Below are 453816 nucleotides of genomic sequence, written 5' to 3'. Positions count from 1 at the left end.
TGCATCGACTGCCTTCGTCACCGCGTCGGTGATCGTGTTCGCCGTGGTCGCCTTCTGCTCGTCCGTCATCTGCCATAGCGCGCGGAAGTCGTACGAGAAGCCCTTCGGAGGGGATTTCCCGAGGATCGAGCGGAACATCACCTCGAACAGCACATTCAGCGGGCGGCGCAGCCGGCGCTCCTGCTGCTGCTTGATGTTGTCGTAGTACGTGCGCAGGTCCGATTCGCCGGTGGCGTTCAGGCCGGCCGGTGACTGGCCGAGCAGACGCACGAGCGGGATCTGCAGCGCGCCCGCGAGCTGCTGTGCGAACTGCAGCAGGACGGCATCCAGACCGGTGAACCCGTACTGGTCGATCTGCATCTCGTCGTCCGCATCGATCAGCGACAGCCCTTCGTTGGACTGGAACCGACGGATGAAGTCGACGTTCTTCAGCAGCGCCTCGAGCGCCGGGCCGCCAGCCGCAATGACCTTGCGCAGATCCTTCACCTTCATCGTGCGAAGGTGCGCCTTGAATACGAGCTGCGCTGCGCCCATCGTCGTGCTGTCGAACGCGACGAGTCGGTCGATCAGCCGCTCGATGACGGACTGCCCCCAGAGGTTCTCGGCGATGCGCTGCCAGTACGGCAGCGTGACGCCATCGAAGCGGAGCACGCGGCTGTAGTGGATGCGCTGGCGCGGGAGCGCCATCGAGTCGGCGACGACGTCGTAGTAGCGCGGCATACCGAGCTCAGGACCGGGCTCCTGCACCAGATCCGTAAGCGTCGGCTGCACGAGCCAGCGATCGAGCACGCAGAGGCCCTTGAACTGTCCCTCGGCGATCGAGTCGAGCCGCAGAGGCTTCGACGCGTCCTGGCCGTCGATCATCATGACGGCGAGCGCGCCGCCGTAGAGGCGCGCCCACTTCACCGTGTCGCAGAAGCTGTCCCAGATCGCGAGATTCTCGAACCCCTGGTTCAGCGTGTCCTTGTCCTCGGGATCGATGTCCGAACCGATCTCGACGCCCATGCGCGTCATGTCTTCCGCGACGACGTCGACGGCCTGGCCGACGATCCACGACGACCGGTACATCGCCTCCATCTGCACGCGGTTGCGGGAGATGAAGTCGAACCCGTACTGGTAGGCTGATGCCTGGTTCGGCGTGCCGAGCCCGACGCGTGCCTCGAAGTTCTGGAAGCTGTCCGGCGTGAGCCAGCGCTTCGCGTTGGCGGAATCCGCAGCCATCGCGCGGTATTGCCGCTGCTCGGCCTTGCGTTGCTTTCGATTCATCCCGCCGACCCCAACTTTGTCCAGATGTCCAATACCTGCCCGGCCGGCTGATACGCGATCATGACCGCGTCAGCCAAGTTCGGCGATTTCGTGCCGTCCGGCGCCTTGTCGATAACGATCTTCCCGACGCCGTTCACTGTGTAGGTCGGTTGAGCGAGCTCCATCGTCAGCGCGGACAGCTCGTCCAGCGCGGGGTCGATCGAGATGATGTCGTCGGGGTTGTATGGCTTGCCCTCGACGACAGCTCGATACGTCGCCTGGAAGCGCAGCCGGAGTGCCCACCACGCCTGCGCCTTCAGGTTCGCGAAGTAGTCCTTGTTCTTCCGCTCCTGCACCATCTCGCCTTCCGGGTCATGCACCGGCCCGGAGCCGCGGAACGGCTCGTCGTTGATCGGCCGCTTGCCGATCTCGATTCGCCGCTCATTGATCACGCGCGCGTCGCCGCGCACGCCGGCGCCGAGCCCGTCGGCGTCGTAATCGAACGACTCGTAGCCCAACTCGTCGCAGATGCCGAAGGTCTTCTCGACCGTCTCGTAGATGTCGCCGCCCTTGCCAGACCAGGACCGCAGGAAGTTCAGCAGGAAGCCGTAGCGGCCCGCAAATGCGTTCTTGTCCTTGCCCTCGTCGGCCACGTCGAGGCCGCCGCGGCGCAGGCCGCTCGGGTCGATGCCGAGCTTCACGTGCGCGCCGATCGCGGCCTGCACCCATGCAGACGGGATCACGACGCCCTCGACGGACGCCGCGTAGTTGATGTCGATCTCCTGCGCGACGACGACGGCCGGCAGCTCGGCAACCTGCTTCGCGTACCAGGCGTCGTCCTTGCGCGGGTCGTCTCGCCAGTGGAACGTGAAGACCTTGATCTTGCCGCTGTGACGCCGCTGCGCGAACGAGTTGCCCATGCCGTTCGGCGTCGAGATGTCCTGACGGCAGTTCGTCGTCGCTGACAGCGACGCATCGACCAGCTGCGGCCGCTCCAGGAACGCCGACTCGTCGACGACATAGAAGCTGGCGCGATCCCCGCGGCCGATACCGTCGCCCGACTCGCCCGTGATCACCGAGCCCGTATCCGGGAACAGGATGCGCATGTGCGGCGCGTGCGTGCCGATGTCCCACGATCCGCGGAACTCAGCGGGCAGCAGGCGCAGGAACTCGCGCGCCTTCCAGAACAGGCTCTTCGGCGCGCCGATCTTGTCGACGTACTCTTCCTTGCGCGAGCCGAAGCCGGCTGCGACGCCCTCGTGGAACAGGCAGATCGTGCCGGCAAGGCCGACCGTGAGCCATGACATGCCCATGTCCCGGGTCTTCTCGGTGATGCCGGGCTCCTGCGCCTTCCAGCGCTCCATGAACCACTGGCACCACTCTTCCTGCTTCGGGAACAGCAGGAATGGGATCGTCGCCGGCAGCCCGCGCTCGACGTTACGCGGATCGAACGTCATACCCCAGTCGATGATGAACTGGGCCGGGTTGTCGCGGTAGAACGTCCGCAGCGCCGGCAGCATGCCCGGATTCGCGCGGATGCGCTTCAGCCGTTCCGCTCGCCATTCGAACACCTGCACGTAGTCCGGTGCGCGGAAGTCGAACGGGAACGGGATGGGCATGCTACGGGTTCATGAGCTTGGCGTAGATCTTCGCCGCCTCCTGTGGGTCGTTCGTCACAGTCGAGATCGCGGTGATCGGACCGCCCTCCTTGCCCGTGTGCTCCAGACGGTGACGGTTTGTGAACGCGTCACCGGCTTCCTTCGCAGCTTGTTCGAGCAGTTGGGCCATCAGCGGAATGTTTCCGCGCTGCTCGGCGATGCCGACAGCGTGGTCGAGTTTGCGGAGGCGCACGGCGCGGTGCGCGACGCCGATGCGCGACGTGTCCTTCAGGAATTCCTCGCGCGTGCGCTCGAAGATCTCCCGATACTTCTTGCTCAGCGATGAGCCGGCCTGTTTCGTCGGGTCGTATCGCTCGCACTGCTGCGGCGATACCTCGACGCCGAATTCCTCGCGCACGGCCTTGGCAACGCGCGAGATCGTGTCGAAGCAGGCCAAGGACTGCACGATGTACAGCTTGATCGGCTCCTGAAGTTTTGCCATGGTGGAATGCGTTCAGTAGGCTATGCGGCGCGCAGGATGCAGGTGCCGCACGCTCGCGCGATGTCGACGTGGCCGACCTCCGGCGCGCGGCGGGCAGCGTCGACCAGCTTTGCCGTGTCGCCGGCCGCCGCGCCGGCGCCGTATCGCCGGACGACGCCCACGAATTCCTCGACGTCGTGACCGCGGATGCCGAGCTTCGGCATGCCGTCCTTCGTGAAGGCAGGCGCGCCGAACCCGTCGTCGCGCTGGCCAATGTGATATAGCTCGTGCTCAACGAGCGCGCACCACTCCATGTCGCTGCATTCGCGCGCGTAGTGCGCGTCGAGCGTGATTAGGAACGCCGGCACGCGGCCGAACCACTCACAAAGCTGTTGCTCCTGCCTGGCGCGTTGCCAGCCGCCGGCACGGATCATCACCTCTTCGCATTGGCCGACGACGCGGCGCATCTGGCGCACATTCTCGACGGCTGCCCAGAGGTAGGCGACGTCGGCGTCGACCAGGTGCGCGTGATCCGGGTTGTGCAGCGGCGCGCCTTCGCGCAGGAACGTGTGGTGCACCCAGTCGTTCACGCCGTCGGCCGGCATGAGGTGGAGAAACCAGTTCGAGTCGTCGAAGAGCGCGTCAGGCGGCATGGGTCGATTGCTGCCGGGCGTGGCCTTCTGCGCCCGGGTCATGCCACGCTATCCAGCCGTGGCGGCAGGTCGAACAGCGCCTCGGCCGAGCGGCGCGCTGGGCTGGGCTCGTTCCTGAGCGCCTGCCGCTGCCGTTCGCGCTGCTCGGCTTCTTGCTTCGCCTCAAGCACCAGCATTGGATCGCGGTACATGCGGGTTTCGAGGATGCGGAAAGACATGGCGTCGCCCCAATGCAAAAAGCCCCGTGGCTTTCGCCTACGGGGCTTCGTATCCTCGCGCGTCTGCCTCCCAACCGGGAAGCAAAAGCTCACGCGCAAGGCGGAATCGGTAATCTGCCGAGGATCATAGAACAGATTCCGAGGGTTTACAACCGCTCGATGCAATTTTTCCGATGACCGATGCAGCAGTGAACTTCACGATGCTCTGCGAGATCGCGCGGTGCGCGTCGGCGAGCACCAACTCGAAGCGCCGGCCGCGCAGTACGACGTTGTGTACCTTCCGCATCCGCGTCTGCACCTGGTCCGGGCCCATGCGCCAGACGTAGGTGTACTTCAGCACCCATTTCGCGACGTGGTTCGGCATGGCAGACCATGCAGCCTCGATGACCCATCCGTCCTTCTGCTCCGGCGGGATCGTCATCTCGGCGAGCGCCTTGTCGCGCAGCGCCACATGCAGCCGCGCCCACTGCGCGCACACCTCCGGCTTGAACCGCGGCGAGCGAACCGTCGCCCCCCAGTTGTCGAGCCGTTCCTCGATGCTCCGGAAGCCGCTCATCGAGCACCCCGCGTCGTCATGGCCAGTGCCTGGTGGCTGCCGAGCCAGCCGGCATACCCCGTGAGGTGGCTCGTGAAGTCCGGGCGGATCCGCGTGTCGACGTGTCCTTCGCCGCCGCACGTGCCGGCCAACGAGAACATGCGGCCGCGCTTCTCGCCGCGCCGCACGTCCACGCGCGTCGCTGCGCGGTCGCTCGCGAGCAGATGTCGCACGGTCGACAGCGGCACGTCCGCGTTGCGCGCGAGATCGTGCGCCGTGTAGCGCTGCCCGGGCTTCATCACCGACAGCACCGTGTCGAGGGTGATTTTCGTGGTTTTCGTCTTCAAAGGGCCCTCCCTATGCTCGCTGCAGGTTCAGATCGATGACTTCGACGCGCACGCCGGGCACGACCGCATAGCGCTTCGCGACCCAGAGATCGACGACCTGGCCGTCGTCGACGTATGCGATCCCATTCATCCCGTCTTTCAACGCCTTGACAACGTTGTCCGCGTCCGGCTTCTTGGTGGCACCGATCTCGCCGGCGGCCGCAGCGCGTTGACGCTTCTGCGACCAACTCGTCGGGATGGGCATGCCGATGTGCACCACGAGACGGATTGGGCCGGCGTACGGCTCGGTGCTGCGCATCGCTGCGCTGGCGGCCATCTTCACGAGGTTCTCGTAGCGCTCGGTCTTCTCGGGCGTGTGCGTGCGCACGTGGCCACCGTGGAGTGAGAAGCGCGGCCGGCCTTTCGCGACCGGCGTGCCGGGAACCGTGAATTCGACGCTGCGCATGGCGATCGGCGCCGCGATCAGCTGCTGTTGCTCGTGGCTCATCGACCGGCCTCCAGGATCGAGCCAGCCGCGACCGGGCCGGCGCTGTTGCGAAACGCGCGGTTGTGCTCGTCCCACCACGGGCCATCGCCGGATGCTTCGAACACACGCAGCTTGAATTCGGGACACGTCTCATGCTCGCCCTGCTCGAGGCCGAGCGTGCGGCCATGCGCAACGATCCCGGCCCAGCTCGTATGCCACGGACCGGCGGCCGCACCAGACGAAGCGGCACCGGCGCGGCCGGTGCGCTGCGCGATCGCCTCGGGCAGCAGCGAGTTCAGCAGGCCGATATTCAGCGGCTGCGTCGAGCCCTCGCGCTTCCGACGCAGCAGCCCGACCTGGATCGCGGTACGCAGGTCGATCGGAGTCGCGCCGAGCGACGGCCAGCTGCGCACGCGCTCGTCATCGGCGGCAAAGCCCACGCCACTCGAGCGCAGGATCTCGACGAAGGCGGCGGCGGCGTTCTGCGCATCGTCCGCTACTGCCTGTGCTGTGCCGCCGCCGCTTGCTTTTAGGTTTACTTCTCCCTCTCCCTGTCCCTTGGATGCTGTTTCCCCGGGGACAGTTTGGGGGACACTCCCTGTTTGTCCCGGGGGACGCTTACCGCATGTCCCCGGGGACACTTTCTGTTTGTCCCTAGGGACAGGATCGCGATATTCGGGGGACAAGAACTCTTCGAACGTGGGGAATTCGACCTGGATTTCGTGACGCTGGTTGTGCTTCTTGATGCGTGCGCACTCGGTCTTGTAGCGCTGCTCGTGCTTTGCGGCCCACGCATCGCGCGCCTTCTCGGCGACTACGGGGTGGTACAGGCGGCCATCAGCGCACTTCACCCAGCCGCGCAGCGCGCCTTCACGCACTTTCTTCCATTCGGCAACGACGCGACCGTACCCGGCCAGCTGCGCGAGCACGCGATCGTCGTCCGGAAGAGACGCAGCGGGCACCTGGTGCCACGCAGCGCACCAGAGCAGCACTGCGGAGCGGAACTCATCTGCGGTCGACAACGCCGCGATGTCGCTGTCACGCAGGCGCACGACGTCGAGCGGCATGAACGCGAAATCGCGCAGATCGCAGTCGACAGCGGTGAGAGGATTCGGGAGGTCGTTCACGGCTGTTGCTCCTCACCATCGGTCCCAGATTGGGCCGCTTTGGGCCGCTTCTCAAACTCGATGACGAGCGGGTGCATGGCGCCGTACGCGCCGCGTAGCACCTGAATTCCCAGGAAATCGGTAACGGGGATGCCCTCCGCCGCCGCACGCATTGCCAGATCAGCTGCTTCGGCCACTGGCAGCAGGACCGCCTGCTCTACGCGGCGACCTGTCATGCATTCACCTGCGGGCCAGTCTGTCCCACATCGGCACTGACGCCCGCGAGCTGAACGGGCAAAGTGCCCACAACGCCGAACAGCGCCACTTCCGCGATGCGGTTGAGCGCGGCGGAGTCGGAATCGATGCCGTGCAGCTGCTTGTAGAACTGGAGCGCGTCGTACACGCGATCACGCAGCCGCGTTTTTACTTCGTTTCGAAATTCGGCGCGTCTTGACATGACGATAGCCCCGATTTTTATTGAAAAAGATGCGAACCACCGCTATGCGAGAATCGAAGACTCTGACCTCTTCAACAACCACAACACGGGGTTCGCATGACCATCTCGAACAACCATCGACTGAACGACAATCCCAATGTGACCGCTCAGCTCGACGCGTTCCTAAAAAACTCGCCCTACTTCCACGACGTCATGAAGAGCCAGCGCGAAGCTATCGCCGAGCTGCTTGCCGACTTTCTTCGGCTGCTCGTGCAATCTTCAGCGCTAGACGCCGCTCAGCTTGTAGCTCAGCTCGAAGAACTGGACCGATCCACGCGTCATCCAAGCGACGACTCCACTCGTCGCGTCCTGATTGCAGCGATTCGAGATCGAATGAAATCTGCATGACGCGGCCGAGCCGGGCGCGGAATCGATGCGTCGGTGGCGGCTTGAGAGAAAGCCGCTCGAAGTCGCGCGCGCGAAACCGCTGGCTGCCGCGCTTCGTCACAAAACGGCGGATGATCACTTCCCCTCCTTCTGTTGAGGGTCCGTCGGCGACGAGTACACATCGTCGAGATGCCACGCAAATCCACGCGTGCCAGCAAAGGCAATGAGCCTGCGAGCTGTCCCGACGAGCGGATCACAGCTGCCGTTCTCGTAGTGAGAAAGGGCGGACTGCGTGACCCCAATGCTGCCGGCCAGTTCGGCCTGAGACATGCCCAGAGTCTTGCGGAGAGATCGCATGTTGTTCATGCGCTCAATATTAGAAGTTCTCTTATATCAAGTCAAGAGAACTTCTAATGACCTCGGCAAGCAAATATTAGTGGCGCTATTTACCATTTGCACATGGCTACAGTAGAAAAACGCCCTCTCACCGAGGATGAACTTGAGGATCGTGATCGACTGGTTGCGGCGTGGAAACGCTACAAATCCAGCCATCCCGGCGCGTCACAAGCTTGGCTATCGGAGGCCACAGGTCTGGGAACCCAAGGCCTGATCAGCCAATATTTCCGCGGGATCATCCCACTCAACGTGAAGGCGCTTCTGGCGATTTGTGCTCAGATCGGCGCTGATCCCGTCGTCATCAGCCCGCGGCTCGCGCGCGATCTGCCCGCTGCCGAACGAGGCGCGCTGGTGAATTCTGTCAGTCCGGCTGCGCAAGCCTTGATCGATGCGATTCTCAAGGCGGACAGATCTGGTGAGCCGGCCCAGACATTCGCGTTGATGCTTCGCATGCTTCCGAATTCCGATGAGCCGCCCGCTCTGCTGAACCTGTAACGGCCTCTAGGCCGTTAATTTCGCCCCTGCTGTCCAATGGTTCAAGTGCCGAATCATCAGCAATCAGCGTGCGCGTTATGACGAGGCGCTTACGGTCCGCGCCGACTCCGAGCGCTGGTTCTCCCAGAAGGCTAACAAGCCACATGCCCCCTGGCTGATAGCTGCGCACGAACACCAACTCCCCCACTAGAAGCGCATTCCACGCGCGCTTGATCCTAGCCAGATCCCCCGGTTTGCATCGCGGCCCACTCGCGTTCCCGTTTCTGTCCATCGCTCGCCCCGTCGTTTCACCCAACGCACCACTGTATATATGTACAGTAGTGTAGCGAAACAATCGAGCCCTTTTCAACTAGCCATATGCCCCGATATCGGATCGACAGATCATCGGCTCTCCTTGTGCTAGAACAGCGTCACGCTCGATGTTACAAATTTCCGCCAGAGAATATTAGAATTTCTCTTGACCATGAAAAAGAGAACTTCTAATATTCACTCCAACGCAGCACACAACGCGCTGCGCCACCGCCCAGGCGGATCGCTCTCTAACAATCGAAGGTATGCCGGGACCGCACACGCGGAGCAACCGGCCGGCGCGATCAGCGTCGTGAGTCAGGACGGACGCAGCGGAAGACCGCTGTGCGCCGAGCGAACCTGATGCAAGACAGCCAGCAACACGTGACCGATGGCGTGGTAATCGGCACGAAACCTCGCGCGGCCCGGAGCCGGCACGGCCGGGAGTAGCCGGGCGCGCGAGTGAAAGCAGTTCTGACCGGTGGCGGTTCGTTCTTCGAGGCGCCACCGGTGAGAGCTGCAGCAGCAAGCACCGTTTGCCGTTTCACACCCCAATTTACTTAGTAGTTCTTCCTTTCCGGAGTTTCTATGAACGCGCCCACCCCCACCGCTGTTTCCGTTCCGCAGCTCGCCGAGGGCGAGATCTACGTCGGCATCGTCACCAACACGGCCGGCGAACAGCATCACGTCGTGCTCCTGCCGGGCGACAACGACGACGCCAGCTGGCAGGTGCAGATGGAGTGGGCGAAATCGATCGGCGGCGACCTGCCGACGCGCGTCGAAATGCTCTTTCTGCTGGAAAACCATCGCGACGAGTTCGAGCCGGACGCCTACTGGTCGAACCAACCCGACACGGACCCGGGCTACTCCGGCTGGGCGTGGTGCCAGGGCTTCTACGGTGGCACCCAGCTCAGCCACCCCCAGCACAGCGAGTTGCGCGCCCGCGCCGTCCGCAGATTGCCCATTTAACCCTTCATCGATTTCAACTGCGTGGAGGGTGCGATGCATCCGAATAATCACCAGGTCGGAAACGTCCGCACGCTCCCGTCGCGTATGGACGCCATCGCCGACCGCCGACAATCAGCGGCCGATGACGCGGCGCTGACGCGCGATGAGCGCAACGAAGAAATCGCCGACGGCGTCACGTTCGACAGGCTCGAAATCTCGACGACCGACTGCGCAGTGATCGACGCTGCGTTGGCACGCGGCCGCATCGAGGACGTGTACACGGTCTGGGGAACACTAGTCGCCGCGCGCGCCGCCGAGATCGCGCGTCGTATCGCCGCCGCAGACCTCGCCGCCGCCGCACCGCGCTTCGCGCAGACGACCTGCTCGGCATGCGGCGCGGAACTCGGCCCCGGCAACACTGGTGTCAGCCACTGCGCAGACCACGGCGCGTCCGCCCTGCGCCTCTTGCGAGGAATCTGACATGGCCCGCTTCGTTATCGGCGCGCTCGCGCTGCTCGCTTTCTGGTTCGTCGTCGAAATCGCCATCGCGATCAAGGACAAGGGCCGCGACGACCACCACCGCGGCTGAGCCGCACACCACACCGAGAGACCACATGGGACAGACCAACCATCCGCAAGGGCCGTGGGAAACGTGCGAGCCCGGCGACTACCTCGACTACGACGGCAACTGCATCGTCGTGCTCGGCGAAGACGAACGCATCTGCATCGTACTCGGCACGGGCGAACAATCCGAGGCGCGCGCGCAGCTGATCGCAGCGGCGCCTGACATCGTCACGGCGCTGCGACTCGTCGCCTCAAAAACGGTACTCACGTCCGGAATCCGCGCCGTCGTCGACGCTGCGCTCGGTAAGGCCGGTTACTCGGCACCTGTGCCGGTCGCTGATCCCGTGCGCCACGTGCGCGTCTGCGGCGAGGGTCTGTAAATGCGTGCGCTCACCATTCCCCGTGCGGCGACCGACAACGCGCTTCTGCGCGTTGCCGCGCGCGCGCCGCGCATACGCCGCGCCATCGAGGCCGGCGCGTGGATGGTCGCCTACGGCTTCGCGATCGCGTGCCTCTGGTACGGCTCGCTGGTCGCCGGCCCCTACCTGAGGAGCCTCGGATGACCCCTATCGACTTTCTCTGCTCGGCGCTCGATCGCCTGTACGAGCGCCATCCCGTCCGCGCGATCGCGCTGATGATCGTCGTCGCTTTCGTGTGCATGCTCGCGATTGCGGCGCTCAACCAGGACGGCACGTCCGTCGTATCCATCCCTGTGAGAACCGCATGAATCCGTCCGTCTATACCGTCCGCGCGTCCAGCTGGGGCGCACTCTTCGACTGCGCGTATCGCTGGGAAGGCATCCACCTCCTGAACATGCGCAACGTCGTCGGCCTGCGCGCCGCGCTCGGTACCGCTATCCACGCGGGCACCGCCGTATTCGACCAGGCGCGCCTCGATGGCTCGGGCTTGACCGTCGACGACGCTGCCGGCGCGTTCGTCGACAAGCTGCGTGATCCGGAGAACGAGTTCGATCCGGCCCGCGACGACCTGAGCATGTCGGACGCCGAGCGCATCGGCCTGTCGCTCACGACGAAGTACTGCCTCGAGGTCGCACCGCGCTACAACTTCGTCGCGGTCGAGATGGAAACAAAGCCGCTCGAAATCGATTGCGGCGGCGGCGTCATCGTGCGCCTGACAGGCACGATGGACCGCGCACGCGTGCGCCGCTCGGCGGCCGGCGTCGGCATCGCCGACCTGAAGAGCGGATCGTCCGCAGTCCAGAAAGGCGCGGCGGTCACGAAGGGGCACGGCCCGCAGATCGGCACATACGAGCTGCTGTACGAGCACACGACCGGCGAGGAAATCGGCGATACGGCCGAGATCATCGGCCTGAAAACGAAGGGCACGCCCGAGGTCGCGACCGCGCCGATCGCGAACTCGAAGCGCGTGATGGTCGGCACCGAGGAAACGCCGGGGCTGATCCAGTTCGCCGCGGACATGTTCCGGTCCGGCCGCTTCTACCCCAACCCGAAATCGCTGCTGTGCGACAAGAAGTACTGCCCGCGCCACGGCACCTGCCAGTTCCACGATTAACCCGCGAGATCTCCATGTCCACGCCTACCACCCTGGAATCCGTTCGCTCGCCGCTGCCGCGCGAGGCCAACCTCCCCGCCGTCGCGCCCGGCTTCGGCTCGCTGCAGTCGTTCGAGCTGATGCAGCGAGCGGCTAACCTGCTCGCGTCGTCGACGCTCGTGCCGGCCGCGTACCGCAAGGTGATCGAGAAGCTCGACAAGTACGGCAACGTGAAGGAGTCGCGCGAGAACCCAAACGCACTCGCGAACGCTGTCGTCGCGCTGAACATGGCGCAGCGTATGGGCGCCGACCCGCTGATGGTGATGCAGAACCTGTACATCGTCGAAGGCCGGCCCTCCTGGTCGTCGCAATGGATCATCGCTGCAGTGAACGGTTGCGGCCGCTTTTCGCCGCTGCGCTTCGACATCAAGGTGCTCGGCGCGAAGAACGTCGACTACGTCGAGACGTTCTGGGATAACAACCAGCGCCAGAAGCGCACGATCAGCGTTCCGATCACGGACAAGGTCTGCGTCGCATGGGCGATCGAGAAGGAAACCGGCGAACGCATCGAGTCGCCTGCCGTGTCGATCGAGATGGCCGTCAAGGAAGGCTGGTATACGAAGAACGGCAGCAAGTGGCAGACGATGGACGAGGTCATGTTGCGCTACCGCACGGCGTCGTTCTTCGGGAAGCTGTACGCGCCCGAGCTGCTGATGGGCCTTACGACCGTCGAAGAAGCGGCCGACATCGTCGACGTGCACGACGACGGCAGCTACTCCGTGAACCGCGCGACGCTTGACGAGCTGCGCGGCGGACGCGCGCAACCTGCCGATGAGGTGCTGCGCGGCACGGCGCCTGCGCAGACCGGGCCCGCGTCAGACCCGCAGACGGACGGCGCACCGGCTGCGGCGCAGGCCGATCCGGTCGACGACCAGGACGAGCCACGCGGCGAGGCAGGCCAGAGCCAAGGCGGGTTTGAGTTCGACGTCGACGGCCTGGTGCGCGGCATTCGCGAGGACATCGAGTCCGCGGCGACTGCCGAGGATCTCGACCTCGCGCGCAGCGCGATCGCCGGCGTGCCGGACGAGGCCGCGAAGGCAGACCTGAACGCCGCGGCGTCCGCGCGTATGCGCGCCATCACCGCGGCCGCCGAACAGGCGCAGCAACAGCCGCGAGCCGGCGCGCCGCGGCGCGCACGCGGGCCGATCAGCGCCGACTAACCGGAACCTCCCATGAAGATCACCGACATCTATGTCTCGAAAGTGCTCGGGATCCACGCCGCGGACCTGCGGCTGTCGAAACCCGTCGCACTCTTCGCCGGCCCGAACGGCGCCGGCAAGAGCAGCCTGCAGGAAGCCGTGCGTATGGCGCTCACCGGAGACACCGTGCGCGTCGCGCTGAAGAAGGAATACGGTTCTCTCGTGACCGAGGGTTCCGAGGCTGGTCAGATCGTCGTCGCGTGCGGCGAGCATGCGAACAGCGTCATGCTGCCAGGCGGGAAAATGAAGCGCGAGCTCGCGGAGGATCCGCGCCTTCCTCTCGTGCTCGATGCGCAGCGCTTCGCGCAGCTCGACGCCGCTGCGCGCCGCGCGTTCCTGTACGAGCTGATGGGCGTGAAGATCGGTGCCCAGGAAATTCGCGCGCGGCTGGTCGACAAGCTGACGTCTCCGGCCCGCGTGATCAGGCTCGCCGTCGACGCCCAGCTCGAGGCGATCACGCCGATGCTGCGCGCCGGTTTCGAGGCCGCGCAGAAGGAAGCGGCGGATCGCGCACGCGGCGCGAAGCAGGCATGGCGCGCGACGACCGGTGAAACGTACGGCAGCCAGAAGGCCGCGGATTGGCGACCGGCACCGGTCAACTTCGACGCGGCGGCGCTGCGCAAGCTCGAAGGCGAGCGCGCGTCGCTCGACGGCGACGTCGGCGAGCTGCAGCGCCAGATCGGCGCGGCCGAGGCCGGCGAAGCCGCCGCGCGCGCCCGCGCCTCGAAAATCGCCGCGCTGCGCGACAAGGCATCCGGCTGCGCGAAAGCCGCCGAGCTGGCGCAGCTGGCCGAAGACCAGCTCGCGGAGTTTCAGCCGCAGGTCGATGCGATGCGCGTGCGCGCCGGCGCCGCACCGGCCGGCACGGAATGCAGCTGCCCAGAATGCGGCGCGCTGCTGCGTTTCCTGCATGGCGCGCTCACGGCCGCCGCCGCAGCCGGCGCGCGCGATGATGAAGCGATCGCGAAACTGCCCGAGTACGAGCGCAGCCTCACGGTGCTGCAGAACGCCGCCCGCAATCGCCGCGCGGAACTCGAAGCGGCTGACGCGGCGGCGAAGCAACTGAAGGACCTGGAGAACGAAGCGACTGCCGGCGCCGGCGACTCGTCGGGCGATGCGATCGACGCGGCGCGCCGCGAGCTCGGCGCGCTGATGCAACGCCGTAAGCAGCTCGACACGGACATCGCGGCCGCGCGCGACGCCGAGCGCCGCGCCGTCGCCGCAATCGAGATTACGGGTAAGGCTTTCGCGCTGTATCAGGACGTGGCCGTCTGGGAAGCAATCGCCGACGCGCTCGCGCCGAACGGAATTCCGGCCGACCTGCTGCGCGAAGCGCTGACACCGATGAACGAGCGCCTGACCGCGCTCGCCGAGCTGTCTGAATGGGCCGACGTCACGATCACGCCGGAAATGGAGATCCTCGCGAACGGTCGTGCGTACGCCTTACTGTCGGAATCGGAACGCTGGCGCGCCGACGCGCACATAGCCGCGGCGATCAGCCACTTCTCGGGCCTGAAACTGCTCGTCCTTGATCGCGCAGATGTGCTGGTCGGGCCGGAGCGTGAACGGCTGCTGTACTGGCTCGACGACCTCGCATACACCTACCAGGTCGACACAGCGCTCGTGTTCATGAGCCTGAAGACGCCGCCCGGCGGCCTGCCCGAAGCCATCGAGGCTTTCTGGGTCGAGGATGGTCAGGTCGCGCCGGCCGCGCAGCATGCAATACGGGAGGCAGCATGAGAGAGGACATCGAGAAGTATCTCACCGCGACGTCGGAAGCCACGGCGAAGGCCGTGGCGACCGGAACCGGACTTCCGCAGCTCGACGTGACGAAGGAGCTGAACCGGATGCTCGGCGAGGCGATCGTCGAGCGCGAGAAGCGTGCCGGCGGCGGCAACGAGTACGTGTACTGGCTCGCGCGCGCAGTGAAGGCGCCCCCGCCGCCTGGCGACACGCCGCCGGCCGCAGCCGCGCCGGCGCTGGTATCGGTCGGCCTGGTCGAGAAGTCGCTGGACCCGAACGCAGGCGTCATCGACGTTGCGCGGGTCATCGCAGACCTGCGCGCCGATGTCGAACGCCTCGCGGCCGAGCGCGACGCCGCGCAGCAGAAAGCCGACACCTGGCGCGCGAATGCCGCGGCGCTCGAGGCCCGCATCGACGAGCTGACGCTCGGCCCGGTCGGCATACGCGCGCCGCTGTTCGTCACGGTCGGCCGCAACTGCAAGCCGCAACGCCACGAATCGCTGGAGAAAGCCCAGCGCCGCGGAAGCGCACTCGTGCGCAGCGAGAAGGAATCCGAGGTGCTCGTGCTCGAACCGGTCGGCCGGATCGTGCGCGGCACGCAGTGGATGCCCCGCTGATTCAACAGAGCCTATCCCGCGCGGCTCACCTCGGTCCGCGCGGCATTCGAAGGGCGCCGCATTCATCGGCGCCCTTCTCTTTTCCGGAGAAACCATGCAGATCCAGCTTCCCACGCTCGCCGAGGGCGAGATTTACCTCGGCGGCTTCGTCGACAAGAATGGCGACGTCACGCACACGATCCTGCTGCCCGGCGACAACGATCGCGCAACGTGGCAGGAACAGATGGACTGGGCCAAGAGCATCGGCGGTGATTTGCCGACGCGCACCGAGCTCGTGATCGCTTACGAACAGCACCGCGACCTGTTCGAGAAGGCTGCGTACTGGTCCAACACGCCGGACGACGACCCCGACTATCCCGGCTGGGCGTGGTCCCAGGACTTCGACGATGGCTACCAGAGCCTCAACCGCCAGACCAGCGAGTTGCGCGCCCGCGCCGTCCGCAGATTGTCGATTTAACCCTTCAGCCATTCACAATCGGAGCATGCAATGACGATCACGCTCGAACAGATCGAAGCAGATCACGCGCGCATCGGCGCGATGATCGACGAGTTCAAGAAGCAACCGCGCGCGACCGAGTACCACGTCGACGCCGTCACGATCCCGCTCGCGGCCGGCGAGCGCATCGCCGGCCAGATTCTTCTCGAAGACGGCTCGTTGAGCCACTACCTGATTCTCCTGCCGGGGGAGGCCGAAGATCTGGATTGGGAGGCGGCGAAGGCATGGGCCGCCGAACGTGGCGGCGAACTGCCGACGCCGCGGGAGCAATCGCTCCTGTTCGCCAACCTGAAGGGCGAGTTCGAGCAGGCCTATTACTGGTCCGGCGAACGTCACGAATCGAATTCCGGCTGGGCGTGGTGCCCGTACTTCGGCAATGGCGGCCAGAACGGCACCCGCCAGGGCAACGAGTTGCGCGCCCGCGCCGTCCGCAGATTTATCCCTTCAGTTTTTTGATCATTTAACCCACCGTGGCCCTGCACAACCAACTCCCGATATATCGAGCGGCCTACGGGCTACTCGATGACGTTACCAGCCTGGTCAAGAACATGCCCCGCGACTTCAAGCGCAGCATCGGCGAGAAGATCAGCGCGGAATGCATCGAGATCATGGTGTTGGTGTTCCGCGCGAACGTCGCAGCCGACAAGGCGCCCCACCTCGTCGAATTGCTCGAGCGCCTGCAGGTGATCGAGCTGCTGCTTCGTCTCAGCATGGACAAACGCCTGATCGCTCGTGATGGCTACGCAGCTGCCGTCGAGAAGACGACGAGCATCGGGAAGCAGGCCACCGGCTGGAAGAACGCCGCAAACCGTCGCCCGCTCCGCTAAGGTCAAGGCCTTCGCGGCTGAGCGATATATCAATCTGGTCGTGCCGCTGGCTCACAAAGCCACCGCCATGCGCAATGAGGAAACCGGCCGCCGGCGTGCGGAAAGGTCCAGCGCAGTTTCCCGACTGAGAAATCGGTCGGGCGACGTAGATCGCACGATACCTCCGGCTGGGCGTGGTACCAGAACTTCAACAATGGCAACCAGAACAACAACCACCAGAACAACGAGTTGCGCGCCCGCGCCGTCCGCAGATCGAGGGCCATTTTCGTTCGCCGAGCTCGTCGAAGCGTATCTCGACTGCCGGCGAACGAAGCGAAACAGCAATGCAGCGCTTGCGTTCGAAATACGGCTCGAACGCAACCTGCGACGTCTGTACGACGAGCTGGCCGACGGCAGCTACACGCCCGGCCGCTCGAAATGCTTCGTCATCACGAGACCGAAGCCGCGCGAAGTCTGGGCGGCTGCGTTTCGCGATCGTATCGTGCACCACCTGCTTTACAACCGGATCGGCCCGCGCTTCGAGCGGTCCTTCATCGCCGATTCATGCGCCTGCATCAAGGGCCGCGGCACGCTATACGCCGCGCAGCGCCTCGAAGCGAAGGTGCGATCGATCACGCAGAACTGGTCGCGTCGCGCGTTCTACCTGAAGTGCGATCTCGCGAACTTCTTTGTCAGCATCGACAAGCGCATCCTGCTCGGCCTGCTCTTCGAGAAGATCTCCGAGCCGTTTTGGCGTGCGCTGACCGAGCGCGTGCTGATGCACGATCCACGGGCCGACTTCGAATACCACGGGGACCCGGCAATGATGGAGCTCGTCCCGCCGCACAAGCGCCTGATGGAACAAGCCGACCACCTTGGCCTCCCGATCGGCAACCTGTCGAGCCAGTTCTTCGCGAACGTGTACCTCGACGTTCTCGATCAGCGCGCGAAGCATGTGCTCGGCGCGCGGCACTACATCCGCTACGTCGACGATTTCGTGTTCCTGCACGAGTCGCCGGCGCGCTTGAACGCGATCCTCGCCGACGTCACCGCGTTCCTGCCCACGCAGCTCGGCGCGCGGATCAACCCGCGCAAAACCATCCTCCAGCCGATTGACCGCGGCATCGACTTCGTCGGCCAGGTCATCAAGCCATGGCGTCGCGAGACGCGGAAACGCACGCGCAACGAAGCCCTGCGGCGCGTCGCCGAGACACCAGCCGGCGACCTGATGCCGGTCGCGAATTCGTATTTCGGCCTGCTGCGGCAGGCAACCGCCAGCCACCACGATCGCGCAAGCCTCGCGAACCTCCTGCGTTCGCTGGGGAAAGCCATCGATCGAGATCTTACGAAAACCTTCTGAGGATCACACCATGACCATCCAAACCGAAAGCAGCCACGCAGCTGATATGCGCGTCGTCTGGAGCCGCAACAACGAGGATTTTACGTGTAACGAGCTCGATGAGCTGCTCGACACATACGAGGACCTCGCCATCGGCGACGTCGTGTACGTCGGAGATGTTGAACCCATCTCGATCAAGTATCTGTGCGATGCGGGCGACGTGATTGACACGATGGGCAATCGTGCCTACGACGAGGTCGGCGAATACGCGGACGGCTACCCGGACGTCATGCCAGAAGCAAGGGCCGAACTCGATGCGCTGCTGGCCGGCTGGATCGAGAAGCACGCGAAGCCGACGTTCTACAGCGTCGTCAATGTGCGCCAGTACGTCATCACCGCTGCCGACATGGAGGGCCGGGAACAATGACCACCACCGATACCCCGCGCGCCGCTATGCCGGCCGACCTCCAGGGGCTGCGCCGCGCGATTCTCACGCCGCGCGAGATCGTGCGCGACGAGGAAGGCATGCTGTCGCACCCCGCCGTCCCGTACCTCGACGAGGATGTGAACTACGAGACGTTCTTCGCTGCGTTCGGTATCGAAGCCGCGTTCATCCATATGGAGAACGACGTCGATTGCGACACGTACGACCAGTACTTCTCATCCAACAGTGCGAACTGCAGCTTCTGGACGCCGAGCGCGCCGGCCGGCGACGGCTGGCTCCTACTCGAAATCTACGACACCGAGGACGGTCCAGTCGCGTTGTATGTGCGCGAAAAGAAGCACGAATCGATGCGCGAGCGTCTGAAGCGTGAAGAACAGGAGACGCGCGACGTCGTGCGGTCGGAGTCTCTCATCAAGACGCTGTCGGACATCATCCACGACCAAACCGTTGCCATGCAGTCCGCCGTTATCGAGTGGCAGCACGGCAACGGCGCTGAAGCGGGCCTGAGCTGGATCGTCAATACCTTGGCCGGTCCGGGCCACCTCCCCGATTTCGACGCGCCGCACGGCAAGCATGCTCAGTTCTGGTTCAACGCAAACCAGGTGAACCCCATGCCGTCCTGCTTCTGCGGCAATCCGTCGTCCTCGCTTTGGATGGGCCAAGGCTTCTGCTGCGACGAACACTACCGCGAAGCCAAAGCCAAGTACGACACCGCCCGCGCAGGAGACGCATCGTGAGCGAGAACACCAAAATCGAATGGTGCGACCACACCTTCAACCCGTGGGAAGGCTGCCAGAAGGTCGGCCCGGGCTGCGACCACTGCTACGCGGAGACGCGTAACGCGCGCTTCGCCGGCGGCACGGCCGTGAACTGGGGGCCCGGCGCGCCGCGCCGCCGCACGTCGCAGGCGAATTGGCGCAAGCCGCTCGCATGGGAAGAGGCACATGCCGAGTTTTTCGCCGCGCACGGCCGGCGCCAGCGCGTATTCTGCGCGTCGCTCGCAGACGTGTTCGACAACGCCGTTCCGGACGCCTGGCGCGCGGACCTGATCGACCTGATCTGGAATACCCCGCACCTCGACTGGCTGCTGCTCACGAAGCGGATCGGCAATGCCGGGCCGATGATCATGCGGGCACTGGAACTCGCCGGCCGCGGCGTCAACACGCCGTGGCCGTGGTCGAACGTCTGGCTCGGCGCGACGATCGTCAATCAGGTCGAGGCAGATCGCGATGTCGAAAAGCTGCTGATGACGCCGGCGTGCCGCCGGTTTCTATCGATGGAGCCGCTGCTCGGGCCGGTCGATCTTCGAGCTTGGTTCGATCCAACGGGTGTCTGCTGCATGCGGGAAATGCAGTCCTGCGAAGACTGCCCTGCCGATGCGCCGTGGATCCACGGGCCGACCACCGAATATGCCGACGACGGTTCGGGGTACAGCTCGCCCAGACTCGACTGGGTGATCGTCGGCGGCGAAAGCGGCCCCGGCGCGCGGCCGATTCATCCCGGCTGGGCCCGAGATCTTCGCGACCAGTGCGCGGCCTACGGCGTGCCGTTTCTGTTCAAGCAATGGGGCGAATGGCTGCCTGTCGAGCCGAATGGCACGGCTATCCGCGGATGCGGGACGACACCAGCTCGTGAGCCAGTTTTCCGCTTCGCGGCGAACCACCACTTTACCAAGGTCGGAAAGCGCGCCGCCGGCCGCCACCTCGACGGCCGTACGCACGACGAATTCCCGGAGGTGTAGCCATGCCAATCGTGACCAATGACGAGCTCGTCGAGCTGACGGGCGGCCTGAAACAGGGTGCGGCGCAGGCCCGGTGGATCAAGAAAGCACTCGGCATCGACGCGCCGCGAAAGGCTGACGGGCATCCCATGCTGACGTGGGAGCAGGTCAACCGCCCGCGCGCCGAAGCCGCGCCGCGCGCGCAGCCGAAATGGAGAGTCGCAGCATGAAGAAGCACCGGGAACGTGATGGCCTCCTGCCGCGCATGGAGGCGCGGAAACGGAAGGAAGGCTTCACGTACCGCTATCACCCGGTCGGGAAGAAGCCGATCAACCTCGGCCAGGACCGGCTCGTCGCAATACGCAAGGTGCTCGACCTGCTCGGCGCCGGCGACGACGTTGGCACGATCGCGCGGCTATGGGAGCAGTTCCAGGAGACGCCCGGATGGCAGCGCTACTCGCAGTACACGCGCAACGACTACAAGCAATGCAGCGGGCCGCTGCTGGAAACGTTCGGCGACATGCGCGCCGCCGACATCGACGCGACACACGTCTCGCGCTATCTGCGCATCGAGCGCGCAGCCGCGCCGGTGCGCGCCAACCGCGAGGTTGCGCTGCTTTCGAACCTGATCGGTCTGGCGATCGACCGCGGCGAGGCCAAGCATAACCCCTGTCGCGAGGTTCGTCGGAACGAGGAGCAGCCGCGCACCGAAGCACCCGAACCGGAAGACTTCCAGTCGTTCGCCGCCTGGGTCGCGTCGCTCGGCGGACAGAAGGCGGTCATCGGCATGGCCGCCGAATACGCGGCGCTGGCGGGCAACCGGAAGGTCGAGTTTCTCGATCTCGCGTGGCCGCAGATCGACGAAGCCGCCGGCGAGATCCGCGTCAAGCGCGCGAAGCAGCGCGGCAAGAAACGCGGCGAGGTGATCGAGCATATCGAGATCACGCCCGCTCTGACCGAACTGATCGCGCGCCTGCGCGCTGCTCGCAAGGACGACTGCCTATACGTGTTCTCGAATCGATACGCGACGCACTACACGCCGGCCGGCTTCAAGACCGAATGGTCGAAGCTGATGAGCAAGGCCCTGGAGCTGAAGAAGATCGGGAGGCGCTTTACGTTCCACGACCTGCGCGCGTATTACGTGACGCGGCATAAGGCGGAACGCGGCGCATTGCCGGACTTGCATGCGAATCCGGCGACGACGGCGCGCGTCTACGATCGAACGAAAATCGTAAAGCGAAGAGGCATGTAATTCCCAATTTGGGAATTCCAAAACAAAAACGGCACTGGATAAAATCTCAGTGCCGTTTCTAACTGCTTGATACTACTCAGAATTCTTTGGGGTGGCTGATGGGACTCGAACCCACGACGACAGGAATCACAATCCTGGACTCTACCAACTGAGCTACAGCCACCACTGTTACTGCTTTTTGTTCTTCGCTGCTTTTGTGTTTCAGCAGCGAAGAACAAGATTATACGAACACTTTTGAATCTTGCAAAGCTTTTTTTTCAAAAACTTCTTCGGCCTCGTTCAGATGCGCGCGCGCCTCGTCGAACACGGCCAGATCAGCGCGCGCGAGCTTCTTGTTGTCGGACAGCACACGACGCCAGCCGCGTGCGCCGGGCATGCCGCGATACAGTCCGAGCGCGTGCCGCACGATCGCGCCGAGGTAGGTCCCGCGCTTCAGTTCGGCCGCGCAGTATTCGATCAGCTTCGCCTCGGCCTCTTCGCGCGTCGGCACCGCCAAGGTCGACCCGTAGAAGCGCGTATCCACCTCCGCGAGCACGTACGGGTTGTGATACGCCTCGCGGCCAAGCATCACGCCATCGACATGCTCGAGATGCTGCGCAACCTCGTCGAGGGTCGTGATACCGCCGTTGATGACGATCTCGAGCGACGGAAAATCGCGCTTCAGCTGATACGCATAGTCGTACTTGAGCGGCGGGATCTCGCGATTCTCCTTCGGCGACAGCCCCTTCAGGATCGCATTGCGCGCATGCACGACGAACGTTTCGCAGCCAGCCTCGGCCACCGTACCGACGAAGTCGCGCACGAACGCGTAGTCCTCGACCGCGTCGACCCCGATCCGGTGCTTGACCGTGACCGGCACCGACACCGCATCGCGCATCGCCTTCACGCAGTCGGCAACGAGTTGCGGCTCATTCATCAGGCACGCGCCGAACGCGCCGCGCTGCACGCGCTCGGACGGGCATCCGCAATTCAGGTTGATTTCGTCGTAGCCCCACTGCTCGCCGAGCTTCGCCGCGCGCGCGAGATCGTCCCGCTCGCTGCCGCCCAGCTGCAGCGCGACCGGCGATTCGTTCGGCGTGAACGCGAGATGCCGCTGGGCATCGCCGAACAGCAGCGCGCCCGTCGTGATCATCTCCGTATACAGCCACGTGTCGCGCGTCAGCGTACGGTGGAACGACCGGCAATGGCGGTCAGTCCAGTCCAGCATGGGCGCGACGGATACGCGGCGGGGAGGAAGTGAAGACGGTACGGACATGGATTTCGGGCAACAGGCCAGCGGCGCGGAAACAACCCGGTATTTTACCGCAACACGGGCCATGCCTGCCCGGCACGCGTGCTACCCCTCACCCAGCTCCGCATCGACCGCCCGCCGGGCCTCGTCGAGCACGCGCTCGATCACGCGCCGTTCGGTCAGCAGCATCCCGTCGACCTTGACGAGCCGCCAGTCGATCCGCACCGCGTCGCCCTGCAGCACGCGGTAATGCGCATGCTCGCCGTCCCAGACCTGCTCGGTCTTCACCTCGATCTCGAAGCCGCGATACGGCTCGCTGAAATCGCCGAGGTCGCTGCCTCTCGGTTCCATCGCACGCTCCGTGGCGACGCAGCGCCAGGCCGCCCGGGCGGCCGGCGCCGTGCGCTCAATCGTATTCGTCGGATAAAAAGGACTTGCCATCGGCCGTCAGGTCGACCCGGTCGGCCGCCGCCTGGTAGATCAGCCCCTCGTTCAGCAACGCGTAGACGACGTCGTCGAACACGGCGGGAACCGGCCGGCTTTCACCGAACTGGTCGATCCATTTCAGCGCCTCGATGGCTTCGGGGGAAAGGATGGGGGTCATGCGTTGGCCTCCGGCATCGGTGTCGCTCCATCCTAGCACTTCGTCCGGACGTCGAATACCAAGGCAAACGCGCTGCGCCAATGCCGGGCGGCGCCAACGGGCAGGTTGCCCGCGGCGCCGCGCCGTTGCAGCACACGCGGGCTCAGAGGCGCGCGATCGAGACTTCGGTCGATTTCACGAGCGCGACGACTTCCGCGCCCACCTTCAGTTCGAGTTCGTCAACCGAACGGGTCGTGATCACCGACGTGACGATGCCGAACGGCGTCTCGACGTCGACCTCGGAGACCACCGATCCGCGAATGATCTCCTTGACCTTGCCCTTGAACTGGTTACGTACGTTGATTGCAGTGATGCTCATCAGGTTGATCGCTCCGAAGAAAAAGATCTCAGAACGGGCGGCCGCTGCCGCCCGGATTTAAACGGCCCAGCGGATCTGCCCGACCGGTCGAACGTTGTCTGCCTCATGCGGTGCGTCGTGGTCGGCCGCACCGGGCCCGCCGGCGAGCACGCGTTTCAGCACGCGATCCTCGAGCGCCGCAAACGCGGCCGACGCGCGGGCGCGCGGCCGGTCGAGCGGCACCGGCTGATCCAGCGCCACCCGCCCCTGCTCGATGAGCAGGATGCGGTCGCCAAGCGCGACGGCCTCCTGCACGTCGTGCGTAACGAGGAGCGCGGTGAATCGATGCTCGCGCCACAACCGCTCGATCAGCGCGTGCATCTCGATGCGGGTCAGTGCGTCGAGCGCGCCGAGCGGCTCGTCGAGCAACAGCAGTTGGGGCCGGTGCACGAGCGCACGGGCCAGCGCGACACGCTGCCGCTGGCCGCCCGACAGTTGCGCGGGCCAGTCGTTCGCGCGTTCCAGCAGGCCGACTTCATCGAGCACCGCGCGTGCCTGGTCGCGCGCGCCGCGCCCGAGGCCCAGCATCACGTTCTGCAGCACGGTCTTCCACGGCAGCAGGCGCGCGTCCTGGTACATGATCCGCGTATCGAGTTCGCCGCCGCCCTCGCCGCGCGTTTCGAGCGTGCCGCTGCTCGGCTGCTCGAGTCCCGCGACGAGACGCAGCAGCGTCGATTTCCCGCAACCGCTGCGGCCGACGATCGCGACGAAACTGCCGCGCGCGATGCCGAGCTCGACGTTGTCGAGCACCGTGCGTGCCCCGAAGCGCTTGCTGACACCCGACAGCGTCACGGCATCGTCGGTTGCCGGGCTTCCTGGCCGTCGCCGCGCGAGCGGAACGACGGATGCACTGGCGTCACGTTCGAGAACCGCTGCGTCCCGCGCGTCACCGTCCGCGACACGCGCCTGCGCCAGCTCGGCCTCGAGGTCTGCGCCGGCAAGCGGGCCGTAGACGGCCGCCGAAGTCGTCGCATTCATGCCTTTGCTCCTGATTGATAAGCGGGGTGCCAGCGCAGCGTCACGCGCTCGAGCCATTTCGCCAGCACGTCGGCCAGCTTGCCGAGCACCGCGTACAGCAGGATGCCGACCACCACCACGTCGGTTTGCAGGAATTCACGCGCGTTCATCGTCATGTAGCCGATGCCCGACTGCGCGGAGATCGTTTCCGCGACGATCAGCATCACCCACATCAGCCCGAGCGCAAAGCGCACGCCGACGAGAATCGACGGCAACGCACCGGGCAAAATCACGTCGCGGTACAGCGCAAAGCCGCGCACGCCGTAGCTCTTCGCCATCTCGATCAGGTTCGCGTCGACCGAGCGGATCCCGTGATACGTGTTGATATAGACCGGGAAGAACACCCCGAGCGCAACGAGGAACAGCTTCGCCTTCTCGTCGATGCCGAACCACAGGATCACGAGCGGAATCATCGCGAGCGCCGGGATGTTGCGGATCATCTGGATCGTCGAATCGAGCGCGACCTCGGCCGCCTTCGACAAGCCGGTCGCGAGCCCCAGCGCGAGGCCGACGCCGCCGCCGATCGCGAAACCGAACAGCGCGCGCCACGTGCTGACCTTCACGTTCGCCCACATTTCACCCGACGTCACGAGCGACCAGGCCGCTCGCACGACCGCCACGGGTTCGGGCAGCACGCGGGTCGACAGCCAGCCGATGCGCGCGCCGACTTCCCAGGCCGCCAGCAGCGCGAGCGGCACGAGCCACGGCGCGACGCCGCGCCATGCGCGGGCGGCCAGGGCCGCGCCCGTCGTCGACGTTTTCGTTGTCATCGCAGGCCTCCTGTCGCTCAGCTCTGGGCCGCTTTCGGCAGATAGCTGTTGCCGACGATTTCGCCGAACGGGCCCGACAGCGGGCCGGTCGCCTTCGCCGCGCCGTTGCCCTTGATCAGCGGGAATACGAGTTCCGCGAAACGGTACGACTCCTCCAGGTGCGGATAGCCGGACAGGATGAAGGTCTCGATGCCGAGATCCGCGTATTCGCGCATGCGCTCGGCGACCTGCTCCGGGTTGCCGACGAGTGCGGTGCCCGCGCCGCCGCGCACGAGGCCGACACCGGCCCACAGGTTCGGGTACACCTCGAGCGCCTCGCGGCCGCCGCGCTTGCCGCCGTGCAGCGCGGCCATCCGGCGCTGACCTTCCGAATCCATGTTCGCGAACGCCTTCTGCGCGCGTGCGATGGTTTCGTCGTCGAGGCGGCTGATCAGGCGCTCGGCGTCGCGCCATGCTTCGTCCTCGGTCTCGCGCACGATCACGTGCAGACGAATGCCGAACTTGATCTTGCGGCCGCGCGCCTCGGCGCGGGCGCGAATATCGGCGATCTTCTTCGCGACGGCCTCGGGCGGTTCGCCCCAGGTCAGGTAGGTGTCGATGTGATCGGCCGCGATCTCGTGCGCAGCCGGCGACGAGCCGCCGAACCACAGCGGCGGATGCGGACGCTGCACGGGCGGATACAGTGCCTTGCCGCCCTTCGACTGCAGATGCTTGCCGATGTAGTCGAACCCGCCGTTGTCGTGCGACGCGGACAGCAGCCCGCGCCAGATGTTCAGGAAGTCGTCGGTGATTTCATAGCGCGTGTCGTGATCCGCGAACAGGCCGTCGCCTTCGAGCTCGGCGGCATCGCCGCCCGTCACGACGTTGATCAGCAGGCGGCCGCCCGACAGGCGGTCGAAGGTCGCGGCCATCCGCGCCGACAGCCCCGGCGATGCGATGCCGGGACGGATCGCGACCAGGAATTTCAGGCGCTGCGTCGCCGGGATGAGGCTCGACGCAACGACCCACGCATCCTCGCAGGAACGGCCGGTCGGCAGCAGCACGCCCTCGTAGCCGAGCGTATCGGCCGCCACCGCGACCTGCTTGAAGTAATCGTAATCCGCGGCGCGCGCACCTTCGGCCGTACCGAGGTAGCGGCTGTCGCCGTGCGTGGGGATAAACCAGAACACATTCATCTGCTGCTCCTGCTTGACTGTCCTTGCCGGAATTTGAAAAAGACACCGCCCTGCTCGCGTCGCGGATGCGCGGCGCATGCATGGTGTGCGTTCGAATCGGGATGGCTCGCCGGTCAGGCCGTGCAGCGGGCGAGGACGCGATTGCACGGCTGTTTCTGGGAAATCAGTCTAGGGATCGGTGCAGGGCTTTGGAACGATTTTTTTGAGCTTAGGTTTTCCGCTTTCGTGATTAGCACGACGCTGGAGCGAATATCGCGGCGGGCGGGCCCTATAATGGCGCACCTATCCGAATAACTCCGCGCGGACGGCCCCGGCCGTGCGCGCCTGCGGTGCACTCATCGATGCAGAAAGTCATCCTGCCATTCCTGTCCGGCTTCCTGGCCGCCCTGTTCTTCCGCGAAGCCACGCTCGCCCTCCTTCATACGGCCGACCTGATCGCCGCAACCGGCTTCTCCACGCAGCCGTTCGCGCCGCTCGGCATTCCTGAATTTGTCGCGAATGCGCTGATCAGCGCGTGCTGCGCGATCCCGATGGCGTGGCTGCTGCGCGTCTCGCCGGAGCGCGAGGCCTCGTGGATCGGCGCGCTGGTGTTCGGCGGCATCGTGCTGACGGCCGCCCGCGTGTTCGCGATCGATCCGCTGCGCGGCATCTGGCCGTCGGGCAACATGATGCCCGTGCTCGCGGCCGGCTTCGCGGCGAACGCGGTATGGGGCTTCGGCGCCCTCGTGTTCATGCGCGCGTTCATGTCGGACGACGCAGGCGACGAATAACGCGGCGGCAAGCGCTGCACCCTTCGCCGCCCGCCGGTCGACACCCATGCAAAAGGCCGCCTGCTCGTGCAGGCGGCCTTGTCGTTTCCGGCGCGCGCTTCGGCCAGTCCGACCGACGTCAGTCCTGCAGTTTCCGCAGCGGATGCGTGTCAGGCGTCCACGGGCTGTCGAACATCGCGAGCACGTCCGCGCGGTCGATATCGGCGGACGACTTGAAACGCCAGGCCGGCTGATGGTCCTTGTCGACGATCAGCGCGCGCACGCCTTCGATCACGTCGCCGCGCGCGAACGTCGAGCGCGTGAGATCGAGATCGCGCCGCAGGCAATCGGCCATCGTTGCCCCGCGTGCACGTTCGACGACTTCCAGCGATACGGCCATCGACAGCGGCGACAACTGTTCGCGCATCGCGTGGGTCGCCTTCTCGACCCAGCCGTCGACGGCCGCGCAATCCGGCTCGGTGTCGAGCGACGCGAGGATCGCGCCGATGTCCGGCTGCGCGAAATGCCGGTCGATTCCGGCGCGCGCGTCGGCCAGCGCCGACGTGTCGGGCGTCGGCACGACCTTGTGTGCGGCCGCCGCATCGGCCACGCACGCGACCGCCTGCTCGCCGCTGTCGATGCGCGCGCTGCGCAGCGTATCGAGCAGCGCCGGCAGTGCGGCATCGGGCAGATAGACGTCGGCGAGCCGCGCGTACAGCGCGCCGGCCGCGTCGAGCGTCGCGCCGGTCACGGCGAGATAGCGGCCGAGCGCGCCGGGCGTGCGTGCGAGGAACCAGCTCATCCCGACGTCCGGGAACAGGCCGATACGGGTTTCAGGCATCGCCATCTTCGTCGAGTCGGTCACGACCCGCAGGCCGCCCGTATGCCGCGCCGCCTGCGAAATCCCCATGCCGCCGCCCATCACGACACCGTGCATCAGCGCGATATAGGGCTTCGGGTAGGTGAAGATCGTGTGGTTGAGCGTGTATTCCTCGATGAAGAACGTGTCGACCGCATCGCGGTCGCCGCGCTGCCACGCATCGTGGAAGAAGCGCACGTCGCCGCCCGCGCAGAACGCGCGCGGATGCGGGCTGTGCACGACGACCGCGACGACTTCCGGATCGTCGCGCCACGCGTCGAGCGCCTGCTGCATCAGCCGGATCATGCCGACCGACAGCGCGTTCAGCGCCTTCGGCCGGTTCAGTTCGAGAAAGCCGATGCGGTTCGCGACAGTCGCGCGCACGTCGGGCTGAGTGGATTCGGCGGAAACGGCAGCGGAAGTGGAATCGGTCATGAGAGTCATCCGGCAAATGGCAGTCGCACGCTCAGTGCGCCTGCATCTTCGAGAACAGGTTCAGCACCACGACGCCGGCGATGATCAGGCCGAGGCCGATCACGGCCGGCAAGTCCGGCACCTGGCGATAGAGCAGCATCGCAACGAGCGTGATCAGCACGATGCCCGCGCCCGACCAGACCGCATAGATGATGCCGACGGGCATCGTGCGCAACGTGATCGACAGGCAGTAGAACGCGATGCCATAACCGGCCACGACCAGCAACGACGGCCAGAGGCGCGTAAAGCCGTCCGCCGCGCGCAGCGCCGACGTGCCGATCACTTCCGCGACGATCGCGATCGCGAGCCATGCGTAACCGGGAAGCTGCATCGCTCAGCTCCTTGCGAGGGCCAGCACGGCGTAGTCGTGGCCGAGCTCGGCACACAGCGCCTCGACGACGAATTCGTGGTCCGCGCGCTGCGGCAGCCCCGACGCGGTGATCGAGCCGATCACACCGGCACCGGCGACGGTCAGCGGGAACGAGCCGCCGTGCGGCGAATATTCGGCGATCGGCAGCCCATGCTTGTCGGCGAGCGTCGCACCGGCCTGCTGCATGCGCAGGCCGATCGCGTACGAGCTGCGGCGGAAATGGGCGACGACGTTGCGCTTGCGGCGTACCCAGTCGGCATTGTCGGGCGTGGCGCCAGCCAGCGCCGCGTAGAACAGCGGCTGGCCGAACGTAACGATGTCGATCGCGATCGCATGGCCGCGCGACGTCGCGAGCGCGTGCATCCGGCTGCCGAGCGCCCATGCGCGGGCCGGGTCGAAATGGGGAAATACGAGCGCCTGTTCCTGCGCGCCGATCGATTGCAGATCGTGAGCGATGTCCATGAATCCGTCGGTACAGTAATGAGAGTCGCAACAGCGCCGAAGCGATCGCGCACGGCCCCGCTGTCGAAGAAGCGAAACAAACCGCTCGATTCTAGCGCACGCACCCGCCGTACCGGCCCCACAAGCAGCGACAAGAAATTGTCAGAAACCGCTTGCACGCATTCGGGTTACTCCTTATAATTCATTTCTTCGACGGACGCGGGGTGGAGCAGTCTGGCAGCTCGTCGGGCTCATAACCCGAAGGTCGTAGGTTCAAATCCTACCCCCGCAACCAACCGACCAGAATTACGCAAAAAGCCCGGCTCCGCGCCGGGCTTTTTGTTTTCCCGCCGCACGCCCCGTCCCGCTTCGCGCGACACGCGGCCTGCACGCGCAGGCGTTCAAGAATGCCGCGCCCCGGTGATACACTCGCATCACCTCGTCCCTTCCACTCGACATGAAATTCTGCTCCGTCTGCGGTCACGAAGTCATCGCGCGCATTCCTCCGGGCGACAACCGCGAGCGCTTCATCTGCGATCACTGCGGCACGATCCACTACCAGAATCCGCGCAACGTCGTCGGCACGGTTCCGGTCTGGGGCGATCAGATCCTGCTGTGCCGCCGCGCGATCGAACCGCGCTACGGGTTCTGGACGCTGCCCGCGGGCTTCATGGAAATGGGCGAGACGACGGCCGAAGCCGCCGCGCGCGAAACGCTCGAGGAAGCCGGCGCGCGCGTCGAGGTGCAGAACCTGTTCACGCTGCTCAACGTGCCGCACGTGCACCAGGTTCACCTGTTCTACCTCGCGCGGCTCACCGATCCGGCGTTCGAGGCCGGCGAGGAAAGCCTCGAAGTGAAGCTGTTCGACGAAGCCGACATCCCGTGGGACGAAATCGCGTTCCCGACCGTCAGCCAGACCCTGCGATTCTTCTTCGCCGATCGCGCCGCGGGCGACTACGGCGTGCACACCGGCGATATCTTCCGCTCGCTGCGCAACGGCTGAGCCCCCGCCCCATGGTCCCCTGGCTCGGCCCGGACGATCCGTTTCCGCCCATCGAACGCGCGCTCGGTCCCGCGACCGGCGCGCCCGGGCTGCTCGCCGCGAGCGCCGACCTGCTGCCCTCGCGCCTCATCGACGCGTACCTGCGCGGCATCTTCCCGTGGTATTCGGACGGCCAGCCCGTGCTGTGGTGGAGCCCCGACCCGCGCATGATCCTCGTGCCTGCCGAATTCAAGGTGTCGCCTTCGCTGCGCAAGACGCTGAAGCGCGTGCTGCGCGAGCCCGAATGGGAAGTGCGCGTCGACCACGACTTTCCGGGCGTGATGCGCGCGTGCGCGCAGGCGCCGCGCCGCGGGCAGCGCGGCACGTGGATCACGGCCGAGATCATCGATGCGTACACGTCACTCTACCGCTCCGGCAACGCGCACAGCATCGAGACGTGGCACGACGGGCGGCGCGTCGGCGGCCTGTACGGCGTATCGTTCGGGCGGATGTTTTTCGGCGAATCGATGTACGCGGACGCGACCGATGCGTCGAAAATCGCGCTGGCCGCGCTCGTCGCGCACCTTCGCGAGCAGGGGCTGGAAATGATAGACTGCCAGCAGAATACGTCGCATCTAGCGTCGCTCGGCGGCCGCGAGATCGCACGCAAGGCCTTTGTCGCTCACGTGCGCAGCGCGGTAGCCGAACCGCCGATTCCGTGGCAGTTCGACAAGCGCGTGCTCGCCGCGCTGACGGGCCACGCCGAAACGGCGGCCCCCTCCGGGATCGAGCGCTAGCGCGGCACTCCCTCCCTGCAACGAGAGCTGCCCATGACTCACCCGACTGAGCTGCCGCTTTCACCGCTTTCGGCGCTGCAATTCTATGCAACGGCGCCCTATCCGTGCAGCTATCTGGACGGCCGCGTCGCGCGCTCGCAAGTCGCGACGCCGAGCCACCTGATCAACTCCGACATCTACACCGAGCTCGTGAAGGCCGGCTTCCGGCGCTCGGGCGTCTTCACGTATCGTCCGTACTGCGACGGCTGCCGTGCCTGCGTGCCGGTGCGCGTCCCCGTCGCCGCGTTCGCGCCGTCGCGTACGCAGCGCCGGATGTGGAAGCGGCATCGCACGCTGGTCGCGACGGTTTCGCCGCTGCACTACGACGAAGAGCACTACGCGCTCTACATGCGCTACCAGTCCGCGCGCCACGCGGGCGGCGGCATGGATCGCGACAGCCGCGACCAGTACGAGCAATTCCTGCTGCAGAGCCGGATCAACTCGCGCCTCGTCGAATTCCGCGACCTCGACGCCCCGGGCGGCGAGCCCGGGAAGCTGCGCATGGTCAGCATGATCGACATCCTCGGCGACGGGCTGTCGTCCGTCTACACGTTCTTCGAGCCCGACGACCGGCACACGAGCTACGGCACCTACAACATCCTGTGGCAGATCGAGCAGGCGAAGAGCCTCGGCCTGCCCTACGTGTACCTCGGTTACTGGATCCGCGAGAGTCCGAAGATGGCCTACAAGGCGAACTTCCACCCGCTCGAAGGGCTGATCGACGGCCGCTGGAAGATACTCGATCCGGAACGGATCGACCTGCCGCCCGTCGATGCGGCGCTGGCCCGTGCGCCGTTGCCGGGCGGGCATTCCGGCTCGGGCTGACGCGCGCCGCGGGGGTGACGAAGCGAAGCGCGCCCCTGCCGCCCAACTCCCGGTAAAATAGCGGGTTGTCATTCATTCCGGCTGTCCGCCCAATTCCCGTGTTCAGTTCCCTCTATCCGCTGGCCCGCGCATCCCTGTTCAAGATGGATGCGGAAGACGCTCACCACCTCACGCTGCGCGCGCTCGGCGCGGCCGGCCGCACGGGCCTTGCCTGTGCGCTGTCGGCGCGCGTGCCCGACGCGCCGCGCACCGTGATGGGGCTCACGTTCCGCAACCCGGTCGGCCTCGCGGCCGGCCTCGACAAGGATGGCGCGGCCATCGACGGCCTCGCGGCGCTCGGCTTCGGCTTCATCGAGGTCGGGACGGTCACGCCGCGCCCGCAGCCCGGCAACCCGCGCCCGCGGATGTTCCGCCTGCCGCAGGCCGAAGCACTGATCAACCGGATGGGCTTCAACAACCACGGCGTCGACCAGTTCGTGAAGAACGTCCAGGCTGCCCGCTATCGCGGCATCCTCGGCCTGAACATCGGCAAGAACGCCGATACGCCGATCGAGCGCGCCGCCGAGGACTACCTGTACTGCCTCGAGCGCGTGTACCCGTTCGCGAGCTACGTGACGATCAACATCTCGTCGCCGAACACCAAGAACCTGCGCCAGCTGCAGGGTGCGGGCGAGCTCGACGCACTGCTCGCGGCGCTGAAGGACAAGCAGCAGCGCCTCGCCGACCTGCACGGCAAGCTCGTGCCGCTCGCGCTGAAGATCGCGCCCGATCTCGACGACGAACAGGTCAAGGAAATCGGCGACACGCTGCTGCGCCACAAGATCGAGGCGGTCATCGCCACCAACACGACGCTGTCGCGCGCGGCTGTCCAGGGCCTGCCGCATGCGGACGAAGCCGGCGGCCTGTCCGGCCGCCCCGTGTTCGACGCGTCGAACGAAGTGATCCGCAAGCTGCACGCCGAAGTCGGCAGCGAAGTGCCGATCATCGGCGTCGGCGGCATTTTCTCGGGCGAGGATGCCCGGGCGAAGCTCGCAGCCGGCGCGGCGCTGGTGCAGCTCTACACGGGGTTCATCTACCGCGGTCCCGCGCTCGTCGCGGAATGCGTGAAGGCCGTCGCCCGCGAACGCACCGCGTAATATAGCCATAAACAAACGATATTTAGAGGTCGATTGCATTTTTGCTATCATTGGCCTCGATATCAGAATCAATGACCCGGACAGGGCAAGGAAACACACGATGAAAATTGCGCTGCTGAAGAAGCTGCTGGTTGCCGGCCTGATCGGCACGTCGTTCGCCGCTGCCACCGCGCATGCGGCCGACCTTCTCGACCAGGTGAAACAACGCGGCACGCTGCGGGTCGGCCTCGAAGGCACGTTCCCGCCGTTCAACTCGAAGAACCCGCAAGGCGAACTCGTCGGCTTCGACGTCGACATCGCGAAGGCCGTGGCCGCGAAGCTCGGCGTGAAGGCCGAATTCGTGACGACCGAATGGAGCGGCATCATCGCGGGCCTGCAGGCCGGCAAGTTCGACGTGATCGCCAACCAGGTCGGCATCACCGACAAGCGCAAGGAAACGCTCGACTTCTCGCCGGCGTACACGTACTCGTCCGCGCAGCTGATCCAGCGCAAGGACGACACGCGTGACTTCAAGTCGCTGGAAGACCTGAAGGGCAAGAAGCTCGGCGTCGCGCTCGGCACGAACTACATGGACATGGCGAAGTCGGTGCCGGGCATCGACGTGAAGACGTACCCGGGCGCGCCCGAGTACCTGCGCGATCTCGCGGCCGGCCGTCTCGACGCGGCGCTCAACGACCGCCTGATGCTCGCGTACCTGACGAAGAACTCGCAACTGCCGCTGCGCCCGGGCGCGAACGTCGGTTCGGCGAACCCGTCGGGCATCCCGTTCAAGAAGGGCAACCCGAAGTTCCAGAAGGCGATCGACGACGCGATGGCGCAACTCGAGGCCGACGGCACCTTCACGAAGATCTCGGACAAGTGGTTCGGCATCGACGTGACGAAGCCGATCAAGTAAGCACGCCTGCATTTCCCGCCTGACGGCGGGCCGGAAAGGGCGGCATCCGTAACGATGCCGCCCTTTGTTTTATTCGTCCGGTTTATGATTGCGCTTTCGCGCACGCATTCGATTCGTATTCCATGTCGACAACGTCCCTGCTCGTCCAATCGCTGCCGGTGCTCGCCCAAGGCGCCGTTCTGACCGTCAAGTTCGCCGTGCTGTCGATGGTGTTCGGCCTGCTTGGCGCCGTCGTGCTCGCGATGATGGGCATCCGGCAAAGCGAAGCGCTCGACGGCTTCGAACGCATCTGGGTCAACGCGCTCGCGTGGCTCGCCCGCGCGTATGTGAGCCTGATGCGCGGCACGCCGCTGCTCGTGCAGATCTTCGTCATCTATTACGGGCTGCCGAGCCTCGGCATCTCGCTCGACCCGACGCCCGCCGGCGTCATCGCGCTGTCCGCGAACGTCGCGGCCTACATGTCGGAAAGCATGCGCGGCGCGATCAACGGGATCGCACGCGGTCAATGGCTGGCCGCGTACAGCCTCGGGCTGTCGTGGGGGCAGACGCTGCGCTACGTGATCGGCCCGCAGGCGCTGCGCATCGCGGTGCCGAGCCTGTCGAACAGCCTGATCAGCCTGATCAAGGACACGTCGCTCGTGTCCGTGATCACCGTGACCGAACTGCTGCGCAGCGCGCAGGAAGTGATCGCGGCAACCTATCAGCCGCTGCCGCTCTATCTCGCCGCCGCGGCGGTGTACTGGATCCTGTGTCAGATCCTCGAATGGGTGCAGCGCTGGTACGAAAAGCGCCTGTCGCTGCCGTCGCGGCACTGAGCGCACACCGTGCGCCGGGCCGCTCGCGCGTGCCCGGCTCCCGCCTTCCCGCTTACTCGCCCGAATAACGCACGCCGAGCGCCGCTCGCGCGGCATCGGTCATCGCGATCATCTGCCGCGAATGGTCGTGCGTCATGATCGGGCTTTCGGTCTGGCCCGCGCGCAGCAGGTCGCAGAAATGCGCGGTCTCGTAGTTCAGCCCGCCGCCGTCGACCGGCGCATCGAGTTCGACGGTGCGCCCGTCCGCATAACGAATCGTCGCACGCGCGGGGTTCCACCATTTCTCGTGAATCGTCACGTGGCCGCCGGCCGCGGCGATCAGCGCGTCGCCGCGCCCCATCACGTCGAGCCCGCAAAAGAGCTGCGCGATCCCGCCGTTCGCGTGCACGCTGTTCAGGCTTGCGAACAGGTCGACACCCGTTGCGCCGACGCGGCCGAGCGTCTGCACGTCGCGCGCCGCACCGAGCCAGTCGACCGCGAGAAACGCCTCGTAGATCCCGATATCGAGCAGTGCGCCGCCCGCGCGATCGAGTCGATAGACGGTATGGTCGTCCGGCACCGATGACGACGCGCACCCTGCCCGCACGAGCCGGATCTCGCCGATCGGATCGTCATGCAGATGCGCACGTAACTGACGGTACAGCGGGAAGAACGGCGGCTTCATCGCCTCCATGAAAAGCCGCCCGGCGTCGCGTGCCGCACGCAGCACGGTGTCGAGCTGCGCCGCGTTCAGCGTCGCGGGCTTTTCGCACAGCACGGCCTTGCCGGCAGCAAGCGCCGCCAGCGTGTACTGCGCGTGACTGTCATGGAGCGTCGCGATGTAGACCGCGTCGATATCGCTCGCGAGGAGTGCTTCGAGGCTTGCAGCAGGCGTACCGCCGTACGCTTCGCAAAAGTCTGCCGCGGCATCGGCGCGGCGGGCCCAGGCACCGGCGAGCGTGGCACCCGGCACGTGCGCGAGGCTTTGCGCGAAACGGCGCGCGATGCTGCCTGCGCCAATGATGCCGAAGCGCACCGTGCGATGGTCGTTGTCGTTCATCCTGATCTTCCGTGTCGGTCGTATGACGATGGCCGGCATGCTGCCGGCCGGCCGTCATGATAAACGGCCCGCGGCACACGGATGAGCGATTCGCGCAGCGTCAGGCGCGCATGGGCACGTCGACGGAGAAATCGCGCGAGATCTCGTCGGCGCTGAAATCGATCAGCGCGAGCGAAGCGGCTTCGGCTTCGCGCGGGTCGCGCCGCTCGATCGCATCGACCACACGTGCATGCGCCTTCACGACGACGTCGTGTGCACCTTCCTTCTGCACGACACGCGGATTCACGAGACGCACCGCACCGCGCACGATCGCCGCCATCTGCTGGAAGAACTGGTTGCCGCTCGCCTGCACGATCCGCGTGTGCAGCAACTCGTCCGCCGTGTCGTAGCCGGAGTCGCCCGGCTGCAGCACCTTGAACGCATCGAACGCTTCGCGGATGCTCGCGATGTCGGCAGCCGTCGCACGCACCGCCGCCTGCGCGGTCGCGCGCGGTTCGATCAGCATCCGGAATTCGATGACGTCGCGCATGAACTGCGGATCGGGTTTCGCCCGGAATCGCCAGCTCACCACGTCTTCGTCGATCATCCGCCAGTCGCGCATCGGCCGCACGCGCGTGCCGACTTTCGGACGCACGTCCAGCATGTCGCGCGCAAGCAACATCGATAGCGCTTCCCGCATCACGGTGCGACTCACATCGAACTCTTTCGACAGCACGTCCTGCGGCGGCAAGATGCCGCCGTACTTGTCCTCGACGATACCCGAGACAAGCCCATCCATCACTTTCGCGACCAGTGACCGGTCTTTGCCCTGCTCCATGACACCTCCCCGTGCGTCGATTTGCGAACACCTGCTCCGCAGTTCCGCCGGCCCTGGTTACGACTGTTCTTATGATCTATAAGTTGATGAGTTCGAGGATATTTCGCTATCTGGTAAACACCTGACAGGGTTATCCCTCTTTTTGACCGGGTGATTTATACGGCTAAAAATAAGGCCCGGGAAGCGCATTGCGCCTACCGGGCCCCGATTTCCACAAGATTTAAACATTCAGTCCATTACGACGCGACACATCATTACGGACTGCTTTCCATATCTTTCAATTAGCCGAATAAACGATCGTTTCAACGCCGTTTTCCGTGCCGAGCAAGCACAGATTCGCACCGCGCTCGGCGAACAGGCCGACCGTCACGACGCCCGGCCATGCATTCACCTGCGCTTCGAAACCACGCGGATCGGCGATCTGCAGCCCCTTCACGTCGATGATCTCGTTGCCGTTGTCGGTGATATACGGCGCACCGTCCTTCGTCACGCGCAGCACCGGCACGCCGCCGAGCGCGGTCACGCGCCGGCCGATCGCCGTGCGCGCCATCGGCACGACTTCGATCGGCAGCGGGAACGCACCCAGCACCGGCACGCGCTTGCTGGCGTCCGCGATGCAGACGAACGTATCGGCCACCGATGCGACGATCTTCTCGCGCGTCAGCGCGCCGCCACCGCCCTTGATCATCGCGCCGCTCGCGTCGATCTCGTCGGCGCCGTCGACGTACACCTGCAGCGAGTCGACCTCGTTCAGGTCGAACACCTTGATGCCGTGCGACTTCAGGCGCTCGGTGGTGGCGACGGAGCTCGACACGGCGCCGCGATAGCGCGCCTTGACGACGGCGAGCGCGTCGATGAAGCAGTTGGCGGTCGAGCCGGTGCCGACGCCGATCACGGCACCTTCCGGCACGTTCTGGATCACGTAATCAGCGGCGGCCTGGCCGACGAGGCGTTTGAGTTCGTCTTGAGTCATGGAATGGTGATGCTGCGGGATTGCGGAAAACCGCCAGTTTACCGGACTCGGATGACGGCCCGGGTTTTTCGGCGTGCCGGGCACGGCGGATTCAGGGTGCGCCCGCTGCGGGCGCGTTGTCCGCCGGTTGCGTGCCGGGAAAGTACTTGTCGAGCAACGCCTGCGCGATCGCGTCGGTTTCGGCGTCCGGGTTGCCTGCATAGTCGGACGGCCTGAAATGCATCTGGAACGCCGCGAACACGCGTCGCGTGCGTGCGTCGAGCACGCCATCGGTGGCCACGTCGTAACCGTAGCGCGCGAGCTTGAGCTGCAGTTCGCGCACGTCGACCGGCGCATGCGGATCGCGACCGCCGAGCCGCGCGGCCACGACCGCATCGTCCGGCCACGCGCCGACGCCGGCCCGGGCCAGCGCATGCCAGGGAAACAGCGGCCCCGGATCGATCTTGCGTTGCGGCGCGATGTCGCTGTGCCCAACCACGCGCGTCGGCGGAATCCCGTAGCGCGCGACGATGTCCTTCGACAGCCGGGTCAGCGCCGCGACCTGTTCGGGCGGATAAGGCTGCCAGGTGCGATTTTGCGGATCGAGCGGCCCGCGGTTCACGTTCTCGATGCCGATCGACACCGCGTTCAGCTCGGTCGTGCCCTGCCACTCGCTGACGCCCGCGTGCCATGCGCGCTCCGATTCCGGAACGAGCTGGAAGACGACCGGCCTCCCGCGCTCGATGCGCGGCTGCGGCGGGATGACGTAATGCACGCTGACCGAATCGCCCGTCAGCGTGCGCAGCGATTTCGCCTCGTCGCTTTCGGTGTAATGCATCACGAGAAAGCGGATCCGCGCATCGGCGCCGCGCGCGTGCAGGCTCGTGTCGGCGTAGTAAGTACCGCGTTCGACGAGCGACGGCGACGTGCAGGCAGCCAACAGGCACAGCACCGCGCAGGATGCGCCGGCGCGAAACAGGGTCATCGGTCGCGAGCTCCGGAGAGCCGCGTGCCGCAGCGGATCGCGGCACGCGTCGTTCGGTTCATTCGAGGCCCGCGCAGGGCGCGCGGGACGGGCTGCGTCAGCCCTTCACGCGCCGCTGGCGCACGGCTTCGTACAGGCACACGCCGCTTGCGACCGATACGTTCAGGCTTTCCACGCTGCCGGCCATCGGAATGCTCATCACTTCGTCGCAGGTGTCGCGCGTCAGCCGGCGCATGCCTTCGCCTTCCGCGCCCATCACGAGCGCGACGGGGCCGTCGAGCTTGGTTTCGTAGAGCGTCGCCGATGCCTCGTCCGACGTGCCGATGATCCACACGCCGGCCTCCTTCAGTTCGCGCAGCGCGCGGGCGAGGTTCGTCACCGTGATGTACGGCACCGTATCCGCCGCGCCGCTCGCCACCTTGGCCGCGGTTGCGTTCAGGCCGACCGCGCGGTCGCGCGGCGCGATCACCGCATGCGCGCCGGCCGAATCGGCGACACGCAGGCACGCGCCGAGGTTGTGCGGATCGGTGACACCGTCGAGCACCAGCAGCAGCGCCGGGCCCTGGATGCCGTCGAGCAGCTCGGACAGGTTCTGCGCGAGCGGGATGTCCTCGACACGCGCGACGACACCCTGGTGACGCTCGGTATGCGCGAGGCCCCACAGGCGCGTTTCGTCGGCTGCAATCAACCGCACGCCCGCTTCCTTCGCGGTGTGCAGGAAGTCCTGCATGCGGCGGTCGCGGCGCGTCTGGTCGTACAGCACCTCCGCAACCGTCGATGCATCGTGCCGCAAACGTGCGGTCACCGCATGAAAACCGTAAAGAACCTTCAGACGTGACATGACTGGAACAACCTTCGATCAAACGTGCGGCCGCGCGACGCGCGCAGCCGCGATCCATGGAAAAGGAAAGCGCCGCGTTGCCGGCTGATGACCGGTCACGCGGCGTCTCTCGATACTGCAGGGCGGGCGCTGGCGCCGCCCCGCACGCTCAATACTTCTTGCGGGCGCGTGTCTTCTTCGCGGTCGGCTTCGCCGCCGCACCACCACCGCTGCTACCCTTCTTGCGCGCGGCGCGCGCTTCATTCACCGCAACGCTCGGCGCACTCGCGGCCTTCTTGCGGCGCGGCACGGGATCCTCCACCTGCGGCAGCGTGCGTACACGCGGGCCATTGCCGCGGTCGACACCGCCGCCAGCGGACGCCGGCGCGGGCGACGGACGCGGCGCCTTCACCGGCGTATCGCGCACGAGGCGGAAGTCGATCTTGCGTGCATCGAGATCGACGCGGCTCACCTGCACGCGCACGCGATCCGACAGGCGATAGCGGATGCCCGTGCGCTCACCGCGCAGTTCGTTCTTGATCTCGTCGTACTGGAAGTAGTCCGAGCCGAGTTCCGTGACGTGCACGAGCCCTTCGATGAACAGCGTATCGAGCTGCACGAAGATGCCGAACGACGTGACGCCGTTCACCATCCCGCCGTACTCCTCGCCGAGCTTGTCGCGCATGAAGTAGCACTTGAGCCAGGCCTCGACGTCGCGCGATGCTTCATCCGCGCGGCGCTCGTTCGCCGAGCAGTGCAGGCCGAGTTCTTCCCAGATCGCCGTGTTCGAACGCGAGCGGCCGCGCGATTCGTCGTCGGCCTGCTGCATCGCGCGAGCGCGCGGCGACAGCGCGGTGTTCAGCTCGAAACCTTCCGGCGCCTTCGGCACGTATTTCTTGCCCGACAGGATCGCGTAGATCGCGCGGTGCGTGAGCAAGTCCGGATAACGACGGATCGGGCTCGTGAAGTGCGCGTACGCCTCGTAGGCCAGGCCGAAGTGACCGATGTTGTCCGGACTGTAGACGGCCTGCTGCATCGAGCGCAGCAGCATCGGCTGCAGCATCTGCGCATCGGGCCGGTCGCGGATCTGCGCCATCAGCGCCGCGTAGTCGCTCGCATGCGGCTTGTCGCCGCCGCCGAGCGACAGACCCATGCCGCGCAGGAACGCACGCAGGTTCTCGAGCTTCTCCGGCGTCGGCCCCGCGTGCACGCGGTACAGGCCCGGATGCTTGTTGCGCTTCAGGAAATCGGCCGCGCAGACGTTCGCGGCCAGCATGCATTCCTCGATCAGCTTGTGCGCATCGTTACGCTGGCGCGGCACGATCTGCTCGATCTTGCCCTGCGAGTTGCAGACGATGTAGGTCTCGGTCGTGTCGAAGTCGATCGCGCCACGCTTCTGCCGCGCGGCGAACAGCGACTTGTAGACGCCGTACAGGTCCTGCAGGTGCGGCAGAAGATCCGCGCGGCGCGCAGCCTCCGGCCCCTTCGTGTTCGACAGCACGGCGGCGACTTCGGTGTACGTCAGGCGCGCCGCCGAATGGATGACGGCTGGATAGAACTGGTACGCCTTGATCTCGCCGCGCGCGGTGATCACCATGTCGCACGCGAGCACGCAGCGGTCGACCTGCGGATTCAGCGAGCAGAGGCCATTCGACAGCTTCTCCGGCAGCATCGGAATCACGCGGCGCGGGAAGTAGACCGACGTGCTGCGCTCGAGCGCATCGGCATCGAGCCCGCTGCCCGGCTGTACGTAGTGCGACACGTCGGCGATCGCGACGATCAGCCGGTAGCCGTCGCCGCGGCCGACCTTGACCGGCTCGCAGTAGACGGCGTCGTCGAAGTCGCGGGCGTCCTCGCCGTCGATCGTCACGAGCGGCACGTCGCGCAGGTCGACGCGGAAACGCAGGTCGGTCGGCCGCACCTTGTCGGGCAGCGCGGCGGCTTCGTCGAGCGCCGGCTGGCTGAACTCGTGCGGCACGCCGTACTTGCGCACCGCGATTTCGATTTCCATGCCCGGATCGTCGATGTCGCCGAGCACCTCGACGACACGGCCGAGCGGCTGCGAATGGCGGCTCGGGAAATCGGTCAGCTCGACGACGACGACCTGCCCGACCTTCGCCTTCTTCACGTTCTGCGTGATCAGGATGTCGTGGCCGATACGCTTGTCTTCCGGTGCGACGATCAGCGCGCCGTTCTCGTTGAGCAGGCGGCCGATCACGCGCTTGTTCGCGCGCTCGGTGACTTCGACGACATGCCCTTCCGGACGGCCGCGGCGATCGTAGCCGACGATCCGCGCGAGCACGCGATCGTTGTGCATCACCTTCTGCATTTCGCCGTTCGGCAAGAACAGGTCGTCCTGGCCGTCGTCGCGGATCACGAACCCGTAGCCGTCGCGATGCCCTTGCACGCGCCCGGCGACGAAGTTCGACGGATGGGTCAACTGGTAGTGGCCGCGCTTGTCGAGGCGGATCTGGCCGTCGCGTTCCATCGCGGCGACACGCCGGAAGAACCCCTCGCGCTCCTGACGCTTGATCGACAGTGCTTCCGCGATGTCGTTGGCGGCCAGCGGCGCGTCGCTCGTACGCAGCACGCCGAGAATTTCTTCACGGCTCGGAATGGGGTACGGATATTTGCTCAAGGGTTTGTCGATGGTTGTTCTCGTTGCGTTGATTGATGGTGCACGGCATCAACATAGAGGTGTCCGTCAGACAGTTCTATATTGACGGCGGCGGGTCATTCTATCACCCGCCTGTGTCGCCAAATGACCGGAATGCCGCCGGCAGGCATGGCGGAGCCCGGTTTGCGATGCGTCGCAAAAAAGTGTTGACACGAATAATTGGGGCGCTATAATTTCGCTTCTTTGCAGCAAGCAGCTACTGCAAAACGTGCCCAGGTGGCGGAATTGGTAGACGCACTAGGTTCAGGTCCTAGCGGTGGCAACATCGTGGAGGTTCGAGTCCTCTCCTGGGCACCATCTGTTTTATGAAAAGGTCGGCTTCTAGCCGGCCTTTTTTCATTTCAAGCCCAGGAAGCACTGCGCCGGGGTCGCGCATGTGCTGCCGAGTTCTCTCCTCGGCAGCCTCGGTTTTAAAAAAGCAAAAAGGCCGGCATCGTGCCGGCCACCTCCCCTTCGTTTCCGAGCCTTGCGCGCGCCCATCGCGGCCCGCCCGGCATCGTCGCGAATCAGCACCAAAGTGGTGCGCGCGCGGTGGATCGAAATCCGCCTCGCGCCACGTCACCATCAGAGCATGCGCTTCAGCACGTCGTTCTTCGACACGAAATGATGCTTGAGTGCCGCCCCCGCGTGTACCACCACCACGAATGCCAGCGTATAGCAGCCGAACTTGTGAAGTTCGAACCAGTGCTCGGTCACCGGCCCCGCGCTATACGGCGTCTTCACGTAAAGCAGGCCAAACAGCCAGTAACCGTCCGGCACCATCACGAACCCGCTGAACAGCACGAAGGCGACCAGCGCGTAAATCAGCGAGTGCACCAGGTGCGCGATCGATTGCTGCTGACGCGGAATCGACGCGACGTCAGGCGGCGTGCGGCGGAAGAACGACCACACGTAGCGCAGCGGAAACAGCACGATCAGACAGCTCGCGAGCGACATGTTCAGGGTCGACACGAAACGCCAGAGATCCGGCTGCGTGATGAAGTGCAGCGAAATTCCAGCCACCATCGTGTACAGGATCACGGCCGCGAAAATCCAGTGCAGCGCGCGGGAAAAGCGGTCGTATCGACCGCTGGATAATGTTTCGTTCTGCAAATCTGTTTGGGAAGCCACCTGCATGATTCATCCTTTATCGGTTGCGAAGACATGGTTGCCATGGATATGTGGATGAAATTATCGAGGCGGAAACCCGTGTTGATAACCATTCTCAAGGATTTCAAAATACCCGGCGCAGCGTCAGCGCATCTCGATCAGGAACGTCATCACACCGTCGCCCGACCCCGCCGTCACGCGCTCGCCGTACTGGTAGTACTGCGCGGTATACGGCAACGTGGTTGCCCCGACCGTCGCGTCGCCGAGGCTGTGCCAGGTGTTCAACGTGACCGGCGCATCGTTTTTCAGCACGCGAATGCCGACACCCAGCGCGGCGTCATCGCCGAGCAGCTTCAGCACGTCGGTCGTGCCCGGCACCGTCTCGCCGAGCAGCTGGATCGACAGCGGTGTCGGCCGTGCCTCGCCGAACGGGCTGCAGGTCAGGTCGATCGCGAATTCGCGTGACGCCTGGGTCGAGCCCGGACCGTCGAAGGCCGACGCGGGCACGGCGCCGAGCGGCACGACGAGATGCTTCGAAGCCGTATTGACGGTGCACGCGACGCCCCGCACGTAACTGCTCGTAATGTGCTTGCGCACCACGTAATGGCCCGGATCGCCGCTCACGGGCGACGCCTCGACGATAAACGCCTGGCCCAGCAGGAAGCCGGGCGTCACCGGCCCGATCTTGACGAGCTCCATGTCGATCACGAACTCGCGCGCCGAGCCGTCCCCCGGATGCGTCCCGAGCACGCCTTCCGTCTTGCTGCCGAGATCCTCGCCGTCGCGCACCATCCGCAGCGCAAGGCCGGGGAGATTGGTTGCCCACAGGTTCATGCCCGGCGCGGGGCCGAACTCGCTCGAGTAATTCAAGGTCCGCGCCAGCGGCTCGCCCTGGCCGTTCGGCGCACAGGTGAGAGTCAGCGTGAACCGGATCGACCGGACGACGCCGCCGACCTCGACGCCGTCGGCCGCGATCGAACCGAACTCGATCGGATTGAAATCTTCGGGGAGGCTCAGGCACGCGGCAAACGCGGGCGCCGTGCAGAGCGTCAGCGCGACGAACGCCGCCCAGCGGCGCAGGCATGCGGCAAATCGGGAAATCATGGGTTTCATGAACGGGGGGAAGTGGGTGAAGAAGCGTCGGCCCGCAGCGCCGGATGCGTGCGCGAGCAGACGACCTCGAGTTCGGGGAAATTGCTGTGCGGCGTCGACTCGCCCATGTTGTACGACAGCGCGCAGCGCTCGTCCGGGCGCGCGCCCCATCGCACGAACAGGTCGCCGGCCCGGCCGACGCCGGTGACGAAGCCCTGCCCGTTCGGGCCGACCATGCCGACCTCCTTGCCGGCCGTCGTCAGCACGGCGGCACCGAACGGCACCGGCTGGCCCGCGTCGTCGGTCATGTCGAGCATCAGGCGCCCCGCCTCGACCTCGAACGGCGCCAGCACGACCGCGCCGTGCGTCGGCACGACGTGCACGATCGCGTTGCGGATCTCGAGCTGACGATCGAGTTCCGCCGTGCGCAACGCGATGCGGTTCTGCCGGTACGGCGTGACGCTCGGCACGACCGCATAGCCCGCGCGGTCGGTACGCACGCCGGCATGCGCGATCACGCCGACGTCGGCCGCACCCTCGCTACGCACCAGAGCGACGGTTTCGCCGAGCGGCTGCGACAGCGTGACGCCGCCGCCGTGCACGACCATCCCGCCCGCCGCGCTGACCGAGGTCTGCGAGCCGCTGCGCGTCTGGTTGTGGGTGGCCCCGAACTGGCCGGCCGTCGCACGGTAGTTCAGGTTCACCGCACCGCCCAGGCCGTGAGCCGTGCGATCGGCGTCGACGCCATAGCTCAGGCGATCGTCGTCGAACAACGTGCCGAACACGCCCGCGCGCTGCTCGGTGCCCGCGGTACCGGCGATCAGCGTCGCACTGCCGTACGCGTGCGGTGTCGTCGTGCGCCCGCCGCCGAACGGAATCGACAGGTTCAGCGACACCTGCCGGCTGCGCTCGCCGCGCGCGCGCTGCTCGGCGCTCAGGCTCACGTTGTAGGACACGCGCGACACGCTGCCCGAATAGCCGAGCTGGAGCAGCCGGTCCTCGCCCGCACCGTCGCGGTAGGCGCGCCGGCTCGCGCTGACGTACAGCGAGCCCGCGCGCCCCAGGCTCTGCGACACGCTCAGCTCACTGCGGCTGCGCTTGCCCGCGCGGCCGGCCCACGTGTCGACCGACGTCGCGTAGCGCACCACGACGTCGGACAGGCTGCGATAGCCGCCCGAGTACTGGTGATGCGCGGCGCGCAGTTCCGTGCCGGTCGACGCGAACGCCTTCGCGTACATCGCGCGCACTGCGCTGCCCGCGCCCGCCTGCCCCGCCTGGTCCCGATAACGGGCGTGCGTCACGTCCACCGACAGTGCACCGATCCGCGCCAGGTTGCGCGCGGCGCCGGCCGCCAGCGCCGCGTATCCGTTCGCGAACGTCGCGCCGCCGTAGATCGTCGTCTCGCCAGGCAAGCCGTAAGCGGCGCTCGCCGACGTGAACCACTGCGATTGGGCGGAATCGGCACGCAAGCGCCCCGCGGCCGCGCGATACGACCAGGCATTCTGGCGCAGCAGGGTCGGAATGCTCGCCGACGGCTGGATGAAGCTGCGCTTCTGGCCATCCGCCTCGACGATCGTCACCTCGAGGTCCGCATGCGCCGCAATCGCGTACAGATCGTCGATCTCGAACGGCCCCGGCGGCACGTAGCTGCTGTAGATCAGATAGCCGTTCTGGCGAATCTCGACCTTCGCATGGCTTTGCGCGATGCCGCGTACGACCGGCGCGTAGCCGCGCTGGCTGTCCGGTTGCATCGTGTCGTCGGACGCGAGCTGCACGCCGCGGAACGCCACGCTGTCGAACACGTTGTCGGACGTGAAGTTCTCGCCGAACGTGACGCGGCTGCGCCAGCCGGGAATGTCGCGCTCGAGATAGGTATTCATGAATTGCGTCTGCAGCCCCGACGCGTTGTGGTTCACCATCGCGCTGCTGCGCAGGCGCCACGCGCCGAGGTTCAGGCCCGCGCGCACGCTGCCGTACGCTTCCGTCGCGTGGCCCGACGGCCCGTCGTAACGCCGCTGCGCGGCGTTGAAGCGATAGTCGAAGCGCAGTGCATTGATGCCTTCGTCCCAGCGCGACGGATCGACCGAGCCGCGCGGCACGCGCTTCATCTTCGCCTGCGGGACCGTCAGCGCCAGCGTCTGACGATCCGGATCCACCGTGACCGTTGCGTCCGGCATCGCATCACGCGGATCGACGCACGCAAGCGTAGCGCCGGGCGCATCTGCGACATCTGCGGCATCTGCGGCATCTGCGGCATCTGCGGCATCCACCTCGGCGACGCGCGGATAGGCCGCGAGGTTCACGCCGAACCCGTCGAGCTGGGCGGCGCTCAGGCAGGGCCGCACCGCATTGCCTTGCTCGTCGCGTGGATCGCGCTCGAAGCGGATGTCGTGCATGCCCGACGCTTCGCCATTGACCGACACCTCGACCGGGTGCACGCCGGGCAGCAATACGTTCGCTTCGGCGAACACGTCGAGATCCACGTCCGCCTGCGGGTTGCCGAACGCGAGGAACGCGGGATTGAATGCCGTGTTCGCGTGCGCGTGCGCCCCCGCGGTCGGCAATCCGAACGCGAAGGTCGAAGCGAGCGCGAGCACGCATCGGCGCAGCGGGTCAAGGCATCGTGTCATGAATGGGGGAACGGCGCGCGCCGGATGAGCGCACGCCGCATGAAGTCAAAAAAATGGAAAGTCGGAAAAGCGGATCGCGGAGTGGCCGCTGGCCGGCCCCGCGACCGCGTTGCGTCAAACGGCGCCGGTCGGCACCTTCATCGTGACGGACGGCGTCACCGCGCCGTAGTCGTTGATCGTGCTGAACCGCAGCGTGACGGGCTGCGTCGGCACCGCGTGGATGTAGCGCAGCTTGTAGGTCGCCGCCTGCAGCGGCGGCACCATCTCGAGATCGACGTCCTCGATCGTGCCGGCATCGATGCCGATCTTCGAGAAGGTGACGTGATAAGGCGTCGGATTGTTCACCGTCAGCAGCACACCGTCGCCCGACGGCGCGATGCGCCAGGTCAGCGCCGCCGGCGCATCGGCCGACGAGCCGGTCAGGCCCTGCGGCCGATAGAACGCCTTGATCCGCGTCTGGATCGCGATCTGCAGCACGTTGTCCTGCTTCGGCGTGGCCGGAATCTCCTTCACGTTCAGCCACATCAGCGACTCGCGATCGGACGGCAGCCCGTGCTTGACGGGCATCACGCGCAGCAGGTTTTCCTTGCCGGGATCGAGCCGCGACAGCGGCGGCGTGACGAAGAACGGTGCCTTCGCGCCGCCCTTCGTCGATCCGCCGTCAATCCAGGCCTGCACGACGTAAGGCTGGCTGTCCGCATTCTTCACGGGCACGACGGCTTCGCGCCGGTCCTCCTGCAGGATCATGCGCGTCGCGCCCACCACCACGCCCGCCAGCGCGCCGTGGGTCATGCACAGCCCGAGCACGCAGGCCAGCGTACGTTGTCCGAATTGAATCGTCATCGGTCGATCCCGTCTGCTTAGCGGTAGTGCAGCGTGAACGACGCCGTGCCGTTCGCCTCGCCCGCCTCGGTCTGGTTGGACGTCGAGACGTAGTTCGCGGCGAAGTTCAGCACGTTGCTGCCCGGCGTCAGCTTGAGCGTGTCGGTCTCGGTGTTGATGCCGATCTGCTTGCCGCCTTCGTCCATCAACTGGATGCCGACGCCTTTCGCATCGTCCTGCGCGCCGGTGCCGATCGCGAGCAGCGTCGGATCGTCGTCGTTCGACGTGCCCTCGAACTGCGCGCGCACGCCGCTCAGCTGGTCGTTGCACTCGCTCAGCGCGATCTGGAACGGCACGCGGCGACTTTCCTGGCCGGCGGTGGCGAGCTGGTCGATACCGATCGCGCCGAGCGGCACCTGAATATTGCTGTTGTCGATCTTGCAGGTCGTCGCGACGATCTTGCCGTGGAAGTTGATCGTGCCATCCGCGGCGAGTGCGGACGTCGAACCGAATGCGGCCAGGAGCGCGGCCAACAGGAGGGATTTCTGGGTCTTTTTCATCGAGTATCTGGGTAGAGAATTGAGGATTTCCGCTGCCGGTCCCTGACAGCGGAACAACGAACCCGTCGAGTTCGCAGGCATTATTCCGATCCGGCCATCGCCACCCAACAAACTTAAGAAAATTCTCAACGCGTGCCGCCTGGACGGATGAATCGCAATGCAATGCGATGCCGGCGACGACGCTGCCCAGCCATTACGGGCGCACCTGTCGACGTAGAGGACAGCACCCGGAAAATACGAAAGGAATCCTCACCATCTGGCGAAAGATGCACCGTGCAGCGATATGGCCATCGACACGGATGGTGCGCGCAAACGCGCCCGAGGCCGGCACGACCGAGCGTACCGCTCGCGGCGGCGATGACGAACGACGGGGGGAACGGGATGTGACCGGAGCGCGGCGAGACGGGCTGCCGTGCCTCGCGAAAGCCTCAGGATAGCCTCGCGCAGGCGCGTCGATTCAATGCCGAACGGCGGCTGAAGCGGCGTGCCGCGACAGCCTTGCCGGAACGGGAATACGGATGGGGACTGGAAGGATCGGCGATACCGATCCTGTGGTCAGCCGGCGCGCGTCGCCGCGGCCGGCCGCTTGCTCAGGTCAACTCGAGCCGATACCCGTAGTTGTAGATCGTCGTGATCGCGAGCCCGTTCTTCGGCCGCAACCCGAGGCTCGTACGCAACTTGCTGACATAGGTGGCCAGCGTCGCATCGTACTTCCGGTCCACCACGCCCCAGATACGCTTGATCATCATGTCCTTCGACACGATCCGCCCGACGCTCTCGAACAGCATCAGCGCGAGATCGAACTCGCGCTGCGACAGCTCGACCGGCACGCCGTCGACGGTCGCGGCATGCGAGCTCGTGTCGAGCACGAACTTGCCGACCTCGACGACCTTCGCGCGCTGCGTCTCCGGATAGTACTTGCGCGCCTGCGCATTGACGCGCGCGACGAGTTCGCGCTCCCGCAACGGCTTGATCAGATAGTCGTCTGCACCGGTGTTCAGACCGAACACGATGTCGTTCTCGCCGTCGTGCTGCGTCATCATGATGATCGGCAGCGTGTCGGCAAACGATTCGCGCGCCCAGCGCATCACCTCGATCCCCGACTTGCCGGGCACGTCCCAGTCGAGCAGCAGCACGTCGACGCGCTGCGTGCGCACCAGCTCGATGAAGCTGTCGCCGTCGTGACGCACCTCCGTGTCGTAGCCGGCCTTGTTGAGCCAGCCGGCCACGACGCCCGCCTGCGTCACCATGTCTTCGAGTATTGCGACAATCATGTTCGATCCAGTCTCAAGATGCCACCCCGTCCTCGGGCCCGTTCGCCACTCCGTCGGCCGGAGCGGGCGGCAAGTAAACAAAAGCCCATTCGCCATAGGCGTCGCTGTCGCCGAACGTATCGTACCGCGCGGGGAAGCCCTGGCGCTTCAGCGGCTGCCCCGGCGCCTCGCTGAACACGCCCATGATGCCGCCGTCCGGCGCCTTCACGAGCCCCCACTGCGTCGACCCGGTCAGCGGATCGGCGTACAGACGCCGCAAGTGACGCTGCGTCGGCAGCGCGCGGCGGTCCTCGAGCAATACGTCGAGCGACTCCGGATAGCGGCTGCCACCCGCCGCATTGTAGTAGCTTGCGATCGCCGCGCGATACTGGTCGCCGACAAACAGCAACTGCGCCTCGCGATCGCGCTGCTGCACCGTCTGCCAGATGCGCGCGGCCTGCGTCATGCCGAGCCCCAGCGCCGCGACGAGCATCAGCACGCCGAGATACGCGATGCCGCGCTGCCCGCGCGGGCCGCGGCATCGGCCGCCACGCCGCCGGTTACCATGTCCCATATGCGCTCCCGTCGAGCGCACGCCCTTTCGCGCCGCTCTTCACGTCCGCGACGCCGCCCCGGTCGCCGGCCTGCGGTTGCCAGGAGCCGCGCTTGCCCGTGACCGGGTCGAGCGGGATCTCGCGCAGATAGCGCTTGTCGACCAGCACCTCGAGCGTGTCGGGATCGCGGCCGTGATCCGCCCGATAGTCGTCGATCGACTGGCGCAGCGTGTTCAGGTTGTGGCGCAGCACCGTTTCCTTCGCGCGATCGCTCTGCTTCAGGTAGCCGGGGGCGACGAACGCGGTGAGCGACGCGATGATCGCCATCACGACGAGCAGTTCGATCAGCGTGAAGCCCGCGGTGCGGCGTGCACGCTTACCACTGGTTGTACGGGACGCCATTGAGGCTCTCCTTGCGGTTGGTCGAGCGAATGTCGAACACGTCCTCGCCGGACGAGAACGCATCGGGGTCGCTCGCATAGCTGCGCGTTTCCCAGGTGTCCTCCGGCGCCTTGCCCTCGCATTCGCACATCGGATCGGCGGGGAGCTTGCGCAGGAAGTACAGTCTCGCGCCGTCCGGCGATTTCTTGTCCTCGACGCCGTCGACGAGCGCGTGCAGGTCGGGCGGATAGCCGCTCGCGTCGACACTGCGCTCGATGCGCCCGTCATCGGCCGCCGCCTTGTACGCGTCGAGCGCCGAGCGGATCACCACCAGCGCACGGCGCAGTTCGGCCTCGTCCGAGCGGCGCTTGACCAGGTCGGTCAGCGGCAGCGAGACGGTCGCGAGCAACGCGAGCAGCGTCAACGCCACCAGCAGTTCGATCAGCGTGAAACCGCGCGCGCGCGCACGTCGACGGATGCTCATGCGAAGCCCCGTGCACGCGACAGCAGGACCGGCGCGTCGGCATACCGCACCGGCGCCGGTTCGCGCTCGCCCGTCAAACGCACGACGAGCGCGTGGAGCGAGCCGATCAGCGAGCGTACCGCGGCGGTGATGCGATGCTCACCACGTGCCTGCGACTCGGCGAGCGCCGCGCGCGGCGCGGCGGCATCGGCCACGGTCACCGGCGCAACGGCGCGCACGACGGCGGGCGATTGCACCGCCTGCGGAGACGCGTCGACGTCACCCTGCGCGGCGACGACTTCCGCACGCGGGCCGGCAGCCGGTGCCGCCGCAGCGACGGCGCGTGTGATCTCGCCGCGCGGCGCGGCCGCACGGCTCGGTGCGACCGATGCGACCTGGGCCGCTACGGTCTTGATCGCCGCAGCCGGTTGCCGCCCGGCATCCGCACGCGTACGCATCATCCCGGTACCGCGCGCGCCCTGCTCGGCCTGAGCGGGTGCCTGCGGCTCGGCGTCGGCGTTGGCCGGTTCGGCGCTCGCATCGTTGGCTGCGGGCGTCGACGGCTCGATCGGCGCGTTCAGGTCCGGGCCGTCCGACGACGTCATCCGCGCCGGCACGGCGCGTGCCGACTCGAGCGTCAGCGCCTCGGTGGTCACGCGCGACTCGGTACCCGACAGGAAGGTCGTCACCGCCGACGTCGGCAGGTCGAGATTGCGTTCGATATGCGGCGTGATCAGCAGCACGATCTCCGAACGCTCGCTGCTGCGGCCGTTCGAGCCGAACAGCCGGCCGAGCACCGGCAGGCCCGACATGCCCGGCAGCCCCGCGATGCTTTCACTTTCATTGCGCTTCACCAGGCCGGCCAGGATCTGCGTTTCGCCGTTTTTCGCGGTCATCAGCGTCTCCGCGTTGCGCGTCCCGAGCGAATAGGCGACGAGCCCGGTCTTCGTGGTTTCCTTCGACAGGATGCTGCTGACCTCCATGTTCACCTTGACGCTCACCTCCTCGTTCAGGCTGATGCGCGGCTCGACCTTCAGCATCAGGCCCACGTCCTGGTAGCTGACCGATTCGGTGACGACGCCGTTCGCATTGGTGGTCGTGACGATCGGCACACGCTCGCCGATCTTGATGTTCGCCTTCTCCATGTTGCGCACACGGATCTTCGGATTCGCGATCGTCTTGGTCTTGCCCTGCTTCTGCAACATGTCGATCGCGAGCGCGAGCCCGCCCGATTCGCTCGACACGCCGACGCGATCGCGATTCAGGCGCAGCAGGTCGCCGAGCGTCAGTGCACCGCCCTCCACGCTGCCCAGCGCGTTGAACTGGACCTTGCCGGGATATTGCACGCCCAGATCGAGGCTGTCGTTCATGTTGACCTCCAGCACCTGCACGTCGAGCGTGACTTCCGATTGCGGGATATCGAGGCCCATCACGACGCGCTCCGCGACCTGGATCGTCTCCGGCGTGTCGCGCATGACGACCGCGTTCACGCGCTCGTCCACGTAGACGTCCTTCGGCTTGATCATCTGGCGCAGCGCGGCCATCACCGACTTCGCGTCCGCGTGCGACAGGAAGAACGTGCGAATCGCGAACTCCGTGTAGTTGCGCGCCTTGTCCGGCTGCGACGGGTAGACGAGCAGCGTGTGCTTGTCGAGCACCTTCTTCTCGAGCTGGTTGGTGCGCAGCAGCAGGTTGATCGCGTCCTCGGCGGTCGTGCGCTCCGCGAACAGCGTCGCGGGCTGGCTGGTATCCACGTCGCGGTCGAACACGAAGTTCACGCCGGACACGCGCGAAATCACGTCGAAGATGTTCATCAGCGGCTGCTGCTTGAAGTTGAGCGACACCGGCTTGCGCAGCGCGTCGGCCAGTTGCGGGCGCACCGTGCGACCGGCCTGCGATTGATTCAGCAGCGTATCGCGCAGGCGCTTCGCGTCCGCATGGTTCGGCTGCTCGGCGAGAATTCGCCGCACGATCTCGAGCGCTTCCTGCGGCTTCTCGCCGCCGATGCGCTGCGCGCGCGCGAGGTCGACCGACATCTGCTGGCGGCGCTTGACCTGCTCGAGCGACTGGCTGGCCTTGAAGTTGCCCGGCTCCTCGCGCAGCACGTTGTTCAGGTGGTCGATCGCGGCGGCATGGTTGCCCTGCGCGACCTGGCGGTCGGCTGCCTTCAGCTCGGCGCGCACATACTCCTGCCGGCTGCCCTCGACGGCGGTGGTAAGGGCGATGTCGTCGGGCGCGGCCTGCTTCTGCTGCTGCAGCGTGCTGAGGCGCTCGGCGGGTGTCGTGGCGGCGGCAGGCGCGGCGTTGAATGGGGTACTCGCGCATCCTGTCAGCGCGAGCGCCGAGATCAGGAGCAAAAGACTGAGTTTACGTTTCATGATGATGTTCGGAACAGGTTCAAATCGGGGTTCATGGAGTCGGGACGGGCGGCGACAGCTCGATATCGCTGCCGCCACGGGTCACGATCACCGCGCCCTGTTTGCCCAGTTTCTTCAGCCGGTAGCCTTCGGCGATCTCGCCGCCCGGCAGCACCGAGTCACGCACGCCGCAACGCGATTCGCACAGCAGGAAAGTCTTGCCCGCGCCGTCCAGCACGACGATGCGATGACCGTTCTCGCGCCACTCGCCGGCAATGTCGAACGGCGCCGACGCAACCGGTGGCGCGTCGATCGGCGTGTCGAGCGGCGGCATGTCGGATTCGGGCGCCGCGTCGGGCGGCGGCTCGGCGTCGGTCGCCGTCTCCGCGCCAAGCGATGCCCAGCTCTGCGCGGGAAAAAGGTCGACGACCGGCGCCAGCTCGTGCGTCTCATTCGCCGCGCTGCCGCCGGCGACGCACGCGGCAGCCAGCGCGAGCGCGGCCGCGATCGGGATCAGGGGCGCGCGCATCATGCATCCGGCCCCAGCAGGCTGACCCGCAGGTCGGCGATCACGTTGGGACTGTCGATCCGCTCACGCTCGACCGACAGTCCCTCGATGCGTACCATCGGCTGCTGCGTAATCTCGCGGATCGCTTCGCGCAACCCGACATAGCTGCCGGACAGCGCGACGTTGATCGTGAGCCGGCGCAGCTTGCCCTGCACCTCGACTTCGCGGCGATAGGTCGCGTGCTTGCGCTCCATACCGTGCTGGGTCAGGATCTGGACGATCGAGTACGCCTGCTCGGTGCTGCGCAGTTGCTGCACCTGCTGCAGCGTCATGCCGCCGTTACCGGCCTTCTGGCCCGGTTTCGGCAGCGCGGCCAGCGCCTTCGTCCGCGCGTCGCGATCGGCCTCGAGCTGCTCGGCGCCCGGCTGCAGGTAGCACGCGTGCACGCCGATCAGCGCCACGACGAGCCCCCCTGCCACCAGCCCCGGCACGCCCAGCTTGCGGGACGCCGCATAGGCGCCCCAGCGCAGCCGCTCGGCGAGCGCGGTCATGTCGATTGATTTCAGGTTCGTCATGGGTGTTCGATGTTCAGGCTGAAATAGAAAATGTTCTTGCCGTCCTCGGCTTTCGTCCGGTGCTGCAGCAGGCGGACCTTGCGGTCGGGGTGACGGTCCTTCAGGCGGTCGACGAACATGTAGATGTGCGACAGATGCGCGGCACCGCCTTCGAGGCGCGCTTCCTGTCCGGCCTTGTCGACCGTCAGCAGCTTCAGCGCGATCTGCGGCGTCCACGCCTGCTCGATCCAGTCGACCACCGCCGGTCCCGCGCCGGTTGCACTCGTGCGCTGCTGGTCGAGCACGCGCGCGATGCGGCGCTCCTCCGCCGTCATGTTCTTCTGCCGGCGCTGCTCGCGCTCGATCGCGCGCTGGCGCTGGTCGATGCGGCTTTCGATACTGTCGACCTCGTCGCGCAACCGCTCGACGTTGGACCACTCGCTCGCGACGAACGCGCCGGTCAGCAGCGCGCAGCACAGCGCGACGGCCGCCCACGGCGTGACACGCGTGCGAGGCGCCGCGAAATCCAGTTCGTTCAGGCGCTTCATGCCGGCTCCTCCTGCGTGAGCACGGCCTGGTCCATGTCGTCGTCGAGCAACGTGACACCGTCGGCGGCCGCGCTCGGCAGCGTGCCGTCGAGCGCGCTCGCGAAGGCCGCGCCGGCGAGCGGCTGTCCGGCCATCAACGCCGCGGCCGCGAACCAGTCGTCGAGACGGCTGCCCCCCGCGCGCGGCAGCGTGACCACGTCGGCCCACTCGCCCGCACGCCGGAACACGCACGTGACGACGCGCGGCTGCAGCAACGCATAGCGGTAGTCGTCGCCGCCCAGGTGCTTCGCATGCGTGGCGAGCGCCACCGACAGCGCGTCGCGCACGCTGACGAGCCGCCAGCCGGCTGCGCGGCACGTCTCGTCGAGCGACACGAGCAACGTGTCGCAAGCCGCCACCGCGAGTTGCGCGCGGCCGCGCCGCCCGCCTTCGAGGCGAATCCGCAGCGCGCCGCGCTGCGCACGGGCGGCGAACAGCGCGCGCGCATAACCGTCCCACGCGGCGTCCGACACCAGCCCGTCCTGCCAGGGCAGCACGACGCCATGCGTCCACGGATGCCCCGCGACGACGTGCACGCGGTTCAGCATCGGCAGGCGCGCCTTCGGCAGGTCGCCGAGCACCCGCGCCAGCGCTTCGGCGGGCGCGCCGTCGTGCGCGACGACGATCCGCGGCTCGCCGGCGCGCCGTGCGCGCCAGTCGTCGCTCGTCCATACGCGCAGCCGGTCGGCGTCGAGCACCGCGAACACGTTATTCCACGGCGATCGCACGCTGCACCTCCTGAAACGTCGTCAGTCGCGCGCGAATCGCGGCGAGGCCCGCATCGCGCATCGACTGGTAGTCCGCGTTGTTCGCGAGCGCCTGCGCGCGCTTCTCGATCGAACGCTCGAGCAACGCAGCCTTCATCGCCGCGTCGAGCGTCAGCACTTCGGCGAGGCCGATCCGGCCGTGATAACCGGTGCCCCGGCAGGTTTCGCAACCCTCGCCGGGCGTGACCACGTGCTTCAGGTCGTCGAGCGACGCCCCCGCCAGATCGGCACCATCGGCCGCCGCGCCGCCGCAGCTTTCGCAAATGCGCCGCACCAGCCGCTGCGACACGACGCCGTTCAGCGCCTCGAGAAACGTCGACGGCTCGACGCCCATGTAGATGAAGCGGTCGATCACGCTGAAGCCGTCGTTCGCGTGCACCGTCGACAGCACGCGGTGACCGGTGAGCGCCGATTGCACCGCGATCGACGCGGTCTCCTCGTCGCGGATCTCGCCGACCATCACCGTGTCCGGATCGTGCCGCAGGATCGCGCGCAGCCCGCGAGCGAAGGTGAGCCCCTTGCGCTCGTTGACGGGAATCTGCAGCACGCCCTTCAGTTCGTATTCGACCGGGTCCTCGATCGTGATGATCTTGTCGTCGCCGGTGTTGACTTCCGACAGCACCGCATACAGCGTCGTCGACTTGCCGCTGCCGGTCGGCCCCGTCACGAGCATCAGCCCGTACGGCCGGTGCGCGAGCGCGCGCACGCGCCGGGCCGTCTGCGCGTCGAAGCCGAGCACGTCGAGGCTCACGCTGTCGCCGCGCTGCGACTTGTCGAGCACGCGCATCACCGCGTTCTCGCCATAGGTGCCGGGAATGATGGACACGCGGAAATCGATCTCGCGGCCCTGCATCACGACCTTGAAACGGCCGTCCTGCGGCACGCGCTTTTCCGCGATGTCGAGCGCGGCCAGCACCTTGAGACGCGACAGCGTCTGCGCGGCCGTCTCGAGCCCCGGGATGTGACGGATCGACTGCAACACACCGTCGATCCGGTAGCGAATCGCCAGGCCGTCGGGTACCGCTTCGAGGTGGATGTCGCTCGCGCGGCTCTGCAGCGCGTCGTAGAGGGTTGTATTGACGAGCCGGATGATCGGGCTTTCGTCCTTCGCGATGCTCGCGAGCGAGATCGACTCGATCGCCTGCGCGAGCGAATCGCCCTGCGCATCGATGGTCACGTCGTCCATCAGACGCTCGTTCGACTCGACGTCGCCGAGCAGCCGCTCGACCTCGCCCGGCACGCTCATCGCCATCTGCACCGGCTGCGCACCGAAGCGCGCGAGCAGTTCGTCGCGCACCTGGCGCGCGAACGGATCGGCCAGGACGACGCAGGCCGCGCCGTCGCGCTCGATCGGCAGCACGCGCCAGGTCAGCGCATCGTGCAGCGGCAGCAGGTCGAAGCGCGTCGGCGCCGCCTGCAGCGTCTGCGCGTCGACCGCGTCGACGCCGAGGCAGGCCGCCACTTCGGCCAGCACCGATGCGTCGCCGCTCAGCAGGCCGTCGACGTATTGCGCGAAGCCAACGCCGGATGCCTCCGATTCCGACTGCCAGCGTTGAGCGATGTGTTCCGTTTTCATTCAGTTTTCTCCTGTTGGTCAGCGAGTTCGCGAGAGCCGGGTCGGCCCGGATCGCTATCCGACGCTGCCGGCCAATTCGAAGATCGGCATGTAGAGCAGCAGGACCACCGCGCCCACCGTCGCGCCCACCGCCAGCATCAGCACCGGTTCGAAGACCTTGCTGAGCATCTCGATCGCGCGGTCGAGCGCGCCGTCATGAAACTGCGCGATGTGTTCGCACATCCCGCCCAGGTCGCCGCTCTGTTCGCCGACGCGCAACAGCCGTTCGGCAACCGACGTCGTCAGCGCATGCGCGGCGAGCACGGCGGCGACCGGACGCCCTGCGCGCATTTCGGTGAGGGCCGCCGCCAGCCGCCCGCGGAAATGCTCGGGCAACACCTTGCCGGACAGCTCCAGCGCGACGATCACCGGCGTGCCGCCCGCGATCAGCAGGCCGACGGTCCGGTAGAACCGCGTGAGCGCGAACAGCGCGCAGATGTCGCGCACTTTCGGCGCGCGCCACATCAGCCGCTGCGCGGCGCGCTTGACGGCCGCCGAGCGCACCGCCAGCCCCATGCCCACGAACGACGCCACGACCGCCAGCCCGACCGCCATGCCGTTCTCGCGCAGCAGGGTTGCCCACCAGAGCATCGCCTGCGCGGTCGCCGGCAGCGTGGCCAGCGACTCGAACACCACCGCGAAGCGCGGAATCACGAAGAACGCCATGAACAGCAGGATCGCGATACCCACGCCGATCACGACGACCGGATAGATCAGCGCGCCGGTGACGCGCTTGCGAACCTGTTCGATTCGCACTTCGTACTGTTGGTAGCGCTTCAGCACGACCGGCAACTGGCCGCTGCCCTCCGACGATTCGATCGTCGCGACGAGCAGCGGCGGAAAGATCGCCGGTTGCTGCGCCAGCGCCTTCGACAACGGCTGCCCTTCGACCATCACCGCGAGAATCCGGTCGATCACGTGTTTCGCGTCCTTGCCCGAATCCGCCTTGTCGCGCAGCGCTTCGAGCGCCTCGATCAGCACGAGGCCCGCATCGAGCAGCGTCGACAACTCCTGCAGGAACAGCGTCAGCGCAAACTTCGGCGCCGCGCGGCGGCGCCCGAAGCCCGCCTCGCGCCGGATCTCGACCACGACCCAGCCCTGTGCCGAGAGCCGCGCGCGCACCTCCGTCTCGCTCGCCCCTTCGGCCGTCTGCTGCGAGACCTTGCCGTCGGCAAGCACCCGTACCCGAAACGTGTTCATCGCGACGTCCTCCGCCATTCGTCGAGTTTCGCGAGGCTCGCTTCACGATCGCTCGTCAGCACCCGGTATTCCTTCCAGACCTTGGTCGCGTAGGCCTTGCGGGCCGGCTCGCGTTTCGGCGAAGACCCGGCGTTGTACGCACCGACCGCGTTCCAGGTATAGCCGTGCCGATCGATGAAATCGGCGAGAATCGATGCGCCGGTGGCAATCGACGTGCACGGCTCGTCGATCAGCCGCTTGTGCGTCACGCCGACCTTGACCAGACGCGGCAGATGCGTGCTGTTGATCTGCATGAGCCCGATGTCGTAGGTGCCGTTCCGGTTCCAGTTCATCGCGCGCGGATTCATCGACGATTCCACTTTCGCGATCGCGACGAGCAGCAGCGGATCGATGCCATGCTGCTCGCCTGCCCAGGTCCAGCAATCCCTGGCAGCGACGCTGGAGGTGCCGGCGGCGAACAGCGCCACCGCGGCCACCCAGCGACGCAGGCCCTTACATGCCGTAGACGAGGTCTGCATCGAGACCACTCCCGCCAACCCGACCGTCGCGCCCGAGCGATACGATCTCCGCTTCGCCGTCGCGGCCCGGCACGTTCCACTGGTACACGCGGCCCCAGCCGTCCTTCGGCACGGCCTTCGCGAGATACGGGCCGTTCCAGCCGTCGGTGCCCTGCGGCGCCGCGACCAGTGCGTCGAGCCCTTCGTCAGCCGTCGGATAGCGGCCCATGTCGAGCCGGAATTGCGAGACCGCGTCGCCCAGCGTCTTCATCTGCGCTTCCGTCGACTTGACCTTCGCCTTGTCGACCTGCGAGAAGAGCTTCGGTCCGACATAGCCGGCCAGCAGCGCAATGATCAGCAGCACGACCAGCAGCTCCAGCAGGGTGAAGCCCTTCTGGCCCCGTCGTTTTGTCCATTTCAGATAGTTCGGTTTCACGTCGTATGCCCTCGGTAGAGATCCCGGCGCGGCATCGCGGCCGGAGGCCGTCGTATCGCAGACGGCAGGTGAATCGCGCTTTCGCTGATGCGTATTCGATTGAAGGAAAGCGCCGATCGATGACGTCATTTTCCCGGGGGGCGCCCTGCGCCACCACCTTCCTCAACGAAATATCAATAAGGTTTTCAAGGTGCGGGGCGGTACGCGCCGACACCAAAAGAAAAGCCGCACGCATTGCTGCGTGCGGCTCGTCTCAACGCCCTTTCAGGTCGTTACTTGGCGCAGGCGCCCAGGTCCTTCCACACCTTGCCGGTGTGGTCCGCACCCGTCGAGGCCGGGCTGCCCGGAACCTCGTTCTGCGTCCACCAGCGCGCCTCGTACGTGCGGCCGCTGTGCTGCACCTTCGCGCCGCCCGTGTAAGCCGAGCCCTGCTTCCATTCGGCCTGGCATTGCGCGCCTTCACCGCCGCCCGCATCGCCGGTCAGCTTGAACGTGGTGGTTTCCTGCTTCAGCGTGCCGCCTTCGATCTGCGACGTCGCCACGGCCGTGTGCTGACCGGCCTTCGCGTTCGCGATGTCGACGCTCACGTCGCCCTGCATGCGCATCGTCGACGACTTCGAGCCGACCAGCGAGTTCGACGCGTCGTAGACCTTCACGGTGACGTTGGTGTCCTTCGTGTGATTGAACTTCAGGAAGAACTTCGCGGTCGCCTTGCCGTTCTGGATCTTGAACTCGCCGTTGTTCGAGATGCTGAAGCCTTCGTCGATCCCACCTTCCGGCTGGTGATCGATCGTCGTCTCGGTGCGCACGATGCCGCTGCCCTTCTTCGAGAACACGTCGTTCTTGCCGAGCGACGGCTCGATGCGGCCCTCGCGCTCGACGCCGGCCATCAGGTTCGCCGACTGCACGCGGTTGATCTCCTTCGCGAGCAGCATCGGCCACATGTTGCGCTCGCCCTGCTGCGCGGAGCCGATCGTCACCGTGGTCTTCATCGACGGCACTTCGCCGCTCGACTTGAACACGCGGTTCGTGACCTTGTCGCCGGCCTTCAGGTCCATGATCGGCGCGATGCTGCCGACGTTCGACCACGAGGGCTTGCCCGGATCGGTCGCGCCGCCGTCGTCGGTGATGTTCAGGTCGGCAACGTTGTAGAACATGCCGGCCGTATCGCCGACGTGCCACGTCGTCAGCATCACGTGATGGCCCTTCTTGTCCGCCGGAATCGTACAGTTGTGCGGGCCGATCTCGTCGGCTTTCTTCATCCCGCCGTCGACCGTGCAGAACGGGTTCAGGTCGAACTGGTCGCGCGTGAGCTTCGCGTTCGGATTCCAGCCCTGCTTCGTCAGGTAGTACTTGAATTCCTTCGTCACGTGCGCCGCGGTGAACGTCCACTTGAACTTCTGCGGGCCCGGCTTGATGCTGGTCTGCTTCCAGCGATCGACCGACTGCTCGTTGAGTTCGCTGAACTGCGTCACGCCGCCGCTCGCGATCTCGCCATCCGGCGCGCCGGCTGCCGGGAAGCCTTGCTTGCCTTCGACGCTTTGCGGTTCATAGGTGACCGAGCCGCAGTTGAAGTTTTCGATCTTCCCCGACTTCGCGCTGCACAGCAGGCCGCGCGACGGCGGCTCGGACAGGTAGCCATGCGCGAATGCGGCCTGGGCGAAGAACATCGACGCGCAGGCAACGAGCGGCGACAGGGTAAAGAGGGTCTTTTTCGCAGTTCGGGTTCTCATCTGATTTCGTTTGGTTGAAAGTTGGTCAGGGTTGGCTTCGTTCGACGGATCGCGTTCGAACGTCCGGAATGGCGTGACGCATGTTCTGCTGACGAAACGCTGAGTGAAGTATCGGCAAGCGTCTTTCAATCGAGAATCTTCCTCAACGATCTCTAAACGATTCCCTGCCGGGTCATCCGCAGTCCTGACATAGGCATGTCCCGCGTTGACCGGCCCGCGTTTAGATTGCATTGAGATTCGTTGCCGCCCCGCCATCCACGAAGAAAAATGCGCTGGCATTCGCGACACTTTTTTCAACACCAGGATGGATGGCTATCAAATTGAATTCGAAGAAACCGACTCTTGATCTCGTGGTTCGACGCCGCTCGCTGCGCCGCACGCACATCGCCTATGCGGCACTCGCCGCGGCCAGCGCACTCAGCTTTGCCAACGCCGCATTCGCCGCACCCGGCAAACCCAGCCTCAAACAGTACGAAATCACCTCGCAGCCGCACGGCTTCGTCGAAATCGACATGCAGAAGGCAGGCGTCGCGCCGTACAAGGACATCGTCAAGCTGAACAAGAAGGTCGACGTACCGCTGCCGTTCGACATCTGGAGTAACGGCACCGCGGTGAAGGCGGTCGCGCTGGTCGACGGCGTCGTCGACCCCGCGTCCGAGGTGAAGATGACGCCCGGCGGCACGCAGAGCGGCCAGGTGGTCGCGAACGTGAAGACGCCCGGCGTGAAGAAGATGCAGGTGCGCGTGATCGACGCGAACGGCGCGGTGACCGACAGCGCACCGCTCGACGTGGTCGTGTTCGACACGATTCCCGAGCTCGCCGACGATCTGCCGAACAACGCGAGCAAGAACCACAAGCCGTACGCGAACACGTCCGGCTCGGTAGTCGGCACGTACTTCGCGACCTGGTCGATCTACGACCGCAAGTTCAACGTCGACAACGTGCCGGTCGAGAACCTCACGCACATGCTGTACGGCTTCATCCCGATCTGCGGCGGTGCGGACGTCAACGCCTCGCTCGCGAAGGACCTGCCGGGCTCGTTCAACACGCTTCAGCAGAGCTGCAAGGGCCTGCCCGACTTCAGCGTCGCGATCCACGACACCTACGGTGAAATGGCCAAGGCATTGCCGGGCCAGACCGCGAACTCGAAGCTCAAGGGCGTGCTCGGCCAGATGATGGCCGCGAAGAAACGCAACCCGAACATGAAGATCCTGCCGTCGATCGGCGGCTGGACGCTGTCCGATCCGTTCTTCAAGTTGCATGACCCGGCGAAGCGCAAGGTGTTCGTCGACTCGACCGAGCAGCTGCTGCGCACGTGGAAGTTCTTCGACGGCGTCGACATCGACTGGGAATTCCCCGGCGGCAAGGGCGTGAACCCGTCGCTCGGCGATCCGGTGAAGGACGGCCCGCTGTACGTGACGCTGATGAAGGAACTGCGGCAGATGCTCGACAAGCTGTCGCAGGAAACCGGCAAGACGTACGAACTGACGTCGGCGATCGGCGCGGGCAAGGACAAGATCGACGTGGTGAACTACAAGGAAGCCACGAAGTACATGGACTACATCTTCGACATGACGTACGACTTCTACGGTGCGTTCAGTCTGAAGGATCTCGGCCACCAGACCGCGCTGTACGCACCGGGCTGGAAGCCGGACACGGCATACACGACGCACAATTCGATCAAGGCGCTGCTCGCGCAGGGCGTCGATCCGAAGAAGCTCGTGGTCGGCGCGGCGGCCTATGCCCGCGGCTGGACCGGCGTGCACGGCTATGCCGACGGCAATCCGTTCACCGGCACGGCGACAGGTGCGCACAAGGGTCAGTGGGAACCGGGCATCCTCGACTACAAGAAGCTCAAGGCGGAGATGATCGGGCCGAACAACGCCGGCATCAACGGCTACGAGTATCACTACGACCAGACGGCCGAAGCACCGTACGTGTTCAACAAGAGCACCGGCGAACTCCTCACCTTCGACGACGAGCGCTCCATCCTCGCGAAGGGCGACTACGTGCGTGCGCACCAGTTGGGTGGCCTGTTCTCGTGGGAAATCGACGCGGACAACGGCGACATCCTGAATGCGATGCACAAGGGTCTCGGCCACGGCAACGAAGGCGGCGGTGGCGCGGAAAACCATCCGCCGGTCGCGAACGCCGGTGCCGACATGACGATCACCGGGCCGGCGACGGCGACGCTCGACGCGTCGAAGTCGCGCGATCCGGACGGCGACAAGCTGACCTACCAGTGGGAACAGGTCGCCGGCACGCCGCTGCAGCTCGCCAACGCGACGAGCGCGAAGGCAAGCGTCGACATTCCGTCGGTCAAGCAGGACACGAAGTACACGTTCCGCGTGACGGTCACCGATCCGGCCGGCCTGAAGGACAGCGCGCAAGTCGTCGTGACCGCCAAGGCCGACACGGCAGTGGAACCGCCGCCGGCGGAAAACCGCCCGCCGGTCGCGCAACTCGGCGGCCCGGCGACGGCTCAGGCCGGCCAGGCTGTCGTGCTGTCGGCCGAGAAATCGACCGACCCGGACGGCGACAAGCTGAGCTTCAAGTGGAACGTCCCGACCGGCATCCAGGCGACGCCGGCCGGCGCGAAGCTGAACTTCAATGCGCCCACGCTCGCGAAGGACCAGTCTTTCACGTTCTCGGTCACGGTCAGCGACGGCAAGCTGTCGAGCACCGCGAAGCACACCGTCCTCGTGAAGGCCAAGGATGCGGGCGGCGGTAACGGCGGCGAAGGCGGCGGCAACGGTGGCAACGGTGGCGGCGAAGGCGGCAAGCACCCGGCGTACAAGGCCGGTACGCAGTACAACGCCGGCGACATCGTGTCGAACCTCGGCAAGCTTTACCAGTGCAAGCCGTTCCCGAACAGCGGCTGGTGCTCGGGCGCGCCGACGGCGTATGAGCCGGGCAAGGGCTTCGCGTGGAACGACGCGTGGACGCTCTACGGCAACGACGGCGGCAGCGGCGGCGGTAACGGCGGCGAAGGCGGTGGTGGCGAAAGCGGCGGTGGTAACGGTGGTAACGGTGGCAACGGCGGCGGCGAAGGTGGCGGCAGCGGTGGCAACCACCCGCAGTACAAGGAAGGCACGAAGTACAACGCGGGCGACATCGTTTCCAATAACGGCAAGCTGTTCCGTTGCAAGCCGTTCCCGTACACCAACTGGTGCTCGATGGCAGCCTGGGCGTACGAGCCGGGCAAGGGCACCGCGTGGGACCAGGCGTGGGATGAACACAAGGAGTAATGCCCGGTCCGGCCGGCGGCGCCAGCGCGGCGCCCCGGTCAATCCGAACCCGCGTCTTCCGACGCACAACGGCTGATGCCGATATCGCCCTCGCCTCGCGCGAGGGCGTTTTCGTTTGGGTTTCGGTTGGCGGATGGGCATCCGCAACGCTGCGGACGGTTGTGAAGGTGCGGCCGATGCGCAAGGAATGCGCGGATCGCAAACGCCACCGCCAGGATCGACGTCGCCCCGATGTCATCGCGTCATGTCGATGGCGTCCTCGACCTTTCCGCTGCTTCGCGTCCGAGGTCGCGCCGCGCCTGCGGGATCGAAGTCCGGCTTGACGGCAGGTCCGCGTCGGAAGACGACACGCGGCCCCCGCGCCTTCGTCTCTCGTGCCGACGTGGCAGGCCATCGCCGCACCGGCCGCTATCCCGCGGTTCACGGCGACGAGCCTCCATCCGCAAGTCTCGTCAGGTCGGCACCGCTCGGGACGGCGCGATCGTGACGCAGTCCGAAGCGCCGACAGGCGCGCCCGTCTCGTCATCCGCCGTGTCGCGACACGCGCCAGGCCCGAACGAAAAAAAGCCGGGCCCTGTGCGATACAGGGCCCGGCTTTCCATCCATCCGGTTCAATCTCTACCCGACCTCGACGAAGCTGGCGGCCGCACTACCGTTGCGGCCCGGCACGGCTCACGCGTCTTCGAGCGCTTCCGCAGCGGTTCTCGGCAAGCGCACGATGAAGCGGCTGCCCTGCCCCGGCGTCGACGTCACGTCGATCGAGCCGCCATGACGCACGACCACGGCCTTCACGAACGGCAAGCCGAGCCCAACGCCGCGGCTGGCGTCGCGGTGCGAGCCGTCGACCTGAAAGAACGGCTCGAACAGGCGCGGCAGCGCGCCGGCGGGGATGCCGATCCCCTGATCCTGCACCGTCATCGTCACCTGCCGATCGTCGGCAGCGATCCACACGTCGACCACCGTCTCCTCGTCCGAGTACTTGATCGCGTTGTCGAGCAGATTGGTCAGCGCACGCAGCAGCATGTCGCGATTGCCGGACACGAACACGTCGTCGCCCTCGTAATGCGGACCTTCGACGCGGATTCGCTTCGCATTCGCGCTGTGCCACAGATGATCGACCGCTTCCGTCGCCAGATCGTTGGCGGACACGGCCACGTAGGCGCGGGTGTCGAGATGCTCGGCGCGCGACAGCTGCGTGAAATCCTGTGCGACGCGCAGGCTGTAGTCCACCAGCTTGTGCAGGTCCGTCAGGAAATCCTCGTCGGTCGCGCCGTCGGCGCGGTTGCGCTCCTCGAGCAGCGACAGCACGGTCGACAGCGGATTGCGCAGGTCGTGCGCCATGTGTCGCAGCGTCAGCCGGTCGCTTTCGACCGCGGCCTTGATGTTGTGGATATCGACGAAGCAGATCATGCTCGCCGTGGAACGATGCTGCTCGCCGTCGCCGAACGGCGTCACCATCATCATCTGCGTGCGCCCGTTCAGCGTCAGCTCCGCCGAGTGAATCTTGCCGCTCGCCTTCGCGATCCGCACTTCGTCGTGCGCGATCGACAGCACGTGCCGGACGGCCGCGTCGCGGTCACCCTCGGTGTCGAACGTCTCCAGCATCGCGCGGCCGCCCGCATTGCACAGCAGCAGCCGGCCGTGCTGTTCGACGAAGATCGGATACGGCAACGTCTCGATCATGTCGACATAGGCCGTCTGCCAGGCGCGAATCTGCTGCATCGCGATCTCGACTTCGTCCGCGCTCGGCAGCTCGGTATCGGCGCCCGCCGCGTGCGGCAAGCCGGCGAACGCATGCTTGCCGGCCAGCCGGTGCAGCAGCCCATATTCCTTCAGCATGAACGTCCGCAGGCTGCCGGCACGCCGCCAGCCGCAGAACGCGAAAATCAGCGCGCACACGGCAAACTTCGGCCCGAGCGGCATCCAGTACGACCAATGCACCAGCAGCACCAGCGAGACGGAGACGAACGTGGCCATCCACGCGATCGCGAATGCGTACATGCGCCAGCCCGGCACCAGCATGCAGATCAGCAGCATCCCCGTCGCGACCGCGACGCTGACGCCAACCTGGATCGCCGCCGGCTCGCGCCGCAGAATGCGGCCATCGAGCAGCGCCTGCGTCACCAGTGCATCGACCTCGACGCGCCGCAGCCGCCCCCCTTCCGACGTCGACAGGTCGTACACCCCGGAAAGGTCCGACATCGCGTCGCCGATGAAGACGATGCGACCGCGCCACGCCGACTCGGGAATGCGCCCTTTCAGCACGTCGACGTATGAATAGCGATCGAGGTCGAAGCGCGCAGGCAGGAACAGCGCGAGCGAACCGGTCTCGACATGCCCCAGATTCGACACGTGGTCCTGCACCTGGTGACGCACGTCGCCGGCCGGCAGCGACGCGCCCGCCACGCGAATCGCCTCCAGCGCCACGTGCGGCAGTTCCGCCTCCGCGTTGTCCGCGTGAATATAAGGCACGATGCCCTGCACCAGATGGTCGCTGCCCAGCACCACGCTGCGCTGGCCGATGGCCGCGGCCGCGGCACGCAAGCGCGCCTCGGGCAACAGCACGGTGTCGGCACGCGTGGCCTCCTGCGATACGTGGGCAGGCAGCACGACGTGCCCTTGCCGCGCGATCGCGCCCGCCAGCGGCCGATCGCCGGACGCCGCGCTGAACATCGTCATGTCGAGCACGACACTCGCGGCGGCACCCAGCCGATCGAGCACCTGCGCATGGGACGTCCGCGCATAGCTTTCGCCGCTGCCGAGTTCGGCAATGGTCTTCTTGTCGATCGAGATGACGACGACCTCGTCACGATCCCCGTGATCGACGCCGGTCACCACCAGGTTCCAGTACAAACGGTCGAGCGGCGACAGCAACGCCTCGGCGGTCGGCGTGCAGCTGAGCACCGCCAGCAACACCGCGCCGGCCGTGAGCGGCCATACGGCAGGTCGAACGGATGTTGCAATTTTCAAGACTCGATTGAGCCAGTCAGGCATGGTTTGGTCCACGTTATTGTTTTATTCGCCCGAGTTCGTTGCAGTCGCGCACTTCCTGCATGGTTGCGGCCACGGCCACATTTTTCGTCGCGCTCGCGATCCCGCCACGCGACTAGCGCTCAGGCGGCCCCGGGTCCCTCAACAGGCAACCGCACGGCATGCTGCCGCGGGTTCCAATGTCGCCATGTTGCCGGAACCATCTCGATTTTTATTAGGCACCGGGTCCAATTAGACCTCGTCCCATATGGTTTCTATTTCGTTTCGGACTCGTCCTAATTTTTGCCATTCAGACGGTCGTCAGGACGCGTCGATACCGTGCCGGTGCGACCCGTTCGGGATCCTCGATCCCAGTTGAGTTCGTGCAGACGATGCGGTTGTTTGCCCTGGTTGTTCACCCGTGAAGCGATCCTGCCAAACTTTGATGAACGGCGAGAAATTTCGCAACACGTTTTTCCCGACCGAATGGTTTGCCGACGCACGTCGAGACGAAGCAGGCGTCGGGCTGAATTTTCGCAGCGAGACTGGCCAGCCCCGGCCAGTGTGTGGCAGGCCGTTCGACGTAAACACTTTTCATCGCTTTCGATGAAATTGTGTTGACAGCCTCTTCGGACACGCTATAATTGCGTTCTTTCGCGATGCAGCAACAAGCGAAACGTGCCCAGGTGGCGGAATTGGTAGACGCACTAGGTTCAGGTCCTAGCGGTGGCAACATCGTGGAGGTTCGAGTCCTCTCCTGGGCACCATCTGTTTTATAAAAAGGTCGGCTTCTAGCCGGCCTTTTTTCATTTCCGGCGCCGAAAATTCGCGTCAATCGCAAGATGGCGTCGCCGCACATGCAAGCGGCTCGCATGCCCCTCCTTCGCCCGACCGAACAGCGTGCTCAATTATTTTCGTTCGCGACCTGAAATTGTGTTGACAGCCTCTTCGGACACGCTATAATTGCGTTCTTTCGCGATGCAGCAACAAGCGAAACGTGCCCAGGTGGCGGAATTGGTAGACGCACTAGGTTCAGGTCCTAGCGGTGGCAACATCGTGGAGGTTCGAGTCCTCTCCTGGGCACCATCTGTTTTATAAAAAGGTCGGCTTCTAGCCGGCCTTTTTTCATTTCCGGCGCCGGAAACACACCTCCCCCATCACCGAGGGCAAACCAATCGCTTTGGTTTGCGCGCCCCGGCATGCGGCAAATCCGGCAACAACCCGGCGCCGCACGCTCGTACTCCCCCTCAAGCACCTGCGCCCGATTTTCTCGATCTCCGCGATCCATCCCCGATTCCAAACACCTCGCACCAACGTCCCGCTTCCACCGAAACCGGGATTTCCCTAGGCTGACACGCCGACGTGCGCGCGGTTAAATAAATCAACGTGATTTATTTAATGCGCTGCCAGACGGCGCACCATGGAAGGAGACGCCATGAGAAGCCCGCACTTCGGCCAGGGAAGCAACTCGGCCAACGTGCGCCGTTACAACGAGCGCCTGCTGCTGAAGACGCTGCGCCGCGCAGGCAGCGCGTCGAAGGCCGACCTCGCCCGCCTCGCGAGCATGACGGGTACGGCAGTCGGCAGCATCATCGCGTCGCTCGCCGATGCGAAGCTGATCGAATTCGCGGGCCGCACCGAAGGCCAGCGCGGCCAGCCGGCCTCGCTGATCCGCCTCGACCCGCGCGGCGCGTTCGGCATCGGCGTCCATCTCGACCGCATGCGCATCGAAACGGCGCTCGTCAACTTCGCCGGCGACGTGCTCGGCCGCCGCTCGCACGACACGCTGCTGCCACCGCCCGCCGATGTGCTCGAGATCGTCCGCCACGACATCGACGCGATGCAGGCGCTGCTCCCCGACCACGAGCGCGCCCGCCTGACCGGTATCGGCGTCGCCCAGCCCTACAACCTCGGCGCGTGGATGCGCGAACTCGGCCTCGCACCGGACACGTTCCGCGCGTGGGAAGACGTCGATTTCGCGGCCGACCTCGGTCGCATGTTGTCGCTTCCGGTGTTCGGCGAAAACGACGGCAACGCAGCCGCCATCGCCGAGCTGTTCTACGGATACGGCCGGCAGTGCGACGACTTCGTCTACCTGTTCATCGGGCCGGCCATCGGCGGCGGCATCGCGATCGACGGCGACTGCCTGCGCGGCGTGACCGGCAATGCAGGCGACATCGCCGTGATTCCCGTGCCGCCGAGCCGGCTGGCTTCCGCGCCGCCCCCACGCGGCCCGTGGGACATCCTGCTCGCGCGTGCATCGCTGCATGCGCTGGTGCGCCATCTGCGCCATCACGGTGAAACGGTCGACAACCGGGCCGATCTCGAAGCGTGCATCGCCCGCGGCCTGCCCGCCGTCGACGAATGGATCGACGATTGCGTCGACGCGCTGGCGCCGGCATTGCGCGCGGTGCTGTGCGTGGTCGACGCGCCGGTGGTCGTGCTCGACGCCGATACCGACGCGGGCCTGCTCGACGCGGTCACGACGCGCCTGCGCGCCGCGCTCGTGGCCACCGCGCCCGAAGCCCGCGGCACGCCGGTGCTCGTACGCGGCACGTTCGGCGCCGACGCCGGTGCGATCGGCGCGGCCACGCTGCCGATGTTCTTCAACTTCTCCCCGCGGGCCGGCATCCTCAAGGGCGCCCGCACCGACTCGCAGGAGGTCAACCATGTCGCGATCTGAGTCGCCCCGCCCGTTGCTCGAGATGCGCGGGATCAGCAAGACGTTCCCGGCCGTGCGCGCGCTCGACAACGTCAGCCTGACCGTCTATCCCGGCGAGATCCATTCGCTGATGGGCGAAAACGGCGCGGGCAAATCGACGCTGATGAAGATCCTGTCGGGCGCCTACCGCGCCGACGCCGGCGGCGAGATCCTGATCGACGGCGCCCGCATCGACATCGACGGCCCGCTTGCCGCGCGCGATGCAGGCGTCGCGGTGATCTACCAGGAACTGTGCCTGTCGCCGAACCTGAGCGTCGCGGAAAACATCTACATCGGCCGCGAACTGCGGCGCGGCAACCGGCGCTGGGGCACGATCGACCGCGCGGCGATGGCGCGCGGCTGCGAGGACGTGCTCGCGCGCCTGGGCGCATCGTTCGGGCCCGACACGCTCGTCGACACGCTGTCGATCGCGGAGCAGCAACTCGTCGAGATCGCACGCGCCGTGCACACCCGGGCGCGCATCCTCGTGATGGACGAGCCGACCACGCCGCTGTCGTCGCGCGAAACCGAGCACCTGTTCCGCCTGATCCGCCAGTTGCGCGAGGAAGGTCTCGCGATCATCTACATCAGCCACCGGATGGCGGAGATCTACGAGCTGTCCGACCGCGTGTCGGTGTTGCGCGACGGCGCGTACGTCGGCACGCTGGAGCGCGCATCGCTGTCGGCCGAGCGCCTCGTCGCGATGATGGTCGGCCGCGACATCTCCGGCTTCTACAAGAAGGAACACGCGCCGTACGACCCCGGCCACCTGCTGCTGTCGGTCCGCGACATCGCCGACGGCGCACGCGTGCGCGGCTGCAGTCTCGACCTGCACGCCGGCGAAGTGCTCGGCATCGCGGGGCTGGTCGGCGCAGGCCGCACCGAACTCGCGCGGCTGATCTTCGGCGCCGAACCGCGCGTGCGCGGCGACGTGAAGGTGGGCGAACGCACGTTCGGCGCGCACTCGCCGCGCGACGCGATCGATGCGGGCCTCGTCTACCTGACCGAAGACCGCAAGCGCCAGGGCCTGTTCCTCGACATGAGCGTGCGCGACAACATCAACATCTCGGTCTGCAACCGCGATGCGCGGCTCGGTGCACTCGATCTCGCGCGCGGCGCCGAACGCGCGCGGGACGCCATTGCGTCGCTGTCGATCCGCGTGCCGAACGCGAACGTCAACGTCGGCGCGCTGTCGGGCGGCAACCAGCAGAAAGTGTTGCTGTCGCGCCTGCTCGAAACGAAGCCGCGCGTGCTGATCCTCGACGAACCGACACGCGGCGTCGACATCGGCGCGAAATCCGAGATCTACCGGATCATCAACGAACTGGCCCGGGCCGGCGTGGGCGTGATCGTGATCTCGAGCGAACTGCCGGAGATCATCGGTGTCGCCGACCGCGTGCTCGTGATGCGCGAAGGCGAGATCGCCGGCGAACTCGGCGGCTACACGCAGACGCCCATCACGCAGGAAGCCATCATCGCGCTCGCCACCGGCTCGCAGGCCGAACTCGCCGACGCGCACTGAGCCTCGCCCTTTTCATTTCCTTCTTACATCCAGGTTACCGAAATGATCAACCCGACCAAGCAGCGGAACCTCGCTTCCGCGACGGCCCAGCCGGTGGCCACCCGCACGCCGCTGTTGCGCGGCGCCGATCAACGCGCCCGCATGCAGTCGCTGATCCGCACCGCCGGCATGCTGCCGGTGCTGCTGGTCCTGTGCATCGGCTTCGGCTTCCTGACCGACGGTTTCTTCACGCTGCAGAACCTGTCGATCGTCACGCAGCAGGCGTCGATCAACATCGTGCTGGCCGCCGGCATGACCTTCGTGATCCTGACGGGCGGCATCGACCTGTCGGTCGGCTCGGTGCTCGCCGCCGCGGCCGTCGCGGCGCTACTCGCGTCGACCATCCCGGGCTGGGGCTGGCTCGGCGTGCCGTTCGCGCTCCTCGTCGGCCTCGTGTTCGGCGCGATCAATGGCGGCCTGATCTCGTTCCTGCGCCTGCCGCCGTTCATCGTCACGCTCGGCGCGATGACGGCCGTGCGCGGCGTCGCGCGCCTGATCGGCAACGACACGACCGTGTTCAATCCGCAGTTGCCGTTCGCGTTCATCGGCAACGGCACGATCCTCGGCGTACCGTGGCTCGTCGTGATCGCGTGCGCGGTGATCGCGATCTCGTGGTTCATCCTGCGCCGCACGGTGCTCGGGATGCGCATCTATTCGGTCGGCGGCAATCCGGAAGCCGCGCGCCTGTCGGGCATCAACGTGCGGGCGATCCAGCTGTTCGTGTACGCGGCGTCGGGGCTGCTCGCCGGCCTCGGCGCGGTGATGTCGGCCGCACGGCTCTATGCGGCCAACGGCCTGCAGCTCGGCCAGTCGTACGAACTCGACGCGATCGCCGCGGTGATCCTCGGCGGCACGAGCTTCGTCGGCGGCGTCGGCTCGATCGTCGGCACGCTGATCGGCGCGCTGATCATCGCGGTGCTGACCAACGGGCTCGTGCTGCTCGGCGTGTCCGACATCTGGCAGTACATCATCAAGGGGCTCGTGATCATCGGCGCCGTCGCGCTCGACCGCTACCGCCAGCGCGATTCGGCGCGTACCTGAGCCCCTGCCCGTCCATTCAACCTGGCGGCGCAGGCCGATCCCTGCGCCCGCCCGCCAAGCCACTTCACGGAGACACCACGACATGTTCAAGCACAAAGCCGCCCTGACCGCCGTCGCCTGCGCGCTCGCCTTCGGCGCTTCCGCCGCGCACGCGGCCGACAAGCCGCTCAAATCGATCGGCGTCACGGTCGGGTCGCTCGGCAACCCGTACTTCGTCACGATCGTCAAGGGCGCCGAGGCGCGCGCCAGGCAGATCAACCCGAATGCGAAGGTCACGGCCGTATCGGCCGACTACGACCTGAACAAGCAGTTCACGCAGATCGACAACTTCATCTCCGCGCACGTCGACATGATCCTGCTCAACGCAACCGATCCGAAGGCGATCGAGCCGGCGGTGAAGAAGGCGCAGGCGGCCGGCATCACCGTCGTCGCGGTCGACGTCGCGGCAGCCGGCGCGAACGCGACCGTGCAGACCAACAACGTGAAGGCCGGCGAGCTGGCCTGCGACTACATCGCGAAGAAACTCAACGGCAAGGGCAACGTGATCATCGAGAACGGCCCGCAGGTGTCGGCCGTGATCGATCGCGTCAACGGCTGCAAGACCGTGCTCGCGAAAAGCGCCGGCATCAAGGTGCTGTCGAGCGACCAGGACGGCAAGGGCTCGCGTGAAGGCGGGATGAATGCGATGCAGGGCTACCTGACGCGCTTTCCGAAGCTCGACGCGGTGTTCACGATCAACGACCCGCAGGCGATCGGCAGCGATCTCGCCGCGAAGCAGCTGAACCGCCCGAACATCGTGATCACGTCGGTCGACGGCGCGCCCGATATCGAGGTCGCGCTCAAGTCGAATACGCTCGTGCAGGCGTCGTCGAGCCAGGACCCTTGGGCGATGGCGCAGCAGGCCGTCAACGTCGGCTACGGGATCATGAACGGCCAGAAGCCGGCCAACCCGATGATCCTGATCGAGCCGACGCTCATCACGCGCGACAACGTGAAGAGCTACAAGGGCTGGAGCACCCCGCGCTGATCGCGCCCCCGTCCGCCCGCGCTACCGGGCAGTGCCGGGCTGCGTCACTGCATGCGACGGCCCGCACTGCCCGCCTTTTCAGATCAATCGCTGCATCGCCGCGCACAGCGGCGCGGCACAAGGTTTCGACATGACGACGACGTTTCCTCGCCTGATCGTATTCGGCGAAGCATTGACCGATTTCATCCGCGACGACGCGCAGCACTGGCATAGCGTCGCCGGCGGCTCATGCTGGAACGTCGCGCGCGTCGGTGCGCGACTCGGCGTGCCGACGGCCTTCGCCGGCACGGTCAGCCGCGACACCTTCGGTGACGAGCTGATGCGCAAGAGCGCCGACGCGGGGCTCGACCTGCGCTTCATCCGGCAGGTCGATCGCGCGCCGCTGCTCGCGATGGTCGTATCGAAGCAGCCGCCCCACTACTTCTTCATCGGCGAGAACAGCGCCGATCTCGCATTCGATCCGGCGAACCTGCCCGCCGGCGCACTCGACGCGGCCGAGATCGTGCACGTCGGCTCGCTCGGCGTCGTGCGCGAGCCGCTGGCGTCGCGCCTGATCGACGTGGCGCAAGCGGCGCGCGCGGCCGGCAAGCGGATCTCGTTCGACCCGAACTTCCGTGCACCGATGGCCGCGCCGTCGTATCGCGACACGCTGCGCCGGCTGGCCGGGCTCGCCGACTGGATCAAGGTATCCGACGAGGATCTGCGTGGGCTGTTTCCCGAACTCGACGAAGCCGCCGCGCTCGCGCAATTGCGCGCGTGGGCACCGGACGCCGCGATGCTCGTCACGCGCGGCGCATCCGGCATGCAGCTCCTGCATCGCGACATCGTGCTGTTCCAGCCCGCGTTCCCGACCGAAGTGGCCGACACCGTCGGCTGCGGCGATGCCAGCATCGGCGGCTGGCTCGCGAGCCAGCTCGCGCGTCCCGATGCATCCGCCGCCGAGCATCTGCGCTACGCAGCCGCTTGCGCGGCCGTCGCCTGTGCGCATGCAGGCGCCTATGCGCCGACGGCGGCCGAAGTGACCGACATGATCGATCGCTCCGCCGACGCCGCGGTTTCGCCATAGCACTCACCGGCGCGGCGCCCCCGCGCCCCCGCGCCACGCCGTCACGCGGCGGTCGTGCCGTCGCTGCCGTCCGGCGGCATCCGGGCCTGCAGCAGTTGCAGGCTCTCGTCGACGCTCAGTTCGGACATTTCGTCGTCGTGCAGCGTATCGTCGGCCGCGCGGCGCAACGCATGCAGCGCGTGCACCTTGAGCCGCACGATCGCGAGCCGCAACCCGCGCGCCGTGCATTCGGCCGCGAACGTGCGCAACGATTCGATCGTCGTGCTGTCGACATCCGGCGTTTCCTCGAGGCTCAGCATCACGGTATGCGCGTCCGGCGCGGCCTTCATCAGCGCACGCACGCGGTTCAGCATCCGGTCCGCATTCGCGAAGAACAGTTGCGCCTCGGGCCGCACGATCAGCACACCCGGCACCGGCTTCGCGTCGGCATGGCTCGCCACGTCGACGAAATCGTGACTGTCGCGCAGCCTGCCGAGCACGCTGACGTTCGGCTCGGACAGCTTGCGCAGCGTCAGCAGCAGGCTCACGCCGATGGCCGCGAGCAACCCGTGCAGCACGCCGAGCACGAGCACCGCGAGCAGCGCGGCGATCACGACGAGGCGATCGCGATGCCAGGCCCAGTACGGCCGGAATACCGACGGATGCAGCGAGTGGCTGACCGCGAAGATCACGATCGCCGCGAGCACGGGCTCCGGCGTGCGCGCGAGCTGCGGCAGCAGCAGCCAGACGATCAGCGCGACCACGCCCGCCGCCCACAGGCCGGCAAAGCGCGACTGCGCGCCGGCCGCTTCGTTCGCCGAGGTCGCCGAATAGCCGGCGCCGACCGGCATCCCGCGCAGCAGGCCCGACACGAGGTTCGCGCAGCCGAGCGCGACGAGGTCGCGGTTCGGCGACACGCTGTCGCCATGCTTCAGCGCGAAGTTGCGGATCGACCCGTACGATTCCGCGTACAGGATCAGCATCAGCGCGAACGCAAGTTCGACGGTCTGCATCCACGCGTTGCGGTCGAGGGTCGGCAGGCCGAACTCGATATGCTTGAAATCGATATGGCCGACGATCGCGATCCCGTATCGCTGCCAGTCGATCGCGTAGCCGGCCGCGATCGACAGCACGATCACGACGAGCGTCGCGGGCACGCGCGAGCTGCGCCCAAGCGTGAACAGCAACGCCAGGGCAATGGCGCCGAGCACGACGCTCGCGAGATTCGCGTGCGGCGCGCCGGTGATCAGGTCGAGCGCGACATGCGGCGCATCGCTGTGCTGCACCGAAATCGCGAGGATCTTCGGCAACTGCTTGATGACGATCGTCAGTGCGAGGCCGAACGTGAAGCCGCGCAGCACCGGCCGTGCGACGAAGTCCGACATGCCGCCGAGCCGCGCGGCACCGGCCAGGATGAACAGCACGCCCGTCATCGCGACGAGCGCCGCCGCGAGCGCGAGCTGCGCGGCGAGCGCCATCCCCGACTCCGCGAGCACGGTCGCCGCAAGCACGGCGGCCGACGACGACGTCGACGACACGATCGCGAAGCGGCTGCTGCCGGTGAGCGCATAGACGACGAGCCCCGACAGCAACGCGATGAGACCGGCCTGCGGCGGCAGGTTCGCCAGCCCCGCGTACGCGACCGCCTCGGGGATCAGCAGGCCTGCGATCGACAGGCCGGCCAGCGCATCGAGGCCGATGCGTCGCGTGGGCGGCGGCGAAGCCGTGTCGAGCGCGGCGAAATGGTCGGCATGCTGCGGGCCGGCATCGGGGCGGATCGGGGCGGTCGTCATGAGGCGATCAGGGCTTGACGGCGATGACGCCCGACCAGCCGGGCAGATAGCGTGCATCCTGGTCGTGCGCGCGATGCAGTGCGATGTCGAGCGCCTTCGCGAAATTCTTGCGGATCTGGTCGAGCGACACGTGCTGGCGCAGGTAGTCGGCCCACAGGAATTCGCTGAATGGCGTCGCATCCTTCGCATAGCCGCCTGCCGTGCGCAGCTCGCCGGCAAGGCTGCGGTACGGATCGTCCACGAGCCCGGTCAGCGCCTTCGGCAGATTCGCGTAGTCGCGACGCGTGCCGTCCGCGCCGAACGGATGCACCCACTGGTTGTGTTCCATCATCCGCCAGAAGATCGTGTCGTCGAGCCACGACAGGTCCTTCAGCAGCATCGCGTTCACGCGAGCCTCGCCTTCCTCGATCAGCGCGAGGCCGAGGTGGTGGTGATCGGTGATGTAGTGCAGCCCGCCCGGGCCGAGCACGGCCGGAAACCAGTGCGATTCGATCGCGGCCTTGCGTGCCCGCTTGTTGAGCGCCTTCCAGTGCTTGCGCTTCGCCTTGACTTCGCGATAGCCGACCGTCATCTGCGTGGGACGCAGTTCTTCAAGCTTGACGGGAATCAGGTGAACATCGTTGCCGAGAGCCATGGTCGTACCCCATGTTGCGAAATTCCGGCAACGATACTCCTGAACACGCGAGCCGTTAATACGTCATGACCTCGATACGCCTGCGGTTGACGATCTCTGACAACCGCCCGACGCCCTCGCCCACGCACGACGCCGCGCTACGCGCGCAGATCGTTGCGTTCGAGACGATGCCGAATGTAAGGAATGCCATCGTGCACGACGCTCACACGGCGCATCCCGAGCTTGCGCGCGACATTCAGCGAACCGCTGTTCGCCTCGGCGATATCGGCGATCACGCGCGGCAGCCGCACGGTGTCGAACGCGTGACGCACGACGGCCGCCGCGGCTTCGCTCGCGATGCCGCGCCCCCATGTCGCACGCACCAGCCGCCAGCCGATCTCGACGTCGCGCGCGCCGTCCGCATAGTCGGGAATCAGCAGGATCCAGCCGACGAACGCATCGGGGGCGGCCTTCTCGAAGATCGACCAGTAGCCCAGGCCCGGCGGATAGTCGCACGTGATCCGGTGCGTGACGAAACGCCGATGCTCGACGGGATCGTGCCACGGGCCCGCGATGTGCCGCGTGACCTCGGGATCGCGATCCATCGCGAGGCATGCGTCGAGATCGGCCAGCACACGCGGACGCAGCCACAGCCGCGCAGTCTCGAGCACGGGCAGCGTGGCGGCGGAACGTTCGGTCATCTGGACTCCTGATTCGGTGACGATGCGCACCGGGCGCATTACAAAACAGCTACAAACAGCCTTCCGGAATGATACAGAGGCCTGTCGCCGGTCTGGTGCGACGGCATTGCCATTTCCGAAACAGTTCATTTCCTAGGGATTATTCCCGATTCGACGTTATCGCGCCCCACATCGTCCGGCGCCGCCGCCTACACTCGATCCATGCCCCCGCACCGCGCGCAGGCCGGGCCGGCATCCGCATCCACAACGTGAGCGCGCAAGCCAACGAGGAGACCTCGGACATGAGCTGGACCCGCGAACAACGCAACGTCACGATCGCCGCCTACCTCGGCTGGACACTCGATGCGTTCGATTTCTTCCTGATGGTGTTCGTGCTGAAGGACATCGCCGCCGAATTCGGGTCGACGATTCCCGCCGTCGCGTTCGCGCTCACCCTGACGCTCGCGATGCGCCCGCTCGGCGCACTGATCTTCGGCCGGCTCGCCGATCGCTTCGGCCGCCGCCCGACGCTGATGGTCAACATCGCGTGCTACTCGCTGCTCGAGCTCGCATCGGGTTTCGCGCCGAGCCTGACCGCGCTGCTCGTGCTGCGCGCGTTGTTCGGCGTCGCGATGGGCGGCGAATGGGGGGTCGGCTCGGCACTGACGATGGAAACCGTGCCGACCCATGCGCGTGGCTTCGTGTCGGGGCTGCTGCAGGCCGGCTATCCGAGCGGCTACCTGCTCGCGTCCGTCGTGTTCGGCCTGTTCTACCAGTACATCGGCTGGCGCGGCATGTTCATGGTCGGCGTGCTGCCCGCGCTGCTCGTGCTGTACGTGCGTGCACACGTACCCGAATCGCCGGCATGGAAGCAGATGGAAAAGCGCCCGCGCCCAAGCCTGGGCTCCACACTGAAGCAGAACTGGAAGCTCACGATCTACGCAATCGTGCTGATGACCGCGTTCAATTTCTTCTCGCACGGCACGCAGGATCTCTATCCGACGTTCCTGCGCGAACAGCATCACTTCGATCCGCATACCGTGTCGTGGATCACGATCGTGCTGAACATCGGCGCCATCGTCGGCGGCCTGTCGTTCGGCGCGATCTCGGAGCGGATCGGGCGGCGTCGCGCCATCTTCATCGCCGCGTTGATCGCCCTGCCCGTGCTGCCGCTGTGGGCGTTCTCGAGCGGCCCGGTTGCCCTCGCCGCGGGGGCGTTCCTGATGCAGATCTCGGTGCAGGGTGCGTGGGGCGTGATCCCGGTTCACCTGAACGAGATCTCGCCCGACGAGATCCGCGCGACCTTCCCCGGCGTCGTCTACCAGCTCGGCAACCTGCTCGCGTCGGGCAACGCGACGATGCAGGCGTCGCTCGCCGTTTCGCACAACAACAATTACAGCTTCGCGCTCGCGCTCGTGGCCGGCACCGTCGCCGTCGTGATCGCCGTGCTGATCCTGTTCAGCCGCGAGCGGCGCGGCATCGACATGACGCAATCGGTCAATACGCGTAGCACGGTCGGCTGAACCCGCACATTGCCGCATCGCATCATCGCGCGTGCCCCGTCCCGCCGAGGGCACGCGCAATACTTTCCGCATTCGCACATCGAACTAGAGGAATTGGTCCAGATTCCCCGCTTGCCCGCTCGGTGCGCGATTTTTTATCTTAATAAAAACGGCTGTTTGAATCAGACAAACAAATCACCAGTTCGCGGCCGGGCGACCGGCATGGGAGGCGGGACATGGCAGTAAGTCAGGAGGGGCGGCCATCCGCGGGACGGCCGTCCGGGGCACGGTCATCCGGCACGCGGCAGACCGGCGGGACGAAGGCGCGCATCCTCGATGCGGCCGAGGACCTGTTCATCGAGCATGGCTTCGAGGCGATGTCGATGCGCCAGATCACCTCGCGCGCGGCGGTCAACCTCGCCGCGGTCAACTACCACTTCGGCAGCAAGGAAGCGCTGATCCACGCGATGCTGTCGCGTCGGCTCGACCAGCTCAACCAGGAGCGCCTGGGCATCCTCGACCGCTTCGATGCGCAACTCGGCACGCACATCACCTGCGAGCACGTGCTCGGCGCGATGTTCATTCCCGCGCTGAAGGCCTCGCGCAATCCCGAACGCGGCGGGCCCGGCTTCCTGCGCCTGATCGGCCGTGCGTACACCGATCCGTCGCCGTTCGTGCGCAACTTCCTGACCGCGCACTACGCGAGCGTCGCGGGCCGCTTCTTCGACGCGTTCCAGCGCGCGTTGCCGCACCTGCCGCGCACGGAGCTCGGCTGGCGGCTGCACTTCGCGATCGGCGCGCTGTCCGGCGCGCTCGCGGGCGCCGAAACGGAAAGCCTGATCGACGAGTTCTCGCAAGGCCGCACGATGAACGACGTGCAGATGATCGCGCGACTGTCGTCGCTGATCGTCGCCGCGCTGAAAGCGCCGATGCCCGACAGCGCGCAACTGTCGATCTTCGCGGCCGTGCTCGACGATGCGGGGGCCAGCGAAGCGTTCGGGCTGCCGCAGTCGGCTGCGCCCGCCGTCGATACGGCGACGCTGCATTCCACGAACTGAGCGCGCGAGGCCACGCGCCGCTTCCTGTTCACGATTTGATTGAAACGCGCGGTCGCGCGGGGCGTCGAGGCGCCCCGTCGATCGACCGTGCGGCACGGGGCACGGGCCGGCGCCGAAGCGCCCGCCTTCGCCGAGAGCAAAGACCGGAGACTCGTCATGTCATCTTCCGCAGCAACCGCAGCGGCCCAGGTTCCGCCGAACACCGACGGCATCTGGTACGCGTCATACCCGCCCGGCGTCCCGCACGAGATCGACGTCACGCAGTACGCATCGCTCGTGCAGTTCTTCGACGAATGCACGAGCCGCTTCGCCGAGCGCGTCGCCTACGTGAGCGCAGGCGCATCGATGACCTATCGCACGCTCGCGCAGAAGGTCGACGCGTTCGCGTCTTACCTGCAAGGCATCGGCATCAAGCCCGGCGACCGCGTCGCGATCATGCTGCCGAACACGTTCCAGTACCCGGTCGCACTGTTCGGCACGCTGAAGGCCGGCGCGATCGTCGTCAACGTCAATCCGCTCTATACCGTGCGCGAACTCGCGCACCAGCTGAAGGACAGCGGCGCGCAGACGATCGTCGTATTCGAGAACTTCGCGCGCACGCTGCAAGACGCGCTGCCGGAAACGCAGGTGAAGAACATCGTCGTCACCGCGCTCGGCGACCTGCTCGCCGACGGCTTGAACGCGAAAGGACGCCTGATCAATTTCGTGCTGAAGCACGTGAAGAAGCTCGTGCCGACCTACCACCTGCCGCAGGCCATCCGGTTGCGCTCGGCGCTTGCGCTCGGAGCCCGCGGCAAGCCGCAGCCGGTGCCGATCACGCGCGACGACCTCGCGTTCCTGCAATACACGGGCGGCACGACCGGCGTCGCGAAAGGCGCGATGCTCACGCACGGCAACCTGATCGCGAACCTGCTGCAGGCGAAGGCCTGGATCGCCGACCAGGTCTCGGGCGACGTCGAAACCGTGCTCACGCCGCTGCCGCTGTATCACATCTATTCGTTGACGGTGAACGCCTTCATCTTCATGGGGCTCGGCGGGCGCAACATCCTGATCGCGAACCCGCGCGACATGACGATGGTGATGAAGATCATCCGCAACGAGACGTTCACCGGGATCACCGGCATCAACACGCTGTACAACGCGTTCCTCGACAACGAGGAATTCCGCAAGCGCGATTTCTCGAAGCTGAAGCTCGCGATGGCCGGCGGGATGGCGATGCAGCGCGCGGTCGCGGAGCGCTTCCAGCAGGTGACGGGCCGGCCGGTCGTCGAGGGCTACGGCCTGACCGAGTGCTCGCCGATCGTCACGATGAACCCCGTCGACCTGAACGACATGGCCGCGTTCAGCGGTTCGATCGGCCTGCCCGCGCCGTCCACCGTCGTGCGCTTTCGTCGCGAGGACGGCACCTGGGCGCCCGTCGGCGAACCCGGCGAGCTGTGCGTGCATGGTCCGCAGGTGATGCGCGGCTACTGGCTGCGCCCCGACGAGACGGCCAAGGTAATCGACGCCGACGGCTGGCTCGGCACCGGCGACATCGGCGTGATGGACGAACGCGGCTTCATCCGCCTGATCGACCGCAAGAAGGACATGATCCTCGTGTCGGGCTTCAACGTGTATCCGAACGAGATCGAGGAAGTGCTGGTGATGCATCCGGGCATCAGCGAAGCCGCGGCGATCGGCATTCCCGACGAGGTGCAGGGTGAACGGATCAAGGTGTTCGTCGTGCGCCGCGACCCGTCGCTGACGGTCGACGACGTGCTCGCGCACTGCCGCAAGAACCTGACCGGCTACAAGATGCCGAAATTCGTCGAGTTCCGCGACGCGCTGCCGCAGACGAACGTCGGCAAGATCCTGCGCCGTGCATTGCGCGACGAGGAACTCGCCAAAATCAAGGCCACGAAGCAAGGCTGAACGATCCATCGCCCCGGGAGACGCCGTCGATGAACGAAGGAAAGAAGCGCCACGCGCGGCATGCCGCCGCCGTGGCAGTCGCGTGCATGCTGTCGCTCGCCCAGACTGGCCTGCATGCGCAGGAAGCGGCCAGCGCCGCGGGCGCGACGCAGGAGGTCGCCCTGCCGGCCGATCTCGCGAAAATCACCCGCGAGCCGGTCGCGCAGCAGGCACGCTGGCTGCGCACGGCCGCGCAGCGCGGCACGCTCGCGCAACTCGATGACGCGACGCTCACCACGCTCTTCAAGGCGCTCGATCCGCTCGCCGTGCCGCTCTATATCCGTAACGGTCCCAACGGCTATCCGTCCTACCAGTTCACGATGGTGCGCCAGGAACGCATCAGCGGAAAATGGTCCGATACGCCCGACCGCATGCTCGTGAAGACCACCCGCGAGCCGCTGCGCGTCTATGCGAAATGGCTGCCGGGCGGCGCGCACGCCGGACAGGAGACCATCTACGACACGACGCAGCGCAAGAACGAGATGTACGGCCACCTCGGCGGCCTGCTCGGCAAGATTCCGCTGTGGACGGCCATCGACGGCGCACTCGCGCGCGCCCAGTCGAATCACCAGGTGAAGGATCTCGGCACCGAATTCATCACGAACCTGTACCTGACCGAAGGGAAGAAATATCTGGAAGCCGGCGTGCAGCGGCCGACCAATGTGGAAGCCAGAACGATCAACGGCGTGCGCGTCGTTACGCTCACCTACGAAACACCGACCGGCCGGCCGCAGTTCTATGCGAAGAAGGAAGTTTTGGGGCTCGACCTGCACGCGCCCTATTTCCGGACCGTCGAGTCGTATGACAACGACGGCAAGATCTTCGAGCGGATCGTCATCGAGAAAATTGCCCCGGCGCCGCTCGACGACACCGCATTCGACCCGAAAAACCCCGACTACGCGTTCTGATGCGCGCCGGCGGGGCTGGCCTCGGGCTCAATCGTCATCGTCGTCGCCGTGGTGCCGGCGCCAATGCTTGTAATAGTGCTTGCGCCACTTGCGATAGCGGTCGTCGTCGTCATCGCCGTAGTAGCCGTATCCGTAGCCTGGATAGGCGACCACGGCAGGTTGCGGCGCCACATAGACCGGGGCCGGCTCGACATAGACCGGTGCGACCGGTACGCCGATGCCGACGGACAGGTCGACATGCCCCGCCATCGCACTGCCCGAAGCCAGCAACGCCACGCTCCCGACCCACCCTGCCCATCGTCTCTTGTTCATGTTCTGAATCCCTGATATGCCGGCCCGCCCGGCTCGCGCGACTAAAGTAAACGTCGCGCGCGAACCCAGGTGATACGGCCTTGCGAGAGTCGTAACGCAACGTAACGAAATGGCATTAGCCGTTTGGCCGAATCGCGAAAATGCGCTGGAACGTCTATAGTGGGTTACGGTTCGACACAATCACGACTTCGCGCTCCCCGATTGAACAGGGTAGAATCCCGCCAAACACCTTGTGGACGAACACGCCACACACACGCACAACATATTCTCTGACGCAGGCTCCTGCCGCACCTCAATGGCCAATCCCGCAGAATCCCATCCGCAAAACGACTTCATCAATTCGGCGCGCAAGGAACGTAAGCGCGTTGAAATCTATCTCGTCAACGGCATTCGTCTGACGGGGTGTATCGAGTCGTTCGACCAGTACCTGGTGATGCTGCGCACCCCCGTGGGTCTGCAAGGCATCTACAAGCGCGCGATTTCCACGATCCAGCTCGACACGGGCGGCTCGCGCCCGGGCGGCAGCGGCCCCCGCGGGCCGCGCACCGGCGGTCGCCCCGGCGGCCGTGAAGGCGGCGGTCACAGCCCGTACGGCTCGCACGGCGGCCCGCGTGAATCGCGCGGCGACGGCGGCTACGGCTCCCGCGAACCCCGTGAAGGCTATGGCTCGCGCGAACCGCGCGAGGGTTACGGCTCGCGTGAGCCGCGCGAAGGCTACGGTGCCCCGCGCGAACCCCGTGAACCGCGCGAAAGCTACGGCGCACCGCGCGACACCGGCGACGCATCCGGCAACGCCTCGTCGTCGGATTCCCGCGGCGGCAGCGGGCCGGTCATCGTGACGCGCCGCCGGCGAATCGTGCCGGACGGCCAGTAAAGCAAAAGGGCAAGCCAACCGGCTTGCCCTTTTTACTGGTGCGGCAGGCGCGGCATGTCGCCGCACCGCCGCCGGGTTCAGCGTGCCGTCGTCGGCAGGCCTGCATCGGCCTCACGCTGCAACGAACGCACCTGCTGCTGCAACGCACGCAGTTGCGACTGAAGCTCGGCCTGCTGCGCCTGCAAGGCGGCCGTCTCGTTGCGTACGCTCTTCTGGCGATCCGCGACCGCCGCCTGCTGCTGGCGGGCGATCGAAATATCCGCCTGCAGACGCCGTGCGCGATCCTGCGTGACCTCGATCTGCTTGTCCATTTGCGCCTTCTGCGATTCCAGCTTCGCCGCCCGCAGTTCGTTCACGGCCAGCCGCTCCGCCTGGCGCGAGAAATCGCGATAGATCGCTTCCGCACGCGTTTCGTCGTAAGTCTTGATGACGCGCCAGAACGCCTTCTGCTGGAACAGCGCGACGAAGTACGCACCGTCCTTCACGTTGAACAGCAGGCTCGCGCCGTAGCTGCCGTTGTAGCTCGTGCGCATTTCCGTCAGCGAGTGCCCCTGAATCTGGCGCTGCAAGTCGTCGACCGTGCTCGGCCCCGTCGACTCGCCAGCCTGCGGCTGCAGCGACGGCTGCGAATCGATCACCGGAATCGCCGCCACCGGCGCCGATGCCTGCTGTACGACGGGCGACCCGCTGTCCGCCAGACTTTGCGCATATGCGCCCTGCATGCCTCCCGCCAGGGCGAACAATACGCACGCCCTTCCCAACCCCGTCATATGGCTCATGAAGTTCTATTCCCGCCCGAGTCGTTGTAATTCAGCGCGATTTTATCTCATTAATTACTCACTTTCGCGGGTCTCGGGCTCCTCGTCGAAGATCTGGTATTTACGCATTTTTTCCCACAGGACCTTGCGGCTGATGCCGAGTTGCTGCGCCGTATCCTGACGCCGCCAGCCGTTTGCGTCGAGCGCCGCAATGACGCGGTTGCGCTCGTTCATGTCCCACTTGCTGCGATCGACGAACACCTCGGCCGCACTCTCCGCCGGGACCGGCTGGGCCGAACTGCGCGCGTGCGCGATCAGCCGCTGCAGCCGCGCGGCATCCCACCCGCCCGTCTGCCGCACCGTCACGCCGACACGCTCGGCGAGGTTGCGCAGTTCACGCACGTTGCCGGGGAAATAGCTGTCCGCGACGGAATCCGTCAGCCAGTACGGCAGATCGGACAACTGAGCGAGCCGCTCCTCGCCGACGACCTGCGCGACGAACGACTTGAACAGCGCGATCTTGTCGACGGCGCCGCGCTCCTCCAGCGACGGAATGCTCAGCTCGATCACCGCGAGCCGGTAGTAGAGATCGGCACGGAACAGGCCATCCTTCACGAGCTGCGGCAGCTTCTTGTTGCTCGCCGCGACCAGGCGGAAATCGACCTTGACCGGCGACGTCGCGCCGACGCGCAGCACCGCGCCATCCTCGAGCACGCGCAGCAGCTTGACCTGCTGGTACAGCGGCAGATCCCCGACTTCGTCGAGGAACAGCGTGCCGCCGCCCGCCTGCTCGAAATAGCCTTTATGCGCAACAACCGCGCCCGTGAACGATCCCTTCGCATGACCGAAGAACAGCGATTCGAACAGGCCGTCGGGAATCGCGCCGCAGTTCACGGGCACGAATTCGCCATGCCGGTAGCGCGAATGTTTTTCGTGCAGCAGTTGCGCGATGCGCTCCTTGCCGACGCCGGTTTCGCCGTGCAGCAACACGTTGGTGTCGCAATCGGCGAACGTATCGACTTCGTGCAGCAGGGCCTGCATCGATTCCGAGTGCGCGACGAGTTCGGTCGGATGCGACGTTTCGGCCGTATGGGCCCGTAGCTGCGTGACGAGCTTGCCGATCATGCCGCGCAGTTCGGCACACGTGAAGTCGAGCGGCAGGATGTGCGAATACTCGGGCGGATACTGCGACGCGTCGTGATCGCGCGCCGCGCCGACCCAGACGACCGGCATGCCGATGTTGGCCTGCCAGTCGCGCAGGAACGCGGCGCCGATTTCGATCATCGTCACGCTGATGATCGCCAGCGACGGCCGCAAGGCGGCGCGCTCGGGCGAGATCTCCGCGTTGTCGGCGCGGATCACTTCGACGTCGAAGCTCGCCATGCACCGGGCGACGCGGTCGACAATGTCCGCCTTGCCTTCCCAGACGTACAGGTCGAGCTCTTCGATTGCGGGCGTGGTTCTCATGATTCGGGTGCGGCTTCAGTGATTGACGAGTTGCTTTGCATTGCAGATCAGTGAACTGTTGCAGGCAACAGCGACGCTGCCCGCGTTGATGCCCGAACGTTCAGGCATTTATTGAACCAGCATGGGGTTGCCGCATTTGATCGAGTCCGGTGTGTTCGTGACATAGGCGTTCCCCAAGCTCAGACCGAGCAGGCCCGTGACGGAGGTCAGGAGAGAATCGACCGGTTGCAGGAGCAGCGGAACGAGCGTATTGGCCAGTGCGTTCAGCAGCGGTCCGAGCAAGGTGTTCAACAACTGACTCAGTACCCCGCTCAGATCGACCCCCACAGCCGCCAGCGCTCCGAGCAGGCCGCTGTTCCCCAGCGACAACGACACCTTCAGGCCGTTATTCGCGACTCCCGTGACCGCAGGTGACAGAAACTGATCCGTGCCCGTTCCCAGCGTGTACGGCGATGCCGGGGATGGCGAAGCGGATGATCCTGGTCCGGGATACGTGAATACCAGCGGCGTCGGACTTTGATTGGCAACAGGAACAACCGTCATCTGCCCGGGCAACAGGCTGATGTTGACCGTAATGGCATTCAAATTGACGATACCCAACGTCAGGACATTGATCAACGAGGCCAGCGTGGACGTCAAGCCACCCAGGTTCAACAGGCCAAGCAGGCTCGACAGGTTGACGGACACCAGCTGAATCGGGGCCGCACTGCCGTCCGGCGAATACCCGGACGATGCGTTGAGGTTGATCGGCGTATTCGCCGCGCCGCCGATATAAACGGCGAGCAATCCGGTCTGAACATTCACGGTCGCGCTTTTCGTGCCGTTCGCGGAGCAGGTGACCGACGCCAGGCCGGCTGTCGCCGGTGCCACGTAGGCGGTGATCGGCAGTTGCACCGCGGCAAGCGGCGTGGGACTGCCGGACGGACAAGTGCCTCCCGGATACACCAGCCCGCCTGTAGGACAAGTCGACAGCAGCGATATCGACGTGTTGAGGAATACGTTCCCCTGCGCAGTCGACGTATTGGTCGTGCAATTGGATGTCCCGCAGGTCGATGGCCCGGGCGGACCGCTCGCGGTGGCCGGCGGATTCGCCCCGAGCTTGACCGAACCCGACACGGTTACGTTCAGTAGCGGCGAGAGCAAGGTAGGCGTCTGAACTGTGACGCTGGGAATATTGACCGAACTCGTGCCGTTCGCGATCTGCAAAGCTGTCGACAGCAATCCAAGTGCATTGACGCTGGCATTGGCGGCAGAGGTTCCGGTAGCGGTTGCGACAGCAACCAGTTGGCCGAGCGCGATCTGCGGACCGCCGCAGACGCTGCCGGAACAAAGCGCGGCGACAATCGCGTTCAGGACGTTCAGGTTCGCCCCGACCAGATTCTGCTGCGTCGCCGCTTGTACTGTCGCGTTCGCCAATTGGCCAAGCGTCACGGTACCGTTCAATACGCCCGTGGTCGTGCCGACCGGCAGATTGGCGAGAATACCGGCCAGTTTCAGGTTGACTTGCGCCAGACCCTGGTAGTCAAGGACCTTCAGACTCAGCGCATTCGGCGACCCGGTCAGCACTTGCAGCAACTTGTTGGCCAACCCGCCGTTCAACGCTGCCAGCGACGTGGTCAGCGTAAAGCTGTCGGTCGGCACGCTCTTGGCGATAGCCGACGCACTGATCGTTACGCCGTTGATAAAGATCCCGCTCACCGGCTCCGAAACGGTCACGCACACGGCGTTGACCGATTGCCCGGCACCGACCGCGCCGCCTGACAAGCCGGCGCACTGGTTATTGGCCGGCAGCGCTGCTCCCGAGGTGCGTGTGAACTGGGCGCTCGCGCCGCTGGTTGCCGGCGGGCTCCAGATCCCGCACGTCACGACTGCCGTGGCCTTTCCCGACAGCAGGCTTGCCGGCACGTTCGTGACTTGATTGACCGCAGTCGTTGCGGCCGCACAAGTGGCATCGCTGGCGACCTGCGTCACGGCAGACAGCGCGGCCGTATCGGCGGCCGCCTGCATATGGCGTCGTTCGGCATAGAAGCGGCCTATATCGGTCGCGCCCAACACGATGACCGCGATCGCCAGGAATATCGTCGCCATGATCGCCGCACCACCACGCTGGCGACGCCCCCCCGGGCAGCCGACGCGACGCCGCCGAGCCACGTGTGATTGATCTGTGCGCATCAACGTCTCGCTTACTGCGCGCTTTGACCGCCACCCGACATGCCGCTGGCAGAGCCGAGCTGCGAATTCATCGTGTCGGGAATCTTGTTCTTGAACGAGTCGAGATAGCGTTGATAGACAAGCGACGCAACGTCGCCGAGCACCGGTTGCGCCGGCGCCGCAGCGCGATTGTCGCGCTGCATGGCGAGCCATTCCTTCGCGGAGCGCTCGACGTCGGACGCGCGCGGCGCACCTGCATCCTGTGCATGGGCGACAGCCGATCCGACCACGATCCACACGATCGCTCCGAGTGCTGCGATCCGGCCCACGCGCACGTTTCGATGATGTTTATTGTTCATGTCGTTCCCCCGATGTCTATTCATTGTGCAAAACGCTGCAACAGTGGCACGGTCTGGTCATAGCCGAAATTATTCGCCATCGGTGTAATCGGCGCTGCGGCAGCGCGACGCGACACCACCGATGGTGTCGCGACCGCACGCTGCTGCGCCCGTGCCGCCGCGACGATCTTCGCCGCGTCGCCGACGATGTCCTTGCGGATATCCGCCGACAGATGTTGCTGATTCATCAACCTCTGAGCATCCTGTGTACGCCCCGCCGCGATCAGGTAAAGCGCAAGATTGCTGACGATCTTGGGATTGCGCTGATCCAGTTCGGCCGCCTTCATCAACGGCACCCGCGCACCGACGACGTCGCCGCTGCGCAACTTCGCGTATGCGAGATCGGACAGCAGCGACGCATCGGTCGGCGCAAGATCCGACGCCTGCGCGAGCACCTGCGCCGCACGATCGAAATCGCCTGCCGCGCCCGCGATCAACCCGAGCCCGCGATAGCCTCGCGCGGCAAGCGGCGTTTTCAGCAGTTGCGTATAGACGGCTGCGCTTGCGGCCGGCTGTTCGGTCATCCGCAGTGCATCCGCGCGCAACAGGATCGACTCCGGAATCGCGCCATAGGTCTTGTCGTACGCATCGATATGCGCGAGCGATGCAAAGTAGAGCCCCTGCCCCTGCATCCGCTGGATCAGACCGAGGTACATCCCGGGCGTATCCGGCACGGACTGCTTCTGATCGGCCGCCTGCATCAGCGCCGCACGCTCGGTCTGCGAGCTGACGCCGTACCCGTTTTCCTTGGTTGCGCACGCCCCGAGCAGCAGCACTACTGCCGCAGCCGCACCTATTTGCGATGCCATCCCGCTGATCCGCTTCATCGTCTTTCCTTCCACCGTCAATGGCGCGACGACAGTGCGTGTGTCACCGCCAGCAAACCCGGCCCGGCTGTCACGATCAGCAAGGCGGGCAGCAACGTCAACACCATCACGCCCGTCATCTTCACGGTCAGTCGGCCAATCCGTTCACGCAACATCGCGCGGCGCGTCTCACGCAACCGGTCGCCGAACTGCTTGAGCGGCTCCTGCACCGCACCGCCATGTTTGTCGACCTGCACCATCAATCGCACGATCGCGCGCAGATCCTCGTTGTCGAATCCGCTGGACAGACGCTGCAACGACTGCTCGCGCGTCCGGCCTGCCGCGAACTGACGCTGTGCGATCCCCATTTCCGACGACAGTACCGGCATCATTCCGCGAAAATCGTTCGTCACGACCTGCAGGCTCTGATCGAGCGACAATCCGACGCCTTGCAGCAAACGCAGCATGTCGACGAGCAACGGCAGTTCGTCGATCACGCTTTGACGCCGCGCCGCCGCGCGGCGCTGCACGTATAGCTTCGGCAACATGAAGCCGAGCCCGAAGGCGGCAAACATGCCGACCATCCACATGCTGCCCTTCATATGGCCGCTCGCGAAAATCGCGAACAGCAGCGGCAGCCCGATCCCACACGCGACCCGCGCGCTCAGGAACAGCCCGCGCGTGCGCGTGTCGACGTAACCGCATTGCTCGAGCAGGCGGCGATCCTCTTCCGCGACAGCGTATTTGCCGAGTCCGGTATCGAGCCAGCGCACACCGGCCGCCGACAGACGATCGAGAATACGTTCGACGCGCTGTCCCCGCCGGACGTCAGGCTTGGCTGGCGCCTCGCCGCCGTCCGGCGCGGTCCGCGCTTTCGCTGCTTCGAGCGTGGCCATGCGCCGGTCGAGCGCATCGACAAGCGCGCGCTCGGCGCGCGTCGCGGCACTTGCGCGTAACAATGCGATCACGCCGAACAGCAGCACGCCGAGTGCGCCGCTCGCCAAGGCAATCGCTCCGATCTGAGTCGCTGTCATAGCATCACCTGAGCCGAGCCATTCGATACAGCCAGACACTGCCGGCCAATTGCAACAGGAACGCGAACATCAGGAGCGTCCGCCCGCCCGGGTCGTTCCACATCCCGTGCAGATACTTCGGATTGGTTACGACGATAAAGCTGCCGATCCCGATCGGCAACATCACGAGCACGAACGCCGACAACCGCGTTTCTGCCGACATTGCTGTCAACTCGCGCTCCGCCTGTTCGAGGTCGCGCATGAACACGGCCATGCGCTCGAGCATCACGTCCGCGCGGCCGCCGTACTTGACCGACAGTCGCAACACGGAACCGACGAGTTCGAACTCCTCGGTCCGGTAGATTTTCGCGATGTGCACCATTGCGCGATCGATTTCGACACCGCCTCGCAGCATCCTCGACACGTGGTCGAGACAGCCGCGAAGCGGCTCCTCGGTCGTCAGCAGCGCGGACTGGAATGCCGCCGGCACGCTATTGCCAAGCGTCACAAGACGCACGATGCCGTCGAGGAACGACGGAATCTGCCGGACAATCTTCAGCCTGCGCCGCTGGATTCGCGACGCGAGCCAGACGCCGAAAATCGAGCATCCGCACGCAAGCGCGGCAAAGCACGCGAGCGCGCCACCGCGGTTGCCCGCGAACACCGCGATCGCAACCAGCGCGGCGAGCGCGACAAGCGCTTTGCCGCGCGCATCCTCGATCCCCGCGCGACTCGCCAGGTTCGTCAGATACTCGGATGCGATCGCATATTGATGCTTCCAGAACGTATCGGACAATGCGCTCCGTGCGGTGCCAGGTTGCGGCGGCACTGCACGCGCGGCGCCTGCCGTCGACGACCGCGCCGCCTGTGCGGCCACCCCGGCACGTGCGCCCGGTTCGAGCCGGCTGTCGATAAAGCGCTTCGCATCGGTCCGTACGCGCAGGTTCTCCGCGTGACGCCACAGCATCACCGCCGCCGCGACGCACAGCATCGCGAAAGCCAGCACCCATGCCATCGCGCTATACATTGAAGCCCCCGCCGCCGCGGCCGAACCCGCCCCCCCCGAAGCCACCGCCAAACCCGCCGCTCGTCAGCGTCTGACGGAAGCGTGCGAGCTTCGGCGAATGCGGATGAATGCCCAGCGTTTCCCAGTTGTCGACTTCCTCGCCCTCCGGCGTCACGCGCGCTTCATAGCGGTAAAGCTCCTGCGTCGCGATGATGTTGTCGGACAATCCGGTCACTTCGGTGATCGACAAGATCCGCCGCCGTCCGTTCGACAGACGCCCGATCTGCACGATGAAGTCGATCGCGTTCGCGATTTGCCGGCGCAGGCTCGATTCGGTGCCCTGGAAGCCAGCAAAGCCGGCAAGCATCTCGAGACGGTACAGACACTCACGCGGCGAGCTCGCATGCACGGTGCCCATCGAGCCGTCGTGACCGGTATTCATCGCCTGCAGCATTTCCAGCACTTCGCCGCCGCGCACTTCGCCGACGATGATCCGGTCAGGGCGCATCCGCAGTGTATTGCGCAACAGGTCGCGAATCGACACGACACCGGTGCCGTCGAACCCGCCCGGACGGCTTTCGAGCCGCACGACGTGCGGGTGGTTCAGCGACAGCTCCGCAGTATCCTCGATCGTCACGACACGCTCGATCTCCGGAATGTGGAACGCGAGCGCGTTGAGCAGCGACGTCTTGCCGGAACTCGTGCCGCCCGACACGAGAATGTTGCAGCGTGCCTCGACCGCTGCCTGGAGCAGCGTGTTGATCTCTTCGTTGAACGTGCCGTTGCCGAGCAGATCGGACGGCTTCAGTGGATCCTTGCGAAATTTCCGGATCGATACGACCGGGCCGTCGATCGACAGCGGCTCGATCACGACGTTCACGCGGCCACCGTCGGGCAGCCGCGCGTCGACCATCGGGTTAGACTCGTCGAGACGACGACCGATCGGCGCGAGAATCCGGCGCACGATCCGCAGCAGGTGCGCGTTGTCGGTAAAGCGCACCGGCAGCCTCGCGAGGATCCCGTGACGCGACACGTACACGTCGTTGTAACCGTTGATCAGGATGTCCTCGACGGCCGGGTCCGCGAGCAGGTCCTCGATCGGCCCGAAGCCCGCAAGCTCCTTGGTCAGCGCTTCGGCGATCGCACGCACCTCGTTCTCGTTGAGCGGAATGCGGCGCAGGCGCACGAAGCTGTCGATCTCGAGATCGACGAACTGGTTGATCGCCTGTCGGGACCATCGGCCGAACTCGGCGCCCAGTTCTTCGATGCGCGTCAGCAGATGTTCATGCGCGGCATTCTTGATATCGTGGAATTGCTGCGTCTGAGAGAACGGCGCTGCGCCGTCGGCGAATTGAATGTCGTGTGCCATCACTTACGACCGCTTGGACGAGGGTTGAATGAAGCGCTTCAGCGCAGACAGGCCGGATGCCGGTCGCGTGGCGGTCGATCTGACCGACACGCCCGGCAGCCGCGCGGCAAGCGACTCGAGCGCGCGAACGTACGGGTCGCGCTCCGTCATGTCGACGATGAGCCGGCCCTGGTTTGCCGCATGGCCGATCGCGACGCGTCGCGACGGCAACGTACCCACCAGCGCCAGGCCGAGACGCTCGGCAATCTGCGCAGGTGTCAGGTCGAGTGCGGGATCGTACTGGTTGACGACGAGCCGGACGCGATCGGTGTCGACACCCGCGTCGCGCAGCCCGGTGAGCAGATCGGCTGCGGACACGATCGACGCGACGCCCTGATCGCAGACGAGCCACGCCTCATCGGCCGACGTCGTCATCTGGGCAACGAACTCGCGATTCGAAAAACCACCGAGATCGACGATCTGCTGATCGAAGAAGGCTCGAAACCGGTTCAGCAATCCGGCACACGATGCATACGAGACATCGCGCAGCCCGCCGAGATCGGCAGGAAGCGTCGTCAATGCAACACCGCTCTCATGCCGGGTCAGTGCGGTATTCACGAAGGTTCGGTCGATGCGGCGCAGGTTGTGAACCGCATCGATGAAATGGAATTCGCAGCGGGTATTCAGGAACAGCGCGCCGTCGCCTGCCGGCAGTCCCAGGTCGACGAGCGCAGTCTGGCGACCGGCCGGTGTGCCGCCATTCGACTCGCCGCTCCCCCCCGGACTCACCGCGCGCTTCTGCAGCCATACGGCGAGATTCGCAGCGAGCGTGCTCACACCCATGCCGGCGCGCGCGCCAAGCAATGCGACGACCTTGCCATGGCGGCTCGCCGGCTCGCCGACGTTGGCAAGCAGTCCGCGAGTCGTGCGCAATGCCTCCTCTGGCGGAGCCGACACGTCGATGAAATCGCGCACGCCTGCACGCAATGCAGCCAGCGTGCTCTCCGGCTGTGCGAGCGAGCCGAGCGCAACAATCGGCAGGCCCGGATGGGATGCGCGTACCGCTGCGGCCGCCACGCTCGCCGCTGTGCTGCCACCGGAAAAATCAATGAATACGAGAGCAGGGTTGAGACCCGTAATGCGCTGCGCGAGCACGCCAGGCTCAAGTGACGCAGGCTCGACCGCACCGGCCGATACAAGCGTATCGGCCAACCAGCGGACGTGCGCCTCCTGTTGCGATGCGCAAACGAAATAGTCTGTCACGGCGGGTTCACACAATGATTGGTTTCGCGCGTTCATGTTGAACACCCCCGATTACGCAAGGCGTGGCAATACGTCGCGACTCGCGATGCATCGCACTCATTTCGAAAAACCCGGAGCTGCATCCGGCGATGCTGCTCCGCCCAAATACGATTTCCAGACCGGCCCGTCCCGCTGCTCAGACAGCTCACCAGGCGTCGCGGGCAATACCGCTCCCTTAGCGATCGGTGCGACGAGATGCGGCGTCACGATGAACAGCAATTCCTTGTCGTTCTGCTGATAGTTCAGATTCTTGAAGAACGTACCGATGATCGGCAAATCACCGAGCAGCGGCACCTTGTTGACGTTCGACATGGTCTGGCGATCGATCAGGCCGCCAATCACGAAGCTCTCGCCGTCGCCGAGCTCGACCGTCGTGTCGGCACGACGCGTTGTGATCCCCGGCACCGCAACACCGCTGATCGTTACGCTGTTCACGTAATCGAGTTGGCTCGATTCAGGCGCAACCTTCAACGCAATCCGCTGCGGGCTCAGCACTGTGGGCGTCAGCGACAGTCCGACACCGTACTGCTTCCACTGGATCGCGGTCGAGCCAAGCCCTTGCGGTGACGGTACCGGAATCTCGCCACCGGCGAGGAAGCTCGCGCTCTGGCCGGACAACGCAACGAGCGTCGGCTCCGCAAGCACGCGGGCGAGATTGTTCGCCTCGAGCAGCGACAGGTCGGCGAAGATCCCGCGGCCCGCAGCGTTCACGACCAGGTTGAACGCGGACGAGACAGGCGAGCCGAGCGTCGGAATGTACCCCGCCCCGCCGGGGGATCCACCGTTGTACGATTGCACGCCGCCGGGCGAAAACGATCCGAACGAAAAGCCGTTGCTCTGCTTGAAGAAATTGAACCCGACTTGCTTGAGGACCGAGCGGCTGAATTCAACGACCCGCACGTCGACCTGCACGACGCTCTTGCCCGCGATCGTCGAGCGATCGATCACGGCGCCCTTCCCGCTCATGTTCTTGCCGACTGCGGCCGCGCGCGCATGCGCATCGAGCGACGCCGACGACCCCTGCAGCACGGCAGTGCCACCGTATGCATTCACACGCGGCGTGGAGCCGTCGAGCACCGCTTGTGCCGCCGCGTCGACAACCTCGACGTTCCAGATCGTCGGTTCGTCGTGACCGCGCTCCCACAGCATCACATTCGTCGCGCCGGGTGCCTTCGCCGTCAGCAGCACGGTACCTGAGCGGCTGCCCTTCATGATCAGTACGTCGGCGATTGTCGGATCGCCAACCGCGACACGCTGCAGCGCACGGCCCGCCGAAAGCTGCCGCTGCGCGCCGACCGCCAGCTCGATCGTGCCGTTCGCGCTCGCAAACGACGCCAAAGTCATGGTGCAGATAGCAATCGCGAATCCAATCAGTGTGTTTTTCATTGTTTGGTAGACCGTCACGCGGCCCTTTACTTGTCGTCGCTGATATCGATGACCGTCGATGTCGTTCAATAGGCAACCGTTTCCGACCGGCCGCCGCGGATCACCTCGATGCCGCTTCCGCCTCCGCCGCCCCCTCCCGTCCGCACCGCCGGCGGCAGACGCGATGGCAACGGCGGCACGTTCACATTGGCCACCGCGGTTCTCTGTGTGCCGGATAGTTGCTGCAGCGAGACGCCAGCGGCGGCGAGCGCCGACGGCGACAGCTTGTTGTCCGTCCGCACCGCGACCGTTTGTATCGCAAGCTCGTCGTCGCGCGGGTTGCGCAACGCGAACGTCAGGCGCCCACTCGCCTCGCCGAGCGTCAGCGCATCGACTTGCGCGGTCGGCACCGCAAGCACCGCGATGCGGACACCGGACGGTTGACCGTTGTTGCCGTTGGCAGTGTTGCCGCTATCTCGATCGGGTGTCGCGTCTCCGAACGACAACACCCGCACCTTCGACAACAGCAACCGCGCCTGCGTCTGCGAAACTTCGCCGTCAAGCATCGTGCCCCCGCCTTCGCGCTTCAAATTCAGAAATACGTCGACGAAATTTCCGGGCCGCAACCGGTTACCGACCGCATTGGTTTCGTCGACCCGCACTGCGACCGCACGCTCGCCCGGTTGTACGTCCTCGGCAAGCCCCGACACCAGCGCTCCCGCGACAACCGGCGACGAAGCCGGAATATCCGCTGCCGGCACCCGGCCAACGAGCACGGACGGATCGGCAAACGCACCCGTCGGTACCGGTGCCGTCTGCTTGATCTTCAGTGCGTCGGCCGTGATCGGCTGGCCGGCGGGCAACACCCGTGTCGCGATCACGACAGGAAACGGGCTGGCCGCCACGGTTTGCTGAACTGGCGTCGCATTCTGCGTGCTGCGCCCGAGCATCCACGCGTAGATTCCGAGCAATACGGCGATTGCAATCAGCAGTCCCGCGATGATCTTCGTTAAATTGTTGGCCATGTTGTTGTGTGGATGCCGGGATGAAAGTCCGATGGGTTTCTGCGTGATTCGCGCGTCAGCTGGCCCTTCGCGTCACGATACGTACTTCAAAGGATCGACTGCGGAATCTGCACGACCGCCGTACTCGTCAACGGTCGATTCAGTATGCTTCCCAGAAACGGCATGGTCGTTATCCAATCCTTGGGGGTGTAATTCACCGTAACCGACAGGCAGTACAACGACGGCGGAACCGACGTGTCGTAACTGCACGGCGGTGCCACGACTTGCGGCGTACCGACATTCAGCCAGGCCACGACACTCTGCGCAGTCGTTGTGGCGTTCGTTATGCGCGCCGCAAGAGTGGGGGCGTAAACCAACCCGGCCCGTGCGCCTTCGCTGGCGGCAAATGTCAGGCTCTGCTGAATCGTGAAGATCATCCCGAAACTGACGACGCCGTAGAAAATCACGAACAACAACGGGAACACGATCGCAAACTCGACCGCCGTCGCGCCACGCTGCCGACGGCGTCCACGCGGACGCATCTGTCGTTTCATCGCACGCCCCCCCTTGCGACAAGAAAGACAACCCATGCGGCAGCTGGTGCCATGAGACATGCCGCGTAAGGCGTTGCCCGGTATTTGCCAAGCACCATTGCCGGCTGGCCCCGTTGCCACAACGCGCCGATCGACGTGCGCGACAGCAACATCAGGGCCAGAGCATGAATACCGGCGACAAGACTGGCGGCAATCCAGATCCACAGCAGCGCATGTGCGCCGCACCACACGCCGATCGCGGCAAAGATCTTGACGTCCGCCGCGCCCATGACGCGCAGCAAAAAAAGCGGAATAAAGGCGACCAACCCGGCCAGCAGGCCGATCATCGCCTGCGCCGGGAGAATGCCGAATGGACCGGCGTTGAAATACGCTCCGCCCAGGCCAAAGGTCAACCCCGCCAGAACGAGCGAATTCGAAACGCGCCGATAACGGATGTCGCTGGTTGCGACGAACGCAGCCCAGACCAGGAACACCCCGCTGAAAATGAAATGTGCCATCGCACCGCAACCTGCGACAAATGTCGCGGAGGACGGACTGCCAACGGCAATCCGCCCGCCACAACATCAAGACGACGACTCAATGTTTCGAGGTCGTACCAATTAACGCCAGGTGGGTTACTTAAAGATACTGGCAGCCGTACAGTTCGTGCCGCTCGGGGTGGTCAGACATGTCCCGAGGTTCGTGAACATATTGCCAAGATTAGTGCCGATCGTTGAAGCACCAGCCAGGATCGCGACAGCGATAAGACCCGCAATCAGCCCGTACTCGATCGCGGTAACCCCGTTGCTTTCCTTAAGGAAGCGCTTGATGATTGCTTTCATTTTATTCCTCGTGCCTGTATTTACGTTCTTTGGCCTTTTATACGTATACGTCCCCGCATATCTGGCCCTTGCCCCGCGCTGTTCGCCACATCTGCTGTAACGACAACCGGGTGCGCTTTCTTTATAGATTGCCCCGAGGGGCATGGCTCAACATTTGATGCAAGTTAACATTCGCGATAGTGACCCTCCTCGAACGTTGTGTACCGAACCGTACATTTCCTTACATCTGCTCCGGATTCTATCTCCGATCCTATTTAACTTCCAACCTCTTTTAACGGCTTGGATAGAAAAAAATGACCAGGAGCACAACGTATTTGTACGGCGTTTCGGTACGACTTACACATAGGATTTACGATAGGTTAGATGTGCACACCTAATCCACCAGTAAAACAATTGCCTCGTCCACCAAGCCTGCGCGGCCTCCACGTTACGCCGCACGCGTAACGCCAATGTTGTGACGTTACGTTACGAAACGCGCGAAACCGTTCTCATTCGCCTGTCCTTAAACAGATTCAACAATCTTTCAATTTCCATAACCTCCTTTTCCGACAAGGAATTGCCCCGTTTAAAACCTGTTGTCGAACCGTCGAGCATCAAAATGGCACGACAGTTGCAGAGTAGTCCGCGCACCACTCAACACAACGAAGTTCACAACACATTTTTAATGCGAGGACGAAATGGACATTAAGGTTATCCCTCATGGCGTGTTCCGGACGACTCTGATCGCGGCCACCGTTTCAGCCATGCTTTCCCTCTCCGCGTGCGGCGGTTCCGGCTCCATCAGCCAGGGTCTCGGCGGCGGCTCGAGCTCGGGCGGCGGCGATACGATCTCCACCTCCGGCACGAGCGGCACTTCGGGCACGAGCGGTACCTCGGGCACGAGCGGCACCTCGGGCACCAGCGGTACGTCCGGTACGAGCGGTACCTCCGGCACCAGCGGCACCTCGGGCACGAGCGGCACCTCCGGAACCAGCGGTACGTCGGGCACGAGCGGCACCTCGGGGGTGTCGTCGAACGCAGTGGGAACTGTCCTCGCAAGCAGCAGCAACATCATCACGAGCGCCGGTGGGACCGTCTCGGGCCTCGGCTCCGTCATCGCCAACCAGTCGCTGCCAGGTGTCAACCCGGCCACCACGCAAGCCGCGGGCGGCATCGTGCAGAGCGTTGGCGGCGCCGTGACCGCACTCGGCAACGGCCTTGGCAACGGTCTCGGCCAGCTTGGCGCGACGAAGGATCCGCTCGGCACCACGCTCGCCAGCACGGGCGGCGTGGTCAACCAGCTCGGCGGCGCGGTCACGCAGACGGGCAACCTGGTCTCGAGCCTCGGCAGCGGTCCGCTGACGCCGCTCGCACCGGTCACGGGCGCCGTCGGCGGCCTCGTGTCGACGCTCGGCGGCGCCGTATCGAACGGCGGCACCACCCTCACCAACGCACTGTCGACCGGCCCGATCCAGCAAGTCACGCAGACGGTCAGCTCGGCCATCACGCCGATCACGACGATGGTCGGCCAGACGACCCAGACGATCGGCACCGCCACCGGCCTCGGCGCGCCCGTCAACACGCTGCTCGGCACGGTCGGCAACGGCCTGAACCAGGCCGGCGCCCTGCTCGCGTCGGCCGGCGGCAACCCTGTCACGACCGGCCTTGGCAACACGGTCTCGTCGACGGGCAACACCGTGAAGGCCGTCGGCGGCCTGCTCACGGGCGGCAGCGGCGGCGTGACCAACCCGCTCGCCCCGCTCACGGGGCTCCTCACGACGGTCACGGGTACGCTCGGCGGCGCAACGGGTGGCGCCAGCAGCCCGCTCGCCCCGGTTACCGGCCTCGTCTCGACGGTCACGGGTGCACTTGGCGGCGCAGCAGGCGGCGGCAGCGGCCCGCTCGCCCCGGTTACCGGCCTCGTCTCGACGGTCACGGGTGCGCTCGGCGGCGCAGCAGGCGGCGGCAGCGGCCCGCTCGCCCCGGTTACCGGCCTCGTCTCGACGGTCACGGGTGCGCTCGGCGGCGCAGCAGGCGGCACGAGCGGCGGCCCGCTCGCCCCGGTCACCGGCCTTGTCTCCACGGTCACGGGCGCACTCGGCGGCGCAGCAGGCGGCAGCGGCGGCCCGCTCGCCCCGGTCACCGGCCTCGTCTCGACGGTCACGGGCGCACTCGGCGGCGCCACGGGCGGCACGAGCGGTGGCCCGCTCGCCCCGGTCACGGGTCTCCTCGGCGCGGTCACGGGCGCACTCGGCGGCGCGACGGGCGGTGCAGGCGGCAGCAGCCCGCTCGCTCCGGTGACGAACGTCGTGTCCACGGTGACCAGCACGGTCGGCGCACCGGCATTGACCGGCGGTACGGGCGCCGTCACGAACTCGGGTTCGTCGTCGAATCCGCTCGCGCCCGTCACGTCGCTGATCGGCGGCCTGCTCGGCGGCACGCACGGCAAGTAAACCAACATCCATCAATCGACAAGACAGCGAGGAGTCCATCATGTCCCAGCAACGTTCTCTCACGACAGTCGCCCTGCGCCAGTGGCGCGCGCCCCTCACGGCCTTCGCCGCCGCCTGCCTGCTGGCCGCCTGCGGCGGCGGTGGCGTCAGCTCGCCGCCGACCAGCAGCAACGACAATAACAATCCGAGCACGAGCGGTACGCCAGGCACGAGCGGCACCAGCGGTACGTCCACCGGCACCAAGGGCGTGGTCAGCACGGTCGGCCAGACGGCCACCGACCTCGGCAGCACGGTCGGCAACATCAGCGTGCCGGGCCTCGGCGACGGCGTGACGAAGGGTGTCGGCAGCACGCTCTCCAGCACCGGCACGATCGTCGGCGCAGCCGCCGATGCGGTGAGCAACGGGCTGGGACAGATCGGCACGACCAAGGATCCGGTCGGCACGACCGTCGCGGGCCTCGGCAACGTGGTCGGCGCGACGAGCAACACGGTGTCCGGCCTGAGCTCGACGGTCAAGGCGCTCGGCACCGGCCAGCTCGCACCGCTCGCGCCCGTCACGACGCCGGTCGGCACCGTGCTCGACACGGTGGCCAACGGCTTGACGGCTGCCGGCACGACGATCGGCTCGACGCTGTCGTCGGGCGCCGTGCAGCAGGTCACACAACCGCTCAGCTCGGCAATCACGCCGCTCGTGATCACCGCCGGCCAGGTCACGCAACAGGTCGGCACGACGACCGGCCTCGGCCAACCCGTCTCGGGCCTGCTCGGCCAGGTCGGCGGCGCGATCAGCTCGGCCGGCAAGCAGGTGGGCGGCACGTCGAGCCAGCCGCTCGTCGGCGACGTCGGTCAGCTCGTCACGGCGGTCGGCAACACCGTGACCAACGCGGGTGGCCTCGTCAACCCGAACGGCCCGAACGGCGCGGCACCGATCCCCGGCCTGATCACGAGCCTCGTTGGCGGCTCGACGGCGACCGTACAAAACGGCACGTCGTCAGGCTCCGGCTCGACGAATCCGCTCGGCGGCCTGCTGTCGGGTCTCGGCTCGACGCCGCTCGGCTCGCTCACGGGCGCACTCGGCGGCGCGACCGGCGGTTCGGGCAGCAGCCCGCTCGCCCCCGTCACCGGCCTCGTCTCCACCGTCACCGGCGCACTGAGCGGTGCGGCGGGCGGCAGCGGCGGCCCGCTCGCCCCCGTCACGAATCTCGTGTCGACGGTCACGGGCACGCTCGGTGGCGCAACGGGTGGCGCAGGCAGTGCAAACCCTCTCGCGCCTGTCACCGGTTTGCTGAATACTGTCACCGGAGCAGTGGGCGGCGCAGCAGGATCCGGGGGATCGAGCCCGCTCGCACCGGTCACGTCGCTGGTTGGCGGCGTCACGGGTACGGCAACGGCGGGCGGCGGCTCGACGGGGCTGCTGGCACCGGTAACGGGGTTGCTGGGTACGCTGGGTAGCGTTGGCAAGTAAGGAGGACGGTCGCACCTTCGCAGCCGGAGCGGATGGCGCGGCCGTACAAACACAACCGGCATTGCGGCACGCGGCGCGCGGCACCCTGGTGTCGCGCGCCGGCATTACAAAGAAGACGAAGAGCAAGGCCAACGAGGAAGAACAATGAAATCCAGACTCGACAGATGGATGATGCTGCTCGCCATCGCGGCAGCAGGCACGGCACATGCACAAACGCGCGTCGGCGGTAACCCGCTCGACTCCCTGCCCCAGATCAACGCGCCGAAAACCGGCCCGAACGTGACCGTGCAGGTCGCACCGCAAGCGCCGCAATTGCAGGAGTTGCTGTCGCGCCACCTGACGCCGACCACATTTCAGGTCGAAGGCGTGAAGTCCGTTCCGTTCGACGAGATCTCGCGTCGCTTCACCCCGCTCGTCGGCAAGGACATCACGATCGGCGAACTGATCGAAACCGCCAACGGCGTGACGAAGCTGTACCAGGATCGCGGCTTCGCGCTGTCGTTCGCGTTCGTCCCGGCGCAGACGTTCGAGAACGGCGTCGTGCGCATCACGGTTGTCGAAGGCTACGTGTCGGACGTCAAGGTCACCGGCAAGCCCGGTGCGATGGAATCGAAGATTCGTGCAATCGCCGCGCATATCACTGCCGATCGCCCGCTGCGCCGCGCGACGTTCGAACGCTACGTGAACACCTTCGGCCTGTTGCCCGGCCTCACGGTCAAGGCGAACGTACCGCCGCCGCAAACCACCGACGGTGCCACGACGCTCGAACTCGCGGTCGACCGCAAGCCGTTCAACGTCAGCACCGGTATCGACTTCAACCACCCGGGCGTCCAGGGACTCATCACCGCGACCGAAAACGGCCTTACGTCGTTCGGCGAGCAACTGAGCATTTCCGCGCTGGCGCCGCCGGGGCGCGACAAGCAAACTTATTTCGCATTCAGCGGCGCGGTACCCGTGGGCAGCAGCGGCCTGATCACGCGCCTCGACGCGAGTACCTATCGCGGCAAGCCGACTGACAATCCGGGGCTGCCGTCGAGCGTCCAGCGAACCGTAAAGAACGAGAAGCTAGGCCTTTCGGCATCCTATCCAATACTTCTCAACAACCAGCGCAGCCTGCTCGGCACGGTGTCGGGCTATGCAGCGCATAACGACGACAACTATCAGAACAAAATCAACGGCAATACCCTCGACAACAGGTCGCAGGTACGCGTGCTGCAATTGCAGCTCGACTACACGAGCGTACAACCGAAGCAGGTGCGAAAACTGAGCGTCAACGTCGCAAAGGCGTTCGACATCCTCGGCGCATCGAAATCGCAGACCGGCCTGGTTAACGGCTCGACGATCACGTACGCCGACCCGACCTCACTGACCTTCGTCCGTACCGGCGCGACCTTCACGCAAACCAACGAGTGGCCGTTCCGGATCGGCACGTCGGTTTCGCTGACCGGGCAATACAGCCCCGACTCGCTGCCGACGTCCGAGCAGATCTCGTTCGGCTCGACGCGTTACGCGCTCGGCTATCAGCCGGGCGAAGCGTCGGGTGACTCGGGATGGGGGATGTCGCTGGAGGTCAACCGCGGCTTCACGCCGGGCTGGACGTATATGAAATCCATTACGCCGTACATCGCCTATGACATGGCGCGTGTGTACCTGCACGCAGGCACACCGTCGCCGAACCGCATGTCGTCGGTCGGTATCGGCGTACGTTTCACCGACAGCCGCTTCTACAGCCTCGACCTGAACGTCGCGAAGCCGGTGGGTGACGCCCCCGTCGAAAGCGCGTCACGCAGCCCGCGCATCAACGCCGCATTCTCATATCAGCTCAACTGATCGGTCACCCAACAGCCCGCGCCACGCGGGCTGTTTCGATTAGAGTCCCCTCTATCAAACGTGGCACGCGGTTTCACGTATTCTGGCGAAGCTCGCAACATGCCCGCCCCATGCAGACGGTCGTGCGAGCAAATCGAACACGACATGCAAAACAAGGAGGACGACAATGATTCAACTGACCCGCCCGTTTCGTGCCATCGCCGTCGCCGGCGTATTGCTCGCTTGCGCCGCTCCCACGTTCGCACAGGCAGACAGCCCCATCGGCATGTGGCAGACGATCGACGACAACACGCATCAGCCGAAGGCACTCGTGCAGATCGCCGAGGACGGTGACGGTGCGCTGACCGGCAAGGTCGTGAAGGGCCTCGGCGCGAACGATACGCCCGATCGCCGCTGCACCGCCTGCACGGACGAACGCAAGGATCAGCTCATCAAGGGCATGACGATCATCAAGGCCATGAAGAAGGAAGGCGACCACTGGGACGGCGGCAACATTCTCGACCCAGAGAACGGCAAGGTCTACAAGTGCAAGATGACGCTTGAAGACGGCGGCCAGAAACTCGTCGTGCGCGGTTACATCGGCGTGTCGTTGCTCGGTCGTTCGCAGACCTGGGTTCGCCAGCAGTAATGCGGTTCGCGCTTAAATGCGCAGCTCAATGAAAAAATCGGCCTGCGACGAAGTCGTCAGGCCGATTTTGTTTTGGTGCATGCGCGGCGGGAGCTGATGAACATCACGCTGCATGCTTCAGCGCGTCCGACGCATAGCTGCCAGGTGCGCGATACGCGGGCGCCGCATTGCTGCGTGCTTCCGCAGCCTTCGATTGCGTGTGCTTGCGCATCCGCGTGGACAACTCGTTGCACAGATTCACGCCTGCGTCGCCATAGAGTTCACGCATGACACTCATCAACGTGCCCGTCTCGTGCCAGACCTTGAAGCGACGATGGCAAGTTTGGTACGAAGGGTAACGACGCGGCATGGCCGACCACGTTGCGCCGCTGTAGATCACCCAGAGCACGCCGTTCAGGACGGCACGCGTATTGGCCAACGGGCGGCCGCGCAACTCGGTGCGCGGCTGCATTTCGGGCAGAAGCGACGCAACGCAGCGCCACTCTTGATCGGTCAGATCGCGATACGGTGTCATGGATATCTCCAGCCTTAGTAACCATGACACAACGATATCGGCTCACCTCAACAATGAATATAAGACAAATCCGAAATTACCCTGAGATTGCCTTAATTTGACCGGAATTGACGTTTGAATCCCGTCAATTGCCGGAAATCGCACTCAGGTCAGCGACGTATCGACGATGCGGCGCGGCGTTTCGATGTATTCCTTCGACTGCATCTCGACGATTCGCGAGACCGTACGCGCAAACTCGTTGGCCATCGGGCCTTCGATGTACAACTGCTCCGCCGGCACCGCCGCGGACATCAGCAGCTTGACCTTGTGGTCGTACAGCACGTCGATGAGCCACGTGAAGCGCCGTGCCTCGGACGCCATCCGCGGCGACATCTGCGGCACTTCGGACAGCACGATCGCGTGGAAGCGGCTCGCCAGCTCGAGATAGTCGTTCTGCGAGCGGGGGCCACCGCACAGCGTCGCGAAGTCGAACCATACGACGCCGTCCGCCTTGCGCAGCGCCTTCAGTTCGCGCTTCTCGATATGCAGGAGCGGGCTTTCGTCGGGAACGGCAGCGAGCTTCTGGAACGCATGCCGCAATTCGCGATCGGCATCCGCGCCGAGCGGCGTGTGATACATCTTCACCTGCGCTAGCGTGCGCTGGCGATAATCGACGCCCGCGTCGACGTTGAGCACGTCGAGCCTGGACTTGATCAGCGCGATCGCCGGCAGCATGCGGTCGCGATGCAGGCCGTCCGGATACAGGTCGTCGGGATCGTAGTTGGACGTCATCACGAACTGCACGCCGTTGTTGAACAGGCGGTCGAGCAGACGGTACAGGATCATCGCATCGGCAATGTCCGACACGTGGAACTCGTCGAAGCAGATCAACCGGTAGCGCTTCGCGATGCGCCGTGCGAGTTCGTCGAGCGGATCGGCCTGCCCTTTCAGCTCCTCGAGCTCGCGGTGCACTTCGCGCATGAATTCGTGGAAATGCAGGCGCGTCTTGCGCTGCACGGGCACGACCGCGTAGAAGCTGTCCATCAGGAAGCTCTTGCCGCGACCGACGCCGCCCCACATGTAGACGCCGCGCGGGAGGTCGGGATGGTTGATGAGCTTCTTGAATGCGTTCGAGCGGCGCGCCTTGTACTCGACCCACTCGTCGAAACATTGCTGCAGGCGATCGACGGCCGCGCGCTGTGCGGGATCGGACTGATAGCCGCGCGTGGTCAGTTCGCGCGTGTAGTATTCGGTGACGTTCATCGGGCAAACCGGAAAAAACGAAGGCGGGCGGGAATCCCCGCCCGCCTTCGTCATGAGACGGCTGCGCCGGCCGATGGCCGGCCGGCGCTATACCGCGCTCAGCTGTTCAGCGAGCGCTTGTCGACGGCGAGCGCCGCTTCGCGCATCACTTCCGACATCGACGGGTGCGGATGGCAGATGCGGGCGATGTCTTCCGACGCCGCCTTGAATTCCATCGCCACCACGGCCTCCGCGATCAGGTCCGACGCGTTCGCCGCGATCACGTGCACGCCGAGCAGTTCGTCGGTCTTCGCGTCCGCGATCATCTTCACGAAGCCGTCCGGCGCGTTCATGCCGAGCGCGCGGCCGTTGATCGAGAACGGGAACTTGCCCGACTTGATCTCGCGGCCTTCCGCCTTCAGCTGCTGCTCCGTCTTGCCGACCCATGCGATTTCCGGGTACGTGTAGATCACCCACGGAATGCAGTTGTAGTCGATGTGCGGCTTCTGGCCGTCGATCACTTCCGCGACCAGCACGCCTTCGTCTTCCGCCTTGTGCGCGAGCATCGGGCCACGCACCACGTCGCCGATCGCGTACACGTTCGGCACCGCCGTGCGGCAGTGGTCGTCCACGTCGATGAAGCCGCGCTCGTTCGCCTTCAGGCCGATTGCCTCGAGGCCGAGGTTGTCGGTGTTCGGCACGCGGCCGACCGACACGATCAGGCGGTCGGCGTCGAGCGTCTGCGCGTTGCCGTCCTTGTCCGTGTAAGCGATCGACACGCCGTTCGCGGTCGTCTTCACTTCGCCGATCTTCACGCCGAGGTTGATGTCGAGGCCCTGCTTCTTGAACAGCTTGGCCGCTTCCTTCGCGAGCGCTTCGTCAGCTGCGCCGAGGAAGGCCGGCAGCGCTTCGAGCACCGTCACTTCGGCACCGAGGCGGCGCCACACCGAGCCGAGCTCGAGGCCGATCACGCCTGCGCCGATCACGGCGAGCTTCTTCGGCACCGAGTCGAACGTCAGCGCACCTTCGTTGTCCGACACGATCTTGTTGTCGACCGGAATGCCCGGCAGGTGACGCGCCTTCGAGCCCGTCGCGATGATCACGTTCTTTGCGGTGACGACTTCGGTTTCACCTTCGCCGCTCACTTCGATCTGCACGCCGGCGTCGGTCTTGCCGGTGAACTTGCCATGGCCCTTCAGCCAGGTGATCTTGTTCTTCTTGAACAGGAACTCGATCCCGCTCGTCATCTTCTCGACGATCGCGTCCTTGCGGCCGAGCATCTTCGCGACGTCGATCTTCACGCCGTCAACCGTGATGCCGTGGTCGGCCAGGTGGTGCGACGTGTTCTCGAACTCTTCCGACGATGCGAGCAGCGCCTTCGACGGGATGCAGCCGACGTTCAGGCACGTACCGCCGAGCTTCAGCGCGCCGGCCGGGTTCTTCCACTTCTCGATACAGGCAACCGTCTTGCCGAGCTGCGCGGCGCGGATCGCGGCGATGTAGCCGCCGGGGCCGGCGCCGATCACGACGACGTCAAATTCCTTGGACATGACAATCCTTTCTTCTTGTGCAGCCGCACGGGCCGCGCGTGTCGCGCGCCCGTGCGGTGCGGGTCAATGCGGTGAAACTCGGCTTACAGGTCGAGCAGCAGGCGTGCCGGATCTTCCAGCGCATCCTTCATCGCGACGAGCGACAGCACGGCTTCGCGGCCGTCGATGATGCGGTGGTCGTACGACAGCGCGAGGTAGTTGATCGGACGGATCACGATCTGGCCGTTTTCGACGACCGGACGCTCCTTCGTCGCGTGCACGCCGAGGATTGCCGACTGCGGCGGGTTGATGATCGGGGTCGACAGCATCGAGCCGAACACGCCGCCGTTCGAGATCGAGAACGTACCGCCCGTCATTTCCTCGATCGACAGCTTGCCGTCCTTCGCCTTCTGGCCGAACTCGGCGATCTTCTTCTCGATCTCGGCGAGGCTCAGTTGATCCGCGTTGCGCAGGATCGGCACGACGAGGCCGCGCGGCGAGCCGACAGCGATACCGATGTCGAAGTAGCCGTGGTAGACGATGTCATTACCGTCGATCGACGCGTTCACGAGCGGGAACTTCTTCAGCGCGTGGACGGCCGCCTTCACGAAGAACGACATGAAGCCGAGCTTCACGCCATGTTCCTTCTCGAACTTGTCCTTGTACTTGTTGCGCAGCTCCATGACCGGAGCCATGTTCACTTCGTTGAACGTCGTCAAGATCGCGTTGGTCTGCTGAGACTCGAGCAGACGCTCGGCGATACGCGCACGCAGGCGCGACATCGGCACGCGCTGTTCCGGACGGTCGTTCAGCCAGGTCGCGGCCGATGCCGGCACCTTCACTTCCGGCAGCGACGGCTTCGCAGCGGCGGTCTTCGCCGGTGCGGCAGCCGGCGCGGCCTTCGGTGCGCTGCCTGCGGCCAGCGCGTCGCCCTTCGTGACGCGGCCGTCGCGGCCCGAACCTGCGACGTCGCCCGCCGACAGACCCTTCTCGGCCAGCAGCTTCGATGCGGCCGGCGATGCGGTGGTCGACGATGCGGCTGCGGCTGCAGCGACCGGCTGTGCTGCCGGTTCGGCTGCAACAGGCGCTGCTGCCGGCTTGACTTCGGCGGCGCCTGCCGCGGCTTCGGCTGCACCTGCCTTCGCTTCGGTGTCGATCGTTGCGATCAGCTGATCGGCAACAACGGTGTCACCGTCGTTCTGCAGCACTTGCGCGAGCACGCCCGCGGCCGGTGCCGGCACTTCGAGCACGACCTTGTCGGTCTCGAGTTCGATCAGGATTTCGTCTTGAGCAACTGCTTCGCCCGGCTTCTTCTTCCACTGCAGCATGGTGGCTTCCGAAACCGACTCCGAAAGCTGGGGGACTTTGACTTCTACGATAGCCATGTGATTTTCCTGGATGCTTAATCTGGGTAATGACGAGGTTCGTGCGATTCCTTCGGCCGGTGCGGCGCGCAACGCGCCCGGCGGGCCAAAAGAGACGGGAAAGCGCATGGCGCCTTCCCGTTTCGCTTCCGTCGGTTATTTCGCGATCGATGCGCTCTTCAGGCGGCCGAAAGCACCTTCGATCAGGGCCTTCTGCTGCTCGTAGTGCTTCGCGTAGTAGCCAACCGCCGGCGAGGCCGAAGCCGGACGGCCGCTGTATGCCAGCTTCTGCCCTTCCTTCATGCCTTCCTTCAGATGGTGCTCGACGTAGAACCAGGGGCCCTGGTTCTGCGGCTCGTCCTGCACCCAGACCACTTCAGTCGCGTTCTCGTACTTCTTCATTTCGGCTTCGAACTGCTTGTGCGCGAACGGATACAGCTGCTCGATACGGATGATCGCGACGTCGTTCGCCTTCGCTTCGCGGCGATGCGCGACGAGGTCGTAATACACGCGGCCCGAGCATGCCAGCACGCGCTTGACCTTCTTCGCGTCGATGCCGCCGTCGGTTTCGCCCAGCACCGGCTGGAACGAACCCTTCGCGAGTTCCGACAGGTCCGACACCGCTTCCTTGTGACGCAGCAGCGACTTCGGCGTCGCGACGATCAGCGGCTTGCGGAACAGGCGGATCATCTGGCGACGCAGCAGGTGGAAAATCTGCGCCGGCGTCGTCGGCTGAACGACCTGCATGTTGTGATCCGCGCACAGTTGCAGGAAACGCTCGATACGCGTCGACGAGTGCTCCGGACCCTGGCCTTCGTAGCCGTGCGGCAGCAGCATCGTCAGACCCGACACGCGGCCCCACTTCACTTCGCCCGACGAGATGAACTGGTCGATCACGACCTGTGCGCCGTTGACGAAGTCGCCGAACTGCGCTTCCCACAGCACGAGCGTGTTCGGCTCGGCGGTCGAGTAACCGTATTCGAAGCCCAGCACCGCTTCTTCCGACAGCACCGAGTCGATCACCGTGAACTTCGCCTGGCCTTCGGCGATGTTCTGCAGCGGCACGTACGTGCCGTCGTTCCAGCGCTCGCGGTTCTGGTCGTGCAGCACCGCGTGACGGTGCGTGAACGTGCCGCGACCCGAGTCCTGGCCGGTCAGGCGCACCGAGTAACCCGATGCGACGAGCGACGCGAACGCGAGGTGTTCGCCCATGCCCCAGTCGAGCGGCTGGTCGCCACGCGCCATGTTGCGACGGTCGTTGATCACGCGCTCGACGAGCGGGTGGACCTTGAAGTTTTCCGGGACCGTCGTGATGCGTTCGCCGAGGCGCTTCAGTTCCGCGAGCGGCACGGCCGTGTCGGCTGCATCCGTCCACTTGCGGTTCAGGAACGGAACCCAGTCGACCGCGTACTTGCTCTTGTAGTTCGACAGGACCGGGTCGACCGTGTGGTGACCGTCGTCCATCGCCTTGCGGTACGCCTTCACGAAGTTGTCGGCGTCTTCCGCGGTGATCACGCCTTGCTGCACGAGCTTCTCGGCGTACAGCGCACGGGTGCCCGGGTGCTGCGCGATCTTCTTGTACATCAGCGGCTGCGTGACCGCCGGCGTGTCCTGCTCGTTGTGGCCCAGCTTGCGGAAGCAGACGATGTCGATCACGACATCCTTGTGGAACTGCATCCGGTAGTCGATCGCGATCTGGATCGCGAGCACGACCGCTTCCGGATCGTCGCCGTTCACGTGCAGCACCGGCGCTTCGATCATCTTGACGACGTCGGTACAGTACAGCGTCGAGCGCGCATCGCGCGGGTCGGACGTCGTGAAGCCGATCTGGTTGTTGATGACGATGTGCAGCGTGCCGTGCGTGCCGTAGCCGCGCGTCTGCGCGAGGTTCAGCGTTTCCATCACGACGCCCTGGCCAGCGAAGGCCGCGTCACCGTGGATCTGCACCGGCAGCACTTGCAGGCCGTCTTCGTCGCCGCGACGGTCCATCCGCGCCTTAGCGGATCCTTCGACCACCGGGTTCACGATTTCGAGGTGCGACGGGTTGAACGCGAGCGACAGGTGGACCGGGCCGCCTTCCGTCGACACGTCCGACGAGAAGCCCTTGTGGTACTTCACGTCACCGGCCGGCAGGTCGTCGACGTGCTTGCCTTCGAATTCGGCGAACAGGTCGGCCGGCATCTTGCCCAGCGTGTTGACCAGCACGTTCAGACGGCCACGGTGGGCCATGCCGATGATGATTTCCTGCACGCCGCGCTTGCCCGCGTGCTGGACGACTTCGTCCATCGCCGCGATGAAGCTTTCGCCGCCTTCGAGCGAGAAGCGCTTCTGGCCGACGTACTTGGTATGCAGGTAACGCTCGAGGCCTTCAGCGGCCGTCAGGCGATTCAGGATGTGCTTCTTCTCGTCTGCCGAGAAGTTCGGCGTCGCGCGGGTCGACTCCAGGCGCTCCTGCCACCAGCGCTTCTGTTCCGGGTCGCTGATGTACATGTACTCGGCGCCGATCGTGCCGCAGTACGTGTCGCGCAGACCCTTGACGATGTCACGCAGCGAAGCCTGGTCGAAACCGAAGTACAGGTTGCTTGCGCTGTACGTCTGGTCGAGGTCGCCTTCGGAGAAATCGTAGAACGCGGGTTCGAGCTCGGGAATGGCGGGACGTTCGCGACGCTTCAGGGGATCCAGATTGGCCCATTGCGAGCCAAGGAAGCGATACGCGCTGATGAGGGACTGGACGTGCACCTGCTTGCGTGCCGCAGCCAGGTTGGTCGTGCTTTCGCGCGGGATGAAGGCATTGGCCTTCGCGCGCTCGGCGAACGATTCGACGATCGGAAAATGGGCGACGTCATTGGCATTCGAACCGTCCGTTGCAGGCACATTCTGCAGCGCGTCGAAATACTCTCGCCAGTTCTCCGGCACCGATGCCGGATTGTTGAGGTATGCATCGTACAGTTCTTCAACGTACGAAGCATTGCCGCCGAACAGATAGGAGTTCAGCTGAAACTGCTTCATTACATCTGACATTTTACGCTCACCTTTCTTCGAGCTTCTCGAGAAATAGCGGGTTACTCAACCTTCCGCGACACGGCCTGACCGTTTAGCGGATTGCGAATCAAGTCTTGCTTGGAAGGACCTAAAACTTGCGTGCGCGCAGCATATCACAGAACCGATACCGGAGTTCACGGCGAAATGTGCCCGAAAGCACCGCGCGACGGGGTTTTGCCGGATTGCCACGACCCGCGGGAACAGTGTTTTGCAGACAGCCCGATTGCGCATCGCGCAGATGCAAAAAAGGCTGCCCGCAGGCAGCCTTTTCCGTGATGCAGCAAACGGCCGGAACGCTTAGTCGACCGCGCCTTCGCGGCTCGCGCGGCGACGCTCGTGCTCCTTCAGGAAGCGCTTGCGCAGGCGGATCGATTGCGGCGTCACTTCGACGAGTTCGTCGTCGTCGATGAATTCGACCGCGTATTCCAGCGACATCTGGACCGGCGGCACCAGGCGCACGGCTTCGTCGGTACCCGACGCGCGCACGTTGGTCAGCTGCTTGCCCTTGATCGGGTTCACGACGAGGTCGTTGTCGCGGCTGTGGATACCGATGATCATGCCCTCATAGAGCGCGTCACCCGGCTTCACGAACATGCGGCCGCGATCCTGCAGCTTCCACAGTGCATAGGCCACGGCAGCGCCGTCGTCCTGCGAGATCAGCACGCCGTTGCGGCGCTCGAATACCGAGCCGTCCTTGACCGGTGCGTACGAGTCGAAGATGTGGCTCATCAGGCCCGTGCCGCGCGTGAGCGTCAGGAATTCGCTCTGGAAGCCGATCAGGCCACGTGCCGAGATCTTGTACTCCAGACGCGTGCGGCCGCGGCCGTCCGACGCCATGTCGAGCATCTCGCCCTTGCGGCGGCCGAGCTCTTCCATCACGCCACCCTGATGTTCGTCCTCGACGTCGACGGTCAGCAGTTCGTACGGCTCGTGACGCACACCGTCGATTTCCTGCATCACGACGCGCGGACGCGACACGGCCAGCTCGTAGCCTTCACGACGCATGTTCTCGACGAGAATCGTCAGGTGCAGCTCGCCACGGCCCGACACTTCGAACACCGTTTCGTCGCCGGTGTCCTTCACGCGCAGCGCGACGTTGTGGTTCAGTTCCTTCATCAGGCGGTCGCGGATCTGGCGGCTCGTGACGAACTTGCCTTCGCGGCCGGCGAGCGGCGACGAGTTGACGAGGAAGTTCATCGTCAGCGTCGGCTCGTCGACGGTGATCATCGGCAGCGCTTCCGGCGTATCCACCGCGCAGATCGTTGCGCCGATGCCGACGTCTTCAATACCGTTGATCAGCACGATGTCGCCCGCTTCGGCCGATTCGACCTGCACGCGCTCGAGACCCGTGAACGACAGCACCTGGTTGATCTTGCGGTTCAGCACGTCGCCTTCCGGGCCGAAGCGCATCGCGACCGGCTGGCCCGGCTTGATGCGACCGCGCGTGATGCGGCCGACGCCGATCCGGCCGACGTACGTCGAATAGTCGAGCGACGTGATCTGCAGCTGCAGCGGCGCGTCCGGATCCGCCGGGCGAACCGGCACGTGCTCGAGGACTGCCTCGAACAGCGGGCGCATGTCGCCTTCGCGCGCGGCCGGGTCGAGCGACGCATAGCCGTTCAGGCCCGATGCGTAGACGATCGGGAAGTCGAGCTGCTCTTCGGTTGCACCCAGCTTGTCGAACAGGTCGAAGGTCTGGTTGATGACCCAGTCGATCCGCGCACCCGGACGGTCGATCTTGTTGACGATGACGATCGGCTTCAGGCCGAGCGCGAGTGCCTTCTTCGTGACGAAGCGGGTCTGCGGCATCGGGCCCTCGACCGCGTCGACGAGCAGCAGCACCGAGTCGACCATCGACAGCACGCGCTCCACCTCGCCACCGAAGTCCGCGTGCCCCGGCGTGTCGACGATGTTGATGTGCGTGCCTTCGTACTCGACCGCGCAGTTCTTCGCGAGAATCGTGATCCCGCGCTCTTTTTCGATGTCGTTCGAGTCCATCACCCGTTCGGCAATCTGCTGGTTCTCGCGGAAGGTGCCGGACTGGCGAAGCAGTTGGTCGACGAGCGTGGTCTTGCCGTGGTCGACGTGGGCGATGATGGCGATATTGCGAAGGGCGCGGGTCATAGAAACCTGGAAATCGTTTGAACGCGCAAAAGCGCCCGCTCGTTTTTCACGGGCGCGCGCATTGCAGCTTGGAAAGCCACAAATTATAGCACGTGCGGATGTCGCGAGCTGACAGGCACGTTGCGACGCGACACCAGACGGCCGGCACGCCCTCCCCTCGAACCCGCCGGTCGGCCGAAGCCCGCATCATCGGCAAGCCCAAAAACCTTATTGGAGTAGTGGATTTATGGGACACAAAGCGCGCCCTTTGCCGTTCGATTAACATTTGCCGCGGCAAGCAACTGTGCCTATACTGCTGCCTAGTCAACTATTGCAGCTTCAGGGTTTTATGCCGGATTCTTCTACCCAACCACCCGTCTCGCAGCTGTCTTCATATCAGATGAACGACAGCGTCGGTTATCTGATGTCGCGCGTGAAGTCGGTGATGACCAACCTCGTCACGCAACGCACGCAGGAAGAGCTCGGCATCACGGGCACGCAGGCGAGCATGCTGTTCATGATCGCGGTCGGCAAATGCTCGACGGCCGCCGAACTCGCGCGCGAGTACGGGATCGACGCGAGCGCGGTCACGCGCCTGCTCGACCGGGTCGAGAAACGCGGCCTGCTCTCCCGCGTGCGCAGCATCGAGGATCGGCGTGTCGTGCGCCTCGAGCTGACCGACGAAGGCCGTGCGCTCGCCGAACGGCTGCCGCCGATTTTCCGCAGCGTGCTCGACCAGGTGCTGGACGGGTTTACGCCGGAAGAAGTCGGGTTCCTGAAGAGCATGCTGCGCCGCATTCTCAGCAACTACTGCGAGACCGCCGGCGGCAGCATCACGTAATAGTTGCCATAACAATTACTTTTGACAGATTAATGTAAGGAAATCCTTGCAGTGTCCATCATTCATTCCGAGTCAGGGATCAGCGCGATGAAATCCTCCCCGTTGTCCGTGCGCGCCGGGTCGTGCCGCGCCGCCGTCGCCGCCGCGGTCGCCGCACTGGCGCTGGCGGGCTGCGCGAACTACATCGGCATCAAGAGCGACAAGCAGATCGCCCCCGCGTCGCAATTCGAATCCGCCCAGAGCCTGCCGGCCCAGGGCGGCCAGTGGCCGGCGCTCGACTGGGCCAGCCAGTTCGGCGATCCGCAGCTGCCGAAGCTGATCGACGAAGCCCTGCAGGGCAATCCGTCGATCGCGCAGGCGCAGGCGCGCATCGCAAAGGCGTCGTCATACATCGAATCGTCGCGCTCGAACCTGATGCCGAAGGCGGAAGCCAGCTATTCGTGGACGCGCGAGCTGTATTCGTCGAACGCGCTGTTCCCGCCCCCGTACGGCGGCCAGTGGTACAGCGAGAACAACGCGCTCGCGAGCGCATCGTGGGAGCTCGACCTGTGGGGCAAGAATCGCGAACGCCTGCACACCGCGGTATCGCAGGAAAAGGCGGCCGAAGCCGACATGCAGCAGGCACGCATCACGCTCGCGTCGTCGGTCGCACGCACGTACAACTCGCTCGCGCAACTCTATGCGCTGCGTGATATCGCGCAGCGCGAGATCACCAACCGCGAGACGGTCGGCAAGATCACCGACGGCCGCGTGTCGGCCGGTCTCGACACCAACGTCGAACGCCAGACGGCGCGCGGCAATATCGCAACGACCCAGGCTTCGCTGTCCGATCTCGACGGCCAGATCACGACGGTGCGCTACCAGCTCGCCGCGCTGCTCGGCAAGGGCCCGGATCGGGGGCTGCAGATCGCCGCGCCCGTGGTGAACCCGAGCGGCGAAGTCGCGCTGCCCGGCAACCTGCCGGCCGATCTCGTGTCGCGCCGCCCCGACATCGTCGCCGCGCGCTGGCAGGTCGAAGCCGCGATGCACGACGTGAAGGAAGCGAAGGCCGAGTTCTATCCCGACGTGAACCTCGCGGCCGGCTTCGGCTTCGATGCATTCGGCTGGGGCAAATTCCTGAACTTCGCGAGCCGTCAGGCGCAGTTCGGCCCGGCGATCCACCTGCCGATTTTCGACGCCGGCGCGCTGCGCGCGCAGCTCAAGGGCCGCTACGCGGACTTCGACCTGTCGGTGGCGAACTACAACCAGACGCTGATCAGTGCGCTGAACGACGTCGCGACGCAGGTCGCATCGATCCGCGCGGTCGATCGACAGATGGGCGATGCGCAACGCGCACTCGACGCATCGACGCGCGCCTATGACCTCGCGGTCATCCGCTACAAGGCCGGCCTGTCGCCGCAGCTGCAGGTGCTGACCGCGGACAGCAACCGCCTCGCATCGGAGCAGACGGTGACCAACCTGAAGATGCGCCGCCGCGACATGCAGCTCGCGCTGATCAAGGCGCTGGGCGGCGGGTTCGACGCGACCGGCACGCCGCTCGCCGCACCCGATGCCGACAAGCCGACAAAACAGGCCGCCAACTGATCCGGCGCCACCACTACGCAGACACTCGAAATAACGGACGGAGAAAATCGCCATGAGCGACCAACAAAACGCCGCCAGCGCGCAGCCGCAGAACAATGGCAAGCGCAAGCGAATGATGACGCTGCTCGTCGCGGTCATCGTGATCGCGGCCATCGCGTACGGCCTGTATTACTTCCTCGTCGCCCGCTTCCATGAAGGGACCGACGACGCGTACGTGAACGGCAACGTCGTGCAGATCACGCCGCAAGTCACCGGTACCGTGATCGCGGTGAAGGCCGACGATACGCAGACCGTCAAGGCCGGCGATCCGCTCGTCGTGCTCGACCCGGCCGACTCGCAAGTCGCGCTGCAGCAGGCCGAAGCCAATCTCGCGCAAACGGTGCGCCAGGTGCGCGGCCTGTTCGTCAACGACGACCAGTACCGCGCGCAAGTCGCGCTGCGCCAGTCCGACCTGTCGAAGGCGCAGGACGACCTGCGTCGCCGCCTCGCCGTCGCGCAGACGGGCGCCGTGTCGCAGGAAGAAATCTCGCATGCTCGCGACGCGGTGAAGGCCGCGCAGGCGTCGGTCGACGCCGCGCAGCAGCAGCTCGCATCGAATCGCGCATTGACCGCGAACACCACGATCGCATCGCACCCGAACGTGATGGCCGCCGCCGCGAAGGTGCGCGACGCGTACCTCGCGAACGCGCGTAACGTGCTGCCCGCGCCGGTCACTGGTTACGTCGCGAAGCGCTCGGTGCAGGTCGGCCAGCGCGTGTCGCCCGGCAACCCGCTGATGTCGGTGGTGCCGCTCAATGCCGTGTGGGTCGACGCGAACTTCAAGGAAGTCCAGCTCAAGCACATGCGCATCGGCCAGCCGGTCGAACTGACGGCCGACATCTACGGCTCGTCGGCGGTCTACCACGGCAAGGTGGTCGGCTTCTCTGCCGGTACGGGCTCGGCGTTCTCGCTGCTGCCGGCGCAGAACGCGACGGGTAACTGGATCAAGGTCGTGCAGCGCCTGCCGGTGCGGATCGAACTCGATCCGAAGGATCTCGACAAGCACCCGCTGCGCATCGGCCTGTCGATGCAGGTCGACGTGGACATCAAGGACGAACGCGGCGACCAGCTCGTGAACGCGCCGAACACCGTCTACGAGACCAACGTGTTCGCGAAGTACGGCGACGAAGCCGATGCCGAAATCGCCCGCGTCATCGCCGAGAACGCAGGCGGCAACGCATCGGCGCCGGCCGCGTCGAAGTCGAATGCCGTCGCGAAGATGATGTAACCGTTCCGACTCCGGAAAATCAACCGACATGGCACAGGCTCCTGTCTCTCACCCGCCCTTGCAGGGCGGGCAACTCGTGATCGGGACGATCGCGGTATCGCTCGCGGTGTTCATGAACGTGCTCGACACGTCCATCGCGAACGTCGCGATCCCGACCATCTCGGGCGACCTCGGCGTGTCGTCCGACCAGGGCACGTGGGTCATCACGTCGTTCGCGGTCGCGAACGCGATCTCGGTGCCGCTGACCGGCTGGCTGACCGACCGCTTCGGGCAGGTGCGCCTGTTCCTCGCGTCGATCATCCTGTTCGTGATTTCGTCGTGGATGTGCGGTCTCTCGCCCAACCTGCCGTTCCTGCTGGGGTCGCGCGTGCTGCAAGGCGCGGTGGCAGGCCCGATGATTCCGCTGTCGCAAGCGCTCCTGCTGTCGAGCTATCCACGCGCCAAGGCACCGATGGCGCTCGCGCTATGGGCGATGACGACGCTGATCGCGCCCGTCGCCGGCCCGATCCTCGGCGGCTGGATCTCGGACAACTACTCGTGGCCGTGGATCTTCTACGTCAACATCCCGGTCGGCATCGCCGCCGCCGCCGCGACGTGGATGATCTATCGCAACCGGGAGTCGGCCGTGCGCCGCGCGCCGATCGATGGCGTAGGCCTCGCGCTGCTGGTCGTCTGGGTCGGCTCGCTGCAGATCATGCTCGACAAGGGCAAGGATCTCGACTGGTTCGCGTCGACGACCATCATCGTGCTCGCGCTGACCGCCGTCATTGCGTTCGCGTTCTTCGTCATCTGGGAATTGACTGCCGAGCATCCGGTCGTCGACCTGTCGCTGTTCCGCATGCGGAACTTCACCGGCGGCACGGTTGCGCTGTCGATCGGGTACGGTCTGTACTTCGGCAACCTCGTACTGTTGCCGCTGTGGCTGCAGACGCAGATCGGCTACACCGCGACCGACGCCGGTCTCGTGATGGCGCCGGTCGGGCTGTTTGCGATCCTGCTGTCTCCGCTCACCGGGAAGTATCTGCCGCGCACCGATCCGCGCTTCATCTCGACGGCGTCGTTCCTGACGTTTGCGCTGTGCTTCTGGATGCGCTCGCGCTACACGACGGGCGTCGACGAATGGTCGCTGACGCTGCCGACGCTCGTGCAGGGCATCGCGATGGCCGGCTTCTTCATCCCGCTGGTGTCGATCACGCTGTCCGGCCTGCCCGGCCACCGCATTCCCGCGGCATCGGGCCTGTCGAACTTCGTGCGGATCATGTGCGGCGGCATCGGCACGTCGATCTTCCAGACGGCCTGGGACCATCGCAACAACTTCCATCACGCGCAACTGGTCGAGCAGACGAACGTCTACAACCCGACGTTCAACCAGGCCGTCACGCAGATGGGCAACCTCGGGCTGACGCAGGACCAGGCGCACGGGCTGATCAACAACATGGCCACGCAGCAGGCCGCGCAGCTCGGCGTGAACGACCTGTTCTACATCTCCGCGGCGATCTTCGTGCTGCTGATCGGGCTGATCTGGATCACGAAGCCCGAGCGCTCGGGTGGTGGCGATGCAGGTGCCGCGGCATCGGCCGCACACTGAACACGCAGCCTGGACGCCAACAAAAAGCCCCGCTTCAATGAACTGACCCCGTAAAGTTGGACGGGTTATGACGGCTAGGGCTGAGAGGGCTGAGTTCTGTATTGCACGGGACTCAGCCCTTTTAGTTTCAGTTTGATGCGGTCGTGATTGTAGTAGTGGATGTAGCTTGCCAAGCCGGTTTGCAGTTCGTCCAGGTTGCGGAACCGATTCAGATGGAAGAACTCGGATTTCAGCGTGCCGAAGAAGCTCTCCATGGCGGCGTTGTCCAGGCAATTCCCTTTACGCGACATGCTTTGCGTGAGCGCTCGTTGCTGCAGTAGGCGGCGATACGCAGGCATCTGGTACTGCCAGCCCTGATCCGAATGCAAGAGAGGCCGCTCGTGTGACTTCAAGCGCGCCAATGCCTTGCGAAGCATTGCGCTGACCATCTCGAACGCCGGGCGCCTCGCGGTTTCATAAGCAATGATCTCGCCGTTGTACAGATCGAGCACTGGTGACAGGTACAGCTTCTGGCCGCCCACGTTGAATTCCGTGACATCCGTTACCCACTTCTCGTTCGGACGCTTTGCGTAGAACCGACGCTGTAAAACATGAGGTGCAACACGTCCGACGCTACCTTTGTAGGAGCGGTATTTCTTCGGGCGCACACAAGACTTCAGCCGCAACTCACCCATCAGACGCGCCACAGTCTTGTGGTTAATCACCTGTCCCAGATTACGTAGAGCGAGCGTGATGCGTCGATAGCCGTAGCGGCCCTTGTGCCGTTCGAACAGCGAGCAGATTCTTGCCCTTGTATCGGCATACTTGTCGGCTGCTCCGAGCAATTTCTGATGATAGTAGAACGTGCTGCGCGCCAAGCCGGCAACCTTCAACAAGCCCGCAAGCGGATATTGCTGCCTTAGCTCGAGCACGATTTGCGCTTTTTGCGTTGCGCTGATCGCTGCTGCGCTTGAGCCAAGGCTTCGAGCTTTTTTAAGTACGCGTTCTCCATGCGCAGGAAGTTCAACTCGTCGAGTAGTTCCTGTCGGGAGCGCGTATCGTCCTCGGGTAGCGGCGGTGGCGTGAGCGGTGGCTTGGGCATCTTCCTGGGGCGCCCCCGCTGGCGCGGCGACAGTGCGTCTATACCGCCTTCATCATACTGGCGTTTCCACTGGCCGATGGCCGTACGGTTCCTAATGTTGAAGCGTGCAGCCGTCTCACGCGCTGACAACCCTTCGCTACGCATTTGCTGCAGTACAAGCAACTTGAACTCTGCGCTGTAGCGCTCGCACTTCTTCTTCAAGCCCGCCGGACCATGTATGCGATGGGCCGCCACCCACTTGCGGATCGTCGCCTCATCGACGCCGTGGCGCTTGGACATCTCACGGAACCCAGCGTGGCCGGACTCGTACTCCTCTGCAATGCATACCTTGAACTGCTCCGTGTACTTGCTCATGAAAAACACCCCAAAGGTTGGATCGATGTCCAACTTTTGGGGTGCAGTTCATCGCGCCGGTCGGGCTTTTTTATTCCAACGGGAGCGCGTTCGCGCGGCGGCGTCAGGCCGCCGTGACGACGAGCCGTTCCGGCGCAAGTACGCCGTTCGCCTTGCGCGCCACGCCGAGCAACCGAGTGGCGTCATAGACGCGCACACGCTCACCTTCGGCCGCATCGATCGGATCGAGCGCCGACAGCGGCAGACGCTGGCCGTGCAGGAACCGTTTCGCGCTGGTTTCATCGAGACGAACCAGCGGAAACGTCGACAGCAACGCGTCGACCGGCTGGAGCCACGCATCGCGCGACGCTTCGTCGGCATCGGACAGCGCATCGAGCGTCACCGCATGCTCGAGCGTCAGCGCGCCGACGCCCGTGCGACGCAGCATCGTCAGATGCGCGCCGCAACCGAGCGCCTCGCCGATATCCTCCGCCAGCGTACGCACGTAAGTGCCCTTGCTGCAGGTCACGCGAAACGTCACATCAGGCAGGTCGCACGCGAGCAGGTCGAGTGCGAGGATCGTCACGTTGCGGCCCTCGCGCTCGACGGTTTGCCCCGCCCGCGCATATTCGTACAGCGGCTTGCCATCGCGCTTGAGCGCCGAATACATCGGCGGCACCTGCACGATCTCGCCGGTGAAGCGCACGAGCGCGGCTTCCACCGCCGTGCGGTCGCATTCGACCGGCCGCGCTTCGATCACCTCGCCTTCCGCGTCGCCGGTAGCCGTACGCTGGCCGAGACGCATCGTCGCTTCGTACGTCTTGTCCGCTTCGAGCAGATCCTGCGAGAACTTCGTCGCCTCGCCGAAGCACAGCGGCAGCAGGCCCGAAGCCAGCGGATCGAGCGTACCGGTGTGACCGGCTTTCTTCGCGAGCAGCAGACGCTTCGCGCGAATCAGCGCATCGTTGCTCGACAGGCCGACCGGCTTGTCGAGCAGGAGGACGCCGTCCAGCACGCGCCGGGGCACGCGCGGACGTTGGGGTGCTGCAGTCGTCATAGGCCGGTCGAGCTCAGTCGTCCTTGGCGGCCGAATCGGCCTCGTCGTCGTCCTTCGCGCGCGTCGAGTTCGCTTCCTTGATCAGGCGCGACATTTCCACGGCCTTCTCGATCGTCTGGTCGTAGTGGAAATGCAGCGTCGGCACCGTATGGATGTGCAGACGCTTGAACAACAGGTTGTGCAAGTGACCCGACGCGTGGTTCAGCGCTTCCTGCGTCTTGTCCGGATCGCCGGTCAACGCGGTGAAGTAGACCTTCGCGTGTGCGTAATCCGGCGTGAGTTCCACACTCTGGATGGTCACGATGCCGATGCGCGGGTCTTTAACCTCGCGCATGATGAGTTCGGACAGATCGCGCTGAATCTGGTCAGCGATCTGCACGTTGCGATTGGGGGAAGTACGTTTCCTGGACATGATCGATCCGTGATCCGTTTATCAGGATAAAGCGGCGGCCAGTGTTGGCACGCCACCATGAAAATGGGCGGGACAGGCCCAAGCCTGCCCCGCCCATGAGCCGATGCGCGAGGGTTACAGCGTACGCGCGACTTCGGTCACTTCGAAGACTTCGAACTGGTCGCCTTCGACGATGTCGTTGAAGTTCTTCACCGACATACCGCACTCGAAGCCTTGCTTCACTTCCTTCACGTCGTCCTTGAAGCGCTTCAGCGATTCAAGTTCGCCCGTGAAGATCACGACGTTGTTGCGCAGCACGCGCACCGACGACGAGCGCTTGACGACACCGTCCGTCACCATACAGCCGGCGACTGCACCGATCTTCGGTACCTTGAAGACCTGGCGCACCTCGACCATGCCGGTGATGACTTCGCGCTTCTCCGGCGCCAGCATGCCCGACATCGCCGCCTTCACCTCATCCACTGCGTCATAGATGATGTTGTAGTAACGGATGTCGATGCCGTTCGACTCGGCCAGCTTGCGCGCCTGTGCATCTGCACGCGTGTTGAAGCCGATGATGACCGCCTTCGATGCCGTTGCGAGGTTGACGTCGTTTTCGCTGATGCCACCCACCGCACTGTGCACGATCTGCACGCGCACTTCGTCGGTCGACAGCTTGAGCAGCGACTGCACGAGTGCTTCCTGCGAGCCTTGCACGTCCGCCTTGATGATGAGCGGCAGGTTCTGCACTTCGCCTTCGCCCATCTGCTCGAGCATGCTTTCCAGCTTCGCGGCCTGCTGCTTCGCAAGCTTGACGTCGCGGAACTTGCCCTGACGGAACAGCGCGATCTCGCGCGCCTTGCGCTCGTCCGGCAGCACGATCACTTCTTCGCCCGCACCCGGCACTTCCGACAGACCCTGGATTTCGACCGGAATCGACGGGCCGGCTTCCTTCGTCGGCTTGCCGTTTTCGTCGAGCATCGCGCGCACGCGGCCATAGGCCGTACCCGCCAGCACGACGTCGCCTCGGTTCAGCGTACCGGACTGCACCAGGATCGTCGCGACCGGGCCCTTGCCCTTGTCGAGCTTCGCTTCGATCACGATGCCCTTGGCCGGCGCCTCGACCGGCGCCTTCAGTTCCAGCACTTCGGCTTGCAGCAGCACGTTCTCGAGCAGATCGTCGATACCCGCGCCCGTCTTCGCCGAAACCGGCACGAACGGCGAATCGCCACCGTACTCTTCCGGCACGACGCCTTCCGCGACCAGCTCCTGCTTGACGCGATCGAGATTCGCGTCCGGCTTGTCGATCTTGTTGATCGCGACGACGATCGGCACACCGCCTGCCTTCGCGTGGGCGATGGCTTCCTTCGTCTGCGGCATCACACCGTCGTCGGCTGCTACCACCAGCACCACGATGTCGGTCGCCTTCGCGCCGCGTGCACGCATTGCCGTGAACGCTTCGTGACCCGGCGTATCGAGGAACGTGATGACGCCGCGCGGCGTTTCGACGTGGTATGCGCCGATGTGCTGCGTAATGCCGCCCGCTTCGCCCGCTGCAACCTTCGCGCGGCGGATGTGGTCGAGCAGCGAGGTCTTGCCGTGGTCGACGTGACCCATGACCGTGACGACCGGCGGACGCGGCAGTTGCTCCGCATCGGTACCGGTTTCGCCTTCGACGAGCAGCGCTTCCGGATCGTCCAGCTTCGCGGCAACCGCGCGGTGGCCCAGTTCTTCGACGATGATCATCGCCGTTTCCTGGTCCAGCACCTGGTTGATCGTGACCATCTGGCCCATCTTCATCATCACCTTGATGACTTCGGAGGCCTTGACCGACATCTTGTGCGCGAGGTCGGCAACCGACACGGTTTCCGGCACGTGCACTTCACGAACGATCGGTTCGGTCGGCGCCTGGAACGTCGAGCTGTCCTGGTGACGGCCGCGACCCTTCGGGCCGCCGCGCCAGCCGCGGTCGACACCGCCGCTCGAATCGCCGCGCGTCTTGATGCCGCGGCGCTTCGACGCGTCGTCCTGCCAGCCGCCCTTGCCTGCGCCCGGCTTCTTGTTGCGGTCGCCCGCGCCTGCCGGCGCAGTCGTAGCCGGCGCTGCCGCACCGGCCGGCTTCTTCACGGCCGGACGCGCCTGCGCACCTTCCGGCTTTGCCGGCTTGTGCAGCGTGCCCTTCGCTTCGGCCGGCTTCGGCGGCTCGACCGGCTTCGGCGGCTCGACTGCCTTGACCACGGCCTTGCGCGGCGTGTTCATCATTTCGCGGATCGCACGCGCCTCGGCTTCTGCCGCTGCACGACGCTTGCTGATCTCTTCCTGCTCGGCGCGCGCCTTGTCCGCCGCCTCGCGGGCAGCGTCTTCAGCCTTCTTCGCCGCTTCGCGCTGAGCCGCACGTTCGGCGGCTGCGCGTGCTTCGTCCTGCGCGGACTGCGTGCTCGCCGTTTCCTGCTGCTCGGCTGCTGCAGCCTGCTGTGCGGCTGCCTGCTGCTGTGCGGCCGCAGCTTCGGCTGCAGCACGCTTCGTCGCTGCCTCTTCCTCGGCGCGACGACGCTCGGCTTCAGCCGCTTCCTCGCGGGCGCGGCGCTCTGCTTCCTCGCGCTCGAGGCGTTCCTGACGCTCGCGAAGCTCCTGCGCCTGCTTCTCGAGCAGCTCGGCCTCACGGCGCGCTTCTTCTTCGCGACGCTTCAGTTCCGCATCGTCGTCCGCTTCGGCGACCTGCGCCTGACCCTGTTCCGCACCCTCGCTCACGTCGTCGCGCTTGACGAACGTACGCTTCTTGCGGACCTCGACCTGAATGGTGCGAGCCTTGCCCGTCGCGTCAGATTGCTTGATCTCCGACGTATGCTTGCGGGTCAGCGTGATCTTGCGCTTGTCGCCGTCGGTTGCGCCGTGCGACTTGCGCAAATGATCGAGCAGACGCGCCTTGTCCGTTTCGGACAGCGCATCGTCTTCACTCGCTTTCTGGACGCCCGCTGCCTGCAGCTGTTCGAGCAGCACACCAGCAGGCATTTTCAGTTCCGCGGCAAATTGGGCTACGTTGTTACTCGCCATTCATTCCTCTTAGTGCAAGGACCGATTCCTTGCGGTTAGCATCGGGTCAGGCCATACGGCCGCCATCAAATCAGTGCGCCATGGTCATTTCTCACTGGAACCAATGTTCACGTGCTTTCATGATCAACGCCTTAGCGGCATCCTCTTCCATCCCGGTCATGTCGACCAGTTCATCTACAGCCAGCTCGGCGAGATCGTCGCGCGTCTGCACGCCGTGTTCGGCCAGCTTCGCGAGCAGCTCCGGCGTGATGCCGTCGAGGCTCTTGAGATCCAGCGCTGCGTTCTCGACCTTTTCTTCGTTCGCGATGGCCATCGTCAACAGCGCGTCGCGTGCGCGGTTGCGCAGTTCGTGCACGGTGTCCTCGTCGAACGCCTCGATTTCGAGCATTTCGTTGAGCGGCACGTACGCGATCTCTTCCAGGCTCGTGAAGCCTTCGTCGATCAGGATGTCGGCAACTTCTTCGTCGACGTCGAGACGCGCCATGAACAGTGCACGCAGCCGGTCGCGCTCTTCACCCTGCTTCAGGGCGGATTCGTCCGGCGTCATGATGTTGATCTGCCAGCCGGTCAGTTCGCCTGCAAGACGAACGTTCTGACCGCTGCGGCCGATCGCGACAGCCAGCTCGTTCTCGTCGACGACGACGTCCATCGAGTGCTTTTCTTCATCGACGACAATCGACTGAACAGCTGCCGGCGCGAGCGCGCCGATCACGAACTGGGCGGGATCCTCCGACCATAGCACGATGTCGATGTTTTCGCCACCGAGCTCGTTGCGCACGGCCTGCACGCGGGAACCGCGGATGCCGACGCAGGTGCCGATCGGATCGATCCGCTTGTCGTACGCGATGACGCCGATCTTCGCGCGCACGCCCGGGTCACGGGCAGCCGCCTTGATTTCGAGCAGGCCCTGCTCGATTTCCGGCACTTCCATCTCGAACAGCTTCATCAGGAACTCGGGCGCCGTACGCGACAGCTCGATCTGCGGGCCGCGCGCGGTGCGGTCGACCTTCGCGATGTAGGCGCGCACGCGGTCGCCCACGCGCAGGTTTTCCTTCGGGATCAGCTGATCGCGGCGCAGCAGCGCCTCGACACGGCCCGATTCGACGATGAAGTTGCCCTTGTCGAGGCGCTTCACCGTACCCGTCATGATCTTTTCACCCCGCTCGAGGTAGTCGTTCAGGATCTGCTCGCGCTCGGCGTCGCGCACCTTCTGCAGGATCACCTGCTTGGCGGCCTGCGCGCCGATGCGACCGAACTCGATCGACGGAACGGGTTCCTCGACATACTCGCCGACTTCGACGTCGGGCTTCTGCTCACGTGCTTCGAACAGCAGGATCTCGCGATCCGGCTCCTGCAAGCCTGCCTCGTCGGGCACGACGAGCCAGCGACGGAAGGTTTCGTGCTCGCCGCTTTCGCGATCGATATGGACGCGGATTTCGGCGCCTTCGTCGAACAGCTTCTTGGAAGCGGACGCGAGCGCAGCCTCGAGGGCGCCCAGCACCACATCCTTGTCGACGTTTTTCTCGCGCGCCAGCGCATCCACCAGCATCAACACTTCGCGACTCATTATTTGCGGCTCCTAAAGTCAACTTGCGGAATCAGGCGGGCTTTGTCGATATCGGCCAGCGTGAAATCCAGCATGGCCGCCTCGCCCTTCTTCCTCTCAAATTCCAAACCGATCGTTTCGCCATTCGGCGCGTGCAGAATGCCCCGGTACGTCTTGCGCCCGTCCAGCGGCTTTTTCAAGGTCACGGAAACTTCGCTGCCAGCGAAGCGCTCGAAGTCGGCCAGCTTCTTCAACGGGCGGTCGAGCCCCGGGGACGAGACTTCGAGCCGTTCGTAATCGATGTTTTCGACCGTCAAGACGTGCTGGAGCTGACGCGTGACCTTTTCGCAATCTTCGAGCGAGATGCCGGCAGGCTGATCGATATAGATGCAAAGCATGCCGCGCCCGGTGCGCTCGAGATCCACCAGCTCGTAGCCGAGCCCGGTGACCGTGGTTTCTATCAGTTCCGTCAGTTGCACTGTGTCCTCTCAGGTGTTCGCGCCCGCCGCTCGCGATTACACCCGCGGGCGCGCGCCTTAGCCGGCGCAGGAAGCGCTACCCGAGATGCCTAACCGTTTCAGCAAAAAAAAATGGGCGGAACGCCCATCTTCTTACTGGTGGTCGCACCTGAGCCGCACATTGAATCCGTACGCCCAGCGACTCGGCGATTATAGCGATTTTTGGCGCAAACGCCAAGCCAGCCGGTAAAAGCAGCGTGTCGTCTGCCTTTACGGGCCCAAAAATGCGAAATCGGGCTGCACGATCAACCGGCGCCATGAAGGCAGGCCGGAGATCGGTCATGCCGGCGGCCATCCCGCACCGCGTGACATATATACAGTCGAAAGCAATAAACGCAATGCCTCGCGCCGACAAAACCGGCCGGATGCCGATCCGGCCGGCACACCGGCGGCCTTGCGCCGCGTGCCTGATTGCTCAGCGGCTGCGCGTGCGGCTGCGCTGCGGACGCTGACCGCCGCGCGGGCCGCCGCCGTTGCCGGCACCCTCGGCACGATTGCCGTTCGGGTTGCGGTTACCACCCTTGCTGCCGCCGCGCTTGGGGCCCGCGCCGTCGCGCTTGGGGCCTGCGCCATACGACGCGCGGTTGCCGTCGACATCACCACGGCCACCGCCAGCGCGATTGCCATCGCGTCCGCCTCCGCCCGCACGGTTGCCGTCCCGGCCGCCGCCGGCGCGATTGCCGTAGCCCGACGGTGCGACCGGCAGGCTGCCGTAGCCGCTCAGACCCGGCAGGCCCGGCCCGCCGCGACGACCGCCGCCGCGACGCGGCTGATCCAGCTGCCCGTGTGTCGTCAGCACCGGCTCTCGGCCGATGAAGCCCATCGACGTCTGCATCGGATCGGGCTGGCGACGTTCTGCCTGGCCGGCACCGCCGCGCTTGCCCTTCTCCTCGGTCGGCGCCTTCAGGCCGACGGTCGCCATCAGCTTGCGCACCTGCGTGTCGTCGAGCTCTTCCCAGCGACCGCGCTTCAGGCCGCGCGGCAGCGGAATCGGGCCGTGACGCGTACGGATCAGGCGGCTCACCATCAGACCGACCGCCTCGAACATCCGGCGCACTTCGCGGTTGCGGCCTTCGGCCAGCGCAACGTGATACCAGTGGTTCGTGCCTTCGCCGCCGCCGTCGCGGATGCGCAGGAAGTTCGCCGGGCCATCATCGAGCTCGACACCGTGCAGCAGCTTCTGCCGCATGCCTTCGGCCAGCTCGCCGACGACGCGCACCGCGTACTCGCGCTCGACGCTGTAGCGCGGATGCATGAAGCGGTTTGCGAGGTCACCCGAAGTCGTCAGCATCAGCAGACCTTCGGTATTGAAGTCGAGGCGGCCCACCGCGAGCCATTTCGCCGTCTTCATCGGCGGCAGGCGGTCGAACACCGAAGGCCGGCCTTCCGGATCCGCGTGGCTGACGATCTCGCCCGTCGGCTTGTGGTACAGCAGCACGCGCGGCGGCTTGTTCGGCAGCTTGCGCTTGACCGGCTTGCCGTTGATCCGCACCTGGTCGGTCGGCATGATGCGCTGGCCGATGTGCGCGGGCTCGCCGTTCACCGACACGCGGCCGGCGACGATCAGTTCTTCCATTTCGCGGCGCGAGCCCATGCCCGCTTCCGCCAGCACCTTGTGAAGCTTCGGCGCGTCGTCGTCCGGCGACAGCACGCGCTTGTTCGCCGGCTGGCTACGGCCGCGACGCAGCATCGGTGCACGCACGCCGCTACCGCCCGCGGAGTTGTCCGCGTCGAATGCCGGCGACGTCACGTAGGCGAACAGTTCGTCCTGGGACGCATCGCCCTCCACCTTTGCCGCACCGCCCTCAGCCTTCGGCGCGCTGCCGCGACGACCCTGGCCGCCTTGGCCGCCCTGAGCCTTGGCCGCGCCTTCGCGCTTGGCCGCCGGCTTGCGAGCACCCTTGGCCGCACCTTCCTTGCGCGGCGCACGCGTCGGCTGCTGCGCTTCGGTGGCCTCGGCCGGCTGCGCGTCAGCGCCTTCCCCGCCCTGCGGCTCGCCTTCGGCGCCCTTCGACTTGGCCGCCGCGCGACGCCGCGCGATCAGGCTGCGCGGGCCTCGCCGCAGACCGCGGCGGGGACGCTCGTCGCCGCCCTCGGCCGAAGCGCCCTGCTCCGGTGCATCGTCGGCACGCGCTGCCTGTACGGCAGGCGCGGACGATTCAATATCGTGGATATCTGTCAAAACAACCTCAAAATGTCAGGTCTCGCGCCCGGCGCGGGCGCGGCAAGAAGTTGGCCGCGATCAGGCGCGACGCTGTTCAGGTTCTGCTTCGTCGTCCGGTAACGCATCGGCACCGATGGGTGCACTGGCGCTTCGTACGGCATCGGCGAGACTGTCGGACGTGTCGTCCAGCATCTCGTCGTCCGCAGGACGGGAACGGGGGGCGTCGGCCTGGCCGGCCTCGCCGGGCATGTCGCCGGCCGCTTCCGCTCCGTCTCCGGCAACCGCTTCGGCAGCCGGCTTGCGATCTTCCTCGCTCCAATCCGCGCGCAGCGGCTCGGGCTGCACACCGGCTGGCACTGCTTCGGCGCCAGCCTGTTCCATTCGTTCAGCTTGCCCGCGACCAGCATCGAGCGTATCGCGGCTCGCGATTTCATGCGTCGACGCGACGTCCGCCGCAGGATCATCCGGCAAGCCTGCCGATTGATCGCTGGATGCCTCATCCGTTTGCGGCGCGTCGCCCGTTGCGTCACCGGCAACCGGCATGCCCTCGTCGAAATCCATCGCCTGCTGCGCCAGCAGCGCGGCCTCGATGTTCGCGGCCGGCTCTTCGAGTGCAGGCAGATCATCGAGCGCCTTCAGGCCGAGGTCGTCGAGGAATTGCTTGGTCGTCGCATACAGCGCCGGGCGTCCCGGCACGTCGCGATGACCGATCACCTCGATCCAGCCGCGATCCTCGAGTTGCTTGACCACCTGCGTATTGACCGTCACGCCGCGAATCTCTTCGATGTCGCCGCGCGTGACAGGTTGCCGATACGCGATGATCGCGAGCGTTTCGAGCACCGCACGCGAATATTTCGGCGGCTTCTCGGGATGCAGGCGATCCAGATAGTGGCGCATCGCCGGCTTGCTCTGGAAGCGCCATCCGGTTGCCAGCGCCACCAGTTCGACGCCGCGGCCGGACCAATCCTGTTTCAGATCTTCGAGCAACGTGCGGACCGTGTCAGCCGACACGCCGTCGGCAAAGAGCTTGCGCAAATCGCCGAGTTTCAGCGGTTCCTGCGCGCAGATCAAAGCAGTCTCGAGGACGATCTTCGCCTCTTGGGTATTCATGCAGCTAGGCCAGACCCTGTGGTCAAACGAACCGGATCAACAAACAGACGAAAGGAACGGAAGACGCGCTCGCCCGATTCTGATCGGTCATATTGATGGGAGCACGAACCGGGGGCGGCGAACCAACTTCAGGCCAGGCCCAAACCGGACGGAACAGCACGGTTCAACGACGGAACCGCGTGACTGAGCGCCATATTACGCAAAATTGTCCGGTGCGTAAAGATGAGCCGAACGGGGTGCCGCCAGCACGCCGTGCCCGCTCCGGCCCCGCTTCAGCGGTCGGCCACGCCCCGTGCAAGGAACCGCCGCAACCGCTCGACACCCGCGTCGAGCCGCGCCGGATCGCATGCGTAGCACCAGCGCACGAACCCTTCCCCCTCCGGGCCGAATGCACGCCCGGGCGCGAGCCCGAGCCCCGCCTCGCGCACCAGCGTCTTGCAGAACGCGAGGCTGTCTGACGCGCCCGGCAGGCGCAGGAACAGGTACATCGCGCCCGGCGGAGGCGGCACCTCGACACCCGGCAGGGTGCGCAGCGCGGCGACCAGGTGATCGCGCGCATCGCGCAGCGCCGCGACGAACGACCGCACGAACGGCTCGCCATCGTGCAGCGCGACCTCACCCGCGGCCTGCACGAAGCCCGGCGCACACGACGTGTTGTATTCGACGAGCTTCGACAGGTCAGCCATCACCGCTGCCGGCGCGATGAGCCACCCCAGGCGCCAGCCCGTCATCGCCCACGCTTTCGAAAACGAATTCACGACCACGACCCGCTCGTCGCGTGACGCGATGTCGAGGAACGATGGCGCACCGTCCGCGCCGCCCGCGTCGAACGCGAGCCGCTCGTACACCTCGTCGGCGACCAGCCAGATGCCGTGGCGGCGGCAATGGGCGAGCACCGCTTGCTGGTCGTCGCGCGACATCGTCCAGCCGGTCGGATTGTTCGGCGAGTTGATCAGCAGCATCCGCGTATCGGGCGTCAGCGCCGCAAGCAGCCGCCCGACATCGAGCTGCCAGCCCGCATCGCCATAGCGGAGCGGTACGCATTCGACCTGCGCCCCAAGGATCTTCGGAATCTCGACGAGATTCGGCCACAGCGGCGTGACCGCGACGACACGCTCGCCCGGACCGACCAGCATCTGCGCGGCCAGCATCAGCGCGCTCACGCCCGAACTCGTCACGGCGACGGTGTCGGCCGCCGTCGCACCGTGGCGGGCGCTGACGTAGGAGGCGATCGCATCGCGCAGCGGCGCAGTGCCGAGGTTGTGCGTGTAGAAGGTTGCGCCATCGCGCAGCGCCGCCGCGGCGGCGTCCCGGATGAAGTCCGGCGTCACGCGATCGGATTCGCCGAACCAGAACGGCAGCATGTCCGGCACGCCAAAGCCGGCGTTTGCCACTTCCCGGATCAGCGACGGACGCAACGCGTGCACGGCGTCGCGGGCCGCCGGCGAACCGGCCACCGGAAGAGAATCTGCGGAATGCACCATCGAGAACCACCTTCGAGGAACACGGTCCGCGTAGTGTACCGGCCTGCAAGCAGGGCCGGCGCACGCCGATCCGCGTCAGTCGAGGTCCTCTGCCCTCGCCGGCATCTGCCGCACGAGTTCCCAGATCGCCTGCGCAGCGGGCGACAACGACCGGTCGCGGCGGCGCACGAGTTCGACCGTGCGCTCGGTGCGTGGCGTGAGCGGCCGCGCGACGAGCGTCGAGCCGGCTGGTAGCGGCAGCGACAGCCACGGCTGCACGCTCACGCCGACGCCGGCCTCGACGAGTCCGAACACGGTCGCCGAATGCCCGAGTTCCTGCATGACCGTCGCGTTGACATGATGAGCGGCCAGCGCGGCGTCGATCAGCGGCCGGCTTCCCGATGCGTGATCGAGGAGTACGAGGCGCTCGCCATCCAGCGCCGTCCAGGGCACCTCGGCGCGCGCCGCGAGCGGATGGTCAGCGCGTGCGACCAGGCAGAACGAATCGGTCATCAACGATTCGCAGACGAGATCGGCCACCGTGAGCGGACCGATCACGACGCCGAAATCGACCTCGCTCGACTTCACCTTGCGCAACACGTCGCTCTGCACGTCGTCGCGCAAACCCAGCGTCACGAACGGAAACTGGCGCTCGCACGACGCAACCACGCGCGGCATCAGCCGGCACGCGATCGTCGGACTGGCTGCGACGATCACGCGCCCGCGGCGCTGCTCGCCGATTTCGCGAATCTCGCGCAGCGTGTCGTCGAGATCGTCGAGCAGACGGGACACGCTCGCGATCAGGTTCGCACCGACATCGGTCAGCTGCACGTCGCGCGTCGTACGATCGATCAGCTTCAGCCCGAGCTCGGCCTCGAGTTCGCGCACGCAGCGACTGACCGCGGACTGCGTGAGCCCGATCTCGTCACCCGCGCGACTGAAGCTCTTGAGCCGCGCGACCTCGATGAAGACGCGAAGCTGGCGCAGCGTGACGTTCATTTCCTGACCTCATCAATCGTCGATATCGATGCGCGATTTTAATGCGCGAATCCGGCTTCGAGGTGCGAATCAGGCACCTGCCCCACATGTTTCGCTGCGGTGCAATACATCCGCGAACGCACGTGGTGCGGGCGAGCTGCACAAGATTGGTGATTGTCCCGATTTGCTGGCGGGTTATTTTGGCGTCTTATACGCCCCTAGCTGACTTAGCCGTTAGCTCGCTGCCAAGCGGCTCTCGAGGGAATTACCTCCGACATGGCACGCTTCGTGCATTACCTGGCGCACAGGGCACAGGTTTGATCGGACGGAAGAGCAGAAACGCCGCTGCCGGCCAACCGGACGCCCCCACCCGGCACTCGACGATCGAGTGCCTGAAGAGTGCGCGGCGCAGGGCAGCGCACCGGAGTTAGCTTCGCTGAGGTGAGGACATGATGCTGTTCGACGATTTGAGAGATAACGAGTGGGCGCTGGTCGAGGGTCTGTTTTGCTCTGAACCCGCACGGAGTGAGCGGCGCGGCCGCCCCCGCGTGGAAGCCCGCTCGGTGGTGAACGCCGTGCTGTGGGTGCTGTCGACGGGTGAAGGCTGGTCGAAGCTGCCGGGCCGCTATCCGTCGCCGCCGACTTGCCGCCGTCGCTTCGACGAATGGCAGGCGGACGGCACGCTCGCCGAAATCGTGAAGCGACTCGGCACGAGCGGCCGGCAGATCTCCCTGCGCGGGCGCATCGGCGCAAGCGCCGCGAAGCCGCCCGCACCGCCGAGCCGCGACCGGCTGCGCGGCGCCTTCTGGACCAATCCGGAATCCTGGCGCGCGCCCGTCAAGATGGCGTAACGAATGCTCGATCGGGCGGCTTCGGCCGCCCGGTTTCTTTCAGCGACGCGACCCGTTCGCGACGCCCGCATTGCCGTCGATTACCGTTGTCGTGCCGCGATACATCTATTTACCAATATTTACAGCAAGCCTGCACTCCCACGCTTACCTTAGCGAAATATCAACAGGCCGCGTCGACGGCTTGAAGGGAGCCCCGCCATGAAACCAATGTCACTGCTCGTTGCATGCGGCATTGTCATTTCCGTGGCGTTGTCGGCTCCAGCCCACGCCGACGATCGCGTGAAGCCGCCCCACCGCCAGCAGGATCACCGGAACACCCTCCGCCAGCCGCCGTCTGCCAATCCGCCCGGCCGGCAAACCGTGCCGCGTGGCGACCTGCGTGGCGACATCGCCAGCAACGCGCGAGCGCGCATCGGCTCGCAGCCGACCGACGTACCGCGTCATCCGTAGTCCTGCCAATTTCGGAATTTCGCCAAAGAAAACGCCCGCGATCGGGAACTGCGCCGCATGCGACGAGTCAGAACCTTGCCATGAGCACAGCGTGGCAACAGCAAAAGTATCCGGTACGCCCGTATCCTCGCGATACGGGCTTTTTTTCGGCGGGATGATCGACCGCTACAGGCGGCTTTCGAGAATCGCCACGGCGCTCGCTTCGCTCAATGCGTAGTCGGCCATGCGGCGATCGGTCCAGGAAAGTAATTTCTCGTCGCGCTCGAGGCGCGAGAATTCGGCTCGACCGCTTTCGGTCAGTACGGCAATGTCGACCGGTGCATGGAAGCCCGGTGCGGGGGCAACGGTTTTCTGCCTGACCGTGTCCATCAGCCCGAGCGAACGGAGATACTCGAACACGCCCGGGCGGCGTGCCCACGGTACCTGGCGGTACTGCACTCGTCTCAATGCGTCGAGCACCGCTTCGTTGGAATACGTGGCCATCTCGATTCTTTCTTAAAGTGCAGCGACAATGCGAAGCGGCGCGCCGGGCGGTGTCTCCGCCCGCCGATACCGCCACCGATTCTGGACGCCGACGTTCGGCGTCGCGTCAGGGCCGGATCGTCAGCCGTCCATAAAAAGACACCATACCCCAATCAAATTGATTCTGTTCGATTCATTTGTACTTCTCTTCATCGGTTTCATGCTCTGCCGCAAGCGGCGACGAATCATCTCGATCGCCGCCGTTGCGCTGTTCTGGCTGCTCGCGACAGGCTGGCTCGCCGCGCCGCTGATCGCCTGGACCGAGGCGGGCGTCGCACCCGTCGAGGACCCGGACATGCATGGACGGACCACACTGATTCTCATCGGCGCAGGGACGAAGCACACCGACTCCGGGCTGCGGCCGCCACCGGACGGAACCGCCCGCATCCACAAGGTCGCAGCGCTCTACCGCACCTGCCGGCAGCAAGCCGAGCGCTGCACCGTGGTGATGTCGGGCGGCGACCCGCAGCATCACGGCGAAACCGAGGCTGCCGTATACGGGCGCCAACTCGTCGCCGAAGGCGTCGCGCCCGCGGACCTCGTTCTGGAACCGGATAGCCGCACAACCTACGAAAACGCGAAATTCACTGCGTCTATACTACGCTCACAGTATGACGACGCACGCATTCTCGTCACTTCCTCATACCAGATGCGCCGCGCGTTGCTCGATTTCCACCGTTTCGGGATCGATCCGCAGCCCGTTTATGCGAATCGCCGGCCTGCGCAAACGGGCTGGCTGCCGCGCTGGCGCAATGTAGTCAACGCCGAGCAGGCGCTGCACGAACTGGTCGGCATCGCGCAGTTCCATGTCTATCGATGGCTCGGGTGGTTCTGACGACCCCGGGGAAACCGGAGCGAAAATGACTGCGGCGACGACGATGGCAGCCGCGTGACGAAGCGTGCGAAGTGTTGCGCGACTTCAACGGGGCGTTGCGTCGCGCCACGATCCGGTGCACATTGATCCGTCACTTTTGTTACACTCGACACGCACTCGATTGCAGTCGCCAGACAAAACGGCAACACTCGGGTTCATCACCACTTAGCGGAGGTAAAGCAATGAAGAAGACGTCCCTGGCTATCCTGGTAGCGATGTCGGCGCTGACTGGCGCAGCGTATGCGCAAGAGAGCACGGAAATCAAGACGATTACCGATCCGGCCAAGATCTCCGAGATCGAGCAGCGCGCACAGGCGCTGCAGCAGCAGCAAGCGGCGGAAGCCGCACAGCCGGCGGTGCAGGAAGAGCATCACCACGGCAAGAAGGCTGCTCACCACAAGGCTGCTGCGAAGAAGGCCGGCAAGAAGGCTGCCAAGGCCGCAGACGCCGCCAGCCAGTAAGTTCGGCGGCACCGCACAAGCGAAAAGCCGAATCCGGGCAACCGGGTTCGGCTTTTTTGGTTGCGGTGCCCGTGCGCTGTGCTAAAGTCGCGCACCGAAATTTTCCACCCGTGCGCACCCCGGTGCGGAGGACAGCATGAGCAACATTCAACTCGACATCGAGTGGACCGAAGCCGCCACTCGCCAGATCAAGCAACTGATGCCCCGCGGCTCGGCTGACGCGTTCCTCGCGCTGCCGCCGATCGAGTGCCTGCCGATGGAGGGCGACGTGCTTTTCCTCGGCCCGCAAGGCAAGCAGCAACCGTTCATCGTCGCCGAGCGCCAATACCATCACGACGGCGACGCCGACTGGACGATCATCCTGATCCTCGACGTACCCAACACGTCGCACTGACGCACCCCGCGGCCGGACACGTCTGGTCGCTCCGCCCGGCTCATACGAGCTTCGACAGCACGCGGATTTCGGAACGCTCGATCCAGTCCGCGGCCGCTTCCCGATAAGCGAGAATGTGCGCGGAACGCGCATGTGCAGCCAGCGCCTCCTCGCTTTCCCAGCGCTCGACGAATACGAATCGCGCCGGCTCCTTCAGATCCCGATGCAGGTCGTACTGCAACGCCCCTGCTTCGTTGCGGGTCGGCTCGACGATCCCTTCGAGCTGGGCACGCAACTTCTCCTCGGCGCCCGGCTTCGCCACGATCAGCGCCACGACTGCAATTTCCGCCATTCCCGTTCCCCCTTCATCTGGAAAAGCCCGAGAATACGCGAATCGCGCATTGGCTGCGCCAGCACGGCGTCACACGACGGCCCCAAAAAAATAGCCCGCGCTTCAGAGAAGCGCGGGCGAAACCGTCGCCCTACGAGGATAGGCGACGGGGCCATCGGGATCCGCACGCTGGCGCGGATCGTCATCCGTTGCGCCGACGCTTGTTGCGTCGACATTCGAAGACGTCGATACCGTTGTTCGGGCGCTCGCGGCGCACTCCCGGCATCTGACGCTATCCTCCCTGTTTCAACAATTCCAACATATAAAGCAGGTTGCGTGCCAACTGCCACAAACCGACCACCTCATTGATTTATAAGGATAAATTCTTGGCCTTCGATGATGCGACATGGGTTTTGCCGCCGTAACGCGCGGATGTTACGTAACGTCACGAGGAGGGACCGAACCTCCGGCACACATGCGCGCCAGCGAGCGGCAATGAAAATCTATGGTCAGCCCGATTTTTGCAAGCGAGGCAGTGTTGACCTAAAGTGGACTTGCTCGAATCTATCCGGGGTCGCGGATGGGAAAGATCCCGCCCCATGATGGGAGCCGCGCCGGGCAAACCTCAAAAAGCCCACAGCATTGAGGTGCTGTTTTTTGTGTCAGGTTACTTGCCCGGCCGTTGAGTCGTTTATGCCTTCACGTATCTCGCGTCGCAAAACCAGAGGTGACTACTGAAACTGAAGCCGTAAGCGATAGGAAGCGTCAGACTGAGGGAACAGCCTCGATGCTCCGGTAGTGTGTCCCTTTGGCGAGGATGGCCCAGGCGATCCTCGCCAGTTTGTTGGCCAGGGCACAGGCCACCACGTTCGAGTGTCGTCGCGCCAACAGGCTGCGAATCCAGACGCCCAATGCATCCGTGCGGTGCTCGATGCGCTGCATGACGGCCCGCGCACATTGCACCAGCAGCCGTCGCAGTTCCTTGTCGCCACGCTTGCTGATGCCCAGTAGCGTTGGTTTGCCGCCGGTGCTGTACTGCCGCGGCACCAGACCGACCGAAGCTGCAAACTGCCTTGCTGAGCCATATTGCTGAGCATCGCCCAACTCTGACATCAACACGCTGGCGGTCATCGGGCCAATGCCAGGAATCTCGAGCAGTCGTTCGCTGCGTTCATCCTCGTGTAGCTGGGTAAGCAACTCACGTTCGAGCTGGTGGATCTGCTCGTCCAGATACTTGAAGTGCGCCTGCAAACGTTCGAGCACGACCACCAGCCTCGGCGGCAACGATTCTGCCTCGAGCACGGCAGGCAGTCGCCGGATCACTGCCATGCCGCGCGGCAAGCTGATACCGAACTCCAACAGAAACGCATGAATCTGATTGATCGTGCCGGTGCGGTCACGCACCAGCCGCTCGCGCACACGGTGCAAGGCTGAAACGATCTGCTGGGCTTCGTTGTGCGGGCTCACGAAACGCATGCTCGAACGAGCGGCTGCTTCGCAGATCGCCTGGGCGTCCGCGAAATCGTTCTTGTTGCCTTGCCGGAACGGTTTGACGAATTGCGGAGAAATCAGCTTGGCCTCATGGCCCAGCGCTTGAAGTCGACGTGCGATCCAGTGAGCACCGGCGCAGGCCTCCATGACCACAATGCAACGCGGAAAATTGCCCAGCAGCGTGAACATCTGGCTACGCGTGAGCTTTTTACGGAACACCATCCTGCCTGACGCATCCTGTCCATGCAGGTGGAAGCAGTGCTTGCCGAGATCGATTCCGATCAGCGATACCGTGTCCATGATGGCCCTCCAGAAGGACAAAATCCTCACTCAGCGTAGTCCACTGAGTGAGGATCGGGCTGACCATCCTATTAAGCCCGCCATGTGGCGGGCTTTTTCATTGATGCGGAGAAAGTCGAGATCAGCGAAGCTGATTCACGAGCAGCCCCATGATCTGGCGAGCCGGCGACGACGTATCGATCGCACCCGAATCGTCGACGATCGCGATGCGCGTCTGGTCGGCCGTGAGTGCCTTTACATTGACACGGTACTGCTTCGCCTGCTTTTCCTTCTTGCCGTGGAACAACTGGCTCCAGAAGCCCTGCTCCGCCGAGGTCAGATCCTTCGGATCGACATAGCGCACGAAATACAGGCCCTTCGTGCGATCACGATCGTCGACGGTGAAGTTCGCACGATCGAGCGCGAGACCGACGCGCAGCCACGACCGGTCGTACGGCTCGCCGAGCGTGACTTCCGACGGGACGGCAGCATCAGCCGCATCGTTGCCTTGCGCCGACGTGCGGGACACGTTTTGCGCGGCAATCGCTGCAGCAGCCTTCGACGATGCGTCGTCGACCTTCTTGTCCTTGGCCGCCGGTACCGTGTTGTCCTTGATGTTCGCGATTGGCGGCTCGCCGTTCTTCGCGCGCTGCTCGTTCTGTGCGAGCACCGCCATCAATCGCTTCAGGTATTCGGTCTCGAGCGCGGGATCATTCGGCTTCGGCTCCCACTTGCTCGAATCGTTGTTCGAGCCCGTGATCGCTTCGCGCATCCCCTTCTGGCTGATGAACACGTAGGTGCCGCCATTCGGCGCCGAATCGAGACGCGTACGGTACTTGTTGCGCTCGGCGGTCACGTACGAGTTGCCCATCGCCTTCGAGATCACGCTACGGATCAGGCCGTCATTGATCTGCGGATGGGTTTCGTTCCAGTCGGTTTCCATCACGCCCTTGTCGCGCTGGTCGACGACGAGCAGGAAGCCCTGCTCCTGCCAGAAGCGGCGAACCTGCGGCCAGACGGCGGCGGGCTGCTTGCCGTCGATCACGAGCCAGCTCTCGGTGCCGTCGCGCTGGATATGCATGCCGGCGACGGCCGGAGCAACAGTGTCCAGCGCAGGCGCTGCCTGTTGGACCTGCTGAAGCGCGGACAGGGAAGTCGCGCCGCCCTGGGGCGGCAGCGAACGCTGATCGGCCGTCTCGTCGAGCATGTTGGGCGGCACTGCGAGCGACGCTTCCTTCGATTTCGAATCGCTCTTGTAGTCCACTTTCGTGGGCGACGACGTACCGCAACCGGCGACGAGCGCGCCGGTGGCGAGCACTGCAGCGAACCGCATGGTAAGACGAAGATCAGTCATGTTCGGGGAATCCTCTTCCGCTAAATCACGGCGCTTTCCGTGGATCAACCTTGCATTTTACCGGGGCCGCGCCGCGATGTGCAAAAAAGCGACCGGCAAGAAAAAACCCGCGTCAGCCTGAGCTGACGCGGGTTCTTTGTCTGGTCGGGGCGAGAGGATTTGAACCTCCGACCACCTGCACCCCATGCAGGTACGCTACCAGGCTGCGCTACGCCCCGAAAGAAAAAAATTATAACAGACAGTTTTCCGATTTAGAACGGGTCGCATGCATTTTGTGAATATTCTTGTGAAATTTTTTGGCGTGAAGGCGCCGATGCGAGCAACGACGCGCGTGGCATGGGCGAATTGCCCACCAACCACACGACTCCGCCTCGCCTTCACCGCTTGCGCGCAACACAGATGACCGTCAGCCCGGCGACGCGGTTGAAACGGAATATCGGTAACTCGATCCGACAGATCGACTTGAGCAGGCCGTTGACGAACGGATGGTGACGACGCAATTGCGACGCCGGCTCGTTCGGCTGCCGACGCACCCGCTCGCCGAGCCGCAACGCTGCCGCAAGCGGAAACGTGAGACCGAAATAATAGGCGCCGTGCTCGACGTCGAGCCCCGAGCGACGCACCACGTCCTCGAGATTGCCCAGCGTATATCGGCGCTTGTGTTCGAGAAAATCGTCATGACCGCTCCAGAGGAACTGGAACGCGGGAACCGTGATCAGAAAGCGGCTACCCGAAGGCGCACCCTTTACATACTGCGTGAGCAGACCGACATCGTCGTCGACATGCTCGAGCACGTCCATCAGCAACACGAGATCGGCGTCGAATCGATCAATGGATCGCCGAAAGTGGATGGGCTTGCCGGACGCTTCGCCGTCGGTATCGTCCGCGTAGCTCGTATCGACACACCACGCCTCCGTCGCCTGCGTACGCTCCAGCAAGTGCTTCGAGAAAAAGCCTGAGCCTGCACCGACATCGAGTATCCGGTTTGCACCTGGCACCCCCAGGAACCGACGGATCGCACTCGCCTTCGACGCGTAGTACCAGTGATCGCCCACGCCCGCACCCAATACGTCGACTTCCTTGAGATCCATGACGTTTCCCCGTGATGGCTACTGTGCTTTGGTCGATACAGCCACTGCTGCCGATCTTACCTCGCTGCTGCCGCCGATCCTACCTGTCGACAACGCGTAGCCGACACCGGCAACCCGCATTACGACCTAATCGAAAAGGACGATGGCCGGTTCGCCGCAAATCGCTACCGTGCGGTTACCCGGCGCGAAATTGATGCGCACCGGCGAACCGTCCGACTGCATGCCGATCGATCCGGCCGCCCCGGCTTTGCCGCGTCGCGTGATACAGGGGCGACTTCGATCACCACCGCAGTCGCGACCTCTTGTAACCGTCTTCGACACAGGGCATTGAATGCATCAGAAAAACGAAATTTCCCGTCGACAGTTTCTCCGGCTGGGCGCCGGCACGATAGGCGTGGCGCTGGGAAGCGCATCGCTTCTGTCGGCATGCGGAGGCGACTCGATTTCGGTCGCGCCGGTCACGACACCTCGGCTGAGTTCCGCATCGAATTTTCGCGACACGGCCGGGCCGGACGGAACCGGCTACGTGACAACGAGCGGCGCCAAGATGAAAAAAGGTGTGATCTATCGTTCATCCGCGCTCGCGTTGTCGGCCGCGGACATCGCCACCGTCGGCACGCTTGGCATCAGGCAGGTCTGCGACCTGCGCACACCCGCCGAGATCAAGACGCAACCGGATGTGCCGCTGGCCGGCGCCGTCTGGCAAAACCTCAACGTGCTCGGGGCTGCCAGCATCGATCCGATCCCGACTACCGGCGCCACCGCGACGGCATTCATGTTGAGCATGTACCGCGCGTTCGTCACGTCGGACACCGCGCATGCCAGCTATCACGCGCTCTTCACCGGCTTCGCTGGCTCCGGCGAAAACCTGGTGTTCCACTGCACGGCCGGCAAGGATCGCACGGGCTGGGCAACCGCGATCCTGCATACGATCCTGGGCGCGTCCGAGCAGACGATACTCGCCGACTATCTGCTGACGAACGTCTATAGCGCATCGGAAATCGCCGCTTCGGTCGCCCAGGCGCAGAAAGCCGGCGGCCAAAATGCGGCAGACATGATGACTGCGCTGCAAGGCGCGCACACCGACTATCTGCAGGCGGCATTCGACCAGGTCGCCGCGTCGTACGGCTCGATGACGTCGTATATCTCGAACGGGCTGCAACTCGACCTCGCGACGCTGAACGCAATCCGGCAGCATATGCTGGTCTGATCGACTCGCGGCCGTTGCGACGGGGGCCGGATCGCATCCTCGCTTCGACCGCCGCGGCCGCTGCGCGTCGCATCCGGCGAAACCCGCATCGGCCAAGGCTGCGGCGGATTTTCCCGATCGCAGAAACATTCGCCAACGACGGGCCGAGCAAACCAAACGACCGTTTGACCCGGCCACCCAACCACCCCGAATCCATTGTCCCGCAGCCCGCCGGACAGGCGCACCCCGGCGCCCGTTGTTTGGTAACGCCGCTCTAGCACGCTATGCCACACTGCACGGCATCGACGCTCGCGCCGTGCAGTGGCGCGCGCCGCCGTCGATCACGACAAGACATGGAGACAGACGATGCGGAATGCGGTCCGGCGCGGCCATCGCTCGCCTTTGGCAATTTTCGACTGGATTTCCGGCCCGCCACGCGCGGCCCGCCCCCTGTCGCCCGCGACGTCCCGCGTGTTCGGCTGCGGCGTGCTGGCGCTCGCGCTGCTGTGCGCCGGTTGCGCGGAATCATCCGCGCAGCGTGATGGCAACGCGTCGGTCGCGTCGACGAAGATCGAACGCACCAAGGCCGAACGCCTCGCCCGCGAGCAGCAGGTCGCACGCACCGTGCCGTCGCTCGCATCGATCAGCCTCACGCAACCGCGTCCGTTCACGCTGCGGGACTCGGGCCAGAACGGCGCGATGACGTTCCTGCGCGACGTCGATTTCCGCATCGTCAACAATCTCGGCTTCTTCATCCATCAATTGTCGGCCACCTTGGTACCGACGCAAGCCGGCAAGCCGATCGTGTTCGACGATCCGACCAGTTTCCAGATCGACGTACATGAAGGCACGGTCACGCTCGACGACGCGAAGCTCACCGCCCTCTTCAACACGTACATTTTCGGCTACCGCAACGCGCCGCTGCGCAAGCTCGCCGTGTCGGCCGGCGACGGCGTGATCCACCTGCAAGGCGAGATGCAGCGCGACGGCTGGGTGCCGTTCTCGCTGACCGGCACCCTCGCGATCCGTGACGGCAGCCAGCTCGTGTTCCATCCGACGGGCGTGCGCGTATCGGGCATCAACGCGCAGCCGGTGATGCGCGCGGCCAACGTGAAGATGGCCGACCTGCTGAAAGTCCAGACGCCGATCGCGCAACTCGCCGGCGACGATCTCGTGATGTCGGTCGACAAGCTGATGCCGCCGCCGCGCCTGAAGCTCACGATCACCGCGCTGCGCGTGACGCCGGCCGGGCTCGACCTGAAGCTCGACGACGGCACGCATGCCGGCTTCGCGATGCCCGCGAACGCGCCGCAGCAAGCGATGTACATTCGCGGCGGCGACGTGAAGTTCATGCGCTCGATGCCGATGAACGCGGACATCCTGATCGGTCCGGTCGATGCCACGAAACGTGACCAGACTTTCGTGTTCGACCTTTATCACTATCGCGACCAGGTGTCGGCCGGCTACTTCAATTTCGACGAAAGCGGCGCGATGGCGATCCGGATGCCGTCGTATGCGGGCCCGGCCAGCGGCGCGTTGCTCGGCAACGCGACCGCGCGCCTGAACGACAGCTTCCTCGCCGCGCAACAGAGTGCGTTGCGCGACATACGCCAGCACTGGGAAGCCTACGCACTCGCGGCGAACCCCGCCCACCCCGGCATGCAGAAGGTCGCGATGCGGCGCACGTCGACCACGCCGTTCAACGAACGGCATGTGTCGAACCGCAACCCGACGATCCATCTGCGCAACGTCGACTTCAACCTGTCCGGGGATATCGGCTTTCACGTCGAGGACCTCGACGTCGAGCTCGTCTCGAAGCGGCCCGGCGAACCCGTCGACCTCGACGATCCGAACCAGTACGACATCCGCATTCTCGGCGGCACCGTCGTCGAGTCGTGGAAGGCAATGTCGGCGCTCTTCAACAACTATCTGCTCGACTACTCACCCCGCTCCCTCAATGACCTCCAACTGAGCGCGGACGGCACGAACCTGCGCGTCCAGGGCGGCATCAAGCTGTGGAACCACGTGCCGGGCGTCTGGCTGCCGACCGACATGAAAGGCACGCTGTCCGTGCTCGACGACCGGCATCTCGCATTCAAACCGTCCCAGGTGTCGGTGCTCGGCATCCCGCAGGCGAAGCTGCTGCGTTCGCTCGGCATCGAGCTCGCGTCGCTGACGCCGTTGCAGCGGCGCGGCGCGGAACTGCGTGGCGACACGCTCGTGCTCGACCAGTACACGGTGTTCCCGCCCCCCGTGCTGAACGGCAAGCTCGGACAGGCAACGGTCGAGCGCGACGGGCTGCGTCTCACGTTCAGGCGCATGGCGGGCGCGCCCGCGCCGCAACGGCCGCAGATCGATGCACCGAGCTACATGTGGATGGAAGGCGGCGACATGAAAATGTTCAACGTGCTCGAACTGAACGTGCGCGCGCTGATCCGGAATTCGGCCGAGGCCGGCCCGATGCGTTTCGACCTGTACGGCTACCGCAGCCAGGTCGCGCAGGGCTCGGTGCGGATGCTGCCGGACGGCACGCTGGTCGTCGACATGGGGCAGAAGAACCCGCTCGCGTCACGCTGAAACACACGCGGCACGCATGAAAAAAGCCCGGCGGCACGTTGTGAACTGACCCCGTAAAGTTGGACGGGTTATGACGGCTAGGGCTGAGAGGGCTGAGTTCTGTATTGCACGGGACTCAGCCCTTTTAGTTTCAGTTTGATGCGGTCGTGATTGTAGTAGTGGATGTAGCTTGCCAAGCCGGTTTGCAGTTCGTCCAGGTTGCGGAACCGATTCAGATGGAAGAACTCGGATTTCAGCGTGCCGAAGAAGCTCTCCATGGCGGCGTTGTCCAGGCAATTCCCTTTACGCGACATGCTTTGCGTGAGCGCTCGTTGCTGCAGTAGGCGGCGATACGCAGGCATCTGGTACTGCCAGCCCTGATCCGAATGCAAGAGAGGCCGCTCGTGTGACTTCAAGCGCGCCAATGCCTTGCGAAGCATTGCGCTGACCATCTCGAACGCCGGGCGCCTCGCGGTTTCATAAGCAATGATCTCGCCGTTGTACAGATCGAGCACTGGTGACAGGTACAGCTTCTGGCCGCCCACGTTGAATTCCGTGACATCCGTTACCCACTTCTCGTTCGGACGCTTTGCGTAGAACCGACGCTGTAAAACATGAGGTGCAACACGTCCGACGCTACCTTTGTAGGAGCGGTATTTCTTCGGGCGCACACAAGACTTCAGCCGCAACTCACCCATCAGACGCGCCACAGTCTTGTGGTTAATCACCTGTCCCAGATTACGTAGAGCGAGCGTGATGCGTCGATAGCCGTAGCGGCCCTTGTGCCGTTCGAACAGCGAGCAGATTCTTGCCCTTGTATCGGCATACTTGTCGGCTGCTCCGAGCAATTTCTGATGATAGTAGAACGTGCTGCGCGCCAAGCCGGCAACCTTCAACAAGCCCGCAAGCGGATATTGCTGCCTTAGCTCGAGCACGATTTGCGCTTTTTGCGTTGCGCTGATCGCTGCTGCGCTTGAGCCAAGGCTTCGAGCTTTTTTAAGTACGCGTTCTCCATGCGCAGGAAGTTCAACTCGTCGAGTAGTTCCTGTCGGGAGCGCGTATCGTCCTCGGGTAGCGGCGGTGGCGTGAGCGGTGGCTTGGGCATCTTCCTGGGGCGCCCCCGCTGGCGCGGCGACAGTGCGTCTATACCGCCTTCATCATACTGGCGTTTCCACTGGCCGATGGCCGTACGGTTCCTAATGTTGAAGCGTGCAGCCGTCTCACGCGCTGACAACCCTTCGCTACGCATTTGCTGCAGTACAAGCAACTTGAACTCTGCGCTGTAGCGCTCGCACTTCTTCTTCAAGCCCGCCGGACCATGTATGCGATGGGCCGCCACCCACTTGCGGATCGTCGCCTCATCGACGCCGTGGCGCTTGGACATCTCACGGAACCCAGCGTGGCCGGACTCGTACTCCTCTGCAATGCATACCTTGAACTGCTCCGTGTACTTGCTCATGAAAAACACCCCAAAGGTTGGATCGATGTCCAACTTTTGGGGTGCAGTTCAGTTGCCAACCGGGCTTTTCATTTCATTCTTCGCGCTTCGCACTCAGTCGTGCTTCAGTCCGTCGATCACGTCGAGCAGCGCCTGCCGCAATGCAATGACGTCGACGGTCGTGCCTGGCTTGCCTGGTGTGCGTGCATCGGCGGCCTGCGCCTCCGGCTCGACGGGTGCTGCCGCGGCCCGCTCGCCGGCCGGCGAATCGAGCCGGTTGCGCGCGCCGTTGATCGTGAATCCCTGCTCGTACAGCAACTCGCGAATCCGCCGGATCAGCAGCACTTCGTGGTGCTGGTAATACCGACGATTGCCGCGCCGCTTCACCGGCCGCAGTTGAGTGAATTCCTGTTCCCAATAACGCAGCACATGCGGCTTGACCCCGCACAGTTCGCTGACTTCACCGATCGTGAAGTAGCGCTTCGCGGGAATCGGAGGCAAGACGACTTTCTCAACCGTAGTGGTCATCGTCGGTTAACCGTCGGTAAGGGTGCGCGGCGGCCGCGCGGAGACGTCAGCGCGCGGGGCTTACTCCGCGCCGTTTTCGACCAGCGCCTTCAGCTTCTGGCTCGCGTGGAAGGTTACCACCCGGCGGGCCGCGATCGGAATCGCCTCGCCCGTCTTCGGATTGCGACCCGGGCGCTGCGGCTTGTCGCGCAACTGGAAATTGCCGAACCCCGACAGCTTGACGCTCTCGCCGTTTTCGAGCGCGTCACGGATCACCTCGAAAAACGCCTCGACCATGTCCTTCGCTTCACGCTTGTTCAGCCCGACGCTGTCGAACAGCAGCTCCGCCAGTTCCGCCTTCGTCAGCGTGGGCGTCTCGGTGGACGCCGGCGCCGAAGCGTCGCGGTTCATGGCGCTGCGTTGCGCCGTCAGGAGGGCTTCGAATTCACTCGAGGTCATGTCGTTCATATCTGCCATACAGCGCGTTAAATCAAAACTTACGATCGGAACAGGCCGCCCGCGAGCGGGCGGACCTCCTCCTTAGCCGCGCAGGCGCGCACCGGCACGAGCCATCCGCTCGACCAGCGTCTGGATCGCCTGATCGACGACCTCGTCCTGTAGCGTGCCAGCCGCGTCCTGCAGCGTCACGCGGAAGGCAAGGCTCTTCTCGTGCGCGGCAAGACCACCGGAAGTATTTGATTTTGCACGAAATTCGTCGAAGAGTACAACCTTCTGAACGAATCGGCAGGCCTCTTCGGCAAGCGCCTTCTTCATTTCGTCGAAAAGTGCCTGAACCTCGACCGCCTGATCGACGACAACGGCGATATCGCGACGAACCGGCGGGAATTTCGATACGTCGGTCGGCGCGGGCAACGCACGTGCAATCAGCGCGTCCGCGTCGACCTCGAACATCACCGGCGCGTGCGGCAGCTCGTACTTCTGCATCAGGCGCGGGTGCAGCTCGCCGATCCAGCCGACCGCACGGCCATCGACTTCGATGCGCGCGCTGCGGCCCGGATGGAGGGCCGGATGCTCTGCCTTCACGAAGCGTGCGGTTGCGGGCGCGAGCAGTACTTCGAGATCGCCCTTCACGTCGAAGAAATCGACCGCGCGGGTCGCCGTGCCCCATTGCTCGTCGAGCGCCGGACCGTAGGCAAGCGCACCGACGCGCTTCGGCTGCACGTAGCCCTCGACCGTCAGCTCGCCGGCCTTCGCCGCCGTATCGGTGAGGAACACGCGGCCAGCCTCGAACACGCGCACGCGATCCGCGCGGCGGTTCAGGTTGTGGCGCAGCACGGAAATCAGGCTGCCGAACAGCGTCGTGCGCATCACCGACAGCTGGCTCGCGATCGGGTTCAGCAGACGGATGGGTTGGTCGTTGCCCGCGAAATCCTGCTCCCACTCCGCATCGACGAAGCTGAAGTTGACGGTTTCCGCGTAGTCGCGCGCGGCCAGCGCGTGGCGGATGTCGTGGATCGAGCGACGCGTCTCGTTGGTCGCGCGCATTTCGCTCGTCGCGACCGGCGGACGCGCCGGGATCTTTTCGAAGCCGTAGATGCGCGCAACTTCCTCGATCAGGTCTTCCTCGATCTCGATGTCGAAGCGATGCGACGGCGGCGTGACGAGGAACGCGTCGTCTTCACGCTCGAACGGCAGCCCGAGGCGCGTGAAGATGCTGGCGATCTCGTCGGCGCCGATCTGCACGCCGATGATGCGGTTCGCGCGCGATACGCGCATCTTCACCGGCGCGCGCTGCGGCAGGTTCACGGACTGATCGTCGACCGGGCCGGCCTTGCCGCCGCAGATCTCGAGAATCAGTTGCGTGATGCGCTCGACGTGCTCGACGGTCGTCGCGTAGTCGACGCCGCGCTCGAAGCGATGCGCCGCATCGGTCGAGAAGTTGTACTTGCGCGCGCGGCCGCGGATGCTGTCCGGCCACCAGAATGCGGCTTCCAGGTAGATGTTGGTCGTATCGAGCGTGACGGCCGTGCTGTCACCGCCCATGATGCCGGCCAGGCTTTCGACCTGACGGTCGTCCGAAATCACGCCGACCGTTTCGTCGAGTTCGACCGTGTTGCCGTTGAGCAGCTTCAGCGATTCGCCGCGCTTGCCCCAGCGCACCTCGATGCCGCCGTGGATCTTGTCGAGATCGAACACGTGCGACGGACGGCCGAGCTCGAACATCACGTAGTTCGAGATGTCGACGAGCGCCGACACGCTGCGCTGGCCGGAACGCTCGAGGCGCTCGACCATCCACTGCGGGGTCTTCGCATGCGCGTTCACGCCGCGGATCACGCGACCCGAGAAGCGGCCGCACAGATCGGGCGCGGCAATGCGCACCGGCAGCGTCTCGTCGAGCTCGGCGCGCACCGGGCGGATGTCGACCGGCGTCAGCGGTGCGCCGGTGATCGCAGCCGTCTCGCGTGCGATGCCGAACACGGACAGGCAGTCGGCCTTGTTCGGCGTCAGCTTGATTTCGAAGATCGTGTCGTCGAGATTGAGCGTCTCGCGGATGTCCTGGCCGACCGGCGTGTCTTCCGGCAACACCAGCAGGCCGCTGTGATCCTCGGACAGCTTCAGCTCGCGCGCCGAGCACAGCATCCCCTGGCTCTCCACGCCGCGCAGCTTCGACAGCTTGATCGCGAACGGCTTGCCGCCCTCTTCTGCCGGCGGCAGTTCCGCACCGACCAGCGCGACCGGTACCTTGATGCCAGGAGCGACGTTCGGTGCGCCGCAGACGATATTCAGCGTCGCGCCGGTGCCGGCGTCGACCTGGCAGACATTGAGCTTGTCCGCATCCGGATGCTTGACGACTTCGAGCACGCGGCCGACGACGATCTTCGACGTCGGCGGCGCAGCCTTGCTCAGCGATTCGACTTCGAGCCCCGCCATCGTCAGCGCGTGCGACAGTTCGTCGGTCGTCAGCTGCGGGTCGACAAAGGTTCTCAACCAGGATTCAGGGAATTGCATGGATGTCTACGTTCGAAACAGGTTAGATCGACGCCCGGGCCCCTCGGAAACGTCCGTCGGGGCGTGCACGGGCACAGGTCGGCGCGGCGCGCGGCGTTACGCGAACTGGCGCAGGAAACGCAGGTCGTTCTCGAAGAACAGCCGGAGATCCTGGACGCCGTAGCGCAGCATCGTCAGGCGCTCGAGGCCGCTGCCGAACGCAAAGCCGATGTAGCGCTCGGGATCGAGGCCCATGTTGCGAATCACGGTCGGATGCACCTGCCCCGAACCGGAGATCTCGAGCCACTTGCCGGCGTTCTTGCCTTGCTCGAACATCATGTCGATCTCGGCCGACGGTTCCGTGAACGGGAAATACGACGGACGGAAGCGCACGAGAATGTCGTCGCGCTCGAAGAATTTTTTCAGGAAGTCGGTATAGACGCCCTTGAGGTCGGCGAAGCTGATGTTTTCGTCGATCCACAGCCCCTCGACCTGATTGAACATCGGCGAGTGGGTCGCATCGCTGTCGACGCGATACGTGCGGCCCGGCGCGATCACCTTGATCGGCGGACGGTTCATGCGCGCGTAACGCACCTGCATCGGGCTCGTGTGCGTGCGCAGCAGCAGCTGGCGGCCGTCGGCATCCTTGCCTTCGACGTAGAAGGTGTCCTGCATCGAACGCGCCGGATGGTTCTCCGGGCTGTTCAGCGACGTGAAGTTGTACCAGTCGGTCTCGATTTCGGGGCCGTCGGCCACATCGAAACCGATCGAGCCGAAAATCTGTTCGACACGCTCCCACGTGCGCATCACGGGGTGCAGGCTGCCTGCACCGGCGCCGCGGCCAGGCAACGTCACGTCGATCGCCTCGGCAGTGAGGCGCTGATTCAGCAGCGCGTCGGCCAGTGCCTGGCGACGGGCGGTCAGCGCGGCTTCAACCTGCTGCTTCGCGACGTTGATGCGTGCGCCTTCGGTCTTGCGTGCTTCGGGATCGAGCTTGCCGAGGCCCTTCAGCAACTCGGTCAGCGCACCCGACTTGCCGAGAAATCGTGCTTTCTCGTTTTCGAGCGTGGTGATGTCGGCAGCCTGTTCGAAGGACTGCTGCGCGTCGGCGACAATCTGGTCCAGATCCATAGATCCCATCATTTCCAACGTCATTCGGTCTTGGCGAGCGAAATCGCCCACCAAACAAAAAAGGGGCTCGGAAGAGCCCCGTTTTCGCTGCAGCGGCCGAGACTACCGGAACCTCGCTGCAACTAACCACGCAGTGCTAATTTCGCAATTAGGCTGCAACGGCGGCTTTCACCTGCTTGACGATCGCAGCAAAAGCAGCCTTGTCGAACACCGCCATGTCGGCCAGAACCTTACGGTCGAGTTCGATCGACGCCTTCTTCAGGCCGTTGATGAACACGCTGTAGGTCATGTCGTGCTGGCGAACTGCCGCGTTGATACGCGTGATCCACAGTGCGCGGAACACACGCTTCTTGTTGCGGCGATCGCGGTACGCGTACTGACCAGCGCGCATCACCGCCTGCTTGGCGATGCGGTAGACGTTATTGCGGCGGCCGCGATAACCCTTGGCCAGGTTGATGATCTTCTTGTGGCGGGCCCGTGCGGTTACCCCACGTTTGACTCGAGGCATGTTTCTCTCCTTAGAGTATCAGTTAGGGGTTACGCGAACGGCAGCATCGCGCGGACGGAGTTCAGATCGGAATCATGAACTGCCGTTGCGCCGCGCAGGTGACGCTTGTTCTTCGTGGTTTTCTTGGTCAGGATGTGACGCTTGAAGGCTTGACCGCGCTTGACGGTACCGCCCGGACGCACCACGAAGCGCTTTGCAGCACTCTTCTTGGTCTTCATCTTAGGCATGACGAACAACTCCAGTTTATTAGATGGCGATGGGTGTGCGGTTGGCTTGCGCCCTGGACCCGCCCTTCGAAACCCAGTCCACTTGTGTACGGCGAACCGCTTGCGCAGCCGCCGTCATTGTTGGCGCGCCGCCCTGACCGGGCAACGCGCCGAACCTCTGCGAACCTGCGCGCGACGCGCGCGGGCTCGTTACTTCTTTTTCTTCGGCGAGAGCACCATGATCATCTGGCGCCCTTCCATCTTCGGCATCTGCTCGACCTGGCCGACTTCCTCGAGATCCGTGCGCAGACGCTCAAGCATCCGCATACCGATTTCCTGGTGAGCCATTTCGCGGCCGCGGAAACGCAACGTGATCTTCGTCTTGTCGCCTTCTTCGAGGAAGCGCACGAGATTGCGGAGCTTGACGTTGTAGTCACCGTCATCGGTACCCGGGCGGAACTTGACTTCCTTGACCTGGATGACCTTCTGCTTCAGCTTCGCTTCGTGCTGCTTCTTCGACTCCTGGTACTTGAACTTGCCGTAATCCATCAGACGGCAAACCGGGGGAACCGCTTGCGGCGCGATTTCCACCAGGTCAACATCCAGTTCTTCCGATTTACGGAAAGCATCAGCGAGTTTTACGATACCGAGCGGTTCGTTCTCGATCCCGACCAGGCGCACTTCCGGCGCAGTGATTTCACCGTTGATGCGGTGCGACGACTTATCAGTAGCGATGTTACGTTTCCTCTAAAAATTAAAAAAACGAGCCGCGCTGCCAGGGCGGTTACTTGAACGAGCGCAGGTCTTCCTGCAGACGCTCAACGAAGGCTTCGACCGGCATCACGCCAAGATCGACGCCGCCACGGGCACGCACGGCTACCGTTTGCGCATCACGCTCCTTATCCCCCACGACGAGGAGATAAGGCACCTTTTCCAGCGTGTGCTCGCGTATTTTATAGCTAATCTTCTCATTGCGCAAATCGGCCGTCACTCTAACCCCTTGTTTTTGCAACGTTTGGGCCAGAGATTGCGCATATTCGGCCTGACTTTCGGCGATATTGAGCACAACTGCCTGGAACGGCGCGAGCCAGGCCGGCATCGCACCAGCGTGGTGCTCGATCAAAATGCCGAGGAAACGCTCCATCGAACCGACGATCGCACGGTGCAGCATCACCGGACGGCGACGGCTGCTGTCATCCGCGACATATTCGGCGCCGAGGCGCTCCGGCAGCACCATGTCGAGCTGCAGCGTGCCGCACTGCCACGAACGGCCGAGCGCATCCTTGATGTGGTACTCGATCTTCGGACCGTAGAACGCGCCTTCACCCGGCAGCTCTTCCCACGTGAGGCCGCACGCCGTCAGCGCGTCGCGCAGGCCCTGCTCGGCGCGATCCCAGGTCTCGTCCGTACCGGCGCGCTGCTCCGGGCGCAGCGACAGCTTGATGTCGATGTGGTCGAAACCGAAGTCCTTGTACACGCTCATCGCCAGCGTGTTGAACGCGATCGATTCCGAGATGAACTGGTCTTCCGTACAGAAGATGTGTGCATCGTCCTGCACGAAGCCGCGCACGCGCATCAGGCCGTGCAGCGCGCCCGACGCCTCGTTGCGGTGGCACGAACCGAATTCCGCGTAACGCAGCGGCAGGTCGCGGTACGAGCGCAGGCCGTGCTTGAACACCTGGACGTGGCCCGGGCAGTTCATCGGCTTGATCGCGTAGTCGCGCTTCTCCGACTCCGTCGTGAACATGTTCTCGCGGTAGTTCTGCCAGTGACCCGACGCTTCCCACAGCGAGCGGTCCATGATCATCGGCGTCTTGATCTCGAGGTAGCCGGCTTCGTTCACGCGGCGGCGCATGTACTGCTCGACCTGCTGCCACAGCGCCCAGCCCTTCGGATGCCAGAACACCATGCCCGGCGACTCTTCCTGCATGTGGAACAGGTCAAGCTGCTTGCCGAGCTTGCGGTGGTCGCGCTTTTCCGCTTCCTCGAGCATGTGCAGGTACTGGTCCTGGTCTTCCTTCTTCGTCCAGGCCGTGCCGTAGATGCGCTGCAGCTGCTCGTTCTTCGAATCGCCGCGCCAGTACGCGCCCGCGACCTTCATCAGCTTGAAGACCTTCAGCTTGCCGGTGGACGGCACGTGCGGGCCACGGCACAGATCGGTAAAGCCGCCGTGCGAATACAGCTTGATTTCGTCGCTTTGCGGAATCGACTCGATGATCTCGGCCTTGTACTTCTCGCCGATGCTGCGGAAGTAGCCCGCCGCTTCGTCACGCGACACGACACGACGCGTCACGGGCTCGTCCTTCTTCACGAGCTCCTGCATGCGCTTTTCGATCTTCTCCAGATCTTCGGGCGTAAACGGGCGGTTGTACGAGAAGTCGTAATAGAAACCGTTGTCGATCACCGGGCCGATCGTCACCTGCGCGTCCGGGTACAGTTCCTTCACCGCGTACGCGAGCAAGTGCGCCGTCGAGTGACGGATGATGTCGAGACCGTCGGCGTCCTTGTCGGTCACGATCGCGAGCGATGCGTCGCGGTCGATCACGGCCGACGTATCGACGAGCTCGCCATCGAGCTTGCCACCAAGCGCAGCTTTCGCAAGGCCGGGACCGATCGAGGCTGCAACCTCGGCAACTGTCACCGGATGCTCGTATTGTCGAACTGAGCCGTCAGGCAAGCGTATCGAAACCATAGCAATCTCCGTGATGCCGACAGTGGGCGGCAGACCAGGTACGCGATATAAAAATCACGCGGGAAAATGTCGCGACAAAAAAAATGCGGCCCCGCTTTCGAGGGGCCGCATTCGATACTTCACTCAAACTGAAAGGGCGAAAGGGTTCCTCGACTAGCGTCGCTCCGAAAAGGTTTCGGTCAACGTTCGCGGTGTCATAACCGTATTCGCCTTGTTCGCGTTGAGTTATTTGCTGCATCGAACACCCGGAGACCGGGCATTCTCAATTCGTTGGTAGGCTCGATTGGACTCGAACCAACGACCCCCACCATGTCAAGGTGGTGCTCTAACCAGCTGAGCTACGAGCCTAGTGAAGCTAAGATTATATGGAGCCGCTACCCGCTTGGCAAGTATTTTTATGCGGTCGCAGCAAAATAACGGTGTTCGAACCCCACATCAGGCCTTCCGCCCCGCCCGCACGACGCCCTGCACCTCGCCGAGCAGCGTGCACGCGCGCTGCACCTGCGCCGAGTTCGACACCTCGACCGTGAACTGCATGAATGCCGCATTGCGGCGGCTCTGCGTCTTCACGCCCACCACGTTCATCTTCTCGCGCGCGAACACTTCGGAGATGTCGCGCAGCAACCCTTGCCGGTCGCTCGCCTCGATCATCAGGTCGACCGGATAGACGGACGCACCGCGCCCGCCGAGCACGTCGGCCGACCAGGTCGTCTGCAGCACGCGCTCCGGCGCGCGCTCGACCATCCGGCGGAACGTCGGGCAATCGGTGCGGTGGATCGACATCCCCTTGCCGCGCGTGACGAAACCGCTGATCGGATCGGGCGGCGCCGGACGGCAGCAGCGCGCGAGCTGGGTCAGCAGCGCGTCGACGCCCACGACCAGCACACCGGTCGACGCGCCATGCGCCACGCTCGCGCCGCTGCTGCGCTTCTCGAAATCGGCAGGCGCCTCGGGCGCCGGTTCGGGCGGCGGCGCATCGGACAGCGCGTGCTCGACATTGCGCAGGCTGAACTCTTCCTTGCCGACGACCGAGAACAACTCCTCGGGCGACTTGAAGCCGAGCTTCGCGGCGAGATTGTCCAGGCTGACCGACGTCTTGCCCTCGCGTTGCAGCGTCTTTTCGACGAGCGCGCGGCCATGCGCGACGTTTTCTTCCTGCTCGATCGAGTTGAACCACGCCCGCACCTTCTGACGCGCGCGCGGGCTCTTCATATAGCCGAGCTGCAGGTTCAGCCAGTCGCGCGACGGGCCGCCCTCCTTCACCGCGACGATCTCGACCGTCTGGCCGTTTGCGAGCGGCGTATTGAGCGGCACCATCGCGCCGTCGACACGTGCGCCACGGCAGCGATGGCCAAGCTCGCTGTGCAGGTGGTATGCGAAATCGACCGGCGTCGCGCCCTGCGGCAACGCGATCACGCGCGCCTGCGGCGTCAGCACGTAGATGTGATCGTCGTCGAGCGACGTCTCGCGCAATTGCGCCCACGCCTTGTCGCCCGACTGTTCCGCGCCGTCCTCGACGTCATCCTTCCACGCAAGCAGCTGGCGCAGCCATGCAATCTTCTCGTCGTACTTGTCGCTTGCCGAGAACTGGCCACCGTAGCCGCGCGCGCCGGCTTCCTTGTAGCGCCAGTGCGCGGCGACGCCGTACTCGGCGAAGCGGTGCATCTCCTGCGTGCGGATCTGCACTTCGAACGCGCGGCCATCGTCGCCGATCACGACCGTGTGCAGCGACTTGTAGCCGTTCGGCTTCGGCCGCGAGATGTAGTCGTCGAATTCCTTCGGCACCGGCTGCCACAGGTGATGCACGATGCCGAGCACCGCGTAGCAATCCTTGATGTCCGGCACGATCACGCGAAACGCGCGCACGTCGTACAGCTCGGAGAAGTCGAGTTCCTTGCCGCGCATCTTGCGCCAGATGCTGTAGATATGCTTCGGCCGGCCGCTCACGTCGGCCTGGATGTGCGCATCCGCCAGCTCTTGCTGCAACCGGTCGATCGCCTGCTTGACGTACGCTTCGCGCTCGATGCGCTTCTCGTCGAGCAGCTTCGCGATCCGCTTGTAGGTGACGGGATCCTCGAAACGGAACGCGAGATCCTCGAGCTCCCACTTCAATTGCCAGATGCCGAGACGGTTCGCGAGCGGCGCATAGATCTCGAGCGTCTCGCGCGCGACGTCGGGCGGCGGGTCGATCTTCGCGGCCGCGTAGTAGCGCAGCGACTGCAAGCGCGACGCGAGCCGGATCAGCACCACGCGGATGTCTTGCGCGAACGCCAGCAGCATCTTGCGCAGCGCCTCGATCTGCGTGCGCCGCTCTTCGGCCGCATCGCGCCCCGCGTCGGCCCCCGCGTTCTGCGCGGCACGCAGGCTGACGGTACCGAGCCGCAACAGCTTGCGCACGTCGGACACGAGCCGCGCCACTTCGTCGCCGAACCGCTCGGTGAGCTCGCGCTCGGGGTCGCTCAGGTGCGGCGTCAGCACGAACAGCGCGGCCGCCTGCATCGCGGACGGATCGACATTCAGCGTGCGCATGATCGACGCCGTGCCGGCCGAGTGATCGGCGAGCAGTTCGCCCGACGACAGGCGCACGTCGCCGGCCCGCTCGCGCACGAACGCGAGCACGTCGTCGAACGACGGCGCCGCGACGGGGGAGGCGGAAACGGACTCGGTCATTGCTCGGCCTGGCGGAATGCGATCATCGTCGGGTTGCGTTCAGCTCCGCTGCGCAGCGACGACCACGATCTCGACGAGCAGTGCCGGATCCGCGAGCTTCGCCTCGACGGTGGCGCGCGGCGGCGTGTTGCCGTGCGCGACCCATGCGTCCCACTCCGCATTCATGCCTTCGAAGTTCGCCAGATCCGAGATGTAGATCTGAACCGACAGCAGATGCGCCTTGTCGCTGTTCGCTTCGGCGAGCAGGCGATCGATGTGGCCGAGCACTTCGCGCGTCTGGCCCCTGATGTCCTGGGTGGTGTCTTCGGCGATCTGGCCGGCCAGATACACGGTACCGTTGTGAATCGCGGTTTCGGAGAGACGGGCCCCGACGTGGTGACGAATGACTGCCATGGAATGTTCCGGTCGTGAGTGGATGGAGATTCGGGCGGCGGCACGGCCCGCGTGCCGCCGAACCGCATATTATGACGCGTTTATGCATCGCCTTCGACGAAAAACCGCCGCGCGAGCGCAATCTGGCTTGCGTCGATGAACGCCGGCGCGTGGCCCGCCCCTGGGATCTCGGCGTGCGTCACATGCCGGCCGCGACGCTCCATCTCGGCCACCGTCTCGCGCGACAGCAGGTCGGACGTCTCGCCACGCACGACGAGCAGCGACGCGTTCGTCGTCTCGATCGCGTGCCACAGCGCAGCCTCGCCGAGCGCCGCCAATTCGGGCGTCGTCGCCTTGAACGGTTCGGCGATGCGCGGATCGTAGCGAACCGTCCAGCCCCCTTCGGGCAGCTCGCGCAGCAGCGGCCCGTTGATCTCGCTCCACTCGTCGGCGGTCAGCGCCCCGAACGGCAGCGACAGCGACGTCAGATAGTCGATGCCCTCCTGCCGGGTCGCAAAGCGCGGCTGCACGCCGAGATATTCACCGATGCGCGTGAGCGACTCGGGTTCGATGCGCGGGCCGACGTCATTGACGATCATCCGGCGCAGCGGCGAACCCGGTAGCCCCGCGAACGCCATGCCGATCAACCCGCCCATCGACGTGCCGAACCAGTCGACCGATTCGACGTCGAGCCGCGCGATCAGCGTCACCATGTCGGACACGTATTGCGGGATCGCATAGAGCCGCGGATCGGCCAGCCAGTCCGACTGGCCGCGCCCGACGACATCGGGGCAGACGACGCGATACGTGTCGGACAGCGCCGCGGCGAGCCGGTCGAAATCGCGCCCGGAACGGGTCAACCCGTGCACGCAGACCAGCACGCGCGGGTTGGCGGGATCGCCCCACTCGGTATAGGCGACGTGGTGAAGGCCGGCAGCGCTCGCACACTGCACGCGCCGCTGGCGAGGAACCTGGGAATTCGCTGGGGTCGTTGGCATCGTTGGCATCCTGTCGAACGGGGGCGACGCGCAGGGCAACGCTTGCGACGCCCGATGCAAACGATTGTAAACCGCTTCAGCCGCACGGGTCCGCTCGTCGGGCATCCGACGATCGGCCTGACCGAGGACACCATGACAAACGCCCCGCATGCCGTCGTCCGGCATGCGGGGCGTCGAAGCTGCGCGTACGCGCAGAACCTTATGCGACCGCGCTGATGTCGAGCGGCGCGCCCGTCTTCGCCTGGATCTCGTCGGCGCTCACGCCGTCGGCGAGTTCAAGCACCTTCAGGCCGGACGGCGTCACTTCGATCACGCCGAGATCGGTGATGATCAGGTCGACCACGCCGACGCCCGTCAGCGGCAGGTTGCATTCCTCGAGGATCTTGTGCTGGTCGCCCTTCGCGACATGCTCCATCAGCACGACGACGCGCTTCACGCCGGCGACGAGATCCATCGCGCCGCCCATCCCCTTGATCATCTTGCCGGGGATCATCCAGTTCGCGAGGTCGCCCTGCTTGCTGACCTGCATTGCGCCGAGGATCGCCAGGTTGATGTGGCCGCCGCGGATCATCGCGAACGAATCGGCCGACGAGAAGATCGACGAGCCCGGCAGCGTCGTGACGGTCTGCTTGCCGGCGTTGATGAGATCGGCGTCGACTTCGTCTTCGGTCGGCGACGGGCCGATGCCGAGCAGGCCGTTCTCCGATTGCAGCCACACCTCGACACCTTCCGGCACGTGGTTCGCAACGAGCGTCGGCAAGCCGATGCCGAGGTTCACGTAGAAGCCGTCCTGCAATTCCTTCGCCGCGCGCGCGGCCATCTGGTCACGATTCCAGGCCATGTCAGTCTCCTTTCGCGCGTACGACGCGTTGTTCGATGCGTTTTTCGGGCGTCGCGTTCAGCACGATGCGTTGCACGAAAATCCCCGGCGTGTGGATGTGGTCGGGATCGAGTTCGCCGTTCTCGACGATCTCCTCGACCTCGGCGACGGTGATCTTGCCGGCCATCGCGCACATCGGGTTGAAGTTGCGCGCGGTGCGGCGAAAGATCAGGTTGCCGGACTTGTCGGCCTTCCAGGCCTTCACGAGCGCGACATCGGCCGTCAGCGACGGCTCGAGCACGTAGTGGCGATCGCCGAACTGGCGCGTTTCCTTGCCTTCCGCGATCACGGTGCCGTAGCCCGTGTTCGTGAAGAACGCCGGGATGCCCGCACCGCCCGCGCGCAGCTTCTCGGCGAGCGTGCCTTGCGGCGTGAATTCGAGCTCGAGTTCGCCGGCCAGGTACTGGCGCTCGAACTCCTTGTTCTCGCCGACGTACGACGAGATCATCTTCTTGATCTGGCGCGTTTCCAGCAGCAGGCCGAGGCCGAAACCGTCGACGCCCGCGTTGTTGCTGATGCAGGTGATGCCCTTGACGGCCGTATCGCGCAACGCCGCGATCAGCGCCTCGGGAATCCCGCACAGGCCGAAGCCGCCCACCGCGAAGGTCTGTCCGTCGCGGACGATCCCTTCCAGCGCGGCAGCCGCGCTTGGATAGACTTTGTTCATCAGTTGTCCCTTCCTCTATGGAAACCAGCGAAACCGGTTCACGCGCCCACGTGGCCCGCAAGCCCGCCGCATCATTCTATGCATGCACGGCGAGGCCTGCGTCGAGGCGCGCTGTTTTTTATACCGCGGCAGACCGCCACGAGATGCCTGAAAGGGTACGATGCGGCGCGGATGCGGCACAATACGCAAAAATACATAAGCGTTTGCCTCCGCTTGCCTGCGCCATGCCCGCTCTCGATTACCAGACTGCCTTCCACCTCGCGCCGCTCGGCCTCGTGCTGTCGCGCGACCGCGTGATCGAGGACTGCAACGACGCGCTCGCGTCGATCTTCCGCTGCGCGCGGGCCGACCTGATCGGGAAATCGTACGAGGTGCTCTACCCGTCGACGGACGAATTCCAGCGCATCGGCGAACGTATCGCGCGCGTGATGGCCGCGAACGGCATCTACTCGGATGACAGAATCATGAAGCGGGCGGACGGCGAGCTGTTCTGGTGCCACGTCACCGGCCGTGCGATCGACCGCACCGCCCCGCTTGCGGCGGGCGTGTGGACCTTCGAGGATTTGAGCGCGACGCGCCGGGTCGCCGTCGAACTGACCCCGCGCGAGCGCGAGATCGCCGCGCAGCTCGCGACCGGCAAGACCAGCAAGCAGATCGGGCGCGTGCTCGACATCAGCTCGCGCACGGTCGACATCTACCGTGCACGGCTGATGCGCAAGTACGGGACCAACAATACACCGGAGCTGCTGCAGCGCCTGCTCGGGCAGTGAGTGTCGGCGCCCGGATGACAATCGGCCGCACCGGGCGGCCGATTCGGGAAACAACGGGTATGGCGTGACGCCCCGGCGACCTTGTGCCGGCCCGGACTCGCCGACCCGACGCTCAGCCGACCTTCGCCGCGAGCGCGCGCTCGATCGTGTCGCGCAGCAACTGGGGCAGCGGCACCGACTTGCCGAGCGCGTAGTCGACCCACACGCAGCGCGCATTGCCGCGCGCATAGACATGCTGCGGATCGTCGGCGCGCGTCAGCTCGAAACCGGTATCGAAGCTGCTGCGGCCGGGTTTCGCAGCCGACATCTTCGCAATCACGTCGCCCGGATAGTGCAGCTGCTTGAGAAATTCCATCGACGCCGTGACGATGACAGGCCCCTGCCCCTCGCCGTTGCCGCCGGCGATGCCGAGCTCCTCGAACCACGAGATCCGCGCCTGCTCCATGTAGCGGAAATAGACCGTGTTGTTCACATGGCCGAACGCGTCCATGTCGCCCCAGCGGATCGGCATCGACATCTCAAAAACGGGGGAATAATCACTCATTGCAGTCTTCTTTGTTGCGGTATGTCGTCCGCTCAGGCGAGGCCGAAGCCGTCGTCGGCGGAGATAATCGAGCCATTGATGAACTGCGACTCGTCGGCCGCGAGCAGCAACAACAGCCCGTCGAGATCCTGCGGCTTGCCGACGCGCCGGCGCGGCAGCATCGACTGCAGCTTCTGGCCCTGCTCGGTTTCCCACAGATAATGATTGATTTCGGTATCGATATAGCCCGGACAGATCGCGTTGACGTTGATCCCGTGGCGCCCCCACTCGAGCGCCATCGCGCGCGTCATCTGCACGACTGCGGCCTTGCTCATCGCGAACAGCCCGATCTGCGGAAACACGCGCAGCCCGGCCACCGACGCGATGTTGATGATCCGGCACGGCGGCTTGCCGTTGCCGCTTCCGTTCGCGCGCATGATCATCCGCTTCGCGACTTCCTGCGCGACGAAAAACGCACCGCGCGTGTTGGTGTCGAATACGAACTCGAAATCCGCCGGCGTCACGTCGACGAGCTTCTGCATCGTCGAGACGCCCGAATTGTTCACGAGGATGTCGATCGTACCGGCTTCCGTCTCCGCGTGCGCGACCGCCGCCTTGATGCTCTGGACGTCGGTGACGTCGAGCGACACGACGTGCGCGGCGCCGCCCGCCGCCTCGATCTCGGCACGCAGCTCCTTCAGGCGCTCGACCCGACGGCTCGCGAGCACGACCTTCGCACCGGCCTGCGACAGCACCTGCGCAAAGCGCTGCCCGAGGCCGCTCGACGCGCCCGTGACCAGCGCAACCTTGCCTTCCAGATTGATCGACCGACCCATTTGCACTTCCCCTTTCGATATCGTTTCGCCGCCACGAGCAACATGGTTCGAGCGGCATTACCCTAGCACGAAAATAGAACGATCGTGCTAATCTAGCCGCATGCTGTTGCGGCAAGCGTTTCGTTTCGCAGACAATACGCTCCCGAATAAAAGCATTCTAACGGTTAGAGGAACGCCAATGACCCCCGCAAGCCTCATCGAGCAATACGGCCCGCGCGAATCGATGGAATACGACGTCGTGATCGTCGGCGGCGGCCCCGCCGGGCTGTCGGCGGCGATCCGGCTCAAGCAGCTGGCCGCCGAGAAAGGCACCGAGATCGGCGTGTGCGTGCTCGAGAAGGGTTCCGAGATCGGCGCGCACATCCTGTCGGGCGCGGTGATGGACCCGCGCGCGATCAACGAACTGTTCCCCGACTGGAAGGAACGCGGCGCGCCGCTCGACGTCGAGGTGACGGAAGACCGCTTCCTGTTCCTGTCCGAGAAGAGCGCGGTCACCACGCCGAACTGGGCGCTGCCCGCCAACTTCCAGAACCACGGCAACTACGTCATTTCGCTGGGCAACGTCACGCGCTGGCTTGGGGCACAGGCCGAAGCGCTGGGCGTCGAGATCTTCCCCGGCTTCCCGGCCGCCGAGATCCTGTACAACGACGACGGCTCCGTGAAGGGCGTCGCGACCGGCAATATGGGCGTGGGCAAGGACGGCGAGCCGACCGAGAACTTCCAGCTCGGCATGGAGCTGCACGCGAAGTACACGCTGTTCGCCGAAGGCTGCCGCGGCCATCTGGGCCGCCAGCTGATCTCGAAGTTCAAGCTCGACGCGAATGCGGATCCGCAGGCCTACGGGATCGGCATCAAGGAACTGTGGGAGATCGATCCGGCCAAGCACAAGCCGGGCCTCGTGATCCACACGGCCGGCTGGCCGCTGAAGTCGGATACGTACGGCGGCTCGTTCCTGTATCACATGGACAACAACCAGGTCGTGGTCGGCTTCGTGGTGGGCCTCGGCTACACGAACCCGTACCTGTCGCCGTTCGAGGAATTCCAGCGCTACAAGACGCACCCGTCGATCCGCGCGTTCCTGGAAGGCGGCAAGCGCGTGTCGTACGGCGCGCGCGCGATCACGGCCGGCGGGCTGCTGTCGCTGCCGAAGACGGTGTTCCCGGGCGGCGCGCTGATCGGCGACGACGCGGGCTTCCTGAACGCGTCGCGGATCAAGGGCAGCCACGCGGCGATCAAGACCGGCATGCTGGCGGCCGACGCCGCGTTCGACGCGGTGCAGGCCGGCCGCCAGTCGGACGAGCTCAACGCATACCCGGACGCCTTCAAGCAATCGTGGCTTTACACGGAGCTGTACCGCGCGCGCAACTTCAAGCAGTGGATGGCGAAGGGCCTGTACCTCGGCACGCTGATGGTCGGGCTCGAGCAGAAGGTGATGGGCGGCAACGTGCCGTGGACGCTGCATCACAAGCATGCGGACCACGAGATGCTGAAGCCGGCGTCGCAATGCCAGCCGATCGAGTATCCGAAGCCGGACGGCAAGCTGACGTTCGATCGCCTCTCGTCGGTGTTCATCTCGAACACGAACCACGAAGAGAACCAGCCCGCGCACCTGACGCTGAAGGATGCGAACGTGCCGGTGAACGTGAACCTGCGCACGTACGCGGGGCCGGAGGGGCGCTTCTGCCCGGCGGCCGTGTATGAGTTCGTGAAGAACGACGACGGCAGCGATCGCCTGGTGATCAACGCGCAGAACTGCGTGCACTGCAAGACCTGCGACATCAAGGACCCGACGCAGAACATCGTGTGGGTCACGCCGGAAGGCGGTGGCGGGCCGAACTACCCAAACATGTAATTGCCGGAATGCGCCGCCACGCGCGGCGCGCTTTTTGGGTTGCCGCAAACGAAACGGGGCGCTGCTTGATGCAGCGCCCCGTTTTGCATGCTCCGCGCAACTGGCGGCGAGACGCGCTGCGCCCCGCCCGCTCGCGTCAGGTCGCGCTGCCCGCGATCTTCGGCGTCGGCGTCTCTACATCGCCGCACTGCGCGCGATGGCGCAATGCATGGTCGATCAGCACCAGCGCGAGCATCGACTCCGCGATCGGCGTCGCACGAATGCCGACGCAAGGATCGTGGCGGCCGAACGTTTCCACCGTCGCTTCCTCACCGGCCTTCGTGATCGAACGGCGCGGCGTGCGGATGCTCGACGTCGGCTTGATCGCGATCGACACGGTGATGTCCTGCCCCGTCGAAATCCCGCCGAGCACGCCGCCCGCATGGTTGCCGACGAAACCGCCCGGCGTCAGCTCGTCGCCGTGCACCGAGCCGCGCTGCGCGACGCTGTCGAAGCCCGCGCCGATCTCGACGCCCTTCACCGCGTTGATGCTCATCATCGCCTTTGCGATGTCCGCATCGAGACGGTCGAACACCGGCTCACCCCAGCCGACCGGCACACCCGATGCGACGACGTCGATGCGCGCGCCGATCGAATCACCATCCTTGCGCAGCGCATCCATGTACGCCTCGAGCTCCGGCACGACGGCCGCATTCGGCGAGAAGAACGGATTCTCGTGCACGTGCGACCAGTCGACGAACGGCACGTCGATCTCCCCGAGGCCGCTCATGTAGCCGCGCACCTCGACGCCGAAGCGCTCGCGCAGCCACTTCTTCGCGACCGCACCCGCGCCGACGATCGGCGCGGTCAGGCGCGCGGACGAACGGCCGCCGCCGCGATAGTCGCGGATGCCGTATTTCTGCCAGTAGGTATAGTCGGCGTGGCCGGGGCGGAACGTCTCGACGATGTTGCCGTAGTCCTTGCTGCGCTGGTCGGTGTTGCGGATCAGCAGCGCGATCGGCGTACCGGTCGTCACGCCTTCGAACACGCCCGACAGGATCTCGACCTCGTCGGCCTCCTGCCGCTGCGTCACGTGGCGCGACGTGCCGGGCTTGCGGCGATCGAGTTCGACCTGGATGTCGGCTTCGGTCAGCCCCATTCCCGGCGGGCAGCCGTCGATCACGCAGCCGATCGCGGGACCGTGCGATTCGCCGAAGGTCGTGACAGTGAAAAGCGTGCCGAGGGTATTGCCGGACATGATGGAACCGCCCAAAGAGAAATGGACAAACCGATGCGCTGCCCAGGCCGCAGGCAGGTCGATCGTTTGCCGGTCGAGAAAAGAGGTAAGCCGCTATTATGCCAGCCGTCCCGGGCACGCGGGCCGTGTGAACCGTTCGGACCATACCGGCCTGGCACGGGAACGGCCCGGGCGACGATTGCGGACCCGCGCCGTTCCGGTCGAACAAGCCCGTTCACGGCGGCCATGACGGCCCGGGGCGGCGCCGCCGGGCCCGCCCCGCCTACTTCCGCGCGCCGCGCAGTTCGGTGACTGCCGCCTGAAGCGCTTCGGGTGTCGCGACCGACGCCGGGATCGGCTCGCCGACCGCCAGCGTCAGCCGGCTCATCACGCCGCGCTTGATGGGCCGCGGCATCCGCGCATCGGAATGCCGCGAAAAATAGCTGCCCCACAGCCCGCGCAGCGCCATCGGGATCACCGGCGCCGGCGTGCGACCCAGAATCTCCGTGATGCCGTGGTGGAACGTGTTGATGTCGCCCGTCTTCGTCAGCTTGCCTTCCGGGAAGATGCACACGAGTTCGCCTTCCTTCAGCGCGGCCTCGCATGCGTCGTACGCACGCGCGAGCATCGCGGGATCCTCGTGGCGCGGCGCGATCGGGATCGCCTTCGCATGCCGGAACACCCAGCTCGCGAAGCGCGTCTTGAAGATCCGGTGGTCCATCACGAAACGGATCGGGCGCGGGCTCGCGGCGGCCAGCACGAGCGCATCGACATAACTGACGTGGTTGCACACGAGCACGGCCGCCCCTTCCGCCGGAATCCGCTCCGCGTGCACGAGGCGAATCCGGTAGAACGTATGCACGAGCACCCATGCGACGAAGCGCAGCAGGAACTCGGGCACGAGCAGATAGATATACGCGGCGACGATCACGTTCAGCAGCGCGGTGACGAGGAACAGCCCCGGGATGTCGACGCCGGCCTTGGTCAGCCCCATCGCCATCACGGCCGACAGGATCATGAACAGCGCGTTCAGGATGTTGTTCGCGGCGATGATCCGCGCACGGTGCGTCGGGGCGCTGCGGCTCTGGATCAGCGCGTACAGCGGCACGCTGTAGAAGCCGCCGAACATCGCGAGCAGGAACAGGTCCGCCAGGATGCGCCAGTGGCGCGCGCCGGCCAGGAACTCGCCGACCGACAGCAGATGGCCGGGCGACGGCAGCGCATGGCTCGCGAAATACAGCTCGATCGCGAACACGCTGATGCCGATCGAGCCGAGCGGCACGAGACCGATCTCGACGCGCCGCTGCGACAGGCGCTCGCACAGCAGCGAGCCGAGGCCGATACCGACCGAGAACGTCGCGAGCAGGATCGTGACGACGTCGGGGCTGGCGGACAGCACGTCCTTCGCGAAATTGAAGAACGACGTGAGGAACGTCGCGCCGACGAACCACAGCCACGAGATGCCGAGCAGGCTCAGGAACACGGTGCGATTCTGCCGGGCGAGCCCGAGGTTGCGCCAGGTCTCGCTGACCGGATTCCAGTTGATCACGAGATCGGGCTGCGGCGCCGTCGTGGACGGCACGCGCTGCGCGACGAACCGCCCCGCGAGCGCGATGACGACGACGCTCACCGCGAGCACGCGCTCGCCGTTGCCTTCGATGCCCGCGGCCGCGCCGCCGATGATCGTGCCGATCAGGATCGCGATGAACGTGCCCATCTCGACGAGGCCGTTGCCGCCGACCAGCTCGTGCTCGCCGAGATGCTGCGGCAGGTACGAATACTTGACGGGCCCGAACAGCGTCGAGTGCATCCCCATCATGAACGTGCACAGATACAGCAGCGGCGCGCTGTGCGTGACGAAACCGGCCGCGCCGACCAGCATCAGCACGATCTCGAAGGTCTTCACGAAACGCGTGAGGGTCGCCTTGTCGTACTTGTCGGCGATCTGGCCGGACGTCGCCGAGAACAGCACGAACGGCAAGATGAAGATCGCGGAAATCAGGAAGGCCGCCGTCTTCGCATCGACGCCGGAGAACCGCGCGGTGTGATAGGTGACGAGCGACGTGAAGCCGATCTTGAAGACGTTGTCGTTCAGCGCGCCGAGGAACTGGGTCGTGAAGAACGGCGCGAAACGGCGCTCGCGCAGCAGGTCGAACTGCGACGCGTGCGCGCGCCGTTCGTCACGCCGCCTGGAAGTGGCTTGCGTTTGATCGCTCATGCGGAATACGCGCGCGCCGTCTGGGCAGCGCTGCGCGGGCCTCGTGTGGTCATTGAAAAAAAGGCGGCGCAGGACCCACCTGCGCCGCCGCGTGCCGGGTAGCGGCGCCCGCGCATGACGGCGACGGGCGCGGCATGGTTCACGACTTGTGCGCTTCGGCTTCCGATTCCGGCCAGTCGCGGATGTATGCCTTCAGCATCCGGTTCTCGAAGCTCTGCGCCTCGACGACCGTCTTCGCGACGTCGTAGAACGAAATGACGCCCATCAGCACCTTCTTGTCGAGCACCGGCATGTAGCGCGCATGGCGCTCGAGCATCATCCGGCGCACTTCGTTGACGTCCGTTTCCGGCGTGCACGTGAGCGGCTCGTCCATCACCTTGCGCACCTGCACGTCGCCGATCGCGCCGCCGTTCACGTGCAGACGCAGGATGATCTCGCGGAACGTCAGCATCCCGACGAGATCGCCGTACTCCATCACGACGAGCGAACCGATGTCGTGTTCGGCCATCGTATCGACCGCTTCGCGCAGCGGCTTATCGGGCGTCACCGTAAACAGCGTGTTGCCCTTCACTTTCAGAATATCGCTGACGCGCATCGTAGTCCCCTCATGCTTGAATGCAAAACCTCGTTCGATCGTATCGGAAAGCCTGTCAAAAGGAAAGCGCGGGCCCGCTGCGGCGGGCCGCCCCCGCTTGCGGAAGCGGACTGCCGGCAGCACAATGGCCCCATGAACAGCGGCCGGAGGAGACGTCCATGGCGCATACGCATTCGGAGCAATTCGCCAGCTTCGCCGATTTCTACCCGTATTACCTGAATGAACACCAGAACCGGACGTCGCGGCGGCTGCACTTCATCGGCTCGCTCGGCGTGATCGGCTGCGTCGCGATGGCGATCGCGACCGGCGACTGGCTGTGGCTGCCGGCAGCGATCGTCTGCGGCTACGGGTTCGCGTGGGTCGGACACTTCTTCTTCGAGAAGAACCGCCCGGCCACGTTCCGGCACCCGATCTACAGCCTGATGGGCGACTGGGTGATGTTCAAGGATATCTGTACGGGCAAGATTCCGTTATGACGCGGCCGGGCGCCCCGCTCACGCGGGGCGCGGCGGCCGCGCGTGCGGATCGGGCACGGCGCCCGGCGCCTGCCCCGGCATCGCCGTCGGCTGCGCACCCGCGAGCCGGTGCGCGGCGATCAGCGTCGCGAGCGACACGTCGAAGCGGTCGCTCGACAGCACCGCGAGCAACGCAGCACCATCCACGTGGCTGCGGCGCCGCTGCAGCTGGTAGGTGAGTTCCGTGCGGTCGATCACCAGCACGTCAAACAGCTGCGCAAGCGTCAGCTGCTCCGGGTTCGCGAGCAGGATGTAGCGCGGCGTGGTCTCGCCGCCGCCGTCGAGCCGCGCAATCCATTCCCGCTCCTCCATCGTCGTCAGCAGGCGCTGCGCGGTTTCCATGTCGCAGCGCAACATGGTCGCGAGCCGCAGCGCCGTGTAGCCGCGCTTGCCGGCCGTGCGCGCCTCGGCCAGCCGCGCGAGCATTTCCAGCGCGTCGAGCAGGTCGCTGCCCGGGTAGTGGATGCGGTGGAACTGGCCGACGCGGATCGCCGGCAGCGCGGACGCCACCATCGCGCCGAGCAACGCGATGAACCAGCTCAGGTACACCCACAACAGGAACACGGGCAGCGCCGCGAACGCGCCATAGACGGCCGTATAGGTCGGAATACGCCGCACGTAGTAGCCGAAGCCGCGCTTCGCGAGCTCGAACGCGACGGCCGCGAACAGCCCGCCGATCACCGCGTCGCGCCATGCAACCGTGCAGTTCGGCAGGTACACGTACAGCAGCGTGAACGCGAGCACCGTCAACGGCAGCGAGACGAGCGCGAGCAGCCACTCGACGATCGACGTGGACGGCGCGGCGCCCGTAAACGCCAGCGACTGCGTGAACAGGTACGACGAGATCGACAGGCTCACGCCGAACAGCAACGGGCCGAGCGTGATCAGCGCCCAGTACGCGAGCACGCGCTGCGCGAACGGCCGCGGCTTGCGCACCCGCCAGATCAGGTTGAACGCCGATTCGATCGTCATCATCGTCATCACCGACGTGACGACGAGCACGATCAGGCCGGCCGTCGTCAGCCCCTTCGCCTTCGACGCGAACTGGTTCAGGTACTTGAAGATCTGGACGTTGAACTGCGCGGGCATCAGGTGATCCGCGAGGAACCCCTGCAGCGAGATCTGGAACGACGCGAACATCGGGAACGCGGTGAACAGCGCGAACGCGACCGTCACGAGCGGCACGAGCGCCAGCATCGTCGTGAACGTGAGGCTGCCCGCCACTTGCGGGATGCGATCCTCGGCGCTGCGCCGGGCCGCGAACTGCGCGAGGCGCTTGATGGTGTCGAGATCGACGCTCAACTTCGGCAAACGACTTCTCCTTCTTGATGCCGCGCGCCCGACGGCGCGCCGCCGTCGCGCTGCGCGACGGCTTCAGCCCCTATAATAGCCGCTCGATTCCAGCAGGGGCCGACTGCACCGGGCACGCGCGCGGCCGCACGCGGCTCCGTCGCCCATGAAAGACATCCTCGTCCTCTATTACAGCCGCCACGGCGCCACGCGCGATCTCGCGCTCGCGATCGCGAACGGCATCGACAGCGTGCCGGGCATGCAGGCCCGCATCCGCACCGTGCCGCCCGTGTCGGCCGTCTGCGAAGCCACTGCCCCCGACATCCCCGCCGACGGCCCGCCGTACGCGGAACTGCGGGATCTCGAGGAGTGCGCGGGCCTCGCGCTCGGCTCGCCGACCCGCTTCGGCAACATGGCCGCCTCGCTCAAGTATTTCCTCGACGGCACCACACCGCAATGGCTGTCGGGCGCACTGACCGGCAAGCCGGCCTGCGTGTTCACGTCGACGGGCAGCCTGCACGGCGGCCAGGAATCGACGTTGCTGTCGATGATGCTGCCGCTGCTCCATCACGGGATGATGATCGTCGGGATCCCGTACACGGAATCCGCGCTCACCACGACGCGCACCGGCGGTACGCCGTACGGCGCGTCGCACGTCGCGCAGCACGATCGCTCGGCAGCCGCCGGGCTGTCGGCAGACGAAAAGGCGCTCGCGGCCGCGCTCGGCGTGCGGCTCGCGCGCGCGGCGGCCGCCCTGTCCAGCGCCCAGGCCGCCGAGACCGCATGAACGCCCCCGCCCGCCCCGCCGTCGCGGCCCGGCCGCGCCACGCGCTGGTCGCCACCGCGTGCCTCGTCGCACTGATCGCGCTGTCGCTCGCGTGGGAGCTGTGGCTCGCGCCGCTGCGCCCGGGCGGCTCCGCGCTGATGCTCAAGGCGATCCCGCTCGCGCTCGCGCTGCCCGGCGTCTGGCGGCGTAACATCTATACGATGCAGTGGGCGAGCATGCTGATACTCGTCTATTTCGCCGAAGGCGTCGTGCGCGGCATGTCCGATCGCGGGCTGTCCGCGACGCTCGGCTGGTGCGAGACCGCGCTCGCCGTCGTCTTCTTCGTGGCGGCGCTGGCGTACGTCGCGCCGTTCAAGCGCGCGGCGAAAAAGTCGCGCGCCGCGTCCTGACCCTTACGCGACAAGGTGATGATGTCCTCCGAAGCTTTCGTTTCCGCGTGCCGTGACGCGATCGGCGCCGATCATGTGCTGACCGACCCGCACGACACCGAACCGTTCCTGACCGACTGGCGCCGCCGCTACAAGGGTGCCGCGTGCGCGGTGCTGAAGCCCGCGAACACCGCCGAAGTCGCCGCGCTCGTCAAGCTGGCCAACGCACACGGCATCGCGCTCGTGCCGCAAGGCGGCAACACGGGCCTGGCCGGCGGCGCCACGCCCGACGCGAGCGGCAGCCAGGCCGTGCTGAGCGTCGCGCGCCTGAACCGCGTGCGCGCGCTCGATCCGCACAACAACACGATCACCGTCGAAGCCGGCGTGATCCTCGCCGACGTGCAGGCGCGCGCCCGCGAAGGCGACCGGCTGTTCGCGCTGAGCCTCGCGGCGGAAGGCAGCTGCACGATCGGCGGCAACCTGTCGACCAACGCGGGCGGCACCGCGGTGCTGCGCTACGGCAACGCGCGCGAGCTGTGTCTCGGGCTCGAGGTCGTGACGCCGCAAGGTGAAATCTGGGACGGCCTGCGCGGGCTGCGCAAGGACAATACGGGCTACGACCTGCGCGACCTGTTCATCGGCGCGGAAGGCACGCTCGGGATCATCACGGCGGCCGTGATGAAGCTGCATCCGCTGCCGGCCGCGCAGGTCACCGCCCTCGCCGCGCTCGAATCGCCGCACGCGGCGCTCGATTTCCTCGCCCTCGCGCAGCGCGCGGCCGGGCCGCTGCTGACCGGCTTCGAGCTGATGTCGGACTTCTGCATGCAGCTCGTCGGCAAGCACTACCCGCAGCTGCGCTACCCGTTCGCGCAGACGCATGCGCAGACGGTGCTGCTCGAACTGTCCGACAACGAAAGCGAAGCGCATGCGCGCGCGCTGTTCGAGAAACTGATGGAAGAAGCGTTCGAGGCCGGGCTCGTGGTCGACGCGGTGGTCGCGGAGAATCTCGCGCAGTCGCGCGCGTTCTGGGATCTGCGTGAACACATCCCGCTCGCGCAGGCCGACGAGGGGCTCAACATCAAGCACGACATCGCGGTGCCGATTTCGTCGATCGCGCGCTTCATCGACGAGACCGACGCGGCGATCCAGCAAGCCGCGCCGGGCGCGCGGATGGTCACGTTCGGTCACCTCGGCGACGGCAATCTCCACTACAACGTGCAGATGCCCGAAGGCGGCGACCCGAAAGCGTTCCTAGCCACGTTCCAGGCGCCGATCAACCGGATCGTCTACGACAACGTGCATCGCCACCACGGCACGATCAGCGCGGAGCACGGCATCGGCCAGTTGAAGATCGACGACGCGCAGCGTTACAAGTCGCCGGTCGAAACGACGCTGATGCGCACGCTGAAGACCGCGCTCGATCCGCGCGGCCTGATGAATCCCGGCAAGGTCCTGCGCTGAAGCCGTCCACTCCGGAGCCACACCCGTGAAAGTCCGCGTCCTGTCCGACCTGCATCTCGAAAGCAACCTGCCCGACGCGATCCCGCATGCCGACGCGGATCTCGTCGTGCTCGCCGGCGACATCCACAATCACGCGGAAGGCCTGCGCTGGGCCGCCGAAACGTTCGATCCCGCGGTGCCGGTGATCTACGTGCCGGGCAACCACGAGTACTACGACGGGGAATTCGGCGCGCTGGAGTCGGCAATGCGCGATGCGGCGCAGGCGCTCGACAACGTGCATTACCTGAACAACGACGTCTACGTCGATCCCGGGCAGCGCTACCGCGTGCTCGGCACGACGCTCTGGGCCGATTTTTCGCTGTTCGGCGCCGACGAAGCCAGCCTTGCCGGTTCGATCGAGGCCGGGCAGCGCGTAATGCTCGATTTCAAGGGATTGATCCAGGTGACCTGGCCGCACGATGCGGCGCTGCATGGGGCGCCGGGCACGCCGGAGCGGGATTTCTCGCCGGCGGACGCGATCGCGCTGCATCGACGCAGCCGCGCGTGGCTCGAAGCGCAGCTCGCCACACCGTTCGCGGGCCAGACGATCGTCGTGACCCACCATGCGCCGCACCGGCGCTCGCTGGCGGAGCGCTATGCGGAAGATCTTGCGTCGGCGGGATTCGTAACGGACATGGCGGAGCTCGTGCAGCCGCCGGTCAATCTGTGGCTCCACGGCCACACGCATACGTCATTCGACTATGTGGCGGACGGCGGCACGCGCGTGGTGTGCAATCCGCGCGGCTACATCCACCGGCGCACCGGCGAACTGGAAAATACCGCGTTCGCATGGGACAAGGTCGTCGAGCTCGGCTGAACGCCGGCCCGCGCGGCCGCGTTGCGCGGCCTTTTTCAACCCGGAGCGTGACGGCCGGATCAGCGGCCGGGGCGGCGTTGCTCGCGCACCCGCACCGGCACCGGCTTCATCTGCGCCTTCGCCTTCATCGCGCGCAGCAGGTCGCGGGTCGCCGCGGCGGCCGCGGCCGCGCCCAGCAGGACTCCAAGGCCGATCATCAGGTGCGTATCCATTGCTACTCCGGGGTTGCGTATCTCGTTAATTCCCACAGTATCAAACTGTCTGACACGCGTTCGTAAAAAAATGTTGCGTGAAGGACAAATCTCGTCAGATCGCGGTCAACCGCGCTGTCATGTCGCACGCGTGTACTGCTCGAGCGCGGCTTCGTCGGCGGCGAGCGTGGCCGGCAGTTCGTCGCGCAGGAAATCGACCCAGGTGCGAATTTTCGCGTCGAGGTACTGGCGCGACGGATACAGCGCGTAGATGTTCATCACGTGCGACCGGTACTCGGGCATCACGCGCACGATGTGCCCGCTGCGCAGCCAGCCGATCGCCGAATAGAGCGGCAGACCGCCGATCCCCATCCCTTCCCGCACGGCCACCGCGAGCGCCTCGGCGACGTTCACGCGAAACGGTGGCGCCGTGACCGGCACGACCTCGTCGCCGTTCGGCCCCGATAGCGCCCATTCGTCGAAGTGAAAGCCCGGCGCGATCATCCCGAGGCACACATGCTGCGCGAGGTCGGCCGGCCGCTGCGGCACGCCGTGCGACTCGACATACCCGGGCGATGCGCACACGACGCTGTAGCTCACACCGAGCCGCTGCGACACGAGCCCCGAATCCGGCAGGTCGCGGCCGACGACGATCGCGACGTCATACCCCTCGTCGAGCAAATCGGGCATCCGCTGCGCGAGGGTCAGCTCGACGTGCACGTCCGGGTAGCGCTCGCGATAGCGCGCGATGGCCGGCACCAGGTAGTGCTGGCCGAGGCTCGTGAAGCAATGCACCTTCAGCTTGCCCGACGGGCGCGCATGCGCGTCGCCCGCCTCGGCTTCGGCCTGGTCGACATACGCGAGGATCTCTTCGCAGCGCTGCAGGTAGCGCTCGCCGGCTTCGGTCAGCGCGATCCGGCGCGTCGTGCGGTTCAGGAGACGCGTGCGCAGGTGCGCCTCTAGGTCCGAGACCGCGCGCGACGCGTAGGCGGTAGTCGAATTCATCTGCTGGGCGGCCGCGGTAAAACTTCCCGCGTCGACCACGCGGACGAACACCCGCATGTTTTGTAACGTATCCATCCCATTACCCGTTTGAATCCGGACGGATTGTTGCACAGAGGCGAACAAGTATTGTCTCAGGATTCGTAAAAATGACTTGCACCCTTGTCCATTTATTCAGGAATCACTGAAAAATATAATCGCATCCGACTCATCTATATCCGAAAGGGAGAAAATCGTGCAGTCTCCGGCGACAAAAGGGACGCTCGCACTGGCGGTTCTTGCAGTCTCATTAATAATGGCCGGATGCGCGAGCATGGGCGACAACAAGCCGCAGTCGGCCCGCATCGAGGCGAACGCGCTCGATGCCGGCGCTGCGATCCGCGCGGCCGACCGTGACGCGGGCTGGCCCGCGGCCGACTGGTGGCGCGCCTACCGCGATCCGCAACTCGACGCCTGGATCGCCAACGCCCAGGCCGGCAACCCGACGCTCGCGGCCGCCGAGGCACGGGTACGCGAAGCGCAGGCGATGGCGCGCGTGGCCCGCTCGGCCGAGCTGCCGCAGATCAACGGCAACCTGTCGCTGATGCGCCAGCACTGGCCGGACAACGTGTACTACGGCCCCGGCCCGCTCGCGAACACCGATACCTGGAACAACACCGGCACGCTCGGCCTGTCGTACCACCTCGACCTGTGGGGCAAGGACAAGAACGCGACCGAGCGCGCGCTCGACACCGCGCATGCAACCGCCGCCGACGCGCGGGCGGCCAAGCTCGAGCTCGAAGTCAACGTCGTGCGCGCGTACGTCGGCATGTCGATGAACTACGCGTTGCTCGACCTCGCGCACGAAACGTTCGAACGCCAGCGTTCGCTCGCCGATCTGGCGCGCAAGCGGCTGCAGGCCGGCCTCGGCACTCAGCTCGAAGTGAGCCAGGCGGAATCGACGCTGCCCGATTATGAGCGCCAGATCGACAGCTATGAGGAAGCGATCCAGCTCGCACGGCATCAGCTCGCCGCGCTGGCCGGCAAGGGCCCCGGCGCGGGCGATGCGATCAAGCGGCCGCAGCTGTCGCTCGACGCACCGGCCGGCCTGCCGTCGGCGATGCCGGCCGACCTGCTCGGCCGCCGCCCCGACGTCGTCGCGGCGCGCTGGACGGTCGACGCGCAGGCGCGCGGCATCGATGTCGCGAAGGCGTCGTTCTACCCGAACATCGACCTGCTCGCGACGGTCGGCGGCTTCGGCGTGACCGCGCCGTTCACCGACTTCCTGCGCGCGATGAACGGCGGCTGGACGGCCGGCCCCGCGCTGTCGCTGCCGATCTTCGAAGGCGGCAGGCTGCGGGCGCAGCTCGGCGCCGCGAATGCCGGCTACGACCAGGCGGTCGAGCGCTACAACCAGACGATCGTCGGCGCGCTCAAGGACATCGCCGACCAGGTCGTGCGGATCCGTTCGCTCGATACGCAGAAGAAGGACGCCGCACGCTCGGTGGCCGCCAACGACCGCAGCTACCAGCTGTCGCGCGAAGGCTTCCGCCGCGGGCTGACCGACTACGTGAACGTGCTGGTCGCGCAGCAGCAGTTGCTGCGCGCGCAGGAAACGGCCGCCCGCATCGATGCGGAACGCCTCGCCGCGCATGCGCAGTTGATGGCCGCGCTCGGCGGTGGGGTCGAGACGGGTACGGACGTTCGGGGCGGCCATCCACAGGGCGGCCATCCGTCGCACGACGGATCCGCCACAGGCGCAGCCGCGCCTGCCGCCGCGTCGGGCGCGAAGCCCGTGGCAGCCGTCGCCCGGCCCGCGCAGGTGGCCGCCGCCGGTGCGTCCGGCGTGCCGGCCGCACGGTAACGCGGAGCGACGCCATGTCAGCCTCCTCCCCCGCTTCCACACCCGCCGGCGGCCCGTTCGCGGCCTGGACCGCCGCGTTCGGCGACTGGGCCCGCACCGACGGCGCCGCGTGGCTCTACCTGTTCAAGGCGCTGCTCGCGACCTTCATCGCGCTCGGCGTGTCGATGCGGCTCGACCTGCCGGCACCGAAGACGGCGATGACGACCGTCTTCATCGTGATGCAGCCGCAAAGCGGCGCCGTGCTCGCGAAGAGCTTCTACCGGGTCGCCGGCACGATCTTCGGGCTCATCGCGACGCTCACGTTCGTCGGGCTGTTCCCGCAGCAGCCGCAGCTGTTCCTGCTGGCGATCGCCATCTGGATCGCGCTGTGCACCGCCGGCGCGGCACGCAACCGCAACTTCCGCAGCTACGGCTTCCTGCTCGCCGGCTATACGACCGCGCTGATCGGCCTGCCCGCGTCGCAGCACCCGGACGGCGCATTCATGAGCGCGATGACGCGCGTCTCGGAAGTCATCATCGGGATCGTGTCGGCCGGCGTGGTCAGCGCGCTCGTGTTTCCGCAATACACCGGCGAGCAGATGCGCACGACGGTGCGCAAGCGCTTCGGCAGCTTCGTCGACTACGTCGCGTCGGCGCTGTCGGGCCAGCTCGACCGCGCGCACATCGAGACGATCCACACGCGCTTCGTCGCCGACGTGGTCGGCTTCGAGGCCGCGCGCAGCATGGCCGTGTTCGAGAATCCGGACACGCGCATGCGCAGCGGCCGGCTCGCGCGGCTGAACAGCGAGTTCATGAGCGCATCGAGCCGCTTTCACGCGCTGCATCAGTTGATGAACCGGCTGCACGCGGCCGGTGCGCAGGCCGCGATCGATGCGATCGAGCCGTATTTCCGCGAAATCGCGCCGCTGCTCACGCGCCATGGCGAACCCGTGCGCACGTCGATCGACGCCGCGCATTCGGCCGAGCAACTGCTCGCGTGGCGCGACGCGCTGCCGCGCCGCATCCGCGCGACGCGCGCGGCGCTCGAAACGCAGCCCGGCTTCCCGCTGCTCGACTTCGACACGGCCGCCGAGCTGCTGTACCGCTTCATCACCGACCTGCACGAGTACGCGGCCACCTACGCGTCGCTGTCGACCGCGACGCACGAACGCGAACGCTGGATCGAGCGCTACGAGCCGCGCACCAATGCGACGGCGATGGTGATCGCGGCGATCCGCACGGCGACCGTGATCCTGGTGCTCGGGTGGTTCTGGATCGAGACTGCGTGGCCGAGCGGCGTGACGATGACGCTGACGGCGGCGGCGACCTGCGCGCTCGCGTCGTCGACGCCGCGCCCGACCGCGATGTCCGCGCAGATGGGCATGGGCACGGCGCTCGCCGTCTGCACCGGCTTCGTGCTGATGTTCGGCATCTATCCGCACATCGACGGCTTTCCGCTGCTGTGCGTGGCGCTCGCGCCGCTGCTCGCGATCGGCATCTACATGACGCTGAAGCCGAAGCTTGCCGGGTACGGGATGGGCTACCTGATTTTCTTCTGCTTCCTCGCCGGCCCGGACAACATCACGCACTACGACCCGACGGGCTTCATGAACGACGCGCTCGCGCTGCTGCTGTCGATGCTGGTATCGGCGATCGCGTTCGCCGTGCTGTTCCCGCCGACCGCGCCGTGGCTCAAGAAGCGCCTGCTCGCCGACCTGCGTCACCAGGCCGTCGCGGCCTGCCATGCGCGGCTCGCCGGTTTGCGCACGCGCTTCGAGAGCGGCGCGCGCGACCTGATGTACCAGGCGCACACGCTGTCGGCCGACCAGCCCGACGTGCAACGTGACGCGCTGCGCTGGATGTTCGCGGTGCTCGAAACCGGCAACGCGGCCATCGACCTGCGCCACGAGCTGGCCACGCTGCCGTCCGATCCGCGCTATGCGCCGACGACGCCGTGGCGACGCGCGATCGAGACGATGCGCACCGCGCTGTCGTCGCTGTTCACCCGGCCGGACGCCGAACGCTTCGACGCCACGCTCACCGCGGTCAACGATGCGATCGATGCGACCCGGCAAACGCTCGACGCGTTCACGCCGACGCGTGAGGAACGCCACCGGCTGCAGCGGATCCTGAGCCACCTGCATTTCGTGCGCACGGCGCTGCTCGATCCCGAATCGCCGCTCGCCGCGCTCAACCGCAACCGCCCCGTGCGTCCCCAACCAGGAGCCTCGTCATGATGCCGCGTGAAATCGCCATTCTCGATGCCTACATGCCCACGGTGGTGCTGATGTTCGTCCTCGGCGCGCTCGCGACCTGGGCCGTCGACCGCCTGCTCGCCTACACGGGCCTCTACCGACTCGTCTGGCACCCGTCGCTGTTCCGGGCCTGCCTTCTCGTCTGCATTTGCGGCGGACTGAGTCTTGCCGTTTACCGTTGATTCCGAACCATCATGATTCTCAGAAAACTCTTCGGCTTCGTCGCGACCGCCGTCATCCTTCTCGTCGCGATCCTGATCGGGCGCTCGCTGTGGGTGCACTACATGGACGATCCGTGGACGCGCGACGGGCGCGTGCGCGCCGAGATCGTCAACGTCGCGCCGGACGTGTCGGGCGCGATCGTCGAGCTGCCCGTGCATGACAACCAGCTCGTCAAGAAAGGCGACCTGATCATGCAGATCGACCCGTCGCACTACCAGATCGCGGTCGAGCAGGCGCAGGCGGCCGTTGCCGCCCGCCGCGCGGAACTGCAGATGCGCCGCGACGACGCGGCGCGCCGCGCGGATCTCGATGCGCTCGTCGTGTCGAAGGAAAACCGCGAGAACGCCGCGCACAGCGCGTCGAGCGCCGATGCGCAGTACCAGCAGGCGATCGCCGCACTCGATGCCGCGAAACTCAACCTCGAGCGCACGCGCGTCGTCGCGCCGGTCGACGGCTACATCACGAACCTGCAGACCTTCAAGGGCAACTATGCGGTGGCCGGCCAGGCGAAGCTCGCGATCGTCGACAGCCATTCGTTCTGGGTCTACGGCTACTTCGAGGAAACCAAGCTGCCGCGCGTGAAGATCGGCGCGCCGGCCGAGATGCGGCTGATGAGCGGCGGCGTGATGAAGGGCCACGTCGAAAGCATCTCGCGCGGCATCTACGATCGCGACAACCCGCAGAGCCGCGATCTCGTCGCGGACGTGAACCCGACCTTCAACTGGGTGCGGCTCGCGCAGCGCGTGCCGGTGCGCATCAAGATCGACGACGTGCCGGCCGACGTGGTGCTGTCGGCGGGCACGACCTGCACGGTCATCATCGATCCGGACAAGCAGAAGAAGTCGTAAGCGCCGGATGGCCGGCGGCGCTTACGCGGCGATGCGGAAACGCCCGACCAGCGACTTCAGCGCCTGCGCCTGCTCGTCGAGCGCATTCGCGGCCGCGGCCGCCTGTTCGACGAGCGCCGCGTTCTGCTGCGTGCCGGCATCCATCTGCGTGACCGCACGGCCGATCTCCTCGATGCCGGCGCTCTGCTCGTCGGATGCCGCCGAAATCTCGCCGATGATGTCGGTCACGCGCTTCACCGCGCGCACGACGTCGCCCATCGTGCGGCCCGCATCGTGCGCGAGCGTCGCGCCGTTCGCGACGCGTTCGACCGATGCACCGATCAGCTCGCGGATCTCCTTCGCCGCGGTCGCCGAGCGCTGCGCGAGCAACCGCACCTCGCCCGCGACCACCGAAAAACCACGCCCCTGTTCGCCCGCGCGGGCGGCCTCGACCGCCGCATTCAACGCGAGAATGTTGGTCTGGAACGCGATCCCCTCGATCGTGCCGATGATGTCGCGGATGTTCTTCGCGCTGTCGTCGATCTCGCTCATCGTCGCCACCACACGCCCGACGACTTCCCCGCCCGTCTCCGCGACCGCCGACGCATTGGCCGCGAGCGCGCTCGCCTGCCGCGCGTTCTCGGCGTTCTGGCGTACGGTCGACGTGAGCTGCTCCATGCTGGCCGCGGTGCGTTCGAGCGCGACGGCCTGCTGCTCGGTACGCTTCGACAGGTCGAGGTTGCCGGTGGAGATCTCGCCCGACGCCGCCGCGATCGCCTCGGCGCTGACGGCGATCTCGCCGACGGTCGCCGCGAGCCCGGTCTGCATCTCGGCCAGCGCACGCACCATGCTGTCGCGGTCGTGCCGGCCCAGCGTGATCGGGCGCGTCAGGTCGCCGCGCGCGATGTCCGCGGCGATTGCCTTCGCGTGCGCGGGCTCGCCGCCGAGCTGCGACGCGAGACGGCGCACGACGCGCTCGGCGATCACGATCGCGAGCACGATCAGCGCAACCGTCATCGCCGCGATCATCGCGAACGACGACGAGAAAATGGTGGCGGACGCATCGAGCGTCGCCTTCGACTTCGCGCCGCGCGTCTTTACGAGTTCGGCGACGAGTTTCTCGAGCTTGCCGGTTTCGACCAGCAGCGACACGTCCTGCGTGCCGACCTGCCAGTTCATCTGCGACAGGTCGAGCGGCTGCGCACGCACGAGTTCGACGAAATCGCGCAGATGCGCGCTCCAGGTGCCGACCGCCGTCGAGAACGCGTGCAGCCGCGCCGAATCGTCGGCGTCGGCCGGATCCGCGTAGCGCTGCAGCGTGCCGAGCGCCTGGCCGATCGACGCGAGCCCCGCACCCACGTCGGCGCCCAGTTCGTCGCGCTCCTTCGCGGTGGTCGCGGTCAGCAGCATCTTCTGGGCACGGCTCGCGCGCAGCACTTCGGCCCGAACCTCCGCGGCCGCGCGGCTCGCGACGTGGCCCTGCTCGTAGACCGACGCGATCGACGCATTCAGCCGGCTGATCTGCCAGAGCGAAAACATGCCGATCGCCAGCGTGCCGGCGAGCAGGATCGCGAAGGCGGCGCGCAACGTCGCCTTGACGGTCCACGGCCGGCGCTCGCGACGCGCCACGCGCAGGCGCCGTGCGGCGCGGCCGGCGGCAACGTCGGGGGCGGCGGCGGCCGCACCCGGCTGTGGATGCAAAGATGCTGCTTTCATCGAACTATCCCCGTATTGATCACGCGGCCGGAAAGGTCGGTCCCGGCATTCCCGCGATGGCTGGCCTTGCCGCGCGTCCTGCGCCCGCACCGGCGGATAGCCGGTGCCGGGCGCGGCGCGCCTGTTGTCATTGGGTCGTTCTACGGCCGCCACCGCCGTTTCTTGAGTCCGGGAAACCACGCACCGGCCCCGGGCGCGCCCTCCCATGACGGGCAGGCGCGCCGCCAGCGTTATACCCGGTCAAAAAAACGCGCACCTGACGATCCATCAGATGAATGTCCGATTCACGATAAAAGTTGTCCGGACATTCTCGATACGCCACATTACACTTCTTTGACGCAGCAACGAATCAAGACGCGCCAATCCCCAGCAGAGCGCGCCCGCCACCTCAACTCGTTCAGCTCTCACATGGAAACCAGCCTCGACACCGGCTCCGCCGGCGCAGCCGCCGCCCAGCCATCCACGCCCCCCGTCGCCCGCACCGTGTACCCGGTGCTCGGCGCGATCAGCTTCTCGCACATGCTCAACGACATGATCCAGTCGTTGATCCTCGCGATCTATCCGATGCTCAAGAGCCAGTTCGCGCTGTCGTTCGCGCAGATCGGCCTGATCACGCTCACCTACCAGATCACCGCGTCGCTGCTGCAGCCGCTCATCGGCCTCTATACCGACAAGCGTCCGAAACCGTATTCACTGCCGGTCGGCATGGGCTTCACGCTCGCGGGGCTGCTGCTGATGTCGGTCGCGCCGAATTTCCCGATGCTGCTGGTGGCCGCCGCGCTCGTCGGCTGCGGCTCGTCGGTATTCCATCCCGAGTCGTCGCGCGTCGCGCGGATGGCGTCGGGCGGCCAGCACGGGCTCGCGCAGTCGGTGTTCCAGGTCGGCGGAAACGCGGGCTCCGCGCTCGGGCCGTTGCTCGCCGCGCTGGTGATCATTCCGCACGGCCAGCACAGCATCGCGTGGTTCTCGGCGGCCGCGCTCGTCGCGATGATCGTGCTCACGCAGATCGGCCACTGGTACAAGAAGCATCCGTCGATGAAGAAGAAGGCCGCGGCGGCCGGCCACCCGACGCTGTCGCGCGGCCGCGTGCTGGGCGCGATCGGCGTGCTGGTGCTGCTCGTGTTCTCGAAATACTTCTACCTCGCGAGCATCAACAGCTATTTCACGTTCTACCTGATCGACAAGTTCCACCTGTCGGTGCAGGCCGCGCAGATCCACCTGTTCGTGTTCCTCGCGGCCGTGGCGGCCGGCACGCTGATCGGCGGGCCGGTGGGCGACCGGATCGGCCGCAAGTACGTGATCTGGGTGTCGATCCTCGGCGTCGCGCCGTTCACGATGCTGCTGCCGTACGCAAACCTGTTCTGGACCAGCGTGCTGACCGTGATCATCGGCGTCGTGCTCGCGTCGGCGTTCGCCGCGATCCTCGTCTATGCGACGGAGCTGATGCCCGGCAAGGTCGGGATGGTCGCAGGCCTGTTCTTCGGCTTCGCGTTCGGTCTCGGTGGGGTCGGCGCGGCCGTGCTCGGCCAGCTCGCGGACGCGACGAGCATCCCGTTCGTCTACAAGGTGTGCTCGTTCCTGCCGCTGATCGGCGTGCTCACCGTGTTCCTGCCGAACCTCGAAAGCAGCCGGCGCAAGCAGGCGTGACGCACCGGCCGCGGCGTGCGCGCCGCGGCCGGTCGAACGGCTCGAAGGAAGGAATGAAGAAAACAGCGGCGGCTTCAGGCCGCCGTCGTCGCATGCAGCGTCAGGAAACGCTTGAGGATGCCCGACGAATAGCTGCTCGCGATCGCCGACAGGAAGTGCGAGAACGACTGCGTCGCATGATCATCGGCCGTATCGGAGATCGTGCGCACGAGCGCGAACGGCACGTCGTGCTCCGCGCACACCTGCGCGATCGCGGCGCCTTCCATCTCGACCGCGAGCGCATCCGGCAGCGCGTCGCGCAGCGCGACGACCTCGCGCTCGCTCGACACGAAACGATCGCCGCTGATGATGAGCCCCGCATGCAGCGTCGCACCGGCCAGGCCGAAGCGCGCGGCGAACTGCGCGCCCTCTTCCTCGACGAACTGCGTGCACGCCGCCCGCAGGCTGGCGCTCAGCGCCGCGTCGGTCGCGAAACGCGTGATGCCGAGCAGCGGCACCTCGTAGCGCGGAAAGAGCGGCGACGCATCGAGATCGTGCTGCAGCAGCGTGTCGGCCACGACGACATCGCCCACGCGCACCGTGCGCGACACGCCGCCCGCCACGCCGGTGAACACGACGCCCGCCACGCCGAACACGTGGATCAGCGCGCTGACCGTCGCGGCGGCCGCGACCTTGCCGACCCGTGCGAGCGTCACGACGCAGGCCGCGCCGTGCACGGTGCCGACGTGATAATCGCGACGGCCGAGCGTGACCGTCTTCATCGCGCCGTCGGCGCGCATCGCGGCGATCAGGTCGCCGAGTTCCTCGGGCAGCGCGGCCAGAATGCCGAGCGGGCGGGCCGCAGGCGTCACATCCAGGTCGATGCCCATCATTCCACCGCCTGCAGTTTCGCGACCGCGAGCGCGAGCCACTTCTCGCCGTGCCGCTTGAATTTCACCTGCGCCTTCGCATCGGTGCCGTTGCCCTCGAGCGCGGTGACCGTGCCTTCGCCGAACTTGGTGTGGAACACCTGCTGACCGACCCGGAAGCCGGCATCGGCGGCGCGCTGCTTGTCCGCGAACGCGGGCAGCGGCGCGGATACGGCCGGGTCGACGATCTGCTCGCGACTGCCGCCGCCCGGCCGCGCGAACCAGTCGCGCCCGTATCCGGCGTTGTCCGACCGGCCGCCCCAGCGCGAACCGGCCTCGACCTTCGGCGTCAGCCACTTCAACACGTGCTCGGGCAGTTCGTCGAAGAAGCGCGAGCGCACGTTGTAGCGCGTCTGGCCGTGCAGCATCCGGCTCTGCGCGAACGACAGGTAGAGCCGCTCCTTCGCACGCGTGATCGCGACGTACATCAGCCGGCGCTCTTCCTCGAGGCCGTCGGATTCGAGCACGCTGTTCTCGTGCGGGAACAGCCCTTCCTCGAGGCCCGTGATGAACACGGCCGAGAATTCGAGCCCCTTCGCCGCGTGCACCGTCATCAGCTGCACGGCGTCCTGCCCGGCCTGCGCCTGGTTGTCGCCGGCCTCCAGCGACGCATGCGACAGGAAGCCGGCGAGCGGCGTCATCGTGTCGGGATTCTGTGCCGGGTCGGCGGGAGATACCGGGTCGAGCACGTCGAGCGCCGGATCGTCCGTCGCGGTGCCGAGCTCGGGCGCCGCGATCGCGCCCGCGCGCAGCGGGATCGAACGGGCCGGCGTGTCGAGCCCGTAGCCTTCCTCGGCGATGAACGCGGTGGCCGCGTTCACGAGTTCCTGCAAGTTCTCGAGACGATCCTGGCCTTCGCGCTCGCCCTGGTAGAAATCGGCGAGGCCGCTGGCGCGCACGATGTGCTCGACGGTGTCGGGCAGGTTCATGTGCTGCGTGTCGGCGCGCATCTTCGCGACCAGGTTCGCGAACCCGCCGAGGCTCGTGCCGGCCTTGCCCGTCACGTACGGAATCGCGGCGGCCATCGAGCAGCCGTACAGGCGCGCGGCGTCGGCCAGCTGCTCGATCGAGCGCGCGCCGATGCCGCGGGTCGGGAAGTTCACGACGCGCACGAACGCGGTGTCGTCGTTCGGGTTGTCGATCAGGCGCAGGTACGCGAGCGCATGCTTCACTTCCTGGCGCTCGAAGAAGCGCAGGCCGCCGTACACGCGGTACGGGATGCCCGACGACATCAGCGTGTGCTCGATCGAGCGCGACTGCGCGTTGCTGCGGTACAGGACGGCCACTTCGCTGCGCGCCATCCCGGTGTTGATCAGCGAGCGGATCTCCTCGACGATCCAGCCGGCTTCCTGCGAATCGGTGCTCGCTTCGTACACGCGCACGGGCTCGCCGTGGCCCGCATCGGTGCGCAGGTTCTTGCCGAGGCGGTGCGCGTTGTTCGAGATCAGCTGGTTCGCCGCGTCGAGGATGTTGCCGTGCGACCGGTAGTTCTGCTCGAGCTTGATCAGGTTGCGCACGCGGAATTCGTCTTCGAAGTCGCGCATGTTGCCGACGTTCGCGCCGCGGAACGCGTAGATCGACTGGTCGTCGTCGCCGACCGCGAAGATCGCGTTTTCGCCGCCCGCGAGCATCTTGAGCCACGCGTACTGCAGCTTGTTGGTGTCCTGGAACTCGTCGACGAGGATGTGCCGGAAGCGCGCCTGGTAGTGCGCGCGCAGCGGCGCGTTGTACGCGAGCAGTTCGTAGCAGCGCAGCAGCAGCTCGGGGAAATCGACCACGCCCTCACGCTGGCACTGCTGGTCGTACGCCTGATACAGCTCGACGAACTTGCGGTTGAAGTTGTCGGACGCATCGACCTTGTCGGGACGCAGCCCCTGCTCCTTCGCGTTGTTGATGAAGTACTGCACGTTCTTCGGCGGGTACTTTTCATCATCGACGTTCGCCGCCTTCATCAGCCGCTTGATCGCGGACAGCTGGTCGGCCGTATCGAGGATCTGGAAGGTCTGCGGCAGGCCGGCGTCACGCCAGTGCGTGCGCAGCATCCGGTTGCACAGGCCGTGGAACGTGCCGATCCACATCCCGCGCGTGTCGATCGGCATCATCGCCGACAGGCGCGCCATCATTTCGCGCGCGGCCTTGTTCGTGAAGGTCACGGCGAGCACGGTGGGCGGCGACGCGTAGCCCTGCTGGATCAGCCACGCGATGCGGGTGATCAGCACGCGGGTCTTGCCGCTGCCCGCCCCTGCGAGGATCAGCGCCGGTTCGTTCGGCAACGTGACGGCGGCGAGTTGTTCGGGGTTCAGATTGGCGAGCAGGTCGGGCATGGAGCGGCAGCGAACGGGCGAGAAAAATGCGGACCCGACATTATAAGTCGGCCGCGCGATGCCGTTCCCGATCCGTTCGGCGGCACGTCACGGACGTGCTGCGGCGGCGTCCCGAGAGGCCTGCGCCGGCAAGGCGATGGCTGGTCGATGTGCATCCATTTATAATTGTCAGATTCGGCATCCAATTCACGCATTTTTCGGCAGATTTCCAACATGAGCGACAACACGCTTGCGAAGAGCTTCGAGCCCCACACCATCGAGTCCCAATGGGGGCCGGAGTGGGAAAAACGCGGCTACGCGGCCCCGGCCTTCGATCCGGCCCGCCCCGATTTCTCGATCCAGTTGCCGCCGCCGAACGTGACGGGCACGCTGCACATGGGCCACGCGTTCAACCAGACGATCATGGACGGCCTCACCCGCTACCACCGGATGCTCGGCGAGAACACGCTGTGGGTGCCCGGCACCGACCACGCGGGGATCGCAACCCAGATCGTCGTCGAGCGCCAGCTCGACGCGCAGGGTGTGTCGCGCCACGACCTCGGCCGCGAGAAGTTCGTCGAGCGCGTGTGGGAATGGAAGGAAAAATCGGGTTCGACGATCACCGGCCAGGTGCGCCGCCTCGGCGCATCGCCCGACTGGTCGCGCGAATACTTCACGATGGACGACAAGATGTCGGCCGCCGTGCGCGACGTGTTCGTCACGCTCTTTGAACAGGGCCTGATCTACCGCGGCAAGCGGCTCGTCAACTGGGATCCGGTGCTGCTGACCGCCGTGTCGGACCTCGAAGTCGTGAGCGAAGAGGAAAACGGCCACCTGTGGCACATCCGCTACCCGCTCGTCGACGGCTCGGGCTCGCTGACCGTGGCCACGACGCGCCCGGAAACGATGCTCGGCGACGTCGCGCTGATGGTCCACCCGGAAGACGAGCGCTACGCGCACCTGATCGGCAAGCTCGTCACGCTGCCGCTGACGGGCCGCGAGATCCCGGTGATCGCCGACGACTACGTCGACCGCGAGTTCGGCACGGGCGTCGTGAAGGTCACGCCCGCGCACGACTTCAACGACTACCAGGTCGGCCAGCGCCACAAGCTCGCGCCGATCGAGATCCTGACGCTCGACGCGAAGATCAACGACAACGGCCCCGAGCAGTATCGCGGCCTCGACCGCTTCGACGCGCGCAAGGCGATCGTCGCCGACCTCGACGCGGAAGGCTTCCTCGACTCGGTGAAACCGCACAAGCTGATGGTGCCGCGCGGCGACCGCACGGGCGTCGTGATCGAGCCGATGCTGACCGACCAGTGGTTCGTCGCGATGACGAAGCCGGCGCCGGAAGGCACGTTCAACCCCGGCAAGTCGATCACGGAAACGTCGCTCGACGTCGTGCGCAACGGCCAGATCAAGTTCGTCCCCGAAAACTGGACGACCACCTACTACCAGTGGCTCGAGAACATCCAGGACTGGTGCATCTCGCGCCAGCTGTGGTGGGGCCACCAGATTCCCGCGTGGTACGGCGAGAACGGCGAGGTGTTCGTCGCGCGCAACGAGGAAGAAGCGCGCGCGCAGGCTGCCGCGAAGGGTTACACGGGTGCGCTGAAGCGCGACGAAGACGTGCTCGACACGTGGTTCTCGTCGGCGCTCGTGCCGTTCTCGTCGCTCGGCTGGCCGAACGAAACGCCTGAACTGAAGCACTTCCTGCCGTCGTCGGTGCTCGTCACGGGCTTCGACATCATCTTCTTCTGGGTCGCCCGGATGGTGATGATGACCACGCACTTCACGGGCAAGGTGCCGTTCCACACCGTCTACGTGCACGGCCTCGTGCGCGACGCGGAAGGCCAGAAGATGTCGAAGAGCAAGGGCAACACGCTCGACCCGATCGACATCGTCGACGGCATCGACCTCGACACGCTGGTCGCGAAGCGCACGACGGGCCTGATGAACCCGAAGCAGGCCGCGACGATCGAGAAGAAGACGCGCAAGGAATTCCCGGACGGCATCGCCGCGTTCGGCACCGACGCGCTGCGCTTCACGATGGCGTCGATGGCGACGCTCGGCCGCAACGTGAACTTCGACCTCGCGCGCTGCGAAGGCTATCGCAACTTCTGCAACAAGCTGTGGAACGCCACGCGCTTCGTGCTGATGAACTGCGAAGGCCACGACTGCGGCAGCGACAAGCCGGAAGTCTGCGGCGCGGGCGATTGCGGCCCGGGCGGCTACCTCGACTTCTCGGCGGCTGACCGCTGGATCGTGTCGCTGCTGCAGCGCACGGAGGCCGACATCGCGAAGGGCTTCGCCGATTACCGCTTCGACAACATCGCCAGCGGCATTTACAAGTTCGTGTGGGACGAGTACTGCGACTGGTATCTCGAACTCGCGAAAGTGCAGATCCAGAACGGCACGCCGGAACAGCAGCGCGCGACGCGCCGCACGCTGCTGCGCGTGCTCGAGACGGTGCTGCGCCTCGCGCATCCGATCATCCCGTTCATCACCGAAGCGCTCTGGCAGAAGGTCGCGCCGCTCGCCGGCCGTTATCCGCAAGGCAAGGCCGAAGGCGAAGCGTCGCTGATGACGCAGGCATACCCGGTCGCGAACCTGCAGAAGATCGACGAGGTGTCCGAACAGTGGGCGGCCGACCTGAAGGCGATCGTCGACGCATGCCGCAACCTGCGCGGCGAGATGAGCCTGTCGCCGGCCACCAAGGTGCCGCTGCTCGCAGCCGGCGATGCCGAGCGCCTGCGCTCGTTCGCGCCGTACGTTCAGGCCCTCGCGCGCCTGTCGGAAGTGCAGATCCTCGCGGACGAAGCGACGCTCGACAAGGAAGCGCACGGCGCGCCGATCGCGATCGTCGGGCCGAACAAGCTGGTGCTGAAGGTCGAGATCGACGTCGCGGCCGAACGCGAGCGCCTGTCGAAGGAAATCACGCGCCTGACGAACGAGATCACGAAGTGCAATGCGAAGCTCGGCAACGAGGCATTCGTCGCGAAAGCGCCGCCGGCCGTGGTCGAACAGGAGCAGAAGCGCGTCGCGGAATTCCAGAGCACGCTCGAGAAACTGCGCGCTCAGCTCGATCGGTTGCCTGCGTAACAAAGGGTAAGGTCGTTTGCGTTCACTATAATGGGGACGTGAACATAGACCATCTGACAAGTCGATTACAGGAATAAAGGTTCGATCATGTTGAAAGTTACCAAGGCAGTGTTCCCCGTTGCTGGTCTCGGCACGCGGTTCCTCCCGGCAACGAAAGCGAGCCCCAAGGAAATGCTGCCGGTCGTCGACAAGCCGCTGATCCAGTACGCGGTTGAAGAAGCGATCGCCGCCGGCATCACCGAGATGATCTTCGTCACCGGGCGCAGCAAGCGCGCGATCGAGGACCACTTCGACAAGTCGTACGAGGTCGAGGCCGAACTCGAGGCGCGCGGCAAGGAAAAGCTGCTCGAACTGGTGCGCAGCATCAAGCCGAGCCATGTCGACTGCTTCTACGTGCGCCAGCCGGAAGCGCTCGGCCTCGGCCATGCGGTGCTGTGCGCGGAAAAGCTGGTGGCCGACAACCCGTTCGCGGTGATCCTCGCGGACGACCTGCTCGACGGCAACCCGCCCGTGATGAAGCAGATGGTCGACGTGTTCGACCACTATCACAGCTCGGTGATCGGCGTCGAGGAGATCCCGCCGTCGGAGACGAAGTCGTACGGGATCGTCGACGGCAAGGAGTGGGAAGAGTCGATCGTCAAGATGTCGGCGATCGTCGAGAAGCCGGCGCCGGAAGTCGCGCCGTCGAACCTCGGCGTGGTCGGCCGCTACATCCTGAAGCCGCGGATCTTCGAGCACCTGCGCGCGCTGAAGCCCGGCGCGGGCGGCGAGCTGCAGCTCACCGACGCGATCCAGGCGCTGCTCGCCGATGAGCAAGTGCTGGCCTACAAGTACCAGGGCACGCGCTACGACTGCGGCAGCAAGCTCGGCTACCTGAAGGCGACGGTCGAATTCGCGCTGCGCCACGCGGAAGTCGGCGCGGAGTTCGACGCGTACCTGCGCACGCGCGACGGCGCACATCCGGCCGCCTGAACGCGGCAAGGGCAAGGCCCCGCTCCGGCGGGCCCGCCCTCACCTCACCGGCCGACGCTCAGCGCGCTTCGACCGGCTTCACCGAGACGACGCCCGGCATCCCGCCCGCGTCGTCTTTTTTCGTCTTGACGAGCCAGCCGCCGCCGTCGCCGAACGGCACCTTCGCGAGCGCGCTCTTCACGAGCGCAGGCGCGGCCTGCTGCGTGCCGGGATCGCGATCGCGCAGCGCGGCCGATACGCGGTAGACGTCGGCGCCCGATTTCGCGTCGACGAAGCGCAGCGTCAGCACATGGCGATACACGCGGCCCATGAACGGCAGCGCGAACGGCGCCGGCCCGTCGACCGTCACGCATGCGCTGCTCGCGGCCCCGCACCCGTCGGCGATCGCCGCGACCGAGGCCGGCTGCGTCGCATACGCGATCGACAGCCGGTAGCGCGCGGCCGCGAGCGGCTTCGCATCGAAGCCGCGGTGCGCGAGTTCGTCGCGCACGAGCGTCTCGATCTGCCGGTATTCGGCATCATCGGCCTGCGCGGCCGTCCGCACGAAATCGTAGCCGTGCGCGCCGGATGCGAACGCGTTCGGCTGCCCGACCGCACTGACGCCGCTCGTCACGCCGGCGCAACCCGTCAACAGCGACGCCGCCAGCGCGGTCGCTGCCCATTCCTTTCTCATGGCTTTCCCCAAATGCCTGCCGTCGCGCCCGGCCCTGTCAGGCGGACGGCTCGTCGATCGCGGGCAGCGACACCGTCACCGCGGTGCCGACACCCACCTCGCTGTCGACCGACACGCTGCCCCCATGGCGCGTGACGACCGTCTTCACGAATGCCATGCCGAGCCCGGAGCCCGAGATTTCGGGCCGCTCGCCGGCATGGAATCGCTTGAAACGCTCGAACAGATGCCGCTGATCTTCCGGCGCAATGCCGTATCCCTGATCGCGAATCGTACAGAACATCCGTTTCGACGCGTGCTCGACCGCCAGCGTACACGTGATCACGGTATCGGACGGACTGTATTTGACTGCGTTGTTCAGCAGGTTCACGAACGCGCGCGTGATCAGCGAGCGGTCCGCGCGCACCCAGCACATGTCGGTGCCGACGTCGGTGTCGACGCGAATGTGCTTCGCCTGCGCCTGCGGCCACACCTCGTCGCTCGCATCGATCAGCACGTCGACGAGGCTCGTCACCTCGAGCTGGTACACCTGCGACTCCGCGCGCGCCAGCTGCACGAACTCGTCGGCCAGCGACAGCGCGCGGTGCGCATAGCGCTCGATCCGCGCGAGCAGCCCGCGCATCGCGTCGGTCTCGGCGCGGTCGCGCTCGATCTCGACGAGCGCGAGAATCGACGACTGCGGCGAGCGCATGTCATGCGACAACAGGTGCAGCGCTTCCTCGCGCTGCCGCTCGGCCGCGTGCAGTTCGGTCACGTCGACGAGGCCGGCGATCCAGCCCGTCACGCGGCCCTGCGCGTTCGTGCACGCCGCGTAGCGTAGCAGATGGTCGAGCCCGTCACGATCGCGCACCTCGATGCCGCGCGCCATCGCGTCGTGCTCGGCCTCGAGCGTCGGGTCGAGTGCCGCCGGCCAGTGTTCGCGGATCACCGCGTCGTGTTCGGCGTTGCCGTCGACGGTCTTCATGAAGGTCAGCTCGCCGAGCGCGGTGCGCAGCGGCCGGCCTTCCGGCAGCGGCAGCGACAGGCGCGACCCGTAGCGCTTGGCCGCATGGTTCGCGATCAGCACGGTGCCGGCCAGGTCGGTCACGAAGATCGGCTCGGGCATGCTGTCGAGGCTGTCCCACACGAAGCGCTTCATGTCCTGCACGCGCTGCGCGGCTTGCGCCATCAGCGCCATCTGTCGCTCCAGCACGTCGCCGCCGACGCTGCGCGTGCGCGGCGCCTCGGGCAGCAGGTGCGGCTCGTCGGCGAGCCGCTGCAGCTCGCGGCGCAGATACGACATCGTCATTTCCAGGCGCCGCCAGTTCCAGATCGGGTAGACGGCGACCAGCCCGAAGATCGCGGGTGCCGGCGACAGCCAGATGCGTGCTTCGAACAGCAGCGCCATGCTCGCGACGACGGCCAGCGCGGCCAGGCTCAGCGTCAGCAGCAGCGCGCGCCACGGCGACAGCATCAGGAAGCCGCCCAGCAGCGCGGCGAGCGGCAGCAGCGACGCGACGAACAGCCCGGCGGGCGACGCCGGCGAGATCGCGCTGCCGGTCGCCAGCATGTCGAGCACGTTGGCATGGATATACACGCCGGCGAGCGGCCCGAACTCGCCGGACACGGGCGTGGCGAAGCGGTCGTACAGCCCCGACGCCGTCACGCCGACGACGACGATCTTGCCGCGCAGCGCGTCGGGTTTCACGCGCCCTTCGAGGACGTCGTCGAACGACAGCGTCGGATACGCGGGCGTGTTGCGGCTGAACGGGACCAGGTAGCGGCCCTCGCCCGCCGCATCGCGCGACAGGTCGTGCGCATCCGCGCCAGGCACGCCGCCGACCGGGTGCAGCCGGCCGGCCTGGATCGCGCGGTAGACGGGCACCATCAGCTGCGGCCAGCGCACGCGGCCGTCGCTTTCGTACAGCGCCACGCTGCGTACGATGCCGTCGCGGTCGACTTCGAGGTTGATGTGGCCGAGCCCGACCGCGCGCGCCGCGAGCGCGGCCACCGGCGGATCGACCGCGCGCGTGCCGTCCGCCTGCTCGGGGCTCAGCAGCACGGGCAGGAAGGTCGGCACGTGGGTCATGGCGTCCGCGAACGCGCGATCTTCCGGCGACGGTTCGGTAAACAGCACGTCGTAGACGACGGCGGCCGGCTGCGCGCGCGCCAGCGTGTCGAGCAGCCGTGCATGCACGTCGCGCGACCACGGCCAGCGGCCGAGCGCGGACACGCTCTGGTTGTCGATGTCGACGACGACCACGTCGGGTGACAGCGGCAGGCTGCGCAGCATCAGCAGCCGGTCGTAGATCAGGCCGTCGACGCTCGCCGACAGCCGGCCGAGCGCGCACGCGAGGATCACCGCGATCCCGAGGCAGCCGATCGCGATCCATTCGATCAGGAAGCGGCGGCCGAGGCGCCGCCGCGGAGAAACGGAATCGGGTTTCATGCGCCGCGGATCAGCGCGACAGCGTGAACGCGCTGACCGGACTGGTCTTCTCGTAGAACTTGCCGCCTTCGAACTCCTCGACGGTCACGGCCCAGAAATACTCGCCCGGCGGCAGGTGCGCGACGGTGATCTGGCGCGTATGCAGGCCGACCTGGTCGACGACCGGCGCGCTCAGGTCCTTCGAGCGCGACAGCACGAACCGGTAGCGCGCACCCTCGCCCGAACCGTTCGGCGACCAGCGGAACTCGTAGCCGCCGGCGCCGGGCGACGCGCTCGCGTCGAGCCCCATCACGCGGCGTTCGAACGCGTACGTCCGCGGCCGGCCCTCGAGGCCGTTCGCATCGATCGCGGCGACCCGCACGAAGTAGTTCCCGTTCGGCACGTCGCGGAAGACCGCGCGCGGCGAATCGGTGCGCGTTTCACGGAACAGGTCGAGCAGCCCGGCGTCGTGCGCGAGTTGCACGCGGTACGCATGCGCGTCGGCGAGCGGCGCGACGTCGAAGGCGACCTCGGGCTCGTCCTGCACCTTGTCGGGATGCGCGAGCGCCGGCGCGGGCAGCAGCTCGACGGGCGCCCCGACCGCGCCAGACGACGTCGCGACGCTGCCGAAATTCGCATGCACGAGCGTCGGATCGGCGGGCTTCCGGCCGCCCGCGACGCCGACGGTGCCGTCGAGCACTTCGACACGCGTCGACGCACTGCCGGCCGCGTCGTAGTTCACGCGAAAGTGCGTGCCGCGCACGCCGGCCACGACCGACGGCGACCGGATCTGGAAGCGGTCGTCGCGTTTCTTCAGATGGGTGACCTCGCTGTCGACCGAGCCGCGCGTGAGTTCGAACTCACGATCGAGCGTGCCGGTCAGCACCGTGCGGCGCAGCGCCTTCAGGTCGAGCTGGCTGTCGGGCGGCAGGCTCATGTGCGTGCCGTCGGCGAGCTCGAGCGTCACGAAGCCGTTCGGGCCCGTGCGCACGCGGTCGCCCTCGGCGAGCGTCGCGTCGTTCGCGAGCGGCGCAAAAGCATCGCCGGACGCGCGTTCGGCCGTGCCCTGCACCGCGACGACGCGAGCGGTCAGCTTTTCCTTGCGCAGGCGCGCCACCGGCAGCTTCAGCGCGATGCCGGGCTGCAGGTGCTTCGGCGCGGGCACGCCGTTGATCTGTTGCAGCAGTTGCCAGTCGTCCGCGCCCTGCAGATAGCGCGCGGCGACGTCGTACAGCGTGTCGCCCGCCTGCGTGCGGTAGACGACCATCTTGCCCGCCGCCGCGGGCGGCTGGGCCGTCGCATGCTGCGCGGCGAACGCAAACGCGACCGCGCAGGCTGCGCGCAGCGCGACCGTGCGCAGGTTCGCCGTGCGCTGCGTGATTCCCGTGGTCACTCCGGTTCTCCCTGCCCGACCCGTTCGAGCCGGTAGCCGTAGCCGTAGATCGGCGCGAGGCGATAACCGTTTTCGGGCCGCAGGCCGAGCTTGGTGCGCAGCATCGAGATGTGCGTATCCATCGTGCGCGACGGGATGTCGGTCGCCTGCTTCCACACGAGATCGAGAATGTGCGCGCGCGACAGCGGCCGGTCGAGGTGCTGGAACAGCAGCAGCGCGAGTTCGAATTCCTTCTGCGTGAGGCTCACGGCCTTGTCGCCGACGTAGGCCTGCTTCAGGTTCACGTCGAAACGGAATTGATCGAATTCGCGAACGGTGGCCTCGGCGTTGACCGGATACGCGCGCCGCAGCAGCGAGCCGATGCGCGCGCGCAGGATCGGGCCCGACACCGGCTTGACCACGTAGTCGTCGGCGCCGGCGTTGAGGATCTGCGTGATCCCCGCCTCGTCGTCACGGCTCGTCATGAAGATGATCGGCAGGCTGTGCTCGGTCTGATTGGCGCGCACCCACTTCAGCACTTCCTCGCCGGACATGTCGGGCACGTTCCAGTCGAGCACCAGCAGATCGAACGTCTCGCGCTGCAGGCGCTTCTTCAGGGCCTTGCCTTCCTTGAACGCGTAGCACGTATGGCCAACGGCCGTCAGCGTTTGACTGACGAAATCCGTCTGGGCCGGATCGTCATCCAGTACAGCAATTCTCATAGCACCCCGCAAATCGAAATCGATTCGTCCTGTTCAGCTCCCCGCCCCACCCGGCCGCGCAGCACGTGCGCGGCTTCCGGACACCGGCCGGCGAGCCGTCGTTCGCCGCTCGCGCCACCTGCGCAAACCGGCGACCCCAGCCAAATATCTCAAAAACGGGGTACGGACGAACCGGCGATTTCATCATAGTAGTATGAAATTCGCCAATAAATTGCGCGGACTACCGTCTTTTCTTCGAATAATCCTACCCACCGCGCAATCGAGCGCCTAATCGGCGCCCGTGATGCCCGCCACTGGCTCGACAGCATCGTCGGACGGCACGCAATGCGCCAGCGGCTCCGGACGCGCCGGCTGGGCAAGCATCCGCTGCAGCTGGCCGCGCACGCGCTCCCACGCGGTGGCCGCGTAGTCCGGCTGGCTCGCTGCCCACGCCTGCGCCAGATCGAACACACGCTCGATCGTCGCACCGCAGTAGGTCAGGCCCGAGCCGTCGTCCTGCGCGGCATCGCGCAGCCGTTCGTCGAGCCACTCGGCCAGCCACGGCATCTCGGCCGCGGCGGAATCCGCGTAGGCTTCCAGCGCGGCACGCGCGTGGCGATCCTGTTGCGGGTCGAGCTCGATACGGCTCAGTCCCGATACGCTGCGTTCCGCTCCGGACGGACTTCGAATGGTCCCTGGTCTGAAGGACATGTCCTCTCCCCGTTGTACGACGGTAGCATCAGGCATGGCCCCCGTGCCCGCCGTACGACGTACCGTGGCCGGCGCATCCGCTGGGAGCGGACGACCGGCCGGGTCAGTATACGCAGCCGATCACGCAGCGAGGTTTAAGAATTGTCAGAAAAGTGTGACCGGCGCCAGGCGCTGCCGGCACCGTGATACGGGCCGTCAGCGACGGCGCATCAGGAACACGAAGGTCTTGTCCTGCGTCGTCGATTCGACGATCTCGTTGCCCGTCTGCTTCGCGAACGCCGCGAAATCGCGCTGCGAGCCGGGATCGGTCGCGAGCACCTTGAGGATTTGCCCGCTTTCCATATCGGCGAGCGCTTTCTTGGCACGCAGGATCGGCAACGGGCAATTGAGCCCGCGCGCGTCCACTTCCTTGTGAATCTGCATCGGCTGTCGACCTTCGAATGACGCGCCGTTCAAGGCGCGGAGAGAAGCCGCGATTTTACCGCAGCGCCGCCGTGCCTGCCCGGGCCGCCCGCGGCCCGGCGCTCGCGGACACCCAGCTCAGTTGCCCGAAAAGCCGCCCGCGAGCCGTTCGCGCAGGTGCCGCACGAGCGCGCGCACCGCGCTCGGTACGACCGGGCTGTACGGACGGATCGCGAAGATGTGGTCGCCGAACGCGCCCGACGGCCGCCAGCCGTCGAGCAGCGCGACCAGCCGGCCGGCGTCGAGATCGCGCTGCGCGCTGAAATCCGGCAGCAGCGCGATGCCGAGCCCGCCGAGCGCGGCCTCGCGCATCGCCTCGCTGTTGTTCGCCGCGAAGCTGCCGCGCACCGGCACGCTCACGCGCTCGCGCCGCCTGCCGTGCGGCTCGAAGCTCCATGCGGCCGGCTCGTTGTCGCGCAGGTAGCACAGGCAACTGTGCTCGACGAGCTCGCTCGGGTGGCGCGGCGCGCCGCGCGCGTCGAGATAGTCGCGGCTCGCGACGAGCAGCGAGCGCGTGTCGCACAGCTTCCACGCGACGTGGGTCTGCGGCGCGGTGGTCGTATGGCGGATCGCGAGGTCGAAACCCTCCTGCGTCAGCGAATGCAGCCGGTCCGACAGGTCGAGCTCGATCTGCACGCCCGGATGCTGCCGCAGGAAATCGGGCAGGTGCGGCACGACCTGCTGGCGCCCGAGCGCGACCGGCACCGTCAGGCGCAGCAGGCCGCGCGGCTCGCCGGCCAGGTCCTTCACGCGCGCGAAGTGCTGCCCGATCGACTCGAACGCGTCGCGCGTGCTGTCGACGAGCGTCTGGCCAGCGTCGGTGAGCCGCACGCTGCGCGTCGTGCGCCGCACGAGCGGCACGCCGGCGGCCTTTTCGAGATCGGCGATGCGCTGGCTCATCGCGGCCTTGCTGATGCCGAGCCGCTGCGCGGCGGCCGTGAAACTGCCGGCCGCGGCCAGCACCGTCAGCGAATGGATATGCGGCCAGAGCGCCTGGACATTTTGCTGATTCATCCGGTGATTATTCAGAATTCTGAACAGTGAATCAAGCTGAGCGGCCTTCTCCCGCCCCGCCCGTTTGCCTAGACTGGGCGCTGTCCACCCTCACCCGATCCCCCAGGAGACACGATGAATCCGGTTCCCGCGTACACCTCCGACGCCGACGTCGGCCACTATGTCGACGGCGCGCCCATCGCCGGCCGCAGCGGCCGCTTCCAGGACGTCCTCAACCCGGCGCTCGGCCGCGCGGTGCGCCGCGTGGCGCTCGCCGACGACAGCGAAGTGCAGCAGGCCGTCGCGTCGGCCCACGCCGCGTTCCCGGCCTGGGCCGCGACGCCGCCGATCCGCCGCGCGCGCGTGCTGCACCGCTTCCTGCAACTGATGAACGAGCACCGCGACACCCTCGCGGCGATCATCACGGCCGAGCACGGCAAGGTGTTCTCCGATGCGCAGGGCGAAGTCGCGCGCGGCATCGACATCATCGAATTCGCGTGCGGCGTGCCGCAGCTGCTGAAGGGCGACTTCACCGACCAGGTCAGCACCGGCATCGACAACTGGACGATGCGCCAGCCGCTCGGCGTCGTCGCGGGCATCACGCCGTTCAACTTCCCGTGCATGGTGCCGTGCTGGATGTTCCCGGTCGCGATCGCGACGGGCAACACGTTCGTGCTGAAGCCGAGCGAGCGCGACCCGTCGGCGGCCCTGTTCATCGCCGACCTGCTCACGCAGGCCGGTCTCCCGGCCGGCGTGTTCAACGTCGTGCAGGGCGACAAGGGCGCGGTCGACGCGCTGCTCGACCACCCCGACGTGCAGGCCGTCAGCTTCGTCGGCTCGACGCCGATCGCGGCATACGTGCAGCAGCGTGCCGTGCAATCGGGCAAGCGTGTGCAGGCACTCGGCGGCGCGAAGAACCACCTCGTCGTCATGCCCGACGCGAACCTCGAGCAGGCCGTCGATGCACTGATCGGCGCCGCGTACGGCTCGGCCGGCGAGCGCTGCATGGCGATCAGCGTCGCGGTGCTGGTGGGCGACATCGCGGACCAGATCGTGCCGCTGGTGGCCGAGCGCGCGCGCAAGCTGGTGATCGGCGACGGCATGTCGCCGGAAGTCGAGATGGGCCCGATCGTCACCGGCGACGCGCTGAAGCGCATCGAAGGCTATATCGAGCAAGGCGTGAACGAAGGCGCGCAACTGGTGGTCGACGGCCGCGGGCTGCGCGTGCCGGGCCGCGAGGCCGGCTTCTTCACCGGCGGCACGCTGTTCGATCACGTGACGCCCGACATGCGCATCTACCAGGAAGAAATCTTCGGGCCCGTGCTCGGCTGCGTGCGCGTGAAGGATTTCGGCGAGGCGGTCGACCTGATCAACGCGCATGAATTCGGCAACGGCGTGTCGTGCTTCACGAGCGACGGCGGCATCGCGCGCGAGTTCGCGCGGCGCATCCAGGTCGGCATGGTCGGCATCAACGTGCCGATTCCGGTGCCGATGGCATGGCATGGCTTCGGCGGCTGGAAGAAGAGCCTGTTCGGCGACATGCACGCGTACGGCGAGGAAGGCGTGCGCTTCTACACGCGCCAGAAGTCGGTGATGCAGCGCTGGTCGTCGAGCATCGGCAAGGGTGCCGAATTCGCGATGCCGACCGCGAAGTAACCGCCTGACGGTACACCGCCCGCTGCGCTGTCGCGCGGGCGGCACACCAGCAACACCGGCAGGAGGCGTCAGCCGGCCTGCGTGCCGTGCGCGCCGTCGGCGGTCGGCAGGTACGACAGTTCGAGCCGGTACGCGAGCGCGACGAACAGGCTCTGCGCAAGACCCATCGTGGCCGTCAGCGCGCGGAAGCCGAACGTCGCGCTGTCCTGCACCATCAGCGTCACCTCGGCCTCCCGCGCCAGCGGGCTCATCCGGCTGTCGGTGATCGCGATCAGCCGTGCGCCGCGCTGCACGGCCTGCTGCGCGACCTGCACGGTTTCCTCCGCATACGGCATGAACGAGATGACGATCATCACGTCGCCCTCGCGCACCGAGCGGATCTGCCCGAGATGCATGCTGCCGAGCGCGCTGAACAGCCCGATGCGCTTGTCGGTGTGCTGCAGCGCGTAATCGAGATACACGGCAATCGGAAACGCGCGCCGCGAGCCCGCGATCCAGATCGCCTGCGTATCGGCGAGCAGGTCGACGGCCTGCGCGAGCGCCTGCGAGTCGAGCGTCTGCCGCAGCTGCTGCATCCCGGCAATGCTGCCCTTGATGAATTCGTCGGCGATCTGCTCGGGCTGCAGGCTCGACGAGCCCGATTCGATCACGTCGCGCAGCCGCAGGTTGTACGCGCGCCCCGGCGCGATCTGCTGCGCGAGCCCTTCGCGGAACAGCTTCTGCATCTCGGAGAAGCCGGAAAAGCCGAAATGCTTCGCGAAGCGCACGACGGCCGACGGCTGGACGCCGCACGCCTGCGCGAGCGTCTGGATGCCTTCCAGGCCAAGCTGGTCCCGATGCGTTTCCACGTGGCGCGCAATCACCTTCAGGCGATTGCTGAGGCCGTCGTACTCCTGCGTCAGGTGCTGCAGGAACTGCTCGACGGTGGCGGGAGGTTTCTCGGATGAACTCATCGGATAGCGCGAAGTTGACGGCCCCGATGTGCGCGCGATACTGGGGGGCGCGGCCCGGGACTCGACTGGATACATGCATGAAGGGCGAATTTAATCACGTTTGCGACGCGGCCCGCGCCGCGTGCTCGCTCCCACGCGCTCGATCATCACTTGCCTACGCTCCACGGCAACACTGGAAGCGATTGTCCAACGCTCACGCGGCGTCGTAAAGATTAGGGTGTCTACCAACGCCGGCCGACGGCGCAAAGCCTTGCGCGACGGGCGCGCGGCGCACTGCAGCCGGCCCGTCGCGCGCGGTTCGACCGGTTCAACGATAGTCGACCCACACGCCGCCCGCATCGGCGGAGCGCACGCAGTTCTCGACCCAGCGCACGCCTTCCACGCCCGCATGGACGTCCGGATAGCGGATGTTCTTCAGTGCCGCGACGTCGCCGCGGTCGGCCGCATCCATCGCGAGCGCGAAGCGCGCATACAGGTTCGACCAGGCCTCGAACAGCCCTTCCGGATGCCCGGCGCCGATGCGATCCTCGCGCAATGCATGCGGATGCAGATAACCCATTCCGCGATCGAGCACCTGCGCCGGCTGCCCCTGCACTTCGTAGCGCAGCTGGTTCGGATGCTCGTCCCACCACTCGACGCTCGCCTTCGAGCCGATCACGCGCACCTTCTGGCTGTGCATCGAGCCCGCGTTCACCGCGCTCGACCACACGTAGCCGACCGCACCCGTGTCGTATTCCATGATCGTGAACGCGTTGTCTTCCAGCGGCGCGCGGCTCTTCACGAAGCTCTGCCGCGAACACATCAGGCGCCGGATCTTCAGCTCGGGCGCCATCACCTCGGAGATGTACAGCGGATGCGTGCCGATGTCGCCGAGCACGTAGCTCGGGCCCGCGAACTTCGGGTCGACGCGCCAGCGCGCAGCCGCGCTCGCGGCCTCGACACCCTCGCTGTGGAACCCGTGCGCGAACTGCATCTGCACGATGCGGATCTCGCCGAGATCGCCGCGCGCGATCATCTCGCGCGCCTGCTCGATCATCTGGTGTCCGGAATAACCGTACGCGACGCCGACGATCCGGTTCTTCTCGACCGACAGCCGCTGCAGCGCCTCGGCCTCCTCGGTCGTGAAGCACAGCGGCTTCTCGCAGACCACGTGCAGCCCCGCGTTCAGCGCGGCGCGGCAGATCTCGAAGTGCGTGTTGTTCGGCGTCGCGATCGAGACCGCGCGAATGCCGTCCGGGCGGCGCGCCTCGGCGTCGAACATCGTCGCGTAGTCGGGATAGCAGCGCTCGGCCGCGACGCCGAGCTTCACGCCGAACTGGCGGCCGCGTTCGGGATCGATGTCGAACGCGCCGGCGACCAGCTGGAAGCTGCCGTCGCGCAGCGCGGCCGACCGGTGGCTGTAGCCGATCTGGCTGCCGAGCCCGCCGCCGACCATGCCCCAGCGAATCGAATGTCCAAGCAGAATCTGTCCGTCAATCATGATGAGGGTGTTCCTGGTCCGTGTTCAGTTCAGGGTGGGCGTGATGCGGTGGATCACGCGAAGCCGGCCGATGCGAGAAACGCGCGGCTCGCGGCGACGTCGCGCAGGCTCGTGCCGGCATTGCGCGGGTCGCGCTCCTGCTCGATCGTGATGTATCCCGCGTAGCCGATGTCGTCGAGCGCGTGCCGGATCGACCGGTAGTCGAGCACGCCGGTGCCGATCGGGCACATCACGCCGCGCGCGCACGCGGCGAAGAACGCGATGTGCTCGCCCATCACCGCGTCGTACACGGCCGCGTCGATGTCCTTGAAATGCACGTAGTCGAGGCGCGCCGCGTGGCGGCGCAGCCAGGCTTCCGGATCCATGCCCGAGTAGTACAGGTGGCCCGTGTCGAGACAGAGGCCGGCCATGCCGGCCGGAATGTCGGCGACGATCCGGTCGATCTCGTCCGCGAACTCGATGTAGCCGCCCGCATGCGGATGAATCACCGTGCGCACGCCGAATTCGTCGCGCGCGATCGTCGCGATCTGCCGGATGTGGTCGACCATCGCCGCCCAGCTGTCGTCCGACAGCCGCGGCGCGCGATCGCCGTGGCCGGCCGCGTAGTCGCGTTCGTCGTGGCCCCAGTCCATCACGACGAGGTACGGCGCCGCGTAGCGCTGGCCGTCCTGCGTCGGCAGCTTCGGCAGCCGCGTGATCAGCGCGCAGATCTCGCGCGTCTGGCGCAACAGGTTCGGCAGGCTCTCAGGCGACACGAGATCGTCGAAGATCGTGCCGGCGGTGATGCTCAGGCGTTGCCGCTCGAGCTCGGCGCTCACCACGTCGAGTTCGAGCGGGATGTAGCCGTACGGCCCGAGCTCGATGCCCGAGTAGCCGGCCTCGGCGGCTTCGGCAAGCACCTGCCGCCACGGCGGCAGGTGCGGGTTCTTCACGTCGTCGACACCCCAGCAGCACGGTGCGCAACCCATCTTCATCGTCATGTCGGTCAGTCCGGCAAGTAGGCGGCTGCGGTTCAGCCGCGATAGAACGCAGGGCGTTCGGCCATCGCGATCAGCTCGACCGCCCCGCTCTTTTGCGCACGCACGCAGGCGTCGGCCGCGACCGCCGCCGCGTAGCCGTCCCAGGCCGACGGCCCGGTGAGCGCATGCGCGCGCACGCCGTCGATGAACGCCTGCAGCTCGACGTCGTACGACGCGATGAAGCGCTCCTTCCAGTCGGTCATGATCTCGACCGACTGCCGCGCCGAATGCTTGAGCCCCACGGCCGGCGGATCGGGCAGCTTCGCGATGCCCTGCTCGCCGACCACCTCGCACTGGATGTCGTAGCCGTACTGGCAGTTCACGAAGATCTCGACGTCGATGCGCACGCCGCTCGCGGTTTCCAGCAGCACGATCTGCGGATCGGCGAGATGCGCGGACGCATGGCGCGTCTTCCTCGGATAGACGACCTGCGTGCTCACGTAGTCCTCGCCGAGCAGCCAGCGCAGCACGTCGAGCTCGTGGATCAGCGTGTCGGTGATCGCCATGTCGGTCGTGTAGCGCTCGCCGACCGACTGGTTGCGGTGCGCGCAATGCAGCATCAGCGGTGCGCCGATCTCGCCGCTGTCGATCACCCGCTTCAGCGCGCGATAGCCTTCGTCGTACGGCCGCATGAAGCCGACCTGCACGAGCCGCTTGCCGTGCGCGACTTCGGCTTCGACGATCCGCATGCAGCCTTCGGCCGTGACGGCGAGCGGCTTCTCGCAGAACACGGGCTTGCCGTGCGCGATCGCGTCGAGCACGAACGCTTCGTGCGTCGGCCCCCACGACGTGACGAGCACGGCCTGCACGTCGGCGGCCGCGACCACCTCGTGGCCGTCGCCGTAGATCTCCGCGTCGAGCCCATACTTCGTCACCGCGTCGCGCGCCTGCTGCGGATCGATGTCGTTGACGGCCACGACGCGCGCGCCGGACAGCGTGCGGGTCAGTCTGCGAATATGGTCCTGGCCGATCGCACCGCAGCCGATCACGCCGATTTGCAAGGTCATCTAAAAGTCTCCAGTCGTTCATTGGCGGCGCGGCACGCGCCGCACCGGTCAGTCATCCGTCAGCGCGCGGCGCGATCGAAATGGCGATCGACGTAGCGCTGGATCGTGTCGCGCATGTAGCGCGACGACGCTTCCGCACGGTCCTCCCACGCGAACACGCACGACGACATCACGCCGTCGAAGCCTGCCGCGCCGAGCGCGCGAAAGAACACGTCCCAGTCGATCTCGCCCTGCCCGATGTCAAGATGCTGGTGCACGCGAATCTGGTTCGAACCGGGCGGGTTCACGATGTAGCGCAGCTGGCTGCTCTTGCGATGGTCGAAGGTGTCGGCCACGCGCACGTGCGCGAGGATCGGCGCGGCCTGCGCGATCATCGCGGCCATGTCGTCGCCGTAGTAGAACGTGTGCGGCGCGATGTACGACAGCCTCAGCGACGGCGAGCCGATGTTCGTGACGATGTCGATCGCCGGCTGCAGCTGCTCGATCCAGTCCTCCGGATGCGGCTCGACCGACAGCACGATGCGTTCGCGCTCGAGGATCGGCAGCAACTCGTCCATCGACCGGAACCACGCGGCTTCGCACAGCTCCTTCGGGTTCGCCCCCGGCCGTTCGCCGACCGAGCGCTCGGGTGACGCGCCGCGCCCGAACTCCGACACCATCAGCGCGCACTCCATCTCGACCGCCACCTCGATCGCCTGCTTCCAGCAGCGCACCGCCCATTGCCGCTCGTCCTCGAACGGGCTCGCCCAGCGGTACATCGGCTGCAGCGACGCGAGGCCGACGCCGCTCGCGCGCATCGCCTGCCGGAAAGCGGCCATCCGCTCGCGTGTGGCGCGGGGCATCACCCACCAGTCGAGAAAGTCGCTGCGCGGCGACAGCTCGATCTGGTCGTAGCCGAGCTCGGCCACCGCGTGCGGCAGGCGGTCGAGCGGCAGGTGGCGAATCATGTAGGGGTCCAGCGCGATCTTCATCGAATATCCTCGACGGTGGCGGGTTCCAGGCGAAGGCGGCGGCACGTGCCACCCTCGATCTGCGATCCACGAAGGGTCAGCGGCGCTTCTTCTTGTTGCGGTACTGGTCGGCGATCACGGCCGCGACGATGATCGCGCCCTTGACCATCTCCTGGTAATACGCGTCGATGCGGATGAATGTGAAGCCCGACGTCATCACGCCGAGGATCAGCACGCCGATCACGGTGCCCGTCACGCGGCCGAGGCCGCCCGACAGCGACGTGCCGCCGATCACGACCGCCGCGATCGCATCGAGCTCGTACATCACGCCCATGCCCGACTGGCCGGAAATCGCGCGCGCGGCCGTCACGGTGCCGGCGATCCCGCTCAGCAGGCCCGCGATCGCGTAGACGAAGATCAGGTGGCGCGTGACGTTGATGCCCGACACGACGGCCGCATGACGGTTCGCGCCGATCGCATAGGTGTACTTGCCGAAGCGCGTGTAGCGCAGCACGACGTGGAAGATCGCGGCGATCACGAGAAAGATGATCACCGGATTGGCGCCCGCGCCGATGGCCGCGAACTGGTCGGTCAGCATCGACACCGGCATCCCGTTGGTGAACCACTTCGCGAAGCCGCGCGCGGCGACCATCGTGCCGAGCGTCGCGATGAACGGCGGGATGCCCGTCATCGCGATCAACGAGCCGTTCAGCAGGCCAACCAGCAGCCCGACGCACACGCCGGCGAGCACGGGCCAGATGATCGGCAGGTCGGTGAGGTGCGGAAACACCGCGCGCGGGAAGTCGGACACCTGCGCGAGACTCGCCGAGACGACCGCCGCGGCGGCCACGACCGAGCCCGACGACAGGTCGATCCCGCTGGTGATGATCACGAGGTTCACGCCGACCGCGATGATGCCGATCACGGCCATCTGCAGCACGATGATCTCGAGCCGCTCGGTGTTGAACAGGAAGCTCTGGCCGACGACGATCCAGCCGACGATCTCGAAGAACAGGCTGATGCCGACGAGCACGAGGAAGATGCTCAGCTCGGGCGGCCACTTCGTGTGCCGCGTCTTGAGGGTCATGGTCTGCGCATCCGCGACCGGGTTCAGGTTGCCCATTGCTTTGTCTCCAATCTTGGTTCGGCTCAGCGCGACGCGAGATCCATGATGCGGACCTGGTCGGCGTCCTTGCGATCGACGATGCCGGTCATGCGCCCTTCGTGCATCACCATCACGCGATCGCTCATTCCCAGCACTTCCGGCATCTCCGACGAGATCATCAGCACCGCGACGCCCTTGCCGGCGAGCGCGCTGACGAGCCGGTGGATCTCGGCCTTCGCGCCGACGTCGATGCCGCGCGTCGGTTCGTCGAGGATCAGGATGCGCGGCTGCGTGAGCAGCCACCGGCCGATCAGCACCTTCTGCTGGTTGCCGCCCGACAGGTTCTGGATTTCCTCGTGCAACCCGGGCGACTTCACGCGCAGCATCCGGCTCATTGCCTCGCAGTCGCGCTTCAGTTGCGCCTGCTGCACGAAATTGAACTTCACGTAGCGGTGGCTGAGCACCGCCGCTTCCATGTTCGCGAGCAGGTCGAGATTCAGGAAGCAGCCGGTGTCCTTGCGGTCTTCGGTGAGAAAGGCCATCCCGTGCTTCATCGCCTGCGCGGGCGTCGTGATGCGCACCGGCTTGCCGTCGATCCGGATCTCGCCCGACGTGGCCGGCACGACGCCGAACAGCGCCTCCGCGACGTTCGAGCGCCCCGAGCCGACGAGGCCGGCCACGCCGAGGATCTCGCCCGCGCGCAGCTCGAAGCTCACGTCGCGGAACACGCCGTCGACGCCGAGGTTCCGCACCGACAGCACGACGTCGCCGATCGGCACCTCTTCCTTCGGGAACATCTGCGTGATCTCGCGCCCGACCATCATGCGGATGATGTCGTCGCGCGTGACGTCGCTCGATGCATGCGTGCCGATGTACTTGCCGTCGCGGAACACCGAGAACTCGTCGGCGATCTCGAACAGCTCGTTCATCTTGTGTGTGATGTAGACGATGCCCTTGCCCTGCTCGCGCAGCTGGCGAATGATCCGGAACAGGTGCGTGACTTCCTTGTCGGTCAGCGCGGAAGTCGGCTCGTCCATGATCAGCACGTCGGAGTCGAACGACACGGCCTTCGCGATCTCGACCATCTGGCGGCTCGCGACGGTCAGCGTGCGCACGTCGGTTTCCGGATCGATGTCGATCGACAGCCGTTCGAACAGCTCGGCCGTCTGGCGGCGCAGCGCGGCGTGATCGATCAGGCCGAAACGGTTCTTCGGTTCGCGGCGGATCCAGATGTTCTCCGCGACCGTCATGTACGGCATCAGGTTGAGTTCCTGGTGGATCATCGCGATGCCGCGGTCGAGCGCATCGAGCGGGCCGTTCAGCACGACCGGCTCGCCGTTGATCAGGATCTCGCCCTGGTCGGGCGTGTAGACGCCGGCAATGATCTTCATCAGCGTCGACTTGCCCGCGCCGTTCTCGCCCATCAGCGCGTGGACGGTGCCGCGGCGCACGCGGAACTGCACGCCGTCGAGCGCGACGACGCCCGGAAAGGACTTGCCGACACCGCGCACCTCGAGCACGCAGTCGGCCGCGGAAGAAGCCGGCGGGGCCGACGCGCCGGTCGAGCCGGACGAAGCGGCCCGCGCATCGTCGCCGGCCATCGGGCGCGCGACTCTGGCTGTAAACATGGACGTTCCTCGACAAGTCGTGCGCGAACCCGGTCGTGCCGGGCCCGCGCCATTCAACGGATCACCGGTCAATGCTTCGCGTACTGGTTCATGTTCTCGGGCGTCACGAGCTCGAACGGCACGTTCACGTAGCGGTCGACAGACTGCTTCTTCGCGAGCTTGAGCGCGGCCGCGACGGCCTGCTGCCCCTGCCCGGATGCGTTCTGGTACACCGACACCTTCAGCTCGCCGCTCTTCATCGACGCCAGGCCGTCCGGCGTCGCGTCGATGCCGGCGACGATCGTCTTCGGCGTCCACTTGCGCGCGGCCTTCAGCGCGTTGATCGCGCCGATCGCCATCTCGTCGTTGTTGGAGATGATCGCGTCGTACTTCGTGCCGGAGCTCAGCCAGTTCATCGTGATGTCCTGGCCCTGCGTGCGGCTCCACTTGCCCTCGCGCTTGTCGACGATCTTCATGCCCGCGCAATCCTTCGTCGCGATCACGTCCTCGATGTCCTTGGTGCGGGCGCGCGCCGATTCGTTGGACAGCTCGCCCATCAGCACGAGGAGGTCGCCCTTGCCGCCGAGCAGCTTGCACACCTGGCGCGCCTGCAGCGTGCCCGACTGCTTCTCGTCGGACGCGACCACCGCGACGCCGGCCGGCAGCTTGTCGAAATCGACCGGCTTGCGGTTCACGTAGACGAGCGGAATCTTGGCCGCCGTCACCATCTTGGTGATCTTCGGCGTCGCGTCGGTATCGACCGCGTTCACGATGATCGCGTCGACCTTCTGCGCGATCATGTTCTGGACCTGGCTCAACTGCTTGCCGACGTCGTTGCCGCCGTCCTCGATCTGCACCGTCGCGCCGTCCTTCTTCGCCGAATCGGCGATGCTGTTGCGCAGGATGGTCAGGAACGTGTCGTCGAACGACGCCATCGTCACGCCGATCTTCTCGGCATGCGCGAGCGGCGCTGCCAGGATCGCGGCGGCCGCGACGGCCATCAGCTTGGTCTTCATGATCAATCTGTCTCCTCATCTCCGGGGGGCGGAAGACGGCGCGTTGCGCGCCGCCGGGCCGAGTCCGATCGAAGCCGATACGGACTGAAGCATCCGGATGAAACTGTAGATCACTTCCTCGAAAATTTGGAAATTTATTTCTACGTGATTTCACCTAGGGAACTGGATTTCCAAAAAGTCTAGACTCCGTTCCGTAGCCCGATTCCTTGCGGCAGGCAGTCCCGCGTCGTGCAGCACACGATGCGAAGCGTCGCCCGAGGTTCGGTCCCCTAATCTGCCGGCATCGCCGAACGCCGGCCGCGAGCGTGACACGTGATATGAGCCTGCTGACCTTTCCGAGTGACCGCCCCATCGATCTCGCCTGCCTCGGCCGCGTGGCCGTGGATCTCTATGCGCAGCAGTACGGCAGCCGCCTGGAAGACGCGCGCAGTTTCCAGATGTATCTCGGCGGCTCGTCCGGCAACGTCGCGTTCGGCGTGGCCCGGCTCGGGCTGAAGACCGCGATGATCTCGCGCGTCGGCGACGAACAGATGGGCCGCTTCCTGCGCGAGACTCTCGAGCGCGAAGGCTGCGACACGAGCCAGCTGCAGACCGACCGCGAGCGCCTCACCGCGCTGGTGCTGCTCGGGCTGAAGGACCGCGACACGTTCCCGCTGCTGTTCGTGCGCGAGAACTGCGCGGACATGGCCGTGCGCGCCGACGAGATCAGCGAGGACTTCATCGCCGGCTGCCGCGCGCTCGCGATCACCGGCACGCACCTGTCGACGCCGGGCACGCGCGAGGCGTCGCTGACCGCGCTCGGCTATGCGCGCCGCCATGGTGTCGTGCGGATCCTCGACATCGACTACCGGCCGGTGCTGTGGGGGCTGACCGCGCGCGGCGCGGGCGAAAACCGCTACGTGCCGGACGCGCAGGTGACGCGGCAGCTGCAGCAGGTGCTCGGCGAATTCGACCTGCTGGTCGGCACCGAGGAGGAATTCCTGATCGCGGGCGGCGTGCCGCACGACGTGATCGGCTCGTTGCAGGCGGTGCGCAAGATCACGAACGCGACGCTGGTCGTCAAGCGCGGCGCGCTCGGCTGCTGCGTGATCGAGGGCGACATTCCCGCCCGCATCGACGATGCGCCGACCTGTCTCGGCGAGCGCGTCGAGGTGCTCAACGTGCTCGGCGCGGGCGATGCGTTCCTGTCGGGCCTGCTGTCGGGGCTGCTGCGCGGGCGCGACTGGGCCGAGTCGACGCGCATCGCGAACGCGTGCGGCGCGATCGTCGTGTCGCGCCATGCATGCTCCGCCGCGATGCCGACGCCGGCCGAGCTGGCCCACTGGTTCGACGGCAGCCGCAATCCGGTGGTCGACGCCGACCACACGCTCGCGCACCTGCATCGCGTGACGGTGCCGCGCCGCGAATGGGACGACCTGTGCGTGATGGCATTCGACCATCGCAGCCAGTTCTATGAACTCGCGGTGCAGGCCGGCGCGGACGAAGCGCGGATCAAGACGCTGAAGCGCCTGCTCGTGCGCGCGGTCGAACAGGTCGAGCGCGATCGCCACATCGAAGGCCATGTGGGCGTGCTGATCGACGGCGGCGGCTACGGCAGCGACGCGCTGGCGTCGGCCACCGGACGCGGCTGGTGGGTCGGCCGCCCGGTCGAGCTGCCGGGCTCGCGGCCGCTGCGCTTCGACGAAACGCGCTCGGTCGGCTCGTCGCTCACGCACTGGCCGACCGAACAGGTCGTGAAGTGCCTCGTGCACTATCACCCGGACGACCCGGTCGACCTGCGCGTCGAACAGGAGCAGCGCGTGCTGGAGCTGTGGGAAGCCACGCGCGCCAGCGGCAACGAACTGCTGCTGGAAATGATTCCGCCGCGCGCGGTCACGCCGGCCGGCACCGAGGACGATGCGGTGCTGCGCACGATCGCGCGCTTCTACAACCTCGGCGTGAAGCCCGAATGGTGGAAGCTCACGCCGCTCACCGCCGACGGCTGGACGCGGCTCGCCGCGCTGATCGCCGAGCGCGACCCGCATTGCCGGGGCGCCGTGATCCTCGGGCTGAACCAGCCGCTGCAATACCTCGTCGACAGCTTCCGCTCGGCGACCAACCCGATCGTCAAGGGCTTCATGGTCGGGCGCACGCTGTGGGCCGACGCGTCGCTGAACTGGTTCGCCGGCCGGATCGACGACCAGGCGCTGATCGACGAAGTCGCCGGCAACTTCGCGCAGCTGGTCGACGCGTGGCTCGGCCGCCGTGCCGCGGCCGCCCGCGCCGCCGCGGCCTGACGCGACGCCTGCGATGACCCTTTCCTCTTCACCGACCGACATGACCTCTACCGTGAGACTGACCGTCAGCCAGGCGCTCGTGCGCTACCTGGCCGCCCTGCGCGCCGAAGTCGTCCAGCCCGACGGCCGCACCGAGATCCTGCCGTACTGCGGCGGCGTGTTCGCGATCTTCGGCCACGGCAACGTGGCCGGGCTCGGCGAGGCGCTGCACGCGGAAAAGGACCGCCTGCCGACCTTCCGCGCCCACAACGAGCAAGGGATGGCCAATGCGGCCGTCGCGTTCGCGAAAGCGAATTTCCGCCAGCGGATGATGGCCGCGACGTCGAGCATCGGCCCCGGCGCGACCAACATGCTGACGTCGGCCGCGCTCGCGCACGTCGGCCGGCTGCCGCTGTTGCTGCTGCCCGGCGACGTGTTCGTGTCGCGGCTGCCCGACCCGGTGCTGCAGCAGGTCGAGGATTTCGAACAGGGCGACGTCAGCGCGAATGACTGCTTCCGGCCGGTGACGCGCTACTTCGACCGCATCACGTCGCCCGAGCAGCTGCTCGTCGCGTTGCCGCGCGCGATCCAGGTGATGACCGACCCCGCGCAGTGCGGCCCCGTGTGCCTCGCGCTGCCGCAGGACGTGCAGACCTTTGCATACGACTGGCCCGAGGATTTCTTCGCGCCGCCGGTGATCCGGATGCGCCGGCCGCCGGCCGACGCGCTCGAACTCGCCGATGCGCTCGACGTGCTGAAGGCCGCGAAGAAGCCGCTGATCGTCGCGGGCGGCGGCGTGCTGTACAGCCAGGCATGGGATGCGCTGCGCGCGTTCGCCGAGACGCATGGCGTGCCGGTCGCCGAATCGCAGGCCGGCAAGGGCAGCCTCGCGTGGGACCATCCGCTGAATCTCGGGTCGATCGGCGTGACGGGCTCGCCGGCCGCGAACCGTGCGGCCGCGCAGGCCGACGTGGTGTTCGCGGTCGGCACGCGGCTGCAGGATTTCACGACCGGCTCGCATGCGCTCTACGGCAATGCGACGCTATTGAGCCTGAACGTGCAGCCGTTCGACGCGGGCAAGAAACGCGGCCGTCAACTGGTGGCCGATGCGCGCACGGGCCTCGGCCAGTTGTCGGCCGCGCTGGCCGGCTGGCAAGCCGATCCGGCATGGACCGCCAGCAACCGCGACCAGGCCGCCGCATGGAATGCGCGCGTGACCGAGCTCACGACCCGGATTCCGAAGGACACGCTCCCGTACGACGCGGAAGTGATCGGCGCGGTGCGCGACTCCGCGGCCGACGCGGGCCGCGACAGCGCGCGCGATGATCTCGTCGTGTGCGCGGCCGGCACGCTGCCGGCCGAACTGCACAAGCTGTGGCGCAGCGGCGCGCCGGGCAACTACCACATGGACTACGCGTACTCGTGCATGGGCTACGAGGTCGCGGGCGGCCTCGGCGCGAAACTCGCGCGGCCCGAACGCGAAGTGATCGTGATCGTCGGCGACGGCTCGTACATGATGCTCAACGCGGAACTCGCGACGTCGGTGATGCTCGGCCGCAAGCTCATCGTCGTGATCCTCGACAACCGCGGCTACGGCTGCATCGAGCGGCTGCAACTGAATTGCGGCGGCGCGAGCTTCAACAACATGCTCGACGACTGCGTGCCGGAAGGCGGCGAGCGCTCGACGATCGATTTCGCGATGCATGCGCGCGCGATGGGCGCCGAAGCCGTGCACGTGCGCGACATCGGCGAGCTGCGCAGCGAGATGAAACGCGCCCGCGCGGCGACGACGAGCCAGGTGCTCGTGATCGACACCACGCACCGGCGCACGACCGACGACGGCGGCGCATGGTGGGAAGTCGCGGTGCCGCAAGTATCCGAGCGCGCCGGCGTCGATGCAGCGCACCGCGCGTATCTCGATGCGAAGACCCGGCAGCGGCGCTGATCGCGCGCACGGCCCACGCACCCTCCCCGCGAACAATACATCCGAACCAAGGAAGCACGTCATGAGCTGGAACGTCCGCATCGGTATCAATCCCCTGTCGTGGATGAACGACGACCTGCCGTCACTCGGCGGCGAGACACCGCTCGAAACGGCGCTGAAGGAAGGCGCCGAAATCGGCTACGCGGGCTTCGAGCTCGGCAACAAGTTTCCGAAGACGGGCCCCGAGCTGAAGGCGAAGCTCGCCGAGTTCGGGCTCGTGTGCGTGTCGGGCTGGTATTCGGGCTTCCTCGCCGAGGTCGAGCCGGGCATGAGCGACGCCGATGCGGTCGCCGCCGAGATCGAGCGCTGCCGTGCACACCTGACGAAGCTGCAGGTCAACGACGTGAAGGTCGTCGTGTACGGCGAATGCGCGGGCACGATCCAGGGCAACATCGACACGCCGGTCGCGAAGCGGCCGCGCTTCGTCGACGACGCAGCCTGGCGACGCTACGCGGCGCGCCTCGACGCGTTCGGCGCGCACCTGCTCGACACGTACGGCATCAAGCTTGCCTACCATCACCACATGGGCGCGTACGTCGAGTCGCCCGACGACGTCGACCGGCTGATGGCGCTGACCGACCCGGCGAAGGTATTCCTGCTGTTCGATACCGGCCACGCGTATTTCGGCGGCGCGGCCGACCCGGTCACGCTGCTGAAGAAGCATGTGTCGCGCGTGGTTCACGTGCATTGCAAGGACGTGCGGCCGCAGGTCGTCACGCAGGCGCGCAACGACGGCTGGAGCTTCCTGAACGGCGTGATCAACGGCACCTTCACCGTGCCGGGCGACGGCGCGCTCGACTACGAGGCGACGCTGCACACGCTGAAGGACGCCGGCTACGAAGGCTGGCTCGTCGTCGAGGCCGAGCAGGATCCGGCCGTCGCGCCAAGCTATGCGTATGCGAAGAAGGGTTACGAATCGCTGCGCGCGATCGTCGACCGGTTGAGCGCGTAAGCGCGTGAACGCATGAGCCCTACCCTGTTGCGGAGCCCCACCCCATGACGATTTCTCCCCTGCTGATCAAGGCCTCGGCCGACCGCGAGATCTGCAACGTCACGCCCGAATCGGCCGGCTGGAAGCACGTCGGCTTCCGTGCGCTGCGCCTGAAGGCCGGCGACACCGAAACGCTCGACACCGGCGCGCGCGAGCTGTGCGTCGTCGTGCTCACCGGCACGGCGCGTGCGGAGGTCGACGGTGCCACCTACGATGCGCTCGGCAAGCGCGACAGCGTCTTCGAGGATGTATCGCCGGACGCGCTGTACGTGCCGGGCGGCAAGACGGTCACGCTGGTCGCGACGCGCGATGCGGAAATCGCGCTGTGCACCGCGCCGTACGCGAGCGGCGACAAGCGCGTGCAACGCCTCGACGGCGAGCGGATGCGGCGCTCGGTACGCGGGCAAGGCACCAACACGCGCTACGTGTGCGACATCCTGATGGGCGACAACCCGGCGGCCGACCGGCTGCTCGTGGTCGAAGTCGTCACGCCGGCCAGCCATTCGAGCAGCTATCCGCCGCACAAGCACGACCGCGACGCGGCGCCTGACGAAACGTCGCTCGAGGAAACCTACTACCACCGGATCGATCCGCCGCAGGGTTTCGCGTTCCAGCGCGTGTACACGGACGACCGCAGCCTCGACGAAGCGTGCGCGGTCGAGGACCACGACGTCGTGATGGTGCCGCGCGGCTACCACCCGGTGGTCGCGCCGCACGGCTACAACCTGTACTACCTGAACGTGATGGCCGGCCCGAGCCGCGCGTGGGCGTTCAAGAACGATCCCGCGCACGAATGGATGCTCGACGTCCCGAAGCGCTGATGGAAAGACGGGCCCGCGCGCGGCCCGTGACGATGCGACGCCCGGCACGCGCACCCAGCGCCGGCGACGCCACGGAGCCGCCATGGTGACGACCCTCTTTCGCCTCGAACCCCATCCCTTCGACGACGACGCGTCGAACCCGGCGCTGCCGCGCTTCGACGCAGCGGTCGCCCGCCGGATGGGTGAAATCGCTGTCAACCTTGCGTCGCGCCGCGGGCTGCCGATCGCGGTGAGCATCGTCGGCGAGCAGGCGCCGCTGTTCTACTGCGCGCTCGACGGCAGCGATGCCGGCAACAGCGACGCGATCCGCCGGCGGCAAAACACGGTATTGCGCTTCGGCCTGAGTTCGCTCGCGGTCGGCGAGCGGTTTCGCCGCGCCGGCTGGTCACTGCAGTCACAGGGGCTGTCGGATGACGACTATGCGCTCGACGGCGGCGGCGTGCCGTTGCGGCTCGCCGGGGCCGGCATCGTCGGCGCGATGACGATCGCGGGACTCGACTCCGAGCACAATCACGCGCTCGTCGTCGAGAGCCTGCAGTGGCACGTCGGCCGTTACGCGCTCGCGATGCACGCGTAACGATACGGGCGGCGCGATCGGCGCACGCGCGCCGCTGCACCGCCCTCGCCGGATCAGTTCAACCCGCCGCTCACGACGAGATGCTCGCCGGTCATCCAGCGTGCATCGTCCGACGCGAGGAACACGGCCACCGACGCGATGTCGTCCGGCTCGCCGAGGCGGCCGAGCGGCGTCTGGCCGAGCACCTGCGCTTCGAGATCGGAACCGATGATGCCCGCGCTGTGCGTGCCTTCGGTCACGACCATCCCCGGGTTGATCGCGTTCACGCGGATCTTGCGCGGCGCGAGTTCGAGCGCGAGCACGCCGGTGATCGCGTCGACCGCGCCCTTGGTGCCGCTGTACACGGCGCTGGCGGGCGGCGTGATGCTGGTCACCACCGAGCTGATGTTGATGATGCTCGCGCCTTCGCCGAGGTGCTTGACCGCGGCCTGCGTGGTCAGCAGCACGCCGAACACGTTCGTGTCGAACTGCCGGCGGTAGTGCTCTTCGGTGATCGCTTCGATCGGCGCGAATTCGTACACGCCGGAATTGTTGACGAGCACGTCCAGACGCCCGTACGTGTCGATCGCGGTATCGACGATGCGCTGCGCGTCGGCTGCCTTCGACACGTCGCCGCCAACCGCGACCGCGCGGCCGCCGGCTTCGACGATCGCGCTTACGACCGCATCGGCGCCCGCCTTGCTGCTCGCGTAGTTGACGACCACCGACGCGCCTTCCGCTGCCAGTGCCTTCGCGATCGCCGCGCCGATGCCCTTCGATCCGCCCGTGACGATCGCGACCTTGTTTGCCAGCTTGCTCATGATTTCATTCCTCAGTCAGAAGACTTTCGATGGAGGGTGCCGGCTGCCGCGCTGTTGCGTCGTTGCGTCGTTGCGTCGTTGCGTCGTTGCGTCGTTGCGTCGTTGCGTCGTTGCGTCGTTGCGTCGTTGCGTCGTTGCGTCGTTGCGTCGTTGCGTCGTTGCGTCGTTGCGTCGTTGCGTCGTTGCGTCGTTGCGTCGTTGCGTCGTTGCGTCGTTGCATCGTTGCGTCGATATGCAACCGGTATGACTGGCAATTTACTGTGCGGTACTGCGGCGATAAAGCGGCTCGACGCGAATTGACTGGCGGAGTTTTCCGAACAATCGCTCGCGCGCCGTCAGCCGGCGCTCAGCCACGCGTTCGCGACCTCGCCGCCCAGGCCGTCGAGCGCGCCGTCATAGACGATCCGCCCGCGCCCCATGACCGCGACGCGCCGCGCGAGCCGCGGCGCGAACTGCAGCCGCTGCTCGATCAGCACGATCGCGACACCGTCGGCCTGCAGCGCGGCGAGGCACGCGCCGACTTCGTCGACGGCGAGCGGCGCGAGCCCTTCGGCCGGTTCGTCGACGATCAGCACGCGCGGGCGGCCGGCCAGCGCCCGCACCAGCGCGAGCACCTGCTGCTCGCCGCCCGACAGCCGCCCCGCTTTCACGTCCGCGCGCGCGGCCAGCAACGGAAAGCGGTCGAACAGCCGTTCGAGCGCCGTGCGTTCGGCCACGCCGCTGACGCCGCGCAGCCCGAGCCGCAGGTTGTCGCGTACCGTCAGCAGCGGAAACACGTCGCGGCTTTCGGCGACGTAAGCAACGCCGCGCCGCGCGATCTCGAACGTGCGCGCCCCCACGCATTCGGCGCCGCCGATGCGCACCGAGCCGGCCGTGCGCACGAGCCCCATCACGGCCTTCGCGAGCGTCGAGCGCCCCGAGCCGTTGCGGCCGAGCAGCGCGAGCGTCTCGCCTGGCGCCAGCGCGAGATCGACGCCGTCGAGCACGGGTTGCAGCCCGTACCATGCGCGCAGGTCGCGAATGTCGAGCAGCGCGCTCATGGGCCGCCCTCGCCCAGATAGCCGGCCCGCACGGCCGGATCGGCGCGGATCGCATCGGGCGCGCCGGTCGCGACCACCGTGCCGCGCACGAGCACCGTGATGCGTTCGGCGAAACCGAACACCGCATCCATGTCGTGTTCGATCAGCAGGACCGTGCGCCCCTGCGTCGTCGCGCGAATCAGCGCGATCATCCGCGCCGCCTGCGCGCGGCTCATCCCGGCCGTCGGCTCGTCGAGCAGCAGCGTGCGCGCGCCGCTCGCGAGTGCGATCCCGAGATCGAGCGCGCGCTGTTCCGCATAGCTCAGTTCGCCGGCCAGCGTGTCGCGGTGCGCATCGAGGCCGATGTCGTGCAGCACGCGAGCGGCCGCGAGATCGACCGACGCCGCTTCGCGCAGCCGGTTCCACCAGCGCCGCCGCTCAGCCGGCGCATGCAGCGCCGCGCAGCGCAGGTTGTCGAACACGGTCAGCCGCGCGAACGCGCTCGTCTGCTGGAAACTGCGGCCGATGCCGAGCCGGCTCGCGACGACCGGCCCGCGCCCGCGCAGCTCGACGCCGTGCAGCACGACGCGCCCGCGCGTGGGCCGCACCGCACCGGCGATCACGCCGAACAGCGTCGACTTGCCCGCGCCGTTCGGCCCGATCAGCGCATGACGCTCGCCGGCCGCGATGCTCAGTTCGACGCCGTCGAGCACCGTCTGCGCGCCGAAGCGCTGCACCACGCCGTGCAGCGCGATCGCGTTGCCGTTCATCGCCCGTCCTCCCGCTTGCCGGCCTGCCCGCCCGGCGCGAGCCGCGTGCGCCAGCCCCACAGCAGCGTGCCGATGCCGAACGCGGAGCACGCGACGGCCCAACCGGCCGGCGTATCGGCGTCGACGCTCCAGGCGCCGAACGCGAAGCCCGCGCCGTCGTCCTGCGCGAAGCGCCACGCGTAGCCGAGCTCGGCCGCGCAGACGACAGCGACGCCCCAGAACACGCACGCGCCGACCGCGCACAGCATGCGCCACCGCTCGGCCGCCGGCGCGCCGCGCCGCAACGCCTGCGCGAGCGCTTGCACGATCCCGGCGATCCCGCGCGGCGCGGCCACGACGATCGCGACGAACAGCACGCCGAGATACAGCGCCCACGCGCGCGACACGCCCGCGACGACGATGCTCAGCACCGTGAGCACGGCCGCACCGGCCGCCGGCCCGAAGAACGCGCCGGTGCCGCCGATCACGGCAGCGATCAGCACAGTCGCCGAACGCGCCATCGATACGCTGTCGGGCGTCGCGATCTCGACGTCGATCAGCGTCAGCGTGCCGGCGACGCCGGCGAAGAACGACGCGCAGGTGACCATCGCGAGCCGCACGCGGCGCGGATCGGACCCGAGCGCGGCCGCGCGCACCGGGTTGTCGCGCACCGCATTCGCGAGCCGCGCGAGCGGCGTGCGCGTCAGCGCATGCATCGCCCACGCCGACGCGAGGCACCACGCGGCGACCACCGCATACGCCTGGACGGGTGCGCCGAAATGCCAGCCGCCCCACGGCGTGCCGCTCGCGCGGTCGATCGGCACGCCGCCGATTCCGCCGAACCAGGCCGGCACGCTCCACGCGGCGGCCGCGACGCATTCGCCGAGCCCGAGCGTGATCATCGCGAACGCGGTGCCCGAGCGGCGCGTCGCGAGCAGCCCGGCGGCAAAGCCGAAACCGGCGCCGGCCACGCCGCCGACGAGCGGCAACAGCGGCAGCGGGCCGCCAAAGTGGTTGAACCAGTGCGCGGCCGCGAACGCGCCGAGGCCCGCGAACGCCGCGTGCCCGAACGACAGCAGCCCGGTCGTGCCGAGCTGCAGGTTGTACGACAGGGCGAGCACGACGAGCGCGGCCGTCTGTGCGAGATAGCCGAGCACCGCGCCATGCGGCCACAGCCACGCGGGCAGCACGACGCAGGCGGAGAACAGAGACCAGCGCATCACGCCGGCGAGCATGCGGTTACGCATCGGCACGCTCGCCGAACAGCCCGCGCGGCCGCGCGACCAGCACCGCGACGAGCAGCAGGTACGGCACCAGCGGCGCCAGCTGCGCGATCGACACCGCGGCCATGCTGTCGGGCAGCGCGATGCCCGCCCATTCCGTGAGGTCGCGCAGCGACGTGTCGCTCGCGGCCGCGAAGGTCTGCGCGAAGCCGACCGCGAGCGACGCCGCGAACGCGCCGCCGAGCGAGCCGAGCCCGCCGATCACGACGACCGCGAACACGACCGACCCGACCGTTTCGGCCAGCGCGGGTTCGATCACCGCGAGCGGCGCGCCGATCACGCCGGCCAGCGCCGCGAGCGCGGTGCCCGCGCCGAACAGCGCCGTCATCACGCGCGGCACGTCGTAGCCGAGCGCCTCGACGGCCGCGCGGTGCGTGAGCGCCGCGCGCACGACGAGCCCGATGCGCGACGCGCGCAGCAGCGCGCCGAGCGCGACCAGCATCGCCGTGGACATCCCCATCATGAACAGCCGGTAGCGCGGCAGCGCGAGGCCGAACACGGTCACGGGCGCGCCGTCGAACAGCGCCGGCACGGGCGCCGGCAGCGGCGCGAGGCCCCACACGAGTTTCGCGCCCTCGCCGATCAGGTATGCGAGGCCGAAGGTCAGCAGCAGTTCGCTCGTATGGCCGCGCGCCTGCACGCGGCGCAGCAGCATGCGTTCGCAGCCGGCGCCGAGCAGCCCGACCGCGAGCGGCGCGAGCACCAGCGCGGGCCAGAAGCCCGCGCCGGCCGCGATGCTGTAGCCGACGTACGCGCCGAGCATGTAGAAGCTCGCATGCGCGAAATTGAGCACGCCCTGCACGCTGAAGATCAGCGTGAGGCCGGCCGACAGCATGAACAGCAGCAAGCCGTAGCTGAGGCCGTTGAAGGCCTGGAGCGCGAACGCGTGCACCGCGCCGTCAGGCCGCGAGCGGCTCGAGCGCGGCGCGCAGCGCATCGGGCAGCGGCACCGGCCGGCGCGTGCCGCGATCGACGTACACGTGCACGAAGTGCCCCTGCGCGGCGGGCGTGGCGTCGCCCTGCGCGAACAGCCCGACCTCGTAGCGCACGCTCGACGTGCCGAGCTTCACGACCCGCAAGCCGGCGTCGACCGACTGCGGGAACACGAGCGGCGCGAAGTAGTTGCACTGCGTCTCGACCACGAGGCCGATCGTCTGCCCGTGCTCGACGTCGAGCACGCCGGCGCGGATCAGGTATTCGTTCACGACCGTGTCGAAGTAGCTGTAGTAGACGACGTTGTTCACGTGCCCGTAGACGTCGTTGTCCATCCAGCGGGTCGTGATCGGCAGGAAGTGGCGATAGGCGTCGCGCGGGCGTGGTTGCGGCTTGTCGGACATGGCGATGGCGGTCAGGACGAGGGAAGCGAGGTGGGCGAAGCGCAGCGGCCGCATGACACGGCGCGCCGGCGAGAAGCGGAACGCCGCGCCGCGATCGCTCGCGGCACGGCGGATGCAACGCGGCTGACGGGCCGGCCCGTCACTGCCCCGGCCGGTCGACGAATTCGAAATCGAGGCCGCGCGCCCGCATCCAGTCGGCGAGCGCGACGCCCGTGCCGGCGCGCCACGGTCGCAGCAGCGGCGGATCGACGAGCTTGTATTCGAGCAGTTCCGGCGACAGCGCGACCGTGCCCGACGCCCGCACGTGGTACGCGATGATCAGCTCGTTCTTGCGGATGAATTCGTAGACGCCGACCAGCGACACGTGCTCGGCCTTCAGCGCCGTTTCCTCGAACACCTCGCGCGCGATGCCGTCCTCGGGCGTCTCGCCGTTCTCGAGGAAGCCGGTGATCAGCGCGAACATGCCTTCGGGCCAGGCCGCGTTGCGCGCGAGCAGGATCTTGCCGTCGAGCTCGACGATCGCCGCGACGACGGGCAGCGGGTTGTTCCAGTGCACATAGCCGCAGGTGTCGTCGGGGCACGCCTGGCGAAGGCGGCCGCCTTCATGGTCGGGATCGGCGCGCTCGGTGAGCGGGCTCGCGCAGCGCGGGCAAAAGCGGTAATCGGCGGTGGTCATCGATGGGAATCTGGCAGGCGCCGGACGGCCGCCTGCCGGCTGCCCGCGCACCCGCTCGGCGCGGGAAAGGCTTCATTCTAGCGAGTTTGCCCGTGCCGCAGACGATCCGGCCCCGCCGACGTCAGGGTTGCCGCCGCCCGCGTGCGGCGGTCGCCGCGAAACCGGCGGCGCCCAGCAGCAGCGCGGCCACCGCGACCCACAGCGCGGGGGAAAACGACCCGAAGCGCGCGGCCAGCGGCGCGGCGACGAGCGGGCCGAGAATCTGCCCGACCCCGTACGACGCGGTCGCATAGCCCATCAGCCCGGCGGCCCGCTCGCCGTGCAGACGCCGCGCCTCGCGCATCGCGAACAGCGTGATCGCGGTGAACGGCAGGCCGAGCAGCGCGCTGCCGACCGAGAAACCGGCCGCGTTCGGCCACACGATCCCGGCGGCAATGCCGAGCGCCTGCGTCGCGCAGCCGGCCGCCAGCAGCAGCCGGTTGTCCCAGTGCCCGGGCAGCCGCGCGGCGGTGATCGCGCCGACGATCAGCGCCGCGCCGAACATCGGCCAGAACAGGTCGGGCCACGGCGAGCCGGCCGGCAGCGCCGCGCGCGCGATCACCGGCAGGAACGTCGCGGTGATGATGTAGCCGAAGCCCGGCATGCCGTACAGCACGACGAGCCAAGCGGCGTCCGCGCGATGGCGGTGCTTGTGCGCGTGGTGCGACGCGGTTGCGGCGGCCGCCTGCGGCGCGGCGCCGCCCGACGGCACGGCGTGCACCGGGGTGGCCGCAAACGTGCGCCAGATCACGACCGACAGCACCGCGGACAGCGCGGCGAAACCGAGCCAGCCCGACGCCGCGCGCTGGCCGGCCAGTGCGCTGCCGATCAGCCCCGTCACCACGATGCCGACGCCGGGCCCCGCATAGATCACCCCGCTCCACTCCGGCGCATGCAGGTCGGCCAACCGCCGCAGCCCCCATTGCGACACGAACACGAACGTCCACGCGCTGACGATGCCCGCGACGAAACGCACCGCGAGCCACACCGGCAGCAGGTGGCCGACGCCCATCGCGGCGGTAAGCAGCACGGTGGCCACGAGCCCGACGCGCACCATGCGCGCGGGCGCCACCCGCAGCGCCGCGCAACTGACCGCGCCGACGAAGTAGCCCGCGTAGTTCGCCGACGCGAGCCAGCCGCCGGCCTTCAGGCCGATCGAGCCGTCCGCGAGCATCAGCGGCAACAAGGGCGTGAACGCAAAGCGGCCGACGCCGAGCACGACCGCGAGGCCGACCATGCAGGCCAGCGCGGCCGTGCGGGCGCGGCGGTCGGCATCATCGACGGAAGGCGCGCCGGCGACGGCGGTCGGGGCATCGGAGCGGGACATGGCGGCAAGGGCCGGCGTTCAACGCGCCGGCCGGATCGGAAATCGGAATGCTTCCATCCTAGCTTGACCAAACGTTCTCGAAAAATGAATAATTGAGAATCCAATCATCGCTCGGAGAGAATCATGGACCTGGCGGCGCTGGCGATTTTCCGGGCCGTGGTGCGCGAGAACGGCGTGACGCGCGCGGCGGCCAAGCTCAATCGCGTGCAGTCGAACGTCACGACGCGCATCAAGCAGCTCGAGGAGGAACTCGGCGCGGCGCTGTTCGTGCGCGACGGCCGCCGGCTCGTGCTGACGCCGGCCGGGCACACGCTGCTGCCGTATGCGGAGCGCCTGCTCGCGCTCGCCGACGAGGCACGCGACGCCATACTCGAGGACACGCCGCGCGGGCGGCTGCGGCTCGGCACGATGGAAAGCACGGCCGCGAGCCGCCTGCCGACCGTGCTCGCGCGCTATCACCATGCGTGGCCCGACGTGTCGCTGGAGCTGCTGACGGGCACGACGGGCTGGCTGATCGACCGCGTGCGCGACTTCGAGATCGACGCCGCGCTGTTCGCCCGCCCGCCCGCGCCGGAGACGCTCCCCGACACGTTCGAGACGGTGCCGATCTTCCGCGAGGACCTGGTGCTGCTCACGCCGCGCGGCCACCCGCCGGTGCGCACGCCGCGCGACGTGATCCTGCCGACGCTGATCGCGTTCGAGCGCGGCTGCACGTATCGCAAGTACGTCGAGCAGTGGTACGCGGGGCACGGCGTCAAGCCGGCGCGCGTGCTCGAACTCGGGTCGTATCACGCGATCGTCGCGTGCGTCGCGGCGGGTGCCGGCATCGCGGTCGCGCCGCGTTCGGTGCTCGACCTGCAGCCCGAGACCGGCAACATCACCGCGCATGCGATCCCCGAACTGGAAGGCATCGACACGCTGCTCGCGTGGCGGCAGGGTTATGCATCGGCGGCGTTGGCCGCGTTGCGCGATGTGCTCACCGAGGCCGCACGGCAGGCGGATGGTGCGGCGAAGCCGCCGGTCACCGTGCCGGCCTGAATCGCCGGGCGGCGGCCGGCACGCATCGTTCCGGCGTACCAACAAAAAGACCCGACCGGCTGATGCCGATCGGGTCTTTTTCAGTTCACGCGATGCCGCCACGAGACGGCATCACATCGGTCGTGACGATCAGAGCCGCGCTTCGACCCAGCCCTTCACGCCGGCCAGCGCGCCCGGCAGGTTCGCCGGCTCGGTGCCGCCTGCCTGCGCCATGTCCGGACGGCCGCCGCCCTTGCCGCCGACCTGCTGCGCGACGAAGTTCACGAGCTCGCCGGCCTTGACCTTCTTGCTCGCGTCGGGCGTGACACCCGCGATCAGGCTGACCTTGCCGCCTTCGACGGCGGCCAGCACGATCGCCGCGCTCTTCAGCTTGTCCTTCAGCTTGTCGACCGTTTCGCGCAGCGTCTTCGCGTCGGCGCCGTCGAGCGTCGCGGCCAGCACGAACACGCCGCCGATTTCGACCGCCTGCTGCGCGAGCTCGTCGCCCTGGCTCGACGCCAGCTTCGACTTCAGCGCACCCAGCTCCTTCTCGAGCGACTTCACCTGGTCCTGCACCTGCGCGATACGCTGCGTGAGCTCCGACGGCTGCGCCTTCAGCGCGGCCGCGGCTTCGTTCACGCGCGCGTCGAGTTCCTGCACGTAGCGCACCGCGTTGTCGCCGGTGATCGCCTCGACGCGGCGGATGCCGGCCGCGACGCCGCCTTCGACGACGATCTTGAAGAAGCCGATGTCGCCGGTACGGTGCACGTGCGTGCCGCCGCACAGCTCGCGCGAGAAACCGAGGTCGAGCACGCGCACTTCATCGCCGTACTTCTCGCCGAACAGCGCCATCGCGCCGCCCTTCACCGCTTCGTCGTACGGCATCACGCGCACGATGCCCGGCGCGTTCGCGAGGATCTCGTTGTTGACGATCTGCTCGACGCGACGGATTTCGTCGTCGGTCATCGGTGCGTTGTGCGCGAAGTCGAAGCGGGTCTTTTCCGCGTCGACCAGCGAACCCTTCTGCTGCACGTGGGCGCCGAGCACTTCGCGCAGCGCCTTGTGCATCAGGTGGGTGGCCGAGTGGTTGCGCTGCGTGCGGGCGCGGCGATGCGCGTCGATTTCCGCGCGCAGCACGTCGCCGACCTTCAGCGTGCCCTGCTCCAGCGTGCCGTGGTGACCGATCACGTCGGCCTGCACCTTCAGCGTGTCGGCTACCGCGAAGCGCGTCGCGGCGTTCGCGAGCACGCCCTGGTCGCCGACCTGGCCGCCCGATTCCGCGTAGAACGGCGTGTGGTCGAGCACGACGACCGCGTCCTGGCCCGTCTTCACTTCGTTGACCGACGAACCGTCGACGTACAGCGCGACGACCTTCGCGTCGTCGAACGCGATTTCTTCATAACCGTGGAAGGTGGTCTTCGCGCCCGTGTATTCGAGGCCCTGCGCGGCCTTGAACTTGCCGGCCGCACGCGCCTGCTCGCGCTGGCGCGCCATCGCGTCGTCGAACGCCGGCTCGTCGACCGTCATCCCGCGCTCGCGGCACACGTCGGCCGTGAGGTCGAGCGGGAAGCCGTAGGTGTCGTGCAGCTTGAACGCAAGTTCGCCGTCGAGCACCTTGCCGCCCTTCGCCTCGACGTCGGCCAGCGCGGCTTCGAGGATCGACATGCCGTGCTCGATCGTCTCGAAGAAGCGCTCTTCTTCCTGGCGCAGCACGTCGGTCACGCGCTGTTCGGCTTCCTTCAGCTCCGGATAGGCCGTGCCCATCTCGGCGACGAGGTCGGCCACCAGCTTGTGGAAGAACGAGCCCTTGCGGCCGAGCTTGTAGCCGTGGCGGATCGCGCGGCGCACGATCCGGCGCAGCACGTAGCCGCGGCCTTCGTTGCCGGGAATCACGCCGTCGACGATCAGGAACGAGCACGCGCGGATGTGATCGGCGATCACCTTCAGCGAGTTGTTCGTGAGGTCGCTGATGTCGGTCACGCGCGCGGCGGCCTTGATCAGGTTCTGGAACAGGTCGATCTCGTAGTTGCTGTGCACGTGCTGCAGCACCGCGGCGAGACGCTCGAGGCCCATGCCGGTGTCGACCGACTGCTTCGGCAGGCGCGTCATGTTGCCCTGCGCGTCGCGGTTGAACTGCATGAACACGAGGTTCCAGATCTCGATGTAGCGGTCGCCGTCTTCCTCAGGCGACCCCGGCGGGCCGCCCCACACGTCCGGGCCGTGGTCGTAGAAGATTTCGGTGCACGGGCCGCACGGGCCGGTGTCGCCCATCGTCCAGAAGTTGTCCGACGCGTAGCGCGCGCCCTTGTTGTCGCCGATGCGGATGATGCGCTCGGTCGGCACGCCGACTTCCTTCGCCCAGATGTCGTACGCCTCGTCGTCTTCCTGGTAGACCGTGACCCACAGCTTCTCCTTCGGCAGCTGGTAGACCGTGGTCAGCAGTTCCCACGCGAACTTGATCGCGTCGTGCTTGAAGTAGTCGCCGAACGAGAAGTTGCCGAGCATCTCGAAGAACGTGTGGTGGCGCGCCGTGTAGCCGACGTTCTCGAGGTCGTTGTGCTTGCCGCCCGCGCGCACGCTGCGCTGCGCCGTCGTGGCGCGCGAGTACGGACGCGGGTCCGTGCCGAGGAACACGTCCTTGAACTGGACCATGCCCGAGTTCGTGAACATCAGCGTGGGGTCGTTACCGGGCACGAGGCTCGACGAGCGGACGATCGTGTGGCCCTTCGATTCGAAGAATTTGAGGAATTTCTCGCGGATTTCGGCAGCTTTCATGGCGTGCGGGGAGTGTCTGGCTGAGACGGCTTCAAACGCCGGCCGTCCTCGCGGACGCACGGCGGCAGTTATCGTAAACGATCGATTATACGATACAGACCGGCGCCCCAGCCGGCGCGGCCGTACGGGCGGCCCGCCTCCGCGGACGAGCGCGCCGGGCCACTGCCGCAGCCGATTCGCCTTAAGATGCTCGGCATGCCAACCGGCCCTGCCCGACCAGGCGAGCCATGAAAGGAGACGATTCGACGATGGGTGCCCTGAGCCATATCCGCGTGCTGGACCTCACCCGCGTGCTCGCGGGCCCGTGGTGCGCGCAGACGCTTGCCGATTTCGGCGCGGACGTGATCAAGGTCGAGCGCCCGGGCGCCGGCGACGACACGCGCCACTGGGGGCCGCCGTACCTGAAGGACGCGGACGGCGCGGATACCGCCGAGGCCGCGTACTACCTCGCGGCGAACCGCAACAAGCGCTCGGTGACGGTCGACATCGCGACGCCCGAAGGCCAGCAGATCGTGCGCGAGCTCGCCGCGCAGAGCGACGTCGTGCTCGAGAACTACAAGGTCGGCCAGCTGAAGAAATACGGGCTCGACTACGATTCGCTGCGCGCGGTGAAGCCCGACCTCGTCTACTGCTCGGTCACCGGGTTCGGCCAGACCGGCCCGTACGCGCACCGCGCGGGCTACGACTTCATCATCCAGGGGATCGGCGGCTTCATGAGCATCACCGGCGAGCGCGACGGCGAGCCGGGCGGCGGCCCGCAGAAGGCCGGCGTCGCGATCGCCGACCTCGCGACCGGCCTCTACTCGACGATCGCGGTGCTCGCCGCGCTCGCGCACCGCGACCGGACCGGCGAAGGCCAGTACATCGACATGGCGCTGCTCGACGTGCAGGTCGCGCTGCTCGCGAACATGAACACCAACTTCCTCGCGAGCGGCAAGCCGCCGGTGCGCTGGGGCAACGCGCATCCGAACATCGTGCCGTACCAGACGTTCCAGACGCGCGACGGCTGGATCATCGTCGCGGTCGGCAACGACGGGCAGTTCCGCAAGTTCGTCGAGGCCGGCGGCCGGCCCGAGCTGGCGGACGACGAGCGTTTCGCGACGAACCCGTCGCGCGTGCGCCATCGCGACACGCTGGTGCCGATCCTCGCGGAAATGGTGAAGGCGCGCGACAAGGCCGACTGGATCGGTGCGCTCGAAGCAGCCGGCGTGCCGTGCGGCCCGATCAACGATCTCGACGAGGTGTTCGACAACGAGCAGGTGGTCGCGCGCGGGATGCAGGTGTCGCTGCCGCACCCGTGCGGCGCGGACGCGAAGCTCGTGCGCAACCCGATCCGGATGAGCGCGACGCCGCCCGAAGCACGCACGGCCCCGCCGCTGCTCGGCGCGCAGACCGACGACGTGCTGCGCGACATGCTCGGCTACGACGACGCGAAGATCGCCGCGCTGCGGGCGAAACAGGCGATCTGAACGCGGCAGGTGGTGCGGGTGCGGACGGCCGGCGTGGCAGCGGCCTCCACCGCCGCCCCGCCCCGCGCGATCAATCGAGCGGTGAATCGATCTTTCAATCGCGATTGGCGAGCGCGTCGAGCCAGCCGCGCGCTTCGGGCCAGTCGCCGAGCCCGCTGTCCGCGTTGATGTGGCCGCGCGGGCCGATGTCGTGGAAGGCGCTGCCCCATGCATTCGCGCAGGTTCGGGCGAACGCGAGCGAGCCATACGGATCGTCGCTGCTGGCGACGACGCAGGTCGGAAACGGCAGCCGTTCATACGGCACCGGCCCGAAGCCGTGCGCGTCGGCCGGAAACGCGGGACCGTCGGGATCGGGCAACGCGACGAGGAGCGCGCCGCGCACTTTGGCGAGCGCGGCCGGGCGCGCATAGCGCGTCGCCCACCACGCAGTGGTCAGCGTACCGAGGCTATGGCCAGCAATCAGCACCGGCCCGCGCGCGGCCTCAACCGCGCGATCGAGCGCGAGACACCAGCCGTTGCGGAACGCGCGGTCCCAGTCGGGCATCGCGACGCGCGAGAAGCGTGCATCGGCACGCTCCCAGCGGCTCTGCCAGTGAAGCGGGCCCGAATTGGCGTAGCCCGGCAGGACGAGAACGGGGAATCGGCTCATGGAAAGTGCGTCGACGGGTGAAATCGTTATGGTGCGTCGGCGCAGTGTCGCACACCCGTTCCTCCCTGATGCTGCCTGTCTGATACCGGAAGGATGTGCGTGGGGTCGGGACGCGTCGAGCGCAGCGTCGCGACCGGACGTCGAGCCGCCGTGCAGGCGGCTCGCGTCATGTCATCGGTCAGCGCACGTTCGCGCCGACGATACCGCCTGCCGCGGCGCCGGCGACCGTGCCGAGCGGGCCGCCCGTGACCAGGTAGCCGAGCGCGCCGCCGGCGGCTGCGCCGATACCGGCATTGCGCTGCGTATGCGTCATGGCGCACGCGCCGAGTTGCGACAGGGCCGCGACGATCACGGCGGTACGAACGATAAACGTGGTCTTCTTCATCATGATTTTTTTGTCCTCCCGCCGCGCGGCATCCCGAACGGCGGCATTGATTTGGTGAAGCCATCATAGGCAACGCCAAACGGCACGGGCAATCCGATTTACGTCGTGTTACAGCCGACACAATATCGAGATAATCGGTCGAAACCCGCCCCCGTCATGCCGCAAGCCGCGCGGGACGGACCCCGGTCAGGTAGAATCACAGGATTAAACCGGCGCGACGCGCCGACACAACCTGACGCCATCCGCATGAGCACCGAACGCAACGACGCCCCCGCGGCTTCCAATTTCATCCGCAACATCATCGACGACGACAACCGCACCGGCAAATGGGGCGGCCGCGTCGAGACGCGCTTTCCGCCCGAGCCGAACGGCTATCTGCACATCGGCCATGCCAAGAGCATCTGCCTGAACTTCAGCGTCGCGCGCGACTACGGTGGCGTGTGCCACCTGCGCTTCGACGATACGAACCCGGAAAAGGAAAGCGTCGAGTACGTCGACTCGATCGTCGACGCGGTGCGCTGGCTCGGCTTCGACTGGCGCAAGGACGCGGTCGATCACCAGTACTTCGCGAGCGACTACTACGACAAGCTGTACGAGTTCGCCGAGTTGCTGATCCAGCGCGGCAAGGCCTATGTCGACAGCCAGAGCGCCGATGAAATGCGCGCGAACCGCGGCTCGCTGACGGAAGGCGGCAAGCCGTCGCCGTTCCGCGATCGCACGCCGGCAGAAAACCTCGACCTGTTCCGCCGCATGAAGGCCGGCGAGTTCAAGGAAGGCGAGCACGTGCTGCGCGCGAAGATCGACATGGCTTCGCCGAACATGAACATGCGCGACCCGGTGATCTACCGGATCCGCTACGCGCACCACTACCGCACCGGCGACGCATGGTGCGTGTATCCGATGTACGACTACACGCACTGCATCTCGGATGCGCTCGAAGGCATCACGCATTCGCTGTGCACGCTCGAATTCGAGGATCACCGCCCGCTGTACGACTGGGTGCTGAACGAACTCGCGGAAGCCGGCATGTTCACGCGCCCGCTGCCGCAACAGATCGAATTCTCGCGACTGAACCTCACGTACGCGATCACCAGCAAGCGCAAGCTGCTGCAGCTCGTGACCGAAGGCCACGTCGACGGCTGGGACGACCCGCGGATGCCGACGATCGTCGGCGTGCGCCGCCGCGGCTTCACGCCGGAGAGCATCCACCTGTTCTGCGAGCGGATCGGCGTGACGAAGATCGACTCGTGGATCGACATGAGCATCTTCGAAGGCGCGCTGCGCGACGACCTCGACGACAAGGCAGCGCGTACCGTCGCCGTGCTCGATCCGCTGAAGCTCGTGATCGACAACTACCCGGAAGACCTCGAGGAAGCGTGCACGGCGCCCGTGCACCCGCACCACCCGGATCGCGGCGTGCGCACGTTCCCGATCTCGCGCGAGCTGTGGATCGAGCGCGAGGACTTCGTCGAGAACCCGCCGAAGGGCTATTTCCGCCTGTTCCCGGGCAACAAGGTGCGCCTGCGCTACGGCTACGTGATCGAATGCACGGGCTTCGACAAGGACGCCGACGGCAACGTGACGGCCGTGCACTGCAACTACTTCCCGGACAGCAAGTCGGGCACCGAAGGCGCGAACACGTACAAGGTCAAGGGCAACATCCACTGGGTGAGCGCGAAGCATGCGCAGCCGGCCGAAGTGCGGATCTACGACCGCCTGTTCAAGGAGCCGCATCCGGACGCGGGCGGCGCGAACTTCCTCGAGGCGCTGAATCCCGACTCGAAGAAGATCGTGCAGGCCTACATCGAACCGGGCAATGACGACATCGCACCGGAGACGCGCCTGCAGTTCGAGCGTCACGGCTACTTCGTCGCCGATCGGGTCGATTCGAAGCCGGGCAAGCCGGTGTTCAACCGGATCGTCGGGCTGCGCGACAGCTGGGGCAAGCCGGCTTGACTGTTGGTCGGGCGCAGGGCCGAACGCACGCGCCCGGTCAGATCGTCATTCGCGGTCAACGGCTGCACCGATGCGTAGCCCGATTGACCGATCGTCGGGGCAGCCTTCCCCGGACTCCATGTCAGGAACCGTTACCGTGGCATATTCGCTTCAGGCCATTGTCGCCAGATCCGGCGCGTTTTCGTCCGCGCCATTGCCGCAAGGGCTGCACGTCGTTCGCCTGCGCGGTGACATCGACATGATCCCGCTCCACACTGCATTCCGGAAGGCTCACGACATCCCGTTCTGTCCGTTTACGGACGGCGACGGTACGGTGCTGCCGCCCGCACTTCTATCGCTGTGCCAACAATTGAGTGTGCAATTTGCACTCGCCTATATCGAAGCCGAATTCTTTGGCGGCAGCGGCTGCCAGGCACATGTGCTCTTTTCGGATGGCCGTGTGGCTAGCCCGCTCGTCGTGTCGGACCATGCGATCAACGAAGCGCTTCGCTATCTCGGCGTCGCCAAAGGCGAGGCGCGCGATGAATTCGAAGCGATCGGGCTCGACCAGCATCGCGACACGGACCGATGGACCATCGTGACCCATTGACGACGAATTGGATGAACGAAAAAACCGGCTTTCGCCGGTTTTTTTATGCATGCCGAGGTCACGGACCCATCAACCGCCGATGCAAGTCCGCGAGCGACAGCTTCGTGCGAAACAGCCGCGCGAGGCTGCGGCTCGCATACGCGTCGATGTCGGCGGGCACGGTCCAGCGATACGCATCCATCTCGGGAATCATCGAGCCGTCGCGGCGGCTCGGAAACAGCGACATGCACGTACAGTGCGCGAGATCGACTTCGTCGTCGGCCACGCGCACCGCGAACAGGTGCAGATCCTTGTCGTGCCGGTACGCGAAGCGGCCAAGATCGAGCAGCCGCTCGGCGCCGATCACGATGCCGGTTTCCTCGAGCAGTTCACGCAGCGCCGCGTCGGCCGGCGTCTCGCCCGGCTCGCCCTGCCCCTTCGGGATGTCCCAGTGCGTGGTGTCCGTTGCGTGCGCGAGGAACACGCGGCCGGCCGCATCGAGGATCACGACGCCGCACGACACCGTGCGCGGCGCGGCGCCCCGCTTCATCACGCGCGTGCTCAGCGCTTCTGCAGCTGCCACTTGCCCGCGGCCGTCTTGCAATAGACGGGCTTGAGCGTCATCGTCTGGCCCTTCGCGGTGATTTCGGTCGCGATTTCGCGGCAGGTCTTGCCGTCCGTCTCGGTCGTGCTCGGCGTGAGCTTCGCATCGATCTGCGTGCCGCGGCCGCTGCTCTGCCACGTCGTGGTCTCGCCGTCCTTGCCTTCGTCGCGCACCTGCACGACCGCCTTCGACAGCGACGCGCGGTCGGTCTTGCTGAAATAGCTGATCGGCGTGTCGTTCAGGAAGTTCAGGTTGTTCTGTGCATGGGCGGGCAGCATCGCGGCTGCGCACGCGGCGCCGGCCAGCACGCGCGTGACGACGGAAAGGGATGCACGCATCGACATGTTTTTTCTCCTTGGATGTTCGATCGAACGGCGTGGTGCATACCGGCGAACCGGGGGCCGGCCATCCGGTACGCACCACGCCCGTCAGCGAGCGAGCATAGCATGCGTGCTGTAATGCATGCCTCTACGGCTTGGCCGGTGCGGCCGTTTGCTGATATCCGTCAGTCAGCGTGCCGAGGAACGCGATCACGTCCTTGATCTCGGCCGCGTTCAGCGCCGGCTGGTCGCCGCGCTTGCGGTCGAACGGCGGCTCGCGGTTGATGTTCGGCCAGTAGCGCTTCGGCAAATCGTCGTAGATCTGCACCTTGCCGTGCACGACCGGATAGAACTTCTCCGGATGGATGTCGCGTTCGACGTAGAAGCGCATCACGTCCTCCAGCGAGTGATACACGCCGTTGTGGAAGAACGTCTTGCGCAGCGCGACGTTGCGCAGCGACGGCGTGCGGAACAACCCGCAGAATTCGTCGCGGCCCTTCAGGTCGGTGCGCTCGGGGCCGCAGGCGCCGAGATCGTAGAAGCGCGGGTCGCGATTGACGGGCAGCGCGCGGTTGCGCGGCACCGCGACCGCGATCAGCCCGAAATCGCTGAACTGCGGCGGGCCGCCTTCGAGCGTGCGCTGGCTCACGTGGCAACTCGCGCAGTTGCCCTTCTTCTCGTCGTTGAACAACTGCAGCCCGCGCAACTCCGTGGGCGTGAGCTGCGCATGGCCGGCCAGGTACGCGTCGTACTTGCTCGTGTACGGATCGAACAGCGCCGGCTGTTGCTGGAAGGCGTCGAGCGCGCGCAGCACCGCGTCGAAGGTCGCCTGGTCGTCGCCGAGCACGTGAGCGCCGAACGCGTTGCGGAACGCGTCCGCATAAGGTGCGGCGCGAACCGCCTGCGCGACCCTCGCCGGCGAACTGCTCATCTCGAATGGCGACGTGAGCGGAATGCGCGCCTGCGCATCGCGCGTATCGACGCGGCCGTCCCAGGTCAGCCCGCCGGTCGGACCCGCGTCGATGCTTTCGTCACCTTCGTCCGGCGAATCGTGGAAGTGCTCGCTGAACGGCGGGATGCCGCGCAGGTACTTCAGCGACGGCACCGCGCGAAAGCCCGTGCGGTGCATGTCGTCGCCGCCGAGCTGCACCGACAGCGCGTTCGGCGGCCCGAACGCATGCTCGGCGCTATGGCACGACGCGCACGCGAGCTTGCCGGAGCCCGACAGCGAAGGATCGAAGAACAGCTGCTTGCCGAGCGCCGTCATCTGCTTGACGCCCTCGAATACCTGCGCGCGCGTCTGCGGCTGGCTGGCCGGCGCGACCGCGGGAGCGGCCGGGGCCGCTTGCGCCGCCGGCACGACGGACGCGGCCGACGTAGTCGCGCCGGGCCGCGCATCGCAGCCGGCGAGCGCCGCGAGCCCGGCGGCCAGCGCCAGCGCGGCCGCGGCAGGGGTCAACGATCGCGCGAACGCGAGGGGTTTCAGAAGGCTGTGCATCGTCGTTCTTCTTGTAGCGGTGGGCAATCGGCCGGAGCTTATGTCAGTTCCATGACCGTTGCATGACGTTCCACCGACAGTCAATTGAAAGCGGCCCTACACCCGCCTGTCAAATCGGTTCCAGATAATGCGCGCAACCGGTCGGTGCCTCGCAGTGCCCGCACCGGCCGTACATCAACCCGGTTCCCACACGCGACAACCGACGAAAGAGAGAACATCGCATGAAGAAGCACGCCTGGATTCGCTATACGCCGATCGCCCTCGCGGCCGCGCTCAGCCTGACCGCCTGCGGCGGCGACGATGTCACGCAGCAAGGCCTGTCGGCCGTCAAGAACGTTGTCGTGATCTATGCGGAAAACCGCAGCTTCGACAACCTGTATGGCAACTTCCCCGGCGCGAACGGCCTGCAGAACGCAACGGCCGCGAACTCGGTGCAAAAGGATCGCGACGGCTCGACGATGGCGACGCTGCCGAAGATCTGGGGCGGCCTGACCGCGACCGGCATCACGCCGGCGGTGACCGAGGCGATGACGGCAAACCTGCCGAACACGCCGTTCGCGATCGACGATCCGAAAGGCTTCAACCAGTCGATGAGCATCGCGACGCGCGACATCGTGCATCGCTTCTACCAGGACCAGATGCAGATCAACGGCGGCAAGAACGACATGTATGCCGCGTGGACCGATGCGGGCGGCCTGACGATGGGCCACTACACCGCCGATCCGTCGAAGCTGCCGCTGTGGAAGGTCGCGCAGCAGTACGTGCTGGCCGACAACTTCTTCATGGGTGCGTTCGGCGGCTCGTTCCTGAACCACCAGTACCTGATCTGCGCGTGCGCGCCGTTCTATGCGAACGCTGACAAGAGCCCGGCGGCCGGCAAGATCGCCGTGCTGAACGCCGACGGCAAGTCGCTGAAGGTCGCGACGAACTCGCCGGCCTCCGCGCTGAGCGGCCCGCCGAAGTTCGTCAACGACGGTGCGCTGACGCCCGACTTCTACGGCATCAACACGATGCAGCCGGCGTATCAGCCGAGCGGCAACAAGGCGGCTACGGGCGGCGACCCGCTGCTCGCCGACCCGGCCAATCCGTCGACGATGCCGCCGCAGACGGCGACCAACATCGGCGACCTGATGACCAACGCGGGCGTGTCGTGGGCGTGGTACAGCGGCGCGTGGGGCCAGGCGCTGCAGGCGAGCCAGAACGGCACGTCGAACGTGATCTACGGTGCCGACCTGTCGACGCCGAACTTCCAGCCGCACCACCAGCCGTTCAACTACTTCGCGAACCAGGCGCCGGGCACCGCAAGCCGCGCGCAGCACCTGCTCGACGGCGGCGCGAACGGCGCCGAGTTCATCAAGGCGATCGATGCGGGCACGCTGCCGCAGGTCACGTTCTACAAGCCGCAGGGCAACCTGAACGAGCACCCGGGCTACACGGACGTCACGTCGGGCGACCAGCACATCGCCGACGTGATCGCGCACCTGCAGGCAAGCCCGCAGTGGAAGAACATGGTCGTGGTCGTCACGTACGACGAAAACGGCGGCTTCTGGGATCATGCCGCGCCGCCGAATGCCGACCGCTGGGGCCCGGGCACCCGCATCCCGGCGCTGATCGTGTCGCCGTACGCGAAGAAGGGCTTCGTCGACCATACGCAGTACGACACGGGTTCGATCCTGCGCTTCATCACGCGCCGCTTCTCGCTGCCGCGCCTCGCGGGCCTGCAACAGCGCGACGACGCGCTGAAGGCCAACGGCGGGCAGCCGATGGGCGACCTGACGAACGCGCTGCAACTGTCGCCGAACCTGTAACGGGTTGGCGGCACTGCAATGAACCGGCCGGCGCGATGCCGGCCACCTCATGACACAGGGCGGCTTCGGCCGCCCTGTGTCATGGCGCAAACGCACCCATGCGAACATCGGCACGTGCGCGTCGCATCACCCGCCGTGCTTCAGCCCGGCGGTATCGAGTGCGATGGCCAGGATCATCGCGCGCGCATTCGGCGGCGTCGGGCGCCCACTCGGGCGGAACACGTCGTCCCCGCACGCGATCCGCGCGCCCGACAGCACGCAGACACCGGCTTGCCGCGCACGCCCCGGTTTCCAGTGCTGCTCGCCGAAATGCGCACGCCCCGGCTCGACCCAGCGCACCACCAGCAGCTGCGCCGAGCGCTCGAGCACCTGGACGTGCGGGCGAACCGTCGACACGCGCGGACGGTCGAGCGCCGCCGCCAGGATCATCGCTTTCGATTCGAATGGCGCCCGCCCGCGCGGGCTGAACACGGCGTCGCCGCAGACGATCTTCTCGCCGGACAGCGCGCAGCGGCCCGAGCGCAGCGCACACGCCGGCGCCCAGCGCTGTTCCGCGCCGCCCGGCGCGAGCCAGCGCACGATCAGCATCTCGTCCGAATACGCGAGCACCTGCACACGCGCATTCATCCTGCACCACGCATCGGGCAGCGCTTCGCCAGCGCACGCGCAGCGCCGCGCGTGCTACCACCCATACTTCAGCTCGACGCCGACATAGTCGGCGTTGTGCCCGCCCGCCTGGCGGATCGCATCGCCGACCTGGAAATGCACGGCCTCGATCGCACCGATCAGGTTCGCGGCGATCGTCCAGTCCGCGCGCAGCTGCACGTACATCCCGGTCCACAACCCGCCCTTGCCCGCCGTGCCCGGCACCGGGATGTTCGGCTGCTGATAGACGGCGTCGCCGGTCGTCTCGCGCCACTGGAAGCCGAGCGCACCGAGCAGCGACAGGTTCGCCGACGGCTTCAGCGTCACGGACGGCTTCACGTGAATCAGGTTCGCGTAACTCGTATAGCCAGCCAGCGTGAAGTAATAGCCGTTCGGAAACAGCGGGTTGAAGGTGCTCACACGGCCGTCGTGCGGATGCCGGTCGCCCGACGCCGCGTCGACCTGCAGCGCGATGCGCGGCGACCACGGCGCATCGAGCTTGTAGCCGGCGATCGACCCCACGGCCCACGCCCCGATCGTCGCGTTGCCGACCGTGCCGGTCTGCAGCATCGTTTCGAGATCCCAATCGAAGCGCCCCAGCGTGCCCGTGTAGCGCACGTCCCACACGTCGCGATGCTCGGGACCGCTCGCGTCGAGGAACCGTGCGTTGTTGCGGTTGTAGCGCGACCAGTAGCCGGACAGGTCGCCCGGCCCGACCGACTGCCGCTCGAAGCGCACGCCGCTGAACGTGAGGTCGCGATTCGACACGTCGTCGAAATCGGACGCGTTGCGGTTCTGCACCGGCTGGGTCGCATAGCCGATGAAGCGCCATTTCTGGTACTCGTAAACGGCCCAGACCGCATCGAACGCCTGCCGTACGTTCGGGCCGTCGCGCGTGGCGATGAACCGCTGCAAGTCGAACGCCATCTCCTGCCGGCCGACGCGGAACTTGAACGTGCCGCCGCCGAGCGCGCCCGTGTAGGTCGCGAACGCCTGCTCGAGATCGAGCGGGTTCTTGTCGACCGGCGACACGGTGTTCTTGCCGAACGCGCGGGCGTCCTGCAACTGCACGAAGAACTGCCAGTGCTGGCCGAGATGCGCATCGGCATGCACTTCGATGCGCTGGATCAGGTACGTATCCGATTGCGCGGAACCGATGCCGAACAGCGGCGCGTCATTGGTCTCGAGACGCTCGCGCAGGTTCACGCCGAGCGACAGATAGGAGGCCGGATCGTTGCCGAGCGGAAGATATTTCAGGCCGTCGAGGGGTGCGCGAGGCACGCACGGATTCGCGAGCACCGACCAGTCCTCCTGCCAGCGGTTGAACAGCACCACGGGGCGCTTGGCCGTGCAGGTCGATGCGGCAGCGGCGGTTGGCGTTGCCGATGACGCGGCCGGCGCCGGCTCCTGCACCGGCGTGGAAGCCGGCGTCGATGCCGGCGCCGTTTGCGCGCATGCCGCGTCGGCGCCCGCGAACAGCAGCCCCGCGACGATCGACGCGCGCGCGGCCCGTGCGGCGTGCTGGCCGTGATGTCTCCCCCCTCCCCGCTCGATCATGCGCGCTCCTGTGTGGTCGTCCCCGCCGTTTGTGCCGCGCACAGGGCAAGCGTCGCGAGCGCGCCGACCGGCGCGAGCAGCGCGAAAAACCCGACGAAGCGGAACCCGAGCGCGCCGCATGCGGCACCGAGCGCGAACGCCACGATCGCCGGCAGCATCTTGCCGAAGCGCGCCCGCGCCGCCGCGCGCGCGGCCTCGGCCGTGCCGGCGGAAAGCATGTCGACGACGTCGAGGATCGCCTGCGTCACGTTGCCGGTCATCACCGTGTTCGGCACGCCGCCGGCGCGCGCAATCACGCGCGGATGCGCGTTCTGCACGCCCATCGCGAACGTGCCGACGATGCCGGCCACGAGTGCCGGCAGGCTGTCGGGCTGCGTGACGGGCGTCGCCCATACGCCGGCCGCGCAGAAGCCGAGCAGCAGCACGGCCTGCACCGCATGCAGCGTGCGCGTGCCCTGCCAGGCGGGCCGCCCGGACATCGACCGCGCGATCAGGCTGCTCGCGATCACGCCGCAGACGAACGCGGGAAACACGCTGAGCTTCAGCACGACACCCTGGCCGAAGCCCGCGATGCCCGCGCCGATCAGCACGAAGTTGCCGGTCACGTGCGCGGTGAACAGCCCGAACAGCGCGACGAAGCTCAGCGTGTCGACGAAGCCGGCCACCGCGGCAAGGATCGTGTCCTCGTGCTTCATCGCGCGGCGCTCGCGTGGATCTCGGCGACGTAGCCGCCCGGGAACTGCACGAGCGCCGCGTCACGGCCGTCCGACGTGAACGGCGGCACGAGCACGGTCACGCCGGCTGCCTTGGCCTTCTCCAGCGTCGCGGCGAGATCGTGCACTTCGTAACCGGTCATTTCGCGGCCGAACGGGTAAGGCAGGTGGCCGTCGGTCACGAGCACGGTCATCTTGCCGAAGCCCGATTCGATGCGAATGCGGCGATACGTGTCGTTCGGCCGGCCGATCTCGATGCCCGGCGCCTTGAGGGTGTCGGATACCACCTTGCCGTTCGAGAACTTCACGAAATCGTGTACCAGCTTGCGCACGCTTTCCGGCGATACGTACACGCGATTCTCGGGCACCGTCTCCAGCGCGTCGTAGCGCGGCGCTTCGGTATGCCAATAGAGTTGCATGTTCAGGACGCCGGCCCAGCGGATGATCGCGTCGCGGCCGATCGGATCGGGGAACGTGTCGACGATCACGTCCGCGCCGTGTGCGCGTGCCGTCTTCATCGCGACGTCCATGTCGGTGACGAGATAACCGGTGCGCTCCGCGCAGAACGGATACGGGATCGGTGTCTTGAAGCCGAACACCGAGACCGTGCCGACCGGCGTGAGCACCAGTTGCGACATCGTCTGGCTCGGCGTGGGCGTGACCTGGAACACGCCCTGCTTCGACTTCTTGCCGCCGAACGTCGCGACGAAGCTGTCGGTGAAGCGGTCGAAGTCTTCCGGCGCCACGCACACGTGCGTCGTGTCGTATTGCGGGCCGACGGCCACCGTCGGCGTGGCCGCCGGCGGCACCGGCGGCTTCGCGAACGCCACCGGTGCGACGGCAAGACCGCCCGCGAACAGCGCGGCGAGCAGCACGGAACGAATGGATTTCATCACGGGATTCCCTGGTTGTTTCATTGTCATCGGATGGAGCGGCCGTCATCGGCCGGTTGCCGTGCATCGCCGAGCACGGTCGCAAGCACGAGGGCCGCGATCAGCCCAAGATGCTCGAAAAAGCTGTTGAGTGCCATGAAATGTTCGGCACCCGAGCGGTTCCAGAAATCGTTCGCCACGACCATCGCGACCAGCGTCAGCATGCCGAGCGCGCCGGCGCCGAGCCACGTGAAGCGGCGAAACACCACGCACAACGAGCCGACGATCTCGACCACGATCGCCAGCGCCGCCCACAGCGCGGCCGGCTGCAGGCCGAAATGCGCCTGCTCGGCCACCGCATCGCCGAAGTGCATCGCCTTGTTGACGCCGCCGATGAGGAACGCGGAAACGAGCGCCAGACGCGCGAGCGGCAGGACCCACGGCTGCGACAGCAGCGCGCGGATCCATGCCGGGTTGCCATGGGCAGTGCGCGCCGTCATGTCAGACCGCCCAGCACGAGCAGCCGAATGCGCCCCAGAAGCCCTTCGCGTCCGAGGTCGGCAGCGCGCGGCTCCATGCGCTGGCATGCGCATGGCCGTGCAGGCCGCACGCACTCGCGCAACCGCACATCGCCGCGGCAGCCGCCGCGCGCTGCAGCGGTGCGCCGTCGCGCTGCGTCGCGCCCCAGCCACCGTAGCCGCCGTAGGCGCGCACCGGCGACCAGTCCGGCATCGCCGGCGGAATCGGCGCGTCGTGCGACGCGAACGGCCCCGCCCCCCACACGATCCGGCCGCCCACCACCGTCAGCAGCGCCGTCGTATCGACGATATCGTCCTCCGCGCACGTGAAGAAATCGCGATCCGGGACCATCAGGTCGGCCAGTTGCCCGACCGCGATGCGCCCTTTCTTGCCCTCTTCGTTCGAGAACCACGTCACGTACTCGGTCCACATCCGCAGCGCGGTCTCGCGATCGAGCAGGTTGCGCTGCGGATACAGGCGCATCCCGCCCACCGTCTTGCCCGTCACCAGCCATGCGAGCGACACCCACGGGTTGTACGACGCCACCCGCGTCGCGTCGGTGCCGGCCGACACCTTGAGGCCTTTCGACAGCATCTTCGCGACCGGCGGCGTCGCTTCGGCCGCCTGCGCGCCGTAGCGCTCGACGAAGTACTCGCCCTGGTACGCCATCCGGTGCTGCACCGCGATGCCGCCGCCCAGCGCCGCGATCCGGTCCATCGACTTCTCGGAGATCGTTTCCGCGTGATCGAAAAACCAGTTCAGCCCCTCGAGCGGAATGTCCTGGTTGACCTTCTCGAACACGTCGAGCGCGCGGCTGATCGTTTCATCGTAGGTCGCATGCATGCGCCACGGCCAGCGGTTTTGCGCGAGCACGCGCACGACGCCTTCGAGATCGTCTTCCATCTGCGCCGGCAGGTCCGGGCGCGCGACGCGGAAATCCTCGAAGTCGGCGGCCGAGAACACCAGCATCTCGCCTGCGCCGTTGTGACGGAAGTAATCGGTGCCGTCGTGGTACTTGCTGCTCTTCGTCCAGTTGACGAAGTCTTCCTTCTCCGCGTTCGGCTTCTGCGTGAACAGGTTGTAGGCGATCCGGATCGTCATCTCGCCCGCGTCATGCAGCTTGCGGATCACCTCGTAATCGTCGGGGTAATTCTGCGAGCCGCCGCCTGCGTCGATCACGCCCGTCACGCCGAGCCGGTTCAGCTCGCGCATGAAGTGGCGCGTCGAGTTGTACTGATATTCGAACGGCAGCTTCGGGCCTTTTGCGAGCGTCGCATAGAGGATCGTCGCGTTCGGGTTCGCGAGCAGCAGGCCCGTCGGATTGCCCGCGGCGTCGCGCAGGATCGTGCCGCCCGGCGGCTCGGGCGTGTCCTTCGTATAACCCACGACACGCAGCGCGGCCGCGTTCAGCAGCGCACGGTCGTACAAATGCAGGATGAACACCGGCGTATCGGGCGCGACCGCGTTGAGCTCGTCGATCGTCGGCAGGCGCTTCTCGGCGAACTGGTGTTCGGTGAAGCCGCCGACCACGCGCACCCACTGCGGCGCCGGCGTGATCGCAACCTGCTGCTTGAGCATCTCCATCGCGACCGCGAGCGAGCGTACGCCGTCCCAGCGCAGCTCCATGTTGTAGTTCAGGCCGCCACGGATCACGTGGCAATGGTTGTCGGTCAGGCCCGGCAGCGCCGGGCGGCAGCCGAGGTCGACCACCTTCGTCGCACGGCCCGCGAGCGGCATGACCTCCGCGTCGCTGCCGACCGCGACGAAGCGGCCGTCCTTGATCGCGACCGCAGTGGCAACGGGGTTCGCACGGTCGAGCGTCGTGATGCGTCCGTTGTGCAGGATAAGATCCGGTTGATTATCAGTTGCACTCATTAATATGTCCTCGATGCGGTCAGAAGCCGAGCCAGTGGCGGATGGAGCCGATGGCCTGCGAGCCGATCAGCATGCCGGCGAGGCCGATCAGCGCAATGAGCGGCGGCGCCGGCGAGCGCACCTTGATCACGCTGTACACGACGCCGATCAGCACGCCTGCCGCCAGCGACAATAGATAAGATTCCATAACGATTATTCTCCCCGGCCGGATTAGAATGAGCCGCATCGCGCCGGCCGCATGCTGCGCCGCCGTATCCACTTCGCTTCCCTGCCACTCTGTCCGACCATGCAACACCTTCCTGATCTCGAAGCCTGGGCCATCTTCGCGCGCGTCGCGGAGCTCGGTTCGTTCGCCAAAGCCGCCGAGCTCCTCGGCGTGTCGCAACCGACCGTCTCGAAGGCGATCGCGCGTCTCGAAAAGCGCCTCGGCGCGATGCTGCTGTACCGCACGTCGCGCAAGCTGTCGCTCACGCCGACCGGCGAACTGCTGCGCGACCGTGCGATCCGCCTGCTCGCCGATGCGGAGCTGATCGAGAGCGAGGCGTCCGCGCAAGCGCTCGAACCGCACGGCCTCGTGCGCGTGAACGCGCCGATGTCGTTCGGGCTGCGCCATCTGTCGCCGCTGCTGCCCGCGTTTCTCGAGCGCCATCCGCGCGTCGATATCGACCTCGTGCTCACCGACCACATCGTCGACATCGTGTCCGGCGGGTTCGACGTCGCGATCCGGATTGCCGAGCTCAGCGATTCGTCGCTGCGCTCGCGCCGCCTGTGTGCGGTGCGCCGTCCGCTCGTCGCGTCGCCGGCGTATCTGGCCCGGCATGGCCGGCCCACGCATCCGCGTGACATCGAGAAGCACGTGTGCCTCACCTACACCAACCTGCCGACGCCCGAGCACTGGCGTTTTCGCCACCCGGCCTCGGGCGACGACTTCGGCGTGAACGTGCACGGACGCATCCGCACCAACAACGCCGACGTGATCGTCCCCGCACTGATCGCCGGCCACGGCCTCGCGCTTCAGCCCGAGTTCCTGGTGTGGGACGAACTGCAGCGCGGCGTACTCGAAGAAGTCATGCATGACTGGAGGATCGCCGACGTCAACGTCAACCTGATGACGCCGCCCGGCATGCTGCGTGCCGCGCGCGTGACGGTGCTGCTCGATTTCCTCGCCGAACATTTCTCGCACGCGCCGTGGGCGCTGCCCGCGGCCTGAGCGGGCAGCGGCCGGCGGATCGCCGCGGGCCGCCGCTTGCATCGGATACGGCGCCCGCAGCCGGTCGCCCGCCGCCGGTCGCCCGTTATTTCGCCGGCACGGCCGGGATCGACTCGTGCGGCGTCGCGGTACGCTGCGCGGCCTTGTGGACCATCGTGTACGCGTAGTCGACGCCCATCCCGTACGCGCCCGAATGCTCCTTCACAACCGCCATCACCGCGTCGTACGTGTCGCGACGCGCCCAGTCGCGCTGCCACTCGAGAATGACCTGCTGCCAGGTCACGGGCACCGCGCCGGCCTGCACCATCCGCTGCATCGCGAAATCGTGCGCCGCCTGCGACGTGCCGCCCGATGCGTCGGCCACCATGTAGATCTCGTAACCGCCTTCGAGCATCGCGCACAGCGCGAACGTCGTATTGCAGACTTCGGTCCACAGACCCGACACGATCACCTTCTTGCGGCCGTTCGCGGCCAGTGCGTCGCGCACCTTCTGGTCGTCCCACGAATTCATCGACGTGCGTTCCAGCGTCTTCTGGTTCGGGAACACGTCGAGCAGTTCGGGATAGGTATGACCGGAGAACGCCTCGGTCTCGACCGTCGTGATCGTGGTCGGGATATTGAACGCCTTCGCGGCCTTCGCCAGGCCGACGACGTTGTTCTTCAGCGTCTGGCGATCGATCGACTGCACACCGAACGCCATCTGCGGCTGCTGGTCGATGAAGATCACCTGGCTGTTCTGCGGAGTAAGTACTTCAAGCTTCGGGTTGCTCATGGCGTGATCATCCTTGGAACGGAAGGGGAATCTTGCCTCGCCGCGAACGCGGGAGGATTCGAGTTGGGTACGACGCTTGATCTGCTTCGTCCGTCTCGATTCATTAAAACCGCAATCCTCTGATACGAACACCCAAAAAATGGAATCACTCGGATTCCAGAATAGGTGGTCGCCCAAGGGCAATCCGCCCTTTTTTTCTTCACGTAAACCCGATACGCTTCGAGGGACCTCGACGATGCACTCGTCGCCACCCGTCGTTCGATCACGAGACCACGAGACGCCCATCATGAAAGCCTATGTCCTGTCGCTGCTCGCCGGCGTCCTCGCCGGTGTCATCTACGGCGCGCTCGGCGTGAACTCGCCGGCCCCGCCGATCATCGCGCTCACCGGCCTGCTCGGCATGCTGGCCGGCGAACAGATCCTGCCGGTCGCGCGACGCATGCTCGCGGGCCACCGGCTGAACACCGCATGGCGCGACGCGAAGTGCAGCCAGCACATGTTCGGCGCGCTGCCCGGCGGCACCCCGAACGATCGCAAGCCGTCGTGACGCAATCGTTCATCACCGGCCACGCATGACCAACGTCGAACTGTTTCATTACCTGCTGCTGTTGATCTGCGGTGCCGGCGCACTCACGTGGCTCGCCGAACGGATCTCGATTCCGCCGGCCGTCGTGCTGCTGCTCGGCGGCTGCGTGGTCGCGGTTGCAGGCAAGCGCGTGCCCGACATGGACCCGGCGCTGCTGCTCGCGGCCGTGCTGCCGCCGCTGCTGATGTCGAGCGGGTTCTACACCGCGTGGAAGGAATTCCGGCAGGAGCTCGCATCGATCGCGTCGCTCGCGCTCGGGGCCGTGGTGTTCACGACCGTCGCGGTCGCGCTCGCCGTGCATGCGGTGAACCCGGCGCTGCCGTGGGCCGCCTGCTTCACGCTCGGTGCGATCGTGTCGCCGCCCGATGCGGTCGCCGCGAAGGCGATCCTGCAGCGCCACCCGCTGCCCGCGCGGCTCGTCGCGGTGCTCGAAGGCGAAAGCCTCGTCAACGATGCGTCGGGCCTGCTGCTGTACCAGATGGCCGTGTCGGCCGCGCTCGCCGTGTCGATCACGGCCGCGAGCGCCACCGGCCTGTTCTTCTCGCTCACGCTGATCGGCATCGCGGTCGGCCTCGCGTGCGGCCATGCGATGAGCTGGGTGCTGCCGCGCCTGCGCGACCCGATGCTCGGCATCGTCGTGACCTTCGCGATGGCATGGGGCAGCTACGGGATCGCGGAAGCCGTCGACGGCTCGGGCGTGCTGTCGGTCGTCACCTGCGGGCTCGTGCTCGGCGTGCGCCAGCATCGCGTGTTCGACGCCGACATGCGGATCAAGGCGAAGGCGACCTGGGAAGCGATCGTGTTCGTGCTCGACGCGCTCGTGTTCATCCTGATCGGCCTCGCGCTGCACGCGATCCTCGCGCGCGTGAACCACGAAGGCGCGGTGCTGATGGCCGGCCTGCGCGTCGCGCTGCCCGCCACCGCCGCCGCGATCGCCGCGCGCATCGTGTGGGTGTTCGTCGCGATGTGGCTGCCGGGCCGCCTGCGCGCGCCGCGCGCCGGCCACGCACCGTGGTCGTGGCGCGAGGCCGTCGTGCTCGGCTGGTCGGGCATGCGCGGCGTCGTGAGCCTCGCGGCCGCGATCGCGTTGCCCGCCAACTTCCCCGGCCGCGACCTGATCCTGTTCAGCACGTTCCTGCTGATCATCGCCACGCTCGTCGTGCAGGGCGGCACGCTCGCGCCGCTGATCCGCGTGCTGAAGCTGCGCCCGGCCGCGCGGCACACGATGTCCGAGCATGCGGTGCGCGCACACGCGTTCGGCGCGGCGCTCGCCGAACTCGACGCGCTCGAACAGCGCGGCTCGACCCTCGAGCGGCCGTCGCTCGACCGCCTGCTCGCCGAATACCGGAACCGCGTCACCTTCAACGAACGCGCGCATCGCCACGGCGCCGAGCCGGCCCAGGTGCGCGCGCGCATGCTGCGCGTCGAACTCGACCTCGTCGGCGTGTCGCGCCGCGCGCTGCTCGACCTGCATCGCGACGGCAAGGTCGACGACGCCGTGCTGCACCGGATCGAATCGGAACTCGATTTCGAGGAACTGCGGCTGCAGCGGCTGCTCGAACCGTGACGCCCGGCCCGGCCGCCGGCCTCCCCTTTTTTCACACGGAACTGCAATGAGCGAACTGTCCGTCGAAGCGAGCATCGGCTCCGTCGATTACCTCGTCCACTTCAGCGATGGCGTCCACCAGTGGCGCGCCGACGAACCAGCGTCGCTCGGCGGCGGCGATGCGGCGCCCGCGCCCGTCACGCTGCTGCTGTCGAGCCTCGGCGCGTGCACCGCGATCACGCTGAAAATGTACGCGCAGCGCAAGGGCTGGCCGCTCACCGAAGTGCACGTGAAGCTCGCGCACGAATCGGGCAGCGCGGGCAGCACGATCGTGCGCCGCATCACGCTGGAAGGCGACCTGTCCGGCGAACAGCGCGAACGGCTGCTGCAGATCGCGAACGCGTGCCCGGTGCACAAGATCCTCACGCATCCGATCACCATCGACACGGCGATCGCCTGACGCGCCCCGCCTCGACTACCAGATCCCCACCATGTCCGCCTCGATCAAGACCCTGCTCACGCCGCGCGAAAGCGACATCGGCAACCTCGTCGTGCGCCGCGTGCTGCCCGCGCGCGCCGCCCGCCTCGTCGGCCCATTCATCTTCTTCGACGAGATGGGGCCGGCCGTGCTGCCGGCCGGCAGCGGCATCGACGTGCTGCCGCATCCGCACATCGGCCTCGCGACCGTCACCTACCTGTTCGACGGTTCGCTGATGCATCACGACAGCCTCGGCTGCCGGCAGAAGATCGTGCCGGGCGACGTGAACTGGATGACCGCCGGCCGCGGCATCGTGCATTCGGAGCGCTCGCCCGACGAAGACCGGCCGCGCGATCAGCCGGTCCACGGGATCCAGACCTGGGTCGCGCTGCCGGTCGAGCATGAAGACACCGCGCCCGCGTTCGTCCATCATGCGGCCGACACGCTGCCGTCGTTCACGCGCGACGGTGCGAGCGTGCGCGTGATCGCGGGCACCGCGTTCGGGCTCACGTCGCCGGTCGCCGTGTTCTCGCCCACGCTCTATGCGGTTGCGGAATTCGCGGCAGGCGGCACGCTGGCGCTCGATGCCGAACATGAGGAGCGCGGCGTGTACCTCGTCGACGGCGATCTCTCGATCGACGGCACGCCGCTCGCCGCCGCGACGATGGCCGTGCTCGAGCCGGGCGCGACCGTGACGCTCGCCAGCACGAACGGCGCCCGCGTGATGCTGCTCGGCGGCGCCCATCTGCCGGGCGAGCGGTTCATCGAATGGAATTTCGTATCGAGCGCGCGCGCGAAGATCGATGCGGCCCGTGCAGCGTGGGCCGATCAGACCTTCGGCAAGGTGCCGGGCGAAGAACACGAGTGGACGCGCCAGCCGGAACGCAAGGCGCAGTAAGGTCACAACGCGCGGCAAGCGGGTTCGCCCGCACGCATGCAAGCAACGGCCGGCTCCCATGCCGGCCGTCGTGCGTTTACCGCTTCAATCCCATCAGCTTCGCGAGCGTCGGCCAGCGGTCGAGCGACTCGATGAACGCGCGGCGCGCCTGCTCGTCGACGTAACGCTCGGGATCGAGCGCGGGCAAATGCCGCGCGAGGCCGAGCACGTCGTTCGGTTGCGACAGGCGATCATCGTCGCTGTCGGCGGGAAGCATCACTGTTCGTCGATCCATACGCCATCCGGAGTTTTCACCGCGTAGCCCGCGGCCGTCTGCATCGTCACCGTGCCCTCGTTCTCGCCCACCATCCGCGTGCGCGGCAGGTCGGCCGCGTACTGCGCGAGCGTCGTGCCGGGCTTGAACGGGCTGTTCGACACGAGGTTCGACAGCAGTTGCGCGAGCGCGAGGAAGCTGGTCGGCTGGTCGATCACGGTCGTCGCGCCGTGGTTGCCGGTAAAGCCGACGAGCCGCACGCCGACCGGCCCGTGCACGATGCGCGGCGTTGGGATCTCGCGCAGGCCCGCGACCTGGTACTTGTCGCCGCGCAGCGCGGCGCCGTGCTCGGGCACGAACACGATCACCGCGCGCCGGCCCGATTGCGCGATCAGGTCGGCCAGGTGATCGAAGTCGTCCATCAGCTTCGTCACGCGCTGCGGATACGAGTCGATGCTCGTCAGCGCGCTGCCGACGACGCGGTTGCCGTCGTGCAGGCTGATCGTGTTGTAGTACAGCGCGACCGGGCCCGGCACCGACGCGCGCTGCGCGTACCAGTTCGCGAGCGTCGCGTAGTCGCTCTTGATCTCCGAGCCGTCGAACGCGTGCATCGCGACCGGCGCGGCCGCGTTCGACACCGGCGGCGCGTCGGGCACGCCGATGTTGTCGTGGATCACCTGCAGGAAGTTGTCGAAGTGGCCGTCGTGGTTCAGCAGCGACTGCACCTTGTAGCCCGCGCTCGCCAACTGCGAGAACAGGTAGCACTGCTGCGGCGCCGGCTTGTACAGGTCGGCGTGCGCTTCCTGCCCGCAGCTCGCGCGCAGCACGCGGATCGCCGCCGGGCCGCTGTAGCTCGCGGCCGTGCTGAAGTTATTGAACAGGTAGTCGAAGTGGCTCAGCATCGGATGGTTGCGCACCTTCGCGGCATCGAGGTCGTCCCACGACAGCGAGCAGATGTGCAGCACGATCACGTCGAATTGCGCGGATGGATCGTTGCCGAGATGGCCGAACGCGACCTGCCGCTGCGATTCCTGCGTGCGGAACGTCGCGAGCGCGGCGTTGTGATCCTCCGGCTGGCCGGCGAGCGTCGTGCCCGTGGCGCTCGCCTGCTGCGGAAGCGGTGCGACGACGCGCGCCATCAGCCCGCTGCCGGCCTGCCACAGCGGCATCACGACCAGCACGGCCAGCACGAACGTCGCGACGCGCAGCCAGCGATTGACGATGAAATAGACGATCAGCACACCGGCCACCGTCAGCAGCAGCACCGGCGGCAGCAGGCGCGGCAGCAGCTCCATCCAGTACTCGAGGCGGAACGTGCTCACTTCGCGCGCGGCTTCGGCGAGCCGCGCGAGCGGCGGCGCATGCATCTCGCGCGCGAGCAGCGGCACCGCGATCGCGATCGCCACGACCTGCCGGACGATGCGCCAAGCGCGCCGCCGGATCGGCGCGCTCGCCGCGAGCGCCACCGCGAACGCGAGGTTCGCGAGCCAGAACGGCTGCAGGTGCCCGGTCGCGAACAGCGCGAACTTCAGGATGAAATACAGATTCCAGAACGTCATCTAACCCACTCCATGATGAGCGCCGCGTCAGTCGCGCGCCCGATCGAGTTTCGGCGCCAGCATGGCCAGCAGGCCGCGCGCCGCACCCTTCCACATCCGTACGTTGCCGTCCAGGCCGATCCGCAACACTTCCTTCAGCCCGCCGAGCGGCGTGTCGACCCGCTGGCCTTCGTGCCAGTCGAGCCACGCGTCCGCGCGGCCGAACGTGCATTGCACGAGCTGGCGCTCCTGTTCGAGCGTGAGTTCGTCGAAGCTCACGCCGACATGGGTCGGCGTCACGCGGCTCACGCGCACCGGGAACGGGAACGGCCGGTCGCCACGCGTCACGCACACCGTCAGCGTGTCGCCGACGGCAAGCGAGAGGCCCGGCACCGCTTCGAGGCCGAGGCCGCCGGTCGAGTAGTCGCTCGTGAAGCACGCGGCGGTCGACCCGTCGGCGAGCAGCAGCATGGCCGGCACGCGCATCGCGATCCGGTGCGTGACGCGCACCTGCTTGGTTTCGCGCGCCACGGCCAGCGCCGCGCCGAGCATCGCGAGGTTGTACACGGTCCAGCCGAGCGTGATCAGGATCGTCGACGCCTCGTCGCCCTGGTCGGCCACGAGCCGCCACAGGCCGGCGAGGATCGCGAGCACGTTCATCCCGAACAGCACCAGATACGGCTTCGACGTCGACCAGTCGACGTAGCCTTCGTCGATCTTGCCGCCCTTGTCGGTCACGTTGAACTTGCCGTGCTTCGGGCTGAAGAACGCGACGGTGGTCGGCAGTGCGATGTACCACGCGAGCACCGATTCGTAGACCTCGGCCCAGAACGAATGGCGGTAGCGCCCCTGCATCCGCGAGTTCGCGACGTTCGCGAGCACGAGATACGGGATCACGTAGCTCGCGAGCGCGAGCGCCGACGCGTTGATGAAGTACAGGTGGAAGAACAGGTACGCGAGCGGGATCGTCAGGAACACCAGCCGCGGGATCCCGTAGAAGAAGTGCAGCATCGCGTTGCCGTAGCAGATCCGCTGGATGAGGCCGAGCCCGCGCCCGAGGAACGGGTTGTCGATGCGGAAGATCTGCGCCATCCCGCGTGCCCAGCGCGTGCGCTGCTTCACGTGGCCCGCGAGGCTTTCGGTCGCGAGGCCGGCCGCCTGCACGGTCGGCAGGTAGGCCGACGTATAGCCGCGCCGGTGCAGCTTGAGCGCCGTGTGCGCATCCTCGGTCACGGTCTCGACCGCGACGCCGCCCACCTCTTCCAGCGCGCTGCGCTTGAGCACCGCGCACGAGCCGCAGAAGAACGTCGCGTTCCACAGGTCGTTGCCCGACTGCACGAGGCCGTAGAACAGGTTGCCTTCGTTCGGGATCTCGCGGAACGTGCCGAGGTTGCGCTCGAACGGATCGGGCGAGAAGAAATGGTGCGGCGTCTGCACGAGCGCGCACTTCGGGTCGCGCAGGAACACGCCCATCGTCGTCTGCAGGAACGAGCGTGTCGGCACGTGATCGCAGTCGAAGATCGCGATGTATTCGCCGTGCGTCTTCGGCAGCGCGCGGTTGATGTTGCCGGCCTTCGCGTGGCGGTTGTCGTCGCGCGTCACGTAGTCGATGCCCGCCTCGCGCGCGAACGCCTCGAATTCGGGACGCTTGCCGTCGTCGAGCAGATACACGCGCAGCTTGGCCGTCGGCCAGTCGATGCTCTGCGCGGCGAAAACGGTCGGCTTCACGACCGACAGCGGCTCGTTGTAGGTCGGGATGTAGATGTCGACGGTCGGCCAGGTGTCGGGATCGTCGGGCAGCGGCACGATCGGCCGGTCGAGCGGCCATGCGGTCTGCACGAAGCCGAGCAGCAGGATCATCCACGTATAGGCTTCCGCGCCGTACAGCAGATAGCCGGCGACGGCCTCGACCGGGCTGCGGAAATCGAGCGTCTGCGTGGTGCGCCACCACATGTAGCGCACCGTCGCGAGCAGGGCGAGCGACGCGAGCGCGAGCGTCGGCAGATGGCCCGGCAGGCGGCGCAGCGCGAGCGCCAGCACCGCGACGATCGCGAAGAACGCGAACTGCGCGCCCGGCATCAGCGGCGACATCCCGGCCGCGGCCCACAGCAGCGCGCCGGCCACCAGCAGCAGCGGTGCGAGCCAGCGGTGCCGGCCGACACCGTTCGCGCGCGCATCGAGCCAGCCGCCCCAGCGCACCCACGGCAGGCGCGCGAGCAGCGCGTCGATGCGCCGGCCGACCGCGCGCCCGGCCACGTAGACGGGCACGACATACCGGTCGAACCACGCGAGCGGATCGCGCGCGGGCCGGCCTTCCGCCGAGCGCGGCGCCCGCACGATCGCGCGCCACAGCCATTCGCGCGGGCTGAGCGGCTGCAGCACGCCCCACTCCTGCGCCAGCCGCAGCGACGCGACGCGCACCCAGCGGCGCACGTGATCGGGCCGGCCCGGCGGCGGCGCGTGGAAGAACAGCCGCACGATCCAGTCGACCAGCGTGCGTTGCGCCGGCAACCCGATGCCGCGTGCGAGCCAGTCGGCCGCACGACGGCCGAGCACACGCAGGCGCAGCGCGAAGCCCGCGTTCATCGCGCCGCTCCGCGGCGACCGGCGGCGCCTGCCGCCAGCCACGCATCGACCCAGTTCGCGACGCCGTTCAGGTCGTGCGACGCCTGCGAATACGGCGCGTCGTCGAAGATCCAGCTGCCGCGTGCGAGCGCTTCGGGCACGGCCGCATCGACGTGGATGCGCTGCTCGAGCATCGACGCCGGCCCCGCGACCGCGCGCAGCATGCCGAGCGCGTCGCGCTGCATGTCGCGCGCCGGATTCAGCCGGTTCACGACGATCTGCAGTTCGCCGCCGCCGGCCCGCAGCGCGCCGAGCCGCGCGGCCGTCGTCGCGCACGCGGTCGGCTCGGGCGGCACGACGACGAGCGTGAGGTCCGCGCGGCGAATCGCCTGCTCGGCCTGCGTCGACGGATAGCGCGCGGTGTCGATCAGCACGACGCCGTCGGCCGGCAGCGCAATCTCGTCGAGCGCGCGCGCGAGCCACGCGGGATCGGCCGCGAGCCGCGCATCGCACGCGGCGGCGCCGGCCGCGTCGACCTGCCCGTACGGGACGAACAGCACGCCGTCGGCGTTGCGCCACGTATGGGCATGCCACGGCTCGCCGCCGCCGAGCAGGCTCTGCGCGAGGCCATGCTCGGCCAGCGAGTCGAGGCCGAGCGTCGCGCCCATCAGGTTCTGTGCATCGAATTCGACGGCGACGACCGGTCGGCCGCGACGCGCGAGCAGCACCGCGAGCGCGGCCGTGAGCGTCGTGCGGCCCGCGCCGCCCGTCGTCGACGCAATAGCGATCGTCTTCATCGGGCCGCCTCGCCGCTGCGCTCGCCGCGCGCCGCATCGGGCAGCAGCCGCCCGCGCAGCGCGACCGGCACGAGCTCGCATGGCACCGCGTCGCGCCGGTCAAGGCCGCGCGGCGCATGAAAACCGCGGCCGATGCCGAGGTGCTGTGCGACGATCCACACCGGCACCGCGATCACGATGCCGACGATGAAACCGATGACGATTTCGGCAATCATGCGACTCCCTCCTTGCGCAGCGGCATCGCGCTGCGGACGGCGCTGCGCTTGCGCGCGGCGGGAATGACGGGTTCCGGCGCCGATGCGTCGACAGCCGCGGCCGTCGATGTCGCACCGATCGCCTCGAGCGCGACGATCGTATCGATCGCGTCGATCGCGCCGCTCACTTCGCCCGCGTCGGGCACCGCCGCGCCGAGGTCGGTGCGCACCGACGGTTGGCGTGTCGCGCCCGCCGGCTGCGTGGCCGCGAACAGGTCGCTGTAGTCGGCGATCGGTGCGCGCCGGTTCTCCGCCTTCAGCGCGTTGAGCTCGGTGTCGATGCTGCCGTGGCCGAGGCATACGACGCGGTCGGACAGCGTGTCGACCGGCACGTCGAAGATGCGCGCGAGCGCGTCCTCCGCATCGGCCGGCTCGCACGCGAACAGGAACACGTACAGGTGCGCGGCATCGGCCGTCACGACGTCGCCCGCGCGGCGCGGCCGGCAACACCGCAGCGCGTCGACGTGCGACACGCCCGGCAGCAGCGCGATCTTCGCGAGCGTGTGCGGCAGCGCGAGCACGGCGCCGCGATCGAGCACCGCGCGAATCCGCAGGCAGAACGCGCCGACCGGCAGGTAGCCGAGCACCGAATCGCCGAGCGCGGCCGCGAGCGCTGCACGATAGTCGGCCGCGACGGGCCGCGCATAGAGCTGGCCGGGCAACGCGTGCACGGCGGCCTGCATCCGCGAGACCGGCAGGTCGCGCGCGACGACGCGGCTCGCGCCGACGCTCAGCACGAGCATCTCGAACTGCTGGCGCAGCACTTCGCCGCGCTCGACGACCGCGATCTTCAGCGCACCGCCGCACTGCCGGCGCAATGCGTGCACGTCCGCGCAGAGCGCTTCGAGCTGCGCATGCGAGCGGAACACGAGCACCGCGGTGGCGGCCTGCGCATGCGCGCAGGCGGCGACGACGGCCGCGTTGTCTTCGACGATCTCCCAGCCGTCCGGCACGCGGTTCGCGCCTTCGAGCACCGCGCGGCTGACGACGACGCGATCCTCGTCGCTCGCGAGCTTCATCCGGTGCGCGGGCTCGGTCGCGCCGCCGTCGACGTTCGCCGACAGCCGGCCGCCCGGCGCGAAGCGCAGCGGCCGCACTTCGCCGGCCGCGAGCGTGTCGCCCGCCCGCCAGAAATCGACGACCCACAGCAGCTCGCCGTGCGTGCGCTGCAACTGCGCGACGCCCGAGCAGATACCGTGGAAACCGCTGCGCGGCGTGCGATCCGCATCGCGCACGAGCGGCGCATCGTCGGTGCGTGCTGCGCCGTCCGCGCGGGTCGCCTCGGGATCGAGCAGCAGCACCAGCGCGATCCGGCGCGTGCGGCACCAGTCGGCGAGTGCGTGCGCCTCGTCGGCGAGCGCGATCGGGTCGTCCCAGCTGAACCAGCGCTGCGCGCCCTCGACGAAATACAGCGAGCGCGCCCGAAAGCCGTAGCGCTTCAGCGCGCGCAGGCCGCCGGTCAGTCGTGCGAACGGGCCCGGCGCCGCGCGGCGCGGGGCGTCCGCGGTTGCGCCGGCGCCGGGGTTGTCACCGTTGGCCGGCTCGGCCGCGGGCGGCATCGCCAGCACGTTCAGGTTGCGCGGCCAGCCGGCCGGCTGCGCGCCGCCCGCGAAGCCGCGCGCCTGCATCTGGTCGGCAACGTGGGCCGCGTCGCGCGCGAGCACGACCGTCACGTCGCGCGTGCGCGCCTGTCGCGCGCTCTCCCACACGAGCGCGTCGCAGGCCGGCGTGCCGCCGGCCGCGTAGATCGCGTACAGGCCGCCGGCTTCCAGTTGCGTCCATGCATCGGGCAAGCCGTCGATCGCGAGCCGGCTCACCGTGCCGATACGGCCGCCGGCCGGCGCGCCCAGCAGCGCACGCAGGCGGCCCAGCAGGCCGGCGGCGCCGAATGCGGGACGGGTGGCATCGAGTTCCGTATTCACGGCGTTCCCCTAGTAACCTAGTAATCCGAATAAAGCCGCACCGGCGTCGGCGTGACGAGCCAGCTGCGTTGCGCGCGCGCGTCGAACGCATAGCGCAGGTACACGAGCGCCGAACTCGGCGCGTAGTCGTGCGACCGGTCGACCTTCAGCTGCGCGCCGACGCTCAGGTGCGGGTTCACGCGGTACTCGACGATCCCGTTGATCCCGTACGAGAACGACACGCCGCGCGTCGAGCTGCCCGTGTACACGAACCCGGCCGCCACCTGCGCGGCCCGCTGGTCCGACGACATCGGGTAATACAGCGAATCCTTCTCGTAGCTGTTCGAGATCCCGCCGGTGACGGTCAGGTCCCACGACAGCGCATCGTGCCGCCCCGCCCATTCGATCGGCACGCCGAGCGACAGGTAGCGTTGCGGGCTGTAGTAGCCGCCCTGCCCGTACGTGTAGTAGCGCAGGTTCTCCGCGTAGTGCCATGCGTTGCCGACGAGCCCGGTGCTGACCTTCATCGTCGCACGCTCGTACACGGGCACCGTGAAGCCGGTGCGCAGCGTGACTTCCGCGTTGCGTTCGACGTTGCGGCCGGACAGCACGCCCGCGCCGAGTTCCGCGAACAGGTTCGTGCGGCCGACGTCGACCGACGCGCGCACGGTCACGCCGTCGCGGCGCACGCCGCCCCAGACCGCGCCCGTCCACGGGTCGCGCATCCCCGAGTACGACAGCACGCTGCTCGTTTCCGGCCGCCGCGATGCATTCACCGAGAAACTGGCCGGGCCGGCGTCGAAGCGATAGCGCACGCCGCCGACCAGGTAATGCACGGGGAAACCGAGCGGCGACGTGCCGAGATCGAAGCGCCATGCGTCCGTCAGGTAGCCGGCGCCGAGCGCGACGCCCGTGGCGGTCTGGTGCAGCGAGCCCGGCGGATTCGCGATCGATGCGGGGGTCAGCGCGTTCTGCGCCTTGAGCGCCGCGTAGCTGCCGAACGTGCTGAGCGAATACGCGTTCGGGTTGCTCGTGTCGAGCGTGCCCGGGTCGAGATGCACGGTGTCGATCTGCGCGAACACGTGCCCGTCGTAGCGGATCGGCATCTGCATGTAGATCGGCACCTGCTGCGCGCGATACGACGAGATGCCTTCGTCGCCCGACTTGTAGGCGGGCGTCCAGCCGGTTTCGATCTCGGGATTGCGCCGCTGCTGGAGATCCGCGAACGCGGCCTGCGCGGGCGTCAGTCCGTCACGGCCCGGGCTCACGCCCGTCGTGCGCTCCTGCGACTGCGACATCCGGTACAGCGACGCCGCATCGTCATAGCGCCCCTGCGCCTCGGCCACGCGGCCGGCCGCGACCGTCACGTCGGCGCGCGCCGGGTACGCGGCATGCAGCCGGTCGGTCACCTGCCCGGCTTCGTCCGGACGGCGCAGCGCATTCAGGCGACGCACGGCCGACAGTTGCGTATCGACGTCGTCGTCCGGCGTGCGGGCCAGCACGGCCTGCACGCGTGCAAGCGCCGCGGCCCGATTGCCGCTGTCCTCGTCGATGCGGGCCAGCGCGAGCTGCGTATCCGCATCGTCCGGCGTGCGCGCGACGGCCGGCGCAAGCGCGGCGCGCGCCGCATCGTAATGGCCTTGCGCACGTTCGAGATCGGCCAGTTCGAGCGCATAACGCTGGTCCGCGCGGCCGGCCGGGCTCGCGCGATCGAGCAGCTTGCGCGCCTGCGCGTAATCCTGCTGCGCGATCGCGTCGTCCGTCTGCCGCAGCACGAGCCGCAGCGACTGGTCCTCGATCCTCGCCGTCTGTGCGGGCGTCAGCGACGGTTCCCGGCGCAGCGTGTCGAGCCATGCGGCGAGCGCGTCGTCGCGCCCCGCGCTGCCGAGCAGGTCGCCGTAGCGCAGCCGCACGTCCGCGTCGGCTTCGCGCGGGTGCGCGGCGATCCAGTCGTGCAACGGTGCGAGCCCGCGGTCGGCTTCGCCCGCGTCGATCCATTGCGCGCCGATCGCGGCGAGCATGTCGGGATCGTCCGGCGCACTCGCCTGCGCCTGTGCGAGCGACGCGGCAAACGCCGTGCGGTCGCCGCGCGCGAGCGCGCCGCGTGCGTCGGCCAGCGCGCGTTGCGCCTCGAGCTTGCGCGCGAGCGCGCGCATCCCGTCCGAACGGTGCGCGTCGTCGACCGGCGCGAGCGCGGCCTGCGCGCCCGCGACGTCGTCGAGCGAATTGCGGTACAGCGCGGTCGCGTAGCGCATCTCGGGCGTCGCGCTCTGCGCCAGCCCGTCGTCCATCACCGTGCGGCCGAGCTGCGGCAGCCCCATGTCGCGATAGAGGCGCGCGAGTGCGAAGCGCGTCCACGGCGCGTCGGGCGCCGCGCGCACGGCCGCCTCGTAGCGCTGCGCGGCGGGCCCGCGTTCGCCCTTGTCCGCCAGCGCACGCGCCTGGTCCGCGAGCAGGTCGGCACGCAGGCCGTCGAGCGCGCGCCGATCGTCGCGGCCCGTCACGCGGCCTTGCAGCGCACCGAGCAGCGGGCCGATCTGGTCCGCGCGGCCGGTGTTCTCGTACAGCGTGGCCGTGCCGCGCACGGCCGCGAGGTCCGGCGAACGTGCGGCCAGCAACTCGCGCAGCAACGGCTCCGCGCGTGCCCAGTCGCGCTGCGCGAGCAACGCGTCGGCAAGCTGCAGCTTCGCATCCGGGCTGTCCGGCTGCATCGCGAGTGCCGCGCGTGCGGCGCGCTCCTCGTCCTGCGGACGGCCTGCCGCGGCTGCCGCGCGGCCTTGTGCGAGCAGCCCCCAGAACTGCGCGGTGCGCGCGAGGCCCTGCCATTTGCCGCGCTGGTCGGTCGACAGCGTCGCGGCACGCGCGAACAACGTGCGCGCTTCGTCGTGCCGCCCTTCGCGCAGGCGCAACAGGCCGAGCCCGCCGACCGCGTCGGCGTCGTCCGCCCGCGCCCGCGCGGCGCGCGTGAGCAGCGGATCGGCGCCGGCCAGGTCGCCGCGCGCGAGCGCCTGCAGGCCGCGCTGCCGTGCGATGTAGTCGGGATTGCGTTCGAGCTGGCGCTGCGCGTCGCGCTGGCGATCCAGTTCCGCGACGCGGTCGACGAATTCGGTATCGTCCGGCACGAGCACGAGATACGCATGCAGTGCATCGAGATACGCGGGATCGCTGCCGGCCGACTGCAGCACGCGCCGCCACAGCGCCATCGCCTCCGTATGGTCGGCGTCGGCGCGCTTCGCGAGCGCCCAGGCGATCCGGTTCGCCTCCGGCCGCGTGTCGGCACGCTGGTTCAAGAGCCGCGCGAGCGCCATCGTCGCGCTCGTGTCCTGCGGATCGGCCGCGACCGCGCGGCGCAGCGCGGCGATCGCCGGCTCGCGTCCGCCCGGCGCATTCGACACGATCTGGTAATACTCGGCGCCGAGCGCACCCGACGGCGCGCCGTTCGGAAACAGCGCGACGATCCGCCGGGCCGCTTCGTCCGCGCGGCCGCTGCGCGCGAGCAGGCGGATCTGTGCCATCTCGCCGCGCCCGCTCGTCGCGACGCGATATTCGTCAGCCACCCGCCGCGTGGCGGGCGCATTCGGCGACTGCGCCTGCAGCCGCGCGAGCGACGCCTGCGCGCCTTTCGCGTCGCCGAGCCGCAACAGCACGCGCACTTGTTCGGCCAGCAGCTCGGGATCGCCCGGCGCGATCAGCAGCCCCTTGCGCAGCGCGTCGCGCGCGAGGTCGTCGCGATGCTTGACGCCCCACATCCGCGCAGTGTCGAGCAGACGCTGCGCATCGGCGGACGCGGCAGTCGCCGGCGCTGCGGGGTTCGCCAGCGGCGCGTGCGCGGCGGTGCCCGGCGCCGCCGCGCACACCGACGACGCGAGCCATGCGAATCCCGCGACGTGCGGCGCGGCGCGCTTCAGCGGGCGGCGCACGAGCGGCCTCCCCAGCGGGCGTCGAGCGTGCCGTCCGCGCCGAACCGGTAGCGCCCGTCGCGCCAGCCGAGCCCGAACAGCGTCAGCACGCTCGTGTAGTAACCGGGCGGCGACTGGCGCGCGAGCGTATCGACACGCGCCGCCTGGGCATCGGCCAGCGCGCGCTGGCCGCGTGCGTCGAGGAACGGCACGGCCGCCGCCGAGAAGCCGCCGTTGCCGTCGTTCGGCCCGGCGACGCCGGTCGTCGTGTCGACCTTCTCCGGCGGCGCGCCATGTGCGGCGATGTAGTCGGCGAACGGCGCAAAACGCGCGAGCAGCGGCGCGGCGAGCGGATCGGCGCGGTCGAGCATGCCGGCCCACAGATACACGCGAATCGCGTTGTACGCGCTCTCCGCATGCGTGTCGCGGTCGGGCCCGAAACCCGTGCCCGCGCGATACAGCGCCCAGTCGGGCGAAAAGCCTTTCGGTGCGGTGTCGAGCAGCACGCGGCCGGTACTGGAGACGAGCGCGGCCCAGCGCTTGTCGTCGGGCAGGCGCGCGCCGAGCGCACGGATCACCTGCGGCGGCGAATAACTCGGGTTCACGCGCCACTGGCCGTCGGCGAGTTTGAACCCCGTCGGCCCGGGCAGCAGCGTGAGGCCGAGGCCCGGCACGGTCGCCGTCTCGACGTCGAGCACGCGCTTCGCGAGCAGCGCGCCGCGCGCCGTGTAGCTGCGTTCGTGCCACAGCCGCCCGGCCTCGACGAGCGCATACGCGATCCACAGGTCGGCGTCCGATGCCGCGTTCGCGTCGAGCACGCGCCACGCGCCGTCGGGCGCGCGGCCCCACAGCCACGCGGGCAGGTGCGCGCTCAGGTCGCCCTGCGCGAGATTGTTCTCGGTCCATGCGAGGATCGTGTCGAACATGCGCCGGTCGTTCGCGACCAGCGCGAAGAAAAGTCCATACGCCTGCCCCTCCGATACCGTGCGTGAATCGGCCGAGCCGACGTCGATCACGCGGCCGTCGGCCGAGATGAAATCGCGCTTGAACGCGTCCCAGCGCGGCCACGCCGCACTGCATCCCGCGTCGGTCGCACCGACTCCCGCGGCCTGCGCGCGCGTGGCCATGCCGGCCGCCGTGCACGTCATCGCCACCGCCAGCGCGAGTGCCGCGCCGACGCGCCGCGCCGGCCGCGTTGCCCGTCGCTTCGCCATTGCCCGCGCCATCCGTTACATCCCCCGTCGACGCGCGGCGATTCTCTGCAGCACGCTGAACACGCCGAGCGCGAGCAGCAGCCCCGCCACGACGCCGACCGCGCCCAGCACGACCGGATGCCGCGCCGCCTGCGTCCACACCCGCGCATACCACGGCACGAACCCGACCACGTAAGGCTCGCCGACGCGCAGGCTGTCGACCTGCCCCGGCCGCACCAGCGCCAGGTCGCCCTGCAGCTGCGACACGAGCCCGGCGTTCTCGAACACGTTGAGCAGATCGCCGAGGCGCGGCTGGTCGGTCGCCGTCAGCGCGACGACGCTGCGCCCCCGGCTGCCCGGCAGCTCGAACCCGGCGAGCGCCGCGAGCGAGCCCGTCTGCTCGATGTGCGCGCCGCCTTCGGTCAGGCCGACGCCGTTGCGCCAGCGCTCCTTCACCGAGAAGGCGATGCGCGCGGCGCCCTCGCCGCCCGCGCTGCCCTGCTCGCCGATCACGAGCGGCAGCGCCGAGCGCCAGTGCGCGAGCAGCGGCGACGCGGGCGAGCCGTCGATCACGAGGAGATCCTTGCTGCCCGACAGCGCGGCGACGTCGCCGGGCCGCGCGACCTGCACGCGCAGCGCCGGGAAGCCGGTCCATTCGCCCATGTGGCCGAGCATCGTCAGGTAGGCCTCGAGCTCCTGCGGCGACGGCCGGTCGGGCATCACGACGGCCGTCTGCGACAGGTCGGCGAAGCGCGTGAACGGGAAGCCGCTGTTCGCGAAGAACGCCAGGTTCGGCAACTGCGCGTAATGGACGAAGTGCGAGAAGTCGATCGTCGAATCGGGATCGATCGCCGCACGCTGCGGCTCGGTCGCCGTGCTCGAGCACAGGCCCGTCTTCTGCGAGTCGAGCGTGAAGCGGAACTGCAGCTGGTTGCCGCTGCCGACCCGGAACGCCGGGATGTCGACGTCGCTCGTCACGCGCCCTTCCGGCACCGACAGCAACGGCAGCTGCATGCGGCCGTGCGCGTCCTCGGCATGGGCCGGCCCGAGCCGGTACGACTTCACGAGCTGGTCGTTGATCTCGACGGCAAGCGTCGAGTTGTCCTGCACCGTCGGCGCCGTGTAGCGGTAGCGCAGCGTGATCGGCACGCCCGCGCCGTTCCACGAATGGAGGTCGGACGGCACGCGCAGGTTCAGGCGAATGGCGTCGGGCGACGTGCCGCGCACTTCCAGCTCGCGCGTATCGGACACGAGCTCGCGGAACGTGATCGGCCGGTTCACCGGCAGCCAGCGCGGCGCGTCGTACGGTTTGCGCGGCGCGCCGAGATCGACGTGCGCGACCGTCGCCGACGGCCCCGACAGCGCCGCGCGGCCCAGCACGAGCGTCGCGACCGCATCGTCGACCTCGGCCGCCGTGCGGCCCGTGACGACGAGCAGCTTGCGCCCCGGCGCGGCCGGGTTGTCGGCCACCGCGAGCAGCGGGCCGTTGATCGACGGCAGCGCGAGGCCGGCCGGCAGCGTCGCGGCCGTGCCGATCACCACCGCTTGGTCGTCGGCCGGCAGCCCGGTCGACACCGGGAAGCGCGCATGCCGGTAGTCGGCCAGCGCGCCGAACCACGACGCGAGCACGCCCGCGCTGCGCAGCGTCGCCGAATCGGGCGACGCCGGCAGCACGAACGGCAGCCGCACGCGGCCGTTGTCGCGCCGGTCGAAGAACGGCGCGGGCAGCAGCGCGAGATCGTTCGGCAGGCGGACCGGCGATTCGTCGAGGATCAGCTCGCTCTTCGGGCTCACGTCGGCCCACAGCGCCGAGTTCGACGGATCCTCGCAATGGTCGAGCGTGTAGTGCGCGATCAGGCGCAGGCCGATCTGGTTGAAATCCGAGAAGTAGCGCGGATCGATCGGGATCTCTTGCGTGACCGTGCGGCCCGCCTGCGCGGCGTCGAACGGGACGGTCGCGATGACCTCGCCGTTCACCGACACCTTCAGGTGCGACATCGGGAACACCAGCGACGGCGAATACGCGTAGGTCAGGCGCAGCCGCGCGCCGGTGACCACGCGGTCGAGTCGCACGCCCGCATTGATCGTGCGGGCGTCGTCGGCGCCGCGCAGGCGCAGCGGATCGAACGCGCCGAGCGACGCGAACGGCAGGCGCACCGTCGTCGCCGGCAGGCCGGCTGGGCTCGGGCTGGCCGCCGCGGGCGCGGCCGCAAGCACCGGCGCCGGCGCAGCGCCGGACGCGGCCGCAACTGGCACGGCCGGCATCGGCGCGGCCGACAGCGCGGCGGCATGAAAGGCGCCGGCCATCGCGGCCGAGAGGATGAGCAGCGACACGGCCGGCTTCATGCGGCACTCCGTTTCATCAGGATCATCCGGTCGTCCGTCGCATCGGAATCGATGCCCGCAAAGCAGCTATGCCCGTGAGTGAACATCCCCACTGCTTCCCTCATATGTATCCAACTGGCCTGATTCATTTATCGAAACGATGCGGCGATTTCTTTAATCGCACGGCATCGTGCTACGCGCGCCTGGCACCGGCACACGCCCATTCGTCACACTATCTCAAAAACAGGACAAAACTCACCACGATTCGCGACATTGAAGCGAAAAAACCTCAATCCGGTCGGAAATGCTGCGCGAGAGGGATGAATGGTAAGAATTGCGCCGTTGTCGCCCGGCAGGCCGAACGGCATACTGCCGGCGCGGATCGGCTGGCCGGCGGCGGTCCGTTGCAGACCACCCCGGCTGAACACGCGGCCGCGAGGCGGCGCGTATGCTACCGCAATCCGCGCTGCCGGACGTGCTTTCTTTCACGGAAAACTGACTTGAATCAAATCGTCGACACTGCCACCCCGTCCCCCGATACGCTGCTGCGCATCATCGCCGTGCAGACCGAGATCGCGAAGCTCGGCCTCGATCTCGGCAGCGTGATGGCCTACGTGGCCGAGCAGGTGCCGCAGCTCACCGGCGCGAGCGCCGCCGCGGTCGAATTCGCCGAGGGCGACGACATGGTGTACCGCGCCGCGTCGGGCACGGCCGCCGGGATGCTCGGCCTGCGGCTGCGGCGCTCGGGCAGCCTGTCGGGCCTGTGCGTGCAGCAAGGCGCGTTGCTGCACTGCATCGACTCGGAAACCGACCCGCGCGTCGATCGCGACGCCTGCCGGCGGGTCGGCCTGCGCTCGATGCTCGTGATGCCGCTCACCCATGCCGACACGACCGTCGGCGTGCTGAAAGTGATGTCGCCGGAAGTCGACGGCTTTTCGCAGGCCGACGCGGCCACGCTGCGGCTGACGGCCGACCTGATCGCCGCCGCGATGTTCCACGCGGCGCGCAACGAGGCGAACGAACTGTACCTGCGCGCGACACACGACGCGCTCACGGGCCTGCCCAACCGCGCGCTGTTCTACGACCGCCTGCGGCAGTCGATGCACACGACGCTGCGCGCGAACGGCCGGCTCGGCATCCTCAACATCGACATGGACGGGCTGAAGCCGATCAACGACGGGTTCGGCCATCGCGCGGGCGACGCGGCGCTGCGCGAGATCGCCACGCGGATGCAGGGGGCGGTGCGGCGCTCGGACACGGTCGCACGCATCGGCGGCGACGAATTCGCGGTGATCCTGCCGAACATCGGCAATCGCGACGATGCGCATGCGCAAAGCACGCGGCTCGCGCGCCAGGTCAGTGAACCGTTCGAATTCGAGGGGCGCCCGATGCGGCTCGGCGTCAGCGTCGGGATCGCGCTGCTGCCCGACGACGGCACCGACATGAACGCGCTGATCGAGCACGCGGACCAGGCGATGTATGAAGTGAAACGCACGCGGTCGCAACGGGTCGCTCACGCGTAACGCGGCTCGGCCAGCCGGCGGCGGCGGCTGCCTTGAACGGGCGCTAGCCGATCTGCGGAACGGCGATCGCGAGCCCGACCACGAGCCACTGGACGATCGCGACGAGCACACCGGCCCGGCACAGCCCGACCGCACCGCGCACGCGTGCGTCGAGTGCGCGCCCGGCCTTCGACGCATCGATCCAGCCGAGATCGGCGAGTGCGCGGTCGAGCGCCGCGAGGCCGTCGTCGACCGATCCGTCGCCCGCCGCCGCACGCGCGAGCGCGGCGAACAGCCGGCGGTCGATCTCGATGCGCACCGCGTACCACAGCGCCACGATCCCCGACCCAGTGCTGACCACCGCCAGCAGCACGCGGGCGATCGTCGCCGGCGCCCAGCCCGACGCGATCCACCAGCCGGCGCCGGCCGCGGCCAGCGCGGCCGCGATCGCCCACGCGCCTGCATCGAGCGCGCCGCGCGCGGCGGCAATCCTGAATGGCGCGGACGGGTCGCGCATCACGCGCCTCCCGCGCCGCGACGGCGATCGACCCACTGCTGCAGCACGGCCACGCCGTCGTCCGACCACACCGCATGCGGCCGTACCGCACGCACCGCGGCCAGCGCGTCGCGCGCATCGCCGAGCCCGCGTCGCGCCGCCAGCCACGCGGCCGCGCACAGCACGCTGCGCCCGTAGCCGAGCGCGCAGCAGACCAGCACGTCGCGCCCTTCCCCATGCAGGCTTTCGAGCGCCGCGACGGCCTGCGCGAGTTGCCCGGCCGTCGGCGCGACGAGATCGAGCTGCGGCACGGTCGCATACGCGAGCGACGCATCCACCGACGCCCAGCGCGGCATTTCGGCGGTCAGGTCGACCAGCGCCGTGAAGCCGTGGCGGCGCACGTCGCGTGTCGTCGGCGTACGCCCGATCGACACGCGTTCGTCGATCCGCACCGGCGCCGGCTGCCGGAACGTCCACAGCCGCGAATTGATGAACGCGCCCGCAATCGTCGGCGCGAGCAGCCAGCGCATGACGACCGGGAACCGCCCGAACGCGTCCTTCTGGAAGGCGCCGGGCGCGCCGCGCCGGTAGATCCACGCGACACAGGCGAGCGCCAGCGCGACCCACCCGGCCGCCAGCGCCCAGCCGGGCGCGCGCGGCACGCACCCGAGCGCCACGAGCGCGAGCGCCGCCGCGCCAAGCGCATAGCGGCGCGCGAGCGCACGGCCGGCCGCGCCCGGCGACGCATCGGCGCCCGGCAGCCGGCCCGCGGCATCGCGCAGCGGAAACAGGAACAGCGCGAGACAGCCGACGGCAGCGCCGGTCGGCACGTCGATCGCGTGATGCTGGTAGGTGGTCAGCACCGACACGCCGATCGCCGCGAACCACAGGTGCAGCACGCCGCGCGCGAGCGTGCCGCGCAGGTGCTTCGCATACACGGCCCACAGCACGACGAGCAACCCGATGTGCAGCGACGGCGCCTGGTTGAACGGCTTGTCGAAGCCCATCAGTAGCGTAAACAGCGCACCGGCCACGCCGCCGGCGTCGGGCCGCTCGAACCCGAAGCGCAGCGGCCACGCGATGAAGCACGCGACCGAGATCAGCTGCACGGTCAACAGCCGCTTCACGTGATCGAGCAGGTCGGCGCGGCGCGTCCAGAAAAAGAACGACAGCGCATACAGCAGGTCGATCGACCAGTACGGCACGATCGTCCACGGCACGAACGGGATCGCGTGCTCCCAGCCGAACGCGAAGGTCGGCACCGCCACGCGGCGCGCGGCGAGCCAGTTCGCGAAACCGTAGGTCGAGAAGAACACGGCGCCCATCACCGCGAGCCAGCCGAAACGCAGCGCGAACGACGCGTCGCGCGCGCCGGCGCCGGCCGCCGGGGCCGGTTCGGCGAGGTCGCTCGCGCCGCCGCCGAGCGCGCTCATGACGCGTCGACCCGCTGCGCGAGGCTGACCGTGAAGATGCCCATTTCGTCGATCCGCTGGTCGAGCTTGCGGAAGCCCGCGCGCGCGACGAGCTCGTCCATCTCGGCCTGCGAGCGGCGGCGCATCACCCAGGTCGCTTCGCCGCGGTGATTGTTCAGCGCACGGGCGATGAACTCGAGCTGCGGATGCCACGGCTGCCCCGTATAGACGAGATAGCCGCCCGGCGGCACGGCCTGCGCGAGCCCGCGCAGCGAGCGCTCGATCAGCGCGTTCTCGCCGAACAGCTCGTAGAGGCCCGACACGATCGCGAGCGTCGGACGCGGCTCGAGCGTCGCGAGCGACGCCTCGTCGAACGCATCGCCGCGCTCGAAGCGCGCGATCGACTCGAGGCCGCGCTGCGCGATCAGCACGCGCCCGGCCTCGACGTTCGGCGGGCTGTAGTCGCGCAGCGTGATGTCGTCGGGCGCCGCGCCGTCGCGCTCGGCGGCCGACGCGATCGCGTCGAGCACGTAGCGCCCGTGTCCCGCCGCGATGTCGACGATCCGCACCGGTGAGCCGTGGCCGCGCAGGCGGCCGATCGCCGCGCCGATCAGCTCCTGCAGATGCACCTTGCGCTGGCGGATGCCGACCCAGCCCGGCGAATCGAGATAGGTGCGGTCGATCAGCGCGCCGACGCCGAGCCGCCCTTGCGCGCGGTTGCGGTACACGTAGTCGAGTGTCGAGCCCGAATCGAAGCCGAGGCGCAGCCCGAGCGCGATGCCGTCCGACAGCGCGCCGCCGGCCTTCAGGCCGGCGCGCGTGAGCGCCCAGTACGCCCGCGCGAACGCATTCGCGGGCGGCCGGCCGAGCGCCGCGTATTCGTCGTGGAACGCGCCGCGCCGGTCGGCGTCGGCGAGCGACACGCGCGGGCTCGGCGCATCGAATTCGCGCAGCACGAATGCACGCAGCGGGGCGAGCGCCTGCGCGCGGTCGCGTTCGCCGAGCGTGTCGTGATAGAAGCCCGGCAGCACGATGCGCTCCTTGCGCGCGGCGCCGAGGCGTTCGAAGAAGCGGTCCTGCGGGCCGCGATGCACGACCCAGTCGGCGCCGGAGATCAGCAGCTGCGTCGGCACGGTGATCGCGGCCGCGTCGGCGACGATCCGCTGCGCGGTGTCGTGCAGGTCGAGCAGCATGTTGACCGCGATCGGCCGCGTGATCAGCGGATCGGACGCATAGCTCGCGATCCGCTCGGGATCGTGCGTGAGGAATTTCGGCTTCACGTAGCTGTTCACGTAGAACAGCCCGCGCAGCTTGTGCATCAACCGCAGGCCCGGCCGCGCGAACGGCACGTAGAGCTTGATGTGGAACGCCGGCGACGCGACGACGAGCGCGCGGATCGGCGGCGCGTAGTCGTGCGCCCAGGTGGCCGCGAGCACCGCGCCGACGCTCTGGCCGACCACCGCCATGTCCTCGATCGCGATGCCGTGCGAGTCGCGGATATGTTCGACGAAGGTCTGAAGGTCGCGCACCGACGCGGCCGCGCTCGGGCTGTAGCCGCGCGCGCCGGGCGAGCGGCCGTGGCCGCGCGCATCCCATGCGAAAAATGCGAAATCGGGCAGGTCGAGCTCGTCGACCAGGTGCGCGACGCGCGCCGAGTGTTCGTGGCCGCGGTGCAGCAACACGATGGCGCCGCGGCAGCACGGGCCCGTGGCGGGCCAGTGACGATAGAACAGCGTTTCGCCGTCGTGCGTGATGAAGTCGGCCTCGCGGGCCATGCGTGCGCTCATGCGTTTCTCTCTCGTTTCGTTATTCGAATCTTGGTGCGCCGCCCTCCGGCGCCCGGTACCGCAACTGTGTTGACGACTGTTTCACCCGCCGCTTCAACTGCCCTTTCAACCGCCCTTTTCCGCGATGCCGGCCTGCACGCGCCGCACCACGGTCACGATCGACAGCACGATCAGCAGGCGCCACAGCCAGACGGCGACGCCGCCGACCGGAAAGCCGAGTCCGATCCACAGCGCGAACGCGCCGAGCGCGAGCGCACGGTCGCTCTTGCCGAACGGGCCGTCGTAGCGGCGGCTGACGCCGACCAGCGGGCCGATCAGCCCCGCGCATTCGACGATCACCGCCGTCAGCGCGAACAGCCAGACGTCTGCCGGAGCGAACGCGGAAATCGCGAGAAACGGCAGCACCAGCGCGACATCGGACACGACGTCGCCGAGCTCGTTCAGGTACGCGCCGAGCGTGCTCTTCTGGCCGTGCTCGCGCGCGAGCATCCCGTCGATCGCGTTGAGCGCCATGCGCGCGAACAGCCACAGCGGGATCAGCAGGAACAGCGCGCGGGCAAACACGCCGAGCCCGGCGAGCGCGCCGACGACGATCGAGCCGCCGGCCGCGAACAGCGTGACCTGGTTGGCCGTCACGCCGCGTTCGGCGAGCGAGTTCGCGAACGGGCGCAGGGTGTTCTGGAATTTGGGTTTGAGTGCGTAGAGGCTCATCGTTTTATTTGCGCGGCACAGTCGGATACATTTCCCGCCGCCATGCCCCGGGCGGCGAAACGGCCCTGGACGGCCTTCCATGGACGGCCCTCATCGTCGCCGAGCGGCCCCGATGCGTCAAGCACGCGCCCGGCCCGCACGCGCGGCGCCAATCTGGCGTTTTTGACGGAAACTCGCGATAATCCGCTGGCCCGATCGCAGCGAGATCCATTCGAACTGCAAACGGGCACGCGTGCAACAGCCGATTATCACGCCGCCGACCGGCGCATTCGCCGCGACGCAACAGCGTATGACGGCGACTCGTCCGATTATCGCGGACCTGCGACAGGCAGCCACGAATTTGAAAAAATTTAAACAAGGGCCGTCCGGCGCGCATCCTGCCGCGCCGGCATTCCGGGGTCCCGCCCGCCGCTCATGCGCAGCGGGCCATGCAGGCACGCAGGAGGCGCAGCGCCGATGAACATCCTCAACGTCTGGCAGCGCGATTTCCTGCTGTCCATCGTGCGGCTCGTCGCCGGTGCGTATCCGGTCTGGCATCAGGCGCCGCCGTCCCCGACGCAGAAGATCTACTTCTCGAACCACACGAGCCACATCGACACGCTCGCGATCCTCGCCGCGCTGCCGCGCAACGTGCGCGCGGTCGTGCGGCCGGTCGCCGCGCGCGACTACTGGGACAGCAGCGACATGAAGCGCCACATCGCGCAGAAGCTGCTGAACGTCGTGCTGATCGACCGCCACCGCGAATCCGGCGGTGACCCGCTCGATCCGGTGCGCGACGCGCTCAAGCAGGGCCATTCGATCATCATCTTCCCGGAAGGCACGCGCGGCGCCGAGATCCTGCCGCAGCCGTTCAAGAGCGGGCTGTTCCACCTCGCGACCGAGTTTCCGGACGTCGCGCTCGCGCCCGTCTATCTCGAGAACCTGCAGCGGATCATGCCGAAGGGCGCGATCTGGCCGGTGCCGCTGATCTGCAAGGTGCACTTCGGCGCGAACGAACAGCGCGGCGCCGACGAGGACAAGCCGACGTTCCTCGCCCGCATGCGCGACGCGGTCGTCGCGCTCGCGCCGCCGCAGCGGCCGGCCGGCTGAACGCGGCGCCCTCTTCTCCCTTTTCCGGATATCAATAATGCGAACCATTTTCTGGGAACTGGTCGCGGGCGTCACGGGCGTGCTCGTCGTCGCGACCGTGATCGGCGCGATCCTCGGCGCACGCAGCGGCGGCACCAGCGCGACCATCGTCAACCTGAACCAGCGCATCCGTGCGTGGTGGGCGATGATCGCGATCATGGCCATCGCGATCGGCCTCGGCAACAACATCACCTATCTCGTGTTCGCGGTGCTGTCCTACCTGACGCTGCGCGAATTCATCACGCTCACGCCCACCACGCCGAGCGACCATACGACGCTGTTCATCGCGTTCTTCGTCGCGATCCCCGTGCAATACCTGCTGCTCGGGATCAACTGGTACGGGATGTATTCGATCTTCGTGCCCGTGCACCTGTTCTTCGCGATGTCGCTCGTGTCGGCACTCACGCAGGACACGCGCGACTTCCTGAGCCGCAACGCGAAGATCAACTGGGCGCTGATGGTGTGCGTGTACGGGCTGAGCCATGCGCCGGCCGTGCTGATCCTCGACATTCCGCACTACGCGGGGCAGAACGCGCTGCTGCTGTTCTTCTTCCTGTTCGTCGTGCAGATCAGCGACGTGCTGCAGTACGTGGTCGGCAAGCTGTTCGGCAAGCGCAAGATCGCACCGCAGCTGTCGCCGTCGAAGACGATCGAGGGTTTCATCGGCGGCGGCCTGCTGGCCACGCTGTGCGGCGCCTCGCTGTATCGTGTGACGCCGTTCAGCTTCGGGTCGGCGTTCGGCATCTCGCTCGCGATCGTGATCGCGGGCTTCGTCGGCGGCCTCGTGCTGTCGGCCGTCAAGCGCTCGCTCGGCACCAAGGACTGGGGCTCGATGATCGCGGGCCACGGCGGGATGCTCGATCGCGTCGACTCGATCTGCTTCGCCGCGCCGGTGTTCTTCCACCTCGTGCGGTATCTGTACGTGTGATGCGCGGGCGGCGCCACGCCGCCCGTTCCTGCGCGCGATGGATCAGTACCCTTCGCGCAAGGCCTTCGGCACGACGTAGCGGCCACGCGCCGCGTCGAACTTCACCGTATGGCGCGCGTGGATCGTCCTGTCGCCGCGCGTGCCCGTTTCCGTGACCGTCAGCGGATAGACGTCGCCGGCGCCGGTCAGGTCCGGCGCGATCTCGAAGCGGCGTTCCTCGCAGCGCGCCCGCGCGTGCGCGCATTCGGTCGACTCCGCGTTGTCGAGCGCCTCGTCGATGCGCGCCGCCGCCAGCACCAGTGCATTGCCGACCGGCAGCCAGATCGCGCGGAAGCGTTGCGAATAGCCTTGCCGCGTGTCGCTTTCGCCGATGACGAACCCGAACAGATGCGGCCCGAGCCGCTCGATACGCACCGTGCCCGGCTCGCCGCGCCCGCCCGACGCGATCTCCGTTTTCTTCATGACCGGCTCGAGCGTCTTGCCGTCCGCCGCCGGTTTCAGCACGTACAGGTCGATCGTGCCGGTCGTCGCGTCCGTATCCATGCCCGGCATCCCGTTCTGCACGGCCACCTCGGTCTCGCCGCACATCGCGAGCAGCGTGCGCGGGCCCTCCGCGGTCGCGACGCGCAGCGAACCGCATGGCGAATAGACAAGATCGCCGCGGTCCGCCTGCCAGCCCTTGCGGTCCGCGCGCCAGTTGCCATAGCTGTCGTGGATGAACGTGCGCAGCAGCCGGTCGGCCACCGCCGGCTCGATCGCGTGCGCCGCAGCCGGCAACGTCAACGCCGGCACCGCACACGCAGCGGACAGCCCCAGGCGTCGCACCAGGGGAGGAATGGATGAAATCATGTCGGCGTCGCCAGGAATGAGAAACGGTGCGGGAAGCAAACGGCCAGCGGCATCACGGCATCAACGCGGTTGCGCGACCGGCTCGGGATCGAACGCCGCCAGCCCCGGCCACGCCGCGTGCCCCCATGCACCGCCACCCGGTGCGAGCCAGCCTTGCAGCGTCGCGTCGTCGAACGCCTTGCCGAACGGATCGGCGCGAAATCCCGCCACCCACTGCCTGCGGCCCGCGACGTACGCGTGGCCGAAATCCGTCCAGCTGTCGAAACAGTCCTGGGCGCGCTGCGCGTTGAGCAACAACACGCGCCAGGCGGTGTCCGGCTCGGTCCAGCCCATCAGCATCGCCACGCGCGCGAGGAACGCCATCCGCGCACAGGCGAACGCGAGCGCCGCACGCGGGTCGTCGGTCGGCCGCAGCGCATGCAGGTCGGCGCGAAACCACTGCGTCTCGAGCACGCGCGCCAGGTGCGCGCGCGCATCGTCGTCCGTCGCGTCGGTGCGCAACTCCATCTGGTGCAGCATCTGGGCACGCAGGAACTTGCGCGACGTGTCGTTCAGGTGGCTCGTGTCCGCATCGTCGAAACCCGAGAATCCCGTCGCTTCCACGTACGGGTGCGCGAGCAGCAGCGCCCAGTGCTTGCGGGCCGGCAACGCCCGATAGCGCCCACCGCGCCGGCGGAAGTAGCGCACGATGCGCCACAGCACGAACAGCGCAACGATCAACTTGAATATCATGGTCTTCGCCCCGTCATTGCGCGGCACCGACGCCACGCGGCGCGTCGTAGCCGGGCCAGCGCACGCCCTCGGTGGCAAAGGCAGGCTGCGCGTCGTCCGGCCGTGCGGACGGCACCGCCGGCGCCAGCGTCGCGCGCACCGCGTAACGCACCGAACCGGCACGCGGCGGCCGCGCGTGCAGCAGTTCAGGCTGCCGCGCGGCGACCAGCCACTCGACGGTCGGCGTCGGCTCGGCGAGCCGTCCGAACAATTGCGGATGGCGCGCGACGAGCCGTGCTTGCGACGCGGCATCCGTCACGTCCTCGATCCTGCACCACCCCGACGGCGTATGGACGACGCCGAGCGCGATGCAGTCGGGCGGCGTGCGATCCGTCGTCCCCAGCGCATTCAGGCAGGCCAGCACGTCGTCGACGTAGCGCTCGACCGGCGGCCGGTTCTGCTTGCCCTTGACCTGATCGACGTCGAGGCTGCCGTCCGCCTGCACCGCGACGCTGATCGTGATGTGCGGCTGGCCGCCCGCATCCCGAAAGCTCAGCAACCGCAGCGTGCGCGCCTCGATCGCTTCCGCATAGCGCCCGCCGTAGCCGCCCGTCAGCGCTTGCCGGTCGGCGAACTGGCCGAGGCAATGGCGCATCACGTAACTCTCGAACGCCATTTCGGCGCGCAGCAGCGCGCTGTCGGGCAGGAATTCGACAAAGCGCCCGTTGGCGGTTTCGCACCACGTGCGCAGCGCATCGGGCTGGCTCTCGCGCCAGCCGCGCGCGATCCGGTCCGCCATCTCCGCATGCTCGCGTTCCCACATCGCGAGCGCCTGCGGGCAATTGACACGGTCGAGCTTGCCCTCGAGCCCGGTGCCCTTGCGCGATTCGAGAAACTCGACGAGCGTGGTTTCGAGTGCGAGAAGGTGCGGATCGGCCGGGTCGACCCAGACGACAGGGGCCTGCCTGCCGGCGTCGCCCTCGCCGATCGTCTTCGCGCCGGGCCCGAAGCGCCGCGCGACCCACGCCGGCGGCGCAGCCTGGCCGAGCGCCTGCCGCGCCTCGTCGAGCGACCCGATCGTGCGCGCGGGCTCGAAGTTGGCGACGACATGCCGGTAGAAATGATTGAGCAGCCACGCGCGCACCGCGTCGGCATCGCCCCGCGCGGTGCTGCGCGCGGCGATCGCCGCTTTCAGCGCATCGGCGTTCAGCGCGTTGCGCGGCGCGTAGCCGGCCCGCCGATCGACGGCCGTCATTGCCAGAACTTCCACCAGCGCTTGTTCGGCGCGGCGGTCGCTGAATCCGGCGAGGCCGGCGCATCGGCCTCGCGGATCCGTCGCTCGATCACGTCCTCCATCAGGTCGAGCGGTTCCGCAGCGTGCCGGTTGCCGGCAAGCACACGCTCGTAGAAATACTTCGCATCCGACTGCCGGCCCAGTTCGTATGCCGCGTCGGCAGCCCGGAGCAGGACATCCAGATCGTGCGACGCATCGGCCTGCCCGCGCGCGGCGTCGTACAGCGCCGACGCCTGATCCGGATGCGATGCCGCCATGTGGGAGGCGAACACGAAGCGGGCGATCAGCGCCTCGTCGGGCAGGCTGCCGTCGACCTGATCGTGTTCGCGCTGCCAGCCGACGAGGCGTTCGAGCCAGATCGGCAATTCGTTGCAACGATCGAGGCGATACAGCGCGCGCACCACGTCGCGCACGTACCAGTTCGGGTCATGCCGGCTGAAACCGTATTCGGCGGCGTAATGCCAAAGCTGCTCGGCGGCCTCGACCATCTCGTCGTCCTTGCCCTGGCACGCGAGCACGTAGCGGACACCGGAGTAATGCTCGGCAAACGAGCTCGCCGCAATCCCGTTGCGATGCAGGACCAGCGCCTCGTCGTAACGGTCCTCGTCGCGGTAGAGAATCGCGAGGTTGTTGCAGAGCATCGAATACAGGTGCGCACAAGAATCGTACGGGTGCCCCTTGCCGGTCTCGAAGAAGCGCTCCATGCACGCACGGCCCTGCTCGTACGCGGCGATCCGCAGGCGCTGAAGGTCGGCACGCACCGGCGCCCGTTCCGCGGCCGGCAGTGCCTCGATCGCCTCCTCGACCCGGTCCTCGATCCAGCCCGAGAATGCGTAGCTCCACAAGCCGCTGCGCAGCGACGGCGGCGGCAGTCTCAGCGCGGCGGCGACCCCCAGCGCGCGTATGCGCGCCTCGGTCAGCGTGAACGCGGTGCGGTTGTCGTGCATCTCGCCTTCCTGCGCGGCCGCGAACAGGCGCGCGGCCTGGGTCGTCGCATCGATGCGGCCGGTTTCGCCGTCGTAGACCGCCGCGAGCCGCGCGATCCACGGATGGCCGGGCGCGCGCCGCAGCGCGACCTCGCGCGCGGCGTCGGCGATCGCGTAGCGCAACGCGTCGCCCTCGAGCGAGCCGAGCGCGGCAAAGATCTCGCCGTGGGTCGGCGAACGCGCGGCCAGCGCGTCGGGCTGTTCCGCGCCGAGTTCGACGAGCCGTTCGAGCGTCGGCGCGAAACCGGCTGCGCGCATCGCACACAGCGGCCACCAGACCGATGTGTCGGTCGGCTCGGCGAGGCGTGCGTGGATGATCTGCCCCACCCGGTCGAGCATGCTGCTTTCGATCTGGTACACGTGGAAGAACGCGCGGCGCCCCGCGTCGTCGAAGCGGCCCGCCTCGAGCAGCCACGGCAGTTCGTATTCGATGAAGTCGTCGCCGCCGTCCGACTCGAGGCTGTGACTCGCCATCTCGCACCGGGCGAGCGCGCCGTCGAGATCGCCTTGCGCATGTGCCGCCCGCGCGGCAAGCCGCGCCAGCCTCACCTCGGCCTCGCGGCGCGGCGGTAGTGCCCAGTCGGCGATGCGCGACTCGACGGCCCGGCGAATCGTGTCGAACTGCAGCGGCGCAATCTCGATCATCGCCCGGCCGATCCGCAGCCAGTCATCGGCGTCGATGTCCTGGTCCGCACCTGCCGATGCGATGGCCGCCACCGCGGCCTCGGCCGCCGCCCGCGCGTCGTCGTCCCGGCCAAGCCGCCGCAAGGCCCACGCACGCAGGCATTGCCGGTTCGCTTCGTCCCAGGCGCGAAACGCGGCGCGGTCGGCCAGCGCGCCATTCAATGCGTGACGCAGTTCGATCGCGTCGAGCGCGTGCTCCGCGTGGTCGTATTCCAGCGTATCGAGAATGCGGGCGCGGACGAAGCGATCGGCATCGAGCGTCGGCGACGTGCGCACGACGTCATGCATCTCGCCGATCGCGTGGGTGACGGCGTCGTTCTCGCCCAGGTGCCGGGCGATCTGCAACCGGTACAGCGCGAGTTGCATGCGGATGTCGGGCCGCGCGTCGGGCGGCGCCGCGTCGTGCACGCCTGCGCCGTCGTCGTCGAGCACGGCGCGTGCAGCGGCCGGATCGCCGGCGTGCATCCAGAGCGTGTGCAGGCGCTCGATCGCGTCGAGCGAATCGGCACGCAACGGCTGGGCCCGCAGTCTTGCCGCAAGGTCGCTCTCGCGGCTCGAGTCGCTTTCTTCGAGATCGGCTTCGAGCCGGTTCATCAGCGTGTCGAGCGACTGGCCCGTCAAAGGCATCGTTGTCATATCGTTATGAGTCTTGGTCTTGGTATAGGCACTGGGGGCAACGGCTACCCCCCTCTCGGAATCGCGATAGCTTATCAGGAGACGGAGGCAGTGCGCGGCCTCGCCATTCGCGTCGTCCGGCGTTACGATCTCGTTCTTCATTCCCGGATCCGGTCGATGCGCATCGCGCGACGGCGCGATGCGTCCCGACCGGTCCCGCCCGACCCGGAACACGCATGAACCTCACGTTGCAGGACGTCGCCTGGCACCGCTCGGTCGGGCGGCTCATCGAGTCGCTCGACCAGCCGGGCTTCTGGCTGGCGCTGATCCGGCTGATCGAGGAATACGTCGCGGTCGACAGCTGGGTCGCGCTGACGTTCGGCGACGGCCGCCCGCAGGTGTTCGCCGAATGCCCGTACGAAGGCGGCGGCCCCGACCCGCTGTTCCGCGACTACGTGCAGGGCCTGTACCAGCTCGACCCGTTCTACATCGCGAACCGCGACGCGCCCAAGAGCGGCCTGTTCCGGCTGTCCGACGTCGCGCCCGAATGCTTCCGCGATACCGAGTACTACACGCTCTATTTCACGCACAACGTCGTCGAGGACGAGGTGCAGTTCAACGTCGTGCTCGACGATGCACGCACGCTATGCCTGTCGCTCGGCAGCAAGCGGCGCTTCAGCCCCGAGCAGGTGGCGCTGCTCGACCTGATCCGGCCATGGGTGGCCGGGCTGATGCGGCAGCGGCTCGCGTTCGAGCCGGCCGCCATCGAAGCCGCGGTGCCGCCGCGGGCCGGCACCCGTGCGCAGGACGGCTTCGAGCGCGCCATGGCGCGGCTCGGCACGCCGCTCACCGCGCGCGAACTCGACGTGATCCGGCTGATCCTGAGCGGGCGCTCGAACAAGGAAGTCGCGAACAAGCTGGCGATATCCGCCGAAACGGTCAAGGTCCATCGCCGCAACATCTACGGGAAGCTCGCCATCAACTCGCAATCGGAGCTGTTCTCGCTGTTCCTGAACGCGCAAGCCTGCACCTGACACGCATCGCGGGCCGCGCGTGCCGGTGCTCGCCGGCACCGGCGGCGTCACAGATCAATACCCCCGAAGGGTTAACGCGCCGGCGGGATGGGAAATCCGCCGCTTCGGCGCATACTGGGGCCTCCTTACCCACCCTTCCGGCGCCACCGGCGACGGGCCCCTGCTACCGAAATCGCCATGAAACTGAAGCTCGATATCGTCCAGCTCGCCGGTCGCGACGGCGACACGCCCTACAACCTGCAACGCACGCTCGACGCGATCGCAACCTGCGCACCGGGCACCGACATCGTGATGTTTCCGGAAGCGCAACTCACCGGCTTCCTCGATCCGTCGAATCTCGCGGAATGCGCCGAGCCGCTCGACGGCCCGAGCGTCGGCGCGGTCATGGCAGCCGCACGCGCACGCGATGTGGCGGTCGTGGTCGGGCTGGTCGAGAACGACGGCGGCCGCTTCTACAACACGACCGTCTTCGTCACGCCGGACGGCATCGCGCTGCGCTATCGCAAGACGCATCTGTGGGTGAGCGAGCACGGCGTCGTGCTGCCCGGCGACCGTTTCGCGACGATCGAATGGCGCGGCGTGCGGATCGGCCTGCTGATCTGCTACGACAACGAATTCCCCGAAACCGGCCGCGCGCTCGCCGCGCTCGGCGCCGAGCTGATCCTCATCACCGACGGCAACATGGAGCCGTACCGCCCCGTCCACCGCACATCGGCCACAGCGCGGGCGATGGAGAACCAGGTGTTCGCAGTGGTCGCCAACCGCGTCGGCGGCAGCGCGCACGACATCGTGTTCGCGGGCGGCAGCCTCGCGGCCGATCCGTTCGGCAACCTGATCTTCGAGGCCGGCAATACCGAATCGCGTCATGCGGTCGAGCTCGATTTCGACCAGCTCGCCGCGTCGCGCGCGGTCTACGACTATCGCCGCGATCAGCGCCTGCACATCGCAGGCGAACGCATCGAGCACGCCAGCGGCCTGCGCGAACTGCTGATTCCGTAAGCGCTGGCCCGCCTCCGGCGGCGACATCCGTCACGCCGGGGCGGGCACCTCGATCGCCAGCAGCGCCGAACTGACCGACTTGCCGTGCGCGTCGAGCGCGAGCGAGCGCGTGACGCCGCCGCCGAGCGCATCGCGCAGCACGAAATTGAATGCGCCGAGCGCCGGCAGTTCATAGCGCACGACGTCGCCGTGCACGATGCCCGCGAGCCACGCCTTCACGGCGTCGGCATCCAGATGCGTGCGCAGGTGATCGTAATGACGCGGATCGTGGCAGATCACCGACACGTTCAGCGTATTGCCCTTGTCGCCGGTGCGCGCATGCGCGAGTTCACGCAGTTGCATCATGCCTCCACGAATGAAAACGACGGCGTCACGGCCGCGCGCGGCAGCAGCACCGACTGCACCGCGATCACCTCGCGCGTCGACTTGAACGCGCCGCCGCCGCCGGCCGGCCCGTTCGTATAGAGCGTCTCGACTTCGTTGCCGATGCGCGCGGCTTCGGCGGCGCTCGCCGCACGGCCGGCCACCCGCACGCGCACCTCGGCCGGCTCGCCGCGCACGGCCGGCGTCGCGTCGCCATACAGCGCATCGGCACCGATCAGGTCGAAGCGCAACTCGGTCGCGGCGACGCCGGTCAATGCCAACCGCTCGCGGACGATCTCGAGCGCGAGACGCGCGCGTTCGAGCGCGCCCGGGCCGCCGTACGACATCTGGCCTTCACCGATCCAGCCGTCGACATAAGCCACCGATACCTTCAGCGTATCGGGCCGCGCGGTGCCGCGCCCGCCCGTCACGCGCACGCGATCGGTCGCCTCCTCGGCGACGGTGACCTGCGTGAAATCCGCGACGACATCGGGCTGCAGATAGCGCGCCGGGTCGTGAATCTCGTAGAGCAGCTGTTCCTTGCAGGTCGCCGCGCTCACGCGGCCGCCCGCGTGCGGCACCTTGGTGATCACGACCGTGCCGTCGGCCGCGACTTCGCCGATCGGAAACCCGAGGCGCGCGAGGTTCGGCACATCCTTGTAGCCGGGATCGGCGAAATAGCCGCCCGTCACCTGCCCCGCGCATTCGAGCAGGTGGCCGACGACCGTCGCGGCGCCAAGCGTGTCCCAGTCGTCCATCCGCCAGCCGAACGCGTGGATCAGCGGCGCGGCGAACAGCGACGGATCGGCGACGCGCCCGGTCAGCACGACGTCCGCGCCGGCCGCGAGCGCATCGACGATCGGCGCGGCGCCGAGGTACGCGTTCGCGGACACGATGCGGTCGCGATACGCGGCGACGTCGTCGCCCGATTCCTCGAAGCGGAATGCGCCGCGCAGCACGACGTCGAGCACGTCGTCGCCTTCGACCGCCGCGACCTTCAGCTTCGCGAAACCCAGCGATTGCGCGATTTGCGCGGTGCGCCGCGCGGCCGCACGCGGATTCGCCGCACCCATGTTCGACACGATGCGCACGCCCTTCGGCACGGCGACCGGCAGCACCGCCTGCATCCGCGCGTCGAGCAGCGGGTCGTAGCCGAGTGCCGGGTCCTGGCGCCGCGCCTGCTGCGCGATCGCGATCGTGCGCTCGGCCAGGCATTCGAAGACGAGATAGTCGAGCTGCCCGTGTTCGGCCAGTTCGACCGCGGGCTCGATCCGGTCGCCCGAGTAGCCGGCGCCCGCGCCGATGCGCACGCGCCGTTCAGGTTGCTTTGCTGTCATGTCCGTACCGTCGTCCGGCGGCGGTCACCGCCGGGAAAGATCAAAAGATGCCCAGCACGACGCACGCGATCGTCATCACGATCGAGGCGCCGAACAGCAGCGGGAACGTGAATTTCTGGTGCTCGGCCAGCTCGATGCCGCACAGGCCGACGACGAGGAAGGTCGCGGGCGTCAGCGGGCTGACCGGGAACCCGGTCGTCATCTGGCCGAGCAACGCAGCCTGCCCGACCTGCACGGCCGGCACGCCGAGCTGGCCGGCCACTTCCGCGATCACGGGCAGCACGCCGAAATAGAACGAATCGGGATCGAACAGCATGCTGAGCGGCATCGACGCGAGGCCGAGCACCACCGGGACGTGGCCGGCCATCGACGGCGGCACGAAGCCGACCGCCGCCTGCGCCATCGCCTTCAGCATCCCGCTGCCCTGCATGATCCCCGTGAACACGCCGGCCGCGAGCAGGATGCCGGCCATCATGAGCGCGGCGCGCGCATGCGCGTCGATGCGCTTTCTCTGCATGTCGACGTTCGGGTAGTTCACCATCAGCGCGATGCACAGGCCGACCATGAACATGATCGCGGGCGGGATCTTCTCGCCCATCACGACCATCGTGCCGAGCACGACGAGCGTCAGCACCAGGTTGAACCAGAACAGGTGCGGCCGGCGCAGCGCCTGCTCGTCGGGCGTCAGCTCGCGCTTCGGCAGCGGGATCGACGCATCGTCGCGCGACAGGCAGAGCCGCTTCTCCTCGCGCCGCCCGAGCCAGTATGCGACGCCGAACACGAACACGAGCCCGATCGCCTGCACCGGGATCAGCGGATTGAACAGCGCCGAGACCGGCAGGTGCAGCGACGCCGACGCGCGGATCATCGGCCCCGTCCACGGCAGGAAGTTGATGCCCGCGGCCATCGACACCGCGGCGGCCAGCACGCGCCGGTCCATCTTCAGCCGGTCGTACAGCGGCAGCACGGCCGGAATCGTCACGAGGAAGCAGACGGCGCCCGAGCCGTCGAGGTGAATCAGCAGCGCGAGCAGCGTCGTCCCCATCACGATGCGCGTGGGCCGCGTGCCGACCGCGCGCAGGATGCGGTCGATGATCGGGTCGAGCGTGCCGGCGTCGGTGATCGTCCCGAAATAGAGGATCGCGAACACGAACATCCCGACGACGGGCGCGAGCCCCTTCAGCCCGTCGATGACGAACTTGCTGGTGTGCAGCCCGAAGCCGCCGATCAGCGACGCGGCGATCGGCACGATGATCAGCGCAACGAGCGGCGACATCCGCTTCGACAGAATCGCGGCCAGCAGCACGACGATCGTGCCCAGCCCGAGTAACGGCAGCATCCGTGTCTCCTACCTTGTCTTTTGTTGGAGACGAGCGTAAGGTCGGCGCAGCGATAGCACAATTGAAATGATTTGATCGCAGCAATCACGAACCGTTATGGATCTGAATCTTCGCGACATTCGCGCGTTCGTCACCGTCGCGCAGGCCGGCAACTTCACGCGTGCGGCCGCACGCCTGCATCTGTCGCAGCCGGCGCTGACCGTGCAGATCCGCCGGCTCGAGGAGATCGTCGGCGCGCGCCTGTTTGACCGCAACAGCCGCAGCGTCGCGCTCACGCAGACCGGGCGCGAGCTGCTGCCGCTGCTGCAACGCTCGCTCGACGACATGGAGCGCGTGCTGCGCGACGCGCGTGCGCTCGGCGAAGGCACGAGCGGCACGGTGCGGCTCGCGTGCCTGCCGACCTTCGCGTCCAGCGTGCTGCCCGAGCTGATCCAGTCGTTCCGGCGCGAGGTGCCGCTTGCGGGCTTCGAGATCCGCGACGGCGTCGCGAGCCTCGTCACGGCGCTCGTGCGCAACGAGGAAGCCGATCTCGGCTTGACGGGTGGCAATACCTTCGATGCGTCGCTGGAGGTGCTGTATGCGGGCGCCGACCAGCTCGTCGCCGTGTGCCCGAAGGATCATCCGCTCGCGCGCAAGCGCCGCTTGACCACCGCCGACGTCGCAGCCGTGCCGCTCGTGCTCACCGCACGGGGCACGAGCGTGCGCAGCGTCGTCGATGCCGCGCTGGACGCGGCCGGCTGCACGCCCGCCATCGCGTGCGAGCCGACCTACATGATGACGGCCGTCGCGATGGTGCGCGGCGGGCTCGGCGTGACGATCCTGCCGGCAACCGCGCGCGAGGTGCGCGCCGAGCCCGAGCTGGTTGCAAAGCCGATCGACGACCCCGCGTTCGAGCGGCCGATCGCGCTCGTCACGAAGCGCGGCCGCACGCTGCCGCGCGTCGCGCAGGCGTTCGCCGAAGCCATGCTGACGGAATTGAACAAGCGCGCGTGAACCGCGCGCCCGGATTGGTGCTTACTTCGCGTCCGGATCGACGTGCAGCGATTCGCCGATCGCATAGAAATTGCCGCCCGCGATGTAGTGCAGGCTGCGCAGCGCCGGATCGGCCGATTCGAAATACCAGTGGCCGTCGCGGAACACGCGCGTGTCGGACCACGCCGCGACCACCTCGCCGATGAACAGATCGTAGGTCTGCTGGTTGTGCGGCTCCGGAACCAGCTTGCACGCGAGCCAGCCGGAACAGCCGGCGACGAACGGCAGGTCGTGGCCTTCGACGTCGAACAGCGTGACACCCGCTTCGCGCAGCTTGTCGGGGCGCTCCGCGAGACTGTGGCTGCCGACCGCATGCGTGAGCCGCAGCTGCGCGGCCGTCGGCACCTGGATCACGAACCTGCCGCTGCGCTCGACGAGCTCGCGCGTCTTCGCGGTCTTGTCGAGCACGACCGTCAGCTTCGGCGGCAGGAAATCCAGCGCGCACGCCCAGGCGGCAGCCATCACGTTGTCGACGCCATCGTGGCGGGCCGACACGAGCACGGTCGGGCCGTGGTTGAGGAGACGGTAGGCCTTCTTCAGCTCCACCGGAGCGATGTGACTGTCCATACGGGTTCCTTGGAGAACGGCTCGCACGGACGGATGCCGTGCGGCGCGGCGCCGGCCGGTGCGCAGGCGCGCAACCGGGCCGGAGGCCGCATTCTCGCACCCAATGTCAATCGGCGCTGACCGCACCGCCGGTCACTTCGCGAACAACTGGCCGATATCGCGGAACGCCTTGAACTCGAGCGCGTTGCCGCACGGATCGAACAGGAACATCGTCGCCTGTTCGCCGACCTGCCCCTGGAACCGCACATACGGCTCGATCACGAAGGTCACGCCGAACGACTTCAGCCGCTCGGCCAGCGCTTCCCAGCTCGGCCAGTCGAGCACGATCCCGAAATGCGGCACCGGCACGTCGTGACCGTCCACCGCGTTCGTATGCGCGCCTTCCTGCGACGCGGTCTTCGGATGCTCGTGAATCACGAGCTGGTGCCCGTAGAAGTCGAAGTCGACCCACTGCGCGCTCGAGCGCCCCTCTGCCAGCCCGAACACACGGCCGTAGAAATCGCGCGCGGCCGGCAGGTCGTAGACGGGAATCGCCAGGTGAAACGGGGAAAGACTCATGGTGGCCTCGTGATGGAACGCTCGCGTGGCGCGAGGACGGCACCATGGTAGTCAAGGTCAAGCAGAAATTAAATCAATATATAGTTGCGTCATTCACAAACGAAATTGATGAATGATCCGCGAACTGAAAACCCTCGTCGCCGTCGCCCGGGAAGGCACGTTCGCCGCGGCCGGCAACCGTATCGGGCTCACGCAGGCGGCCGTGAGCGCGCAGATGCAGCGGCTCGAAGCGGAACTCGGCTTCGCGCTGTTCGACCGGCAAGGCCGCTCGGCGCGGCTCAACGAGATGGGTCATCACGTGCTCGACCAGGCGCAGGCGCTGATCGGCCTGTACGAGAACCTGAGCTCGACGTCGCCCGGCTCGCCGGCCGCCGTGCGCGTGACGATCGGCGCGATCGCGTCGGTGCAGAGCGCGCTGCTGCCGGCCGCGCTCGCCGATTTCCATCGCCGCGATCCCGCGTGCCGGACGCACGTGATCCCGGGGCTGTCGATCGAGCTGGTCAACCGGGTGGACGCCGGTGAAATCGACATGGCCGCGATCATCCGGCCGCCGTTTTCGCTGCAGAGCGACCTGCACTGGACGACCCTCGTGCAGGAACCGTTCCGGCTGATCGTGCCGCGCAGCGTGAAGGGCAAGGACTGGGCCGAGCTGCTCGCGCGCGAGCCGTTCGTGCGCTACGACCGCGCGTCGTTCGGCGGCCGCCAGGTCGACCGCTTCCTGAGGAAGATGCATATCGCGGTGCGTGACACGTGTGAGCTCGACGAGCTCGACGCGATCGTCAAGCTGGTCGAGAACGGCGTCGGCGTCGCAATCGTCCCGCAGACCGCCGTGTATCGCCGCTGGCCGGCCGGCGTACGCGCGATCGACCTCGGGCATCACACGTTCCACCGCGACATCGGGCTCGTGCATCGCGCGCGGCGCACGATGTCGGAGCCGGCGCAGAAGCTCGCGCAACTGATCGAAGCGGCGGCACGGCAGCCGGCCTAGCGCCGGCGTTGCCGATCAGCGCCGCCCGGCCGCCCAGTCGACGGCCGCGTCGAACAGCGCGACACCGGCCGGCGACAGGTTCACGAACGTGTCGTTGTCGAGGAAGAACATCACGCGACGCGCGGGCGCGAGCGCTTCGTAGTCCATCGTCGCACCCTTCTCGTACGCGAAGATCGCGGCCTTGTCGGGCTGGCCATACACGGTCGCGATCGTGATCGCGCCGAGCCCCGGCTTGCCCCAGCTCATCGGCGCCTGCTTGCCGTACACGTTCGTCGCGCCGGCCGGCAGCCCGGCCGCGATCGGGTGCGGTGCATTGACGAGCCACAGGTAGCGCTCCTTGCCCGTTTCGCCGAAGTCGACGTCGTGGCGCTTGCCCGTCATCGCGAGATCGTCGAGCAGGTCGTTTTCCCAGGTCACGAGCGGCTTGTCGAGCGTGCGCCAGCCGGGTCGCACGTTCTTCGACGACACCGTCGACGAAATCACGACCAGGTCGGCATCGCGCGCCGCATCGGGCGTCGACGACTCGTCGATCAGGCGCACCGCGTAGCCGCGCTCGCCGAGATGCTGGACGATGCGTTCGTCGACCTTCAGGTTCGGCCCGCGCAGCTGCACGAGCATCGCGACGCGCGTCACGGCCTGTGGTGCATCGGCCGCCAATGCAGGCGTAGCGGCACCTGCGCCGAGGCCGAGGCCCGCGCCGATCGCGAGCACCGAGCCCGCGATCGCGCGCATTGCGCGGCGCCGAGCGCTCGCGGCCACGGCGCGCACGGCGCCGGTCTTCATGTTCCGGTTCATCTGGATCTTCTCCGAAGCCGCGCGCCGCCGTGACGGCCGCGCGGCGATTGCATGGTCAGAATTGCAGCGTGGTGAGCAGCGACACCTGTCGCGCATCGCCGATCGCGACGAAGTAACGGTTCGCGCTCGACGGGTAGTACGTGCGATTGAAGAGGTTCTTCACGTTGAGCTGGAACGACAGCTTCTGCTTGCCGATCCGCGTGTCGTACGTGGCGAATGCGTCGGCGAGCACGTACGACGGCAGCGTGAAGCTGTTCGCCGAATCGCCGGGCCGCGCGCCGACGTAGCGCATGTCCGCGCCGATGCGCAGGTCGTCGCCGCCGGCCACCGTGCCGAAGTCGTAGACGGCCGCGAGCGACGCGGTGTGACGCGCGACGTTCCACAGCTGGTTGCCCGCGTACAGCGGATCCTCGGTCGTCTTCGCGTCGATGTACGCGTAGCTCGCGATCACGTTCACGCGCTCGCCGATCTTGCCCGACACGTCGAGCTCGATCCCGCGCGAGCGCGCCTTGCCCGACGTGCGCCAGTCGGTCAGCTTGGTTGCGTCGTTGTACTGCGACACGAGCACGTTCTTCTTGTCGATATTGAAGAGCGCGAGCGTGCCCGTCATGCCGCCCGGCAGGTCGAGCTTGCCGCCCACTTCCCACGCGGTCGCTTCCTCGGGCGGCGTCGCACCGTCGATGATGTAGCCCGTCATCGGCGCGATCGACGACGACGGCTTCAGCGATTGCGAATAGCTGCCGTACAGCGAGAACGTGTCGGTCCACTTGTAGACGACACCCGCGCGCGGCAGCCACTTCGAGCCGCTGAGATCGGTGTTCGCGACGAACGGCCGCCCGCGCCCCGCGACCTGGTTGTACGTGATGTAGCGCAACCCGCCCGACACGATCCACTTGTCGGTCAGGTGGATCGTGTCCTGCACGAACGCCGACGCATCGTGCAGCGTGTCGGTCTGGTCGCTGTCGCTCGCCGATACCGTGCTCGACGGCGGCAGCAGCCCATAGACGGGGTTGAGATAGCTGAACGGCGTCTTCACGGCCTGCCGCAGCATGTCCTTGCGGTAGATGCGGCGGTATTCGGTATCGAAGCCGACCTGCACGTCGTGCCGCATCCCGCCCAGCATCAGCTTGCCGTTCACGTAGCCGATCCCGTAGCTGTCGGTGCTGAGCGAGCCGTGCGTCGCGTCATTGCTGCGCGTCATCGTGCCCTTCACCGGATCGACACCGGTCGTGCGCAACTGGTTCGCGTCGTAGGTCTCGCGGTTGTAGCTGTAGCCGAAATGCGCGCTCCAGTCCGCGTTGAACTGGTGATCGACGCTCACCTGCGCGAGGTGCGATTCGCCGTCCATGTTGTTGAACGGCTCGTCGATGCGCCGCCGCGCGGGAATGTCGAGCGGCGCGTTGGTGCGCGGGTCGAGCGCGGTGCCGCGATCGAACGGCGAATGGAATTTCCGGTACTGGTAGGACACCGCGACCTGCGTATCGCGGCCGTACCACGCGAGCGACGGCGCGACGAAGGTCTGCCGGTATTCGCCGAAGTTGCGCCAGTACTGCTCGTTCGACTGGTCGACGATCAGCCGGTACGCGAGCCGCGAATCGCCGACCGGCCCGGTCGAATCGAAGGTCGCGCTGCCGCCGTTCTTGCCGTGCCCGAACGTCGACGCGCCGAGCGAGATCGCGTTGTAGCGCTTGAGCTGCGGCTGCTTGGTGACGACGTTGACCACGCCGCCCGGGTCCATCAGCCCGTACAGCAGCGACGTCGGCCCCTTCAGCACCTCGACGCTGTCGACCGCCGCGTTGAACGCGCGCCCCTGCACGAGCGGCATCCCGTTCTGCATGACCGATCCGTCGCGGTTGCCGCCGAAGCCGCGCTTCATGATCGTGTCCTGCGTGCCTGCGAGCGTGTTGCCCTGCGTGATGCCGCTGACATTGCCGAGCGCGTCGTCCAGGTTGCGCGGCCGCTGGTCGCGCAGCACCTGCGCGGGCACGATGTTGACGGCCTGCGCGGTGTCGAGCAGCGGGATCTCGGAACGCAGCACGCCCGCCTCCTTCGGCGCGCGATAGCTTTCGGCGCGCAGCGCGCGGGTGCGCACATTGATCGCGGGCAACTCGGCGCCCGCCGCGACGCCGGCCGCCGCGGGCCGTGCGACCGAACCGTCCGCGCGCTTGAGCGTGTAACCGCCACCCGATTGCCGCAACGCGACGAGCCCGGTGCCCGCGAGCAGGCGGTCGAGCGCGCCGTCGACGTCGAAGCGCCCCTGCACGCCGCCGCTCGTCAGGCCGGCGGTCAGCTCGGCCGGAAACGCGAGCAGGATGCCCGCGTCGCGGCCGAACCGGTTCAGCGCCGCTTCGAGCGGCCCGGCCGGAATGTCGAACGCACGGCGCGCCGCGCGCTGCACGGCCGGCGCCGCATCGGTGTCGGTGTCGGCCAGCGCCGGCAGCGGCAGCAGCGCCGACACCAGGACGGCGCCGGCCAGCCGGCGCGCGAGGCGACCGGGGGCGGCCGATGCGGCGGATGCGGCGGATGCGGCCGGGCGCGACGCGCGCGGCAGATGTCGGGCAGGCGCCGGACGGCGCCGATACGTGAGACGGATGGAAACCATGATCGGGAGGTCGGTGGACGATGGGCCAGTGCTGCTTTCACTACCCCTGTCACGCGAACATCGAGAAACAGCTCAGGTCAGCGGAAATATTTTTTGAAACGCTCACGAACGGGCCGGCACGACCGTCGCCCAGTAGCGCGTCAGGTAGTGAACGTCGATCGGCAGCGTCGCCTTCAATGTATCGAGCACGCGCGCGGGATCGTCGAGCGGATAGGTGCCCGACACGCGCAGGTCGGCCACGGCCGCGTCGCAGCGCAGGCTGCCGCGGCGGTAACGATCGAGCTCGGCGACGAGGTCGGCCAGCCGCATGCGCGACGCGACGAGCATGCCGCCCGTCCACGCCGACGCATACGCATCGAGCGGCGCCGGCGCACCGATCGTGTCGCGCGTGAAATCCGCGCCCTCTCCGGCTGCGATCACGCGCGCGTCGGCCGTCGCATCGTCGGGCTGCACGCGCACGGCACCGGCGAACACCTCGATGCGGGTCGCGCCGTCGCGCTGCCGCACCGCGAAGCGCGTGCCGAGCGGCCGCAGTTCGCCCTGTGCCGTCGCGACGACCAGCGGCCGCGCGGGCACGCGATCGTCATGGCCGCTCGTCACCATGATCGTGCCGCGCAAGAGGCGCAGGCCGCGCGTCGTATCGTCGAAGCGCACGTCAAGCGCCGTGTCGGTATCGAGGACGACGACCGTGCGATCCGCGAGCGTCACCGTGCGCCGCTCGCCGACCGCCGTGCGCAGGTCCGCCGGCCAGACCGCCGCGCGCCGCGCGGGTTCGGCCATCCATGCGGCACCGCCCGCGAACAGCAACACGGCCAGCGCCTTCACGGCCGCGCGGCGGCGGCCCGCACGCGGCGGCAGCAGCGCCGCCTGCGCGGCCTGCGGGTCGAGCCCGGCCGCCAGCCCGCCGAACCTGCGCTGCATCGCTTCGATATGACGCCATGCCACGTCGTGCGCCGGATCCTCGGCGCGCCAGCGCGCGAGCGCGGCATCGAACGCTTCGTCGGTGCGGCCGGCCTGCCGGTCGACCCACCATTCCACCGCGCGCCGCGCCACTTGCGGCGGCACCGCCGGCGCTCCCGGGGCGGCCATCGGTCAGGCCGCCATCGCGAAGAAGCACTGCGTGCCGGCCTTCACGAGATAGCGCTTCACCGTCGCCAGCGACACGCCGAGTTCGCGCGCGATCTCGGCCTGCGTGAGCCCGTCGAGCTGCGCGAGCAGGAACGCCCGCTTCGCGGCGAGCGGCAGGCCGTCGAGCAGCCGGTCGATTTCAAGCAGCGTCTCGAGCACGACGGCCCGCTCCTCCGGCGACGGCGCATGCGCTTCGGGGCGCAGTGCGAGCGCATCGAGATAGGCGCGCTCGATCTGCTCGCGCCGCCAGTGATTGCTCAGCACGCGCTGCGCGACCGTCGTCAGGAACGCGCGCGGCTCGTCGGCGCCGATCGGCTCGTCGCGCGCAAGCAGGCGCATGAACGTGTCGTGCGCGAGATCGGCCGCGCGGTGCGCGCAACCGAGCTTCCGGCTCAACCAGCCGCGCAGCCACGCATGGTGGCCGGTGTAGAGGGCGTCGATTTCTCGATGGAGAGACAGCTTGTCAGCAGACATGGCCGGGTTCCGGGAGGCGCAGGCGTCAACGATTTTGTAAATGAGAATGATTATTATATACAAAACCAGATCGGCGACCGGCGTTTCGGTGCGCGGGGGTGGTGGCTGCGCTGGGGCGGGCGGCGCGGTGCTGTCGGTCACGCCGGCGTGACACACGCACGACGTTCCACACGCGCGGCACCCATGATGAGGAATCGGCCACCCAACCATGAGGCCGTCGCCGGCCGCACGCGCCGCGTAATTAACACATTCATTACACCCGGGCCAATTCGATTCATTCAATAATTATTTGACGGATCGATAACAATATCCCGGCCATCCCGATTCCTCCGCGAATTGCCCGAAATTATCGCGAGATATGCAAGCCGCAATGGCCAAATCGCGAAATGCCAATCGATTGATACGCAATTTTCAACAATTCAAATCCCTCGATCGCGGCAATCGGAGGACATCCCTGTCTGCGTCAGGCCACAAAAGAGAATTTCATTTTTGCCGTTTTAATCGGGCTCGGTAGTCTCCTGCCATTCCGGATCACGCACACAAGCCAATGCGCAAGGAGATGACAATGAAACGCACGACCCTCTCGCTGATTTCCGTCGCGTCATTCGCGGCGATACCCGTCGCGCAGGCGCAGTCGAGCGTCACGCTGTATGGCGTGATCGACACGTCGATCACCTACGTGAATCATGCGCAGGGCAAGGACAACGCGTGGATGCTCGGCAACAGCAGCGCGGGCAACCTGGCCGGCAGCCGCTGGGGCGTGAAAGGCACCGAGGATCTCGGCGGCGGGCTCAAGGCGCTGTTCCAGCTCGAGAACGGCTTCGACCCGAGCAACGGCCGGATGGGCCAGGGCGGCCGCCTGTTCGGCAGGCAGGCGTTCGTCGGCCTGACGAGCGACCGCTACGGCACGCTCACGTTCGGCCGCCAGTACGATCCGCTCGTCGATCTCGTGCAAGGCATCACCGCCGACAACTATCTCGGCAGCGTGTTCGCAACGGCGGGCGACGTCGACAACTACGACAACAGCTTCCGCGTCGACAACGCGGTGAAGTACACGTCGGCCGTCTATTCGGGCCTGCAGTTCTCGGCGATGTACTCGTTCGGCGGCATCGCCGGCAGCACCGGCGCCGCGAATTCGTATTCGGCCGCCGTGTCGTACAGCAACGGGCCGTTCAGCGTCGCGGGCGGCTACTTCCACACGACCAACAGCCCCGCGTCGAACACGCAGCGCACCGGCTGGACCAGCTCGTCGGACGGCACGTTCGACGGCCCGGTCAACAGCGGCTATGCGAGCGCGCATTCGATCGGCATCGCGCGCATCGCGGGCCAGTACGTCGCCGGCCCGTTCACGGTCGGCCTCGGCTACAGCAACGCGCAGTACCGCCGCGATGGCAGCTCGGTGTTCGGCTCGAACGAGCACTACAACACCGGGCAAGGCTTCGTGAACTACCAGGCGACCAATGCGCTGCTGGTCGGCGTCGGCTACAGCTATACGCGCTCGGGCGGCGACACGTCGGCCACCTATCACCAGGTATCGGCCGGCGCGGACTACACCCTGTCGAAGCGCACCGACGTCTACCTGACCGCCGCGTACCAGCACGCCAGCGGCCAGACCGGCGACGGCCAGGGCGGCTCGATGGCCGCGCAGGCGTCGATCGGTTCGTACGGCTATGCGGGCACGAGCTCGCAGACGATGGTCAACCTCGGCCTGCGGCACCGCTTCTGATGCGAGACGGCCGGCTGCGCGCCGCGCGGCCGGTCGGGTGCGCTTTCACCGATACGGCGGCTTCGGCCGCCGTTGCTTTTGAATCGCCCTTCCCTTTTCATCCCGGATATCGACTTCAGCGCGATTTCCATCCGGTTTGATTCAGCACCGATTTCCGCGAGTAAATGACGCGACGCGTCAGTATTCCGGCCCCGCCATTACGCTGGTATTCGCGCGAAAATCCGGCCATTTTTACCGATAATGCTTCGCCGAACCGCGTGATCCGACGCGATAAAAATGCGTGGCGAACGCATGGGCAAATGCAAAGGAAAGTTTGACGTGAGCCATTTGCGTGCGCGCTATGGCACACTTCGCGTCTGCGTAATTTCCTTGCACCGGGCGGCCGGTTTCCGCCCCATCCTGCCATGCCGCGTCAGACAACCCGTTCGATCAGCCGAGATACGCTGAAAATCGCCGCGACGATTGCGCTGTCGTGCGCGCTCGCCGGTGTCGCGCGGGCCGATTGCCTCGACGACGCGGCCGCGTTCCAGCACGTGAGCGTCAGCCTGATGCGCGGCATCGCGCAGGTCGAGTCGGGCATGAATCCGAGCGCCGTCAACACCAACACGAACGGCACGGTCGACATCGGCCTGATGCAGATCAACAGCACCTGGCTGCCGACGCTCGCGCGCGAAGGCATCACGCGGGAGAGCCTGTTCGATGCCTGCACGAACGCGTACGTCGGCGCGTGGATCCTGTCGCAGAACATTCGCCAACTCGGCGCCAACTGGAACGCGATCGGCGCGTACAACTCCGCCTCGCCCGACAAGCGCCTCGCGTATGCGCGCAAGGTCTATGATGCAATCCGGACCATGCCGGATTCGCCGGATACTCCCATGCCCATCCTTCCACCGTCCTTTACGCCGCCGCAACAGGCCCAGGCGTACAACCCGTTCGCGAGCCTGAGCGTGTCCGCCCCGCAGCAGGTCACGCGTCCGCGCACCATTTCGTCGGCTCCGCCGCCTCCGCCGCCGCAGGGCGGCCCCGCCGGCCCGGCCGGCTCATACAACTTCGGATGGACGGTCACGGGGGCGGACCAGGCGAAGCCGACCCAGGTGTTCGACGACGGCGCGCGGATCTACGTGCAGTTCAGCGACATGAAGCACGTGCCGGCGATCTTCACCGAGACGTCGTCCGGGCGCGTGCTGATGTCGTGGGAGCTGCAGTTTCCGTATGCCGTCCTGACGCGACCCGCGCAAACGTTGATCTTCCAGCTCGGGCCGTTCGAGGCACGCGCGCAGCGTAGCGCGGGCAATGGCGCCGGGATGACGGCGCAGACCGGGACGGGGGGCGCGGCTGCGGCCGCCGGGTTGAAAAAGTCGGCGAATACGGCGACGAATACGGCAGCCAATCCGGCGGCGGCAGCGACCGCGGCAAAGCGCACGGCGTCGGCCGATGCGCTGTGGTACGTGAATACGCCTTCGACGTCGGGAACCGCGGCGGCCTCGCCGTCGACCGCGAACATGCCGGCCACGCTGCCGACCGCGATCACGTCGAACACGCCGCCGCCCGCGCCGGCCCAGGTGCCCGCTGCAGCCGCTCAGCCGTCGCGCGCCAGCGCGGATGCGCTGTGGTACATCTCGAAGTAGCGCACCGCCGATCGCACGCGTCGCGCGGCGATCATTGCGCCACGGTCGGCGGCAGCTTGGGCGCGTTCATGTCGTCCACCCATTGCAGTTCGGCCGTGCCGTTCTTCCTGAAATACACGCGCAAATAGCGCGACGTCGACGATTCCGGCTGCGGAATCGTCACGTCGATCGTCTTGTGTTCCGCCGCGATGCCACGCTCGATCTCGTCCAGCGGTTGCGCGAACACCCACGCGAGCTTCACTGTTTGCCCCGGCGCGACCTTGCAGCCGCAAGCGAACCCGCCGCCCCCGCCGAAGGCTTCACCGGTTTCCCGCGCGGACGGATTGCCGAAGCATCCGGACTTGTGTTCGCCGTCGAGCCAGAACTCGTGAAGCTTGCGGGTGTACTCGTTATAGCCGGTGACGCAAACGGTGCGACGCGCCGACGATGCTGCGCCGTCATGTCGTTCGCATCCGGCCAGCATGCCGAGCACGCCCAGCACCGCCAGTGTCAGCGCGCGGGCCCCTGCCCTGGTCTGCGTCGACAGCCTCGCAAACGCGGCAATCCCGGACACCGCACGCATGCCGACCACATTCACGCGCATACCCGCACACACGCCGCCACCGGCCATACCGCTCACCCGCGCCGCACCCAGATCACCTTGCCGTCGCGAATGCCGAGATTGCGGCGTTCCTGCCGGTAATCCATCGTGCCCGGCAACGACTTGCCGTCGCGCTCGAGCACGCGCCACAGGCAGCCGTCCAGTTGCGCCGCCGCATCGGCCTCGGTCTTGCCGACCAGCGCGTCGTCCGGCCCCGCGTCCGCCTTGCAGGCCTGCGACGTGCGTGCCGGCTCGCCATTCATCACCATGCCGCCCGCGGTCGCATTCTTCGTTTTCATGTCCGTGCATCCCGCAAACGTTGCGCCCGCAACCAGCGCCATCATCATCGCGATCGTCTTCTTCATCGGATTCTCCCTGTTGCGCCCGGTGGAACCTGTGCGGCGTTCCCGCCGACCGGGCGTTGCATGCATGTTCGGTCCGCGCGCCCGGGCCACGCCGATTCCGCGTGTCCCCAGCCGCGGGTTCGGCCTGCCGCCGAAGCCGCCTGCATGTTACCGCACGCGGCGCGGCGTGACGGCACGTGCAGGCCGACCGCGCCACACGATGCGTGCCGCGACGATTCGCTCAGAACTTGTAGGTCGCGCCCGCGATGGCGTAGTAGTTGCTGCGCGACTGGACGATCGGGCTGTCGCCGTAGCGGCCGAGCAATCGCGTCACGCCGCCGGTCGCGAGCACCGACCAGTGCTGCGAGAGCGTCCAGTTCCACGCGAGCGCCATCGACGCGCTGTCGATCCCGCCGCGCGTCGAATACGGCCGGAACCGGCTCGTCATCGACTGCGCATCGGTCACGCCGTAGAACGTCTGCGTGTAGCGCCCCGAGCCCGCATGCACGGTGCCCGTCACGATGATCTCGTGCTGCGCGGTCTTGAACACCGGCACCGCGAGATCCATGTGACCCGACACGCCGCGCGACGTATGCGTCACGGGTGAGTCGATCGTGACGCTCAGTTCCGCCGCGTTGAACAGCGTCACGCCCGCGCGCACGCCGACCAGCACCGAGCCCGGAACCCGGCCCATGCCCTTCAGGTAGTCGGAGCCCGGCAAGTCGAGGCGGTTCTCGTCGGCTCGACCCGGGTCATAGCTCACCGCCGCCGACACGAACGCGCCGTGCGGCAGGTCCAGCCGGTAACCGGCGCCCTGGGTACTGTCGATGAAGAAGCCATTGCCGAACTTCGCGGAAAACCCCGGCGCGACGACGCCGCGAGACTGGTTGCTGCCCGGGTAGCGCGGCGCGATACCGCCACCCAGCGACAACGAATACTGGTTTTCCGCGTGGGCGGCGGCGGCAAGGGTCAGGCCGGCGAGCGGCATGCAATAGCGGTAGCGGCGGAGTAGTGGGCGCACAATATTGAGATAAAAGTGACGGAGCCCGCAGTCTAGGTGCCGCCCTGCGCCGCGACTGTCCTGAATATTCGGAGAATCTGTGCTCAATTGTGTTCGATTGTTCGAGATTGTCGCCCCGCTCCCCCGGCCTTCGATGCGCCGGATAGAATTCGCGTGCCGCGCCACGCACCGGCTTGCCCGGGCGTGCGTTGGCGCGTGCGCCTCGAGGAGACCATGAACGAAGACCCACTCAAATACCGTGTACTGCTGATCGAAGACGACGACCGCCTGGCGCAGCTCGTCCGCGAATACCTCGACGGTTATGAATTCGCGGTGACGGTCGTGCGACGCGGCGACCTCGCCGTCGCCGCGGTGCGCGAGCACCAGCCGGCCCTCGTGATACTCGACCTGATGCTGCCGAACCTCGACGGCATGGAAGTCTGCCGGCGCATCCGCGCGTTCACCAACGTCCCCGTGCTGATCCTGACTGCGCGCCTGGACGTCTACGACCAGGTCGCGGGCCTCGAGACGGGCGCCGACGACTACGTGACGAAGCCGATCGAACCACGCGTGCTGGTCGCCCGCGCCCGCGCGCTGCTGCGCCGCGCGCAGCCGGCCGTCGCGGAAGCGCCGGTGGCCGCGCCCGAAGCGCTCGTGTTCGGCGAACTGGCGATCTCGCCGCCGAACCGCACCGTCACGTGGCGCGGCGAGCCGGTCGACCTGAAGACCGCCGAATTCAACCTGCTGCTGATCCTCGCGCGCGCGGCCGGCACCGTGCTGAGCCGCGACGACATCCTGAAGCAGCTGCGCGGGATCGAGTTCGACGGGCTCGATCGCTCGGTCGATTCCGGCATCTCGAAGCTGCGCCGCCGCTTCGAGGATGCGTCGTCGGAGCCGCACAAGATCAAGACGATCTGGGGCCGCGGCTACCTGTTCAGCCCTTCCGCGTGGGACGAATAAATGCTCCGCCCATTGATTCGGCTGTACCTCGTCGTGATCCTGTTCGTCGCGGCGTCGATCATCTTCATCCAGCTGTCGTTCGACCGGATCTTCTACGATCGCAGCGCGCAGGCGGAGCGCGACGCGTTGACGACCTACGCGTTCGTGCTCAACGACTACCTCGAACGCCATCCGGGCGAGCAGCGCAAGGTGGCGCTGCGCGAGCTCGCGAAACACGGCAACGAACGGTTCGACTTCATGCCGATGGCCACCGCCCGCGCGCAATTGAGCGGCGAGCCGCTGCGCGATCTCGACGCCGGCCTGATCGCGATCAGCTACGACGCGAAGGATTACTACATGCCGCTCGCGGATGGTTCGGTGCTGCATGCGCGGCCGATCGAGGCATTCAGCCTCGACATCAGGATCTATGCGTACATGCTGCTCGCGCTCAGCACGCTGTTCGCGGTGGTGCTGTGGATTCACTATCACTGGCGCGACCTGCGCAGGCTGCAGGAAGCCGCCCGCGCATTCGGCGCCGGTACGCTGTCGACGCGCGTGAAGCTGTCCGGCAAGTCGAACATCTACGAGCTGTCGCAGCAGTTCAACGACATGGCCGAGCGCATCGAGGCGTCGATCAAGCAGCAGCGCGAAATGATGCACGGCATCTCGCACGAACTGAAGACGCCGCTCGCGCGGCTCGAATTCGGGCTCGCGCTGCTCGCCGAGCCTGACGAAACGGCCCGGATGCGCGAACGCCGCGACGCGTTGCGGCGCGACGTGCGCGAGCTCGACGAGCTCGTCACCGAGCTGCTGACGATCGGCCGGCTCGAACAGGGTGCAAGCCAGCTCGCGCCGATGGAAGTCGTCGTCGACGCGCTGCTCGACAGTGTCGCCGGCAACGTCGCGAACGACATCGTCGATCGCGGCATCACGCTCGACGTGTCGGCCCTCGACGCGCCCGCGACCCACGTATGCGACCCGAAGCTGGTCGCCCGCGCATTGCTGAACCTGATCCGCAACGGCGCACGTTACGCCTCGCGCACGGTGCTGCTCGCCGCCGAGCGCAACGCGTCCGGCGCGCTCGTGTTGAGCGTCGACGACGATGGCCCCGGCATTCCGGCCGCCGAACGCGCCCGCGTGTTCGAACCGTTCCAGCGGCTCGACTCCAGCCGCGACCGACAGACCGGCGGCTTCGGGCTCGGGCTCGCGATCGTGCGGCGCGTCGCGCAGGTGCATGGCGGTGACGTGCGGCTCGAGGATTCACCGCTCGGCGGCGCACGCTTCGTGATCACGCTGCCCGCGCTGTCGCTGCCGGACAACCTGTTCGACTTGCCGGATGCCCTCTCGCATGCCGACGCGTTCGGCGGCAGCACCGGCATGGCCCTCCCGCGGCAATGAAGCGCGCGGCAGGCGGCGCCCCGGCCGCCGTCGCCTGACCTGCGCGCCGCTCAGCGGCGGCGCAGCAGCGCGACGAAGAACAGGCTGCCGAACATCGCGGTCACGATCCCGATCGGCAGATCCTCCGGCGCCGCGAGCGTGCGGGCGGCCACATCGGCCCAGACGAGCAGGATCGCGCCCGTCAGCGCGGCCACCGGCAGCAGCCTGCCATGCTCGGCGCCGACGACGCGACGGCACAGATGCGGCGTCACGAGCCCGACGAAGCCGATCGCCCCGCTCACCGCCACCATCGCGCCCGTCGCGAACGACGCGACGACGAACACCTCGCGCCGCAGCCGCGCGCTCGGCACGCCGAGCGCAGCCGCGGCAACATCGCCCGACATCAGCGCATTCAGTTCGCGCCGGCGCGCGTACAACGCGCCGCCGGCGAGCGCCGCGCAGACGGCCGGCACCAGCAGCAGATCCCAGCGCGCCAGCCCGACGCCGCCGAGCATCCAGAACAGCACGGAGGACGCGGCGCGCTGGTCGCCGAGATACAGCAGCAGGTTGCCGAACGCGGCCATCATGAACGACACCGAGACCCCCGCGAGCAGCAGCCGGTCCGATTCGAGCCGGCCGCGCCGGTAAGCGAGCGCGACGACGCAGGCGGTCGCCGCGAGCGCGCCCGCGAACGCGGCAGCCGACAGCGTGAACGGGCCGAATGCCGCACCGGCCATCACGGTGACCGCGACAGCGCCGAGCATCGCCCCCGCACTCACGCCGAGCAGGTGCGGATCGGCCAGGCGGTTCGCGGTCGCGGCCTGCAGCGCGACGCCGACCGCCGCCAGCGTCGCGCCGACGATCGCGGCCAGTAGCGCGCGCGGCATCCGGATCAGCCAGACGATGCTGTCGTCGCCCGCCCCCGCCGCCACTGCGCCGGCCTCGCCGAACGCCGACACGATATGCGTGGCGACGATGCGCACCGCCGCAGGCATCGCGATCGGCGCCGGCCCGAACGCGGCCGACGCGACGATCGACACGATCAACAGCAGCGCCAGCGCCGGCAGCACCACGCGCATGGCGGGCCGCGCTGCACGCACGTGCACGCTCATCGCGCCGGCCCGGCGAACGCGGCCGGATACAGCGCGCGCGCCAGCGTCTCGACGGCCGCGACGTTCTCGGGGCCCGGCGTCGCCGCATCGTAGGGAATCACGATGAAGCGCCGGTCGCGGATCGCGGCCACCCGTGCGAGCGACGGCTGGCTCAGCAGGAACTGCTGCTTCTGCGCAGCCGTCACGGCCGAATAGTCGACGATCACGATCACCTGCGGATCGCGCGCGACCACGCTTTCCCAGCTCACCTGCGTCCAGCTGCGCGGCAGGTCGGCCATCACGTTGCGCGCGCCGGCCGCCGCCAGCAGCGCGGTCGGCATCGCGAGCCCGCCGGCCGTCATCGGCTTGTCGGTGCCGCTGTCGTAGACGAACACGCGCAGCGGCTCCGGATGCCCGATCGTGCGCGACACCGCCGCGAGACGCGTGCGCATCGACGCGACGACCTGCGCGGCGCGCGCGTCGACGCCGAAGATCCGGCCGAGATTGTTCAGGTCGCGGAACACGTCGTCGAACGACGCGGCCGCCTGCTTCATCACGTGCGAACACGATTCGGTCAGCTCGTACGCACGGATGCCGAACGGCGCGAGCGTCGCGGGCGTCACCGGGCCGCCGACATGCATCCCGTAGTTCCAGCCCGCGAGATAGAAGTCGGCGCGCGCGGCCGCCAGCACCTCGAGCGACGGATACTGGCTCGCCAGTTCGGGTACGCCGCGCAGCGCTTCACGCACGCGTGCGGTGCCCGTCTTCCAGCCGCCGATCCCGGTGTAGCCGACGAGCCGGTCCTTCAGGCCGAGCACGAGCATCATCTCGGTCAGGTTCACGTCGTTGCTCACCGCACGCGTCGGCGCGCGCTCGAACGTCACGTCGCGATCGCAGCTGCGCACGGTGACGGGATAGGCGCCCGCATGCGCGGCCGCGCAGCCGAGCACGGTCGCGGCAACCAGCCGGCGAAATACAGGCGACAAAGCAGAGGACAAGACAGGAAACGGCATGGCAATCATTCCGGATGAAGCGGCGTGATGCGCGGCCGGCCCGTGACGGGATGGCGATCGACGAGCGCGGCGACGCCGAACACGTCGCGCAGCAGCGCTTCGGTCAGCACGTCGGCCGGCACGCCCGACGCGACGACCCTGCCGTGCGCGAGCACGTGGAGCCGGTCGCAATACGCGGCCGCGAGATTGAGGTCGTGAATCGTGGCGAGCGTCGCGATGCCGAGGCGCCGCACGCGCGCGAGCAGTTCGAGCTGATGGCGCAGGTCGAGATGGTTGGTCGGTTCGTCGAGCAACAGCAGTTCGGGCTGCTGAGCGAGTGCGCGGGCCAGCAGCGCACGCTGCTTCTCGCCGCCCGACAGCGACGCGAAGCGCTGCGCACGGCGCTCGACGAGGCCGACGTCGTGCAGCGCGGATTCGACGATCCGGCGATCGTCCGCCGTCTCCGCGTCGAACGGCCGCTGGTGCGGCGTGCGCCCCATGCCGACCAGTTCGTCGACCGTCAGCCCGAAATCGTCCGGCGTCTCCTGCTGCAGCACCGCGATGCGCTGCGCGACCGCGCGCGGCCGCATGCGCCACACGTCCTGCGCATCGAGCGCGACACGGCCGGCATCGGGCCGCGCGTAACGGAACACGCAGCGCAGCAGGCTCGTCTTGCCGCTGCCGTTCGGGCCGACCAGCCCGACGAACTCGCCGTCGGCCACGCTCAGCGTCACCGAATCGAGCACGGTGATCGCGCCGCCGGGAGACCAGCTCACGCGTTCGATGTCGAGCATGTGCATCACGGGAGGTGCGCCGTGCCGCATCAGAAGCGCATCGTCGCGACGAGCTCCGCCGAGCGCGACGGGCCGAGCAGCCATTGCTCGCCGGCGTTCGACGTCGTCACCGCATACGTGCGGTTCGCGAGGTTGCGCAAGATCAGCGCCAGCTCGGTGCGCGACGTCGGCTGCCAGCGCAGCGACGCGTCGAACACCGTGTACGACGGCACCTGCACGCGGTTCGCGTCGTCGCCGTAGGTCGCGCCGACGTAGCGCACGCCCGCGTTCGCCTGCCAGCGCTCGGCAAACGCCCAGCCGAGCCACAGGTTCGCCGTCTGCCGCGGCACGTTGGCCGGCGTATTGCCGGCGTGCGACACCGTCGCGCTGCCGACCTTCTGGTTGAACGCGTCATAGCGCGCGCGCAGCAGCGCGACGTTCGCATCGACCGTCCAGCCGTGCGGCAGCCGCGCGCCGCCCGTCAGCTCGAGGCCGCGCGACGATTGCCGGCCGACCTGCTGGCGCCGCGCGGGATTGAACGGATCGGTGCTGAGCAGGTTGCGCTTCGTGATGTCGTACACGGCGAACGTCCAGTATGCGCGGCCGTCGAGCAACGTCTGCTTGACGCCGGCTTCCCACTGTTCGCCGGTCGCGAGCCGGTAGCCCGCCTGCGACGCGGACAGCGTCACGAGCGAGCCGAGGCCCTCCGCGCCCGTCGTGTACTGCGCATACGCGCTGAGCGTCGGCGCGACTTCGAACACGAAGCCGGTGCGCCAGCCGACGTTCGCGAAACGCTTGTCGAAGCCCGCGCCGGTCGCTGCCTGCTCGCGGCTGAACGCGATGTGGTCGTAGCGCAGCCCGCTCACCCACGCGAGCCGCGGCAGCACTTCGAGCCGGTTCTCGGCGAACACCGCCGCCTGCCGCGCGCGCGTGCTGAACTGCGGCACCGTCGGGTCGGGGCTCGTGAACACGCCAGGGTCGAAGCCGTGCGCGGGCACCATCGATTCGCCGCCGTACGGCGAATTGTTGGTGCCGCTGAACGTGATCTGGCTGAATTCCGTGCCGACGACGAAGCGGTTCGCGCGGCCGAACAGCGTGCCGTCGAAGCGTGCACTCAGCCGATCGCCGATCTGCCGCTGGTGGTGGCCGATGTCGAGATAGTCGCCGCGCGTGACGCGCCCCGTCGCGGCATCGAGCGCATACGATTCGGCATTGCGCCAGTGGCGATTCGACGTCAGGTAGTAGAGCTGGTTGTCGATCGTCACGCCGGCCGTCGGCCGGTAGGTCGCCGACAGGCGCGTCCATTGGTCGTAATAGGAAATCGACGCGTCGGCGACGTTGTAGTTGAGCTTGCGCAGCGACGGATCGAGCACGCCGTTCGGCGCCGGCACGCCATAGTAGGCCGCCGGCATCTGGCGGCCATAGTCGAAGTCGAGCGTCAGCGTGAGCGTCGGGCTCACGTCGAACTTCAGCGCGCCGCCGACGGCCGTCGTATGCGTATCGGCCCGCTCGGCGAGACCGTTCGCGCGCGCATCGCTTGCATGGAAGCGATACGACAGCTTCGGGCCGAGCGCGCCCGTCGTATCGAACGCGGCGCGCTTCGCACCATCCAGGCCGACCCCGACCTGCAGCGTCGTCTCGCGCGTGCGCTGCGGCCGTTTCGGCACCACGTTCACGACGCCGCCGATCGCCCCTTCGCCGTACAGCATCGACGCCGGGCCGCGCAGCACCTCGATGCGCTCGACCGACCACGTATCGAACGGGAACGTGATCGTGCCGGCGGCCGGCATCAGCCGCACGCCGTCGAGCAGCGTCATCACCGATTCCTGCCCGCTGAAGCCGCGCACGCTCAATGCGGTGCCGCCGGTGCCGGGCGCCATCGCGCTGGAGAACCCCGCGGTGCGCGTCACCGCGTCGAGCACCGTGCGATCGCCGCGCGCGTCGATCGTGTCGGCCGTGACCGTCTCGACGCTCGCGGGCGTGTCGAGGCTCGCGAGCCCGAGCCGCGAGCCGGTTTCGAGCGGTTGCGTCAGCGGGTCGGCCGGTGCGGATGGCGCGCTGACGTTGATCGCCGGCAGCGCATGCCGTTCGTCCGGTGCGGGTGCGGCCGCTTCGGCGGCCAACGCGCCGGAGGTCGCCATCGCGCAGCCCAGCAGGGTCGTGCAGCCGCGGGCCACGCGAACGCGCCAGGCGTCGCCGTTCCGGCGCGACGCGGCGTGGTGCCGCTCCCCGCGCGCCGGGGTGTGTCTGGTTTTCGTCACGTCGTATCGATCTTCGGAGGGTGGCGTCGCACGCGGCCGTGCCCGGCAGCCCGGCCCGTCGGTGACGCAAACCTCAGATGATACAATATATCACTTTGATTCGTCAGGATTTCGTCAGGTTGTCCCGGCCGGGTGCGTGGCCGGGGCCGTACGCCGCGCCTACAACGGAAAACTGAACTGCACCCACAGCTTGTCGCCCCGCGGCCGGTTGCGCACCGCGAACTCGTGCTGGTACTTCACGACCACGCCCGACGCCGGCCCCCACATGACACGCAGCTGCGGGCCGATCGCGACCGATTGCCCGCGAGCCGTCCGACGCGACCTTGACGCCGTCCTGCGATCAACGGCCGACTTCCTTCCATTTGCGCGCGAGCCCGAGGCGTTCGACGCGCTCGATCAGGAACTCGGTGAACACGCGGATCTTCGCCGGCTGGTGACGGCGGCTCTGGTACGCGATGTTGACGGTGAGCGCCGGCAGTTGCCAGTCGGTGAGCACCGGCACCAGCTTCCCCGCGACGATATCGTCGTGAATGATGTAGAGCGGCTGGATCAGGATGCCGAGCCCGGCAAGCGCCGCCGCGCGGATCACCTGCCCTTCGTTAGCATCGAGCACGCTCTTGATCGTGACCGACTGCTTCTTCGCGCCGTGGCGGAAATGCAGGACGTACGGATCGTTCGCGAGGTTGTACACCAGCAGCCGGTGGTCGCACAGCGCATCGGGCGTCGCCGGCGCGCCGTGCTTCGCCAGATACCCGGGCGACGCGGCCAGCACGCGCCGCGTCTCGGCGAGCTTGCGCACCGTGATGCCCGAATCCGCTTCATGCTCGCGCGTGCGGATCGCCACGTCGATGCCGGCCTCGATGAAATCCGGATAGCGGTTCGCCGCGACGATCTGCACGTTCAGGTTGGGGTAGCGCCGATGGAACTCGGGCAACGCGGGCGCGATATAGATCGACGCGAACGATACCGACGCGGTCACGCGCAGCGTGCCGGCCGGGTTGACGCTCGCTTCGTTGACTGCCGCATCGGCCTCCGACAGTTCCATCAGGATTGCCACACAACGCCGGTGGTATTCATGCCCGGCATCGGTCAGCCACAGGCGCCGCGTGGTGCGCTCGACGAGCCGCGCCCCCAGCCGCTCCTCCAGCGCGTTCAGGCAGCGGCTCGCCGCCGCGCTCGACATCCCGAGCCGCTCGGCGGCCTTCGACAGGCTGCCCAGCTCGGCGACCTGCACGAAAAATTCGATCTGCGTCCACTTGTCCATGCGTTCGATTCTTCCACCTGGCGGAGAACAAAACTCCTCCAAACCCTCTTTTTTACGATCCGGGGAGGAATTAATGTTACGTCAACGCGCTATCCAACGACATCAGGAGACACCCCCTATGCGCAATCTCAACGAAGACACCATCACACAGGCCGTGATCGCGTCGCTGGGCGGCTGTCGCGACGAGCGGTTGCGCACGGTGATGACCAGCCTCGTCCAGCACCTGCACTCGTTTGCACGGGAGACGAAGCTCACCGAGGCCGAATGGCAAGCCGCGATCGGCTTCCTGACGGCCGTGGGCCACATCACCGACGACAAGCGCCAGGAGTTCATCCTGCTGTCCGACGTGCTCGGGCTGTCGACCCTCGTCACCGCGCAGAATCACGCGAAGCCGGCCGGCTGCACGGAGGCGACCGTGTTCGGCCCGTTCTACGTCGAAGGCAGCCGCGATTTCGGGATGTTCGACGACATCGCGAACGGCGCCTGCGGCGAGCCGTGCTTCGTGTCGGGCCACGTGCGCGGCATCGACGGCCTGCCGATCGCGCACGCGTCGCTGGAAGTCTGGCAAGCCGACGAGGACGGGCACTACGACGTGCAGCTTCCGGCCGACGACGGCTCGGTCACGCACCGCGCGCGCGGCCGGCTGCGCACGGATACCGACGGCCGCTACGCATTCCGCTCGATCCTCGCGGAGCCGTATCCGATTCCGCACGACGGCCCCGTCGGCGCGATGCTCGACGCGCTCGGCCGTCATCCGTGGCGGCCCGCGCACCTGCACTTCATGATCGAGGCGCGCGGCTACGAAACGCTGATTACGCACGTGTTCCGCGACGGCGACCGCTATCTCGACTCCGATGCGGTGTTCGGCGTACGGTCGACGCTCGTCGCCGACTGGATCCGGCACGCGCCCGGCATCGCGCCGGACGGCTCGCGCATGGACACGCCGTTCTACACGCTCGATTACGACTTCGTGCTCAATCCCGCGGAGCGCGCCGCATGATCCGCCACGTCGTGATGTGGAACGTCGCCGGCGCGGCCGAACCCGAGCGCGCGGTGGCACGCACCATCGTCAAGACCGCCTTCGAAAGCCTGCGCGGCCGGATTCCGGGCATGATGCACCTCGAAGTCGGCGCGGATTTCAGCGCGGCCGACTACGCGTGCGACCTGATTCTCGTCGCCGATTTCGAATCGCGCGAAGCACTCGACGCATACGCGACGCATCCCGAACACGCACGCGTACGCGACGCACTGACGGGCCTGCGCATCTCGCGCCATCAGGTCGACTACGCAACGGAGTAACGACGCCATGAACTTCATCTACCAGGCCCGCCCCGCCCGCGTGATCTTCGGCGCAGGCAGCCTCGAGCATCTCGAACGCGAAGTGCTGGAACTGGGCGCGCAACGCGCGATCGTGCTCTGCACACCGGAACAGCGCGATCTCGCGCAACGCCTCGTCGAGCGGCTCGGTGCGCGCGCGGCCGGGCTGTACGATCGCGCGACGATGCACGTGCCGATCGAGATTGCCCGCGATGCGCAGGCGTTCGCCAGGTCGCGCGATGCCGACTGCGCGATCGCGATCGGCGGCGGTTCGACGATCGGCCTCGGCAAGGCGATCGCGCTCGAAAGCAGCCTGCCGATCCTCGCGATTCCGACGACGTACGCCGGCAGCGAGATGACGCCGATCTACGGCCTGACCGAAGGCGGCGTCAAGCGCACGGGCTCCGACGCTCGCGTGTTGCCGAAGACGGTGATCTACGATCCCGCGCTCACCGTCACGCTGCCCATCGGGCTGTCGGTGACGAGCGGCCTCAATGCGATCGCGCACGCGGCGGAAGGCCTCTACGCGAACAACGCGAATCCGGTGATGAGCCTCGTGGCCGAAGAAGGCATTCGCGCACTCGCGCGCGGCCTGCCCGGCGTGCGGCGCGACCCGGCCGATCTCGACGCGCGCAGCGACGCGCTCTACGGCGCGTGGCTGTGCGGCATGGTGCTCGGCAACGTCGGCATGGCGCTGCACCACAAGCTCTGTCACACGCTCGGCGGCAGCTTCAACCTGCCGCACGCGCCGACCCACACGGTCGTGCTGCCGCATGCGCTCGCATACAACGCCGCGCACGCGCCGGAAGCAATGCAGCGGATCGCCCGCGCGATCGGCACGAACGACGCCGCACGCGGCCTCTACGCGCTGGCGCTCGACAACGGCGCGCCGGTCTCGCTGAAGGCGATCGGGATGCAGGAAGCCGACCTCGATCGCGCCGCCGACATCGCGGCCGCCAATCCGTACTGGAACCCGCGCCCGATCGAACGCGACGGCCTGCGCGCGCTGCTGCAGGACGCGTTCGACGGCAACCTGCCCGGTACGACCGCGCGCTGAATCGAACACTGTGACGACGCGATCGTCGGCTACGGCCCGACCGGCCTCGTCGCCGCATCGATGCTGGGCCCCGTGTTGCTGCAGCTCGCGCTGGCCGACTTCCTGGCGGAGCGGCGCATACGACGCGCATTTGCGCCGCGTCCGGCGCGTGTTCGAGGACAACCTGGCGCGGATGACGCGCACGATCGAGGCCAGCTTTCCGCCTGGCACGAAAGTGAGCCGGCCGGCCGGCGGCTTCGTGCTCTGGCTCGAACTGCCGAAGCGATTCGATTCACGCGCGCTGTTCGATGCCGCGCTCGAACAGGGTATTTGCTTCGCGCCGGGTGACATCTTCTCGGCCAGCCGGCGCTTTCGCCATTGCCTGCGCCTGAGCGCGGGGCACGTGTGGAACGAACACATCGAGGACGGCGTCCGCTGCCTGGGGCGGCTCGCGCAGGCACAACTCGCGCGCTAAGCGCGCGGCGGCCACTGCGCCGCAATCGCCCCGCTCAACCGCCGAGCTTGAACGACGGCAACTGCTGGGCGAGCCGCGCGCCCATTTCGGCACCGAGTGCCTGCAGCGCATTGAACGGCCGGATCATGACCTCGAACTCGACGATCCGCCCTTCTTCGTCGAAGCGGATCATGTCGATCCCCTTCAGCGCCTTGTCGCCGATGGCCGCACTGAACTCCAGCACCACGCTCTCGCCGTCGTCGGTGACGAACTGGCGGTGATAGGTGAAATCCTCGAGGATCGTGATGACCGTGCGCAACGCCAGCAATAACGCGGGCGCCGGCCCGTACGGCTTGAACGCCATCGGTGAGCGGAACACGGCGTCCGGATGGACGATCGATTCCAGTGCGTCAAAATCCTTGCGTTCGACCATCGCGTGCCACGTGTCGAGCGATTGCGCGACAGCGGGTTGAAGATGCAGCGGTGCGTTCGTCATCGAAAACTCCTGTATCGTCGGGCGGAAAAGAAACGTATCGGTCTCAAAGGGTCGCGGCCAGCGTCGTGCCCTGGTGAATCGCGCGCTTCGCGTCGAGCTCGGCCGCTTCGTACGCGCCGCCGATCACCTGCACCTTGCGCCCGGCGGTCTCCAGTTGCTCCGCCAGTTCGCGCAACGGCTCCTGCCCCGCGCAGATCACGACGTTGTCCACCGGCAGCGTCTGCTCGATGCCATCGATCGTCACGTGCAATCCATCGTCGTCGATACGCCGGTAGGTCACCGCCGACGACATCCCGACCCCGCGCGCCTTCAGCGCCGTGCGGTGGATCCATCCGGTGGTCTTGCCGAGCCCGTCGCCAACTTTCGATGCCTTGCGCTGCAGCAGATGGATTTGCCGCGCTGCCGGCTCGGGGTGCGCGTGACGCAAGCCGCCTGCGTTCGCATACGACGGGTCGACACCCCACTCGGCGAAGAAGCGGTCCGCGTCGACGTGCCCGGCGCCCGCACGATGCACGAGATATTCCGCGACGTCGAAGCCGATCCCGCCGGCGCCGACGATCGCAACGCTGCGTCCTACCGCCTTGCCGTCGCGCAGCACGTCGAGATAGCCGAGCGCCTTGGCGTGCCCGACACCGTCGATCGGTGGCGTGCGCGGCACGATGCCCGTCGCGATCACCACTTCGTCGAATTCGTGTTGCAGCAGCAGCTCGGCGGTCGCGCGCGTATTGAGGTGGAGCGTCACGCCGCGCAGTTCGAGCTGCCGACGGAAATAGCGCAGCGTCTCGTTGAACTCCTCCTTGCCGGGCACCTTCTTCGCGATGTTGAACTGGCCGCCGATCTCGGCGCCGGCTTCATACAGCGTCACCGCATGACCGCGCTCGGCCGCGGTGACCGCGAAGCCGAGGCCCGCCGGCCCGGCGCCGACCACGGCGATCCGCTTGCGCTGCTGCGCGGGGCGAATCACGAGCTCGGTTTCATGGCACGCACGCGGATTCACGAGGCACGACGTGATCCGGCCGCTGAACGTGTGGTCGAGGCAGGCCTGGTTGCAGCCGATGCACGTGTTGATTTCGTCCGCGCGCCCTTCCCGTGCCTTGCGCACGAACTCGGCATCGGCGAGAAACGGCCGCGCCATCGACACCATGTCGCAATAGCCGTCGGCCAGCAGTTGCTCCGCGACTTCCGGCGTGTTGATCCGGTTGGTCGCGACGAGCGGGATGCCGACCTTGCCCATCAACTGCCGCGTGACCCAGGCGTACGCGGCGCGCGGCACCTTCGTCGCGATGGTCGGAATGCGCGCCTCGTGCCAGCCGATGCCCGTATTGATGATCGTGGCACCGGCCGCTTCGATCGCCTGCGCGAGCCGGATCACTTCGTCGAGCGTCGAGCCGCCTTCGACGAGATCGAGCATCGACAACCGGTAGATGATGATGAAGTTCGTGCCGACCCGCTCGCGCACGCGCCGCACGATCTCGACCGGGAAACGGATGCGGTTCTCGTACGCGCCGCCCCATGCGTCGTCGCGATGGTTCGTGCGCGCGGCGATGAATTCGTTGATCAGATAGCCTTCGGATCCCATGATCTCGACGCCGTCGTAGCCCGCCTGCTGCGCGAGGGCCGCACATCGGACGAAATCGGCGATCGTCTCGTCGACTTCATCACTCGTCAGCGCATGCGGCGTGAACGGGTTGATCGGCGCCTTCAGCGCGCTCGGCGCGGCGAGCGCCGGGTGATACGCGTAGCGCCCGAAATGCAGGATCTGCAGCGCGATCTTGCCGCCCTCCGCATGCACCGCGCGCGTCACGACACGATGACGCTCCGCTTCTGCTTCGGTCGTCAGCATCGCGCCGCCGGGCGCCGGACGGCCCCGCTCGTTCGGCGCAAATCCGCCCGTGACGATCAGGCCGGCCTCGCCGCGCGCACGCTCCGCATAGAACGCCGCCATCCGCTCGAAGCCGTTCGGCGCTTCCTCGAGGCCCACGTGCATCGACCCCATCAGCACGCGGTTCCTGAGCGACGTGAAGCCGAGCTCGAGCGGGGTCGTCAGATGCGGATAACGCGATGTCATGGGGTGTCTCCAATTTTTATGCAACAAGTTGCACAGATAGTAGTCGACCGCTTTCGTTTATGCAACCCGTTGCATAAACGCATCCGCCATCTTGTACTGTGGCCCCGATATGGCAAGATGCGGTTCATTCCGCGGCCTCCTCCGATCCGACATGTCCTTGCCCCACGCACTCCTCACCGCGCTTGCCGAACGCCCGGGTTCGGGCTCCGAACTCGCCGACCGTTTCGATCGCTCGATCGGTTATTTCTGGCAGGCGACGCACCAGCAGATCTATCGCGAGCTGGGACGTCTCGAGGAAACGGGCTGGATCGAATCGCTGCCGGCCGAATCGGGGCGCGGCCGCAAGCGCGCGTACCGGATCCTGCCGGCGGGCAAGAAGGAGTTGCGCCGCTGGATCGCCGAACCGGAAGACCCGACGCCGCTGCGCGAAGCGTTGATGGTGCGCCTGCGCGCGGAAGCGGTGCTCGGCCCGGCCGGCCTCGAGGACGAAATCAGGCGGCGCATCGCGTTGCACCAGGAGAAGCTCGACCTGTATCTGCAGATCGAGGCACGCGATTTTTCGGAAAGCGCCGATTCGCGCACGAAGCGCCTTCAGCACCTGGTCCTGCAAGCCGGCATCGCGAACGAGCGGTTCTGGGTCGAATTCTCGCAGCACGCGCTCGACGTGCTGCGCTTGCCGAAAGACTGAACGACTGAACGACTGAACGACTGACGGAGGACCTGACGATGACGCAGAAAACCGTGCTCTGCTACGGCGATTCGAACACACACGGTACACGCCCGATGACGCGTGCCGGCGTACTGGAGCGGTTCGCACGCGAAGAACGCTGGACCGGTGTGCTGGCGCACACGCTCGGCGCGAGCTGGCGGGTCATCGAAGAAGGGTTGCCCGCGCGCACGACCGTGCATGACGATCCGATCGAAGGCCGGCACAAGAACGGTTTGTCGTATCTGCGCGCGTGCGTCGAAAGTCACTTGCCCGTCGATGTCGTCGTGCTGATGCTCGGGACCAACGATCTGAAGACACGCTTCTCGGTCACGCCCGCCGACATCGCGACGTCGGTCGGCGTGCTGCTTGCCGAGATCGCCGCGTGCGGTGCTGGTCCGTCCGGTACGTCACCGACGCTCGTGCTGATGGCACCTGCGCCGATCATCGAAGTCGGCTTCCTCGGCGAGATCTTCGCGGGCGGCGCAGCGAAGTCGCGGCAGCTCGCGAAGCGGTACGAACAGGTGGCAAGCGACGCCGGTGCGCACTTTCTCGATGCCGGCGCGATCATCGAGGTGAGCCCGGTGGATGGCGTTCACTTCGCGGCCGATCAGCATCGTGCGCTCGGGCAGCGGGTCGCGGCCCTTCTGCAGCAGATCGCGTAACGCGCACGAGCGGCGGACCGCCGCCGCGCGGCGTGTGCCGGAACACGGCGCGCCGCGCGCGGAAAGCCGGTCACGCGTCCGGCAGGATCACCACCTTGCCCTTCACCTGCCGGTTGGCCATCCGCGCGATCGCATCGGCCGCACCGGCCAGCGACACACGCTCGGTGATCGCGGGTCGTACCTTGCCGGCCGCGAACCATTCGGCCAGCAGGCGCATGTTCGCGACATGCTGCTTCGGATCGCGGCGCACCGCATCGCCCCAGAACACGCCCAGAATGTCGCGCTCCTTGAGCAGCGCCAGGTTCAGCGCGAGCTTCGGAATCTCGCCGGCCGCGAAGCCGACCACGAGGAACCGGCCGCGCCACGCGGTCGCGCGCAACGCCGCTTCGCTGTAGGCACCGCCCACCGGATCGTAGACGACGTCCGCACCGCGCCCGCCGGTCAATTCGTCCACGCGGCGGCGCAGGTCTTCGGTCGCATAGTCGATCGTCTCGTCGGCGCCCGCTTCGCGGCACAGCGCCAGCTTGTCCGCACTCGACGCCGCCGCGATCACGCGTGCGCCGAGTGCCTTCGCGATCTCGATCGCGGCGAGGCCAACGCCGCCCGCCGCGCCCAGCACGAGCAATGTCTCGCCTGCTTGCAGCCGCGCCCGCTGCTGCAACGCGTGCAGCGACGTGCCGTACGCCAGCACGAGCGCCGCGCCCTGCTCGAATGTCATGCCCGGCGGCAGCGCGGCAATCTGGTGCACGTCGGCCACGCACTGCTGCGCAAAGCCGCCGTGCCCGGTGAACGCGACCACCGCATCCCCCGGCTGCCACGCGGTCGCGCCCTCGCCCACCGCGTCGATCACGCCGGCAAATTCCGCGCCCGGCGAAAACGGCAGCGCCGGCTTCACCTGGTATAGCCCCTGGACAATCAGCGCGTCGGGGAAATTGAGCGACGCGGCCTTCACCTGAACCCGGACCTGGCCCGCGGCCGGCTCGGGAATCGCCACGTCCTCGATGCGCAAGCTGTCGATCGGGCCGAATGCGGTACACAACAGGGCTTTCATGTTCGTCTCTCTCCTTGTGCGGCGTGGCCGCGCATCGAGTCATCCCGCGGGGCGCGCCCGCATGGCCGGTTCACGACGAATCCGCAACAGCCGACGGAATCGGCATCCGCGACATCGTCTGCATACCGGAATGTCGGTGAGGCAATGATCAGAACCACGCGTCGCGCATGTCGAGCGTCGTCGTGTCGACGCTCGCGAGCAGATCGAGCTGCGCATCCACTTTCGGCAATTCCCAGTTGAAGAAATAGCGGGCCGCCGCACGCTTGCCGTCGTGGAAATCGTCGGCGTGCCCGTGCGCGGCGAGCGTCACGTCGAGCCACAGCCATGCCACGACAAGATGGCCGAACGCTTCCAGATAGACGCTCGCGTTCGCGAGCCGCGCCTGCGGATCGCCGATCGCGCCGAGTTGCCGTGTGACCTCGACCAGCCGCGCCCACCGCCGCGCCAGCACATCGGCCCGCTCGCGCAGGTCGGCATCGAGCGTCCGCGCGCGTTCGACAGTCGCGCCGATCCGCGCATCGAGTGCGTGCAGCAACGCGCCATCGTCCTGTGCGACCTTGCGGCCCAGCAGGTCGAGCGCCTGGATGCCGTGCGTGCCTTCGTGGATCGGGTTGAGACGATTGTCGCGATAGAGCCGTTCGACCGCATAGTCGCGCGTGTAGCCATAGCCGCCGTGCACCTGGATCGCGAGGTCGTTCGCCGCGAGACACCACTGCGACGGCCAGCTTTTCGCGATCGGCGTCAGGATGTCGAGCAGGCGCGTGGATTGAGCGCGCACGTCCGCATCGTCATGCGCGCGTGCTTCGTCGACCAGTTTCGCGCAATACAGGATCAGCGCGAGACCGCCTTCGACATAGGCCTTCTGCGCGAGCAGCATGCGCCGCACGTCCGGATGGTCGACGATCGGCGCCTGCGGCGCGGCGGCATCCTTGCCCGCCGGCCCGAGCGGGCGCCCTTGCGGCCGGTTGCGCGCATAGTCGAGCGCGTGCAGGTAACCCGTGTAGCCGAGCGCCACCGCGCCCGCGCCGACACCGATGCGCGCCTCGTTCATCATGTGAAACATGTAGGCGAGGCCGTGGTTCGGCTGGCCGACCAGATAGCCGATCGCGCCTGCGCGCCCTTCCGGGCGGTAGCGCGTGCCTTCGCCGAAGTTCAGCAGGCAGTTGGTGGTGCCGCGGTAACCCATCTTGTGGTTCAGCCCCGCGAGCACCACGTCGTTGTGCTCGCCCTGCACCGCGCCGTCGGCGCCCGGCAGGTACTTGGGCACGATGAACAGCGAGATGCCGCGCGTGCCGGGCAGCAGCCGGCCGTGTTCGTCGGGAATCTTCGCGAGCACGAGGTGGACGATGTTCTCCGTCAGTTCGTGTTCGCCGCCCGAGATCCACATCTTGTTGCCGGTCAGCCGGTAGCGCGGGCCGAGCGGCGAATCGCCTTCGAAATCCGCGCGCGTCGCGATGTCGGACAGCGACGAACCGGCCTGCGGCTCGGACAGGCACATGGTGCCGAGATAGCGCCCTTCCAGCTCGGGGCGCGCAAATGCGTCGATCTGCGCGGGGCTGCCGTGCGCGACGAGCAGGTTCGCGTTGGCGGCGGTCAGGAACGGATAGGCGGACGTGGCGATGTTCGCTGCCTGGAAGAACAGGAACGACGCGGCCTCGACCAGCTTCGGCAAGCGCATGCCGCCGAGCGCTTCGTCGTGGCCCGCGGCGATCAGCCCGGCATCCGCAAAGGCGCGCACGGCCGGTTCGACTTCCGGGATCAGCGTCACGCGCTCGCCGTCGAACTGCGGTTCCTCGCGATCGCCGCGCGCCGCATGCGGCGCGAACAGGTCTTCGGCAATCCGCTCGCTGGTGTCGAGCACCGCGTCGAACGTCTCGCGACTGTGCTCGGCGTAACGCGGCAGCGCGACGAGCGCTTGCGCGTCGAGCCAGTCATACAGCAGGAACGCGAGATCGCGTCGCGACATCAACAGGCTCATCGTGTTGCCCTCCGCGTGCCCGGCGCCCGCCGCGCGCGGCCGGTACGCTGCGCGCCGCGGTCGATCCGCGCACGCCCGAACGATGCAAGCTCCATCACGTCTGTCTCCTGTCGGGCGGCCCGCCGGCGCGCGTCGTGGGCGCCGGTTGCCGGCACCGGATCTGTGAGTCGGTGACTGCTAGTGCTGGCGGGAATTTAGCACGGTCGTTCTAAACCGACAATGCCCGGATGCCCGGATGCTCGCTTGCCCGGTCATCCGGCTGCAAGCGGGCCGGCGGGAAGGATCGTGAAAGCCGGCCGCGGCGCTCATGCGTCCGGCGGTGCCGGCCCGTCGTCGGCGAGCGTGCCGAGCGGCACGAACATGTAGCCCTTGCCGCGCACGGTGCGGATATAGCGATAGTCGCCGACGGCCTGCTCGATCAGGTTGCGCAGGCGGAAGATCAGCACGTCGAGCCCGCGCTCGGAACGCCCGGCCGTCTTGAGTCCGAGCAGCACGAGGATCTCGGTGCGCGACAGCACGCGCATCGGCTGCGTGATGAACAGCTCGAGCAGCGTGAACTCGCTCGCGCGCAACCCGAGATCGCGCCCCGCGCGGCTCGCGCGCCGGTTCGCGAAATCCACCTCGATGTCGCCGAATGCATAGGGCGCAGGAATGCCGGATGCGCGCGGCCGTTGAGGACGGTTCGCCGCGTGACGGCGCATCGCGCAGCGCACGCGCGCGATGAACTCCATCGGCTCGAACGGCTCGACGACGTAGTCGTCCGCGCCGATCTCGAGCGCGACGACCTTGTCGGGCGTCTGCGCGCTGCGACTGAGCACGATCACCGGGATGTCGCACCCCGCGCGGCGCAGCGCGCGGAGCGCCACATACGCGGGCGTCGCCGGCTGCTCGACGCGCAGCACGACCAGCGCCGGCGGCCCCGCCGCCACGCGCGTCGGCAACATCGACACGTCGTCGAACGCGGCCGTATCGATCTGCGCACTGCGCAGCAACGCGCGGATCATGTCGCGCGTGCGCGGATTCGACTCTACGACGAGAACTTGGGTGGCCATGAAAAATTGCTCGACACGACAACCTGGACGACACACGCCGACGTTGCGCCGATCCTGCCGGCTCGCGCGCCGGCGATCGCGCGGTGCCGGCTCCTACCCCTGCATGCAGCAATCGAGACTCGTCGCGAAATAGCCGAGGCTCTTGCGAATCGACGTCTCGACGTCGCGCACGTCGCGGGCGGCGGGCGACCGGCCGAGCAGCGTCGCGACGATGTCGAGCGCTTCCCACGGATGCCGGTCGTCGTAGTCGGCATGCAACTTGAGCCAGCGCATCGCGCGATGCCGCGCCGCCGGATCGAACTGCGTCTCGTACGACGACGCACACAGCAGCGCGCTCCATTCGCCCGTCACGCCTTCGATCGCATAGTTGGTCGCGGCGATGCTCGGCGCGAGTGCGTCGGCGCTGGCGCTGCGCCAGCACCAGTGGCTCAGTGCGAAGCCGTCCGGCGACGCATCGCCGCCCAGCATCATGTCGATCGTCACGCCGGACTCGGCGGCCCAGTTGGCCCAGTGGTCGACGTGATTCTGCTCGACGCGGATGTTGCGGATCAGGTAGCGCCGCGCCTTCTCGTCGCCGCGCGACCGATACGCGGCGGTCTTCACCAGGTTCATCGCCATGTACTCCGGAAACTGGCTGACCACCGCCCAGCCGGTCACGAAGAACGTGCGCAGCTGCGACGCGCGCAAGGTGCCGGCGCTCATCGCCGCGAACACCGGATGCGCGAGAACGCGGGCCTTCAGCTCGTCGGTCGCGCCGACCACATCGCGCAACCAGCCGGGATAGCTGGCCAGGTCCATCAGGTCGCCGGTCAGCTCAAATGGAGCACTCATGCGTTCGATCCTCCGTGGTTCAATGAAAGCCCCCTTCCTGCCAGGGCGCGGGGCGGCCGAAGTAATAGCCCTGGCAATAATCGACGCCCAGCGCGCGCAGCATGTCGGCCGTCGCCGTATCCTCGACGTGCTCGGCGACGGTGCGGTACTGCAGCACGTGCGCGACGTCGTTGATCGCGCACGCGATGCCGCGCTTGATGTGGTCGGACGTCATATTCGACACGAGGCCGCCGTCGATCTTCAGATAGTCGATCGGCAACTGGCGCAGATACGAGAACGACGACATGCCGGCGCCGAAATCGTCGAGCGCGAACCGGCAACCGAGATCGCGCAGCTCGCACATGAAGCGCGACGCGATTTCCAGGTTGCGCACCGCGCTCGTCTCGGTAATCTCGAAGCACAGCAACGACGGATCGAGCGCCGACGCCGACAGCTCGGCGATCACGAATTCGACGAAGCGCTCGTCGGTAATCGACATCGCCGACAGGTTCACGTTGTATTCGACGTACTGGCGCCGCTCGAGCCGCGCGAGGCGCCGGATCACGGTGCGCACGACCCAGCGGTCGATCATCGTCATGTGGCCGTAGCGCTCCGCGGCCGGCAGGAACACCGGCGAGATCAGCTTGCCGTCAGCGTCCGGGATGCGCAGCAGGATTTCCGCGTGTTCCCGCGCGTCGTGTCCCGACTGGATCGGCACGATCCGTTGCGCATACAACTGGAACGAATCCGTTTCGAGCGCCGTCTTCACGCGGCGGCTCCATTGCATGTGATACGCCTGGCGGCCCGAATTCAGGTCGCGCGAATCGGCGACGTGCACGCGATTGCGGCCGCGGTCCTTCGCGACATAGCAGGCGATATCGGCCATCTGCATCGCCGTCTCGACGTTGTCGGGCCGGCATGCGAGATCCAGCACGCCGATGCTGACGCTGATCTTGAACGGCTCGCCTTCCCATCGGAACGTGAAATCCTCCACGCTCGCGCGGATCCGCTCGGCCTTGCCGCCGTCCGGCACACCGTCGCGGCCGGCCGGCAACAGGATGCCGAACTCATCGCCGCCAAGCCGACCGACCACGTCGGCGTCGCCGAGGCCGCGCCGGAACAGCGACGTCGCGTCGCGCAGCAGCGCGTCGCCGGCCGCGTGGCCGCATACGTCGTTGATTTCCTTGAAGCCGTCCAGATCGAGCACCATCAGCATCCCGCCCGCGCGCTGCGTCAGCGCTTCACCGAGGCGCCGCTCGAACTCGGAGCGGTTGATGAGGCCGGTCAGCGCATCGTGCGACGCCTGCCAGGTCAGCTTCTCGATCAGCTGGTATTCGCGCGACATGTCGCGCAGGATCAGCACGTATCCGACGCAGTGGCCCGCCGCGTTGTCCATCTTCGACAGCGAGGCGCGCACGGCCACCGCGGAACGGCACCCGCGGATCAGGTCGAGATCGCGCGTGAAGGTGTGATCGCCGCTGTTGCTGAACGACGCGAGCAGCTTGATCGACATGCCGGTCGACGTATCGATCAGGTCCAGCACGTCGTTGATCGGCTTGCCGACGCACTGGTCCGACGATGCGCCGAGCAGTTGCTCGGCCGCCGGGTTGAGCGTCTCGATGCTGCGCGTGAGGCCGATCGTGATGATCGCGTCGGCCACCGAGCGCAGCGCGGTTTCCGCGAACGCCTGGCTCCGGTCGAGCTCCGTCTGCATCGACAGCTGCTGACGTCGCGCACGACTCGCCCAGCGCACCGACAGCAGGAGGATCAGCAGCGACGCCACGAGGTACGACAGGAACAGCTGGATCACCGCCGAGCGGAATTCGGCGCTCAGTTCGTCGGAAAAGCGCTTCGGCAGCGGCTCGATGCGCGAATTGAGATCCCAGATCTCGCGGTTCAGACGGCGCGTGCGGCGCACGTCGGCCGCCTGCACGGCCTCGCGCAGCGCGTCGGCAAGCCGGCGCAGGTCGACCAGTTGCCGGTCCGCGTCCTCCCAGTACCGCAGCGCGACGCTCAGGCTCGCGAAGCTGCTCAGGAGCGGATAGAACCACACCACCGCTGCCGCATCGACGGGATTGATGCCGGCCGCGATCATCGCCGCGCGCGCGATGCCGGAATCCGCCGGCACGCCGACCATCGCGCGGCGCGCGACGCCGAGAAACGTGAGGGTCCGGTCGGCCGTCAGGTAGTCGCCGAACAGCTTCTCGTCGCCGGTCTGGCCATAGCGCGTCAGCAGGATCACCTCGTCCTTCTGCGCCTTCGACCAGCTGCTCTCGCCGCCGACATACACACGCAGCGACATGATCACGATCAGGCTGACCGCAACGAACCCCGCCAGCGCGACGATCACGACAACGATCGGCAGGATGCCCAGCGCCGGACTCCACGGCCACACGTAAAACGAGCTGCGCTCACTCTGGCGCTTCGACATGTTTTCCATACTGAATGGCTGCTTTTCTGATTATTGTCGACGCCACCGGCCGGGCGTCCGGCATCGATGCCTCTCCCTGCTCCGCGCCCGCGTGGCTCGCCGCGCCCCGGGGCGGCTAGGTCGTCCTCACCCGGCATGACGACCCGACGCCGGCATTCGCCACGGCATCGACCGCCAGGATGCGGCGCGCTTCGTCCCGGATCACGCGATGGCAGTCGCACCCGTGCCGTTCGAGATTCGCGAGATCCGACAGCACGATCGCGCCGCGGTGCTGATGGATCAGGCCCAGTTCGTGGAGCTGCCGCGTGGTGTCGGAGACGGTCTCGCGCCGTACGCCCAGCAACTGGCCGAGCATGCCGTGCGTGACGGGAATCTCGATGCTGCGCGAGCGCTCGTAGGCGATCAACAGCCATCGGCCGAGCTGCTGCCGCATCGCGTGATGACGGCTGCAGAACATCACTTGCGACGCCTGCGAGAGCGCGAGCTGCATGCGTGCGAACACCTGCCGCCGCATCGCGGCCGATGCGTCGCACGCTTGCGCGAACCGGCGTGACGGCAGCCGGTAGGCGAAGCCGCCGCGATAGACGACCACGCGCCGCTGCATCGCACTGCCGATGATGTCGTCGCACACGACACCCTCGCGGCCGATTTCCGCGACACTCAGCGTCGCCTTGCCCCCTGACGCGTACTGCAGCGAAATGCCCGCCGTCACGGGGAAATAGGCGGCACCGGGGTTCTCGCCGGCTTCGCACAGCACCTCGCCGGTCTTGAGATTCGCCAGCTGCAGATGAGGCGCCAGTTCCGCGAGTTTCATTCCGTCAAGCGCAGCCAGGAAATGATTGGCACCAAGTGCATGCGGCAACTCGATGACGTTGTTTGCCTCGTGTATCACGGCGCACCTCGTACGTTGTATCCCTGCCCCTGCCATCGAACTTCATGCTCTTTTAAACCGGATGGATTTTCCGGTTTTCCCGGCTTTGACGCTTTCATCCCGGTTTCATTGAGCAAAAAGGTATCACGCAGGCCCGTCCTTCGCGCCGCCCCGCCTTTGTTACATGAAGTAATTTGACAGTTTATTCAGCCACAGGGAGTTTTTTCACGGCCAATCATTCATTGAACGCTTAAATCTCCGCTCAACAAAAATGGATTCCTTTTGAATCATTGAAAATTACCAATGAAATTCAATTCCCCGGAATGCGATTACATCCGCAAATCAAAATAATTCATTATCGGAAATAATGCGGGTTGAGTGACATGCCCCACACTTCCGCGATGACGGGCGTGGAATGAGCGGGCTCGCGCCGGCATGCCGTGCCGACATCGGGTGAGGCCGCGCGCTAGTGCGCGGCTGCGGCGCCGGACGTGCTGCCCGCGTCGAGCGACGCGGCGCGCAGCGCGTCCGCCGGATCCGGAAAATCGCGCTGTCGCAGTTGCGCGAGCTGCGCGTCGCGTGCGTCGGGCGCGAGGTGTTGCGCGTCGAGCCGCGTGCGTTCAGCGGTGTAGTCGCGATAGCGCGCTTGCCAGGCGTCGTCGCGCTGCTGCATCTGCACGACCCGCCCGGCGATGTCGGCGCCGAGCTGCGCGCGCAGCGCATCGGGCGTCGCGCGCTGCGCGTCGAGCCGTGCGACCGTCGCGATCGCGTCACGCTGCCGCGCGAGCCGCTCGCGTGCGTCGCGCATGCCGGGCGGCAGCGACTGATCGAGCGCGGCCAGACGTTCGCGCTTCTGCGCATCGCCGAGCGACGGATCGCGCGCGATCCGGATTCGCTCGAGGTCGTCGCGCTGCTGCCGGAATTCGTCGCCGAAAAACGGCGGGCTCCAGTCGCCGAGCCAACGGCTCGCGAGCGACGCGCGCCGCTCGAGCGCACCCGCGATCGCGTCCGGATCGAGGCCGGGGCCGGGCGACGCGACACCCGGCTGCGCATCGAACGCCGCGACGCACGCGCGATAGCGCGGCCACAGGTCGAGCGCATCGCGCTGCGCGAGCGGGCCGATCGGCTGCGCGGCGAGCGCGCGCACCACCAGCGCATCGAGCGCGGCCGGCGTCAGATCGTGCCGTGCGAGCAGCAAGTAATCGAAGAATTCCCGCACCGCGCGCCGCTTCGCGAGATGCCCGTCCGGCCCGACCGGCAGGCGCGGCGCACTCGACCCCGCCAGCGCCGCGGGCAGCGCGACATCGGCCCCGGCGCCCGTGGGCGGGCGCACCGCCGCCGCGCCGGGCGCCCCGGCGTCGATGGCGGGCGCGGCGCCCGCGACGGCCGCCGGCACCGCAGGCGGGCCGAGCGCGTGCCACACCGCGGCCGCCGCGATCGTGCCGGCCGCGCCATATAGCACTGCGCGCTGCAACAGCGTCCCGGTCCTCATCGCTCACACGCCCTGCAGTTTCAGCCGGTTCGCATGCACGCGCAGTGCCGCGACCGGATCTTCCGCATACGCGCCGCGAATGCCGAGCAACTGGTTGATCGCGTCGAAGTGATTCCAGCGGTAACGCGTCGAGATGACCGTGCCGAACAGCGAACTGCAGGTCGACGTGAAGCCGTCGTTCGGCCCTGCGCCGGCCAGCGCCATGACGTTGCCGGCCGTCAGGAACATCAGCGTCGACGGATCCAGCACATTGGCCGGGTCGATGACGGGAATCACGCTGGTGTCGACGGCCCCCGTCACGATGCCGAGCAGCGAAACGGGCTGGTAGGCGGCGCCGCTCCACGAATACAGCAGATGCAGGTTGCCGCCGATCGTCTCGGCCGGTGCGCCGGTGCCGCACGCGCCGGCGCCGAGGCCCGGGCTCGGGAACAACCGGTTGAACTGCGCGGTAGACGTCGTCCCGAGCGCGTTGAGCGCGGCGATCGCATCCTGGTTCGTATTGTGCTTGTCGCTGGTGAGGATCCCGAACAGGTTCAGCAGCGTGCCGAACACCGGTGTCGTGAGGCCCGTCGGGTCGAGCTTCAGCGCGCCCAGCACGAAATCGGCGAACTGCGAGCCGCGATGCGGCGTCGCGATCGTCGTGACCGACGCGACCAGCGCGGGCGCGACCGACGCCACGTAGCGCGACGTCAGCCCGCCCTGGCTGTGCCCGATCAGGTTCACCTTGGCCGCGCCCGTGACCGCGAGCACCTGCTTCACGTACGCGAGCAGCTGCTCGCCGCGCCCGTTGGGACCGAGATCGCTCTGGAACCCGGACAGGTCGGCGACATAGACGGTCGCGCCATGCCGTTGCAGGTCGGCCTGCATGCCGTACCAGTACGGCACGACGCCGAAATAGTCGTCGGTACCGGTCAGGCCGTGCACGAGGATGATCGGATAGCGGGTGGCCGCGTAGTGGTCGAGCGCGGCGCCGGCCGCCGTCTGCGCGCCGGCCGGCGGCGTAGCCAGCGCGACGCAGGCGAGCAGCGCCGCGCGGGACAGGAAGCGCGCGCACACGCGAGCCAGGCGTCGCGCGAGCGCGGCGCGCCGGTCGACGAAGCGGTCGATGTCATGCATGTGCGTGCTCTCCGGTTGCGCGGGCGGCCACGTGCCGCTGCCAGGCGATGAACGCCGGCGCGCCGACGACTTCGAGCGCCGTGAAGCCGACGAACGGCGGCCACGGCAGCCCGAGCGACGCGAGTGAAATCAGCCGCCCGATACCGCCGAGAAAGATCATCGCCCAGAGCATCGCGAACAATCGCCCCTGGCGCTCGATTCGCGGGATCACCGAGAACGCCGCGAGCCCGAGCCCGAACCACACGCCCGCGTAGAAGCGCAGGTTGCCGTCCAGCGTCGCGTCCGCGGGCAGCGCAATGCCGAGCGACGCATACAGCGGATCGTGAATGCCCATCATGCCGAGCCCCCCTGTGATCGTCGGGACCAGCGCAAGCACGGCGGTCGCCGCCTGAAGCGCACGTTTGCTCATTCGAATTCTCCCTGCCTCGTCATCGATAGAAAATGCCCAGCACCTGCACGCTGCTCGACTCCGGCATCGCACCGAAGCGGCTCCACGACGGCCCGTCCTGACGCAGCCACTGCAGCGCGACGTCGAACCGGTCGAAGCGGCGACGCAGCTCGACCCAGTATTGCCGGCCGCCGCCGAGATCGGCCTGCATGAAACCCGACAGGTCGAGACGGCGCACGCCGACATTGCGCCACGCCGCCATCAGGAACACGCCGTGACGGGTCTGCAGCTCCTGCGCGGCAATGGTCGTGCGCACCGCGCTGCCCCACGCGTACGGGTTCGCGCGCTGCAGCGATCGCCACTGCGCGGCATCCGCGCCGCCGCCGTTGCTCTGGAATTCGGCGCTCAGCGACAGGTCGACCGGCAGCGTCCACGTCGCGCCCACCGACGAACTGGTGCGAAACGCGCTGTCGTGGCCCGCGCCGGTCGCCCGCGCGATCAACGAGCGCCGGTAGCCGCCCGCCCATTCGACGTACGCGACCACCGAGTTGCCGAGCAGCACGCTCAGGTTCTGGCCGAACTGCGGCGCCTGCCCGCTTTCGCCGTAGACGATCCATTGCGGCTGGAGCGCGGCGGTGAACCGCTGGCTCGCGACGAGCATCCAGCGATCGACGCCGTTGGTGCGCTGCAGGTCGGACGCCGCGGCCGCGTCGCCCGGCAGGGCGCGGCGTTCGAGCCGCGGCGACAGCAGCGCCGCGACGGAGCCCGTGTCCCACACCTGCTGCGCGCGCAGCGCGACGGTGCCGAGCCGGTTCGTATGGCGGCTGTCCGGGTCGGGCGGCACGTCGAGGCTCACCGCACCCGCGCGGAAAAAGTCGGTCGGGTTGTAGCCGATCGCCGCGCCGAGCCGCTCGTTCACGCGCCCCGCGTCGACGACGAACGCCGGCGACGCACGCCAGCTCGCATACGCTTCCTTCACGAGCGTCACGTCGCGCGACGACGTGCGCGACGTCCCGAGCGGATCGAAGCGGTCGAAGCGCATCGAGAAGTGCGCGGCGAAGGCCGGCGTCAGCCACTGCCCGTATTCGAATTCGATCGACAGCTGGTTGCGGCCCGCATCGCCGCCGTCGCGATAGCGGCTCGTGCGCAGCGCGTCCTGCACGTTCAGCTTCCACGGCTTCGCGGTATCGGCCGGCGGCGCGGGCGACTGGTCGGCAAGCGCGAGCGCCGCGGCGTCGGCCGTATCCACGTCGGCCGTATCCACGCCGCCCGCACCGCCCATGCCGGCCGCACCCACCGCCCCGCCCGCCTCGGCCGCGCACGCGAGCGCCGGCAGCAGCACACACGCGAGCGCGGTGATCCGGCCTCGACGCCACACCGTCATTGCGCCTGGAAGCGGGACAGGTAGTCGCGCTGCAGCCAGCCATCGGGAATGTCGCGCCATGCGTAGTCGGAAAAGCGCATGACCGTGACCCAGTTGCTGTCGAGCCCGTCGATGATGACGGTCTCGGTCGGCCGCTCGACGCCGAGCTGCATCGTGTAGCGCCGGTAGAACGCCGTCTTCAGCAGCCGGTCGCTTTCCGAATAGAAGCGCGCCTTCAGCGGCCGGCTGTTCGCCGCGTCGATCCAGATCTCGATGCGGCGGTAGGTCAGCCCGTCGCCGTGGCCGGTGAGCGCGAGCCGGTATGCGCGGCGCGTCTGCCGGTCGCCGTCGGCGATGTCCTCGATGCCCTTCAGCTCGGCCGTGTAGTCGTGCGCGAGATTGACCGTCACGACGTCGCCGTTGGCGGCCTGACCGAGCAGCCGCTGGTCCGGCGAGATCCGCACGCTCGCCTGGTTCGCCGGATCGTAGAACCACAGGTCGTTGCCGTTCTTCAGCATCAGCTTGCCCGTGTCGCGCGCCGGCGCGACGAAGCGCACCAGCGTGCGGAACGCGCCGCCCGGCGCATCGGGCTTCGAATAGATCGACAGCGTATTGCCGTCGACCTGCTTGCCGGAGCGGTACTCGACGAGCGTCGCGGTCAGCACGAACGATTTCTCCGGCGTGCGGATCGCGTCGCTCGCCGCGAGCACCTTCTGCGGATCGGGCGCCGGCTGCGCAGGCGCGACGCCGGCCAGGAACGAAAGACTCAGACAGCATGAAACGAACAGGCGACGCACGTGCGCTCTCCCGAAAGTGAAATGAACGAACCACGCGATGCACGGACGGCATCACACATGCCGCAGCGCGTCGACGATCGACAGCCGCGCCGCATGCCGCGACGGCAGCCACGCGGACAGCCCGGCCACGCACGCGAGCCCGACGAACGTGACGGCGATCGAGCGCCACTCGCCCCACACGCGCACCGTCAGCGCGACGGCGTCGATCCGCGCGGGCGGCGTCCACGCGAGCCCGCTGTGATTGACGGCCGCGGCGATCGCGAGCGCGACCAGCACGCCGAGCGACGCGCCGGCCACGCCGAGCAGCGCGCCTTCGCAGACGAACAGCGCCTGGATGCCGCCGCGCCGCATCCCCATCGCGCGCAGCGTGCCGATCTCGACCGTGCGCTCGATGATCGCCGTGCTCATCGTGTTGCTGATCACGAACAGCACGATCGCGCTGATCAGCACGAACACGAAACCGAAGATCACCGAGAACATCCGGTTGGTCTGGTCGTAGAACGGGTTCAGCGTCGCGAAGTCGACGACGTCGAGCGGCTGGCCGTCGAAGCCGCCGTGCAGCAACTGCGCCAGGCGCGCGCGCGCCGCCGGCAGATCGGCCGTGCGCGCGAGCTGGATCTCGATCGCGGTCGCGCGCGGTTCGGCGCCGCCGTAGACGAGCCGCTGCGCTTGCGGCAGACGCACCGCGAGATACACGTCGTCGAGTTCCTTCACGCCCTGCTGCTCGGCCTTCACGACCGAGAAGCGGCCGACGTTCGGCGCCCCGCCCGCGCTCGCGGTCAGCACCTCGATATGGGTCGCGCCGCCGTCGGCCGGCCGCGCACCGGCCTCGCCCTGCGCGAGCGCCAGCACGTCGGGCGGCGCGGTCGCGGCCGGGGCGTCGGCCGGCGGCTCGGCCGGCCCGGCCGGCGCGTCCTGGCAATCCGGCACGTGCAGCGGCCCGCACAGATGCAGCACGCGCGCGACGCCGAGGCCGACGATCGCCGCGTCGTCGGCGCTGCCTCGCCACGCGAATTCGCGCGGCCGCAGCGGAAAACCGTACGCATTCCATTGCTGCATCCGGTACTGATCGTCCGGAATCGCGCCGAAGCCCATCACCGTGCGCGACACGCCGGCCGCGAAATTGCCGGCGATCCCGCCGAACTGCAGCGTCGGCGTGACGACCTGCAGCAGCGGAGCGAGCTGCGGATCGCGCCGCAGTTGCTCGATCAGCGCCGGGTAGCGGCGAATGCCGTACGCGGCAGGATCGCCCGTGCCGTACAGGAAATAGCCCTGCCGCTGGATCTGCAGATGGCCGCTGCGCTGCACGAAGTCGGTCTGCAGGCCGAGCGTGATGTCGCGGCTGAAGCCGCCGAACAGCAGGATCGCGCTGACGCCGACGATCATCGCGAGCAGCGTGGTCAGCGAGCGCCGGCGGTTGCGCTGCAGGTTGCGCAGCGCGAGCATCAGCGTATGGGTCATCGGCCTGCCTCCTGCGCCGCGGCATCGTCGCCGCCGCGGTCGTGGCCGACGATGCGGCCGTCGAGGATCCGGATCACCTCGTCGGCGACGCGCACGACCTGCGGATCGTGCGACGACACGATGATCGACACGTCGCGCTCGCGCTGGATCGCGCGCATCAGTTCGATGATCGCGTGCCCGGTCGCGCTGTCGAGGTTCGCGGTCGGCTCGTCCGCGAGCACCATCGCCGGCTCGGCCGCGAGCGCCCGTGCGATCGCGACCCGCTGGCGCTGGCCGCCCGACAGCTGGCTCGGCCGGTGCCGCGCCTTGTCGGCCAGCCCGACCGCATCGAGCAGGTCCCGCACCCGCGCCGCGCGCCGCGCGGGCGCCCAGCCCGCCATCAGCAGCGCATACTCGACGTTCTCGTACGCGGACAGCACCGGCAGCAGGTTGAACGTCTGATACACGTAGCCGACGTGGCGCGCACGAAAATCCGACAACGCGTCGTCGGATAGCGACGCGGTGTCCTGGCCCGCGATCGTCACGCGTCCGCTGTCGGGGCGGTCGATGCAGCCGATCATGTTCAGCAGCGTCGTCTTGCCGCTTCCCGACGGGCCGCTGAGCACGGTGAAGCGGCCCGCGTCGAGCGTCGCCGACACGTCGGCGAGCCCGGTCACGCGCACGCTGTCGAGCAGGTAGGTCTTCGACAGGTGTTCGACGGTCACGAGACTCACGACGCCCCTCCCGCGCGCACGTGCCGCACCGGCGCCGCTTGCGACGCGCTCGCGCCGGCGTGGGCGCCGGCTTCGCCGGGTACGGCCGGCAGCCCGCGGATCAGCCGCCGCAACTGCAGCCGGTAGGCGAAATGCTCGACCTCGATCACATGCCGCGGCGTGCGATGAAACGCGATGCCGCCGCTCCAGTCCGAGCGGCCGCGCGTGATCAGCCGGTCCAGGCGCGCGGCCTTGCGCGGCGCCGCCTCGCGTGCATGCAGGTAGCGCGCGAGCAGTTGCGCCTGATAGTCCATCAGTGGCCAGTTGCCGGTCGATGTCTGAAACAGCCCGATGAAGAACAGGTCGCGGTGCTGCGCGTCGAACATGTTCAGGTACAGCGACGGCCGCGACTTCGGCCATTGCAGATGCGCCTGGTCGATGAACGGAAAGCTCGGCCGGTAGCCGGTCGCGTACACGATCACGTCGACCGGCTCCTCGCTGCCGTCGACGAACACGACGCGATCGCCGTTCAGCTCGCGCACGTCGGGCCGCGCGGCGAGGTCGCCATGGCCCAGGTGATAGAACAGCGTCGAGTTGATGATGAAATGCGATTCGAACAGCTTGTGGTCCGGCTTGCGCAGCCCGTAGTCCGCCGGCTGCCCGGCCGTGGTCAGGCGCAGCAGCCGCTCGCCGAAAAAACGCCGCGCCCACAGCGGCATGCGCAGCCGCAGCGGCCATTCGGCCCACTCGTCGGCCGGCATCCCGAACAGGAATTTCGGCCAGTAGTAGTAGCCGCGCCGCGTGCTGTGGAACACCGCGCGTGCATGATGGGAGGCCTCGACCGCGATGTCGCAGCCGGAGTTGCCGGCGCCCACCACCAGCACCCGCTTGCCGCCGAAGATCTCCGGCGTGCGGTACTGCGACGAATGCAGTTGCAGCCCGTCGAAACGGCCCGGATAGTCGGGCAGTTGCGGATGCGACAGATGGCCGTTGCAGACGATCACGCCGCGATAGGTGCGCACCTCGCCGCGATCCAGTTCGACGCGCCACTGCGTGCTGCCGGCCACCGGCGCGATCTCGAGCACCGAGCGGCCGAACTCGATCCGGTCGTACACGCCGAAGCGCCGCGCGTACGCTCGCAGATACGCGAGCGCCTGGTCGCCGCGCGCGTAGGTCGGGTAATCGTCGGGAATCGGAAAATCGGTGTATTCGGAAAACCGCTTCGAGCTGATCATGTGGATCGAGCGATACACCGCGCCGCTCGGCCGGCCGTAGTACCAGTTGCCGCCGACATCGTCCTCGCGCTCGATCACGTCGAAGCCGATGCCGGCCGCGAGCAGGTTCTTCGCGGCGGCAATCCCGGCCGCGCCCGCACCGATGATGCAGTACCGCGCGCCGTCGTTGCGTTCCGTCATGGTGGATCTCCTCTTCCCGTTCAAAGAACCGACGCGGCCACGGCCTGCGCGTCGGTCGCGCCCGCGAGCCGAACGTCGTGCAGATCGGCGATCGACGCGCCCGCGCGATCGCCGATCGCGAAGCGGCCGTGCGGATAGCGCAGCAGCATCTCGGCGTCGCCGGGCTGCGCCGCGCCGAACACGATGCCGCCGATGCGCCACGTGCGCGGCGGTTCGCCGTCGTCGGGCCACGCGCCGAGCAGCACGCGCAACACGTTTTCCAGATGGTTGACCGGCAGCCAGAGCTGCGGGCACGGCCCGTCGTCGCCCGCGCCCGCCCCGTCGGACGACGCACGCCACAACGCGTCGGCGTCGGCGGCCGGCGCCTGCCCGATTCCATCGCGCCAGCACGCGTCGGGCAACAGGTCGCCGCGCCAGCTCGCGCGCGTGACCGGCCGCGACGCATCGCGTTGCGCATCGCGCGGCAACGACACCATCGAGCCTGCCGGCGGACGGCTGCGATACACGAACGTCGCATCGAGCAACGCGCGGCCGACCACCGATGCGCAGCGGACCGTCACGCGCCAGCCGTCATCCGCCGTGCGGCCCGCCGCGTCGGTGTCGAGCACGACGTCGCCGCGCGCGTCGAGCGCGTCGGCGAGCGCATCGAGCGCGATCGTCACGTCGACGGCTTCGTGCAGGTAGGCGGGCTCGCCGTCGGGCGGCGCGACCCAGTCGGCCACCACGCGCGCATGCTCGAGCAGCAGCGACGCGGGCATCGCCGCGCGAGCGCCGAAGCGGAATGCGCGCGTATAGGGTGCGCCGGCCGTGCGATAGCGCGTCGAGAAGAACGCGAACGGCCGGAATCGTGTCGGCTCGCCCGCGTGATGCCGGCGCGTCGCGAGTTCGCCGAGATTCGGCAAGCCGTCGACCGCGTCGAAGCCGCGCAACTGGATCGGCGTCAGCGCGCGGCCGACCGCGCCCATATACATCGGTTCGCCGCTATCGGAAGCCGCGGAAGCCACGGGCGCCGCGAGCTCCGTGAGCCAGTGGCGCACGCCGTCGTCGATGCGCATCGGCGTCACGTAGCGCCGCGTGACGGCAAGGTTCGTGATCATCCCGACACCGTTCCACGTCGGCCACACGAGCGTCTTCACGCTGCGCTTGCCGGCGTCGCGTCGCGCCCACCAGCCGAGCCGCGCAAGCGCCTCGTTCGCCGCCGCATAGTCGGTCTCGCCCGTCATGCCGCCCCAGCGGCCGGTCAGCGAGCCGACGTTGACGAAGCAGTCGACGCGCGACCGCTCGCGCACCGCCGCGTAAAGATTCATGAAGCCGAGCACTTTCACGCGCACGGTGCCGAGGAATTCGTCGGCGCGCTTGCGCGGCAACCGCACCGGCAGGTCGATGCCCGCGTTGTGGATCACGCCGCGCAGCCGATCGCCGCATTCGTCGCACAGCGCGCGCACCGCGGCTGCATCGGTCACGTCGCATACGCGGTAGTGCACCGGCAGGCCGAGCGCGGCCACCGCGTCGAGCGACGCCTTCAGTTCGCGACGCCGTTCGAGCTGCCGCAACGTGTGCCGGATCGCCTTCGGCGGCCGCTCCGGCGTCGCCTGGCGCAGCAGGTCGAGCCCGTAACGCTTGAAGCCGGCGGCGTCGAGCGCGAGCCACGGCTCGTCGCCGGCCGGCAACGCGTCGCGGCCGGTGACGATCACCGTGCAGCGGTGACGTTTCGCGATCTCGCAGGCGGCCAGGAACCCGATCCCGCGTGCGCCGCCCGAGAACAGCACGACGTCGCCCGGCCCCCAGTCGGGCGCCGCGTGCGCCGGCAGATCGTCGCGGCTCGCGACGAGCGTATGGCGGCGCCCGCCGCGATGGCCGACCTCGAAGCGCCCCCAGCGGTAAAGTTCGCGCACGATCAATCCGTCGACGCGCCCCGTCTCGTCGGGCGCGATGTCGAGCACGCGCACGTTGCAGTTCGGCAATTCCTGCGGCAGCGTCTTCGCGAGCCCGGCCCACAAGCCGCCGAGCGGCTGCACGAGCGTGTCGTCGCCGTAGCCCATCAGCCCGTCCTGCCACGTGAGCGCGAGATAAAACAGCCGCGACGTCGATTCCTCCTGCGCCCAGTCGCCGTAGCACGCCTGCAGCAACGCGACCGTGCGGCGCAACGGCGCCTCCCACTGGTCGCGTCCGTCGAGCGAGAACGGCGCCTCGACGCCGAGATCGACGATACCGTCGAACGGCTCCGACTGCGCGACGAACGTGATCGCGGCGCTCGCCGGATCGACGCCGTCGGCCGGCGCGAACACGCTCGGCTTCGCGCACGCGCGCAGCAGCGCCGCGACCACACGCTCGACCGTGCGGCCGAGACCGTTGACGATCGCGATCCGCTTGCCGCTCAGTTCGACCGCCGGCACGTCTGGCAACGGCTCGATCTCGACCGGCCGCCACGTGAAGCGGTGTGTCGGCGCTGCGTCGGTACGCTGCCGTGCGTCGTACGTCGTCAAGTCGCGCTGCAAAAAGGCCAGCACGTCCGGAGCCAGCGTCGGGCCGGCGGGCTGCTCGGGTGTCGGCGTGCGCGTGGGTGATGCCGCGCTCGCCGGTTGCGCCGCAGCGGGCCCCTGCCACGACGACTCGGGCGCGCCCGCTTGCGCGTGTCGCGCTGGCGTGCCCGTGAACGGACACGCAGCTGTGCGCCCGGCCGGCACACTCGCGTCGCGTACCGTTTGCTGCGTCGGCACCCGTCCGCGCGAGCGCGGCTTCGCGATCATTCGGATTCCGTCGCGCGGACGCAGCGAGATCGTCGCACCGGTCTCCAGCGAATGCCCCGGCACCGCGCTCAGGTCGACGTGCTGCGCGACGACCGCGATCAGCACGCGCATCTGCAGCAGCGCGGTCTGATAGCCGATGCACTTGCGCATGCCGCCGCCGAACGGGAAATACGCATACTTGTGCCGCGCCGGCGCGTGCGATCCGAAGTTCTCCGGATCGAATGCGTCGGGGTTGGCCCACAGCGCCGGATGACGATGCGTGACGTACGGCGACATGAACACCGACGAGCCGGCCGGCACGTGATAGCCGCCGATTTCGTCGTCGTCGACCAGATCGCGCGTGAAGCCCCAGATCGGCGGATACAGGCGCAGGATCTCGTCGACGGTCTGCACCAGATACGGCAGGCGCTCGAGGTCGCCCGCGTCGGGCGCGCGCCCGCCGAGCACCGCGTCGAGCTCCTCGCGCAACCGGCGCAGCACGTGCGGATGCTGCGCGAGCGCATGGAGCCCCCACGCCATGCCGCTGCCGGTGGTTTCGTGGCCGGCGAGAAACACCGTCATCACCTCGTCGTGCACCTCCCGCTCGGTCAGCGGCGCGCCCGTGTCGGGGTCGCGCGCGGCGAGCAGCAGCGAAATCACGTCGCTCGGCTCGCTGCGCCCCGCGCGATGCCCGGCGACGATCGCGTCGACGATCGTGTCGATGCCGCGGCGCGCGTGCGCGATCCGGCGATTGAACGGCGTCGGCATCCAGCGCGGCACGAAATCGTTCAGGTTGCCCTGCGGCATCATCGCCTCGATGCCGAAGCGCACGGCCGGCCCGACCTCGTCCGCGTGCCGCGAGATGTCCGCGTTGAACAGCATCAGCCCGAGCATGCGCAGGCTCACGTGCATCATCTCCTCGACGACGTCGAACGACGCATGCGCGGGCCGCTGCGACCAGCGCTCGACGAGCGCGAGCGCCGCGTCGCCGACCGCGGCCGTGTGCGCGTCCACCTGCTTGCGGTGAAAGAGCGGCTGCACGACGCGCCGGTGACGCCGCCAGAATTCGCCGTCGGTCGTCAGCAGCCCGTCGCCGAAGAACATCTTGAAGTTGTCGTAGAAGCGGCCGCGCACGTAGTTGCGGTGATTGTCCTGCAGCACGTGCTGGACGCCGTCCGGATGCGCGAGCGCATGCGTGAGGAACGGCCCGAGGCGGTTGCGGGCGACGTCGCCGTACTGCTGCTGCAGCTTCAGCAGCATCGTGACGGGATTGCGCTTGTATTGCGCCAGATTGCCCATCACGACGCTGCCGCGCGGGCCGGGCGCGAGACGCTTCGTGCTCATGCGGACACCTGTTCGGCAGCCGCCTGCGCCGCGCGTTGCGCGTCGACTTCGCCACGCGCGGCGAACGCGCCCGTCACGCGATGCACGTAGCCGATCACGATGCCCGTCACGTCGCGCATCTGCATCAGGACCCTGCCGTCCGGGCGCACCGCGACGAACCGGTTGCCGCTGCTTGCCGGCCCCTCGAGCGCGAACGCGCGCGGCGTCACGCGCAGCGCGATCGACGCGTGGCGGGCCGACAGCTCGCAGTCGTTGCCGGCTTCGTACAGATCGATGCGGCCGATCGACATCGGCGCCGCGAGCGGGATGTAGTCGCCCGCGACATGATCGAGCGCCGCCACGCGCGCGAGCCCGTCGAGCAGGATGCTCGGCACCACGAAACGCGAGAACACCGGATCGCCGTCCGGTACGTTCAGACGGAAACGCGCATGCTTGCCCGTTTCGCTCATGCCGGTGTCGGTCGTCGACACGAACATGCCGGTCAGCCGTACCGGCGCCGCGTCGAAGTGATACGGATCGGCGACGGGCGTGAACGTGCCGACCGCCGGTTCGCTCCACACCGGCGCCGGCGGGTAGGTCTCGGCGAGACGCACGGTGATCTCGAAGTGCGGCTTGTCGCGCACGAGTACCTGGCCGCCCGGCGCCAGCACGTCGCCGGCAATCCGCACGTGCACCAGCACGGCGTCGGCGTCGCGCGACACGATCCGCGCATGGATGCGCTTCACGCTCGGCCGCTTCGCATCGTAGACACGCAGGAAGTGCAGGAAGGTCGCGTCCGCGAAACCGACCACCTTGAGGCCCGGCACGAGCCGCAGCGCGGCTTCGGCAGCCACTTCGGGCACGAACGTGCCGGGCAGCGTCGGGAAGCCGTTGACGACGTGATGCTGCAGGTACGCGTCGCGCTCGAGATCGAACACGCGCTCGAACGTCACGCTGTCGGCGCTGCGCGCGAGCTCGCGGCCGAGATAGAAATCGGGCGCGCACGCCGCGGCCGGCGCCGGTTCGTCGGTTTCGAAGTAACCGGGCAGATGCGTTTCGATCGCGCGTCGCTCGGCATCGCCGAGATGGACGGACATCGCCGCGCGCTCGCCGAGCCCGAGCTCGCGCATGAAGTGATGCTGCCCTTCCGCGGTGCGCATGCTCGTGAACAACCCGCTCTTCTCCAGGAACGCGCGCGTGACCGGATTCGAGCCGAGCCCGACCGAGCGCCACAGCGTCCAGCCGATCGTGAATTCGTCGTGGCCGAGCGCCGTGCGGTGATACGACGCCTGCGTGTTCAGGAAGTCGTTGCCCGACGCGTAGTCGGTTTCGCCGGCCTGGCCCGTCAGGCCGATGAACGACCCGAAGTTGCACCACAGCCGCGGCTGCCGCGCGCCGAACGCACGGCGCAGGTTCCAGTAGCCGCGCACCTTGATGTCGCGCACCGCGACGAAGTCGTCGAGCGACTTCACGCGCACCGACGCCGAACGGTTCAGCCCGGCCGCGTTGACCAGCAGGTCGACGCGCGGCTCGCGTGCGAGGATCGCGTCGATGGCCGTCTTCACGCTGTCCGGGTCCAGCACGTCGGCGCGCACGTAGGTCACACGATGCGCGCCGCTGAACGCGCGCATCGCTTCGATGTTGATGCACGCCGTGCGCGCGTCGGCACGCCGTTCGAATGCGCGGATGATTTCCGGCAACGGCCGTTCCGGATGCAGCGCCTTCTGCTGGCGAATGTAATCGGGGCGACTCTTCGCGAACGCTTCGTCGTCCATCTCGAGCCACGCCGCATCGACCACGTCGAGCGCGCTGCTGCCGATCAGGTACAGCGTCGGGCGCACGTGCGCGGCGAGCGTCTTCATCAGCTCGCCGGTGATCCCGCGCGCCCCGCCGATCGCGACGACGACCGAGTCCTGGCCAAGCGACAGCCGCTCGTCGGCACGCAACTCGCCTGCCTCCTCGATCACACGCGGCGTGCGGCGCCGCCCCGCGCCCAATGCGACGACCGGCAGCCAGTGCCGTGCACCGCTCTCGCGCTCGGCATCGCGCAACGCATCGGGCAGCGTGCGTGCATCGGTAAGCACCGCGACCGGGCGGGCTTTCGGCATCTCGATCGCAAGCGCCTTCACGAGGCCCGTGAACAGGCCGGCGTCCGGATGCGGCACGTCGCCCACGAGCGCGTCGAGCAGCAACGCGACGAACGTGCCGTCGCGCTCGAGTGCGTCGTGGCAACGCTTGATCGCGAGAAACGCGAGGTCGTGCAATGCGAGCCGCGCGGGTGCGGCCGGCGCGGCGGCGTCCGGTGCGAGCGCGCCGGCGTCGAGCGACGTCAGCACGCGCACGTGGCCGATGTCGTCGGGCAGCGTGTCGAGCGCCGCCGCGTCGATCCGCTCGATCCAGTGCCAGCCCGGCCTGCGGGCGGCGAACGGCCGCGTCGACAGCACCACGCAACCGGGCCCCGGCTCGGCCTGCGCGGCCAGGACTTCCGGCATGTCGGTCACGATCACGCAGCGCGGCGTGATGAACGGCGTCGACTGCCCCGCGGGCCGCCACGGCGCGTCGCGCCATTCGATCCGGTAACGCGCGACGCCGAGCGGCTCGCCGTCGGCCGCGACGCCGGTCCGGCGCAGCGTGCCGTGCAGCAAAGCGCCGGGGGAAATGGGTGCGGCGCACGGGTTGGCCGGCGCGATCGAAGCGGCGGCTGGCGCCGCCCGGTGGGCAGACAGCTCATGCGTCGCCGCGCCATGCGCCTCGCCTGACGCGGCCGCTTGCGTGCCCGCGCAGTCGCAGGCGACGTGCAGCGCATAGCGCGCACGATCGCGGCCGCTGTCGCGCGTGAGCGTCGTGCCGGCCTCACGCGCGACGACCGCGCGCAGCACGTCGATCGCCGAGTCGGCGCCCGCATAGGTGACCGCGCGGCCCATTGCGTCGCGCGGCGCGGCCGGTTCGACGGCCGCCCGCGCGTCGCCGCCGCCGACCACCGCGAGCACCGGCAGCCCTTCGGCCTGCGCCCGCCGCACGGTCGTCACCGCGAACAGCACGATGCCTTCCGCGAGCGGCAGGTCGAACGCCGGGCGCACCTCTTCCGCCGAGTTGCCGTTGATCCCGCCGACGATCGCCATGTCGAGTTCGCCGCTGCACAGAAAGCGCTCGGCCGCCTCGAATGCGGCCAGCGTCGACGCATGCCCCGCGTCGACCGTCATGTTCATCCCGTGCAGGTCGTGATAATTCGCGACGCGCGCCGGAATCACGTTCGGCATCATCCCCGGGAACGAATTCTCGGTCGTCGGCGCGACGAGCTGCTTCGTCGCCTCGCGCAGGCCGTTCAGGAGCCGTTCGGTCGCCGCGCGCTCGTCCGGCCGCGTCGCGTCGAGCACCGCGGTCGCGATGTCGTCGAGATAGCAGCGGCTCGCGTAGAGCGCCGCGTTGCGCGTGGGCCCCATGTGCCCCATCACGAGCCCGATCGTGTCCGCGTGCTCGCGCCAGAACGGGCCGAGGCGTTCGCGCAGGTCGTGTGCGGCATCGAGCGCCATCAGCTGGCAGCGGTCGAGCGCGCGCAGCACGGCCGGCGGCATCTTCACGCGCGCGAAGCTCGGCAGCGGATAGCCGACCCCGAAGCTCGCGTCGGGCGCGCGGCCTTCGCCGCGCAGCCAGGCTGCGACCTGCGCGTCGTCGTCGAGGCCGGGAAACTTCGCCGACCATCCGACGATCGCGAGCGGCTCGCGCTTGAAGCGGCCGCTCGCCGCGCCGGCCGGCAGATCCTCGCGGTATTCCGACACGATCAGGTGCCCGTTCGTCCCGCCGAAGCCGAACCCGGACACCGCGGCGACGCGCGCCGATTCGCGCCGCGCCGGCCACGGTACCGGCGCGACCGGAATCCGCAGGCTGGTGCCGCCGAGGTCGAACTCCGGCGGCGGTTCGCTGAAGCGATGCTGCGGCGGGATCATCTGATGCCGCAAGCCGAGCAGCACCTGGATCACCGACACGACGCCGGCCGCCCAGCCCGTATGCCCGACCAGCGACTTGTTCGACGTCAGCTGCACCGGCCGGTCGCGCCGGATCGCATCCCGCAGGCTCTGGAATTCGGCGAGATCGCCGGCCGGCGTACCGGTTGCGTGCGCAACGACCCAGTCGACGTCGGCGGGCACCGTCGCGGTGCGCGCGTACGCGCGGTCGATCGCGATGCGCTGGCCGGCCGAATTCGGCGCATAGATCGCCTTGCCCTTGCCGTCCGACGACGAGCCGAACGATTTGAGCACGCCGAGAATGCGGTCGCCGTCCGCGCGCGCGCGCTTGACGCGCTTCAGGATCACGACGCCCGCGCCGTCCGCGAACAGCACGCCGTCGCAGTTGCGATCGAGCGGCCGCACCTCGCCGCTGCGCGACAACCCGTGCAGCTTCGAGAACAGGATCGAGCCGCGCGGCGCGAGCGCGAATGCACCGCCGCACGCGACCACGTCCTGCTGGCCGAGCAGCAACGCCTTGATCCCGAGATCGATCGAATACAGCGACGACGAACAGGCGGTATCGACCATCATGGTTTGCGCGTCGTCCGGCAGCACGCCCTTCATCGCGTTCAGGCCGACGCGGTGCGGGAAGAACGAGGCGAGCTCGCCGGCGCCGCGCGCATAGCGCGCGCTCAGCACCGCATCGATCGCGGCCACGCGACGCGCGCGCTCGGCCGCATCGACGCCCGCGTCGATCAGCACCGCGTTCAGGCGCTCGCGGGCAGCGGCCAGCACCATGCCCTCTTCGAGATGCTGGCTGCCGTCGGCCGTATAGCCGACGAGGAACGCGACGCGATCGGCGTCGCGCAGCGTCACGCCGACAAGCGACTGGCACAGCGCGTGGCGCAGCCACAGCGTCGTCAGCTCTCGCGGCGCGGTGCCGGCGTCGAGCTCCGCGCGCACCGTCGGGCACGGCTCGAACCGCTCGATGAACACCGAGCGCGACTGATAGCTCTTGTCCTCCGCCGACGTATCGGGCGAGTAGAACGAGCGGTAATCCCAGCGATCCGGCGGCACGTTGCCGAACAGCTCGGGGCCGTCCAGCAGCGCGCGCCAGAATGCTTCCGGATCGCTCGCGCCGGGCAGCGCGACGCCCATGCCGACCACGGCGATGTCGTCGCTATCCTCGCTGTCGTCGCTGTCGTCGCTGTCGTCGCCGGCGGGGGCGTGATCGGCCCGTGCGGCCGGTGCGTGTGCCGTCTGCGCGGCCGCGGCAACCGTATCGTCGCCCGCATGCGCAGCCGGCGCCGCCGTCGCCCATTCCGCGCGCGGCGACAATCCCTCGCTGCACAGCGACAGCCCGCCGTCCGCGACGACCACCTGCCCGGTGATCCAGCGCGCCGCGTCCGACGCGAGAAACACGACGAGATCCGCGAGGTCTTCCGCGCGCGCGAGCCGCTTGAGCGGCGTCGCCGCGATGCTCGAGCGCTTGGTGTTCTCCGGGTCCGGAAACTGCGCGGCGACGTCGCCGTCGATCAGCGTGGACGATGCGCCGTTCACGCGTATGTCACGGCCCGCGTACTCGACCGCGAGATAGCGCGTGAGCGACTCGAGCGCCGCCTTCGCGGTGCCGACGACGAGATAGTTCGCCGGCACGAGCGTCGCCCCCACCGACGACACGTTGACGATCGCGCCGCCGCCCGAGCGCGCCATCAACGCCGCGGCACGTCGCGCACACCAGAACGCGCCTTTCAGGTTGGTATCGAGCGCGCGATCGAAATGCTCGGCGCCGATCTCGTCGACGCCGAGCAGCGCGCCGGACGCCGCGTTGTTGACGAGCACGTCCAGGCGGCCGTAGCGCCGTTCGATCTCGTCGAACATCCGGTCGACCTGCGCCTGCTGCGCGACCGACGCGCGGATCACGTCGACCGTCGCGCCGAGCGCGCGCAGTTCCTCCGCGGTCTCCTTCGACGCGTCGAGCGAGTGGAAGAAATTCAGGATCACGTGCGCGCCCTGCTCGGCGAACCGCCTGCAGATCGCCTTGCCCACGTTTTTCGCACCACCCGTCACGAGAACGAGCTTGCCGCGCATGCTGGTATTCGACATGGATCGCCTGCCTATCGAGAATGTGTCATTTCGGGCAGGGCCCCCCTGCCGATCACCGTTTCGGTCCGCCGCCGTCAGGCGGCTGCCTTCCCCTGGTTCTCGTAGACGAAATCGACGATCTGCCCCATCGCCTTGAAATCGCCGCTGCGGAAATTCGCGGGCAGCGGCGGCAGCGCGTAGCGCGCCGTGATGCGCTGGATGATCTCGGTCTGCTTGACCGAGTCGATGCCGAGTTCGGCCTCGAGTTCGATCGATTCGGAGAACACCTCGGCCGGATACTCCATCGCCTGCGCATAGATATCGACGAGCTCGGAGAACAGCCGCTCGCGCGGCACGTGTGCGGGTCTTGCCGCCGCGGGAGCGGGAGCGCGAGCCGCGGTAGCCGCCGCCGCGAACGGTTCGTGTGCGACCGACGGTGCCGGCGCCGCCGTCAACGCCGGCCCGCCGACGGCGGCCAGCCGCGGCGCAGGTGCGACGCTCGACTCCGGCTGCGGCGCGAACGACGTCGCGCTCGGTGCGGCGCCTGCCGGTGCCGCGCTCGCCGCGTCGAATGCGCGACGCAGTTCGCCCTTGAGCCAGTCGACGATGTGCGGTCCGCGTGCATGCCAGAACGCGTCGAAACCGGACCCGGCGTTGTCGATGCGAATATCGTCTTTCATGATGCTGTCCTCCTGGAAATATCGGGTGATCGTCGTGACGACGCTCGACTCCTCTGTCGCGTTCGACGGGCCGCCGAACGTCCTCACCGTGCCGGGCCCCGCGATGCGCACGACGATGCGCGCCAGCGTGTTGAGCGCGCCGCATTCGACATAGCGCCCGATGCCGTCCGCGCGCGCAGCGCGAATCGCATCCGCGAACCGAACCGGCAGCACGAAATGCGACGCGAGCCGCGCACCGGGATCGTCGGCGACGCTGTAGCGGCGCCCGAGGATCGGCGAATACACCGGAATCGCGAGCGTGCGATGCGGATAGGCGGCCAGCCGCGCGGCAAACTGTTCACGCGCGCCGGCCAGGTCCGGATGATGAAATCCATACGGAGACCTGATCGCCTGAGCGGTCACGCCGCGCGCCGCGCAGACCGCGACGAAGCATTCCAGCGCATCGCGCGGGCCCGACACGACGGTCTGCGACGGATGGTTTTCGACCGCGACGCACACGTTGCGCACCGCATGCGTGTAGGCGCTCGCATCGATCAGCTCGCGCGTCGCGTCGGCGCCCGCGGAAATCGCGGCCATCATCCCGTCTGCCGGCGCGGCCGCCTGCAGCGACGCAATCCGGTCGCAGACGATGTGCGCACCCTGCTCGATCGAATACAGGCCACCGCACACCAGCGCCGCGATCTCGCCGAAGCTGTGTCCGATCAGCACGTCGGGCACGACGCCGCGTGCGTGCAGCACGCCGAACATCCCGACCGACGCGCCGAAGATCCCGAGCTGCAGCAAATCGGGGGCATCGCGCAGCCACGTGTCGAGCCCCGCGTCGTCACGCCACAGCGCGCCGGTCAGCGGCCGGCCGAGCCGTTCGCTCGCGATCGCGTCGATCGTGTCGAGCGTCTGCCGCACGCTGCGGTGCTCGCGGGCGAGCTGCCGCAGCGCGCCCGCGTAGAACGCGCCCTGTCCGGGGAACAGGAACGCGCAGCCGCGCGCTTGCGCGCCGCCCGCCTCCGGCCCCGCATGAATCAACTCGCGTCGTTCCATAATCCCAATCTCCCGAGGCTCTCGGCCAACTTCAGTCTCGCGGTGCGCCATTTCGACACCGCGAGCACGCGCTGCCGGCGCGCATCCGCGAGCGCCGACTGCGCATTCAACAGTTCCGTGAACGTGCCGACGCCGGCCTTGTAACGGCCGCGCGCGATGTCGAGCGAATGCAGCGCGGTGTCGAGCAGATGCTGCGAGTTGTCGAGGTTCGTCGTGTCGGTCTGCAGGCTCTGGTAGCTCTTCCACACGTCGAGCGACACCTTGAGTTCGGTGCTGCGCACATCGGCTTCCTGCGCATCGGCCTGCGCCTTCGCCTCCGCGACGCGATAGCCGGACGCGAACCCTTCGAACAGTGGAATCGACACCTGGATGCCGATCGAATTGCCGTGACTGCTCTGGATCTGGAACAGCGACGGCTGCTGCTGGTACGACGGGTTGTTGCGCGACAGGCTGCCCGTCAGCGAAATCGTCGGCAGCGTCTGCGCCCGCACCGAGCGGATCTGGTCGCGTGCGGCCTCGAGCTTCTCGCGCGCGGCGATCAGCTTCGGGTGATGGCGCTTCGCTTCGGCGATCAGGTCGGCGACGCCGCGCGTGAAGTCGTCGCGATCGGGCGACGGTTCCGCGTCGGCGATGCGCAACGGCGTGTCGGCATCGACGCCGAGCGTCGTCGCGAGCGTGCCGATCGCGTTCTGCAGGTCGCCTTCCGCGCTCACGCGATCGAGCAGCGCCTTGCGATAGGTCGTCTGGGCCTGCAACGCGTCGCCGAGCGTGCCCGCACCGCCGTCGTGACGCGCGGTGGCTTCGGCGAGACTCTCCTGCGCCGCGCGCTCGACGGCCTGCGCCGCCTCGAGCGCCGCCTGCGCGTCGCGCAGCGCATAGAACGCCTGCGCCGCGTCGTAGAAGACGCTCTGCAACGTATCGTCGTGCGCGGCGTTGGCCGCGCGCAGCAGCGCGCGCGCACGATCGAGATTCGCGCCGCGCTTGCCGAAATCGAACAGCACCCAGCTCAGGTTGAGCATCCCGTAGCGGCTGCTGCTGCGCTGGTTCTGCGAGAAGCCGCCGCTGTAGTCCGTCGTCAGGTTGTCGCGCTGGATGCCGGCCGTCGCGTTCAGCGTCGGCCAGTACGCGGCCTTCGACACGCCGACCTCGGCCGCCGCCGCGCGTGCGTCCGACCACGTCCGGGTCAACTGCGGATGAGCACAGATGGCCTGCAGGATCGCATCCTCGAGCGCGAGCGGGCGGCCGTCGACGTGCGGTGCGCCGCACGCGGTCGCCGACGCCATCGACCCGGCCTGCGTCGCCGCGACATCGTCGCGCGTGCGATAGACGTCGAGCATCTGCGCGCCTGCGGACGACGCGAATGCCGCGCATGCAACGGCGGCCGACACGATGGCGAGAGCGCGTGTCATCGTCTAGCGCCCCGCGACCGGCTGTGCCGAACCGGCATCGTGCGTCGCGTGCATCGCCTGGGGCGATGCGGCCGGCACGCTGCCGGACGCCTTCGCCGCGGCCGCCGCGCGCAGCGCCTCGGTCGACTGGTCGAGCACGATCTTGCCACCCTGCAGCATGATGACGCGCTGCGCCGACGCGATCGTCTCCGGCCGGTGCGCGACGATGAGCCGCGTCATCGCGAGCTGCGTGACGGCCACGTTGACCTGCTTCTCGCGTTGAACGTCGAGATGGCTCGTCGCCTCGTCGAGCACCAGAATGGCCGGCCGCTTGTACAGCGCGCGCGCCAGCAGCACGCGCTGCTTCTGGCCACCGGACAGCACCGTGCCCATGTCGCCGACGAGCGTGTTGTAGCCCATCGGCATCGCGGCGATGTCGTCGTGCACGGCCGCGATGCGCGCGCATTCGGCCACCCACTGCGGGTCCGCCTCCGGGTCGAAGAAGCTGATGTTGTCCGCGATCGAGCCCGCGAACAGCACGTCGTCCTGCAGCACCGTGCCGACGAGCCCGCGCAGCCGGTCGATGCCGAGTCGCGCGACGTCGAGGCCGCCGATCCGCACGGTGCCGCCCGTCGGTTCGTGAATCCCGAGCAGCACGCTGATCAGCGTCGTCTTGCCGCAACCGGACGGCCCGACGATCGCGACCGATTCGCCGGCCGCGATCGTCGCGCTGACACCGTCCAGCACCAGCGGCTCGCCGTCTGCGTAACGGAACGACAGGCCGTCGATCTCGATGCTCGCGTCGAGCGCCTCGGCCTCGCCCGGCACGTTGCGCAGGCTCGCGTCCGGCTCCGCTTGCGCGAACACGATGTCGGCCAGCCGCTCGCCCTGCAGCTGCAGCATCCTGACTTCGAAATACTTGTCGATCAGGCTGCCGACCCGGCTGTCGAACTGGCTCTTGTACGCGTTGAACGCCATCAGCACGCCGACCGTGAACTGACCGTCCATCACCATCCGCGCGCCGAGCCAGATGATCAGCACGTTCTCGATGCCGAACAGCAGGCCGTTGAGCTGCTGGTAGAAGATCTGCAGCTTCTGCACGTGCAGGCCCGCATTGACCTGCTCGACCAGCAGCGTGATCCAGCTCGCGCGGCGCTCCGTCTGGCGATTGAACAGCTTGATCGTCTTCACGCCGCGCACCGTCTCGAGGAAATGGCTCTGCTGCTTGGCCGCGTGCACGATCTGATCCTCGGTCGCGCGCCGCAGCGGCGCGTACCACATCCATCGGACGAGCGCGTACAGCGCCATCGTCGCGAGCGCGACCACGCCGAGCACGCGGCTGTACACGAACATCATCGCGAGCGTGACGATCGTCATCAACCCGTCGATCACCGCGCCGAGAAACGACGTCGTCAGCGTCTGCTGGATCGTGTCGATCGAACCGAAGCGCGACACGACGTCGCCGAGATGACGCCGCTCGTAATAGCGCACCGGCAGGCTCAGCAAATGCGTAAACACGTTCGCGCGCCACTGGATGTTCAGCGTGACGCCGACATACATCAGCGCCCACGCACGCATCGCGCCGGTCGCCTGCTGCATCAGCAGCAGCAGGCCGAAACCGAGCGCCAACACCGTCAGCAGGTCGCGATCGGCGCTGACGATCACTTCGTCGATCACCCACTGCAGGAAGAACGGCTGCACGAGCATGAACACTTCCAGCGCGATTGCCAGCCCCAGGATCTGCGCGAGCGAGCGCGACAGTCCCGACACCGGGCCCAGCAGTTCGCGCAGCTTGACCGCCGGACGCGCCGCGCGCGGCGCGAAGCCGGAGGCCGGCCACAGCTCGAGCGCGACGCCGGTAAACGCGCGCGACACGTCGGCGAGCGGCACCTTGCGGACGCCGTGCGACGGATCGTGAATCGTCGCGGTCTTGCCGTTCACTTCCTTCAGCACGACGAAGTGGTTGAAATTCCAGTGCAGCAGGCACGGCAGGCGAAGCTGCCCGAGCTGCGCCAGGTCGAGCTTCACCGCGCGCGTGCCGAGCGCGAGACGCTGCGCGACCTCGATCACGCGAGCGAGGCCTGCGCCCTTCAGCGAGACAGGGAATTGGCCGCGCAGCGTCGCGAGATCCACGTGGTGACCGTGATAGCCGGCCACCATCGCGAGACACGCGAGCCCGCATTCCGCGGCTTCGGTCTGCAGGATCATCGGCAGCCGGCGGCCGAGGCCGAACGAGAGTCGATCGAGTAATGCCATGCGCGACCTCGTCAGAGTTTGCCGGTCAGGCTGTAGAGCGGCTCGAGCACCCACTCGTACAGGCGCCTGCGTTCCTGCAGGATGTCCGCCTGCAGCGTCATGCCGGCCTGCAGCGGCTGCTGCGCGCCGTACGCGGTGACGTGCTGCGCCTCAAGCGCGACGGTCACACGGTAGAAGGTCGCGTCGCGGCCCTCGCCCGGGGTCGCCGCCGGGCCGCCGTCGTTCGCGAGTTCGGCCGCCGACAGCGCCGTGCGCGCGATCGACACGACCGTCGCGCCGTACTGGCCGAACTTCTGGTAAGGAAACGCCTGATAGCGGATCAGCACCGGCTCGCCGACCCGCACGAAGCCGATCGCCGTGCTCGGCACGAACAGGTGGGCCTGCCAGCGCGCACCGCCCGGCACGACGCTCGCGAGCGGTCGCGACGGTTCGACCGACTGGCCGACGTCGGCGATCGCGGCCGTCACGATGCCCGTCTCCGGCGCGGCGACGACGATCCGGCGCTTCGCCTCGCTTTCGATCAGGTTCTGGTCGACGTCGATCACGTTGCGGTCGATCTGCGCGAGCTGGTTCTGCTGCTTGAAGCCGAGCCCCGACAGTTCGTTGCTCGCCTCGGTGAGCGACTGCAGCGTCGATGCGCGGTCGCGCAGCAGCCCGTTCAGCTTCGACTGCTGGTCGAGCAGATCGGCCTCGCGCTGCTGCGCCTGGTCCTTCGAGATGTAATCCTGCGCGAGCAGGCCGCGATAGCGTGCCGCGCCGTCGGCCGCGATCGACGTGCGCAGCCGCTGGGCCGCGAGCTGGTCGTCGATTTGCGCGAGCGCGCCTTTCAGGTTCGCGATCTTCGCGCGCAGCGTGTCGCGCTCGTCCTGCTGCAGGCTGCGCGTCTTGTCGATTTCCGTGAGCAGCGACGCCTTGCGCTGCCGCGCCTGCGCGATCAGCGCCGCTTGCGTCGCGCCTTCCGCCGCGCTTTGCAAGTCGGTCGATACCGTATAGAGCGTCTGCCCGCGCGTCACGTGCTGCCCTTCCTTCACGTCGCGCTCGACGACGATGCCCGGCTGCAATGCATAGACCTTGACCAGCCCCGAATCCGGCATCACCACGCCGCTGACCGTCGTGCGCCGCGTATAGGTACCGAACGCGAAGAACAGCACCACGCAGGTGGCCATGACCAGCGCGACGGCCGTCATCAGCGTCATGGACATGGGGTGCACGAGCACGATGTCGCCCAGCACGCGCATCCGTTGAGCCTGTGCCGCTTCAGAACGAAAGAGACCGAACTCCATTTTCACCCACGTATCGCCAAATTGCGGAATCAGCCGTCGCCCCGCGGCCGCGCGCCGGAGCCGGCCAAAGCGATCCGGTATGCAAAGTAGGTCCATGCATACCGGATCATCGCTTCCATCATCGGGAAACGCGGCGTCTACCGCGTTGCCTCAATTGCGGCAACTCAGTAAATCGGGCCGCCGAACAGGCCGTCCAGCAGGTTCACGGCGGCGGTCGTGATCGTCTCGCCGATGTTGTATGCCTGCTTGACCGGTGCGGCGAAGATGCCGAACGTCAGCGCATTGCCGATGCTCTCCGCGGTGCTGCCGCCCCATTCGATGATGTTGCCCAGCGCCGAGGGGATGCCCGGGCCGCCGTAGTAGCCACCGGCAACCTGGGCGATTTCCTGCTGATTCAGCTCTTGCATTGCATTTCTCCAGTTTGAAAATGCTAGATAACCCATCTAGCGGGGCATCGAACAACGCCGCAATTGCGACGATGATCAATACGTTAAATACATTTAAACTTTCGAACGGCACGATCACATCGTTCGAGCCGAATTAATTCAATTCATCGATTCAATTCGAATGACACGCAAAATCCCGGCGACCCGAATGAATCCATCGATCTTTAACCCTAATCGGAAACCGGACAGTGATTTACCGACGACCTGCGATTGTTCCCCCGCCCCCGGCGCCCCCCGCTGCAAGGCGCCGGACAACGGACGCGCAGACGCCGCCGCGCGTGGATGCCGCAGCGCCCGCACGTCATGAAATGCAAAGAATGAAATGAGAATGAATACTCGCCGGAGGATCGACCGGGAATAATTTCGCGTTAAATGTCGTTCACCGAATCAAACTAAACATCGCCGAACGGTTTATCGACACCCGATTTCCCCTCTGAAATTTTTACAGCACTGAATTCGACGGCCCAATGATCCGACACTTTCCGGGCGTTCTTTGTACGATACCGCACCATCGGGCAAACCCGATATTGCAGCGAGATTTATTCTGTTTTATTGAGAATGTCGAGCCTGAATACTGCGATTGAATGCCCGCAGTTGATTCTGGAAAGCGCGCGCCGGGCCATGCAGACGGCCTGGCGCGCAATGCGTCGTTACGCCGCTCTCGGCTTCGACAACTGATCGGCAACCGGCAGGCTGCGGATGCGCGTGCCGGTCGCCGCGAAGATCGCATTGGTCAGCGCCGGCGCGACGGGCGGCAGGCCCGGCTCGCCCACGCCGCCGAGCGGCGTCGCAAAATCATCCGGCGCGACGAGATGCACGCGGATTTCGCGCGGCGCCTCGTTCATGCGCAGCACCTGGAAGCCGTTGAAGTTGCTCTGCTCCGGATGGCCGTCCTTGAACGTGATCTCGCCGTGCAGCGCGATGCCGAGCCCCATCACCACCGCGCCCTCGAGCTGCGAGCGTACCCGCTCCGGGTTGACCTGCGGGCCGCAGTCGATCGCGATGTCGACTCGCGGCACCGTGATCTTGCCGTCGGCATCGACCTGCACCTCGCACACCGCCGCCGTGTACGACACGAAGCTGCGATGCGCGGCGATCCCGAGGCCGTGCCCCTTCGGCAGCTTGCGCCCCCAGCCGGCGCCGCGCGCGACCGTCTCGACCACGCGCCGCAGCCGGCCGGTATCGATCGGATACAGCGCCGGATCCTCGCCGTAGTTCGTGTTCTTCACCGTGATGTGCGGCTCGAATCGCCGCGCGGGCCCGATCAGTTCGAGCAGGAAATCCTTCGGGTCACGACCGGCCGCGTGCGCCAGCTCCGACACGAAGCTCTGGATGCCGAACGCATGCGGGATGTTGTAGACCGAGCGGAACCAGCCGATCCGCGTGTGCGCTTGCGCGGCCGGATTCTCGATCCGCACGTTCGGAATCGCGAACGGCAGGTCCGCGATCCCCTGCGCGAGCTCGCCCGGCTGCTCATGCACGACACCGGCCCTGAACGTCGACTGGATCGACGGCGCGACCGTGCGATGCTGCCACGCGACCACCTTCCCCGACGCATCGATCCCGCCGTCGAACGCCTCGAGCGACACCGCATGGAAATAGTCGTGCGCGATGTCGTCCTCGCGCGTGAACGTCAGCTTGACGGGTGCGCCGACCGCCTTCGCCAGCAGCGCCGCCTCCACCACGTAGTCCGGCTTCGACTTGCGGCCGAAACCGCCGCCGAGCAGCGTCACGTTGACCGTCACGCGCTCCGTCGGCAACCCGAGCGCCTTCGCGACCTCGTCGCGCGTGGTCTGCGGCGCCTGCGTGCAGGTCCACACTTCGCAGCGGCCGTCGGCCACGCGCGCGACGGCCGCGGGCGGCTCCATCGTCGCGTGCGCGAGATGCGGGATGTAGTACGTTGCGCGCACGCGCTTCGCGGCGCCGGCCAGCGCCGCCGCTGCATCGCCGTCGTTGCGGATCACGTCGCCCGGTTGCGCGGCAGCCGCTTCGAGCGTCTTGCGATACGCGGCGGAATCGTAGTTCGCGTTGGGCCCGTGCTTCCAGTCGATCTTCAGTTGCGCGCGCGCCTGGATCGCCGTCCACGTATCGCGCGCGACGACGGCCACGCCGCCGAGCGGCTGGAAACCGGACGGCAGCGGTGTGGGCGCCAACTGCACGACCTTGACGACCCCCGGCAGCTTCTCCGCCGCCGATGCATCGAACGACGCGACCGTGTCTCCATAGGCCGGCGGTCGCGCGACGACCGCATACAGCATCCCGTCGAGCCGCGTGTCGATCCCGTAATGCGCGCGGCCGCCGACGATGTCGCGCCCGTCGATCAGCGCCGTTTCGCCCTTGCCGATATAGCGGAATTCGGCCGGCGCCTTCAGCGCCACCGTGACCGGATCCGGCGCCGGCAACGCGGCCGCCTTCGCCGCCAGTTCGCCGAAGCCGAGCTTGCGCCCGCTCGTCGTGTCGACGACCTCATGCACCGTCGCCTTGACCTGACGCGCATCGACGCCCCATGCCGCGGCTGCCGCCTGTTCGAGCATCGTGCGCGCCGCCGCACCCGCGCGACGCAGTGCGGCGAAGCTCTGGCGCAGGCTGCGCGATCCGTCGGTGTTCTGGTTGCCGTAGCGCGGCTCGTCGCCCACGGCCTGCGCGACCTTCACGCGCGCCCAGTCGGCGCCCAGTTCGTCCGCCACGACGAGCGCGACGCTCGTGCGCACGCCCTGCCCCATCTCGGAGCGGATGCAGGTCACGGTGACCGTGCCGTCCGGCGCGATCGCGACGAACAGGTGCGGATCGTCGCGCAACCCGTGCGGCATCCCGGCGCCGCCATATTGAGGATTCGCGCTGACGGGCGGCTGCACCGGCACGGCCGCACGGACGAGCGACGGCACGCCGAACGCGAGCAGCAGCCCGCCGGATGCGAAGCCGAGCAGCCATGCGCGACGGCTTTCGTTATGGACGGAGAGTTCGGGTGCGCTCATGCGGCACCTCCGCGGCGTACGGCCAGGCGGATCGCCGCACGAATGCGCGTGTAGGTGCCGCAGCGGCAGATGTTGCCGGACATCGCATCGTCGATGTCGGCGTCGGTCGGATGGGGATTCGTCTTCAGCAGCGATGCGGCCTGCATGATCTGCCCGGACTGGCAGTAGCCGCACTGCGCGACGTTCAGTTCCTGCCAGGCCTGCTGCAGCGGATGATTGACGCCCGTCGACAATCCCTCGATCGTCGTCACGCGCTTGCCGGAAGCGGCCGCGACCGGGGTGATGCACGAGCGGATCGCAACGCCGTCGAGGTGCACGGTGCATGCGCCGCACAGCGCCATGCCGCAGCCGAACTTGGTGCCGGTGTCGCCGAGGACATCGCGCAGATACCAGAGCAACGGCATGTCGGGATTGCCGTCGAAGTGCTGCTCGCTACCGTTGACGGTCAGCGTGATCATCGTTCACCTCCTGGTCGAGGCGCCCGCATCGCACCACGGGTGCCGGGTGGGGATTCGAACGGCGGCGGGTGCGTCCTGCTGCGCCGGCCCGATGCCGTCTTGTGGACTGCTCCGCCGGCAGGACCGGCGGTCAATGCGTGGTGATCGGTGCGGCTGGCTGGGGATGGCCATCGGGCATGCGAGCCGGATGGATAGCGGGCACGCACCAGCCCGGATTCTGCCCCATGCAAACCGTCACTCAGGCAACGCGATCATGTCGGAACTGCCAGAAATGGCGACTCGGATCGCAGCACTTGCGTGCCACGTTCGGCCCCCGGCGGCTTCGACATTGCCCGGGGAGCCAGAATCGTATGCGGAATCGCCCGGGCTCCAACTCTAACTGATGTGCGGCAGTTTTGCGTCGTCGGTGCGTATCGGCGCGGGCGAGAGACAAACCGGGGAGATGCTGAAGGGGAATCGATGGCGCATGACGTTTGTCATGCGAGTGGGACCGACTGACGCGCCTGTTCCGGCGAGCAACGAGGGGGGTGACCGCTAGCGCGAGAACCCACGCGCCGACCGTTCGCGGCGGTGCTTCGTGATATCCGGACCCCATCCGCAACGGCCTTCTCGTGATCCCTGCCGCGATAGATCGTGATCGCAGCCTGCTTCAGGTCGCCGTGCGAACCGAGCGCAAATTACTCCATCACGCCGTCAGGGCGGATGAGTCGTGAACGAAGCACGCGTGCGTCACATGGCGCCGACGTCGAGCGCCAATGCTTCAAGCCGATTGCACGAGCTTCAATGGATTGCCGACGCAGGCCGGGAACGATGCCGCGCCGGGTGACCCGGTACGATTCCCGACTTGCGTGGCCGCGATCGGCGCTCAAAGTGATTGCCGGACACCTCGCTCGTACGGCATGCGGGCACGCACCACGCTCACGGCGATCGCAACGCCTGCAACCCGAGTGTGAGCGCATTGAACGGCATCTCCGACGACCCCATCGAAAAGCTCGTCGCCTTCGTGGGTGCCCCCGGATTGCGCATCAGCGCGTGAACGATCCGCTCACTCGCATGACCGTCGCCGTACGGATTGCTCGCGCGCGCCATCTCCCCGTACGCGCTGTCGCTATCGAACAACCGTGATGCCTCCCACACGATCCGCTCCTGATTGGTACCGACGAGCCGCGCGGTGCCGGCCTGGATCGCCTCGGGTCGCTCCGTCGTCTCGCGCGTGACCAGCACCGGCTTGCCCAGCGCGGGCCCTTCCTCCTGAATGCCGCCCGAATCGGTGATGATGAAATGCGCGCGCGACATCAGGAATACGAACGACAGATATTCCTGCGGCTCGATCAGGTAAATGTTCGGCAGGTGGCCGAGCCGCGCACGCGCCGGCTCCCGCACGTTCGGATTCATGTGCAGCGGATAGACGAACTGCGCGTCGGGATAACGGTTCGCGAGCGTGCACAGCGCATCGCAGAAATTCTGGAACGGCTCGCCGAAACTTTCGCGACGATGCCCGGTGATCAACACGACGCGCCGCGACGGTTCGAGAAACGGAAACTGTCCCGCAACCTTTTCCGACAACGCCGTGGTGTGATCGAGCATGCGCTTGACCTCGTGCAGCGCATCGATCACGGTATTGCCGGTCAGCACGACCGCCCCACCCGGTACGCCCTCGCTGAGCAGGTTGTCGCGTGCTTGCCCGGTCGGTGCGAAATGCCACGACGACACTGCGTCGGTCACACGGCGGTTCAGCTCCTCCGGCCACGGCGACCAGATGTCACCACTGCGCAAGCCGGCCTCCACGTGCCCGACCGGCAGATAGCGGTAGAACGCCGCGAGACTGACCGCCAGCGTGGTCGTCGTATCGCCGTGTACCAGCACGACGTCGGGACGCAATTCGTCGAACACGATGCCGATTGCCTGCAGAATGCCCGTCGTTACGTCGGTCAGCGTCTGACTTTGACGCATCACGTTGAGATCGTAGTCGGGCTTGATGTCGAACAGCGTCAGCACCTGATCGAGCATTTCGCGGTGCTGCGCGGTTACGCATACCCTGGCGTCGACACCGGCTTGCGCCTTCAATGCACGCACCAGCGGTGCCATCTTGATGGCCTCCGGCCGAGTCCCGAACACAAGCAAAATCTTTTTCATCGTTATCCTCGTTGAGCCATTTCGCGCTGAATGACCCTGCTCGTGGCGCGAAGCATGTATTCAGGCGGCGCCTCCCGTACTCGCACGCGGTCGACACGTTGCGGTGTCGCGGAGCGAGCGCGCCGCCCGGTTCGCGCGGTCCACGCCACGCGAATCGTCGTACTACCGGCGTCCTGTTGCGCTTGATCAGTCACGTCATGAGTCGTTCCTCGTTTGGCCAGGCGTCACGGCGGTTCTTCACGTCTTTTCCTCTACAGCAATATTCAAACCAGCCGCCCTGCGACCGTATCCGGTTCACGCTGCATGCACCGCGCACCTGCAGTGCGCGACGGAATGTTTCACAACTGCTACGCGTGTCGCCGCGCCAATCAGGCGCGATACACGCAAACACCGGGGCAGTCGCACGGTCCCTTCGACGACGTCGTCCGACGAATCTCGAACGCATGTCGAGCGTCCGTCGCGCATCGAATCGCTCGCATCTGTCGAAGCGCGTTGCGCTTCCTTGATCCGCCACTTTTGTCTGTGCAGACGGCGGCAAGATCGATCGTCTGGCGGTGGTCATCCTCGATGGTTCAACCCGACACGCAACGTCATTCACGTCGCACGAATCGACGGCGCGGGAAATGTTGCGAATGTGTAACGCGGGTCCGGAACGGGGCGGTTGCATCGGCGTCCGGCCCATCTAACCCACGCGCGCTCATGAAGCACACCGGCACGCCAGCCGATGCACACGTCACGCACGACGCGATGCGCATCCCCGCGCGACATCGCACTGCCAAGGCGGCGCAGGTTCGGCAGACGATTCGCTCCACGCACGACACGTCCATGCCGCGACGCCGATCAAGTGCGGGCATTCGGCGGGTGCGCACGCTGATTCTTCGTTGAATCAAAAATCATCGCCGTCGTTCGCGCCAGGCGCCCACCCTCCACCCCCGCCCCTTGCCGCGCGTGGCATCGCGGCCGATGGCTCACGCCTTGCTTAATGACAGACAGGTGTGCCCCGAAACACTCGCCCGGCAGCGGACGAACCGGGGCACCCAGGCAACGAAACAGGAGGGAAACGCGACGCGTCCGCGTGGAGCGAACGAGTGCTCCAGCGATCCGAACGTGCCGACGCGCCCCGTTGAAGTACGCGCGATCCACGAGCCCGGTTCCGGCTTCGAAGCCAGGAGCCGGCCCGTGAACGCAAACATCGGTACCAGCCTCGGGTTCACCCGCACTACGGCGGCCCGAGCCACAACGTCGACACGCACGCCGGGCGCGACGCGGCCAACGCCTCGCCCGGCGACGATTGCACCGGACCGCCGCGCAGGAGCCCAAGACCATGAACCGGCCCGCGCTTTGCCCGACCGTACGCTCTCGCGTAGCGGCCACCGTCGCACTGTGTCGCCTGTGGCACGTCGCCTGCTGTATCGCTGCGTGCGGTTTCGCGCTGCACGCAAGCGCCGCCGAACTTCGCCTCAACGGGCTGTACCAACGCGCCGACGGTGCGATCACCGTGCGCCTGAACGGCGTCGGCATCGATCCGTATTTCGCGGCGAAGGCGCTGCTCGCCGCGTCCGACGCGCAACTCGATGCCCGTCCGGCGGCACTCGCTTGGATCGCATGGCTGCTGCCGCGCCAGCGCCCGGATGGCGGTTTCGATCGCTACTGCGTGAAGAATGGCCGCTACCGCGCATGCGCCGACGCGGAAACCGACGACGCGATGATCGCGACCTGGATCGAACTGCTCGCTCGCTTCGCGCCGCCCGACGGCTTGCCCGCCGCGTGGGAAGTCAGCCTGAACCGTGCCTGTTTGCACCTGGACACGCTGCTCGACAAGGCCTCCGGCGTCTATCAGATCTCGTCGTCGCTGCATGTCGCATTACTGATGGACAACGTCGAAGTCCACAGCGCGTTCCAGGCCCTCGCGGCGTACTACGTCCGACGCGCCGACTCCACGCATGCGGGACCGTGGAGCCAGCGTGCCGACCAGCTGGCATCCGCGATCCTGAGGGTCTTCTGGCGCGGCAGCGGATCCGGGTTTCGTGCGAGCACGCAGCAAGTCAGCGATACGAGTTTTTATCCGGCGAAGATCGCGCAGATCCTCCCGCTCCTCTCAGGTATTCAGGTACCCGAACAATCCGGCGAGACGTTCTACGCGCAGTGGATGCGGAAGCACGGCAAGAGCTGGCCGCAACTCGCCAACACCGATTATCCGTGGAGCTTGATCGCGCTGGTGGCGCTCAAGATGAACGATTGGGGCACCGTTGCCTGCTGGCAAGCGCGATCGGCCCCATACCGGCACGGCGCGCACTGGAACGTACTGGAGGAGTCGCTTTATCTGGCATTCGAAAGCCGGATGGCCGCGCCCGTCATCCCCGCTCGATGCGGATTCACGACGGCAACGGCAACCGCATCGCGCTGACGCAACGGCGTGCGCGGTCCATGAGGACTAACAGGGAGGAAACGTGTCATGTGTGGCATCGTCGGCGCGGTCGCGCAACGGGACATCGTCCCGATTCTGATTGAAGGATTGCGTCGCCTCGAGTATCGCGGCTACGATTCATGCGGCGTGGCGACGGTCGTGAACGGCCAGGCGCGTCGCGAACGCAGTGTGTCGCGTGTCGCCGATCTCGACGCGCACGTGCGCACCACCGGCCTGACCGGCAGCACCGGCATCGCGCACACGCGCTGGGCGACGCATGGCGCACCGGCAACCTGCAACGCGCATCCGATCTTCTCGCGCGACGAAATCGCGCTCGTGCACAACGGCATCATCGAAAACCACGAAACGTTGCGCAGGCAACTTTCAGACGCGCACTACGAATTCGACGGTCAGACCGACACCGAGGTCGTCGCGCACCTGATCCACAGCCAGTATCGCGGCGACCTACTTGCCGCCGTGCGCGCGGCGACATCGCAGCTTCACGGCGCCTACGCGATCGCCGTGTTCAGCAAGCATGAGCCGCAAAGGCTGATCGGCGCGAAGGTCGGCTCACCGCTCGTCGTCGGCTTGAAGGACGGCGAGTGCTTTCTCGCCTCCGACGCACTCGCGCTCGCCGGCATCACCGACCGCTTCATCTTTCTCGAGGAAGGCGACATCGTCGAACTGACGCCGGGCGGCGTTCGCGTACTCGATCGTGGCGGCGCACCGGTCGAGCGCGCGGTACAAACCATTTCCTCCGCGCAGGCCGCGGTCGAACTCGGGCCGTACCGGCATTTCATGCAGAAGGAGATTTTCGAGCAACCGGAGGCCGTGGCCGCGACCATCCCGGACGCGGGGCTGTTCGATCCGGCCGTATTCGGCCCCGACGCCGCGCGAGCGTTCGAGCAGATCGACAACGTGCTGATTCTCGCGTGCGGCACGAGCCACTATTCCGGCCTGACCGCGCGCCGCTGGCTCGAAACGATCGCGCGCGTGCCCGCGCAGGTCGAGATCGCGAGCGAATACCGTTACAGCGACGCACTCGCGATGCCGAATACGCTGGTGGTGAGCGTGTCGCAATCCGGCGAGACCGCCGACACGCTCGCCGCGCTCAAGTACGCGCAGGCGCTGGGCCATATCGACACGCTGGCGATCTGCAATGTGCCGACCAGCGCGATGATGCGGCAGACCGGCCTGCGCTTCCTGACGCGGGCCGGCCCGGAAATCGGCGTCGCGTCGACCAAGGCGTTCACGACGCAACTCGTTGCGCTGTTCATTCTCGCGGTCACGCTCGGCCGGCTGCGCGGCTACGTCGACGATGCGCAGCTCGCGCGCTACACGATGCAATTGCGGCGGCTGCCTGGTGCACTCGAGGATGTGCTCGGGCTCGAACCGCAGATCGAGCGCTGGGCGGAGGAATTCTCGCAACACGAGAATGCGCTGTTTCTCGGGCGCGGGCTGCACTACCCGATCGCGCTCGAAGGCGCGCTGAAGCTGAAGGAGATTTCGTATATCCACGCGGAGGCGTATCCCGCGGGCGAGTTGAAGCATGGGCCGCTCGCGCTCGTGACGCACACGATGCCGGTTGCCACGATCGCGCCGAACGACGCGTTGCTCGAGAAGCTGAAGTCGAACATGCAGGAAGTGCGGGCGCGCGGCGGGCAGCTTTACGTGTTCGCCGATGCCGATACGCGGATCGACAACAGCGAAGGCGTGTCGGTGCTGCGGATGCCCGATTACTACGGGTTGTTGTCGCCGATCCTGCATGTGGTGCCGTTGCAGCTGCTTGCGTATCACGCGGCGTGTCTGCGTGGCGCGGATATCGACAAGCCGAGGAATCTGGCGAAATCGGTGACGGTTGAGTGAGGGGGCTGGATAACCGAGGCGGACTGGTGAAGGTCCTTGAGGAATCAAGCTGGCCCGCCCTACACGATTCGAACGTGTGACCTACGGCTTAGAAGAACGGTAGTTTACAAATTGGCAAAAACGGAAGCGCAGTCAAATCAACGACTTGCAGCGATCGCCATCCCTAGTCGGCTGCGCTTCCGGTGCTAATTTTAGCCTTTTCCCGACGATTCACGTCAAGATTCCGTCAGAGTTTTCTGGGCGCCGTCAGCGCGTCGTAGTCGCGCTCGCACTGCTGGCCGGCGATGCGGGCGCGGTCAGCATACTCTGCCAGTTCACCCGCGCGCTCGTCAGCGCGGCCGAGCACGTCGGCAAGCAGATCGAGGGCGTCCCCGGCTGGCGCGCTTCCGGCGGTAGCGGCGGGATGGCGGGCGGCTGCAACGAGCTGGTCGACGCGCTGCTGCAGGCTGCCAGCGGCAGCACGAGCAGCAAAAGCATCTGCGAGCGCGGCCGTGCGTTGTTTGTTCGCATCTTTTGCGATCTCCGATTGGGCCGCGGTGCGGCGTTGTTCTTCGGCACGGGCCGCATCCACCGCGGCGAGCTGCGCTTTCTGCGCGGCGGCCGTCGTCTCGCGCACGCCGTCGGCATGCCCCTTGAAGTAGCAGGCGCCGGCGGTGATCGCGAGCGCGGCGACGAAGGCCAGCCAGAGGCGCGGGTCGAGGATCGTCATGCCGCCACCTGGCCGCCGGCCGTCTGGTACGCGGCGAGCAAGCGCTCGATGTCGTTCTCGTGCTGCCCGTAGCCCGCGCCAGGCAGGCTGGCCCAGACGCTCGACACCTTCGCGACCGCCTCGCGGAAACGGCCCGCATCGATCAACGGCAGCGCGCCACGCTCGCGCAGCTGCTGCAGCGCATAACGGTCCTGCGATACCGGGCCAAAGTCGGGCAACTGCAGCTGTGCCTGGTAGATGCGCCACCAGCGGTACAGGATCTGGTAGCGGCCGGCCGCCGTCGACGGAACAGGGATGTTGCGATTGAGCACGTTCGGGTGCGCAGCGTAGCTGGAGAACAGCAGTGGCCGCGTCGGCGTCGAGCCGACGAGCACGTTGTACCCGTCGTCGGACTTCGCGAGCAGCGCGGCGCCGATCTCGCTCGTGGCAATCGTGTCGAGGAACGCGATGCGGTTTTTGCCGCCCGCTGCGGCTGCGTCAATGCGTGCCATGGTTGTGCCCCTTCGTCCACCAGTACGCCTTGCGCCCCATCACCCACAGGCACACGATCGCCGTGCCGACCGTCATCATCGTCTCGGGCAGGTCGATAACAGGCAGCATGCGGATCGGCTTCAGTACGTTGACGGCGGCCGAGATACCGACGATCGAGAAGCCGACCGTGCCCCACCACCCAGTCGCGATCGCATCGGTGACGGCGATCCAGATGCAAAACGCGAGGATGATGAGGTTTGCGAAAACGAAAATCGTGACCATCACGGACCTCCGAAGATGCGTCGTTTCAGGGCCCCGATGAAGTCTGCGTTGTTGATTTCTTTGAAAAGCTCTTTCGTGACCGCTAGTCCGAACAGGCCGACGAGGAAGCCTATGGCCTGCTGCGCGCCGCTGTCACTTATGCCGAACCACGTGACGATCAGTGGACCGATGAAGTACGACACGGCTGCGCCTGAGACGAACGAGACGGCCTTCTGGCGACCGCTCAGGCCGTCGCCGATGAAGCGCAGGGCGATCAGCGAGCCGACAGCGCCAGGAATGACTTTCGCCAGTAGCGCACCAGCCGCTGCAAGGACGCTGGTTGTGGGTTCAGCCATTCTTTTCTCCACCCGGCGCCGCATCGGGAGCGCGCTCTGCATCGTCATGCCGCTTGTCGAATTGCGCCTGGATCTGCGCATTGATATCGCTCACTACCGGAGCCGCCTCGCCGTACGGGGCGAGCATCAGAGCCTTATTGATGACGTTCAGTTGAGCCGGTGTGAATGTAAGGGTGACGTTTTGCATGTTATGCACCGATGAGTCCATGAAGGAAGAGATCGTTGATGAGCTGCGCGACTGCTGCCGCAGTTTGAGCTGGCGATGCAGTTGCGGCGTTGAACGCCGCTTTGCTGCCACCCGAAGACGTACCCCATCCGCCTTGGCGAGCCGCAACCACCTGAGTGCCGCCGAAGTAATAGCCTCCGCCCGGGATCGCGATATTGAGGACACCGTTCGTTCCGATAGTGAACACGTTCGCACCTGCCATTGTCTGCAGGTTGAGCGTGCTGTTCGAAAAGACGATTCCGAAAGAGGCCGCCGTCGCATCGTTACGAATCCGAGCGACCTTATTGGTGCTGCCGTCGTACCAGACGATGCCGTTCTGGAAACCGAGCGCAACCGCCACTGCCTCGCCAGAATTGACCTGGACAGCCCCGGTCTGGATGACGATGCCCTTGTCGAAGTTGTTCCCGTTGGCGATGATCCCGATGGCCAGCGATGCACCCTGTGCGCCGACTACTTCTCCGCCGCTCGCGAGCCAAAGGGCGCTCGTCATGTTGTTTCCCGGATAGACATTCCCCGGGTAGACGATGCCCGTGTCGCCCATATTGACGATGTCAATCTCGAGACCTTGCGTGATGCCTGCACCGATCTGCCGACGTGCCTCGATATATCCGCCGTATCCCGTCTGAACTGCGGTCGCATTGTTGTTGTTCGCGTAACCGCTGATGCCAATACAGCCTTGCGAACCCGCCACACCGAAGTCGGAGGTGCGGGAGGCGCCGATGATGCCGATCTGGCCAATAGTCGACAGCACGGCAATCTCGGCGATCGACTCCGTGAAGGGTCGAAGCTGTTCCAGCCACGTTGCCACCGCGCCGATCTTCGTGCCTTTCGAAGAGGCGCCACCGTTGCCGAACTTCATGATGCGGCCCGACAAGGTGGCAGCACCGGTAAGAGTCGCTTGCGCATCGATCAGCCACGTGACAGCGGTGGTCGGCGCCGTTTGCAACTTCCACGTGCCTTCGGGCACGACGACTTGACCGTTCACGCCGACTGCCGAAGCAGCGAGATTGAACGCCGCAGATTCATCTGCAAGGCCATCCCCGATTCCCCCGAAATCCTTCACGCTGACCGGCTCGCGCATCTTGTCCTGCGCAGTGCGTTGCACGGCGCCGGATCCAATCTGGATGAACCCAACCGAACTGGAGCCATTCGGCCCACTGAGAACGCCGGTGATTTCGGAGACGACTTGATCCCAGATGACGGCCCCGAATTGATCGGTGACGACCTGGCGATAGGAGCCAGTTCCCCAGATGGTTGCCTGGCCGCGCGAATCCAGAGAAACCGGATTCGTGTTCGGCTGTGTCATGGCCTGGTCTTGCCATGTGTCCTTCTTAGTCGTGGTGCCGGGTGCATAGAACGTGACCGCCCCGTAGGCCAGCGGCTTCCCGTTCTGATCAATGAATTGTGTTTTCCCGTTCGGAAGGATGGAGGCCATTGCTACCTCAAAGCAAAAAGGCCACCGCAGCGGGTGGCCTATAATTGAAAAACCCCGCACTGGGCGGGGTTCGGGGAATCAAGTGGACGACCAAACTGTTCGAGCTATCGTCGTTGCTGCGTCATATGGCGTGATTGGGGCAATCTTCCCGGTCATCAAAAAACATCTATTTGCTTGGTGCGATCGCATTGATGAGCGCATTGCCCGTCGGCGCGGCGAGTGGAGCGACGAACTGGGAAAGCCCATTCCGTACTGGGACCGCGAACCCGGGGCGAGCCGTCAAGAGAGCCTGCGCAAGGCGCTGCCCAGTTCCCGTATAGGGAAGCGCCCCGAGGCCGATGCCGCCGAGCGTCCCAAGGGTCGATAGCGGCGCCGTAGCGAGTCCCGCGCCGATCGACCCGGGCGCGAGCAGCGCCATCAAGCCGCGACCGGCAGTTCCTGAGTCCGGATATTTCGACCCAAGCACGGACTGAGCCGCTGTCGAAAAGTCCTGCATCAGCGCATTCCCGGTCGCAGTTGCGCCCTTTCCGGCCGATCTATCACCGGCTTTGACTGCGTTCTGCAGTTGGGCAGCCGTGAAAATGCCTTCATTGTTCATGGCACCTTGAGATGCCGCGGCGGCACGCATACGCGCAAATCGCGCATATGCGGCGTTCGCATTCGAGAGTCCCTCTACCGCATCCGCGGGATTTGTCCGGGCGAGCGAATTCTCGACGGCCGATCGAATTTCTCCGATAGCGGCCCCCAATTGGCGATTGTCGAAAGACGGATCTCCCGAATAGCCTCGCGCGAGATCGCCGAGCTCTTCCTGCACTCCTTTCAGGGTTTGGCCGTCCATGTTTCCTTGAGGACCGACCTTCCCGAATATCTGAGTGCGCAGCGTATTCATGAACGTCTGTCGTTGCGCAGCGGGAAGTTGCTGAGCCATATCGGTAAGACGAAGAATGTCCGCCTGGAAGCCGGGATCGGCAGCCTGAAGCGACATGCGCCCGAGCGAATCATCGTAGGCGTCGCGAATCGCATTGCGAACCGCCCCGATCGCCTCTTGACCTGCGGGGCCTTCGTAAGTGGCGCCAATCGGCGCGAGCACCTCGTTATAGGTCGCCCGATTGAAATCCTGAAGCGTGCGTTGCTGAGCGTTCTTGATCATGTCCCCAAGAAACGGGACGCTTGAAAGCTTCGCTTCCGTTCGCGCAAAACCGCCCCCGAGAATTTGACCGGGCGTCATCGTCACGCCCGAATCCAGCAACCGCTGCTGGGCTGCACCTACGGTTGGCGAAACGGCCGCACCTACCGCCCTCACCAAAGGATTCGCGACGCCGCCAACGGCCGCTCCGGCAGCTGCCTGCCCAAGCTTCTGCTGCAGGAAATTCCCGGGCGTCGTGACGGGCTCAAGCAGACTGTTTGCGGCGCCCGACAGCATTCCGGCTCCGATGGTACCGAGGATACCTGAACCGGTAGGTAACGTCGCTGCCAGAGGAGCGGCTCCAATCACGTTTCCAGCCATTCGCCCCCAGTCGACGCCGGGCGTTTGGCGCTGCCCCGTCACAATCCCCGTAAGCGTCTGAGGCTGCTGCGCCGCGCGATCGGTGGCGTACTGCGCGTTCTGAGCCTGAATGGTCTGGTCGATCTGCGGGACCGCAGCATTGATGTCCTTCGCGAACTGCGAATCGGGGGCAACCTTGTTCGCAAGCCATGCGCCACCATGCACGAGCGATTGAACGCCACCTTTGATCGCATCGCCAATCCCCATCGTAACCGACCCCGGCGTTTGCCAAGGCTGACCAGTAATGGTGGGCTGAAGCGCGGTCTGCGGCGAGCCATTCGTCGCTAACAATTTTTTGGGGGCATTCGCAGCGCCGCCCTTTTCGGCCATCACGCCGGCGGCCATCGCCATCAACGGGTCGTCGGATTGCTGCTCAGACTGTTGCGTGGGCTGGCTGGTCGGCACAGCACCCGCGGCCGAAGCTTGGCTCGCGGGCTTCGGCGTGCCACCCATGATGCCGTGGGCCATGTCGAGCAGCGGCTCGCCAGTCGATGCCGTCGGCGCCGCGGCTGCCGGTGCCGGAGCGCCCGTCATCTGCGGCCCATTCAGGCGCTGCCCCGTCGCCGAGATCACCGGCGCACCGCCCATCTGCGCCGGCGTCAACTCGCTCGCATTGGCCGTGCCAGACAGCGCCGAGGCAATCGTGTCGCCGAACTTGCGCACCATGTCCACCGCGCTCGAGAGCTTGCCGACATACTTCGGGTCTTCGGCATAGCCGCCAGCCTTCAGCGCGCCAGCGTATGCCGTCGCATCCGCACCTTTCCCGACCGCATTCTGATACCGATTCGCGATCAGGTTGACGAAGTCGTTGCCAAAGTCGAGCGGCGAAGGATACGCGCGGTACTGGTCTACGGCCCCCGTCTGATTGTCCTTTGCGGCGACGCCCGGGCCCTTGATGTTGCCAAGGTTGTTCGTGCCAGGGATGATCGACTTCCCCCACCCCGTCTCAAGTCCCCATTGTCCGAGCAGCACGTCAGGCGCGACGCCGATGCGCTGGCTGACGGCCGCGGCCACCGGCCCGAATTGCTGGATGAACCCCTGAACGTCTGCCATCAGAATGCCCCGAGCGCCTTCATGGCCTGATAGTCCTTCATCCACGACTGCAACTTGCCATCCGCCTTCAGCTTCTGCATGGCCGCCTGTTGAGCAGCCGGGTCACCGAGCGAACGGATGTAGGAAACGTCCGGATTGAAGGACTGGTTCCACTTCGCCTCGAACTGCGGCAGTTGGCTCGTGTTGTTGCCGTTCTGCGCGAGGAAGTTCGTCGTCGCCTGCTGGCGATCGAGCAGCGCTTGTTGCAGGCCCTTCGCATGCGCGATCGATTCCTGAAGCGCCGGCAGGTTCATGTTGTTCGGGTCGGGCTGCCCGGCCTTGGCTGCGGCCACGCGAGCGTCGCTGCCCGATAGGCCCAGCGATTGGGCCGCTTGGTCGGCTGCGCTGTTCAGGTAGCTCACGGCGAGCTGATAGTCCTTCACAGGATCGCCAGTTACCTTCTCCTTCTCGGATGCAGGGAGCATATCCGTGAGGGTGCGCACGATCCCCGCGGCGGATGCAATCGGCCCGGACCCCTTGCCGGCAGCAATCGCACCCTGTACAGCCTGATTTGCGAGGTCATAGGTCTGCATCATCGGTTTGGCCTGCACGGCCGCCGTCGCGAGCGTGTTGTAGCGTGTCGCCGCGCCGCTCGCGATGTCAGATGCCCCCATCGGCGCGCCAGTCGCATAGCCGCCGCCCGGCTGCTGCGGAACCTGGCCGCCAGCCATCTGACCTTTCGTGTACGTGGTCGGCTGGCCGTTCTGATTGAGCGTGAGCCCAGGCGCAAGCGCCTCACTAGGCGAGAGGCCGTTTTGCACCGTATAGCCGACCGTGCCGACGCCGCCGCCTGCCGCGAGTGGGTTCTGGTTCACCGCGACAGTCGCCGGACCCGTGTTGACCTGAGCGTACTTCGGCATCATCGCGTTCAGTTGAGTCTCGCCACTCAAAGCCGACATGTAGTGCTGCTGCAGCCAGCCGCGCAATGCCTGCGGGTCCGATGGCATCGACTGCATTTCGGCTTGAAAGACTTGCGGCGTGATCGCGCCGGCTTGCAGCTGCGTAACGCCGAAACTCATCACGTCCTGCGGCGACAGATCGGGCTTCGTCAGCAGGCTGCCGAGACCCTGGCGCAGCGCGCTCTGCGTCTTCATTGCCTGATCCAGATTCGTACCCGTCAATGTCGCCTGCTTTTGCTGAGCATCGAGGATAGAGTTGTTGATTTGCGGCAGGTTGTATGCGCCAGCGCCTCCCGCCATGATCGACCGGAATTTGTTGTAGTCCGTATTGCCGTTCGCATCGGTTGACTGCTTGAACGCCTCCGACGCGGCTTGATTGGCTGCGAGTTGCTGCTGCATTGCCTGCCCGTTCGCATTCATATATCTGAACTGTGCGACCTGCAATGCCTGCTGCAGCGGGTTGAATTCGGCTGTCTTGACCTGTAGCGGAATCGAAGTATCGAGCGGCATCGTCACACCTGGAAGTAGATCGGGTTGCCGGCAGCTGTCGTACCATATGTCGGGTTCGCAGCAGTCGCGCTCGCCAACGCATTGTTGTTGAGCAGCCCGTAGGTCAATGCACCGCTACCGAGGCTACTCAGGCCATTCGAAAGCGCATTTGCTGCGCCGACAGTCCCGGATGCGCTCGCGTTCGCGCCGCTCATCAACGTATTCCCGATGTTGCCTGCGGCGGCGGCGCCGAGCGAGCCATTCGTCGCGGCCGCGTTCTGGCCGTTTCCGACCAAGCCGCTCAACCGATTGACGTTGTTCGCCGCCGAACTGTAGTTCGTGTTGAACGTCTGGAGCGCGCGATTGAAAACGTCGTTGTATGTCGAGTTCGCAAGCCCGGTCGCATACGTCGACGCCCCTTTCAGCGCGGCACCCGATGTTCCTAGACCACGCGCGGCCGCGCTGTTCTGCACCGACTTGAGTCCCTGATCGAGCGTGAACTGATAGCCCGGCGTCGCTGCCGCCTGGTCTGCGGTAGGCGCGGTGAACCGCTGCTGCAGCGGATTGTTCGGATCAGTCGAACCGAACGTGTACGTCCCGTCATCGTTCTTGGTGACGTTGTATCCCATCGCCGACAGCAAAGGATTGATCGCGGACGATCCCAAGTCCATATACGGCTTGAGATTCTTCTGCGTCTGCTGCCACTGTTGATTCTGGAGCGCGGCCGCATTGTTTGCGGCATCGGCCTGGGTCTGGGCGGCATCGCCGGCTGCGTTCGCGCCGATCACGCCGGAGGCAACGCTACCGACAACGCCAGCGCCTGCAATTGCAGCAGCTACGCACATGCTTCACCTCCCGGCAGATCTTTGAGCTTGAGTTCCATCACGACGTCATCGGCGATATAACCGCGGTGCTTGAGAATCTCAAACAGGGCGCCCGTCATCGTGACGGGCCAGCCGATGATGCTGACGCCATGATCGCGAAGCGTATCTTCGATCTTCGACATGAGGCGCGGCATCGATCGACGATGATCCGGCTGCACGAAGAACGTGTCGACGTTGCCGCACAATTCAGTCTTCAGATGCAGGCTTCGATAGAGAATCGCCAGGGCATATCCATGAAGGACGCCTTCATCATCCCGCAGGGTGAAAGCGATCAGCGATTGATGGCTGGACAGATAAATGTACTGATCGATGTCCGGATCGATCGCAAGGCCGCGTTGCCCGTGATAGGCGCATGTATCCTTCTTGATCTCCGAGCACTCGTCCCAGCTCTGCTGGCCGAGTGGAACAATTTCGTCCGCAAGTTCGCGAGTGAAATTTTCGATGGCGATCTTCATTGCTGTACGTTCTCCGCGCCGGATACGGTCAGCGTCACGCCGTTGCCGCTCGCAAAGATCTGCTGGCCGGCCTGAAGCTTGTGGCCGATGATCTGCGGGATCTGAGCGGGTGACCCAGCCGGAACATTCGTCGACCACACGGTCGTCGCGTCGGCCGCCGAGCCTGCTGCAGGAGCGATGTAAATCTTCAGCGCGACGACGGCACCGGTCGGATTCCACGCCGTCGCTTGATGAATGGCGGTCGTCGTGCCCGCGGGCGCCGTGTATTCGGAAACGGGAGAGCCCGTCAGCACGGCTTGGAAAAGCTGTTTCCACGTGATCATGGATGCCTCTTGTCTATCAGGAAAATTCCCACACTTCGCACCAGCCGTTGCCACCCGAAGCACCCGTTTGCGCCGCCTGGCTAGCTTGTGCGTTTGCGCCGCCACCGCCGAAGCCGAAGCCGGCGCCGACGTTCGCGCCGGTTCCTAGCCGGGGCTGGCCGCCGGCGCCGATAGGCGAATTGCCCCCCGGGCCGCTTTCCGAGAGCGAACCAGCCGCGAATACGAGGCCCGCGTTGCCCCCGATGCCGGGGATCGACAGGAGCGTTGTGCCGCCAGTTACGGTTGCCGCTGCAGTCGTGCCGCTACCGGCCGTGAAGCCGGGTGCGCTCAGTGCAGATCCGGCGTTACCGCCGGTTCCGCCCGGCGCGCTGATCGCGCTGCCGAACGTTGCTGCTGTACCGGCGCCCCCTGCGGCGGCACTCACGCCCGCGCCCGCTGTTCCGAGGCTGACAGTCAAGCCGTTCAGGGCAGAAGCTGCGAAGAGCGCCTCGACATACGCGCCTGCACCGCCGCCGCCAGCTGCAGCGGACTGTCCCGCTCCGGTCGCAGCCGTACCGCCGCCAGCGCCGCCGGGACCCTGCATTCGCACGAGCACCGTGTTTGCGCCCGCAGTCGGGGTATATGTGCCGTTCGAAAGCGAACGAATTGCCAGAAGGCGACCCGCTTCCGTCGTCACGAAACCTGCGCCGTTTGTCAGATGTGCCGTATCGGTTGGAATCGACACGCCTGCGCCAAGCTGCGCATCGAAATCCTGCGTGGCAAATGTCGACGCGCCAGAAGCACCGTCAATGCGCTGCTCGAGTTCTCGGATGCGGTTGAGCAGATCGCCGGTCGCCGACGCATCGCCGCTTTCGCCGCGCTCGTCAGGCGCGCGCACCGCAGCAGCCATTGCCTGCGCGGCTACCGCCTCCGCTGCATCGATCAGTGCGTAAATCTTCGAAAGGTCAGGCGACGGCTCCCCGGCCGATGTTTCCGTTTGCAGGTCTGCGATAGCCTTTTGCATCGCAGACGTATCGTTTCCCGATTCCGATCCTGTCCGACTGAATAGCGCCATGAAGAACAGGCGCCAATGGGGAGTCAGGTTTCCAGATGCGTCGAGCGGATTCCCGGAAGGGAAATTTGCCTGCGTGTTCACGTGCGTGCCCTCGACACGTCGACCCAGGCACCGTTCAGCGCGGTTTTGATCGGCTCGGACCATGACAACTCGAACACGCGGTCACGTGCGTAGCCGAGACGCTGAAACTGGATCGATGTGCGGAATTCGCCGCGGCGCCCCATCGTGGCCGTCACTGGATTTCCCCACGTTGCGCCGCGATCATCGCTCCAGCGCAGACTTACGAGCGGATCTGTGGCATCGTCCAGCATCCCTGCGCCCACTTCCATATCTGCAATGAACTGGCGGAACATCACGCGGTTTCCGTCGGCTCCCAAGATGTGCGGAAACGATCGAATGCGCTGGATCGGCGCCCCGTTGTCGGTGTAGGCGTTCGGGTCGAGGGCATAGACTGCACCTGTCTGCCAATCGCCGACGAGATTGCGGCCGGCGTTGAACGAATGGCAGTTCATGCGGTGCCGGCTGAGCGATCCGTCGGCCTCGAGATACGCGCGCTGGTGCCACTGCCCAGTCGCCGTGTCGAAGCACCACGTCGCATTCGCGCTCGGGAATGTCAGAACATAGAAGGCATGGCCGCCTTGCATGTACGAAAAGCCGATCGCATCGTTAATGCGGGCATACGCACTGATAGCTTGCTCAAGAGCGTGCGTCGAGATGCGTTCGGCCTGGTAATTGCGCCCCGCGAAAACGACGCCCTGCCCCTGGAGATCATGCCCGAGCCAAAACAGCGCAAGATCGATCTTTGCGACCGAATGCTTCGCAGCGCAGCCGTGCTCGATGAACACGCCCGGCATCCGGCCAAACGTGAAATCAGACGAGCCCGTGTTGAACCAAACCTCCGTTGTCAATTCGCCGAACAGCCAGATCTCGCGATGCATCACTGCCAGCGTGACAAGGTCGTCCGAATAGGTCGATTTCGAGGCGATATCCAGCGGATCGAATGTGACGTCGTTGTACTTCGAGATATAAAACTGCGTGCTGTTCGGCTTGTTGAACACGAAATAGCCGTCGACGAAATCGACCTTGTCGGCACCGTAGAACGCCGGATCAGTACAGCGCGTCATGGTGCGGTTCGCGAGATCCACGATGAATCCAGCCGTACTGCCATCGACAATGAAAATAGACGTCCCGTTGTCGACCATCGAAACAGGGCCACTCTCTGTCGTAATCGATCCCAACGAACTGTAATTGTTGAGCGTATCGACCGAATAGACGATGTCGTGAACCACCTCGTAGCGCGCGCCGTTCGATGCGGTGTAGATACATCGCGATTCTCCGGCGAGCGGAGGATTCGAAACGAGCGTCAAGCCCGGCGTCGGGTAGTACGTGAACGGCACCGGTGCGTCCTGCGCGTTCTGCTCCCCATACAGGTTCACGCAGCGCTGCGCCTCCGCTATCAGGCTTTTCGCGGCGTACGCGCCGACAGTCAGAGGGACGCGCATCAGCTTCGAGATCCCAGTGGCGCAAACAAACGCTCTGCCGGCCAGCCGCGCCACACTCGGTGCCGAAGCGTTTTGAGGTTGATCCCTGACACTTCCGATGCCTCTCTGATGGTCATTTCGCCCACTGGCGTTTGAATCTTGGGATGAGCCTGATTGGCGCGCTGCTCTTTTGTGGTTGCCCATCGGCAATTGCCGGGCTCGTAATCGCCATCGTTGTCGATGCGCTCAATGGACAACCCTTCCTGATACGTCGATCCCATGTCTTCGTAGAATCTTTCGAACGACTGCCAGCGCTCGCATACCTTGATGCCGCGACCGCCGTAGCGATGGAACATCTCATGCTTCGGGTTGCCGCAACGCGCTTTCATGCCGCTCCAGACTACATTCAATTTTGTTTTCGCCATGCCATGGGTGCGATGCAATTCGCTGTTCACTTCCTTCCTGAGGCATCCGCATGAAAGGCTTCGTCCTTTTCTGAGACTCTGCCCTGCAACGAGGGCTTCTGCTCCGCACTCGCAGAGGCACAACCAATTGAACTGCTTCCCCTTCTTTTCGCCAATGCGCAACACCGTCCAGCGTCCGAATTTCATCCCAGCGAGATCAATCACAGCGCCCATGTCAGCTCCATTAGGTTTGAATTCCTAAGTGGAACATTATCAATGTTTGACCTAATAAGGCCTATCGCTATAGATGTTGTACCTCTGCTTCGTCGCGAGCCCGCGCGGCATGCTCATCGCCCGGATCTGCACGTTCATGCGCTTGACGACGCGCTTAGCGTTCATCGCGAGGCGCACCAGCGCCGCCTGGGGGTCCAACTGATATGACGGCGCCAGATAGCACGCGAGGTTGTAGCGGATCGCGGCCATATACTGCGGCGGAAGGTTGATCACGTCGGCCGGCGTCACGAACTGCGGAAGTTCCTCGAGCGTCACGATGTGCAACTCAAAACTCGCGTTCGGTACCGGATACATGAACAGCGTGCCGAGCGGCCACGCCGAGTCGTAGAACGCATAGTTCGGGAACGACTGCAGCGCCTTGAGCGCGATACGCGCGTAATCCTCGCGCGCCGGGATGATCGTCACCGGATAGTCGATCGGCGTCGCGGTACCCGGGTTCAGGCGTGCATATGCCGCGTTGATCTGGTACGGCCACGACGGCGTGTTGAAGTTGCCGCCGGGGCCGACCGTGTACGACTGCGCGCCGGTCGATTGCAGCGCCGTGTCGACGAGGTGATAGACGCTCAGGCGCTCGCCCTGCCACTGGCCGAGCATCGCGTTAAGCGTGTTCAGCGCGTCCTCCGTATCGTCGGGCGAGATCGACTGCCCGATACCCAGCGCGCCGATGTCCTTCAGCGCGAGGGTGATCAGGTCGACGGCGGTTGTCACGCTGCCTCCAACGCCGCGCGGATCTTGTCGTTCGACCAACGCTTGTCGATCCGCACGCCCTTCTCTTCGGCGATCTGGATCAGCACTACGCGCTCATCGTCGGCCGCAACATCGACGTTGCTGCCCGCGGTCGCCGGGAGCGCGGCCTCTTCCTCGGCGCTGTGCACGAGAACGTCGCCCACCCACTTCGGATATTCGACGAAATCCGGCGCTTGCTCGCGCGGCACGAGTTCAACGCGCGCCGGTTTGCTCCAGCCTTCTCCAAGCGCCTCGAACGCGGCCTGCGATTCGACGATCTGCTGCACGCCGTCCGGGCCAGTTACCCACATCGGGAATTCTTGGAACACGTTGCCTCCGGAAACAAAAACCCCCGCCGAAGCGGGGGTAGATTGCTGAATCAGGACGCCCATCAGCGGACGATCCGGCAGGCCAGCTCGTTGTACACCGGCGCCCAGCCGTACAGCACGTCGATCCGGCACGGGACGGTATCGGTGCCGATCGCGTACTGACGAGCGATCCGCATCGAGATGCCCTTGTGCACGCGGCGCGCGCCCCAAGCACCGTACTTGCTGACGTCTTCAAGGTCGGCGGTTGCCAGCGTGAACGCGTCGCGGTGATATGCGAGGCTCGCCGTGTACTGCGTCGATGCAGCGATATCCCACGTGACCACAGCAGCATTCGCCGGGCCGGCCGTGACCGTCTGGTACTGCTGGTTCGACGCGGCCGTGTTGATCGCCGGGAAGATCGACAGCGTCGCGTTGCCCGAACCATCCGCCGTCGCGTTCGCCAGCACCGTGAACTGGCGCAGCACGCCCGTCGATTGACGGTTCTGCGGGTTCACGCCGTAGACACCGGCGATCGTGAACGTGTCGCCCTTGTTCACGGTCGCCGCGGCGCCGAGGCCCGTGACGAGCAGCGTCGAGCCGGTTTGGCCCGCGCCCGAGACGGTGCCGTTCGTGCGCGTGCCCGTCGTGAACGTGTTCACGTTCTGGTCCATGCCGATGTCGAAGCCGAGGCCCGACGGCGAGAAGATGCCGCTGTCGTATTGCTCGCCGATCTTGTTCGACGGATTGAACAGGCCGGCGGCCGACTTCACCATCGAGCCGTTCGTCGCCGGATCCCATACGACAGTGCGTCGACCGTCGCGCGGAGCGGCTTCGTTGTCGAGCTTCACGCCAGCATCGAGCAGCACCTTGATGTCGTTCGGTGTGGTGCCGACCGTGCCGACGTTGTTCGCGACCGTCGTCGCCAGACCCAGCCCGTCGAAGTCGATCTTGTTGGCGATCGTCGCCATGGCCGGCTTGATGTATCGGTCCGCGAACTCGTCGACGATGAGGGTCAGCTCTTGCGAACTGAACGTGAAGTCGACGTGGAACTGCGTCGTCAGCGTGATCGGCACCGACGTTTCGTTCACGTTCTCGATGTTCAGCGCCGGCCCGGTCGTACCGACGAAGCGGTTCGGCTTGCGAGCGTTGACGGTCGCGCCGATCTTCGCGCCACTGACCGCGAACTCGTCCGAGTAATCGCGATTCGAGCGGGCCGTGAAGGTCAGCATGTTCTCGAGAATCATCAGCGATTCGTCGAGGATCTTGACGGGTGTGAGAAGGGTGTTTGCCATTTATCGCCTCATGAGCGGTTGCGTTTGCGCCATGCGACGTAATCCGCTGTCGTGGCAAATTCCTCCGGTTCAACCGGTGCGGATTTGCCGCCAACAGGCGAGATCGGCGCGGGCGCCTTCGATACGGGAGCGGGTTTCGCCTGACCGACCGTCGTTTCGAGACGGGCCAGTTCAAGCGCCATACGGAGCGGAGGAAGGGACAGCAAGCGCTCGGCTTCTTCGGGGTGCTGGCCGAGGTGATGAAGCACCTTATGACCGGCATCCATCGCCGTGACAGCCTCCAGGAACTCCGGCGATGCGCCGCCGAGCATCTGGAAGGTGCGCAGCGATGCGTCCCAGTCCGGAAACTCGGTCTTGCCGGCGTCGAACACCTTGTTGCAGGCCGCATCGAACTTTTCTTGCTCGATGAGACGCTTCGCCTCTGCGCGGATTTGCTCCGCGGTCATCGGCTGCGCATTGGGTGTCGCGGTGTCCGGCTGGAGTTCACGCAGGCGCGCCTCGAGAGCTTCGCGCTGCCGCTTTTCCTCATGCTTCTCCCGCGTGAGCTGATCGATGCGCCGTTGAACCCACTCGTTCTTGGGCTTTTCCTGCGGCTGCGACTCGACTGCTCCTGCGGGTTGCTCGGTGCCCGATTCCGTGCTCGTTTCAGCGGGCTCGTGCGCCGGTTCCGGGTTTTCCGTCGTCGGCGGTACGGTGACTTCCGTCGGTACTGCGTTGTCTTCGGTTTGCATGGACGTATCCAAGGATTTGAGCCCGGTGATGCCGCGCCGGTACGGAAAGCAAAAAGGCCCGCTCCTTTCGGATGCGGGCCTTCGGGGAAGAATCTTTCGCCTACAATTCAGCGGTTATTCAGGAGAAAACACATGGCGAATAACCGGCTTTACATACTTGATACGGAAACGGGCGAACACATCATGGTTGCGAAGGGATTCGGGTCTGGATGGAGTTGGCGTAAAACTGATGACGAACTCACGCATTGGCTTAACGAACTCACAGACAGTCCGCTTGGCCTGCGCGATGTTGCGGCGTCGAATTCAGGCCCCACAAAGCTCATGCTGGTCACCGAAGACAACCTTGAAGCAGAGATCGCCAAGCTGAACCTAGGCCGTTAGCGCTGGCCGCCGATGATGTATTGCTCGGCGGCGGGCGTGATCGGGCTGGCGGTCGTGTTCACATACTGGATCGCGAGCGTGTTCGCCGCGGAGACGCGCACGTTGCCGATCGACAAGCCGACCTGATGCGACGGCTTGTTGACGTCGATCGAATCGCCGACTTGCAAGCCCGGCACCGTGAACGTCTGTTCGGCGCTGGTGTTCGCGGCGACCTGCGCGGGAGTGAGCGTCTGCGTGATGCGATAGATGCCCTGGATCGGGGTGGTGGACCCGAGGTCCTGGAGGATGCCGGGGTAGCTCATGTCACTGTCCTTGAGGTGCGGGCGTAAAAAAACCCGCACTCGGCGGGTTCTGGGGTGGCTGTTGCATCTGGTCGGGCGTCGGAGGTGGTGCGCCTTCCGGCGCGCCGGTTCCCATCATCTGCATCACGACCTGGGTCGCGACGTGCGCAACGATCTGCGGGTCGAGCGGTTGACCCAAGGCCGCGAAGCGTTTGGTTTCCGCGTCGTATGCCTTGATGTTCGTTTCCTGTGCATCCTTCCCCTGCCGCGCGTTTTGAAGTTCGGCGGTCAGGTGCTCGATCATCTGGCCCATCTGCGTCATCTTCTGCTGCATGTCCTGTTCTTGCGGACTCGGGCCTTCGCCGAGGATCTGCGGCGGAATCGTGCGGTGCAGGCGTTCCGCGACCTCATCGGCCATCGGGAAGTCTGCCGCTTTGAACAGCAAGTCGCCGGCCACCTTCATCAGCTCCTGATCCTGGCCCATGATCTGCGTGAGCGCATTGAACGCTTCCTGCCGGCGCGTCTCGTAGTTCGGGCCCACCTCGACGGTCACGTCATAGCGGCCGATGCCCGGATTGAAGATCATCTGCACTTCATCGGCGATCGTCGGATGCGGCGCTTGCTGCAACGGCTGCTGCTGATCCGGATCGACCGTCGCGAATGTCTCAGTGCCGTCCTCTCCCACGATGCGCACAACGCGCTTCGTGTCGTAGATCTTCGGAATCAGGTCGATCAGCACACGGCCCGTATAGCGAATCGCGCGCGCCACGTTGTCGATGAAGTGGTACGTCGCGCGGTCGCCCTGCCGCTGCCGCGCCTGGATCGCCACGCCGGCCTGCGCGTTCGACGGCTGCCCGAACTGCTCCTGATACTGGCCCGAGGCCATCATCAATTCCTGCTGCGCGTTCTGCATGCCGGTCAGGTACGCATTCGCGCCGACGGGCGGCTGCTCGCGCTGCGGACGATCAATCGGGTTTCCAGCTTCGTCGTGCGAGTTGTACGGCAGGTACGGCAGATTGTCCTTGTTCGCGTTCGCCCATTCGGACTCATAGCCCTCGAATGCTTCGGCCGGCCCGACGAACGGCGTCTTCGTCTGCAGCGCGATGTACTCGACGTTAGCCGATGACATGTAGTTGTACATGCGCTGCGCGTCTTTCAGGTTCCGCGTATGGCCCTTGCGCTCGACCTTGCCGTTGATGACGATTTCCTCGCCCACCACGCGCACGATCGGGATATAGCGGCCGGCCCACGGCTTCTCGTCGATGATCTTGTCGCCGGCAATCAGATACCAGGTGATCTGCGGCTCGGTGATCTCGCGCTTCTGGATCGACGCGTCTTTCTCGATCGCGGCGCGCTCGTCGGCATCCTCGATTTCAGACAAACGCACCGGGCCGCGCACCGGGTGATTCACCAGCTTGTCGAGCTTCGCCGTCTTGCGGAAGTACTCGCACACGCGGATCTTGTTCTTGCTGATCCAGCCGTCGCTCTGCGTGTCGTCGCCGAATACGACGCTCTGCGCTTCCTCGCTCGGATAGCGCGCCTCGAACTCTGCCTTCGCCATTTCCTCGAACACGAATGCGAATTTCGCGTCGGAGCCGTCCGCCGACTCGATGTCCGGATCGAGATAGATCGTCAGCGGGTCTTTCACCCGCCGCAGGAAGATTTCCTGATCGAACGAGCCGTCGTGCGCGTACTCGCAGACGACACGCCAGTAGCCGAGGCCGCCTTGCACCGCGAACTCGGTCGCCGTGTCATAGACGATCTCGGCGTGCGAGTTGTACTCGATGTGCCGCACAATGCCGTCGAGGATCTTCGCGATCTCGATGTCGGCCTCGCCGTCGACCGGCAGCGTCTTTACGCTAGGCTTGTTCTGCTTCGCGTCGTTGATGATCTGCAGGTTGTGCTGGCGCACCTTGTTGATCGTCAGGCACGGGCGCGCATCGCCCTCGCGCGTGGTGCGGATCTGGTCGGGCCACTGCCAACCGTTGTCCGCGTCGCCGTTCGAAAAGCGCAGATCTTCGATGAAGCGCTGGCGGAACTCCGACTCGAACTCCTGGCAGCGCTCAAAGCGCTCCTTCGCCTCTGCGACGATCTTCGAGCTCGGATCTTCCTGCTTTTTGCGTGCCATTGGCTTTTTACCAGTGCTTCGCGATGAATGCCCACTTGAGAGCTGCGCTCACAATCGCGACGGGAAAAGCCACGACGAGTATCAGCGCTACGCAGATCTTTTCAGTCAAAGTCATTTTCATGTCAGCTCATCCAAGCGCCACCGCCCATCACGGACCGGCGCACGACGGGTTGTTTAGACTTCGCGGGCTTCGCGGCTCGACGCGCACCTTCGCAGGCATAGCGCAGCGCGTCGATCACGTGGTTGTCCTTGTCCTCAAGGATCGGGAGCACGGCGCCGGTCAGCTTGTCTTCCTTGTACTTGTAGAGCGTCAGCTCATCGATCAGGTGCTTGCACCGCGGATGCACGATGATGTCGAACGAATTCAGGAACTCGACGCCTTCCTCGAGCGACTTCGCGCCCTTGATCGCGGCACGGATCTTCGGAAAGCCGTGCTTTTGCATGTGGCTGATCGTCTCCGGACGCGCCGAATCGGCCGTAATCGGCCACTTCTCGGCCTCCGGAACGGCCATGAACAGTTCGGGCAGGTTCACGATCTCGCAGCCGACCTGATATGCCTCGTAGTCGACGTACAGGCGGTTCCCGTCGATGTCGCAGCGGATCAGCACCGACGGATCGCTCGCGAAGCCCCAGTCGGCGCCGAGGCGGAAGATCGTGCCCTCGGGCCGCTCGAATTCCTCGACGCGCCAGTTCTTGAACACGCGCGCCTCGCTGCGCTGCTGATAGCCGCCGAGCCACACGTGCGCGTATTTGTCCGGGTCGCGGCGCTTGTCGTACTCCATTTCCTCATGGAGCTCGCGCGGCAGCCATGGGTTGTCCATGAAGTTCGCCTCGACGACAATCGAATCCGGGGGCGGCTCGGCGCCGCGCAACAGGACGTCGATCGGATCGGTCGGCTTGCTCGGGTTCCACCCGAACCAGAGTTGCGAACCGGGCTTACGGATCGTCGGACGGAGCAGCGTGAGGCTTTTCTCGGACGCGTTCTGCGCCTCCTCGAACCAGGCCCGATCGAAGCCCTCCAGCGACTTGATGGAGTCGGCCGTGTGGTTCTGCATGCCCTCGAAAATCGTGACGCCACCGCTGCGCGACATGATGCGACGGTCCTGCACCTCGAAATAGTCGCCAGCGTTGAACGCGACGATCTTCGCCTCGAGCAGCTTCTTCACTGAGAACTCGAGCGATTTCAGCGTCTCGCGTAGGCAGACGAAGTCGTACTTGTCCGAGACGTTTTCCTCGAGCCACAGCTCACCGAAGAAGTGCGACTTGCCCGATCCACGGCCGCCGTGCGCGCCTTTGTAGCGCGCAGGAGCGAGCAGCGGAGCAAATACCCGCGGCGTCTGGATTTCGAGGATGGTCATTCCGATTTCGGATCGATGATGCGACGCTCGACGCGCTGGAACTGGATGGCGCCGCCGTCCTTGCCGGCGTGCTCATGGTCGACTTTGTCGCGCCACTTGCCCGGCTGCCGGTTCTTCAGCCAGAAAATCTGAGCCGTCACGTTGCCGGCGAGCGCATTCGTGTAGAGCGCCCCGACCACCTGCGCGTCGGCGACTTCCTTCGCCTGCTCGAGCGCCTCCGCGAACTCCGGATGCTGCTGCTTCCACGTGCGGATCGTGCGATCGGTCGTGCCAAAGAAGCGCGCGAGCTCGACATCGGTCGCGCCGAGCAGGCAGTAGTTCCGAGCGAGCTCGACGAACTCGGGCTTGAACTTGGTCGGGTTGGCCATGGTCAGGAAATCTGACGCAGATGCACCGCCTGATCGGCCTGTGCGCCGCAGTTCGGGCACGTGCAGATCGCGCGGAGCTGCCGCGTCTCGCCGGGCATCGGAACATCGCCGCCGTCGTAGACATGCGCCTCACCTGCCTTCGGATCGGCCGAAGCCTCGAATTCCGTCAGGCACAGGGGACACGTCAGATCGACGACGTGCGCGCTCATGTTCAGACCGGGCTTCTTGATCTTCATGGCAGCAGCTTCGCCAGGTGATCGCGCGCCGCGGTGACCTCGTGCGCGAACGTGTGAATGCCGGCGGCGATCTTGCGCTCGATCTCGGCGAGCATCGCATCGAGCAGCAGGAGGTGCGACGGGGCATCGACGCCGCCGCCGACTGCCGGCGCGTCAGCGGATGCCATGGAATCTGCAGCAGGCGCATCCTGGCTTACGGCACCCGCTGCAACAAGCGAGTCCGACGCAGGCCCAATGGTCGGGGCAAACTCCCCCCCTGCGGCCGCGCCAGCCTCCTGCGCGATGGCCGGCGCACCGGTCGTGGAAACGTCGGGAAGCGGCGCGACGCCGGTCGCGCTCGAGCCGTCGGCGTATTGCCTCGTCTCGATTTGGAGGGTGGAGCTCGGCTCGGTGCTGCTCGGTGCTGCATTCAGTTCGTCCATGTCATGCTCCGTTCGTTGATAGGATTGCTGCCGCCCGTCGCCAGCACGAGTTCCGGAATCCGGCGGAGACCACTGGCTTCCAATACGTCGACAGCTGCCGCGGTTCGCGCACTCACGGCTTGCGGAAGAATCACTTCTTGGCCTTGTGCTTGGCCGTGCGCTCGCCGCGCTTCGGGGACTCGCCGAGCACCCTGTCGGCCTTGGCGTCGATTTTCGACTTCTCGCTCGGGGACATGCGGCCGGCGTTGACGGCCTGCGACGCGCGCGCCTTGGCGTTCGCCGCGTGAGCGCGATCGTTGACCGGATACGACTGGTCCGGGCCCGCAAACGCCTTTGCCGGCAGCTTGTCGCGCTTCTTCGTGCTCATCGTCGCCATGGCGTGCTCCAAAGCAAAAAGCCCGCTGGCTGATGCCAAGCGGGCTTTCGGGTGCTGAATTCGGTTTTCTGAGGGCGAACGACTCCCCCACGGCGCGGATTATAGGCTGCTGCTATCGGGTTTACAAGTGGGATTCATTGCGCCGTCTCGACCAGATCACGCGCCTTGAACATCGGACGCAGCAGATCCTTCGCCCGTGCGTACTCGTTGGGCAGCGGAGATTGCAGCCGAATCGATGACCACGAGCGCGCTCCGCTGAACCGGTTGCGCATTTCCGTCTGAATCGCCACGCGGCCACGCAGATCAAGACGCGACACGCATGCATCAACGGCCTCGCAGACTGCCTTGCGTGCGCGCATATCGGCCGCTTCAGCCAGATCCGAGGATTCGCGCCAGCCAGCCCGATATTCGCGGCACGCAGGATCGGCGCCGCCATAGCCGAGCTTCGGTCGATACGAATCCTGCCAGTCGTACCAGTCTTCGAGCAGGTCGTCGATTTCGTCGTTGGTGATCATGCAGGCTCCGGCGTGAGATAAAGCGCCCGTGTCGCAGGAGCCAGCGGCCGAGTGCGCATCGGCGTAGCGTGGTGCTCACTTCGCGACGTCGTGCAGGCGTTGCTTCAGCAGATAGCCCTCGAGCGGCCAGATCTTCTGTATCGCGTTCGCACGTGCCACCTTGCGACCGATCTCGGCATCGAAGTTCTCGGGCGATGCACATGCGCTCTCGCCCGTCACCGTGAAGCCGTTGCGCAGCGTGAGAACGCAGATCGTGAGCAGTTTCGTGCTTTCGCTGATCGGGCAGTCCTTGATGACATTGCCCACGACGAATGAGACTTCACTGGCGATCGCCGCCTCGATGTCAGCCGGCGTCACGCGCGGGGCCGTTTTGCCCTTGCGCTGAATCTCCTGCTCGATCGTTTCGTCGTCGCCGTGCGTGACCTGCTGGGTTGCCATGTTCATGCTGCCCTCCGTTGGTGCTGCTGGTTGTCGCGCCAGTCGATGAACGGCCGGCGCAGGAAATGGTGAAAGCGATCGATCGCGTGCGTATCGGTCGCGAGCTCGCGCCTCGACTCGACCTTGCATACCGCGCGGATGAACTGCGCCGCCTCGTCGACCGACACCGGATCGCCGTTGACGAAGCCGCCTACCCACTCGCGGAACAGCGGGTCGCGGGTCAGGTTGCAGGCGAGCTGGAACGCGTTGAGCGTCGGCCGGTCGGCGCGTTGAGGGAGGTTCATCGATCTCCCCACTCTTTTCGCTTCAGCACGCGCCGCTCCCACGCTTCGAACGCGAGCACGGCGGATTGCCCTTTGCAGTCCGCGCCGCGACCCACGCAGCGATACAGCCCGCGGTGCCAATCGATATGCGGAATGTCAGCGGCCAACCGTCGCTGATACCGCGCCTCGGCGATTCGAATCTGGATCAGCAGCGCATCGATCCTCGCGAGAGTCGGGGCCATGCGCTCGGCAAAGTTCGGCTCAGGGGGCGCGAAGAAGCGTTTAATGAGGCGTATGACGCTCACGTCAGGTTCCTCTGCGCCCAGCGCGCGATCAGCACGCTCTCGGCACGGTTGTGGTCCTTCGCCCGGGCCAGCGGCGCATGCGGGTACAGCCGCCGCGCAGCATCCAAGCACTGCGCCTTGTCCGCGCCAAGCCCATAGAAGCGCTTCCAGCGCTGCGGTGTCACGTACTCCATGCGCATGTCGCAGAGGATCGCGACAGCCTCCAAGATACCCCGCGTATGCGCCAGCGCCCCCATGGTCTGCACCGATGAACCGCCGAGCAGCTGCATGTCCTCCATCGCGAAGATCGCGCGCTCGTCAGCGGGAACGCCGCGACGCAGGATCTCGCGCAGCGCGCGGGCGTCGAGCTTGCGTTTGACGCGCGCCTTCGGGCCGGCAGTCGGGATCGGGCATGTCGGGAGGTCTTCGACCGAAAGGAGGTCGCCGCTGGCGTCAAGGAACGTGATCGCGCCCGTGAGACCAGGGTCGCAGCCGATGATGATCGTCATGCGCCCTCCTTTCGGGCCGGAAGGTTCGCGCGTTGATTCCATGCCTCGACCGCCTCGGGTTGAGTGCGCCGCATCGGCCCTTCGGCCTCGCAATGGAGGCATGCGACCGCAAAACCGTCTGTCCACATCGGGAACAGGCGCGCTTTCAAGCCGCAAAACGGGCACGGCAGCAGCTCGCGCGCGGGCGTAGTGGATGCGTTCATTGCTCTATCTCCGTGTAGTGCTGCAGTGCGTGCGTAGGCCCGATGACAGGCGCCGTCGGCACGATTCCCGATGGTCCATCCCCGCGATTTCCAGAGCCGCCAGTAAGCGAGATCAATTCGCGCTCAAGGCGCGCGAGCCACATTCGCACGATCGGCTTGCCGGGCTTGTGCGGCGATTCGTCAGCCTTCCCGAGCAGCAAGTCGGGGCGACCGTGTTCCGTCAATGCCCGTTGGATCGCCCGATAACCGTTCGGATCGTCGCGAAACGAACCGAAGTGACGCCGGATCGAAAGTGTCGATTCGACGATCGGCATGTGCTCGCGCAACGTCAGCGTGATGGCGTCGTTCGAGCCGCTCGGGCGGCCTGCGTGGCAAAAGCAGTACCACTTGCCGTCTGAGCCTACCGAGCCGAGCAGAGGGCAGCCGAACGCGGCGCACATGCCCCAAGCTTGTCCGTTGATGTCGCTCATCTACGAAGCCTCCGCGCGCGGTCAAGCCGAAGTCCCTCAAGCGTGTTGATCGGCCGGATGTTCAGCAGCGACATCACCTCGTCGATCTTGCTGGCAACGTACTCGCGGCGCTCACGGAGAAGCTCCTCCCATTCCGCGCGATCTTCGTCGGACATCGGAGCCGCCGCGATCCGGGCGACCATCGACAGTTCGAGCGTGCGGAGAGCGAGCGCCTCCGTGCCGATTCGCTGCAGGCGATCGTTGATATCTTCGAAGAAAGCGCTCATGCCGGCACCTGCGCGCGGTTGCGAAGCTCAGCCTCGCACTTCTCGAGCAACCAGCCGTGATCGCGGCCCGGCGGGCAGAGGATGCCGAGTTCGGATGCCTTGCGCTCGATCCCGGCCGGCGTGCGCTTCCACGCGTTGTCCTCGCGCTTCGGCTGAGCCGGCGCCGGATTCAGCAGATCGGGGATGATCGTGGCGAGATAGTTTGGACCAAGCGGTTTGCCCTTGAGGCTGACACGCGCCTTCGAGATCGCAGCGTCGAGGATTTCGTTCGTCACGCGGACGTCGTCGCCCCATGCAGCGATGTTCGGGTTCACGCTGTTCGCTCCGGCCACGCCTCGCTGCCGAAGGTAGACGGCGATTTCGATCGCTCTCGAAACCGAGGTAGAGCCGTCAGGCACATGCACTGCCGCTGATGGCGCCGGATGCGTCACCGCGTCACCGCGTGTCACCGCGTCACCTTCGACAGGTGACGCGCCTTCTACGGTTGATTCTTGCTGCTGCTCTACTTGAGTAGAGATAGACTCCACTCCATTCCCTTCCCCTACTCTACCTTCCGTAGTCGAGTCACCAGCGACGTACCTCGCGTCACCTTGCGTCACCTTTGCGTCACCTGACGCGTTTTTGCGCTTGCAAGCCTTGCAGATAAGGCGGTAATTCCTTACATCATGCGGGTTTTCGGCCGCTTCGTCGGTGACGCGAAGAAGCGTGTCACCTTGCGCGTCACCACACTGGTGACACGTGTCACCGTCTCGGTCGCGCAATTTCTTCAGGAGCAGTTGGCGTTGTTTTCCACCCAGTCTTTTGGGTGACGCGGCGTCACCTGCGTCACCTTGCGTCACCGCGTCACCTCGCGGGTGACGCAGAGTCGGTTGGTCGATGCGCTGGTGATGCCATCCGGTGACGTGCCAGAACTCCTTTCCGTCGGCCTCGTACTCGGAAAGCAGCCCCTGCTCGATGAGCTCGTCAACCCACTGCATGACGACCGAGGCAGAAACGTCGTCGGCGGGCAGCACTTCGGCCTTCAATGTTTTCGCGCTCGCCGGATGGTTGCCGCCGTCGTCGCAGAAGTTCCACATGCCGATGAAGAGCAGCCGCGCGTCGCGCGACAGCTCGAGAACCTGCTCGGAGGTCCAGAATTCGGGCTTGATGGTGCGGATGCGGGCCATGTCAGCACCCCATCCGCACGAAGACTGCCGCACCGAACGGGCGGCAGGAAAGCGCTACCGCTTGTTCGCGAGCGCGATCAATGCGTTGCCGACTTCCTCGCAGCATTCCAGAGGAATTGCGACGCTGTCCGAAGTCACATGCTCCAGACTCTCGCTGATCGAGGTCACGCTGACGGTGACTGAACCGGCTCGATTGCGAAACACCTGAATCGAAGGCCGATGCTCGATGACCAGCTCGACATTTCCATCGTCTTGGTGATGTTCTTGTTCCATACCTGTCGCTCTCGCCCGCCCGGTTAAAGGGTTGGGCGCGCGCCATCCGGCAGGCAAAAATGGCGCACCGGTGGCCACCGGCTGCCCAACGTGAAAGTCGATCATACGACAGCTGCACACCGGGTTCGCAATCCGCCGGGGTGAGAGGATTCGGGAGGTCGTTCATGCCCACCTCCAGCACGCGCCGAAGGCGACGGAGATGACGCCTGCCATCCAGAAATCGATGATGAGTTCGATCATGGTTATTCCCTTCACCCTGCGATTCCCGCTTTCTTCAGCAGATCGAGCAACTCCGGGCCGAGCGCCTGAATCTGCTCAAGCGCGGCCTGCTTCGTATTACGGCGATCGCCGAGGAATTTCTCGCAGAGGTAGTACAGCGGCGTCATATCGCCGCTGACATCGAGATATCGCTCGAAGCTGTCCAGCGAGAAATGACGCTGCGTGTCGTCAGCAAGCTGGGCGCTGAGATTGCCCGGCGCCTGGTCCAGATCGATAGCGATGCGCTTCAATCCGCGTTGGTAGATACCTTGCGCCACACATTCACGTACGTTGCGATAGCGCTCGATGAGGCCCGGCTCGAAGTCCAGCGTGAGCTGGCTAGCGCCGGCATTGATGTTGGCTGATTTCATGTTCTATCGATCGCTATCGGTGGTTATCAATCGCGGCGATGAAAAATGGCGACAAGCGCCACGCGAAAGGGAGGAGCTTCCAGCCATGTCAGAATCGATTCCGGCTGCCACGCCAACGTCATCAATCCATTTCATGAAAGGAAGCCCCTATGACCAAATACTTCGTTGCCGTGCGGAACGATCAATCCATCCACGCACTGCTAAAAACGCTCAACGCCGATCGAACCAATCCTGTCGTGCTCCCCATCGGCGAACCGGGCAACGACGAGTTCCTGCTTATCCGATGTACGTCGGTAGAAACCACGGCGTTTGGGCTTCTTCACTTCGTGCCGGAGCCGGAATCCACACCGGCGCCGGCAGCCATTGCTGCGGCCACCATTCCGTTGCACCTACTGGCGTGGATCGCGGAAGCGCAGGACTCGTCGGCTGCGGAACTTCGGATTCTTTGACTGCCAGTCCGGCAAGCGCGCGCGTCAGTGCGTTCGTCGGGGCCACGTGTCGAGATTTGCGTGCGTCGCGCGCACGACGGCGCGCCCGCACGCGCTCGATGTCAGGGCGCGTGCTCATGCGGCCACCTGGGCGGATTGGTTAGCGACGAGCTCAGGCCAAATGTCTTGCCAGTCGTCGGGGCGCAGGTCTCGTCGAGAAACTGCAGCTCCAGTCGCTTTCTCGATCAGAACGCAACGCGCGGGCGAGATCGACGAGGCTCCGGACGCCATCTGAGAAAGGAATGAAGCAGATACGCCGATCTCGTCTGCGAGCTTTGATGCCCCGCCTCGCTCGAGCGATGAGAGGTAAGTCTTCAGGTCCATACATAGCCCGGGTGGATGGTTGTACGCCCTAAGTTTAATAAATACTAAACCCAAAGGTCAAGTATTTGCTTGTTTAGCCCATGCTAATCAAACTTTCACTCATGGAAATCGCAGATATTCGCCGAGCGCGTTTGCGGCTCTGGTTTGCCAATCGAACCCTCCCGCAGGAGGAAAAGAGCTACCTTTCGCAGCTGATGAGCACGAAGGGAAAGGCGTCATTTGGAGAGCGAGCCGCGCGCCGGCTGGAGCGCGACTACGGGATGGAACCCCTTTATCTCGACCGGCCAATCGAAGAATCAGTCGAATCTGAGAGCGTCCGCGAGCCGACTGATGAAGAATTCTCCCTTGTTCCGCAGCTCGATGTTTCGGCTGCGTGTGGAGATGGAAAGTTCGTTGATCACGTCGTTGTGAAAGGCGGCCTAGCTTTCAAGAGATCAAGCCTGCGCGACTTTGGTGTGCCAGAAAAGTCGGCACGGATCATCTACGCGTCCGGAGGAAGTATGTCCCCAAATATTCAGGACGGATGCGTCGTGCTCCTCAATTTGGCCGACCGGGAACCGCGAGACGGAAAGGTATATGCAATCTGTACGCCTGATGGCGGGCTGGTGTTGAAGCGGCTTGTGTTTGACTATCATCCGACCATAGGGGCTCACGTCTGGATCATGCGAAGCGACAACCCTGACAAGACCGCACATCCCGACAAGATTCTTCCGCCGGATGACCGCACGGCGATCATAGGTCGCGCGGTTTGGAACGACAATAGACTATAGGAGATGGCATGTCTCTAAAATCGGGGATGAGTGATGCCGCCATGTGGATCGTCATGATTGTGGTCTTCGGCGCAGCATTCAAGGGATGTAGTGCCTTGGAATCTCGTGCAGGAATCAGTTCTTGGATTGAGCGAAACATTACTTGCAAGTACAAAAATGCAAGTGGAGACTGCCTGACGGAAGACGAGCACTTCAGGCTCGTCGCACATGATGCGGCTGTGGACGCCCTGACTGACATGCTGAACTTCTGCAGCGGGCCGGCCTTCGGCGCCCGCTTTGACCCAAGCTGCGTGGCATTGCGGAAGGCTGTTTCACAGGCAGCAAATTAACTTCTCAAAACCACTCAAACCGGGGAATGACATGATCAAGCATCTATTTGCAGTCAGCCTTATAGCCACAAGCAGCATCGCATGCGCCCAGCAGAGCTATCAGGATATCGGCAGCATTCGCTACTACCAAAACGGCGAAACCGCCCAAGTCATCAACAACCAGGCATATTACAGCAACGGCCAAACCGCTCAGCAGATCGGAAATACGACCTATTGGAGCAATGGTCAGACTGCGCAGCAGATAGGGAACAACACCTACTACAGCAATGGCGTCACGGCTCAACAGATAGGCAATTCGACCTACTACTCGAACGGCAAAACCTGCCAACAAATCGGGGCGCAGACGTATTGCAACTGACGCGACAAGCATCCTGATCGTCCCGCTCCGGCGGGATTTTTTTTGCCCTCACTACGCCCGTTAAGCGGAGGTTTAGCAAAAAAGGTTTAGTCTTTGCTTGACATGTAGTTTAGCGTTCAATAAACTGGTCTCAACGTCACCTCCGACACCGAGGCAACCATGCTCCACCCCCACCCGATTACCCCGCGCGCGCTGCCGTCGGCTGCCGACGTATTCGCGTTCGAGCTGAAGCAACGAATCCTCGCGAACGGCGCGCGTCTGGCCGTCGCGTTCACCGACAGCGGCGCGCGCCTGCAGAACGCGATGTGCCGCGAGCTGTTCGACGCGACGGGCGAGGTTTTCTCCGCCGGTTCGTTCGTGCGCGTGGGCGGCTGAAATGCTCCATCCCGCCACCACCGAACGCGCGGCCGACTTCTGGTCGGATCGCGCCAAGCGCGAATACGACGACGCGATCGACGCCGAACAAGCAGCGTTCGAGCGCGCGTCGGCCGAAGTAGAGATCGACGACGTGATCAACGCGATGGCCGAGCTGCCGGCTGGCTTCCGCGCGAAGGTGATGAACGCCTTCCTCGACAAGAGCGACCACGCCCACTTCGTCTACCTGCTCGAAATCCTCTTCGAAGACGCGTTCAACGCGGCCGCCGAGGGCATCGCGCGGCGCAAGGGGTATTGAGCGTGACCACCACCCGCCTCCTGATCGGCGCCGCTGCGCTGCTGATCCTCGCCGCTGTCGTGATCGTGCGCGCAATCGCACGCGTCAACGACGACGATCACCACCGCGGCTGAGCCGCGTACCACCCAGAGGGACCACATGGACAAGAGCGAAAACCGCCTCTATCGCGAGGCGCACCAGATCAGCAACGGCGGCCCGGCGTTTCCGTCCACCACGAAGACGTACATCGCCGATGACGGCGACACGATGCACCAGGGCGCGAACGGCATGTCGCTCCGCGACTACTTCGCAGCGAAGGCGATGCAGGGGTTCTGCGCGAACCCGGACCATGCAGTGCTCGATGGTGAGTGCAAATTCGAGTCGGCCGCGAAGGAGGCATACCTTCTGGCCGACGCCATGCTCCGCGCGCGAGGTGCGGCATGAACGAGATCAAGCACACGCCCGAGCTCGAAGCCTACGGACCTTTCGTCAGCGAACGCCGCGGCGACACGACGCATCAGGTTGCCGACTGCTCGATGAACCCGCACGGCACGGAATACGCGCGGTTGTTTGCCGCTGCGCCGAAATTGCTCGACCTGATCACCAAGGCACGCCGCTACGTCGGCATGGTGACCGATATCCCGGGCGACGATCCGATTTTCGCGGTGATGGATGACATCGACGCCGCTATCGCGCTCGCCACGCAGGCGCCAGAGGCTGCGCCGGAGCCGGTGCGGCACTTCCGCGCCTGCGGGGAGGGTCTGTGATGCGCACCGCAAACGACAACGACCTCTACCGCGCGTGCGAGCGAGTGCACCTGTCGATCCAGATCGGCTCGGCCGTTGGCGCAGGTGCATGCATCGGTGCCTTCTGGTGGCTCGCCGTCGCGCTGCGTGCTGGAGGTGCAATGTGAAGCGCCTGATTCGCAATGTGGTCGAGATCGTGTCGATTTGGGCTGTGCTCGGCGCGATCCTGTTCCTGTTCGCATGGCTCGTGTTGCCGCAGCTGTTCGAAGCGCCTGTTGTGCGCGGCGTGTGGGGGGCGTGATGCTCGACTACAACCTGTCGATCGACGCGTATCACGCGCTGCCGTCCGTCTCGAAGTCGCAACTCGATGACCTCGCGCTGTCGCCGTTCCACTTCTACAGCCGGCATCGCAATCCGCTGCGGCCGCCGCGCGTCGAGAAGGCCGGCCAGCTCGAAGGGCACCTCGCGCACTGCGCAGTGTTCGAGCCCGACCAGTTCGACGCGCGCTACGTCTGGGCACCGAAGGGCGCGCCGCGCAAGCCGACGGACGCGCAGTGGAACGCAAAGAAGCCGTCGCCCGACAGCGTCGCGGCGATGGAATGGTGGCGCGAATTCCTCGACGCATGCGGCGACAAGCGCGTGATCACGGTCGAGCAGTACGACGTCGCGATGCGCCAGGCGGAATCCGTGCGCGCGCTGCCGGAGATTCAGGACGCGCTGTCGCAGGGCCGGGCCGAGGTGTCGGCGTTCTGGACGGACGAAATGACCGGCGTCGAATGCCGCTGCCGGCCGGACTGGGTGCATGCGCTGTCGCGCAAGTCGGTCGAGCTGCTCGACCTGAAGACGTTCAGCTGCGCGGCCGCCGACGAGTTCCGCCGCCAGATCGCGCGCAAGCGCTACCACGTGCAGGACGCGTTCTACTCGGCCGGCTACAGCGCAGCGGCCGGCGTCACCGTCGAGAAATTCACGTTCATCGCCGTCGAGACCGAGTGGCCCTACGCGGCCGCGTCGTACACGCTCGGACCCGAAAGCCGCGAGGAAGGATTCATGGAGTGCCGCCGGCTGCTCGACCTGTACGAGGAATGCGTGCGCCTGAAGCGCTGGCCCGGCTACTCGGACAAGAGCACGCAGATCGACCTGCCCCCTTACGCGTTCACGTCGCAAGAGGTGGAAATTTCCTATGTGTAGATCCATCACTCGTGAGCGCGTCGCAGAACGTCTCACGTACGACGCCAACACCGGGCAATTGATCTGGAAGTCGGCCGCCAAGAACAAGGCGCACGTGATCGGAAAGCCTGCAGGACGCGTTGAAGCCAACGGCTACCGCCATGTGAAGGTCGATGGCGTGCTGTACGCATCGCACCGGCTGATCTGGCTGCTGATCCATGGCGAATGGCCGAAAGGGATGATCGATCATATCGACGGAGACCGGCTCAATAACCGCATTTCCAACCTGCGCGACGTCGATGCGAAGGGCAACGGCGCAAATCGCACGAGGGTGCGTAAGGACTCGAAGTGCGGTGAGTTCGGCGTCTTCGAGCAGCGCTCACGCTGGTACGCATATGCGTACCGAAACGGCCGAAAAATCAGTTTGGGCGGCTATTCCGATAAGGCGTCAGCAGTCGCCGCGCGGGCCGCTTTCAAGAAATCCGAAGGAGAAAACCATGTCTGACATCACCGACCTCCGCGGCACCATCGTGCCGAAATCCGACCAGCTGAACGCAGAGCAGCTGCTGGCCGGCGACATGACCATCACCGTGACCGATGTGCGCATGGGCAGCGAGGATCAGCCCGTGATCCTGCATTACGAGAACGACGAGGGCCGGCCGTACAAGCCGTGCAAGACCATGCGCAAGCTGTTGATCTTCGCGTGGGGCGAGGACGGCCGCAATTGGACCGGCAAGTCGATGACGCTCTACAACGACCAGGCAGTGCGCTTCGGCGGCATGGTCGTGGGCGGCATCCGCATCAGCCACCTGAGCGACATCGAGCGCGAGATCTCGCTTTCGCTGACCGCGACGAAGGGCAAGAAGGCGCTGCACACGGTGCTGCCGCTCGAGGTCGTGCGCCTCGACGACGTGCTGAAGGCGATCGCGGCTGCCACCGATCGCAACGGCATGAACGCCGCGAAGGTGCTCGCGATGAAGCTGCCGCCGGGCGATCAGGCACAGGCCGCGCAGGACGCGTACAACGCGCGCGCGCGCGAGCTGCGCGCCGCGGCAACGCGAAAGCCGGCCGACCAGCAGCCGGCCGACGGCCCGAGCGACGATGAAGCGGCCGCGCTCGCGCGCCTCGAAGAATGCACAGACGTCGACACGCTCGATGTGCGCATCGACGAGTTCCGCGACTACCCGGCCGACGTCCTCGGGCGCCTTACCGAAGCGTACAACCGCCGCCGCGAGGCGCTGCTCGGCGCCTGATATGCGCACGTCCTCTGACCTCCACCGTCTCGTCGCGCGCATCCGGCACGACACGACCATCAGCCCCGTCGATCGCGAGCTGTTCCGCCCGCTGTTCACCGCGTTCGACGACGGCCAAGTGCTCACCGTGCCGGCCGCCATCGAGAAGCGCGTGCGCCACTACGCCGGCCGCGTCGCCCCGCAGAAGCAGTAACCACATCACCACCCACAGGAGAAGCCATGCTTTCCCTCGAACAGAAGCTCGTGAAGGTCAAGAAGGTAACGCCCGTCGAAGAATTCAAGGGCGACAAGCGCGACTACGGCTGCAGCGTGCGCATCGAATGGCTCGGCGACAACACGACGCTCGACACGCTCGACAAGCATCTGCGACTCGCGTTCTACGAGCGCGAGAACGGCAAGCCGCGTGTCGAGCCGAGCGGACAGGAGGGCATGCCGTTGCCGCGCGTCGAGGTGACGGACGACGAAGGGTGCACGACAGCCGATGCTCGGATGTTGCGCGCGGCAAATCACGCTCTCGCAGCCGAGAACGATGCGCTTCGCCGAGCACTGCGCCCGTTTGCCAACATCGTATCTACCGACCGGCTGTCGTGGGCGATGGTCGAGTACTGCGTTGAGGGTGATCCCGAGAAGCAGGCATCCCAACGGCCACAGATGCAGCGCGCATTTAATCGAGCGGCTGATCTGCTTCGCGAAAACGTGCCAAGCGAAACTCCTACGGACAATGACGAGATCGACGCCGAGCGCTATCGCTGGTTGCGGAAGCAGTACTGGCATGAATCGTCGCTGTTCGTCGTGGCTGGCAGCAAGTCCCGCATTCAACTCGGCACCGATTGTCCGGCTGACGATCGCCTTGACGCAGCCATCGACGCCGCCCGCGCAGGAGAAGGCCATGCAGATCAAGCCTGAGAACCGCGGCCGCTATCCGGCTAACTGGCCCGATATCCGCGCGCGCATTCTCGTGCGGGCCGGCAACCGCTGCGAGCAATGCCACGTCGCGAACGGCGATGTTATCACTCGCGGGACCGGAAAGGATGCGGGAACATTCCAGCGATTCATTGGCGATGGCGAGGTATTCGACGCGATCGACGGCAAGATGCTGGGCGTTTGCAAGGCGTCCGAGTACAGCAGCAACGGCCACTGGACGAAGGTCGTCCTCACGATCGCGCATCTCGACCATGTTCCCGAGCACTGCGACGACGACAACCTGAAGGCGCTGTGCCAGCGCTGCCACCTCGCCTATGACGCCGAGCATCACCGCACGAACGCGGCCGCGACGCGCCGCGCGCGGAAGGCGATCGGCGATCTGTTCGAAGTATCCAGCGCAGGAGAAGGCTAATGACCAAATACGAAAAACTCGACTCCCTGATTCTCGCGCAGATCGGCGAGGCGCCCGTCTCTTTCACTCAACTGCGCGGCTGTCGCGCACTCATGGACGAATGCGGCCGACACGCCAAGGAAGCAGGCACGAAGCGCTCGCGCTACGGCGTCGACGACTGGCGCGTTCTTGATCGTCGTCTCCAGGCGCTGCGCAAAGCCGGGCATATCAAAGCGACCGGAAAGGGATGGGTTCGTGTGGGAGAAGGCCAATGACTGAACCGATTCTGAAGCCGTGCCCGTTCTGCGGCAAACAGCCATACGTGGCCGAAGAGTTAGATCCTGACGCCTGGTGGTACGTAGCTTGTCAGACGCCGGGATGCATCTTGCCTTGCGCCGGTGGTCACACGTCCATTGAATCGGCGATCGCCAAATGGAACAGCCGCGCCACGCCCGACAGGGATTCGATCATCGAGGATGTGCGTGACTATTTGCAATGCGTGGTTGATCAGTCGATGTCGAGAAACAATTCACTGAGCTTGGCGGCTGAACTGATCGACGCCATTGATGCGGCTTTCAAGACCGCTCCCAATGGAGAGAAGGGATGAGCGCTGAAAACTTCGTGCACATACACGCTCCTGAGCCGATTGAGGAGCGCTGCCAAGTCGACTTCTGTCCGACTTGCGAGCGTCCGCGCCGCATGTTTATTCGATATTTCGAATGGTATGGCGCGACCGTAACCTGCGCTGGATGCGGTGAGGAATGGCAAGACGGCTATCGGTCGGAGCGCCTCTTGATGCCCGGTTGGCGCAAGCAAAACATTCAGCGCGCCATCCGCAACTTGACGCGCATTGGAGTGAAAGCATGATCGACATCGAGAAGATAAAAGCGCTGGCGGCGTTCGCTGACCGACTGCGAATCGAGGATACGCTCTGCAAGCACGGCGGCTTCACGGAAGAAGCCGATTTGATCGACACCCTCCTATCCGAACTCGAAGCCCGAGAGGCGGATCGGCGGGATGCGGCGCGGTATCGGTGGCTGCGCGACGACTCGAATGCGGCACTTTCCTGGGAGCCGATGGTTTTCAATTGCCATCCAAGCCATCCGATCAGTTGGGTCAACGCGCTATACGGCGAAAATCTGGACAACGTTATCGACGCCGCCCTCGCACAACGACAAGGGGAAGGCCATGTCTAGCCGCCGCATCAACAGCGCAGCCGTGGTCGGCGTCCTCGCAACCGGGACGCACACCGCGCGCGAGATAGCGGCCGAACTCCAGACGTCGACGGCGTTCGTGCAGTGCTTCCTCGACACGCTGTTCTACGCCGGCCGCATCCGGATCGATCGGCGCGTCACGACGGACACGGCGTACGAGCTGACACCGGTAGCCGCACCGCGCGCGCCACTCGACACGCCGTCCGCCGGGCCGCGTCTCGCACCAAACCTGAAATCCACGCTCGCCGGCTACGATCGCGAGATCAGCCGCCGTGTCGAGCTTGCTATGTCCACGAGGGCACGATGACAGATACACCCATCGAGCAGGCGGAAGTCGCTCTCACGCTGCAGCAGGTCGCCGACCGCCTGCAGCTTTCCTACAGCACGGTTTTCGCAATGCGGAAACAGATCGGCTTCCGGATGCCGGGATCGCGCGTCTGGCGCGTCTGGCCATCCCAGCTTGCCAGCATGTCCGAAAGGCGCAACAATCTGACCCGGCTATCGCTGCGGGTCGGGGGAGAAACTGAATGCCAATCCGCAAAGACAAAAAATCCGGTATCTGGTATCTCGACGTCAGCGCGCCAGGCGGCCAAAGAATTCGCCGCTCTGCTGAAACAAAGGACAAGCGGGCAGCGCAGGAATACCACGACCGGCTGAAGGCTGATTTGTGGCGGCAGGACAAGCTCGGCGAAGTGCCAGACCGCATTTTCGAAGAGGCCGCCATGCGATTCCTGAAGCTCTGCGAGGGGCAACGCGACTACGCTGGGAAGCTCCGGCACATCACCTACTGGGGAGAGCAGTTCGTCGGTCGATCGATCAAGAGCATCACGGGCGACGACATCTTCAATGCGCTGCCGACCCATCGCTTGATCAAGGGAAAGCCGGCGCGGCCGCTTGAACCAGGCACGCTAAATCGGTACATGAACACCATTCGGCGCATGCTGAACCTGTGCGTCGAGTGGGAATGGATCGATCGTGTGCCGAAGCTCCAGCGGTTCGAGGAACCCGACGTGCGGGTGAGATGGGAGCCGCCGGCGGTAATCATGGCGATGATCAACGCGTTGCGCCTGCCATGGATGCGCGACGCGGCGATCGTGGCCGTGGCGACCGGGATGCGCGAGTCTGAGCTGTTCGGCCTGCGCGTCTCGCAGCTTGATCTCGCGCAGTGCAACGCGTGGATCACGCACGAGGGTGCGAAGTCGAAGCGCGCGCGGTCGGTGCCGCTCAACGAGGACGCGATGAGCGTCCTCGCGCGGCGGGCCCAGACGGCGACGGATCTCGTTTTCACGCGTGGGTACACACGCGGCGACGGGCCGCCCAAGCTGATCGGGCAGATCGACAAGCGGGACTTCGCGCGGGCATGCGAGGCGGCCGGGATGGTCGACTTCAACTGGCATGATCTGCGGCACACCTGGGCGAGCTGGCACGTGCAGCGCGGGACGCCGTTGATGGTGCTGAAGGAACTGGGCGGCTGGGAGACCGTTGCCATGGTGCAGAAGTACGCGCACCTCGCGCCGAGCCATCTGGCTCAGCACGCCGGCAACGTCAAGTTTCTGTCAATGTCGGTCGAGCAGGAAGAAAAAACGCCGCTGTCGGAAGCGGCGCAATCCCTTGCTGCATAAGGCTTCTAGCTGGCCCGCCCTACACGATTCGAACGTGTGACCTACGGCTTAGAAGGCCGTTGCTCTATCCAACTGAGCTAAGGGCGGTCGGGGAGAAAAGACACGGCCGGCGCGGGCTGCATTTGATGCAAGGCTTCAAGCGGCAGCAAAACCACCAACTCGAAGCCCCGAAACAAAACGGGCCCGGCATGAAGCCAAGCCCGAAATTATACCCGATCATCGCGCCACATCACGCGAGATCGACCTTCGCAGCATCAAACCGGCTGCGGATGCAGCATGAACCAGCCAAGGCAGAACACACCGGCGATCACGCAATACACGCCGAACGAAGCCAGCCGGCCACGCCCTTCGAAGTAGCGCATCAGGAACCGCACGCTCAGGTACGCGGCGATCGCCGTCAGCACGCCGCCGAGCAGCGCATCGGCGAGCTGGTCGCGCGCATGGAACAGCTTCGGCAGCTCGAGCACCCCCGCCGCGAAAATGATCGGCGTACCGAGCAGGAACGAGAATTCCGCAGCCTTCTCCGCCGTCAGCCCCGCGGCGTTACCGGCGATCATCGTCAGCCCGCTGCGCGAGAAGCCCGGAATCAGCGCACCGATCTGCGCGAGACCCACGAAGAACGCCTGCTTGAACGTCATCTTCTCCGGAGCCTGATGCGCGCGGCTGCGCTGGATGCGATCGCCGAGCCACAGCAGCACGCCGTTCACGATCAGCGCGACCGCGACGATCCGCAGGTCGTGGAACACGCGTTCGATGCGCTTCTCGAGGAGCAGCCCGACGATGCCGGTCGGGATCGTACCGATGATGAGCGCCCACATCAGGTGCCCGTCGTCGTTCTTGCGGCCGCCGAGCTGCGCGAAGAAGCCGCTGATCAACGCGATCCAGCGCGCGCGGAAATACCACAGCAGCGCCAGCGCGGTGCCGAGGTGCAGCGCGACGAGGAACGGCAGCAGTTGCGGGGCGTGCTTGTCGATGTGCATGCCGAACAGCGCCGGCACGAGCAGCGTATGGCCAAGGCTGCTGACGGGGAAGAGTTCGGTGACGCCCTGCAGGACGCTCAGGAATACCAGAAACCAGAGACTCACGCGTCGGTCCTTTTAGTGAAAATTAAGCGGAAAGAGAAGCGGACGACGCGATGCGCGTCCGTAAAAACGCGCCCCGATTATGCCGAGCCAGGATTACTGCGCCAAGGCATTTGGCTGGATATTGCGGCAATGCACACAAACGCTTGCAATTTGTAAGCACTCAGAAAGCAAAAAGCCCGCCATTTGCATGGCGGGCCTTTCGACTTCGGCAGGAATTGCCGTCAGCGGCCGAGCTGATAGAAAAATAATACCGTGCTGCCGGTGAACATGCCGAACAGTGCGATACCCATTGCCATTGCCAGATCCATGGCCCCCTCCACGAAGTGTCATGACCCGGCAACATCACCGGTTTAGAGGCATTATCCCGACCGATGACGGTCTTAAAAACTCGCAATTTCCCGAGAAGGGTTTTCCCCGAGCCGCCACGGCCCGATAATGGAGCGCGCCGTTCCCGTCCACCCGCCCAACCCGATTCGCCATGCCGACCTTCCAGCAACACGACATTCACGAACTTCACGCCGGCCCGTCGCTCGTCCGGGTCGCTCCGCAATTCGGCGGCCGCCTGCTGTCATGGGATGTCGACGGCGAACCGGTGATCTTCTGGCCGGACACGGCCGACTGGAGCAACCTCGCACGCGTGCGCGGCGGCAACCCGCTGCTGTTCCCGTTCCTCGGCCGACACCGCGTCGACGGCGAACTCGGCCGCTGGCGCGACGCCGCCGGCGTGGTGCGCGACCTGCCGATGCACGGGTTCGCGCGCGACCTGCCGTTCGCCGCGCACCCGTCGGCCGATGGCGCCGCGCTGTCGATGACGCTCGACGCGACCGACGCGCTGCGCGCCAGTTACCCGTTCGACTTCCGGTTCGAAACGACCTACCGGCTGGCCGACTCGCACACGCTCGAAGTCGCGCTGACGACGACCAATCGCGGCGACACGCCGCTGCCCTACTACGCCGGCCACCATTTCTATTTCGCGCTGCCGCACGGCGAACGCGCCGAAACCACGCTCGAGCTGCCGCCCACGCATCGTTGCGCGCAGCAGGCCGACGGTTCGATCAGCACGCCCGAGCCGGGCGAAGCCCGCTATCACCTCGACAACCCGGACATCCTCGACCGCGTCCACTGCCTCGACAGCGTGCCGGCCACACCGGTGCGCATCGTGATGCCGGGCCGCCGCCGCACGATCGAGATCGCGCTCGACGTGCCGGGCTCGATCCCGTGGTACGCGGTCACGACCTGGACCGAAAAGCCGGATTCGGACTTCTATTGCGTCGAGCCGTGGCTCGGCCTGCCGGATGCGATCCACAACGGCCTCGGGCTGCGCCTGCTCGCGCCGGGCGCGACCGAAACGGCCACGCTGCGGATTCGCGTCCTTCCGCTCGCCGGCTGATACACAGGCTGATACACAGGCTTGATACGCAGGCTGAAACGCCCTCAGGCAACCCGTGGAACCGGCGCGCCGCAGCCCCGATAAGGGCCCAAACTGCGGTGCGCGGGTCGAACCCGTTAAAATCGGACGTTTTGTGTTGCCTGCCGCGTCACGCGCGGCAGGGTTTTGCGAGGTTCAATGTTCGGAACAACAACGAAGCGACTCTTCGCAGCCGCCTGCGCCGCCCTGCTCGTCGCGTGCGGCTCCGCGCCCGTCGGCCCCGGGTTCTATCGCGTCGAACGCGGCGATACGCTCTACAAGATCGCGCGCGACAACCGCACGTCGGTATCGAGCATCGTGCGCTGGAACCAGATGACGAACCCCGATGCGATCGAAGTCGGCCAGGTGCTGCGCGTCGCGCCGCCGCCCGGCACGACCACGGCATCGACGCCGTCGACCACCGGCACCGGCAGTGCCGGCCGGGCCCGCCCCGCGCCTTCCGCGCCGGTCGAATCGGCCGTCAAGCCGGCCACGAGCATCGCGCTGATCTGGCCGGCAGCCGGCAATGTGGTCCGCACGTTCGACGGCTCGAAATCGAAGGGCATCGACATCGCGAATTCGCCGGGCACGCCGGTGGTCGCGGCTGCGCCCGGTGTGGTGGTCTATGCGGGTAACGGGCTGCGCGGCTACGGCAACCTGATCATCCTCAAGCACAACGCCGACTACCTGACCGCCTACGCGCACAACCGCGCGCTGCTGGTGAAGGAAGGCCAGTCGGTCACGCAAGGGCAATCGATCGCCGAGATGGGCAACAGCGACAGCGATCGCGTCGCGCTGCATTTCGAGTTGCGCTACGGCGGCCGATCGATCGACCCGTCACGCTACCTGCCGGCGCGCTGAGCACCCGATGGACGACACGCGATGCCGGCACGCATCGCGTGTCGTCGCGGTGAAAACCGGGAAAGGTGATGTCAGCGCTTGCGCAGACGTCCGGTGAACCGGCCGGACAACGGATCGACGTGACGGGCAAACGCTACCAGTACGCCGATTCCGATCAGGCTGAACCCCGCAGCTATCAGAAGCAAATCCATGGTCACACACTGATTTTTTCGTGATCTTATGCGTCATTGTGGAATCGTGCACTGAGCCGAGGCTATTGGACGAGTACGAAGATTCCCTACCCTCAGACGCCATTGTGGATTCGTTTGCGTGAAATCCTGATGTAAGCCGCTCGCGCGACGCCACGTTCGCCCCCCCCAGGAGACACCTCGATGCTGCCCGCCGCCGACCACTACGACGACCTGCTCTCCCGCTTCGCGTGGGACGTTCCGGCACGTTACAACATCGGCGTGGATGTCTGCGACAAGTGGGCGGACGGCAGCGGACGCCTCGCGCTGATCCATGAAACGGCGCAAGGCGACGTTTTTCGGATCACGTTCGACGACTTGAAGAATGCTTCTAACCGGCTCGCGAACAGCTTTGCGCGCGCCGGCCTTCGGCGCGGCGACCGGATCGGCATCTTTCTCGCGCAGGGCCCCGAAACGGCCGTCGCGCACCTCGCCGCATACAAGCTCGGCGCAATCGCGGTGCCGCTCTTCACGTTGTTCGGCGTCGATGCGCTCGAATACCGGCTCGCGAACAGCGAGGCGGCTGCGCTCGTCACCGATGCGGCCGGCTACGCGAAAATCGCGCCGCTGCGCGCCCGGCTGCCGGCACTGCATACCGTCTACTGCATCGGCGACGATGCGCCCGATACGCCCGATGAGCCCGATCAGCCGGGCGTGCTGCGCTACGACGCGGCGCTCGCCGCCGAAACACCCGACTTCGTGCCGGCCGATACGGCCGCCGACGATCCGGCGGTCATCATCTATACGTCCGGCACGACGGGCAAACCCAAAGGCGCGCTGCACGCGCATCGCGTGTTGCTGGGCCACCTGCCGGGCGTCGAGATGTCGCAGCAGTGCTTCCCGCGCGACGCGCGCCTGTTCTGGACGCCCGCCGACTGGGCATGGATCGGCGGCCTGCTCGACGTGCTGCTGCCGTCGTGGCATCACGGCGTGCCGGTGCTTGCGCGCCGCTTCGAGAAATTCGACGGCGACGCGGCGTTCGCGCTGATGGCGCGGCACGGTGTCACCCATGCATTCCTGCCGCCCACCGCGCTGAAGCTGATGCGCACCGTCACGGCACCGCGCGAACGCTACGCGCTGTCGCTGAAATCCGTCGCGAGCGGCGGGGAATCGCTCGGCACCGAGCTGACGGCCTGGGGGCGCGACGCGCTCGGCGTGACGATCAACGAGTTCTACGGGCAGACCGAGTGCAACATGGTGCTGTCGTCGTGCGCGGCGCTGTTCGATGCGCAGCCCGGCGCGATCGGCAAGGCGGTGCCCGGCCATGCGGTCGCGATCGTCGACGCGGACGGCACGCCGCTGCCGCCCGGCGTCGAAGGGCGCATCGCGGTGCGCCGCCCCGATCCGGTGATGTTCCTCGAATACTGGCGCAACGCCGACGCGACGCGCGACAAGTTCGCCGGCGACTACCTGCTCACCGGCGACACGGGCACGATCGACGCCGACGGTTTCGTGCGCTTCGTCGGCCGCGACGACGACGTGATCACGAGCGCCGGCTACCGGATTGGCCCGGGCCCGATCGAGGACTGCCTGCTCACGCATCCGGCGGTGCGGATGGCCGCCGTCGTCGGCGTGCCCGACGCGACGCGCACCGAGATCGTCAAGGCGTTCGTGGTGCTGAATCCCGGCCACACCGGCGACGAGGCGCTCGTGCAGGCGCTGCAGGCACATGTGCGCACGCGCCTCGCCGCGCACGAGTATCCGCGCGCGATCGCGTTCGTCGACAGCCTGCCGATGACCGCGACCGGCAAGATCGTGCGCCGCGCGCTGCGCGACGCGTAGGCCGGCCGCCCCCCGTGCCGCCGGCCCGGCCGGATGGTTTATAGTGGCGCCACCACGCAGTCTTTCCTAGAAAACGATGTCCTCTGATCACCACTCCGACGCGGGCGCGTCGCCCAGCCCGCTCTACGCCAAACTCCTCGGCGAAACCGCCAAGATCGACTGGTGCGATCTCGAACGCTTCTTCGCGCAGGGCAAGCTGCTGTCCGTGGCACGCGACCTCGATCTCGTCAGCGTCGCGGAAGCCGTTGCCGACGACGATGCCGAGCAGGTCACGCGCTGGCTGTCGGCGGGCCTCGTCGTACGCATGCCGGCCGAAACCGCTGCCGATTACGCGGCGCGCAACCCGGAGCTGTGGGCGGTCGTCGTCTCGCCTTGGGTCTGCGTGCAGGAACGCGCCTGACGCGTCCGCCATGTCCGAAGCCGCGTTACCGCACGGGGCCGGCACGGCCGCCGTCACGCATCGGCGCGTCCTCGCGCTCGCGTTCCCGATCGTCCTCGCGAACCTGACCCAGCCGATCCTCGGTGCCGTCGACACGGCCGTCGCGGGCCACCTCGACGGCACGCAGTACCTGGGCGGCGTCGCGCTCGGCGGGCTGTTCTTCAATTTCGTGTTCTGGGGGTTCGGTTTCCTGCGGATGGGGACGACGGGCCTCGTCGCGCAGGCGCATGGCGCCGGCGACGCCGCCGGGATCCGCCTGAACCTGCTGCGCGCGTTGATCGTCGCGCTCGCACTCGGCGCCGCGGTACTGGCGCTGCAGGTGCCGCTGCTGTCATTTGCGCTGTCCGCGCTCGGCGGCAGCGACGCCGTCCGCACCACGGCGCTCGCCTACAGCCACGCGCGAATCTGGAGCGCCCCGTTCGCGCTCGCGAACTACGTCGTGCTCGGCTACCTGCTCGGCATGCAGCGCGTGCGGCTCGCGCTCGTCGCACAGGTGTTCATCAATGCGGTGAACATCGGCGCCGTGCTGCTCTACGTGTATGGCTTCGGCTGGGGTATTGCCGGCATCGGCGCCGCGACGGCCACCGCGGACGCATGCGGTTTCGCGCTCGGCGCATGGATGCTGTGGCGGCTGCGGCCGCGCGGCCTTGCGCCGATCGCGGTGCGCGCACTCGCCGACCGCGTCGCGCTCAAACGGCTGATCGTGCTCAATCGCGACATCTTCCTGCGCACGCTGTGCCTGCTCGGCGCATTCGGCTGGTTCGCGCACCTCGGTGCAAAACAGGGCGATGCGACGCTCGCGGCGAACGCGCTGCTGCTGAATTTCCAGACGTTCATGGCGTACGGCCTCGACGGCTTCGCACATGCGGCCGAGGCGCTCGTCGGCGCGGCGGCCGGCGCGCGCGACCGCCGCGCGTTCCGGCAGGCCGTACGCGTCACGCTGCTCTGGTCTGCGCTCGGCGCGCTGCTGTTCACGCTCGTGTACTGGGCCGCCGGCGGCTGGATCGTCGCGCGCCTGACCGACCAGGCCGAGATCCGCGAAACGGCGCTGCGCTACCTGCCGTGGGCCGCGCTTTCGCCGATCGTGTCGGTCTGGGGCTTCCTGCTCGACGGCGTGTTCATCGGCGCCACGCAGACGCAATCGCTGATGCGTGCGATGGTCGCGTCGTTCTCGATCTTCGTCGTGGCCACGCTCGCCGCCGTCGGCACGTTCGGCAATCACGGCCTCTGGTTCGCGCTGCTGCTGTTCATGGCCGCGCGCGGCGCGACGCTGGCGCGCTACCTGCCGGCGCTGTTGCGGCACATCGGCGCCGACACGCCCGTGGCCCGCGCCTGACGGCGAGCCGAACCAGCCGTTACTGCGTGGGTTTCGGCGGCGGCGCGTCGAGCATCGACGGCGGCGTCATGTCGGTCGGCACGCCGTGATAGTCGGCCGGATCTTCCGGCGGATGGCCGCGACGGGCCTGATGCGGATCGCTGGTACAGCCGGCGAGCAAGGATGCGGCCAGCACGGCCAGCATGAAACGGGTCATCAGGTAGGGCTCCGGAAATCGGCGCGCCCATCGCACGCCGGGACCGCGCCGAGTCTAGCGGAAATCTCGCTTCGGAGTCGTGCCGCGCATGTCCTACTATGTACGCATGGCGCTGTGCCGTGGAAAGGAGGCTGCCATGTCGTCTGAAGAAATTGCCGGCCTGATCGGGCTGTTCGTCGGTCTGATGGTGCTCGTCGCCCTGTCGTTCTTCGAGTCGCGCGAATACAAGCGCAACCATGAAGGCGAAGGGATGATCCACCACTGGATGGCCGAACACCACCTGCTCGACTGGCGGCGCAAGCACTAAGCGCGCCGCTGCCGTCCGGCCCTTCCCCGGGCCGTTCTCGAACGTGCCGTCGCGCGGCACGGTGGTGATCGCGTATCGCCGAAATTAACAGGGTCCGACTCACACACATCGATCAGATGGACGAACGCCGTCGCGCGGCTCGTGCCACGCGACGGCGTTCGCTTGCGCGCGCCCGGGCGAGCGGGCGCGACGCGATTCCGACGGCTCAGCCCAGGAAGTGGCGGGCGTAGCGCGCGTTGATGTCGGACAGGCGGAACAGCGTCAGGAAATCCGCGCAGTTGAAGTCAGGATCCCAGGCCGGCGCACCGCAGATCTTCGCGCCGAGACGCAGGTAACCCTTGATCAGCGGCGGCGGCGCCACGACGGTGCCCGTCTGCAGTTCGTCGACCGGCAGGGCCGTGTGCGGGAACGCGCGATATTCCGGCGCCGTCAGCGAGCCTGCCGACAGCGACTGGTACAGGTTCGCCGCATAGTGGCCGCCGTCGGCCATCGACACGCTCGCGCAGCCGAGCATCGTCTCGTAGCCGTTCTGCATCATGTACGCGCCAAGGCCGCCCCACAGCGCCATGATGACGGCGCCGCTGCGGTAGTCGCTGTGCACGCACGAGCGGCCCACCTCGACCATCTTGCCGCGCAGGTGCGTGAGGCGCGACAGGTCGAATTCGCCTTCGGCGTACAGGCGGCCGACCCGCGCCGCCTGGTGCGGCGGCAGCACGCGGTACGTACCGACGACTTTCAACGTGTCGAGATCGCGAACCAGCAGATGGTCGCAGTACGCATCGAACGGATCGACGTCGAGACCGGACGGGCCGCTGACCTGCGCGCCCATCTCTTCGGCGAACACGCTGTAACGCAGGCGCTGGGCTTCGCGCAATTCGTCTTCCGTACGCGCCCATGCGGCGCGCAGGCGATACTCCGATGTGACGGTTTCAGCAGCGCGCGGCAGGTGACGCCGCGACGTGTCGAGGGGCAGCGAGGCAAAAGGGAGCGTAGGCGTCGGCAGTTCTCGCATTAGGCTTTCCTGGTCGTAAGGAATAGGGCGACATGCCCGCCAATGTAGTAATCGGCCGTGACCGTTATGTGGCACGACCGTGTCCTTTCAATGACGTGTCGCCGAATTGACTTTAGCAGAAAGCTTGCAGAACCGTACGATGAATCCCTTCAAAGCACTTCAGGCGGGCCTCACAGCAGATCGGGCGTCAATACCGCGCGCAATACGGCCTGCCGGCTGCCGTCACGCGTGCGGCTCGCCAGCCACACGATTCCGCCCTTCTTGACGCTCCAGCTGTCGTCGCCGCCGGCGATCAATTGCGCGGCAACGCTGCCGAGCGTCGGCTGGTGCCCGACGATCACGACCGTCGGCGCGATGCCTTCCGGCCAGCCGGCCGCCGCCAGCACGTCGTCGACGCTGCCGCCCGGCGCGAGCGCGTCGACCGTCCGGTACTGGTCGGTCAGCGCCTCGACCGTCTGCACGGTGCGGGCCGCTGGGCTCACGAGGATCACGGCGTTCGTCTCGAGCCGGCCACGCAGCCATTTGGCCATCGCCTGCGCGTCCTTGCGGCCCCGGACGGTCAACTGCCGCGCGAGATCGCTCGTCGCGTAGTCTTCGGCTTCGGCATGGCGCCACAGGATCAGGTTCATCATGATGTTCTCCTTGCTGCGGCGAGCGGGCCCGCCGATGACCGGGCGAATTGTCGCAAATTGCGGGCGTTTGCCGCCGCGGCATTTACCCGCATATAGGGATTGACCGGGTCAGATGTTCAACGATACAATCTTTGGCTCGTCGGAGCGTAGCGCAGCCTGGTAGCGCATCTGATTTGGGATCAGAGGGTCGTAGGTTCGAATCCTATCGCTCCGACCAAGGAATCAAGGGGTTACGGTTAATACCGTAGCCCCTTTTCCGTTTCTGGGCCCTTCAAGCGTCAACCGGGATTCCCGGTTCGCAGCGCCTCGATTCATTGTAGGGATCAATTGGGGCATCGACGCTACAACGATCCACGCAGCCCTGGGCGGCCATATTTCGAACGTCGGCACAAAGCAAATGGCTTAAGGCCTTGCGCTTTCAATGCAGGAAAGGCTGACTGGAAAGGATCGAGCGTCCACCTGGCCGGCCCGTCGAATCACCGACATACGGGCCAACGAGCCATCCGCAGCCCGCATACGGCACTTGCCGGAACACGCGATAATGCGCGTGGACAACCCTGCCTTCGCGCATGAAAAACAACATCCTCAAGACCGCCCTCTGCGCATCGCTGCTCGCGCTCGCGACTGCCGGCACCGCGTCGGCCAAGGCGCTCGACGACGCACTCGACTGCCACTCGACCGGCCACAAATTCGTCGCGCCGCTGCTCGCCGCCGGCGACATCCAGTCGGAGCCGATGCACGTCGAATCGAACTCGGTCAATGCATTCCGCACGAGCCACGCGCTGACGGCGTACGGCTTCGGCGTCTATGTCGTGCTCGGATACCAGGCGAACGACCCGATCTTCCGCCCGGGCGACGGCACGCCGATCGGCGACTGGGCCTATGGCGTCGTGGTGCGGGGCACGAAAAGCGCGGTGGAAGAAGCCGTGCGCAAGGCCGGCAGCGACGCGACCGTCAAGCAGGCGTTTCCGTTCCTGACGGCGATCGTCTGCTCGTCGGACTGAGCGGCCGTCAGGACGATGATGCGGCAAGCCTGAGGGGCACCAGCCTGCCTGCTGCCCGGCCGCTCCCCAGCCCCGCTATCGACCTCGCTGCGGCCTCGCTATCGGCCGGTTACGCGCCGGTATACACCACGCGATACGGGATACCGACCTTCTCCCACTCGGCCGCCTCCTGGCTGAGGCTGTAGTCGGTCAGCGGGTTCTGCTCGACCCACGCGCTCGGCAGGCGCACTTCATACCCGCCTTTCTTCATCTGCGAAACGGAAATGTCCGGCAGCCCGGCATCGGTCCGGCGCCGGCACAGCAGCGCCGCGAGTCGCAGGCAGAACAGCAGCGGCCACTCGACCTCGCGCGCCTGCGACAGCTTGCCGAGCTTGCCCGCGTGACCGAGCACGAGCGCGGCGAGGCGCGCCTGGTCGGTGCGCGAAAAACCCGGCATGTCCGCGTTGCTCGCAATATAAGCCGAGTGCTTGTGATACGCGCTGTGCGAGATCGACAAGCCGATCTCGTGCAACGCGGCCGCCCAGCCGAGGAACATCCGCCCTTCCTCGCGTGCCTCTTCGTCGGCTTCCTCGAGTTCGTCGTAGAAACGCCCCGCCAACGCGCCGATCCGCTCGGCCTGCGCACGATCGACACCGTAGCGGCGCGTGAAGCCCTCGACGGTCACCGCACGCATGTCCTCGTGCTGCGTCCGGCCGAGCAGGTCGTACAGCACGCCGAGGCGCAGCGCGCCGTCGGTCGTATCGACGTAGTCGACACCGAGTTCCTCGAACACCGCGAGCATGATCGCGAGGCCGCCCGCGAGCACCGGCACGCGATCGGGCTTCAGCGCGATCAGCTTCAGCCGGTTGACGTTCTCCGACTTGATCAGCGCACGCTTGAGCCGCTCGAGGCCGCCGCGCGAAATGCCGTGCGTGATGCCCGGATCGTTGAAGCCGTTTGCCTCGACGAGTTCCGCGAGCGCACGCGCGGTGCCCGACGAGCCGATCGCCTGGTCCCAGCCGGCCTTCTTGTACTCGCTTGAAATGATCTGGATCTCGCGCTTGGCCGCGAGCTCGGCCTGTCGCATCGTGTATTCGTCGACGTTGCCGGCCGGGAAGAAGGTGCGGCTATGGCTCACGCAGCCGATATAGAGGCTCTCCATCACGATCGGCGTGTAGTGCGAGCCGATGATGAATTCGGTGGAGCCGCCGCCGATGTCGACGACGAGCCGCTTGCCCGCGCTCGCCGGCACCGAGTGCGCGGCGCCCGCATAGATCAGCCGGGCTTCTTCGCGGCCCGCGATTACTTCGATCGGGAAACCCAGTGCCGCTTCGGCTTCGCCGAGAAATTCGCCCGCGTTCTTCGCGACGCGCAGCGTGTTGGTCGCCACCGCGCGCACGTGATCGGGATGGAAATCGCGCAGGCGCTCGCCGAACCGCTTGAGCGCTTCCCAGCCACGCTCCTGCGACGCGCGATCGAGCATCTTGTCGCTCGACAGGCCCGCGGCCAGCCGGACGGGCTCGCGCAGCGCGTCGACGGGATAGATCTGGCTGCCCGCCGGCGTTTCCTCGACACGTCCGACGATCAGCCGGAAGCTGTTCGAGCCGAGATCCACGGCAGCCAGCAAGTGGGGGGTTGTAACCATCAGAAGGGGGCTCCGTGCGCGTTCACCCGAGGCGGCCTGTGCGGCAACCGCGGACGATCAATCAAAGGCGACATTTTAAGCGTGGAACGCTTGCCATTGCCACGCTTCACGGGCATGCACACTGCTCGATTGCATATAGCCGAAACATTTATGAGACGAAACGGTTACAGCGTAGAATTTCCCGATATAAATACATCATTGTCATTCGCACGTCATCGTACCGTGAGAGTTTCCGAGCGTCCTTTCGAATCATCGCCCGAATCACCCCCTACTCTGCCGATGTCCGTCCGTTATCCGCTTCTCAATCGTGAACTCGGCATCCTCGGTTTCAACGAGCGCGTGCTGGCCCAGGCCGCTGATCCGCAAGTCCCGTTGCTCGAGCGCCTTCGCTTCATCTGCATCACCAGCAGCAACCTCGACGAATTCTTCGAAGTCCGGATGGCCGGGCTGCAGGAGCAGATCCGCGACAACCCCGGCGCACTGACGCCCGACGGCATGTCGTTACAACATGCTTACGACCTCGTCGTCGAACGCGCGCAGCGGCTCGTCCATCGACAGTACACGATGCTGCACGAAACCGTGCTGCCCGCGCTCGAACAGGAAGGCATCTACTTCCACGCGAGCGACACGTGGAACGACGAGCAGCTCGAATGGGCGCGGCGCTACTTCCTCGACGAGCTGCTGCCCGTGCTCACGCCGATTGGCCTCGATCCCGCCCATCCGTTCCCGCGCGTGCTGAACAAGAGCCTGAATTTCGTCGTCGAGCTCGAAGGCCGCGACGCGTTCGGACGCCAGGCCGTGATGGGCATCGTGCAGGCGCCGCGCGCGCTGCCGCGCGTCGTGCGCATGCCGCACGCGCTGTCGGGCTTCGAGCACGGCTTCGTGCTGCTGAGCTCGTTCATGCAGCGCTTCGTCGGCGAACTCTTCCCGCAGCTGAGCGTGAAGAGCTGCAACCAGTTCCGCATCACGCGCAACAGCGAGCTGTTCGTCGACGAGGACGAAATCACGAACCTGCGCGTGGCGCTGCAGGGCGAACTGCCCGCGCGCCACCTCGGCAATGCAGTGCGCCTCGAGGTGTCGGCCGACACGCCGCCGCACATCGTGCGCCGCCTGCTCGAGGAAAGCGAACTCGGCGAGAAGGACTGCTATCGCGTGGCCGGATCGGTGAACCTCGTGCGGCTGATGCAGATTCCCGATCTCGTCGACCGTCCCGACCTGAAGTTCACGCCGTTCACCGCGTCGACGCCGTCCGCGATCACGAACGCGCCGACGATGTTCGACGCGATCGACAACGGCGACATCCTGCTGCACCACCCGTACGAGAGCTTCCAGCCGGTGCTCGAGCTGCTGCAGCAGGCCGCGAAGGATCCGAGCGTCGTCGCGATCAAGCAGACGATCTACCGCACCGGCACCGATTCGCCGCTGATGGACGCGCTGATGGAAGCTGCGCGCAACGGCAAGGAAGTGACCGTCGTCGTCGAACTGCTCGCGCGCTTCGACGAGGAAACCAACATCAACTGGGCGTCGCAGCTCGAAGCCGTCGGCGCGCATGTCGTGTACGGCGTGGTCGGCCACAAGTGCCACGCGAAGATGATGCTGATCGTGCGGCGCGTCGTGCAGGCCGGCAAGGCGTCGCTGCGCCGCTACGTGCACCTCGGCACCGGCAACTACCATCCGCGCACGGCACGCCTCTACACCGACTTCGGCCTGATGACGGCCGACCAGAAGATCTGCGAAGACGTCCATCACGTGTTCCAGCAGCTGACCGGCATCGGCGGCGAACTCACGCTGCACGAGCTGTGGCAGTCGCCGTTCACGCTGCATCCGCGCATCATCGATTCGATCCGCGCGGAGATCGACAATGCGCGCGCCGGCAAGCGCGCACGCGTCGTCGCGAAGATGAACGCGCTGCTGGAGCCGACGGTGATCGCCGCGCTGTACGAAGCGTCGCAGGCCGGCGTCAAGGTCGACCTGATCGTGCGCGGTGTCTGCGCGCTGAAGCCCGGCGTGCCGGGGCTGTCGGAAAACATCACCGTGCGCTCGATCGTCGGCCGCTTCCTCGAGCACCACCGGATCTACTACTTCCACGCGAACGGCGCCGAGGAGGTCTATCTGTCGAGCGCCGACTGGATGGACCGCAACCTGTTCCGCCGCGTCGAAGTCGCGTTCCCGATCCGCGATCGCAAGCTCAAGCGGCGCGTGATCGCCGAGGGCCTGTCGGTGTGCCTCGGCGACAACCAGTCGGCGTGGCAGATGCACAGCGACGGCCACTACCGCCGCCGCCGCGCCGGCAAGACGATCCGCAACGCGCAACTCGGGTTGCTCGCGAAGTTCTGCTCCTGAAGAATCGGCCGCACGGCACAAGTCGCGCGCCGCGTCGCTCCCAATAAAAAACGCAGCCGACTGGCTGCGTTTTTTATTGCGGAGCCGGCCTACCTCCGCTCACCGAACGAGCGACGGATACCGTTACGCGATCATGCCTCGTAAGCGGCCGGCCGGATCGCGATGATGCGCGAGCCCGGGAAGCGCGCGGTGAACGTGCTGCCGCGCCCTTCCTCGCTCTGCACGTACAGGTGCGCGTCATGCCGCTGCAGCACGTGCTTGACGATCGCAAGGCCGAGCCCCGTGCCGCCGGTGTCGCGCGAACGGCTGCGGTCGACGCGGTAGAAGCGCTCGGTGAGCCGCGGCAGGTCGGCGGCCGGAATCCCGAAGCCGCTGTCCGTGACGGAAAACACGCCCTGCGCGCCCTCGCGCCGCCACGTCACGACGATCTTGCCGCCTTCCGGCGTATAGCGAATCGCGTTCGTGACGAGGTTCGCGAACGCGCTGAACAGCTCCGTCTGCGCGCCGGTGACGCCGAGCGTCTCGTCGATCGAGAACGCGATGTCGTGATGCCCGTTCGACAGCGTCTGCGCGTCCTCCTTCAGATGGTCGAACACGGCCCGCATGTCGATCGCGCGATCGAGCGGCGGCTTGCTCTCGCCTTCCAGCTTCGCGAGCACCAGCAGGTCAGTCACGATGTGCCGCATCCGCGAGGCCTGCTGCTCCATCATGTCGAGATAGCGCGCGCGATCTTCCTCGTTCAGCGGCAGCTCGCGCATCGTCTCGAGGAACCCCGACAGCACGGTGAGCGGCGTCTTCAGCTCGTGCGACACGTTCGCGACGAAGTCGCGCCGCATCGCGTCGGTCCGCTCGAGCTCGGTGATGTCCTGCGTGAGCAGCAGCTTGCGATTCTCGCCGTACGGAAACACCTGCACTTCCAGCACGTTCTGCCGCGAATCGCCCATGCCGCGCATCACGAGCGTCTCCTCGTAATGCTGCGCGTTCAGATAGCGGACGAACTCGGGATGGCGCACCAGGTTGGTGATGTGCTGGCGCAGGTCGCGCTTCGCGTCGAGGCCGAAATGGACCTCGGCGATCGCGTTGCACCACTCGATCTGGTCGTGATCGTCGAGCATCGCGACACCGTTCGGCGACGCCTGGATCGCCTGGATGAAGCGCGAATGCTGCTGCTCGACCTGCCGCACCTGCGCATGCCACTGCTTCGCGAGCTTGTGCAGACGATAGTAGATCTCGCCCCAGATGCCCGGCGCGCTCGGCACCTCGCCATAGACGGGTGCATCGAGCAGTCGCCACAGACGCTGCGTATGAAAGGTGCTGAAAAAGCCCTGCGCGACCAGCATCACGACCACGAACACGAGGCCCGCGGTCGGGCCGGCGAAGACGCCGACCAATACGCCGATCAGCACGAGCAGCACGAGCGACACCAGAAAGCGCGCCCAGATGATGTTCATGATTCAGCGCCCGAAAGAATGAACGGCATGCCGTGGCACACGGCATGCGTGGATACGTTACGCGTGCTTGGCGAGCCGGTAGCCGCTGCCGCGCACGGTCTCGATCATCGCATCGCAGCCGGCCGGTTTCAAGGCCGCGCGCAATCGTTTGATGTGCACGTCGACGGTGCGCTCCTCGACGAATACATGGTCGCCCCACACCTGGTCGAGCAGTTGCGTGCGGCTGTGCACGCGCTCCGGATGCGTCATGAAGAAATGCAGCAGGCGGAACTCCGTCGGGCCGAGATCGAGCTTGATCTCGCTGCCTTCCGCATGCGCGGCGACGCGATGCGTGGCCGGGTCGAGGCGCAGCCCGTTGATCGACACGACGTCCTCGGTCAGCTGCGGCGCGCGACGGCGCAGCACGGCCTTGATCCGCGCCATCAGCTCCTTCGGCGAGAACGGCTTCGTCACGTAGTCGTCCGCGCCGATTTCGAGGCCGAGCACCTTGTCCTGCTCATCGCCACGTGCAGTCAGCATGATGATCGGGATGTGCTTGGTCCGTTCGTTGTTGCGCAGGTCGCGCGCGAACGCAATGCCGGACTTGCCCGGCAGCATCCAGTCGAGCAGCACGAGATCGGGCAGCACGTCGCTGATCAGGTTCTGCGCCTGTTCGGCGTTGTACGCCCGAATCGGGCAGTGACCGGCGTGCTGGAGATTCACCGAGATCAGTTCGGAAATCGCGGGCTCATCTTCAACGACGAGAATGTTGCTGGGCATCGGCACCTCTGTTCTTCCTTACGGAGTCGATTAACTGTTGGCTTCGCGATCGAGCGTGTCGCGCGGCTGGTGCCGCACGTCGGTGCCCTTCACGATGTAGATGATGAATTCGGCGATGTTCTTCGCGTGGTCGCCGATCCGCTCGATCGCCTTCGCGATGAACAGGTACTCGAGGCCCACCGAGATCGTGCGCGGATCTTCCTGCATGTACGACACGAGCTTGCGCACGAACGCGCGGAATTCCTGGTCGATTTCCTTGTCGTCCTTGACGATCTGCGCGGCGGCCACCGTGTCGAGACGCGCAAACGCGTCGAGCGCGCGGCGCAGGATCGTCACGGCCATCTCGCCCGACACCTTGATCTCGGCGATGTTGACCGTGCGCGCGGCCGGCTCGTCGACCAGGCGGCGCACGCGCTTCGCGATCTTCTCGGCCTCGTCGCCTGCGCGCTCGAGGTTCGTAATCGTTTTCGAAATCGACATCAAAAGGCGCAGGTCACGCGCGGCAGGCTGCCTCCGCGCGATGATGTTGCCGCACTCCTGGTCGATGTCGACTTCCATCGTGTTCAGGACTTCTTCGTTCGCGATCACCTTCTCGGCCGCATCGCGATCGAATTCGTTCAGCGCGTGCATCGCGCCGACGATCTGCGACTCGACGAGCCCGCCCATTTCCAGCACTTTCGACGACACCGCGTTGAGATCGGCGTCGAACTGGCTCGACAGATGTTTATCCGACATGGCTGTTGTTCTCCGTCATCAGCCGAAGCGGCCGGTGATGTAGTCTTCCGTTTCCTTGCGCACCGGCTTGATGAAGATCTTTTCGGTCTCGCCGAATTCGATCAGCTCGCCCAGGTACATGTAGGCCGTGAAATCCGAGCAGCGTGCGGCCTGCTGCATGTTGTGCGTGACGATCACGACCGTGTAGTCGCTCTTGAGCTCCGCGATCAGCTCCTCGATGCGGCCCGTCGAGATCGGGTCGAGCGCCGAGCACGGTTCGTCGAGCAGCAGCACTTCCGGACGGATCGCGATGCCGCGCGCGATGCACAGACGCTGCTGCTGGCCGCCCGAGAGGCCGTAGCCGCTCTGGCTCAGCTTGTCCTTCACTTCGTTCCACAGCGCGGCCTTCGTGAGCGCCCACTCGACGCGATCGTCCATCTCCGAGCGCGTGAGCTTTTCGAACATCTTCACGCCGAACGCGATGTTGTCGTAGATCGACATCGGGAACGGGGTCGGCTTCTGGAACACCATGCCGATCCGCGCGCGCAGCAGCGAGATGTCGCGCTTCGTCGTCAGCAGGTTCTCGCCGTCCATCAGGATTTCGCCTTCGGCGCGCTGCTCCGGATAGAGCGCGAACATCTTGTTGAACGTGCGCAGCAGCGTCGACTTGCCGCAGCCCGACGGGCCGATGAACGCCGTCACCTTCCCTTCGGGAATGCTCAGGTTGATGTTCTTCAGCGCGTGGAACTTGTTGTAGAAGAAGTTGAGGTTGTTGACCTCGATCTTCGCGTTCAGCGGCTCGAGCGGACGGCCGTGCGCCGCGTCGTGCGTGCCGGCGGGCGCAGCGGTGCGCTCGACGGGATTCAGGTGGCTTTCTGCCATATTCATCGGATTGCTCCGCCGTTACTTTTTCGAGAAGATCGAGCGCGCCAGGATGTTGAGTCCAAGCACCCCGAGCGTGATCAGGAACACGCCCGCCCATGCGAGCGACTGCCATTCCGCGAACGGGCTCATCGCGAACTTGTAGATCGTGACGGGCAGGTTCGCCATCGGCTGGCTCATGTCGACCGAGAAGAACTGGTTCGACAGCGCGGTGAACAGCAGCGGCGCCGTTTCGCCGGCGATCCGCGCGACGGCGAGCAGCACGCCCGTGATGATCCCGCCGACCGACGCGCGCAGCGTGATCTTCAGCACCATGCGCCACTTCGGCGTGCCCAGTGCGAAGGCCGCTTCGCGCAGTGCGTTCGGCACGAGCTTCAGCATGTTCTCGGTCGTGCGGATCACGATCGGAATCTGCAGCAGCGCGAGCGCGATCACGCCGGCCCAGCCTGAGAAGCGCCCCGACTTTGCAACGACGATCGCGTACACGAACAGGCCGATGACGATCGACGGCGCGGACAGCAGGATGTCGTTGATGAAGCGGATCGTGCTCGCCAGCAGGTTCTTCTGGCCGTATTCGGCGAGATAGACGCCCGCCAGGATGCCGATCGGCGTGCCGACCAGCGTGCCGAAACCGCACAGCAGCAAGCTGCCGACGATCGCGTTCGCTAGACCGCCGCCTTCCGTGTTCGGGGCCGGCGTCGATTCCGTGAACAGTTGCAGCGACAGGCCGCCGACGCCGAGATGCACCGTCGTGTAGAGAATCCACACGAGCCACAAGAGGCCGAATGCCATCGCACCGAGCGACGCGGCGAGCGCGATCGCGTTGATGGCCTTGCGCTTGCGCTGCAGGCGGTTGCGCATCGCGTCGAGCACGGCGCCGTCCGGACCCGGGAAATTCATGATGGGCTCGCTCATTTCTTGCCCTCTCCCTTCTCGAGACGAAGCAGCAGCAGTTTGGAGATGGTCAGCACGATGAACGTGATCACGAACAGGATCAGGCCCAGCTCCATCAGCGCGGACGTATGCAGGCCCGGCTGCGCTTCCGCGAATTCGTTCGCGAGTGCCGACGTAATGCTGTTGCCCGGCGCGAACAGCGACACGCTGTCGAGCAGGTTCGTGTTGCCGATCACGAAGGTCACGGCCATCGTCTCGCCGAGCGCGCGGCCGAGGCCGAGCATCACGCCGCCGATCACGCCGGTCTTCGTGTAGGGCAGCACGACCTTCCACATCACTTCCCAGGTCGTGCAGCCGATCCCGTACGCCGACTCCTTCAGCAGCACGGGCGTGACCTCGAACACGTCACGCATCACCGATGCGATGTACGGGATGATCATGATCGCGAGGATCACGCCGGCGGCCAGGATGCCGATACCGATCGGCGGGCCGGCGGTCAGCGGGCCGAGCACCCACACGTCCTTGAACAGGCGGCCGATCGGCTTCTGGAAATATTCCGCGAAGATCGGCGCGAACACGAGCAGGCCCCACATGCCGTACACGATCGACGGAATCGCGGCGAGCAGCTCGATCGCGATGCCGAGCGGGCGGCGCAGCCACACGGGCGACAGCTCGGTGAGGAACAGCGCAATGCCGAAGCTGACCGGCACCGCGATGACGAGCGCGATGACCGACGTCACGATCGTGCCGTAGATCGGCACGAGCGCGCCGTAGATGTCCGAGTTGGGATCCCACTCGGATTGCCACAGGAAGCCGATGCCGAACTTCTGGATGGTCGGCATCGACGCGATGATCAGGGAAACGATGATCCCGCCGAGCAGCAGCAGGGTCACGATGGCGGCAAGCCGTGCGAGACCGCCGAATACGACATCCCCGAGGCGGCTCGGCGCGCGTTGCTGCGCAACGTCGGCGGACCGTGAGGACGTATAGGAAATATCAGACATGGGTGCCTGCTTTTGATTGCCGGGCGCCGTAACGCCCGGCTTCACCGCACACACTGCCCGACCGGCACGGCCGGGCAGCGAACCGCTGCAATGCTTACTCGGCGGCGACCGGCTTGCCCGAAGCGTCCGTCACCTTGACCTTCCACTGCTTGCGGATTTCCGCTTCGACTGCCGGCGGCAGCGAGATGTAGTCGAGGCTGTCAGCAGCCTTCTCGCCGTTCTTGAACGCCCAGCTGAAGAACTTCAGCGTTTCCACGCCCTGCTCCGGCTTGTCTTGCTTCGCGTGCAGCAGCACGAACGTCGCGCCGACGACCGGCCATGCTTCCTTGCCCGGCTGGTTCGTCAGGATCTGGTAGAACGACTTCGACCAGTTCGCGCCGGCAGCAGCGGCCTTGAACGTTTCCGTCTTCGGCTCGACCACCGTGCCCGTCGAGTTCTTCAGGGCCGTGTAGACCATGTTGTTCTTCTTCGCGTACGCCCATTCGACGTAGCCGACTGCGCCCGGCAGGCGCTGCACGAACGCTGCGACGCCGTCGTTGCCCTTGCCGCCCGTGCCCGTCGGCCAGTTGACCGTCGTGCCTTCGCCGACCTTCGACTTCCACTCGTCGTTGACCTTCGACAGGTAGTTCGTCCAGATGAAGCTCGTGCCCGAGCCGTCAGCGCGGCGAACCACGGCGATGTCCGTGTCCGGCAGCTTGACCTTCGGGTTCAGCGCGGCGATCGCCGGGTCGTTCCACTTCTTGATCTTGCCGAGGTAGATGTCGCCGAGCACCGGGCCCGACAGCGTCAGTTCGCCCGGCTTCACGCCCGGCACGTTGATGACCGGCACCACGCCGCCGACCACCGTCGGGAACTGGAACAGGCCTTCCTTCGCGAGCTCGTCATCCTTCAGCGGAGCGTCCGAACCGGCAAAATCGACCGTCTTCGCGACGATCTGCTTCAGGCCGCCCGACGAGCCGATACCTTGGTAGTTGACCTTCGCGCCGCCGGTCTGCTGGTAGTCAGCAGCCCATTTCGTATAGATCGGCATCGCGAACGTGCTGCCTGCGCCCGTGATGTCGGCAGCGTGGGCGGCGACGGCGAAAAGCGCGCCAGCCAGGCCGGCAATCGCGGTTTGCATCAATTTCATGAGACCTCCAGTGTGTGAGCGGATGACTACGGCACCGCGAAGGTTAGGGGCTCCTCATGACGGTAATGTGACAATCGATGAAACTGGCGTGACAGTAACATGACTGGTTGAAAGGGAGTATCGGGTGCGGCGGGCGCGGCGCCCGGGCGGCGCCGGAACGGTGGCGGCGGCAAGAATTGCCTGCCTGGAAGGGACGGAGATTTCCCGTCTTACATCGGTGCGAGCGGATCGTAGCGCGGTGTCCGCGCCATGGAAAGCCCCCGCTTGCGGCTGCCCCGATATCAGGGGTCTGACGATTTTTCGACCCTGGATTGCGGGGGCGACGCGCCCTTCTCTCTATAGGTATCGCAAACCTTTGCGTCTGACGAAAACACGGCGCCCCGAAGGCGCCGTGTGCGGGTTCACCGGAACACCGGCGCGCAGGTGTTTGACCTGACGCGCCGGGCCCGCGCGTCAGGTCGTCGCCGCGCGCACCGCGTCGGCGATCGTCTCCGCATGGCGCACCGCGTCGGCGGCCTGCTGCGCCTCGACCATCACGCGCAGCACGGGCTCCGTGCCCGATGCGCGGATCAGCACGCGGCCGCTGCCGGCGAGCGCGGCTTCGGCTGCGTCGATCGCGGCGCGAATCGACGTGCTGCCCTTCCAGTCGGCACCCGGCTTCATCCGCACGTTGATCAGCTTCTGCGGGAACAGCGTGACGCCGTCGAGCATCTGCGCGAGGGTCTTGCCGCTGCGCTTCAGCGCGGCCAGCACGAGCAGCGCCGACACGATGCCGTCGCCGGTCGAGTGGCGATCGAGCGACAGGATGTGGCCCGACCCTTCCGCGCCGAGCTGCCAGCCGTGTTCGCGCAACTGCTCGAGCACGTAGCGATCGCCGACCGCCGCGCGGACGAACTTCACGCCCTCACGCTGCAGCGCGACTTCGACCGCGAGGTTCGTCATCAGCGTGCCGACCGCGCCTTCGACCTTGCCGTCGGTCGCGATCCGGTCCTTCACGAGCACGTAGAGCAGCTCGTCGCCGTTGTACAGGCGACCGGTCGAGTCGACCACTTGCAGGCGGTCCGCATCGCCGTCGAGCGCAATCCCGAGATCGGCGTGGTTCGCACGCACCGCGCGCACCAGCGCGTCCGGCGCGGTCGCACCGACACCATCGTTGATGTTGAAGCCGTTCGGTGCGACACCGATCGGGATCACGTCCGCGCCGAGCTCGTGGAACACGTGCGGCGCGATCTGGTACGCGGCGCCGTGCGCGCAGTCGATCACGAGCTTCAGCCCGCGCAGGTTGAATGCGGCAGGGAACGTGCTCTTGCAGAACTCGATGTAGCGGCCGGCCGCGTCGTCAAGGCGGCGCGCCTTGCCGAGACCGTCGGACGATGCGCACTCGAGCGGCTTGTCGAGCCACGCTTCGATCTCGGCTTCGGTGTCGTCCGGCAGCTTGTTGCCGTCGGCGGAGAAGAACTTGATCCCGTTGTCGTGATAGGGGTTGTGCGATGCACTGATCACGACGCCCGCCGACAGGCGCAGCGCGCGCGTCAGGTACGCGACGCCCGGCGTCGGCATCGGGCCGGCCAGCATCACGTCGACGCCGGCCGCCGAGAACCCGGCCTCGAGCGCGGCTTCGAGCATGTAGCCCGACACGCGCGTGTCCTTGCCGATCAGCACGGTCGGGCGCGAGCCTGCCGCGACATCGGCCGAGCTGGCCAGTACCTTGCCGGCTGCGTAGCCGAGACGCAACACGAAATCCGGCGTGATGGGCGCCTCGCCCACCGTGCCGCGAATGCCGTCCGTGCCGAAATATCGACGTCCCATGGTGAATCTTCCTCCTTCGTCTTCTGACTTATCGTTGCCGCGCGGCTTCGCGCACGGCAACCCAGATTTTCAGCGCGTCGACCGTTGCCGCGACGTCGTGCACGCGCACGATCGCCGCCCCACGCTCGACCGCGCACACCGCGGCCGCCACGCTCGCCGCGACGCGCTCCATCGGCGGCTTGCCGCCGATCACCGCGCCGAGCATCGACTTGCGCGACATGCCCGCGAGTATCGGGTACGCGCGGCCGTCGGGCCGCACGGGTGCCGTGTCCGGCAACGCGGCCAGCAACGCATAGTTGTCGTCGACAACCGCCTTGCCGAATCCGAAGCCGGGATCGACGCAGATCCGCTCCGGCGCAATCCCCGCATCGCGCAGCGCCTGCGCGCGCTCGGCGAGAAAATCGCGCACGTCGGTCACGACGTCGCCGTAATCGGGTTCGCCGACCTGCATCGTCTGTGGCTCACCAAGCATGTGCATCGCACACAGCCCGCAGTTGCCGTCGCGCACCGCGTCGATCGCGCCCGGCTGGCGGAACCCCCAGATGTCGTTGATCAGGTCGGCGCCGGCAGCCAGCGCCGCACGCATCACGGCCGGCTTGTAGGTATCGATCGACAGCGGCACGTTCAGCGGCCGCAGCGCTTCGACGAGCGGGATCACGCGTGCAAGCTCCTCGTCAAGCGGCACGGGCGGCGCGCCGGGGCGCGTCGATTCGCCGCCGATATCGAGAAGGTCGACGCCTTCGGCAATCATCCGCTCGGCCTGGCGCAGCGCATCGTCGCGCGCGAGGAAGCGGCCGCCGTCGGAGAACGAATCAGGCGTGGCGTTGAGGATGCCCATCACGAGCGGGCGTTCGAACGTCAGTTCGAAGCGGCCGCACCGGAGTGGCGCGGGAATGAATGGGGAAACAGCGGAATCGGACACGAGCAACTGGCGTGAATGAATGCAAAACGGGCCGGTGTGAAGCCACACCAGCCCGTGAACGGCGCTAAAGCGGAGATTATGCCGCCGGCGAAGCAGGCGCCGGCGCGTTGGCGGGCTTCACCTCGGCGCTGCTGCCACCGCCCGACGAATCGCCGCCGACAGCCGGCGAGCTCTTCGGGGAGCGCGGCGGACGGCCTTCCATGATGTCGTTGATCTGATCGGCATCGATCGTCTCCCACTCCATCAGCGCGGCGGTCATCGCTTCGACCTTGTCGCGGTTCTCTTCGAGCAGGCGGCGCGCAAGGCCGTACTGTTCGTCGAGCACACGGCGGATTTCCGAATCGACCTTCTGCTGCGTCGCTTCCGAGATCGTGCGCGTGAAGCCGCGGCCGAACGGCGATGCATCGTTCTCATCGTCGACGTAGACCATCGGCCCGAGCGCGTCGGTCATGCCGAAACGGGCCACCATCGCACGCGCCGTCTGCGTTGCCTTGTTGAAGTCGTCCGATGCGCCGGTGCTGACCAGGTTCATGAACAGCTCTTCCGCCACCCGGCCACCGAACAGGATCGCAAGGCGGTCCATCAGGTAGTCCTTCGAGTACGTTTCGTTGTCATGCTCCGGCAACTGCCACGTGACACCCAGCGCGCGACCGCGCGGGATGATCGTGACCTTGTGCACGGGGTCCGCCTTCGGCAGCAGCTTCGCGATCACCGCGTGGCCCGACTCGTGATAAGCGGTCGCACGCTTCGCTTCTTCGCGGATCACGGCCGACTTGCGCTCCGGACCCATGAAGATCTTGTCCTTCGCGTCTTCGAAATCCTGCATCTCGACGATGCGCTTGCCGCGACGTGCGGCGAACAGCGCAGCCTCGTTCACGAGGTTCGCGAGATCGGCGCCCGAGAAGCCCGGCGTGCCGCGTGCGATGACTGCCGCGTCGACGTCGTTCGCGATCGGCACCTTGCGCAGGTGCACGCGCATGATCTGTTCGCGGCCGCGGATGTCCGGCAGACCGACGTAGACCTGGCGGTCGAAACGGCCCGGACGCAGCAGCGCCTTGTCGAGCACGTCGGAACGGTTGGTTGCGGCGATCACGATCACGCCCGAGTTCGCCTCGAAGCCGTCCATCTCGACGAGCATCTGGTTCAGCGTCTGTTCGCGCTCGTCGTTGCCGCCGCCCATGCCGGCGCCGCGATGACGGCCGACCGCGTCGATTTCGTCGATGAACACGATACACGGTGCATGCTTCTTCGCCTGCTCGAACATGTCGCGCACACGCGCCGCGCCGACACCGACGAACATTTCGACGAAGTCCGAACCCGAGATGCTGAAGAACGGCACCTTCGCTTCACCCGCGATCGCGCGGGCCAGCAGCGTCTTGCCGGTACCCGGAGGGCCGACGAGCAGCACGCCGCGCGGAATGCGCCCGCCCAGCTTCTGGAATTTCTGCGGATCGCGCAGGAAGTCGACGAGTTCGGACACTTCCTCCTTCGCTTCGTCGCAGCCCGCGACGTCGGAGAAGTTCACCGCGTTGTTGTTCTCGTCGATCAGCCGCGCGCGCGATTTCCCGAACGAGAATGCGCCGCCTTTGCCGCCCCCCTGCATCTGCCTCATCATGTAGAACCAGAACACGATGATCAGGATCGTCGGCCCGAGGTAGTACAGCGCGGACATCAGCGCGTTCGGCTCGTCGTCGGCCTTGCCGCTGACCTGCACGCCGTACTTCATCAGATCGCCAACCATCCAGATGTCGCCGGGCGACACGATCTGGTATTTCTGGCCATCAGCCGGAGTGACGGTGAGGTTGCGCCCCTGAACGATGACGTTCTTGACCTTGCCGTTCTTGGCGTCGTCCATGAACTGCGAATAGGACACGCCTTCCTGGACGCGGGGCTTGTCGAACTGCTTGAACACCGTAAACAGCACCAGTGCGATCACCAGCCACACCGCTGCCTTCGAAAACATATTGTTGTTCAAAGCACCACTCCTTCACTCGTAGACGAGCGCCTACATTTTCCTTGCGGCGCCCCTCGGTCATTCTAATCCAGTCCGACCACCCTCGCCATAAGCATTGACAACCGCCGCGATAGCGCTTCGCTTGTCTGGCAAGGGCCGGAGCCCGTTTGCGGCACCTCGCTGCGCGTCAGCGCGGACGTTTCAGATGCCGACCCAAAATGAACGTTTCGGACGATTTGTCGCGGGACGCCTTCGGCTTGCGCGGCGCGACGGTCTTAAACTGCTGTTTGAATTTCTCGACGATCTGGCTGTAGCCGCTGCCGTGAAAGCATTTCACGAGCAGCGCACCATCCGGCTTCAGATGATTCTGCGCAAATTCGAGCGCCAGATCGCACAGATGCTCGATGCGCGCCGCGTCTGCCGAGGCCACGCCAGAGAGGTTGGGGGCCATGTCGGAAATAACAAGGTCCACCGCGCGCCCTTCGAGCACTTCTTCGAGCTGGTGAAGGACTTCGTCCTCGCGGAAGTCGCCCTGCAGGAAGTGGACGTCGGCGATCGGCTCCATCGGCAGGATGTCGAGCGCCACGATCGTGCCGTCGATGCCGCCTTCGCGCTCCGCGTCACGCTTCTTGCCCTGCGCGAGCTTGTTGCGGGCATACTGGCTCCAGCTGCCCGGCGTCGCGCCGAGGTCGACGATCACCTGGCCCGGACGGATCAGCTTGTCCTGCTCGTCGATTTCCTTCAGCTTGTACGCGGCGCGCGCGCGATAGCCCTCCCGCTGCGCCATTTTGACGTAGGGGTCGTTGATGTGGTCGTGCAGCCAGTGCTGGTTGAAGCGGTTTTTTGCCATTCGAGAGAGAGATTGCTGCCAATTGCTTCGTGAAGCCGCGCTTTTAGCGGATAATACGCGTCTTCTTCGCGCGGCTGCGGCCCCTTTTCAGGCCCAAGCCGCGATTTTACGTGGTTTCGGCGCACGACTGACGCGGTAACTACCCGCGATCGCTATTCAGTCAGCGCGCCCTTATTTAGATTTCGACATTTCCATGCCCGCCCTTTCGCTTTCTCCCGCCGAGCGCTCCGCGCTGCGCTCCCAGGCCCATGCGCTCAAGCCCGTCGTGCTGATCGGCGCCGAAGGGCTCACCGATGCCGTGCTGAAGGAAATCAAGGTGCACCTCGACGCGCACCAGCTGATCAAGATCCGCGTGTTCGGCGACGAGCGCGACGAGCGCATCGCGATCTACGACGAGATCTGCGACCGCCTGAGCGCGGCGCCGATCCAGCACATCGGCAAGCTGCTGGTGATCTGGAAGCCCGAAGGCGCCGCAGCGGCTCCGGCTCGCGGCCGTCGTGCCGGCACCGTGCCCAGCGCGGCCGAAGCCGTCGACGACAAGAAAGGCCGTGCACCGCGCACCGTCAAGGTCGTCAAGGTATCGCCGAACGCGAGCCCCGTGCGTCGCCCGCGGCCGGTCAAGGTCACGGTGCGCGGCAACGAGCGCGTGACGGCAGGCGGCAACGTGAAGCGCGCCAAGAAGCGCCAGGCCAGCACGAAGCGTCCGTTCCAGGACAAGTAAGCATCGAGGCGGCACGGCTCACCGTGTCGCCACCCTGCCGCGCGGGCCCGGCCTCGACCGGGCCCGCGCGGCATTCGCGTCAGGCGTCGCGCGCCGGCAGACGCCAGATCAGCATCAGCCCCAGCACGCTCTCGACGAGGTAGAACACGCTCGAGACGCCGTGCAGCATCCCGAAGCGGCTCGCATACGGCGAGTTCGCGATATCGGTGCCCGCGTCCATCGCGGCCACCCGCAGCGCATTCATGAACGGCTGCAGCGCGAAATACCCGACCAGCACGCACACGACCATCGCGGCGACGATCCAGCGCACGCGGCGATATTCGCTGCTGCCGCGCCGCACCTGCTGGTTCGACAACGCGAGCAGCAGCACGCCGCACACGACACCGAGGACCGCCTCGATACGGAACAGCTGGGCGGCGACCGAACCGGCCGTCATCCGCTCCAGCGTCTTGAACAGCACGGGCGCGACCGCATACCCGATCGTCAGCAGGCTGCCGACCCACACGGCCGACAGCAGACGGAACACGCGATGCGGCATCACGTCGCCCCGCTTCAGATGTAGCTGACCGAGATGATTTCGTACTCGCGCACGCCGCTCGGCGCCTGCACGGCCGCGACGTCGCCTTCGGACTTGCCGATCAGTGCGCGCGCGATCGGCGAGCTGACCGAGATCAGGCCGTGGTCGATATCGGCTTCGTCGTCACCGACGATCTGGTACTTGACGGTGTCGCCCGACTCGAGATCTTCGAGTTCGACGGTCGATGCGAAAACCACGCGGCCTTCGGCATCGAGCACGGTGGGATCGATGACCTGCGCGGCCGACAGCTTCGATTCGAGTTCCGCGATACGACCCTCGATGAAGCCCTGCTTTTCCTTCGCGGCATCGTATTCGGCGTTTTCGGACAGGTCGCCCTGTGCGCGGGCCTCCGCGATCGCGTTGATCACGGCCGGCCGCTCGACGGACTTGAGGCGCTGCAATTCATCGCGCAGGAGTTCCGCGCCACGCTTTGTCAACGGAATGGTGCTCATAAACGGCTCAATCGCTAAAAACGGCTATAAAAAAAATCACCGCGATTAAGCGCGTTTCCGATGCACTGGAAACACCGCCTAATCGCGGCACGTGTTGCTTCGACAGGTAACTGACTGCTTAGTTTAGGCGAGCGTGAAGACCTTGTAAATCATAGACTTCCAGATCCTTCAGGTAGCGCAAGCCTTCAACCGCCGCGCGCGCGCCCGACATCGTCGTGTAGTACGTGACCTTGTGCGCCTGCGCGCTCATGCGGATCGAACGCGAATCGGCGATCGCCTGGCGCGTCTCGTCGACCGTCGTGAACACGAGTGCGATCTCGCCGTTCTTGATCATGTCGACGATGTGCGGACGGCCGTCCTTCACCTTGTTCACGACCTTCACCGGCACGCCGGCCGCTTCGATCGCGGCAGCCGTGCCCTTGGTCGCGACGATCGGGTAGCCGAGGTCGTGCAGCATGCGCGCGACTTCGACCGCCTTCGGCTTGTCGGCGTCCATCACGGTCAGCAGCACCGTGCCCGACTCCGGCAGGCGCGAGCCGGCCGCGAGCTGCGACTTGAACAGCGCTTCGCCGAACGTCTGACCGACACCCATCACTTCGCCGGTCGAACGCATTTCAGGCCCGAGGACCGGATCGACGGTCGGGAACTTGACGAACGGGAACACCGCTTCCTTCACGCTGAAGTACGGCGGCTCGACTTCCTTCGTCACGCCCTGCTGCGCGAGCTTCTGGCCGACCATCGCACGCGCCGCGATCTTCGCGAGCGGCAGGCTGGTCGCCTTCGACACGTACGGCACCGTGCGCGATGCGCGCGGGTTCACTTCCAGCACGTAGATGATGTCCTGCTTCGAACCGTCCGCCTGAGGCACCTGCTGGATCGCGAACTGCACGTTCATCAGACCGACCACGTTCAGCGCCTTCGCCATCGCGCCCGTCTGGCGCTTCAACTCGGCCACGGTTTCCTTCGACAGCGAGTACGGCGGCAGCGAGCATGCCGAGTCGCCCGAGTGGACGCCCGCCTGCTCGATGTGCTCCATCACGCCGCCGATGAACACGGCTTCGCCGTCGCAGATGCAGTCGACGTCGCACTCGATCGCGTCGTTCAGGAAGCGGTCGAGCAGCACCGGTGAATCGTTCGACACCTTCACGGCCTCGCGCATGTAGCGCTCGAGGTCGCGCGGCTCGTGGACGATTTCCATCGCGCGGCCGCCCAGCACGTACGACGGGCGCACGACCAGCGGATAGCCGATCTCTTCCGCGAGCGCGAGCGCTTCGTCTTCGGCGCGTGCGGTGCGGTTCGGCGGCTGGCGCAGGCCGAGGTCCTGCAGCAGCTTCTGGAAGCGTTCGCGGTCTTCGGCTGCGTCGATCATGTCCGGCGACGTGCCGACGATCGGCACACCGTGCGCCTCGAGGTCGAGCGCGAGCTTCAGCGGCGTCTGGCCGCCGTACTGGACGATCACGCCGACCGGCTTTTCCTTGTCGACGATCTCGAGGACATCCTCCAGCGTCAGCGGCTCGAAGTACAGGCGGTCGGACGTGTCATAGTCGGTCGACACCGTTTCCGGGTTGCAGTTGACCATGATCGTTTCGTAACCGTCCTCGCGCATCGCGAGGGCCGCGTGCACGCAGCAGTAGTCGAACTCGATGCCCTGGCCGATCCGGTTCGGGCCGCCGCCCAGCACCATGATCTTCTTGTTGGTGGTCGGCTGCGCCTCGCACTCTTCCTCATAGGTCGAGTACATGTACGCGGTCTTCGTCGCGAACTCGGCCGCACAGGTGTCGACGCGCTTGTAGACCGGGCGCACGTTGAGTTCGACGCGGCGCTTGCGGACGTCTTCCGGCGTCGCGCCGAGCAGCTTCGCGAGGCGGCGGTCGGAGAAGCCGCTCTGCTTCAGGTAGCGCAGTTCGTCGAACGACAGCGATGCGAGCGTGCGGCCGCCGAGCGCCTTTTCCTTCAGGATGATCTGCTCGATCTGCTCGAGGAACCACGGGTCGATCGCGGTTTCCGCGAAGATTTCCTGGGCCGTCATGCCGATCCGGAACGCATCGCCGACGTACCAGATGCGGTCCGGGCCCGGCTCGTGGATCTCGATCGCGATCTCGTCGCGGTTGGTCGACTTCTCGTCGAGACCGTCGACGCCCACTTCGAGGCCGCGCAGCGCCTTCTGGAACGATTCCTGGAACGTGCGGCCGATCGCCATCACTTCGCCGACCGACTTCATCTGCGTGGTCAGGCGCGAATCGGCTTCGCGGAATTTCTCGAACGCGAAGCGCGGGATCTTCGTGACGACGTAGTCGATCGTCGGCTCGAACGACGCCGGGGTCTGGCCGCCGGTGATTTCGTTCTTCAGTTCGTCGAGCGTGTAGCCGACCGCCAGCTTCGCCGCGACCTTCGCGATCGGGAAGCCCGTGGCCTTCGATGCGAGCGCCGACGAACGCGACACGCGCGGGTTCATCTCGATGACGACCATGCGGCCGTCCTTCGGGTTGATCGAGAACTGCACGTTCGAGCCGCCCGTGTCGACGCCGATCTCGCGCAGCACCGCGAGCGATGCGTTACGCAGGATCTGGTATTCCTTGTCGGTGAGCGTCTGCGCCGGCGCGACCGTGATCGAGTCGCCGGTGTGCACGCCCATCGGGTCGAGGTTCTCGATCGAGCACACGATGATGCAGTTGTCGGCGCGGTCGCGCACGACTTCCATCTCGTATTCCTTCCAGCCGAGCAGCGACTCTTCGATCAGCAGCTCGCGCGTGGGCGAGAGGTCCAGGCCGCGCTTGCAGATCTCTTCGAACTCTTCGCGGTTGTAGGCAATGCCGCCGCCCGAACCGCCGAGCGTGAACGACGGGCGGATCACGACCGGGTAGCCGCTGCCGCCGGTGAGCGCCATGATCTCGGCGTGCACCTGGGTCGCTTCTTCCATCGAGTGCGCGATGCCCGACTTCGCGGAACCGAGACCGATCTTGGTCATCGCTTCCTTGAACTTCTGGCGGTCTTCCGCCTTGTCGATCGCTTCTGGCGACGCGCCGATCAGCTCGACGCCGAACTTCTCGAGCACGCCGTGGTGGTGCAGGTCGAGCGCGCAGTTCAGCGCGGTCTGGCCGCCCATCGTCGGCAGGATCGCGTCCGGGCGCTCCTTCTCGATGATGCGCGCGACGACTTCCCACGTGATCGGCTCGATGTAGGTCACGTCGGCCGTGTTCGGGTCGGTCATGATCGTCGCCGGGTTGCTGTTGACGAGAACGACCTTGTAGCCCTCCTCACGCAACGCCTTGCAAGCCTGCGCGCCCGAATAGTCGAACTCGCACGCCTGGCCGATGATGATCGGGCCGGCGCCGATGATGAGGATGCTTTTGATGTCTGTGCGTTTTGGCATGGCTGGTGAATTCAATAAGTAATCGTTGTCGTGGGTCGGCCGGCTGCGCTCAGCTCATCGTGGCGAGCGCGAGCTTCACCGAAAATCCGATGAACAGGCCGCCCACGCTGCTCGCCGCGCCTGCTGCAAGCTTGCGGCGGCGGCGGAAGTGCTCGGCAAGCCGCGCACCCGCGAAGATCAGCGTGCTCAGGTACAGGAAGCTCGCGCATTGCGCGATCGCCCCGAGCACGACGAACGACAGCGCGGGATGCGGGAATGCCGGGTCGACGAACTGGATGAAGAACGAGATGAAGAACAGGATCGCCTTCGGATTCAGCAGGCTCACGATCAGCGCCTTGCGGAACGGCCGCTCGCCATCGACCGCGGGCGCTGCCTCGACCGGCGCATTCGCCGGCGCGCGCAGCTTCTGCCACGCGCTGCGCAGCATGCCGGTGCCGATGTAGAGCAGATACGCGGCGCCGCCGTACTTGACGACGGAGAACAGCAGCGGGTTCGCCTTCAGCAGCGACGCGACGCCGGCGGCGGACAGCACCATCAGCACCGTGTCGCCGACGAACACCCCGCACGCCGCGCGATAGCCGGCCTTCACGCCGCGCTGCGCCGCGAGCGACAGCACGTACATCGAGTTCGGCCCCGGCAGCAGGATGATGAAGATCACGCCGAACACGTAGGTCCAGATATCCGTGATGCCGAGTGCGTGGCCGAACATGATGCGAATCTCCCGTTCTTCGGTTGCGTCGTTGACGTCAGGCGTTGCGCTGCTTCGCCGCGTCCATCAGCGCGGTGAAACGGTCGAACAGGTAGCCGATGTCGTGCGGGCCGGGCGACGCTTCCGGGTGGCCCTGGAAGCAGAATGCCGGCTTGTCGGTCAGCTCGAAGCCCTGCAGCGTGCCGTCGAACAGCGACACGTGCGTCACGCGCGCATTGGCCGGCAGCGAATCCGCATCGACCGCGAAGCCGTGGTTCTGCGACGTGATCACCACGCGACCGTCGCCGAGATCCTTCACCGGGTGGTTCGCGCCGTGGTGGCCCGTCTTCATCTTCAGCGTCTTCGCGCCGACCGCGAGGCCCATGATCTGGTGACCCAGGCAGATGCCGAAGGTCGGCACGCCGCGCTCGATGAACTGCTTCGTGGCCGCGATCGCGTAGTCGCACGGCTCCGGATCGCCGGGGCCGTTCGACAGGAACACGCCGTCCGGATTCAGCGCGAGCGCATCTTCCGCGCTCGCCTGTGCCGGCAGCACCGTCACGTGGCAGCCGCGCTCCGCGAGCATGCGCAGGATGTTGTACTTGACGCCGAAATCGTACGCGACGACGCGGTACTTCGGCGCTTCCTGCATGCCGTAGCCGCCTTCGAGGCGCCATTCGGTCTGCTTCCACTCGAACGGCTTCGTGGTCGACACGACCTTCGCGAGATCCATGCCCGCGAGACCCGGGAACGAGCGCGCGAGCTCGATCGCCTTCGCTTCGTCGTCCGAGCCCGTCAGGATGCAGCCGTTCTGCGCGCCCTTGTCGCGCAGGATACGGGTCAGCTTGCGGGTGTCGATGCCGGCGATCGCGACGACGCCTTCGTCGCGCAGGTAATCGCCGAGCGTGCGGTCCATGCGGAAGTTCGATGCGAGCGACGGCAGATCACGGATGATCAGGCCGGCGGCATGGACTTTCGTGGCTTCGACGTCTTCGGCGTTGACGCCGACGTTGCCGATATGCGGATAGGTGAGCGTGACGATCTGGCGCGAGTAGCTCGGGTCAGTCAGGATTTCCTGATAGCCGGTGATCGCGGTATTGAACACGACTTCGCCGATCGTGTGGCCTTCGGCCCCGATCGAATAACCACGAAAGACCGTGCCGTCGGCGAGTGCAAGCAAGGCGGGAGTAAAAGACGGCAACACGGGAGGCTCCTTGGGGAACACCCTGCTGCCGACCTGTTTACCCTGCCGCGCGAGCGCCGCGCTGCGTGGGCGCGCGTGGTCGCTTGCTGGACGCGACCTGCGTTGTCGAGACGCGAACCCGGCGCGTGGCGCACGAGGCTTCGCGGCATCGCCCGGCAGGCGGCGTGCGGCGGATGAACGGGATGAATGAGGTAGGCGCTAGGGTGCGAGGTTGATCAGCACAAACTTTCAAATTATAGCCTGAAAATGGCCCTATCTTCAATTGATATGGCCGTCCGATCATGCGCGCGCCGCGTCCGGCGACGCGGCGCATCGCGCTGCGGCCCCGTTTACGCGGCCGCCCTACCCGCCAGCGTACCGCCGGATCAGTGCGCTTGACCAGCGCCGCGCGCGGGCCAGACGTACCAGACCGCGCTCGCGAGCTGCAGCGCGAGCAGCACACCCCAAGCGGCGAAGTGCGCGGCGGCCGGATAGCGGCCGTCGACCGCCGGCCAGTGCGACAGCACCGCGCCGACCCCGATCTGGAACGCAAAGATCAGCAGGAAAATCACGAGCGTGAGCGTCGTGTTCGCGCGGCCGATCAGGTGAGCGGGAAAATGCCCGGCCATCACCGCGTAGGTCAGGATGCCGACGCCGCCGAACATCCCGTAGGCGGCCCACAGCACGGCCGGCGGCAACGGCACGCGCGCGACGATCGCGGCCTGCGTCGCGACGAACAGCGCCATGCCGACGCCGCAGAATGCGTACACGGACACGCCGCGCCGCTCGAGCACCCGCGCCGCGGCGCCGAAGCCGACGCAGCCGGCCATCATCGCGAAGCCGAGCACCGACACGAGGCGCGCGGCATGCGGCGCATCGAACCCCGCGACGTCGCGCAGGTACGGCCCGACCCACAGCGACTGCATCGCGTAGAACACGCCCTGCGTGACGACGGAGAACGACGAAATCTTCCAGAACGCGCGGCTGCTCAGGATATGCCACGTGCCCTTGAACTGGCTGACGAGCCCGCCCTGGTGGCGCACCTGCTGCGCTTCCGGTGCACCGAGGCCGATCGACGCCGCGACGATCACCGTCAGCACCGCGAGGCCGAAACAGATCGCGCGCCAGCTCGTCCAGCCGAGCAGCCAGGTCAGCGGCGAGCCGACCATCACGCCGCCCAGGCCGCCCACGGCCATCACGAGGCCGTTGACGAGCGGCAGCCGGCCGACCGGGAAATGCTGCGCGAGCGCCTTGAACGCCGCGCCGAGACACACCGAGACGCCAACGCCGATCAGCAGCCGGCCGACCATCATCGTGCCGAGGCTGTGCGCGGCGCCGAACACGGCCGCGCCGGCGGCCGCGAACAGCAGCATGCCGGCCGTCACGCGGCGCGGGCCGAAGTGGTCGAGCATCACGCCCGCCGGGATCTGCGCGCCCGCGAAGCCGAGGAAATAGAGACTGGTGAGCAGGCCGAGATCGGCGGCCGACAACCCGAGCTCCTGCGTGACGAACGGCGCGAAGCCCAGATTGACGCCGCGAAACACGTACGACACGAAATACCCGACCGAAAACAGCGCGAGTACCCTCACCTGCACCGACGACATCTCTTCCCCTTCTTATATGAAGACCTGCGAAGCAGCGCCCCCGCGCCGCGCACAAACAAAAACGCCGTCACCTCGGTGACGGCGTTTCTTGCATTTCGTCGGATGATACCGCAACCGCGCGAACCGGGCCGGCCGCACGATGCGCGCGCGACGGCGTTACTTCTTCTTGCCCTTGTGCGCGGCGGCCTTGGCCGGTGCCGCTTTCGCGGGGGCCGCCTTCGCCGATTTGGCCGCCGGCTTCGCCGCGCCGCGCTTCGCGCCGTGCGACTTGCCGCCCACCGCCAGGCTCGCACGCTCGATGTGCGCCCCGCCGGCCGACGTCGCGATCCGCTCCGGACCGGGTTCCGCCGGTACCGAACGGCCGACCGGCACGTGCAGCACGAGCGCCTGGCCCGGCATCACGAGATCGCGGTGCGTACGGTTCCACGCCTTGAGCTGGCCGACCGACACGCCGTAGCGGCCGGCGAGCGCCGCCATCGACTGCTTGCGGCGCACGCGGATCAGCATCTTGCGCGTGTCGGGTACGTCGGGTTCCATCGCGAGCGCGCCGTTTTCGGCGACGTCGGCGCTGATGTCCTCGTCGTCGTCATCGCCGCGCGGCACGACGATCGTCGAGCCCGGCTTCAGGCGCATGCCGGCCGGAATCTTGTTGATCGACATCAGCGTATCGGCGTCCACGCCGATCTTCTCGGCGATCGCGGCCGGCCGCGCCCGCTCGCTGACCGTATAGGTGGTCCACGACGACAGCTGGCCGTTGTACGCCTTCAGGTTCTTCTCGAACGCCGACGCGTTGTCGAACGGCAGCAGGATCTGCGGCTCGGTCGCGCCGAGGATCACCGGCTTCGAGAACGACGGGTTCAGCGAGCGGAATTCGTCGAGCGACAGGTTCGCGAGCTTCGCCGCCACCGCCACGTCGATGTCGCGCGACGTCGTGACCGTCACGAAATACGGGTGGTTCGGGATGTCCGGCAGCGCAAGGCCGTACTGCTGCGGATTCGCGATGATGTTCTTCACCGCCTGCAGCTTCGGCACGTAGTTGCGCGTCTCGTTCGGCATCCGCAGGTTCAGGTAGTCGGTCGGCAGGCCGGCCGCCTGGTTGCGCGCGATCGCGCGCTGCACGTTGCCCTCGCCCCAGTTGTACGCGGCCAGCGCGAGATACCAGTCGCCGAACATGTCATGCAGGCGCGACAGGTAGTCGAGCGCGGCGCTCGTCGACGCGAGCACGTCACGGCGCTCGTCCTGCCACATGTTGCGCTTCAGGTTGTACGTGCGGCCCGTGCCGGGCATGAACTGCCACATGCCGGCCGCCTTCGCGACCGACAGCGCCTGCGGGTTGTACGCGGACTCGATGAACGGCAGCAGCGCGAGCTCGGTCGGCATGTGACGCGCCTCGAGTTCCTCGACGATGTGGTACAGGTACTTCTGCGAGCGCTCGGTCATGCGCTGCACGTAGTCCGGGCGCTGCGTGTACCACGTAGTCTGCATGTCGACGAGGTCGGTCTGCAGGTCGGGCATCTGGAAACCGCGGCGGATGCGACCCCAGAGATCGGAATCCGCACTGGTCAGGTCGCCGACGGATTGCTTGTCGACGTCGACCGTTTCTTTGGCGGTGGCTGATTTGCGGAGGTAGGTGGACGTCGCCTGCGAATCGGCGGCGTTGTTGGCGACAGGGGCCTGGCTCGCACAAGCGGCGAGCAGCAGAACCACCATCGCACTCAATATAAGTCGCATGAAAATCTCTGCTTCCGACGGCTGGAAATTGCAGGCGATACTACGGAAGTGCGTGCTTCACGTCAATAAAAACACCGAAAACTCAGCGAAATCCTACATTTGGAGCAATTTTTACAGACTCCGCTTGAGCTTTGGAGTCCTCCGAAAATCATCATCGGAACCGGTTTTTCCACTCGCGCATCAGCGTGAACGCCGTCAGACGATCCGGCACCGTTTCATGCAGTTCCGCTTCGAGCGTCGCGCGGATCGCCTCGCTGTCCGCCCGCATGAACGGGTTAACGGCACGCTCATGCGCGATCGTAGTGGGCAGTGTCGGCACGCCGCGCGCGCGCAGCGCCTGGGCGTCGTCGCGCCACGTGGCGAGCGCCGCGTTGCCGGGTTCGCACGCGAGCGCGAAGCGGATGTTGGACAGCGTGTATTCGTGTGCGCAATGCACGTGGGTGTCGCCCGGCAACGCCGCGAGCGCGTCGAGCGACGCGAGCATCTGCGCGGGCGTGCCCTCGAACAGGCGCCCGCAACCGCACGAGAACAGCGTGTCGCCGCAGAACACGTGCGGCGCCGCGTTGCCCGGCCCGGCCGCCTGGAAATAGGCGATGTGGCCGCGCGTATGGCCCGGCACGTCGAGCACGTCGAACGTGGCGGCGGGTGCGTCGAGCGTCACGCGTGCGCCGCCCGAAAGCGGCCGCGTGACCACGCCGATCGCCTCGGCCGCGGGGCCGTAAACGACGAGCGGAACATCGTCCGGTTGGCTATCGCGCAGGGCCGCGACACCGCCGACGTGGTCGGCGTGATGGTGCGTGAGTAAAATAGCGGTCAACCGCCAGCCTCGTTCGGCTAGAACCCGGCGCACCGGCGCGGCTTCCCCCGGATCGACGGCAATCGCATCGCGGCCGTCCGAGACGAGCCAGATATAGTTGTCATCGAATGCCGGAACCGGCATGTATTCCAGCTCGTTCATGGGCGCGCAATCATCGTTATGTCCGATCGCCAAATTATAGACTGGCCCGCCTGGACCGACTCACCACCCGGCCGCTACGTGCTGGGCTGGGAACAGGCGCAGCTCGACCGGATCGTGTCCGACGTCTTCGGGTTCCACGCGCTGCAACTCGGCCTGCCGCAGCTCGACGCGCTGCGCGAGAACCGCATGCCGTATCGCGGCCTCGTGCTCGATCCGGCGAGCGGCGCGAGCGCGCCATACCAGTATCCGTGGGCGCGCGAAGCGCATGCGCCCGAGCACGCGCCCGACGGCCGCAGCACGACCTGGTGCGACCTGCTCGACCTGCCGTTCGAGTCGCAGAGCGTCGACCTGATCGTGATGCCGCACACGCTCGAATTCACGTCCGATCCGCACCGGCTGCTGCGCGAGGCCGAGCGCGTGCTGATGCCGGAAGGCCAGCTCGTGATCACCGGCTTCAATTCGCTCAGCCTGTGGGGCATGCGGCAATCGTTCGGTCGCATGGCGAACCGCCCGTTCGTGCCGGCCACGCGCGACCAGATCGCGTTCACCCGGCTCAAGGACTGGATCAAGCTGCTCGGCTTCGACCTCGAACGCGGCCGCTTCGGCTGCTACCGGCCGCCGCTCGTCACCGACAAGTGGCTGGCCCGCTACGGCTTCATGGAAGCCGCCGGCGACCGCTGGTGGCCGATCTTCGGCGCCGTCTACATGGTGACGGCCGTCAAGCGCGTGCGCGGCATGCGCCTCGTCGGCCAGATCCGGATGAAGAAGCCCGTGCTCGCACCGGGCCTGACGCCGGCGGCCTCCCCGACCACCCATCAAGAACATTCATGACTACCGATACCATCGACATCTATACCGACGGTGCCTGCAAGGGCAACCCCGGCCCCGGCGGCTGGGGCGCACTGATGCGCTACGGCGACAAGGAGAAGGAGCTGTTCGGCGGCGAGCCCAACACGACCAACAACCGCATGGAGCTGATGGGCGTGATCGCCGCGCTCGAAGCGCTGAAGCGGCCGTGCCAGGTGATCGTGCACACCGACTCGCAATACGTGCAGAAAGGCATCAGCGAGTGGATCCACGGCTGGAAGAAGAAAGGCTGGGTCACCGCGGCGAAGACGCCGGTGAAGAACGCCGACCTGTGGAAGCGGCTCGACGCGCTCGTCGCGCAGCACGAGGTCGAGTGGCGCTGGGTCAAGGGCCACGCGGGTCATCCCGAAAATGAGCGCGCGGACGCACTCGCGAATCGCGGCGTCGAATCGCTCACGGCCTGAACGCGGGCCGCCCCCCTGTTTCTTTTGTTTTTCCCGACATGCGCCAGATCATTCTCGATACCGAAACCACCGGCCTGAACGCCCGCACGGGCGACCGCCTCATCGAAATCGGCTGCGTCGAGCTGCTGAACCGGCGGCTCACCGGCAACAACCTGCACTTCTACGTGAACCCGGAGCGCGACAGCGATCCGGGCGCACTGGCGGTGCACGGGCTCACGACCGAATTCTTGAGCGACAAGCCGAAATTCGCGGAAGTCGCCCACCAGATCCTCGACTTCGTGAAGGATGCCGAGCTGATCATCCACAACGCGCCGTTCGACCTTGGCTTCCTCGACGCGGAATTCGCGCGGCTCGGCCTGCCGCCGTTCACCGAGCATTGCGGCGGCGTGATCGACACGCTGGTGCAGGCCAAGCAGATGTTCCCCGGCAAGCGCAACTCGCTCGACGCGCTGTGCGACCGCTTCGGCATCAGCAACGCGCACCGTACGCTGCACGGCGCACTGCTCGACTCGGAGCTGCTCGCCGAGGTGTATCTGGCGATGACGCGCGGCCAGGACAGCCTCGTGATCGACATGCTCGACGACGTGGGCGCCGACGGCGGCGCGGGCAACGGCCAGCGCGTGTCGCTCGCCGCGCTCGACCTGGCCGTGGTGACCGCGAGCGACGACGAACTCGCCGCGCACCAGGCGCAGCTCGACGAACTCGACAAGTCGGTCAAGGGCACCTGCGTGTGGCGCACGTCCGCCGACACGGGCGCCGCCGAAGCGGCTTGAAGCAGGCGGCCGGCGGCACGCGCCGCGGCCGCGCTCACGCGCGCGGCTGTAGCGCGATAACCGCCATTCCGCCGAGCGCGAGCACCGCGCCGGCCACGTCCCAGCGGGTCAGCGCGACACCGTCGACCACCCGCAGCCAGACCAGCGCCACCGCGATATACACGCCGCCGTACGCGGCATAGGTGCGCCCCGCCGCACTCGGGTGCAGCGTCAGCAGCCACGCGAACAGCGCGAGCGACAGCGCGGCCGGCACCAGCAACCATACCGGCCGGCCGTCCTTCAGCACGAGCCACGGCAGGTAACAGCCGACGATTTCGGCCAGCGCGGTGGCGGCAAACAGCGCCGCGATCCTCATCAGTTCGGTCATCCGGTTCCTCGTGAATTCGGCCCCCGTCACCCGGGGCCGCACGGCCCCGCCGTGCGCCGCCGATCATACCCGAGCCGCCCCCGCCGGACGCCCCGCCAGCCGGGCGTTTCCCGGCAATTTGCACGATCATCCGTCATCGTGCTATCATGTCGCCTGTTTCAACATTCAATCTCTGTCTATTCGATTTCGAGAGAAGTCCATCCGCGCGTTGCGGGCCGGCGCTTCGACCGAAATTGCACACACAGGAAAGCCCGCCCGACAGGCCCGCTTTTCTCGTTTCGTTGCCCCTCCGGGGCGCTTGCCGGAACGCTGGACACCGTCCGCGCCGGCATCTGCCGCCAGCATCACGCGGCCCATTCTTCATGAGCGCACTGTCGCGACGGCCCATCGGGCCCGCGTCGAAGCAGCCCCTTACGGCCCTTTACCGCCTGCAATGCAGTAAGTGCTTAAAGGTCTGCCCCGACGCGCCGCATCCGACACCGCGCTCGCCGGCAAACCGTGTCGGACGGCCCGCCCGTTCGGCGCAGTCAAAGGAGTGCATGACCTTGACCGCAACACACGTCAGCCCGACCGCTGCTTCTTCCACCGCTTCGTCGTCCGGCGAAGCCCCGCTCGTCGCGGACGACATCACCGTCGTCGACCAGAGCCTCCTCAAGCGCGCCGTCAGCGCCATGGCCATCGGCAACGCGATGGAATGGTTCGACTTCGGCGTCTACAGCTACATCGCCGTCACGCTCGGCAAGGTGTTCTTCCCGTCCAGCAGCCCGTCCGCGCAGCTGCTCGCGACCTTCGGCACGTTCGCGGCCGCGTTCCTCGTGCGCCCGCTCGGCGGCATGGTGTTCGGCCCGCTCGGCGACCGCATCGGCCGCCAGCGCGTGCTCGCCGCCACGATGATCATGATGGCCGTCGGCACGTTCGCGATCGGCCTGATCCCCAGCTACGCGTCGATCGGCATCATGGCGCCCGTGCTGCTGCTCGTCGCCCGCCTCGTGCAGGGCTTCTCGACCGGCGGCGAGTACGGCGGCGCCGCCACCTTCATCGCCGAATTCTCGACCGACAAGCGCCGCGGCTTCATGGGCAGCTTCCTCGAGTTCGGCACGCTGATCGGTTACGTGATGGGCGCGGGCGTCGTCGCGCTGCTCACCGCGTCGCTGTCGCAGGAAGCGCTGCTGTCGTGGGGCTGGCGCGTGCCGTTCCTGATCGCCGGCCCGCTCGGCCTGATCGGCCTCTACATCCGGATGCGGCTCGAGGAAACGCCCGCGTTCAAGCGCCAGGCCGAAGAGCGCGAAGCGCAGGACAAGGCCGTGCCGAAGGCGCGCTTCCGCGAAACGCTGATGCGCAACTGGCGCGCCCTGCTGCTGTGCGTCGGCCTCGTGCTGATCTTCAACGTGACCGACTACATGGTGCTGTCGTACCTGCCGAGCTTCATGTCGTCGACGCTGCACTTCGACGAATCGCATAGCCTCGTGCTCGTGCTGATCGTGATGGTGCTGATGATGCCGCTGACGCTCGCCGCCGGCCGCCTGTCGGACAAGGTCGGCCGCAAGCCCGTGATGCTCGCCGGCTGCGTCGGCCTGCTCGCGCTGTCGATCCCGTCGATGATGCTGATCCATGCGGGCACCACGGCGTCGGTGTTCGGCGGCCTGCTGATCCTCGGCGTGCTGCTGTCGTGCTTTACCGGCGTGATGCCGTCGGCGCTGCCGGCGCTGTTCCCGACCGAGATCCGCTACGGCGCGCTCGCGATCGGCTTCAACGTGTCGGTGTCGCTGTTCGGCGGCACGACGCCGCTCGTGACCGCCTGGCTGGTCGACGTCACGCACAACCTGATGATGCCCGCGTACTACATGATGGGCGCCGCCGTGATCGGCATCGTGTCGGTCGTCGCGCTCGCCGAAACCGCGCGCCAGCCGCTCAAGGGCTCGCCGCCGGCCGTCGCGTCGCGCCGCGAAGCCCACCAGCTCGTGCGCCAGATGCGCGAGGACGACGAAGCGGATATCTACAGCGTCGGGTCGCCGGCACGCGCCTGAGCGTCACCCATGAAAAAGCCCCGGCCGAAGCCGGGGCCCGATCGAACCCGATCCGCCCGACCGGCTTGCGCCGGCCGGGCTTTTTTTCATCCATTCGACGCCGGTGCGCTCATGCCTGCGCTTCGCAGTGGCGGCAGAAAATCAGCGCTCGCGAGCGCGACACGGCGGCCTGCGCACCGCGCGCCGCGACGATCAGCCCGACCTGACCGAGATTGAAATCGCGCTCGACCATCAACTGCGTCAGCGCGGCAAGCGGCAACACGAGGGACGGGTGGTACAGGCTCGATTCGATCAGGGCTTTCATCTGCGGCTCCATCAGGCAAGGCGTCATTCGATGGAGTGGATTCTAGGGATCGGCCGCGTCCGGATAAACAGCGCGAATGCGAAGTCACTTGTCAGCCGCCGAGAACAATCGACAACACCTTGCCTGACAAGGCTGGGCGGGCAACGGGCCGCGGCGCGGGGCCCCGCCGCGGGTCGCCTCGACGCCTAGACGAGCGGTGTTTCGACGAACGCCGGCAGCGCTTCCGCCCGCGCCGAATGCGCAGCCAGTGCCGGATAACGGGCCGGATCGATCCGCGCGAGCACCGGGTAGTCGGCCGCCATGAACTGCGTGAAGCGCCATGCGACCGCGACCGTCACGTCGGACTGCAGCAGGCGCGCGCCGCCGAACCAGCCGTTCGCGGCCGCGACGAGCGGCTCCAGGGCGCCGTATGCGCCCTCGATCTGGCTCAGCACGCGCTCGAGCCACGGCGCATGCTGCTTGTCGGCCGGACGCAGCGCCTGCTCGTAGACGACCTGCACGGTCTTCTCGGCGGCCGCCAGCGCGAAGCCGACCGGCACGAGCGCGCGCAGCCGAGCATCGGCGGCATCGGGCAGCAAGCGCCGCTCGGGCGCGACCAGATGATCGAGATAGTCGACGATCAATGACGAATCGAGCAGCGTCGCGCCGTCGTCGGTCACGAGCGTCGGCGCCTTGACGACCGGGTTGGTCGCCCTGAACTGCTCGAAATGACGGAACACCGAGATCGACTCGTGTTCGAACGGGAGGTCGAGCAGTTTCGCCGAAATGGCGACCCGACGCACGAACGGGGAATCCAGCATGCCGATCAGCTTCATCGCGAACGCTCCGCTTGAGGGGAATGGGAGCGACGACTGTAGCAGCGTCGCGCGGCATCGCCTAGGGCCCGTTCCCGCCCGCAACGAGCGGGGGCCGGCTGCGCGACCGCGTTTGCCGAATGGCGGAACGTGCTCGGCCGGCCTTCGCGCCCGTGCGCCCGATGCGCATCAACCCGCCGCGCGCGGGACTCACGATGTCCGGCCACAGTGACCATAATGCAAGTTCACCCCCCTTCCGCCCCAAGGTTCGCCATGTGGTATGCCCTCGTCGAGCAGCAGCGGGAATGGATGCGCGCGTGGCGCGCGGCGACGCGGCACGCGTTCGACGCGTGGCCCGCGGCCACGCTGCCGCACGCGGCGTCGTCGTGCTACGACGACCTGTTCGAGCCGCTGCTCGGGCCGCCGGACGGCCCCCCGCACTTCGACATCGGATGGCCGGCGCTCGGCGAGCGCGTCGTCGCGCGCACGCCGTTCTGCGACCTGCGGCGCTTCACGCGGGCCGACGCGCAGCGCACGGTGCTGCTGTGCGCGCCGCTCGCCGGGCACGCGGCCGTGATGATGCGGGAAACCGTCGAGACGCTGCTCGCGGACGGCGATGTCTGCGTGACCGACTGGCGCAATGCGCGCGACGTGCCGCTCGCGTCGGGCCGTTTCGGGCTCGACGAGTACGTCGCGACGCTCGACGGCTTCGTCGACGGGCTCGCGCACGACGACCGGCCGCTGCATGTCGTCGCCGTGTGCCAGGCGACCGTGCCGGCGCTCGGCGCGCTCGCGCTGCGGGCGGCGCGCGGTCTCCCCTCGCCCGCGAGCGTCACGCTGATCGGCGGCCCGCTCGACGCGCGCCGGAATCCGAGTGCGCTCGGCACCGCCGCTGCCGCCCATTCGCTCGGCTGGTGCCGCCGCCACCTGATCGACGTCGTGCCACCTGGTTTCGCGGGGCACGGCCGCCACGTGTTTCCCACCTATCTGCAACAGGGCGAGATCGCGCTCGTGTACCCGCAGCGCTTCCTGTCGCTGATCGAAGCGTACGCGCTGGCCGCGTCGCGCTTCGACATGACCGGACTCGCCGGCGCGCGGCGCGCGCTGCTCGAATACACGGCGCTGCTCGACATGCCGGCCGAGTATTTCCTGGATACGGTCGACATCGTGTTCCAGCGCATGAGCCTCGCGCTCGGCACGTGGGACGTGGGCGGCCAGCGCGTCGAGCCGGCGGCTATGCGCGGCATCGTCCTGCTGACCGTCGAAGGCGCATGCGACAAGGTCACGGGCGCCGGCCAGACACATGCGGCGCTCGACCTGTGCAGCGGCCTCGCCGACGACGAGCGCTTTCGCATCGACATCGACGACTGCGATCACTACGGGCTGTTTACGGGGGCACGCTGGCACGGGGACGTGCATCCGATGCTGCAGCGCGTGTTCGCGTGGGCCGAAGCCCGCCGCCCTCGCCCGCGCCGCATCCGGCGGACGTGATGCCGAATCAGCGCCGCGCCGCGTCGAGCAACGCGCGCACCTCGTCGTCACTCGTCTGCTCGAAGCGCGCGTAGAACTGGCTGATCCCGAAGAACACCAGCGGCAGCATCACCGTGACGAACGCGTCGGCCAGATCGTCGAACACGTGCCGTGTACCTGCCGGCGCGACCGGTGCAGCCGCGATGATCCGCGCCGGATGACGCTCGCGTAACGCCTGCAGCGCGACACGCATCGACGCGCCGGTCGCGACGCCGTCGTCGACGACGATCGCAATGCGCCCTTCGACCGGCAGCGGCGGCTCGGCGCCGCGGTACAGCGCTTCGCGTCGATGCAGCTCGGCCGTCTCGCGCGCGATCACGTCGGCGAGCTCGGCGTCGGGCACGTTCATCGAGCGGAGCACCGAACGCTGCAGATGAATCGCCCCGCCCGTCGCGATCGCGCCCATCGCGAGCTCGGGATCGTACGGCACGCCGAGCTTGCGCACGACCAGCACGTCGAGCGGTGCATGCAGCGCACACGCGACCGGATAGGCGACGGGCACACCGCCACGCGGCAACGCGAGCACGACGACATCGCCGCGCCCCGCGTAATCGCCCAATGCGCCGGCCAGCTGGCAGCCGGCATCGGTGCGATCGGCAAAACACTCGAACACGATCGGCTCCCTGCCGTTGCGCCGGATGCGCGAAACCCGCGTCGGCGCCTGTCAACGAGCATGGTTCATCGGCCGCGCCGATGCAAGCAGGGTCACACCGGCACGCGTGGCGCCGACGGAAAGGGTCAGAGGCCGCCGGCCTGCCGGTAGAGCCGCCAGAACGACTGGGCATAGGATTGCGCGAGCTCGGGCGCACGCTGGAACACGTTCACCGTTTCCGCATGCGCGGCCGCGCCTTCGGACAGCGTGGTCAGCGCGACGCTGTCGTCGACGATCACGAAGCGCGGGGCGGGATCGCCGTGCCGCGAATCGATCGCCACGTCGATACCGGAAGATTTCAGATAGCCCGCGCCGCTGTACCGGCCCGCGCGCGGCGAACGCACGAGCACGACACGCACCTCGACCCCGCGCGCGCGGGCCGCACGCAGCGCGCTCGCGACCGCCGGCGGCACGTGCGTGTAGCCGGCCAGCAGCACGCGGCGCTGCGCCTGCCCGATCAGGTCGACGGTCGCGTCGGCCGCTGCATTGTCATACGAAAAGTATGTGCCGACCGATGCGGCATCGGACGGAATCTGGCTGGCGTGGGCGCTCGCCGCGCAGCAAAGCGCGGCGAGAAGGAAGGCGGCTGGTCTCATGGCGGGCGCCATTGTAGCGACGCCAATTCGCGTGGCAAGCACCACCTGAGAGGCTGCTGCGCCGGCGCAACACACAGCGCAAAACGGGTGCCTGGCGAACGGGCCAGCGCGCGTTTTTCATGCGGCCGATCAGCCCGCCGCGACGCGTGAGAGCCAGCTCGCCACGCCGTCGACGGAGCGGAAATCCGCGAGGCTGCGCGCCGGCAGCGCCGGATAGGCACCACCGGCCATCTCGGCCAGCGCGCGGCCAGGACCGAGCTCGAGGAACGCGGTCGCACCGGCCTCCACGCACGCCGCCAGACAGGCCGCCCACTCGACCGGCTCCGCGACCTGCCGCGCAAGCTTGTCGAGGCCGGCGCCGACGTCCAGCACCGATGCGCCATCGATCCCCGAAAACAGCCGCGTGCCGGGCAGCGGCCGCCGTACGTCGGTCGCGGCGAGCGACGCGCGAAACACCGGCACGGCCGCGGCGAGCCGACGCGTGTGCGACGCGATCCGCACGCAGACGGGCGCGACGCGCAGCGCGCCGGCGCGCGACGCATCGTCGGCCACCGCGTCGACATCGGCCTGCCGCCCCGCGACCACGAACGCGTCGCCGGGATTCGCGATCGCGATCGCCGCGTCGCGGCCGTCGCACAACCGCGCGAGTTGGGCACGCGTCAGGCCGCGTACGAACACCATCCGCTCGTCGCCGCCGCTCGCGGCATCCATCGCGCGCGCACGCGCGTCGGCCAGGTCGAGCGCGGCGCCCGGCTCGATCATTCCCGCGACGCTCCACGATACGACTTCGCCGACGCTGTAGCCGGCGACGCAGCGCCGGCGCGGCCACACCGCGTCGAGCAGCGCGGCGGCGGCGAGCGCCTGGACCGTGCAGAGAATCTGCGCGGCACGGTTCTCGCGCAGCGCGTCCGGCCCGGCCTGCCGGACCCACGCGCGCGGATCGTCGCCGAGGAGCCGGCCGGCGTGCGCGAACAGCGCGCCGGCCTGCGGCGCGGCGCCGGTCAGGTCGAACATGTCGGCGCGCTGCGCGCCCTGCCCCGAACAGAGGATGGCCAGCGTCATCGCGCGCCCTCGTCAATTTCGAGCGCATCGACGAAGACGCTCATCGCGAGCAGGTCGGCCGCGCCGCCCGGGCTCAGCCGCCGTGCCACGAACGCCCGATGCGCGGCGGCCGCGCGCAGCCGCCAGTCGCGCGCCCGCACGCCGCCACGTGCCACGAACGCGCGTGCGGTTACCCGCGCGAACTCGAGGCCGGCCTGCCCGCCCCGGTGCAGCAGGTTCGTATCGTCGAGCGCGGCGATCAGCGCGAAGCATGCATCGACGCGCGCGGCTTCCGGATCGCCCGGCAGGTCACGCTGCGCGCGACGCAGCGCGGGCAGCCCGACCGCATAGACGGTCGTGAAACCGTCGGCCGCCTCGCGACGTGCACCGCCGACGCCGTAGCGGCGGCTCGCGCGTTCGCCGTGGCTGTCGGGCAAGCGAGGGCCACCGAGGATATCGGCACCCCAGCGGCGGGAGACGATCGCACCGAGCGTCATTCCGGCCGGCATCGTCCCCGGCATCGCGCGCCGACCGGCTGCCGCGCACAGCAGCCCGAGCCCGAATATCGCGCCGCGATGCGTGTTGACGCCACCGGTCGCGGCAAGCATCGCGTGCTCGGCACGCAGGCCGATCTTGCGCAGTACGGCCATGTCCGCATCGCGCGCGCCCGCATCCGCCAATTCGGCGAAGTACGGCCGCAGCACGGCGGCGCTGCGGGCGAACGTCGCGGCGTCCATGTCGGTGTGACTGCCGGTGTCGACGTGACTGACAAGCCCCGGCTTCGGATAGGTCTCGATCTCGAGCACGAGGCTGCGCTCGGCCAGTTCGGCGATGCGCTCGGCTTCGGACGGCGCCGGTACGCGGCAGGCAGCCCATGCACTCATCGCATACCTCCGATGAATGCGTCGGCCGGCATCAGTTCGACGCTGATCGCGGTCTTGACCGCGACTTCACGCTGCCGCGTGTGCAGTTCGCGCCAGTTGACGCCCGCGCCGTCGTCGCGCAGCAGTTCGCCGTCGATGCGCATCGGCGCGCGCGCGTCGATCGCCGCGAGGCCGTCGAGCAGCGGCGCGAGCGACGCAGGGTCCGGCAGCGGGAACACGATGTCGAGATCGGACGACGTCCCCAGGTAGGGTTCGCCCGTCAGCGCCTGCCATGCGAGGCTGCCGAACACGCGGCCCGGCACACCGTAACGCACGCCGAGCGCATCGAGCTCGCGCAACGCCGTGCGCCATGCGTCGGGCGCGGCGACAAGCACGTCGGACAACGCGGGCAGCGGGCCGACCGTCGCGAGCGCGTCGGCCGCCGCGTTCAGCGCGATGCGCCGCTTGCCCGCGGAAGGCGGCAGCGGCAGGCCAAGCGGCACGCGACCGGCATCGGCCTCGTCGGGCGACGCGCGGCGCACGATCAGCGGCCAGCCGCGCTCGGCCCACGCACGCACGAGCGGATCGGCTGCGAGCGCGGGATCGCGCGCGAATGCCGCGCCCCACCCCGCCGCCGTCAGCGTGACGAGCGTGTGGCGGCGCAGCGGCAGCTCAGCGTGCGGCACGCGCGAGTGCCTCGACGCGCCGGGCGACGTCGGCGGCAACCGGCCGGCCGCGTGACGCACGCCGGTCGACGCGGTCGGCCGGCTTGCCGAGCCATGCAACGACCTGCGCGTCGAGCGAGCGGGCCGGATCGAGCACGGCGTCGACGGCGCCCATCTTCACGAGATTGTCGAGCCCCGGCGCGAACACCGGCGTCGAGCGCGACATCTCCTTCAGCACGTCGATCGGCAGCTTGGTCACGCGCGACATCGACGGCAGGTCCATCACCTCCGGCTCTGCGCCCGGCACCGCGAGCAGCGTGCGCGTCGCGAGCGCGGTCGCGATGAACGCGCCCGCGGCCGTGTGGCCATACAGCACGCCGATCGTCCGGTGCCCGGCGAGATCCGCGTGCATCAGGCACTTCGCGAGATGCGACAGCCCTTCGTTCAGGCCGAGCAGTTCGTCACGCTTGCTCATCCGCTGGCTGTCGCTGTCGACCAGTACGAGGATCGGCGTGTCGTCGCCGCGTGCGATCGTGTCGAGCACGTGTGACGCGAGCGTCAGCGCCTCGTCGATGCCGAACGGCAAACGGTCGGCGACGCCGATCACGTCGACGCGTGTGCCGGCCAGTTCCGCGTGGCCGGTCAGCAGCCCGCCGTGACGGGCGATCGAATGGCCTTGCGGGAACAGTGAACTCAATACTTCATCGAGCGTCATGCGGGCTCTCCTGCAGTTGGTCCGCGAGCGCGGCGAACGCATCGTCCGGCATCCCCGGGATCGCTTCCGGCGCCGATGCGCGCAGCGCACGCCACACGTCGAGCGCATCCTTGCATGCGCCGAACCGTTCGACCCGCGCTTCGAGGCGGGCCTGCTCCGCGCGCAGCATCGCCGCATCGAACTTCGGTGCACGGCCGATCAGCGCGAGCGCCGCTGCACGGAACGCAGCGGGCGTGTCGGCCACGTAGCGATCCGCACCACCGATCAGCCGTCGGTGCTTGCCGCCCATCGTGCGCCAGATCAGCGCGCGATCCTTCGCATCGAATTCCTCGACGCCGCGATTGGTCTCGATCACTTCGGGGCCCGACACGCTGATGCGGCCCTGCTCCGATACCGCAAGCGCCGAGCAGCACGCGGCGAGCAACCCGCCGCCGCCGTAGCAGCCCGCACGGCCGCCGATCAGCCCGATCACCGGCACGCCGGCCGTGCGCGCTTCGACGAGCGCGCGCATGATCTCGGCGATCGCGAGTTCGCCCGCGTTCGCCTCCTGCAGCCGCACGCCGCCCGTATCGAACAGGATCAGCACCGGCTTGCCGGTGTCGCGCGCGGCGCGCAGCAGCCCGGTGAGCTTCGCGCCGTGCACTTCGCCGAACGCGCCGCCCATGAAGCGGCCTTCCTGCGCGGCGACGAACACCGGCTGGCCGTCGAGCCGGCCGTGGCCGACCACCATCCCGTCGTCGAACTGCTGCGGCAGGTCGAACAGCGGCAGGTGCGGGCTCGTCACGCGCTCGGCCGGGCCGAGGAATTCGCTGAAACTGCCGGCGTCCAGCAGCCCGTCGATGCGCTGCCGCGCCGATGCTTCGTACCAGCTCGCGGCATTCGCGACGAACGCGGGCGTATCGGGCGTATCGCGCGTATCGTGGATCGCGTCGTTCATCATGCGTCCCCCTCGATTGCCCGCACGGCTTGCGCGAGCCGCAGCGACACCATGTCGGGCCGCGCGCCGCCGTCGTTGATCGACAGCTTCAGGCCGCCCGGCGTGCGCCGCTCGACGAAATCCGCGACGACGGCCTGCCACACCGCGCCGAACCCGACCGCCGCCGTGCGGATGTCGATCTCGCATTCGTTGCCCGGCAGCACGCGTTCGACGAGCACTTCGAGATTGCCGGATGCCACCACGCCGACGAGCGCCGCGGCCTGCTCGCCCTTCGCGCGCTCGCGCGCGGTGAAGCGATAGTTCAACTGTTCCATGCCCTTGTCCTTACCAGTTGCGGAACCGAGCCGGCGGTGCATACAGGCCGCCCGACCAGTGCACGAGATCCTTGATCGAACGCGCGGCGAGCCAGCGGCGGTCGGCGTCGAGCGGATCGATGCCGAGATCCTCCGGGCGACGGATCACGCCGCGCTCGCGCAGCCGCTCGACCATCTTCCGGTCGCGGCCGCGACCGATTTCCGTATAGCCGGCGACGCCGCGGATCGCGTGCTCGCGTTCGTCCTTGTCGCGGCACATCAGCAGGTTCGCGATCCCTTCCTCGGTGACGATGTGCGTGACGTCGTCGCCGTAGACCATGATCGGCGCGAGGTCGAGCTGCAGCTTGTCCGCGAGCTTCAGCGCATCGAGCTTCTCGACGAACATCGGCACGTTCTTGTCGCCGAACGTCTCGCCGATCTGCACGACGAGCTTGCGGCCGCGCCTGAGCGCCGCCGGCGTGTCGGGGTCGGCTTCCGCGCCCGCCTTCAGCCACGGCTCGCTCGGATGGCGCCGGCCGCGCGCGTCGCTGCCCATGTTCGGCGCGCCGCCGAAACCGGCGATACGCTCGGCCGTGACCGTCGACGAATGGCCGGACAGGTCGATCTGCAGCGTCGAGCCGATGAACATGTCGCACGCATAGAGGCCGGCGGTCTGGCAGAACGCGCGGTTCGAGCGCAGCGACCCGTCTGAGCCCGTGAACCAGATGTCGGAACGCGCGCGGATGTAGTCGTCCATCCCGACTTCCGAGCCGAAGCAGTGGATCTGCTCGACCCAGCCCGACTCGATCGCGGGAATCAGCGTCGGGTGCGGATTGAGCGCCCAGTGCGAGCAGACCTTGCCCTTCAGCCCGAGCTTCTCGCCGTAGGTCGGCAGCAGCAGCTCGATCGCGGCCGTGTTGAAGCCGATCCCGTGGTTCAGGCGCTTGATGCCGTACGGCGCGTAGATGCCCTTGATCGCGAGCATCGCGGTGAGGATCTGCGTTTCGGTGATCGCCGCCGGATCGCGCGTGAACAGCGGCTCGACGTAGAACGGCCGGCCGGCCTCGACGACGAAATGCACACGATCGCCCGGGATGTCGACACGCGGCACCTTGTCGACGATGCGGTCGACCTGCGCGATCACGATGCCGTCCTTGAACGCGGTGGCTTCGACGACGGTCGGCGTGTCTTCGGTGTTCGGGCCGGTGTAGAGATTGCCGTCGCGATCGGCGCTGACCGCGGCGATCAGCGCGACCTGCGGGGTGAGGTCGATGAAGTAGCGTGCGAACAGCTCGAGATAGGTGTGCACCGCGCCGAGCGCGATCTTGCCGCCGAACAGCAGCTTCGCGATGCGCTGCGACTGCGGGCCCGAATACGCGAAGTCGAGACGCTTCGCGATGCCGCGCTCGAACACGTCGAGATGCTCGGGCAGCACGACGCCCGACTGCACCATGTGCAGGTCGTGGACCTTCGCGCTGTCGACGTCGGCGAGCGCGGTGGCGAGCAGATCGGCCTGCTTCTGGTTGTCGCCTTCGAGGCACACGCGATCGCCGGGCCGCAGCACCGCTTCGAGCAACGCCACGGTGTCGCGCGCATCGACCCGCTTGCCCTGCGCGTAAGCCGCGCCGGCCGCGAGGCGTGCATCGCGCGCCTGCCGCGCGTGATTCCATCCCGTCATGAACAGTTCTCCCGCTTCGATGGTTCAGCGGCATTCTAAGCCTGGCGCCGCCGCCGATTGATGATGTTGACGAATGCGACTCAGAGGACGCCGCGATGGATGCGGCCCGCGCACGCGCCGCCCATCGGTCGGGCCTACGCGCCGACCAGCGCGCGCGTCGTGAAGAACAGCAGCGACGGGCCGAGCAGGCAGCCGACGCCCGTGTGGAACGTCGCGACCAGTGCGCCGTACGGGACGAGCCGTCGGTCGGTCGCGGCGAGCCCCGCGCTCACGCCGCTGACGGTGCCGGCCAGGCCGCCGAAGATCATCGCGGAGCGCGGTGTCTTCAGGCCCATGAAGTTGGCCGCGACCGGCGTGCCGACCATCACGATGATCGCCTTGACCAGCCCCGTCGCGATGCTGAGCGCGATCACGTCGGAGCTTGCACCGATCGCCGCGCCCGTGACGGGGCCGACGATGTAGGTGACGGCGCCCGCGCCGATCGTCGTCATGCTGACCGCGTCGGTATAGCCGAAGGCGCGCGCGATGCACGCGCCGACGATGAACGGCAGCACGGTGCCGAGCAGCAGCGACACGACGCCGACGAGCCCGGCCTTGCGCGCCTCGGTCGGCTGCACTTCGAACGCGGTCGCGACGATCGCGAAATCGCGCAGCATCGCGCCGCCCATCAGGCCGATGCCGGCGAACAGCTTGACGTCGGCCAGCCCCTTCTCGCCGCCGGTGAATGCGCCGCCGACATAGGCCAGCACGAGACCGATCACGATCGCGATCGCGGAGCCGTGCACGCGGCCGAACGTGAGCTTGCGCGAAGCGATCGACGACAGCCACATGATCAGGCCGACCAGCGCGAACGACGCGACGAGCCCGTTGTGGGCGACGGTTTTTTCGAGCATCTGCAGCATGGCGGCCTCCGTTACTGTTCTTCGAATTGCGGCACGCCCGCGAAGGCCGTGTCGTCGCGCCCGGTGCGCACGAGTACCGCGATGCAGCATGCGCAGATCGCGACCGCGCCGACGGCGGCCAGCAGCGCGACCGGGCCGCCCTTCAACGCGGCGACGACGTTCTGGTTCGCGGCCATCGCGACGACGACGGGGATGTACATCGCGCCCCAGAAACCGACGCCGGCCTCGGTCTCCTTCGGCAGCCAGCCGCGGCGGTGCAGCCACAGGCGCAGGCAGATCAGCAGCAGCATCGCGATGCCGACGCCGCCGACGTTGGTCTTCACGCCGATCGCGCTGCCGAGCAGGTCGCCGAGGAACAGTCCGGCCAGGTGGCAGAACGCCAGCAGCGCGGTTCCGTAGATGATCATGAGTCGTCTCCAGTCTCTTCGTGACGGGCGCCTGACGCGTGCGGGAGCCAGGCCCGCACGCCGGTCCCGGGCGGACTGTCTGTCTCCTGCGGCGGGGCGCCGCGGCCCGGCGGCTCGTCGTGCGAGCGCGTTCTCGGGGTCGATGGGATGATGCAGTTTCGGGCCGGACGCCGGATGGCTTAGACTGACCGATGCCATCGGCGGCGCGACACGGGCTACGCGTCCGGTGCCCCCCATTGGCGGAGGCCGCACTGGCGCGTGATCCGATACTAGCGCCGCACAATCCGGCCATTTATGAAGTTGTCGAAACCGATTCAGTGGATTTAGCAATGCGCCCGTTACCGCCCGAGCTGCTGCGCAGCTTCGTCGCCGTCGCCCAGTCCGGCAGCTTCACCGCCGCGTCCGAGCGCGTGAGCCTGTCGCAGTCGACCGTCAGCCAGCATATCCGCCGCCTCGAGGAGCTGCTCGACCGGCCGCTGTTCGAGCGCGACACGCGCAACGTGCACCTGTCGCAGCACGGCGACGCGCTGTTCCGCTACGCGGTGCGCATTCTCGAACTGATGGACGAGGCCGTCACGTCGGTGTGCGGGCCGCCGCTGTCGGGCAAGGTGCGGCTCGCGATGTCGGAGGATTTCGCGTCGGCGCACCTGACGGCCGCGCTCGCGAGCTTCGTGCAGCGCAATCCGGACGTCGAGCTCGCGATCTCGACCGGGCTGTCGGGCGACCTGTTCGACGCGCTCGACGAGGGGCGGCACGATCTCGTGTTCGCGAAGCGCATCGCCGGCAGCCGGCGCGGCCGCGTGATCCGCAGCGAGCCGCTGTACTGGTGCACGGGCCCCGATTCGCGGATCACCGGCCATGAGGCCGTGCTGCCGCTCGCGATGCATCCGGAGCCGAGCGTGTCGCGCCGCCGCGTGCTCGAATCGCTCGAGGCCGTCGGGCGGCCGTACCGGATCGCGGTCGTGAGCAGCAGCGTCGCGGTGTTGCGCGCCGCCGCGAGCGCGGGGCTCGGCGTCAGCGCGTTCGCCGGCTACGTGATCCCGGCCGGGCTCGCGCGGCTCGACGCCGGGCTGCCCGAACTCGGCGAACTCGAATACGTGATCGACCGGCCGACGGCCGCGTCGCGTTCGACGCTCGCCCTCGAAGCGACGCTGATTACAGCCGCTTCGGAGTTGTAGCCGCGCCTGGCGCGACCCACACAGGGGGCGCCGCACCCGCACCTGACAGCTTTGCCCGGAACGCGTCATCGTCCGCGCAGCACTCGCTCGCGACAATGGGACCCATCGGAACGCACCGCGCATCGCCGCGCGCGTCCGGTACCCGTCCCCTTGATCGGAGCCCGCCATGAACAACGTCCTGCGATTCGCCGTCGCGACCGCTGCAGCCGCCTTGCTCTCCCCCGCCTTTGCCCAGACCGACGCTTCGGCCCCGGCACAACAGGGCCTGACACGCGCGGAAGTCATCGACCAGCTCAAGCAGGCCTATCTCGACGGCGAACTGCCGACCAACGACGGCAACTACCCGCCGGACGCCGCGACACGTTCGCGCAACCGCGAACTCGTGCAGGCCGTGAGCCCGGCGTGGCTGGCCCACACGCCGCCCGCCAGCCAGGCGACGTCGCAGCAATGACCGGCGCCGCCGCGCCGGCGCAACGCAATCAGGATCACGGCAGGAAGCTGCGGCGGCGCGCGTCGATCAGCTCGACGAGCAGGCGGTCGCGTTCGGCCGCGAGCTCCTGCATCGAGTGCTCGCCCTGGATCGTGCGCAATGCGTCGTTCAGCTTGCGATCGACTTCCGGATCGAATGACGGCGTGCCGAGATCGTCCCACCAGCTCGTGATCGGCCCCGACAAGTGTTCGAGAAAGTGCGCGATCCCGCCCGCGCCGCCGCCGAGGTGATAGGTCAGGCATTGCCCCATCAACCCCCAGCGCAGGCCGGGCCCCCATGCGACGGCCTTGTCCGCATCGGCCACGCTCACCACGCCTTCGCCGACGAGGTGATACACCTCGCGGAACAGCGCGGCCGCGAGCCGGTTCGCGACGTGGCCGGTCATCTCCTTGTTGAGGACGATCGTCTGCTTGCCGAGCGCATCGTAGAAATCCTTCACGCGCGCGATCACGTCCTGGCTGGTGGCATCGCCGCCGACCAGCTCGACGAGTGGAATCAGGTGCGGCGGATTGAACGGATGCGCGATCAGGCAACGCTCCGGATGCTTGTCGCACGCGGTCTGGATGTCCGACATCTTCAGGCCCGACGAGCTCGACGCGATCGGCACGTGCGCGGGCAGCACGTCGTCCATCTGCCGGTACAGCTCGCGCTTCAGGTCGAGCCGCTCCGGGCCATTCTCCTGCACGAAGTCGACGCCGTCGAGCGCACGCACGAGATCGGCGTCGAACGACAGCCGCGCGGAAAGTTCAGCGGCCCGGTCGCCGAGAAACGCGGCCAGCGCGTCGCGCAACCGCGTGTCGGCTTGCGGCGCCGGATCGGTCGCGACGACGTCGAAGCCCTGCGTCAGATAGAAGGCGGCCCAGCTCGCGCCGATCACGCCGGCGCCGACGATCGCAATGCGTCGAATGTCCATGATTGTCCCGTGTCGTTGGTCTGCAAACAGATCGCGGCGATTGTCGCATCGAATCGCGCGGGCCTGCATTGACGCAGATTGCGGATTCCCTCTTGAAATGCGCTTCGGCTGCCACTAATTACACGTCGTCGGGCCGTGCAGCATGCAGCGCACCGCCCCCGTTTCGACCCAGTGGAGCTTCCACGACGCGCCCGCCGCAGGCGTCGCGCCGTCACGTCTCCCGCGTTCCCTGTTCAGGAGGACCAACATGAGCGGTATCCATTTCGGCAGCGACCTGTTCGACGAATTCGCCCGCGTGCAGCGGCAAGTGGCCAGCCTGCTCGGCGATCGTCCGGCCGGCATTCGCGCGGTACGGCCCGGCGCCTTTCCCGCGCTCAACGTCGGCGCCACCGACGGCGCGATCGAGATCGTCGCGTTCGCACCCGGCATGGCCGCGGCCGACTTCGACGTGTCGATCGACAAGGACCTGCTGACGATCAGCGGCGAGCGCAAGCCCGCACCGCGCGGCGAAGGCGACGATCTGCGCACCTATGCGCAGGAACGCTTTCACGGCGGATTCCGCCGTGTCGTCGAGCTGCCGCGGGACGCGGATCCCGACCAGGTCAGCGCCCGCTACGAAAACGGCTGCCTGCTGATTCGCGTCGGCCGGCGCGAGGCATCGAAGCCGCGTGCGATCACCATTCAATAATATTCAGGATACCGACATGAACGCGAACCCGACCCTGGCCGAGCGTCAGACCAACACCGTTCACCCCGCTGCCGCCGAAGCGGCCCGCCGTCCCGCGATCACGCCGGCCGTCGACATCGTCGAAGATCATCTCGGCGTCACGCTGCGGGCCGACCTGCCCGGCGTGCCGCGCGAGAACCTCGACGTGAAGGTGCACGACAACACGCTGACGATCGAAGCCGACACGCGTCTCGACACGCCGGCCGACCTGCGCGTGCGCCACGCGGAAATCCGTGCGACGCGCTATGCGCGCAGCTTCGTGCTGAGCCCGGACCTCGACACGGCGAGGATCGACGCGAACCTGCGCGACGGCGTGCTGACGCTGACGATTCCGCGCCGCGAGGAAACGCGTCCGCGCCGCATCGACGTGACGGCCGGCAACGCGTAAGCATTGGTGCATGCCGTGATCCCGCACGCATGAAGAAGCCCCGCCGGGTACGCGCCCGGCGGGGCTTTCTTTTACGACGTGCGGTGCGATCAGTCGAAGTCGAACAGGTCGAACACCGATTTCTTGCGACGCCGGCCGTCGTGCGAGCGGCCATCGTGTCTGTCACGGCTGTCGTGCGAGCGAGCGTCGCGCCCCCACCCGCCATCGTGGCCGCGCGGTGCTTGCGCATCGTGTCGCACAGGGGCTTCATCGCGGCGCGCGGGCGCATCGCCGGTTTCGCGCGCAATCAGCTTGTCGAGTTCGCCGCGATCGAGCCACACGCCGCGGCAGGTTGGACAGTAGTCGATCTCGATCGACTGGCGCTCGGCCATCAGCAGGTCGGGCGTCTTGCAGACAGGGCATTTCATCGCGCTTCTCCTTTCCGTGCGAATTTCGTCTGGATTCCATATGACGCGCGTGATGCCTGCCACCTCAGCGGCAGCCGGGTCACGCGCGCCGGATCAGTGGCCATCCGTCGGTGCCGAGCGCTTCGTCTTCGCGCGCCGCGCCAGCATGTTCATGCCTTCGACGAAAGCCGAGAACGCCATTGCCGCGTAGATATAGCCCTTCGCCACATGCGAACCGAAACCTTCGGCGATCAGCGTCATGCCGATCACGACCAGGAACGACAGCGCGAGCATCACGATGGTCGGGTTGCGGTCGATGAAGCGTGCGAGCGGCTGTGCGGCGAACAGCATCACGGCGACGGCGACGATCACGGCGACGAACATGATCGGCACGTGCTCGGTCATGCCGATCGCGGTCACGATGCTGTCGATCGAGAACACGATGTCGAGCATCACGATCTGGCCGATCGCGGCCCACATCGTCAGGCCGACCGCCGCGCCCGAACCGCCCGCGCCTTCACCGTCGCGCGACACGTGGTGATGGATCTCGGTGGTCGCCTTCCACACGAGGAACAGGCCGCCCGACAGCAGGATCAGGTCACGCCACGAGAACGCATGGTCGAGCAGCGTGAACACGGGTTCGGTGAGGCTCGCGATCCATGCGACGCTGCCGAGCAGCGCGAGGCGCATCACCAGCGCGAGCGCGATGCCGAGGCGCTGCGTGCGGGCGCGCTGCGCTTCGGGCAGCTTGTTGCTGAGGATCGAGATGAAGATCAGGTTGTCGATGCCGAGCACGACTTCCATCACGACGAGCGTCAGGAGCGCCGCCCAGACGGCGGGGTCAACGGCAAGCGTCAGCAGGTAGTCCATGAGATGGGCCGATACGAAAGTGGAAAGCCCGATCATAGGCCGCCCCGAACTTCGGAAAAATCAGAGAGAATCTGAATTTTGGTTCGGTTTTTCCGAAATTTCGCTCCGATGCTCAATTTCCGACATCTGTACTACTTCTGGGTCGTCGTGAAGGAAGGCGGCTTCGCGCGCGCGGCCGCGCGGCTCGACATGGCCGTGCAGACCATCAGCGCGCAGGTGCGCGAGCTCGAAAAAGCGCTCGGGCACCAGTTATTGCGCCCGGCCGGGCGCGGCGTCACGATGACCGACGCCGGCCAGGCCGCGTTTGCGCGCGCGGAGGTGATCTTCGAGATGGGGCGGCTGATCCCCGACGAAGTGCGCGCGGCGGCCAGCCAGCCGACCGTGCGGCTCGCGGTCGGCCTCGCGGACGGCATCTCCAAGCTCGCCGCGCACGCGCTCCTTGCACCCGTGCTGGATACGCCCACGCTGCGGCTGCTGTGCCACGAAGGCGAGCACGATGCGCTGCTCGCGGAGCTGGCGCTGCATCATCTCGATCTGGTGCTGGCGGGCCAGGGCGCGCCGTCCGGCTCGAACCTGCGGGTGACGAGCGAGCGCCTCGTCGCGTCGCCGGTCGACTGGTATGGCCCCGCGGCGCTCGTCACGCCGGCCGCGCGGCAGCACTTTCCGCAGTGCCTCGCCGACCTGCCCGTGCTGTTGCCGACCGCGCATTCCGCGCTGCGCGCGCGCCTCGACCTGTGGCTGGAAGGTGAACGGATCGTGCCGCGCGTGGCCGGAGAATTCGAGGACAGCGCGCTGATGGCCGTGTTCGCGGCGCGCGGCCTCGGCGTGTTCCCGTTGAGCGAACTCGGCGCGAACGACGCGTCGCTGCTGCGCGGGTTGCGCCGGCTCGGGCGTGCCGGCGACGTGACCGAGGAGATCCACGCGATCCGCTCGCGGCGCGGCGAACACCATCCGCTGACGTCGCAATTGCTGGCCGCGGCACGCGGCGCTTCGGCCGACTGAAGCGAGCGCGACATCAAAGGAAACTATAATGACGCCCCGGCCTTACGAGATTGCCGCGCGCTTCATCCAGGCACCGCCGTTGCGCGGCCTCTCGCCAAGCCTTCTGAAAGACGCCATGCACAACCGATTTCGCCTGTTTTCCGTTTCGTGCGCGCTCGCGGCCGCGACCGTGCTGGCGGCGTGCTCGTCGCCGCCCAAGCCGATCTACCAGCAGGAACAGTTCGACGCGACCAGCAGCCCGTACGCGCATACGTTCCACTCGAAATCCGACGCAGCCTGCGAGGCCGCGCGGCGCGCGCTGCTGAGCCAGGGCTATGTGGTGTCGTCGTCGCGCAACGATGCGGTCGACGGCAGCAAGAATTTCCAGCCGAACAACGACATGCACGTCGTGATCGAGTTTCACGTCGTGTGCGCGGACGCGAACGCGGACGGCACGTCGAGCATCGCGTACGTGAACGCGGTGCAGGATCGCTATACGCTGAAGAAGTCGAATACGTCGGCCAGTGTCGGCTTGAGCGTGTTCGGCTCGCTGTCGCTGCCGATCGGGTCGAGCGACGACGCGCTCGTCAAGACCGCCAGCGAGACGATTCCCGCCGGCGTGTTCTATGAGCGCTTTTTCAATCTCGTCGAGCATTTCCTGAAGATCGACCCGGCCCGCCGCGACCGCGCGACCGTCAAGGCCGCCGAGAAGGAACCCGTCGCGCCGCTGCCCGAACCCGCGCCGACGCCGCAAGGCGAGCCGATGAAGATGACGACCCCGGTCGTGCCGACGCCGCCCGCGGCGCCGGTGCCGCTTTCGTTGCCGGCGGTCGCGCCCGAGTCGGGGGCGAACGCCGTGCCGGCCGCCGCGTCGGCCGTGGTTGCGCCGGCGGCGATGCGGGCTGCCGCGCCGGCGGCGGCGTCGGGTGCGGGGGCGGTATCGGCTTCGGGTGGGGCGCCTGCAGCGGCCGCGTCGTCGACGCCCGCTCCGGCGTCCGGATCGGCGTCCGTGCCGGTTTCGGCTCCCGTGCCGGCTTCCGGCCCGGCATCGACACCGGCCGCCACAACACCGACACCGGTCGCACCGGCGCCGACACCCACCGCTTCGGCTCCCGTGTCGGCATCGGCACCGTCGAGCGCATCGCCCGCGCCTGCCGCCGCCAACCCCGTCGCCTCGTCCGCACCGTCCGGCGCGAGCGCACCGGCCGCACACTGACCGGCCGTCCGTATCGTCGCGCGGCCATATCCGGCGCCGCGCGACGATACGCACACTTCTCCCTCATTCATCACGGGAATCTCCGCGCCGCCGGCTGCATACCCGTTGTGTCGCTGACGTTGCTTCGATGCTTCGCGACGGTGTATGCGTAGCCGATGCCGACGTTCGCCGGGATCGACTGCCGTCCGGCCGTCATCCGACAGGCCGGCTAGCGCCGGCCGCCCCCACCTACCGCAACGTCGCATGCAGCGTCTGCATCTGCTCGACGGTCGCCGTCACGCCGCCGCAGACGATCACGGCGATCTCCTTCGCCGACGCGAGCCCGGCCACTGGCCGCTCGAGCGCGGCCAGCGCGGCGCCGCACGCGGGCTCGACGACGATCCGGTGCTCGTCGAGGAAACGCAGCGAGGCGGCCACCGCCTCGGCATCGGACACGACAACCGGGTGAATCTCGTGTCGCGCGGCCCACTCGACCGCCGCGTCGCACGGCCGCTTCGCGCCGAGCGACGTCGCGATGCTCGTGATTGCCGGCAATTCGACCCCATGCCCCTGCGCGAGTGAGCGCGCATAGCAGTCGGCGCCTTCCGTTTCGGCCGCGACCACCGGCACGTCGTGCCAGCCGTTGCGCGCCAGCCCTTCGAGCACGCCACACAGCAGCCCGCCGCCGCCGACCGCGAGCACGATCGCGTCGGGCTTCGGGCCGGCCGCCGCCATCTCGTCGATCATCGTCGCGTGGCCCTGCCACAGCACGCGATCGTCGAACGGATGCACGAACGCATCATGCTCGCCGAGCGCCGACTGCGCGAACGCATTCGCCTCGGCCCAGCTCGCCCCGTGCACGACGAGCTCGGCACCCTCGACGCGGATCAGCTCGCGTGCACGGGCCGACGCGCTTTCCGGTACGACGACGAGCACCGGCACGCCGAGCTCGCGGCCGCAATACGCGACCGCGATGCCCGCGTTGCCGCCCGACGACGACACGAAGCGCCGCGCGCCGGCCGCGTGCCGCGCTTCGCAGACGGCGCCGATGCCGCGCAGCTTGAACGAGCCCGACGGCTGCAGCGCATCGAGCTTCAGCCGGATGGTCCTGCCGAGCCGGCGGGATGCGATTGGCGAGCAAAGATAAGGGGTCGGGATATGAAGCGGCATGGGGCGGGACCAATGGGAACGGAGGAAACGGGGGGAACGCACGCGACGTGCAACGGCGAGCGGCAATGACGGTCATCGTACGGCACGCCTCCCATGCTTTCCAATACCATCGAATGGCGTTTGCTATGCTCAACAGGTATATCAATGAACCTGAAGGGATGCCGCATGCGCCAGATCGAATTGCGTCACCTGCGCTACTTCGTGGCCGTCGCGCAAGCCGGCAGCGTGATGGCCGGCGCCCGCGCGGCCGGCATCGTCCAGCCCGCGCTGTCGCGACAGATCCGCGAGCTCGAGGACGCGATCGGCACGCCGCTGCTGGTGCGCCGCGCAACGGGCGTCACGCTCACGGCGGCCGGCGCCAGCTTCCTGCAGGACGCGACCGGCCTGCTCGCGACGCTGCAGGACAGCCGTGAGCGCGCGCTGCGCAGCGCGGCCGGCCAGCTGGGCGAGTTGCGGCTCGGTGCGTTGCCGAACTGCCTGCCGCTGCCCGTCGTCGGCACCGTCCTCAAGGCGTTTCGCGACGCGTGCCCGGACGTGAAGCTGTCGATCGCGCCGATGCTGTCGGCCGAACAGGCGAATGCGCTGATGCGCGGCCAGCTCGACGGCGGGATCATGGCGTGGCGTCAGGACGAGGCGCCGCACCTGTCGGGCGTGCGGCTGCTGAGCGACCGCTTCGTGCTCGCGATGCCCGCGCCGCCGGGCGGACGCTTCACCGCGCCGCGCACGCTGGCCGACGTCGCGAACGAACCGTTCGTCTGGTTCGACGCGCAGCGCTCCGCCGCGCACCACCGATTCCTGATGGCGCAGTGCCAGCAGGCCGGCTTCACGCCGCGCATCGCGCAGGTCGGCAGCGACATTCCGACGTTGATCGGCCTCGTCGCGGCCGGGATGGGCTGTGCATTCGTGCCGGAAAGCGCGTCGCCGACCTGCCCGCACACGGTCCGGCTCGTCGCGCTCGACGAACTCGCGCGCCGCTTCGACATCGAGTTCGTGTTCGACGGTGCGGCCGTGCCCCCGTCGCCCGTCGTCGCGCGGTTTCTCGAGGCCGTGCGTGATGCGACCGGCGAAGCGAGCGAAGCGGGCTGAGCGGACAGCAGGTGCGGCGACCTCACCCGGCACTTGAGCGACCCGATTCGCGATGCCGAATGACGGGCGCAATCCCCTCTCGCCCAACTGTCGCTTCGACTGCCGAAACACGCTAAACAATCGCATCTTTTCCACGAAAATTCTTACAAAACGACGACACCGGACGCCTCAGCACCGGTGTTTTTAAATTGGCACCAAAAACGGCCGTTTAACGTCGCTTCGAATTGTCATGGTGCGAAATATACTGCGCGCGCATCCAACCCTCGTGCCAAAGAGAGGATGCGTTTCCGCCCCGGTCACGGTCCCCCTGTGATCGGGGCTTTTTTTGGCCGCGGGCCTTGTCTGCAAAGGGTTTTCGGCGACGATGCGAGATTCGCCTGGCGTGATGCCGACCGCCTGCTCGGCCCGTCCGATCCGCACGGCCACCCATCGCCGGGAAGTCGGTGGGCGACTTCCCGCTCATCCGGCGGGAGCGACCGTCAGCCCGCGTCGAAGCGCCGATGGATCGCGATCTCCCGCCCTGAAGCCGCATGCCGACCTTTACAAATATCTTTCACAAAAACATCGCTTTCGCTCGCCCCATCGCCGGGCTTCAAGCGCTCGCTGCATTGTTGACATGAAATCAAGATAATTTCGTCCGGACCCGGCTTTTTCCGCAAAAGTCATGCAGGCACACTTCACCCTGTCCTCAACGGCCCCTGCCGTTGTCCCTCGACTACAGGAGCCCATCGCGTGAAGATCACGACTTCCTCTCCTTCCCGCCCGGGTGGCAGCGCCGCGCTGCCGCTGCTGGCACTCGCCGCCGGTGCGTTCGGCATCGGCACGACCGAGTTCTCGCCGATGGGCCTGCTGCCCGTGATCGCCGACGGCGTGCACGTGTCGATTCCGCAAGCCGGCATGCTGATCAGCGCCTATGCGATCGGCGTGATGGTCGGCGCGCCGCTGATGACGCTGCTGCTCGCGCGCTGGTCGCGCCGCTCGGCGCTGATCGCGCTGATGTCGATCTTCACGATCGGCAACCTGCTGTCGGCGTTCGCACCGGACTACACGACGCTGCTGCTCGCCCGCCTCGTGACGAGCCTCAACCACGGCGCCTTCTTCGGACTGGGCTCGGTGGTCGCGGCCAGCCTCGTGCCGCGCGAGAAGCAGGCCAGCGCGGTCGCGACGATGTTCATGGGTCTCACGATCGCGAACGTCGGCGGCGTGCCGGCCGCGACCTGGCTCGGCCAGATCATCGGCTGGCGCATGTCGTTCGCGGCGACCGCGGGCCTCGGCCTGGTTGCGATCGCCGGGC

At 66.8% G+C, this 453816-nt stretch carries 438 protein-coding genes, 9 tRNA genes and 1 pseudogene (2 of these 448 running past the window's edge); 155 read left to right on the top strand and 293 right to left on the bottom strand.

What is annotated here, in order from left to right:
• The 11 genes from CFB45_RS08825 to CFB45_RS08770 form a co-directional block, all read right to left on the bottom strand.
• On the bottom strand, window positions 1-1266 hold the 5' portion of the coding sequence (locus CFB45_RS08825; RefSeq protein ID WP_089425302.1) for a DUF1073 domain-containing protein. Its footprint begins 318 nt before the window's first position; the window shows 1266 of its 1584 coding nt (coding positions 1-1266); its start codon is at window positions 1264-1266; its stop codon lies beyond the left edge, outside the window.
• Window positions 1263-2864 carry a TerL protein gene (locus CFB45_RS08820; protein WP_089425301.1) on the bottom strand — a complete coding sequence of 534 codons (1602 nt, stop codon included), beginning with the start codon at window positions 2862-2864 and terminating at the stop codon, window positions 1263-1265. The genes CFB45_RS08825 and CFB45_RS08820 overlap by 4 nt, the downstream gene beginning before the upstream one ends.
• A gap of 1 nt (window position 2865) precedes the next feature.
• Window positions 2866-3345, bottom strand: coding sequence for a DUF2280 domain-containing protein (locus tag CFB45_RS08815; RefSeq protein ID WP_089425300.1), 480 nt, complete (start codon window positions 3343-3345; stop codon window positions 2866-2868).
• 20 nt (window positions 3346-3365) lie between these two features.
• Window positions 3366-4019 carry a putative metallopeptidase gene (locus tag CFB45_RS08810; RefSeq protein WP_089425299.1) on the bottom strand — a complete coding sequence of 218 codons (654 nt, stop codon included), beginning with the start codon at window positions 4017-4019 and terminating at the stop codon, window positions 3366-3368.
• Window positions 4016-4195: a hypothetical protein gene (locus CFB45_RS08805; protein WP_089425298.1), complete on the bottom strand. Its 180-nt coding sequence runs from the start codon at window positions 4193-4195 to the stop codon at window positions 4016-4018. The genes CFB45_RS08810 and CFB45_RS08805 overlap by 4 nt, the downstream gene beginning before the upstream one ends.
• Window positions 4196-4319: 124 nt before the next feature.
• Window positions 4320-4751 carry a hypothetical protein gene (locus CFB45_RS08800; protein WP_089425297.1) on the bottom strand — a complete coding sequence of 144 codons (432 nt, stop codon included), beginning with the start codon at window positions 4749-4751 and terminating at the stop codon, window positions 4320-4322.
• The gene (locus tag CFB45_RS08795; RefSeq protein WP_179255049.1) at window positions 4748-5077 is read right to left on the bottom strand and encodes a hypothetical protein; all 330 of its coding nucleotides are present in this window, start codon (window positions 5075-5077) and stop codon (window positions 4748-4750) included. Before CFB45_RS08795 ends, CFB45_RS08800 begins: the two co-directional genes overlap by 4 nt.
• A gap of 10 nt (window positions 5078-5087) precedes the next feature.
• Complete coding sequence (locus CFB45_RS08790) at window positions 5088-5564, bottom strand: RusA family crossover junction endodeoxyribonuclease (RefSeq protein ID WP_089425296.1); 477 nt, start codon at window positions 5562-5564, stop codon at window positions 5088-5090.
• Entirely contained in the window at window positions 5561-6610 is a 1050-nt protein-coding gene (locus CFB45_RS39375) for a DUF1376 domain-containing protein (RefSeq protein WP_441301354.1), read from the bottom strand. Before CFB45_RS39375 ends, CFB45_RS08790 begins: the two co-directional genes overlap by 4 nt.
• 56 nt (window positions 6611-6666) lie before the next feature.
• Window positions 6667-6885 carry a hypothetical protein gene (locus tag CFB45_RS08775; protein ID WP_089425295.1) on the bottom strand — a complete coding sequence of 73 codons (219 nt, stop codon included), beginning with the start codon at window positions 6883-6885 and terminating at the stop codon, window positions 6667-6669.
• Window positions 6882-7106 carry a hypothetical protein gene (locus tag CFB45_RS08770; RefSeq protein ID WP_027787544.1) on the bottom strand — a complete coding sequence of 75 codons (225 nt, stop codon included), beginning with the start codon at window positions 7104-7106 and terminating at the stop codon, window positions 6882-6884. The genes CFB45_RS08775 and CFB45_RS08770 overlap by 4 nt, the downstream gene beginning before the upstream one ends.
• 96 nt (window positions 7107-7202) lie before the next feature.
• Between CFB45_RS08770 and CFB45_RS08765 the strand changes: the two genes are divergently transcribed.
• Entirely contained in the window at window positions 7203-7493 is a 291-nt protein-coding gene (locus CFB45_RS08765) for a hypothetical protein (protein ID WP_089425294.1), read from the top strand.
• Between the two features lie 114 nt (window positions 7494-7607).
• Here the strand turns inward: CFB45_RS08765 and CFB45_RS08760 are convergent, their stop codons facing one another.
• Complete coding sequence (locus CFB45_RS08760; protein WP_256978221.1) at window positions 7608-7829, bottom strand: helix-turn-helix domain-containing protein; 222 nt, start codon at window positions 7827-7829, stop codon at window positions 7608-7610.
• Window positions 7830-7931: 102 nt separating this feature from the next.
• On the opposite strand from CFB45_RS08760, the gene CFB45_RS38260 reads away from it, so the two are divergent.
• The 19 genes from CFB45_RS38260 to CFB45_RS08655 all read left to right on the top strand — a co-directional run bounded on the left by CFB45_RS38260 (window position 7932) and on the right by CFB45_RS08655 (window position 21352).
• Window positions 7932-8363, top strand: coding sequence for a hypothetical protein (locus CFB45_RS38260; protein WP_049096463.1), 432 nt, complete (start codon window positions 7932-7934; stop codon window positions 8361-8363).
• An 876-nt stretch (window positions 8364-9239) separates the two neighbouring features.
• Complete coding sequence (locus CFB45_RS08745) at window positions 9240-9620, top strand: DUF1566 domain-containing protein (RefSeq protein ID WP_089425291.1); 381 nt, start codon at window positions 9240-9242, stop codon at window positions 9618-9620.
• Window positions 9621-9653: 33 nt separating this feature from the next.
• Window positions 9654-10079, top strand: a complete 426-nt coding sequence (locus CFB45_RS08740) for a hypothetical protein (protein ID WP_089425290.1) — start codon at window positions 9654-9656, stop codon at window positions 10077-10079.
• A gap of 134 nt (window positions 10080-10213) precedes the next feature.
• Complete coding sequence (locus tag CFB45_RS08730) at window positions 10214-10543, top strand: hypothetical protein (RefSeq protein WP_089425288.1); 330 nt, start codon at window positions 10214-10216, stop codon at window positions 10541-10543.
• Window positions 10544-10726, top strand: coding sequence for a hypothetical protein (locus CFB45_RS08725; RefSeq protein WP_089425287.1), 183 nt, complete (start codon window positions 10544-10546; stop codon window positions 10724-10726).
• Window positions 10723-10890: a hypothetical protein gene (locus tag CFB45_RS38975; protein WP_175788134.1), complete on the top strand. Its 168-nt coding sequence runs from the start codon at window positions 10723-10725 to the stop codon at window positions 10888-10890. The genes CFB45_RS08725 and CFB45_RS38975 overlap by 4 nt, the downstream gene beginning before the upstream one ends.
• Window positions 10887-11696 (top strand): RecB family exonuclease, encoded by an 810-nt coding sequence (locus CFB45_RS08720; protein WP_089425286.1) that lies wholly within the window; start codon window positions 10887-10889, stop codon window positions 11694-11696. The genes CFB45_RS38975 and CFB45_RS08720 overlap by 4 nt, the downstream gene beginning before the upstream one ends.
• Before the next feature lie 14 nt (window positions 11697-11710).
• On the top strand, window positions 11711-12895 hold the full coding sequence (locus CFB45_RS08715; RefSeq protein WP_089425285.1) for a hypothetical protein: 1185 nt from the start codon (window positions 11711-11713) through the stop codon (window positions 12893-12895).
• A 12-nt stretch (window positions 12896-12907) separates the two neighbouring features.
• Entirely contained in the window at window positions 12908-14674 is a 1767-nt protein-coding gene (locus CFB45_RS08710; protein ID WP_089425284.1) for an AAA family ATPase, read from the top strand.
• The gene (locus tag CFB45_RS08705) at window positions 14671-15294 is read left to right on the top strand and encodes a 1-pyrroline-5-carboxylate dehydrogenase (RefSeq protein ID WP_089425283.1); all 624 of its coding nucleotides are present in this window, start codon (window positions 14671-14673) and stop codon (window positions 15292-15294) included. Before CFB45_RS08710 ends, CFB45_RS08705 begins: the two co-directional genes overlap by 4 nt.
• 94 nt (window positions 15295-15388) lie before the next feature.
• Window positions 15389-15751 (top strand): DUF1566 domain-containing protein, encoded by a 363-nt coding sequence (locus tag CFB45_RS08700; protein WP_089425282.1) that lies wholly within the window; start codon window positions 15389-15391, stop codon window positions 15749-15751.
• Window positions 15752-15781: 30 nt separating this feature from the next.
• The gene (locus CFB45_RS08695; RefSeq protein ID WP_089425281.1) at window positions 15782-16246 is read left to right on the top strand and encodes a DUF1566 domain-containing protein; all 465 of its coding nucleotides are present in this window, start codon (window positions 15782-15784) and stop codon (window positions 16244-16246) included.
• Window positions 16247-16260: 14 nt separating this feature from the next.
• Window positions 16261-16617 carry a four helix bundle protein gene (locus tag CFB45_RS08690; RefSeq protein ID WP_089425280.1) on the top strand — a complete coding sequence of 119 codons (357 nt, stop codon included), beginning with the start codon at window positions 16261-16263 and terminating at the stop codon, window positions 16615-16617.
• A gap of 343 nt (window positions 16618-16960) precedes the next feature.
• The gene (locus CFB45_RS08680; protein WP_089425909.1) at window positions 16961-17956 is read left to right on the top strand and encodes an RNA-directed DNA polymerase; all 996 of its coding nucleotides are present in this window, start codon (window positions 16961-16963) and stop codon (window positions 17954-17956) included.
• A 10-nt stretch (window positions 17957-17966) separates the two neighbouring features.
• Window positions 17967-18362, top strand: a complete 396-nt coding sequence (locus CFB45_RS08675; RefSeq protein WP_089425279.1) for a hypothetical protein — start codon at window positions 17967-17969, stop codon at window positions 18360-18362.
• A complete protein-coding gene (locus CFB45_RS08670; protein WP_144025187.1) occupies window positions 18359-19117 on the top strand; it encodes a hypothetical protein in 759 nt (252 codons plus the stop codon). The genes CFB45_RS08675 and CFB45_RS08670 overlap by 4 nt, the downstream gene beginning before the upstream one ends.
• Window positions 19114-20121, top strand: a complete 1008-nt coding sequence (locus tag CFB45_RS08665) for a phage Gp37/Gp68 family protein (protein WP_089425277.1) — start codon at window positions 19114-19116, stop codon at window positions 20119-20121. The genes CFB45_RS08670 and CFB45_RS08665 overlap by 4 nt, the downstream gene beginning before the upstream one ends.
• Window positions 20122-20123: 2 nt before the next feature.
• On the top strand, window positions 20124-20330 hold the full coding sequence (locus tag CFB45_RS08660; RefSeq protein ID WP_027787562.1) for a DUF4224 domain-containing protein: 207 nt from the start codon (window positions 20124-20126) through the stop codon (window positions 20328-20330).
• Window positions 20327-21352 carry a tyrosine-type recombinase/integrase gene (locus CFB45_RS08655; protein ID WP_027787563.1) on the top strand — a complete coding sequence of 342 codons (1026 nt, stop codon included), beginning with the start codon at window positions 20327-20329 and terminating at the stop codon, window positions 21350-21352. Before CFB45_RS08660 ends, CFB45_RS08655 begins: the two co-directional genes overlap by 4 nt.
• Window positions 21353-21439: 87 nt before the next feature.
• Here CFB45_RS08655 and CFB45_RS08650 read toward each other — a convergent pair.
• From CFB45_RS08650 to ssuD, 8 genes are all read right to left on the bottom strand, one after another.
• Window positions 21440-21515 (bottom strand) — tRNA-His (locus tag CFB45_RS08650).
• Window positions 21516-21572: 57 nt separating this feature from the next.
• Window positions 21573-22559: a tRNA dihydrouridine(20/20a) synthase DusA gene (dusA, locus tag CFB45_RS08645; protein ID WP_256978167.1), complete on the bottom strand. Its 987-nt coding sequence runs from the start codon at window positions 22557-22559 to the stop codon at window positions 21573-21575.
• A 129-nt stretch (window positions 22560-22688) separates the two neighbouring features.
• Window positions 22689-22934 (bottom strand): hypothetical protein, encoded by a 246-nt coding sequence (locus tag CFB45_RS08640; RefSeq protein ID WP_089425275.1) that lies wholly within the window; start codon window positions 22932-22934, stop codon window positions 22689-22691.
• Window positions 22935-22989: 55 nt separating this feature from the next.
• Window positions 22990-23187, bottom strand: a complete 198-nt coding sequence (locus tag CFB45_RS08635) for a hypothetical protein (protein ID WP_089425274.1) — start codon at window positions 23185-23187, stop codon at window positions 22990-22992.
• Window positions 23188-23329: 142 nt separating this feature from the next.
• Window positions 23330-23545, bottom strand: coding sequence for a TOBE domain-containing protein (locus CFB45_RS08630; RefSeq protein ID WP_006476104.1), 216 nt, complete (start codon window positions 23543-23545; stop codon window positions 23330-23332).
• Between the two features lie 57 nt (window positions 23546-23602).
• Entirely contained in the window at window positions 23603-24562 is a 960-nt protein-coding gene (locus CFB45_RS08625; RefSeq protein ID WP_089425273.1) for an ATP-binding cassette domain-containing protein, read from the bottom strand.
• Window positions 24559-25371 carry an aliphatic sulfonate ABC transporter permease SsuC gene (ssuC, locus tag CFB45_RS08620; protein ID WP_039358823.1) on the bottom strand — a complete coding sequence of 271 codons (813 nt, stop codon included), beginning with the start codon at window positions 25369-25371 and terminating at the stop codon, window positions 24559-24561. The genes CFB45_RS08625 and ssuC overlap by 4 nt, the downstream gene beginning before the upstream one ends.
• 17 nt (window positions 25372-25388) lie before the next feature.
• Window positions 25389-26546 (bottom strand): FMNH2-dependent alkanesulfonate monooxygenase, encoded by a 1158-nt coding sequence (gene ssuD, locus CFB45_RS08615; protein ID WP_089425272.1) that lies wholly within the window; start codon window positions 26544-26546, stop codon window positions 25389-25391.
• 341 nt (window positions 26547-26887) lie between these two features.
• Here ssuD and CFB45_RS08610 point away from each other — a divergent pair, with 341 nt between their 5' ends.
• Entirely contained in the window at window positions 26888-27316 is a 429-nt protein-coding gene (locus CFB45_RS08610) for a hypothetical protein (protein ID WP_006484223.1), read from the top strand.
• A gap of 118 nt (window positions 27317-27434) precedes the next feature.
• On the opposite strand, the gene CFB45_RS08605 is transcribed toward CFB45_RS08610, so the two are convergent.
• From CFB45_RS08605 to CFB45_RS08595, 3 genes are read right to left on the bottom strand one after another with little or no spacing between them, the layout of a single operon-like run.
• Window positions 27435-28589 carry an enoyl-CoA hydratase/isomerase family protein gene (locus CFB45_RS08605; protein WP_089425271.1) on the bottom strand — a complete coding sequence of 385 codons (1155 nt, stop codon included), beginning with the start codon at window positions 28587-28589 and terminating at the stop codon, window positions 27435-27437.
• A 31-nt stretch (window positions 28590-28620) separates the two neighbouring features.
• Window positions 28621-28959 (bottom strand): DMT family transporter, encoded by a 339-nt coding sequence (locus CFB45_RS08600; RefSeq protein ID WP_039358831.1) that lies wholly within the window; start codon window positions 28957-28959, stop codon window positions 28621-28623.
• 3 nt (window positions 28960-28962) lie between these two features.
• Window positions 28963-29460, bottom strand: a complete 498-nt coding sequence (locus CFB45_RS08595; RefSeq protein WP_089425270.1) for a heme-degrading domain-containing protein — start codon at window positions 29458-29460, stop codon at window positions 28963-28965.
• 197 nt (window positions 29461-29657) lie between these two features.
• On the opposite strand from CFB45_RS08595, the gene CFB45_RS08590 reads away from it, so the two are divergent.
• From CFB45_RS08590 to CFB45_RS08560, 7 genes are all read left to right on the top strand, one after another.
• Window positions 29658-29734: transfer RNA gene (locus tag CFB45_RS08590), tRNA-Met, on the top strand.
• Window positions 29735-29896: 162 nt separating this feature from the next.
• Window positions 29897-30442 carry an NUDIX hydrolase gene (locus tag CFB45_RS08585; RefSeq protein WP_089425269.1) on the top strand — a complete coding sequence of 182 codons (546 nt, stop codon included), beginning with the start codon at window positions 29897-29899 and terminating at the stop codon, window positions 30440-30442.
• 11 nt (window positions 30443-30453) lie between these two features.
• Window positions 30454-31218, top strand: coding sequence for a leucyl/phenylalanyl-tRNA--protein transferase (gene aat / locus CFB45_RS08580; protein WP_089425268.1), 765 nt, complete (start codon window positions 30454-30456; stop codon window positions 31216-31218).
• 33 nt (window positions 31219-31251) lie between these two features.
• Complete coding sequence (locus CFB45_RS08575; RefSeq protein WP_089425267.1) at window positions 31252-32082, top strand: arginyltransferase; 831 nt, start codon at window positions 31252-31254, stop codon at window positions 32080-32082.
• 98 nt (window positions 32083-32180) lie between these two features.
• On the top strand, window positions 32181-33218 hold the full coding sequence (locus tag CFB45_RS08570; protein WP_021161559.1) for a quinone-dependent dihydroorotate dehydrogenase: 1038 nt from the start codon (window positions 32181-32183) through the stop codon (window positions 33216-33218).
• 100 nt (window positions 33219-33318) lie between these two features.
• On the top strand, window positions 33319-34113 hold the full coding sequence (locus CFB45_RS08565; RefSeq protein ID WP_039358847.1) for a cystine ABC transporter substrate-binding protein: 795 nt from the start codon (window positions 33319-33321) through the stop codon (window positions 34111-34113).
• Window positions 34114-34235: 122 nt separating this feature from the next.
• Window positions 34236-34928 (top strand): amino acid ABC transporter permease, encoded by a 693-nt coding sequence (locus CFB45_RS08560; RefSeq protein ID WP_006484207.1) that lies wholly within the window; start codon window positions 34236-34238, stop codon window positions 34926-34928.
• Between the two features lie 52 nt (window positions 34929-34980).
• Here CFB45_RS08560 and CFB45_RS08555 read toward each other — a convergent pair whose 3' ends face one another.
• The 6 genes from CFB45_RS08555 to rnr all read right to left on the bottom strand — a co-directional run bounded on the left by CFB45_RS08555 (window position 34981) and on the right by rnr (window position 42179).
• The gene (locus tag CFB45_RS08555; protein ID WP_089425266.1) at window positions 34981-35967 is read right to left on the bottom strand and encodes a Gfo/Idh/MocA family protein; all 987 of its coding nucleotides are present in this window, start codon (window positions 35965-35967) and stop codon (window positions 34981-34983) included.
• A 100-nt stretch (window positions 35968-36067) separates the two neighbouring features.
• On the bottom strand, window positions 36068-36784 hold the full coding sequence (locus CFB45_RS08550; RefSeq protein ID WP_089425265.1) for a FadR/GntR family transcriptional regulator: 717 nt from the start codon (window positions 36782-36784) through the stop codon (window positions 36068-36070).
• 277 nt (window positions 36785-37061) lie between these two features.
• Complete coding sequence (gene rpiA / locus CFB45_RS08545; protein WP_011351848.1) at window positions 37062-37757, bottom strand: ribose-5-phosphate isomerase RpiA; 696 nt, start codon at window positions 37755-37757, stop codon at window positions 37062-37064.
• Between the two features lie 91 nt (window positions 37758-37848).
• Window positions 37849-38721 (bottom strand): N-acetylmuramoyl-L-alanine amidase, encoded by an 873-nt coding sequence (locus CFB45_RS08540; RefSeq protein WP_089425264.1) that lies wholly within the window; start codon window positions 38719-38721, stop codon window positions 37849-37851.
• A gap of 97 nt (window positions 38722-38818) precedes the next feature.
• Window positions 38819-39562, bottom strand: coding sequence for a 23S rRNA (guanosine(2251)-2'-O)-methyltransferase RlmB (gene rlmB, locus CFB45_RS08535; protein WP_011351846.1), 744 nt, complete (start codon window positions 39560-39562; stop codon window positions 38819-38821).
• 148 nt (window positions 39563-39710) lie between these two features.
• Window positions 39711-42179 carry a ribonuclease R gene (gene rnr / locus CFB45_RS08530; protein ID WP_089425263.1) on the bottom strand — a complete coding sequence of 823 codons (2469 nt, stop codon included), beginning with the start codon at window positions 42177-42179 and terminating at the stop codon, window positions 39711-39713.
• Between the two features lie 249 nt (window positions 42180-42428).
• Here rnr and CFB45_RS08525 point away from each other — a divergent pair.
• Window positions 42429-42515 (top strand) — tRNA-Leu (locus tag CFB45_RS08525).
• Between the two features lie 267 nt (window positions 42516-42782).
• Here CFB45_RS08525 and CFB45_RS08520 read toward each other — a convergent pair.
• From CFB45_RS08520 to gbpA, 19 genes are all read right to left on the bottom strand, one after another.
• Window positions 42783-43334, bottom strand: a complete 552-nt coding sequence (locus tag CFB45_RS08520; protein ID WP_089425262.1) for a cytochrome b — start codon at window positions 43332-43334, stop codon at window positions 42783-42785.
• 117 nt (window positions 43335-43451) lie between these two features.
• Complete coding sequence (locus tag CFB45_RS08515; protein ID WP_144025186.1) at window positions 43452-44411, bottom strand: fimbrial protein; 960 nt, start codon at window positions 44409-44411, stop codon at window positions 43452-43454.
• A gap of 5 nt (window positions 44412-44416) precedes the next feature.
• Window positions 44417-47029 carry a fimbria/pilus outer membrane usher protein gene (locus CFB45_RS08510; protein WP_089425260.1) on the bottom strand — a complete coding sequence of 871 codons (2613 nt, stop codon included), beginning with the start codon at window positions 47027-47029 and terminating at the stop codon, window positions 44417-44419.
• Window positions 47030-47143: 114 nt separating this feature from the next.
• Complete coding sequence (locus CFB45_RS08505; RefSeq protein WP_089425259.1) at window positions 47144-47872, bottom strand: fimbrial biogenesis chaperone; 729 nt, start codon at window positions 47870-47872, stop codon at window positions 47144-47146.
• A 17-nt stretch (window positions 47873-47889) separates the two neighbouring features.
• Complete coding sequence (locus CFB45_RS08500) at window positions 47890-48411, bottom strand: fimbrial protein (RefSeq protein ID WP_174974610.1); 522 nt, start codon at window positions 48409-48411, stop codon at window positions 47890-47892.
• Window positions 48412-49001: 590 nt separating this feature from the next.
• Entirely contained in the window at window positions 49002-49685 is a 684-nt protein-coding gene (locus tag CFB45_RS08495) for a response regulator transcription factor (protein ID WP_089425257.1), read from the bottom strand.
• Window positions 49686-49698: 13 nt separating this feature from the next.
• On the bottom strand, window positions 49699-50238 hold the full coding sequence (locus tag CFB45_RS08490) for a type II secretion system protein (RefSeq protein ID WP_089425256.1): 540 nt from the start codon (window positions 50236-50238) through the stop codon (window positions 49699-49701).
• Window positions 50225-50620: a type II secretion system protein gene (locus CFB45_RS08485; RefSeq protein WP_089425255.1), complete on the bottom strand. Its 396-nt coding sequence runs from the start codon at window positions 50618-50620 to the stop codon at window positions 50225-50227. Before CFB45_RS08485 ends, CFB45_RS08490 begins: the two co-directional genes overlap by 14 nt.
• Complete coding sequence (locus CFB45_RS08480) at window positions 50595-51083, bottom strand: type II secretion system protein (RefSeq protein WP_089425254.1); 489 nt, start codon at window positions 51081-51083, stop codon at window positions 50595-50597. Before CFB45_RS08480 ends, CFB45_RS08485 begins: the two co-directional genes overlap by 26 nt.
• On the bottom strand, window positions 51080-53440 hold the full coding sequence (locus CFB45_RS08475) for a secretin N-terminal domain-containing protein (protein ID WP_089425253.1): 2361 nt from the start codon (window positions 53438-53440) through the stop codon (window positions 51080-51082). The genes CFB45_RS08480 and CFB45_RS08475 overlap by 4 nt, the downstream gene beginning before the upstream one ends.
• Window positions 53441-53471: 31 nt before the next feature.
• On the bottom strand, window positions 53472-53948 hold the full coding sequence (locus tag CFB45_RS08470; protein WP_256978165.1) for a hypothetical protein: 477 nt from the start codon (window positions 53946-53948) through the stop codon (window positions 53472-53474).
• A complete protein-coding gene (locus CFB45_RS08465) occupies window positions 53948-54502 on the bottom strand; it encodes a hypothetical protein (RefSeq protein WP_089425251.1) in 555 nt (184 codons plus the stop codon). The genes CFB45_RS08470 and CFB45_RS08465 overlap by 1 nt, the downstream gene beginning before the upstream one ends.
• Complete coding sequence (locus CFB45_RS08460) at window positions 54499-55029, bottom strand: hypothetical protein (protein WP_089425250.1); 531 nt, start codon at window positions 55027-55029, stop codon at window positions 54499-54501. Before CFB45_RS08460 ends, CFB45_RS08465 begins: the two co-directional genes overlap by 4 nt.
• Window positions 55026-55796: a hypothetical protein gene (locus CFB45_RS08455; protein WP_256976583.1), complete on the bottom strand. Its 771-nt coding sequence runs from the start codon at window positions 55794-55796 to the stop codon at window positions 55026-55028. The genes CFB45_RS08460 and CFB45_RS08455 overlap by 4 nt, the downstream gene beginning before the upstream one ends.
• Window positions 55777-57411 carry a GspE/PulE family protein gene (locus tag CFB45_RS08450; protein ID WP_089425249.1) on the bottom strand — a complete coding sequence of 545 codons (1635 nt, stop codon included), beginning with the start codon at window positions 57409-57411 and terminating at the stop codon, window positions 55777-55779. The genes CFB45_RS08455 and CFB45_RS08450 overlap by 20 nt, the downstream gene beginning before the upstream one ends.
• 54 nt (window positions 57412-57465) lie before the next feature.
• The gene (locus tag CFB45_RS08445) at window positions 57466-58650 is read right to left on the bottom strand and encodes a type II secretion system F family protein (protein WP_089425907.1); all 1185 of its coding nucleotides are present in this window, start codon (window positions 58648-58650) and stop codon (window positions 57466-57468) included.
• Window positions 58647-59168, bottom strand: coding sequence for a lytic transglycosylase domain-containing protein (locus CFB45_RS08440; RefSeq protein WP_089425906.1), 522 nt, complete (start codon window positions 59166-59168; stop codon window positions 58647-58649). The genes CFB45_RS08445 and CFB45_RS08440 overlap by 4 nt, the downstream gene beginning before the upstream one ends.
• Complete coding sequence (gene gspG, locus CFB45_RS08435) at window positions 59143-59583, bottom strand: type II secretion system major pseudopilin GspG (protein ID WP_089425248.1); 441 nt, start codon at window positions 59581-59583, stop codon at window positions 59143-59145. The genes CFB45_RS08440 and gspG overlap by 26 nt, the downstream gene beginning before the upstream one ends.
• 272 nt (window positions 59584-59855) lie before the next feature.
• Window positions 59856-61316: an N-acetylglucosamine-binding protein GbpA gene (gbpA, locus tag CFB45_RS08430; protein WP_089425247.1), complete on the bottom strand. Its 1461-nt coding sequence runs from the start codon at window positions 61314-61316 to the stop codon at window positions 59856-59858.
• Window positions 61317-61624: 308 nt separating this feature from the next.
• On the opposite strand from gbpA, the gene CFB45_RS08425 reads away from it, so the two are divergent.
• The gene (locus CFB45_RS08425; protein ID WP_089425246.1) at window positions 61625-64564 is read left to right on the top strand and encodes a glycosyl hydrolase family 18 protein; all 2940 of its coding nucleotides are present in this window, start codon (window positions 61625-61627) and stop codon (window positions 64562-64564) included.
• Window positions 64565-65236: 672 nt separating this feature from the next.
• Here the strand turns inward: CFB45_RS08425 and CFB45_RS08420 are convergent.
• Window positions 65237-67534, bottom strand: coding sequence for a CHASE2 and HATPase_c domain-containing protein (locus tag CFB45_RS08420; protein ID WP_256978164.1), 2298 nt, complete (start codon window positions 67532-67534; stop codon window positions 65237-65239).
• Between the two features lie 680 nt (window positions 67535-68214).
• Here CFB45_RS08420 and CFB45_RS08415 point away from each other — a divergent pair.
• From CFB45_RS08415 to CFB45_RS08385, 7 genes are all read left to right on the top strand, one after another.
• Window positions 68215-68301 (top strand) — tRNA-Leu (locus tag CFB45_RS08415).
• A 232-nt stretch (window positions 68302-68533) separates the two neighbouring features.
• Window positions 68534-68620, top strand: a tRNA-Leu gene (locus CFB45_RS08410).
• A gap of 349 nt (window positions 68621-68969) precedes the next feature.
• The gene (locus CFB45_RS08405; RefSeq protein WP_089425905.1) at window positions 68970-70217 is read left to right on the top strand and encodes an ROK family protein; all 1248 of its coding nucleotides are present in this window, start codon (window positions 68970-68972) and stop codon (window positions 70215-70217) included.
• Entirely contained in the window at window positions 70204-71757 is a 1554-nt protein-coding gene (locus CFB45_RS08400; protein ID WP_089425244.1) for a sugar ABC transporter ATP-binding protein, read from the top strand. The genes CFB45_RS08405 and CFB45_RS08400 overlap by 14 nt, the downstream gene beginning before the upstream one ends.
• A 42-nt stretch (window positions 71758-71799) precedes the next feature.
• Window positions 71800-72837: an ABC transporter permease subunit gene (locus CFB45_RS08395; protein ID WP_039358899.1), complete on the top strand. Its 1038-nt coding sequence runs from the start codon at window positions 71800-71802 to the stop codon at window positions 72835-72837.
• Between the two features lie 82 nt (window positions 72838-72919).
• On the top strand, window positions 72920-73864 hold the full coding sequence (locus tag CFB45_RS08390) for an ABC transporter substrate-binding protein (protein ID WP_089425243.1): 945 nt from the start codon (window positions 72920-72922) through the stop codon (window positions 73862-73864).
• Window positions 73865-73994: 130 nt separating this feature from the next.
• Window positions 73995-74930 carry a carbohydrate kinase family protein gene (locus tag CFB45_RS08385; protein WP_089425904.1) on the top strand — a complete coding sequence of 312 codons (936 nt, stop codon included), beginning with the start codon at window positions 73995-73997 and terminating at the stop codon, window positions 74928-74930.
• A gap of 41 nt (window positions 74931-74971) precedes the next feature.
• Here the strand turns inward: CFB45_RS08385 and CFB45_RS08380 are convergent, their stop codons facing one another.
• The 3 genes from CFB45_RS08380 to CFB45_RS08370 all read right to left on the bottom strand — a co-directional run bounded on the left by CFB45_RS08380 (window position 74972) and on the right by CFB45_RS08370 (window position 78016).
• Entirely contained in the window at window positions 74972-76702 is a 1731-nt protein-coding gene (locus tag CFB45_RS08380) for a SulP family inorganic anion transporter (RefSeq protein ID WP_089425242.1), read from the bottom strand.
• Window positions 76703-76709: 7 nt separating this feature from the next.
• Window positions 76710-77336, bottom strand: a complete 627-nt coding sequence (locus CFB45_RS08375; RefSeq protein WP_089425241.1) for a ParB-like protein — start codon at window positions 77334-77336, stop codon at window positions 76710-76712.
• Between the two features lie 137 nt (window positions 77337-77473).
• The gene (locus tag CFB45_RS08370) at window positions 77474-78016 is read right to left on the bottom strand and encodes a GNAT family N-acetyltransferase (protein WP_089425903.1); all 543 of its coding nucleotides are present in this window, start codon (window positions 78014-78016) and stop codon (window positions 77474-77476) included.
• 281 nt (window positions 78017-78297) lie between these two features.
• Between CFB45_RS08370 and CFB45_RS08365 the strand changes: the two genes are divergently transcribed.
• The 4 genes from CFB45_RS08365 to CFB45_RS08350 all read left to right on the top strand — a co-directional run bounded on the left by CFB45_RS08365 (window position 78298) and on the right by CFB45_RS08350 (window position 83413).
• Window positions 78298-79518, top strand: a complete 1221-nt coding sequence (locus CFB45_RS08365) for an MFS transporter (RefSeq protein WP_089425902.1) — start codon at window positions 78298-78300, stop codon at window positions 79516-79518.
• Between the two features lie 215 nt (window positions 79519-79733).
• Window positions 79734-80555, top strand: a complete 822-nt coding sequence (locus CFB45_RS08360; protein ID WP_089425240.1) for a TetR/AcrR family transcriptional regulator — start codon at window positions 79734-79736, stop codon at window positions 80553-80555.
• Between the two features lie 156 nt (window positions 80556-80711).
• A complete protein-coding gene (locus CFB45_RS08355) occupies window positions 80712-82466 on the top strand; it encodes an AMP-binding protein (RefSeq protein WP_089425239.1) in 1755 nt (584 codons plus the stop codon).
• Window positions 82467-82495: 29 nt separating this feature from the next.
• Entirely contained in the window at window positions 82496-83413 is a 918-nt protein-coding gene (locus tag CFB45_RS08350) for a DUF1571 domain-containing protein (RefSeq protein WP_089425238.1), read from the top strand.
• Between the two features lie 27 nt (window positions 83414-83440).
• Here the strand turns inward: CFB45_RS08350 and CFB45_RS08345 are convergent, their stop codons facing one another.
• Window positions 83441-83725, bottom strand: coding sequence for a hypothetical protein (locus CFB45_RS08345; protein WP_089425237.1), 285 nt, complete (start codon window positions 83723-83725; stop codon window positions 83441-83443).
• A 295-nt stretch (window positions 83726-84020) separates the two neighbouring features.
• On the opposite strand from CFB45_RS08345, the gene hfq reads away from it, so the two are divergent.
• The gene (gene hfq / locus CFB45_RS08340; RefSeq protein ID WP_069247846.1) at window positions 84021-84599 is read left to right on the top strand and encodes an RNA chaperone Hfq; all 579 of its coding nucleotides are present in this window, start codon (window positions 84021-84023) and stop codon (window positions 84597-84599) included.
• A 77-nt stretch (window positions 84600-84676) separates the two neighbouring features.
• Here hfq and CFB45_RS08335 read toward each other — a convergent pair whose 3' ends face one another.
• The 14 genes from CFB45_RS08335 to CFB45_RS08270 form a co-directional block, all read right to left on the bottom strand.
• Window positions 84677-85378: a DUF2968 domain-containing protein gene (locus CFB45_RS08335; protein ID WP_089425236.1), complete on the bottom strand. Its 702-nt coding sequence runs from the start codon at window positions 85376-85378 to the stop codon at window positions 84677-84679.
• Window positions 85379-85432: 54 nt separating this feature from the next.
• Window positions 85433-86824, bottom strand: a complete 1392-nt coding sequence (locus CFB45_RS08330) for a sigma 54-interacting transcriptional regulator (protein WP_089425235.1) — start codon at window positions 86822-86824, stop codon at window positions 85433-85435.
• Between the two features lie 108 nt (window positions 86825-86932).
• On the bottom strand, window positions 86933-88996 hold the full coding sequence (locus CFB45_RS08325) for a pilus assembly protein TadG-related protein (protein WP_302477774.1): 2064 nt from the start codon (window positions 88994-88996) through the stop codon (window positions 86933-86935).
• 11 nt (window positions 88997-89007) lie between these two features.
• Window positions 89008-89334: a DUF3613 domain-containing protein gene (locus CFB45_RS08320; protein WP_089425233.1), complete on the bottom strand. Its 327-nt coding sequence runs from the start codon at window positions 89332-89334 to the stop codon at window positions 89008-89010.
• Window positions 89335-89354: 20 nt separating this feature from the next.
• Complete coding sequence (locus tag CFB45_RS08315; RefSeq protein WP_174974647.1) at window positions 89355-90200, bottom strand: tetratricopeptide repeat protein; 846 nt, start codon at window positions 90198-90200, stop codon at window positions 89355-89357.
• A gap of 17 nt (window positions 90201-90217) precedes the next feature.
• Window positions 90218-91213 carry a type II secretion system F family protein gene (locus CFB45_RS08310; protein ID WP_089425232.1) on the bottom strand — a complete coding sequence of 332 codons (996 nt, stop codon included), beginning with the start codon at window positions 91211-91213 and terminating at the stop codon, window positions 90218-90220.
• Between the two features lie 4 nt (window positions 91214-91217).
• Window positions 91218-92219 carry a type II secretion system F family protein gene (locus tag CFB45_RS08305; RefSeq protein ID WP_089425231.1) on the bottom strand — a complete coding sequence of 334 codons (1002 nt, stop codon included), beginning with the start codon at window positions 92217-92219 and terminating at the stop codon, window positions 91218-91220.
• Window positions 92212-93567 (bottom strand): CpaF family protein, encoded by a 1356-nt coding sequence (locus tag CFB45_RS08300; protein WP_089425230.1) that lies wholly within the window; start codon window positions 93565-93567, stop codon window positions 92212-92214. The genes CFB45_RS08305 and CFB45_RS08300 overlap by 8 nt, the downstream gene beginning before the upstream one ends.
• Before the next feature lie 3 nt (window positions 93568-93570).
• Window positions 93571-94845, bottom strand: a complete 1275-nt coding sequence (locus CFB45_RS08295; protein ID WP_089425900.1) for a fimbrial protein — start codon at window positions 94843-94845, stop codon at window positions 93571-93573.
• 60 nt (window positions 94846-94905) lie between these two features.
• Window positions 94906-96234: a type II and III secretion system protein family protein gene (locus CFB45_RS08290; protein ID WP_089425899.1), complete on the bottom strand. Its 1329-nt coding sequence runs from the start codon at window positions 96232-96234 to the stop codon at window positions 94906-94908.
• 65 nt (window positions 96235-96299) lie between these two features.
• On the bottom strand, window positions 96300-97238 hold the full coding sequence (cpaB, locus tag CFB45_RS08285) for a Flp pilus assembly protein CpaB (protein ID WP_089425229.1): 939 nt from the start codon (window positions 97236-97238) through the stop codon (window positions 96300-96302).
• Between the two features lie 86 nt (window positions 97239-97324).
• Entirely contained in the window at window positions 97325-97771 is a 447-nt protein-coding gene (locus CFB45_RS08280) for a TadE/TadG family type IV pilus assembly protein (protein WP_089425228.1), read from the bottom strand.
• Window positions 97768-98268: an A24 family peptidase gene (locus CFB45_RS08275; RefSeq protein WP_089425227.1), complete on the bottom strand. Its 501-nt coding sequence runs from the start codon at window positions 98266-98268 to the stop codon at window positions 97768-97770. Before CFB45_RS08275 ends, CFB45_RS08280 begins: the two co-directional genes overlap by 4 nt.
• Before the next feature lie 117 nt (window positions 98269-98385).
• Window positions 98386-98592 carry a Flp family type IVb pilin gene (locus tag CFB45_RS08270; protein WP_089425226.1) on the bottom strand — a complete coding sequence of 69 codons (207 nt, stop codon included), beginning with the start codon at window positions 98590-98592 and terminating at the stop codon, window positions 98386-98388.
• A 677-nt stretch (window positions 98593-99269) separates the two neighbouring features.
• On the opposite strand from CFB45_RS08270, the gene CFB45_RS08260 reads away from it, so the two are divergent.
• From CFB45_RS08260 to CFB45_RS08245, 4 genes are all read left to right on the top strand, one after another.
• Window positions 99270-101024: a collagen-like triple helix repeat-containing protein gene (locus tag CFB45_RS08260; RefSeq protein WP_089425224.1), complete on the top strand. Its 1755-nt coding sequence runs from the start codon at window positions 99270-99272 to the stop codon at window positions 101022-101024.
• Between the two features lie 40 nt (window positions 101025-101064).
• Window positions 101065-102489, top strand: a complete 1425-nt coding sequence (locus CFB45_RS08255) for a collagen-like triple helix repeat-containing protein (RefSeq protein WP_089425223.1) — start codon at window positions 101065-101067, stop codon at window positions 102487-102489.
• Between the two features lie 144 nt (window positions 102490-102633).
• Complete coding sequence (locus CFB45_RS08250; protein WP_089425222.1) at window positions 102634-104319, top strand: ShlB/FhaC/HecB family hemolysin secretion/activation protein; 1686 nt, start codon at window positions 102634-102636, stop codon at window positions 104317-104319.
• Between the two features lie 166 nt (window positions 104320-104485).
• On the top strand, window positions 104486-104947 hold the full coding sequence (locus tag CFB45_RS08245) for a DUF2147 domain-containing protein (RefSeq protein ID WP_046545504.1): 462 nt from the start codon (window positions 104486-104488) through the stop codon (window positions 104945-104947).
• A 103-nt stretch (window positions 104948-105050) separates the two neighbouring features.
• On the opposite strand, the gene CFB45_RS08240 is transcribed toward CFB45_RS08245, so the two are convergent.
• The 6 genes from CFB45_RS08240 to typA form a co-directional block, all read right to left on the bottom strand.
• Window positions 105051-105491 carry a transposase gene (locus CFB45_RS08240; protein WP_143329825.1) on the bottom strand — a complete coding sequence of 147 codons (441 nt, stop codon included), beginning with the start codon at window positions 105489-105491 and terminating at the stop codon, window positions 105051-105053.
• Window positions 105492-105605: 114 nt separating this feature from the next.
• Window positions 105606-106703 carry a cell division protein ZapE gene (gene zapE, locus CFB45_RS08235; protein WP_089425220.1) on the bottom strand — a complete coding sequence of 366 codons (1098 nt, stop codon included), beginning with the start codon at window positions 106701-106703 and terminating at the stop codon, window positions 105606-105608.
• 98 nt (window positions 106704-106801) lie between these two features.
• Complete coding sequence (gene lpdA, locus CFB45_RS08230; protein ID WP_089425219.1) at window positions 106802-108232, bottom strand: dihydrolipoyl dehydrogenase; 1431 nt, start codon at window positions 108230-108232, stop codon at window positions 106802-106804.
• A gap of 83 nt (window positions 108233-108315) precedes the next feature.
• Complete coding sequence (odhB, locus tag CFB45_RS08225; RefSeq protein WP_089425218.1) at window positions 108316-109596, bottom strand: 2-oxoglutarate dehydrogenase complex dihydrolipoyllysine-residue succinyltransferase; 1281 nt, start codon at window positions 109594-109596, stop codon at window positions 108316-108318.
• Between the two features lie 135 nt (window positions 109597-109731).
• Window positions 109732-112596 carry a 2-oxoglutarate dehydrogenase E1 component gene (locus CFB45_RS08220; protein ID WP_046545499.1) on the bottom strand — a complete coding sequence of 955 codons (2865 nt, stop codon included), beginning with the start codon at window positions 112594-112596 and terminating at the stop codon, window positions 109732-109734.
• 318 nt (window positions 112597-112914) lie between these two features.
• On the bottom strand, window positions 112915-114741 hold the full coding sequence (gene typA / locus CFB45_RS08215) for a translational GTPase TypA (RefSeq protein WP_039358989.1): 1827 nt from the start codon (window positions 114739-114741) through the stop codon (window positions 112915-112917).
• A gap of 328 nt (window positions 114742-115069) precedes the next feature.
• Between typA and CFB45_RS08210 the strand changes: the two genes are divergently transcribed.
• From CFB45_RS08210 to CFB45_RS08195, 4 genes are all read left to right on the top strand, one after another.
• A complete protein-coding gene (locus CFB45_RS08210; protein ID WP_089425217.1) occupies window positions 115070-115561 on the top strand; it encodes a MarR family winged helix-turn-helix transcriptional regulator in 492 nt (163 codons plus the stop codon).
• Between the two features lie 87 nt (window positions 115562-115648).
• Window positions 115649-117145, top strand: coding sequence for an efflux transporter outer membrane subunit (locus CFB45_RS08205; RefSeq protein WP_089425216.1), 1497 nt, complete (start codon window positions 115649-115651; stop codon window positions 117143-117145).
• 52 nt (window positions 117146-117197) lie between these two features.
• Entirely contained in the window at window positions 117198-118412 is a 1215-nt protein-coding gene (locus CFB45_RS08200) for an HlyD family secretion protein (protein WP_089425215.1), read from the top strand.
• Between the two features lie 28 nt (window positions 118413-118440).
• Window positions 118441-120000 carry a DHA2 family efflux MFS transporter permease subunit gene (locus CFB45_RS08195; RefSeq protein ID WP_089425214.1) on the top strand — a complete coding sequence of 520 codons (1560 nt, stop codon included), beginning with the start codon at window positions 118441-118443 and terminating at the stop codon, window positions 119998-120000.
• A 74-nt stretch (window positions 120001-120074) separates the two neighbouring features.
• Here CFB45_RS08195 and CFB45_RS08190 read toward each other — a convergent pair.
• The 10 genes from CFB45_RS08190 to CFB45_RS08145 form a co-directional block, all read right to left on the bottom strand.
• A protein-coding gene (locus CFB45_RS08190) for an IS3-like element ISBam1 family transposase (RefSeq protein WP_089425896.1) occupies window positions 120075-121435 on the bottom strand; the annotation gives its coding sequence in 2 pieces (ribosomal slippage) (window positions 120075-120976 and window positions 120976-121435; 1362 coding nt in all).
• A gap of 103 nt (window positions 121436-121538) precedes the next feature.
• The gene (gene truB, locus CFB45_RS08185; RefSeq protein ID WP_089425213.1) at window positions 121539-122471 is read right to left on the bottom strand and encodes a tRNA pseudouridine(55) synthase TruB; all 933 of its coding nucleotides are present in this window, start codon (window positions 122469-122471) and stop codon (window positions 121539-121541) included.
• Window positions 122472-122484: 13 nt separating this feature from the next.
• Window positions 122485-122883, bottom strand: a complete 399-nt coding sequence (gene rbfA / locus CFB45_RS08180) for a 30S ribosome-binding factor RbfA (RefSeq protein WP_089425212.1) — start codon at window positions 122881-122883, stop codon at window positions 122485-122487.
• Window positions 122884-122997: 114 nt separating this feature from the next.
• Window positions 122998-125916 carry a translation initiation factor IF-2 gene (infB, locus tag CFB45_RS08175; protein ID WP_089425211.1) on the bottom strand — a complete coding sequence of 973 codons (2919 nt, stop codon included), beginning with the start codon at window positions 125914-125916 and terminating at the stop codon, window positions 122998-123000.
• Between the two features lie 91 nt (window positions 125917-126007).
• Window positions 126008-127483: a transcription termination factor NusA gene (nusA, locus tag CFB45_RS08170; protein WP_006476166.1), complete on the bottom strand. Its 1476-nt coding sequence runs from the start codon at window positions 127481-127483 to the stop codon at window positions 126008-126010.
• Entirely contained in the window at window positions 127483-127941 is a 459-nt protein-coding gene (rimP, locus tag CFB45_RS08165; RefSeq protein ID WP_014897219.1) for a ribosome maturation factor RimP, read from the bottom strand. The genes nusA and rimP overlap by 1 nt, the downstream gene beginning before the upstream one ends.
• Before the next feature lie 454 nt (window positions 127942-128395).
• Window positions 128396-130162 (bottom strand): 23S rRNA pseudouridine(2605) synthase RluB, encoded by a 1767-nt coding sequence (rluB, locus tag CFB45_RS08160; RefSeq protein ID WP_089425210.1) that lies wholly within the window; start codon window positions 130160-130162, stop codon window positions 128396-128398.
• A 60-nt stretch (window positions 130163-130222) separates the two neighbouring features.
• Window positions 130223-131254 (bottom strand): SMC-Scp complex subunit ScpB, encoded by a 1032-nt coding sequence (gene scpB, locus CFB45_RS08155; protein ID WP_089425209.1) that lies wholly within the window; start codon window positions 131252-131254, stop codon window positions 130223-130225.
• A 272-nt stretch (window positions 131255-131526) separates the two neighbouring features.
• The gene (locus CFB45_RS08150) at window positions 131527-132738 is read right to left on the bottom strand and encodes a pyridoxal phosphate-dependent aminotransferase (RefSeq protein WP_089425208.1); all 1212 of its coding nucleotides are present in this window, start codon (window positions 132736-132738) and stop codon (window positions 131527-131529) included.
• Between the two features lie 75 nt (window positions 132739-132813).
• Window positions 132814-133716, bottom strand: a complete 903-nt coding sequence (locus CFB45_RS08145) for a LysR family transcriptional regulator (RefSeq protein WP_071334368.1) — start codon at window positions 133714-133716, stop codon at window positions 132814-132816.
• 431 nt (window positions 133717-134147) lie between these two features.
• Between CFB45_RS08145 and CFB45_RS08140 the strand changes: the two are divergent.
• Both CFB45_RS08140 and CFB45_RS39370 read left to right on the top strand, forming a co-directional pair.
• A pseudogene (locus tag CFB45_RS08140) lies at window positions 134148-134543 on the top strand (transposase); the annotation flags it as partial.
• A gap of 201 nt (window positions 134544-134744) precedes the next feature.
• Window positions 134745-134996 carry a hypothetical protein gene (locus CFB45_RS39370; RefSeq protein WP_089425207.1) on the top strand — a complete coding sequence of 84 codons (252 nt, stop codon included), beginning with the start codon at window positions 134745-134747 and terminating at the stop codon, window positions 134994-134996.
• A gap of 165 nt (window positions 134997-135161) precedes the next feature.
• On the opposite strand, the gene CFB45_RS08130 is transcribed toward CFB45_RS39370, so the two are convergent.
• Window positions 135162-135479 carry a hypothetical protein gene (locus CFB45_RS08130; RefSeq protein ID WP_011351791.1) on the bottom strand — a complete coding sequence of 106 codons (318 nt, stop codon included), beginning with the start codon at window positions 135477-135479 and terminating at the stop codon, window positions 135162-135164.
• 157 nt (window positions 135480-135636) lie between these two features.
• Here CFB45_RS08130 and CFB45_RS08125 point away from each other — a divergent pair, with 157 nt between their 5' ends.
• The 3 genes from CFB45_RS08125 (at window position 135637) to CFB45_RS08115 (ending at window position 137247) form a co-directional block, all read left to right on the top strand.
• The gene (locus CFB45_RS08125; protein ID WP_089425206.1) at window positions 135637-136353 is read left to right on the top strand and encodes a YdcF family protein; all 717 of its coding nucleotides are present in this window, start codon (window positions 135637-135639) and stop codon (window positions 136351-136353) included.
• A 221-nt stretch (window positions 136354-136574) separates the two neighbouring features.
• Entirely contained in the window at window positions 136575-136853 is a 279-nt protein-coding gene (locus CFB45_RS08120; RefSeq protein WP_039339310.1) for a hypothetical protein, read from the top strand.
• A 136-nt stretch (window positions 136854-136989) separates the two neighbouring features.
• Window positions 136990-137247: a hypothetical protein gene (locus CFB45_RS08115; protein ID WP_021162409.1), complete on the top strand. Its 258-nt coding sequence runs from the start codon at window positions 136990-136992 to the stop codon at window positions 137245-137247.
• Between the two features lie 40 nt (window positions 137248-137287).
• Here CFB45_RS08115 and CFB45_RS08110 read toward each other — a convergent pair whose 3' ends face one another.
• The 5 genes from CFB45_RS08110 to CFB45_RS08090 form a co-directional block, all read right to left on the bottom strand.
• Entirely contained in the window at window positions 137288-137578 is a 291-nt protein-coding gene (locus tag CFB45_RS08110; RefSeq protein ID WP_039339313.1) for a putative quinol monooxygenase, read from the bottom strand.
• Window positions 137579-138322: 744 nt separating this feature from the next.
• Entirely contained in the window at window positions 138323-139348 is a 1026-nt protein-coding gene (locus CFB45_RS08105) for an IS110 family transposase (protein WP_089425898.1), read from the bottom strand.
• A 121-nt stretch (window positions 139349-139469) separates the two neighbouring features.
• Window positions 139470-140681: an outer membrane protein assembly factor BamC gene (bamC, locus tag CFB45_RS08100; RefSeq protein ID WP_089425205.1), complete on the bottom strand. Its 1212-nt coding sequence runs from the start codon at window positions 140679-140681 to the stop codon at window positions 139470-139472.
• A gap of 141 nt (window positions 140682-140822) precedes the next feature.
• Window positions 140823-140899 (bottom strand) — tRNA-Pro (locus tag CFB45_RS08095).
• Between the two features lie 159 nt (window positions 140900-141058).
• Complete coding sequence (locus tag CFB45_RS08090; protein WP_089425204.1) at window positions 141059-141772, bottom strand: class I SAM-dependent methyltransferase; 714 nt, start codon at window positions 141770-141772, stop codon at window positions 141059-141061.
• Between the two features lie 394 nt (window positions 141773-142166).
• Here CFB45_RS08090 and CFB45_RS08085 point away from each other — a divergent pair, with 394 nt between their 5' ends.
• Together CFB45_RS08085 and CFB45_RS08075 are read left to right on the top strand one after the other, a co-directional pair.
• Window positions 142167-142982: a tyrosine-protein phosphatase gene (locus tag CFB45_RS08085; RefSeq protein ID WP_256978162.1), complete on the top strand. Its 816-nt coding sequence runs from the start codon at window positions 142167-142169 to the stop codon at window positions 142980-142982.
• A gap of 345 nt (window positions 142983-143327) precedes the next feature.
• Window positions 143328-145538: a hypothetical protein gene (locus CFB45_RS08075; RefSeq protein ID WP_089425897.1), complete on the top strand. Its 2211-nt coding sequence runs from the start codon at window positions 143328-143330 to the stop codon at window positions 145536-145538.
• Window positions 145539-145615: 77 nt separating this feature from the next.
• On the opposite strand, the gene CFB45_RS08070 is transcribed toward CFB45_RS08075, so the two are convergent.
• From CFB45_RS08070 to CFB45_RS07995, 15 genes are all read right to left on the bottom strand, one after another.
• Window positions 145616-146976 (bottom strand): IS3-like element ISBam1 family transposase gene (locus CFB45_RS08070; RefSeq protein ID WP_089425896.1). Its coding sequence is split into 2 segments (ribosomal slippage): window positions 145616-146517 and window positions 146517-146976, totalling 1362 coding nucleotides; the frame shifts between segments, so codons are not numbered across the junction.
• Between the two features lie 93 nt (window positions 146977-147069).
• Entirely contained in the window at window positions 147070-147483 is a 414-nt protein-coding gene (locus CFB45_RS08065) for a MerR family transcriptional regulator (RefSeq protein WP_089425202.1), read from the bottom strand.
• Window positions 147484-147543: 60 nt separating this feature from the next.
• Window positions 147544-147930, bottom strand: coding sequence for an integration host factor subunit alpha (locus CFB45_RS08060; protein ID WP_006486093.1), 387 nt, complete (start codon window positions 147928-147930; stop codon window positions 147544-147546).
• A gap of 72 nt (window positions 147931-148002) precedes the next feature.
• Window positions 148003-150432 (bottom strand): phenylalanine--tRNA ligase subunit beta, encoded by a 2430-nt coding sequence (gene pheT, locus CFB45_RS08055; protein ID WP_089425201.1) that lies wholly within the window; start codon window positions 150430-150432, stop codon window positions 148003-148005.
• A gap of 96 nt (window positions 150433-150528) precedes the next feature.
• Window positions 150529-151542, bottom strand: coding sequence for a phenylalanine--tRNA ligase subunit alpha (gene pheS, locus CFB45_RS08050; protein WP_006486107.1), 1014 nt, complete (start codon window positions 151540-151542; stop codon window positions 150529-150531).
• A gap of 148 nt (window positions 151543-151690) precedes the next feature.
• Complete coding sequence (gene rplT, locus CFB45_RS08045) at window positions 151691-152050, bottom strand: 50S ribosomal protein L20 (protein WP_004192938.1); 360 nt, start codon at window positions 152048-152050, stop codon at window positions 151691-151693.
• Window positions 152051-152079: 29 nt separating this feature from the next.
• Window positions 152080-152277: a 50S ribosomal protein L35 gene (gene rpmI / locus CFB45_RS08040; protein ID WP_004191477.1), complete on the bottom strand. Its 198-nt coding sequence runs from the start codon at window positions 152275-152277 to the stop codon at window positions 152080-152082.
• Between the two features lie 189 nt (window positions 152278-152466).
• A complete protein-coding gene (gene infC, locus CFB45_RS08035) occupies window positions 152467-152991 on the bottom strand; it encodes a translation initiation factor IF-3 (protein ID WP_071734130.1) in 525 nt (174 codons plus the stop codon).
• A 49-nt stretch (window positions 152992-153040) separates the two neighbouring features.
• Window positions 153041-154948 (bottom strand): threonine--tRNA ligase, encoded by a 1908-nt coding sequence (gene thrS / locus CFB45_RS08030; protein WP_089425200.1) that lies wholly within the window; start codon window positions 154946-154948, stop codon window positions 153041-153043.
• A gap of 271 nt (window positions 154949-155219) precedes the next feature.
• Window positions 155220-155296 (bottom strand) — tRNA-Val (locus CFB45_RS08020).
• 87 nt (window positions 155297-155383) lie between these two features.
• A complete protein-coding gene (locus tag CFB45_RS08015) occupies window positions 155384-157618 on the bottom strand; it encodes a RelA/SpoT family protein (RefSeq protein ID WP_089425199.1) in 2235 nt (744 codons plus the stop codon).
• Between the two features lie 39 nt (window positions 157619-157657).
• On the bottom strand, window positions 157658-158011 hold the full coding sequence (locus CFB45_RS08010) for a RidA family protein (protein WP_069247804.1): 354 nt from the start codon (window positions 158009-158011) through the stop codon (window positions 157658-157660).
• 80 nt (window positions 158012-158091) lie between these two features.
• Window positions 158092-158988, bottom strand: a complete 897-nt coding sequence (locus CFB45_RS08005) for an alpha/beta fold hydrolase (RefSeq protein ID WP_089425198.1) — start codon at window positions 158986-158988, stop codon at window positions 158092-158094.
• 199 nt (window positions 158989-159187) lie between these two features.
• Window positions 159188-159829 (bottom strand): CoA transferase subunit B, encoded by a 642-nt coding sequence (locus tag CFB45_RS08000; RefSeq protein WP_011351774.1) that lies wholly within the window; start codon window positions 159827-159829, stop codon window positions 159188-159190.
• Between the two features lies 1 nt (window position 159830).
• Window positions 159831-160535 carry a CoA transferase subunit A gene (locus CFB45_RS07995; protein ID WP_085038865.1) on the bottom strand — a complete coding sequence of 235 codons (705 nt, stop codon included), beginning with the start codon at window positions 160533-160535 and terminating at the stop codon, window positions 159831-159833.
• A gap of 224 nt (window positions 160536-160759) precedes the next feature.
• On the opposite strand from CFB45_RS07995, the gene CFB45_RS07990 reads away from it, so the two are divergent.
• Complete coding sequence (locus CFB45_RS07990) at window positions 160760-161305, top strand: LuxR C-terminal-related transcriptional regulator (RefSeq protein WP_089425197.1); 546 nt, start codon at window positions 160760-160762, stop codon at window positions 161303-161305.
• A 112-nt stretch (window positions 161306-161417) separates the two neighbouring features.
• Here CFB45_RS07990 and CFB45_RS07985 read toward each other — a convergent pair whose 3' ends face one another.
• Together CFB45_RS07985 and CFB45_RS07980 are read right to left on the bottom strand one after the other, a co-directional pair.
• Window positions 161418-161849: an acyl-CoA thioesterase gene (locus CFB45_RS07985; RefSeq protein WP_069247799.1), complete on the bottom strand. Its 432-nt coding sequence runs from the start codon at window positions 161847-161849 to the stop codon at window positions 161418-161420.
• 32 nt (window positions 161850-161881) lie between these two features.
• Entirely contained in the window at window positions 161882-162664 is a 783-nt protein-coding gene (locus CFB45_RS07980; protein ID WP_089425196.1) for an SDR family oxidoreductase, read from the bottom strand.
• 178 nt (window positions 162665-162842) lie between these two features.
• Here CFB45_RS07980 and CFB45_RS07975 point away from each other — a divergent pair, with 178 nt between their 5' ends.
• Window positions 162843-164516 (top strand): electron transfer flavoprotein-ubiquinone oxidoreductase, encoded by a 1674-nt coding sequence (locus CFB45_RS07975; RefSeq protein WP_089425195.1) that lies wholly within the window; start codon window positions 162843-162845, stop codon window positions 164514-164516.
• A 136-nt stretch (window positions 164517-164652) separates the two neighbouring features.
• On the opposite strand, the gene aroC is transcribed toward CFB45_RS07975, so the two are convergent.
• The 3 genes from aroC to CFB45_RS07960 all read right to left on the bottom strand — a co-directional run bounded on the left by aroC (window position 164653) and on the right by CFB45_RS07960 (window position 168545).
• A complete protein-coding gene (gene aroC, locus CFB45_RS07970; RefSeq protein WP_089425194.1) occupies window positions 164653-165753 on the bottom strand; it encodes a chorismate synthase in 1101 nt (366 codons plus the stop codon).
• A 262-nt stretch (window positions 165754-166015) separates the two neighbouring features.
• Entirely contained in the window at window positions 166016-167950 is a 1935-nt protein-coding gene (locus CFB45_RS07965; protein ID WP_089425193.1) for an MFS transporter, read from the bottom strand.
• A 139-nt stretch (window positions 167951-168089) separates the two neighbouring features.
• The gene (locus CFB45_RS07960; RefSeq protein WP_006755543.1) at window positions 168090-168545 is read right to left on the bottom strand and encodes a CBS domain-containing protein; all 456 of its coding nucleotides are present in this window, start codon (window positions 168543-168545) and stop codon (window positions 168090-168092) included.
• 158 nt (window positions 168546-168703) lie between these two features.
• On the opposite strand from CFB45_RS07960, the gene CFB45_RS07955 reads away from it, so the two are divergent.
• Complete coding sequence (locus CFB45_RS07955) at window positions 168704-169021, top strand: Mpo1-like protein (protein ID WP_039347312.1); 318 nt, start codon at window positions 168704-168706, stop codon at window positions 169019-169021.
• Window positions 169022-169039: 18 nt separating this feature from the next.
• On the opposite strand, the gene CFB45_RS07950 is transcribed toward CFB45_RS07955, so the two are convergent.
• Window positions 169040-170371: a YihY family inner membrane protein gene (locus tag CFB45_RS07950; protein ID WP_089425192.1), complete on the bottom strand. Its 1332-nt coding sequence runs from the start codon at window positions 170369-170371 to the stop codon at window positions 169040-169042.
• A 145-nt stretch (window positions 170372-170516) separates the two neighbouring features.
• On the opposite strand from CFB45_RS07950, the gene wrbA reads away from it, so the two are divergent.
• Genes wrbA through CFB45_RS07930 form a run of 4 tightly spaced genes read left to right on the top strand, consistent with a single transcriptional unit; the run spans window position 170517 to window position 173822 of the window.
• Window positions 170517-171137, top strand: a complete 621-nt coding sequence (wrbA, locus tag CFB45_RS07945) for an NAD(P)H:quinone oxidoreductase (protein ID WP_089425191.1) — start codon at window positions 170517-170519, stop codon at window positions 171135-171137.
• Window positions 171134-171526, top strand: coding sequence for a DUF2069 domain-containing protein (locus tag CFB45_RS07940; RefSeq protein WP_089425190.1), 393 nt, complete (start codon window positions 171134-171136; stop codon window positions 171524-171526). The genes wrbA and CFB45_RS07940 overlap by 4 nt, the downstream gene beginning before the upstream one ends.
• A gap of 18 nt (window positions 171527-171544) precedes the next feature.
• A complete protein-coding gene (locus CFB45_RS07935; protein WP_089425189.1) occupies window positions 171545-172966 on the top strand; it encodes an FAD-binding oxidoreductase in 1422 nt (473 codons plus the stop codon).
• A 25-nt stretch (window positions 172967-172991) separates the two neighbouring features.
• The gene (locus tag CFB45_RS07930) at window positions 172992-173822 is read left to right on the top strand and encodes a metallophosphoesterase (protein WP_089425188.1); all 831 of its coding nucleotides are present in this window, start codon (window positions 172992-172994) and stop codon (window positions 173820-173822) included.
• 59 nt (window positions 173823-173881) lie between these two features.
• Here the strand turns inward: CFB45_RS07930 and CFB45_RS38965 are convergent, their stop codons facing one another.
• Together CFB45_RS38965 and CFB45_RS07925 are read right to left on the bottom strand one after the other, a co-directional pair.
• Window positions 173882-174034, bottom strand: coding sequence for a hypothetical protein (locus CFB45_RS38965; RefSeq protein ID WP_163008969.1), 153 nt, complete (start codon window positions 174032-174034; stop codon window positions 173882-173884).
• 117 nt (window positions 174035-174151) lie between these two features.
• The gene (locus CFB45_RS07925; RefSeq protein ID WP_089425187.1) at window positions 174152-175093 is read right to left on the bottom strand and encodes a LysR family transcriptional regulator; all 942 of its coding nucleotides are present in this window, start codon (window positions 175091-175093) and stop codon (window positions 174152-174154) included.
• A gap of 157 nt (window positions 175094-175250) precedes the next feature.
• Between CFB45_RS07925 and CFB45_RS07920 the strand changes: the two genes are divergently transcribed.
• Genes CFB45_RS07920 through CFB45_RS07905 form a run of 4 tightly spaced genes read left to right on the top strand, consistent with a single transcriptional unit; the run spans window position 175251 to window position 180162 of the window.
• Entirely contained in the window at window positions 175251-176858 is a 1608-nt protein-coding gene (locus tag CFB45_RS07920) for an efflux transporter outer membrane subunit (protein ID WP_089425186.1), read from the top strand.
• Between the two features lie 14 nt (window positions 176859-176872).
• Window positions 176873-179074: an FUSC family protein gene (locus CFB45_RS07915; RefSeq protein ID WP_089425185.1), complete on the top strand. Its 2202-nt coding sequence runs from the start codon at window positions 176873-176875 to the stop codon at window positions 179072-179074.
• Window positions 179071-179274, top strand: a complete 204-nt coding sequence (locus CFB45_RS07910) for a DUF1656 domain-containing protein (protein ID WP_011351756.1) — start codon at window positions 179071-179073, stop codon at window positions 179272-179274. The genes CFB45_RS07915 and CFB45_RS07910 overlap by 4 nt, the downstream gene beginning before the upstream one ends.
• Before the next feature lie 12 nt (window positions 179275-179286).
• Complete coding sequence (locus CFB45_RS07905; protein ID WP_011351755.1) at window positions 179287-180162, top strand: efflux RND transporter periplasmic adaptor subunit; 876 nt, start codon at window positions 179287-179289, stop codon at window positions 180160-180162.
• 21 nt (window positions 180163-180183) lie between these two features.
• Here the strand turns inward: CFB45_RS07905 and CFB45_RS07900 are convergent, their stop codons facing one another.
• Window positions 180184-181857, bottom strand: a complete 1674-nt coding sequence (locus tag CFB45_RS07900; protein ID WP_089425184.1) for a methyl-accepting chemotaxis protein — start codon at window positions 181855-181857, stop codon at window positions 180184-180186.
• A 408-nt stretch (window positions 181858-182265) separates the two neighbouring features.
• Between CFB45_RS07900 and CFB45_RS07895 the strand changes: the two genes are divergently transcribed.
• Entirely contained in the window at window positions 182266-183504 is a 1239-nt protein-coding gene (locus CFB45_RS07895) for an MFS transporter (RefSeq protein WP_089425183.1), read from the top strand.
• Window positions 183505-183578: 74 nt separating this feature from the next.
• Here CFB45_RS07895 and CFB45_RS07890 read toward each other — a convergent pair whose 3' ends face one another.
• Both CFB45_RS07890 and CFB45_RS07885 read right to left on the bottom strand, forming a co-directional pair.
• The gene (locus tag CFB45_RS07890) at window positions 183579-184376 is read right to left on the bottom strand and encodes a 5'-methylthioadenosine/adenosylhomocysteine nucleosidase (RefSeq protein WP_089425182.1); all 798 of its coding nucleotides are present in this window, start codon (window positions 184374-184376) and stop codon (window positions 183579-183581) included.
• Complete coding sequence (locus CFB45_RS07885) at window positions 184373-186736, bottom strand: UvrD-helicase domain-containing protein (RefSeq protein ID WP_089425181.1); 2364 nt, start codon at window positions 186734-186736, stop codon at window positions 184373-184375. The genes CFB45_RS07890 and CFB45_RS07885 overlap by 4 nt, the downstream gene beginning before the upstream one ends.
• Before the next feature lie 213 nt (window positions 186737-186949).
• On the opposite strand from CFB45_RS07885, the gene CFB45_RS07875 reads away from it, so the two are divergent.
• Both CFB45_RS07875 and galU read left to right on the top strand, forming a co-directional pair.
• Window positions 186950-189817 carry a valine--tRNA ligase gene (locus CFB45_RS07875; protein WP_089425180.1) on the top strand — a complete coding sequence of 956 codons (2868 nt, stop codon included), beginning with the start codon at window positions 186950-186952 and terminating at the stop codon, window positions 189815-189817.
• 87 nt (window positions 189818-189904) lie between these two features.
• The gene (galU, locus tag CFB45_RS07870) at window positions 189905-190789 is read left to right on the top strand and encodes a UTP--glucose-1-phosphate uridylyltransferase GalU (RefSeq protein ID WP_089425179.1); all 885 of its coding nucleotides are present in this window, start codon (window positions 189905-189907) and stop codon (window positions 190787-190789) included.
• A 58-nt stretch (window positions 190790-190847) separates the two neighbouring features.
• On the opposite strand, the gene CFB45_RS07865 is transcribed toward galU, so the two are convergent.
• The 7 genes from CFB45_RS07865 to CFB45_RS07835 form a co-directional block, all read right to left on the bottom strand.
• The gene (locus CFB45_RS07865) at window positions 190848-191462 is read right to left on the bottom strand and encodes a DUF4136 domain-containing protein (protein WP_089425178.1); all 615 of its coding nucleotides are present in this window, start codon (window positions 191460-191462) and stop codon (window positions 190848-190850) included.
• Window positions 191463-191499: 37 nt separating this feature from the next.
• On the bottom strand, window positions 191500-193887 hold the full coding sequence (locus tag CFB45_RS07860) for a CHASE2 domain-containing protein (RefSeq protein WP_089425177.1): 2388 nt from the start codon (window positions 193885-193887) through the stop codon (window positions 191500-191502).
• A gap of 10 nt (window positions 193888-193897) precedes the next feature.
• Window positions 193898-195259 carry a FecR family protein gene (locus CFB45_RS07855; RefSeq protein WP_089425176.1) on the bottom strand — a complete coding sequence of 454 codons (1362 nt, stop codon included), beginning with the start codon at window positions 195257-195259 and terminating at the stop codon, window positions 193898-193900.
• On the bottom strand, window positions 195256-195960 hold the full coding sequence (locus tag CFB45_RS07850) for a response regulator transcription factor (protein WP_006490421.1): 705 nt from the start codon (window positions 195958-195960) through the stop codon (window positions 195256-195258). The genes CFB45_RS07855 and CFB45_RS07850 overlap by 4 nt, the downstream gene beginning before the upstream one ends.
• Window positions 195961-196227: 267 nt before the next feature.
• Window positions 196228-196650 carry a peptidase gene (locus tag CFB45_RS07845; protein WP_089425175.1) on the bottom strand — a complete coding sequence of 141 codons (423 nt, stop codon included), beginning with the start codon at window positions 196648-196650 and terminating at the stop codon, window positions 196228-196230.
• Window positions 196651-196845: 195 nt separating this feature from the next.
• A complete protein-coding gene (locus CFB45_RS07840) occupies window positions 196846-197073 on the bottom strand; it encodes a sulfurtransferase TusA family protein (protein WP_006402122.1) in 228 nt (75 codons plus the stop codon).
• Window positions 197074-197190: 117 nt separating this feature from the next.
• Complete coding sequence (locus CFB45_RS07835; protein ID WP_089425174.1) at window positions 197191-198126, bottom strand: LysR family transcriptional regulator; 936 nt, start codon at window positions 198124-198126, stop codon at window positions 197191-197193.
• A 114-nt stretch (window positions 198127-198240) separates the two neighbouring features.
• Here CFB45_RS07835 and CFB45_RS07830 point away from each other — a divergent pair, with 114 nt between their 5' ends.
• Window positions 198241-199761 carry a CoA-acylating methylmalonate-semialdehyde dehydrogenase gene (locus CFB45_RS07830; RefSeq protein WP_089425173.1) on the top strand — a complete coding sequence of 507 codons (1521 nt, stop codon included), beginning with the start codon at window positions 198241-198243 and terminating at the stop codon, window positions 199759-199761.
• 68 nt (window positions 199762-199829) lie between these two features.
• On the opposite strand, the gene CFB45_RS07825 is transcribed toward CFB45_RS07830, so the two are convergent.
• From CFB45_RS07825 to CFB45_RS07790, 8 genes are all read right to left on the bottom strand, one after another.
• Complete coding sequence (locus CFB45_RS07825) at window positions 199830-200714, bottom strand: MurR/RpiR family transcriptional regulator (RefSeq protein ID WP_089425172.1); 885 nt, start codon at window positions 200712-200714, stop codon at window positions 199830-199832.
• A 307-nt stretch (window positions 200715-201021) separates the two neighbouring features.
• Window positions 201022-202194, bottom strand: coding sequence for a Gfo/Idh/MocA family protein (locus CFB45_RS07820; RefSeq protein WP_089425171.1), 1173 nt, complete (start codon window positions 202192-202194; stop codon window positions 201022-201024).
• Window positions 202195-202247: 53 nt separating this feature from the next.
• A complete protein-coding gene (locus tag CFB45_RS07815; RefSeq protein WP_089425170.1) occupies window positions 202248-203174 on the bottom strand; it encodes a TIM barrel protein in 927 nt (308 codons plus the stop codon).
• 32 nt (window positions 203175-203206) lie between these two features.
• Window positions 203207-204220, bottom strand: coding sequence for a Gfo/Idh/MocA family oxidoreductase (locus CFB45_RS07810; protein WP_089425169.1), 1014 nt, complete (start codon window positions 204218-204220; stop codon window positions 203207-203209).
• 59 nt (window positions 204221-204279) lie between these two features.
• Window positions 204280-205191 (bottom strand): sugar phosphate isomerase/epimerase family protein, encoded by a 912-nt coding sequence (locus CFB45_RS07805; protein ID WP_089425168.1) that lies wholly within the window; start codon window positions 205189-205191, stop codon window positions 204280-204282.
• A 76-nt stretch (window positions 205192-205267) separates the two neighbouring features.
• Window positions 205268-206293, bottom strand: a complete 1026-nt coding sequence (locus CFB45_RS07800; RefSeq protein ID WP_089425167.1) for an ABC transporter permease — start codon at window positions 206291-206293, stop codon at window positions 205268-205270.
• Between the two features lie 26 nt (window positions 206294-206319).
• Entirely contained in the window at window positions 206320-207903 is a 1584-nt protein-coding gene (locus tag CFB45_RS07795) for a sugar ABC transporter ATP-binding protein (protein WP_089425166.1), read from the bottom strand.
• A 68-nt stretch (window positions 207904-207971) separates the two neighbouring features.
• Window positions 207972-208898 (bottom strand): sugar ABC transporter substrate-binding protein, encoded by a 927-nt coding sequence (locus CFB45_RS07790; protein WP_089425165.1) that lies wholly within the window; start codon window positions 208896-208898, stop codon window positions 207972-207974.
• A 317-nt stretch (window positions 208899-209215) separates the two neighbouring features.
• On the opposite strand from CFB45_RS07790, the gene CFB45_RS07785 reads away from it, so the two are divergent.
• The 5 genes from CFB45_RS07785 (at window position 209216) to CFB45_RS07765 (ending at window position 215526) form a co-directional block, all read left to right on the top strand.
• The gene (locus CFB45_RS07785; RefSeq protein ID WP_089425164.1) at window positions 209216-211174 is read left to right on the top strand and encodes a bifunctional 5-dehydro-2-deoxygluconokinase/5-dehydro-2-deoxyphosphogluconate aldolase; all 1959 of its coding nucleotides are present in this window, start codon (window positions 209216-209218) and stop codon (window positions 211172-211174) included.
• A gap of 40 nt (window positions 211175-211214) precedes the next feature.
• Window positions 211215-213098: a 3D-(3,5/4)-trihydroxycyclohexane-1,2-dione acylhydrolase (decyclizing) gene (gene iolD / locus CFB45_RS07780; RefSeq protein ID WP_089425163.1), complete on the top strand. Its 1884-nt coding sequence runs from the start codon at window positions 211215-211217 to the stop codon at window positions 213096-213098.
• 61 nt (window positions 213099-213159) lie between these two features.
• Window positions 213160-214089, top strand: a complete 930-nt coding sequence (gene iolE, locus CFB45_RS07775; protein WP_089425162.1) for a myo-inosose-2 dehydratase — start codon at window positions 213160-213162, stop codon at window positions 214087-214089.
• A gap of 44 nt (window positions 214090-214133) precedes the next feature.
• Complete coding sequence (iolB, locus tag CFB45_RS07770) at window positions 214134-214949, top strand: 5-deoxy-glucuronate isomerase (protein WP_089425161.1); 816 nt, start codon at window positions 214134-214136, stop codon at window positions 214947-214949.
• Between the two features lie 82 nt (window positions 214950-215031).
• Window positions 215032-215526, top strand: coding sequence for a heme-degrading domain-containing protein (locus tag CFB45_RS07765; protein ID WP_089425160.1), 495 nt, complete (start codon window positions 215032-215034; stop codon window positions 215524-215526).
• A 53-nt stretch (window positions 215527-215579) separates the two neighbouring features.
• Here CFB45_RS07765 and CFB45_RS07760 read toward each other — a convergent pair whose 3' ends face one another.
• The 8 genes from CFB45_RS07760 to CFB45_RS07725 form a co-directional block, all read right to left on the bottom strand.
• Window positions 215580-216326 carry an SDR family NAD(P)-dependent oxidoreductase gene (locus CFB45_RS07760; protein WP_089425159.1) on the bottom strand — a complete coding sequence of 249 codons (747 nt, stop codon included), beginning with the start codon at window positions 216324-216326 and terminating at the stop codon, window positions 215580-215582.
• 335 nt (window positions 216327-216661) lie between these two features.
• Window positions 216662-217366 carry an ABC transporter ATP-binding protein gene (locus CFB45_RS07755; RefSeq protein WP_089425158.1) on the bottom strand — a complete coding sequence of 235 codons (705 nt, stop codon included), beginning with the start codon at window positions 217364-217366 and terminating at the stop codon, window positions 216662-216664.
• The gene (locus CFB45_RS07750) at window positions 217363-218115 is read right to left on the bottom strand and encodes an ABC transporter ATP-binding protein (RefSeq protein ID WP_089425157.1); all 753 of its coding nucleotides are present in this window, start codon (window positions 218113-218115) and stop codon (window positions 217363-217365) included. The genes CFB45_RS07755 and CFB45_RS07750 overlap by 4 nt, the downstream gene beginning before the upstream one ends.
• On the bottom strand, window positions 218112-219341 hold the full coding sequence (locus CFB45_RS07745) for a branched-chain amino acid ABC transporter permease (protein ID WP_089425156.1): 1230 nt from the start codon (window positions 219339-219341) through the stop codon (window positions 218112-218114). Before CFB45_RS07745 ends, CFB45_RS07750 begins: the two co-directional genes overlap by 4 nt.
• Entirely contained in the window at window positions 219334-220269 is a 936-nt protein-coding gene (locus tag CFB45_RS07740; protein ID WP_089425895.1) for a branched-chain amino acid ABC transporter permease, read from the bottom strand. Before CFB45_RS07740 ends, CFB45_RS07745 begins: the two co-directional genes overlap by 8 nt.
• A gap of 7 nt (window positions 220270-220276) precedes the next feature.
• Window positions 220277-220714, bottom strand: coding sequence for an acyl-CoA thioesterase (locus CFB45_RS07735; RefSeq protein WP_089425894.1), 438 nt, complete (start codon window positions 220712-220714; stop codon window positions 220277-220279).
• 139 nt (window positions 220715-220853) lie between these two features.
• Window positions 220854-221390 carry an NUDIX domain-containing protein gene (locus tag CFB45_RS07730; RefSeq protein WP_089425155.1) on the bottom strand — a complete coding sequence of 179 codons (537 nt, stop codon included), beginning with the start codon at window positions 221388-221390 and terminating at the stop codon, window positions 220854-220856.
• Window positions 221391-221511: 121 nt separating this feature from the next.
• Window positions 221512-222756, bottom strand: a complete 1245-nt coding sequence (locus CFB45_RS07725) for a YbfB/YjiJ family MFS transporter (RefSeq protein WP_089425154.1) — start codon at window positions 222754-222756, stop codon at window positions 221512-221514.
• A gap of 123 nt (window positions 222757-222879) precedes the next feature.
• On the opposite strand from CFB45_RS07725, the gene CFB45_RS07720 reads away from it, so the two are divergent.
• Window positions 222880-223794, top strand: a complete 915-nt coding sequence (locus tag CFB45_RS07720) for a LysR family transcriptional regulator (RefSeq protein ID WP_089425153.1) — start codon at window positions 222880-222882, stop codon at window positions 223792-223794.
• Window positions 223795-223923: 129 nt separating this feature from the next.
• On the opposite strand, the gene alaS is transcribed toward CFB45_RS07720, so the two are convergent.
• Window positions 223924-226548, bottom strand: coding sequence for an alanine--tRNA ligase (gene alaS, locus CFB45_RS07715; RefSeq protein ID WP_089425152.1), 2625 nt, complete (start codon window positions 226546-226548; stop codon window positions 223924-223926).
• A gap of 248 nt (window positions 226549-226796) precedes the next feature.
• Between alaS and CFB45_RS07710 the strand changes: the two genes are divergently transcribed.
• Window positions 226797-228017 carry a CaiB/BaiF CoA transferase family protein gene (locus CFB45_RS07710; RefSeq protein ID WP_089425151.1) on the top strand — a complete coding sequence of 407 codons (1221 nt, stop codon included), beginning with the start codon at window positions 226797-226799 and terminating at the stop codon, window positions 228015-228017.
• A gap of 94 nt (window positions 228018-228111) precedes the next feature.
• On the opposite strand, the gene CFB45_RS07705 is transcribed toward CFB45_RS07710, so the two are convergent.
• On the bottom strand, window positions 228112-228666 hold the full coding sequence (locus CFB45_RS07705; RefSeq protein WP_089425150.1) for an RBBP9/YdeN family alpha/beta hydrolase: 555 nt from the start codon (window positions 228664-228666) through the stop codon (window positions 228112-228114).
• A gap of 178 nt (window positions 228667-228844) precedes the next feature.
• Entirely contained in the window at window positions 228845-229054 is a 210-nt protein-coding gene (locus CFB45_RS07700; protein ID WP_011351716.1) for an ornithine acetyltransferase, read from the bottom strand.
• A 243-nt stretch (window positions 229055-229297) separates the two neighbouring features.
• On the opposite strand from CFB45_RS07700, the gene CFB45_RS07695 reads away from it, so the two are divergent.
• On the top strand, window positions 229298-231007 hold the full coding sequence (locus CFB45_RS07695; protein ID WP_089425149.1) for a glutamine--tRNA ligase/YqeY domain fusion protein: 1710 nt from the start codon (window positions 229298-229300) through the stop codon (window positions 231005-231007).
• 136 nt (window positions 231008-231143) lie between these two features.
• Entirely contained in the window at window positions 231144-231596 is a 453-nt protein-coding gene (locus CFB45_RS07690) for a hypothetical protein (RefSeq protein WP_144025185.1), read from the top strand.
• Window positions 231597-231654: 58 nt separating this feature from the next.
• Here CFB45_RS07690 and CFB45_RS07685 read toward each other — a convergent pair whose 3' ends face one another.
• From CFB45_RS07685 to CFB45_RS07675, 3 genes are all read right to left on the bottom strand, one after another.
• Window positions 231655-232125, bottom strand: coding sequence for an NUDIX hydrolase (locus tag CFB45_RS07685; RefSeq protein WP_089425893.1), 471 nt, complete (start codon window positions 232123-232125; stop codon window positions 231655-231657).
• Window positions 232126-232136: 11 nt separating this feature from the next.
• Entirely contained in the window at window positions 232137-232523 is a 387-nt protein-coding gene (locus CFB45_RS07680) for a hypothetical protein (RefSeq protein WP_089425147.1), read from the bottom strand.
• Between the two features lie 124 nt (window positions 232524-232647).
• Window positions 232648-233997: a cytochrome-c peroxidase gene (locus CFB45_RS07675; protein WP_089425146.1), complete on the bottom strand. Its 1350-nt coding sequence runs from the start codon at window positions 233995-233997 to the stop codon at window positions 232648-232650.
• A 221-nt stretch (window positions 233998-234218) separates the two neighbouring features.
• On the opposite strand from CFB45_RS07675, the gene CFB45_RS07670 reads away from it, so the two are divergent.
• Window positions 234219-235805 (top strand): acid phosphatase, encoded by a 1587-nt coding sequence (locus tag CFB45_RS07670; protein ID WP_179255047.1) that lies wholly within the window; start codon window positions 234219-234221, stop codon window positions 235803-235805.
• A gap of 126 nt (window positions 235806-235931) precedes the next feature.
• On the opposite strand, the gene CFB45_RS39365 is transcribed toward CFB45_RS07670, so the two are convergent.
• The 7 genes from CFB45_RS39365 to CFB45_RS07635 all read right to left on the bottom strand — a co-directional run bounded on the left by CFB45_RS39365 (window position 235932) and on the right by CFB45_RS07635 (window position 242173).
• Window positions 235932-236393 (bottom strand): DUF3331 domain-containing protein, encoded by a 462-nt coding sequence (locus CFB45_RS39365; protein WP_373558410.1) that lies wholly within the window; start codon window positions 236391-236393, stop codon window positions 235932-235934.
• Window positions 236394-236486: 93 nt separating this feature from the next.
• Window positions 236487-238007, bottom strand: coding sequence for an alginate export family protein (locus CFB45_RS07660; protein WP_089425143.1), 1521 nt, complete (start codon window positions 238005-238007; stop codon window positions 236487-236489).
• Window positions 238004-238702: a YoaK family protein gene (locus CFB45_RS07655; protein ID WP_089425142.1), complete on the bottom strand. Its 699-nt coding sequence runs from the start codon at window positions 238700-238702 to the stop codon at window positions 238004-238006. Before CFB45_RS07655 ends, CFB45_RS07660 begins: the two co-directional genes overlap by 4 nt.
• Window positions 238699-239613: a glyoxalase gene (locus CFB45_RS07650; RefSeq protein WP_089425141.1), complete on the bottom strand. Its 915-nt coding sequence runs from the start codon at window positions 239611-239613 to the stop codon at window positions 238699-238701. Before CFB45_RS07650 ends, CFB45_RS07655 begins: the two co-directional genes overlap by 4 nt.
• Window positions 239614-239639: 26 nt before the next feature.
• The gene (locus CFB45_RS07645; RefSeq protein WP_089425140.1) at window positions 239640-240092 is read right to left on the bottom strand and encodes a DoxX family protein; all 453 of its coding nucleotides are present in this window, start codon (window positions 240090-240092) and stop codon (window positions 239640-239642) included.
• A 1-nt stretch (window position 240093) separates the two neighbouring features.
• Window positions 240094-241986, bottom strand: coding sequence for an amidohydrolase (locus CFB45_RS07640; protein WP_089425139.1), 1893 nt, complete (start codon window positions 241984-241986; stop codon window positions 240094-240096).
• 19 nt (window positions 241987-242005) lie between these two features.
• A complete protein-coding gene (locus tag CFB45_RS07635; protein ID WP_089425138.1) occupies window positions 242006-242173 on the bottom strand; it encodes a DUF1427 family protein in 168 nt (55 codons plus the stop codon).
• A gap of 99 nt (window positions 242174-242272) precedes the next feature.
• Here CFB45_RS07635 and CFB45_RS07630 point away from each other — a divergent pair, with 99 nt between their 5' ends.
• The gene (locus CFB45_RS07630) at window positions 242273-243196 is read left to right on the top strand and encodes a LysR family transcriptional regulator (RefSeq protein WP_089425137.1); all 924 of its coding nucleotides are present in this window, start codon (window positions 242273-242275) and stop codon (window positions 243194-243196) included.
• Between the two features lie 85 nt (window positions 243197-243281).
• Here the strand turns inward: CFB45_RS07630 and CFB45_RS07625 are convergent, their stop codons facing one another.
• Entirely contained in the window at window positions 243282-243968 is a 687-nt protein-coding gene (locus CFB45_RS07625) for a hydrolase (RefSeq protein ID WP_089425136.1), read from the bottom strand.
• 286 nt (window positions 243969-244254) lie between these two features.
• Here CFB45_RS07625 and CFB45_RS07620 point away from each other — a divergent pair, with 286 nt between their 5' ends.
• From CFB45_RS07620 to CFB45_RS07605, 4 genes are read left to right on the top strand one after another with little or no spacing between them, the layout of a single operon-like run.
• Entirely contained in the window at window positions 244255-244515 is a 261-nt protein-coding gene (locus tag CFB45_RS07620; protein ID WP_089425135.1) for a XapX domain-containing protein, read from the top strand.
• Window positions 244516-244540: 25 nt separating this feature from the next.
• Complete coding sequence (locus tag CFB45_RS07615; protein WP_089425134.1) at window positions 244541-246121, top strand: cation:proton antiporter; 1581 nt, start codon at window positions 244541-244543, stop codon at window positions 246119-246121.
• A 46-nt stretch (window positions 246122-246167) separates the two neighbouring features.
• A complete protein-coding gene (locus CFB45_RS07610) occupies window positions 246168-246560 on the top strand; it encodes an OsmC family protein (protein ID WP_011351699.1) in 393 nt (130 codons plus the stop codon).
• 31 nt (window positions 246561-246591) lie between these two features.
• On the top strand, window positions 246592-247476 hold the full coding sequence (locus CFB45_RS07605; RefSeq protein ID WP_089425133.1) for a pirin family protein: 885 nt from the start codon (window positions 246592-246594) through the stop codon (window positions 247474-247476).
• A gap of 76 nt (window positions 247477-247552) precedes the next feature.
• On the opposite strand, the gene CFB45_RS07600 is transcribed toward CFB45_RS07605, so the two are convergent.
• From CFB45_RS07600 to bcsB, 9 genes are read right to left on the bottom strand one after another with little or no spacing between them, the layout of a single operon-like run.
• Entirely contained in the window at window positions 247553-247750 is a 198-nt protein-coding gene (locus CFB45_RS07600; RefSeq protein WP_089425132.1) for a hypothetical protein, read from the bottom strand.
• Window positions 247732-249288: a cellulose biosynthesis protein BcsG gene (gene bcsG, locus CFB45_RS07595; protein ID WP_089425131.1), complete on the bottom strand. Its 1557-nt coding sequence runs from the start codon at window positions 249286-249288 to the stop codon at window positions 247732-247734. Before bcsG ends, CFB45_RS07600 begins: the two co-directional genes overlap by 19 nt.
• 27 nt (window positions 249289-249315) lie before the next feature.
• A complete protein-coding gene (bcsA, locus tag CFB45_RS07590; protein WP_089425892.1) occupies window positions 249316-251853 on the bottom strand; it encodes a UDP-forming cellulose synthase catalytic subunit in 2538 nt (845 codons plus the stop codon).
• Window positions 251850-252629, bottom strand: a complete 780-nt coding sequence (gene bcsQ / locus CFB45_RS07585) for a cellulose biosynthesis protein BcsQ (RefSeq protein ID WP_089425130.1) — start codon at window positions 252627-252629, stop codon at window positions 251850-251852. The genes bcsA and bcsQ overlap by 4 nt, the downstream gene beginning before the upstream one ends.
• On the bottom strand, window positions 252626-252844 hold the full coding sequence (locus CFB45_RS07580) for a hypothetical protein (RefSeq protein WP_089425129.1): 219 nt from the start codon (window positions 252842-252844) through the stop codon (window positions 252626-252628). The genes bcsQ and CFB45_RS07580 overlap by 4 nt, the downstream gene beginning before the upstream one ends.
• Window positions 252841-254805 carry a cellulose biosynthesis protein BcsE gene (bcsE, locus tag CFB45_RS07575; protein ID WP_089425128.1) on the bottom strand — a complete coding sequence of 655 codons (1965 nt, stop codon included), beginning with the start codon at window positions 254803-254805 and terminating at the stop codon, window positions 252841-252843. The genes CFB45_RS07580 and bcsE overlap by 4 nt, the downstream gene beginning before the upstream one ends.
• A 17-nt stretch (window positions 254806-254822) precedes the next feature.
• Window positions 254823-258704 carry a cellulose synthase subunit BcsC-related outer membrane protein gene (locus CFB45_RS07570; RefSeq protein WP_089425127.1) on the bottom strand — a complete coding sequence of 1294 codons (3882 nt, stop codon included), beginning with the start codon at window positions 258702-258704 and terminating at the stop codon, window positions 254823-254825.
• On the bottom strand, window positions 258689-259909 hold the full coding sequence (gene bcsZ, locus CFB45_RS07565) for a cellulose synthase complex periplasmic endoglucanase BcsZ (RefSeq protein ID WP_089425126.1): 1221 nt from the start codon (window positions 259907-259909) through the stop codon (window positions 258689-258691). Before bcsZ ends, CFB45_RS07570 begins: the two co-directional genes overlap by 16 nt.
• Before the next feature lie 3 nt (window positions 259910-259912).
• A complete protein-coding gene (gene bcsB / locus CFB45_RS07560) occupies window positions 259913-262222 on the bottom strand; it encodes a cellulose biosynthesis cyclic di-GMP-binding regulatory protein BcsB (RefSeq protein WP_089425125.1) in 2310 nt (769 codons plus the stop codon).
• 479 nt (window positions 262223-262701) lie between these two features.
• On the opposite strand from bcsB, the gene CFB45_RS07555 reads away from it, so the two are divergent.
• Window positions 262702-263724 carry a sensor domain-containing diguanylate cyclase gene (locus tag CFB45_RS07555; RefSeq protein ID WP_089425124.1) on the top strand — a complete coding sequence of 341 codons (1023 nt, stop codon included), beginning with the start codon at window positions 262702-262704 and terminating at the stop codon, window positions 263722-263724.
• Window positions 263725-263767: 43 nt separating this feature from the next.
• On the opposite strand, the gene CFB45_RS07550 is transcribed toward CFB45_RS07555, so the two are convergent.
• The 4 genes from CFB45_RS07550 to CFB45_RS07535 form a co-directional block, all read right to left on the bottom strand.
• Window positions 263768-264220: a hypothetical protein gene (locus tag CFB45_RS07550; RefSeq protein ID WP_089425123.1), complete on the bottom strand. Its 453-nt coding sequence runs from the start codon at window positions 264218-264220 to the stop codon at window positions 263768-263770.
• Window positions 264220-265632, bottom strand: coding sequence for a phosphatase PAP2/dual specificity phosphatase family protein (locus CFB45_RS07545; RefSeq protein WP_089425122.1), 1413 nt, complete (start codon window positions 265630-265632; stop codon window positions 264220-264222). The genes CFB45_RS07550 and CFB45_RS07545 overlap by 1 nt, the downstream gene beginning before the upstream one ends.
• The gene (locus CFB45_RS07540; protein WP_089425121.1) at window positions 265629-267398 is read right to left on the bottom strand and encodes a bifunctional alpha/beta hydrolase/class I SAM-dependent methyltransferase; all 1770 of its coding nucleotides are present in this window, start codon (window positions 267396-267398) and stop codon (window positions 265629-265631) included. The genes CFB45_RS07545 and CFB45_RS07540 overlap by 4 nt, the downstream gene beginning before the upstream one ends.
• 105 nt (window positions 267399-267503) lie before the next feature.
• The gene (locus tag CFB45_RS07535; protein WP_089425120.1) at window positions 267504-268109 is read right to left on the bottom strand and encodes a CDP-alcohol phosphatidyltransferase family protein; all 606 of its coding nucleotides are present in this window, start codon (window positions 268107-268109) and stop codon (window positions 267504-267506) included.
• Between the two features lie 456 nt (window positions 268110-268565).
• On the opposite strand from CFB45_RS07535, the gene CFB45_RS07525 reads away from it, so the two are divergent.
• Together CFB45_RS07525 and CFB45_RS07520 are read left to right on the top strand one after the other, a co-directional pair.
• Window positions 268566-269198 (top strand): lysophospholipid acyltransferase family protein, encoded by a 633-nt coding sequence (locus CFB45_RS07525; RefSeq protein WP_071334306.1) that lies wholly within the window; start codon window positions 268566-268568, stop codon window positions 269196-269198.
• A 37-nt stretch (window positions 269199-269235) separates the two neighbouring features.
• Window positions 269236-270165 (top strand): phosphatidate cytidylyltransferase, encoded by a 930-nt coding sequence (locus CFB45_RS07520; protein WP_089425119.1) that lies wholly within the window; start codon window positions 269236-269238, stop codon window positions 270163-270165.
• Window positions 270166-270207: 42 nt separating this feature from the next.
• Here the strand turns inward: CFB45_RS07520 and CFB45_RS07515 are convergent, their stop codons facing one another.
• The 4 genes from CFB45_RS07515 to CFB45_RS07500 are packed head-to-tail and all read right to left on the bottom strand — an operon-like array spanning window position 270208 to window position 275316.
• Window positions 270208-271014, bottom strand: a complete 807-nt coding sequence (locus CFB45_RS07515) for a topoisomerase IV (protein ID WP_089425118.1) — start codon at window positions 271012-271014, stop codon at window positions 270208-270210.
• Window positions 271015-271074: 60 nt separating this feature from the next.
• The gene (locus CFB45_RS07510; RefSeq protein WP_218828870.1) at window positions 271075-271746 is read right to left on the bottom strand and encodes a DUF1266 domain-containing protein; all 672 of its coding nucleotides are present in this window, start codon (window positions 271744-271746) and stop codon (window positions 271075-271077) included.
• Between the two features lie 13 nt (window positions 271747-271759).
• Window positions 271760-272980 carry a hypothetical protein gene (locus tag CFB45_RS07505; protein WP_089425117.1) on the bottom strand — a complete coding sequence of 407 codons (1221 nt, stop codon included), beginning with the start codon at window positions 272978-272980 and terminating at the stop codon, window positions 271760-271762.
• Window positions 272977-275316 (bottom strand): hypothetical protein, encoded by a 2340-nt coding sequence (locus tag CFB45_RS07500; RefSeq protein ID WP_144025184.1) that lies wholly within the window; start codon window positions 275314-275316, stop codon window positions 272977-272979. Before CFB45_RS07500 ends, CFB45_RS07505 begins: the two co-directional genes overlap by 4 nt.
• Window positions 275317-275540: 224 nt before the next feature.
• Here CFB45_RS07500 and CFB45_RS07495 point away from each other — a divergent pair, with 224 nt between their 5' ends.
• Entirely contained in the window at window positions 275541-276338 is a 798-nt protein-coding gene (locus CFB45_RS07495; protein ID WP_089425115.1) for a response regulator transcription factor, read from the top strand.
• Window positions 276339-276515: 177 nt separating this feature from the next.
• Window positions 276516-277337 carry a carbon-nitrogen hydrolase family protein gene (locus tag CFB45_RS07490; RefSeq protein ID WP_089425114.1) on the top strand — a complete coding sequence of 274 codons (822 nt, stop codon included), beginning with the start codon at window positions 276516-276518 and terminating at the stop codon, window positions 277335-277337.
• Between the two features lie 30 nt (window positions 277338-277367).
• Here CFB45_RS07490 and CFB45_RS07485 read toward each other — a convergent pair whose 3' ends face one another.
• The 3 genes from CFB45_RS07485 to CFB45_RS07475 are packed head-to-tail and all read right to left on the bottom strand — an operon-like array spanning window position 277368 to window position 280376.
• Entirely contained in the window at window positions 277368-277679 is a 312-nt protein-coding gene (locus CFB45_RS07485; protein WP_089425890.1) for an AtuA-related protein, read from the bottom strand.
• Window positions 277679-279037, bottom strand: coding sequence for an acyclic terpene utilization AtuA family protein (locus CFB45_RS07480; protein ID WP_089425113.1), 1359 nt, complete (start codon window positions 279035-279037; stop codon window positions 277679-277681). Before CFB45_RS07480 ends, CFB45_RS07485 begins: the two co-directional genes overlap by 1 nt.
• A gap of 40 nt (window positions 279038-279077) precedes the next feature.
• Entirely contained in the window at window positions 279078-280376 is a 1299-nt protein-coding gene (locus tag CFB45_RS07475) for a CitMHS family transporter (protein ID WP_089425112.1), read from the bottom strand.
• A 97-nt stretch (window positions 280377-280473) separates the two neighbouring features.
• Between CFB45_RS07475 and CFB45_RS07470 the strand changes: the two genes are divergently transcribed.
• Entirely contained in the window at window positions 280474-281370 is an 897-nt protein-coding gene (locus tag CFB45_RS07470) for a LysR family transcriptional regulator (RefSeq protein WP_089425111.1), read from the top strand.
• Between the two features lie 21 nt (window positions 281371-281391).
• Here CFB45_RS07470 and CFB45_RS07465 read toward each other — a convergent pair whose 3' ends face one another.
• Complete coding sequence (locus CFB45_RS07465; RefSeq protein ID WP_089425110.1) at window positions 281392-281976, bottom strand: flavin reductase family protein; 585 nt, start codon at window positions 281974-281976, stop codon at window positions 281392-281394.
• A 132-nt stretch (window positions 281977-282108) separates the two neighbouring features.
• Complete coding sequence (locus tag CFB45_RS07460) at window positions 282109-282534, bottom strand: VOC family protein (protein WP_011351673.1); 426 nt, start codon at window positions 282532-282534, stop codon at window positions 282109-282111.
• Window positions 282535-282646: 112 nt separating this feature from the next.
• Here CFB45_RS07460 and CFB45_RS07455 point away from each other — a divergent pair, with 112 nt between their 5' ends.
• Window positions 282647-283522 (top strand): LysR family transcriptional regulator, encoded by an 876-nt coding sequence (locus tag CFB45_RS07455; RefSeq protein WP_089425109.1) that lies wholly within the window; start codon window positions 282647-282649, stop codon window positions 283520-283522.
• A gap of 15 nt (window positions 283523-283537) precedes the next feature.
• Here the strand turns inward: CFB45_RS07455 and CFB45_RS07450 are convergent, their stop codons facing one another.
• The 4 genes from CFB45_RS07450 to CFB45_RS07435 form a co-directional block, all read right to left on the bottom strand.
• Window positions 283538-284317: a hypothetical protein gene (locus CFB45_RS07450; RefSeq protein ID WP_089425108.1), complete on the bottom strand. Its 780-nt coding sequence runs from the start codon at window positions 284315-284317 to the stop codon at window positions 283538-283540.
• Window positions 284318-284372: 55 nt separating this feature from the next.
• Window positions 284373-286919, bottom strand: coding sequence for a TonB-dependent siderophore receptor (locus tag CFB45_RS07445; RefSeq protein WP_089425107.1), 2547 nt, complete (start codon window positions 286917-286919; stop codon window positions 284373-284375).
• Between the two features lie 102 nt (window positions 286920-287021).
• Window positions 287022-288008, bottom strand: coding sequence for a FecR domain-containing protein (locus CFB45_RS07440; protein ID WP_089425106.1), 987 nt, complete (start codon window positions 288006-288008; stop codon window positions 287022-287024).
• Between the two features lie 3 nt (window positions 288009-288011).
• Window positions 288012-288521 (bottom strand): sigma-70 family RNA polymerase sigma factor, encoded by a 510-nt coding sequence (locus tag CFB45_RS07435; protein ID WP_089425105.1) that lies wholly within the window; start codon window positions 288519-288521, stop codon window positions 288012-288014.
• A gap of 565 nt (window positions 288522-289086) precedes the next feature.
• Here CFB45_RS07435 and CFB45_RS07430 point away from each other — a divergent pair.
• The gene (locus CFB45_RS07430; protein ID WP_089425889.1) at window positions 289087-290247 is read left to right on the top strand and encodes a porin; all 1161 of its coding nucleotides are present in this window, start codon (window positions 289087-289089) and stop codon (window positions 290245-290247) included.
• 404 nt (window positions 290248-290651) lie between these two features.
• Window positions 290652-291875, top strand: coding sequence for a transglycosylase SLT domain-containing protein (locus CFB45_RS07425; RefSeq protein ID WP_089425104.1), 1224 nt, complete (start codon window positions 290652-290654; stop codon window positions 291873-291875).
• Window positions 291876-291906: 31 nt separating this feature from the next.
• On the opposite strand, the gene CFB45_RS07420 is transcribed toward CFB45_RS07425, so the two are convergent.
• From CFB45_RS07420 to CFB45_RS07410, 3 genes are all read right to left on the bottom strand, one after another.
• A complete protein-coding gene (locus CFB45_RS07420) occupies window positions 291907-292458 on the bottom strand; it encodes a hypothetical protein (RefSeq protein ID WP_256978159.1) in 552 nt (183 codons plus the stop codon).
• A gap of 32 nt (window positions 292459-292490) precedes the next feature.
• Entirely contained in the window at window positions 292491-292820 is a 330-nt protein-coding gene (locus tag CFB45_RS07415) for a hypothetical protein (protein ID WP_039347574.1), read from the bottom strand.
• A gap of 220 nt (window positions 292821-293040) precedes the next feature.
• Window positions 293041-293787: a MipA/OmpV family protein gene (locus CFB45_RS07410; protein WP_089425103.1), complete on the bottom strand. Its 747-nt coding sequence runs from the start codon at window positions 293785-293787 to the stop codon at window positions 293041-293043.
• Between the two features lie 246 nt (window positions 293788-294033).
• Between CFB45_RS07410 and CFB45_RS07405 the strand changes: the two genes are divergently transcribed.
• Together CFB45_RS07405 and CFB45_RS07400 are read left to right on the top strand one after the other, a co-directional pair.
• Window positions 294034-294759, top strand: coding sequence for a response regulator (locus CFB45_RS07405; protein WP_089425887.1), 726 nt, complete (start codon window positions 294034-294036; stop codon window positions 294757-294759).
• Window positions 294760-296136 carry an ATP-binding protein gene (locus CFB45_RS07400; RefSeq protein WP_089425102.1) on the top strand — a complete coding sequence of 459 codons (1377 nt, stop codon included), beginning with the start codon at window positions 294760-294762 and terminating at the stop codon, window positions 296134-296136.
• A 50-nt stretch (window positions 296137-296186) separates the two neighbouring features.
• Here CFB45_RS07400 and CFB45_RS07395 read toward each other — a convergent pair whose 3' ends face one another.
• From CFB45_RS07395 to CFB45_RS07370, 6 genes are all read right to left on the bottom strand, one after another.
• On the bottom strand, window positions 296187-297227 hold the full coding sequence (locus tag CFB45_RS07395) for a FecCD family ABC transporter permease (RefSeq protein WP_179255046.1): 1041 nt from the start codon (window positions 297225-297227) through the stop codon (window positions 296187-296189).
• Window positions 297224-298219 carry an ABC transporter substrate-binding protein gene (locus CFB45_RS07390; RefSeq protein ID WP_373452672.1) on the bottom strand — a complete coding sequence of 332 codons (996 nt, stop codon included), beginning with the start codon at window positions 298217-298219 and terminating at the stop codon, window positions 297224-297226. The genes CFB45_RS07395 and CFB45_RS07390 overlap by 4 nt, the downstream gene beginning before the upstream one ends.
• Before the next feature lie 5 nt (window positions 298220-298224).
• Window positions 298225-298998 (bottom strand): ABC transporter ATP-binding protein, encoded by a 774-nt coding sequence (locus CFB45_RS07385; protein WP_256978220.1) that lies wholly within the window; start codon window positions 298996-298998, stop codon window positions 298225-298227.
• A 23-nt stretch (window positions 298999-299021) separates the two neighbouring features.
• Window positions 299022-301112, bottom strand: coding sequence for a TonB-dependent receptor (locus CFB45_RS07380; RefSeq protein ID WP_089425884.1), 2091 nt, complete (start codon window positions 301110-301112; stop codon window positions 299022-299024).
• Window positions 301113-301391: 279 nt separating this feature from the next.
• Complete coding sequence (locus CFB45_RS07375; protein ID WP_144025183.1) at window positions 301392-301499, bottom strand: hypothetical protein; 108 nt, start codon at window positions 301497-301499, stop codon at window positions 301392-301394.
• Between the two features lie 73 nt (window positions 301500-301572).
• Window positions 301573-302496, bottom strand: coding sequence for a LysR family transcriptional regulator (locus CFB45_RS07370; RefSeq protein ID WP_089425099.1), 924 nt, complete (start codon window positions 302494-302496; stop codon window positions 301573-301575).
• A gap of 118 nt (window positions 302497-302614) precedes the next feature.
• On the opposite strand from CFB45_RS07370, the gene CFB45_RS07365 reads away from it, so the two are divergent.
• From CFB45_RS07365 to CFB45_RS07350, 4 genes are all read left to right on the top strand, one after another.
• A complete protein-coding gene (locus CFB45_RS07365) occupies window positions 302615-303496 on the top strand; it encodes an intradiol ring-cleavage dioxygenase (protein WP_089425098.1) in 882 nt (293 codons plus the stop codon).
• Window positions 303493-303795 (top strand): Dabb family protein, encoded by a 303-nt coding sequence (locus CFB45_RS07360; protein WP_089425097.1) that lies wholly within the window; start codon window positions 303493-303495, stop codon window positions 303793-303795. Before CFB45_RS07365 ends, CFB45_RS07360 begins: the two co-directional genes overlap by 4 nt.
• A gap of 7 nt (window positions 303796-303802) precedes the next feature.
• Complete coding sequence (locus tag CFB45_RS07355) at window positions 303803-304870, top strand: maleylacetate reductase (RefSeq protein ID WP_089425096.1); 1068 nt, start codon at window positions 303803-303805, stop codon at window positions 304868-304870.
• A 148-nt stretch (window positions 304871-305018) separates the two neighbouring features.
• The gene (locus tag CFB45_RS07350) at window positions 305019-305324 is read left to right on the top strand and encodes a hypothetical protein (protein WP_254600308.1); all 306 of its coding nucleotides are present in this window, start codon (window positions 305019-305021) and stop codon (window positions 305322-305324) included.
• A gap of 34 nt (window positions 305325-305358) precedes the next feature.
• On the opposite strand, the gene CFB45_RS07345 is transcribed toward CFB45_RS07350, so the two are convergent.
• Window positions 305359-305799: a nuclear transport factor 2 family protein gene (locus CFB45_RS07345; RefSeq protein WP_089425095.1), complete on the bottom strand. Its 441-nt coding sequence runs from the start codon at window positions 305797-305799 to the stop codon at window positions 305359-305361.
• Between the two features lie 43 nt (window positions 305800-305842).
• The gene (locus CFB45_RS07340) at window positions 305843-307867 is read right to left on the bottom strand and encodes an oxidoreductase (protein ID WP_089425094.1); all 2025 of its coding nucleotides are present in this window, start codon (window positions 307865-307867) and stop codon (window positions 305843-305845) included.
• A 151-nt stretch (window positions 307868-308018) separates the two neighbouring features.
• On the opposite strand from CFB45_RS07340, the gene CFB45_RS07335 reads away from it, so the two are divergent.
• Both CFB45_RS07335 and CFB45_RS07330 read left to right on the top strand, forming a co-directional pair.
• Window positions 308019-308555 (top strand): PadR family transcriptional regulator, encoded by a 537-nt coding sequence (locus CFB45_RS07335; RefSeq protein WP_174975641.1) that lies wholly within the window; start codon window positions 308019-308021, stop codon window positions 308553-308555.
• A 38-nt stretch (window positions 308556-308593) separates the two neighbouring features.
• Entirely contained in the window at window positions 308594-309238 is a 645-nt protein-coding gene (locus tag CFB45_RS07330; RefSeq protein WP_089425092.1) for an SGNH/GDSL hydrolase family protein, read from the top strand.
• Window positions 309239-309308: 70 nt separating this feature from the next.
• Here the strand turns inward: CFB45_RS07330 and CFB45_RS07325 are convergent, their stop codons facing one another.
• The 24 genes from CFB45_RS07325 to wecB form a co-directional block, all read right to left on the bottom strand.
• Window positions 309309-310289, bottom strand: coding sequence for an NADPH:quinone oxidoreductase family protein (locus CFB45_RS07325; RefSeq protein ID WP_089425091.1), 981 nt, complete (start codon window positions 310287-310289; stop codon window positions 309309-309311).
• A gap of 148 nt (window positions 310290-310437) precedes the next feature.
• Window positions 310438-312267: an acyl-CoA dehydrogenase gene (locus CFB45_RS07320; RefSeq protein WP_089425090.1), complete on the bottom strand. Its 1830-nt coding sequence runs from the start codon at window positions 312265-312267 to the stop codon at window positions 310438-310440.
• Window positions 312268-312572: 305 nt separating this feature from the next.
• Entirely contained in the window at window positions 312573-313319 is a 747-nt protein-coding gene (locus CFB45_RS07315; protein ID WP_089425089.1) for a response regulator transcription factor, read from the bottom strand.
• 93 nt (window positions 313320-313412) lie between these two features.
• Entirely contained in the window at window positions 313413-314150 is a 738-nt protein-coding gene (locus tag CFB45_RS07310) for a TenA family transcriptional regulator (RefSeq protein ID WP_089425088.1), read from the bottom strand.
• A gap of 19 nt (window positions 314151-314169) precedes the next feature.
• The gene (locus CFB45_RS07305; RefSeq protein WP_089425087.1) at window positions 314170-316569 is read right to left on the bottom strand and encodes a putative bifunctional diguanylate cyclase/phosphodiesterase; all 2400 of its coding nucleotides are present in this window, start codon (window positions 316567-316569) and stop codon (window positions 314170-314172) included.
• A gap of 106 nt (window positions 316570-316675) precedes the next feature.
• Window positions 316676-317452, bottom strand: a complete 777-nt coding sequence (locus tag CFB45_RS07300) for a Crp/Fnr family transcriptional regulator (RefSeq protein ID WP_089425086.1) — start codon at window positions 317450-317452, stop codon at window positions 316676-316678.
• Between the two features lie 445 nt (window positions 317453-317897).
• On the bottom strand, window positions 317898-318923 hold the full coding sequence (locus CFB45_RS07295) for a lipase secretion chaperone (protein ID WP_089425085.1): 1026 nt from the start codon (window positions 318921-318923) through the stop codon (window positions 317898-317900).
• 3 nt (window positions 318924-318926) lie between these two features.
• Window positions 318927-320039 (bottom strand): esterase/lipase family protein, encoded by a 1113-nt coding sequence (locus CFB45_RS07290; protein ID WP_089425084.1) that lies wholly within the window; start codon window positions 320037-320039, stop codon window positions 318927-318929.
• A complete protein-coding gene (locus CFB45_RS07285) occupies window positions 320032-320448 on the bottom strand; it encodes a DUF4345 domain-containing protein (protein ID WP_089425083.1) in 417 nt (138 codons plus the stop codon). Before CFB45_RS07285 ends, CFB45_RS07290 begins: the two co-directional genes overlap by 8 nt.
• 19 nt (window positions 320449-320467) lie before the next feature.
• Complete coding sequence (locus CFB45_RS07280) at window positions 320468-321709, bottom strand: hypothetical protein (protein ID WP_089425883.1); 1242 nt, start codon at window positions 321707-321709, stop codon at window positions 320468-320470.
• A gap of 98 nt (window positions 321710-321807) precedes the next feature.
• Entirely contained in the window at window positions 321808-322587 is a 780-nt protein-coding gene (locus CFB45_RS07275; protein WP_089425082.1) for an outer membrane lipoprotein-sorting protein, read from the bottom strand.
• Window positions 322588-322638: 51 nt separating this feature from the next.
• Window positions 322639-324048 (bottom strand): ABC transporter permease, encoded by a 1410-nt coding sequence (locus tag CFB45_RS07270; RefSeq protein WP_089425081.1) that lies wholly within the window; start codon window positions 324046-324048, stop codon window positions 322639-322641.
• Complete coding sequence (locus tag CFB45_RS07265) at window positions 324045-324761, bottom strand: ABC transporter ATP-binding protein (RefSeq protein ID WP_089425080.1); 717 nt, start codon at window positions 324759-324761, stop codon at window positions 324045-324047. Before CFB45_RS07265 ends, CFB45_RS07270 begins: the two co-directional genes overlap by 4 nt.
• Window positions 324758-326155 (bottom strand): flavin-containing monooxygenase, encoded by a 1398-nt coding sequence (locus CFB45_RS07260; protein ID WP_089425079.1) that lies wholly within the window; start codon window positions 326153-326155, stop codon window positions 324758-324760. The genes CFB45_RS07265 and CFB45_RS07260 overlap by 4 nt, the downstream gene beginning before the upstream one ends.
• Before the next feature lie 20 nt (window positions 326156-326175).
• A complete protein-coding gene (locus CFB45_RS07255; RefSeq protein ID WP_089425078.1) occupies window positions 326176-330228 on the bottom strand; it encodes a cytochrome P450 in 4053 nt (1350 codons plus the stop codon).
• Window positions 330225-336260, bottom strand: coding sequence for an SDR family oxidoreductase (locus tag CFB45_RS07250; protein ID WP_089425077.1), 6036 nt, complete (start codon window positions 336258-336260; stop codon window positions 330225-330227). The genes CFB45_RS07255 and CFB45_RS07250 overlap by 4 nt, the downstream gene beginning before the upstream one ends.
• Window positions 336261-336334: 74 nt before the next feature.
• Window positions 336335-337957 (bottom strand): acyltransferase domain-containing protein, encoded by a 1623-nt coding sequence (locus CFB45_RS07245; RefSeq protein WP_089425076.1) that lies wholly within the window; start codon window positions 337955-337957, stop codon window positions 336335-336337.
• Window positions 337939-339366, bottom strand: a complete 1428-nt coding sequence (locus tag CFB45_RS07240; RefSeq protein WP_089425075.1) for a TolC family protein — start codon at window positions 339364-339366, stop codon at window positions 337939-337941. The genes CFB45_RS07245 and CFB45_RS07240 overlap by 19 nt, the downstream gene beginning before the upstream one ends.
• Window positions 339367-339369: 3 nt before the next feature.
• The gene (locus CFB45_RS07235; RefSeq protein WP_089425074.1) at window positions 339370-341601 is read right to left on the bottom strand and encodes a peptidase domain-containing ABC transporter; all 2232 of its coding nucleotides are present in this window, start codon (window positions 341599-341601) and stop codon (window positions 339370-339372) included.
• Between the two features lie 11 nt (window positions 341602-341612).
• The gene (locus CFB45_RS07230; RefSeq protein ID WP_179255060.1) at window positions 341613-342884 is read right to left on the bottom strand and encodes an HlyD family secretion protein; all 1272 of its coding nucleotides are present in this window, start codon (window positions 342882-342884) and stop codon (window positions 341613-341615) included.
• A 164-nt stretch (window positions 342885-343048) separates the two neighbouring features.
• On the bottom strand, window positions 343049-343291 hold the full coding sequence (locus CFB45_RS07225) for a hypothetical protein (RefSeq protein WP_069247669.1): 243 nt from the start codon (window positions 343289-343291) through the stop codon (window positions 343049-343051).
• A gap of 689 nt (window positions 343292-343980) precedes the next feature.
• Complete coding sequence (locus tag CFB45_RS07220; RefSeq protein WP_089425072.1) at window positions 343981-346305, bottom strand: xanthine dehydrogenase family protein molybdopterin-binding subunit; 2325 nt, start codon at window positions 346303-346305, stop codon at window positions 343981-343983.
• Complete coding sequence (locus CFB45_RS07215) at window positions 346302-346763, bottom strand: (2Fe-2S)-binding protein (protein WP_089425071.1); 462 nt, start codon at window positions 346761-346763, stop codon at window positions 346302-346304. Before CFB45_RS07215 ends, CFB45_RS07220 begins: the two co-directional genes overlap by 4 nt.
• A gap of 918 nt (window positions 346764-347681) precedes the next feature.
• Window positions 347682-348899, bottom strand: coding sequence for a non-hydrolyzing UDP-N-acetylglucosamine 2-epimerase (gene wecB, locus CFB45_RS07210; RefSeq protein ID WP_089425070.1), 1218 nt, complete (start codon window positions 348897-348899; stop codon window positions 347682-347684).
• A gap of 699 nt (window positions 348900-349598) precedes the next feature.
• Here wecB and CFB45_RS38245 point away from each other — a divergent pair.
• The 3 genes from CFB45_RS38245 to glmS all read left to right on the top strand — a co-directional run bounded on the left by CFB45_RS38245 (window position 349599) and on the right by glmS (window position 353172).
• Window positions 349599-349784: a hypothetical protein gene (locus tag CFB45_RS38245; RefSeq protein WP_144025182.1), complete on the top strand. Its 186-nt coding sequence runs from the start codon at window positions 349599-349601 to the stop codon at window positions 349782-349784.
• 439 nt (window positions 349785-350223) lie between these two features.
• On the top strand, window positions 350224-351306 hold the full coding sequence (locus CFB45_RS07205) for a hypothetical protein (protein WP_089425069.1): 1083 nt from the start codon (window positions 350224-350226) through the stop codon (window positions 351304-351306).
• 48 nt (window positions 351307-351354) lie between these two features.
• The gene (glmS, locus tag CFB45_RS07200) at window positions 351355-353172 is read left to right on the top strand and encodes a glutamine--fructose-6-phosphate transaminase (isomerizing) (RefSeq protein ID WP_089425068.1); all 1818 of its coding nucleotides are present in this window, start codon (window positions 351355-351357) and stop codon (window positions 353170-353172) included.
• 226 nt (window positions 353173-353398) lie between these two features.
• Here the strand turns inward: glmS and CFB45_RS07190 are convergent, their stop codons facing one another.
• From CFB45_RS07190 to CFB45_RS07120, 18 genes are all read right to left on the bottom strand, one after another.
• Window positions 353399-353881 carry a DUF2514 family protein gene (locus tag CFB45_RS07190; RefSeq protein ID WP_089425067.1) on the bottom strand — a complete coding sequence of 161 codons (483 nt, stop codon included), beginning with the start codon at window positions 353879-353881 and terminating at the stop codon, window positions 353399-353401.
• Window positions 353878-354372: a glycoside hydrolase family 24 protein gene (locus CFB45_RS07185; protein ID WP_089425066.1), complete on the bottom strand. Its 495-nt coding sequence runs from the start codon at window positions 354370-354372 to the stop codon at window positions 353878-353880. Before CFB45_RS07185 ends, CFB45_RS07190 begins: the two co-directional genes overlap by 4 nt.
• Window positions 354359-354634 carry a holin gene (locus CFB45_RS07180; protein WP_226180214.1) on the bottom strand — a complete coding sequence of 92 codons (276 nt, stop codon included), beginning with the start codon at window positions 354632-354634 and terminating at the stop codon, window positions 354359-354361. The genes CFB45_RS07185 and CFB45_RS07180 overlap by 14 nt, the downstream gene beginning before the upstream one ends.
• Window positions 354634-354969: a holin gene (locus CFB45_RS07175; protein WP_089425882.1), complete on the bottom strand. Its 336-nt coding sequence runs from the start codon at window positions 354967-354969 to the stop codon at window positions 354634-354636. Before CFB45_RS07175 ends, CFB45_RS07180 begins: the two co-directional genes overlap by 1 nt.
• Window positions 354962-355156 (bottom strand): hypothetical protein, encoded by a 195-nt coding sequence (locus tag CFB45_RS38240; protein ID WP_144025181.1) that lies wholly within the window; start codon window positions 355154-355156, stop codon window positions 354962-354964. Before CFB45_RS38240 ends, CFB45_RS07175 begins: the two co-directional genes overlap by 8 nt.
• Before the next feature lies 1 nt (window position 355157).
• Window positions 355158-356630: a hypothetical protein gene (locus CFB45_RS07170; protein WP_089425064.1), complete on the bottom strand. Its 1473-nt coding sequence runs from the start codon at window positions 356628-356630 to the stop codon at window positions 355158-355160.
• 166 nt (window positions 356631-356796) lie between these two features.
• Entirely contained in the window at window positions 356797-359274 is a 2478-nt protein-coding gene (locus tag CFB45_RS07165) for a glycoside hydrolase family 73 protein (RefSeq protein ID WP_144025180.1), read from the bottom strand.
• On the bottom strand, window positions 359229-360677 hold the full coding sequence (locus CFB45_RS07160) for a hypothetical protein (protein WP_089425062.1): 1449 nt from the start codon (window positions 360675-360677) through the stop codon (window positions 359229-359231). Before CFB45_RS07160 ends, CFB45_RS07165 begins: the two co-directional genes overlap by 46 nt.
• 2 nt (window positions 360678-360679) lie before the next feature.
• A complete protein-coding gene (locus tag CFB45_RS07155) occupies window positions 360680-361501 on the bottom strand; it encodes a hypothetical protein (RefSeq protein WP_144025179.1) in 822 nt (273 codons plus the stop codon).
• Window positions 361492-361995, bottom strand: coding sequence for a hypothetical protein (locus CFB45_RS07150; RefSeq protein ID WP_089425060.1), 504 nt, complete (start codon window positions 361993-361995; stop codon window positions 361492-361494). The genes CFB45_RS07155 and CFB45_RS07150 overlap by 10 nt, the downstream gene beginning before the upstream one ends.
• Window positions 361992-362318, bottom strand: a complete 327-nt coding sequence (locus CFB45_RS07145; protein WP_089425059.1) for a hypothetical protein — start codon at window positions 362316-362318, stop codon at window positions 361992-361994. The genes CFB45_RS07150 and CFB45_RS07145 overlap by 4 nt, the downstream gene beginning before the upstream one ends.
• Window positions 362319-362334: 16 nt before the next feature.
• A complete protein-coding gene (locus CFB45_RS38235) occupies window positions 362335-363453 on the bottom strand; it encodes a hypothetical protein (RefSeq protein ID WP_144025178.1) in 1119 nt (372 codons plus the stop codon).
• A complete protein-coding gene (locus CFB45_RS07140; protein WP_089425058.1) occupies window positions 363450-364874 on the bottom strand; it encodes a packaged DNA stabilization protein in 1425 nt (474 codons plus the stop codon). The genes CFB45_RS38235 and CFB45_RS07140 overlap by 4 nt, the downstream gene beginning before the upstream one ends.
• Window positions 364874-365491, bottom strand: a complete 618-nt coding sequence (locus tag CFB45_RS38960; RefSeq protein WP_179255045.1) for an AP2 domain-containing protein — start codon at window positions 365489-365491, stop codon at window positions 364874-364876. Before CFB45_RS38960 ends, CFB45_RS07140 begins: the two co-directional genes overlap by 1 nt.
• 51 nt (window positions 365492-365542) lie before the next feature.
• Complete coding sequence (locus CFB45_RS07135) at window positions 365543-366259, bottom strand: phage adaptor protein (protein ID WP_089425057.1); 717 nt, start codon at window positions 366257-366259, stop codon at window positions 365543-365545.
• Window positions 366256-366669 carry a hypothetical protein gene (locus tag CFB45_RS07130; RefSeq protein WP_144025176.1) on the bottom strand — a complete coding sequence of 138 codons (414 nt, stop codon included), beginning with the start codon at window positions 366667-366669 and terminating at the stop codon, window positions 366256-366258. The genes CFB45_RS07135 and CFB45_RS07130 overlap by 4 nt, the downstream gene beginning before the upstream one ends.
• Complete coding sequence (locus tag CFB45_RS07125; protein ID WP_089425055.1) at window positions 366669-367877, bottom strand: P22 phage major capsid protein family protein; 1209 nt, start codon at window positions 367875-367877, stop codon at window positions 366669-366671. The genes CFB45_RS07130 and CFB45_RS07125 overlap by 1 nt, the downstream gene beginning before the upstream one ends.
• A gap of 8 nt (window positions 367878-367885) precedes the next feature.
• The gene (locus CFB45_RS07120) at window positions 367886-368608 is read right to left on the bottom strand and encodes a hypothetical protein (RefSeq protein WP_089425054.1); all 723 of its coding nucleotides are present in this window, start codon (window positions 368606-368608) and stop codon (window positions 367886-367888) included.
• A 132-nt stretch (window positions 368609-368740) separates the two neighbouring features.
• On the opposite strand from CFB45_RS07120, the gene CFB45_RS38230 reads away from it, so the two are divergent.
• Window positions 368741-368989, top strand: a complete 249-nt coding sequence (locus CFB45_RS38230; RefSeq protein ID WP_144025175.1) for a hypothetical protein — start codon at window positions 368741-368743, stop codon at window positions 368987-368989.
• Here CFB45_RS38230 and CFB45_RS07115 read toward each other — a convergent pair.
• From CFB45_RS07115 to CFB45_RS07035, 18 genes are all read right to left on the bottom strand, one after another.
• Window positions 368986-369291, bottom strand: coding sequence for a hypothetical protein (locus tag CFB45_RS07115; RefSeq protein ID WP_089425053.1), 306 nt, complete (start codon window positions 369289-369291; stop codon window positions 368986-368988). The genes CFB45_RS38230 and CFB45_RS07115 overlap by 4 nt on opposite strands.
• 1 nt (window position 369292) lies before the next feature.
• A complete protein-coding gene (locus CFB45_RS07110) occupies window positions 369293-371398 on the bottom strand; it encodes a portal protein (RefSeq protein WP_089425052.1) in 2106 nt (701 codons plus the stop codon).
• A 122-nt stretch (window positions 371399-371520) separates the two neighbouring features.
• Complete coding sequence (locus CFB45_RS07105; RefSeq protein WP_089425051.1) at window positions 371521-372756, bottom strand: PBSX family phage terminase large subunit; 1236 nt, start codon at window positions 372754-372756, stop codon at window positions 371521-371523.
• Window positions 372753-373124, bottom strand: a complete 372-nt coding sequence (locus CFB45_RS07100; RefSeq protein ID WP_089425050.1) for a hypothetical protein — start codon at window positions 373122-373124, stop codon at window positions 372753-372755. Before CFB45_RS07100 ends, CFB45_RS07105 begins: the two co-directional genes overlap by 4 nt.
• Window positions 373125-373126: 2 nt before the next feature.
• Window positions 373127-373360, bottom strand: coding sequence for a hypothetical protein (locus CFB45_RS07095; RefSeq protein ID WP_089425049.1), 234 nt, complete (start codon window positions 373358-373360; stop codon window positions 373127-373129).
• Window positions 373357-373782, bottom strand: coding sequence for a hypothetical protein (locus tag CFB45_RS38225; protein ID WP_144025174.1), 426 nt, complete (start codon window positions 373780-373782; stop codon window positions 373357-373359). Before CFB45_RS38225 ends, CFB45_RS07095 begins: the two co-directional genes overlap by 4 nt.
• Window positions 373783-373912: 130 nt before the next feature.
• Window positions 373913-374197: a hypothetical protein gene (locus CFB45_RS07090; RefSeq protein ID WP_218828869.1), complete on the bottom strand. Its 285-nt coding sequence runs from the start codon at window positions 374195-374197 to the stop codon at window positions 373913-373915.
• Between the two features lie 95 nt (window positions 374198-374292).
• Entirely contained in the window at window positions 374293-374673 is a 381-nt protein-coding gene (locus CFB45_RS07085; RefSeq protein ID WP_089425047.1) for a hypothetical protein, read from the bottom strand.
• A gap of 75 nt (window positions 374674-374748) precedes the next feature.
• The gene (locus tag CFB45_RS07080; RefSeq protein WP_089425046.1) at window positions 374749-375117 is read right to left on the bottom strand and encodes a Gp49 family protein; all 369 of its coding nucleotides are present in this window, start codon (window positions 375115-375117) and stop codon (window positions 374749-374751) included.
• A complete protein-coding gene (locus CFB45_RS07075; RefSeq protein WP_089425045.1) occupies window positions 375114-375395 on the bottom strand; it encodes a hypothetical protein in 282 nt (93 codons plus the stop codon). Before CFB45_RS07075 ends, CFB45_RS07080 begins: the two co-directional genes overlap by 4 nt.
• Window positions 375392-375679, bottom strand: coding sequence for a hypothetical protein (locus CFB45_RS07070; RefSeq protein WP_089425044.1), 288 nt, complete (start codon window positions 375677-375679; stop codon window positions 375392-375394). Before CFB45_RS07070 ends, CFB45_RS07075 begins: the two co-directional genes overlap by 4 nt.
• Window positions 375676-376167: a hypothetical protein gene (locus CFB45_RS07065; RefSeq protein WP_089425043.1), complete on the bottom strand. Its 492-nt coding sequence runs from the start codon at window positions 376165-376167 to the stop codon at window positions 375676-375678. Before CFB45_RS07065 ends, CFB45_RS07070 begins: the two co-directional genes overlap by 4 nt.
• Window positions 376164-376370, bottom strand: a complete 207-nt coding sequence (locus CFB45_RS39800; RefSeq protein WP_089425042.1) for a Lar family restriction alleviation protein — start codon at window positions 376368-376370, stop codon at window positions 376164-376166. The genes CFB45_RS07065 and CFB45_RS39800 overlap by 4 nt, the downstream gene beginning before the upstream one ends.
• On the bottom strand, window positions 376367-376840 hold the full coding sequence (locus CFB45_RS07055; protein WP_089425041.1) for a hypothetical protein: 474 nt from the start codon (window positions 376838-376840) through the stop codon (window positions 376367-376369). The genes CFB45_RS39800 and CFB45_RS07055 overlap by 4 nt, the downstream gene beginning before the upstream one ends.
• A complete protein-coding gene (locus CFB45_RS07050; RefSeq protein ID WP_089425040.1) occupies window positions 376837-377106 on the bottom strand; it encodes a hypothetical protein in 270 nt (89 codons plus the stop codon). The genes CFB45_RS07055 and CFB45_RS07050 overlap by 4 nt, the downstream gene beginning before the upstream one ends.
• The gene (locus CFB45_RS38220; protein ID WP_144025173.1) at window positions 377103-378272 is read right to left on the bottom strand and encodes a hypothetical protein; all 1170 of its coding nucleotides are present in this window, start codon (window positions 378270-378272) and stop codon (window positions 377103-377105) included. Before CFB45_RS38220 ends, CFB45_RS07050 begins: the two co-directional genes overlap by 4 nt.
• A 54-nt stretch (window positions 378273-378326) precedes the next feature.
• Window positions 378327-378650 (bottom strand): hypothetical protein, encoded by a 324-nt coding sequence (locus tag CFB45_RS07040; RefSeq protein WP_144025172.1) that lies wholly within the window; start codon window positions 378648-378650, stop codon window positions 378327-378329.
• 146 nt (window positions 378651-378796) lie between these two features.
• On the bottom strand, window positions 378797-379174 hold the full coding sequence (locus CFB45_RS07035) for a hypothetical protein (protein ID WP_089425037.1): 378 nt from the start codon (window positions 379172-379174) through the stop codon (window positions 378797-378799).
• Window positions 379175-379323: 149 nt separating this feature from the next.
• Here CFB45_RS07035 and CFB45_RS07030 point away from each other — a divergent pair, with 149 nt between their 5' ends.
• On the top strand, window positions 379324-379623 hold the full coding sequence (locus CFB45_RS07030; protein WP_089425036.1) for a hypothetical protein: 300 nt from the start codon (window positions 379324-379326) through the stop codon (window positions 379621-379623).
• Between the two features lie 114 nt (window positions 379624-379737).
• Here CFB45_RS07030 and CFB45_RS07025 read toward each other — a convergent pair whose 3' ends face one another.
• On the bottom strand, window positions 379738-379986 hold the full coding sequence (locus CFB45_RS07025) for a transcriptional regulator (protein ID WP_089425035.1): 249 nt from the start codon (window positions 379984-379986) through the stop codon (window positions 379738-379740).
• A 101-nt stretch (window positions 379987-380087) separates the two neighbouring features.
• Here CFB45_RS07025 and CFB45_RS07020 point away from each other — a divergent pair, with 101 nt between their 5' ends.
• The 22 genes from CFB45_RS07020 (at window position 380088) to CFB45_RS39355 (ending at window position 389412) form a co-directional block, all read left to right on the top strand.
• Window positions 380088-380756 (top strand): S24 family peptidase, encoded by a 669-nt coding sequence (locus CFB45_RS07020; protein ID WP_144025171.1) that lies wholly within the window; start codon window positions 380088-380090, stop codon window positions 380754-380756.
• Between the two features lie 8 nt (window positions 380757-380764).
• The gene (locus CFB45_RS38215) at window positions 380765-381085 is read left to right on the top strand and encodes a hypothetical protein (RefSeq protein ID WP_144025170.1); all 321 of its coding nucleotides are present in this window, start codon (window positions 380765-380767) and stop codon (window positions 381083-381085) included.
• Window positions 381086-381116: 31 nt separating this feature from the next.
• On the top strand, window positions 381117-381443 hold the full coding sequence (locus tag CFB45_RS07015; protein WP_089425033.1) for a hypothetical protein: 327 nt from the start codon (window positions 381117-381119) through the stop codon (window positions 381441-381443).
• A 159-nt stretch (window positions 381444-381602) separates the two neighbouring features.
• Window positions 381603-381818 (top strand): hypothetical protein, encoded by a 216-nt coding sequence (locus CFB45_RS07010; protein WP_089425032.1) that lies wholly within the window; start codon window positions 381603-381605, stop codon window positions 381816-381818.
• A 1-nt stretch (window position 381819) separates the two neighbouring features.
• The gene (locus tag CFB45_RS07005; protein ID WP_089425031.1) at window positions 381820-382116 is read left to right on the top strand and encodes a hypothetical protein; all 297 of its coding nucleotides are present in this window, start codon (window positions 381820-381822) and stop codon (window positions 382114-382116) included.
• Window positions 382117-382254: 138 nt separating this feature from the next.
• Entirely contained in the window at window positions 382255-382539 is a 285-nt protein-coding gene (locus CFB45_RS07000) for a hypothetical protein (protein ID WP_089425030.1), read from the top strand.
• The gene (locus tag CFB45_RS06995) at window positions 382536-382862 is read left to right on the top strand and encodes a hypothetical protein (protein ID WP_089425029.1); all 327 of its coding nucleotides are present in this window, start codon (window positions 382536-382538) and stop codon (window positions 382860-382862) included. The genes CFB45_RS07000 and CFB45_RS06995 overlap by 4 nt, the downstream gene beginning before the upstream one ends.
• Window positions 382862-383008 (top strand): hypothetical protein, encoded by a 147-nt coding sequence (locus CFB45_RS38955; protein ID WP_179255044.1) that lies wholly within the window; start codon window positions 382862-382864, stop codon window positions 383006-383008. Before CFB45_RS06995 ends, CFB45_RS38955 begins: the two co-directional genes overlap by 1 nt.
• Window positions 383005-383142: a hypothetical protein gene (locus CFB45_RS38950; RefSeq protein WP_179255043.1), complete on the top strand. Its 138-nt coding sequence runs from the start codon at window positions 383005-383007 to the stop codon at window positions 383140-383142. The genes CFB45_RS38955 and CFB45_RS38950 overlap by 4 nt, the downstream gene beginning before the upstream one ends.
• The gene (locus CFB45_RS06990) at window positions 383142-384029 is read left to right on the top strand and encodes a PD-(D/E)XK nuclease-like domain-containing protein (RefSeq protein ID WP_089425028.1); all 888 of its coding nucleotides are present in this window, start codon (window positions 383142-383144) and stop codon (window positions 384027-384029) included. The genes CFB45_RS38950 and CFB45_RS06990 overlap by 1 nt, the downstream gene beginning before the upstream one ends.
• Window positions 384022-384513 carry an HNH endonuclease signature motif containing protein gene (locus CFB45_RS06985; RefSeq protein WP_089425027.1) on the top strand — a complete coding sequence of 164 codons (492 nt, stop codon included), beginning with the start codon at window positions 384022-384024 and terminating at the stop codon, window positions 384511-384513. Before CFB45_RS06990 ends, CFB45_RS06985 begins: the two co-directional genes overlap by 8 nt.
• Complete coding sequence (locus CFB45_RS06980) at window positions 384506-385261, top strand: hypothetical protein (protein WP_089425026.1); 756 nt, start codon at window positions 384506-384508, stop codon at window positions 385259-385261. Before CFB45_RS06985 ends, CFB45_RS06980 begins: the two co-directional genes overlap by 8 nt.
• A 1-nt stretch (window position 385262) precedes the next feature.
• On the top strand, window positions 385263-385454 hold the full coding sequence (locus CFB45_RS06975; protein WP_089425025.1) for a hypothetical protein: 192 nt from the start codon (window positions 385263-385265) through the stop codon (window positions 385452-385454).
• Window positions 385455-385480: 26 nt separating this feature from the next.
• On the top strand, window positions 385481-386167 hold the full coding sequence (locus tag CFB45_RS06970) for a hypothetical protein (protein ID WP_089425024.1): 687 nt from the start codon (window positions 385481-385483) through the stop codon (window positions 386165-386167).
• The gene (locus CFB45_RS06965; protein ID WP_089425023.1) at window positions 386151-386597 is read left to right on the top strand and encodes a hypothetical protein; all 447 of its coding nucleotides are present in this window, start codon (window positions 386151-386153) and stop codon (window positions 386595-386597) included. The genes CFB45_RS06970 and CFB45_RS06965 overlap by 17 nt, the downstream gene beginning before the upstream one ends.
• Window positions 386597-386851, top strand: a complete 255-nt coding sequence (locus tag CFB45_RS06960) for a hypothetical protein (RefSeq protein ID WP_089425022.1) — start codon at window positions 386597-386599, stop codon at window positions 386849-386851. Before CFB45_RS06965 ends, CFB45_RS06960 begins: the two co-directional genes overlap by 1 nt.
• On the top strand, window positions 386848-387183 hold the full coding sequence (locus CFB45_RS38210; protein WP_179255042.1) for a Lar family restriction alleviation protein: 336 nt from the start codon (window positions 386848-386850) through the stop codon (window positions 387181-387183). Before CFB45_RS06960 ends, CFB45_RS38210 begins: the two co-directional genes overlap by 4 nt.
• Window positions 387180-387443: a hypothetical protein gene (locus tag CFB45_RS38205; RefSeq protein WP_144025168.1), complete on the top strand. Its 264-nt coding sequence runs from the start codon at window positions 387180-387182 to the stop codon at window positions 387441-387443. Before CFB45_RS38210 ends, CFB45_RS38205 begins: the two co-directional genes overlap by 4 nt.
• Window positions 387440-387772 (top strand): hypothetical protein, encoded by a 333-nt coding sequence (locus CFB45_RS06955; RefSeq protein ID WP_089425021.1) that lies wholly within the window; start codon window positions 387440-387442, stop codon window positions 387770-387772. The genes CFB45_RS38205 and CFB45_RS06955 overlap by 4 nt, the downstream gene beginning before the upstream one ends.
• Entirely contained in the window at window positions 387765-388097 is a 333-nt protein-coding gene (locus CFB45_RS06950; protein ID WP_089425020.1) for a DNA-binding protein, read from the top strand. The genes CFB45_RS06955 and CFB45_RS06950 overlap by 8 nt, the downstream gene beginning before the upstream one ends.
• Window positions 388094-388447 (top strand): hypothetical protein, encoded by a 354-nt coding sequence (locus CFB45_RS39260; protein ID WP_218828868.1) that lies wholly within the window; start codon window positions 388094-388096, stop codon window positions 388445-388447. Before CFB45_RS06950 ends, CFB45_RS39260 begins: the two co-directional genes overlap by 4 nt.
• Window positions 388348-389412 (top strand): tyrosine-type recombinase/integrase, encoded by a 1065-nt coding sequence (locus tag CFB45_RS39355; RefSeq protein WP_256978219.1) that lies wholly within the window; start codon window positions 388348-388350, stop codon window positions 389410-389412. Before CFB45_RS39260 ends, CFB45_RS39355 begins: the two co-directional genes overlap by 100 nt.
• Window positions 389413-389422: 10 nt before the next feature.
• On the opposite strand, the gene CFB45_RS06940 is transcribed toward CFB45_RS39355, so the two are convergent.
• Both CFB45_RS06940 and CFB45_RS06935 read right to left on the bottom strand, forming a co-directional pair.
• Window positions 389423-389499: transfer RNA gene (locus CFB45_RS06940), tRNA-Arg, on the bottom strand.
• Window positions 389500-389666: 167 nt separating this feature from the next.
• Window positions 389667-390497 (bottom strand): undecaprenyl-diphosphate phosphatase, encoded by an 831-nt coding sequence (locus tag CFB45_RS06935; protein ID WP_039347620.1) that lies wholly within the window; start codon window positions 390495-390497, stop codon window positions 389667-389669.
• A gap of 478 nt (window positions 390498-390975) precedes the next feature.
• Here CFB45_RS06935 and CFB45_RS06930 point away from each other — a divergent pair, with 478 nt between their 5' ends.
• From CFB45_RS06930 to CFB45_RS06910, 6 genes are all read left to right on the top strand, one after another.
• A complete protein-coding gene (locus CFB45_RS06930; RefSeq protein WP_089425018.1) occupies window positions 390976-391887 on the top strand; it encodes an aldose epimerase family protein in 912 nt (303 codons plus the stop codon).
• 177 nt (window positions 391888-392064) lie between these two features.
• Window positions 392065-392766 carry a peptidoglycan DD-metalloendopeptidase family protein gene (locus tag CFB45_RS06925; protein ID WP_089425017.1) on the top strand — a complete coding sequence of 234 codons (702 nt, stop codon included), beginning with the start codon at window positions 392065-392067 and terminating at the stop codon, window positions 392764-392766.
• A 68-nt stretch (window positions 392767-392834) separates the two neighbouring features.
• Window positions 392835-392981, top strand: a complete 147-nt coding sequence (locus tag CFB45_RS38945; protein ID WP_174935323.1) for a hypothetical protein — start codon at window positions 392835-392837, stop codon at window positions 392979-392981.
• A gap of 156 nt (window positions 392982-393137) precedes the next feature.
• On the top strand, window positions 393138-394775 hold the full coding sequence (locus CFB45_RS06920) for an acyl-CoA synthetase (RefSeq protein WP_089425016.1): 1638 nt from the start codon (window positions 393138-393140) through the stop codon (window positions 394773-394775).
• Between the two features lie 76 nt (window positions 394776-394851).
• The gene (locus CFB45_RS06915) at window positions 394852-395175 is read left to right on the top strand and encodes a DUF2288 domain-containing protein (protein WP_089425015.1); all 324 of its coding nucleotides are present in this window, start codon (window positions 394852-394854) and stop codon (window positions 395173-395175) included.
• Window positions 395176-395185: 10 nt separating this feature from the next.
• Window positions 395186-396550 carry an MATE family efflux transporter gene (locus CFB45_RS06910; RefSeq protein WP_089425014.1) on the top strand — a complete coding sequence of 455 codons (1365 nt, stop codon included), beginning with the start codon at window positions 395186-395188 and terminating at the stop codon, window positions 396548-396550.
• Between the two features lie 19 nt (window positions 396551-396569).
• Here the strand turns inward: CFB45_RS06910 and CFB45_RS38940 are convergent, their stop codons facing one another.
• Entirely contained in the window at window positions 396570-396746 is a 177-nt protein-coding gene (locus CFB45_RS38940; protein ID WP_089425013.1) for a hypothetical protein, read from the bottom strand.
• A 136-nt stretch (window positions 396747-396882) separates the two neighbouring features.
• On the opposite strand from CFB45_RS38940, the gene CFB45_RS06900 reads away from it, so the two are divergent.
• Window positions 396883-397053, top strand: coding sequence for a hypothetical protein (locus CFB45_RS06900; RefSeq protein WP_171026759.1), 171 nt, complete (start codon window positions 396883-396885; stop codon window positions 397051-397053).
• Window positions 397054-397258: 205 nt separating this feature from the next.
• Here the strand turns inward: CFB45_RS06900 and CFB45_RS06895 are convergent, their stop codons facing one another.
• Window positions 397259-398065, bottom strand: a complete 807-nt coding sequence (locus tag CFB45_RS06895) for a GNAT family N-acetyltransferase (protein ID WP_011351620.1) — start codon at window positions 398063-398065, stop codon at window positions 397259-397261.
• A gap of 170 nt (window positions 398066-398235) precedes the next feature.
• On the bottom strand, window positions 398236-398697 hold the full coding sequence (gene sixA / locus CFB45_RS06890) for a phosphohistidine phosphatase SixA (RefSeq protein WP_089425011.1): 462 nt from the start codon (window positions 398695-398697) through the stop codon (window positions 398236-398238).
• Window positions 398698-398837: 140 nt separating this feature from the next.
• Here sixA and CFB45_RS06885 point away from each other — a divergent pair.
• Window positions 398838-398914: transfer RNA gene (locus tag CFB45_RS06885), tRNA-Pro, on the top strand.
• Window positions 398915-399266: 352 nt separating this feature from the next.
• Window positions 399267-399701, top strand: a complete 435-nt coding sequence (locus tag CFB45_RS06880; RefSeq protein WP_089425010.1) for a hypothetical protein — start codon at window positions 399267-399269, stop codon at window positions 399699-399701.
• Window positions 399702-399810: 109 nt separating this feature from the next.
• Here the strand turns inward: CFB45_RS06880 and ppx are convergent, their stop codons facing one another.
• Window positions 399811-401325: an exopolyphosphatase gene (ppx, locus tag CFB45_RS06875; protein ID WP_046545374.1), complete on the bottom strand. Its 1515-nt coding sequence runs from the start codon at window positions 401323-401325 to the stop codon at window positions 399811-399813.
• 279 nt (window positions 401326-401604) lie between these two features.
• Here ppx and ppk1 point away from each other — a divergent pair, with 279 nt between their 5' ends.
• Entirely contained in the window at window positions 401605-403668 is a 2064-nt protein-coding gene (gene ppk1, locus CFB45_RS06870) for a polyphosphate kinase 1 (protein ID WP_089425009.1), read from the top strand.
• A 131-nt stretch (window positions 403669-403799) separates the two neighbouring features.
• On the opposite strand, the gene phoR is transcribed toward ppk1, so the two are convergent.
• From phoR to CFB45_RS06810, 11 genes are all read right to left on the bottom strand, one after another.
• Complete coding sequence (phoR, locus tag CFB45_RS06865) at window positions 403800-405119, bottom strand: phosphate regulon sensor histidine kinase PhoR (protein ID WP_089425008.1); 1320 nt, start codon at window positions 405117-405119, stop codon at window positions 403800-403802.
• Between the two features lie 57 nt (window positions 405120-405176).
• The gene (gene phoB / locus CFB45_RS06860) at window positions 405177-405878 is read right to left on the bottom strand and encodes a phosphate regulon transcriptional regulator PhoB (RefSeq protein WP_027787869.1); all 702 of its coding nucleotides are present in this window, start codon (window positions 405876-405878) and stop codon (window positions 405177-405179) included.
• A 30-nt stretch (window positions 405879-405908) separates the two neighbouring features.
• A complete protein-coding gene (gene phoU, locus CFB45_RS06855) occupies window positions 405909-406613 on the bottom strand; it encodes a phosphate signaling complex protein PhoU (protein WP_089425007.1) in 705 nt (234 codons plus the stop codon).
• An 18-nt stretch (window positions 406614-406631) separates the two neighbouring features.
• Window positions 406632-407480, bottom strand: coding sequence for a phosphate ABC transporter ATP-binding protein PstB (gene pstB, locus CFB45_RS06850; protein WP_089425006.1), 849 nt, complete (start codon window positions 407478-407480; stop codon window positions 406632-406634).
• 15 nt (window positions 407481-407495) lie between these two features.
• On the bottom strand, window positions 407496-408389 hold the full coding sequence (pstA, locus tag CFB45_RS06845; protein WP_089425005.1) for a phosphate ABC transporter permease PstA: 894 nt from the start codon (window positions 408387-408389) through the stop codon (window positions 407496-407498).
• The gene (gene pstC / locus CFB45_RS06840; RefSeq protein ID WP_089425004.1) at window positions 408386-409372 is read right to left on the bottom strand and encodes a phosphate ABC transporter permease PstC; all 987 of its coding nucleotides are present in this window, start codon (window positions 409370-409372) and stop codon (window positions 408386-408388) included. The genes pstA and pstC overlap by 4 nt, the downstream gene beginning before the upstream one ends.
• Window positions 409373-409466: 94 nt before the next feature.
• Window positions 409467-410501, bottom strand: coding sequence for a phosphate ABC transporter substrate-binding protein PstS (gene pstS / locus CFB45_RS06835; protein WP_089425003.1), 1035 nt, complete (start codon window positions 410499-410501; stop codon window positions 409467-409469).
• Window positions 410502-410954: 453 nt separating this feature from the next.
• Window positions 410955-412310, bottom strand: coding sequence for a phosphoglucosamine mutase (glmM, locus tag CFB45_RS06825; RefSeq protein WP_089425002.1), 1356 nt, complete (start codon window positions 412308-412310; stop codon window positions 410955-410957).
• 28 nt (window positions 412311-412338) lie between these two features.
• Window positions 412339-413232 (bottom strand): dihydropteroate synthase, encoded by an 894-nt coding sequence (gene folP / locus CFB45_RS06820; RefSeq protein WP_441301353.1) that lies wholly within the window; start codon window positions 413230-413232, stop codon window positions 412339-412341.
• A 76-nt stretch (window positions 413233-413308) separates the two neighbouring features.
• A complete protein-coding gene (ftsH, locus tag CFB45_RS06815) occupies window positions 413309-415207 on the bottom strand; it encodes an ATP-dependent zinc metalloprotease FtsH (protein ID WP_039347669.1) in 1899 nt (632 codons plus the stop codon).
• Window positions 415208-415373: 166 nt separating this feature from the next.
• Window positions 415374-416036, bottom strand: a complete 663-nt coding sequence (locus CFB45_RS06810; protein WP_046545366.1) for an RlmE family RNA methyltransferase — start codon at window positions 416034-416036, stop codon at window positions 415374-415376.
• Between the two features lie 193 nt (window positions 416037-416229).
• On the opposite strand from CFB45_RS06810, the gene CFB45_RS06805 reads away from it, so the two are divergent.
• Entirely contained in the window at window positions 416230-416757 is a 528-nt protein-coding gene (locus CFB45_RS06805) for a YhbY family RNA-binding protein (RefSeq protein ID WP_089425000.1), read from the top strand.
• A gap of 79 nt (window positions 416758-416836) precedes the next feature.
• Here CFB45_RS06805 and CFB45_RS06800 read toward each other — a convergent pair whose 3' ends face one another.
• The 8 genes from CFB45_RS06800 to gloB all read right to left on the bottom strand — a co-directional run bounded on the left by CFB45_RS06800 (window position 416837) and on the right by gloB (window position 427323).
• The gene (locus CFB45_RS06800; protein WP_089424999.1) at window positions 416837-417295 is read right to left on the bottom strand and encodes a DUF4149 domain-containing protein; all 459 of its coding nucleotides are present in this window, start codon (window positions 417293-417295) and stop codon (window positions 416837-416839) included.
• A 14-nt stretch (window positions 417296-417309) separates the two neighbouring features.
• The gene (gene greA, locus CFB45_RS06795) at window positions 417310-417786 is read right to left on the bottom strand and encodes a transcription elongation factor GreA (RefSeq protein ID WP_057927897.1); all 477 of its coding nucleotides are present in this window, start codon (window positions 417784-417786) and stop codon (window positions 417310-417312) included.
• A 118-nt stretch (window positions 417787-417904) separates the two neighbouring features.
• On the bottom strand, window positions 417905-421159 hold the full coding sequence (gene carB / locus CFB45_RS06790; RefSeq protein ID WP_089424998.1) for a carbamoyl-phosphate synthase large subunit: 3255 nt from the start codon (window positions 421157-421159) through the stop codon (window positions 417905-417907).
• A gap of 49 nt (window positions 421160-421208) precedes the next feature.
• Window positions 421209-421868, bottom strand: coding sequence for a leucine efflux protein LeuE (gene leuE / locus CFB45_RS06785; RefSeq protein ID WP_046545364.1), 660 nt, complete (start codon window positions 421866-421868; stop codon window positions 421209-421211).
• A gap of 37 nt (window positions 421869-421905) precedes the next feature.
• On the bottom strand, window positions 421906-423051 hold the full coding sequence (gene carA / locus CFB45_RS06780) for a glutamine-hydrolyzing carbamoyl-phosphate synthase small subunit (protein WP_041492797.1): 1146 nt from the start codon (window positions 423049-423051) through the stop codon (window positions 421906-421908).
• A gap of 365 nt (window positions 423052-423416) precedes the next feature.
• Entirely contained in the window at window positions 423417-424634 is a 1218-nt protein-coding gene (locus tag CFB45_RS06770; RefSeq protein WP_089424997.1) for an MFS transporter, read from the bottom strand.
• 156 nt (window positions 424635-424790) lie between these two features.
• Window positions 424791-426365 carry a transglycosylase SLT domain-containing protein gene (locus tag CFB45_RS06765; protein WP_089424996.1) on the bottom strand — a complete coding sequence of 525 codons (1575 nt, stop codon included), beginning with the start codon at window positions 426363-426365 and terminating at the stop codon, window positions 424791-424793.
• 151 nt (window positions 426366-426516) lie between these two features.
• Window positions 426517-427323 carry a hydroxyacylglutathione hydrolase gene (gloB, locus tag CFB45_RS06760; RefSeq protein ID WP_089424995.1) on the bottom strand — a complete coding sequence of 269 codons (807 nt, stop codon included), beginning with the start codon at window positions 427321-427323 and terminating at the stop codon, window positions 426517-426519.
• 18 nt (window positions 427324-427341) lie between these two features.
• Here gloB and CFB45_RS06755 point away from each other — a divergent pair, with 18 nt between their 5' ends.
• Genes CFB45_RS06755 through dnaQ form a run of 3 tightly spaced genes read left to right on the top strand, consistent with a single transcriptional unit; the run spans window position 427342 to window position 429367 of the window.
• Window positions 427342-428154 carry a class I SAM-dependent methyltransferase gene (locus CFB45_RS06755; protein WP_089424994.1) on the top strand — a complete coding sequence of 271 codons (813 nt, stop codon included), beginning with the start codon at window positions 427342-427344 and terminating at the stop codon, window positions 428152-428154.
• Window positions 428151-428594, top strand: a complete 444-nt coding sequence (gene rnhA, locus CFB45_RS06750) for a ribonuclease HI (protein WP_039347704.1) — start codon at window positions 428151-428153, stop codon at window positions 428592-428594. Before CFB45_RS06755 ends, rnhA begins: the two co-directional genes overlap by 4 nt.
• A gap of 38 nt (window positions 428595-428632) precedes the next feature.
• Window positions 428633-429367, top strand: coding sequence for a DNA polymerase III subunit epsilon (gene dnaQ, locus CFB45_RS06745; protein WP_089424993.1), 735 nt, complete (start codon window positions 428633-428635; stop codon window positions 429365-429367).
• A gap of 34 nt (window positions 429368-429401) precedes the next feature.
• On the opposite strand, the gene CFB45_RS06740 is transcribed toward dnaQ, so the two are convergent.
• On the bottom strand, window positions 429402-429734 hold the full coding sequence (locus CFB45_RS06740) for a YnfA family protein (RefSeq protein WP_046545360.1): 333 nt from the start codon (window positions 429732-429734) through the stop codon (window positions 429402-429404).
• Between the two features lie 539 nt (window positions 429735-430273).
• Here CFB45_RS06740 and proP point away from each other — a divergent pair.
• Window positions 430274-431761 (top strand): glycine betaine/L-proline transporter ProP, encoded by a 1488-nt coding sequence (gene proP / locus CFB45_RS06730; RefSeq protein WP_089424992.1) that lies wholly within the window; start codon window positions 430274-430276, stop codon window positions 431759-431761.
• Window positions 431762-431870: 109 nt separating this feature from the next.
• On the opposite strand, the gene CFB45_RS06725 is transcribed toward proP, so the two are convergent.
• Window positions 431871-432065, bottom strand: a complete 195-nt coding sequence (locus CFB45_RS06725; RefSeq protein WP_069249260.1) for a hypothetical protein — start codon at window positions 432063-432065, stop codon at window positions 431871-431873.
• 185 nt (window positions 432066-432250) lie between these two features.
• Window positions 432251-432880 carry a glutathione S-transferase family protein gene (locus tag CFB45_RS06720; RefSeq protein WP_089424991.1) on the bottom strand — a complete coding sequence of 210 codons (630 nt, stop codon included), beginning with the start codon at window positions 432878-432880 and terminating at the stop codon, window positions 432251-432253.
• 252 nt (window positions 432881-433132) lie between these two features.
• On the opposite strand from CFB45_RS06720, the gene CFB45_RS06715 reads away from it, so the two are divergent.
• A complete protein-coding gene (locus CFB45_RS06715) occupies window positions 433133-434350 on the top strand; it encodes a polyhydroxyalkanoate depolymerase (protein ID WP_089424990.1) in 1218 nt (405 codons plus the stop codon).
• A gap of 7 nt (window positions 434351-434357) precedes the next feature.
• Here CFB45_RS06715 and CFB45_RS06710 read toward each other — a convergent pair whose 3' ends face one another.
• From CFB45_RS06710 to madL, 11 genes are all read right to left on the bottom strand, one after another.
• Window positions 434358-435002 carry a phosphoribosyltransferase gene (locus CFB45_RS06710; RefSeq protein ID WP_089424989.1) on the bottom strand — a complete coding sequence of 215 codons (645 nt, stop codon included), beginning with the start codon at window positions 435000-435002 and terminating at the stop codon, window positions 434358-434360.
• 125 nt (window positions 435003-435127) lie between these two features.
• Window positions 435128-435649: a phospholipase D-like domain-containing protein gene (locus tag CFB45_RS06705; protein ID WP_089424988.1), complete on the bottom strand. Its 522-nt coding sequence runs from the start codon at window positions 435647-435649 to the stop codon at window positions 435128-435130.
• Window positions 435650-435766: 117 nt separating this feature from the next.
• Window positions 435767-436699, bottom strand: coding sequence for an acyltransferase domain-containing protein (locus CFB45_RS06700; protein ID WP_089424987.1), 933 nt, complete (start codon window positions 436697-436699; stop codon window positions 435767-435769).
• Window positions 436696-437562, bottom strand: a complete 867-nt coding sequence (gene mdcB / locus CFB45_RS06695; protein ID WP_089424986.1) for a triphosphoribosyl-dephospho-CoA synthase MdcB — start codon at window positions 437560-437562, stop codon at window positions 436696-436698. The genes CFB45_RS06700 and mdcB overlap by 4 nt, the downstream gene beginning before the upstream one ends.
• On the bottom strand, window positions 437559-438227 hold the full coding sequence (gene mdcG / locus CFB45_RS06690; RefSeq protein WP_089425881.1) for a malonate decarboxylase holo-[acyl-carrier-protein] synthase: 669 nt from the start codon (window positions 438225-438227) through the stop codon (window positions 437559-437561). Before mdcG ends, mdcB begins: the two co-directional genes overlap by 4 nt.
• Entirely contained in the window at window positions 438214-438921 is a 708-nt protein-coding gene (gene mdcE, locus CFB45_RS06685) for a biotin-independent malonate decarboxylase subunit gamma (protein ID WP_089424985.1), read from the bottom strand. Before mdcE ends, mdcG begins: the two co-directional genes overlap by 14 nt.
• A complete protein-coding gene (locus tag CFB45_RS06680) occupies window positions 438908-439861 on the bottom strand; it encodes a biotin-independent malonate decarboxylase subunit beta (protein WP_089424984.1) in 954 nt (317 codons plus the stop codon). Before CFB45_RS06680 ends, mdcE begins: the two co-directional genes overlap by 14 nt.
• Window positions 439858-440172 (bottom strand): malonate decarboxylase acyl carrier protein, encoded by a 315-nt coding sequence (mdcC, locus tag CFB45_RS06675; RefSeq protein ID WP_047900325.1) that lies wholly within the window; start codon window positions 440170-440172, stop codon window positions 439858-439860. Before mdcC ends, CFB45_RS06680 begins: the two co-directional genes overlap by 4 nt.
• Window positions 440173-440182: 10 nt before the next feature.
• On the bottom strand, window positions 440183-441829 hold the full coding sequence (gene mdcA / locus CFB45_RS06670) for a malonate decarboxylase subunit alpha (RefSeq protein ID WP_089424983.1): 1647 nt from the start codon (window positions 441827-441829) through the stop codon (window positions 440183-440185).
• 134 nt (window positions 441830-441963) lie between these two features.
• Window positions 441964-442731: a malonate transporter subunit MadM gene (gene madM, locus CFB45_RS06665; protein ID WP_027784056.1), complete on the bottom strand. Its 768-nt coding sequence runs from the start codon at window positions 442729-442731 to the stop codon at window positions 441964-441966.
• An 11-nt stretch (window positions 442732-442742) separates the two neighbouring features.
• A complete protein-coding gene (gene madL, locus CFB45_RS06660; RefSeq protein WP_034186756.1) occupies window positions 442743-443138 on the bottom strand; it encodes a malonate transporter subunit MadL in 396 nt (131 codons plus the stop codon).
• A gap of 329 nt (window positions 443139-443467) precedes the next feature.
• On the opposite strand from madL, the gene CFB45_RS06655 reads away from it, so the two are divergent.
• Together CFB45_RS06655 and CFB45_RS06650 are read left to right on the top strand one after the other, a co-directional pair.
• Window positions 443468-444316: a LysR substrate-binding domain-containing protein gene (locus CFB45_RS06655; RefSeq protein WP_089424982.1), complete on the top strand. Its 849-nt coding sequence runs from the start codon at window positions 443468-443470 to the stop codon at window positions 444314-444316.
• A gap of 166 nt (window positions 444317-444482) precedes the next feature.
• Window positions 444483-444767, top strand: a complete 285-nt coding sequence (locus CFB45_RS06650; RefSeq protein WP_089424981.1) for a DUF4148 domain-containing protein — start codon at window positions 444483-444485, stop codon at window positions 444765-444767.
• A 34-nt stretch (window positions 444768-444801) separates the two neighbouring features.
• Here the strand turns inward: CFB45_RS06650 and CFB45_RS06645 are convergent, their stop codons facing one another.
• Window positions 444802-445719: a 3-hydroxyacyl-CoA dehydrogenase NAD-binding domain-containing protein gene (locus CFB45_RS06645; protein ID WP_089424980.1), complete on the bottom strand. Its 918-nt coding sequence runs from the start codon at window positions 445717-445719 to the stop codon at window positions 444802-444804.
• A gap of 247 nt (window positions 445720-445966) precedes the next feature.
• Between CFB45_RS06645 and CFB45_RS06640 the strand changes: the two genes are divergently transcribed.
• Complete coding sequence (locus tag CFB45_RS06640) at window positions 445967-446407, top strand: Hsp20/alpha crystallin family protein (protein ID WP_089424979.1); 441 nt, start codon at window positions 445967-445969, stop codon at window positions 446405-446407.
• 16 nt (window positions 446408-446423) lie between these two features.
• Window positions 446424-446834 carry an Hsp20/alpha crystallin family protein gene (locus CFB45_RS06635; protein WP_089424978.1) on the top strand — a complete coding sequence of 137 codons (411 nt, stop codon included), beginning with the start codon at window positions 446424-446426 and terminating at the stop codon, window positions 446832-446834.
• A gap of 89 nt (window positions 446835-446923) precedes the next feature.
• Here the strand turns inward: CFB45_RS06635 and CFB45_RS06630 are convergent, their stop codons facing one another.
• Both CFB45_RS06630 and CFB45_RS06625 read right to left on the bottom strand, forming a co-directional pair.
• Window positions 446924-447241: a TFIIB-type zinc ribbon-containing protein gene (locus tag CFB45_RS06630; RefSeq protein WP_089424977.1), complete on the bottom strand. Its 318-nt coding sequence runs from the start codon at window positions 447239-447241 to the stop codon at window positions 446924-446926.
• Between the two features lie 93 nt (window positions 447242-447334).
• Entirely contained in the window at window positions 447335-448090 is a 756-nt protein-coding gene (locus CFB45_RS06625) for a TerC family protein (RefSeq protein WP_089424976.1), read from the bottom strand.
• A 108-nt stretch (window positions 448091-448198) separates the two neighbouring features.
• On the opposite strand from CFB45_RS06625, the gene CFB45_RS06620 reads away from it, so the two are divergent.
• Together CFB45_RS06620 and CFB45_RS06615 are read left to right on the top strand one after the other, a co-directional pair.
• The gene (locus CFB45_RS06620) at window positions 448199-449092 is read left to right on the top strand and encodes a LysR family transcriptional regulator (protein WP_089424975.1); all 894 of its coding nucleotides are present in this window, start codon (window positions 448199-448201) and stop codon (window positions 449090-449092) included.
• Window positions 449093-449207: 115 nt separating this feature from the next.
• Complete coding sequence (locus tag CFB45_RS06615; protein WP_089425880.1) at window positions 449208-450287, top strand: DUF2242 domain-containing protein; 1080 nt, start codon at window positions 449208-449210, stop codon at window positions 450285-450287.
• 228 nt (window positions 450288-450515) lie between these two features.
• Here CFB45_RS06615 and CFB45_RS06610 read toward each other — a convergent pair whose 3' ends face one another.
• A complete protein-coding gene (locus CFB45_RS06610) occupies window positions 450516-451436 on the bottom strand; it encodes a pyridoxal-phosphate dependent enzyme (RefSeq protein ID WP_089424974.1) in 921 nt (306 codons plus the stop codon).
• A gap of 165 nt (window positions 451437-451601) precedes the next feature.
• On the opposite strand from CFB45_RS06610, the gene CFB45_RS06605 reads away from it, so the two are divergent.
• Both CFB45_RS06605 and CFB45_RS06600 read left to right on the top strand, forming a co-directional pair.
• The gene (locus tag CFB45_RS06605; RefSeq protein WP_089425879.1) at window positions 451602-452522 is read left to right on the top strand and encodes a LysR family transcriptional regulator; all 921 of its coding nucleotides are present in this window, start codon (window positions 451602-451604) and stop codon (window positions 452520-452522) included.
• A 732-nt stretch (window positions 452523-453254) separates the two neighbouring features.
• Window positions 453255-453816, top strand: partial view of an MFS transporter gene (locus CFB45_RS06600; RefSeq protein ID WP_089424973.1) — the 5' end (the start) only. Its footprint extends 644 nt past the window's final position; 562 of the gene's 1206 nt are visible here — the first part of the coding sequence; its start codon is at window positions 453255-453257; its stop codon lies beyond the right edge, outside the window.

Origin of the sequence: Burkholderia sp. HI2500, from assembly GCF_002223055.1 — a bacterium.
Taxonomy (GTDB): Bacteria; Pseudomonadota; Gammaproteobacteria; order Burkholderiales; family Burkholderiaceae; genus Burkholderia.
Note: the sequence above shows the minus strand (reverse complement) of the source record. Positions and strands in the feature narration are given on the sequence as shown.

Bases quoted from the DNA above. Each gene is read 5' to 3' on its own strand.
- CFB45_RS08820 (WP_089425301.1), bottom strand. From the start codon at position 2,864: ATGCCCATCCCGTTCCCGTTCGACTTCCGCGCACCGGACTACGTGCAG.
- CFB45_RS08815 (WP_089425300.1), bottom strand. From the start codon at position 3,345: ATGGCAAAACTTCAGGAGCCGATCAAGCTGTACATCGTGCAGTCCTTG.
- CFB45_RS08810 (WP_089425299.1), bottom strand. From the start codon at position 4,019: ATGACCCGGGCGCAGAAGGCCACGCCCGGCAGCAATCGACCCATGCCG.
- CFB45_RS08805 (WP_089425298.1), bottom strand. From the start codon at position 4,195: ATGTCTTTCCGCATCCTCGAAACCCGCATGTACCGCGATCCAATGCTG.
- CFB45_RS08800 (WP_089425297.1), bottom strand. From the start codon at position 4,751: ATGAGCGGCTTCCGGAGCATCGAGGAACGGCTCGACAACTGGGGGGCG.
- CFB45_RS08790 (WP_089425296.1), bottom strand. From the start codon at position 5,564: ATGAGCCACGAGCAACAGCAGCTGATCGCGGCGCCGATCGCCATGCGC.
- CFB45_RS39375 (WP_441301354.1), bottom strand. From the start codon at position 6,610: ATGCCGCTCGACGTCGTGCGCCTGCGTGACAGCGACATCGCGGCGTTG.
- CFB45_RS08775 (WP_089425295.1), bottom strand. From the start codon at position 6,885: ATGACAGGTCGCCGCGTAGAGCAGGCGGTCCTGCTGCCAGTGGCCGAA.
- CFB45_RS08770 (WP_027787544.1), bottom strand. From the start codon at position 7,106: ATGTCAAGACGCGCCGAATTTCGAAACGAAGTAAAAACGCGGCTGCGT.
- CFB45_RS08765 (WP_089425294.1), top strand. From the start codon at position 7,203: ATGACCATCTCGAACAACCATCGACTGAACGACAATCCCAATGTGACC.
- CFB45_RS08760 (WP_256978221.1), bottom strand. From the start codon at position 7,829: ATGCGATCTCTCCGCAAGACTCTGGGCATGTCTCAGGCCGAACTGGCC.
- CFB45_RS38260 (WP_049096463.1), top strand. From the start codon at position 7,932: ATGGCTACAGTAGAAAAACGCCCTCTCACCGAGGATGAACTTGAGGAT.
- CFB45_RS08745 (WP_089425291.1), top strand. From the start codon at position 9,240: ATGAACGCGCCCACCCCCACCGCTGTTTCCGTTCCGCAGCTCGCCGAG.
- CFB45_RS08740 (WP_089425290.1), top strand. From the start codon at position 9,654: ATGCATCCGAATAATCACCAGGTCGGAAACGTCCGCACGCTCCCGTCG.
- CFB45_RS08730 (WP_089425288.1), top strand. From the start codon at position 10,214: ATGGGACAGACCAACCATCCGCAAGGGCCGTGGGAAACGTGCGAGCCC.
- CFB45_RS08725 (WP_089425287.1), top strand. From the start codon at position 10,544: ATGCGTGCGCTCACCATTCCCCGTGCGGCGACCGACAACGCGCTTCTG.
- CFB45_RS38975 (WP_175788134.1), top strand. From the start codon at position 10,723: ATGACCCCTATCGACTTTCTCTGCTCGGCGCTCGATCGCCTGTACGAG.
- CFB45_RS08720 (WP_089425286.1), top strand. From the start codon at position 10,887: ATGAATCCGTCCGTCTATACCGTCCGCGCGTCCAGCTGGGGCGCACTC.
- CFB45_RS08715 (WP_089425285.1), top strand. From the start codon at position 11,711: ATGTCCACGCCTACCACCCTGGAATCCGTTCGCTCGCCGCTGCCGCGC.
- CFB45_RS08710 (WP_089425284.1), top strand. From the start codon at position 12,908: ATGAAGATCACCGACATCTATGTCTCGAAAGTGCTCGGGATCCACGCC.
- CFB45_RS08705 (WP_089425283.1), top strand. From the start codon at position 14,671: ATGAGAGAGGACATCGAGAAGTATCTCACCGCGACGTCGGAAGCCACG.
- CFB45_RS08700 (WP_089425282.1), top strand. From the start codon at position 15,389: ATGCAGATCCAGCTTCCCACGCTCGCCGAGGGCGAGATTTACCTCGGC.
- CFB45_RS08695 (WP_089425281.1), top strand. From the start codon at position 15,782: ATGACGATCACGCTCGAACAGATCGAAGCAGATCACGCGCGCATCGGC.
- CFB45_RS08675 (WP_089425279.1), top strand. From the start codon at position 17,967: ATGACCATCCAAACCGAAAGCAGCCACGCAGCTGATATGCGCGTCGTC.
- CFB45_RS08670 (WP_144025187.1), top strand. From the start codon at position 18,359: ATGACCACCACCGATACCCCGCGCGCCGCTATGCCGGCCGACCTCCAG.
- CFB45_RS08660 (WP_027787562.1), top strand. From the start codon at position 20,124: ATGCCAATCGTGACCAATGACGAGCTCGTCGAGCTGACGGGCGGCCTG.
- CFB45_RS08655 (WP_027787563.1), top strand. From the start codon at position 20,327: ATGAAGAAGCACCGGGAACGTGATGGCCTCCTGCCGCGCATGGAGGCG.
- dusA (WP_256978167.1), bottom strand. From the start codon at position 22,559: ATGCTGGACTGGACTGACCGCCATTGCCGGTCGTTCCACCGTACGCTG.
- CFB45_RS08640 (WP_089425275.1), bottom strand. From the start codon at position 22,934: ATGGAACCGAGAGGCAGCGACCTCGGCGATTTCAGCGAGCCGTATCGC.
- CFB45_RS08635 (WP_089425274.1), bottom strand. From the start codon at position 23,187: ATGACCCCCATCCTTTCCCCCGAAGCCATCGAGGCGCTGAAATGGATC.
- CFB45_RS08630 (WP_006476104.1), bottom strand. From the start codon at position 23,545: ATGAGCATCACTGCAATCAACGTACGTAACCAGTTCAAGGGCAAGGTC.
- CFB45_RS08625 (WP_089425273.1), bottom strand. From the start codon at position 24,562: ATGAATGCGACGACTTCGGCGGCCGTCTACGGCCCGCTTGCCGGCGCA.
- ssuC (WP_039358823.1), bottom strand. From the start codon at position 25,371: ATGACAACGAAAACGTCGACGACGGGCGCGGCCCTGGCCGCCCGCGCA.
- ssuD (WP_089425272.1), bottom strand. From the start codon at position 26,546: ATGAATGTGTTCTGGTTTATCCCCACGCACGGCGACAGCCGCTACCTC.
- CFB45_RS08610 (WP_006484223.1), top strand. From the start codon at position 26,888: ATGCAGAAAGTCATCCTGCCATTCCTGTCCGGCTTCCTGGCCGCCCTG.
- CFB45_RS08605 (WP_089425271.1), bottom strand. From the start codon at position 28,589: ATGACCGATTCCACTTCCGCTGCCGTTTCCGCCGAATCCACTCAGCCC.
- CFB45_RS08600 (WP_039358831.1), bottom strand. From the start codon at position 28,959: ATGCAGCTTCCCGGTTACGCATGGCTCGCGATCGCGATCGTCGCGGAA.
- CFB45_RS08595 (WP_089425270.1), bottom strand. From the start codon at position 29,460: ATGGACATCGCTCACGATCTGCAATCGATCGGCGCGCAGGAACAGGCG.
- CFB45_RS08585 (WP_089425269.1), top strand. From the start codon at position 29,897: ATGAAATTCTGCTCCGTCTGCGGTCACGAAGTCATCGCGCGCATTCCT.
- aat (WP_089425268.1), top strand. From the start codon at position 30,454: ATGGTCCCCTGGCTCGGCCCGGACGATCCGTTTCCGCCCATCGAACGC.
- CFB45_RS08575 (WP_089425267.1), top strand. From the start codon at position 31,252: ATGACTCACCCGACTGAGCTGCCGCTTTCACCGCTTTCGGCGCTGCAA.
- CFB45_RS08565 (WP_039358847.1), top strand. From the start codon at position 33,319: ATGAAAATTGCGCTGCTGAAGAAGCTGCTGGTTGCCGGCCTGATCGGC.
- CFB45_RS08560 (WP_006484207.1), top strand. From the start codon at position 34,236: ATGTCGACAACGTCCCTGCTCGTCCAATCGCTGCCGGTGCTCGCCCAA.
- CFB45_RS08555 (WP_089425266.1), bottom strand. From the start codon at position 35,967: ATGAACGACAACGACCATCGCACGGTGCGCTTCGGCATCATTGGCGCA.
- CFB45_RS08550 (WP_089425265.1), bottom strand. From the start codon at position 36,784: ATGGAGCAGGGCAAAGACCGGTCACTGGTCGCGAAAGTGATGGATGGG.
- rpiA (WP_011351848.1), bottom strand. From the start codon at position 37,757: ATGACTCAAGACGAACTCAAACGCCTCGTCGGCCAGGCCGCCGCTGAT.
- CFB45_RS08540 (WP_089425264.1), bottom strand. From the start codon at position 38,721: ATGACCCTGTTTCGCGCCGGCGCATCCTGCGCGGTGCTGTGCCTGTTG.
- rlmB (WP_011351846.1), bottom strand. From the start codon at position 39,562: ATGTCACGTCTGAAGGTTCTTTACGGTTTTCATGCGGTGACCGCACGT.
- CFB45_RS08520 (WP_089425262.1), bottom strand. From the start codon at position 43,334: ATGCAGGTGGCTTCCCAAACAGATTTGCAGAACGAAACATTATCCAGC.
- CFB45_RS08515 (WP_144025186.1), bottom strand. From the start codon at position 44,411: ATGATTTCCCGATTTGCCGCATGCCTGCGCCGCTGGGCGGCGTTCGTC.
- CFB45_RS08510 (WP_089425260.1), bottom strand. From the start codon at position 47,029: ATGACACGATGCCTTGACCCGCTGCGCCGATGCGTGCTCGCGCTCGCT.
- CFB45_RS08505 (WP_089425259.1), bottom strand. From the start codon at position 47,872: ATGACGATTCAATTCGGACAACGTACGCTGGCCTGCGTGCTCGGGCTG.
- CFB45_RS08500 (WP_174974610.1), bottom strand. From the start codon at position 48,411: ATGAAAAAGACCCAGAAATCCCTCCTGTTGGCCGCGCTCCTGGCCGCA.
- CFB45_RS08495 (WP_089425257.1), bottom strand. From the start codon at position 49,685: ATGATTGTCGCAATACTCGAAGACATGGTGACGCAGGCGGGCGTCGTG.
- CFB45_RS08490 (WP_089425256.1), bottom strand. From the start codon at position 50,238: ATGGGACATGGTAACCGGCGGCGTGGCGGCCGATGCCGCGGCCCGCGC.
- CFB45_RS08485 (WP_089425255.1), bottom strand. From the start codon at position 50,620: ATGGCGTCCCGTACAACCAGTGGTAAGCGTGCACGCCGCACCGCGGGC.
- CFB45_RS08480 (WP_089425254.1), bottom strand. From the start codon at position 51,083: ATGAGCATCCGTCGACGTGCGCGCGCGCGCGGTTTCACGCTGATCGAA.
- CFB45_RS08475 (WP_089425253.1), bottom strand. From the start codon at position 53,440: ATGAAACGTAAACTCAGTCTTTTGCTCCTGATCTCGGCGCTCGCGCTG.
- CFB45_RS08470 (WP_256978165.1), bottom strand. From the start codon at position 53,948: ATGCGCGCGCCCCTGATCCCGATCGCGGCCGCGCTCGCGCTGGCTGCC.
- CFB45_RS08465 (WP_089425251.1), bottom strand. From the start codon at position 54,502: ATGACGAACCTGAAATCAATCGACATGACCGCGCTCGCCGAGCGGCTG.
- CFB45_RS08460 (WP_089425250.1), bottom strand. From the start codon at position 55,029: ATGAAGCGCCTGAACGAACTGGATTTCGCGGCGCCTCGCACGCGTGTC.
- CFB45_RS08450 (WP_089425249.1), bottom strand. From the start codon at position 57,411: ATGAAAACGGAACACATCGCTCAACGCTGGCAGTCGGAATCGGAGGCA.
- CFB45_RS08445 (WP_089425907.1), bottom strand. From the start codon at position 58,650: ATGAACACGTTTCGGGTACGGGTGCTTGCCGACGGCAAGGTCTCGCAG.
- CFB45_RS08440 (WP_089425906.1), bottom strand. From the start codon at position 59,168: ATGCAGACCTCGTCTACGGCATGTAAGGGCCTGCGTCGCTGGGTGGCC.
- gbpA (WP_089425247.1), bottom strand. From the start codon at position 61,316: ATGAGAACCCGAACTGCGAAAAAGACCCTCTTTACCCTGTCGCCGCTC.
- CFB45_RS08425 (WP_089425246.1), top strand. From the start codon at position 61,625: ATGGCTATCAAATTGAATTCGAAGAAACCGACTCTTGATCTCGTGGTT.
- CFB45_RS08405 (WP_089425905.1), top strand. From the start codon at position 68,970: ATGAGAAGCCCGCACTTCGGCCAGGGAAGCAACTCGGCCAACGTGCGC.
- CFB45_RS08400 (WP_089425244.1), top strand. From the start codon at position 70,204: ATGTCGCGATCTGAGTCGCCCCGCCCGTTGCTCGAGATGCGCGGGATC.
- CFB45_RS08395 (WP_039358899.1), top strand. From the start codon at position 71,800: ATGATCAACCCGACCAAGCAGCGGAACCTCGCTTCCGCGACGGCCCAG.
- CFB45_RS08390 (WP_089425243.1), top strand. From the start codon at position 72,920: ATGTTCAAGCACAAAGCCGCCCTGACCGCCGTCGCCTGCGCGCTCGCC.
- CFB45_RS08385 (WP_089425904.1), top strand. From the start codon at position 73,995: ATGACGACGACGTTTCCTCGCCTGATCGTATTCGGCGAAGCATTGACC.
- CFB45_RS08380 (WP_089425242.1), bottom strand. From the start codon at position 76,702: ATGACGACCGCCCCGATCCGCCCCGATGCCGGCCCGCAGCATGCCGAC.
- CFB45_RS08375 (WP_089425241.1), bottom strand. From the start codon at position 77,336: ATGGCTCTCGGCAACGATGTTCACCTGATTCCCGTCAAGCTTGAAGAA.
- CFB45_RS08370 (WP_089425903.1), bottom strand. From the start codon at position 78,016: ATGACCGAACGTTCCGCCGCCACGCTGCCCGTGCTCGAGACTGCGCGG.
- CFB45_RS08365 (WP_089425902.1), top strand. From the start codon at position 78,298: ATGAGCTGGACCCGCGAACAACGCAACGTCACGATCGCCGCCTACCTC.
- CFB45_RS08360 (WP_089425240.1), top strand. From the start codon at position 79,734: ATGGCAGTAAGTCAGGAGGGGCGGCCATCCGCGGGACGGCCGTCCGGG.
- CFB45_RS08355 (WP_089425239.1), top strand. From the start codon at position 80,712: ATGTCATCTTCCGCAGCAACCGCAGCGGCCCAGGTTCCGCCGAACACC.
- CFB45_RS08350 (WP_089425238.1), top strand. From the start codon at position 82,496: ATGAACGAAGGAAAGAAGCGCCACGCGCGGCATGCCGCCGCCGTGGCA.
- CFB45_RS08345 (WP_089425237.1), bottom strand. From the start codon at position 83,725: ATGAACAAGAGACGATGGGCAGGGTGGGTCGGGAGCGTGGCGTTGCTG.
- hfq (WP_069247846.1), top strand. From the start codon at position 84,021: ATGGCCAATCCCGCAGAATCCCATCCGCAAAACGACTTCATCAATTCG.
- CFB45_RS08335 (WP_089425236.1), bottom strand. From the start codon at position 85,378: ATGAGCCATATGACGGGGTTGGGAAGGGCGTGCGTATTGTTCGCCCTG.
- CFB45_RS08330 (WP_089425235.1), bottom strand. From the start codon at position 86,824: ATGAGAACCACGCCCGCAATCGAAGAGCTCGACCTGTACGTCTGGGAA.
- CFB45_RS08325 (WP_302477774.1), bottom strand. From the start codon at position 88,996: ATGCGCACAGATCAATCACACGTGGCTCGGCGGCGTCGCGTCGGCTGC.
- CFB45_RS08320 (WP_089425233.1), bottom strand. From the start codon at position 89,334: ATGAACAATAAACATCATCGAAACGTGCGCGTGGGCCGGATCGCAGCA.
- CFB45_RS08315 (WP_174974647.1), bottom strand. From the start codon at position 90,200: ATGAAGCGGATCAGCGGGATGGCATCGCAAATAGGTGCGGCTGCGGCA.
- CFB45_RS08310 (WP_089425232.1), bottom strand. From the start codon at position 91,213: ATGACAGCGACTCAGATCGGAGCGATTGCCTTGGCGAGCGGCGCACTC.
- CFB45_RS08305 (WP_089425231.1), bottom strand. From the start codon at position 92,219: ATGTATAGCGCGATGGCATGGGTGCTGGCTTTCGCGATGCTGTGCGTC.
- CFB45_RS08300 (WP_089425230.1), bottom strand. From the start codon at position 93,567: ATGGCACACGACATTCAATTCGCCGACGGCGCAGCGCCGTTCTCTCAG.
- CFB45_RS08295 (WP_089425900.1), bottom strand. From the start codon at position 94,845: ATGAACGCGCGAAACCAATCATTGTGTGAACCCGCCGTGACAGACTAT.
- CFB45_RS08290 (WP_089425899.1), bottom strand. From the start codon at position 96,234: ATGAAAAACACACTGATTGGATTCGCGATTGCTATCTGCACCATGACT.
- cpaB (WP_089425229.1), bottom strand. From the start codon at position 97,238: ATGGCCAACAATTTAACGAAGATCATCGCGGGACTGCTGATTGCAATC.
- CFB45_RS08280 (WP_089425228.1), bottom strand. From the start codon at position 97,771: ATGAAACGACAGATGCGTCCGCGTGGACGCCGTCGGCAGCGTGGCGCG.
- CFB45_RS08275 (WP_089425227.1), bottom strand. From the start codon at position 98,268: ATGGCACATTTCATTTTCAGCGGGGTGTTCCTGGTCTGGGCTGCGTTC.
- CFB45_RS08270 (WP_089425226.1), bottom strand. From the start codon at position 98,592: ATGAAAGCAATCATCAAGCGCTTCCTTAAGGAAAGCAACGGGGTTACC.
- CFB45_RS08260 (WP_089425224.1), top strand. From the start codon at position 99,270: ATGGACATTAAGGTTATCCCTCATGGCGTGTTCCGGACGACTCTGATC.
- CFB45_RS08255 (WP_089425223.1), top strand. From the start codon at position 101,065: ATGTCCCAGCAACGTTCTCTCACGACAGTCGCCCTGCGCCAGTGGCGC.
- CFB45_RS08250 (WP_089425222.1), top strand. From the start codon at position 102,634: ATGAAATCCAGACTCGACAGATGGATGATGCTGCTCGCCATCGCGGCA.
- CFB45_RS08245 (WP_046545504.1), top strand. From the start codon at position 104,486: ATGATTCAACTGACCCGCCCGTTTCGTGCCATCGCCGTCGCCGGCGTA.
- zapE (WP_089425220.1), bottom strand. From the start codon at position 106,703: ATGAACGTCACCGAATACTACACGCGCGAACTGACCACGCGCGGCTAT.
- lpdA (WP_089425219.1), bottom strand. From the start codon at position 108,232: ATGTCCAAGGAATTTGACGTCGTCGTGATCGGCGCCGGCCCCGGCGGC.
- odhB (WP_089425218.1), bottom strand. From the start codon at position 109,596: ATGGCTATCGTAGAAGTCAAAGTCCCCCAGCTTTCGGAGTCGGTTTCG.
- CFB45_RS08220 (WP_046545499.1), bottom strand. From the start codon at position 112,596: ATGTCAGATGTAATGAAGCAGTTTCAGCTGAACTCCTATCTGTTCGGC.
- typA (WP_039358989.1), bottom strand. From the start codon at position 114,741: ATGACCCGCGCCCTTCGCAATATCGCCATCATCGCCCACGTCGACCAC.
- CFB45_RS08210 (WP_089425217.1), top strand. From the start codon at position 115,070: ATGCCGGATTCTTCTACCCAACCACCCGTCTCGCAGCTGTCTTCATAT.
- CFB45_RS08205 (WP_089425216.1), top strand. From the start codon at position 115,649: ATGAAATCCTCCCCGTTGTCCGTGCGCGCCGGGTCGTGCCGCGCCGCC.
- CFB45_RS08200 (WP_089425215.1), top strand. From the start codon at position 117,198: ATGAGCGACCAACAAAACGCCGCCAGCGCGCAGCCGCAGAACAATGGC.
- CFB45_RS08195 (WP_089425214.1), top strand. From the start codon at position 118,441: ATGGCACAGGCTCCTGTCTCTCACCCGCCCTTGCAGGGCGGGCAACTC.
- truB (WP_089425213.1), bottom strand. From the start codon at position 122,471: ATGACGACTGCAGCACCCCAACGTCCGCGCGTGCCCCGGCGCGTGCTG.
- rbfA (WP_089425212.1), bottom strand. From the start codon at position 122,883: ATGTCCAGGAAACGTACTTCCCCCAATCGCAACGTGCAGATCGCTGAC.
- infB (WP_089425211.1), bottom strand. From the start codon at position 125,916: ATGGCGAGTAACAACGTAGCCCAATTTGCCGCGGAACTGAAAATGCCT.
- nusA (WP_006476166.1), bottom strand. From the start codon at position 127,483: ATGAGTCGCGAAGTGTTGATGCTGGTGGATGCGCTGGCGCGCGAGAAA.
- scpB (WP_089425209.1), bottom strand. From the start codon at position 131,254: ATGAATACCCAAGAGGCGAAGATCGTCCTCGAGACTGCTTTGATCTGC.
- CFB45_RS08150 (WP_089425208.1), bottom strand. From the start codon at position 132,738: ATGGTGCATTCCGCAGATTCTCTTCCGGTGGCCGGTTCGCCGGCGGCC.
- CFB45_RS08145 (WP_071334368.1), bottom strand. From the start codon at position 133,716: ATGAACGTCACGCTGCGCCAGCTTCGCGTCTTCATCGAGGTCGCGCGG.
- CFB45_RS39370 (WP_089425207.1), top strand. From the start codon at position 134,745: ATGAAACCAATGTCACTGCTCGTTGCATGCGGCATTGTCATTTCCGTG.
- CFB45_RS08130 (WP_011351791.1), bottom strand. From the start codon at position 135,479: ATGGCCACGTATTCCAACGAAGCGGTGCTCGACGCATTGAGACGAGTG.
- CFB45_RS08120 (WP_039339310.1), top strand. From the start codon at position 136,575: ATGAAGAAGACGTCCCTGGCTATCCTGGTAGCGATGTCGGCGCTGACT.
- CFB45_RS08115 (WP_021162409.1), top strand. From the start codon at position 136,990: ATGAGCAACATTCAACTCGACATCGAGTGGACCGAAGCCGCCACTCGC.
- CFB45_RS08110 (WP_039339313.1), bottom strand. From the start codon at position 137,578: ATGGCGGAAATTGCAGTCGTGGCGCTGATCGTGGCGAAGCCGGGCGCC.
- CFB45_RS08105 (WP_089425898.1), bottom strand. From the start codon at position 139,348: ATGGACACGGTATCGCTGATCGGAATCGATCTCGGCAAGCACTGCTTC.
- bamC (WP_089425205.1), bottom strand. From the start codon at position 140,681: ATGACTGATCTTCGTCTTACCATGCGGTTCGCTGCAGTGCTCGCCACC.
- CFB45_RS08090 (WP_089425204.1), bottom strand. From the start codon at position 141,772: ATGGATCTCAAGGAAGTCGACGTATTGGGTGCGGGCGTGGGCGATCAC.
- CFB45_RS08075 (WP_089425897.1), top strand. From the start codon at position 143,328: ATGCGGAATGCGGTCCGGCGCGGCCATCGCTCGCCTTTGGCAATTTTC.
- CFB45_RS08065 (WP_089425202.1), bottom strand. From the start codon at position 147,483: ATGACCACTACGGTTGAGAAAGTCGTCTTGCCTCCGATTCCCGCGAAG.
- CFB45_RS08060 (WP_006486093.1), bottom strand. From the start codon at position 147,930: ATGAACGACATGACCTCGAGTGAATTCGAAGCCCTCCTGACGGCGCAA.
- pheT (WP_089425201.1), bottom strand. From the start codon at position 150,432: ATGCAATTCCCTGAATCCTGGTTGAGAACCTTTGTCGACCCGCAGCTG.
- pheS (WP_006486107.1), bottom strand. From the start codon at position 151,542: ATGGATCTGGACCAGATTGTCGCCGACGCGCAGCAGTCCTTCGAACAG.
- rplT (WP_004192938.1), bottom strand. From the start codon at position 152,050: ATGCCTCGAGTCAAACGTGGGGTAACCGCACGGGCCCGCCACAAGAAG.
- rpmI (WP_004191477.1), bottom strand. From the start codon at position 152,277: ATGCCTAAGATGAAGACCAAGAAGAGTGCTGCAAAGCGCTTCGTGGTG.
- thrS (WP_089425200.1), bottom strand. From the start codon at position 154,948: ATGGTTTCGATACGCTTGCCTGACGGCTCAGTTCGACAATACGAGCAT.
- CFB45_RS08015 (WP_089425199.1), bottom strand. From the start codon at position 157,618: ATGACCGAGTCCGTTTCCGCCTCCCCCGTCGCGGCGCCGTCGTTCGAC.
- CFB45_RS08010 (WP_069247804.1), bottom strand. From the start codon at position 158,011: ATGGCAGTCATTCGTCACCACGTCGGGGCCCGTCTCTCCGAAACCGCG.
- CFB45_RS08005 (WP_089425198.1), bottom strand. From the start codon at position 158,988: ATGCCAACGACCCCAGCGAATTCCCAGGTTCCTCGCCAGCGGCGCGTG.
- CFB45_RS08000 (WP_011351774.1), bottom strand. From the start codon at position 159,829: ATGGCCTGGAATCGTGACCAGATGGCCGCGCGCGCGGCGAAGGAATTG.
- CFB45_RS07995 (WP_085038865.1), bottom strand. From the start codon at position 160,535: ATGAACAAAGTCTATCCAAGCGCGGCTGCCGCGCTGGAAGGGATCGTC.
- CFB45_RS07990 (WP_089425197.1), top strand. From the start codon at position 160,760: ATGCCCGCTCTCGATTACCAGACTGCCTTCCACCTCGCGCCGCTCGGC.
- CFB45_RS07985 (WP_069247799.1), bottom strand. From the start codon at position 161,849: ATGAGTGATTATTCCCCCGTTTTTGAGATGTCGATGCCGATCCGCTGG.
- CFB45_RS07980 (WP_089425196.1), bottom strand. From the start codon at position 162,664: ATGGGTCGGTCGATCAATCTGGAAGGCAAGGTTGCGCTGGTCACGGGC.
- CFB45_RS07975 (WP_089425195.1), top strand. From the start codon at position 162,843: ATGACCCCCGCAAGCCTCATCGAGCAATACGGCCCGCGCGAATCGATG.
- aroC (WP_089425194.1), bottom strand. From the start codon at position 165,753: ATGTCCGGCAATACCCTCGGCACGCTTTTCACTGTCACGACCTTCGGC.
- CFB45_RS07965 (WP_089425193.1), bottom strand. From the start codon at position 167,950: ATGAGCGATCAAACGCAAGCCACTTCCAGGCGGCGTGACGAACGGCGC.
- CFB45_RS07960 (WP_006755543.1), bottom strand. From the start codon at position 168,545: ATGCGCGTCAGCGATATTCTGAAAGTGAAGGGCAACACGCTGTTTACG.
- CFB45_RS07955 (WP_039347312.1), top strand. From the start codon at position 168,704: ATGGCGCATACGCATTCGGAGCAATTCGCCAGCTTCGCCGATTTCTAC.
- wrbA (WP_089425191.1), top strand. From the start codon at position 170,517: ATGAAAGACATCCTCGTCCTCTATTACAGCCGCCACGGCGCCACGCGC.
- CFB45_RS07940 (WP_089425190.1), top strand. From the start codon at position 171,134: ATGAACGCCCCCGCCCGCCCCGCCGTCGCGGCCCGGCCGCGCCACGCG.
- CFB45_RS07935 (WP_089425189.1), top strand. From the start codon at position 171,545: ATGATGTCCTCCGAAGCTTTCGTTTCCGCGTGCCGTGACGCGATCGGC.
- CFB45_RS38965 (WP_163008969.1), bottom strand. From the start codon at position 174,034: ATGGATACGCACCTGATGATCGGCCTTGGAGTCCTGCTGGGCGCGGCC.
- CFB45_RS07925 (WP_089425187.1), bottom strand. From the start codon at position 175,093: ATGGATACGTTACAAAACATGCGGGTGTTCGTCCGCGTGGTCGACGCG.
- CFB45_RS07915 (WP_089425185.1), top strand. From the start codon at position 176,873: ATGTCAGCCTCCTCCCCCGCTTCCACACCCGCCGGCGGCCCGTTCGCG.
- CFB45_RS07910 (WP_011351756.1), top strand. From the start codon at position 179,071: ATGATGCCGCGTGAAATCGCCATTCTCGATGCCTACATGCCCACGGTG.
- CFB45_RS07905 (WP_011351755.1), top strand. From the start codon at position 179,287: ATGATTCTCAGAAAACTCTTCGGCTTCGTCGCGACCGCCGTCATCCTT.
- CFB45_RS07900 (WP_089425184.1), bottom strand. From the start codon at position 181,857: ATGAAAGCAGCATCTTTGCATCCACAGCCGGGTGCGGCCGCCGCCGCC.
- CFB45_RS07895 (WP_089425183.1), top strand. From the start codon at position 182,266: ATGGAAACCAGCCTCGACACCGGCTCCGCCGGCGCAGCCGCCGCCCAG.
- CFB45_RS07890 (WP_089425182.1), bottom strand. From the start codon at position 184,376: ATGATGGGCATCGACCTGGATGTGACGCCTGCGGCCCGCCCGCTCGGC.
- CFB45_RS07885 (WP_089425181.1), bottom strand. From the start codon at position 186,736: ATGCCCGACCTGCTCGCCAATCTGAACCCCGAACAACTCGCCGCCGTC.
- CFB45_RS07875 (WP_089425180.1), top strand. From the start codon at position 186,950: ATGAGCGACAACACGCTTGCGAAGAGCTTCGAGCCCCACACCATCGAG.
- galU (WP_089425179.1), top strand. From the start codon at position 189,905: ATGTTGAAAGTTACCAAGGCAGTGTTCCCCGTTGCTGGTCTCGGCACG.
- CFB45_RS07865 (WP_089425178.1), bottom strand. From the start codon at position 191,462: ATGAGAAAGGAATGGGCAGCGACCGCGCTGGCGGCGTCGCTGTTGACG.
- CFB45_RS07860 (WP_089425177.1), bottom strand. From the start codon at position 193,887: ATGAAACCCGATTCCGTTTCTCCGCGGCGGCGCCTCGGCCGCCGCTTC.
- CFB45_RS07850 (WP_006490421.1), bottom strand. From the start codon at position 195,960: ATGAGAATTGCTGTACTGGATGACGATCCGGCCCAGACGGATTTCGTC.
- CFB45_RS07845 (WP_089425175.1), bottom strand. From the start codon at position 196,650: ATGTCCTTCAGACCAGGGACCATTCGAAGTCCGTCCGGAGCGGAACGC.
- CFB45_RS07840 (WP_006402122.1), bottom strand. From the start codon at position 197,073: ATGCAGATTCACAAGGAAGTGGACGCGCGCGGGCTCAATTGCCCGTTG.
- CFB45_RS07835 (WP_089425174.1), bottom strand. From the start codon at position 198,126: ATGAATCAGCAAAATGTCCAGGCGCTCTGGCCGCATATCCATTCGCTG.
- CFB45_RS07830 (WP_089425173.1), top strand. From the start codon at position 198,241: ATGAATCCGGTTCCCGCGTACACCTCCGACGCCGACGTCGGCCACTAT.
- CFB45_RS07825 (WP_089425172.1), bottom strand. From the start codon at position 200,714: ATGAGTTCATCCGAGAAACCTCCCGCCACCGTCGAGCAGTTCCTGCAG.
- CFB45_RS07820 (WP_089425171.1), bottom strand. From the start codon at position 202,194: ATGATTGACGGACAGATTCTGCTTGGACATTCGATTCGCTGGGGCATG.
- CFB45_RS07815 (WP_089425170.1), bottom strand. From the start codon at position 203,174: ATGACGATGAAGATGGGTTGCGCACCGTGCTGCTGGGGTGTCGACGAC.
- CFB45_RS07810 (WP_089425169.1), bottom strand. From the start codon at position 204,220: ATGACCTTGCAAATCGGCGTGATCGGCTGCGGTGCGATCGGCCAGGAC.
- CFB45_RS07805 (WP_089425168.1), bottom strand. From the start codon at position 205,191: ATGAAGATCGCGCTGGACCCCTACATGATTCGCCACCTGCCGCTCGAC.
- CFB45_RS07800 (WP_089425167.1), bottom strand. From the start codon at position 206,293: ATGGGCAACCTGAACCCGGTCGCGGATGCGCAGACCATGACCCTCAAG.
- CFB45_RS07795 (WP_089425166.1), bottom strand. From the start codon at position 207,903: ATGTTTACAGCCAGAGTCGCGCGCCCGATGGCCGGCGACGATGCGCGG.
- CFB45_RS07790 (WP_089425165.1), bottom strand. From the start codon at position 208,898: ATGAAGACCAAGCTGATGGCCGTCGCGGCCGCCGCGATCCTGGCAGCG.
- CFB45_RS07785 (WP_089425164.1), top strand. From the start codon at position 209,216: ATGAGCCTGCTGACCTTTCCGAGTGACCGCCCCATCGATCTCGCCTGC.
- iolD (WP_089425163.1), top strand. From the start codon at position 211,215: ATGACCTCTACCGTGAGACTGACCGTCAGCCAGGCGCTCGTGCGCTAC.
- iolE (WP_089425162.1), top strand. From the start codon at position 213,160: ATGAGCTGGAACGTCCGCATCGGTATCAATCCCCTGTCGTGGATGAAC.
- iolB (WP_089425161.1), top strand. From the start codon at position 214,134: ATGACGATTTCTCCCCTGCTGATCAAGGCCTCGGCCGACCGCGAGATC.
- CFB45_RS07765 (WP_089425160.1), top strand. From the start codon at position 215,032: ATGGTGACGACCCTCTTTCGCCTCGAACCCCATCCCTTCGACGACGAC.
- CFB45_RS07760 (WP_089425159.1), bottom strand. From the start codon at position 216,326: ATGAGCAAGCTGGCAAACAAGGTCGCGATCGTCACGGGCGGATCGAAG.
- CFB45_RS07755 (WP_089425158.1), bottom strand. From the start codon at position 217,366: ATGAGCGCGCTGCTCGACATTCGCGACCTGCGCGCATGGTACGGGCTG.
- CFB45_RS07750 (WP_089425157.1), bottom strand. From the start codon at position 218,115: ATGAACGGCAACGCGATCGCGCTGCACGGCGTGGTGCAGCGCTTCGGC.
- CFB45_RS07745 (WP_089425156.1), bottom strand. From the start codon at position 219,341: ATGCGTAACCGCATGCTCGCCGGCGTGATGCGCTGGTCTCTGTTCTCC.
- CFB45_RS07735 (WP_089425894.1), bottom strand. From the start codon at position 220,714: ATGTCCGACAAGCCGCAACCACGCCCGCGCGACGCCTATCGCCACTTC.
- CFB45_RS07730 (WP_089425155.1), bottom strand. From the start codon at position 221,390: ATGACCACCGCCGATTACCGCTTTTGCCCGCGCTGCGCGAGCCCGCTC.
- CFB45_RS07725 (WP_089425154.1), bottom strand. From the start codon at position 222,756: ATGTCCCGCTCCGATGCCCCGACCGCCGTCGCCGGCGCGCCTTCCGTC.
- CFB45_RS07720 (WP_089425153.1), top strand. From the start codon at position 222,880: ATGGACCTGGCGGCGCTGGCGATTTTCCGGGCCGTGGTGCGCGAGAAC.
- alaS (WP_089425152.1), bottom strand. From the start codon at position 226,548: ATGAAAGCTGCCGAAATCCGCGAGAAATTCCTCAAATTCTTCGAATCG.
- CFB45_RS07710 (WP_089425151.1), top strand. From the start codon at position 226,797: ATGGGTGCCCTGAGCCATATCCGCGTGCTGGACCTCACCCGCGTGCTC.
- CFB45_RS07705 (WP_089425150.1), bottom strand. From the start codon at position 228,666: ATGAGCCGATTCCCCGTTCTCGTCCTGCCGGGCTACGCCAATTCGGGC.
- CFB45_RS07700 (WP_011351716.1), bottom strand. From the start codon at position 229,054: ATGATGAAGAAGACCACGTTTATCGTTCGTACCGCCGTGATCGTCGCG.
- CFB45_RS07695 (WP_089425149.1), top strand. From the start codon at position 229,298: ATGAGCACCGAACGCAACGACGCCCCCGCGGCTTCCAATTTCATCCGC.
- CFB45_RS07685 (WP_089425893.1), bottom strand. From the start codon at position 232,125: ATGAAGCGGGGCGCCGCGCCGCGCACGGTGTCGTGCGGCGTCGTGATC.
- CFB45_RS07680 (WP_089425147.1), bottom strand. From the start codon at position 232,523: ATGTCGATGCGTGCATCCCTTTCCGTCGTCACGCGCGTGCTGGCCGGC.
- CFB45_RS07675 (WP_089425146.1), bottom strand. From the start codon at position 233,997: ATGCACAGCCTTCTGAAACCCCTCGCGTTCGCGCGATCGTTGACCCCT.
- CFB45_RS07670 (WP_179255047.1), top strand. From the start codon at position 234,219: ATGAAGAAGCACGCCTGGATTCGCTATACGCCGATCGCCCTCGCGGCC.
- CFB45_RS39365 (WP_373558410.1), bottom strand. From the start codon at position 236,393: ATGCTGATCGTGCGCTGGCTCGCGCCGGGCGGCGCGGAACAGCGCTGG.
- CFB45_RS07660 (WP_089425143.1), bottom strand. From the start codon at position 238,007: ATGATCGAGCGGGGAGGGGGGAGACATCACGGCCAGCACGCCGCACGG.
- CFB45_RS07655 (WP_089425142.1), bottom strand. From the start codon at position 238,702: ATGAAGCACGAGGACACGATCCTTGCCGCGGTGGCCGGCTTCGTCGAC.
- CFB45_RS07650 (WP_089425141.1), bottom strand. From the start codon at position 239,613: ATGAAATCCATTCGTTCCGTGCTGCTCGCCGCGCTGTTCGCGGGCGGT.
- CFB45_RS07645 (WP_089425140.1), bottom strand. From the start codon at position 240,092: ATGACGGCGCGCACTGCCCATGGCAACCCGGCATGGATCCGCGCGCTG.
- CFB45_RS07640 (WP_089425139.1), bottom strand. From the start codon at position 241,986: ATGAGTGCAACTGATAATCAACCGGATCTTATCCTGCACAACGGACGC.
- CFB45_RS07635 (WP_089425138.1), bottom strand. From the start codon at position 242,173: ATGGAATCTTATCTATTGTCGCTGGCGGCAGGCGTGCTGATCGGCGTC.
- CFB45_RS07630 (WP_089425137.1), top strand. From the start codon at position 242,273: ATGCAACACCTTCCTGATCTCGAAGCCTGGGCCATCTTCGCGCGCGTC.
- CFB45_RS07625 (WP_089425136.1), bottom strand. From the start codon at position 243,968: ATGAGCAACCCGAAGCTTGAAGTACTTACTCCGCAGAACAGCCAGGTG.
- CFB45_RS07620 (WP_089425135.1), top strand. From the start codon at position 244,255: ATGAAAGCCTATGTCCTGTCGCTGCTCGCCGGCGTCCTCGCCGGTGTC.
- CFB45_RS07615 (WP_089425134.1), top strand. From the start codon at position 244,541: ATGACCAACGTCGAACTGTTTCATTACCTGCTGCTGTTGATCTGCGGT.
- CFB45_RS07610 (WP_011351699.1), top strand. From the start codon at position 246,168: ATGAGCGAACTGTCCGTCGAAGCGAGCATCGGCTCCGTCGATTACCTC.
- CFB45_RS07605 (WP_089425133.1), top strand. From the start codon at position 246,592: ATGTCCGCCTCGATCAAGACCCTGCTCACGCCGCGCGAAAGCGACATC.
- CFB45_RS07600 (WP_089425132.1), bottom strand. From the start codon at position 247,750: ATGGATCGACGAACAGTGATGCTTCCCGCCGACAGCGACGATGATCGC.
- bcsG (WP_089425131.1), bottom strand. From the start codon at position 249,288: ATGACGTTCTGGAATCTGTATTTCATCCTGAAGTTCGCGCTGTTCGCG.
- bcsA (WP_089425892.1), bottom strand. From the start codon at position 251,853: ATGAACGCGGGCTTCGCGCTGCGCCTGCGTGTGCTCGGCCGTCGTGCG.
- bcsQ (WP_089425130.1), bottom strand. From the start codon at position 252,629: ATGAAGACGATCGCTATTGCGTCGACGACGGGCGGCGCGGGCCGCACG.
- CFB45_RS07580 (WP_089425129.1), bottom strand. From the start codon at position 252,844: ATGATTGCCGAAATCGTCATCGGTTTCATCGTCGGCATCGTGATCGCG.
- bcsZ (WP_089425126.1), bottom strand. From the start codon at position 259,909: ATGGCGCGGGCAATGGCGAAGCGACGGGCAACGCGGCCGGCGCGGCGC.
- bcsB (WP_089425125.1), bottom strand. From the start codon at position 262,222: ATGAAGCCGGCCGTGTCGCTGCTCATCCTCTCGGCCGCGATGGCCGGC.
- CFB45_RS07550 (WP_089425123.1), bottom strand. From the start codon at position 264,220: ATGCGCGACCCGTCCGCGCCATTCAGGATTGCCGCCGCGCGCGGCGCG.
- CFB45_RS07545 (WP_089425122.1), bottom strand. From the start codon at position 265,632: ATGAGCGCGCTCGGCGGCGGCGCGAGCGACCTCGCCGAACCGGCCCCG.
- CFB45_RS07540 (WP_089425121.1), bottom strand. From the start codon at position 267,398: ATGAGCGCACGCATGGCCCGCGAGGCCGACTTCATCACGCACGACGGC.
- CFB45_RS07535 (WP_089425120.1), bottom strand. From the start codon at position 268,109: ATGAGCCTCTACGCACTCAAACCCAAATTCCAGAACACCCTGCGCCCG.
- CFB45_RS07525 (WP_071334306.1), top strand. From the start codon at position 268,566: ATGAACATCCTCAACGTCTGGCAGCGCGATTTCCTGCTGTCCATCGTG.
- CFB45_RS07520 (WP_089425119.1), top strand. From the start codon at position 269,236: ATGCGAACCATTTTCTGGGAACTGGTCGCGGGCGTCACGGGCGTGCTC.
- CFB45_RS07515 (WP_089425118.1), bottom strand. From the start codon at position 271,014: ATGATTTCATCCATTCCTCCCCTGGTGCGACGCCTGGGGCTGTCCGCT.
- CFB45_RS07510 (WP_218828870.1), bottom strand. From the start codon at position 271,746: ATGATATTCAAGTTGATCGTTGCGCTGTTCGTGCTGTGGCGCATCGTG.
- CFB45_RS07505 (WP_089425117.1), bottom strand. From the start codon at position 272,980: ATGACGGCCGTCGATCGGCGGGCCGGCTACGCGCCGCGCAACGCGCTG.
- CFB45_RS07500 (WP_144025184.1), bottom strand. From the start codon at position 275,316: ATGCCTTTGACGGGCCAGTCGCTCGACACGCTGATGAACCGGCTCGAA.
- CFB45_RS07495 (WP_089425115.1), top strand. From the start codon at position 275,541: ATGAACCTCACGTTGCAGGACGTCGCCTGGCACCGCTCGGTCGGGCGG.
- CFB45_RS07490 (WP_089425114.1), top strand. From the start codon at position 276,516: ATGAAACTGAAGCTCGATATCGTCCAGCTCGCCGGTCGCGACGGCGAC.
- CFB45_RS07485 (WP_089425890.1), bottom strand. From the start codon at position 277,679: ATGCAACTGCGTGAACTCGCGCATGCGCGCACCGGCGACAAGGGCAAT.
- CFB45_RS07480 (WP_089425113.1), bottom strand. From the start codon at position 279,037: ATGACAGCAAAGCAACCTGAACGGCGCGTGCGCATCGGCGCGGGCGCC.
- CFB45_RS07475 (WP_089425112.1), bottom strand. From the start codon at position 280,376: ATGCTGCCGTTACTCGGGCTGGGCACGATCGTCGTGCTGCTGGCCGCG.
- CFB45_RS07470 (WP_089425111.1), top strand. From the start codon at position 280,474: ATGGATCTGAATCTTCGCGACATTCGCGCGTTCGTCACCGTCGCGCAG.
- CFB45_RS07465 (WP_089425110.1), bottom strand. From the start codon at position 281,976: ATGGACAGTCACATCGCTCCGGTGGAGCTGAAGAAGGCCTACCGTCTC.
- CFB45_RS07460 (WP_011351673.1), bottom strand. From the start codon at position 282,534: ATGAGTCTTTCCCCGTTTCACCTGGCGATTCCCGTCTACGACCTGCCG.
- CFB45_RS07455 (WP_089425109.1), top strand. From the start codon at position 282,647: ATGATCCGCGAACTGAAAACCCTCGTCGCCGTCGCCCGGGAAGGCACG.
- CFB45_RS07450 (WP_089425108.1), bottom strand. From the start codon at position 284,317: ATGAACCGGAACATGAAGACCGGCGCCGTGCGCGCCGTGGCCGCGAGC.
- CFB45_RS07445 (WP_089425107.1), bottom strand. From the start codon at position 286,919: ATGGTTTCCATCCGTCTCACGTATCGGCGCCGTCCGGCGCCTGCCCGA.
- CFB45_RS07440 (WP_089425106.1), bottom strand. From the start codon at position 288,008: ATGGCCGCCCCGGGAGCGCCGGCGGTGCCGCCGCAAGTGGCGCGGCGC.
- CFB45_RS07435 (WP_089425105.1), bottom strand. From the start codon at position 288,521: ATGTCTGCTGACAAGCTGTCTCTCCATCGAGAAATCGACGCCCTCTAC.
- CFB45_RS07430 (WP_089425889.1), top strand. From the start codon at position 289,087: ATGAAACGCACGACCCTCTCGCTGATTTCCGTCGCGTCATTCGCGGCG.
- CFB45_RS07425 (WP_089425104.1), top strand. From the start codon at position 290,652: ATGCCGCGTCAGACAACCCGTTCGATCAGCCGAGATACGCTGAAAATC.
- CFB45_RS07420 (WP_256978159.1), bottom strand. From the start codon at position 292,458: ATGCGCGTGAATGTGGTCGGCATGCGTGCGGTGTCCGGGATTGCCGCG.
- CFB45_RS07415 (WP_039347574.1), bottom strand. From the start codon at position 292,820: ATGAAGAAGACGATCGCGATGATGATGGCGCTGGTTGCGGGCGCAACG.
- CFB45_RS07410 (WP_089425103.1), bottom strand. From the start codon at position 293,787: ATGCCGCTCGCCGGCCTGACCCTTGCCGCCGCCGCCCACGCGGAAAAC.
- CFB45_RS07405 (WP_089425887.1), top strand. From the start codon at position 294,034: ATGAACGAAGACCCACTCAAATACCGTGTACTGCTGATCGAAGACGAC.
- CFB45_RS07400 (WP_089425102.1), top strand. From the start codon at position 294,760: ATGCTCCGCCCATTGATTCGGCTGTACCTCGTCGTGATCCTGTTCGTC.
- CFB45_RS07395 (WP_179255046.1), bottom strand. From the start codon at position 297,227: ATGAGCGTGCACGTGCGTGCAGCGCGGCCCGCCATGCGCGTGGTGCTG.
- CFB45_RS07390 (WP_373452672.1), bottom strand. From the start codon at position 298,219: ATGCCGTTTCCTGTCTTGTCCTCTGCTTTGTCGCCTGTATTTCGCCGG.
- CFB45_RS07385 (WP_256978220.1), bottom strand. From the start codon at position 298,998: ATGCACATGCTCGACATCGAACGCGTGAGCTGGTCTCCCGGCGGCGCG.
- CFB45_RS07380 (WP_089425884.1), bottom strand. From the start codon at position 301,112: ATGGCGACCTCCGGCGCGTTGGCCGCCGAAGCGGCCGCACCCGCACCG.
- CFB45_RS07375 (WP_144025183.1), bottom strand. From the start codon at position 301,499: ATGTGGGGGCCGGCGTCGGGCGTGGTCGTGAAGTACCAGCACGAGTTC.
- CFB45_RS07370 (WP_089425099.1), bottom strand. From the start codon at position 302,496: ATGGACAAGTGGACGCAGATCGAATTTTTCGTGCAGGTCGCCGAGCTG.
- CFB45_RS07365 (WP_089425098.1), top strand. From the start codon at position 302,615: ATGCGCAATCTCAACGAAGACACCATCACACAGGCCGTGATCGCGTCG.
- CFB45_RS07360 (WP_089425097.1), top strand. From the start codon at position 303,493: ATGATCCGCCACGTCGTGATGTGGAACGTCGCCGGCGCGGCCGAACCC.
- CFB45_RS07355 (WP_089425096.1), top strand. From the start codon at position 303,803: ATGAACTTCATCTACCAGGCCCGCCCCGCCCGCGTGATCTTCGGCGCA.
- CFB45_RS07345 (WP_089425095.1), bottom strand. From the start codon at position 305,799: ATGACGAACGCACCGCTGCATCTTCAACCCGCTGTCGCGCAATCGCTC.
- CFB45_RS07340 (WP_089425094.1), bottom strand. From the start codon at position 307,867: ATGACATCGCGTTATCCGCATCTGACGACCCCGCTCGAGCTCGGCTTC.
- CFB45_RS07335 (WP_174975641.1), top strand. From the start codon at position 308,019: ATGTCCTTGCCCCACGCACTCCTCACCGCGCTTGCCGAACGCCCGGGT.
- CFB45_RS07330 (WP_089425092.1), top strand. From the start codon at position 308,594: ATGACGCAGAAAACCGTGCTCTGCTACGGCGATTCGAACACACACGGT.
- CFB45_RS07325 (WP_089425091.1), bottom strand. From the start codon at position 310,289: ATGAAAGCCCTGTTGTGTACCGCATTCGGCCCGATCGACAGCTTGCGC.
- CFB45_RS07320 (WP_089425090.1), bottom strand. From the start codon at position 312,267: ATGAGCCTGTTGATGTCGCGACGCGATCTCGCGTTCCTGCTGTATGAC.
- CFB45_RS07315 (WP_089425089.1), bottom strand. From the start codon at position 313,319: ATGGCCACCCAAGTTCTCGTCGTAGAGTCGAATCCGCGCACGCGCGAC.
- CFB45_RS07310 (WP_089425088.1), bottom strand. From the start codon at position 314,150: ATGAGTGCTCCATTTGAGCTGACCGGCGACCTGATGGACCTGGCCAGC.
- CFB45_RS07305 (WP_089425087.1), bottom strand. From the start codon at position 316,569: ATGGAAAACATGTCGAAGCGCCAGAGTGAGCGCAGCTCGTTTTACGTG.
- CFB45_RS07295 (WP_089425085.1), bottom strand. From the start codon at position 318,923: ATGAGGACCGGGACGCTGTTGCAGCGCGCAGTGCTATATGGCGCGGCC.
- CFB45_RS07290 (WP_089425084.1), bottom strand. From the start codon at position 320,039: ATGCATGACATCGACCGCTTCGTCGACCGGCGCGCCGCGCTCGCGCGA.
- CFB45_RS07285 (WP_089425083.1), bottom strand. From the start codon at position 320,448: ATGAGCAAACGTGCGCTTCAGGCGGCGACCGCCGTGCTTGCGCTGGTC.
- CFB45_RS07280 (WP_089425883.1), bottom strand. From the start codon at position 321,709: ATGGGCGGTGCGGGCGGCGTGGATACGGCCGACGTGGATACGGCCGAC.
- CFB45_RS07270 (WP_089425081.1), bottom strand. From the start codon at position 324,048: ATGACCCATACGCTGATGCTCGCGCTGCGCAACCTGCAGCGCAACCGC.
- CFB45_RS07260 (WP_089425079.1), bottom strand. From the start codon at position 326,155: ATGACGGAACGCAACGACGGCGCGCGGTACTGCATCATCGGTGCGGGC.
- CFB45_RS07255 (WP_089425078.1), bottom strand. From the start codon at position 330,228: ATGAGCACGAAGCGTCTCGCGCCCGGCCCGCGCGGCAGCGTCGTGATG.
- CFB45_RS07250 (WP_089425077.1), bottom strand. From the start codon at position 336,260: ATGTCGAATACCAGCATGCGCGGCAAGCTCGTTCTCGTGACGGGTGGT.
- CFB45_RS07245 (WP_089425076.1), bottom strand. From the start codon at position 337,957: ATGGAACGACGCGAGTTGATTCATGCGGGGCCGGAGGCGGGCGGCGCG.
- CFB45_RS07240 (WP_089425075.1), bottom strand. From the start codon at position 339,366: ATGACACGCGCTCTCGCCATCGTGTCGGCCGCCGTTGCATGCGCGGCA.
- CFB45_RS07235 (WP_089425074.1), bottom strand. From the start codon at position 341,601: ATGGCATTACTCGATCGACTCTCGTTCGGCCTCGGCCGCCGGCTGCCG.
- CFB45_RS07230 (WP_179255060.1), bottom strand. From the start codon at position 342,884: ATGGAGTTCGGTCTCTTTCGTTCTGAAGCGGCACAGGCTCAACGGATG.
- CFB45_RS07225 (WP_069247669.1), bottom strand. From the start codon at position 343,291: ATGCAAGAGCTGAATCAGCAGGAAATCGCCCAGGTTGCCGGTGGCTAC.
- CFB45_RS07220 (WP_089425072.1), bottom strand. From the start codon at position 346,305: ATGAGCGCACCCGAACTCTCCGTCCATAACGAAAGCCGTCGCGCATGG.
- CFB45_RS07215 (WP_089425071.1), bottom strand. From the start codon at position 346,763: ATGATCACGCTGACCGTCAACGGTAGCGAGCAGCACTTCGACGGCAAT.
- wecB (WP_089425070.1), bottom strand. From the start codon at position 348,899: ATGAAAAAGATTTTGCTTGTGTTCGGGACTCGGCCGGAGGCCATCAAG.
- CFB45_RS38245 (WP_144025182.1), top strand. From the start codon at position 349,599: ATGAAGCACACCGGCACGCCAGCCGATGCACACGTCACGCACGACGCG.
- CFB45_RS07205 (WP_089425069.1), top strand. From the start codon at position 350,224: ATGAACCGGCCCGCGCTTTGCCCGACCGTACGCTCTCGCGTAGCGGCC.
- glmS (WP_089425068.1), top strand. From the start codon at position 351,355: ATGTGTGGCATCGTCGGCGCGGTCGCGCAACGGGACATCGTCCCGATT.
- CFB45_RS07190 (WP_089425067.1), bottom strand. From the start codon at position 353,881: ATGACGATCCTCGACCCGCGCCTCTGGCTGGCCTTCGTCGCCGCGCTC.
- CFB45_RS07185 (WP_089425066.1), bottom strand. From the start codon at position 354,372: ATGGCACGCATTGACGCAGCCGCAGCGGGCGGCAAAAACCGCATCGCG.
- CFB45_RS07180 (WP_226180214.1), bottom strand. From the start codon at position 354,634: ATGGTCACGATTTTCGTTTTCGCAAACCTCATCATCCTCGCGTTTTGC.
- CFB45_RS07175 (WP_089425882.1), bottom strand. From the start codon at position 354,969: ATGGCTGAACCCACAACCAGCGTCCTTGCAGCGGCTGGTGCGCTACTG.
- CFB45_RS38240 (WP_144025181.1), bottom strand. From the start codon at position 355,156: ATGCAAAACGTCACCCTTACATTCACACCGGCTCAACTGAACGTCATC.
- CFB45_RS07170 (WP_089425064.1), bottom strand. From the start codon at position 356,630: ATGGCCTCCATCCTTCCGAACGGGAAAACACAATTCATTGATCAGAAC.
- CFB45_RS07160 (WP_089425062.1), bottom strand. From the start codon at position 360,677: ATGCCGCTCGATACTTCGATTCCGCTACAGGTCAAGACAGCCGAATTC.
- CFB45_RS07155 (WP_144025179.1), bottom strand. From the start codon at position 361,501: ATGTGCGTAGCTGCTGCAATTGCAGGCGCTGGCGTTGTCGGTAGCGTT.
- CFB45_RS07150 (WP_089425060.1), bottom strand. From the start codon at position 361,995: ATGAAGATCGCCATCGAAAATTTCACTCGCGAACTTGCGGACGAAATT.
- CFB45_RS07145 (WP_089425059.1), bottom strand. From the start codon at position 362,318: ATGATCACGTGGAAACAGCTTTTCCAAGCCGTGCTGACGGGCTCTCCC.
- CFB45_RS07140 (WP_089425058.1), bottom strand. From the start codon at position 364,874: ATGCGCGTCCCTCTGACTGTCGGCGCGTACGCCGCGAAAAGCCTGATA.
- CFB45_RS38960 (WP_179255045.1), bottom strand. From the start codon at position 365,491: ATGGGCGCTGTGATTGATCTCGCTGGGATGAAATTCGGACGCTGGACG.
- CFB45_RS07130 (WP_144025176.1), bottom strand. From the start codon at position 366,669: ATGGGCGTCCTGATTCAGCAATCTACCCCCGCTTCGGCGGGGGTTTTT.
- CFB45_RS07125 (WP_089425055.1), bottom strand. From the start codon at position 367,877: ATGGCAAACACCCTTCTCACACCCGTCAAGATCCTCGACGAATCGCTG.
- CFB45_RS07120 (WP_089425054.1), bottom strand. From the start codon at position 368,608: ATGCAAACCGAAGACAACGCAGTACCGACGGAAGTCACCGTACCGCCG.
- CFB45_RS38230 (WP_144025175.1), top strand. From the start codon at position 368,741: ATGGCGAATAACCGGCTTTACATACTTGATACGGAAACGGGCGAACAC.
- CFB45_RS07115 (WP_089425053.1), bottom strand. From the start codon at position 369,291: ATGAGCTACCCCGGCATCCTCCAGGACCTCGGGTCCACCACCCCGATC.
- CFB45_RS07110 (WP_089425052.1), bottom strand. From the start codon at position 371,398: ATGGCACGCAAAAAGCAGGAAGATCCGAGCTCGAAGATCGTCGCAGAG.
- CFB45_RS07105 (WP_089425051.1), bottom strand. From the start codon at position 372,756: ATGACCATCCTCGAAATCCAGACGCCGCGGGTATTTGCTCCGCTGCTC.
- CFB45_RS07100 (WP_089425050.1), bottom strand. From the start codon at position 373,124: ATGGCCAACCCGACCAAGTTCAAGCCCGAGTTCGTCGAGCTCGCTCGG.
- CFB45_RS07095 (WP_089425049.1), bottom strand. From the start codon at position 373,360: ATGAAGATCAAGAAGCCCGGTCTGAACATGAGCGCGCACGTCGTCGAT.
- CFB45_RS38225 (WP_144025174.1), bottom strand. From the start codon at position 373,782: ATGGACGAACTGAATGCAGCACCGAGCAGCACCGAGCCGAGCTCCACC.
- CFB45_RS07085 (WP_089425047.1), bottom strand. From the start codon at position 374,673: ATGATCACCAACGACGAAATCGACGACCTGCTCGAAGACTGGTACGAC.
- CFB45_RS07080 (WP_089425046.1), bottom strand. From the start codon at position 375,117: ATGAACATGGCAACCCAGCAGGTCACGCACGGCGACGACGAAACGATC.
- CFB45_RS07075 (WP_089425045.1), bottom strand. From the start codon at position 375,395: ATGAACCTCCCTCAACGCGCCGACCGGCCGACGCTCAACGCGTTCCAG.
- CFB45_RS07065 (WP_089425043.1), bottom strand. From the start codon at position 376,167: ATGACGATCATCATCGGCTGCGACCCTGGTCTCACGGGCGCGATCACG.
- CFB45_RS39800 (WP_089425042.1), bottom strand. From the start codon at position 376,370: ATGAACGCATCCACTACGCCCGCGCGCGAGCTGCTGCCGTGCCCGTTT.
- CFB45_RS07055 (WP_089425041.1), bottom strand. From the start codon at position 376,840: ATGAGCGACATCAACGGACAAGCTTGGGGCATGTGCGCCGCGTTCGGC.
- CFB45_RS07050 (WP_089425040.1), bottom strand. From the start codon at position 377,106: ATGAGCGCTTTCTTCGAAGATATCAACGATCGCCTGCAGCGAATCGGC.
- CFB45_RS38220 (WP_144025173.1), bottom strand. From the start codon at position 378,272: ATGGCCCGCATCCGCACCATCAAGCCCGAATTCTGGACCTCCGAGCAG.
- CFB45_RS07040 (WP_144025172.1), bottom strand. From the start codon at position 378,650: ATGATCGACTTTCACGTTGGGCAGCCGGTGGCCACCGGTGCGCCATTT.
- CFB45_RS07035 (WP_089425037.1), bottom strand. From the start codon at position 379,174: ATGAAATCAGCCAACATCAATGCCGGCGCTAGCCAGCTCACGCTGGAC.
- CFB45_RS07030 (WP_089425036.1), top strand. From the start codon at position 379,324: ATGACCAAATACTTCGTTGCCGTGCGGAACGATCAATCCATCCACGCA.
- CFB45_RS07025 (WP_089425035.1), bottom strand. From the start codon at position 379,986: ATGGACCTGAAGACTTACCTCTCATCGCTCGAGCGAGGCGGGGCATCA.
- CFB45_RS07020 (WP_144025171.1), top strand. From the start codon at position 380,088: ATGGAAATCGCAGATATTCGCCGAGCGCGTTTGCGGCTCTGGTTTGCC.
- CFB45_RS38215 (WP_144025170.1), top strand. From the start codon at position 380,765: ATGTCTCTAAAATCGGGGATGAGTGATGCCGCCATGTGGATCGTCATG.
- CFB45_RS07015 (WP_089425033.1), top strand. From the start codon at position 381,117: ATGATCAAGCATCTATTTGCAGTCAGCCTTATAGCCACAAGCAGCATC.
- CFB45_RS07010 (WP_089425032.1), top strand. From the start codon at position 381,603: ATGCTCCACCCCCACCCGATTACCCCGCGCGCGCTGCCGTCGGCTGCC.
- CFB45_RS07005 (WP_089425031.1), top strand. From the start codon at position 381,820: ATGCTCCATCCCGCCACCACCGAACGCGCGGCCGACTTCTGGTCGGAT.
- CFB45_RS07000 (WP_089425030.1), top strand. From the start codon at position 382,255: ATGGACAAGAGCGAAAACCGCCTCTATCGCGAGGCGCACCAGATCAGC.
- CFB45_RS06995 (WP_089425029.1), top strand. From the start codon at position 382,536: ATGAACGAGATCAAGCACACGCCCGAGCTCGAAGCCTACGGACCTTTC.
- CFB45_RS38955 (WP_179255044.1), top strand. From the start codon at position 382,862: ATGCGCACCGCAAACGACAACGACCTCTACCGCGCGTGCGAGCGAGTG.
- CFB45_RS06990 (WP_089425028.1), top strand. From the start codon at position 383,142: ATGCTCGACTACAACCTGTCGATCGACGCGTATCACGCGCTGCCGTCC.
- CFB45_RS06985 (WP_089425027.1), top strand. From the start codon at position 384,022: ATGTGTAGATCCATCACTCGTGAGCGCGTCGCAGAACGTCTCACGTAC.
- CFB45_RS06980 (WP_089425026.1), top strand. From the start codon at position 384,506: ATGTCTGACATCACCGACCTCCGCGGCACCATCGTGCCGAAATCCGAC.
- CFB45_RS06975 (WP_089425025.1), top strand. From the start codon at position 385,263: ATGCGCACGTCCTCTGACCTCCACCGTCTCGTCGCGCGCATCCGGCAC.
- CFB45_RS06970 (WP_089425024.1), top strand. From the start codon at position 385,481: ATGCTTTCCCTCGAACAGAAGCTCGTGAAGGTCAAGAAGGTAACGCCC.
- CFB45_RS06965 (WP_089425023.1), top strand. From the start codon at position 386,151: ATGCAGATCAAGCCTGAGAACCGCGGCCGCTATCCGGCTAACTGGCCC.
- CFB45_RS06960 (WP_089425022.1), top strand. From the start codon at position 386,597: ATGACCAAATACGAAAAACTCGACTCCCTGATTCTCGCGCAGATCGGC.
- CFB45_RS38210 (WP_179255042.1), top strand. From the start codon at position 386,848: ATGACTGAACCGATTCTGAAGCCGTGCCCGTTCTGCGGCAAACAGCCA.
- CFB45_RS38205 (WP_144025168.1), top strand. From the start codon at position 387,180: ATGAGCGCTGAAAACTTCGTGCACATACACGCTCCTGAGCCGATTGAG.
- CFB45_RS06955 (WP_089425021.1), top strand. From the start codon at position 387,440: ATGATCGACATCGAGAAGATAAAAGCGCTGGCGGCGTTCGCTGACCGA.
- CFB45_RS06950 (WP_089425020.1), top strand. From the start codon at position 387,765: ATGTCTAGCCGCCGCATCAACAGCGCAGCCGTGGTCGGCGTCCTCGCA.
- CFB45_RS39260 (WP_218828868.1), top strand. From the start codon at position 388,094: ATGACAGATACACCCATCGAGCAGGCGGAAGTCGCTCTCACGCTGCAG.
- CFB45_RS06930 (WP_089425018.1), top strand. From the start codon at position 390,976: ATGCCGACCTTCCAGCAACACGACATTCACGAACTTCACGCCGGCCCG.
- CFB45_RS06925 (WP_089425017.1), top strand. From the start codon at position 392,065: ATGTTCGGAACAACAACGAAGCGACTCTTCGCAGCCGCCTGCGCCGCC.
- CFB45_RS38945 (WP_174935323.1), top strand. From the start codon at position 392,835: ATGTCAGCGCTTGCGCAGACGTCCGGTGAACCGGCCGGACAACGGATC.
- CFB45_RS06920 (WP_089425016.1), top strand. From the start codon at position 393,138: ATGCTGCCCGCCGCCGACCACTACGACGACCTGCTCTCCCGCTTCGCG.
- CFB45_RS06915 (WP_089425015.1), top strand. From the start codon at position 394,852: ATGTCCTCTGATCACCACTCCGACGCGGGCGCGTCGCCCAGCCCGCTC.
- CFB45_RS06910 (WP_089425014.1), top strand. From the start codon at position 395,186: ATGTCCGAAGCCGCGTTACCGCACGGGGCCGGCACGGCCGCCGTCACG.
- CFB45_RS38940 (WP_089425013.1), bottom strand. From the start codon at position 396,746: ATGACCCGTTTCATGCTGGCCGTGCTGGCCGCATCCTTGCTCGCCGGC.
- CFB45_RS06900 (WP_171026759.1), top strand. From the start codon at position 396,883: ATGTCGTCTGAAGAAATTGCCGGCCTGATCGGGCTGTTCGTCGGTCTG.
- CFB45_RS06895 (WP_011351620.1), bottom strand. From the start codon at position 398,065: ATGCGAGAACTGCCGACGCCTACGCTCCCTTTTGCCTCGCTGCCCCTC.
- sixA (WP_089425011.1), bottom strand. From the start codon at position 398,697: ATGATGAACCTGATCCTGTGGCGCCATGCCGAAGCCGAAGACTACGCG.
- CFB45_RS06880 (WP_089425010.1), top strand. From the start codon at position 399,267: ATGAAAAACAACATCCTCAAGACCGCCCTCTGCGCATCGCTGCTCGCG.
- ppx (WP_046545374.1), bottom strand. From the start codon at position 401,325: ATGGTTACAACCCCCCACTTGCTGGCTGCCGTGGATCTCGGCTCGAAC.
- ppk1 (WP_089425009.1), top strand. From the start codon at position 401,605: ATGTCCGTCCGTTATCCGCTTCTCAATCGTGAACTCGGCATCCTCGGT.
- phoR (WP_089425008.1), bottom strand. From the start codon at position 405,119: ATGAACATCATCTGGGCGCGCTTTCTGGTGTCGCTCGTGCTGCTCGTG.
- phoB (WP_027787869.1), bottom strand. From the start codon at position 405,878: ATGCCCAGCAACATTCTCGTCGTTGAAGATGAGCCCGCGATTTCCGAA.
- phoU (WP_089425007.1), bottom strand. From the start codon at position 406,613: ATGTCGGATAAACATCTGTCGAGCCAGTTCGACGCCGATCTCAACGCG.
- pstB (WP_089425006.1), bottom strand. From the start codon at position 407,480: ATGAATATGGCAGAAAGCCACCTGAATCCCGTCGAGCGCACCGCTGCG.
- pstA (WP_089425005.1), bottom strand. From the start codon at position 408,389: ATGAGCGAGCCCATCATGAATTTCCCGGGTCCGGACGGCGCCGTGCTC.
- pstC (WP_089425004.1), bottom strand. From the start codon at position 409,372: ATGTCTGATATTTCCTATACGTCCTCACGGTCCGCCGACGTTGCGCAG.
- pstS (WP_089425003.1), bottom strand. From the start codon at position 410,501: ATGAAATTGATGCAAACCGCGATTGCCGGCCTGGCTGGCGCGCTTTTC.
- glmM (WP_089425002.1), bottom strand. From the start codon at position 412,310: ATGGGACGTCGATATTTCGGCACGGACGGCATTCGCGGCACGGTGGGC.
- CFB45_RS06810 (WP_046545366.1), bottom strand. From the start codon at position 416,036: ATGGCAAAAAACCGCTTCAACCAGCACTGGCTGCACGACCACATCAAC.
- CFB45_RS06805 (WP_089425000.1), top strand. From the start codon at position 416,230: ATGCCCGCCCTTTCGCTTTCTCCCGCCGAGCGCTCCGCGCTGCGCTCC.
- CFB45_RS06800 (WP_089424999.1), bottom strand. From the start codon at position 417,295: ATGCCGCATCGCGTGTTCCGTCTGCTGTCGGCCGTGTGGGTCGGCAGC.
- greA (WP_057927897.1), bottom strand. From the start codon at position 417,786: ATGAGCACCATTCCGTTGACAAAGCGTGGCGCGGAACTCCTGCGCGAT.
- carB (WP_089424998.1), bottom strand. From the start codon at position 421,159: ATGCCAAAACGCACAGACATCAAAAGCATCCTCATCATCGGCGCCGGC.
- leuE (WP_046545364.1), bottom strand. From the start codon at position 421,868: ATGTTCGGCCACGCACTCGGCATCACGGATATCTGGACCTACGTGTTC.
- CFB45_RS06770 (WP_089424997.1), bottom strand. From the start codon at position 424,634: ATGTCGTCGGTGCAGGTGAGGGTACTCGCGCTGTTTTCGGTCGGGTAT.
- CFB45_RS06765 (WP_089424996.1), bottom strand. From the start codon at position 426,365: ATGCGACTTATATTGAGTGCGATGGTGGTTCTGCTGCTCGCCGCTTGT.
- gloB (WP_089424995.1), bottom strand. From the start codon at position 427,323: ATGAACGAGCTGGAATACATGCCGGTTCCGGCATTCGATGACAACTAT.
- CFB45_RS06755 (WP_089424994.1), top strand. From the start codon at position 427,342: ATGTCCGATCGCCAAATTATAGACTGGCCCGCCTGGACCGACTCACCA.
- rnhA (WP_039347704.1), top strand. From the start codon at position 428,151: ATGACTACCGATACCATCGACATCTATACCGACGGTGCCTGCAAGGGC.
- dnaQ (WP_089424993.1), top strand. From the start codon at position 428,633: ATGCGCCAGATCATTCTCGATACCGAAACCACCGGCCTGAACGCCCGC.
- CFB45_RS06740 (WP_046545360.1), bottom strand. From the start codon at position 429,734: ATGACCGAACTGATGAGGATCGCGGCGCTGTTTGCCGCCACCGCGCTG.
- proP (WP_089424992.1), top strand. From the start codon at position 430,274: ATGACCTTGACCGCAACACACGTCAGCCCGACCGCTGCTTCTTCCACC.
- CFB45_RS06725 (WP_069249260.1), bottom strand. From the start codon at position 432,065: ATGAAAGCCCTGATCGAATCGAGCCTGTACCACCCGTCCCTCGTGTTG.
- CFB45_RS06720 (WP_089424991.1), bottom strand. From the start codon at position 432,880: ATGAAGCTGATCGGCATGCTGGATTCCCCGTTCGTGCGTCGGGTCGCC.
- CFB45_RS06715 (WP_089424990.1), top strand. From the start codon at position 433,133: ATGTGGTATGCCCTCGTCGAGCAGCAGCGGGAATGGATGCGCGCGTGG.
- CFB45_RS06705 (WP_089424988.1), bottom strand. From the start codon at position 435,649: ATGGCGCCCGCCATGAGACCAGCCGCCTTCCTTCTCGCCGCGCTTTGC.
- CFB45_RS06700 (WP_089424987.1), bottom strand. From the start codon at position 436,699: ATGACGCTGGCCATCCTCTGTTCGGGGCAGGGCGCGCAGCGCGCCGAC.
- mdcB (WP_089424986.1), bottom strand. From the start codon at position 437,562: ATGAGTGCATGGGCTGCCTGCCGCGTACCGGCGCCGTCCGAAGCCGAG.
- mdcE (WP_089424985.1), bottom strand. From the start codon at position 438,921: ATGACGCTCGATGAAGTATTGAGTTCACTGTTCCCGCAAGGCCATTCG.
- CFB45_RS06680 (WP_089424984.1), bottom strand. From the start codon at position 439,861: ATGATGAACGACGCGATCCACGATACGCGCGATACGCCCGATACGCCC.
- mdcC (WP_047900325.1), bottom strand. From the start codon at position 440,172: ATGGAACAGTTGAACTATCGCTTCACCGCGCGCGAGCGCGCGAAGGGC.
- mdcA (WP_089424983.1), bottom strand. From the start codon at position 441,829: ATGACGGGATGGAATCACGCGCGGCAGGCGCGCGATGCACGCCTCGCG.
- madM (WP_027784056.1), bottom strand. From the start codon at position 442,731: ATGCTGCAGATGCTCGAAAAAACCGTCGCCCACAACGGGCTCGTCGCG.
- madL (WP_034186756.1), bottom strand. From the start codon at position 443,138: ATGATCATCTACGGAACCGCGCTGCTGGCGTTCTGCCACCTGGCCGGA.
- CFB45_RS06655 (WP_089424982.1), top strand. From the start codon at position 443,468: ATGCGCCCGTTACCGCCCGAGCTGCTGCGCAGCTTCGTCGCCGTCGCC.
- CFB45_RS06650 (WP_089424981.1), top strand. From the start codon at position 444,483: ATGAACAACGTCCTGCGATTCGCCGTCGCGACCGCTGCAGCCGCCTTG.
- CFB45_RS06645 (WP_089424980.1), bottom strand. From the start codon at position 445,719: ATGGACATTCGACGCATTGCGATCGTCGGCGCCGGCGTGATCGGCGCG.
- CFB45_RS06640 (WP_089424979.1), top strand. From the start codon at position 445,967: ATGAGCGGTATCCATTTCGGCAGCGACCTGTTCGACGAATTCGCCCGC.
- CFB45_RS06635 (WP_089424978.1), top strand. From the start codon at position 446,424: ATGAACGCGAACCCGACCCTGGCCGAGCGTCAGACCAACACCGTTCAC.
- CFB45_RS06630 (WP_089424977.1), bottom strand. From the start codon at position 447,241: ATGAAATGCCCTGTCTGCAAGACGCCCGACCTGCTGATGGCCGAGCGC.
- CFB45_RS06625 (WP_089424976.1), bottom strand. From the start codon at position 448,090: ATGGACTACCTGCTGACGCTTGCCGTTGACCCCGCCGTCTGGGCGGCG.
- CFB45_RS06620 (WP_089424975.1), top strand. From the start codon at position 448,199: ATGCTCAATTTCCGACATCTGTACTACTTCTGGGTCGTCGTGAAGGAA.
- CFB45_RS06615 (WP_089425880.1), top strand. From the start codon at position 449,208: ATGCACAACCGATTTCGCCTGTTTTCCGTTTCGTGCGCGCTCGCGGCC.
- CFB45_RS06610 (WP_089424974.1), bottom strand. From the start codon at position 451,436: ATGCCGCTTCATATCCCGACCCCTTATCTTTGCTCGCCAATCGCATCC.
- CFB45_RS06605 (WP_089425879.1), top strand. From the start codon at position 451,602: ATGCGCCAGATCGAATTGCGTCACCTGCGCTACTTCGTGGCCGTCGCG.